The 441,476-nt window shown below is 61.4% G+C and carries 402 protein-coding genes, 2 tRNA genes, 2 pseudogenes and 1 riboswitch (1 of these 407 only partly in view); of the genes and pseudogenes, 218 read left to right on the top strand and 188 right to left on the bottom strand.

All coding sequences use genetic code 11. The annotated features are described in order from the left end of the window. Positions 1-599: 599 nt before the first annotated feature. The 7 genes from K8B33_RS15110 to K8B33_RS15080 all read left to right on the top strand — a co-directional run bounded on the left by K8B33_RS15110 (position 600) and on the right by K8B33_RS15080 (position 6,294). Complete coding sequence (locus K8B33_RS15110) at positions 600-812, top strand: hypothetical protein (protein ID WP_223424543.1); 213 nt, start codon at positions 600-602, stop codon at positions 810-812. A 1,190-nt stretch (positions 813-2,002) separates the two neighbouring features. After that, positions 2,003-2,344: a hypothetical protein gene (locus tag K8B33_RS15105; protein ID WP_223424539.1), complete on the top strand. Its 342-nt coding sequence runs from the start codon at positions 2,003-2,005 to the stop codon at positions 2,342-2,344. A 53-nt stretch (positions 2,345-2,397) separates the two neighbouring features. Further along, positions 2,398-2,901, top strand: coding sequence for an RHS repeat domain-containing protein (locus K8B33_RS15100; protein ID WP_223428003.1), 504 nt, complete (start codon positions 2,398-2,400; stop codon positions 2,899-2,901). Between the two features lie 152 nt (positions 2,902-3,053). Continuing rightward, positions 3,054-3,668 (top strand): hypothetical protein, encoded by a 615-nt coding sequence (locus tag K8B33_RS15095; RefSeq protein WP_223428001.1) that lies wholly within the window; start codon positions 3,054-3,056, stop codon positions 3,666-3,668. Positions 3,669-3,907: 239 nt separating this feature from the next. After that, positions 3,908-4,936 (top strand): YjgN family protein, encoded by a 1,029-nt coding sequence (locus K8B33_RS15090; RefSeq protein ID WP_223427999.1) that lies wholly within the window; start codon positions 3,908-3,910, stop codon positions 4,934-4,936. Further along, on the top strand, positions 4,854-6,089 hold the full coding sequence (locus tag K8B33_RS15085) for a M48 family metallopeptidase (RefSeq protein ID WP_449697491.1): 1,236 nt from the start codon (positions 4,854-4,856) through the stop codon (positions 6,087-6,089). The genes K8B33_RS15090 and K8B33_RS15085 overlap by 83 nt, the downstream gene beginning before the upstream one ends. Beyond that, positions 6,082-6,294, top strand: coding sequence for an NINE protein (locus K8B33_RS15080; RefSeq protein ID WP_223427994.1), 213 nt, complete (start codon positions 6,082-6,084; stop codon positions 6,292-6,294). The genes K8B33_RS15085 and K8B33_RS15080 overlap by 8 nt, the downstream gene beginning before the upstream one ends. Positions 6,295-6,380: 86 nt before the next feature. Here K8B33_RS15080 and K8B33_RS15075 read toward each other — a convergent pair whose 3' ends face one another. Continuing rightward, positions 6,381-7,106 carry an START domain-containing protein gene (locus tag K8B33_RS15075; RefSeq protein WP_223427991.1) on the bottom strand — a complete coding sequence of 242 codons (726 nt, stop codon included), beginning with the start codon at positions 7,104-7,106 and terminating at the stop codon, positions 6,381-6,383. 155 nt (positions 7,107-7,261) lie between these two features. Between K8B33_RS15075 and K8B33_RS15070 the strand changes: the two genes are divergently transcribed. After that, positions 7,262-8,236 (top strand): alpha/beta fold hydrolase, encoded by a 975-nt coding sequence (locus K8B33_RS15070; RefSeq protein WP_223427989.1) that lies wholly within the window; start codon positions 7,262-7,264, stop codon positions 8,234-8,236. Beyond that, the gene (locus tag K8B33_RS15065; protein ID WP_223427988.1) at positions 8,233-9,189 is read left to right on the top strand and encodes a metal-dependent hydrolase; all 957 of its coding nucleotides are present in this window, start codon (positions 8,233-8,235) and stop codon (positions 9,187-9,189) included. The genes K8B33_RS15070 and K8B33_RS15065 overlap by 4 nt, the downstream gene beginning before the upstream one ends. On the opposite strand, the gene K8B33_RS15060 is transcribed toward K8B33_RS15065, so the two are convergent. From K8B33_RS15060 to K8B33_RS15040, 5 genes are all read right to left on the bottom strand, one after another. Then, the gene (locus tag K8B33_RS15060) at positions 9,173-9,919 is read right to left on the bottom strand and encodes an SDR family oxidoreductase (protein WP_223427987.1); all 747 of its coding nucleotides are present in this window, start codon (positions 9,917-9,919) and stop codon (positions 9,173-9,175) included. The genes K8B33_RS15065 and K8B33_RS15060 overlap by 17 nt on opposite strands. Before the next feature lie 62 nt (positions 9,920-9,981). Beyond that, the gene (locus tag K8B33_RS15055) at positions 9,982-10,671 is read right to left on the bottom strand and encodes a histidine phosphatase family protein (protein WP_223427986.1); all 690 of its coding nucleotides are present in this window, start codon (positions 10,669-10,671) and stop codon (positions 9,982-9,984) included. A gap of 1 nt (position 10,672) precedes the next feature. Continuing rightward, complete coding sequence (locus tag K8B33_RS15050; RefSeq protein ID WP_223427985.1) at positions 10,673-11,746, bottom strand: phosphotransferase family protein; 1,074 nt, start codon at positions 11,744-11,746, stop codon at positions 10,673-10,675. Beyond that, positions 11,743-12,555, bottom strand: coding sequence for an SDR family oxidoreductase (locus K8B33_RS15045; protein WP_223427984.1), 813 nt, complete (start codon positions 12,553-12,555; stop codon positions 11,743-11,745). The genes K8B33_RS15050 and K8B33_RS15045 overlap by 4 nt, the downstream gene beginning before the upstream one ends. Positions 12,556-12,649: 94 nt before the next feature. Next, on the bottom strand, positions 12,650-13,858 hold the full coding sequence (locus tag K8B33_RS15040; protein ID WP_223428028.1) for an acyl-CoA dehydrogenase family protein: 1,209 nt from the start codon (positions 13,856-13,858) through the stop codon (positions 12,650-12,652). Between the two features lie 133 nt (positions 13,859-13,991). Between K8B33_RS15040 and K8B33_RS15035 the strand changes: the two genes are divergently transcribed. The 6 genes from K8B33_RS15035 to K8B33_RS15010 are packed head-to-tail and all read left to right on the top strand — an operon-like array spanning position 13,992 to position 19,772. Continuing rightward, positions 13,992-14,924 (top strand): LysR family transcriptional regulator, encoded by a 933-nt coding sequence (locus tag K8B33_RS15035; RefSeq protein WP_223427982.1) that lies wholly within the window; start codon positions 13,992-13,994, stop codon positions 14,922-14,924. Positions 14,925-14,940: 16 nt separating this feature from the next. After that, entirely contained in the window at positions 14,941-16,224 is a 1,284-nt protein-coding gene (locus K8B33_RS15030) for a phospholipase D-like domain-containing protein (RefSeq protein ID WP_223427981.1), read from the top strand. Position 16,225: 1 nt separating this feature from the next. Continuing rightward, on the top strand, positions 16,226-16,972 hold the full coding sequence (gene modA / locus K8B33_RS15025; RefSeq protein ID WP_223427980.1) for a molybdate ABC transporter substrate-binding protein: 747 nt from the start codon (positions 16,226-16,228) through the stop codon (positions 16,970-16,972). Positions 16,973-16,977: 5 nt separating this feature from the next. After that, positions 16,978-17,664, top strand: coding sequence for a molybdate ABC transporter permease subunit (gene modB / locus K8B33_RS15020; RefSeq protein WP_223427979.1), 687 nt, complete (start codon positions 16,978-16,980; stop codon positions 17,662-17,664). Positions 17,665-17,693: 29 nt separating this feature from the next. Continuing rightward, positions 17,694-18,773 (top strand): molybdenum ABC transporter ATP-binding protein, encoded by a 1,080-nt coding sequence (gene modC, locus K8B33_RS15015; RefSeq protein ID WP_223427970.1) that lies wholly within the window; start codon positions 17,694-17,696, stop codon positions 18,771-18,773. Positions 18,774-18,797: 24 nt separating this feature from the next. Then, entirely contained in the window at positions 18,798-19,772 is a 975-nt protein-coding gene (locus K8B33_RS15010) for an acyl-CoA dehydrogenase family protein (RefSeq protein ID WP_223427968.1), read from the top strand. Here the strand turns inward: K8B33_RS15010 and K8B33_RS15005 are convergent, their stop codons facing one another. Next, positions 19,773-20,318, bottom strand: coding sequence for a TraR/DksA family transcriptional regulator (locus tag K8B33_RS15005; protein WP_223427965.1), 546 nt, complete (start codon positions 20,316-20,318; stop codon positions 19,773-19,775). Here K8B33_RS15005 and K8B33_RS15000 point away from each other — a divergent pair. The 5 genes from K8B33_RS15000 to creC all read left to right on the top strand — a co-directional run bounded on the left by K8B33_RS15000 (position 20,317) and on the right by creC (position 25,894). Further along, entirely contained in the window at positions 20,317-20,787 is a 471-nt protein-coding gene (locus tag K8B33_RS15000) for a hypothetical protein (RefSeq protein WP_223427963.1), read from the top strand. The genes K8B33_RS15005 and K8B33_RS15000 overlap by 2 nt on opposite strands. Before the next feature lie 184 nt (positions 20,788-20,971). After that, positions 20,972-23,071, top strand: a complete 2,100-nt coding sequence (locus tag K8B33_RS14995) for a marine proteobacterial sortase target protein (protein WP_223427962.1) — start codon at positions 20,972-20,974, stop codon at positions 23,069-23,071. Next, positions 23,068-23,661, top strand: a complete 594-nt coding sequence (locus K8B33_RS14990; RefSeq protein ID WP_223427961.1) for a class GN sortase — start codon at positions 23,068-23,070, stop codon at positions 23,659-23,661. The genes K8B33_RS14995 and K8B33_RS14990 overlap by 4 nt, the downstream gene beginning before the upstream one ends. An 86-nt stretch (positions 23,662-23,747) precedes the next feature. Beyond that, positions 23,748-24,464: a two-component system response regulator CreB gene (creB, locus tag K8B33_RS14985; RefSeq protein WP_223427960.1), complete on the top strand. Its 717-nt coding sequence runs from the start codon at positions 23,748-23,750 to the stop codon at positions 24,462-24,464. Continuing rightward, positions 24,461-25,894 (top strand): two-component system sensor histidine kinase CreC, encoded by a 1,434-nt coding sequence (gene creC / locus K8B33_RS14980; protein WP_223427959.1) that lies wholly within the window; start codon positions 24,461-24,463, stop codon positions 25,892-25,894. Before creB ends, creC begins: the two co-directional genes overlap by 4 nt. Positions 25,895-25,900: 6 nt before the next feature. Here creC and K8B33_RS14975 read toward each other — a convergent pair whose 3' ends face one another. The 4 genes from K8B33_RS14975 to K8B33_RS14960 all read right to left on the bottom strand — a co-directional run bounded on the left by K8B33_RS14975 (position 25,901) and on the right by K8B33_RS14960 (position 29,951). After that, positions 25,901-27,133 (bottom strand): serine hydrolase domain-containing protein, encoded by a 1,233-nt coding sequence (locus K8B33_RS14975; protein ID WP_223427957.1) that lies wholly within the window; start codon positions 27,131-27,133, stop codon positions 25,901-25,903. Between the two features lie 85 nt (positions 27,134-27,218). Further along, positions 27,219-28,754, bottom strand: a complete 1,536-nt coding sequence (locus K8B33_RS14970) for a flavin-containing monooxygenase (protein WP_223427956.1) — start codon at positions 28,752-28,754, stop codon at positions 27,219-27,221. 213 nt (positions 28,755-28,967) lie between these two features. Next, positions 28,968-29,384, bottom strand: a complete 417-nt coding sequence (locus K8B33_RS14965; protein WP_223427955.1) for a hypothetical protein — start codon at positions 29,382-29,384, stop codon at positions 28,968-28,970. A gap of 87 nt (positions 29,385-29,471) precedes the next feature. Beyond that, positions 29,472-29,951 carry a carboxymuconolactone decarboxylase family protein gene (locus K8B33_RS14960; RefSeq protein ID WP_223427954.1) on the bottom strand — a complete coding sequence of 160 codons (480 nt, stop codon included), beginning with the start codon at positions 29,949-29,951 and terminating at the stop codon, positions 29,472-29,474. Positions 29,952-30,083: 132 nt separating this feature from the next. Between K8B33_RS14960 and K8B33_RS14955 the strand changes: the two genes are divergently transcribed. Continuing rightward, positions 30,084-30,998, top strand: a complete 915-nt coding sequence (locus K8B33_RS14955; RefSeq protein WP_223427953.1) for a helix-turn-helix transcriptional regulator — start codon at positions 30,084-30,086, stop codon at positions 30,996-30,998. A gap of 16 nt (positions 30,999-31,014) precedes the next feature. Here K8B33_RS14955 and speE read toward each other — a convergent pair whose 3' ends face one another. Then, positions 31,015-31,866, bottom strand: a complete 852-nt coding sequence (gene speE, locus K8B33_RS14950; protein WP_223427952.1) for a polyamine aminopropyltransferase — start codon at positions 31,864-31,866, stop codon at positions 31,015-31,017. A 517-nt stretch (positions 31,867-32,383) separates the two neighbouring features. Between speE and speA the strand changes: the two genes are divergently transcribed. Next, on the top strand, positions 32,384-34,285 hold the full coding sequence (speA, locus tag K8B33_RS14945) for a biosynthetic arginine decarboxylase (RefSeq protein ID WP_223427951.1): 1,902 nt from the start codon (positions 32,384-32,386) through the stop codon (positions 34,283-34,285). Between the two features lie 19 nt (positions 34,286-34,304). On the opposite strand, the gene K8B33_RS14940 is transcribed toward speA, so the two are convergent. Next, positions 34,305-34,847, bottom strand: a complete 543-nt coding sequence (locus K8B33_RS14940; protein WP_223427940.1) for a hypothetical protein — start codon at positions 34,845-34,847, stop codon at positions 34,305-34,307. A gap of 249 nt (positions 34,848-35,096) precedes the next feature. On the opposite strand from K8B33_RS14940, the gene K8B33_RS14935 reads away from it, so the two are divergent. After that, the gene (locus tag K8B33_RS14935) at positions 35,097-35,630 is read left to right on the top strand and encodes a hypothetical protein (RefSeq protein ID WP_223427937.1); all 534 of its coding nucleotides are present in this window, start codon (positions 35,097-35,099) and stop codon (positions 35,628-35,630) included. 62 nt (positions 35,631-35,692) lie between these two features. Here K8B33_RS14935 and K8B33_RS14930 read toward each other — a convergent pair whose 3' ends face one another. Beyond that, on the bottom strand, positions 35,693-36,481 hold the full coding sequence (locus K8B33_RS14930; protein ID WP_223427936.1) for a DUF523 domain-containing protein: 789 nt from the start codon (positions 36,479-36,481) through the stop codon (positions 35,693-35,695). Between K8B33_RS14930 and K8B33_RS14925 the strand changes: the two genes are divergently transcribed. Together K8B33_RS14925 and K8B33_RS14920 are read left to right on the top strand one after the other, a co-directional pair. After that, on the top strand, positions 36,480-37,478 hold the full coding sequence (locus tag K8B33_RS14925) for a D-2-hydroxyacid dehydrogenase (protein WP_223427935.1): 999 nt from the start codon (positions 36,480-36,482) through the stop codon (positions 37,476-37,478). The genes K8B33_RS14930 and K8B33_RS14925 overlap by 2 nt on opposite strands. Next, on the top strand, positions 37,478-37,903 hold the full coding sequence (locus K8B33_RS14920) for a secondary thiamine-phosphate synthase enzyme YjbQ (RefSeq protein ID WP_263284686.1): 426 nt from the start codon (positions 37,478-37,480) through the stop codon (positions 37,901-37,903). Before K8B33_RS14925 ends, K8B33_RS14920 begins: the two co-directional genes overlap by 1 nt. 5 nt (positions 37,904-37,908) lie before the next feature. Here the strand turns inward: K8B33_RS14920 and K8B33_RS14915 are convergent, their stop codons facing one another. From K8B33_RS14915 to K8B33_RS14895, 5 genes are all read right to left on the bottom strand, one after another. Continuing rightward, entirely contained in the window at positions 37,909-38,601 is a 693-nt protein-coding gene (locus K8B33_RS14915) for a DUF2057 domain-containing protein (RefSeq protein WP_223427923.1), read from the bottom strand. Positions 38,602-38,725: 124 nt separating this feature from the next. Further along, positions 38,726-39,046, bottom strand: coding sequence for a BPTI/Kunitz domain-containing protein (locus K8B33_RS14910; RefSeq protein ID WP_223427922.1), 321 nt, complete (start codon positions 39,044-39,046; stop codon positions 38,726-38,728). Then, on the bottom strand, positions 39,043-39,588 hold the full coding sequence (locus tag K8B33_RS14905; protein WP_223427921.1) for a mechanosensitive ion channel domain-containing protein: 546 nt from the start codon (positions 39,586-39,588) through the stop codon (positions 39,043-39,045). Before K8B33_RS14905 ends, K8B33_RS14910 begins: the two co-directional genes overlap by 4 nt. A gap of 16 nt (positions 39,589-39,604) precedes the next feature. Then, positions 39,605-40,249: an MBL fold metallo-hydrolase gene (locus K8B33_RS14900; RefSeq protein WP_223427920.1), complete on the bottom strand. Its 645-nt coding sequence runs from the start codon at positions 40,247-40,249 to the stop codon at positions 39,605-39,607. Positions 40,250-40,474: 225 nt separating this feature from the next. After that, complete coding sequence (locus K8B33_RS14895; protein ID WP_223427919.1) at positions 40,475-41,848, bottom strand: cytochrome P450; 1,374 nt, start codon at positions 41,846-41,848, stop codon at positions 40,475-40,477. A gap of 223 nt (positions 41,849-42,071) precedes the next feature. On the opposite strand from K8B33_RS14895, the gene moaB reads away from it, so the two are divergent. From moaB to K8B33_RS14880, 3 genes are all read left to right on the top strand, one after another. After that, a complete protein-coding gene (moaB, locus tag K8B33_RS14890) occupies positions 42,072-42,617 on the top strand; it encodes a molybdenum cofactor biosynthesis protein B (RefSeq protein WP_223427913.1) in 546 nt (181 codons plus the stop codon). Then, positions 42,614-43,810 (top strand): molybdopterin molybdotransferase MoeA, encoded by a 1,197-nt coding sequence (locus K8B33_RS14885; RefSeq protein ID WP_223427912.1) that lies wholly within the window; start codon positions 42,614-42,616, stop codon positions 43,808-43,810. The genes moaB and K8B33_RS14885 overlap by 4 nt, the downstream gene beginning before the upstream one ends. A 177-nt stretch (positions 43,811-43,987) precedes the next feature. Further along, a complete protein-coding gene (locus K8B33_RS14880) occupies positions 43,988-45,586 on the top strand; it encodes an isocitrate lyase (protein WP_223427910.1) in 1,599 nt (532 codons plus the stop codon). Between the two features lie 65 nt (positions 45,587-45,651). On the opposite strand, the gene K8B33_RS14875 is transcribed toward K8B33_RS14880, so the two are convergent. Then, a complete protein-coding gene (locus K8B33_RS14875; protein WP_223427907.1) occupies positions 45,652-45,984 on the bottom strand; it encodes a DUF2834 domain-containing protein in 333 nt (110 codons plus the stop codon). Between the two features lie 68 nt (positions 45,985-46,052). Here K8B33_RS14875 and K8B33_RS14870 point away from each other — a divergent pair, with 68 nt between their 5' ends. Then, positions 46,053-46,841 carry an SDR family oxidoreductase gene (locus K8B33_RS14870; RefSeq protein ID WP_223427904.1) on the top strand — a complete coding sequence of 263 codons (789 nt, stop codon included), beginning with the start codon at positions 46,053-46,055 and terminating at the stop codon, positions 46,839-46,841. On the opposite strand, the gene K8B33_RS14865 is transcribed toward K8B33_RS14870, so the two are convergent. Next, entirely contained in the window at positions 46,842-47,405 is a 564-nt protein-coding gene (locus K8B33_RS14865; RefSeq protein WP_223427902.1) for a gamma-glutamylcyclotransferase, read from the bottom strand. Positions 47,406-47,531: 126 nt separating this feature from the next. Here K8B33_RS14865 and cobU point away from each other — a divergent pair, with 126 nt between their 5' ends. Continuing rightward, entirely contained in the window at positions 47,532-48,053 is a 522-nt protein-coding gene (cobU, locus tag K8B33_RS14860; RefSeq protein ID WP_223427899.1) for a bifunctional adenosylcobinamide kinase/adenosylcobinamide-phosphate guanylyltransferase, read from the top strand. A gap of 30 nt (positions 48,054-48,083) precedes the next feature. On the opposite strand, the gene K8B33_RS14855 is transcribed toward cobU, so the two are convergent. Then, positions 48,084-48,854 (bottom strand): adenosylcobinamide-GDP ribazoletransferase, encoded by a 771-nt coding sequence (locus K8B33_RS14855; protein ID WP_223427897.1) that lies wholly within the window; start codon positions 48,852-48,854, stop codon positions 48,084-48,086. Further along, a complete protein-coding gene (locus K8B33_RS14850; protein WP_223427895.1) occupies positions 48,854-49,489 on the bottom strand; it encodes a histidine phosphatase family protein in 636 nt (211 codons plus the stop codon). The genes K8B33_RS14855 and K8B33_RS14850 overlap by 1 nt, the downstream gene beginning before the upstream one ends. Before the next feature lie 192 nt (positions 49,490-49,681). On the opposite strand from K8B33_RS14850, the gene K8B33_RS14845 reads away from it, so the two are divergent. Further along, a complete protein-coding gene (locus K8B33_RS14845; protein WP_223427893.1) occupies positions 49,682-50,848 on the top strand; it encodes a helix-turn-helix domain-containing protein in 1,167 nt (388 codons plus the stop codon). A 159-nt stretch (positions 50,849-51,007) separates the two neighbouring features. Next, positions 51,008-51,154, top strand: a complete 147-nt coding sequence (locus K8B33_RS14840) for a hypothetical protein (RefSeq protein ID WP_223427889.1) — start codon at positions 51,008-51,010, stop codon at positions 51,152-51,154. Positions 51,155-51,246: 92 nt separating this feature from the next. Here the strand turns inward: K8B33_RS14840 and cobT are convergent, their stop codons facing one another. Continuing rightward, entirely contained in the window at positions 51,247-52,323 is a 1,077-nt protein-coding gene (cobT, locus tag K8B33_RS14835) for a nicotinate-nucleotide--dimethylbenzimidazole phosphoribosyltransferase (protein WP_223427886.1), read from the bottom strand. Between the two features lie 196 nt (positions 52,324-52,519). Between cobT and cbiB the strand changes: the two genes are divergently transcribed. From cbiB to K8B33_RS14790, 9 genes are all read left to right on the top strand, one after another. Next, positions 52,520-53,464: an adenosylcobinamide-phosphate synthase CbiB gene (cbiB, locus tag K8B33_RS14830; RefSeq protein ID WP_317846240.1), complete on the top strand. Its 945-nt coding sequence runs from the start codon at positions 52,520-52,522 to the stop codon at positions 53,462-53,464. Continuing rightward, positions 53,461-54,561, top strand: a complete 1,101-nt coding sequence (cobD, locus tag K8B33_RS14825; RefSeq protein ID WP_223427883.1) for a threonine-phosphate decarboxylase CobD — start codon at positions 53,461-53,463, stop codon at positions 54,559-54,561. The genes cbiB and cobD overlap by 4 nt, the downstream gene beginning before the upstream one ends. A gap of 63 nt (positions 54,562-54,624) precedes the next feature. Next, positions 54,625-54,835: riboswitch (cobalamin riboswitch) on the top strand. 218 nt (positions 54,836-55,053) lie between these two features. Next, positions 55,054-56,877: a TonB-dependent receptor plug domain-containing protein gene (locus K8B33_RS14820; protein WP_223427879.1), complete on the top strand. Its 1,824-nt coding sequence runs from the start codon at positions 55,054-55,056 to the stop codon at positions 56,875-56,877. 27 nt (positions 56,878-56,904) lie between these two features. After that, entirely contained in the window at positions 56,905-57,834 is a 930-nt protein-coding gene (locus K8B33_RS14815; protein ID WP_223427878.1) for a cobalamin-binding protein, read from the top strand. Further along, positions 57,821-58,810 (top strand): FecCD family ABC transporter permease, encoded by a 990-nt coding sequence (locus K8B33_RS14810; protein WP_223427877.1) that lies wholly within the window; start codon positions 57,821-57,823, stop codon positions 58,808-58,810. The genes K8B33_RS14815 and K8B33_RS14810 overlap by 14 nt, the downstream gene beginning before the upstream one ends. Then, positions 58,807-59,571, top strand: a complete 765-nt coding sequence (locus K8B33_RS14805) for an ABC transporter ATP-binding protein (protein ID WP_223427876.1) — start codon at positions 58,807-58,809, stop codon at positions 59,569-59,571. Before K8B33_RS14810 ends, K8B33_RS14805 begins: the two co-directional genes overlap by 4 nt. 41 nt (positions 59,572-59,612) lie before the next feature. Next, positions 59,613-60,938, top strand: coding sequence for a cobyrinate a,c-diamide synthase (locus tag K8B33_RS14800; protein ID WP_223427875.1), 1,326 nt, complete (start codon positions 59,613-59,615; stop codon positions 60,936-60,938). 30 nt (positions 60,939-60,968) lie between these two features. Next, positions 60,969-61,580, top strand: a complete 612-nt coding sequence (gene cobO / locus K8B33_RS14795) for a cob(I)yrinic acid a,c-diamide adenosyltransferase (RefSeq protein ID WP_223427874.1) — start codon at positions 60,969-60,971, stop codon at positions 61,578-61,580. Between the two features lie 5 nt (positions 61,581-61,585). Beyond that, positions 61,586-63,061: a cobyric acid synthase gene (locus tag K8B33_RS14790; RefSeq protein ID WP_223427873.1), complete on the top strand. Its 1,476-nt coding sequence runs from the start codon at positions 61,586-61,588 to the stop codon at positions 63,059-63,061. A gap of 58 nt (positions 63,062-63,119) precedes the next feature. Here K8B33_RS14790 and K8B33_RS14785 read toward each other — a convergent pair whose 3' ends face one another. Next, positions 63,120-63,848, bottom strand: coding sequence for a sulfotransferase family protein (locus K8B33_RS14785; protein WP_223427871.1), 729 nt, complete (start codon positions 63,846-63,848; stop codon positions 63,120-63,122). Positions 63,849-64,217: 369 nt separating this feature from the next. On the opposite strand from K8B33_RS14785, the gene ybiO reads away from it, so the two are divergent. After that, entirely contained in the window at positions 64,218-66,584 is a 2,367-nt protein-coding gene (gene ybiO, locus K8B33_RS14780) for a mechanosensitive channel protein (protein WP_223427868.1), read from the top strand. A 13-nt stretch (positions 66,585-66,597) separates the two neighbouring features. On the opposite strand, the gene K8B33_RS14775 is transcribed toward ybiO, so the two are convergent. Both K8B33_RS14775 and K8B33_RS14770 read right to left on the bottom strand, forming a co-directional pair. After that, complete coding sequence (locus K8B33_RS14775) at positions 66,598-71,496, bottom strand: NAD-glutamate dehydrogenase (protein WP_223427866.1); 4,899 nt, start codon at positions 71,494-71,496, stop codon at positions 66,598-66,600. Between the two features lie 175 nt (positions 71,497-71,671). Beyond that, positions 71,672-72,157 carry an FKBP-type peptidyl-prolyl cis-trans isomerase gene (locus K8B33_RS14770; RefSeq protein WP_223427863.1) on the bottom strand — a complete coding sequence of 162 codons (486 nt, stop codon included), beginning with the start codon at positions 72,155-72,157 and terminating at the stop codon, positions 71,672-71,674. Positions 72,158-72,361: 204 nt separating this feature from the next. Here K8B33_RS14770 and moaA point away from each other — a divergent pair, with 204 nt between their 5' ends. Then, on the top strand, positions 72,362-73,396 hold the full coding sequence (gene moaA, locus K8B33_RS14765; RefSeq protein WP_223427862.1) for a GTP 3',8-cyclase MoaA: 1,035 nt from the start codon (positions 72,362-72,364) through the stop codon (positions 73,394-73,396). A gap of 47 nt (positions 73,397-73,443) precedes the next feature. On the opposite strand, the gene K8B33_RS14760 is transcribed toward moaA, so the two are convergent. The 4 genes from K8B33_RS14760 to ubiD all read right to left on the bottom strand — a co-directional run bounded on the left by K8B33_RS14760 (position 73,444) and on the right by ubiD (position 77,725). Continuing rightward, complete coding sequence (locus K8B33_RS14760) at positions 73,444-74,742, bottom strand: hypothetical protein (RefSeq protein WP_223427861.1); 1,299 nt, start codon at positions 74,740-74,742, stop codon at positions 73,444-73,446. A 92-nt stretch (positions 74,743-74,834) separates the two neighbouring features. Continuing rightward, the gene (locus tag K8B33_RS14755; RefSeq protein WP_223427860.1) at positions 74,835-75,269 is read right to left on the bottom strand and encodes a PaaI family thioesterase; all 435 of its coding nucleotides are present in this window, start codon (positions 75,267-75,269) and stop codon (positions 74,835-74,837) included. A 19-nt stretch (positions 75,270-75,288) separates the two neighbouring features. Then, positions 75,289-76,209 carry an oxidoreductase gene (locus K8B33_RS14750; RefSeq protein WP_223427858.1) on the bottom strand — a complete coding sequence of 307 codons (921 nt, stop codon included), beginning with the start codon at positions 76,207-76,209 and terminating at the stop codon, positions 75,289-75,291. Between the two features lie 25 nt (positions 76,210-76,234). Continuing rightward, positions 76,235-77,725, bottom strand: coding sequence for a 4-hydroxy-3-polyprenylbenzoate decarboxylase (ubiD, locus tag K8B33_RS14745; RefSeq protein ID WP_223427856.1), 1,491 nt, complete (start codon positions 77,723-77,725; stop codon positions 76,235-76,237). 206 nt (positions 77,726-77,931) lie between these two features. On the opposite strand from ubiD, the gene K8B33_RS14740 reads away from it, so the two are divergent. The 8 genes and pseudogenes from K8B33_RS14740 to K8B33_RS14705 all read left to right on the top strand — a co-directional run bounded on the left by K8B33_RS14740 (position 77,932) and on the right by K8B33_RS14705 (position 84,553). Further along, positions 77,932-80,004: a PhoX family protein gene (locus K8B33_RS14740; protein WP_223427854.1), complete on the top strand. Its 2,073-nt coding sequence runs from the start codon at positions 77,932-77,934 to the stop codon at positions 80,002-80,004. 444 nt (positions 80,005-80,448) lie between these two features. Further along, positions 80,449-80,898, top strand: coding sequence for a GNAT family N-acetyltransferase (locus K8B33_RS14735; RefSeq protein WP_223427852.1), 450 nt, complete (start codon positions 80,449-80,451; stop codon positions 80,896-80,898). A 111-nt stretch (positions 80,899-81,009) separates the two neighbouring features. Next, a complete protein-coding gene (locus tag K8B33_RS14730) occupies positions 81,010-81,948 on the top strand; it encodes a HEPN domain-containing protein (protein WP_223427851.1) in 939 nt (312 codons plus the stop codon). A 201-nt stretch (positions 81,949-82,149) separates the two neighbouring features. Further along, positions 82,150-82,743: a TetR/AcrR family transcriptional regulator gene (locus K8B33_RS14725; RefSeq protein WP_223427850.1), complete on the top strand. Its 594-nt coding sequence runs from the start codon at positions 82,150-82,152 to the stop codon at positions 82,741-82,743. Beyond that, positions 82,743-83,033, top strand: coding sequence for a YciI family protein (locus tag K8B33_RS14720; RefSeq protein WP_223427849.1), 291 nt, complete (start codon positions 82,743-82,745; stop codon positions 83,031-83,033). Before K8B33_RS14725 ends, K8B33_RS14720 begins: the two co-directional genes overlap by 1 nt. Positions 83,034-83,043: 10 nt before the next feature. Further along, positions 83,044-83,658, top strand: a pseudogene (locus K8B33_RS14715) (DNA-3-methyladenine glycosylase I). Between the two features lie 124 nt (positions 83,659-83,782). Continuing rightward, on the top strand, positions 83,783-84,001 hold the full coding sequence (locus tag K8B33_RS14710; RefSeq protein ID WP_223427848.1) for a transposase: 219 nt from the start codon (positions 83,783-83,785) through the stop codon (positions 83,999-84,001). Between the two features lie 81 nt (positions 84,002-84,082). Further along, positions 84,083-84,553, top strand: a complete 471-nt coding sequence (locus K8B33_RS14705; protein ID WP_223427847.1) for a hypothetical protein — start codon at positions 84,083-84,085, stop codon at positions 84,551-84,553. Between the two features lie 58 nt (positions 84,554-84,611). Here K8B33_RS14705 and K8B33_RS14700 read toward each other — a convergent pair whose 3' ends face one another. Next, positions 84,612-85,547 carry a GlxA family transcriptional regulator gene (locus K8B33_RS14700; protein WP_223427845.1) on the bottom strand — a complete coding sequence of 312 codons (936 nt, stop codon included), beginning with the start codon at positions 85,545-85,547 and terminating at the stop codon, positions 84,612-84,614. A gap of 93 nt (positions 85,548-85,640) precedes the next feature. Here K8B33_RS14700 and K8B33_RS14695 point away from each other — a divergent pair, with 93 nt between their 5' ends. From K8B33_RS14695 to K8B33_RS14685, 3 genes are all read left to right on the top strand, one after another. Further along, positions 85,641-86,426, top strand: a complete 786-nt coding sequence (locus tag K8B33_RS14695; protein WP_223427843.1) for an MBL fold metallo-hydrolase — start codon at positions 85,641-85,643, stop codon at positions 86,424-86,426. Positions 86,427-86,595: 169 nt separating this feature from the next. Beyond that, on the top strand, positions 86,596-87,153 hold the full coding sequence (locus K8B33_RS14690; RefSeq protein WP_223427841.1) for a hypothetical protein: 558 nt from the start codon (positions 86,596-86,598) through the stop codon (positions 87,151-87,153). Between the two features lie 383 nt (positions 87,154-87,536). Then, entirely contained in the window at positions 87,537-88,232 is a 696-nt protein-coding gene (locus K8B33_RS14685) for an endonuclease/exonuclease/phosphatase family protein (RefSeq protein WP_223427839.1), read from the top strand. Between the two features lie 124 nt (positions 88,233-88,356). On the opposite strand, the gene rho is transcribed toward K8B33_RS14685, so the two are convergent. Beyond that, the gene (gene rho / locus K8B33_RS14680) at positions 88,357-89,616 is read right to left on the bottom strand and encodes a transcription termination factor Rho (RefSeq protein WP_223427836.1); all 1,260 of its coding nucleotides are present in this window, start codon (positions 89,614-89,616) and stop codon (positions 88,357-88,359) included. Positions 89,617-89,910: 294 nt separating this feature from the next. Next, complete coding sequence (gene trxA / locus K8B33_RS14675; protein WP_223427834.1) at positions 89,911-90,237, bottom strand: thioredoxin TrxA; 327 nt, start codon at positions 90,235-90,237, stop codon at positions 89,911-89,913. Positions 90,238-90,413: 176 nt separating this feature from the next. Between trxA and ppx the strand changes: the two genes are divergently transcribed. Continuing rightward, entirely contained in the window at positions 90,414-91,907 is a 1,494-nt protein-coding gene (gene ppx / locus K8B33_RS14670) for an exopolyphosphatase (RefSeq protein ID WP_223427832.1), read from the top strand. A gap of 12 nt (positions 91,908-91,919) precedes the next feature. On the opposite strand, the gene ppk1 is transcribed toward ppx, so the two are convergent. Then, a complete protein-coding gene (gene ppk1 / locus K8B33_RS14665) occupies positions 91,920-94,004 on the bottom strand; it encodes a polyphosphate kinase 1 (protein ID WP_223427830.1) in 2,085 nt (694 codons plus the stop codon). Between the two features lie 96 nt (positions 94,005-94,100). Then, on the bottom strand, positions 94,101-95,129 hold the full coding sequence (gene hemB / locus K8B33_RS14660; protein WP_223427828.1) for a porphobilinogen synthase: 1,029 nt from the start codon (positions 95,127-95,129) through the stop codon (positions 94,101-94,103). A gap of 101 nt (positions 95,130-95,230) precedes the next feature. Between hemB and K8B33_RS14655 the strand changes: the two genes are divergently transcribed. From K8B33_RS14655 to elbB, 4 genes are read left to right on the top strand one after another with little or no spacing between them, the layout of a single operon-like run. Beyond that, positions 95,231-95,641 (top strand): VOC family protein, encoded by a 411-nt coding sequence (locus K8B33_RS14655; RefSeq protein ID WP_223428026.1) that lies wholly within the window; start codon positions 95,231-95,233, stop codon positions 95,639-95,641. Positions 95,642-95,694: 53 nt separating this feature from the next. Continuing rightward, positions 95,695-96,210 (top strand): transcription elongation factor GreB, encoded by a 516-nt coding sequence (gene greB / locus K8B33_RS14650; protein WP_223427826.1) that lies wholly within the window; start codon positions 95,695-95,697, stop codon positions 96,208-96,210. Next, the gene (locus K8B33_RS14645) at positions 96,207-96,923 is read left to right on the top strand and encodes a DUF502 domain-containing protein (protein ID WP_223427821.1); all 717 of its coding nucleotides are present in this window, start codon (positions 96,207-96,209) and stop codon (positions 96,921-96,923) included. Before greB ends, K8B33_RS14645 begins: the two co-directional genes overlap by 4 nt. Next, positions 96,920-97,570, top strand: a complete 651-nt coding sequence (gene elbB, locus K8B33_RS14640) for an isoprenoid biosynthesis glyoxalase ElbB (protein WP_223427819.1) — start codon at positions 96,920-96,922, stop codon at positions 97,568-97,570. The genes K8B33_RS14645 and elbB overlap by 4 nt, the downstream gene beginning before the upstream one ends. 21 nt (positions 97,571-97,591) lie before the next feature. Here the strand turns inward: elbB and K8B33_RS14635 are convergent, their stop codons facing one another. Both K8B33_RS14635 and K8B33_RS14630 read right to left on the bottom strand, forming a co-directional pair. Continuing rightward, positions 97,592-98,134, bottom strand: coding sequence for an HD domain-containing protein (locus K8B33_RS14635; protein WP_223427817.1), 543 nt, complete (start codon positions 98,132-98,134; stop codon positions 97,592-97,594). Positions 98,135-98,222: 88 nt separating this feature from the next. Continuing rightward, positions 98,223-100,139 carry an ATP-binding cassette domain-containing protein gene (locus tag K8B33_RS14630; RefSeq protein WP_223427815.1) on the bottom strand — a complete coding sequence of 639 codons (1,917 nt, stop codon included), beginning with the start codon at positions 100,137-100,139 and terminating at the stop codon, positions 98,223-98,225. A 195-nt stretch (positions 100,140-100,334) separates the two neighbouring features. On the opposite strand from K8B33_RS14630, the gene K8B33_RS14625 reads away from it, so the two are divergent. After that, positions 100,335-100,799, top strand: a complete 465-nt coding sequence (locus tag K8B33_RS14625) for a TIGR02444 family protein (protein WP_223427814.1) — start codon at positions 100,335-100,337, stop codon at positions 100,797-100,799. A gap of 12 nt (positions 100,800-100,811) precedes the next feature. Here the strand turns inward: K8B33_RS14625 and K8B33_RS14620 are convergent, their stop codons facing one another. After that, a complete protein-coding gene (locus K8B33_RS14620; RefSeq protein WP_223427812.1) occupies positions 100,812-101,579 on the bottom strand; it encodes a ParA family protein in 768 nt (255 codons plus the stop codon). Between the two features lie 308 nt (positions 101,580-101,887). Here K8B33_RS14620 and K8B33_RS14615 point away from each other — a divergent pair, with 308 nt between their 5' ends. After that, the gene (locus tag K8B33_RS14615; protein ID WP_223427811.1) at positions 101,888-102,595 is read left to right on the top strand and encodes an FKBP-type peptidyl-prolyl cis-trans isomerase; all 708 of its coding nucleotides are present in this window, start codon (positions 101,888-101,890) and stop codon (positions 102,593-102,595) included. A 72-nt stretch (positions 102,596-102,667) separates the two neighbouring features. Here K8B33_RS14615 and rsd read toward each other — a convergent pair whose 3' ends face one another. The 6 genes from rsd to K8B33_RS14585 form a co-directional block, all read right to left on the bottom strand. Beyond that, complete coding sequence (gene rsd, locus K8B33_RS14610; RefSeq protein ID WP_223427810.1) at positions 102,668-103,159, bottom strand: sigma D regulator; 492 nt, start codon at positions 103,157-103,159, stop codon at positions 102,668-102,670. Positions 103,160-103,479: 320 nt separating this feature from the next. Further along, positions 103,480-103,986: a disulfide bond formation protein B gene (locus K8B33_RS14605; protein WP_223427809.1), complete on the bottom strand. Its 507-nt coding sequence runs from the start codon at positions 103,984-103,986 to the stop codon at positions 103,480-103,482. A 77-nt stretch (positions 103,987-104,063) separates the two neighbouring features. Beyond that, positions 104,064-104,312 carry a ribosome modulation factor gene (gene rmf / locus K8B33_RS14600; RefSeq protein ID WP_223427808.1) on the bottom strand — a complete coding sequence of 83 codons (249 nt, stop codon included), beginning with the start codon at positions 104,310-104,312 and terminating at the stop codon, positions 104,064-104,066. A 211-nt stretch (positions 104,313-104,523) separates the two neighbouring features. Beyond that, positions 104,524-106,092 (bottom strand): glutamate--cysteine ligase, encoded by a 1,569-nt coding sequence (gene gshA / locus K8B33_RS14595; protein ID WP_223427807.1) that lies wholly within the window; start codon positions 106,090-106,092, stop codon positions 104,524-104,526. 12 nt (positions 106,093-106,104) lie between these two features. Next, positions 106,105-108,459, bottom strand: coding sequence for a Tex family protein (locus K8B33_RS14590; RefSeq protein WP_317846239.1), 2,355 nt, complete (start codon positions 108,457-108,459; stop codon positions 106,105-106,107). Positions 108,460-108,689: 230 nt separating this feature from the next. Further along, positions 108,690-109,052 carry a response regulator gene (locus K8B33_RS14585; RefSeq protein WP_223427804.1) on the bottom strand — a complete coding sequence of 121 codons (363 nt, stop codon included), beginning with the start codon at positions 109,050-109,052 and terminating at the stop codon, positions 108,690-108,692. 320 nt (positions 109,053-109,372) lie between these two features. On the opposite strand from K8B33_RS14585, the gene ompR reads away from it, so the two are divergent. Both ompR and K8B33_RS14575 read left to right on the top strand, forming a co-directional pair. Beyond that, a complete protein-coding gene (ompR, locus tag K8B33_RS14580; RefSeq protein WP_223427803.1) occupies positions 109,373-110,089 on the top strand; it encodes an osmolarity response regulator transcription factor OmpR in 717 nt (238 codons plus the stop codon). Between the two features lie 101 nt (positions 110,090-110,190). Then, the gene (locus tag K8B33_RS14575; protein ID WP_223427800.1) at positions 110,191-111,513 is read left to right on the top strand and encodes an ATP-binding protein; all 1,323 of its coding nucleotides are present in this window, start codon (positions 110,191-110,193) and stop codon (positions 111,511-111,513) included. Positions 111,514-111,607: 94 nt separating this feature from the next. Here the strand turns inward: K8B33_RS14575 and K8B33_RS14570 are convergent, their stop codons facing one another. Together K8B33_RS14570 and K8B33_RS14565 are read right to left on the bottom strand one after the other, a co-directional pair. Continuing rightward, positions 111,608-112,051 carry a DUF4168 domain-containing protein gene (locus K8B33_RS14570; protein WP_223427799.1) on the bottom strand — a complete coding sequence of 148 codons (444 nt, stop codon included), beginning with the start codon at positions 112,049-112,051 and terminating at the stop codon, positions 111,608-111,610. A 191-nt stretch (positions 112,052-112,242) separates the two neighbouring features. After that, positions 112,243-113,538, bottom strand: a complete 1,296-nt coding sequence (locus K8B33_RS14565; protein WP_223427798.1) for an NAD(P)/FAD-dependent oxidoreductase — start codon at positions 113,536-113,538, stop codon at positions 112,243-112,245. 215 nt (positions 113,539-113,753) lie between these two features. Between K8B33_RS14565 and hemC the strand changes: the two genes are divergently transcribed. From hemC to K8B33_RS14545, 4 genes are read left to right on the top strand one after another with little or no spacing between them, the layout of a single operon-like run. Next, complete coding sequence (gene hemC, locus K8B33_RS14560; RefSeq protein ID WP_223427797.1) at positions 113,754-114,686, top strand: hydroxymethylbilane synthase; 933 nt, start codon at positions 113,754-113,756, stop codon at positions 114,684-114,686. 13 nt (positions 114,687-114,699) lie between these two features. Next, positions 114,700-115,434, top strand: a complete 735-nt coding sequence (locus tag K8B33_RS14555) for a uroporphyrinogen-III synthase (RefSeq protein ID WP_223427795.1) — start codon at positions 114,700-114,702, stop codon at positions 115,432-115,434. Further along, positions 115,410-116,567, top strand: a complete 1,158-nt coding sequence (locus K8B33_RS14550) for a uroporphyrinogen-III C-methyltransferase (protein WP_223427793.1) — start codon at positions 115,410-115,412, stop codon at positions 116,565-116,567. Before K8B33_RS14555 ends, K8B33_RS14550 begins: the two co-directional genes overlap by 25 nt. Further along, a complete protein-coding gene (locus K8B33_RS14545; RefSeq protein WP_223427791.1) occupies positions 116,564-117,814 on the top strand; it encodes a heme biosynthesis protein HemY in 1,251 nt (416 codons plus the stop codon). Before K8B33_RS14550 ends, K8B33_RS14545 begins: the two co-directional genes overlap by 4 nt. A gap of 31 nt (positions 117,815-117,845) precedes the next feature. Here K8B33_RS14545 and hemH read toward each other — a convergent pair whose 3' ends face one another. From hemH to K8B33_RS14505, 8 genes are all read right to left on the bottom strand, one after another. After that, complete coding sequence (gene hemH / locus K8B33_RS14540) at positions 117,846-118,916, bottom strand: ferrochelatase (RefSeq protein WP_223427789.1); 1,071 nt, start codon at positions 118,914-118,916, stop codon at positions 117,846-117,848. Positions 118,917-118,954: 38 nt separating this feature from the next. Continuing rightward, a complete protein-coding gene (locus tag K8B33_RS14535) occupies positions 118,955-119,965 on the bottom strand; it encodes a 2Fe-2S iron-sulfur cluster-binding protein (RefSeq protein WP_223427782.1) in 1,011 nt (336 codons plus the stop codon). After that, on the bottom strand, positions 119,962-120,345 hold the full coding sequence (locus tag K8B33_RS14530) for an MAPEG family protein (protein ID WP_223427781.1): 384 nt from the start codon (positions 120,343-120,345) through the stop codon (positions 119,962-119,964). The genes K8B33_RS14535 and K8B33_RS14530 overlap by 4 nt, the downstream gene beginning before the upstream one ends. A 12-nt stretch (positions 120,346-120,357) precedes the next feature. Next, on the bottom strand, positions 120,358-121,695 hold the full coding sequence (locus K8B33_RS14525) for a DsbA family protein (RefSeq protein ID WP_223427780.1): 1,338 nt from the start codon (positions 121,693-121,695) through the stop codon (positions 120,358-120,360). Between the two features lie 26 nt (positions 121,696-121,721). Continuing rightward, entirely contained in the window at positions 121,722-123,398 is a 1,677-nt protein-coding gene (ilvD, locus tag K8B33_RS14520; protein ID WP_223427776.1) for a dihydroxy-acid dehydratase, read from the bottom strand. 39 nt (positions 123,399-123,437) lie between these two features. Continuing rightward, a complete protein-coding gene (argA, locus tag K8B33_RS14515; protein ID WP_223427775.1) occupies positions 123,438-124,799 on the bottom strand; it encodes an amino-acid N-acetyltransferase in 1,362 nt (453 codons plus the stop codon). A 335-nt stretch (positions 124,800-125,134) separates the two neighbouring features. Further along, a complete protein-coding gene (locus tag K8B33_RS14510; RefSeq protein WP_223427774.1) occupies positions 125,135-125,728 on the bottom strand; it encodes a hypothetical protein in 594 nt (197 codons plus the stop codon). Positions 125,729-125,871: 143 nt separating this feature from the next. Continuing rightward, positions 125,872-126,390, bottom strand: coding sequence for a hypothetical protein (locus tag K8B33_RS14505; protein ID WP_223427773.1), 519 nt, complete (start codon positions 126,388-126,390; stop codon positions 125,872-125,874). Positions 126,391-127,423: 1,033 nt separating this feature from the next. Between K8B33_RS14505 and K8B33_RS14500 the strand changes: the two genes are divergently transcribed. The 14 genes from K8B33_RS14500 to K8B33_RS14435 all read left to right on the top strand — a co-directional run bounded on the left by K8B33_RS14500 (position 127,424) and on the right by K8B33_RS14435 (position 144,980). Continuing rightward, positions 127,424-129,169, top strand: a complete 1,746-nt coding sequence (locus K8B33_RS14500; RefSeq protein ID WP_223427771.1) for a Na/Pi cotransporter family protein — start codon at positions 127,424-127,426, stop codon at positions 129,167-129,169. A 211-nt stretch (positions 129,170-129,380) separates the two neighbouring features. Beyond that, a complete protein-coding gene (locus K8B33_RS14495; RefSeq protein ID WP_223428025.1) occupies positions 129,381-131,123 on the top strand; it encodes a GspE/PulE family protein in 1,743 nt (580 codons plus the stop codon). Positions 131,124-131,198: 75 nt separating this feature from the next. Continuing rightward, complete coding sequence (gene glnE, locus K8B33_RS14490; RefSeq protein WP_223427768.1) at positions 131,199-134,069, top strand: bifunctional [glutamate--ammonia ligase]-adenylyl-L-tyrosine phosphorylase/[glutamate--ammonia-ligase] adenylyltransferase; 2,871 nt, start codon at positions 131,199-131,201, stop codon at positions 134,067-134,069. Positions 134,070-134,191: 122 nt separating this feature from the next. After that, positions 134,192-135,112 carry a branched-chain amino acid transaminase gene (locus tag K8B33_RS14485; protein ID WP_223427766.1) on the top strand — a complete coding sequence of 307 codons (921 nt, stop codon included), beginning with the start codon at positions 134,192-134,194 and terminating at the stop codon, positions 135,110-135,112. A 145-nt stretch (positions 135,113-135,257) separates the two neighbouring features. Then, positions 135,258-136,079 (top strand): sulfotransferase family protein, encoded by an 822-nt coding sequence (locus K8B33_RS14480; RefSeq protein WP_223427765.1) that lies wholly within the window; start codon positions 135,258-135,260, stop codon positions 136,077-136,079. A 53-nt stretch (positions 136,080-136,132) separates the two neighbouring features. Beyond that, complete coding sequence (locus K8B33_RS14475; protein ID WP_223427764.1) at positions 136,133-137,086, top strand: glycosyltransferase family 2 protein; 954 nt, start codon at positions 136,133-136,135, stop codon at positions 137,084-137,086. 90 nt (positions 137,087-137,176) lie between these two features. Further along, a complete protein-coding gene (locus K8B33_RS14470; protein ID WP_223428024.1) occupies positions 137,177-138,133 on the top strand; it encodes a glycosyltransferase family 8 protein in 957 nt (318 codons plus the stop codon). A gap of 56 nt (positions 138,134-138,189) precedes the next feature. After that, the gene (locus tag K8B33_RS14465) at positions 138,190-138,993 is read left to right on the top strand and encodes a lipopolysaccharide core heptose(II) kinase RfaY (RefSeq protein WP_223427763.1); all 804 of its coding nucleotides are present in this window, start codon (positions 138,190-138,192) and stop codon (positions 138,991-138,993) included. A gap of 144 nt (positions 138,994-139,137) precedes the next feature. Then, positions 139,138-139,971 carry a glycosyltransferase family 2 protein gene (locus tag K8B33_RS14460; protein WP_223427761.1) on the top strand — a complete coding sequence of 278 codons (834 nt, stop codon included), beginning with the start codon at positions 139,138-139,140 and terminating at the stop codon, positions 139,969-139,971. Positions 139,972-140,157: 186 nt separating this feature from the next. Beyond that, on the top strand, positions 140,158-141,192 hold the full coding sequence (locus K8B33_RS14455; protein ID WP_223427758.1) for a WavE lipopolysaccharide synthesis family protein: 1,035 nt from the start codon (positions 140,158-140,160) through the stop codon (positions 141,190-141,192). After that, entirely contained in the window at positions 141,179-142,243 is a 1,065-nt protein-coding gene (locus K8B33_RS14450) for a WavE lipopolysaccharide synthesis family protein (protein WP_223427756.1), read from the top strand. Before K8B33_RS14455 ends, K8B33_RS14450 begins: the two co-directional genes overlap by 14 nt. 66 nt (positions 142,244-142,309) lie before the next feature. Then, positions 142,310-142,681, top strand: coding sequence for an HAD family hydrolase (locus K8B33_RS14445; protein WP_223427753.1), 372 nt, complete (start codon positions 142,310-142,312; stop codon positions 142,679-142,681). Continuing rightward, a complete protein-coding gene (locus tag K8B33_RS14440; RefSeq protein WP_223427751.1) occupies positions 142,678-144,237 on the top strand; it encodes an aminoglycoside phosphotransferase family protein in 1,560 nt (519 codons plus the stop codon). Before K8B33_RS14445 ends, K8B33_RS14440 begins: the two co-directional genes overlap by 4 nt. After that, positions 144,234-144,980 carry a glycosyltransferase family 2 protein gene (locus K8B33_RS14435; protein ID WP_223427748.1) on the top strand — a complete coding sequence of 249 codons (747 nt, stop codon included), beginning with the start codon at positions 144,234-144,236 and terminating at the stop codon, positions 144,978-144,980. Before K8B33_RS14440 ends, K8B33_RS14435 begins: the two co-directional genes overlap by 4 nt. Here the strand turns inward: K8B33_RS14435 and K8B33_RS14430 are convergent. Then, positions 144,965-146,035, bottom strand: coding sequence for a CDP-glycerol glycerophosphotransferase family protein (locus K8B33_RS14430; protein WP_223427746.1), 1,071 nt, complete (start codon positions 146,033-146,035; stop codon positions 144,965-144,967). The two genes, K8B33_RS14435 and K8B33_RS14430, sit on opposite strands and share 16 nt — an antisense overlap. A gap of 227 nt (positions 146,036-146,262) precedes the next feature. Here K8B33_RS14430 and K8B33_RS14425 point away from each other — a divergent pair, with 227 nt between their 5' ends. The 5 genes from K8B33_RS14425 to waaA (K8B33_RS14405) are packed head-to-tail and all read left to right on the top strand — an operon-like array spanning position 146,263 to position 151,269. Beyond that, positions 146,263-146,862: a D-sedoheptulose-7-phosphate isomerase gene (locus K8B33_RS14425; RefSeq protein ID WP_223427745.1), complete on the top strand. Its 600-nt coding sequence runs from the start codon at positions 146,263-146,265 to the stop codon at positions 146,860-146,862. Continuing rightward, positions 146,855-148,300, top strand: a complete 1,446-nt coding sequence (gene hldE, locus K8B33_RS14420; protein WP_223427743.1) for a bifunctional D-glycero-beta-D-manno-heptose-7-phosphate kinase/D-glycero-beta-D-manno-heptose 1-phosphate adenylyltransferase HldE — start codon at positions 146,855-146,857, stop codon at positions 148,298-148,300. Before K8B33_RS14425 ends, hldE begins: the two co-directional genes overlap by 8 nt. A 3-nt stretch (positions 148,301-148,303) precedes the next feature. Continuing rightward, complete coding sequence (locus K8B33_RS14415) at positions 148,304-149,350, top strand: glycosyltransferase family 9 protein (RefSeq protein WP_223427741.1); 1,047 nt, start codon at positions 148,304-148,306, stop codon at positions 149,348-149,350. Beyond that, entirely contained in the window at positions 149,347-149,886 is a 540-nt protein-coding gene (gene gmhB, locus K8B33_RS14410; RefSeq protein WP_223427739.1) for a D-glycero-beta-D-manno-heptose 1,7-bisphosphate 7-phosphatase, read from the top strand. The genes K8B33_RS14415 and gmhB overlap by 4 nt, the downstream gene beginning before the upstream one ends. 54 nt (positions 149,887-149,940) lie before the next feature. Next, the gene (waaA, locus tag K8B33_RS14405) at positions 149,941-151,269 is read left to right on the top strand and encodes a lipid IV(A) 3-deoxy-D-manno-octulosonic acid transferase (protein WP_223427736.1); all 1,329 of its coding nucleotides are present in this window, start codon (positions 149,941-149,943) and stop codon (positions 151,267-151,269) included. A gap of 21 nt (positions 151,270-151,290) precedes the next feature. Here waaA (K8B33_RS14405) and K8B33_RS14400 read toward each other — a convergent pair whose 3' ends face one another. Both K8B33_RS14400 and lpxL read right to left on the bottom strand, forming a co-directional pair. After that, positions 151,291-152,058: a 3-deoxy-D-manno-octulosonic acid kinase gene (locus tag K8B33_RS14400; protein ID WP_223427734.1), complete on the bottom strand. Its 768-nt coding sequence runs from the start codon at positions 152,056-152,058 to the stop codon at positions 151,291-151,293. A 19-nt stretch (positions 152,059-152,077) separates the two neighbouring features. Beyond that, positions 152,078-153,145 (bottom strand): LpxL/LpxP family Kdo(2)-lipid IV(A) lauroyl/palmitoleoyl acyltransferase, encoded by a 1,068-nt coding sequence (gene lpxL, locus K8B33_RS14395; RefSeq protein ID WP_223427729.1) that lies wholly within the window; start codon positions 153,143-153,145, stop codon positions 152,078-152,080. A 206-nt stretch (positions 153,146-153,351) separates the two neighbouring features. On the opposite strand from lpxL, the gene waaA (K8B33_RS14390) reads away from it, so the two are divergent. After that, positions 153,352-154,653, top strand: coding sequence for a lipid IV(A) 3-deoxy-D-manno-octulosonic acid transferase (gene waaA, locus K8B33_RS14390; protein WP_317846238.1), 1,302 nt, complete (start codon positions 153,352-153,354; stop codon positions 154,651-154,653). Here the strand turns inward: waaA (K8B33_RS14390) and K8B33_RS14385 are convergent. Continuing rightward, on the bottom strand, positions 154,602-155,987 hold the full coding sequence (locus tag K8B33_RS14385; protein ID WP_223427726.1) for a TolC family outer membrane protein: 1,386 nt from the start codon (positions 155,985-155,987) through the stop codon (positions 154,602-154,604). The two genes, waaA (K8B33_RS14390) and K8B33_RS14385, sit on opposite strands and share 52 nt — an antisense overlap. 318 nt (positions 155,988-156,305) lie before the next feature. Here K8B33_RS14385 and thiC point away from each other — a divergent pair, with 318 nt between their 5' ends. The 7 genes from thiC to parC all read left to right on the top strand — a co-directional run bounded on the left by thiC (position 156,306) and on the right by parC (position 165,090). After that, the gene (gene thiC, locus K8B33_RS14380) at positions 156,306-158,168 is read left to right on the top strand and encodes a phosphomethylpyrimidine synthase ThiC (protein ID WP_317846237.1); all 1,863 of its coding nucleotides are present in this window, start codon (positions 156,306-156,308) and stop codon (positions 158,166-158,168) included. Between the two features lie 39 nt (positions 158,169-158,207). Continuing rightward, complete coding sequence (locus tag K8B33_RS14375) at positions 158,208-158,840, top strand: NUDIX domain-containing protein (protein WP_223427723.1); 633 nt, start codon at positions 158,208-158,210, stop codon at positions 158,838-158,840. Positions 158,841-158,848: 8 nt separating this feature from the next. Continuing rightward, entirely contained in the window at positions 158,849-159,325 is a 477-nt protein-coding gene (locus K8B33_RS14370; RefSeq protein ID WP_223427721.1) for a DUF1249 domain-containing protein, read from the top strand. 144 nt (positions 159,326-159,469) lie between these two features. Continuing rightward, positions 159,470-160,285 (top strand): 3',5'-cyclic-AMP phosphodiesterase, encoded by an 816-nt coding sequence (gene cpdA / locus K8B33_RS14365; protein ID WP_223427720.1) that lies wholly within the window; start codon positions 159,470-159,472, stop codon positions 160,283-160,285. Further along, complete coding sequence (locus tag K8B33_RS14360) at positions 160,286-160,909, top strand: YqiA/YcfP family alpha/beta fold hydrolase (RefSeq protein WP_223427719.1); 624 nt, start codon at positions 160,286-160,288, stop codon at positions 160,907-160,909. It begins immediately after the preceding gene. A 21-nt stretch (positions 160,910-160,930) separates the two neighbouring features. After that, a complete protein-coding gene (gene parE, locus K8B33_RS14355; protein ID WP_223427718.1) occupies positions 160,931-162,817 on the top strand; it encodes a DNA topoisomerase IV subunit B in 1,887 nt (628 codons plus the stop codon). A gap of 38 nt (positions 162,818-162,855) precedes the next feature. Then, positions 162,856-165,090, top strand: coding sequence for a DNA topoisomerase IV subunit A (gene parC, locus K8B33_RS14350; RefSeq protein WP_223427716.1), 2,235 nt, complete (start codon positions 162,856-162,858; stop codon positions 165,088-165,090). Between the two features lie 63 nt (positions 165,091-165,153). On the opposite strand, the gene K8B33_RS14345 is transcribed toward parC, so the two are convergent. Both K8B33_RS14345 and K8B33_RS14340 read right to left on the bottom strand, forming a co-directional pair. Then, positions 165,154-166,437, bottom strand: a complete 1,284-nt coding sequence (locus tag K8B33_RS14345) for an OmpP1/FadL family transporter (protein ID WP_223427715.1) — start codon at positions 166,435-166,437, stop codon at positions 165,154-165,156. Between the two features lie 341 nt (positions 166,438-166,778). Further along, positions 166,779-167,468, bottom strand: a complete 690-nt coding sequence (locus tag K8B33_RS14340) for a pseudouridine synthase (protein ID WP_223427714.1) — start codon at positions 167,466-167,468, stop codon at positions 166,779-166,781. Between the two features lie 123 nt (positions 167,469-167,591). On the opposite strand from K8B33_RS14340, the gene K8B33_RS14335 reads away from it, so the two are divergent. From K8B33_RS14335 to K8B33_RS14310, 6 genes are all read left to right on the top strand, one after another. Further along, positions 167,592-168,755: an acetyl-CoA C-acyltransferase gene (locus tag K8B33_RS14335; protein WP_223427713.1), complete on the top strand. Its 1,164-nt coding sequence runs from the start codon at positions 167,592-167,594 to the stop codon at positions 168,753-168,755. Positions 168,756-168,790: 35 nt separating this feature from the next. Beyond that, positions 168,791-169,723, top strand: coding sequence for an alpha/beta fold hydrolase (locus K8B33_RS14330; protein ID WP_223427712.1), 933 nt, complete (start codon positions 168,791-168,793; stop codon positions 169,721-169,723). A gap of 598 nt (positions 169,724-170,321) precedes the next feature. After that, positions 170,322-170,753, top strand: coding sequence for a hypothetical protein (locus tag K8B33_RS14325; protein ID WP_223427711.1), 432 nt, complete (start codon positions 170,322-170,324; stop codon positions 170,751-170,753). Beyond that, positions 170,743-171,174, top strand: coding sequence for a helix-turn-helix transcriptional regulator (locus tag K8B33_RS14320; RefSeq protein ID WP_223427710.1), 432 nt, complete (start codon positions 170,743-170,745; stop codon positions 171,172-171,174). Before K8B33_RS14325 ends, K8B33_RS14320 begins: the two co-directional genes overlap by 11 nt. After that, on the top strand, positions 171,174-171,632 hold the full coding sequence (locus tag K8B33_RS14315; protein ID WP_223427709.1) for a hypothetical protein: 459 nt from the start codon (positions 171,174-171,176) through the stop codon (positions 171,630-171,632). The genes K8B33_RS14320 and K8B33_RS14315 overlap by 1 nt, the downstream gene beginning before the upstream one ends. A gap of 71 nt (positions 171,633-171,703) precedes the next feature. Then, a complete protein-coding gene (locus K8B33_RS14310) occupies positions 171,704-173,488 on the top strand; it encodes an AAA family ATPase (protein ID WP_223427708.1) in 1,785 nt (594 codons plus the stop codon). Positions 173,489-173,795: 307 nt separating this feature from the next. Here the strand turns inward: K8B33_RS14310 and K8B33_RS16270 are convergent, their stop codons facing one another. The 5 genes from K8B33_RS16270 to efp form a co-directional block, all read right to left on the bottom strand. Further along, on the bottom strand, positions 173,796-174,032 hold the full coding sequence (locus K8B33_RS16270; RefSeq protein ID WP_223427707.1) for a type II toxin-antitoxin system RelE/ParE family toxin: 237 nt from the start codon (positions 174,030-174,032) through the stop codon (positions 173,796-173,798). Continuing rightward, a complete protein-coding gene (locus K8B33_RS14300; protein WP_223427704.1) occupies positions 174,029-174,283 on the bottom strand; it encodes an antitoxin in 255 nt (84 codons plus the stop codon). The genes K8B33_RS16270 and K8B33_RS14300 overlap by 4 nt, the downstream gene beginning before the upstream one ends. 172 nt (positions 174,284-174,455) lie before the next feature. Continuing rightward, entirely contained in the window at positions 174,456-175,739 is a 1,284-nt protein-coding gene (locus K8B33_RS14295) for a substrate-binding protein (RefSeq protein ID WP_223427701.1), read from the bottom strand. Positions 175,740-175,847: 108 nt separating this feature from the next. Further along, a complete protein-coding gene (gene epmA / locus K8B33_RS14290; protein WP_223427700.1) occupies positions 175,848-176,810 on the bottom strand; it encodes an EF-P lysine aminoacylase EpmA in 963 nt (320 codons plus the stop codon). After that, positions 176,810-177,379, bottom strand: a complete 570-nt coding sequence (gene efp / locus K8B33_RS14285) for an elongation factor P (protein ID WP_223427699.1) — start codon at positions 177,377-177,379, stop codon at positions 176,810-176,812. The genes epmA and efp overlap by 1 nt, the downstream gene beginning before the upstream one ends. Before the next feature lie 176 nt (positions 177,380-177,555). Here efp and epmB point away from each other — a divergent pair, with 176 nt between their 5' ends. The 3 genes from epmB to K8B33_RS14270 all read left to right on the top strand — a co-directional run bounded on the left by epmB (position 177,556) and on the right by K8B33_RS14270 (position 182,807). Continuing rightward, the gene (gene epmB, locus K8B33_RS14280) at positions 177,556-178,551 is read left to right on the top strand and encodes an EF-P beta-lysylation protein EpmB (protein ID WP_396020991.1); all 996 of its coding nucleotides are present in this window, start codon (positions 177,556-177,558) and stop codon (positions 178,549-178,551) included. Positions 178,552-178,754: 203 nt separating this feature from the next. Continuing rightward, entirely contained in the window at positions 178,755-180,581 is a 1,827-nt protein-coding gene (locus K8B33_RS14275) for a DUF2800 domain-containing protein (protein ID WP_223427694.1), read from the top strand. A gap of 150 nt (positions 180,582-180,731) precedes the next feature. Then, positions 180,732-182,807, top strand: a complete 2,076-nt coding sequence (locus K8B33_RS14270; protein ID WP_223427692.1) for an EAL domain-containing protein — start codon at positions 180,732-180,734, stop codon at positions 182,805-182,807. A 40-nt stretch (positions 182,808-182,847) separates the two neighbouring features. Here the strand turns inward: K8B33_RS14270 and serB are convergent, their stop codons facing one another. Further along, positions 182,848-184,092 (bottom strand): phosphoserine phosphatase SerB, encoded by a 1,245-nt coding sequence (serB, locus tag K8B33_RS14265; protein ID WP_223427690.1) that lies wholly within the window; start codon positions 184,090-184,092, stop codon positions 182,848-182,850. Between the two features lie 113 nt (positions 184,093-184,205). Here serB and K8B33_RS14260 point away from each other — a divergent pair, with 113 nt between their 5' ends. Beyond that, positions 184,206-185,519 (top strand): hypothetical protein, encoded by a 1,314-nt coding sequence (locus K8B33_RS14260; RefSeq protein ID WP_223427688.1) that lies wholly within the window; start codon positions 184,206-184,208, stop codon positions 185,517-185,519. A 31-nt stretch (positions 185,520-185,550) separates the two neighbouring features. Here the strand turns inward: K8B33_RS14260 and asd are convergent, their stop codons facing one another. The 5 genes from asd to rsgA form a co-directional block, all read right to left on the bottom strand. Further along, entirely contained in the window at positions 185,551-186,378 is an 828-nt protein-coding gene (asd, locus tag K8B33_RS14255; RefSeq protein ID WP_223428021.1) for an archaetidylserine decarboxylase, read from the bottom strand. Between the two features lie 35 nt (positions 186,379-186,413). Beyond that, entirely contained in the window at positions 186,414-187,250 is an 837-nt protein-coding gene (locus tag K8B33_RS14250; RefSeq protein ID WP_223427686.1) for a sulfurtransferase, read from the bottom strand. A gap of 82 nt (positions 187,251-187,332) precedes the next feature. Continuing rightward, positions 187,333-189,690, bottom strand: coding sequence for a penicillin acylase family protein (locus K8B33_RS14245; RefSeq protein ID WP_223427685.1), 2,358 nt, complete (start codon positions 189,688-189,690; stop codon positions 187,333-187,335). Positions 189,691-189,822: 132 nt separating this feature from the next. Continuing rightward, complete coding sequence (locus tag K8B33_RS14240; protein WP_223427684.1) at positions 189,823-190,599, bottom strand: helix-turn-helix transcriptional regulator; 777 nt, start codon at positions 190,597-190,599, stop codon at positions 189,823-189,825. Continuing rightward, on the bottom strand, positions 190,596-191,642 hold the full coding sequence (gene rsgA / locus K8B33_RS14235) for a small ribosomal subunit biogenesis GTPase RsgA (RefSeq protein ID WP_223427683.1): 1,047 nt from the start codon (positions 191,640-191,642) through the stop codon (positions 190,596-190,598). Before rsgA ends, K8B33_RS14240 begins: the two co-directional genes overlap by 4 nt. Positions 191,643-191,718: 76 nt before the next feature. Here rsgA and K8B33_RS14230 point away from each other — a divergent pair, with 76 nt between their 5' ends. Continuing rightward, positions 191,719-192,570: an SDR family oxidoreductase gene (locus K8B33_RS14230; protein WP_223427676.1), complete on the top strand. Its 852-nt coding sequence runs from the start codon at positions 191,719-191,721 to the stop codon at positions 192,568-192,570. After that, complete coding sequence (orn, locus tag K8B33_RS14225) at positions 192,567-193,112, top strand: oligoribonuclease (RefSeq protein WP_223427674.1); 546 nt, start codon at positions 192,567-192,569, stop codon at positions 193,110-193,112. Before K8B33_RS14230 ends, orn begins: the two co-directional genes overlap by 4 nt. Before the next feature lie 69 nt (positions 193,113-193,181). Here orn and K8B33_RS14220 read toward each other — a convergent pair whose 3' ends face one another. The 3 genes from K8B33_RS14220 to fabR all read right to left on the bottom strand — a co-directional run bounded on the left by K8B33_RS14220 (position 193,182) and on the right by fabR (position 196,610). Continuing rightward, a complete protein-coding gene (locus tag K8B33_RS14220) occupies positions 193,182-194,033 on the bottom strand; it encodes a universal stress protein (RefSeq protein ID WP_223427672.1) in 852 nt (283 codons plus the stop codon). A gap of 55 nt (positions 194,034-194,088) precedes the next feature. Continuing rightward, positions 194,089-195,627 carry a SulP family inorganic anion transporter gene (locus K8B33_RS14215; RefSeq protein WP_223427670.1) on the bottom strand — a complete coding sequence of 513 codons (1,539 nt, stop codon included), beginning with the start codon at positions 195,625-195,627 and terminating at the stop codon, positions 194,089-194,091. Between the two features lie 275 nt (positions 195,628-195,902). Continuing rightward, complete coding sequence (gene fabR / locus K8B33_RS14210; protein WP_223427668.1) at positions 195,903-196,610, bottom strand: HTH-type transcriptional repressor FabR; 708 nt, start codon at positions 196,608-196,610, stop codon at positions 195,903-195,905. Positions 196,611-196,770: 160 nt separating this feature from the next. Here fabR and K8B33_RS14205 point away from each other — a divergent pair, with 160 nt between their 5' ends. Together K8B33_RS14205 and K8B33_RS14200 are read left to right on the top strand one after the other, a co-directional pair. After that, positions 196,771-197,880 carry a ferredoxin reductase gene (locus K8B33_RS14205; protein ID WP_223427666.1) on the top strand — a complete coding sequence of 370 codons (1,110 nt, stop codon included), beginning with the start codon at positions 196,771-196,773 and terminating at the stop codon, positions 197,878-197,880. A gap of 62 nt (positions 197,881-197,942) precedes the next feature. After that, a complete protein-coding gene (locus K8B33_RS14200; RefSeq protein ID WP_317846236.1) occupies positions 197,943-199,082 on the top strand; it encodes a fatty acid desaturase family protein in 1,140 nt (379 codons plus the stop codon). Here the strand turns inward: K8B33_RS14200 and queG are convergent. Beyond that, on the bottom strand, positions 199,025-200,170 hold the full coding sequence (queG, locus tag K8B33_RS14195) for a tRNA epoxyqueuosine(34) reductase QueG (RefSeq protein ID WP_223428019.1): 1,146 nt from the start codon (positions 200,168-200,170) through the stop codon (positions 199,025-199,027). The two genes, K8B33_RS14200 and queG, sit on opposite strands and share 58 nt — an antisense overlap. Before the next feature lie 100 nt (positions 200,171-200,270). On the opposite strand from queG, the gene K8B33_RS14190 reads away from it, so the two are divergent. From K8B33_RS14190 to K8B33_RS14170, 5 genes are all read left to right on the top strand, one after another. Then, positions 200,271-201,902, top strand: coding sequence for an NAD(P)H-hydrate dehydratase (locus K8B33_RS14190; protein ID WP_223427664.1), 1,632 nt, complete (start codon positions 200,271-200,273; stop codon positions 201,900-201,902). Beyond that, entirely contained in the window at positions 201,895-202,320 is a 426-nt protein-coding gene (gene tsaE / locus K8B33_RS14185) for a tRNA (adenosine(37)-N6)-threonylcarbamoyltransferase complex ATPase subunit type 1 TsaE (protein WP_223427662.1), read from the top strand. The genes K8B33_RS14190 and tsaE overlap by 8 nt, the downstream gene beginning before the upstream one ends. An 84-nt stretch (positions 202,321-202,404) precedes the next feature. Next, positions 202,405-203,796 carry an N-acetylmuramoyl-L-alanine amidase gene (locus tag K8B33_RS14180; RefSeq protein ID WP_223427655.1) on the top strand — a complete coding sequence of 464 codons (1,392 nt, stop codon included), beginning with the start codon at positions 202,405-202,407 and terminating at the stop codon, positions 203,794-203,796. Positions 203,797-203,837: 41 nt separating this feature from the next. After that, a complete protein-coding gene (gene mutL / locus K8B33_RS14175) occupies positions 203,838-205,718 on the top strand; it encodes a DNA mismatch repair endonuclease MutL (RefSeq protein ID WP_223427654.1) in 1,881 nt (626 codons plus the stop codon). 165 nt (positions 205,719-205,883) lie between these two features. Beyond that, positions 205,884-206,657, top strand: a complete 774-nt coding sequence (locus K8B33_RS14170; protein ID WP_223427653.1) for a hypothetical protein — start codon at positions 205,884-205,886, stop codon at positions 206,655-206,657. Between the two features lie 26 nt (positions 206,658-206,683). Here K8B33_RS14170 and K8B33_RS14165 read toward each other — a convergent pair whose 3' ends face one another. From K8B33_RS14165 to K8B33_RS14140, 6 genes are all read right to left on the bottom strand, one after another. After that, positions 206,684-207,811, bottom strand: coding sequence for a fatty acid desaturase family protein (locus K8B33_RS14165; protein WP_223427651.1), 1,128 nt, complete (start codon positions 207,809-207,811; stop codon positions 206,684-206,686). A gap of 147 nt (positions 207,812-207,958) precedes the next feature. Then, positions 207,959-208,927, bottom strand: coding sequence for an NAD(P)-dependent alcohol dehydrogenase (locus K8B33_RS14160; RefSeq protein ID WP_223427650.1), 969 nt, complete (start codon positions 208,925-208,927; stop codon positions 207,959-207,961). A 228-nt stretch (positions 208,928-209,155) separates the two neighbouring features. Beyond that, the gene (locus K8B33_RS14155) at positions 209,156-210,952 is read right to left on the bottom strand and encodes a hypothetical protein (protein ID WP_223427649.1); all 1,797 of its coding nucleotides are present in this window, start codon (positions 210,950-210,952) and stop codon (positions 209,156-209,158) included. Positions 210,953-211,041: 89 nt separating this feature from the next. Next, positions 211,042-212,352, bottom strand: a complete 1,311-nt coding sequence (gene traF, locus K8B33_RS14150; RefSeq protein WP_223427648.1) for a conjugal transfer protein TraF — start codon at positions 212,350-212,352, stop codon at positions 211,042-211,044. 137 nt (positions 212,353-212,489) lie between these two features. Then, the gene (locus tag K8B33_RS14145; RefSeq protein WP_223427647.1) at positions 212,490-213,017 is read right to left on the bottom strand and encodes a phosphatase PAP2 family protein; all 528 of its coding nucleotides are present in this window, start codon (positions 213,015-213,017) and stop codon (positions 212,490-212,492) included. Then, the gene (locus K8B33_RS14140; RefSeq protein WP_223427643.1) at positions 213,008-214,237 is read right to left on the bottom strand and encodes a glycosyltransferase family 4 protein; all 1,230 of its coding nucleotides are present in this window, start codon (positions 214,235-214,237) and stop codon (positions 213,008-213,010) included. Before K8B33_RS14140 ends, K8B33_RS14145 begins: the two co-directional genes overlap by 10 nt. A gap of 171 nt (positions 214,238-214,408) precedes the next feature. Here K8B33_RS14140 and miaA point away from each other — a divergent pair, with 171 nt between their 5' ends. The 9 genes from miaA (at position 214,409) to K8B33_RS14095 (ending at position 225,378) form a co-directional block, all read left to right on the top strand. Beyond that, entirely contained in the window at positions 214,409-215,434 is a 1,026-nt protein-coding gene (gene miaA / locus K8B33_RS14135; protein ID WP_223427642.1) for a tRNA (adenosine(37)-N6)-dimethylallyltransferase MiaA, read from the top strand. Positions 215,435-215,745: 311 nt separating this feature from the next. Further along, the gene (gene hfq, locus K8B33_RS14130) at positions 215,746-216,024 is read left to right on the top strand and encodes an RNA chaperone Hfq (RefSeq protein ID WP_223427640.1); all 279 of its coding nucleotides are present in this window, start codon (positions 215,746-215,748) and stop codon (positions 216,022-216,024) included. Positions 216,025-216,166: 142 nt separating this feature from the next. Further along, the gene (gene hflX, locus K8B33_RS14125; protein ID WP_223427634.1) at positions 216,167-217,543 is read left to right on the top strand and encodes a ribosome rescue GTPase HflX; all 1,377 of its coding nucleotides are present in this window, start codon (positions 216,167-216,169) and stop codon (positions 217,541-217,543) included. A gap of 69 nt (positions 217,544-217,612) precedes the next feature. Continuing rightward, complete coding sequence (gene hflK, locus K8B33_RS14120; protein WP_223427626.1) at positions 217,613-218,842, top strand: FtsH protease activity modulator HflK; 1,230 nt, start codon at positions 217,613-217,615, stop codon at positions 218,840-218,842. Further along, positions 218,842-219,897 (top strand): protease modulator HflC, encoded by a 1,056-nt coding sequence (gene hflC, locus K8B33_RS14115; protein ID WP_223427624.1) that lies wholly within the window; start codon positions 218,842-218,844, stop codon positions 219,895-219,897. The genes hflK and hflC overlap by 1 nt, the downstream gene beginning before the upstream one ends. A 140-nt stretch (positions 219,898-220,037) precedes the next feature. Beyond that, on the top strand, positions 220,038-221,210 hold the full coding sequence (locus K8B33_RS14110) for an ATP phosphoribosyltransferase regulatory subunit (RefSeq protein WP_223427621.1): 1,173 nt from the start codon (positions 220,038-220,040) through the stop codon (positions 221,208-221,210). Between the two features lie 24 nt (positions 221,211-221,234). Next, positions 221,235-222,527 (top strand): adenylosuccinate synthase, encoded by a 1,293-nt coding sequence (locus K8B33_RS14105; protein ID WP_223427619.1) that lies wholly within the window; start codon positions 221,235-221,237, stop codon positions 222,525-222,527. A gap of 217 nt (positions 222,528-222,744) precedes the next feature. After that, complete coding sequence (locus tag K8B33_RS14100; protein WP_111655656.1) at positions 222,745-222,903, top strand: YqaE/Pmp3 family membrane protein; 159 nt, start codon at positions 222,745-222,747, stop codon at positions 222,901-222,903. Positions 222,904-222,930: 27 nt separating this feature from the next. After that, positions 222,931-225,378, top strand: a complete 2,448-nt coding sequence (locus K8B33_RS14095; RefSeq protein WP_223427617.1) for an EAL domain-containing response regulator — start codon at positions 222,931-222,933, stop codon at positions 225,376-225,378. Between the two features lie 32 nt (positions 225,379-225,410). On the opposite strand, the gene K8B33_RS14090 is transcribed toward K8B33_RS14095, so the two are convergent. Beyond that, on the bottom strand, positions 225,411-225,713 hold the full coding sequence (locus K8B33_RS14090; RefSeq protein WP_223427615.1) for a hypothetical protein: 303 nt from the start codon (positions 225,711-225,713) through the stop codon (positions 225,411-225,413). Between the two features lie 223 nt (positions 225,714-225,936). Next, positions 225,937-226,023 (bottom strand) — tRNA-Leu (locus K8B33_RS14085). Positions 226,024-226,238: 215 nt separating this feature from the next. Here K8B33_RS14085 and rnr point away from each other — a divergent pair. After that, complete coding sequence (rnr, locus tag K8B33_RS14080) at positions 226,239-228,800, top strand: ribonuclease R (RefSeq protein WP_223427614.1); 2,562 nt, start codon at positions 226,239-226,241, stop codon at positions 228,798-228,800. A gap of 24 nt (positions 228,801-228,824) precedes the next feature. Then, positions 228,825-229,586 (top strand): 23S rRNA (guanosine(2251)-2'-O)-methyltransferase RlmB, encoded by a 762-nt coding sequence (rlmB, locus tag K8B33_RS14075; protein WP_223427613.1) that lies wholly within the window; start codon positions 228,825-228,827, stop codon positions 229,584-229,586. A 65-nt stretch (positions 229,587-229,651) separates the two neighbouring features. On the opposite strand, the gene K8B33_RS14070 is transcribed toward rlmB, so the two are convergent. Together K8B33_RS14070 and K8B33_RS14065 are read right to left on the bottom strand one after the other, a co-directional pair. Beyond that, a complete protein-coding gene (locus K8B33_RS14070; RefSeq protein ID WP_223427612.1) occupies positions 229,652-230,263 on the bottom strand; it encodes a hypothetical protein in 612 nt (203 codons plus the stop codon). After that, on the bottom strand, positions 230,232-230,936 hold the full coding sequence (locus K8B33_RS14065) for a hypothetical protein (protein ID WP_223427611.1): 705 nt from the start codon (positions 230,934-230,936) through the stop codon (positions 230,232-230,234). The genes K8B33_RS14070 and K8B33_RS14065 overlap by 32 nt, the downstream gene beginning before the upstream one ends. 285 nt (positions 230,937-231,221) lie before the next feature. Here K8B33_RS14065 and rpsF point away from each other — a divergent pair, with 285 nt between their 5' ends. From rpsF to radA, 7 genes are all read left to right on the top strand, one after another. Beyond that, positions 231,222-231,563: a 30S ribosomal protein S6 gene (gene rpsF, locus K8B33_RS14060; RefSeq protein WP_223427609.1), complete on the top strand. Its 342-nt coding sequence runs from the start codon at positions 231,222-231,224 to the stop codon at positions 231,561-231,563. Next, entirely contained in the window at positions 231,560-231,877 is a 318-nt protein-coding gene (priB, locus tag K8B33_RS14055; protein WP_223428018.1) for a primosomal replication protein N, read from the top strand. Before rpsF ends, priB begins: the two co-directional genes overlap by 4 nt. Before the next feature lie 27 nt (positions 231,878-231,904). After that, on the top strand, positions 231,905-232,135 hold the full coding sequence (gene rpsR, locus K8B33_RS14050) for a 30S ribosomal protein S18 (RefSeq protein WP_223427607.1): 231 nt from the start codon (positions 231,905-231,907) through the stop codon (positions 232,133-232,135). A gap of 27 nt (positions 232,136-232,162) precedes the next feature. Beyond that, positions 232,163-232,615 carry a 50S ribosomal protein L9 gene (gene rplI, locus K8B33_RS14045; protein ID WP_223427606.1) on the top strand — a complete coding sequence of 151 codons (453 nt, stop codon included), beginning with the start codon at positions 232,163-232,165 and terminating at the stop codon, positions 232,613-232,615. A gap of 147 nt (positions 232,616-232,762) precedes the next feature. Then, positions 232,763-234,145, top strand: a complete 1,383-nt coding sequence (gene dnaB, locus K8B33_RS14040) for a replicative DNA helicase (RefSeq protein WP_223427605.1) — start codon at positions 232,763-232,765, stop codon at positions 234,143-234,145. Positions 234,146-234,176: 31 nt separating this feature from the next. Next, positions 234,177-235,244 (top strand): alanine racemase, encoded by a 1,068-nt coding sequence (gene alr, locus K8B33_RS14035; RefSeq protein WP_223427604.1) that lies wholly within the window; start codon positions 234,177-234,179, stop codon positions 235,242-235,244. A gap of 35 nt (positions 235,245-235,279) precedes the next feature. Continuing rightward, complete coding sequence (gene radA, locus K8B33_RS14030; RefSeq protein ID WP_223427601.1) at positions 235,280-236,647, top strand: DNA repair protein RadA; 1,368 nt, start codon at positions 235,280-235,282, stop codon at positions 236,645-236,647. Positions 236,648-236,687: 40 nt separating this feature from the next. Here radA and K8B33_RS14025 read toward each other — a convergent pair whose 3' ends face one another. Together K8B33_RS14025 and ettA are read right to left on the bottom strand one after the other, a co-directional pair. Next, positions 236,688-237,059, bottom strand: a complete 372-nt coding sequence (locus tag K8B33_RS14025) for a PilZ domain-containing protein (RefSeq protein WP_223427597.1) — start codon at positions 237,057-237,059, stop codon at positions 236,688-236,690. 40 nt (positions 237,060-237,099) lie between these two features. Next, positions 237,100-238,767 (bottom strand): energy-dependent translational throttle protein EttA, encoded by a 1,668-nt coding sequence (gene ettA, locus K8B33_RS14020; protein WP_223427595.1) that lies wholly within the window; start codon positions 238,765-238,767, stop codon positions 237,100-237,102. Between the two features lie 280 nt (positions 238,768-239,047). Between ettA and K8B33_RS14015 the strand changes: the two genes are divergently transcribed. Both K8B33_RS14015 and K8B33_RS14010 read left to right on the top strand, forming a co-directional pair. Next, entirely contained in the window at positions 239,048-241,321 is a 2,274-nt protein-coding gene (locus K8B33_RS14015; RefSeq protein WP_223427594.1) for a hypothetical protein, read from the top strand. A gap of 10 nt (positions 241,322-241,331) precedes the next feature. Next, positions 241,332-242,396 (top strand): hypothetical protein, encoded by a 1,065-nt coding sequence (locus K8B33_RS14010; protein ID WP_223427593.1) that lies wholly within the window; start codon positions 241,332-241,334, stop codon positions 242,394-242,396. A gap of 4 nt (positions 242,397-242,400) precedes the next feature. Here K8B33_RS14010 and K8B33_RS14005 read toward each other — a convergent pair whose 3' ends face one another. Continuing rightward, the gene (locus K8B33_RS14005) at positions 242,401-243,402 is read right to left on the bottom strand and encodes a metal-dependent hydrolase (RefSeq protein WP_223427592.1); all 1,002 of its coding nucleotides are present in this window, start codon (positions 243,400-243,402) and stop codon (positions 242,401-242,403) included. Between the two features lie 175 nt (positions 243,403-243,577). Between K8B33_RS14005 and glyA the strand changes: the two genes are divergently transcribed. The 5 genes from glyA to ribBA all read left to right on the top strand — a co-directional run bounded on the left by glyA (position 243,578) and on the right by ribBA (position 248,410). Then, positions 243,578-244,828 (top strand): serine hydroxymethyltransferase, encoded by a 1,251-nt coding sequence (gene glyA / locus K8B33_RS14000; protein ID WP_223427591.1) that lies wholly within the window; start codon positions 243,578-243,580, stop codon positions 244,826-244,828. A 62-nt stretch (positions 244,829-244,890) separates the two neighbouring features. Beyond that, positions 244,891-245,382 (top strand): transcriptional regulator NrdR, encoded by a 492-nt coding sequence (gene nrdR, locus K8B33_RS13995; protein ID WP_223427589.1) that lies wholly within the window; start codon positions 244,891-244,893, stop codon positions 245,380-245,382. A 29-nt stretch (positions 245,383-245,411) separates the two neighbouring features. Then, positions 245,412-246,563 (top strand): bifunctional diaminohydroxyphosphoribosylaminopyrimidine deaminase/5-amino-6-(5-phosphoribosylamino)uracil reductase RibD, encoded by a 1,152-nt coding sequence (gene ribD / locus K8B33_RS13990; protein ID WP_223427588.1) that lies wholly within the window; start codon positions 245,412-245,414, stop codon positions 246,561-246,563. A gap of 55 nt (positions 246,564-246,618) precedes the next feature. Beyond that, entirely contained in the window at positions 246,619-247,302 is a 684-nt protein-coding gene (locus K8B33_RS13985) for a riboflavin synthase (protein WP_223427586.1), read from the top strand. Positions 247,303-247,306: 4 nt separating this feature from the next. Continuing rightward, a complete protein-coding gene (ribBA, locus tag K8B33_RS13980; RefSeq protein WP_223427584.1) occupies positions 247,307-248,410 on the top strand; it encodes a bifunctional 3,4-dihydroxy-2-butanone-4-phosphate synthase/GTP cyclohydrolase II in 1,104 nt (367 codons plus the stop codon). 11 nt (positions 248,411-248,421) lie between these two features. Here ribBA and K8B33_RS13975 read toward each other — a convergent pair whose 3' ends face one another. Both K8B33_RS13975 and K8B33_RS13970 read right to left on the bottom strand, forming a co-directional pair. Further along, positions 248,422-250,620: an Lcl C-terminal domain-containing protein gene (locus tag K8B33_RS13975; protein WP_223427582.1), complete on the bottom strand. Its 2,199-nt coding sequence runs from the start codon at positions 250,618-250,620 to the stop codon at positions 248,422-248,424. 105 nt (positions 250,621-250,725) lie between these two features. After that, positions 250,726-251,412, bottom strand: coding sequence for a hypothetical protein (locus K8B33_RS13970; RefSeq protein ID WP_223427581.1), 687 nt, complete (start codon positions 251,410-251,412; stop codon positions 250,726-250,728). Positions 251,413-251,650: 238 nt separating this feature from the next. Between K8B33_RS13970 and ribH the strand changes: the two genes are divergently transcribed. The 5 genes from ribH (at position 251,651) to K8B33_RS13945 (ending at position 255,537) form a co-directional block, all read left to right on the top strand. Further along, positions 251,651-252,124, top strand: a complete 474-nt coding sequence (gene ribH, locus K8B33_RS13965; RefSeq protein ID WP_223427580.1) for a 6,7-dimethyl-8-ribityllumazine synthase — start codon at positions 251,651-251,653, stop codon at positions 252,122-252,124. A gap of 2 nt (positions 252,125-252,126) precedes the next feature. After that, positions 252,127-252,567: a transcription antitermination factor NusB gene (gene nusB, locus K8B33_RS13960; RefSeq protein ID WP_223428017.1), complete on the top strand. Its 441-nt coding sequence runs from the start codon at positions 252,127-252,129 to the stop codon at positions 252,565-252,567. Positions 252,568-252,609: 42 nt separating this feature from the next. Next, on the top strand, positions 252,610-253,581 hold the full coding sequence (gene thiL / locus K8B33_RS13955; RefSeq protein WP_223427579.1) for a thiamine-phosphate kinase: 972 nt from the start codon (positions 252,610-252,612) through the stop codon (positions 253,579-253,581). A gap of 65 nt (positions 253,582-253,646) precedes the next feature. Further along, a complete protein-coding gene (locus K8B33_RS13950; RefSeq protein ID WP_223427578.1) occupies positions 253,647-254,138 on the top strand; it encodes a phosphatidylglycerophosphatase A family protein in 492 nt (163 codons plus the stop codon). A 166-nt stretch (positions 254,139-254,304) separates the two neighbouring features. Beyond that, a complete protein-coding gene (locus tag K8B33_RS13945; protein ID WP_223427575.1) occupies positions 254,305-255,537 on the top strand; it encodes a GGDEF domain-containing protein in 1,233 nt (410 codons plus the stop codon). Here the strand turns inward: K8B33_RS13945 and dxs are convergent. The 4 genes from dxs to K8B33_RS13925 form a co-directional block, all read right to left on the bottom strand. Further along, entirely contained in the window at positions 255,513-257,438 is a 1,926-nt protein-coding gene (gene dxs / locus K8B33_RS13940) for a 1-deoxy-D-xylulose-5-phosphate synthase (protein WP_223427573.1), read from the bottom strand. The two genes, K8B33_RS13945 and dxs, sit on opposite strands and share 25 nt — an antisense overlap. Positions 257,439-257,520: 82 nt before the next feature. After that, positions 257,521-258,441 (bottom strand): polyprenyl synthetase family protein, encoded by a 921-nt coding sequence (locus tag K8B33_RS13935; protein ID WP_223427570.1) that lies wholly within the window; start codon positions 258,439-258,441, stop codon positions 257,521-257,523. Continuing rightward, entirely contained in the window at positions 258,425-258,682 is a 258-nt protein-coding gene (locus K8B33_RS13930) for an exodeoxyribonuclease VII small subunit (RefSeq protein WP_223427567.1), read from the bottom strand. The genes K8B33_RS13935 and K8B33_RS13930 overlap by 17 nt, the downstream gene beginning before the upstream one ends. 330 nt (positions 258,683-259,012) lie before the next feature. After that, complete coding sequence (locus K8B33_RS13925; RefSeq protein WP_223427565.1) at positions 259,013-259,459, bottom strand: acyl-CoA thioesterase; 447 nt, start codon at positions 259,457-259,459, stop codon at positions 259,013-259,015. Between the two features lie 100 nt (positions 259,460-259,559). Between K8B33_RS13925 and K8B33_RS13920 the strand changes: the two genes are divergently transcribed. After that, positions 259,560-260,483, top strand: coding sequence for a tRNA dihydrouridine synthase (locus K8B33_RS13920; protein ID WP_223427563.1), 924 nt, complete (start codon positions 259,560-259,562; stop codon positions 260,481-260,483). A gap of 2 nt (positions 260,484-260,485) precedes the next feature. On the opposite strand, the gene K8B33_RS13915 is transcribed toward K8B33_RS13920, so the two are convergent. The 4 genes from K8B33_RS13915 to K8B33_RS13900 all read right to left on the bottom strand — a co-directional run bounded on the left by K8B33_RS13915 (position 260,486) and on the right by K8B33_RS13900 (position 264,500). Beyond that, entirely contained in the window at positions 260,486-261,781 is a 1,296-nt protein-coding gene (locus K8B33_RS13915; RefSeq protein WP_223427560.1) for a hypothetical protein, read from the bottom strand. Positions 261,782-261,814: 33 nt separating this feature from the next. Further along, complete coding sequence (locus K8B33_RS13910; RefSeq protein ID WP_223427558.1) at positions 261,815-262,324, bottom strand: hypothetical protein; 510 nt, start codon at positions 262,322-262,324, stop codon at positions 261,815-261,817. Positions 262,325-262,436: 112 nt separating this feature from the next. Beyond that, positions 262,437-264,233, bottom strand: coding sequence for a sodium:solute symporter family protein (locus K8B33_RS13905; RefSeq protein ID WP_223427555.1), 1,797 nt, complete (start codon positions 264,231-264,233; stop codon positions 262,437-262,439). A 6-nt stretch (positions 264,234-264,239) separates the two neighbouring features. Continuing rightward, positions 264,240-264,500, bottom strand: a complete 261-nt coding sequence (locus K8B33_RS13900) for a DUF4212 domain-containing protein (protein ID WP_223427552.1) — start codon at positions 264,498-264,500, stop codon at positions 264,240-264,242. A gap of 256 nt (positions 264,501-264,756) precedes the next feature. Between K8B33_RS13900 and K8B33_RS13895 the strand changes: the two genes are divergently transcribed. The 3 genes from K8B33_RS13895 (at position 264,757) to K8B33_RS13885 (ending at position 270,787) form a co-directional block, all read left to right on the top strand. After that, positions 264,757-266,571 (top strand): putative nucleotidyltransferase substrate binding domain-containing protein, encoded by a 1,815-nt coding sequence (locus tag K8B33_RS13895; RefSeq protein ID WP_223427551.1) that lies wholly within the window; start codon positions 264,757-264,759, stop codon positions 266,569-266,571. Between the two features lie 26 nt (positions 266,572-266,597). Continuing rightward, the gene (locus tag K8B33_RS13890; protein ID WP_223427550.1) at positions 266,598-267,212 is read left to right on the top strand and encodes a 3'-5' exonuclease; all 615 of its coding nucleotides are present in this window, start codon (positions 266,598-266,600) and stop codon (positions 267,210-267,212) included. 83 nt (positions 267,213-267,295) lie between these two features. Beyond that, on the top strand, positions 267,296-270,787 hold the full coding sequence (locus K8B33_RS13885; protein WP_223427549.1) for a hybrid sensor histidine kinase/response regulator: 3,492 nt from the start codon (positions 267,296-267,298) through the stop codon (positions 270,785-270,787). 3 nt (positions 270,788-270,790) lie between these two features. Here K8B33_RS13885 and K8B33_RS13880 read toward each other — a convergent pair whose 3' ends face one another. Next, positions 270,791-271,438, bottom strand: coding sequence for a response regulator (locus K8B33_RS13880; protein ID WP_223427548.1), 648 nt, complete (start codon positions 271,436-271,438; stop codon positions 270,791-270,793). 82 nt (positions 271,439-271,520) lie between these two features. Beyond that, complete coding sequence (acs, locus tag K8B33_RS13875) at positions 271,521-273,497, bottom strand: acetate--CoA ligase (RefSeq protein WP_396020990.1); 1,977 nt, start codon at positions 273,495-273,497, stop codon at positions 271,521-271,523. 287 nt (positions 273,498-273,784) lie between these two features. On the opposite strand from acs, the gene K8B33_RS13870 reads away from it, so the two are divergent. Then, on the top strand, positions 273,785-275,008 hold the full coding sequence (locus K8B33_RS13870) for a DcaP family trimeric outer membrane transporter (RefSeq protein ID WP_223427544.1): 1,224 nt from the start codon (positions 273,785-273,787) through the stop codon (positions 275,006-275,008). Between the two features lie 76 nt (positions 275,009-275,084). Here the strand turns inward: K8B33_RS13870 and K8B33_RS13865 are convergent, their stop codons facing one another. The 4 genes from K8B33_RS13865 to K8B33_RS13850 all read right to left on the bottom strand — a co-directional run bounded on the left by K8B33_RS13865 (position 275,085) and on the right by K8B33_RS13850 (position 278,052). After that, the gene (locus K8B33_RS13865; protein WP_223427542.1) at positions 275,085-275,489 is read right to left on the bottom strand and encodes an ectoine synthase; all 405 of its coding nucleotides are present in this window, start codon (positions 275,487-275,489) and stop codon (positions 275,085-275,087) included. A gap of 125 nt (positions 275,490-275,614) precedes the next feature. After that, entirely contained in the window at positions 275,615-276,919 is a 1,305-nt protein-coding gene (gene ectB / locus K8B33_RS13860; RefSeq protein ID WP_223427540.1) for a diaminobutyrate--2-oxoglutarate transaminase, read from the bottom strand. A 63-nt stretch (positions 276,920-276,982) separates the two neighbouring features. Further along, positions 276,983-277,528, bottom strand: a complete 546-nt coding sequence (ectA, locus tag K8B33_RS13855) for a diaminobutyrate acetyltransferase (RefSeq protein ID WP_223427537.1) — start codon at positions 277,526-277,528, stop codon at positions 276,983-276,985. A gap of 5 nt (positions 277,529-277,533) precedes the next feature. Beyond that, positions 277,534-278,052, bottom strand: coding sequence for a MarR family winged helix-turn-helix transcriptional regulator (locus tag K8B33_RS13850; protein ID WP_317846235.1), 519 nt, complete (start codon positions 278,050-278,052; stop codon positions 277,534-277,536). A gap of 796 nt (positions 278,053-278,848) precedes the next feature. Here K8B33_RS13850 and folE2 point away from each other — a divergent pair. Further along, positions 278,849-279,805: a GTP cyclohydrolase FolE2 gene (gene folE2 / locus K8B33_RS13845; protein WP_223427531.1), complete on the top strand. Its 957-nt coding sequence runs from the start codon at positions 278,849-278,851 to the stop codon at positions 279,803-279,805. A gap of 40 nt (positions 279,806-279,845) precedes the next feature. On the opposite strand, the gene K8B33_RS13840 is transcribed toward folE2, so the two are convergent. The 6 genes from K8B33_RS13840 to thrS all read right to left on the bottom strand — a co-directional run bounded on the left by K8B33_RS13840 (position 279,846) and on the right by thrS (position 285,142). Further along, positions 279,846-280,274: an acyl-CoA thioesterase gene (locus K8B33_RS13840; RefSeq protein ID WP_223427529.1), complete on the bottom strand. Its 429-nt coding sequence runs from the start codon at positions 280,272-280,274 to the stop codon at positions 279,846-279,848. A gap of 14 nt (positions 280,275-280,288) precedes the next feature. Further along, complete coding sequence (locus K8B33_RS13835) at positions 280,289-280,831, bottom strand: outer membrane beta-barrel protein (protein WP_223427526.1); 543 nt, start codon at positions 280,829-280,831, stop codon at positions 280,289-280,291. 110 nt (positions 280,832-280,941) lie between these two features. Beyond that, positions 280,942-281,238, bottom strand: coding sequence for a membrane protein insertion efficiency factor YidD (gene yidD, locus K8B33_RS13830; RefSeq protein ID WP_223427524.1), 297 nt, complete (start codon positions 281,236-281,238; stop codon positions 280,942-280,944). Between the two features lie 22 nt (positions 281,239-281,260). Then, positions 281,261-282,670 (bottom strand): cysteine--tRNA ligase, encoded by a 1,410-nt coding sequence (gene cysS, locus K8B33_RS13825; RefSeq protein ID WP_223427523.1) that lies wholly within the window; start codon positions 282,668-282,670, stop codon positions 281,261-281,263. 52 nt (positions 282,671-282,722) lie between these two features. Further along, a complete protein-coding gene (hisI, locus tag K8B33_RS13820) occupies positions 282,723-283,175 on the bottom strand; it encodes a phosphoribosyl-AMP cyclohydrolase (RefSeq protein ID WP_223427522.1) in 453 nt (150 codons plus the stop codon). Positions 283,176-283,225: 50 nt separating this feature from the next. Further along, entirely contained in the window at positions 283,226-285,142 is a 1,917-nt protein-coding gene (thrS, locus tag K8B33_RS13815; protein ID WP_223427518.1) for a threonine--tRNA ligase, read from the bottom strand. 358 nt (positions 285,143-285,500) lie between these two features. On the opposite strand from thrS, the gene K8B33_RS13810 reads away from it, so the two are divergent. The 4 genes from K8B33_RS13810 (at position 285,501) to K8B33_RS13795 (ending at position 289,154) form a co-directional block, all read left to right on the top strand. Beyond that, positions 285,501-286,796: a TonB-dependent receptor gene (locus K8B33_RS13810; RefSeq protein ID WP_223427517.1), complete on the top strand. Its 1,296-nt coding sequence runs from the start codon at positions 285,501-285,503 to the stop codon at positions 286,794-286,796. Between the two features lie 76 nt (positions 286,797-286,872). Next, the gene (locus K8B33_RS13805; protein ID WP_223427515.1) at positions 286,873-287,760 is read left to right on the top strand and encodes a metal ABC transporter substrate-binding protein; all 888 of its coding nucleotides are present in this window, start codon (positions 286,873-286,875) and stop codon (positions 287,758-287,760) included. Positions 287,761-287,784: 24 nt separating this feature from the next. Then, a complete protein-coding gene (locus K8B33_RS13800) occupies positions 287,785-288,351 on the top strand; it encodes an ATP-binding cassette domain-containing protein (RefSeq protein ID WP_223427514.1) in 567 nt (188 codons plus the stop codon). Then, positions 288,351-289,154: a metal ABC transporter permease gene (locus K8B33_RS13795; RefSeq protein WP_223427512.1), complete on the top strand. Its 804-nt coding sequence runs from the start codon at positions 288,351-288,353 to the stop codon at positions 289,152-289,154. Before K8B33_RS13800 ends, K8B33_RS13795 begins: the two co-directional genes overlap by 1 nt. Here K8B33_RS13795 and K8B33_RS13790 read toward each other — a convergent pair. The 3 genes from K8B33_RS13790 to K8B33_RS13780 form a co-directional block, all read right to left on the bottom strand. Continuing rightward, positions 289,145-289,765, bottom strand: coding sequence for a DedA family protein (locus tag K8B33_RS13790; RefSeq protein ID WP_223427511.1), 621 nt, complete (start codon positions 289,763-289,765; stop codon positions 289,145-289,147). The genes K8B33_RS13795 and K8B33_RS13790 overlap by 10 nt on opposite strands. Before the next feature lie 79 nt (positions 289,766-289,844). After that, positions 289,845-290,687, bottom strand: a complete 843-nt coding sequence (locus K8B33_RS13785) for a M23 family metallopeptidase (RefSeq protein WP_223427510.1) — start codon at positions 290,685-290,687, stop codon at positions 289,845-289,847. Positions 290,688-290,739: 52 nt separating this feature from the next. Then, positions 290,740-291,987 carry a GGDEF domain-containing protein gene (locus tag K8B33_RS13780; RefSeq protein ID WP_223427507.1) on the bottom strand — a complete coding sequence of 416 codons (1,248 nt, stop codon included), beginning with the start codon at positions 291,985-291,987 and terminating at the stop codon, positions 290,740-290,742. A 449-nt stretch (positions 291,988-292,436) separates the two neighbouring features. On the opposite strand from K8B33_RS13780, the gene cqsA reads away from it, so the two are divergent. Beyond that, positions 292,437-293,696, top strand: coding sequence for an alpha-hydroxyketone-type quorum-sensing autoinducer synthase (gene cqsA, locus K8B33_RS13775; protein ID WP_223427506.1), 1,260 nt, complete (start codon positions 292,437-292,439; stop codon positions 293,694-293,696). A gap of 52 nt (positions 293,697-293,748) precedes the next feature. Here cqsA and K8B33_RS13770 read toward each other — a convergent pair whose 3' ends face one another. Genes K8B33_RS13770 through K8B33_RS13760 form a run of 3 tightly spaced genes read right to left on the bottom strand, consistent with a single transcriptional unit; the run spans position 293,749 to position 296,455 of the window. Continuing rightward, on the bottom strand, positions 293,749-294,759 hold the full coding sequence (locus K8B33_RS13770; RefSeq protein WP_223427502.1) for a response regulator: 1,011 nt from the start codon (positions 294,757-294,759) through the stop codon (positions 293,749-293,751). Further along, the gene (locus tag K8B33_RS13765) at positions 294,759-296,069 is read right to left on the bottom strand and encodes a sensor histidine kinase (protein ID WP_223427501.1); all 1,311 of its coding nucleotides are present in this window, start codon (positions 296,067-296,069) and stop codon (positions 294,759-294,761) included. The genes K8B33_RS13770 and K8B33_RS13765 overlap by 1 nt, the downstream gene beginning before the upstream one ends. Positions 296,070-296,119: 50 nt before the next feature. After that, a complete protein-coding gene (locus tag K8B33_RS13760) occupies positions 296,120-296,455 on the bottom strand; it encodes an Arc family DNA-binding protein (RefSeq protein WP_223427500.1) in 336 nt (111 codons plus the stop codon). A 313-nt stretch (positions 296,456-296,768) separates the two neighbouring features. On the opposite strand from K8B33_RS13760, the gene K8B33_RS13755 reads away from it, so the two are divergent. Beyond that, positions 296,769-297,719 (top strand): LysR family transcriptional regulator, encoded by a 951-nt coding sequence (locus K8B33_RS13755; protein ID WP_223427498.1) that lies wholly within the window; start codon positions 296,769-296,771, stop codon positions 297,717-297,719. Between the two features lie 33 nt (positions 297,720-297,752). Here the strand turns inward: K8B33_RS13755 and K8B33_RS13750 are convergent, their stop codons facing one another. Next, positions 297,753-298,619, bottom strand: a complete 867-nt coding sequence (locus tag K8B33_RS13750; protein WP_223427497.1) for a 6-pyruvoyl trahydropterin synthase family protein — start codon at positions 298,617-298,619, stop codon at positions 297,753-297,755. A gap of 178 nt (positions 298,620-298,797) precedes the next feature. Here K8B33_RS13750 and K8B33_RS13745 point away from each other — a divergent pair, with 178 nt between their 5' ends. From K8B33_RS13745 to K8B33_RS13735, 3 genes are all read left to right on the top strand, one after another. Continuing rightward, on the top strand, positions 298,798-300,150 hold the full coding sequence (locus K8B33_RS13745) for a dihydroorotase (RefSeq protein WP_223427496.1): 1,353 nt from the start codon (positions 298,798-298,800) through the stop codon (positions 300,148-300,150). Between the two features lie 124 nt (positions 300,151-300,274). Further along, positions 300,275-300,613, top strand: a complete 339-nt coding sequence (locus K8B33_RS13740; RefSeq protein ID WP_223427495.1) for a histidine triad nucleotide-binding protein — start codon at positions 300,275-300,277, stop codon at positions 300,611-300,613. Between the two features lie 23 nt (positions 300,614-300,636). Next, entirely contained in the window at positions 300,637-301,161 is a 525-nt protein-coding gene (locus K8B33_RS13735; protein ID WP_223427494.1) for a DUF4124 domain-containing protein, read from the top strand. 36 nt (positions 301,162-301,197) lie between these two features. Here K8B33_RS13735 and K8B33_RS13730 read toward each other — a convergent pair whose 3' ends face one another. The 3 genes from K8B33_RS13730 to K8B33_RS13720 are packed head-to-tail and all read right to left on the bottom strand — an operon-like array spanning position 301,198 to position 304,404. Next, a complete protein-coding gene (locus K8B33_RS13730) occupies positions 301,198-301,956 on the bottom strand; it encodes an SDR family oxidoreductase (RefSeq protein WP_223427492.1) in 759 nt (252 codons plus the stop codon). Next, on the bottom strand, positions 301,953-302,939 hold the full coding sequence (locus K8B33_RS13725) for an alpha/beta hydrolase (protein WP_223427490.1): 987 nt from the start codon (positions 302,937-302,939) through the stop codon (positions 301,953-301,955). Before K8B33_RS13725 ends, K8B33_RS13730 begins: the two co-directional genes overlap by 4 nt. Further along, positions 302,920-304,404, bottom strand: coding sequence for a flavin-containing monooxygenase (locus K8B33_RS13720; RefSeq protein ID WP_223427487.1), 1,485 nt, complete (start codon positions 304,402-304,404; stop codon positions 302,920-302,922). Before K8B33_RS13720 ends, K8B33_RS13725 begins: the two co-directional genes overlap by 20 nt. Positions 304,405-304,522: 118 nt before the next feature. Between K8B33_RS13720 and K8B33_RS13715 the strand changes: the two genes are divergently transcribed. From K8B33_RS13715 to K8B33_RS13705, 3 genes are all read left to right on the top strand, one after another. Beyond that, on the top strand, positions 304,523-305,572 hold the full coding sequence (locus tag K8B33_RS13715; RefSeq protein WP_223427486.1) for an AraC family transcriptional regulator: 1,050 nt from the start codon (positions 304,523-304,525) through the stop codon (positions 305,570-305,572). Between the two features lie 87 nt (positions 305,573-305,659). Beyond that, positions 305,660-306,205, top strand: a complete 546-nt coding sequence (locus tag K8B33_RS13710; RefSeq protein WP_223427485.1) for a hypothetical protein — start codon at positions 305,660-305,662, stop codon at positions 306,203-306,205. 2 nt (positions 306,206-306,207) lie between these two features. Further along, positions 306,208-308,100 carry a tetratricopeptide repeat protein gene (locus tag K8B33_RS13705; protein ID WP_223427484.1) on the top strand — a complete coding sequence of 631 codons (1,893 nt, stop codon included), beginning with the start codon at positions 306,208-306,210 and terminating at the stop codon, positions 308,098-308,100. Positions 308,101-308,132: 32 nt separating this feature from the next. Here the strand turns inward: K8B33_RS13705 and K8B33_RS13700 are convergent, their stop codons facing one another. The 4 genes from K8B33_RS13700 to K8B33_RS13685 are packed head-to-tail and all read right to left on the bottom strand — an operon-like array spanning position 308,133 to position 314,582. Next, positions 308,133-309,167, bottom strand: coding sequence for an FAD:protein FMN transferase (locus K8B33_RS13700; protein WP_223428016.1), 1,035 nt, complete (start codon positions 309,165-309,167; stop codon positions 308,133-308,135). Between the two features lie 11 nt (positions 309,168-309,178). After that, positions 309,179-310,738, bottom strand: a complete 1,560-nt coding sequence (locus K8B33_RS13695) for a general secretion pathway protein GspF (RefSeq protein ID WP_223427483.1) — start codon at positions 310,736-310,738, stop codon at positions 309,179-309,181. Between the two features lie 11 nt (positions 310,739-310,749). Beyond that, positions 310,750-313,314, bottom strand: a complete 2,565-nt coding sequence (locus K8B33_RS13690) for a LamG domain-containing protein (protein ID WP_223427481.1) — start codon at positions 313,312-313,314, stop codon at positions 310,750-310,752. 2 nt (positions 313,315-313,316) lie between these two features. Beyond that, positions 313,317-314,582: a hypothetical protein gene (locus tag K8B33_RS13685; RefSeq protein ID WP_223427478.1), complete on the bottom strand. Its 1,266-nt coding sequence runs from the start codon at positions 314,580-314,582 to the stop codon at positions 313,317-313,319. Positions 314,583-314,836: 254 nt separating this feature from the next. Here K8B33_RS13685 and K8B33_RS13680 point away from each other — a divergent pair, with 254 nt between their 5' ends. Genes K8B33_RS13680 through K8B33_RS13655 form a run of 6 tightly spaced genes read left to right on the top strand, consistent with a single transcriptional unit; the run spans position 314,837 to position 320,889 of the window. Next, on the top strand, positions 314,837-317,524 hold the full coding sequence (locus K8B33_RS13680) for an HzsA-related protein (protein ID WP_223427475.1): 2,688 nt from the start codon (positions 314,837-314,839) through the stop codon (positions 317,522-317,524). Between the two features lie 24 nt (positions 317,525-317,548). Next, entirely contained in the window at positions 317,549-318,310 is a 762-nt protein-coding gene (locus K8B33_RS13675; RefSeq protein WP_223427473.1) for an SH3 domain-containing protein, read from the top strand. Next, complete coding sequence (locus K8B33_RS13670; protein WP_223427471.1) at positions 318,280-318,972, top strand: outer membrane beta-barrel domain-containing protein; 693 nt, start codon at positions 318,280-318,282, stop codon at positions 318,970-318,972. Before K8B33_RS13675 ends, K8B33_RS13670 begins: the two co-directional genes overlap by 31 nt. Before the next feature lie 50 nt (positions 318,973-319,022). Continuing rightward, positions 319,023-319,526: a TlpA disulfide reductase family protein gene (locus tag K8B33_RS13665; RefSeq protein ID WP_223427469.1), complete on the top strand. Its 504-nt coding sequence runs from the start codon at positions 319,023-319,025 to the stop codon at positions 319,524-319,526. Then, positions 319,526-319,765: a DUF4266 domain-containing protein gene (locus K8B33_RS13660; RefSeq protein ID WP_223427468.1), complete on the top strand. Its 240-nt coding sequence runs from the start codon at positions 319,526-319,528 to the stop codon at positions 319,763-319,765. Before K8B33_RS13665 ends, K8B33_RS13660 begins: the two co-directional genes overlap by 1 nt. Further along, positions 319,756-320,889, top strand: coding sequence for a DUF3570 domain-containing protein (locus K8B33_RS13655; RefSeq protein ID WP_223427467.1), 1,134 nt, complete (start codon positions 319,756-319,758; stop codon positions 320,887-320,889). The genes K8B33_RS13660 and K8B33_RS13655 overlap by 10 nt, the downstream gene beginning before the upstream one ends. Before the next feature lie 35 nt (positions 320,890-320,924). Here K8B33_RS13655 and K8B33_RS13650 read toward each other — a convergent pair whose 3' ends face one another. From K8B33_RS13650 to K8B33_RS13630, 5 genes are all read right to left on the bottom strand, one after another. After that, positions 320,925-321,389: an LEA type 2 family protein gene (locus K8B33_RS13650; protein WP_223427466.1), complete on the bottom strand. Its 465-nt coding sequence runs from the start codon at positions 321,387-321,389 to the stop codon at positions 320,925-320,927. A gap of 134 nt (positions 321,390-321,523) precedes the next feature. Further along, positions 321,524-322,945: a DASH family cryptochrome gene (locus tag K8B33_RS13645; RefSeq protein WP_223427465.1), complete on the bottom strand. Its 1,422-nt coding sequence runs from the start codon at positions 322,943-322,945 to the stop codon at positions 321,524-321,526. Then, positions 322,942-323,097 (bottom strand): DUF2256 domain-containing protein, encoded by a 156-nt coding sequence (locus K8B33_RS13640; RefSeq protein ID WP_223427463.1) that lies wholly within the window; start codon positions 323,095-323,097, stop codon positions 322,942-322,944. Before K8B33_RS13640 ends, K8B33_RS13645 begins: the two co-directional genes overlap by 4 nt. A 23-nt stretch (positions 323,098-323,120) precedes the next feature. Continuing rightward, entirely contained in the window at positions 323,121-323,879 is a 759-nt protein-coding gene (locus K8B33_RS13635; RefSeq protein ID WP_223427462.1) for an SDR family NAD(P)-dependent oxidoreductase, read from the bottom strand. Positions 323,880-323,975: 96 nt separating this feature from the next. Beyond that, entirely contained in the window at positions 323,976-324,995 is a 1,020-nt protein-coding gene (locus K8B33_RS13630) for a phospholipase A (RefSeq protein WP_396020989.1), read from the bottom strand. Between K8B33_RS13630 and K8B33_RS16265 the strand changes: the two are divergent. Next, positions 324,899-325,129, top strand: a pseudogene (locus K8B33_RS16265) (hypothetical protein); the annotation flags it as partial. The gene K8B33_RS13630 and the pseudogene K8B33_RS16265 sit on opposite strands and share 97 nt — an antisense overlap. Here K8B33_RS16265 and K8B33_RS13625 read toward each other — a convergent pair. After that, on the bottom strand, positions 325,101-325,289 hold the full coding sequence (locus K8B33_RS13625; RefSeq protein ID WP_223427460.1) for a Trm112 family protein: 189 nt from the start codon (positions 325,287-325,289) through the stop codon (positions 325,101-325,103). The pseudogene K8B33_RS16265 and the gene K8B33_RS13625 sit on opposite strands and share 29 nt — an antisense overlap. A 261-nt stretch (positions 325,290-325,550) precedes the next feature. Here K8B33_RS13625 and K8B33_RS13620 point away from each other — a divergent pair, with 261 nt between their 5' ends. From K8B33_RS13620 to K8B33_RS13610, 3 genes are all read left to right on the top strand, one after another. Next, positions 325,551-327,347, top strand: coding sequence for an acyl-CoA dehydrogenase C-terminal domain-containing protein (locus tag K8B33_RS13620; protein ID WP_223427459.1), 1,797 nt, complete (start codon positions 325,551-325,553; stop codon positions 327,345-327,347). Between the two features lie 126 nt (positions 327,348-327,473). Beyond that, a complete protein-coding gene (locus tag K8B33_RS13615) occupies positions 327,474-329,057 on the top strand; it encodes a DUF945 family protein (RefSeq protein ID WP_223427457.1) in 1,584 nt (527 codons plus the stop codon). A 166-nt stretch (positions 329,058-329,223) separates the two neighbouring features. Beyond that, positions 329,224-330,999, top strand: coding sequence for an acyl-CoA dehydrogenase C-terminal domain-containing protein (locus tag K8B33_RS13610; protein ID WP_223427456.1), 1,776 nt, complete (start codon positions 329,224-329,226; stop codon positions 330,997-330,999). Between the two features lie 18 nt (positions 331,000-331,017). On the opposite strand, the gene K8B33_RS13605 is transcribed toward K8B33_RS13610, so the two are convergent. Both K8B33_RS13605 and K8B33_RS13600 read right to left on the bottom strand, forming a co-directional pair. Beyond that, positions 331,018-331,656: an endonuclease gene (locus K8B33_RS13605; protein WP_223427455.1), complete on the bottom strand. Its 639-nt coding sequence runs from the start codon at positions 331,654-331,656 to the stop codon at positions 331,018-331,020. A 270-nt stretch (positions 331,657-331,926) separates the two neighbouring features. Further along, entirely contained in the window at positions 331,927-332,541 is a 615-nt protein-coding gene (locus K8B33_RS13600) for a TetR/AcrR family transcriptional regulator (RefSeq protein WP_223427450.1), read from the bottom strand. Positions 332,542-332,697: 156 nt separating this feature from the next. Here K8B33_RS13600 and K8B33_RS13595 point away from each other — a divergent pair, with 156 nt between their 5' ends. From K8B33_RS13595 to K8B33_RS13585, 3 genes are read left to right on the top strand one after another with little or no spacing between them, the layout of a single operon-like run. Continuing rightward, positions 332,698-333,489, top strand: coding sequence for an SDR family NAD(P)-dependent oxidoreductase (locus K8B33_RS13595; RefSeq protein WP_317846234.1), 792 nt, complete (start codon positions 332,698-332,700; stop codon positions 333,487-333,489). Between the two features lie 39 nt (positions 333,490-333,528). Then, positions 333,529-334,455 (top strand): ferritin-like domain-containing protein, encoded by a 927-nt coding sequence (locus K8B33_RS13590; RefSeq protein WP_223427446.1) that lies wholly within the window; start codon positions 333,529-333,531, stop codon positions 334,453-334,455. Positions 334,456-334,472: 17 nt separating this feature from the next. Beyond that, entirely contained in the window at positions 334,473-336,095 is a 1,623-nt protein-coding gene (locus K8B33_RS13585) for a flavin-containing monooxygenase (RefSeq protein ID WP_223427445.1), read from the top strand. On the opposite strand, the gene K8B33_RS13580 is transcribed toward K8B33_RS13585, so the two are convergent. Continuing rightward, positions 336,082-338,502 carry an ATP-dependent DNA helicase gene (locus K8B33_RS13580; RefSeq protein WP_223427444.1) on the bottom strand — a complete coding sequence of 807 codons (2,421 nt, stop codon included), beginning with the start codon at positions 338,500-338,502 and terminating at the stop codon, positions 336,082-336,084. The two genes, K8B33_RS13585 and K8B33_RS13580, sit on opposite strands and share 14 nt — an antisense overlap. After that, positions 338,499-340,289 (bottom strand): VRR-NUC domain-containing protein, encoded by a 1,791-nt coding sequence (locus K8B33_RS13575; RefSeq protein WP_223427442.1) that lies wholly within the window; start codon positions 340,287-340,289, stop codon positions 338,499-338,501. The genes K8B33_RS13580 and K8B33_RS13575 overlap by 4 nt, the downstream gene beginning before the upstream one ends. Positions 340,290-340,444: 155 nt before the next feature. Here K8B33_RS13575 and K8B33_RS13570 point away from each other — a divergent pair, with 155 nt between their 5' ends. Continuing rightward, on the top strand, positions 340,445-341,248 hold the full coding sequence (locus K8B33_RS13570) for an SDR family NAD(P)-dependent oxidoreductase (protein ID WP_223427441.1): 804 nt from the start codon (positions 340,445-340,447) through the stop codon (positions 341,246-341,248). Between the two features lie 24 nt (positions 341,249-341,272). Here the strand turns inward: K8B33_RS13570 and K8B33_RS13565 are convergent, their stop codons facing one another. The 8 genes from K8B33_RS13565 to K8B33_RS13530 form a co-directional block, all read right to left on the bottom strand. Then, positions 341,273-341,656 (bottom strand): energy transducer TonB, encoded by a 384-nt coding sequence (locus K8B33_RS13565; RefSeq protein WP_223427440.1) that lies wholly within the window; start codon positions 341,654-341,656, stop codon positions 341,273-341,275. A 98-nt stretch (positions 341,657-341,754) separates the two neighbouring features. Further along, positions 341,755-342,855 carry a 3-deoxy-7-phosphoheptulonate synthase gene (locus K8B33_RS13560; protein ID WP_223427439.1) on the bottom strand — a complete coding sequence of 367 codons (1,101 nt, stop codon included), beginning with the start codon at positions 342,853-342,855 and terminating at the stop codon, positions 341,755-341,757. Between the two features lie 339 nt (positions 342,856-343,194). Beyond that, positions 343,195-344,568 carry a ribonuclease J gene (locus tag K8B33_RS13555; protein WP_223427437.1) on the bottom strand — a complete coding sequence of 458 codons (1,374 nt, stop codon included), beginning with the start codon at positions 344,566-344,568 and terminating at the stop codon, positions 343,195-343,197. Continuing rightward, entirely contained in the window at positions 344,565-345,473 is a 909-nt protein-coding gene (locus K8B33_RS13550; RefSeq protein ID WP_223427434.1) for a haloalkane dehalogenase, read from the bottom strand. Before K8B33_RS13550 ends, K8B33_RS13555 begins: the two co-directional genes overlap by 4 nt. 32 nt (positions 345,474-345,505) lie before the next feature. Next, positions 345,506-347,710 carry a CHASE domain-containing protein gene (locus K8B33_RS13545; RefSeq protein ID WP_223427432.1) on the bottom strand — a complete coding sequence of 735 codons (2,205 nt, stop codon included), beginning with the start codon at positions 347,708-347,710 and terminating at the stop codon, positions 345,506-345,508. Between the two features lie 107 nt (positions 347,711-347,817). Further along, positions 347,818-348,159 carry a TIGR01244 family sulfur transferase gene (locus K8B33_RS13540; protein ID WP_223427428.1) on the bottom strand — a complete coding sequence of 114 codons (342 nt, stop codon included), beginning with the start codon at positions 348,157-348,159 and terminating at the stop codon, positions 347,818-347,820. Positions 348,160-348,264: 105 nt separating this feature from the next. Continuing rightward, entirely contained in the window at positions 348,265-348,492 is a 228-nt protein-coding gene (locus K8B33_RS13535; RefSeq protein WP_223427422.1) for a hypothetical protein, read from the bottom strand. A 161-nt stretch (positions 348,493-348,653) separates the two neighbouring features. Beyond that, complete coding sequence (locus tag K8B33_RS13530; protein ID WP_223427421.1) at positions 348,654-348,872, bottom strand: hypothetical protein; 219 nt, start codon at positions 348,870-348,872, stop codon at positions 348,654-348,656. 146 nt (positions 348,873-349,018) lie between these two features. On the opposite strand from K8B33_RS13530, the gene K8B33_RS13525 reads away from it, so the two are divergent. Together K8B33_RS13525 and K8B33_RS13520 are read left to right on the top strand one after the other, a co-directional pair. Then, a complete protein-coding gene (locus tag K8B33_RS13525; RefSeq protein WP_223427420.1) occupies positions 349,019-349,210 on the top strand; it encodes a type II toxin-antitoxin system RelE/ParE family toxin in 192 nt (63 codons plus the stop codon). Between the two features lie 2 nt (positions 349,211-349,212). After that, positions 349,213-349,506, top strand: coding sequence for a helix-turn-helix domain-containing protein (locus K8B33_RS13520; RefSeq protein WP_223427419.1), 294 nt, complete (start codon positions 349,213-349,215; stop codon positions 349,504-349,506). A gap of 3 nt (positions 349,507-349,509) precedes the next feature. Here the strand turns inward: K8B33_RS13520 and K8B33_RS13515 are convergent, their stop codons facing one another. Continuing rightward, entirely contained in the window at positions 349,510-350,640 is a 1,131-nt protein-coding gene (locus K8B33_RS13515) for an oxygenase MpaB family protein (RefSeq protein ID WP_223427418.1), read from the bottom strand. 254 nt (positions 350,641-350,894) lie between these two features. On the opposite strand from K8B33_RS13515, the gene kdpF reads away from it, so the two are divergent. The 10 genes from kdpF to K8B33_RS13465 all read left to right on the top strand — a co-directional run bounded on the left by kdpF (position 350,895) and on the right by K8B33_RS13465 (position 363,184). Continuing rightward, entirely contained in the window at positions 350,895-350,981 is an 87-nt protein-coding gene (gene kdpF / locus K8B33_RS16260; RefSeq protein ID WP_223428015.1) for a K(+)-transporting ATPase subunit F, read from the top strand. A 79-nt stretch (positions 350,982-351,060) separates the two neighbouring features. Next, positions 351,061-352,773 carry a potassium-transporting ATPase subunit KdpA gene (gene kdpA / locus K8B33_RS13505; protein WP_223427416.1) on the top strand — a complete coding sequence of 571 codons (1,713 nt, stop codon included), beginning with the start codon at positions 351,061-351,063 and terminating at the stop codon, positions 352,771-352,773. Positions 352,774-352,786: 13 nt separating this feature from the next. Then, positions 352,787-354,805: a potassium-transporting ATPase subunit KdpB gene (gene kdpB / locus K8B33_RS13500; protein WP_223427414.1), complete on the top strand. Its 2,019-nt coding sequence runs from the start codon at positions 352,787-352,789 to the stop codon at positions 354,803-354,805. Positions 354,806-354,817: 12 nt separating this feature from the next. Next, positions 354,818-355,420 carry a potassium-transporting ATPase subunit KdpC gene (gene kdpC / locus K8B33_RS13495; RefSeq protein ID WP_223427411.1) on the top strand — a complete coding sequence of 201 codons (603 nt, stop codon included), beginning with the start codon at positions 354,818-354,820 and terminating at the stop codon, positions 355,418-355,420. Beyond that, positions 355,417-358,095: a sensor histidine kinase gene (locus tag K8B33_RS13490; protein WP_223427408.1), complete on the top strand. Its 2,679-nt coding sequence runs from the start codon at positions 355,417-355,419 to the stop codon at positions 358,093-358,095. The genes kdpC and K8B33_RS13490 overlap by 4 nt, the downstream gene beginning before the upstream one ends. After that, entirely contained in the window at positions 358,092-358,817 is a 726-nt protein-coding gene (locus tag K8B33_RS13485; RefSeq protein ID WP_223427406.1) for a response regulator, read from the top strand. The genes K8B33_RS13490 and K8B33_RS13485 overlap by 4 nt, the downstream gene beginning before the upstream one ends. A 211-nt stretch (positions 358,818-359,028) precedes the next feature. Next, on the top strand, positions 359,029-359,931 hold the full coding sequence (locus K8B33_RS13480) for a MaoC/PaaZ C-terminal domain-containing protein (RefSeq protein ID WP_223427405.1): 903 nt from the start codon (positions 359,029-359,031) through the stop codon (positions 359,929-359,931). Next, on the top strand, positions 359,928-361,268 hold the full coding sequence (locus tag K8B33_RS13475; protein ID WP_223427404.1) for a thiolase family protein: 1,341 nt from the start codon (positions 359,928-359,930) through the stop codon (positions 361,266-361,268). Before K8B33_RS13480 ends, K8B33_RS13475 begins: the two co-directional genes overlap by 4 nt. A gap of 177 nt (positions 361,269-361,445) precedes the next feature. Further along, positions 361,446-362,483 carry an OmpA family protein gene (locus K8B33_RS13470; RefSeq protein ID WP_223427403.1) on the top strand — a complete coding sequence of 346 codons (1,038 nt, stop codon included), beginning with the start codon at positions 361,446-361,448 and terminating at the stop codon, positions 362,481-362,483. Then, positions 362,480-363,184: a hypothetical protein gene (locus K8B33_RS13465; protein ID WP_223427402.1), complete on the top strand. Its 705-nt coding sequence runs from the start codon at positions 362,480-362,482 to the stop codon at positions 363,182-363,184. Before K8B33_RS13470 ends, K8B33_RS13465 begins: the two co-directional genes overlap by 4 nt. Positions 363,185-363,191: 7 nt before the next feature. Here the strand turns inward: K8B33_RS13465 and K8B33_RS13460 are convergent, their stop codons facing one another. After that, complete coding sequence (locus tag K8B33_RS13460; protein WP_223427400.1) at positions 363,192-364,706, bottom strand: protein adenylyltransferase SelO; 1,515 nt, start codon at positions 364,704-364,706, stop codon at positions 363,192-363,194. Positions 364,707-364,839: 133 nt separating this feature from the next. On the opposite strand from K8B33_RS13460, the gene K8B33_RS13455 reads away from it, so the two are divergent. Further along, complete coding sequence (locus K8B33_RS13455; RefSeq protein WP_223427399.1) at positions 364,840-365,286, top strand: SRPBCC family protein; 447 nt, start codon at positions 364,840-364,842, stop codon at positions 365,284-365,286. A gap of 20 nt (positions 365,287-365,306) precedes the next feature. Here the strand turns inward: K8B33_RS13455 and K8B33_RS13450 are convergent, their stop codons facing one another. Both K8B33_RS13450 and K8B33_RS13445 read right to left on the bottom strand, forming a co-directional pair. Further along, a complete protein-coding gene (locus K8B33_RS13450) occupies positions 365,307-366,350 on the bottom strand; it encodes a fatty acid desaturase family protein (RefSeq protein ID WP_223427398.1) in 1,044 nt (347 codons plus the stop codon). A gap of 13 nt (positions 366,351-366,363) precedes the next feature. Further along, on the bottom strand, positions 366,364-367,278 hold the full coding sequence (locus K8B33_RS13445; RefSeq protein ID WP_223427397.1) for a crotonase/enoyl-CoA hydratase family protein: 915 nt from the start codon (positions 367,276-367,278) through the stop codon (positions 366,364-366,366). A 204-nt stretch (positions 367,279-367,482) separates the two neighbouring features. Here K8B33_RS13445 and K8B33_RS13440 point away from each other — a divergent pair, with 204 nt between their 5' ends. The 3 genes from K8B33_RS13440 (at position 367,483) to K8B33_RS13430 (ending at position 369,668) form a co-directional block, all read left to right on the top strand. Then, on the top strand, positions 367,483-368,301 hold the full coding sequence (locus tag K8B33_RS13440; RefSeq protein ID WP_223427396.1) for a PaaX family transcriptional regulator C-terminal domain-containing protein: 819 nt from the start codon (positions 367,483-367,485) through the stop codon (positions 368,299-368,301). A gap of 128 nt (positions 368,302-368,429) precedes the next feature. Beyond that, entirely contained in the window at positions 368,430-369,317 is an 888-nt protein-coding gene (locus K8B33_RS13435) for an Abi family protein (RefSeq protein WP_223427394.1), read from the top strand. Positions 369,318-369,497: 180 nt separating this feature from the next. After that, positions 369,498-369,668, top strand: a complete 171-nt coding sequence (locus tag K8B33_RS13430; protein ID WP_223427392.1) for a CsbD family protein — start codon at positions 369,498-369,500, stop codon at positions 369,666-369,668. A gap of 80 nt (positions 369,669-369,748) precedes the next feature. Here the strand turns inward: K8B33_RS13430 and K8B33_RS13425 are convergent. The 5 genes from K8B33_RS13425 to rpsU all read right to left on the bottom strand — a co-directional run bounded on the left by K8B33_RS13425 (position 369,749) and on the right by rpsU (position 374,965). Beyond that, positions 369,749-369,825: transfer RNA gene (locus K8B33_RS13425), tRNA-Ile, on the bottom strand. A gap of 111 nt (positions 369,826-369,936) precedes the next feature. Beyond that, complete coding sequence (gene rpoD, locus K8B33_RS13420; RefSeq protein WP_223427389.1) at positions 369,937-371,811, bottom strand: RNA polymerase sigma factor RpoD; 1,875 nt, start codon at positions 371,809-371,811, stop codon at positions 369,937-369,939. Positions 371,812-372,016: 205 nt separating this feature from the next. After that, positions 372,017-374,068, bottom strand: coding sequence for a DNA primase (gene dnaG, locus K8B33_RS13415; RefSeq protein WP_223427387.1), 2,052 nt, complete (start codon positions 374,066-374,068; stop codon positions 372,017-372,019). A gap of 215 nt (positions 374,069-374,283) precedes the next feature. Then, positions 374,284-374,730 carry a GatB/YqeY domain-containing protein gene (locus tag K8B33_RS13410; RefSeq protein ID WP_223427385.1) on the bottom strand — a complete coding sequence of 149 codons (447 nt, stop codon included), beginning with the start codon at positions 374,728-374,730 and terminating at the stop codon, positions 374,284-374,286. A 19-nt stretch (positions 374,731-374,749) separates the two neighbouring features. Beyond that, on the bottom strand, positions 374,750-374,965 hold the full coding sequence (gene rpsU, locus K8B33_RS13405) for a 30S ribosomal protein S21 (RefSeq protein WP_223427383.1): 216 nt from the start codon (positions 374,963-374,965) through the stop codon (positions 374,750-374,752). A 225-nt stretch (positions 374,966-375,190) separates the two neighbouring features. Here rpsU and tsaD point away from each other — a divergent pair, with 225 nt between their 5' ends. Beyond that, positions 375,191-376,234, top strand: a complete 1,044-nt coding sequence (gene tsaD / locus K8B33_RS13400) for a tRNA (adenosine(37)-N6)-threonylcarbamoyltransferase complex transferase subunit TsaD (protein ID WP_223427381.1) — start codon at positions 375,191-375,193, stop codon at positions 376,232-376,234. A 93-nt stretch (positions 376,235-376,327) separates the two neighbouring features. On the opposite strand, the gene plsY is transcribed toward tsaD, so the two are convergent. Then, positions 376,328-376,942, bottom strand: a complete 615-nt coding sequence (gene plsY / locus K8B33_RS13395) for a glycerol-3-phosphate 1-O-acyltransferase PlsY (protein ID WP_223427379.1) — start codon at positions 376,940-376,942, stop codon at positions 376,328-376,330. 219 nt (positions 376,943-377,161) lie between these two features. Here plsY and folB point away from each other — a divergent pair, with 219 nt between their 5' ends. After that, complete coding sequence (folB, locus tag K8B33_RS13390) at positions 377,162-377,518, top strand: dihydroneopterin aldolase (RefSeq protein WP_223427378.1); 357 nt, start codon at positions 377,162-377,164, stop codon at positions 377,516-377,518. Next, positions 377,518-378,027: a 2-amino-4-hydroxy-6-hydroxymethyldihydropteridine diphosphokinase gene (gene folK, locus K8B33_RS13385; RefSeq protein WP_223427377.1), complete on the top strand. Its 510-nt coding sequence runs from the start codon at positions 377,518-377,520 to the stop codon at positions 378,025-378,027. The genes folB and folK overlap by 1 nt, the downstream gene beginning before the upstream one ends. 77 nt (positions 378,028-378,104) lie before the next feature. Here folK and K8B33_RS13380 read toward each other — a convergent pair whose 3' ends face one another. Together K8B33_RS13380 and K8B33_RS13375 are read right to left on the bottom strand one after the other, a co-directional pair. After that, positions 378,105-378,839: a pteridine reductase gene (locus K8B33_RS13380; RefSeq protein ID WP_223427376.1), complete on the bottom strand. Its 735-nt coding sequence runs from the start codon at positions 378,837-378,839 to the stop codon at positions 378,105-378,107. Next, positions 378,821-380,065: a multifunctional CCA addition/repair protein gene (locus tag K8B33_RS13375; RefSeq protein WP_223427375.1), complete on the bottom strand. Its 1,245-nt coding sequence runs from the start codon at positions 380,063-380,065 to the stop codon at positions 378,821-378,823. Before K8B33_RS13375 ends, K8B33_RS13380 begins: the two co-directional genes overlap by 19 nt. A gap of 71 nt (positions 380,066-380,136) precedes the next feature. On the opposite strand from K8B33_RS13375, the gene K8B33_RS13370 reads away from it, so the two are divergent. From K8B33_RS13370 to K8B33_RS13360, 3 genes are all read left to right on the top strand, one after another. Next, a complete protein-coding gene (locus tag K8B33_RS13370) occupies positions 380,137-380,310 on the top strand; it encodes a hypothetical protein (RefSeq protein WP_223427372.1) in 174 nt (57 codons plus the stop codon). Between the two features lie 93 nt (positions 380,311-380,403). Continuing rightward, positions 380,404-381,342: a DMT family transporter gene (locus K8B33_RS13365; RefSeq protein WP_223427370.1), complete on the top strand. Its 939-nt coding sequence runs from the start codon at positions 380,404-380,406 to the stop codon at positions 381,340-381,342. Positions 381,343-381,420: 78 nt separating this feature from the next. Continuing rightward, positions 381,421-382,401 (top strand): NAD(P)H-dependent flavin oxidoreductase, encoded by a 981-nt coding sequence (locus K8B33_RS13360; RefSeq protein WP_223427368.1) that lies wholly within the window; start codon positions 381,421-381,423, stop codon positions 382,399-382,401. Between the two features lies 1 nt (position 382,402). On the opposite strand, the gene K8B33_RS13355 is transcribed toward K8B33_RS13360, so the two are convergent. The 9 genes from K8B33_RS13355 to K8B33_RS13315 form a co-directional block, all read right to left on the bottom strand. Further along, positions 382,403-383,953: a SpoVR family protein gene (locus tag K8B33_RS13355; RefSeq protein ID WP_223427367.1), complete on the bottom strand. Its 1,551-nt coding sequence runs from the start codon at positions 383,951-383,953 to the stop codon at positions 382,403-382,405. A 3-nt stretch (positions 383,954-383,956) separates the two neighbouring features. Further along, positions 383,957-385,237 carry a YeaH/YhbH family protein gene (locus tag K8B33_RS13350; protein WP_223427366.1) on the bottom strand — a complete coding sequence of 427 codons (1,281 nt, stop codon included), beginning with the start codon at positions 385,235-385,237 and terminating at the stop codon, positions 383,957-383,959. A 25-nt stretch (positions 385,238-385,262) separates the two neighbouring features. After that, the gene (locus K8B33_RS13345; protein WP_223427365.1) at positions 385,263-387,185 is read right to left on the bottom strand and encodes a PrkA family serine protein kinase; all 1,923 of its coding nucleotides are present in this window, start codon (positions 387,183-387,185) and stop codon (positions 385,263-385,265) included. A 300-nt stretch (positions 387,186-387,485) separates the two neighbouring features. Further along, the gene (locus K8B33_RS13340) at positions 387,486-388,301 is read right to left on the bottom strand and encodes a symmetrical bis(5'-nucleosyl)-tetraphosphatase (protein WP_223427364.1); all 816 of its coding nucleotides are present in this window, start codon (positions 388,299-388,301) and stop codon (positions 387,486-387,488) included. Positions 388,302-388,310: 9 nt separating this feature from the next. Continuing rightward, on the bottom strand, positions 388,311-388,703 hold the full coding sequence (gene apaG, locus K8B33_RS13335) for a Co2+/Mg2+ efflux protein ApaG (protein ID WP_223427362.1): 393 nt from the start codon (positions 388,701-388,703) through the stop codon (positions 388,311-388,313). Beyond that, a complete protein-coding gene (rsmA, locus tag K8B33_RS13330) occupies positions 388,700-389,512 on the bottom strand; it encodes a 16S rRNA (adenine(1518)-N(6)/adenine(1519)-N(6))-dimethyltransferase RsmA (protein ID WP_223427360.1) in 813 nt (270 codons plus the stop codon). Before rsmA ends, apaG begins: the two co-directional genes overlap by 4 nt. Positions 389,513-389,589: 77 nt before the next feature. Beyond that, a complete protein-coding gene (pdxA, locus tag K8B33_RS13325) occupies positions 389,590-390,576 on the bottom strand; it encodes a 4-hydroxythreonine-4-phosphate dehydrogenase PdxA (protein WP_223427357.1) in 987 nt (328 codons plus the stop codon). Positions 390,577-390,578: 2 nt separating this feature from the next. Then, entirely contained in the window at positions 390,579-391,868 is a 1,290-nt protein-coding gene (locus K8B33_RS13320; protein WP_223427355.1) for a peptidylprolyl isomerase, read from the bottom strand. Beyond that, positions 391,852-394,137, bottom strand: coding sequence for an LPS-assembly protein LptD (locus K8B33_RS13315; RefSeq protein ID WP_223427352.1), 2,286 nt, complete (start codon positions 394,135-394,137; stop codon positions 391,852-391,854). The genes K8B33_RS13320 and K8B33_RS13315 overlap by 17 nt, the downstream gene beginning before the upstream one ends. 168 nt (positions 394,138-394,305) lie before the next feature. On the opposite strand from K8B33_RS13315, the gene K8B33_RS13310 reads away from it, so the two are divergent. The 5 genes from K8B33_RS13310 (at position 394,306) to K8B33_RS16235 (ending at position 398,955) form a co-directional block, all read left to right on the top strand. Then, positions 394,306-395,325 (top strand): aminoglycoside phosphotransferase family protein, encoded by a 1,020-nt coding sequence (locus K8B33_RS13310; RefSeq protein ID WP_317846232.1) that lies wholly within the window; start codon positions 394,306-394,308, stop codon positions 395,323-395,325. Beyond that, the gene (gene murU / locus K8B33_RS13305) at positions 395,322-396,047 is read left to right on the top strand and encodes an N-acetylmuramate alpha-1-phosphate uridylyltransferase MurU (RefSeq protein WP_223427350.1); all 726 of its coding nucleotides are present in this window, start codon (positions 395,322-395,324) and stop codon (positions 396,045-396,047) included. Before K8B33_RS13310 ends, murU begins: the two co-directional genes overlap by 4 nt. Continuing rightward, positions 396,034-396,720 carry a ribulose-phosphate 3-epimerase gene (rpe, locus tag K8B33_RS13300; protein WP_223427347.1) on the top strand — a complete coding sequence of 229 codons (687 nt, stop codon included), beginning with the start codon at positions 396,034-396,036 and terminating at the stop codon, positions 396,718-396,720. The genes murU and rpe overlap by 14 nt, the downstream gene beginning before the upstream one ends. A gap of 88 nt (positions 396,721-396,808) precedes the next feature. Continuing rightward, positions 396,809-397,369: an LbetaH domain-containing protein gene (locus K8B33_RS13295; protein WP_223427344.1), complete on the top strand. Its 561-nt coding sequence runs from the start codon at positions 396,809-396,811 to the stop codon at positions 397,367-397,369. A 257-nt stretch (positions 397,370-397,626) separates the two neighbouring features. Then, the gene (locus tag K8B33_RS16235) at positions 397,627-398,955 is read left to right on the top strand and encodes a GAF domain-containing protein (protein ID WP_223427341.1); all 1,329 of its coding nucleotides are present in this window, start codon (positions 397,627-397,629) and stop codon (positions 398,953-398,955) included. Here the strand turns inward: K8B33_RS16235 and K8B33_RS13285 are convergent. Both K8B33_RS13285 and K8B33_RS13280 read right to left on the bottom strand, forming a co-directional pair. Next, complete coding sequence (locus tag K8B33_RS13285) at positions 398,921-399,268, bottom strand: hypothetical protein (RefSeq protein WP_223427339.1); 348 nt, start codon at positions 399,266-399,268, stop codon at positions 398,921-398,923. The two genes, K8B33_RS16235 and K8B33_RS13285, sit on opposite strands and share 35 nt — an antisense overlap. Positions 399,269-399,271: 3 nt before the next feature. After that, positions 399,272-399,778, bottom strand: coding sequence for a winged helix-turn-helix transcriptional regulator (locus K8B33_RS13280; RefSeq protein ID WP_223427337.1), 507 nt, complete (start codon positions 399,776-399,778; stop codon positions 399,272-399,274). Positions 399,779-399,899: 121 nt separating this feature from the next. On the opposite strand from K8B33_RS13280, the gene K8B33_RS13275 reads away from it, so the two are divergent. After that, positions 399,900-401,012 (top strand): NADH:flavin oxidoreductase, encoded by a 1,113-nt coding sequence (locus K8B33_RS13275; RefSeq protein ID WP_223427335.1) that lies wholly within the window; start codon positions 399,900-399,902, stop codon positions 401,010-401,012. 44 nt (positions 401,013-401,056) lie between these two features. After that, entirely contained in the window at positions 401,057-401,869 is an 813-nt protein-coding gene (locus K8B33_RS13270; protein ID WP_223427332.1) for a carboxypeptidase-like regulatory domain-containing protein, read from the top strand. Positions 401,870-401,896: 27 nt separating this feature from the next. On the opposite strand, the gene K8B33_RS13265 is transcribed toward K8B33_RS13270, so the two are convergent. Both K8B33_RS13265 and K8B33_RS13260 read right to left on the bottom strand, forming a co-directional pair. Continuing rightward, positions 401,897-402,463, bottom strand: a complete 567-nt coding sequence (locus tag K8B33_RS13265) for a pyridoxamine 5'-phosphate oxidase family protein (RefSeq protein WP_223427330.1) — start codon at positions 402,461-402,463, stop codon at positions 401,897-401,899. A 28-nt stretch (positions 402,464-402,491) separates the two neighbouring features. After that, positions 402,492-403,148, bottom strand: a complete 657-nt coding sequence (locus tag K8B33_RS13260; RefSeq protein ID WP_223427329.1) for a TetR/AcrR family transcriptional regulator — start codon at positions 403,146-403,148, stop codon at positions 402,492-402,494. A gap of 156 nt (positions 403,149-403,304) precedes the next feature. Here K8B33_RS13260 and K8B33_RS13255 point away from each other — a divergent pair, with 156 nt between their 5' ends. The 6 genes from K8B33_RS13255 (at position 403,305) to trpC (ending at position 411,628) form a co-directional block, all read left to right on the top strand. Continuing rightward, positions 403,305-404,405, top strand: coding sequence for an efflux RND transporter periplasmic adaptor subunit (locus K8B33_RS13255; protein WP_223427328.1), 1,101 nt, complete (start codon positions 403,305-403,307; stop codon positions 404,403-404,405). Further along, entirely contained in the window at positions 404,405-407,437 is a 3,033-nt protein-coding gene (locus tag K8B33_RS13250; protein ID WP_223428014.1) for an efflux RND transporter permease subunit, read from the top strand. Before K8B33_RS13255 ends, K8B33_RS13250 begins: the two co-directional genes overlap by 1 nt. Before the next feature lie 255 nt (positions 407,438-407,692). Beyond that, positions 407,693-409,195 (top strand): anthranilate synthase component I, encoded by a 1,503-nt coding sequence (gene trpE / locus K8B33_RS13245; RefSeq protein WP_223427327.1) that lies wholly within the window; start codon positions 407,693-407,695, stop codon positions 409,193-409,195. Beyond that, the gene (locus tag K8B33_RS13240) at positions 409,192-409,776 is read left to right on the top strand and encodes an anthranilate synthase component II (RefSeq protein WP_223427326.1); all 585 of its coding nucleotides are present in this window, start codon (positions 409,192-409,194) and stop codon (positions 409,774-409,776) included. The genes trpE and K8B33_RS13240 overlap by 4 nt, the downstream gene beginning before the upstream one ends. Before the next feature lie 2 nt (positions 409,777-409,778). After that, a complete protein-coding gene (gene trpD / locus K8B33_RS13235) occupies positions 409,779-410,825 on the top strand; it encodes an anthranilate phosphoribosyltransferase (RefSeq protein WP_223427324.1) in 1,047 nt (348 codons plus the stop codon). Further along, on the top strand, positions 410,822-411,628 hold the full coding sequence (gene trpC / locus K8B33_RS13230) for an indole-3-glycerol phosphate synthase TrpC (protein WP_223427322.1): 807 nt from the start codon (positions 410,822-410,824) through the stop codon (positions 411,626-411,628). Before trpD ends, trpC begins: the two co-directional genes overlap by 4 nt. A 589-nt stretch (positions 411,629-412,217) precedes the next feature. Here the strand turns inward: trpC and K8B33_RS13225 are convergent. From K8B33_RS13225 to soxR, 5 genes are all read right to left on the bottom strand, one after another. Further along, on the bottom strand, positions 412,218-412,694 hold the full coding sequence (locus tag K8B33_RS13225) for a peroxiredoxin (RefSeq protein WP_223427320.1): 477 nt from the start codon (positions 412,692-412,694) through the stop codon (positions 412,218-412,220). Between the two features lie 70 nt (positions 412,695-412,764). Further along, positions 412,765-413,304 (bottom strand): PepSY domain-containing protein, encoded by a 540-nt coding sequence (locus K8B33_RS13220; protein WP_223427319.1) that lies wholly within the window; start codon positions 413,302-413,304, stop codon positions 412,765-412,767. 47 nt (positions 413,305-413,351) lie between these two features. Further along, positions 413,352-413,513 (bottom strand): DUF1328 domain-containing protein, encoded by a 162-nt coding sequence (locus tag K8B33_RS13215; RefSeq protein WP_223427318.1) that lies wholly within the window; start codon positions 413,511-413,513, stop codon positions 413,352-413,354. Positions 413,514-413,801: 288 nt separating this feature from the next. Further along, positions 413,802-414,617, bottom strand: a complete 816-nt coding sequence (locus K8B33_RS13210; protein WP_223427317.1) for a TraX family protein — start codon at positions 414,615-414,617, stop codon at positions 413,802-413,804. Positions 414,618-414,725: 108 nt separating this feature from the next. Next, positions 414,726-415,211 carry a redox-sensitive transcriptional activator SoxR gene (gene soxR, locus K8B33_RS13205; RefSeq protein ID WP_317846231.1) on the bottom strand — a complete coding sequence of 162 codons (486 nt, stop codon included), beginning with the start codon at positions 415,209-415,211 and terminating at the stop codon, positions 414,726-414,728. A 199-nt stretch (positions 415,212-415,410) separates the two neighbouring features. Here soxR and K8B33_RS13200 point away from each other — a divergent pair, with 199 nt between their 5' ends. The 4 genes from K8B33_RS13200 to K8B33_RS13185 are packed head-to-tail and all read left to right on the top strand — an operon-like array spanning position 415,411 to position 419,571. Further along, positions 415,411-416,349: an ABC transporter ATP-binding protein gene (locus tag K8B33_RS13200; protein ID WP_223427316.1), complete on the top strand. Its 939-nt coding sequence runs from the start codon at positions 415,411-415,413 to the stop codon at positions 416,347-416,349. Then, positions 416,346-417,107 (top strand): ABC transporter permease, encoded by a 762-nt coding sequence (locus tag K8B33_RS13195; RefSeq protein WP_223427315.1) that lies wholly within the window; start codon positions 416,346-416,348, stop codon positions 417,105-417,107. The genes K8B33_RS13200 and K8B33_RS13195 overlap by 4 nt, the downstream gene beginning before the upstream one ends. Positions 417,108-417,121: 14 nt before the next feature. Beyond that, positions 417,122-418,996: an ABC transporter ATP-binding protein gene (locus K8B33_RS13190; protein WP_223427313.1), complete on the top strand. Its 1,875-nt coding sequence runs from the start codon at positions 417,122-417,124 to the stop codon at positions 418,994-418,996. 29 nt (positions 418,997-419,025) lie between these two features. Beyond that, positions 419,026-419,571: a protein tyrosine phosphatase family protein gene (locus K8B33_RS13185; RefSeq protein WP_223427311.1), complete on the top strand. Its 546-nt coding sequence runs from the start codon at positions 419,026-419,028 to the stop codon at positions 419,569-419,571. Between the two features lie 24 nt (positions 419,572-419,595). Here the strand turns inward: K8B33_RS13185 and crp are convergent, their stop codons facing one another. Beyond that, the gene (gene crp, locus K8B33_RS13180; protein WP_111655817.1) at positions 419,596-420,228 is read right to left on the bottom strand and encodes a cAMP-activated global transcriptional regulator CRP; all 633 of its coding nucleotides are present in this window, start codon (positions 420,226-420,228) and stop codon (positions 419,596-419,598) included. A gap of 422 nt (positions 420,229-420,650) precedes the next feature. Between crp and K8B33_RS13175 the strand changes: the two genes are divergently transcribed. Further along, positions 420,651-421,079, top strand: a complete 429-nt coding sequence (locus K8B33_RS13175; protein WP_223427310.1) for an OsmC family protein — start codon at positions 420,651-420,653, stop codon at positions 421,077-421,079. A gap of 162 nt (positions 421,080-421,241) precedes the next feature. After that, entirely contained in the window at positions 421,242-422,045 is an 804-nt protein-coding gene (gene speD, locus K8B33_RS13170) for an adenosylmethionine decarboxylase (RefSeq protein WP_223427309.1), read from the top strand. Between the two features lie 57 nt (positions 422,046-422,102). Here the strand turns inward: speD and coq7 are convergent, their stop codons facing one another. After that, positions 422,103-422,828: a 2-polyprenyl-3-methyl-6-methoxy-1,4-benzoquinone monooxygenase gene (gene coq7, locus K8B33_RS13165; RefSeq protein ID WP_223427308.1), complete on the bottom strand. Its 726-nt coding sequence runs from the start codon at positions 422,826-422,828 to the stop codon at positions 422,103-422,105. Between the two features lie 101 nt (positions 422,829-422,929). Between coq7 and K8B33_RS13160 the strand changes: the two genes are divergently transcribed. Continuing rightward, positions 422,930-424,417: an AAA family ATPase gene (locus K8B33_RS13160; RefSeq protein ID WP_223427307.1), complete on the top strand. Its 1,488-nt coding sequence runs from the start codon at positions 422,930-422,932 to the stop codon at positions 424,415-424,417. 22 nt (positions 424,418-424,439) lie between these two features. Here the strand turns inward: K8B33_RS13160 and K8B33_RS13155 are convergent, their stop codons facing one another. The 12 genes from K8B33_RS13155 to dsbD form a co-directional block, all read right to left on the bottom strand. Continuing rightward, entirely contained in the window at positions 424,440-427,139 is a 2,700-nt protein-coding gene (locus K8B33_RS13155) for a hybrid sensor histidine kinase/response regulator (RefSeq protein ID WP_223427306.1), read from the bottom strand. Positions 427,140-427,317: 178 nt separating this feature from the next. After that, on the bottom strand, positions 427,318-428,424 hold the full coding sequence (locus K8B33_RS13150; RefSeq protein ID WP_223427305.1) for a cyclic nucleotide-binding domain-containing protein: 1,107 nt from the start codon (positions 428,422-428,424) through the stop codon (positions 427,318-427,320). A gap of 108 nt (positions 428,425-428,532) precedes the next feature. Next, positions 428,533-429,822 carry a phosphoribosylamine--glycine ligase gene (gene purD, locus K8B33_RS13145; protein WP_223427303.1) on the bottom strand — a complete coding sequence of 430 codons (1,290 nt, stop codon included), beginning with the start codon at positions 429,820-429,822 and terminating at the stop codon, positions 428,533-428,535. 25 nt (positions 429,823-429,847) lie between these two features. After that, positions 429,848-431,410 (bottom strand): bifunctional phosphoribosylaminoimidazolecarboxamide formyltransferase/IMP cyclohydrolase, encoded by a 1,563-nt coding sequence (gene purH / locus K8B33_RS13140; protein WP_223427301.1) that lies wholly within the window; start codon positions 431,408-431,410, stop codon positions 429,848-429,850. 91 nt (positions 431,411-431,501) lie between these two features. Next, positions 431,502-431,783: a DNA-binding transcriptional regulator Fis gene (fis, locus tag K8B33_RS13135; RefSeq protein ID WP_223428007.1), complete on the bottom strand. Its 282-nt coding sequence runs from the start codon at positions 431,781-431,783 to the stop codon at positions 431,502-431,504. A gap of 29 nt (positions 431,784-431,812) precedes the next feature. Then, positions 431,813-432,868, bottom strand: coding sequence for a tRNA dihydrouridine synthase DusB (dusB, locus tag K8B33_RS13130; protein WP_223427299.1), 1,056 nt, complete (start codon positions 432,866-432,868; stop codon positions 431,813-431,815). Positions 432,869-432,990: 122 nt separating this feature from the next. After that, positions 432,991-434,340, bottom strand: a complete 1,350-nt coding sequence (locus tag K8B33_RS13125; protein WP_223427297.1) for a zinc-ribbon and DUF3426 domain-containing protein — start codon at positions 434,338-434,340, stop codon at positions 432,991-432,993. A gap of 87 nt (positions 434,341-434,427) precedes the next feature. Continuing rightward, positions 434,428-435,312, bottom strand: coding sequence for a 50S ribosomal protein L11 methyltransferase (gene prmA, locus K8B33_RS13120; RefSeq protein ID WP_223427295.1), 885 nt, complete (start codon positions 435,310-435,312; stop codon positions 434,428-434,430). A 5-nt stretch (positions 435,313-435,317) separates the two neighbouring features. Continuing rightward, positions 435,318-436,661 carry an acetyl-CoA carboxylase biotin carboxylase subunit gene (gene accC, locus K8B33_RS13115; RefSeq protein WP_223427287.1) on the bottom strand — a complete coding sequence of 448 codons (1,344 nt, stop codon included), beginning with the start codon at positions 436,659-436,661 and terminating at the stop codon, positions 435,318-435,320. Between the two features lie 103 nt (positions 436,662-436,764). Continuing rightward, positions 436,765-437,235 carry an acetyl-CoA carboxylase biotin carboxyl carrier protein gene (gene accB / locus K8B33_RS13110; RefSeq protein ID WP_223427285.1) on the bottom strand — a complete coding sequence of 157 codons (471 nt, stop codon included), beginning with the start codon at positions 437,233-437,235 and terminating at the stop codon, positions 436,765-436,767. Between the two features lie 42 nt (positions 437,236-437,277). Next, positions 437,278-437,727 carry a type II 3-dehydroquinate dehydratase gene (gene aroQ / locus K8B33_RS13105; RefSeq protein ID WP_223427283.1) on the bottom strand — a complete coding sequence of 150 codons (450 nt, stop codon included), beginning with the start codon at positions 437,725-437,727 and terminating at the stop codon, positions 437,278-437,280. A 175-nt stretch (positions 437,728-437,902) separates the two neighbouring features. Continuing rightward, positions 437,903-439,894 (bottom strand): protein-disulfide reductase DsbD, encoded by a 1,992-nt coding sequence (dsbD, locus tag K8B33_RS13100; RefSeq protein ID WP_223427281.1) that lies wholly within the window; start codon positions 439,892-439,894, stop codon positions 437,903-437,905. Positions 439,895-440,067: 173 nt separating this feature from the next. On the opposite strand from dsbD, the gene K8B33_RS13095 reads away from it, so the two are divergent. Continuing rightward, positions 440,068-441,042, top strand: coding sequence for a DUF2333 family protein (locus K8B33_RS13095; RefSeq protein ID WP_223427278.1), 975 nt, complete (start codon positions 440,068-440,070; stop codon positions 441,040-441,042). Positions 441,043-441,111: 69 nt separating this feature from the next. On the opposite strand, the gene ppa is transcribed toward K8B33_RS13095, so the two are convergent. After that, on the bottom strand, positions 441,112-441,476 hold the 3' portion of the coding sequence (gene ppa / locus K8B33_RS13090; RefSeq protein ID WP_223427277.1) for an inorganic diphosphatase. Its footprint extends 169 nt past the window's final position; only the last 365 of its 534 coding nucleotides appear in the window; its start codon lies beyond the right edge, outside the window — the gene reads right to left on this strand; it ends in the stop codon at positions 441,112-441,114.

Raw genomic sequence — 441,476 nt, 5'->3', positions numbered from 1 at the left:
CAACCGATTGATGTCAGTGAAGCCTTTGATCACTCGGTTGCCAGGACGTGGCTGCGAGCCGAGGACCACGGGACAGCGCGCTTCAGAGATTCTGTGCGGGAGCGCACGGGTAATTCAGCGTCAACCCAGGTCACGGAAGGGATGACTTACGGTTGGTTCGCCGAGATGGTAACGTCTATCCGTCTGGCGGGTGATGCGAATGCACCACAAGGGATGCGCCAGGCTGCCCGGACGGACGCTACGCTAGGTGCGATGCCGTTGCCGCTGGTGAGTAGAGTTACGAGTGGGGCAAGATCGCTAGATGATTTGTCTCGCGCCGCTGGTGCATTAGATCGCGGAGGCTTGTCCGCTGCGGGACGAGCACTTCAGAAGCACGGCAGTCGTTCCGGCAGTGTGTTTCCTGCAGCTCAGGGGAATCCAGCCGCTATTAATCGACAGGGTCAAAACGTTGTTGACGACATTCTGACTGCTCCCGGAAATACAACTGTTACGCGCCATCATGCGCGTTTTGGCAATGTAACTGAGGTCCGAGCACCTGATGGTCGTGGAGTTCGATATGGCGACAGGGGAGAGTTCTTGGGGTTCTTGGAGCCGCGCTTATGACTTTCATCGTAGAAATAGCCAGTAGTCCAGATCGTGATGATTTGGTTGCTGAAATTTGGTGGAACGATCAGATGGTCGCCGAATTGCGTCGATCGCCAGATGGTGGCCGTTATATCGACCTCTACCCGAGCCCTTCACGTGTGCCGTGGTCTTTTAGTCTTGATGATTGGACTAAGGCTGTTGAGGAGGCGAAAAGTCAGCTAGGCTAATGTCACAAGTTGTTAGCCGAGATAAATATACGCATAAAAACTACCGAAAATTCCGGAATTTTGACTTTCGGAATGCAAGAGCTAAGAAGGGCTCTTGCAGAAGGCGGCAAGGAGAGTAAAGTTAAAAGCTATATTTTCAAGAACGAGAAAGGCACTGGAATTGTCTACCTGAACGATTCAGGTGGTAAGGCAATAGGCGCAGTGCTGATTGGAACTTTAGGGAACGAAGAAATCTCATTGGCGAAGTCGAAATCATAGTCACCCACCATTCTCGTTATCGCTGACAAGAAACATGGCTTTGGGCTGACACAAAACACAGCCTCCGGCTGAAAGCCTGTAAGCTCTTTAACAATCCTCGACGCCTCGGGTGTGAGGGCACTCCGGGACGTGCTGGCTGGCAGCGGCGGGGGTGATCTGCCGACAGCGATCATAGTGCGCGAAGCAGGGGAAAGCCCGAGTGCTGCGTTCAGCAGTGCGCGAGACAAGATTGGAGGGCATGCCCCGCCCTCAACCATGTGGGAGTTGTTGCGGCGCCTGAATCGCACGGATGCCGGGCAACCGATTGATGTCAGTGAAGCCTTTGATCACTCGGTTGCCAGGACGTGGCTGCGAGCCGAGGACCACGGGACAGCGCGCTTCAGAGATTCTGTGCGGGAGCGCACGGGTAATTCAGCGTCAACCCAAGCCACGGAAGGGATGACTTACGGTTGGTTCGCCGAGATGGTAACGTCTATCCGTCTGGCGGGTGATGCGAATGCACCACAAGGGATGCGTCAGGCTGCCCGGACGGACGCTACGCTAGGTGCGATGCCGTTGCCGCCTGTGGGTAGAGTTGGAGCGGCGACGAAGAGGGTGGGATACCATGCAACCCATCCTGACGTAGTTCCACTAATTCAGCAGGGCGGGTTTAGAGCGGGGACTGCTCCGGGTCGATTGGGTTCTTCTGGAACATATGTGAATAATACCCGTGCTGGAGCGATTGCTGAGTTCCAGTATCACAATCCGGGTGTGACACCTTCCGTATTGAGAGTTGAATACAGCCCTGGCGTGAATGCTTCTGCGGCTGTGGCGCCAAGAAACTATGTGGAGAATTTTCCTCTCCACAATGTGGATAGTGTGTCGGCTCCGTCCATGCGGCTTCCGGGCACGATGGACACCAATGTTTTAAACGGAAGTGTGAGGATCGTAGAATGAAAAAGGAGAAAGTCAGATGTTGGAAGGTGGGGATGAATGGCGAATTATTCATTACCTACCCAGAAGGGGATATGGGGCACCGCCTCATATGCTGTGGAAATTGCGGTGAAATCCATGCTGTGAACGTAACAAAGCAGCTATACATTGAGCCGGATTTGGAAGAACATCTGCGCAGTGTGATGTGCTCGAAATGTGGTCGACTTCTGGCGGGAAATTGGATGTATTATCCAGAGCATCACATAGATGATGGCGGGAGGGTTTGCAAATTCGAAAGGTCTTATAAAATTCCAATCGATGCTGATTCAGTCGTTGTCGAGTTTCCCGAGGTCTTTTCGTAAAGGGAAAATACACACAATTAATTCAAACCGTAAGTTGCAGGCACAGACCGAGCATGCCTGCGACGGCTCTACTAGTCCGCCGCACCGCCCGCCGGCTGCTGGATACGAACCTCGGCGCACTGGCCAGCGAAGCCTATGCCTACGACGCCAACAACAACCTGCTGAGCGTGACAGAAACCCTGACCGCAGAAGGCGGCGCCGCCCGGACCACCGCCTACCGCTACGACCGCTTCGACCGCCTGATCCACCAGACCGACCACTTCGGGCAGACGGTCAGCTACAGCTACGACGACAACGGCAACCGCACCCGCCTGCTGTCCTCCGCCGGGCATGTCACTCAATACCGCTACGACCGCCGCAACCGCCTGAGCAGCGTCGCCACCCAGGATGGCGAGACCCGCTACAGCTACCGCCGCACTGACCAGCTCAGCGGCATCGCCTACCCCCACGGTGGCGTGAGTGATTACAGCTACAACGCGCGACCACCTGCGCGAAATCACCCAGGGCGGTTCCATTCTGGGCCAGTTCCTCTGCGACTACCGGGGCCTGCGCACTGAGAAACAGTGTCAACCAACGTTGCAAAAAGGGTTAGCCCAAACGGGGCATACAGGCCGCAATCCCCATGATCTATCCTCCTGACTTACTTTAGTCAGATCAGGAGGAATGCACGATGCCGTTCCGGATGCGATGCCAGAGGGAAAATCATGCGGTGCGCCATGCGTCGCTGGGTCTGCTTGTGTGTGCCATTGCTGCCTGCGGTGGTGGCGGGAGCGGTAGCGGCGGCGGGTCGTCGGCGCAGGTATGCCCGGAGGCTACCGGGACTTACAGTGTCGGGGATCGGGGCCCCGCCGGTGGCTGGATATTTTATGTGGATGGCGATGACAGCCATGATTTCGACTATCTGGAGGCGGCGCCGGAGAATATTACCGACAACGGCGGCACTACGGTGCTCTATACGTGGGCGAGCAGCTATGGCGGCGCGTTCCTGATCGGCAGTACCAGTGAGGCAATAGGCAGCGGCGAGGGCAACACGCAGCGGGTGGCAGATGCCTTGACGAATGATGGTCAGAGTAATCGCGCTGCGCAGCGCACGCTTGCTTATGAGCATCACGGTTGCACGTGGTTTTTGCCGTCCAAGGATGAATTGAATCTGATGTATGTGAATCTGCATCAGGCAGGCCTCGGTGATTTCCCGGGCGGGTTTTACTGGAGCTCTTCGGAGGGGGCTGCCGATGGGGCCTGGGCGCAGGCCATGACGATTGGCGCGCAGCAGTCTCAGCTCAAGGCCAATGCCAATCAGATCAGGGCAGCGCGCGCTTTTTGATCGCGCGCTGATTATCTGCTGACCATCTGCTGAGATAGAGACGCATCAACCTGTGACGTGTGCATCATCCCCGTATTTTGTAAGTCACGGCTTACAGCCATATTCAAAAGATCGCATTATACTGCGCTCTGCCCCGGGGGGCTTTCGAGCAAATGGGGCAGAGGGAGGCAGATGGCGCTGTGCCAGCAGCACGGGTTGTCTGCTTGTATAAGAAGGAAATAATAACGGGGGGATCTGCCATGAATGATCACGGCAACCCGACGCCTGCGCGGCGTCTCGCTTATCTGGGCTCCGGCATGGAGCTGTTTCTCATTTTTCTGGTTAATACACTGCTCAAGGTGCTGACCCTGGGGATCTATCATTTCTGGGCCAAGACGCGGGTGCGCCGTTATCTGTGGACCAACACGGAGTTTGACGGGGAGCGGCTGGAATATACCGGCACCGGAGGGGAGCTTTTCGTCGGCTTTCTGCGTGCCCTCGCCATAATGGTTGTGGTGATGCTGGCGCTGTATGCGCTGCTGCAGGTCTCGGAAATACTGGTCGGGCTGGTGGTCGTGCTGGCGTATCTCTTCTCGCCCGCCTTTATCGGCATGCTGATTTTTCTGGCGCAGCGTTATCGGTACAGCCGTACCCGTTTTCGGGGTATTCGTTTCGGCCTGCAAGGCAAAGCCATTGATTACGGGTTCAAGTTTTTCGGCTACAGCCTGCTGGTGGGTCTGACGCTGGGGATCTACAAGCCGTACATGAGCACCCAGCTGTCCAGCTATCTGCTGAACAATACCTGGTTCGGCAGCCGTCAGGCGGGCTTTACCGGGCAGGGCGGTGATCTGATAGGGCGTTTCATGCTGGCCTATGGTCTTACGGCGGCCGGCATGATTATCGGTGTCATCCTGCTCTTCTCGGGTCTGGAGCCGGCGCTGATGATTGTACTGACAGTTGCCATAACCCTGGGCGTGATGCTGGCCTGGTACTGGTATAGCGTTGAAGAAATGCGTTACGTCGTCAGCCATACATCGCTGGGCGATATGCGTTTTGCGCTGCAGGCCAGTCACGGCCAGATGTTCATGCTCTCTTTCACCAATCTGCTGTTGATCGTTCTCACGCTGGGTCTGGCCTATGCCTGGGTGACCGTGCGCACGCTGCGCTTCATGGCCTCGCACATGGCGGTCAGCGGTGAACTGGATTATGCCGTCATTCTGCAGACGCAAGAGCAATCGGATGCTCTGGGCGAGGGTATGGCGGAGCTGGCTGATATCGGCGCGCTGTGACCACCGGGCTGTGACCGCCGGGATGATACACGGGCTCTGGTACGACGGGATGTCCGCGGCGCGCACCGAGGTTGAGGTGCGCGTTGTGGGGCGCCAGCTTGCCCTGCTGGCAATCGGCACGGGCTATACGCTGCACAGCTTGCCGATAGAGCAGTTGAGGCTGGCTGACGACGTCTACCCGGGGCAACCCCTGCGCCTGTATAGCCTCAAGCAACCCGATGCACGGCTGGTCGTGGCGGACCACAGTCTGCTGGCGGCGCTGCGCAAGGTGCATCCCGGGCTGGGGCGCGGTGGTTTCCGGCGCAAGTATCTGGGTGGCATGTCGCTGGGCCGGCGCTTTGTGCTGGTGGGCGGTTTTACGCTGGTGTGTCTGGTGGGGCTGGCGGCCTCGGTGCCCTATCTCGGTGAAGAGGCCGCAGCGGCGATGCCCGCGCAGTGGGAACGCGCAATGGGCGAGAAAATCGCTGCGCATATCACGCGTGACACGGGCACCTGCACGGATGAGCCGGGCACCGAAGCGCTGGCGCGGCTGGTCTCGCATCTCGCTGTGCGCAACGGGTATGACCCGGATTTTGTGGTGCAGGTGATGGACGCTGCCATGGTTAATGCGTTCGCCGCCCCCGGCGGGCAGATCATGCTGACCCGGGGGTTGCTGCGTGATGCCGAAAACGCCGAGGAAGTGGCGGCGGTACTGGCCCATGAAATCGCGCACTCGATTCTGCAGCATCCGACCCGTGCCATGGGGCGGGCGCTGGGGTATCGACTGGTGTTCGCCACGCTGCTGGGCGATGCCTCGAGTGTGGCGGGTATGGCCGGGCAAGCGGGGGAAACACTGCTGAATCGCTCTCACAGTCGCGAGGCTGAGCTGGAAGCGGACCGCATCGCGTTGGAGATACTCAATAACGCAGGTGTGGACAGCCGGGGCCTGGCGACGTTCTTCGAGCGGCGGCAGAAGGCGCGGCTGTTCAGCGGGCCTCGTGGCAGCGATATCCTGAGTACCCATCCTTCTTTTCCGGCGCGGGTAGCGCAGGCGCAGGTCTATCAGCGCGAAGGGATGGCGGCCATGGCGCTTGCTGACTGGCAGGCCTTGCAGGGCATATGTAATAACGGAAAAACAACATCAACTGAAGAAGGGAAACACGACCATGAGTGAAAAACGCATTCTGCCAGCATTTCTGCTGTGCTTTTTTCTGGGTGTGCTGGGGGTTCACCGGTTCTATGTGGGCAAGGTGGGTACGGGGGTTCTGCAACTGCTGACATTGGGCGGGCTCGGCATCTGGGCGCTGATCGATTTCATCATGATCATCGTCGGCGCCTTTACCGACAAGCAGGGCAACAAGATTACCGAGTGGACCTGATCCGGTAATCGCCTTGTAGTAATAGCCTTTTTCCAGAAGCCCTGCGGCGCATGCGCCGCAGGGCTTCTGTATTCAGGGCTTCTGTATTACAGCCGGGTGCTGGCGCGGTGATTCTCCGGGAATATCAGCGTCGGGCTGCCGGGCAGGGAGACGGGAAGCTGTTCAGGTGATGACAGCTGATAGTCGTCTTTTTCCATCTGCTCACTCATGCCTTCCAGTGTCTGCAGCGGCGCACGGGTGGACACAAAGTTCGACAGCCAGGCCGGGATGGCGCCACCGGGATTGACCAGGGTCTGGAAGGTGATGCGCGTCCAGCCATCACTCAGCGGTTCGAAGCGGAACACATTGTTCAGTGCCGGAATGCGCACATACCCGCGTTGCTCTTCAAGCACGTCATCGGTGGCCGTGGAGTGTACTGTCACGGCATGGGTATCCGGGTCCTGTTCATAGTGGCTGCGCACCAGCACGTCGCGATCCGATACCGGCCAGATGCCGCGAATCATCACGCGGGCATGTTCCCCGCCCCATTCTTCCTCACGCATCTCCGTGCCCTTGCACTGAAACACCCAGTTGTCGAAGTTGGCCACGTCGCTGATGACTGCCATGACGGTCACCAGGGGGTGCGGTACCTCGACAATGCCACGGAACTGCTTGATCGGTGTGCCGTCGACGGGGCGCACATAGGTGGCAACGTCGCCGCGCTCGCGGGCTTCGCGGATCTGTTCCCACTCTGCGTCGTCCGCCAGGGTCTGAAGCGGGAGCAGCAGCATCAGGGCGATCAGTGAGGCAAGCCGTTGGCGTGTGCGCAGCATTGTGGGGTCTCCGTAACTTGAAAGGAGCACTACTGTGCCAGAGCTGCCACAGTCGCGTGAAGACTCAATTGGCCGCAGCGCCGGGCGCTCGGGCCACCCTTACATCGTCTAATGGCGCTATATTCACTGTAATGAACTGATGAACGAGGCAGCCGATGATGCAACAGTTTCGTATCGACGCCGATGGCACCGGCCTGCATGCGCGGGCGTGGGGCGATGCGCGCAACCCGGCGCTGGTGCTGGTGCACGGATACCCGGACAACCACAGTGTCTGGCGCCCGGTGGCGGAACAGCTGGCGGCGCAGTTTTATGTGGTGGCCTACGATGTGCGCGGCGCGGGCGAATCCGATGTGCCGGCGGCACTGCGGGATTACCGCATGCCGAGACTGGCGGCGGATCTGGCGGCGGTGGTGGATGCGTTGCTGCCGGGGCGGGATTTTCATCTGGCGGCCCATGACTGGGGTTCTATCCAGAGTTGGGAGTCGGTGACCACCGGGCCGCTGAAAGCGCGCATCCTGTCCTACACCAGCCTGTCGGGCCCTTGCCTGGACCATGCGGGCTACTGGATGCGGGATCGGCTGGTTAGCCGGTCCCTGGCGCGGCAGCGCGCGGCCCTGCGGCAGCTGGCCAGTTCCTGGTACATCGGCTTGTTCCAGTTGCCGGTGCTGCCGGAGCTGGTCTGGCGTAGCGCCATGGGGCGGCTCTGGCCGAGGTTCTTGCATCGTGTCGAAGGGGTCGCCGAGTTGCATCCGAACCCGACGCAGGGCCGGGATGGCCGCTACGGCGTGCGTCTTTACCGCGCCAATTTCCGCAACAAGATGCTGCGCCCCGAACTGCGCTATGCCGCCTGCCCGGTGCAATTGGTTGTGCCGACGCGGGATAACTATGTGGGCGCCGCACTGTTCGAGGACCTGCATCGCTGGGTGCCGGAGCTGTATCGTCGCGACATTGATGCCGGGCACTGGGTGCTGCTGAGCGACCCGGCACTGATCGCCACGACGCTTGCAGAGTTTGTGCGGGCGGTGGAGAACGGCACGCAGGCCGAGGCGTTTGCCCGTCTGCGGGTGACGGCTGAAACGGCGCCTGTCCCCGGTATGCATAAAAACAGGATTGAGGGGGCTGCATCATGACCCTGGGTGCATCGTCCACACGTACAGCGTCTTCCACCAACACCCGCCATCGTCTGCAAGCGCGGCGTGTGGCGTTTGATCTGTCCCGCTCGCCCTTGCACTGGATACCGGGTGATCCGTTGTCGAGTCATCTCATTAACGGGATCAATCTGTTGTTGCCGGCGGGCGAGCTGTGGTTTTGCCGGGTCTATAACCAGGCACTGCTCCATATCACTGATCCGATCCTGCGCGAGGATGTGCAAGGGTTTATTCGTCAGGAAGGCATGCATGCCCAGGCGCACCGCAAAGCGGAGCTGTGGCTGCAAGAACAGGGTATGGATGTGAGCACCTATCGGCGCCGGGTGGATTTTGTTTTTCAGCAGTTGCTGGGGGATGCACCGCTGGGGCTGAAGCCTTTGCAGCACCGCTGGCTGGCCCGCCATTGGTTGATCGCGCGGGTGGGCATCGTGGCCGCTATCGAGCACTTCACCGGCTTGCTGGGTGACTGGTGCATGAACAGTGACAGTTGGGACAAGGCGGACCCGGTGGTGGCGGATCTGTTTCGCTGGCATCTGGCCGAGGAAGTGGAGCATCGCTCCGTGGCCTTCGATCTGTATGCGCATTTGTGTCGCACGCAGACCGGCTTTTATCTCAGCCGGCAGGCGCTGATGGCCCTGGTATTCCCGCTGTTTCTGCAGTTCATCGCCGAGGGCGGCCGCAGCCTGGCCGGGCAGGACCCGGACCCGGCCGTGCGCAAGCTGGCGCGGCGTACTACCGCACGCATTCTGCTGGATATCGAGCGCATTGGTCGGCGCAATGACAATGTGCCGACCTTCAGCCTGATTGCGCGGCGCACCCTGCGTTGGGTCGCGCCGGGCTTTCATCCGGAAAGCGAGGGCGATACCGCACAGGCCATGGCCTATATCGCCCGCTCCCCTGCGGCTACCGCGGGGGCGCTTAACCGAGCTTCTTGACCAGACCCAGAGGCAGGTTGCGCATCAGGAAGCCGACAGCCACCCAGGGCCATGCAGGGACGCAGGCGCTGGGGGTTTCTTTTTCGATGGCTTTGACCAGCAGGCGGCAACCGGTTTCGGTATCCACCATGAAGGGCGTGTTCTTCACTTTCTCATTGATCTCCGAGCGAATATAGCCGGGATAAAGGGTGCTGATCTTGATTGGCTTGCCGAGCATTTCAGAGCGCAGGCCTTCTGCCAGCGCGGCGACGCCAGCCTTGGTGGCGGCGTAGGTGGTGAGATTCTTCGGCATGCCACGCATGGCGCTCATGGATGAAATCATCACCAGATGGCCGTTGTTCTGGTCGCGGAAAATTTCCATGGCGGCTTCGCACTGCGCCAGCGCGGCCACAAAGTTGGTTTCGGCAGTCTGGCGATTGGCCCAGAAATAACCGGTGCCCAGTGGCTGGCCCTTACCCATGCCGGCATTGACGATGATGCGGTCCAGTGAGCCGAGTTCGTGGCGGAATTCCCGGAATACCTCGAAGACCTTGTCGTAGTCGAGCACATCCAGGGCTTTCAGCACGACCTTGATGCCGGGGTGCTTTTGCAGCAGTTCATCGCGCAGGGCTTCCAGGCGTTCCACGCGCCGCGCGCACAGTGCCAGGTTATAACCTTTGGCGGCGAATTCCCGCGCCATGCCTTCGCCCAGGCCAGAGCTGGCGCCGGTGATCAGAATATTCTTGCTCATCATGTCTCTCGTTTCAGTCTGCAATGTATTAATCAGTGTGTCGGCGATAAGTTAACGATAAGTCAACGATAGCTCAGCAGATGCTGATGCTCGCCTTCAAAGTGACTGTGTTCATTAAAGGTGCTGAGGAAGCTGCCGCTGCTGCCGAATACCACTTTGGTGACCGTGGCGTTGGCAATGATGCGATTGAGTTTTTGCCACTCGGCATCGGGCATTTGCCACAGCTGCTGGACCACGGTGCTGATGACACCGCCGGAGGTATAAACCAGCGTGTTCTTGGAGCGTCCGCTGTCGATCAGTTCGCGCAGGCCGGCGCTGATGCGCTGCTGGAACGCGGGCCAGGCTTCCTTGTATTCCGGGTCATGGCGGCCACTGGTCCAGCGTTGCAGCGCCTCCTCGAACATGGCCTGGAAGGCGATGCGGGGTTTCAGGGTGCGCGCCAGATCGGCCAGCATCAAGGCGCGGCTGGCATACAGCGGTTTGTGACGCACGATCAGGTCTTCGTGGTCGTACTCGTTCCAGCGCGCATCGGTTTCCCAGGCATTGCCCTGGCCCATGGGCGCGAGGCTGTAGTGGGCCGTCTGGCGATGGCGTTTCATGTCACCGCAGATAACCCGATCGGGTGTGCCGATGCGGGTGCGCAGCGCCTCGCCAAGGCGCTCCGATTGCTCGATCCCCATGGGGGACAGCTGGTCGTAATCACGTTTGCCCGCCGAGGCCTGGCCATGGCGGATCAGATAAATAGCACCCATATCAGAACCGTGCCGCCTTGATGGCGCGTTTGCTGCGCCAATGCAGATAGTGGTTGAACAACCAGAAATTCCGGAACGCCGGATTGCGCGTCTGCTTGTGGTGATAGCGGTAATAGATCTGCTGCACGATCACCGCCAGGCGGAACAGGCCATAGACTTCATAGAAGGCCCAGTTGTCCGGGCTCAGCTTCATCTTGTCGCAGTAATATTCGACCACTTCCGCACGGGTGAACATGCCCGGCAAATGCGTCGGCTGGCGGCGCAGCATCTGTTGCAGCCGGTCGTCATCGGCTTCAACCCAGTAGGCCAGGGTGTTGCCGAGATCCATCAGCGGATCGCCAAGCGTCGCCATTTCCCAATCCAGCACACCGATAATGTGTTGCGGGTTGTTGGCATCCAGCACCAGATTATCGAAGCGGAAATCATTGTGGATGATCACAGTGGCGACATCATCCGGCATGTTCGCCTGAAGCCAGTCGCGCACATAGCGCCAGCCCGGTACGTTCCAGGTTTTCGATTTGTCATAGCGGCCGGACCAGCCGTCAATCTGCCGCTTCACATAGCCGCCGCCCTTGCCCAGGTGATCAAGTCCGGCGCTTTGGTAATCCACCTGATGCAGCTCGATCAGTTTGTCGATCACGCCCTGGCACAACTGCCGGGTTTCGGTCTGTGACAGTTGTACGCCTCTGGGCAGATTGGCGCGGGGGATGATGCCCTCGATGCGATCCATCACATAGAAATCGCAATCCATGACAGCCGGGTCCTCGCACAGCGCAACCATGTCCGGTACGCACGGATAGACCGGTTTGAGCGCGGCCTGCACCTTGTATTCCCGCGCCATATCATGCGCGCCTTTGGCCTTGTGGCCGAACGGTGGGCGGCGCAGGATCAGATCGCGTTCCGGATAGCGCAACTGATAGGTCAGGTTGGAGGCGCCGCCGGAAAACTGTTTGATCTCCGGCTGGCCCTGCAGGGACGGCACCTGGCTTTTCAGCCAGGCATCCATTTTTTCGACATCGAAATTTTCGCCTTCGCGGACCGCCTTCGCCTGGTCCAGCACCGTGTCCTTGCTCATCCGGCTTTCTCCAGTTTTTCCTTCATGCGCCGTCCGGCCTTGCCTGCCTCCCGGTTATACAGGAAGGGCAGAAACTTCTTGATCCGGTACAGCATCCGCCCTTCCTTGTGCGGCAGGATCAGGAACTGCTTTTTTTCGGCGCTGCGGTAAATATAGTCCGCCACATCTTCGGCGGTGAGCTTGCCGCCCGCAAGCAGCTTGCGCACCGTCTGTTCCATGCCGGGCTCCGGGGTGCGCAGTGATTCCGCCAGATTGGTCTGGAAAAAACTCGGGCACACCACCGCGGTATGAATGCCATAGGCGGAGAGCTCATGGCGCATGGTTTCCGACAGCGCGACGACAGATGCCTTGGTGACGTTGTAGGAACCCATGGCCGGCGCATTGGCGATGGCCGCCAGTGAGGCAATATTGATGATCTGGCCACTGCCTTGCCGTTTCATGATCGGCACCAGGCTGCGCAGCCCGCGCACAATGCCTTTGAGATTGATATCGATGATCCAGTCCCAGTCTTCAATGCTGGTCTTGTCGACGCGCCCGGCGCTGGCCACACCGGCGTTGTTGATCAGCACGTCCAGGCCTTGCCAGTGCTCGTTACACCAGTTGGCGAGCATGTCCCAGTCCTGATCGACACAGATGTTGGCTTTGACAAAATGCACATCACCCCGGGCGCGGAGTTCGAACTCGGTCTGTTCGCCGCGCTCCTGGTGCACATCGGTGATCAGGACCCGCGCACCTGCATCCAGATAGCGTTCTGCCATTGCCTTGCCCAGCCCGGACGCGCCGCCGGTAATCAGTACTCGCTTGCTCATGTTCCGATCCCTGTGTTGATCAATCGTTATTCATATAAACAACAATGCCCCGCAGTGGCGGGGCGTGTGTTCAGGGCTTGCTTGCTGTGCTTCTCTATTTCCGATACTTCATCAATTCGAACTTGGCGATCAGGCCACGGTGTACTTCGTCCGGGCCATCGGCCAGGCGCAATGCCCGTGCCATGGTCCAGGCGGCCGCCAGCGGGAAGTCGTTGCTCATGCCGCCGCCACCGTGAATCTGCATCGACATGTCGATGACCTGCTGGGCGACGTTGGGGCAGATGACCTTGATCTGGGAGATCTCACTCATCGCCGCCATCACACCTTTCTTGTCGATCAGCCAGGCCGCCTTGAGCACCAGCAGGCGGGCCTGCTCGATCATGATGCGTGCGTCGGCAATGCGCTCACGGTTGCCGCCCAGATTGACCAGCGGTTTGCCGAAGGCCACACGCTCGGTGCCGCGCTCGCACATCAGTCGCAGGGCCATTTCCGACAAGCCCAGCAAGCGCATGCAGTGGTGGATGCGGCCCGGCCCGAGACGGCCCTGGGCGATTTCGAAGCCGCGGCCCGGCCCGGCAATAATGGCGCTCTTCGGCAGGCGCACATTGTCAAAGACGGCTTCGCCATGGCCATAGGGTTCGTCATACATACCCATGGTTTGCAGCATGCGCTCGACGCGCACGCCCGGTGCGTCTTTGGGCACCAGCACCATGGAATGCTGGGCATGGCGGTTGGCGGACGGGTCGGTGAGTCCCATGAAGATGATGACCTTGCAATTCGGGTGGCCGATGCCGGTGCTCCACCACTTGCGCCCATTGAGCACCACCTCATCGCCTTCGACGATGGCTGTCGCCGCCATGTTGGTGGCGTCAGAGGAGGCCACGCCGGGTTCGGTCATGCAGAAGGCAGAGCGGATTTCTCCGGCCAGCAGCGGCGTCAGCCATTGGGCTTTCTGTTCGTCGTTGCCATAGTGATACAGCACTTCCATATTGCCGGTGTCCGGCGCGTTGCAGTTGAAGATCTCCGGCGCAATCGCGGAGCGTCCGGTCAGCTCGGCGACGGAGGCATAATCCGTCACGGAAATACCCGCACCGAGTTTTTCGTCCGGCAGGAACAGGTTCCACAGACCTTCCGCTTTGGCCTTGGCCTTCAGCTCCTCGATGATTGGCAGCACCACCCACTTGTTGTCCAGGCTCTGCAGCTCGGCATGGTAGGCATGCTCGATGGGATGAATGTGCTCGTCCATGAAGCGCTGAACGCGATCGTAGTAATCCTGGGCTTTGGGCGACAGGCTGAAGTCCATGGTGTGCTCCCGGTCGTTGGCTGGCGTGTGGCGGCTGGGTCCCATCATTACTGATGCATCGCCATCATTGCTAATGCCTCCAGTGTATGGAAGGCTTGTCAATGAATCTAATGAATAGTGTGAATATCCAGACATGCATGGACTGAATATAGGCCGTATCGACCTGAATCTGTTTGTGGTCTTCGAGGCCATCTACCGCGAGGGCTCCATCACCCGGGCCGCGTCCTTGCTGAACCTGAGCCAGCCCGCCGCCAGCCACGCCCTGGCCCGCTTGCGCGAACGCCTGGACGACCCGTTGTTCGTGCGCCGGGGTCGGGACATGGCGCCCACGCCCCGGGCGCGCGAACTGATCAACCCGGTGCGCGAAGCCCTGCACGGGCTGCAAGGCTGCCTGGCCGGTGTGGGCGGGTTCGAGCCAGCGCAAGCGCAGCGCACATTTGTGCTGGGCCTGCGGGACGGGCTGGAAGCCTGCATCCTGCCGCCTATGATGCAGGTGCTGGCACAGGACGCGCCGGGTGTGGACCTGCAATCCCTGACCATCGGCCGGCGCGAACTGGCCCCCAGCCTGGCGGCGGGGCGGCTTGATCTGGCCATGGATGTGCAACTGCCCATGGATGCCGATATCCGCCAGGCGCACCTCATGGATGTGCCACTGGTCGTCATGCTGCGCGCCGGGCACCCGCTGGCCAGGATGACAGCGCTCTCGCTGGCCGATTATCTGGCTGCCCGACATGTGCTGGTGTCCTCGCGCCGGCGTGGGCCGGGGCTGGAAGATTTCGGCCTGGCCCAGGCCGGGCACCACCGGCGTATCGCGCTGCGCTGCCAGCACTATCAGGCTGCCATGGCAACGGTGGCCGCCACCGATCTGCTGCTCACGCTGCCGGACATGCTGGCACAGGACCTGGCGCCGCCGGAGGTGGTGGTGCGCGCCTTGCCCGTGCGGCTGCCGCCACTGTCTCTGTATCTGTACTGGCACCGTGATCAGGACACCGATCTGGCCCTGGACTGGCTGCGCCGGCGCGTTCTTGCTTCTGCCCCCGGGCAGGTGGGTCAGATTCCCGGATAAGTGCTAGGCTGGCGGCATGAAGAAATCCATTGGTGTGCCGCTCGTCATTGCCGCAGGTCTGGCGTTGCTGTTTCTGCTCGGCAATCTGCTGGTCTTCAATGCCTTGCCGAAAAGCAAGCGTTTGCTGGAGCCGTTGGCGCCGACCTACTCGGTCGCTGACCCGGCCTTTCGGCAGACGCTGGACGCGCTGCTGCATAGTCCGGTTCGGGGCGGGCATGATATCCAGCCGCTGGAAGGTGGCGAGGAAATTTACGCGGCCATGCGTGAGGCGGTGCGCCAGGCGCAACACAGCGTCACTTTCGAGACCTATGAATTCTGGGGCCCGGCATCCGCAGGTGTGTTCGCCGATGTGCTGGCCGAGGCGGCCGAGCGCGGCGTCAAGGTAAAGGTGCTTGTCGACTACATCGGTTCGCGAGCCGCGGATCCGGAGAAGTTCACCCGTATGAACGAGGCGGGTGTCAGCGTGGTGCGCTGGCGCGAGCCGTCCTGGTATCAACTGTCCCGGTTCAATCATCGTACGCATCGCAAGTTGCTGATGATTGATGGAGAGATCGGTTTTATCGGCGGTGCGAACATGGCCGACAACTGGTTGGCCAGCGAAGGAGACAATAGCTACCGGGATCATCACTTCCGCATTCAGGGCCCGGTAGTGGCCAACATGCAGGGGGCGTTTGCGGAAACGTGGCTTGAGGCGACCGGTGAATTGCTGGAGGGGGAGCTGTTTTTTCCGGCGTTGTCGGAGCAGGGTGATGCGGTGCTGCAACTGGTGAAAAGCTCGCCTCGCGAGGGGCGTCATCGAATGCGAGCATTGTTCATGTATGCCATCGCCTCAGCGGAGACATCCATCACTGCCTCTACAGCTTACTTCTATCCCGACCCTGCCTTTCTCGAAGCGCTGACTGCTGCCGCTGAACGCGGCGTCAGGATTCGCATTCTGGTGCCGGGTGGCAGCATCGATCAGGGTTATATTCGACATGCTTCCGTGAATCGCTGGCAGCCAATGCTGGAGGCGGGTGTGGCGCTGTATGAGTATCAGCCCAGTATGTACCACGCCAAATTGCTCACCATCGACGATGCCTGGGCCAGCGTCGGTTCCAGCAACATGGACAATCGCTCGTTCCGTATCAACGATGAAGCGAATCTGAATATTTACGACGAAGACACCGCCTGGCACATACGCATGCTGATTGAAAACGATATGAAGTCGGCACAGCGGTATACGCTGTCGCGCTGGGAGCAGCGCCCCTGGTACAAGCGCCTGGTGGGGCATGGCGCCGCGTTGCTCGGGGCGCATCTCTAGCATGCGCGGGCTGTCACTGCTCTTGCTGCTGTGGTGTACCGGGTTGCACGCCAGTGAGCCCTTGCGTATCGCAGCGGCCTCCGATCTGCGCTACGCACTGGATGACATTGTCGCGGCTTATCGGCAGATGCATGCGCAAACTGACATCGAGGTGCTCTACGGCTCATCCGGCAAGATGACGACCCAGATCATTCATGGCGCGCCTTTCGATATCTTCTTTTCGGCCGACATTGCTTACCCGGAAACGCTCAGGGAGCGGGGTATGACGGCGACCGCGCCAGCGGTTTATGCGCTGGGGCGTATCGTTATCTGGAGTAACACCCTCGACGCCGCCAGCCTGACGCTGGAGGATCTGGTGTCCGACGACATCCGGCGTATAGCCATCGCCCAGCCCGCGCACGCGCCCTATGGGCTGCGGGCCAAAGAGGCGCTGCAATCTGCGGGTGTCTGGGAGGCCGTGCAGGGCAAGCTGGTGTTTGGCGAGAACATTGCCCACGCCGCACAGATGACGCGCTCGGGCGCCGCGCAGGTCGGCATTATCGCGCTGTCGCTGGCGATGTTCCCCGACCTGGCGGCGCACGGGTACCATGTGATTGACGATGCGTTACACCAGCCGCTGACCCAGGGCTATGTCGTCACCCGGCGTGGCGGCGACAAACCCGAGGCCAGAGCGTTTGCAGACTTCATGGCAAGCGAGACGGCCCATGGCATCATGTTGCGCTACGGCTTCAGGTTCAACGGAGAGTGAGCACGATGTTTTCACTGGGGCCGGCAGAGTGGCAAGCGATCAGCGTCACCTTCAGGCTTTGCCTGTACACCACCCTCATATTGCTGGTTCTGGCGACGCCCATCGCCTGGTGGCTGGCGCAGGGCCGTTCCACGGCGCGTATTGTGGTGCAGGCCATTGTGGCCCTGCCACTGGTACTGCCGCCGACAGTGCTGGGGTTTTACCTGCTTGTCGTGCTGGGCCCCCGGGGCGTGGTGGGCGAAACACTGGAGCGCATTGGCTTGCACCATCTTGCCTTTACCTTTGAAGGTATCCTGATTGCCTCGGTGCTTTATTCCATGCCGTTTGCCGTGCAGCCGCTCACCGAGGCGTTTAACAATCTGGGCCGGCGCCCGGTGGAAGTGGCCAGCAGTCTGGGTGCCGGATTTGCAGATCGTTTTTTCAGCGTGATCTTTCCCCTGACCCGGGGCGGTTTTGTGGTGGCGGCGACGCTGACCTTTGCCCATACACTGGGTGAGTTCGGCGTTATTCTGATGCTCGGCGGCAGCATTCCCGGCGAGACCAAAGTGCTGTCGGTATTGATCTACGATCATGCCGAGGCGATGAACTATGACGCAGCCCACAGTCTCTCGCTGATGCTGCTGATCTTCGCGTTTGTCACGCTGTTTGTGGTTTACAGCATCAACCGTCGCCTGGCGGTGGCCCGGCTATGATGTCGCCCAGTGGGATATCGCATAGTGGGATGCTGCATATTCGGGCTCGCTTGCGGCGGGCGGATGATTTCGAACTCAATGTGGACAGCGCGCTGCCACTGGATGGCGTCACGGCGCTGTTCGGGCGCTCGGGCTGTGGCAAGACCACACTGCTGCGCGTTATTGCCGGCCTGGAGCGGGCGCAGGATGCCACGGTGCGCTTTGCCGGAACGTCCTGGCAGCAAGGCCGTCGACAGTTTGTTCCCTTGCACAAACGGCGTATTGGTCTGGTGTTTCAGGAGCACAGCCTGTTGCCGCATCTGTCGGCGAACGACAACCTGCTGTATGGCTATCGCCGCACGCCCGAGGCGCTGCGGCGTCTGCATCCGGCCGAGGTGACGGCGATGCTGGGTATTGATGACCTGCTCGAACGGCGTATCGACCAGCTGTCCGGTGGTCAGCGTCAGCGGTTGTCGTTGGGCCGGGCGCTGCTGATCAGTCCGCAATTGTTGTTGCTGGATGAACCCCTGGCGGCGCTGGATACACAGACCAAGCGGGAAATCATGCCGTTTCTGTCGCGTATGGCGGCGCAGTCCGGGGTGCCGATCATCATGGTCAGTCATGCGCCGGAGGAGGTAGAGCGGTTGGCGGATCGCGTTGCGTTCATGCACGCGGGCCAGATCGAACGGGTGGAGTCGTTGCACGCGGCCCTGGCCCGTCCCGATTCGCCGCTGTTTGATGATGCGGGTGCGGCGTCGGTGCTGGAGGGGCGTCTGGGCGAGGTCGAGGCAGATGGCATGCGGCGCTTTGGCTCGGCGGGGGCCGCGCTTTGGGTGTCGGGCGATACGGCGGGCGACGCCGTGCAGCCGCGTAATACACGGCTGCGTATTCTGGCGCGCGATGTCAGCCTGTCGCTGGACGCGCCCCACCGCATCAGTATCCAGAACCATCTGCCGGTCACCATCGAGCGGATTGATCCGCCCCGGCATCATCGTACGGTGGTCGCGTGCCGCACGGCGGACCAGCAACTGCTGCTGGCGGAAGTGACGCCGCGCGCCGTCAGCCAGCTGGGCCTGGCACCGGGACAACACGTCTACGCGCTGATCAAGTCGGTGGCGTTGCTGATATGAGGTACGGATTCGATGCAAAACGATATGCAGAACGACATAAATAACGATACGCACGACGTGCTTGTGGACCTTTTACAGGCGCCGGCAGCGGCGCCGCTGGCGGACCTTGCTGACTGGCGCCAGCGTTGGCTGGCATTGATGGCGGCGCACCCGGATGACAGCCCGGCGGACCGGGCAATCCGTGGCGGGGCCATGGCGGATCGGTTGGGGTGGGCGTTTTCAGCGGGTTATCAGGCCGCCATGATGGCCGGCTTTCCGCAGGATGCCGTGGCGGGCCTGCAAGCATTCTGCGCCACCGAGGCAGGCGGCAACCGGCCCCGGGATATCAGCACGGTGCTGCAGCGTGAGGGCGACCAGTGGCGCATGTCCGGGGTAAAAACCTGGAGCACTTTCGGGCAGGCCTGCGACACCTTGTTTGTCGTGGCCCGATTCGAGGACGACTGTCATGAGAAAGACGTCCCACGTCCACGGCTGAAAGTGGTGCGGGTGCCGGCATCCGCAGCGGGTGTGGAATTCCAACCGCAGCCGCCGTTGCCGTTTATTCCCGAAGTGCCGCACTGCGGGGTGGCGTTTGAATCGGTGGTTTTGCCGGAAGACGCGGTGCTGCCCGGTGATGGATACAGTGATTACCTCAAACCTTTCCGCACCATTGAGGACATCCACGTGATGCTGGCGCTGCTGGCTTATGCCTTGCGTGAGGTGCGGCGTCTGGGCGGCGCGTCGGAGGCGTCACTGTTGTCTGCGCTGGGGGCAGCCATGGCATCAGCTGCGGCGCTGGCAAGACGAGACCCGGCGGCGCCATTGACGCACTGGTTGCTGGATGTGGCGCTCAATGATGCGGCGGCGCTCTATGAGCGGGTGGGGCAGTTGCTGGCGGAGCACCCGGCAGACCCCGCCACGACACGTTGGCAGCGGGATGCGCGGCTGTTCGGGATTGCCGGCAAGGCGCGGGCGCTGCGTGCGCAGCGGGCCCGCGAGTTGCTGGGGCTGACGTCCTGATCAGCGGTCTGCGAAGAAGCGTTCTTTTTCTTCGTGCAGTGCCTTGATATCGGCGCAGTATTCCGCCGTCGGGCGAATCATCAGGCGCTCGACGCCGATGGGCTCGCCACTTTCCAGGCAGTAGCCATACTCGCCGGTGCTGATGCGCTGCAGGGATTTTTCGATCTTGCGCAGCAGCAGCCGCTCGCGGTCCATGATGCGCAATGCAATGCGCGCATCTTCTTCATATTGCGCATGATCCAGTTCGTCGTTCATTTCCGGGGGCGACGACAGCTGGGCTTTTGCATCCTCGATATGCGCAACGGTGTCTTCGCGCAGCGCCAGCAATTTGTCGCGGAAGAAAGCCAGCTGCTCGGCGTTCATGTAATCCGGGTCGTGCGCCTGGCTGGGCGGTTTGGCACGCGCTTCCGCAGCCCGTTGCCGGTCGGCCAGATTCCGCTCCACCAGGGAGACGCCAGCGTCGGGGCGTGGCGGCAGTCTGCTGGCCGGGCGTGAGGGGTCCGGGCGTTTGAGAGAAGACGGTGCGGGCACCGATTTTCTGCGCATGGCCGGTCTGGGCGCCGCTGGTTTGGCCGTCTTGTCGGCGGCAGCACCGGTCACAGCCTTGGTTTTGGTGTCTGGTGTGCTGGCTTTCTTTGCGGCTTCAGCTTTGCTGGCGGCGGCCGGTTTTTTCACCGGGGCGGATTTTGCTGCGGGCTTTTTCGCGGCGGGTGCCTGTTTCGCTGCCGGTGCTTTCTTTGCTGCTGCTTTCTTTACTGGTGCTTTCTTTGCCGCAGGAGGCTTTTTCACTGCAGGGGCTTTCTTCGCTACAGGCGCTTTCTTTGCTGCGGACGCTTTTTGCGCGCTGGCCTTGCCTGTGGCGGCGGGTTTCTGCGCGGTCTTGGTTGCTGCGGATTTGCGCTTTACTGCCATGATCAGTGTCCTGTGGTGCTGCGATGATGCTGCGATGGCGCTGCGACGACGTTCACCCCACTGTAGCAGGGCGCGAAGTCCACGAGATAGCAGACAAGAATAACAGCCCGGGCGGACAAGAGTGCAATGATTGATCAATTTCTTTCCGGGGCCGGCCCTCACACAGTGCTCACATAAGGCACCCGCAAGGCACACGCGGCGCACATCAATTCCCCAAACAGCCTGGCAATACTCTCCTGACCGGATAGCAAGGTCACGCCCTGCACACAGGGCTCAAGGAGCGTCTCATGGCAAGAATAACGGGGTTACTGGTGGTACTGATCATCATGCTGGGGCAGCCGGCGCTGGCGGTGCCGACGTCGCTGAACACCTGGCTCAACAATGCCGGCAGCGGCGCCATGCTGGTGCGCGGCGGGGCAGAATCGCCCTGGGCGCCAGCGCTGCTGCTGGATACCGAGGTGGATATCCGCGTCAGCGGGCCGGTGGCCCATGTCACCGTGACACAGCAGTTCCGGCATCAGGGGAGCGGCTTTGTCGAGGGCCAGTATGTGTTCCCGCTGGCGGAGAAGGCCGCTGTGCACGGTATGGTCTTGCAGGTGGGCGAGCGCCGCATCGTCGGTGCCATACACGAGAAGCAGCAGGCACAGGAGATATATGCCCGGGCCCGCGCTCAGGGGCAGCGGGCGGGGCTGGTGGAACAGCGCCGCCCGAATCTGTTTGTCACGTCCGTGGCCAATATCGCGCCTGGCGACACAGTCTCTGTGGAACTGGAGTACACCGAGTTGCTGGTGCCGGATGCGCTGACCTTCGGGCTGCGCTTCCCGATGACCATGACGCCACGCTACTCGCCAGGACCTGCCGGGCATGCCACGGATACCGACGCGCAGCCTGGTTTTGGTCAGGTGGCGCTGATTGAAGGACAGGTTGAAGGCCCGATCGTACATCAGAGCGCGATCCCGGAGACGTCCCATCAGGCGCGCATCCGCGTGTATGTGGATGCCGGGATGCCGCTGGACGTCTTGACCAGTCCGAGCCATGCCATTGGTCTGGATTATGACGGGCGCGGTTACCAGGTCATGTTGCCGCAGGAGCAGGTGCCCATGGATCGGGATTTCGTGCTCAGCTGGCGCTTGCCGGAGGGCGCCGACAGCCAGGCGGCGCTGTTCACCGAGGAGGTGAACGGGGAGCACTATGGCTTGCTGATGCTGACGCCAGGTCTCTCTGGTGCGGCGGCGCGTGCCAGTCAGCAGGTCAGCGAGCAACCGCGCCTGCCCCGCGAAGTCATTCTGATTGTCGACACCTCGGGCTCCATGGCGGGCGAGCGCATGCGCCAGGCAAAAGAGAGCCTGCAATATGCGCTGCGTCGTTTGCAGCCGGAAGATCACTTCAATGTGCTGGAGTTCAACCACCGGCACCGCATGCTGTATCGCGCTTCGGTGCCGGCATCCACGCAAAACATCCGGGACGCCGGAGAATGGGTTGGCAAACTGCACGCCGGAGGCGGCACGGAAATGCTGCCGGTGCTGGAGGACGCGTTGGCCTCGCCGGCAACACCGGGCTACCTGCGTCAGGTCATCTTTATCACTGATGGGGCGGTGAGCAATGAAGAGGCGGTGCTGCGCATGATTGAGCGCCGTATCCATCGTGGCCGGCTGTTTACGGTCGGCATCGGTGCCTCGCCCAACAGCTACCTGCTGCGTCGTGCGGCGGAGATCGGTCGTGGCCAGTTCACCTATATCGGCGGCTCGGCGGAGGTGTCGCAGCATATGGCGCGGCTGTTTGAAAAGCTGGAGCAGCCGGTGCTGACGGACCTGAAGATCCTGCTGCCGGAAGGGATGGAGGCAGAGATATGGCCGTCGCGCTTGCCGGACCTGTATGCGGGCCAGCCGCTGATCGCTACGCTCAAGTTCACCCCCAAGCTCGCCTCGGACGGCACGACATCACCGCAGTTGCCCGGGTCGATCACCGTGCAGGGCAAATCGCCGGTGCCATGGGAGCAGGAGGTGGTGATACCGATAGCGCAACAGCATGCCGGGGTGGCCACGCTCTGGGCCCGGGAAAAGATTACCGCGTTGAGCGATCGCATGGTGCGCGGCGAGCCGGAAGCGGCGGTGCGTGATGACATCATTGCGGTGGCACTGGCGCATCGCCTGGCCAGTCGATACACCAGCTTTGTGGCGGTGGAACAACAGCCGGTGCGCGGTGCGGAGGAACCACTGTCCCGCGAGGCCGTGGCGAATCGCAATCCGGTGGACCATGTTTATCCACAAACCTCGCTGGGGCTGGCGCGCCTGTGGTGGCTGGCGCTGGTGTGCTGGTTGCTGGTGGTGCTCCAGGGTTCGATACAGCGGATGCTGCCAGCACGGCGGTCGGGAGCAGGCGCATGATCCTGTGCAAACCGCGCAAAAAACGTTTCTCTACGTGCCTGGCCGGTGCACTGGTGCTGGTGGCAACACTGGTGACCGGGCAGGCGCTATGGCTGCACGCCAAGGCCTGGCTGGCGCAGCGGCTGATTGCCTCGGCCTGGCAGCAGACCCTGGCCAGCGGCGCCCCGGTGAAGCCCTGGCCCTGGGCGGATACCTGGCCGGTGGCGCGGCTGACGACTCCGCAAGGGCGGCATCTGTATGTGCTGGCCAGTGTCAGCGGTCAGGCGCTGGCCTTCGGCCCCGGGCATCTGTCGGCCAGCGCCCTGCCGGGCGAGGCGGGGACGGTGCTGATCGCCGGACATCAGGACAGCCATCTGGCGTTTCTGGAACAGGTCAAGGCAGGTGATGCGCTGGCGTTGCAGGGGGTGGATGGGCAGATCTATCAGTACCGTGTCGCGGGCGCGGATGTGGTGGATAGCAGCAATCAGCACATCAGCCTGCAATACGGCACACCGGAGTTGCGCCTGGTGACCTGCTATCCGTTTGCGTCGCTGCAGAGCGGCGGGCCGCTGCGCTATGTGGTCACCGCCTGGCTGGAAGAAATGCGATGAGCAGTTGCGGTATGGCGGAGGTGCCGGGACAATCCTCCGGTAACGCATGGGCAGCATTCCAGGGACGACTGCCGGGGATACCCGATATGGCTGACAGAATACTGATCATTGAAGATGAAGCAGCCATTGCGGATGCGCTGATCTATGCACTGCGCACGGATGGTTTTGAGGTGCACTGGAGCGCGCTGGCCCGCGACGGCATGGCCTGGTTGCAGGCGCACCCTGTGGATCTGGTGGTGCTGGATGTGGGCTTGCCGGACGAGAGCGGCTTTGAGTTGTGCCGCCGCATTCGCACCCTGTCGCAGGTGCCGGTGATGTTTCTGACGGCGCGCAAGGAAGAGGTTGATCGCATTGTCGGGCTGGAAATCGGTGCCGACGATTACGTGGTAAAGCCATTCAGCCCGCGGGAAATTTCCGCCCGGGTGCGGGCGATTCTGCGCCGCACCCGACAGTCGCCGGCCGCTGTTGTGGCACAGCCGCAACACAGCGGCCAGGACGCCGACTTTGTGCTGGATGACGCGGCCAAACGCATCAGCTTTCGGGGGCAATGGCTGGTGCTGACCCGCTACGAGTATCTGATTCTCAGTGCCTTGTTGCAGCGACCGGATCATGTACTCAGTCGCAGCCAGTTGATGGATGCCGCCTGGGAGGACCCGGCCGCCAGTTTTGACCGGGCGGTGGACACCCATATCAAGGGCATTCGTGCCAAGCTGAAACAGGTCGACAGCGCGGCCGATCCGATCCGCACCCATCGCGGGCTGGGCTACAGTCTCAGCACCGCCTCAGGCGCTGCGTCGTTGTGACGATCAATCTGCGCATCATGCTGGTGTGGCTGCTGCTGGTGGGCGGCGGTCTGGTGCTGGTGATGCAGAGTGTGATCGGACAATTGCCGTCGACCATTCGCCAGGCCAGCGAGGAAGTGCTGGTCGACAGTGCCAATCTGCTGGCGGAGTTGGCAGCGCTGCACTGGGATCAGGATTTTGCCTCGGATGCGCCGTTCGTTCGTGCGGTGGAGCGCTACGGCGCACGGCGCTTTGATGCGCGCATCTGGTCACGGCACAAGACCGACCCGGACTTTGTGCTGTATGTGACCGACCTCACCGGGCAAGTGATGTATCACACGGACCGCACTCTGATTGGCGCGGATTTTTCCGGCTGGCGAGATGTGCAACGTACGCTGCTCGGCGAGTATGGTGCACGTACCACACGCACGGACCCCGGCGATGAAAACACCAGCTTCATGTATGTCGCGGCGCCGGTACAGCGCGGCGGCGAGTTGCTGGGCGTGCTGTCGGTGGGGCAGCCGACCGCGAGCTTCGAGCCCTTCCTCGCACTGGCCCGGGAACAGCTCTGGCAGCGCGGCAGCCTGATCCTGCTGCTGTCGTTGCTGCTGGGTGCGGTGTTGTCGTTATGGCTGACGCGCTCCATCCGGCAGCTGGTGGCCTATGTGGAAAAATTACGGCGCGGCGAGCGCGCCGCGCCGCCGGCCTTGCGCGAACGCGAGCTGGATCGGCTGGCGCAGGCCACCGGCGCCATGCGTGCCGAGATTGATGGCAAACAGTACGTGGAAGATTATGTCCACACGCTGACCCACGAAATGAAGTCGCCGCTGTCGGCCATTCGTGCGGCCACCGAACTGCTGCAAGAGGCCGATGTGCCAGAGGCCGACCAGCGGCGCTTTCTCACCAATGTTGATATGGAATCAGCGCGCTTGCAGCGCCTGATAGATCGGCTGTTGTCGCTGGCGACGGTGGAAAAGCAGCAGCATCTCAGCGGCGTGGAAACCCTGGATTTCGGGCAGTTGGTAAAACAGGAAATCCTGGCCAAGCAGACCCGCGCGCAACCGCGTAACGTCACGTTGCAGATGGTGTGTGACAAGAATCTGAGTGTGCGCGGCGAGCGTTTTCTGCTCGAACAGGCGGTCAGCAATCTGCTGGATAACGCGATTGAGTTCAGCCCGGATCACGGTGACGTAAAAATCGTGCTGGATGGTGATGCGGAGCGCGTGTGGTTGATGGTCAGCAATGCCGGGCCGCCGATTCCGGATTATGCGCTGGCACGCATCTTCGAGCGCTTTTATTCCCTGCCGCGCCCGGGCAGCCAGCGCAAAAGCACGGGCCTGGGCCTGAGTCTTGTCTCGGAAGTGGCAAAGCTGCATCAGGGGGAAGTCAGTCTGCGCAATCTGCCGGAGCAGGGTGTACAGGCCGTGTTCTGGTTGCCCGCACAGGCCTGAGCCATGTCAGCCAGCGCTGCGCAGGGCGGCGGCGCCCAGTTTGAGAATGCGCATGTCGCCCCAGGGAGTGCCGCTGCCGGCATTGACGGTCAGGGCCACAGACAGGTTGCGGGCGGGATCGGCCCAGGCGCCAGAGCCACCAAAACCGAAATGCCCGAATGCCTCCCGTGGGCGGCGCCGTGTCAACACATAGGGCTGGTGATAGCCCAGCCGCCATCGCATCGGTGAAAACAGGGCGCGATCCAGGGTGAACACCTGCCGTGCGCTGATGCGCGGCAGCATCTCGGCGGGCAGAATCCGCACACCATCCAGTTCGCCACCATTCGCCAGTGCCGCGTACATGCGTGCCAGGGAGCGCGCAGTAAACGTGCCATTGACGGCGGGCATGGCGGCGCTGAGTGCGGCGGGCGTCACCAGCTTACGCGGCTGAAAACCGCGTACCGTCACGGCGTCTTCAAAGGGCGAAAAGTCCGGCGCCAGCCCGTATTGCTGCAGGGTGGCGAGACTGCTGCGCAGGCCACTGCCGAATTGCTTGCGCAGTTGCCCGGCCAGGGACGGTGCGCGCGGTGGTGCCCCTGCCGGGCGCCCCATCAACAACATGGCGACGCGAGGGTGCGCCGCTTCCGGGACGCCGATATACAGCCCGTCCAGTCCCAGCGGCTCGGCCAGACGACGTTGTGCCAGTGTCGTGATGGATTCACCGCTGACGCGGCGGATCACTTCGCCCACCAGCCAGCCATAGGTCAGTGCGTGATACACGCTATGCGGCGCCTTGCTGCGGTTGCTGGGTGCGGCGGCCAGCGCTGCGCAGACGGTGTCCCAGTCACACAGGTCCTCGAAACTCAGCTTCAGGTCGCGCATGCCATACAGACCGGCGCGATGGGTCAGCAGATCACGCACGGTAATGCCGGCCTTGCCGTTGGCGGCGAACTCGGGCCAGTGTTGTGCCACCGGGTCGTCGTAATCCAGTTTGCCTTCCGCCACCAGTTGATGCAGCAGTGTGGCGGTGACCCCCTTGGTGGTGGAAAAGGAAACGGCCAGCGTGTCCTCCTGCCAGGCCGTGCCAGCGTCATCGCGCACACCGCCCCACAGATCCACGACTTTTTCGCCCTGGTGATAGATGCAGACAGCACCACCGCCGGGCGTAAGCCGCAGCTGCTGACGAAACACATTTTCCACCGCGCGGAACGCCGGTGTGGCAAAGCCTTTGACGTCGTTGTGTCCGGTATCTGCGGTCATGCGGACGGGTGCTCCGTGTTGTGCCTGTGTTGTAGAAAAAACTGCCGCCCATAAAAAACGCCGGGTTGCCCCGGCGTCTTGTGGTTCAGGCTGAGGCCTTCAAGGCCTTGCCCTTATTGCCAGTACTGGTGCTGGTGCTGCGTTCCGGTTTGCGGATTTTCGCCGGCGCAGGGTTGGAAAACTCCATGCTGCCGTCGTCCACTTTGGTGTAACGCAGTTGTGCCAGATCAAACAGGTAGTTCTGCAATACTTTCCACGGCGCCTTGGAACCCTGTTTCGGGAATCGGTTGGCGGCGCGCTGGATGTAGCCGGAGCGCATATCCAGGAACGGCGTTTCCACCACGGAGGCATCGCGCATGCGCGGCGTGCACTGGCGGGTGCCGGTCTTGTCCATGTGGTTCAGCAGGCGGCAGATGTACTCGCTGCTGATATCGGCTTTCAGTGTCCAGGACGCATTGGTGTAGCCGAAGATCATGGCAGCGTTGGGGATATCGCTGAGCATCAGCGCGCGATACGCCGTGGATTGGGTGACATCCACCGGCTTGCCGTCCACCTTGACGTCGGTGCCGCCCAGCAGTTGCAGATCCAGACCGGTGGCGGAAACCACGATGTCGGCTTCCAGCTCCTGGCCGGACTTCAGACGAATGCCGTTTTCGGTAAAGGTGTCGATGTGGTCGGTGACCACGGATGCCTTGCCCCGGCGCAGGACCTTGAACAGGTCGCCATCCGGCACCGCACACAGCCGTTCATCCCAGGGGTTGTAGCTGGGGGTGAAGTGGCTCATGTCGAAATCCTTGCCGAGCTGTTTCTTCGCCAGGCCCAGCAGCATTTTGCGTACCAGTTTCGGCTGCGTCTTGCTGAGTTTGTAGACGCCCATCTGCAGACCAACATTGCGGGTACGTGCGAGGCGATACACCAGCTTCTCCGGCAGGAAACGGCGCAGCTGCATGGAGATAACGTCTTTTTCCGGCACCGTGGCCACATAGGTCGGCGAGCGCTGCAACATGGTGATGTGCGCAGCCTTGTCGGCCATGGCCGGGATCAGGGTGACGGCAGTGGCGCCAGAACCGATGACCACAACGCGCTTGCCGCTGTAATCCAGATCTTCCGGCCAGTGCTGGGGATGAATGAAGGTGCCCTTGTAGTCATCACGGCCAGGAAAGTCCGGGGTGAAGCCTGCGGCATAGTTGTAGTAGCCGGTGCAGGACAGCAGGAAATTACAGGTGAAAGAGGTGCTGCGACCGGTTTTCTTGTTGGTCGCCTTCACTGTCCAGGTCGCGTCTTCGCTGGACCAGTCCGCACTCTTTACGTGGTGGCCGAAATGAATGTGATCGGTGATGCCGTACTCGTCTGCGGTTTCGCAAATATAGTCACGGATCGATTCGCCGTCGGCGATGGCCTTGTCGTTGGTCCACGGCTTGAAGCTGTAGCCCAGGGTGTACATGTCGGAGTCGGAGCGCACGCCGGGGTAACGGAACAGGTCCCAGGTGCCGCCGATGGCATCGCGGCCTTCCAGCAGGGCGAAGCTCTTGTTCGGGCACTTGGTGCGCAGGTGGCAGGCGGCGCCAATGCCTGAAAGGCCGGCCCCGATAATCAGCACATCAACATGTTTGCTCGGCATAGCGTTATCCCATTGGTCTCATATGCCGGCACACCCGGCAGTTGCATCCTGCCATCTTGTGCGATGTTCGCACGGTCGGATCAGGACAAAACATTGACATCGTTTGATGTAATGGTGGCCCGTTTCCGGTGGTGGCACCAGCCCCGGGCTTGGCCGCCCGGGCAGCGCAAAACCGGCGCTGCGGTCAGCGTAGCGTGAAAAAAGGCTGGGAAATCAACGCAGTGCCGGGCCTGCCTGATCCATGAGCGCGCGCAGTTCCTCGGCGGTGGAGAGGCCGGGCCAGCTGTTGATGAGGCTGCCGTCACCATCGAACAGCATGAAGGTGATTGGCCCAACCTGATAGCGCGATATCAGGGCGCGGGCCTCCGGGTGGCCTGTATCGGCGATCAGTAACTGCACCCGTTCTTCCAGGGCGGCGCGCTCGCGGTTCATTTCTGCGGTCTGGCGACTGCTGGCGACCAGGTCGCGCTCATAGACAAACACCAGCGCAGGCTGGCCGTTGCCGATCTTCGACAGGTCGGTGTCGAAGCCTTTCGGGATGGCCAGCCAGACGGCGTAGCCCAGTGCGGCAAGGACGAGCAGGGATGACAGGGCAATGATCAGCGTCTTGCGCCCTCGGGATTCCGACACGGGGTGTCTCCTTAATTGGCTGCGATGCAAAAGGGTACACCGAATCCCGGTTGCCGGGGTGAACCGGCTGCACACTCAATCGTCGGGTCAGTCGTTGGGCCCGTCGTCGGGCTGTTTGCGCAGGCTGATGGCGATGCGGTTCAGGGCATTCATGGCGGCAATGGCCAGGGTCAGATCGGCCAGTTGCGACGGGGTGAAATGGGCCTGCGCCCGTTGGTAGACCGCCTCGGGCGCGTGGCCCTGTTCGATCCGGGTGACCGCCTCGGCCCAGGCCAGGGCGGCTTGCTCGCGGTCGTCGAACAGGCCGGATTCCTGCCAGGCATCGAGGCAATCCAGGCGGCGCTGATGTGTGCCTGCCGCGCGCGCAGCGTCGGCGTGCAAGGACAGACAATAGGCGCAGCCGTTGATCTGGGAGACGCGCATCTCCACCAGTGAGAGCAGGGCCTCGGGGAGGGCTTTCAGGTGCTGGCGGGCGCCGGCCAGGCGTGCCAGGGCGGTGGGATTCAGCGCGGCATAGTCGAGGCGCTGCGAGGTTTGCGACTGGGTCTGGGGCCGGGGGCTATTCATGTGGTTCTCCCTGAGTTTCTCAAAGTGGGGATGGTTTGAATGATGCCCGGTAGTGTCTGTGATGCGCCGGTGCGGGGCTTGTAGTTTTGCGGCAATCCCGCGAGCATTGAGAGGTGAAACCGGAGCTGCCTGATGTCATTCCGTTCTGTTCCACCACCGCCTGTTTTGCCACTGCGTTTTCTCTCGCCGCCGCCGGTCTTGCGCCAGCAGGTGCAGGCGATCTGGTGTCTGGATACCCGTCGCGCTGCGATGACGGCGGGCACGCGGGATGACTGGCAGGGCGGCTGGCAAGAAGATCGCGCGTTCATGCACCCCGATGGCGGCACCGGATTTTTGCTCAATCTGGGGCGCCCGCTGCCACCCCGTGGCCCCGGCGAGGGGCCGCTCGGCTGGCTGGGATGGGAAGGGGTGCAGTCTGTCTCGGGGACGTTGATACCGGAGACGGGCTGGTTGAGTTACGGCGTGCGTTTTCACCCCGGCGGCGCGCGCCGTTTCTGGGACGGCTTGCCCATGCTGCAAACCAGTACCGAGGCGCTGGAGGCCCTGCATGGTAACCCCCTGCGGCGGCTCTATCAGCGTCTGGGTGAGGCGCAGGATACCGACACAGGGCTGGGTTATTTTGCGCAGTGGTTGGCTGAGCGGTTGACGCAGCGATCGGCGGACGGGGTGGTGCCGCGGCGGCAGGTGACAGCGGAGGATGCCGGGCGCCATGCGCTGGCGGCGGTCATGGCGGCGGTGTCAAAGGCGGGGTCGGTGGCTGAGGCGGCCACGCAACTGCATGTGTCCCGTCGCGCCCTGGAGCGTCGCTTTGCGGATCATGTGGGGGTGTCGCCCAAGCAGTATGCGCGCATTCAGCGCATTGCCGAGGCACGCGCGCTGCTCAAGCGCGCGCCGCTGGCAACACAGGCCGAGCTGGCCCAGCAGTTGGGCTATTTTGATGAGGCGCATTTCATCCGTGATTTCCGCGCCATGGTGGGCCTCACGCCAGGGCAGTATGCGCGCCGCAGGTCACCGTTTCCCGCTGCCGCGCGCCTTGCGCTGGCATGACACAGGCCGCCGTGGTTCAGGCCAGTGCTTTCTGCATGAACGGCGGCAGCACCAGGGCGCCCCGGTGGGCAGCGGCGGTGTAGTAGAGGGTCTCGAACGGTTTGCTCTCTGCCGCCTGTTCGCGGAAGGCGGTCACGTCGGTGCCCTTGCCTGCCATGGTGCAACTCCACCAGCCGCTGGGGTAGCACACCTGCGGGAAGGGCAGTGTCTGGGTGCTGGTAAAACCGGCTTCGCGCATGTTGATATGCAGGTCGCGAATGATGCTGCTGCTGTGCAGCAGGGGCGATTCGCTCTGTTGCACGATGATGCCGCCGTCGCGCAGGACCCGATGACATTCGCGGAAGAAGTCCGCCTTGAACAGGCCTTCTGCCGGGCCGACCGGGTCGGTGGAGTCGACGATGATCACGTCGACGCTGCCAGCGTCACATTCGCGCATCCACTTTACGCCGTCGATGAACAGCAGTTCGGCGCGGGGATCGTCGTTGGATTCACACAGCTCCGGGAAGTACTTCTCGGACATGCGCGTGACCATCTCGTCAATATCGATCTGGGTGGCTTTCTCCACGCCGGGGTGGCGCAGCACTTCCCTCAATGTGCCGCAGTCGCCGCCGCCAATGATGACCACGTTCTTCGGCGCCGGATGGCTGAACAGGGCGGGGTGAGACATCATCTCGTGGTACAGGAAGTTGTCGCGGCTGGTGACCATGGTGCAGCCGTCAATGGTCATCAGGTAGCCGAAGGTGTCGGTCTCCCACATTTCGATATGCTGGTACTCGGTCTGCACCTCCTCCAGCTTCTTCTTCAGACGCAGGCCGAACGCTGTGCCAGCGCTGTCGAAATGCTCGATAAACCACTTTTCTCCGGACATGGTGCCACCTCTCTGCATTGGGGTTGCCGCGTGGCCTGTGTGGCCCTCACGGCGAAAAGCCTGAACGGGGCGCATTCTACCGGCTCAATCATGTCCGGCCCATGAATAAATACGCCGCTTGTGCGGTTAAGGAACCTCTGAATAACTCCCTGTGCTCTCTGCGCGGCCTGAAGCGTGCAGATGCAAGGCGCGTCGCGCAGGGAATGGCCGTAGCCCTTTTCAAGCGGCGCAACGCGGCAGATGTACGCTTCAGGCCGCGCCCTTCGGGGCTTTCAGGCTGGCGCGCACTCCGCGTTGCACTTTCTCGACATAGCGCCACTATGCCTTCGAAAGTGCGCCTTGATTGCGCGCCAGCCTGAAAGCCAGAGAGCACAGGGAGTTATTCAGAGGTTCCTTAATCCCTGCGGGCAGGGCTCGCTCCCACCGGGGCGGACCTGCAATAATGCGCTGCATATACTGTACCGCGCCTGGTCGCGTCGTACCTGCACTGCACCCGATTGCACACAAGAGAGCCACCATGAGCAGTAACTGGACCACCGATGACGCCCTGCGAATCTACAATGTGGAGCGCTGGGGGGAAGGTTATTTTGATGTGGATGCCGCGGGCAAGGTTCGGGTGCGCCCCGATGGCGATGCGGGCGGCGCAGCGCGCCTGGAAGACGTGCTGGCCGCCTGCCGCGAGGCCGGGCTGCGTTCGCCGGTGCTGGTGCGCTTTGACGGCATTCTGCGGCACCGGGTCCGCATGTTGTCGGCGGCGTTCCGGCATGCCATCAGTGAGCAGGGGTACGCCGGCCGTTATACGCCGGTGTTCCCGATCAAGGTCAATCAACAGCGCCGTGTGGTGGAAGAGATTGTCGGCGCCCGCGAGGCGCATGCGCCGGTGGGGCTGGAAGCCGGCTCCAAGCCGGAGCTGCTGGCGGTGCTGGCGCTGTCCGGCAGCGGCGCGGGCGGCGATGCCAACACCATCGTCTGTAACGGCTACAAGGACCGCGAATACATCCGCCTGGCGTTGACCGGCGAGAAGCTCGGCCATCGTGTCTATATCGTGGTGGAGAAGCTGTCCGAACTGGCACTGATCCTGGAAGAGGCGCGGGCGCTGGACGTGGTGCCGCGCATCGGCCTGCGGGTGCGGCTGATGTCCATCAGCAAGGGCAACTGGCAAAACACCGGTGGCGAGAAATCCAAGTTCGGTCTGTCAGCCTCGCAGCTGGTGAAGGCGGTGGAGATCTGCCGTGAGGCCGGTAGCCTCGACAGCCTGCGCATGCTGCATTTTCACCTGGGGTCCCAGGTGGCGAATATTCAGGACATCAAGGCCGGCATGCGCGAAGCCGCGCGCTACTATCAAGAGCTGCGGGCATTGGGTGCGCCGGTGGACACCATGGATGTGGGTGGCGGTCTGGGTGTGGATTATGAAGGCACCCGCTCCCGCTCGCTGTGCTCTATGAACTACGGCATTGCCGATTATGCCTGGCACATCGTGCAGACCCTGCGCGAAACCTGTGTGCGTGCCGATCTGCCGGAACCGGCCATCATCAGTGAGTCGGGCCGTGCATTGACCGCCCATCATGCGGTGCTTCTCGTCAACGTGATTGATCGTGAGCAGCTGCGCGTGCAGCAGGTGGCGGCGCCGGAGACGGGCTCGCCGGTCGAGCTGACCTTGCTATGGGATCTGTACCAGTTGCTATCGGGCCCCCGGCCGCATTTGCTCGAGGCATATCAGGAAGTCCTGGGTGCATGGCAGGACGCCCATCAGCGCTATCTGGCCGGTGAGGTGTCGTTGCCCCAGCGCGCCGTGGCGGAAAAGCTGTACATCAATTGTCTGCTGACCCTGCGTCGTCAGCTGGACCCGATGCGCAAACATCAGCGCGCATTGCTGGATGAGTTGAATGCCATTCTGGCGGACAAACTGTTTCTGAATTTCTCCGTCTTCCAGTCTGTGCCGGACGTGTGGGGCATCAGCCAGGTTTTCCCGATCCTGCCGCTGACCGGGCTGGATCAACCGCCCACGGTGCGTGCGGTGCTGCAGGATATTACCTGTGATTCCGATGGCCGTATCGATCAGTACGTGGACGGCGAAGGTCTGGAGACAACCTTGCCGTTGCCGGAAAATTACGGCGATGAGCTGGGCATTTTCATGGTGGGCGCCTACCAGGAAATTCTCGGTGACATGCACAACCTGTTTGGCGACACGGACTCCGTGGATGTGGATATCGATGCGCAGGGCGGTATTCACCTGGATGAAGCCATCCAGGGCGACACCGTCAGCTCGGTGCTGCGTTACGTCAATTACGACCCGGACAAACTGCTTGCCCTGCTGGGCGAGCAGTTTACCCGCATCCGCTTGCCCGAAGCAGAGCGGGACGCGTTACTGGCGGAGATACGCGACGGGTTGGCGGGTTACACCTACCTCGAGCCCTGATTGCGGTAAAGTCGGGCCCTTAGCGGCGGCCGTGTTCAGCGCCCAGATCCACGTCCGGTAGCGGCGGCGCGGTGGATTCCGTGTCGCGGATGTCGGTGTCCGGATGCCGTTGGCGGACAAAGGCACGCAGGGCGTCGATCTGGTCGTGACTGGCATCCACCATCATCAGCACGTTGCCCTGTTTGATGGCGGCCTCACTGGCCTCGATCTCTTCATCTGGCACGCTTGCGCCCAGCATGGCGGACGCCCAGGCACCGAACCCGGTCCCTGCGAGTGCAATACCCAGCACGGCCGCGCCGCCCAGCGCGACGCCGGCGGTGGGTATTGCCATCGCCGTCAGACCGGCCAGCAGACCTGCGGAGCCGCCAAGGGCGGCGCCCCGTTTCAATGCCGGGCCCAGGTCGGACTTCTCCAGAGTGTCAGCCTCGGGCAGATCACCCAGAGGCATGTCGTGTCGCGCCACCAGGTGCATCTGTTCTTCTTTGATCCCTTGTTGACGGAAATCCTTGACCAGATTTGCAGCGGCGGTCACATCCGGCAGTAAAAAATAGATTCGGCGCATCAGTTGGCTCCTGTCTGGCGTAAGAGACGTCTGTGGCGAATAACGTCTGTATTCGCATCAGGCATACTCCAGTCCTGCCGTTGCCGACATCCGAATGCAACCCGGGACGCGCGTGCCGCGCACGTATTTTACGCTGTTATACAGAAGTACAACCGTTATAGAGAGAGTCGGGTCTGGAATGGGCCAATAATCGCGAGCATGATGTGAACTGTTTATGTTGATCGTCAATGACGAACAGGGAGATAAATGATGAAAAAGCATGCAGTGAGAAATTTTCTGGCCAGCTCCGCGATTGCGTTTTCCGTCGGGGTGATGCCCGCTGCGCAGGCGGATACTGCGGGTGTGTCAGCCGACGCGTCGGTAGAGGCGGATCTGAAAGCGACGGAACGTGATGTCCGCCAGCAACGAGATGCCCGACGCAGTGAGGCAGCGGCAGCGCGTGACGACGCCCGTGAACGTGGCGAGTCTGCAGCGGAAGACGCGCGCGAAACAGGTGATGCCGCAGCACAGCGTGGCCGTGAAACCCGTGACGAAGCACGAGAGCAGGGCCAGCAGCGCGCCGCAGAGGCACGCGAGCACGGCCAGGCCCAGCGTGACGCTGCGGCAGAGCGTGCGGCAGAGCGTTCTGAAGGCGCGCGTGCCGGCGCGGCGGTCGAGGCCGACGCGGCTGGCGCCAGCGCTGATGCTGACGTTGATGCTCAGGCAGGTGGCCGTGGCGAAGGTCGTGGCGAAGGCCGCGGGGAAGAACAGTCCGAGCGTCCCTGGTATCGTTTCTGGAACTGAACGCAGTTGTGATCTATTGCCCCGGCCCGCCTTCGGCTGCCGGGGTTTTTCACCTTCGTGACTTACTTTTTCGTGACTTGCTTTTCCAGTTGCTGCAGCAGGCGAGCCCGAATGTCGGTTGACGGCAATGTCATGATGCGTGCTCGCATATCCCGGCACCAGGCTACATTCTTACCGTCATTGCCCCAGCGACGCTGTTCGCGATAAAGAAAGACGCGCAGCACAAACACTTCGATATCCACGGCCCGGACGAGCTGCTCTTCGTGCACCATCGGCATGTCAGGGCAATGCGTTTTCAGGCGCGCGGCAAAACCGCCATGGGTGATGCCAATCTGTTGGCCGTTTGTATTCAACAGTGGTGTATTGCCGGGCCCGCAACTGGGTGAGCGGGCTTTCAGAATCATGCCATCGGGCGGCGGGGTTTTGTCAGTGCGGGCGTTTTGCTGGCAAACATCATCGGCACAGGCATGCAGCGCATCAGTGATATCGGCCACCAGGCCGTCACGGTTGCGTATCTGTTGGCCCGTCTCCGTGGCAATGATGTCCACCGGTGGCCGGGGCACCGGCAAACCGATGGCGACTTCAGGGCAGTATTCGGTGAACTGCAGCCAGCGCGGCAGCACGTCCGCCACCGTGCCATGGCGTTTCGCTTCGCCGTTGTAGCGCACCAGTCTGCCCAGCAAGCAGGCACTGACACCCACGCGTGGTTTATCATCACGGAGCACCGGGAGGTCGAGCATCGCCAGCCAGCGATCAAGCCGACTGTCGGCGGCGCCGGATGGCGACGCGACGGCTTCCGGTCCTGTTGATGACGTTGATGTTGATGTGGATGGAGAAGTGGGGTCGGACATGCGTGGTGTTTTCCTGGACACGGCAACCCTGGCAACACATGCCGGGGCGGCGGATGAACTGGATTTTTCCGGGCTGCGCGATGCGCTGACCGGTGCTGATGACAGCTTGCCCGAGTGGCGCTTTCACGACCAGACCACGGCTGCGCAAACAGCAGAGCGTATCGTGGATGCGGACGTGGTGGTGACCAACAAGGTGGTGCTGGATGCCGCGCTGATTGCCGGCGCGCCGCGCCTGAAGCTGATCTGCGTGAGCGCCACCGGCACCAACAATGTGGACAGCGAGGCCGCCGCTGCGCGCGGTATTCCCGTGCGTAACGTGCCCGATTATGCTGGCGCCAGCCTGGCCCAGCACACCCTGGCGCTGATGCTGGGGCTGGCCACCCGCTGGCACGATTACCATGCGGATGTGCGTGCCGGTGACTGGAGCCGCTCGCCCACCTTCTGTCTGATGCACCGCCCGGTCGTGGAGCTGGCGGGCAAGACGCTGGGCATTGTCGGTTATGGCAGCCTGGGCCAGGCGGTGGCGCGGCTGGCCGAAGCGTTCGGTATGCGGGTCAAGGTGGCCGCGAGTCTGCGCCCCGGCGCTGACTCGGATGCAGACACGGGGCGCGTGCCGCTGCGGACGTTGCTGCCAGACGTGGATGTGCTGTCGCTGCATTGTCCGCTCACCGAGGACACCCGCCACCTGATTGGCGCCAGCCAGCTGGCGGCCATGAAGCCGACCGCCTTTCTCATCAACACGGCACGCGGCGCACTGATTGACGAGCCGGCCCTGGCCGACGCCCTGCGTCGCGGCGAGATCGCCGGGGCCGCACTGGATGTGCTGGGGCAAGAGCCACCGCCCGCGGATCATGTGCTGCTGGCGCCGGATATCCCCAACCTGATCATCACCCCGCACAACGCCTGGATCAGCCGCGAATGCCGCCAGCGCCTGCTGGACGGTGTGGCGAATAATGTCCGCGACTGGGTGTGCGCCAGTTCGGCAGCAGAGGAGTGATGCCTGTGTGGCAGCAACAAGAGATCGTGCTGAGGCCTCAGCCAAGAGGATTTCATCTGGTGACGGGTGAGGTGTATGCCGCCTTGCCTGCGCTGGCGGAGGTCAGGGTGGGGTTGCTGCATCTGTTTATCCAGCATACCTCGGCGTCACTGGCGATCAACGAGAACGCAGACCCGGATGTGCGGGGCGACCTGGAGCGGCACTTCAATGTGATGGTGCCGGAACGGGCGCCGCACTACGTCCATACGCTGGAAGGCCCGGACGACATGCCGGCCCATATCAAGAGCGTGCTGATCGGGCCGGATCTGATGATTCCGGTCAAGGCGGGGCGCCTGCAACTGGGCACCTGGCAGGGCATCTATCTGTGCGAGCACCGCGATCACGGTGGCGCCCGCACTCTGGTGGCAACGCTTCAGGGGCAGTAGCTAACCTACTCCGCGACCCAGCGCAGGAAGGCGCGGCGCTCTTCGGGGTTGGCCTGTGACCACCAGACTTTCAGCATATCCAGCGTTTCGACATCGTCGTTTTGCGGTGATGTGTCGCGGGCAGCTTGTGCCGGTGCTACGGTCTCGGCGGCCGGTTCTGCGGCGCCGGAGGTGAGGTTGCTGATCAGTCCCGGCCGCGCCATGCCGCTGGCGCGCGTTGCCGTGCGCTGCCCGGTGGCCCGGTTCTCGCTCCAGCCGCTGAAATCCCGGGCCAGCGTTTCCGCCTCGCGCATGTTGCCCGGCGTGGCATAGGTCAGGGTAAAGGCCTCGCCTGCCTTGCCGGTGATATCGTAGACCACCGGTTCAGAGCGCAACACCACATGGCTGCTGGTGGAATCCGGATACCAGATCTCTTTATAGAAGGCGACGATCTGGTAATTCCCGGGCGTCAGATGCAGGTCCTTGTAGCCGCTGGAGAAGAGGGTGTTGACGCCGGCCGGGCGCTGGCCGTTGATGTTGAGGATTTCCAGCGTTTCCGGCACCCGTACTACGGTGATGTCGCTTTCGGCCCGCTCCGGGCCGTCGTACAGCTGGATGACCGGACTGCTGGCGCAAGCCGCCAGCGTCAGCAGGGTGACCAGCAACGCCAGCGAAGGCAACATCGCGCCATGTCTTGCCTTGTGCAATCTCTGTTTCATCGCCAGCTCCTGTTCTTGATGATTCCGTCGTTCAGAATATGTCTCATGCCTGTTATATGAAAAAAATATGATAGCAGCATGACAGTCGGCAGCATGGCAGTCAGTAGCTCCTGGAAGCACAGCCTCAGAAAGACAGGCCCTGCTTCACGGGTGCCACCGGCCCGTCTTCGGACGCGGGCGCCTGACAGGCATCCTGACAGCTCTCCATGGTGTCGAACGGCACATTGCCGCCACAGCCGCCCCAGATAAAGCTGCGGCACTCACCTTTTTCTGCGTCATGGTAGTAGCGGGTAAAGGCCGCGCGGCACATGCCGGCTTCCGGCTTTTCGCTGCAGCTTGCCGGCAGGGCGGTTTGCGCCATCGGTGTGCTGGTGCAGGCGCCCAGCATTACAGCGGCGGCCAGCGCCGTCAGCAGGCCAGCGGTACGCGCGGCGCGCCGTGTCATCGAACGTGTTTCTTGTCGCATGGGAGTTCCTTGTCAGGAGCCAGTTGGATAACGGTGCGCTGAAACACCATGTTGTTGGGGATGCTGTAAAGATTGCCGTCACCATCGGCCAGGGTCAGTGTCATCAAACCCATGTGGCGGATTTCGCCGGTAACGGTGTTGTCACCGTCGAGCATGCGGATGCGATCACCCACGCGAAACGGTGCGCTGAAGAACAGAATCAGCGCGGCAGTGGTATTGCTGAGCAGTGACCAGGCCGCAAACAGGGCAATGCCGACCAGCGCGAACACGGAAGAGGCGAACACCATGAAGCCCTGCCCGGAGAAGCCCCAGATGGCGCTCAGCGCGAAGGCGAGCAGAATCAGTGTGGTCACATTGATCAACACCGACACCTGAAAAACGCGCGACGGCGCATAGCCGTGACCCTGGCCCAGGCGGCGCACCAGCCTGCGTAGCAGCGCAGACAACACCATCATGCTGATGATGACGCTGGCGCTGATCAGCAGCCGCAGCAGTGTCTGGTCGATATCGCTGATATTCATTCGGTACCGAAGCTCCTCAGCCGTACCGGCTGTCACTGACAAACGGGTTGGTGCGTCGTTCCTGGCCCAGGGTCGACATCGGGCCATGACCGGGGATGAACGCGATATCGTCACCCAGCGGAAACAGCTTGCCGCGAATGGCGTTGACCAGGTCATCCATATTGCCACGGGGAAAATCGGTGCGCCCGATGGACCCGGCAAACAGGACGTCGCCAACGATCGCCAGTTGCGCCTCCGGCGAGAAGAACACCACATGGCCGGGCGTATGGCCCGGGCAATGGAGCACCTGCAGTGCCGTGTCGCCGACCTTGACGGTGTCGCCATCCTCCAGCCAGCGATCCGGCGTGAAGGCGCCGGCAGGCGCGAAGCCGAACATCTGCGCCTGCTGCGGCAGCATGTCGATCCAGAACTGGTCTTCCCGGTGCGGGCCCTCGATGGGCAGATGCAGGCGCTGTGCCAGCTCGGCGACGGCACCGGCGTGATCAATGTGGCCGTGGGTCAGCAGGATCTTCTCCGGTTCCCCACCGGACTCCTCAATGGCGGCCAGAATGCGTTCGATATCCCCACCGGGATCGCAAATGGCCAGCTTGTTGCTGCTTTCACACAACAGCAGCGAGCAGTTCTGCTCGAACGGGGTGACCGGGAGGATGGCGTACTTCATGGGGTATGACCGTGCCTGATTCTCGAAGCCGCAGAGTATATCAGGCGCGGTGCGGGTACTCAGCTCTCTGGGGCTGTTTTACAAATTTGGGGGTGGGGCAGGGTTGAGGCAGCTTGGGAGACGGTGCGCTTCGCTGTGCTCAGCACACCCTACGGGTGCCTCCTGCTTTCGTAGGGTGTGCTGAGCACAGCGAATCGGACTGGCGCACCAGCGCACCATGACCTCTCAACGCGGCGTAATCGACACCGGCAAACCATCCTTCGGCACCGCCAGCGGCACCAGCTGATGCGGCATCACGTAGCCGGGTTTGATGCTGACCCGGTACTGCCGCAGGAAGTGGAACAGGAAGGTCTTGGTCTGCAACTCGGCAAAATTCAGGCCGATGCACTTGTGGTGACCGCCGCCGAAAGGCACCCACTGGAAGAAGTGCTTCTTGTCTTCGGCGCGTTCTGGAGAGAAGCGATCCGGGTCAAAGGTATACGGATTGCTCCAGTACTCTTCCATGTAATGGGTGTGCAGCGGTACGACGCTGACCAGGGTGTTTTTCGGAATGCGGTAGCCCTGCCATTCCACATCTTCCACCGTGCGGCGCGGCATGGTGGGCAGCGGCGGGAACATGCGCAGGGCTTCCTTGAACACGCGGGTGGTCAGGGTCAGCTTTTCCAGGTCGTCGTATTCCAGCTCGTCTTTGCCCAGCGACTCGAATTCCTCCACCAGACGGTCCTGCCACTCGGGATAACGGGCCAGCGTAAAGACGATGGAACTGAGGGTGCTGGTGGTGGTGTCGTGGGCAGCGAACAGCAGGAAGATCATGTGGTTCATGACATCCCGGTCGGTCAGCTGCGTATCGGTTTCTTCGTCGGCAGCGCGGCACAGTTCCGAGAAAAAGTCGATGTCGTCGCCCGCACGTTTGCCGGGGATCAGGTCCATCATGAACTGTTCCAGGAAGCGCCGGCCTTTCATGCCGCGATGCCAGACCGTGCCCGGAATCGGCAGGCGCATCACGGCCAGTGACGCATCGACTGAGGCAACAAAAGCTTCATTCACTTTCTGTGCTTCCGGTCCCATTTGCAGGCCCAGGAAGATGCCCGCGCCCACATCCAGCAGCAGGGATTTTACGTGGTCAAAGAACAGGAATTCCCTGTTCTGCGGCCATTGGGCAATACCTTCGGCGATATGCGGATTCATGCGCGTCATGTAGCCGGACAGGGCTTTTTTCTTGAACGCCTGCTGCAACATACGGCGGTGATATTTGTGATCGGCGAAGTCGCGCAGCATCAGGCCGTCGGTGAACAGTTTTTCCAGCAGCGGATTCCAGGCCGCGCGGCTGGAGAACACATGCGCGGTATCCCGCAGCACGAACTCGTTGGCCTCCGGGCCGAGCACGGTGACACCGCGCTGGAAGAACGAACTGCCCCGGAAGATCAGGCCGTGCTCTTTGGCCATGCGATTGATCAGGCCATGAAAGTCACGCAGGAATTCGAAGGTCTGGCCCAGCAGTGGCATGCCGTAGTCGCCGGGAATATGGTCCAGCTTGCGCTGTGGCATGCGCGGCAGTTTGGCGGCATCGGCCTGGGCGGTGTGCATTGAAGAAGTCATGCGCGTCTCTCCGGAGAACAGTCAACGGCTGCCGGGAGGCCCGGGCCGAAAGGTATACAATGAATGTACTTTAGCCTTCACGGAAAGCCAGTGCTTGCGCTGAAGTGTCAAAACGCCGTGTTCATGCCTGTTTCCGGCGGCGAGGCCGGATAACCGCCGCCGGAATGCGGTACCATTCGGGCCTCGAGCTTCCCCCTGAAATCTGACAGGAGAACACGTTCCCATGGGCCAGGCTGCTGCTGCATTCGTACCCCTTGATATTGCCGTGCTGACGGTCAGCGACACCCGCACCGAGGCCAATGACACCTCCGGTGATCTGCTGGTGGCGCGCCTGAGCGAGGCAGGGCATCGGCTGGCGGCCCGTGCGCTGGTGCGCGACGACGTGCATCAATTGCGGGCGGTGGTGTCCGGCTGGATCGTGGACACCGGCGTGCAGGTCATTGTCGTCACCGGCGGCACCGGGTTTTCCGGGCGGGATGTCACCCCGGAGGCGCTGGCGCCGCTGTTCGACAAACCCATAGAAGGCTTTGGCGAGCTGTTCCGGCATCTGTCCCTGGCCGAGATTGGCACGTCCACCGTGCAATCCCGCGCCCTGGGCGGGGTGGCCAATCACACCGCCATCTTCTGTCTGCCGGGCTCCACCAACGCCTGCGCCACCGGCTGGGACGGCATTCTGGCCGAGCAGCTCGACAGCCGACATCGGCCCTGCAATTTCGTCGGTCTGGTCAGCCGCAAGCGTGCCGGGGGCAGCGGGAGCGCCGCGCCATGATGTCCGTGGACGCCGCGCTGGCGCGACTGCTGGCTGCCGTGCCTGCGCCGCCCGCCGTGCAAACCGTGCCGTTGGGCGAGAGCCTGCATCATGTCTTGGCAGAGACGGTGTTCAGCGCGGTCACGGTGCCGCCATCGGATAACAGTGCGGTGGATGGTTATGCGCTGCGCTATGCGGATCTGGCGACGCACCCGGAAGGCCTGCCGGTCAGCCAGCGTATTCCGGCGGGCGCGATGCCGTTGCCCCTCGCGCCCGGTTCCGCGGCGCGCATCTTTACCGGCGCCAGCGTCCCGGAGGGCGCGGATACCGTGGTGATGCAGGAGCAGTGCACGGTGCAGGACGATGCAGAAACCGTGCTGCCGACGGAGGCCCGGCAAGGCAGCAATATTCGCCGGCAAGGGCAGGATATCGATGCGGGCGCCGAGGTGGTGGCCGCTGGCACGCGGCTGACGGCGCGGCATATCGGGCTGCTCGCTTCGGTCGGGCTGGCGCAGGTCCGGGTGTTCCGGCCGTTGCGCGTGGCGGTGCTGAGCACCGGTGATGAACTGGCGGAGCCTGGCGAGGCGCTGGCGCCGGGGCAGATATACAACAGCAATCGCTTTTTATTGTGTGCCTTGCTCCGCGAAGCCGGTTTCGTGCCGGTGGATATGGGCCGGGTGGCAGATCGGCGCGCGGACACGGAGGCCGCGCTGGCGCGGGCGGCGGCCGAGGCTGACCTGGTCCTGACCACCGGCGGTGTGTCCGTGGGCGAAGAAGATCATGTGCGTGGTGCCGTGCTGGCCCAGGGGGCGCTGGATCTGTGGCGCATCGCCATCAAGCCCGGTAAGCCCTTTGCGTTTGGTCGGGTGGGCGAGGTGCCCTTTATGGGCCTGCCGGGCAACCCCAGCGCGGTACTGGTGACCTTTATGGTGCTGGTGTTGCCCTGGTTGCGGCGCGCCCAGTGTCTGGCGGGTGATCCGCATTGGCCGGTCACCTGGCTGCCCGCGGGCTTCAGTGTGGACAAGCCGGGGCGACGGCAGGAGTACCTGCGCGTGCAGGTCGCCGGGCCAGCGGGCGCGCAACAGCTGGTGCCCCACGACAACCAGAGTTCCGGCATGCTCAGCTCGGCCTGCTGGGCGCACGGGCTGGCGGTGGTGCCCGCAGAGACCTCTGTGGCGGTGGGTGACCGGCTGGCTTTTTTGCGATTCGAATGATCGATGCGGTCTGACTGGGGGTTAACTGGCTGTTTTTATACGTTATTCATGCGGTGAATGCTGAGTATACGAAATATCGATTTCATTTATGGCTTGGCCAGGGCTTAGAATGCGCAGCCTGGGTGGCCCAGCGCTGAGTGGCCACAGTTTCCAATGCCAACCGTAAAGGATCGGACCATGTCATACACCAAGGACATCGAAGCCGTCGCATCTGTGGTCAAGAGCAACAAGACCTGGAGCGCGATCAACCCTGAGTCTGCCGTCCGCATGCGTCTGCAGAACCGTTTCAACACGCATCTGGACATCGCCAAGTACAACGCGAAGATCATGCGCGACGACATGGCTGCCTACGACAAGGACTCTTCTCAGTACACCCAGTCCCTGGGTTGCTGGCATGGTTTCATCGGGCAGCAGAAGCTGATCTCCATCAAGAAGCACTTCGGCAGCACCAAGCGTCGTTACCTGTACCTGTCCGGCTGGATGGTTGCCGCACTGCGCTCTGAGTTCGGCCCGCTGCCGGATCAGTCCATGCACGAGAAGACCACCGTTGCTGACCTGATTCGCGAGCTGTACACCTTCCTCAAGCAAGCCGATGCCTGGGAACTGAACCACCTGTTCCGTAGCCTGGACGAAGCACGTGCCAAGGGCGACAGCAAGGCAGAAGCCGAGCTGGTCAGCAAGATCGACAACTTCGAAACTCACGTTGTGCCGATCATCGCCGACATCGACGCTGGCTTTGGTAACGCGGAAGCGACCTACCTGATGGCCAAGCAGATGATCGAAGCGGGTGCCTGCTGCATCCAGATCGAAAACCAGGTGTCTGACGAGAAGCAGTGTGGCCACCAGGACGGTAAAGTGACCGTTCCTCACGCTGACTTCCTGGCCAAGATCAACGCGGTACGTTACGCGTTCCTGGAGCTGGGTATCGACGACGGCGTGATTGTTGCCCGTACCGACTCCCTGGGTGCTGGCCTGACCAAGCAAATCGCAGTAACCAACGAGCCGGGCGACCTGGGCGACCAGTACAACAGCTTCCTGGACGGCGACTACATCACCAGCGCTGACGAAATCCAGAACGGCGACGTGGTCATCAAGTCCCAGGGCAAACTGCTCAAGCCGAAGCGTCTGGCCTCTGGCCTGTTCTGCTTCAAGGAAGGCAGCGGCATTGACCGTGTTGTGCTGGACTGTATCACCAGCCTGCAGAACGGCGCTGACCTGCTGTGGATCGAAACCGAGAAGCCCCACGTCGGCCAGATCGCAGAAATGGTCAACCGTATCCGCGAAGTGGTGCCGGACGCCAAGCTGGTTTACAACAACAGCCCGTCCTTCAACTGGACCCTGAACTTCCGTCAGCAGGTGTTCGATGCATGGCAGGCTGAAGGCAAAGACGTTTCCGCCTACGACCGCGCCAAGCTGATGAGCGCTGACTACGACAGCTCCGAGCTGGCCCAGCTGGCTGACGAGTGGACCCGTAACTTCCAGCGTGACGCGGCCCGTGAAGCAGGTATCTTCCACCACCTGATCACACTGCCGACGTACCACACTGCGGCACTGTCCACCGACAACCTGGCCAAAGGCTACTTCGGCGACGAAGGCATGCTGGCTTACGTTGCTGGCGTTCAGCGGAAAGAAATCCGTCAGGGCATCGCTACCGTGAAGCACCAGGACATGGCCGGTTCCAACATCGGTGATGACCACAAAGAGTACTTCGCTGGCGAAGCAGCACTGAAAGCAGGCGGCAAAGACAACACCATGGGTCAGTTCGAGAACGTCTGATCTCGACAACCTGATGTGTTGAATGAAGAAGGCGGGCGCAAGCCCGCCTTTTTTATGTCTTTTTTTCAGCCGCGGGTTGCCGACAATTGCCGGTTGCGCACGACGAGATACAACGGAAAGCCTACGGCAACCCCGGGCACCAGCCCCGTCAGCAGGCAAATCCAGCCGTGGCGAATACCGTGCCGCTGCCGTTCATAAACCACCCAGATCAGCAGCACGAACCAGCAGAGAATGACATCCGTTGAATACCCCGCTGCAAAGGGGTTCACGAAGCCCGCCAGAATAGCGCCGACAATATCACCGCTTTCCAGCAACGCCGGCACAATGGTCACGGCAAAAAATACGGTGAACACGGCGGCCACCAGAATCAGTAGTCCCTCGAAGATCCGATCGGTCATTGTGTTATTCCTTTGTGGGCTGCAACCTTGCTGGCATTCCGGTAAACCACAGCAAGCAGGAGAAGCTCATGGTGGATCTGTTTTCCATCCACGGCAAGATTGCCCTGGTCACGGGCGGCACCAGCGGCATTGGCTACATGATTGCCGAGGGGCTGGTGAAACATGGCGCCACCGTTTATGTGGCATCGCGCAAGGCCGAGGCCTGCGCCGAGACCGCGAAAGCCCTGTCGGCCCATGGCACCTGCATCGGCATCCCGGCTGATCTGTCCACCGAAGCCGGCTGCCAGGCGCTGGTGGAGGCATTGAAGGCCCGGGAAGAAAAACTCCATGTGCTGGTGAACAACGCGGGCGTGACCTGGGGGGCCTCCTTCGAGGACTACCCCGGTGATGCCTGGGACAAGATCCAGAACCTGAATGTGAAAGCCGCATTCGTCATGACGCAGCGATGCACGCCCCTGCTGGCCGCCGCAGGCAGTGCCGATGATCCGGCGCGGGTCATCAATGTGACCTCCATCGCCGGGCAAACTACCGCCAGCATGCAGGCCTATGCCTACGGGCCCAGCAAGGCGGCACTGAATCATCTGACCCGTATTCTGGCCAATGAACTGGCCGCCCGGCACATCACGGTCAACGCCATTGCCCCGGGTGTTTTCCCCAGCAAGATGACCCGTTTCATCATGCAGGACGACACCATGGCGAGCGCCCAGGCGGCGCAGGTGCCGCTTCAGCGCCTGGGCGAGCCGCGGGATATGGAAGGGCTGGCAGTATTCCTGGCCTCACCGGCGGCGGCCTATATCACCGGCAATGTCATCGCGCTGGATGGGGGTACAGCGGTAAAACCCGCGCCGTTCATTTGATCATCTGAGAAAGCGCTCGATGGCGAAGATGTGGGGATCATCGGCGTTCAGTTCGCGCAGCGCGTCTGCCAGGCTCAGCAGATAATCGCGATTGGGGCCGCTGGGGCCTTCGGCCCCGGCGATATGGCGGGCGATGTCTTCCTCGGCGGCCGGGCCGAGAAAGGCGGCGTTGTCCTCGGTGGCGATATAGACCAGCCCTTCCTCCTGATCGGGTGCGCGATCGTCGGTAAAGGTCAGCGGTGTGCTGAAACGCAGGTAGCCGTTCTTTTCGCGCATATCCAGATGGTCGAACACCGCCGGCGTAATCCGGTAGGCCATGCCGACGCAGCAGGCGCCGGGCTCGCGAATCAGCGTGGCGACGCGGCCGGGCGCCTCAGGCGTGCCGCGATGATCGTGGGAGCCCTGCCAGAAGCGCCGTGACCAGTCGCGAATAAAGGCCGGGCGCGCATCGGTGACCGGGAAATCCACCTTGAAGATCAGCGAGCCATAGCCGAACAGCCACAACTGATCGCGGTCATTGAAGTGGCCGCGCTGGCGGTTGATGTCAACGGTATTCAAGGGCATGCAGCGGTTACCGGGTCGGGCTGTCGGGGAAGGCTTTTTACATTAGCTCGACACGTGGGCGGCGGCAAATCCGATACCATAGGGCTGATACATCAGAGGTGTCGACAGAGCAGGAAGACAACACGTATGCAAAAAACGCTGATTCTCGGAGGCATACGCAGTGGCAAGAGTGCGCGTGCCGAGGCGCTGGTCCGGCCCCATCCGAAAGTGGCCTATGTCGCCACGGCGACAGCGGGCGATGAGGAAATGGCGGCGCGCATTGATCGCCACCGCGCCCGCCGTCCGGCTCGCTGGCAACTGATCGAGGCACCGCTGTCGCTAGGTATGGTGCTGCGCGAGGCGGCCATGATGCCCGAGCCCCCCTGCCTGTTGGTGGACTGCATGAGCCTGTGGGTAAGCAACCTGCTGCACGCAGGCGAAGCGATCTTCGGGCGCGAGCGTGATGCGTTTTTGCAGGCGCTGACGGTTTATCCGGCGCCGGTGGTCATCGTCAGCAATGAAACGGGCCTGGGCACGATCGGTATGGACCCGCTCACGCGTCGCTTCTGTGATGAGCTGGGTTGGCTGAACCAGGCGCTGGCGGCGCGCTGCCAGAGCGTGGAGCTGGTCATGGCGGGGCTGTCGTTGCCGCTCAAACGACCTGTCTGATACGGGCTGTCTGATACGGGCTGTCTGGGCTCAGCCGCGGCCCAGCCACAGGGCCGCGCCAAGCAATACCAGCGTTTCCGTGATTTCCACCAGTGCGCCGGCGGTATCGCCGGTAAAGCCGCCCAGCTTCTGTTGCATCTGCCGACGTGCCAGCAGGAAGACCACCAGGGTGATGCCCAGCATCAAGGCGCCCACCCACCCGCCCAGCAGCACGGTGGCCAACGCCGCCAGCGCCAGCATCAGGCTGACCCGTTGGCGCGGCAGGGTGGCTGCGGCATCCTGCCCGAGACCGCCAGCGCGCACATAGGGCAAGCTCAGAAACAGTGCCGCGCAGGCGCTGCGCCCGAGGATCGGTGCCAATAGCAGGGGCATGAGTACCAGCGTAGTGGTGAGTTCAGTAGCGAGCGTCAGCAGCGTGGCCAGCGCCGCGCAGCGTCCCAGCAATACCAGCAACAACGCACACACGCCCGCCGGACCACAGGCCGGGTCCTTCATGATGCGCAAGGTGCGCTCCCGATCACCCTGACCGCCCAGCCAGGCATCCGCACTGTCCGCCAGACCATCGAGATGCAGTGCGCCGGTGAGGACGACCTGCACGGTGACCAGGACGATGGCAACCGGCCAGACTGGCAAGCCGCTGTGCACGGCCAGCCACGCAAGCCCCATCAATACCCCTCCCAACAGTGCGCCCACGAACGGATAGGCGGCGACGGCGCGCCCGTGGTCCGCTGCCGTCACGGGTGTCGTCAGGCGCACCGGAATACGGGTCAGCAGGGCGAGGGCCAGGCGCAGGGATTGCATCACAGCGCCTCCGCCAGGCCATGGCTGGTCAGGCTGACCAGGCGACCGTGGGGCGTCAGGTCCATGCGGACCCGCGTGCGGCAGGCGAATGGCACCTGGAAGCCGGCCATGGCCCGCGCCGGCGACAGGCCCAGCACCTCCGCCAGGATCATGCGAATGACACCGCCATGGGCGACGATCAACAGGTGCTCGCCGGGCGGTGTGTCAAGCAGGGCATGCCAGGCGCTGGCCACGCGCTGATGGAACAGGCTGACGGGCTCGCCGCCGGGCGGCGGGTGGCGTTCGGCGTCGGCCCAGAAGGCGGCGAGGCGATCGCCATCCCGCGCCTCGACCTGCTCGGGGGTCAGGCCCTCCCAGTCTCCGAAGCTGATTTCGCACAGGCCGGATTCCACGGTCAGTGGCAGGCCGCGCGCGTCGGCGAGCTCCCGGGCGAAGGCCTGGCAGCGTTGCAGGGGCGAACTGACCACATGCTGCCAGCTGCTGATGCCCGCTGTGGCGCGCCGCATCTGGGCCCAGCCGGTCTCACTCAAGGGGTCGTCACGGCGGCCGCGGTACATGACACCGCCCTCGGGCTCGCCGTGGCGCAACAGATCAATGAGACAGGTGGTGGTCTCGGTCATGGGGTGCTTGCTCATGGGCTAAATGTCACGGCAAAGAGGCCGCTGGCGAATACGAGGCACGAAGGTAGTGGCGGCAGGCGCAAAGGGCAAGCGTGGCGCGCTGCCGAATAAAGGATGACCCTGAGAGGCGCAAATTGACAAAGTGTGACACGGTTCACACAACGACCTGTCTCACGGTAAGATCAAGCGGTACGGGGGGTACAGGTCATGTCGAATAATCATCACAGTACGGCGTCCCTGGGGTTGCCGTTTGATTCACTGGATACGGCGTCGTTACCCGCAGAGGAGGGGCACGCCCTCTGGCGCGATAGCCTGTCCCCCTTGTTCCACGCTCGCGCTGCGGACGAGCCTCGAGGCCGATTCAATGCGCGGATCGACACCTATGATTTACAGCAACTGATGCTGGCCGAAAGCCGGTTTCCCGCCAGCCATTATGAACGCGGCCTGCGTCACAGTACGGCCGACGGCGCGGAGCCGCTGCTCGTGCAGTTGTACATGACCGGCGGATACCGTGGTACCAACGGCCATCGGCAGATGCTGGTGCAGCCCGGGGACATCGGCTTGCTGGACATGGCCGACGCCATGGCAACCCGTGCAGATGATTCGCGGGTGTTGTCTCTGGTCATCCCGCGAGAGCAGGTGCGGGAGGCGGGCGCGCTCCCCCGGGGTGCGGTGTTGCGCGCCGGGTCGCCGCTGGCGTCGATACTGGGCAATCATCTGCAGACGGTGTGGCGGCAGTTGGCGTTGACGGGACCGGAGGCGCTGTCCTGCATTAATGAAACGCTGATTGCCACGACGGTTGCGGCGTTTCGGGGGCTGCATCAGGACCTGGAGCAGGTGCTCCCGAATTTGCCGGAGCAGGCCCGGCTCAACGCGGTGTGTGCCTATATCCTGCAACGCCTGGGTCAGGATGATCTGACACCCGAACATCTGTGTCAGCGTTTTGGTTTTTCACGGGCCGGGCTTTATCGGCTGTTCGCGCCGCTGGGTGGCGTGGCCGGCTTCATCCGTGAAGCGCGCCTGCGTCGTTGTTACGACGAGTTGGCACACGCGGGCGCACAAGACCTTCCGTCACGCGTGATCGATGTCGCCATGCGCTGGGGCTTTACCAGCCAGAGTCATTTTACCCGGTTGTTCCGTCGCAGGTTTGATGTACTGCCGGGGGAATTGTTGGCAAACCGAGAAGCGGCGCCATCGGTTGCGGCCCGCACTGACGAGGGGGCGGACAACGCGCACCCGGTGTTGCGTCAGTGGCTGGGCAGGATGTGTCGCGACTCCGTTGCCACAGAGGGCCTGAGACAAACAGGCCAGCAATCTGAGACGGATGGACAAGCTCCTCATGCGGGTGGGCCACAGAATGGCGCCTGCTCATGATGCGGTTCGCACATAGACGGTTTGCATAGAGAAAGAATCGCGGGTGGGCGCTTGAAGACTTTTGGGGTGGGTGCGGCGTAGGGGAAGCGTCGCACTGTCATGTTGCATGGACGGGCCGGTAAGGGAGTGCGGGTGCCCGGATTGCAAAGGGGGGAAACTATGCAGATATCACGTACGGGATGGTCTGCGATCGCTTATCGATTGCAAGTAACAGACTGGTTGGCGTTGCGTCTTTGGGCGTTCCGGGTCATCGGTGTCGGCGTGTTCTGCGGCGCCTTGGCAATCCTGATTGCCGACAAGCTCTGACCGGCAACGGCACAGCAGGCCCGCAACAGCCCTTCAAGTAAAACAGCCTCGCCGGCATGCATGACCTGTGCATGCCGGCTTTTTTTTGTCCGCTAGGTTTCCCGGGTTTTATCCACACCCGCCTGCTCGAAACTGGCCATTTCATTGTGCAGCGCACAAGCCGCGCGCAACAGTGGCACCGCCACGGCCGCGCCGCTGCCTTCGCCCAGACGCATGCCCAGATCGAGCAGTGGTTCGGCGTCGAGTGCCGCCAGCACATGGGCGTGGCCGGGCTCGCCGGAGCGGTGCGCGAAGTGCAGCCAGTCGCGCAGCGCCGGGGCATGGCGTACCGCAGCCAGTGCCGCCACGGAGACGATAAAGCCATCCACCAGCACCGGAATGCGGCGCGCCGCGCAACCGAGCATGGCACCACTGAGGGCGACGATCTCGAAGCCGCCGAGCGACGCCATGGCCGTCAGCGGGTCCTGCGCCAGCCGCGCATGCGTCGCCGCGTGCCGGTGTAACGCTTGCTCGACGATGCGGGTCTTGTGGGTCACGCCCGCTGCGTCGAGCCCGGTGCCCGGTCCGGTGAGCGCTCTGGCAGGCGCGTCGAGCAGGGCACAGGCCAGCGCGGCGGCGCTGGTCGTGTTGCCGATGCCCATCTCGCCACCGATGAACAGCTCGGCGCCGGCCGCTGCGGCACGTTCGGCGGCTGCGTCGCCCGCCATCAGTGCCTGATCGCGCTCGGCAGCGGTCATGGCGTCGGTGCGCGCCAGGTTGGCGGTTCCCGCAGCGATGCGTGCGTCGATGGCTTGCGGATGTCGCGCCGATACGGTCCCGGTATCGATGATCTCCAGGGTGGCGCCAAGCTGTCGCGCCAGAACGCTGATGGCGGCGCCCCCGGCCGCGAAATTGGCAATCATCTGGCCGGTGACTGTTTGCGGGAAGGCGGAGATGCCGTCTTCGCAGACGCCGTGATCGCCGGCAAACAGGGCAATGTGTACCCGATCCACAGCGGGTCTGTCCCGGTCTTGTTGGGCGGCGAGGGTGATGGCCAGTTGCTCCAGTCGACCCAGTGAGCCTGCGGGCTTGGTCAGCGAGGCCTGGCGGTCGCGGGCGCGCTCGGCGGCCGCTGATGTTGGCGCTGGCGGCGCCTGCAAAAAGCGTTGGGAAAATGAAGCAGTTGTCATCGCAGTTGGCTCCTTGGCACGACGGGACACAGCATACCGCGGCGGCGTCGATAGCCAGTGGCAGCCCGGTTCAACACGCATCGGCATGCTAGGGCGTTGCCCGGGGAAGTCAACCATTTCTACTGGCCAGTCGTGCGCACCTGTCGCACACTGTCGCTCCGTTTCGTGCCCCCGGTCCTGCCTGACGATGATGTCCTTGCTGACACACCTGAACCTCATGCTGCCTGCGCTGTTGCTCAGCGCGCTGCTGCTGGATGCCCTGCTGGGTGAGCCGCGGCGCTGGCACCCCCTGGTCGGTTTCGGGCGGCTTGCGGCGGCGCTCGAACAGCGCCTGAATCATGCGCCCGGGCGTATTCGCACCGGCGCGCTGGCGCTACTTGTGCTGGTGCTGCCCTGGGTTGTGCTGGCGTTGTTGCTGAGCCATGTGCTGGATGGTGTTGCCCTGTTTGTGGTGCAGGCACTGGGGCTGTGGTGGGCGCTGGGTTGGCGCAGCCTCGGCGAGCATGCACGGGCGGTGGCCGCACCGCTGGCCGCCGGAGACCTGGCGATGGCGCGGGAAAAAGTGGCCTGTCTGGTGAGTCGCGATGCTGCGCAACTGGACGCCCGGGGCGTGGCGGCAGCTACCACGGAGTCGGTGCTGGAGAACGGCGCAGATGCGGTGTTCGCCAGCCTGTTCTGGTTTCTGTTGGGGGGCCTGCCCGGCGTGGTCCTGCACCGGCTGGTCAATACCCTGGATGCCATGTGGGGCTATCGCACGCCACGCTATCTGCGTTTTGGTCGGGCGGCAGCACGGCTGGATGATCTGTTGAACTGGGTGCCGGCACGGCTGGTGGCGCTGACCTACGCGCTCTGCGGCAAGTGCCGCACGGCGTTGCGCTGCTGGCGGCAGCAGGCGGCGCGCTGGGAGAGCCCCAATGCCGGGCCGGTGATGGCGGCGGGTGCCGGTGCGCTGGGTGTGCAACTGGGGGGCGATGCCCCCTATCACGGGGGCTGGAAAACGCGGCCGGTGCTGGGCGAGGGCGCCCCGCCGGATGCTGACAGTATTCTCCGCGCGCTGCGGCTGGTTCGGCGTGGCGTGCTGGTATGGCTGCTGGTCGTGACGCTCGTGGCGTTGGGACTGGCGGAGGGATTGGCGCTATGACAGATGCTTTAACCGGTCCGGCAATCGACCAGACAATCGACCAGACAATCCATCAGGCAATCCATCAGACAGCCGAGCATGGCGGCCAACTGAATGCTGCCGTGCGGCGCTGGGGCATTGCCCGGGAAGACTGGCTGGATCTGTCGACGGGCATTACCCCCTGGCCCTGGCCGGTGCCGCCGTTACCGCCGGAAATCTGGCAGCGTTTACCGGAAGACGATGACGGGCTGGCCAGTCTGGCGGCGCGCTGGGCTGGCGCGCCGGCGACCGCCGGATGTGTGCCGGTGGCGGGCAGCCAGGGGGTGATTGCGGCGCTGCCTGGTTTGCGTCAGGGCTACCCGGCGGAGCAGGCATCGACCGCTGCCGCCCGCGTCGGCGTGATTACGCCGGGCTACAGTGAGCACCGCCATAGCTGGGCAGCGGCAGGATATGAGGTGGTGCCCTTGTCCTCGGTAGCGCAGGTGACAGCGATGCTGCCGCAACTGCAGGTGCTGGTATGGATCAACCCGAACAACCCGACCGGCGAGATCGTGCCCCGCCAGCAGCTGCTGCAATGGCACCGGGCGCTGGCGGCGCGGGGCGGCTGGTTGATCGTGGACGAAGCCTTTCTGGACGCGTCACCGGCGCAATCGCTGGCCCCGGATTGCGGACCTGACGGGCTGCTGGTGCTGCGTTCGCTGGGCAAGTTTTTCGGTCTGGCCGGGGCGCGCACCGGACTGGTGTGCGGGCCGCCGGCGCTGTGCGCCGCACTGTCGCAGCGGCTTGGGCTGTGGGCAGTGAGCGGCCCCGCTCGCTTTGCCATGCGCGCGGCCCTGGCCGATCAGGCCTGGCAGGCACAGGCCCGCACGCGTCTCGCCGCCGCCGCCCAGGCGCTCCAGGCGTTGCTGCGACGTCATGGCCTGACCCCGTCCGGGGCGTGTGATCTGTTCTGCTACTGCCCGCATCCGGACGCCTTGCGTCTCGCCGACGGGCTGGCACGGCACGGCATTCTGGTGCGCTGTTTTGCCGAGCCCCCGGCGCTGCGTTTTGCGTTGCCCGCCGACGCGGCGGCCATGGCGCGACTCGACGCGGCGCTTCAGTCTGAGGCAACGGTCTGAGGCAACGGTCTGGGCCGTCGCCCTGCAAGGTTGACGCTGGCGCGCCCGCGCGTCGCTGTGCTAATGTCCGCCCCGCCTCCAGGTGCCCCGCCGACAGCCGGCGGGGTTAAACGGGAAGCTGGTGTAAAACCAGCGCTGCCCCCGCAACGGTGATTGAGACAAGAATGATTGAAGTGCCACTGTGTCTGCGGACATGGGAAGGCAATCATTCCGGTCGGCGCGTCCGCGCCGCCCACTCATCAGCCCGGATACCGGCCAGGAGCGTCAGTGCCGCCCATGCTTCGGGCGGCGTAAGCCAGGCGTTGCGGAGGGCAGCGGCGGGGCAGTCGACCATGCCGGCGCCTGATGCCGTGTCCGCTCTGCTGTTCCTGTAAGCCCACCCCCGCCACGCCCATGATGCCGTGCGGGTGAGCACGGCTTGCAGGGGATACTTTCTTGAATAGCCTTTTGACGACGTCTGTTTTTTTTCGTGCTTGTCGCTTCCCGGGGAGCGTGACAGCCCTGGGTCTGTTTTGCCTTGTTGCTACCCTGCCGGCCTATGCCGACGATACCGACCACCCGGTGGCGGATCAGGATGTTGCACACCGTGACAACGCGCTGGACCCGGTGGTCGTGACCGCCAACCTGACGGCGCGCACGGTCAGTGACAGCCTGACCTCCGTCACGGTGATCGATCAGAATATGCTGCGTCAGCAGCAACCCCGAGAACTGGGCGAATTGCTGCGCGGCCAGCCCGGCGTGGATGTCGCCAGCAACGGCTCTTTCGGTAAAAACACCAATGTCTTCATTCGCGGCAACAGCGGCGAATCGACGCTGCTGTTGATTGAAGGCGTGCGCATTCGCTCCGCGACATCCGGTAATGCACCGTGGCAATTCCTGCCGCCGCAGTTGCTGGAGCGCGTGGAAATAGTGCGCGGCCCCCGCGCCAGTATTTATGGCGCCGATGCCGTGGGCGGTGTGGTGCAGGCGTTTGTGCCTTCCGGCCACCATGACCGTGGCTGGGTACAGGTTGGCGGCGGGTCGTTTGGCGCCCATGAATATGGCGCAGGCCATGCGGGGCGTCATGGCAACACCCGTTACAGCGTGGCAGCCAATCATTTTCATACCGATGGCACCCGCATCCGCGCCAATGACAATGAGGACAAGGGGTTCTACAACACCTCGGGTATGGCCCGCGTGGTGCAGCAGCTGGATAACGGTGCCGAGGTCGGCGTGCTGGGGTTTCGCACCCAGGGCAATACGGTATTCACCACGGGCGATACGGATTTCACCAAACAGGTGGGCGCGCTGACCGGCGCACTGCCGATGACGGAACGCTGGCTGATCAATCTGCAGGTCAGTGAAGCGCGCGACGACGGGGTGACCACATCGGCCAGCACCGGCAATGAATCCTTCTTCGATACCCGCACACGCGCCGTGCGTTGGGATAATCATCTGTTCCTGGGGCGCCACGAACTGATTGTCGGTAGCGAGTATTTCCGCGATGAGGTCGACAGCAGCACGGCCTTTGCCGAAGACAGCCGCGATAACACCGCAGCCTATGCGCAACTGCTGAGCCAGGCCGGGCGCGTTGATGCCCAGGCCAGTTTGCGTTGGGATGACAATGAAGCCTTCGGCACAGAAACCACCGGCGCGTTTGCATTGGGGCTGGCCCTGGATGCGCGGCATCGGCTGCGTGTCAGCCGCGCCACAGCGTTTCGTGCGCCGACGTTCAATAATCTGTATTTCCCCGCCTCGCCCACCTTTGCCGGCAACCCGGATCTGTCACCGGAGACATCAGTCAGCACCGAGCTCGGGCTGCGCGCGGACTACACACAGATGTTCTGGGATCTGGCGGTCTTTCATAACGAGGTGGACAACCTGATCGTCAATGCGGTGGGCAATGATGGTGTGCGCCGGCCGACCAATGTGGAGCGGGCGCGTATTCGCGGTGTCGAACTCGGCGCGGGCGGCGAGCTGTCGGGGTTGCGCTGGCGCGCGGCGGCGACGGCCATGGACCCCCGTGACAGGGATTCCGGTAACCGTATCCAGCGCCGTGCCGGGCAGGCGGTGCGCCTGGATCTGGATCACGACATCGGCAATGCCTTTGTCGGGCTTTCCGCCGTCGGCCAGAGCTTCCGCTACAATGATGCCGCCAACCAGCAGCGTCTGGCGGGCTATGGGTTGCTGCACTTGCGCACCGGCGTGCGCTTTGCGCAACACTGGTCGGCGCGGCTGAGTATCGAGAACGTGCTCGACAAGCAATACGAAGTGGTCGCAAACGATGTCAGTGCCGGGCGACATGCGTTCCTGACACTGCGTTACGACCTTCGCTGAACACGCAGCACTGAACAGGAAGACGCTATGGCCCGCACGGCCGGATTCATCAGAACACGGTGTGTTAACGCGCTGCGCGCAGGCGCCCTGGCGTGCGTGCTGCTGATGCTGCCCCTTGGGGTGGCTGCAGAGCAGGGCGAGCGCTGCGTGGTTGACGATGCGGCGCGTGAGGTGTGCCTGGCTGCGCCAGCGCAGCGCATCATTGCGTTGTCGCCCGGTGCCACCGAACTGATGTATGCCGCCGGTGGTGGTGAGCGGATGGTGGCGGCCGTGAACTACAGCGACTACCCGCCCGATGCGGCGACGCTGCCACAACTGGGCAGCAATCGGCGCGTGGACATGGAGGCCTTGTTGGCGCTGGAACCGGACCTGGTGCTGGTCTGGCCCACCGGCAATCCGCCGGAACAGGTGGCGTTGCTGGAGCGCTTCGGCATTCCGCTGTATTTCACCGAGCCGGTCAGTTTCGAGGATGTGGCCACGTCGCTGGAGCGGCTGGCCCGATTGGCGGGCACCGAGGACATCGGCGCCAGTGCAGCGCAGGCATTCCGGGACGGTATTGATGCATTGCGGCAACGCTATGCCGAGGCGGCCCCGGTGCCCGTGTTTTATCAGGTCTGGGATGAGCCGATCATGACGGTCAACCAGACCCACCTGATCCATCAGGTCATCGCGCTCTGCGGGGGCGAAAATGTGTTTGCGACGCTGCCGCGCCGGGTGCCGCGCATTGGCGTGGAGTCGGTGCTGGTGCGCAACCCGGAAGCCATCGTGGCGGGCGGCATGGGCGAGGAAAATACAGACTGGCTCACCGACTGGCGGCGCTACCCGTCACTGACCGCCGTGCAGCGCGACAACCTGTTCTTCGTGCCGCCCTCGCGCATACAGCGTCCCACACCGCGCCTGCTACAGGGCGGGGAAATCCTGTGCGAGCACCTGGAGACAGCCCGTGCCCGGCGCTGATGCAGGGCTGCGCCACAGCCTGACCTGGCTGGTGCTGATACTGGCCTCGCTGCTGGCGCTGGCGTTGGCCGTGGCCATCGGCAGTGAAACCGTCCAGCCGATGCAAGTCTTCGCCGTGCTGCGCGGCGAAGGCGAGCCGCTGCATCGGCTGTTGTTGCTGGAATTGCGTGCGCCCCGGGCGCTGGCCGCTTTTGCCACCGGCGGCTTACTGGCCGTGGCCGGTGCCCTGATGCAGGTCCTGCTGCGCAATCCTCTGGCGGACCCTTATGTGCTCGGGCTTTCCGGTGGCGCGGCAGTGGGCGCGCTGGCGGCGATGCTGTCCGGCTTGGGCACCGCACTGATATCCGGGTCGGCGTTTGCCGGTGCCTTGCTGTCGACGTTGCTGGTGTTCGGGCTGGCCCATGGCACCGGCAGCTGGACGCCCACGCGACTATTGCTGACCGGGGTGGTGGTGGCCGCCGGGTGGGGCGCGGTGATCACGCTGATGCTGGCATTGAGCCCGGCAGAGCGTTTGCCCGGCATGCTCTACTGGCTGATGGGCGATATGAGCTATGCACGCAGCCCCTGGCCACCGGTGCTGACGCTGGTGTTGGCCTGCCTGCTGTTGCTGCCCGCCGGGCGCGTGCTGAATGTGCTGGCGCGCGGCCCCCTGCAGGCGGCGGCCCTCGGGGTGGCGGTGCGGCCCCTGGAGTGGGGCATCTATATTCTTGCCAGCCTGCTGACGGCGGTGGCCGTGACCACGGCGGGCAGTGTCGGGTTTGTCGGGCTGGTGGTGCCGCATATGCTGCGCCTGGTGCTGGGCAATGATCAGCGCATCATCTTGCCGGCGGCGGCCCTCGCGGGCGGGATTCTGCTGACCCTGGCCGACACGCTGGCGCGCACGGTGCTGGCGCCGGAGCAGTTGCCGGTGGGCGTCATTACCGCACTGCTGGGCGTGCCCACCTTCCTTTACCTGCTTTACAGGAGCCGCATGTGATGGTGCTGGAAACCTGTGATCTGGTGGTGGATGTGCCGGGCCGTGCGGCCGGCCGGGCGCTGAATCTGCGTATCGAGCCCGGCCAGGTATGGGGCGTGCTCGGCCCCAACGGCGCCGGCAAGACCACCTTGCTGCATACCCTGGCCGGGCTGCGCCCGCCCCGCGGTGGCACGGTGCTGCTGGACAATGCGCCGCTGCCCGGCTGGCGCCGTCGCGCCCTGGCGCAGCAACTGGCCGTGATCTTCCAGGAACGCCAGGACGGTTTTCCCGCGACAGTGATGGAGACGGTGCTGATCGGACGACATCCGTTCCTGTCCCCCTGGCAGATGGAAAGCGCTGCAGACCTGGCCCTGGCGGAGGCGGCGCTGACACAGCTGGACCTGCTGCCGTTACGGGACCGGCTGGTGAGCACCCTGTCCGGCGGCGAACGCCAGCGGGTGGCGGTGGCACTGGCGCTGACCCAGACCCCCGCCGTCTGGCTGGCGGACGAACCGACCAACCACCTGGATCTGCATCATCAGGTGGCGGTGATGACATTGCTCCATCAGCAGGCCCGCGACGGCCGTGCCGTGGTGATGTGTCTGCATGATCTGAATCTCGCCGCGCGCTGGTGTGATCATCTGTTGTTGCTGTACCCCGACGGCGAGGCCTGCTGGGGGCCCACCGACGACATGCTGGTGCCTGCGGCACTGGAAAAACTCTATGACCAGCGATTGGCAGTTGGCGAGGTGGATGGCGTGCGGGTCTTTGTTGCGCGTTGATGGCCGCGCGCTGATCGCATCGTATACATACGGACTTTTGAATGACGACAAACAGCTATACAGGCACCACCGCTGCGGCGCTGATTACGGCACCCGGCTCCGGTCAGGGCAAGTCCATGGTGACCGCCGCGCTGGCGCGCCTGCACCGCAATGCAGGTCGCACCGTGCGTGTGTTCAAACACGGCCCCGATTACCTGGACCCCATGGTGCTGGAAGTGGCATCCGGTGCGCCGGTTTATCAGTTGCACCCCTGGATGACCGGTGAGGATGAATGCCGCTGGCGGCTGGCCCAGGCTGCGTCCGAGGCCGACCTGGTGCTGGTGGAAGGCTCCATGGGTTTGTTCGATGGCGATCCGTCCAGTGCCGACCTTGCTGTGCTGGCAGGGTTGCCCGCCATGCCGGTAATTAACGCGACCGGGATGGCGCAGACCTTCGGTGCCGTCGTGCTGGGCCTGGCCCGCTACCGCAGCGACGTGCGTATTCATGACGTGATTGCCAACCGCGTTGGCAGCGCACGGCATGTGGAAATGCTGGCGGCGAGCATGCCGGCCGACGTGCGCCTGTTGGGATCGATTCCGCGCAGCGAGGCATTCAGTATCCCGGACCGCCACCTGGGCCTGGTGCAGGCAGCGGAGTTGACGCACCTTGATGCGCAGCTGGACGCAGCGGCCCAGGTGTTGATCGACGCGGGGCTCGACCAGCTGCCAGCCAGTGTGACATTGAGCGCGCCGGTGCCTGCTGCGCCACCGCCGCTGCTGGCGGGCGTGCGTATCGGCATTGCGCGGGATCAGGCGTTCGCGTTTATTTACCGCGCCAACATTGCATTGCTGGAAGCCATGGGCGCCAGCCTGCATTACTTTTCGCCGTTGCAGGATGCGCAGTTACCGGATGTGGATGCGCTCTGGCTCCCCGGCGGCTACCCGGAATTGCATGCGGCCGCCCTGTCGCAAAACCAGCCCATGATCCGCGCGGTGCGTGCGCACCACGAAGGCGGCAAACCGATCCTGGCTGAGTGCGGCGGGCTCATGTACTGCATGGAGACGCTGGTGGACAAGGACGGTCTCGCTCACACCATGAGCGGGCTGCTGCCGGGTGAATCACGCATGGTCGGACGCTTGCAAGGGCTTGGCCTGCAAAGCATGGCGATGACACCGCCCGGTGGCGCGGAAGAGATATTGCGCGGCCACACCTACCATCATTCGGCACTGACCACGACCCTGGCACCAGCCTGCCACACCCGGCGGCTGGGCGGCACAGTGGCAGAGCCGGTGTACCAGCAGGGCAACCTGGTGGCGAGTTATTTTCATGGATACTTCCCGTCCGCACCGGCGCTGGTTGCCCGGTTGCTGGGTGGGTCCGCGTGCTGAATCGAGTGCGCTAATCAAGAGGAACGCATTGTGCGAGAAGATGCCAAGACCCCCGAGCGCCACGCCATTCGCATGGCGCGCAAACAGAAAATCATGCAGGAACGCATGGCAAAGGCGCAGAAAGATCAGGGCGTTTTGCTGGTGCTCACCGGGCCGGGCAAAGGTAAAAGCAGCTCCGGCTTCGGTATGGTGGCACGCGCCCTCGGGCATGACATGAAGGTCGGTATCGTGCAGTTCATTAAAGGCAAATTCAGCACCGGCGAAGATCGCTTCTTTCGCAATCTGCCAAACGTGGATTACCACGTCATGGGTGAGGGCTACACCTGGGATACCCAGGATCGCGAGCAGGATGTGCGTGCCGCCGAAGCCGCCTGGAACATTGCAGCGGCCATGCTGCAAGATGACAGCTACGACCTGATTCTGCTGGATGAACTGAATATCGCACTGCGCTATGACTATCTGGATCGCGACCGGGTCATGGATGATCTGCAGCAACGCCCCGCCATGCAGCACGTAATCGTCACCGGCCGTTACGCGCCCGCCGAATTACTGGAGTTGGCCGACACAGTGACGGAAATGAAAGTCGTCAAACACGCCTTCAAAGACCTGGGCGTGCGCGCCCAGAAAGGCATAGAGCTGTAACCCCCATGCCGACGCTGATGATCCAGGGCACGACGTCCGACGCCGGCAAAAGCACGGTCGTCGCCGCGCTGTGTCGCTGGCTGGCGCGACGTGGTGTGTCGGTAGCGCCGTTCAAGCCGCAGAACATGTCGCTCAACAGCGCCGTGACCGAAGACGGTGGCGAGATCGGTCGCTCCACGGCCTTGCAGGCACAGGCCTGCGGCATTGCGCCCCACAGCGATATGAATCCGGTATTGCTCAAGCCGCAGTCGGACATGGGCTCTCAGGTGATCTTGCGGGGCAGGGTGCATGGGAACATGCAGGCGCTGGATTATCACGCCTTCAAGGCAGAAGCGCGGGAGACCGTGCTGGCAGCGTGGGAAAGCCTGTCCCGGCGGCATGATCTGATTATTGCCGAAGGCGCGGGCAGCCCCGCCGAAATAAACCTGCGCGCCAACGATATTGCCAATATGGGGTTTGCCGAGGCGATTGATTGCCCGGTATGGCTGGTGGGCGACATCGACCGCGGCGGCGTCTTCGCGCAGCTCACCGGCACACTGGCGCTGCTGTCGGCCAGCGAACGTGCCAGAACCACGGGGCTGATCATCAATCGGTTTCGTGGCGACGTGGCGCTGTTGCAGTCCGGCCTGGACTGGCTCAGCGGCCACAGCGGCAAACCGGTGCTGGGCGTATTGCCGTATCTGTCGGGCCTGTTGCTGGATGCGGAAGACAGTGTTGGCCTGGGGACGAGTGGGGCGGCCGCGTCTGGCGATAGCGCATCGCAGATGCTCAAAGTAGTAGTGCCACTGTTGCCACGCTTGAGCAATCACACCGACCTGGACGCGCTGCGCCTGCATCCGCAAGTGCAACTGACATTTGTCGGCCCCGGAGAGACGGTGCCACCGGCAGATCTCATCCTGCTGCCCGGCAGCAAAAGCACCCGCGCAGATCTGGCCTGGTTACGCGAGCAGGGCTGGCCGCAGGTGTTGCAACGGCATCTGCGTTACGGCGGCCGGGTGCTGGGCATTTGTGGTGGTTTCCAGATGCTGGGTGATAGCATCGCCGACCCGGACGGCCTCGAGGGACCGCCCGGCGACAGTCCGGGCCTGGGGCTGCTGCGCCTGAACACCCGGATGGTGCCGGGCAAACAATTGCGTCAGGTGCAGGGCGTCATGACGGGCGGGGCCGCCCGGGTGGCGGGCTACGAAATCCATAATGGCGTCAGCGACGGCCCGGCACTGGCGCGCCCGCTGCTGACTCTGGATGACGACGCGGCTTCGCGCCCGGACGGTGCCCGCAGCGATGACGACCAGATCGCGGGGACCTATGTCCACGGTGTGTTCGACCACCCCGATGCCTGCACCGCCCTCCTGCGCTGGGCGGGCCTTACCGAGGCCACCCCGGTGGACTACCGCGCCCATCGCGACAGCCAGCTCGACCGCCTTGCGGATATGCTGGACAGCCACCTGGACCCTGCCGCCCTCGCCGATCTTTGCCGGTGATGCGCCTGTAGCCCGAGCGCGGGAAAGTTGCAGTCATTTTGCTGGTGTTTTTTCCGGTTCAGGCGGGAAAGTCGGTGGGGTAAGTGAGTCGGGAAAAATCCGCCTGGTAAATATCTCTCACCGCAGCAATCAATGCATCGTTGTGATAATACTGCCGCAGCTTTTTTGACGCACCGGTTGACGGTGGTCCGGCATCCGCCGTCGCGAGAGGCGTTGCCTTGCCGTGTATTTTTGCGGTGATTGTCGCGAGGTCCTGATCCAGCGATTCAACCTTGCCGATAAAATCAAAGTCTTCAACCGGAATCAGCATCAGCGCTGTCTGGGGTGCCCAGTGCGCATTGCTGAGCAGATATGCCGGGTCTTGTGATAACCGTTCGACGAAGGCGTCGAAAGTGGCGTAGCTGGTGTTGCGCTCAGGAAAGCGTGCCATCTTGTCCAGGTAGGCGGACAAGACGCGGCTATAAGGGTTGCGCACCACGGTGAAGCGGAAGAGATCCGCGAACTGTTCAACCTCTTTCCGGTTCAATGTTCCCGGTGTGCGAAAGGCGCGCTTGGCGTCGTGTGATGCGATATCCCGCCCGAACTTGAGCTGCGCCAGGTGAGTGACGATGGCAGAGTTGGCCGCTTTCGGTACCCGGTTGCAGAAGAAGCCCAGCGCCAGATCCACCATGCCGCGTGAGTCGGCACTGTTGATGGAAAGGCCCCCGTCATACGGGTAAGCGCGATAGAAAGGGCGGTATGGCAAGGTGAAGCGGTTATACAGGTATCTGGAAAGATAATGGTTCATCGGCGGCCTGGACTCTGGGCTAGCGAGCGGCAAGCATAGCATGGCCTTCACGCAAGATTAACCTGGTTCATCGGGTTGGCGAGGCGGTGGTCGCCGGGGCAGGTGCCTGCGGACTCGTGCCCACGGAAGGAAGGGGGCTTGCCCGGCATTGCAACGGATGACTGCCGGGATGGGGGCGCGAGGCGAGTGGCGTGCCGACTGGTCGAGGAATGTTCATTTTTCACGGCATTTTCACAAGCGAGTAATTGTTCGTCCGTATTTTTCAAAATCTTGTTTTTCAGTTGCGAACTGTCACGTGACAGGGGTGGTAATGGGGTGCCCGGCTTTTTATCCTGAGTGCCACAAAAGGTAAAAGACTGGAGACTACTGTTGAATCATTCCCGCCTGCTGCGCTGGCAATCGTCGTCTGCGTTTTTCGTGATCATATGTGCCGCGTTATGCGTGTCCTTACTGATAGGTATGTCGCCGAATACGGCGCGGGCTCAAGAAGGGGGCCAGGCGCCGACGCAAACGCAGCATGGCGTCTCTGCCTACGATAGCCTGGCGGAAATTCTCGAGAACGACGAATCGCGCGCTGAACTGATCAGTGAATTACGCCGTCTGGCGGGGTCATCCGTGCTGGATGATGATGCTGGTGTCGCCATTCCTGCTGAAGAGGATATGGTCGCGCCCAGCGGCCAGGCGCCGGATCAGGTGTCCTTCGCACGCAAGATCGCCAACACCACGCAGGATTTTGCCCAGAGCCTGGTGTCCGAGTTCTCCGGCGGTGTTGGTGCGCTGGCCTCGCTGACCGAGACCCGTGAGAGTCTTAACCTGGCGGCCATCGGCAGCGCACTGCTGAATCTCGGGCTGGTGATTGTGGCGACGGTGGTGCTGTTCATGGTGCTGCGGCGTCTGGCGCGGCCGGTCTTTCATCGTGCGAATATGTGGGTCAAGGCAGGCAGCGGGCCGTCGTTGATTCGGCGCGGTGTGGCGATTATCGGTTCCGCAATACTGGATGTCAGTGTAGTGGTCTTCGCCTGGGTGGGCGGCTATCTGCTGGCGCTGTTCGTGATTGGCGAGTCCGGCGGCATGGATGCACGGGAATCCCTGTTCCTCAACGCCTTCCTGTTGATCGAGGTATTCAAGGCGGCATTGAGAGTGCTGTTTGCTTCCCGCGATGACAGCTTGCGCCTGCTGCCCATGCCTGCGGAAGAGGCGGCTTACTGGAATGCCTGGCTGGCGCGCCTGAGTGGCTTTATCGGCTACGGGGTGCTGTTGATCGTGCCGATGATCAATTTCAATATTTCCCCGGCGCTGGGTCGCATGGTGACGCTGGCCATCATGGGACTGGCATTCATCTATGCACTGGCTGTCATTCTGCAAAACCGCGACCGCGTCTCTGACGCGTTGCAGAAGCGGGCCAATAACGCGGACATGGCGGTGACGCGTGTGGCGCTGGGTATGCTGGCGCGCAGTTGGCATATCCTTGCGGTGGCTTACTTCGCCGCGTTGGCCATCGTGACGCTGCTGCGGCCGGATACGGCGCTGCCGATGATGCTGTCGGCCACCGTGCAGACGCTTGCTGCGATTGGTGTAGGCGCCTTTGTCTCGCTGGTGCTGACGCAGATCATCAGCCGCCAGTTGATACTGCCGCCGGAAACCCGCGAGCGCTTCCCGATGCTGGAAGGGCGCATCAATGGTTTCGTACCGAAGGCATTACGGGTTATGCGCCTGCTGATCATTGCGGCGGTAGCCATGGTCGTGATCAATGCCTGGGGCGTATTCGATGTGGCGACCTGGCTGGGTTCGGATGCCGGCACGCACATGCTGGGTGCGCTGATCAGTGTGCTGGTCATCATTCTACTGGCCTCCGTACTCTGGATCGGCCTGGCCAGCTGGATCGAACAACGGCTTAACCCCAACACCGGTAACGGTGAGCCCAGCGCCCGGGAGCGCACCTTGCTGACCATCTTCCGCAACGCGATTGCCGTAGTGCTGATCGTGATTACGGTGATGATCGTGCTGGCAGAAATCGGCATCAATATCGGGCCGTTGATTGCCGGCGCCGGTGTCCTGGGTCTGGCGATCGGCTTCGGTGGCCAGAAGCTGGTACAGGATGTGATCACCGGGGTCTTCATCCAGCTGGAAAATGCGATCAATGCCGGCGACATTGTTACCGCTGGCGGCGTAACCGGCACCGCTGAGAAGCTGACCATTCGCTCCCTGGGTATTCGCGATCTGTCCGGCACCTATCACCTGATCCCCTTTTCATCGGTGGATACCGTGGCCAACTACATGCGGGAGTTTGCTTACCATGTGGGCGTCTATGGTGTGGCGTATCGGGAGAATACAGACGAAGTCATCGTACTGTTGCGCAACGCGTTTGATGAGCTGATTTCCGATGACGAGCAGCGCGCCAAGATCATTGGCGAACTCGAGGTGCATGGTGTTACGGCGCTGGGCGACAGCGCGGTGGATATCCGGATTCGCATCAAGACGCTGCCCGGTGTGCAGTGGGCGGTGGGGCGTGCCTATAACCGCCTGGTGAAACAGCATCTGGACGCGGCAGGCGTGGAAATTCCGTTCCCGCACATGACGCTCTACTTCGGTCAGGACAAGGATGGCTCTGCACCGCCGGCGCCGTTGGTGCTGCAACAGCCGGCAACGAAAAACCTGCCGGGGTCCGCGAAGCAGGATCCACGCGCAAAGACCAACGCCAAAGAAAACGAAGACTATGACGACGCTGACGACTGATGTGCTCTGACGGTTAAGCTTCCGGGCGGGGGAGGCTGCGCAGTTTGCGCAGCTCCCTGACGCCGACCGCAAGCGTCATGAAATCTGTCGGGTTCTGCGCCTGCAAGCTCTCCATGCGGCGAATGCCAAAGGCGATCCGGGTCCCGTGCGCCGCCTCCCAGGCGGCGAATTTTGCCTCGGCTGTCTCACCAGGATATGCCAGCAGGGTTTCCGTTACCTGCCGGTGCAGCCGGTAGGTGTCTTCGCGCAAGTTGGTGCGGGCGAGTGCCTGCCACTTGTCCTGCACGGCAAGATTGATGATGGCGGAGAGCAGCCAGAGAATGTTCAGGCGGTCACCGGCCAGGAAGTAGCAGGCGGCTGTTGTTTCCGTGGTGTGGCCGCTGCTGGCGGCCAGGGTAATGATGTCCGGTGCACTGCCCAGCACGAGTGTGTTGGCCATGATGCGCGCGACGTCATTCGGTACGCCTTGCTCCTGCATGGCAGCGAAGGCGTCATCCCAGTCCGCACGATAACGGGGTGTCAGTGCATCGGGGAGTGTGCGTTCCAGTTTTCGGATGGGTTCGTGAAAATGCGCCAGTGCGTCAGTGGTGCTGCGGTCAGTCCACTGATTGTTCAGCAGCCAGCTGGTGGCATATTTGAGCAAGCCGGCGACTCTGGCATACAGGCGCAGTTGCAGTGCGGCATCTACCTGATTGTCCAGCGTGTCGAGTGTCGCCCAGTAGGTATCGCCGTCGTAGATGGCGTGTGCCATGGCGTGGCTCTTGACGACATGCGCCGGGTTGAAGTCATGATCTTCAGCCAGGCGGTGCACAAACGAAAAGCCCATGCGGTTGACCACCGCATTGGCAAGTATCGTGGCTATGATCTGGCGGCGCAGCCGATGATCCAGCAGGCTGTCGCGGTATTTTTCCTGCAGCGCCTGCGGGAAATAGGCGAGCAGTTCCCGGTCGAAAAAGCGATCGTCCGGCACATCAGACGCGCACAGCAGATCAAACACGGCAATCTTGCTGTAGGCCAGCAGCACGGCCAGTTCCGGGCGCGTCAGCCCGGCGCCGCGTGTGCGGCGTTCAGCCAGCGCCTCATCGTCGGGCAGATATTCCAGTTCGCGCACCAGCAGGCCGTCGCGTTCCAGAATCCGCATCAGGTTGGTGTGCTCATCCAGGCGCTCATTGGCCTCAAGTTCGAGCTGGCTCAATGCCAGGCTCTGAATGGCATTGTCGCGTAGCACCTGCGCCGCCAGCTCGTCGGTCATGCTGCTGAGCAACGGGTCCCGCTGTGCGCGTGTCAGCGTACCGGCTTGCATCAGCGCATTGAGCGGAATCTTGATATTCACTTCGCGGTCCGAACTGTGCACGCCGCCGGCATTGTCGATGGCGTCCGTGTTGATGCGTCCCCCCTGCAAGGCAAATTCAACCCGGCCGGCCTGGGTCACGCCCAGATTGCCGCCTTCACCGATCACCTGGCAGCGCAATGTGCGGGCATTAACGCGCAAGGCATCATTGGCGCGGTCGCCGACCTCCTGATGGCTTTCCGTGCTGGCCTTGATGTAGGTGCCGATGCCGCCGTTCCAGAGCAGTTCCACCGGTGCGCGCAGCAGGGCATTGAGCAGTTCGTCCGGGGTCAGTGCCTTGTCGTTGATATCCAGCATGGCGCGCATTGCTGCCGATACCGGAATGCTCTTGGCGCTGCGCGGCCAGACGCCGCCACCGGGCGAGATGAGCCCGGTGTCATAATCGCTCCAGCTGGAGCGCGGCAGATCAAACAGACGTTGCCGCTCGGCAAAGCTGGCCGTGGTGTCCGGGTCCGGGTCGATAAAGATATGCAGGTGATTGAATGCGGCAAGCAAGCGGATATGCGGGGACAGCAGCATGCCGTTGCCGAAGACATCGCCGGACATGTCGCCGATGCCGATGACGGTAAAGGGGGTTTCCTGAATATTCTTGCCCGCCTCGCGGAAATGGCGTTTGACACTTTCCCAGGCGCCGCGTGCGGTAATGCCCATTTTCTTGTGGTCGTAGCCGACGGAACCGCCCGAGGCAAAGGCGTCGCCGAGCCAGAAACCGTATTCCTCGGCGACGGCATTGGCCGCATCAGAGAACGTCGCGGTGCCTTTATCTGCGGCAACCACCAGGTAAGGATCATCATCGTCATAGCGGACGACGTTGTCCGGCGGAACAATGTCATCCCCGCGGCGGTTGTCGGTGATATCCAGCAGCCCGCACAGAAACGTGCGATAACAGGCTTTGCCTGCCGCCTGCCAGGCCTCGCGATCCGTGGGGTCGCCGCGCTTGACCACAAACCCGCCTTTGGCGCCCACCGGCACGATGATGGCATTTTTCACCATCTGCGCCTTCACCAGCCCAAGCACTTCGGTACGAAAATCCTCACGCCGGTCCGACCAGCGCAGGCCGCCACGGGCGACCTTGCCACCGCGCAGGTGGATGGCTTCCATTTCGGGGGAATAGACAAAGGCCTCGAACATGGGCCGTGGTGCTGGCAGTTCCGGCACCAGCTCGGGGTTCAGCTTGATGCTGACATAGCGCTTCGGTAAATCATCCGGCGTGCGCTGGAAATAGTTGGTGCGCAGGCTGGCGCGCACGACGCCCAGAAAACTGCGCAGCACGCGATCACCATCCAGGGTGGTGACGGCATCAAGATGATGATCCAGCGCCTGGGCGAGGGTCAGCGACCGCTGTTGGCGACTGCTGTCATCCAGTTGCGGATCGAAGCGGGTTTCAAATTGCTCGACCAACAGGCGTGCAAACTGACAATGCTCGGCCAGCAACTCTGCCATGTAGTGTTGTGAATAAGGCAGCCCGGTCTGCAACAGGTAGCGCGTCAGCGTGCGCAGGCAGACCACCTGGCGCCAGTCGAGCCCGGCACTCATGGTCAACTGATTCAGGCTGTCGTTCTCGGTTTCGCCATGCCAGCATTGCAGAAAAGCGGTTTCGAAGACGGATTTCAGTGCCTCCTGGCTCAGCGCACAATCTCCCTGCACCTGGATATCGAACGCCTGAATCCACAAGGTGCCACCGTCCCGCGGCGTCACCTGTGTCGGGTCCTGACGAATAACGCGCAGGCCGAAATTTTCCAGCGTGGGTAATACATCCGACAGCGCCACCGGCTGATCAAGACAGTACAGCCGCAGTGCCGTCGGGCAGGATTGCCCGGCCGCCGCGCGGTCCACTAACAGGCGCGGCAACACCGGCGTATCCGTGTTCAGTTGCGCGAGATAATGGATGTCGGTGGCCGCGTCCACGATATCGGTGTGGCTGGTATAAGCCAGCGGAAAGGCATCGCAGAAGCGACGCGCCAGGCGCTGCCCTGTCTGTGCGTTCTCTATGGAAAGCGCGTCGCGCGTCAGTTGGTCGCGCAGGCGGTCACGCCAACTGCGGGTTGCGGCAATCAGTCGCTCTTCCACTTCCTCGGTACGCAGGCCGATGCGGCTGCCCGGCGCGGTGCGCACAATATAATGAATACGCGCCAGCTCGCCGCGCAAGAAATCGACATTGCGGTCAATGGAGAGCCCGTTGCAGACGCGCAGCAGTTCCTGGGCAATGCGGTCGCGCATTTCTCGCGTATAGCGATCACGGGGCAAATACACCATGCAGGAATAAAAACGCCCGTAGCGGTCCCGGCGCATGAACAGGCGAAGCTGGTGCCTGTCACGCAGCCCGCGAATGCCCATGCAGGTGTGATACAGCTCGTCTTCAGAGGACTGGAATAGCTCGTCCCGGGGGAGCTGATGCAAAATGTCATGCAGGTTCTTGCCGGAGTAGGAATTCTCCGGCAAGCGCGAACGGTCGATCACGTACTGCGCCTTGCGCCGGATCAGCGGAATGTCCTTGGGGCGGTTGATGTAAACGTCCAGCGAAAAGAGCCCGATAAACCGATGAGTTTCTTCCAGCGTGCCGTTGGCATCAAATTGCTTGATGCTGATGATATCCATGTACTGCGGATGATGAATGGGCGAGCGTGCGTTGGCTTTGGTCACCACCAGGAGATGATTTGACTGCGCGTGGCGTTTCAGTTCTTCCACGGGTGCGATGAACTCATCGGTGTCGGCAAACCGCGCGTCGGCACGGGTCAGGCCCAGGCCATGTTCTGTCAGCGTATGCAGCAGGAATTCCGGGGCGGCACCGTGCGGGCTGCTGTCCGTGCCAGTATCCGTACCAGCATCCGTGCCAGCGCGCGAGCGCGCATAGCCGAGGAACGTGAAATGCCCGTCGGCCAGCCAGCGCAGAAAATCGGCGACTTCATCGCACTCGTCCTGGTCGAGGTTGGGCGGCGCCTGGCGTAGCCGGGCCGCTTGCGCCAGCAGGGTGTCGCGCATCGCGGGGTAGTCTTCGACCACGATGCGCAGGTCATGCAACAGTTGCCGGATGGTGTCGGTCAGTTGCGCGTAATCCTGCTCATCAGTGAGCGCTTCGAACTCCATATGGATCAGTGATTCTGTTAGTGCGCGGGATGACGATGTGTCGTCACCCGCACCCAGTACCTGCTGCAAACGCCCGGCGTTGTCGCGGCGAATGCGCAGCAGCGGATGCACGCTCCAGTCGATGGCGCTGTCCGCCTCGCGGATAGCCATGCTGATGGAGTCCATGAGAAACGGCATGTCCTCGATCACGGTACTGACAGAGGCAAAGTCATCCGGCTTGTCATCGGCGGGCGGTGACACCTTCAGGTTTATCTCGCCGGCGGCGCGTTGTTCGGTGAGCAGCCAGTGCTGCCAGGCGATCTGGAACAACTGCGCCGGTGAGCGCGCTGTCAGCGCCGTTGGTGTGGCCATCTCATAGTAGTGATGCAGAAAGGGACGAAAACGAGCCAGAGAGGCAGGGTCGATATGGGTCGCCGCGATGGCGTCCAGTTGTGCCAGGAGCAGATCGTGCTGTCGTTCGGCGTCGTCGAGCATTCGGCCTCCCGCTTGCCGCAGCGGCGGGGCGACAGTGCTCCGCCGTCGCAAGACGCTCGCCATGTGGCAAGCCCCGTGCAGCACAATCAGTATAGCGGGTCAGTGCGGTGGCTACGCAAGTAGGGCCGTGCAAGAGCAGAGCAAGGGCGCCTCGCGGCGCCCTGTGCAGGGCGTGTCAGTGTTCGACGCCACCTTCGCCGTGAACGTGGCCATGGGCCAGCTCTTCTTCGCTGGCTTCGCGCACTTCGGCAATTTCCACATCGAAGTTCAGGGTCGAGCCCGCCAGCGGATGGTTGCCATCCACGGTGACGCTGTCGCCTTCGACTTCGGTGATGGTGAACAGGCGCGGGCCGGCATCGGTCTGTGCCTGGAACTGCATGCCTGGCAGCACTTCTTCCACGCCTTCAAAGGCATTGCGCGGCACGGTCTGGATCAGGCCGTCATGACGTTCGCCGTAGCCTTCAGCCGGTTCCACTTTGACATTCAGCTTGTCGCCCGCCTGCTTGCCGGTGAGGGCATTTTCCAGGCCGGGGATGATGTTGCCATGGCCGTGCAGGTAGGCCAGTGGTTCGTCGCGCTCGCGGGAAGAGTCCAGGGTGGTACCCGCGTCATCGGTCAGGGTGTAGTGGATTGCCACTACGGCATTGTCTGCGATCTGCATGAAAAATCCGGTATTGACTATGAATGGAAGGCCCATGCTAACGGTCCGGGGCGCTGCTGGCCACCGCAGGGCGGGCCAACAGGCTGGTTCTTTTTCCGTAGTTATGCCGGGAAAGTGAAGATAATCAGCAGGTTGCGTGTTTTCTTTGCCCGGCCGCCATCGCAGCAGGTCGCTGCATTCCGGGATAGCGGCTACACTCACAGTATGACGCAATCTCTGACTCAATCTCTGACTCAATCTCTGGCGCAACGTGAACTGATTGACGGGTTCGGCCGCCGGGTGGACTACGTGCGGCTGTCGGTGACAGACCGCTGTGACTTCCGCTGTGTCTATTGCATGGCGGAGGACATGACCTTCCTGCCGCGCGCAGACATCCTTTCTCTGGAAGAGCTGCACCGGGTGGCGCGCGTGTTTGTGGCGCTGGGCGTGAAGCGCATCCGGCTGACCGGCGGCGAGCCGCTGGTGCGCCCGGGTATCGAGAAACTGGCGGGCTGGATCGCCGCCGAGCCAGGGCTCGATGAGCTGACGCTGACCACCAATGCGGGCCGGTTGGCCAGCAAGGCGGCCGCGCTGCGCGCTGCGGGCGTCAGACGCCTGAACATCAGCCTCGACAGCCTGGATGAAGCCCGATTCCATGCCTTGACCCGCACCGGCAAGCTCGCCGATGTGCTGGCCGGTATTCAGGCCGCCCGGGACGCGGGCTTCGAGCGTATCCGCCTGAACAGCGTGATCATGCGCGGCCGCAATGAAGACGAGGTGCTGGGGCTGACGGCGTTTGCGCTGGACAACAATCTGGACATCGCGTTTATCGAAGAGATGCCCCTCGGCGCGATTGATGAGCACAGCCGGGCAGAGATGTTTGTCTCCTCCGACGAGCTGCGCGCCACACTCGCGCAACGCTATACGCTGGTGCCGGCCACCGACAGCACGGCAGGCCCATCGCGTTACTGGCACGTGGCTGGCGCGGCGAATCGTGTCGGCTTTATCTCACCGCACTCGCACAACTTCTGCCATCTGTGTAATCGCGTGCGGGTCACGGTGGAGGGGCGGTTGTTGTTGTGCCTGGGCAACGAGCACAGCGTGGATCTCAAACCCTTGTTGCGGGATTACCCCGACGACGATCAGCCGGTGATGGCGGCCATCGTGGCCGCCATGGACAACAAACCGGAGCGGCATCACTTTCGTGTGGATGACGACAGCGAGCAGCTGGTGCGCTTCATGAACATGACCGGCGGCTGAGGCCCGGCGCGCCGCAGAGCGCGTCGGACCGCTGTTCGCTATCCCCGTCAGAACTGTTGCCGTACCCCGATACGCCAGTGGCTGGTATCCAGCTTGAAATCGCCACCAATACGCGCGCGATAGCGGGTTTCCTCATAGCCCAGAGTGACACCGAAGCCGTTCCCGAACGGCGCGCTACCCAGCTCGATGCCCGTGGTGCGAGGCTTGAGGCGTAACGCGGTGCCGCCGATGTCTTCACGGGCGCGCGCCTCGCCATGGTAGATATGAGCGTCGATCAGGTGCCCCAGGGCAGCCCGCGCACCAACGCGAAAACCTTCGCCATGAAGGATGATGCCGTCGATGAGAGTAAGCCGGTCGTAAGTGATCTGAGCGTAACCGCTGTAGTGCAGATCACCCTGTGTCAGCGTGTAGTAGGCGCCCGGCCCCATGTAGAGGTGATCCAGCGGGTTGGTGGACTCGAGCCCCATGCCGCTGGATGCGTCGTAGTTGGTGCCCTGGAATGTCGCGGCCAGGAACATATGCGGCAGCGGCGACAGCATGCCGCTGATCAGGAAGCCTTCGTTCAGGTCCCACTCGGGGCCGCCGCTATCGTCTTTCAGGTCGCCGTCGAAGAGATAAGCGATCTGTATCTGGTTGTAGGACAGGGGAGCTGGCGCCTCACCGGCACGGCGACCGGTGTTGTCGAACATATAACGCAGACCCAGTTCGGTCGTGTTGGTACGGAACGATTCGGAGGTCCCCGATTGTGCCAGTTCCAGATCGCCGCGTGTCATGGCCAGGTGCAGCGCGACATTGGGCGACAGGCTGTAGAGCAGGTTGATGCCTGCGAGCCAGGGCTCGATGTCCAGGGTGCTGCCAAGGCGCACGTCGGTGCGGGCCATGCGATACCACAGGCCGACTTCCAGTGGGTCCAGTACCTGGGCGCGCACACCTGCACCCGCGCCGACGCCCGTGCCGGTTATGCCAGCCAGTGAGTAGTGGTCCAGAGAAACGTTGCCCCAGGCCTGCATGGGCACCCCGGCCAGTTCGAAGGGCAGATGAGCGCCCACGGCCACGCTGTGCCAGTCGTTATTGCTGAGGTTCACGTAGCCGCCCCCTGGGCCCGGTGCCCGGCCATCCCAGGTGCGGCTCGTTGCACGCAGGTGCACCTGATCGTGCACGGAGAACGCGGTATCCAGCGTAAAGCCGCTCAGATAGACACGTTCGTCCGGTAGCAAAGCGTATGACTTGCCATCCACGATGCGCGCCAGATCGACATAATCCCAGCTCATTGAGGCGTTGGCTGTGCCGTACAGGCACGGCAGGGTACACAGCGCAAGCCGTGCAGAACGTTTCAGGAAAGACATTGCGGTTCCTCCGCGTTGTTTTTGATATGACGGTGAGTACTTGGGGTAACAGGTTGAGGATAATAAGCTGATTATTGAAACGGGGGAATTATTTAAGGCGCACTGATCAGCGCCTTGTTGACATGCCCGGTGGCCAGCAGCTTCTCTTCTCCGTTCACGATGACCGAGGCCTCGACGCGCATGGCGGCCAGCGTGCGGCCGAGGCGGTCAACATGGGCACGCAAGTAGACCGTGTCGCCCCGTTGTCCGGCGCGCAGCAACGTTGTGCCCACATCCACAGAAACGGCGTGTTGATCAGCGGGCAGCAAGGTCGCGACAGCAAAAAAGCAGCTCACGTCCATCAGCGCATACAGAATGCCGCCATGCAGCGTGCCTTGAGGGCTGGCGCAAAAATCATTGATCTGAAAGGTCAGTGTCGCCTTGCCCTCGGCGGCGCTGACAAAGGCCAGTTCGCAAGCATGGTGCAGGGGGTGCGCGAGAATGAACTCGCGCACCAGATCAAGGCGGCTGGTGACAGGCTGATTCAAGATGAGCTCCGGCAGTGTGTCAGGCCGGGTAGTGTAGATCAGTCAACGCACAGGACATATGCCAGAAACGCTCACCGATTTCTTCATCCCGGGCATAGCGGGTGGCATACGCCTCGGTGGGTGGGCCCATGGTTTCTTTCAGGCGCGCGGGGCCATAGTAGCCGCCAGGCGTGACATCGGCCGTGGCGGCGTACAGCGTGGGCAGCGCACCGTTTTTCGGGCTCTGGGTCACCAGCGGCATGATCAGTTTGACCAGCGCACCAATCTTCAGCGGGCTTTGCTCGATCACACCGGGGTTGACCAGATTGGTGCCGGACACACCGGGATGACAGGCCACGGAAATGGTCTGCGCCCCGGCAGCGGCCAGCCGCCGTTGCAACTCGATGGCAAAGATCAGGTTGGCGACCTTGCTCTGGGCATAGGCGCGCTGACGGCTGTAACCACTGGCCAGTGACAGATCATCAAAACAGATGCGCCCGCCACGGTGAGCAATGCTGCTGACCGTCACGATGCGCGAGCCGGGCACATCCACCAGCAGATCCAGCAGCAAACCGGTCAGCGCAAAGTGGCCAAAATGATTGGTGGCCAGCTGGCTCTCGAAACCGTCGTCGGTGAGCAAGCGCTGCACCCACATGATGCCGGCGTTGTTGATCAGCAAGTCCAGCTTGTTGTGTCGGCTGCGCAAAATCGCTGCGCTCTCGTGCACGGCCTTCTGGGAGGACAGATCCAGCGGCAGGAATTCCAGCGAGGCATCAGGCAGCTTGCGCTGGATGTCGGCCATGGCCGCAGCGGCTTTGTCCTCGCTGCGGCACGCCAGAATCACATGGGCACCGCGGGCGGCGAGGGCGCGGGCCGCTTCCAGGCCGATGCCGCTGTTGGCGCCGGTGATCAGGGCGGTGCGACCGTGCTGGTCGGGCATGTCACGGGTGGTCCAGCTCATCTGTCTTCTTCCTTAGGCGTTGTCTTCACTGACTGCTTTCGGATGGGTCTGGCGAAATACCCAGTTGCTCCCAGATATCATCCACCCGCTGCTTGACGGCTGCGTCCATGATAATGGGCGTGCCCCATTCGCGCGTGGTTTCACCGGGCCATTTGTTGGTGGCGTCCATCCCCATCTTGGAACCCAGGCCAGACACCGGCGAGGCGAAATCCAGATAATCGATGGGCGTGTTCTCCACCAGCAGCGTGTCCCGGGCCGGGTCCATGCGCGTGGTCATGGCCCAGATGACATCCTTCCAGTCCCGCGCGTTGACGTCATCATCGCAAACAATCACGAACTTGGTGTACATGAACTGCCGCAGAAATGACCACACCCCCATCATCACGCGCTTGGCGTGCCCCGGGTACTGTTTCTTCATGGTCACCACGGCAACCCGGTAAGAGCAGCCCTCCGGCGGCAGATAGAAGTCCGTGATTTCCGGGAACTGCTTGCGCAGGATCGGCACGAACAGCTCATTCATGGCCACACCCAGAATCGCCGGCTCATCCGGCGGGCGGCCGGTGTAGGTGCTGTGGTAGATCGGGTCACGGCGATGAGTAATGCGCTCCACGGTAAAGACCGGGAACTGATCCACCTCATTGTAATAGCCGGTGTGATCGCCGAAGGGGCCTTCTTCCGCATAATCATCAGGATAAATAAAGCCTTCCAGCACAAACTCGGCACTGGCTGGCACTTGCAGATCACTGCCCAGGCAGTTGGCCACTTCAGTGCGGCCGCCGCGCAGCAGCCCGGCAAAGGCGTATTCGCTCAGCGTATCCGGCACCGGCGTCACCGCGCCCAGAATGGTGGCGGGATCGGCGCCCAGCGCCACCGCCACGGGGAACGGCTCCCCCGGATGCTGTTGTTGCCACGCCTGGAAATCCAGCGCCCCGCCACGATGGCTCAGCCAGCGCATGATCAGCCGGTTGCGGCCGATCAACTGCTGCCGATAGATGCCCAGATTCTGGCGCGTCTTGTCCGGCCCCCGCGTGATCACCAGCGGCCAGGTCACCAACGGCCCGGCATCGCCGGGCCAGCAGGTCTGGATCGGAATCTGGTAGAGATCCACATCGTTGCCTTCAATAACGCGCTGCTGGCAATCTGGTGAACCCACCACCTTCGGGTTCATGGCCAGCACCTGCTTGAGAATCGGCAGCTTGGACAGCGCATCGCGGAAGCCCTTGGGCGGCTCCGGCTCTTTCAAAAAGGCCAACAGTTCGCCCAGCTCGCGCAATTCGCTGACATCCTCGCGCCCCATGCCCAACGCAACGCGGCGGGTGGTGCCGAACAGATTGCCGAGCACCGGAATTGCGCTGCCCTTCACATTTTCGAACAACAGCGCCGGGCCACCGGCGCGCAGAGTGCGGTCGCAGATCTCGGTCATTTCCAGATTCGGGTCCACTTCCACCCGGATGCGTTTCAACTCGCCAAGCTGTTCGAGCTGCTGGATAAAGTCCCGTAAATCCTTGTATTTCATCGCAAACCTCAATCTGTTCCGGTGGGGTGGCGCGGGCCGCGCGAGTACCGGAAGTGTATAGCACTCCCCGCATGAAGGGCAGGTTGTCACAGGACTGCCACGTCGCATCAACAAGACGGTAACGCCGCGATAACCGGCGTTTAACGCGCCTTTCCTAATGTCGACCAGAACCCGATTCCCTCCCATTGTTACCGAGGAAGATTCCGATGAAGACGCTGGATCCTGTGACCCCTGACATGTTGGCGCAGGGCGATGAGCCCATGAGCAACCATTCTGATAACCGTCATTTCGCCGATATCATCCAGGCCCGTTATTCGCGCCGTACCCTGCTGAAGGGCTCCCTCGGCGTAGCCGCCATCGGCTTTCTGGGCGCTGGTGTCGCGGGCTGTGGCGGCTCCAGTTCCTCCGGTGGCGGCGCTGCGGGGCCGCGCATCGGCTTCGCGCCGGTGCCGGTGAGCGATGCAGACACTGTGGTGGTCCCCGAAGGCTACACGGCTGAGGCTATCCTGCCGTGGGGCGAGCCGATTACCGGCACCATGCCTGCCTATGACCTGATCAACAGCGGTGAAGAGCAAGGCATGCAGATGGGCTCGCACCACGACGGCATGCATTTCTTCCCCATCGAAGGGGAAGACCCCTGGACCGGCAGCTCGGAAGACGGCCTGCTGGTGATGAACCATGAATATGTTGAGCCGCGCTTCATGCACATGACCGCCGTCGGCCTCTCTTTGGATCGCAACGGCCTCACCGTGTTGAACGCCAACAACGACCGGGATGCCGATGAAGTGCTCAAGGAAATCAATGCGCACGGTGTCAGCGTGGTGCGTGTCCAGAAGCAGCCAGGCGGCCATTGGGCCATGGTGGCTGATCCGCGCAACCGCCGCATTACCGGCCTCACCGAAATGGAAATCAGCGGCCCCGTGCGCGGCTCGGATTTCGTCAAGACATTGTTCAGCCCGGAAGGCACCCGGACCCGCGGCACCCTGAACAACTGCGCCCACGGCGTCACCCCCTGGAACACCTATCTGGCGGCAGAAGAAAACTGGGCCGGCTACTTCCGTAACAGCACGGCAGCCGCAGCGGAGCGCCCCCGCGAGCAAGCCCGCTACGGCGTGCGTCATTCCGGCCAGTCCTCCCGCTACCGCTGGGAACAGGCGGATGAAGATGCGGCCATCAACCAACAGCGCTTTGCCCGCTTCGATGTCGGCGCTACCGCCGGTTCTGCGCTGGAAGACTATCGCAACGAGACCAATGGCTTCGGCTGGATGGTGGAAATCGACCCGTTTGATGAACACAGCACGCCGGTGAAGCGCACCGCCCTGGGCCGCTTTGCCCACGAAGGTGTTGTATTTGCCCGCGCCGTGGAAGGCATTCCCGTGGTGTGCTACTCCGGCGACGACGCCGGCAACGAGTACATCTACAAATTCGTATCGGCGCAGCTGTACAACAAGGCCACCGCCGGCGGCCACCTGCTGGACAGCGGCACCCTGTATGTCGCCCGCTTCAACGACGACGGCACCGGCGAATGGCTACCGCTGGTATACGGCCAGCACGGCCTGACCGATGCCAACGGCTTCACCAGCCAGGCCGACGTGCTGGTGAACACCCGCACCGCTGCCGACTTCGTCGGCGCCACCAAAATGGACCGTCCCGAGTGGGGCGCGGTAGACCCGGTGGACGGCTCTGTCTACTTCACGCTGACCAACAACAGCGGCCGTGGCAGCAGCTCTGACGTGGATAACGCCAACCCCCGTGGCCCCAACCCCTTCGGCCATATCATCCGCTGGAAAGAAGGCAACGACCTGCCCACCGCCGTGCACTTCACCTGGGACCTGTTCGTGCTGGCCGGCGACCAGGACAACAGCGAAGACCTGGCCGGCAACGCGCTGACCGACGACAATATCTTCTGCTCCCCGGACGGCCTCTGGTTCGACCACGACCGCCGCCTGTGGATTCAGAGCGATATCAGCGAGAGCGTGATGAACAGCGGCATCTTCGAAGTGTTCGGCAACAACGCCATGCTGGCCGCCAACCCGATCACCGGCGAGATCCGCCGCTTCCTGACCGGGCCCCAAGGCCAGGAAATCACCGGCGTGGTCACCACCCCGGATGGCAAGACCATGTTCATGAACGTGCAGCACCCGGGCGCCACCACCAGCGCAGCAGACTTTGCGACCGGCAACATCAACAGCCGCTGGCCGGATTACGACAACAACATCTATCCGCGCTCTGCGACGGTGGTGATTACCAAGGACGACGGGGGTGTTGTGGGAAGCTGATGCCCTCGGGCAAGGAAAAGGGGAGCCGTATGGCTCCCTTTTTTTCGCCCGGCACCTCATCCCGACAGGGTTGCCTTCACCTGCCCGGCGCGGCAGTATCAAGCGCAGGGTTACTGGCAAGCCGGACAAGCACCCAGCAGAGGTGCTGCCTGCAATGCCTTCTTCAATACAACGCAACACAGCAAGATGCTCGCCGCTGAATGGGATGATGCGTGGTATGTCGGGTAGGGCGGTAGCGTGTCTGGAATCCCCTCCGGTTTGGACAGTGTTATTGAAATGGGAAAAGAAGAAGGCGCTGTTATTGGGAAAGCAAGGCGCATGCGCGCCACAACCCATTGAATAAAAAGCATTATTTTTCAATATGCGAAATTGCATATTGTGATAGGCCGCCGGCGTCGTTATTGGATATATGCGCCGGCGTCCTAATACCTTTTAGGCGTTAAAATGATCAAGCTAAGAAAATTTAAACGTTATATTGATAAAGGAAAGTCAGAGGAGATTCTTTCCTTTGTTAATGAAACTAGAAGTAACTACCCGTATTCTCAGAGAGTTTACAGTGAAAAAGATACGGGCAATGTTTGCTTAATATTGTATCAGCAAAGAATTGCGGGTTTTTGCGAAGCTGAAATAACGAATACCTGCTTAGAGGTGCCAGATACGACGACCCTGTATTTGCATGAGCTTCATGTCTGCGAGGCTGGAAAAAGGAAGGGGATAGGGAAAAGTACCATATCTCATCTTCTAGACCTCGATCTTCCAATTGAGTTGGTTGTCGCCAACGACAATACGGCCATGCGCTCTCTGATCTCGAAGTTTAGTGCAGTCATCAAGTATGAACTAAGTAATGTGAAAACGTATGTTATCTATCCTGAAAATCGAGGTCGCGGTGCCTAACAAGGCGCATCAATTCGCGGCCTACGGCCGCCGGACGCCCTTTACATTGCGGCTGCGCCTCCATTACAAGGGCGCCGTTGTGCGCTGGCGTTATAGCTCAGAGAGTTACAAATGGAGTTCTTAGGATTACTTGGGAATGTTGATCATTCCATTCTCGAAATCGATTTTGGCCGAGGGTTTGTTGTAGAAGCGATGGATATGAGCGAGTTTGCTCATATTTGTGAGGAAGATTTTGGTATTGCGGATGTATGGTTTAAATTAGATTATGATTGGGGTTGCTGCTCTCAAGATAAATTCAAAAGACCAGATTATGTTTATCTAATTCGCAAGACTTTACATGATTATCCTGAGTATAGCGGTGAAGCTGACGACATTGAAGCAAGAGTAGCCTATTGGGATGTAGAGCACGCATATCAAGATAAGATAATTGACTATCTTCAAGGCCAAATTCGGAAGCTCAGGTTGTTGAAGGAAGGATCCATTCGATTAAGCTTGGAATTATTTTTTAGGATTGAAGATGATTCTTGGGAAATGGACAGCTCAAGAGAGTCTACATCGGCATGCGAAAATCGGTTGTTTTTCCTTACAAGGAGAGAACTTCGTGAAGCGAACGCATATTTGTCGGATGGTCTGATTGATTCTAAGCATAAATATCTTCAGTTTGCCGTCCAAAATTTTGAGCTATCCTATTCGATATCCCAATACCAGCTGGAATTTTTGTCGCTCATGATATCACTAGAAGCCCTCCATAACGATGCAAATTCCGAGCTTAGATTTCGAGTTTCTCGTGGTTGTGCAGTTCTACTCGGTAAAACAAAAGCAGAATCAAATTCGGTGTTTAAGCTAGTTAAGAATCTGTACGATAAAAGATCAGTTCTAGTCCATACTGGAAATCAAAGTAAGATTACTAAAGCCGATGTTTTGCAGCTAAAAGATATAGTCAGAAGATCTTTAAGGGTTTCGTTAGAATTGAATCTCCCTAAAGCGGAGTTATCGACGCTGTTGATGGAAAAAGGGTTTGGTGTTGCAAACAAAATCCGCAAGCTATAACAAGGCCAGGCACGGCGACGGCTTTTCCGTTGCGGCTTCGCCTTCACTACAAAGCCGCGCGTGCTGGCTGCGTTAGGGCCCCAGAGTACTCAGCCCCGTCAACCTGCGAATATTTCTCACTTGACTTATTAGGTCAGCTGTCCTAAATTTGGAATTAGGACGGTTGTCCTATGGCGTTCAGAGGTGTCAGGAGGCGCTCGGGTGGCGAATAAGCTAACAAGAGATCGCATCGTCGATAAGGCAGATCAACTGTTCTATGAGCAGGGGTTTGAGCACACATCTTTTGCGCAGATTGCGGGAGCTCTAGGCATTTCCCGAGGAAATTTCTATTACCACTTCAAGACCAAGGACGAAATTCTGAATGCCGTAATCAGTCACCGCCTTGTTCGCACGAACTCAATGCTCGATAACTGGGAGCTAGAAGGCGATACGCCAGCTGATCGTATCCATAGTTTCATCAATATTCTGGTAATGAATCGGGCAAAAATTAAGCGTTATGGCTGTCCGGTAGGGACGCTCTGTACGGAACTTGCCAAGCTGGATCATCCTGCAAGAAGCCATGCAAACGAGTTGTTAACGCTATTTAGAACTTGGTTGCGCCGACAATTCGAGCAACTTGGCCGTTCTGATGACGCAGATGAGCTGGCAATGCACCTGCTCGCATTCAGTCAAGGAGTAGCGACACTTTCTAGTGCATTCCAGGATGAGAAATTTATACACAGCGAGGTAAAACGTCTAGACGACTGGTTGGCCTCTTTTAAAACTGCAACCAACACTGAATCGGAGGTGCTTTAATGTTTGTCGTTCTTTTGCGGTTTTCAGAAAATAAGGATAAGGCCAGTGATTTTATGGAGGGCCACAATCAATGGATCAAGCGGGGGTTTGAGGATAAGGTTTTCTTGGTAGTTGGTAGTCTTCAACCCGGTCTTGGAGGATCTGTTCTTGCTCATGGTGAGTCAAGGGAAGCCCTTGAAAGCCGAGTTAATCAAGACCCGTTTGTGGTCGAAAATGTCGTTACGGCAGAAATACTTGAAATTGAGACAAAAAAAGCAGATGAGCGTCTGGGCTTTCTTCTGGCCAAATGAGGGGTGAGCGATGAACTCTACTGTTCGAGGCCCTGATGGGGAGTTGCGTTGCAGCTGGTGTTCGGCGGCTCCGGAGTTCTTTGAATACCACGATAATGAGTGGGGCTATCCAGTTGGTGACGATATCAGGCTGTTTGAAAAGCTGTGCCTCGAAAGCTTTCAATCTGGCTTGAGCTGGCGAACGATTCTCGCTAAACGAGAGAATTTTCGTGTTGCCTTTTCAAGTTTCGATTTTAATGTGGTGGCAAAGTACAATAGCGCTGATATTGATCGATTACTGAAGGATGAAGGAATTGTCAGGTATCGCGGAAAGATAGAAGCTGTGATCAACAATGCAAAAAGGGCGATAGAGCTTGTGGAGCAGGAAGGGTCGCTGGCCGCTTACTTCTGACGATTCGAACCAGATGAGAATAGTTTGCCTGAGCCACAGACAGCATCAACTTCAGAGGAATCCATTGCACTGTCGAAGGCTCTGAAAAAGCAGGGTTGGAAATTCGTTGGCCCCACAACCGTCTATGCCTTTATGCAGGCAATGGGCCTTATAAATGATCATTCTGAGGGATGTGTGTTCAGGGAAAAAGTCGAACAGGCACGCAGTCACTTCAGGCGTCCAGGGCGCGTATAATGCCCTAACAAGTGGCTTCTGCCGGACGTGCCTACGCTGCGCTCCGGCACGCCGCAGAGCCAAGCGTTACCGAGTTCCCCAAGAAAAGTAGACACCTAATCCCCACTTAACGGAGGGTGTCATTATGACCAGAAAGACCCGGAACAAGTACAATCACTACACTGAGGATTTTCGACGCGAAGCGGTACGCCGTGCCGATGATCCCAATACCAGTGCCGCCGAGGTGGCGAAGGAACTCGGTATTCACCCCGGCCAGATCTATAACTGGCGTCGGCAGTATAGGCGGCTGTCCGACAAGCAGTTCAGTAGCATGTATGGGGTCAGATACCCCTTTTCCCAATAAAAATTTTCCTTTGGGAAATGAGAGACCTGCCCCCAATGATGTGTGCGCTCTGGTGTTAGATCAGCGAGAATGGAGAATTACATGAGCTTCCTATCTACACACGCACAGGATTTCCTGAATGCCTACGAGATCCTAAGAGAAAGCAATGAGTTGCTGGTCCATCAGAGGACAGGTTCCGCAGAAAAAGTATCTTCTTCGGCTGCCTATGGCTCGCGTCCGGCGATGGGCATCGATATCGTTTGCTTGGCATTCTCTGTCGAGTTGCACTTGAAGGAGCTGCATCGCGTGGTAGAAGGAAAGATCCCCAGAGGGCACAATATCGCTAAGCTTTTCAAGGCACTTCCGACATCAGTGAGGAAAGAGGTTGTTTCTCATCATTCGATAGTAAAGTTTGGTTGGAGCGAAGCACAGTTGGAGTGCGAACTGATTTCTATCAGCGACGGTTTCGAAAAGTGGCGATACGCGCACGAGAGTTCAGTTTTGCGATACAATGTTTACTTCGCGAAGATCCTAATTGAAGCTATAAAGGCCTACTCCTTATCAAGGAGCTAGCCTCCCCCGTTGGCAGGTTGCTCCAGCTGCTCGTTGCGGCAGGCATCCGGTTCCTGGATCACCCCCGCTTCCGATACTGCCCCGGCGTCATCCCGGCAACCTGCCGAAAAGACCGCCTCAGACTCGCCTCGTCAGCAAAGCCAAGCCCATGGGCAATCACCGCCACCGGTCGCTCTGTGCTGATCAGCTGCTCACCGACCTGATTCATCTTCACCAGCCGCATCAGCTTGCCGCAGGAATAGCCGCTTTTCTCGAGCACACGCCGCTGCAGGGTGCGCGGTGATGTGTTCATGGCGGTGGCCAGCTTCGCGGTATCCAGCTCGGTCGCGGGCATGGTCTCGATATGCTGAATCAGGGTGCGCAACCAGCCCCCGCGCTGGATCAGTGTGGGCACATCCTGCAACGGGGTCTGTTTGCCTTCCGGGCGAGGCAGCACCATATGCCGCCGAATATCCGCCACCATCGGCGCCCCGCACTCGGCCTCCAGAATGGCCAGCGCGAGGGGCAGGTAGCCGCTCACGCCTGAGGCGGTCGCATGGGGGCTGGCGTACACCAGGGTTTCATGGGGCCGCCATTGCACGGCGGGAAACGCCTGCCCCGCCAGTTCGCGCAGCCACCAGGTCGTGGTAGCGGGCGCGTTATCCAGGCGCCCGGTACTGGCCACCAGCATGACGCCGGTGCAGTAGCTCCAGTAGCGTGTGCTTCGTGGCAGCGCTTTAAGGGCCTGCACCAGCCCCTTGTCCGTGGCGGCCATCGCGGTGCTGCGGTCCCGCCAGGCGCCGGGCACCAGTACGGCGTCGACGGTGGCATCAGCCAGCGGTTCGGTAGGCAGCGTCAGCCCGTTGGCCGTGGCTATGTCACCGCCCGGTTCGCTCAGCCAGCAAAAGGAGAAGCGGCGGCGTCCCAGGCGCAGATTGGCCGCCAGGAGCAAGTCCGAGAACGCAAACAGGCCCGCAGGCAGGCAGTCGGGGTAAATCACCAGGCCGATCTTCATGTTGGCATGATTCGCACTAATTATGTCGATTAATGCCAGCGTAGCGGCAGGCGAAGGTCCGCACAATAGCTACCTCAACAAGAAGAGGTTGCTATGAAAATCACCCAACTGCGCAACGCCACAATACTGATCTCTACCGGGGGCTATCGTATCCTGGTCGACCCCATGCTGGCCCCCAAGGGCAGTATCCCGGCCTTGAAGTACGCCACCCGAAGCCGCAGGCGCAACCCGCTGGTGGATCTGCCCGCTGATACCGAGGCCCTGCTCTCAACGGTGACCCACGCCCTGATTACCCATTGTCAGAAGGGTCATTTCGACCACCTTGATCGTGCCGGCAGTAAATGGCTCAGGGAGCGGCAGATCCCCGTGTTCTGCATGCCGGAGGATGCTGATTTTCTGCGCAAGAAGGGGCTGGTGGTGCAGCCGCTGGCGTCAGGGCGTCAGGTCTTTCTCTCAGGAGAGGTCACTCCCGTTCCCTGCACGCACGGTACGGGTCTGGTCGGCTCTTTCATGGCCCATGGGCATGGGTACTTTCTGACGTTCCCGGGGGAGCCGTCGCTCTATCTCGCCGGGGATACCATCCTGACGGCGCAAATCAGGGATTTCATTACCTGGGAGCAACCGGATATCTGCCTGCTCCCGGCGGGCGGTGCACGCTTTGATCTGGGTGGCGAGATCATCATGGGCGCTGAAGATATACTGGCGGTCAGCGGCATCACAAAAGGCGTGATTATCGCCAATCATCTTGAAGCGCTGGATCACTGTCCGGTCACGCGCGAGCAGCTGATAACGCTGAGAGACAAGCAGGGTCTCGGGGAGCGGTTGCGGGTGCCGGATGATGGGGAGACGGTGGTGCTACAGGCTGCGCCGCCTGACTGAAGCAAACCTTATGTTTTTGCGCAGTCCCTGGGGTCACAGTCCCTGGGGTCAGGTCTCCCATTTCTCACTAAAAGTTTTTCTTTAGGAAATGAGAGACCTGACCCTGGTGACGTTCGTACATAATATGGATTGGGGCGCCCATTGGGTGTCAGACATAGAGGAAGGGAAGATGAAATCAGAAAGTGAACTAATCAGAGCTGCGGTTAACAGGCTTGTCATAGCTGTCTGGGCGGCTGTGGTTGCCTTGCTCATTAATGCAGTTGTGTCAATTATCCCCTGGATGCTTGCTCCGCCCTACATTAGCCAGTTCAATGAATCTTGGTCTGCGCAGTCCGACGGATTTCAGGAAGATTTCCCGATGTCGGTTTCGGCTCAGCACAGTGAGCCTGGTAGGCCCTTCTACGAGCTGCCACTTGAAGAACAGATCGAGCAAGCCAGCGTGATTGCAGTGGCGGAATATAAAGAGGGCAGCGATGGCAGGATGCGGGCAATCATAACGGATATTCTCAAAAAAGAGCCGGGCACAGTGTCATATTATGATGTGGGTGATGAGCATCCGGGGTCCAGTTACTATCCGATGGAAGGCCGTAGTCATGGGGATGGCGTGATACTGTTCTTCACCGGATCGCCGGCACGGATGAGTGTGTCAATGACTTACCGAGGGGAGAGGATATCCAGCCTGGGCGATATGCCGCTTTCGCTATTCAGAGAGAAGTGTGGAGAGTAACCAGGGACCGGGGATGCGGTCTCTGGGGTCAGGTCTCCCATTTCTCACTAAAAGTTTGCCTTTGGGAAATGAGAGGCTTGACCTACTGACGCACGGAGCATGGAATGGAAGTCGGGAAGATCTATGACGTTGTCTTTTCAACAGGCCGATATGAAATTGAGTATGAAAATGGCGTTAGGTGCGTCAAAAAGACACCGAAGTCATATCGTATAGAAAGAGCCGATGGCACGACGAGATTGCTGGGGCAAGACTCTATTATAGAGTTGGAAGAAATTTCAGGGGTGCAAAATTCAAGGTCCTGAGCTGGTTGTTTCATGCTGCCAGTGTCGTTTTATCGGTTCGGGATGACGTGTTGTGTATTGCTGGTGTTGGGGCTCAGAATCATGCGCATTCTCACATGGAACCTGGCTTGGGCAACTGTGACTTCAGCCAAAGGGCAGGAGATCATACGCCGCATTGAAGAGGTTCAGCCAGACGTCGCGATCCTCACCGAGGTGACGACTCCATTGGTCGAGGCGCTGGGTGGCTGCGCCGCGTATTCGTCCTCTGATCATGGCTACGGCGTGAAGCCGCTTCGCCGGAAAGTTGCTTTGTGGTCACGCAGTCCTATTGTTGATGTCGATTCTACGGGCAGTCCTGACTTGCCGCCGGGCCGATTCGTCGCAGCCAGAATTAACGGGATGAGGGTTTTGGGCGTCTGCATTCCCTGGCGAGACGCGCATGTAAGAACAGGCCGCAAGGATGCCTCGCCCTGGGAAGAGCACAGCCGTTATCTGGAGGCGCTTCATAGCCTTATAAAGCCGCTCAACTCAAACACTATTGTCGGTGGGGATTTTAACCAGCGGAATCCTCGGCATCGGCAGCCTCAGGATGTGTTCAGGGCCCTCGATAAGGCGTTTTCCCATATGACCTGGGTAACTTCAGGGGAGATTGGGGCATCAGGCGAGCGCGCCATAGATCACATCGTAGCTACGCCAGAGATGGATGCATGTTTTGCCGGTAACGTATCGAGCGAGTACGGCGCTACCAGGCTATCCGATCACTTTGGGCTGTACTGTGAGATCAATCCAGTCGGCTGACAGCGCTGATTGCCAAGATCTTAGCGTTGCGTTGGGCGTATTGAGGGGGCTGTTACTGCAGTGATGGAACAAAAAAGGGCCGGCGCTAACTCGCCGGCCCTTTCTATTTTGATTACTTCCGTTATTACTTCCGCTTCATCGAATCAAAAAACTCATTATTCGTCTTGGTCTGCTTCAGCCGATCAATCAGAAACTCGATGGCGCCGATCTCGTCCATGGGGTGCAGCACTTTACGCAGCACCCACATGTTCTTCAGTTCATCCTCGCTCACCAGCCGCTCTTCACGACGGGTGCCGGATTTCTTGATGTGGATCGCCGGGAACACGCGCTTCTCGGAGACCTTGCGGTCCAGATGCAGTTCCATGTTGCCGGTGCCTTTGAATTCTTCGTAGATCACTTCGTCCATCTTGGAGCCGGTTTCTACCAGCGCAGTCGCCAGGATGGTCAGGCTGCCGCCTTCCTCGATATTCCGGGCGGCGCCGAAGAAGCGTTTCGGCTTTTCCAGGGCGTGGGCATCAACACCACCGGTGAGTACCTTGCCGGAGCTGGGCTGTACGGTGTTGTAGGCGCGGGCCAGACGGGTGATGGAGTCCAGCAGGATGATGACGTCCTGTTTGTGCTCGACCAGGCGCTTGGCTTTTTCGATGACCATTTCGGCAACCTGCACGTGGCGGGCCGGGGGTTCGTCGAAGGTCGAGGCAACCACTTCGCCGCGCACGGTGCGTGACATTTCGGTCACTTCTTCCGGTCGCTCGTCGATGAGCAGGACGATCATGTGGGATTCGGGATTGTTGCGGGCGATGGAGTGGGCGATTTGTTGCAGGAGCATGGTCTTACCAGCTTTGGGCGGGGCCACGATCAGGCCGCGCTGCCCTTTGCCGATGGGGGCCACCAGGTCAATCACCCGGGTCGTCACATCTTCGGTGGAGCCGTTGCCGAGTTCCATGACCAGTCGTTCGGTGGGGAACAGGGGGGTCAGGTTCTCGAACAGGATCTTGTTCTTGGCGTTTTCCGGCTTGTCGAAGTTGATCTCGCTGACTTTCAGCAGGGCGAAGTAGCGTTCGCCTTCCTTCGGGGGCCGGATCTTGCCGGAAACCGTGTCGCCGGTGCGCAGGTTGAAGCGGCGGATCTGGCTGGGGGAGACGTAGATGTCATCCGGGCCGGCCAGATAGGAGCCTTCCGAGCTGCGCAGGAAGCCGAAGCCGTCCTGGAGGATCTCGAGGACCCCGTCGCCGTAGATGTCGGAGCCGTTTTTGGCGGCTTTCTTGAGTATGGAGAAGATGACATCTTGCTTGCGCGTGCGGGCGAGGTTCTCGAGGCCCATTTCGCGGGCAATATCCAGCAGCTCTCCAATAGGCTTCTGCTTTAATTCAGACAGGTTCATCGGCGTGGTTTGGTTCCAGAAAGATTAGTGGTTTGGCCAGGCGGGGTGCCGGCAGGTATTTGGTTTTTTCAGGAAAAATAGCCGCGGCAAGGTGCCGGAAGGCCAAAGGAAGTGCGAAACTGACCCGGAATGTAACACCGGTGCTGATGGCTGTCCACCCCCCGCGCTGGGTCTTCGGAGCGAATTGTGATGTGCCTTGCGATGCGGTTGGCCGGGGTTATCAGCCGGCTCAGGTGGCGAACGACGGCGGGCTGAAAAGCCTGCCGTCGTTTTATCACCTTCGAAGCGGGTGCGTCAGAGGGTGCTGTCCAGGAACGCGGTGAGCTGTGATTTGGACAGGGCGCCGACTTTGGTCGCTTCCACATTGCCGTTCTTGAACACGGTCAGTGTGGGAATGCCGCGCACGCCGTACTTGCGGGGCGTTTCGGGGTTTTCGTCAATATTGATCTTGACGATCTTCAGGCGGCCGTCATATTCCTTGACCACCTCTTCCAGGATCGGGGCAATCATCTTGCAGGGTCCGCACCAGGGTGCCCAGTAGTCCACCAGGACCGGTTCATCGGACTTGAGGACGTCTGCCTCGAAGCTGCTGTCAGAGGCGTTGATTATGTCGCCGCTCATTGGGATCTCCAGATTGGGGTTAGCGTCAGGGATGATATCAGATCACAGCCCGCAATTTTCAAGCCTGTCGGTCTGATTGTTGTCATAGCGAGGGGCAATTGGCGATTCAGGGCGATCTGTCATCGCGTTGTCGGGCTATTTGGTTACAATCGAGCCTTTTCAGGGAGGACATGCTGTTGCCCCGTCATCTGGAACATTTTGCCGCGCTTGATCTGGGCTCCAACAGCTTCCACATGGTGGTCGCGCGTCTGGTGCATGGGGAACTGCAGGTGCAGGAGGCGCTGTCCGAGAAGGTGCGCCTGGGCGCCGGGCTTGATGAGGGGAACCGCATCACGGCCGAGGCCAGTGCCCGGGCGCTGGAGTGCCTGGGGCGCTTTGCCCAGCGCATCGCCGGTATTCCCGCTGCCGGCGTTCGGGTAGTTGGCACTAACGCACTGCGGATGGCCCGCAATTCAGGGGAGTTTATCCGCGAGGCCGAGAAGGTGCTGGGCCACGACATCGAGATCGTGGCCGGCCGGGAAGAGGCGCGCCTGATCTATCTGGGCGTCAGTCACTCATTGCCGGATCAGGCGGGGCGACGGCTGGTGGTGGATATCGGCGGTGGCAGTACCGAGCTGATCATCGGCGAGCGTTTCGATGCGCTGGAGACTGAGTCGCTGCACATCGGCTGTGTCAGCTTTACCCGGCGTTACTTCCCGGACGGGGCCTGTAACGACAAGGCGTTCAGCAAGGCGGTAACGGCGGCGCGGCAGGAGGTGCTGAGCCTGGAGGCCGCCTACCGGCGTGCGGGCTGGCAGCAGGCCGTGGGCGCATCGGGGTCGATCAAGGCGATTGCCCAGGTATGCCAGGAAAACGGCTGGACCGAGTCCGGGATCACGCTGGATGCCATGGAGCGTATTCGCCGCAAGCTGGTGCGCGCCGGTTCTGTGGCGGATGCCGGGTTGCGCGGGTTGCGGGAAGATCGCATGAGCATCTTTGCTGCGGGCCTGGCCATTCTGACGGGTATCTTCGAGCAGCTCGGTATCAATGAAATGACCCTCTCGGGCGGCGCCCTGCGTGAGGGGGTGCTGTATGACCTGCTGGGGCGGCTGGAGCATGAGGATGTGCGCGAGCGCTCTATTGCGGCATTGATGAGCCGCTATCACGTGGATCAGGCGCAGGCTGAGCGTGTCAGGGAGACGGCACAGGCGTTTCTCGAGCAGGTGGCCACGCCCTGGCAGCTGGACGATGAAGAGCTGGCGGCCAACCTGCGTTGGGGCGCGATGCTGCATGAAGTCGGGCTGTCGGTGTCCCACAGCCAGTTCCACAAGCATGGAGCCTATCTGATCCAGAATTCCGATTTGCCCGGTTTTTCGCGCCAGACCCAGCAGGCGCTGGCGGTGCTGGTGCGGGCGCATCGGCGCAAGGTGCCGTTGCAGGCGCTTGGTGAGTTGGCCCCGGAGGATCAGGCGCCGATGTTGCGGCTATGCCTGCTGCTGCGTCTGGCGGCGCGTTTGCACCATGCGCGCAGTGATACGCCATTGCCCCGGCCGGTGCTGGCTGTGGCGGATCAGGAGGTCGGGCTGACGTTCCCGGCGGGCTGGCTGGATGAACATCCCCTGACCCAGGCCGATCTGGAGCAGGAGCAGGCTTATTTCACTGCGGCGGGGTTCACGCTCAACGTTAACTGAACCCGCCGCAGGTCAGCCGGCCAGGCTTTCCAGCAGCCGTTGCTGGGCGATGACCGGCTCGCTGTTCTCCGGCAGGGCGGCGCGGCGATAGCTGCCGTCGGCGGCCAGCAACCAGGCCTGGCCTTCGTCTTGCAAATAGTTTTCCAGGCCTTCCTTCAGCACCCGTTTCTTCAGCTTGGGGTCGTTGATGGGGAAGCAGGTTTCCACCCGGTTGATCAGATTGCGTTCCATCCAGTCGGCACTGGAGAGGTACAGCTTTTCTTCGCCATTGCTGTGGAAGTAATAAATCCGGGTGTGCTCGAGAAAACGGCCGATAATCGAACGCACGCGTATGTTGTCGGAAATACCGGGCAGGCCCGGGCGCACACAGCAGATGCCGCGCACGATCAGGTCGATCTGCACACCGGCGCGGCTGGCGCGATACAGGGCGGTCATGATCTGCGGGTCGGTCAGGGCGTTGACCTTGGCGATGATGCGCGCCGGCCGGCCGGCGGCCGCTGCGCTGGTTTCGGCATCAATCAGATCCAGCAAACCACTGTGTAGCGTAAACGGCGAGTGCATCAGCTGGCGCAGGCGTGCCGCCTTGCCCATGCCGGTCAATTCCAGAAAGATCTTGTGCACATCCTGGCACAGGCCTTCGTCGGCGGTGAGCAGGCCGTAGTCGGTGTACACCTTGGTGGTTTTCGTGTGGTAGTTGCCGGTGCCCATGTGGGCATAGCGGCGAATGCCGTCGTTCTCGCGGCGCACAATCAGGATCATCTTGGCGTGGGTTTTATAGCCGACGATGCCGTACACCACGATGGCGCCGGCTTCCTGAAGTCGGCGCGCGCCTTCGATATTGCTTTCTTCGTCAAAGCGCGCCCGCAGTTCGATGACCACGGTCACCTCCTTGCCGTTACGCGCCGCTGTTTCCAGATGATCCAGAATTTCCGAGTCGGTACCGGTGCGGTACAGCGTCTGTTTGATGGCCAGCACTTTCGGGTCGCGGGCCGCTTCTGCCAGGAATGACACCACCGGGTTGAACGACTCGAACGGATGATGCAGCAGAATGTCGCCCTGGTTGATGGCCTGGAACAGGCTTTCAATACCCTTTGCGCGCTGCGGTATGCGCGGCGTAAACGGCGGGTAGCGCAGGCGCGGGCGCTTCACATCGGTAAACATGCGGGCCAGATTGACGGGGCCGTTGACCTCGTAAAGATCTTCTTCGCCCAGCTCGAATTTCTGCAACAGATAGTCAATCAGATGGCGTGGGCAGTTGTCGGCGACTTCAAGCCGCACTTCGTCGCCATAGCGCCGCAGCAGCAGCTCGCCCTTGAGCGCCAGGGCCAGGTCGTCCACATCTTCATCCACTTCCAGATCCGCGTTGCGCGTCACCCGGAATTGATAGCAGCCGGTGGATTTCATGCCGGGGAACAAGTCGCTCACATGGGCATGGATCATGGACGACAGAAAAACAAAGTTGTCGTTGCCGTCGATGCAGATGTCGTCGGGCATGCGAATCAGGCGCGGCAGGGAGCGCGGTGCCGGCACGATGGCCAGGCCATTCTGGCGGCCGAACGCGTCCTTGCCGTCCAGGGGCACGATGAAATTCAGGCTCTTGTTCACCAGCCGGGGGAACGGGTGGGCCGGGTCCAGCGCGATGGGAGTCAGCACCGGGTATATCTGGTCGCGGAAGTAGCGTTTGACCCAGGCTTCCTGCTCCGGCGTCCAGTGTTCGCGGCGCAGGAAGTTGACGCCTTCCTTGCTCAGAGCGGGCAGCAGGATGTCGTTGAGAATATGGTACTGGCGGCTGACGGCTTCGTGGGCGATTTCGCTGATGCGGTGCAGTGTTTCGCCGGGCAGCAAGCCGTCGGGGCCGGGCTGGCCTGTGCCGGTCTGTTGCTGGTTCTGCAGGCCGGCCACGCGGATTTCGAAGAACTCATCCATGTTGCCGGAAAAAATCAGCAAAAAATTGAGCCGCTCCATCAACGGATGGCGCTCATCCATGGCCTGCTCGAGCACCCGCAGGTTGAACTGCAACAGGCTGAGGTCGCGATTGATATACAGCGTCGGGTCGCTCAGGTCCTGTTCTGCCAGATCGGTCACTGGAGTCGTCATGGTGCGCCTTACCTTGTGAAATGCCTTGTGAAATACCTTATCTCTCGTGGCCTATTGGATGACATTCATGTGACGGCGGTATGACAGGCGGCTATTTCAGCGCTGGCGCAACAGGGTGGCCGCTTCGCGGGCGAAATAGGTCAGGATGCCATCGGCGCCGGCCCGTTTGATGCCCAGCAGGGATTCCAGAATCACCTTGTCCCGGTCGAGCCAGCCGCGTTCGAAGGCGGCCACATGCATGGCGTATTCGCCGCTCACCTGATACACGAAGGTCGGCACCCGGAAGTGATCCTTGACCTGCCGGACGATGTCCAGATACGGCATGCCGGGTTTGATCATGACCATATCAGCCCCTTCGGCCAGGTCCATGGCGACCTCGTGCAGCGCTTCATCGCTGTTGGCCGGGTCCATCTGGTAGGTGCTCTTGTCGGCCTTGCCGAGATTGCCGGCGGAGCCCACCGCGTCACGAAACGGGCCGTAGTAGGCTGACGCGTACTTGGCGGCGTAACTCAGAATCCGGGTGTGAACATGGCCGGCGTCTTCCAGGGCGTTGCGGATGGCGCCAATGCGGCCATCCATCATGTCGCTGGGGGCGACCACGTCGGCGCCGGCTTCGGCGTGGCTGAGAGCCTGGCGCACCAGTGCCTGCACGGTAACGTCATTCAGCACATAGCCTTCATCATCGCCTGCCTCGCCAAGAATGCCGTCCTGCCCGTGGGTTGTGAACGGGTCCAGTGCGACGTCCGTGATGACGCCGAGTTCCGGCACGGCCTGTTTGATGGCGCGTATGGCGCGCTGTGCCAGGCCCTGCGGGTCCCAGGCGGCCGCCGCGTCAGTGCTCTTGGCGTCCTGCGGGGTGACCGGGAACAATGCCACCGCGGGGATGCCCAATGCAGCCAGTTGCTCCGCTTCGCGCACCAGCAGATCAATGCTGCGGCGTTCGACGCCGGGCATGGAGGCGACGGCTTCGGTGCGCTGCTTGCCCTCGAGCACGAACAGCGGGCAGATCAGGTCTGCCGGGGTCAGCACGGTTTCCCGCATCAAGCGGCGTGAGAAGTCATCACGGCGCATGCGACGCAGACGGGTGGCTGGCCAGGGTGCGCGCGGGGAAAGGGATTGTGTCACTGAAATCTCCGGTCGGCGTTGTTCGGCAGGCATACTATGTACCAACTTGGCTATGTACCAGTTTAGCGCAGTCAGCCCTGCGACCACGAGGATTCAATGTGATGCGACCTTTTCATCTGGCCTTCCCGGTCACGGATCTTGAGGCGGCGCGGCGCTTCTATACAGAGGTGCTCGACGCGGATGCCGGGCGTGGCACGACAACCTGGCAGGATTTTGATCTGTACGGGCATCAGCTGTCCGCCCACCGGGTGACCGCCATGCCGCCATCGGCGGGCGTGGGTGACGTAGAGGGTGTGGCGGTGCCGATACCGCACTTCGGGCTGGTGTTGCCCTGGCATGAATGGGAAGCGCTGGCGGCGCGGTTGACTGCCATCGGTGCCGATTTTCTGCTGCCCCCGATGGTGCGCTTTGCCGGCGCCAGTGGTGAGCAGGGCACGTTCTTTATTAGCGATCCGGCGGGGAATGCGCTGGAGTTCAAGGCGTTCCGGCGCCCCACGGAAGCGTTTGCCTGAGGCTGATCAACGGGGCAGGGCAGACAGGCAGACAGAACAAGGAGTCAGTACCTATGGGCCGATGGCGCCCGCCGGCCAGGCCGGCATCGAAATACATCACCCCCGCAGGCTATCGCGCCATGAACGAGGAATTGCAGCACCTGTGGAAGGTCAAGCGTCCGGCGGTGACCCAGTCGGTGCAGGAAGCCGCAGCTCAGGGCGATCGTTCGGAAAATGCCGAATATATTTACGGCAAGAAGATGCTGCGCGAGATCGATAGCCGCATCCGTTTTCTGTCCCGCCGCCTGGACGACATGGTGGTGGTAGACCAGCTGCCGGACGATCAGAGCCGGGTCTTCTTCGGTGCCTGGGTCACCGTGGAGGATGAACAGGGTGAGCCGCTTGTCATGCGCCTGGTCGGGCCCGATGAAACCGATGCGCGGCAACACTGGATCAGCGTGGACTCGCCGATGGCCCGGGCGATGCTGGGGAAACGGGTCGGGGATGAGGTGGTGGTGCAAACGCCCGCCGGAGAACGCTGTTATGATTTGATCGACATCCGTTATCAGGCACAAGGGAGCCAGACATGAGCAGCATTCGCCAGAGAAATGCCAATTTCATTCGCAAATCGCTTGTGGGTGGGCTGGTTGTCTTGCTGCCACTGGCGATCATCGGTTTTTTCTTTCGCTGGATCTACAGTATCGTCACCGATATCACCTCGCCGGTATCGGCGATTCTGATTCGCGGTTTCGGCTGGCCGCAGTTTGCCGCCGATTTTATCGGCGCTGCCGTGCTGGTGCTGATCTGTTTCCTGGTCGGCAATCTGGTAACCACCCGTCTGGGAGGCTGGGCCTGGCAGCGTATGGAAGAGCGCGTCATGGCCCGGTTGCCGGGGTATCGCTCGGTGCGTGAGGTGATTGCCCAGATTCTCGGGGGCAAGGAAGATTCGCCCTTTACGCGTGGCGAGGTGGCACGCATCTGGCTGTACGGGCGTGATATCGATGTTTCCGTGCTGGGCCTGCTGACCTCGAATCACCCGGACGGTCGCGTATCGGTGTTTGTCCCCACTGGCCCGAATCCGACCTCGGGATTCATTTACCACGTCAACAGAGATGTCATCACGCTGTGCCCGGAAATCCGGGTGGAGCAGATGATGAAGGTCGTAGTAGCCTGTGGTGCCGGCACCGGGCAGTTGTTTGAGGTACTGCCCGAAGCGGGCTTGCAACCCGGTGGCAGGACTGAGGTAGCCATGCCGCATTCTGAGCATCAATCTGGACAGCAACAGCCGAAGGAGGACGCATGAAAATTGCAGTGATACTCGCCGGCAGCGGTGTTTACGACGGCTCCGAAATCTATGAAACCACCTTGACGCTGCTGAGCCTGGACAAGGCCGGCGTCAGCGTGCAGTGCATGGCGCCGGATATTCCCCAGGCGCATGTCATCAACCATCTCACTGGCGAAGAAATGCCCGGCGAGCAACGCAATGTCCTGATCGAGGCCGCCCGTGTGGCGCGCGGCGAGATCATTGATCTGGCGGAGGCGAACCCGGCGGACTATGACGCGCTTATCGTGCCCGGTGGTTTCGGTGTCGCCAAGAACCTGTGTGATTTCGCTTTTCAGGGCGACGCCATGCAGATTCATCCGGGCGTGCAGACCTTTATCCAGGCGGTACACCATGCGGGCAAGCCGGTGGGGCTGATCTGCATAGCACCGACCATGGCGGCGCGTCTGTTCGGTGAGGGGACGCTGTGCACCATCGGTAGTAACGAGGAGGTGGCGGGTGCCATCGAGCGCATGGGCGGCAAGCACCAGGTGTGCCCGGTGGATGCGTTTGTGGTGGACGAGGCGCGCAAGCTGGTGACAACACCGGCTTATATGGAAGCCGGGCGTATCAGCGAAGCGGCGGCGGGCATTGAAAAACTGGTGGCAAAAATCATCGCCATGGCCTGAGCGCCAGATGGCAGACGCATCTTACAGACGCATCATCGGCAACGGGCTGAAGGGGTGCGTCATCATGCGTTTGAGCGTCAGCTGCACCAGGCGCTTGTGGAATCCCTCGCCGGGGAAGTGCGCCATGACATCGGCGACAAAGGTCCGGGGCAGGTCGAAGCACAGAACGCCCCGGCTCACATCCACCCAGTCCGCACGCCGGAACACCTCCGGCAGCGCGTCCACAGGCAGATGCCGGTGCCGGCGCAGTTTGTGGTGATTGGCAATCATGATGTCGACGTCAGCGATCCAGTCTGATCGCTCGCTGGCGATGAGGTAGTCCCGAGCCAGGCGGCGCGAGGGCGCCAGATAATCGAAGGTGCGCGCCTGCCAGATGCCGAGGTCGTGGAATGCCGCGGCGATGGCGATCTTGTTGATGGTGTCGGCGGTATTCTCGCACTGGATCAGGGCGAAATTGAGCACCCGATAGCAGTGGTTGCGGTAGGCGTCGAAGTCGCCGGCCAGCGCGTCCCGATAGGTCTCCAGCAGCTCATCCAGCACGGTGTTCTGATCATGAATCTGCATGGCTCGCCCTCGCCGTTTTTCCCCATTCTAACCGATGTCTGCCGCGGGTATGTGGGGCTGGCCTCACAAATACACGCCCTCGCACACCTTACGCGTTGAGCCCTTGCTCGGCCTCTTCCAGCGCTTCCATCGCCGCAAGCAATGCCTCTTCCATCTCGTCGTGCTGTTGCCTCAGGCGCCCCTGGCGGGCCAGCAGATCGGTCAGCTCGGCCTTGCGCTCTGGCTGGTAGAGCGACTCGTCGGCCAGGGCCTGTTCCAGTGTATCCAGTTGCTGCTGGCACTGGGCCAGCGCTTTCTCCTGTCGGGTGACAACCTGCTGGAGCGGTCGCAGCGCGGTGCGTCGTTGGGCGGCTTCCTGACGTTTGGCGCGGGCATCCTGCTTCGGCGCCTCGGCGGCCGGTGCGTCGTTCTGGCGGGTGGCTTTCTGGCGCTCCCGCAGCCAGCGGGCATAGTCATCCAGATCACCGTCGAAGGCGCGCACGCCGCCTTCGGCCACCAGCACCAGTTCATCCACGGTGGTTTCCAGCAGATGCCGGTCGTGGGACACCAGGATGACGGCGCCCTCGAAGGCCTGTAGTGCGAGGGTCAGCGCCTCGCGCATATCCAGATCAAGGTGGTTGGCGGGCTCGTCCAGCAGCAACAGCGCCGGGCGTGATTGCACCAGCAGCGCCAGTGCCAGCCGCGACTTTTCGCCGCCGGAGAAGCGGGCCACCGGGGCAAAGACATCGTCACCGTGAAAGCCGAAACGGCCCAGTTCGCTGCGCACCTTGCTTTCTTCCCAGCGCGGTTGGGCGGCCTGCATCAGCGCCATGGGGGTGCCGTCGGCGGGCAGGGCGTCCACCTGTTGCTGATGGAAGTAGCCGATCACCAGGTCGGGGCCGATGGTGTAGCGGCCCGCCAGTGGCTGCAGCTGCCCGGCGAGCGTCTTGATCAGTGTGGACTTGCCGGCGCCGTTGGGGCCCAGCAGGCCGATGCGGCTTTCCGGGCGAATGTTGAGCGTGACGTCGCGCAGGATAACGGTGGGCGCGTTGGCTGCCGGATACCCGCACTGTACGTTTTCCAGATCGAGCATGGGGTCGGGCAGCTTGTCCGGTGTCGGGAAGCTGAACTGGAAGCCGTCGGCGGCATGGGCCGGGGCGATCAGTTCCAGTTTTTCCAGTGCCTTGACCCGGCTCTGGGCCTGCTTGGCCTTGCTGGCCTTGGCCTTGAAGCGGGCGATGAATTTTTTCAGGTGCTCGGCCTGGGCTTCCTGCTTGCGGAACTCGCTTTCCTGACGTGCCAGATGTTCGGCGCGCAAACGCTCGAAGTCGCTGTAGTTGCCGGTGTAGTGCGTCAGTTGCTGCTGTTCGATATGCAGGATGTGGCCCACGACTGCGTCGAGAAAGTTCCGATCGTGAGAGATCAGCACCAGGGTGCCGGGGAACTGCCGCAACCAGTCCTCCAGCCAGAGCACGGCGTCCAGATCCAGGTGGTTGGTAGGCTCATCCAGCAGCAACAGGTCTGCGTCGGCCAGCAGTACGCGGGCCAGGTTCAGGCGCATGCGCCAGCCGCCGGAGAAGCTGGCCACCGGGTTGCTCTGTACCGCATCGGCAAAGCCCAGCCCGGCCAGCACGGTCGCGGCGCGGGCCGGCATGGACCAGGCATTGATGTTGTCGAGTGCGGCATGGGCGCGGGCGATGGCCTCGCCGTCCTGACGGGCTTCGGCCTGGGCCAGTGTCTGCTGGTGCTGGCGCAGGGATACATGGCCATCGAGCACGTAATCCAGGGCCGAGCAGGTGAGTGCCGGCACTTCCTGGTCCATGGTGGCGATATGCCAGTCTGCCGGGCGGCTGAAGTCGCCCCGGTCTGCTTCCAGGCGGCCGTTGAGCAGGTTCAGCAGGGAGCTCTTGCCACAGCCGTTACGGCCGGTGAGGCCGATTTTCCAGCCACTGTGGAGGCTCAGATTGGCGCCCCGGATCAGCACATCCGGGCCGCGACGCAGATCAAGGTGTTCCAGGCGCAGCATTGGGCGGGTCACAGGGCCATGAATGAGGCCGCAAGTGTAGGGTGGCCGTTGCCGGACAGCAATGTGCGCGGCGAGGCGAGGTGAGGTGAGGCGAGGTAAGCCCCGATGATTTTTCGGCGTTGATGGGGCAGACTCGGGGGCGAGTTTTCGATAACCGGGATTTCAGATAATGCGTATGGCTATGAGCAGCAGCACATGAGCGACACCTCTCTCTGGCAGTTTGCCCTGAGCCTGTGGAAACGGCCCGGTGTGGAGCGCGCGGCGCTGGTGTTGCAGGACCAGCATGGTGTGTCCGTGTGTCTGGCGCTGGCGGCTGTGTGGCTGAGCCGGCGTGATGTCTTGCCTGACGCCCGGCTGGCGGAGGCGATGACCGAAACCGCCCGGGTGTGGGAGCAACAGCGCGTGGCGCCGCTGCGCGGTTTGCGGCGGCAGGCGAGCGCACGCGGCGACTGGGGTGACTGGCGCAGGTTGCTGCAGGAGGCGGAGCTGGAGGCAGAGCGATTACTGCTGCTGGAACTGGAAGGGCATTTGCAGGCCCGGCCGGTGCCCCGGGGTGACACGCAGGCGCTGTCCTGGTTATTGCTGGTCTTGCCAGAGGCCGCGCAGTGCGAAAGTCTGTCGCAGGCGCTGGACACGCTGGTCGAGGCGGCCAGCCAGTGAGGCCGCTCTGCGTTAGCGGAAGCCGGGCATCGCCTTGATCAGATGCCGCTGAATCTCCAGCCACTCGATAATGCGTTTCCAGTGATCCAGATCGGCCCCGGCGCGCGGGTCCTCCAGATCGCTGATGCCAACCCCTTCGCCAGCCGCCTGCACATAGAACTGGGTATCTCTCAGGGTCACCAGATAGGGAATTTTCAGGCTGCTGAGAAATTGCCGCAGCTGGGCGTACATGCGCGTCCGGGCCCGGGTGCGATTGGCGATCACGGCCAGGCGCCGTGGTCGGCGGCGATAGCTGGGAGTGAGCATCACCGCTTGCAGGAAACGGGTGGCTGCGCGGATATCGATCGGGCTTGGCAGTACCGGGACAATGACTACCTGGGTCAGGCGCATGACGTGATCCAGCACCGGGCCATCCAGACCGGCCGGTGAATCAATGACCAGATACTCCCGGGCGTGGGTGATGGTCTCGGTCAGGCGGCCGTAGGTGGTGTGGGCATCCAGTTTCAGGCTCAGGCCATGGATGTCCCGGCGCCCGGATTTTTCACGCTGATGCAGCCAACTGGTGGCGGATTTCAGTGGGTCGAGGTCCAGCAACGTCACGGCTTTGCCCTGGGCGGCCAGATGGCTGGCAAGGTTGGTGGCCAGCGTGGTCTTGCCGCAGCCGCCCTTGGCATTGGCAATCAGAATGACAAAGCGCTGCTCGTCGCCTGTCTGCAACACGCGTGGTGGCGAAATGATATCGTCGTGTACCGGGCCGCGCACTTTCTCTTCGCGTTGCATGATGTGATCCCGTCCCCATCCCCATGGCGATTTTTTCAACAGTATAGGGGATATGCGGTGCCCGGGCACTCCGGGCGATTTTTGCGGTCATAGCACGGGCAGTCCAGTTGCAGGACGCCGCACACCGCCGCACACTGTACCGCTGGCGAGGGAAGGGGGCCGGGAGAATGGCTGCAAGGCTGCTCCTGACGTCACCTCGGAAGTCGTGATGTTGCGGGGCACAAGACCCCGACATCAGAACAATGGCGTGCAGGTAACCGGTTTGCCGGGCTGCACGGGAAGCATAGATAGCATTTTCTGGAGGCATGATGAGAAAGTTGGGTTTGGTAGTTGCCATTGCGGCACTGGCTGCTTGTGGGCAGCAGGATAACGGTGACGTGGCACTCGAGGATGGGGCCAAGAAAGCATCCTATGCCATCGGTTACCGTACCGGTGAGCAGATGTATGGCAATACGGATGATCTGGATATCGATGCGTTCCTTTCTGGTCTGCGCGCCGGTGCGTTGGGTGAAACTGACGACCTGCCGATGGCGGCTGAAGAAATGGATGAGGCGATTGTGGCCTACCAGCAGCAGAAGATGGCAGAGCGCGAGCAACAGATGAGCGCAGCAGCAGGCGATAACAGCGCTGCTGGCGAGGCCTTCCGTGAAGAAAATGCAGCACGTGACGGCGTGACCACCCTGGAGAGCGGCCTGCAGTATGAAGTGCTGGAATCCGGTGAGGGCGGTGAGAAGCCGACCTTGTCAAACGAGGTCGTTGCCCATTACCACGGTACGCTGGTCGATGGCACGGTGTTTGACAGCTCGGTGGAACGTGATCAGCCGGCTACCTTCCCGCTGGGTCAGGTTATCCAGGGGTGGCAGGAAGCCCTGCAAATGATGTCGGTCGGCGACAAGTGGCGCATCGTGCTGCCGCCGGAACTGGCGTATGGCAATCAGGGCGCCGGTGAGAAGATCGGCCCGCAGTCCACGCTGGTATTTGAGGTGGAGCTGCTGGAAGTGAAACCCGGCAGGTAATGTCTGCGTTTGAAAGACCGAAAAGGCGCTCTCCGGAGCGCCTTTTTTTGTGCCGTCACATACCTTTTGCCGTCACATAAGGGTGGCGAACCGCTGCGGTGCCGCACTGCCCATATGAATGCTGAGTATCAGCTGATCCTCCAGGGCGAAGCGCTCTTCCAGTTTCTCCAGCAGCTCCGACAAACGGTCGGGCAGTGCGTCCATCAGTTGCTGGATGTGCGCGGGCGTGTCGTACTCCTCGTTGAAGGCCAGTGCCGCGTCAGTGGATGCTTCCAGGCGTTGCATGATGTGGCTGACCAGACGCTGGTCCGCGCGTTGCAGCAGCCGCGCTTCATTGGCCAGTTCCCGGTAGATTTCGAAATGGCCTGCGCTGATGTAGTCCATCAGCACCTCGCAGAAGCGCTGCACCCGTTGCTGGGCGGGCAGTGCATCGGCGCTGAGGCCGCGCACGCCTTGCAGGGAGCAAACAAGCGTCAGCAGTTCCTGCCGTTCTTTCAGCCAGATGCTGACCAGATGTTCGATGCGTTGCCAGTGGTCGAGTGTGGTGTTGACCTGAAGAGCCATGGTCGTCTGTCCTCCTGATGTGCTGACAAAGATGCACTGCCGATATGCGCGCACCAGTTCAGTTACGTGGTAAGCGTGCCGTACAGCGGGCCCGACACAGGCGAAACAGCGGCCTCGGGAAAGCATGCGAGGCGGGTAATTGAGACTAAGTCAGGCGCTTCGCCGGACGCAATTGGCCGGGAGGGCCATTTCGGGGGAGGGGACGGTAGAGGCGCGCTAAAGCCTGAAAAAACAGCGAGTTGGTGTAAAGACCGATTTCGTATAACGCGCGCGCACCTTAGATGAGAAGGCTATGAGCCCCGGTCTTCGGCGACTGGGGCCTAGTAACGACGCAACAGCTGAACCAGCGCAATCAGCAGCAGGCCGGCAAAGGACAGCAGCGCCAGTTGCGGGATGGTCATGCCCAGAAAGGTCCAGTCGATTTCAGCGCATTCGCCGGAGCCGCTGAACACCATTCGCAGGGCGTCCCGTAGCGGGAAGACATCGAGCATGTAATCCAGGCCCGGTCCGCAGGCGGGCACTTCGTCTTCCGGCAGGCTCTGCAGCCAGATATGACGCAGGGCGACGCCGCCACCGCCGATGGCGGACAGGCCCGCCAGGGCGTTGTAAATGCGCTGCCCTGTGGCCCCGGGGTTGTGCAGGAAGGCGAGCAGGAAAAACGCGCCCGCCGCGATCATGCCGAGGCGCTGGAAGGTGCACAGCGGGCAGGGATCGAGATCCACCACATACTGCAGCCACAGGGCCGCTGCCATGGCGCCGACGCAGGCCAGAAAACCGGCCAGATTCAGCAGACGGGGAGAGAGTAAGGGATGGCGCAGCGTCAACATGGATGTCCCGGGTCTGATCAGGTGGGTGACGGGTGTGCAGGCAGTTTACCGGATAAAGCGGGTGCCTGCGCAAGCGGTCAGCCGACGTCGCGCTGCATGTCCTGCCCGGCGCTGGCGCCCTCCGGATGACGCTTCATGAAAGCTTCGTACCCTTCGCGCCAGCCGGCGTGCCACCAGTCCACGAGAATATCTTCCTCGAACGGACAGCCGCTGTCGTCACGGCCACTCATGCCCCACATGCAGCCCCGGTCATAGGCCTTCTTGCAGCGGTCCCTGCTGTCGGGTGCATGGGTATCGGGTGCACGGCTATCGGGTGGATTCTGCATCCTGCATCGCCCTCTGCGGTTTCTGGTGTCATATCCCTGATTAACGCTAGCACCAATAATGCGGCACCATTGTGCGCTATGCCACAGGAACTGCCGGGAGCCGATAAACGGAGGGTAGCGGCGGCTCTATGGCAGTGCTGTGAAAGCGTGGGAAAGCGCGTGGGGCCAAAACGCGTGAAGCAGAAACCGCCAGTCACGAACCAGTCACGACTCAGTCACGAAAGTAGTCCGCCAGATACTCGGCAAACGGCTTGGTGTCGCCGGCTTCGACCTCGGCCTGATCCTTCAGGCTGTCGGTTGCCGCCTGAGCCAGCATGGCATCCTGCTCAGGCGCCAACGGCGTGCTCAGGAAGTGAGCGCGATGCTGCTCCGCCTGCGCCATGGCGAACTGGAAGAAACTTTGCGAGCCGCTGGTGAGCTGATCAAGAATCTGCGCCGACGGTGTGGCATCCGGGGTGTCCAGCTTGCCTTGCTGGGCGGCCAGCGACTGGCTGTAGTCGTTGCCGCCGTGGGTGCGGTCAAACAGTTCTGCGATGGGCTGCATGCGTGCCAGGATGCTGCTGCCCCAGTCATGCACCGATACTTTTTTGCCCCAGTCGCAAAGCCGGGTGTCGGTGTCGCGGCCCTGATAGACCACCTGGCGGATATTGTTCTTGCTGGCGCTGAGGTCGCAGGCTTCCAGCAGGGGGGACTCGCGCAGCAGGCAGTAGGTGGCGAACATATCGAGAAAACGGATCTGTTCCTGATTGATACCCAGTGGTTCGAACGGGTTCAGATCCAGCGCCCGGATTTCCACATATTCCACGCCGCGCCGCGACAGTGCCTGAGTCGGGCGCTCGCCGCTTTCGATGGTGCGTTTGGGGCGGATCGATGAGTAATACTCGTTCTCGATCTGCAGGATATTGCTGTTCAGCTGCCGGTATTCCCCGGCCTCATCCTGCACGCCCAGCCGCGCGTATTCGGGCGCCTCTGTCTTGATCGCGCGGGTCAGCGTGCTGACGTAGTCGGACAGGTTGTTGTAGCTGATCGCCAGATCAGACTGGGCGTTGTTCTGATAGCCCAGATCACTCATGCGCAATGAGGTGGCGTGCGGTCGCGTCAGGGTGTGGCTGAAGTGTTCCGCCAGATCATGCTGGCGCCCGGCGAGAAAGGATTTGCACACCGCCGGCGATGCGCCGAACAGATAGATCAGCAACCAGGAATACCGTTGGAAGTTGCGCGTCAGATCAAAGTAGCGCGCCGAGATAAATGCCTGCAGCGGTTGTGTATTGCCTTCCTGGGCCTGGTGCAGCGTCCAGAAGGTGTCCGGGAAGGACATGTTGTAATGAATGCCCGCAATGGTCTGCATGCGGCGGCCATAGCGATAGCCGAGCCCCATACGATAGATGTACTTCATGCGCCCGACATTGGAGCTGCCGTAGTAGGCGAGGGGGATCTCATCGTCCGGGCCCATCACGCAGGGCATGGAGTTGACCCACAAACGCTCCTCGCCGATATGCTGATAGACGTAGCGGTGCAGCTGATCCAGAAAGGCCAGCGGCGTTTCCAGCCGGTCACTGGCCGGGGTGATGAACTCCAGCAGGGCTTCGGAGTAATCGGTGGTCAGGTAGGGGTGTGTCAGCGCCGAGCCCAGCGCGCGCGGGTGCGGCGTCTGCGCCAGGGTGCCCGCTGGCGTGATGCGCAAACTCTCTTTCTCGATGCCCCGCCGAATGCCGGCCAGGGTGGGCGCGGCATTGGCATTGATCAAGGCGTCGAGGCGCGTGCTGAGCAGATCGGTCATGGGGTTGTCCCGTCAGACTTTGCGCTTGCGCGCATCCTTTTCCTGCTGTGCCTTGGCAAACAGGTCGGCGAAAGTGCCCTGGCTCTTTTCCGGTTTGGCGGCGCTGTTGCCGCGCTGCGGCGCACCGCTGCGGCCTTTTCTCTGGCCCCGGTTGGCCCCGGGCGCGGCGCTCGGGCCCCGCTCGGCGGCACGATCCTCCGGCCGGTCTTCCAGGCGCATGGTCATGCTGATGCGGCGGCGGTCCAGATCAACCTCCATCACCTTCACCTTGACGATGTCGCCCGGGCTGACCACATCATGGGCATCCTTGACGAATTTATCCGACAGCGCCGACACATGCACCAGGCCGTCCTGATGTACGCCGACATCGACGAAGGCGCCGAAGTTGGTGACGTTGGTCACCGTGCCTTCCAGCACCATGCCGGGTTTCAGATCCTTGATGTCTTCGACGCCTTCCATGAATTCGGCGGCCTTGAATTCCGGGCGCGGATCGCGGCCCGGTTTTTCCAGTTCAGCCAGAATATCGGTGACGGTCAGAACGCCGAAGCGCTCATCTGTGAGGTCGGCGGGCTTGAGCTTGCGCAGGAAGGCCGCATCGCCCATCAGGTCCTGGACCACCCGGCTGTGGGTGGCGGCGATCCGCTCCACCAGGCTGTAGGCTTCCGGGTGCACGCTGGAAGCATCCAGCGGATTGTCACTCTGGCTGATGCGCAGGAAACCGGCCGCCTGTTCGAAGGTTTTTTCGCCCAGGCGCGGTACCTGCTTGAGGGCGTCGCGATTGGCGAAGGCGCCATGCTTTTCCCGGTAGCTGACGATGTTGCCGGCGATGGTGGCGTTGAGCCCGGAAATACGGGCCAGCAGCGGCGCGGAGGCGGTGTTCACATCCACGCCGACGGCGTTCACACAGTCCTCGACCACGGCGTCCAGGCCGCGTGCGAGCTTCACCTGACTGACGTCATGCTGGTACTGGCCCACACCGATGGATTTGGGATCGATCTTGACCAGCTCCGCCAGCGGGTCCTGCAGGCGACGGGCAATGGACACCGCGCCCCGAAATGACACATCCAGATCCGGGAATTCCCGCGCTGCCAGTTCCGACGCGGAATAAACGGAAGCACCGGCTTCGCTGACCATGATCTTGCTCATGCCCAGTTTCGGCAGCTTCTTCACCAGCTCGCCGGCCAGCTTGTCGGTTTCGCGGCTGGCGGTGCCGTTGCCGATGGCGATCAGGCTGACCTGATGTTTGACGCACAAGGCGCCCAGCGCGGCCATGGACTGATCCCACTGATTGCGCGGCTGGTGCGGGAAAATGGTGGCGTGTTCCAGCAGCTTGCCGGTGGCGTCGACCACCACAACCTTGACGCCGGTACGCAGGCCCGGGTCCAGACCCATGGTGGTACGGGGGCCGGCGGGGGAGCTCAGCAGCAGGCTGCGCAGGTTGCGCGCAAAGACCTGAATCGCTTCCTCTTCGGCCATCTCGCGCACGCGCCCCAGTAACTCGGTTTCGAGGTGGGTATTCAGCTTGATCTTCCAGGTCCAGCGCAGGGTTTCGCCGAGCCAGTTATCCGCCGGGCGCTGCTGGTGCTGCCAGCCGACACTGTGGGCAACCATGGCCTCGCAAGGGTGCGGCTGGGTCGCTTCCAGGTCTTCCGGCAGGCTCATGCTGACATGCAGGACGCCTTCATTGCGGCCACGGAACAGGGCCAGCGCGCGGTGGCTGGGGATTTCTGCCAGCGGTTCGCGGTGAGCAAAGTAATCACTGAACTTGATACCTTCCTTGTCCTTGCCCTCCACCACGTTGGCGATGATCTGTGCTTTTTCCCACAGATAAGTACGCAGCCGGGTCAGCAGCTCGGCGTTTTCGCTGAAACGCTCCATGAGGATCTGCTTGGCGCCGTCCAGCGCATCCTTGACGGTCTCGACCTTGAGTTCCGGATTGAGGAAAGCGGCGGCTTCGGTTTCCGGGTCTTTGCCCGGGTCGGCCAGCAGGCTGTCTGCCAACGGTTCCAGCCCCGCTTCGCGGGCTGTCTGGGCCCGGGTGCGGCGCTTCTGTTTATAGGGCAGGTACAAATCTTCCAGCCGTGTCTTGGTGTCAGCGGCCAGGATGTCGGCCTCCAGCGTCGGCGTCAGTTTGTCCTGCTCGCGAATGCTCTTGAGGATCGCATCGCGGCGCTCCACGAGTTCGCGCAAATAGCGCAGACGCTCTTCCAGATTGCGCAGCTGTGTGTCATCCAGGCCGTCGGTGGCTTCTTTGCGGTAGCGGGCGATAAAGGGCACGGTGGCGCCATCATCCAGCAAGGCTACTGTGGCCGCGACTTGCCGTGGCTGCACATTCAGTTCCGCCGCGATGATCTGTTCGATGGTCAATCGGGGCGCTGGATTCTGTGAGGATGAAGGTTTCCGGGGTTCTGACATGGGACTCGCTGAAGCAGTATGAATGAAGTGCACGAATGCAGGATGCCGGAATCATAGGACAGGACTCCGGCCGGGGACAGATTGACAGGTCAGTTTTGCTGTGGTCGGGATGGACGAGCGGGCCGGGCAGGCTGCGGAAACGGGCAGCCAGGATGCTGCCCGGATTTACTGGAGGGCAGGTTTCAGCCCAGCAGCTCGCGGATCTTGGCTACCAGCTCGCTTTCCTGGGGCGGCTTGACGATATAGCCGGCAGCGCCCTGGCGCTCGCCCCATACCTTGTCGGTGTCCTGGTCTTTGGTGGTCACCAGGACGACGGGGATGTGCTGGGTTTCCGGGTCACGGGTCAGCTTGCGGGTGGCCTGAAAGCCGTTGAGTTCCGGCATGACCACGTCCATCAGGATCAGGTCGGGCTTTTCGGAGCGCGCGAGTTCGACGCCTTCCATCCCGTTGGTGGCCGTGACGATCTGATGCCCCTGACTTTCGCAGATGCGGACCATATTGGCCAATTGCGTGGGGGAGTCATCCACCACCAGAATCTTTGCCATTGTACGCCCCTCCCATCTGATTATTGTTGGCGGCCCGCCGTCTGGCGCGATACACGACACGGGCAGTGCGATGATAGCAGGATGTCCGGACCGTGAAACCTGATCATTTCTGGCAGAAAATGCGGTAACGTGTCACCTGCCCTGGCTGGCGGGTGGGGCAGCATGAGGTGCTGACTGTTTGGTCACACCTTGTTGCGTTTCGCCTGTGGCGCCTGGTTGCAAATCGCAGAGGGCAAGGGGAAGATTCCGCCCGGCCCTGTTTTGTCACTGGCCGTTACGGGGCGTGAGGGGACGCCAGACGGCAACAACCGGAGAACGCAGTGAGCGCTGAGCAAACCCAGGACAAGATACTGGTTGTCGATGACGACGCCCGTTTGCGGACGTTGTTGCAGCGTTTCCTGGAGGAGCAAGGCTTCCAGATCAAGGCGGTAGCGGATGCGCCGCAGATGGACCGGGCCCTGGGCCGGGAAATCTACTCGCTGATGGTGCTGGATCTGATGCTGCCCGGTGAGGACGGCCTGTCCATCTGCCGTCGATTGCGCGCGGCGGGGACCGCCATGCCGATCATCATGCTCACGGCCAAGGGCGACGACAACGAGCGCATCGAGGGCCTGGAAGCGGGCGCCGATGACTACCTGCCGAAACCCTTCAATCCCCGCGAACTGGATGCCCGCATTCGCGCAGTGCTGCGGCGTCAGGTTCGCGAAGTCCCCGGCGCGCCCAGCCGTGACAGTGAGACAGTGACCTTCGGCCCCTGGGAGCTGGATCTGTCCCGCCGTACCCTGCGCCGGGGCGATGAAGAAAACAGCCTGACCACCGGCGAGTTCGCGGTGCTCAAGGCGCTGGTGCAGCACCCTCGCGAGCCCCTGACCCGGGACAAGCTCATGAATCTGGCCCGTGGCCGCGAGTGGAGTGCCATGGAGCGCTCCATCGATGTGCAGGTGTCACGCCTGCGCCGGCTGCTGGAAGACGACCCGTCCCGCCCCCGTTATGTGCAGACGGTGTGGGGCGTAGGCTATGTGTTCGTGCCGGACTGAGTCGTTGCCCCTGACAACATTCCCTGCATGCCCTCTGGCGTCAGGGTAACCCGTTCAGGCATGGTAAGAAGGTGTCTGACCGCCCCGGAATCCATTGATCAATGCGTCTCTACCTGCTGCCCCGCACCGCGTTTGCCCGTTCCGCCATGGTGGTGGGGCTGGTCATTTTCCTGACGCAGGTCCTCACGCTGTGGTTCTTTGCCCGTAACGCTTACCTGCCCGGCATTCGGGAATACTCCCGGCTGACTGTCTTGCAGGCCGAGCTGTCATTCTTCGAGGACACGCTTGATCTCGAAGGCGCGCGCCGCCTCGGCGACACGACCGGCATCATCGTCGGCGATCCGCCCGGCATCGAGGACGGGCAGGTGCCATGGATTACCCGCCCGGTGGTGGGTAGCTTCCGCGGTGAGATACAGCGGCAGTTGGAAGAAACCGTCTTTGTGCGTTTCGAGGATTCCCGCCGCCCGGTTATCTGGGTCACCGCCGCGTCCTTCAATGGCAAGTGGCTGCGCGTCCCGATGACCTTCTTCCGCGATTATGATCGCTACCTGCTGGTGGGCTGGGGCCTGACGGTGCCCCTGTTTGCGATTATCGCGGGTCTGCTGATTGCCCGCGGTCTGAATCGGCCGCTCAAGCGTCTCGAGCAGGTGGCCCTGGTGGTGGGGCGCGGCGATCCGGTGCCGCCGCTGGATGATGACTCGGGCCCCAAAGAAATCAATGAAGTGAACAAGGCGTTCAACCGCATGACCCGTGAGCTGGCGCAGGCGCAGCGCGATCGAGCGCTGCTGCTGGCGGGTGTTTCCCACGATCTGCGCACGCCGCTGACGCGCTTGCGGTTGACGGCGGAGTTTATCGAGGACAAGGAGTTGTCCGCCGGTGTCATCAGTGACATCGAGGACATGGATGCGATTCTCGGACAATTTATCGGGTTTATCCGCGATGGCGCGGATGAGGTGGCCAGCTACGAGAACATCAATGCGCTGGTGGACGATGTGTGCAGCAAGTTCGACCATCTGATATTGCGCAAGGCGCTGGAGGAAGTGCCGAGGCTGATGCTGAAGCGGCTGACGTTCAAGCGGCTGTTGTCGAATCTGGTGGGCAATGCGGCCAAGTATGGTGAGCCGCCGGTGGAGATCAGTACCTGTCTGGAAGGTCAGGACGTGGTGCTGCGGGTGCGGGATCACGGGCAAGGCGTGCGGGACGAGGATATTCCGACACTGCTGCAGCCGTTTTCGCGGGGGGAAAAGGCGCGCACGGTCACCGGTTCAGGATTGGGGCTGGCCATCGTCAAGCGCATTGTGGATATGCATCACGGGCAAATCTTGCTGGGCAATCACCCGGAGGGGGGCTTGCAGGTGGAAATCAGGCTGCCGGTCACCGGCCGCTTCGTCCAGCCGGAAGCCTTGTCCGCCCGGGTGCGATAAAGCCGGATACAAAAAAGGGCGCCCGAAGGCGCCCTTGCTACCCGGGGCGGGGGACCGGTCCGCCCTGGGCCTACTGCTGCTTGCTCTGTTGCCGTTACAGCATGCCTTCGACACGCTGACGGAGTTCGTCGTCATAGGGCAGCATCTGGGCAATGCGGTTGTAGGTGCCGACATCAAGGCCTTCATCCTGTACCGCCTGGACCATCTCTTGCTGCATGTTCATCTGCACTTCGGCGACTTTTTCAGGGTCGTCAGCAGACTGCGCTTCTTCCACGAACTTCTCGCGAATTTCTTCCACTTGTTTGTGTGCGGAAGCGAATTTTTCCAGCTCGTCCTCGCTGACTTCTGTCGCGGCAGCATCCGGTGCGAAGCCTTGGCCTTGCGGCTGACCGCCCTGCTGAGCCTGGCCTTGCTGCGCTTGCGTCGCGGGGTTCTGGCCGCCGTCAGAGTAGGTGCCTGCTGCGCCCTGGGCAAATGCGGCACCGGTAAGGCCGGTGGCTGCGATGGCGATGGCAAGTTGCTTCATTCGGATTTGCATTACGCTTTCTCCTCATTGGCTTCTAGTCGGTAATCCGGTGTGGCGCCGGGGGCATTGTGCTCCCTGCGCCACGTACAGGTTACGACTCGACGCAGCCTGGAAGTTCCGACCATCTCCGAGGCAGACGTCAGCCTGTGCGCCCGCAAAGCCCGCGAGCCGGTGCTTTGCGGTATTTGTAAACAGATGTTTCGTCAGTGCAATTTAAGCCGTGGACGGACCAGGCGATTGAAGCGACCGGCCACAAGCAGCATCAGCGTGCGCGGCCAGCCATACAGTGCGGCCTGATGCAGGCGATAAAGACTGATGTACATCATGCGCGCCATCCAGCCTTCCACGAAGAAGTTGCCGCCCTTGAGATTGCCCATCAGCATGCCGACGGAGCTGTATTGGCTCAGCGATACGAGGGAGCCGTGATCGCGGTAGCGGAAATCCTGCAAGGGCTTGTCGCGCAGCAGCAGCCGTTCGAAATTGCGCGCTGTGTGATGGGCCATCTGCTGTGCGGCCTGGGCGCGCGGCGGTATGGGGCGGTCTTTGCCCGGCAGGGTGCAGGCGGCGCAGTCGCCGATGACAAAAATCCGCTCCTGATTGCGCGCGCGCAGGGTCGGATCGACCACGATCTGGTTGATGCGATTGCGTTCCAGGGTGGTCAGCTCGCCCAGCACCGCAGGTGCCTTGACGCCGGCGGCCCAGACCAGCAGATCGGCTGTGATGTCGTCGCCATCGCGGACGACGAAGGTGCCGGGCTCGGCGCGTTCGACCATGGTGTCCACATGCACTTTGACGCCAAGCCCTTCCAGGCGCTGGTGCGCTGCCCGCGATACCCGTTCGGAGAGCACTGGCAGGATGCGCGGCGCGGCTTCGATCAGGTGTACGGTCAGTTGTTTGCGGTCCAGATGCTCATGGCCGTACAACTTCAGCATGGACACGGCATGGTGGATTTCAGCGGCCAGCTCGACACCGGTAGCACCGCCGCCGACGATCGCGACGGACAGGGGATCGCTGGCATGGTTGGCGTGCAGACAGGCGTTGAGGAATTTTTCGCGGAACCGTTCAGCTTGCTGGCGGCTGTCGAGAAACAGGGCGTGGTCGCGCACGCCGGGTGTGTTGAAGTCGTTGCTGCAGCTGCCGATGGACAGCACCAGATAATCATAGGACAGCGCGCGCTCGGGCAGCACTTCATGGCCCTCGGCGTCGCGCACCTGCGCCAGCGTGATCTGCTGCGCTGCAGGATCAACGGCCATTAGTGTGCCGGGCTCGAAGCGGTAGTGGTTCAGGCGTGCATGGCCGCGATAATCCAGCGCGTCCAGGTCGGCATCAATCGCGCCCGTGGCCACTTCGTGATAACGGGGTTTCCAGACGTGGGTGCTGCTGCTGTCTACCAGCGTGATGTCTGCAATGTGGTGCTTGCCGAGGGTCTTGCCGAGGCGCGTGACCAGGGGCAGCCCGCCTGCGCCGCCACCCACAACCACGATCTTTACTGCCGCCATAACGCGTCTCCTGAACCTGTATTACTGCCAGTGTGTACACCTGGACACCGGGAAATGCGGCAAGTGTATGCCCTCGTGAAGACAAGTCCAGCGCCATGTGAAGGCTATTTGTGGCTTGTCAGTCATAGCCTTGGGGCCGCGCCGGTGTCCGGCTTGCGGTACACTTGCCCGATATTCTGTGCCGGAACCGACGGTCATCGTCTTTGGGAGAAACAATGAGCAACACCCTGATCCGTATCGCTACCCGTTCCAGTCCGCTTGCCGTGTGGCAGGCGGAGTACGTTCAGCAGCGTCTCGAAGCCTTGCATGAAGGCTTGCGGGTGGAGCTGGTGCGTATCAAGACCCAGGGTGACAAGATTCTGGATACACCGTTGGCCAAGATCGGCGGCAAGGGCCTGTTTGTCAAAGAGCTGGAGCAGGCCATGCAGGACGGTCGTGCGGACATCGCGGTGCATTCCATGAAAGATGTGCCGATGGTGCTGCCGCCGGGGTTTGCCTTGCCGGTCATCTGTGAGCGCCATGATCCGCGCGATGCGTTTGTGTCGCCGGATTACGCCGATGTGGACGCTTTGCCCGAGGGCGCGCGGGTGGGTACGTCAAGTTTGCGCCGCCAGGCGCAGCTGCAAGCGCGGCGGCCGGATCTCAGGATCAGCAGCCTGCGTGGCAACGTCCAGACGCGTCTGGGCAAGCTCGATGCGGGCGAATTTGACGCCATTCTGCTGGCGGCGGCCGGGCTCAAGCGGCTCGAGATGTCAGCGCGTATTCGCCTGGCACTGCCACCGGAGGTCATGCTGCCCGCCGTCGGCCAGGGCGCTGTCGGTATTGAGTGCCGGGAAGGGGATGCCACGGTGGCGGCGCTGCTGGCGCCCCTGAATGACACCGATACCTGGGACCGGGTGGTGGCGGAACGCGCCATGAACCGGCGCCTTGAAGGCGGGTGCCAGGTGCCCATCGCCGGTTACGCGCTGCTGGAAGGCGACGACATCTGGCTGCGCGGCCTGGTGGCCAGCGAGGATGGCAGCGAAGTGTTGCGTGCCGAAGCGCGTGCGCCCCGGGCACAGGGTGAGGCGCTGGGTATCAGCGTGGCAGAATCCTTATTGTCCCAGGGCGCGGATCGCATCCTGGGCGCCATCTATCAGCGGGGCTGAGGGCGCTGGCGCCATGAAGCGAGTACTGAAGCGAGTACTGGTGACGCGCCCGGCCGGGCAGGCACAACACATGATGACCCTGCTGCAACAGGCTGGCTTTGCACCCGTGCACCAGCCAGCGCTGATCATTCGGGCGCTGCCGCTGGCGCCCGCTGACAAGCGTCATCTGTTTGATCTTGACCTGTTTCATGCCGTGTTTTTTGTCAGCCCCAACGCGGCGCGCCTGGGTGTGGCTGCGATGGCAGACCTGTGGCCGCAGTGGCCGGTGGGCGTGCATTTTCTGGCGGTGGGCGAGGCCACGGCGGGTGTCTTGCGCGAGGCCGGGCTGGAGGCTGAAGCACCCGCCGCTGGCTTCAACTCCGAGGCCGTATTGTCCTTGCCCTGTTTGCAGTCCTTGTCGGAAAAACGTGTGCTGATTCTGCGGGGGGAGGGTGGCCGGGAATTGTTTGCCGAAACCCTGGCCGATCGCGGCGCAGCGGTGAGCACCGTGGCGTTGTATCGCAGGGAATGTGCGGATGAGGTGTGCTGGCCCGAGCCGCCGGTGGATGCCGTGCTGGTGACCAGCGTCGAAAGCTGGCACTGTTTGCAGCAACAGGCTGCGCGGCATTTAAAGCAAGCACCGGTGATCGTGGCAGGCAGTGCTCGCATCGGTGACGAGATCCGTGCTGCGGGGTATGACAATCTGTTGGTTGCGGCGAGTCCGCATGATGAGGATATGCTGGCATGTCTGATACACAAGACCGGGTAACACCGCCCGCCGGGCAAGGCGACGTCGCGCCAGAGGCGGCGACGGGCACGCCCGAACTGACTCCGCCGACGCTGCCGGCGTCATCGTCATCGAAAGAATCCGCCACGTCTGAAAAATCCGCAGCGCCGTCCGGCGGCAAACCGCCGCCCCCGCCACGCCCCCCCGTCAAACGCGCCCGTAAACGGCGTCGCGGTGGCGGGCTTATTTTGTTGCTGTTGCTGCTACTGCTTGCGGGCAGTGGTTACCTTGGCTGGCAATGGTGGCAGAGCCTGCAGCATAACCATGGCGCCTGGCGCGGTGCTGTCAGTGAGCTGCAGAGCAGCCACAGCCGCATGATGAGCCAGATGGAAAGCGAGCGTGCCTATCACAACCAGCGCATGGATGAGCTGGAAGGCGAGTTGGCCGAGCGAGATCAGATGTTGCTGGCCATGCGCGAGGGCGGGCAACAATACTGGCTGATCAACGAAGCAATCTCCCTGGCCAGCCTGGCGGAACAGCAACTGCTGCTGACCGCAGATGCAGAGGCCGCAGCGCGCTTGTTGCACGCGGCGGATGAGGTGCTCGCACGCAGTGATGATTCGGCCATGCTGCCACTGCGCGAAGCGTTGGCGGCGGACATCGCCAGCCTGAACGCTGCCGGGCGTGTGGACATCACCGGGCTGCTGTTGCGACTGGGCGCGCTGCAGCGCCAGGTCAGCGGCATGACCCTGCCGGAGCGCGCCCGCAGTGCCGCGCCGGAGGTGGCTGCTGATGAGCAGGCTGAGGCCGCGACCTGGTGGGAACGTCTGCTGGCCCGGTTGCCGGTGCGGGTGCGCACCCATGAAGGCAGAGCGCCGGTGCCGCTGGATGCCGAAAGCCGCCAGGTGCTGCGTCTGGCGCTGGAGAGCGCGTTGCAGGAGGCGCGGCTGTCACTGCTGCAAGGCCGCACGGAAATATTTGAGGATGCCCTGGGCCGGGCGGACGCCATGGCGGCTGAGTGGTTCTCGGAACACGACCCGGCGGTGACCGCATTCCGTGATGCATTGAATGAGATTGCCCAGGTGCCGGTGGCGCGCGCGATGCCCGACATCGGTGCCGGGCTGGTCGCGCTGAAGCAGGCGCGCGCGGCGCGCAGTGCGGAGGAGGCGCAATGAAAAGGCTGGTGGTGTGGCTGATGCTCGCCCTGGCCCTGGCACTGCTCGGGGCCCTGTGGCTCGGCTCCTGGTTGCTGGCAGATCCTGGCTATGTGTTGCTGGTCCATGGCCAGCGCGAGATCGAAACCTCGGTGGTATTTCTGGTATTGATGCTGGTGCTAGCCGGTGCCGCGCTGATATTGCTGACGCTGTTCATGGCGCCGCTCTGGCGTTTCCTGACACCGGCCAGCTGGACCGGCTGGCGTCGCCGTCAGGCCGCTCAGCGCCAGCTGCAGCAGGGATTGCTGGAACTGGCGGCGGGTCACTGGCAGCGCGCTGAAGGGCTGCTGACCTCGGCGGCGCGCCGTGCCGACTGGCCCTTGCCGGCCTGGCTGGCAGCGGCCGTAGCCGCGCGGCAGGTCGGTGACGGTGATGCCATGCGTGAGGCACTGGCCCAGGCCGCAACGGCGCCAAGCGGCCGCTTGCCGACGTTGTTGCTGCGCGCCCGCATCGCCCTCTATGACGGCGCACCCCAGCGCGCCCGCGAGCTGCTCGAACCGGAGCGCAAGCGCTACGGTGACAGCCCGGTGTTGATGAATATGCTGGCGGAAGCCTATGGCCGCGAGGGCAATTGGGCTGGTCTGTGTGACTTGATGCCGGCGCTGCGCAAGATCGATGCGGACCCCCGGCTGGACCAGCGCGAGTACCGCGCCTGGCTCGGCCGTATGCGTCAGGCGGCGAGCATGCCGGGCTTCAATAATGCCGTGCAGCGCCGCGAAACGCTGGCCCGGCTGTGGAAGCGAGTACCGCAACGCCTGCGTCGTGAACCGGCGTTGCGCGCTCAGTATGCCGGTTACCTTGCCCAGTTCGGCGATGGCCCGGCCGCATTGAAAGTCATTGAGCGGCGCATTGATAAAGACTGGGATGACGGCCTGGTAGCGGTACTGGAAGCCATTGATGACGTGCCGCCAGAGCAACTGCTGGCGCGACTGGAGCAATGGCTTGGCGAGCGCCCCGGCAATCAGCGGCTGCTACTGACGGCGGGCCGTGTGGCATTGAAAGCCCAATTATGGGGTAAGGCGCGCGCCTTCTTCGAAACGGCGGGCCATGCCGACAACGCCACCGCGCTGGCCGAACTGGCCCGGTTGCTGGATGCGTTGGGGGAGACGGGCGCTGCGGCAGCATGCCTGACCCAACAGATGGCACTGACGGGCAAGACGCTGCCCGCCTTGCCCTTGCCCCGGAAGAAGCCGGCTCTGGTCGAATGAGATGGTGGAGCGAGCTGGTGTGGAGTGAACGCTACAGCCGCTCCGCCAACTGCTCAGTCAGTGCCGCATCCCGCTGCGGCACACTCAACCATTGTTCCAGCTGCGGTGACACCAGCGCAGCCAGCGCGTCGATATGTGCAGGCGTTGCGTTCAGGGCGGCGATGTATTCATAGCGCTCGCCGCCGCTCTCCATAAAGTACTCCCGGTTTTCCTCACCGATTTCCTCAATGGTTTCCAGACAATCTGCCGCAAAGCCCGGGCAGAACACCTGCACTGATTTGACGCCCTGCCCTGGCAGGCTTTTCAGGGTTTCATCTGTGTAGGGTTTGAGCCATTCCTCGCGCCCGAAGCGGGACTGGAAGCTGGTCAGGTACTCGCCGTCCGAGAGCTCCAGCGCTTGCGCCAGCAGCCGCGACGTCTTGTGGCATTCGCAGTGATAGGGGTCGCCGTTGAGCAAATAGCGCTTGGGGATGCCGTGATAGGAAAACATCAACGTGTCGGCGCGCCCGTGCTCTGCCCAGTGCTGGCGGATGCGTGCCGCCATCGCCTCGATGTAGGGCGGAAAGTCCGGGTAGTGGCTGATGAAATGCAGGTCCGGCAGCCAGCGTCGCCGCTGAAAATCGGCGGATACCGCATCGAAGGTCGAGCCATTGGTGGACGCGGAATACTGCGGGTACAAAGGCAGTACGATCAACTGGCGAACACCGGCATCCTGCATCCGGTCCAGCGCCGAGGCGATCGACGGGTTGCCGTAACGCATGGCGAATTCCACCACCACGCGCTCGCCGTAGCGGTCTTTCAGGGTTTCGCGCAGGGCCTCGCATTGATCGCTGGTGTGAAACAGCAAGGGCGATCCGCGCTCCGTCCAGACGGTGCGATAGGCGGCGGCAGACCGGCGCGGGCGGATATTGAGAATCACCAGATTCAGAATCAGCCACCAGATCGGCCGGGGCACTTCCACCACGCGGGGATCAGACAGGAATTCCTTCAGGTAACGGCGCAGGGCGCCCGGCGTGGCGGCGTCCGGTGTGCCCAGATTGGTGATCAGTACCCCGATGCGATCGGGCTGCGCGTGCCGAAACTGCGTTGCGCTTTTGAACATGTCCGGGCCTTTCAATCAATGTTGTCGAGTCGATGTGGCTACTGCCGGGGGGCGTAGTCGAACACATCCGAATGAATATTTTCCGGCGGCACACCGGCGGCAAGCAGCGCATCAAAGACGGCCCAGGCCATCACAGGAGAACCGCCCACATGGCATTCTGCACTGGCCGGATCGGTCATGTCGGCGAGGGCAGCTTCGTGGACCAGCCCGCTCCGGTAGCGCTTGTCCGCAGCGTCAGACAGCACCGGCACATACTGCACCTGGCCAGCGCTGGCCCAGGCTTCCGGCAGCGCGGGCAGATATATATCGGCTTCGGTGCGCGCGCCCCAGTAAAGGTATATGGCGTGAGGGAAATGACGCGTCAACAGGTGCTCGATCATGGCTTTGGCCGGCGCAAACCCGGTGGAACCACAGATAAACCACACCGGCCCTGACGGCAGCGTGTCGCCAATCCAGCGTTCGCCACCGGGCAATCGTGCACGCACCACCGGATTGTCACGCAGGTGCGCCATGACCTCCAGGGAGGACGGGTTGTCGGCAGTGTGCCGCACGTGCAGTTCCAGATCGCGGCCGTCGCCGCTGCGGGCATTGGCAATGGAAAACGCGGACGGGCCCTGGGGCAACAGCAATTCAAGATATTGCCCGGCGTACCACTGCACGGCTTTGCCGGCGGGCAGCTTCAGGATCACGCGGCTGACATCGTGATTCAGAGACGTGATATCGGTGATCTGGCAAGCGGCTTCTATGACCGGGAGCTGGCCCGGGGCGGTGATGTCCGGCACATTGATCTCGCAAGGTTCCTGAGCGTGAGCGACGCAGTATAGCACCTGTGCTGCGGCGGCTTCGCCCGCGTAAATGATGCGCCCGTTGCGCAGTTGCACGCTGCCGCGCAGAAGCGTGCCCTGGCAGCGCAGGCAATTGCCATTGCGGCAGGCGCTGGGAAAGCCGAAGCCGGCGCGCAGGCCGGCTTCGAGCAGTGTTTCCGTGCTGTCAGCGCCGTAGCTGGCGCCGCAGCCGGTGACGGTGACGGTGATCAGGTGTTGCGTCATGCGCTCATGATAAACAACGACGCGATGATGGCCATGCCGGCAAACCAGACCAGCGAGCGCAGCGTGGCCCAATCGGCGATATAACAGATGCCGAACAGAACGCGGCTGACAACAAAGGCGATGGCCAGCATGTCCAGCGTGCCCTGGCCGATAGTGCCGACCACCGAGGCAACAATCACGGCAGCCAGAAACGCCGGTGTCACTTCGAAGCTGTTCTGCTGCGCCCAGTGTGCGCGTTTGCGTGCCCCGTTGAGGGCATCGAGAAATTCCCGGGGGTTATGGTTCTGCTTCGGGCCAAAGCCGCCCTGGAATTTGGCGAACCCGGTAAACAGATAGGGCAGAAAGATGGCGACAAGCATGCACCAATATGCGGTGGTCATGGGCTTTCCTCTTTAATTGTGGGATTTAACATCGAGCAAATGTTGTTCAAGGAGTCCGAGGCGGTCCTGGCCCCAGTAGAGAGTGCCATCCAGCATCATCGTTGGCACGCCCCAACTGCCACCGGCCATCATTTCGTCCCGATTGGACGTGGCCCGTGCGATCCATTCCTTGTCGTCCAGCCAGCGGCGGGCCCGGTTCCAGTCCAGCCCGGCTTCTTCGCACAGCGCCTGCAGCCCGGCATCACTGGCGGGGTTGGTCCCCTGGCTCCAGATGCCCCGGGCGGCGGCGCGCAGCCAGTCGCGCAGCTTGCCTTCCTTCTCGGCAAACGGCCAAAGCGCCATGCAGCGCTCCACCCCCGCGCCCACCGGATCACAGATCTTGCCGAAGGGAATCTCGTGCAGCCGCGCTTCCCGCGCCGCATCGTGGAGAATATAAAAACGCTTGGCGCGCGGCACACTCAGGCCGCGCATGACCATGGGCAGCACCGGCCGCACATCCAGCGTCAGGCCATAGTGATCCACCAGGCGATACAGCCGTGGCAAGACGAGCCAGGAATAGGGGCTGCGGAACGAGAAATAGAGTGTGAGTGCCTTGCCCGCCACATGCGGATTGGCGCCGGGCAGTTGCAGGTTCTTGGCGCGCCCGTAGGGGTGTGGCCAGTGCGCGGGCCCCGTGCCGTGGCCATGCTGGCCCAACGCATCCAGCCGACGGGCCAGATGATCCAGACGGTCAATGCCCCAGTACCATTCACCAGCGTAGTGCAGTGTGCCGGTGAGATAGTGACCCTCGCGCAGGAACTGGTCGCGTCGCGCTTCCATGGCCATGCGGGTCTGGTCTTCGGGCATGGGGCTGGATTCGGTGGCCAGTGCGGTCAGTGCATCCTCTCCTTCGGACAGGCCGCCGGCCCAGAGCGCCCGGCTGACGGTCATGGCCAGCGCCATAAAGGACGGGTCCTGTTCGTGACGCAGCAGAATGCGTGTGGCCAGCTGCACGCGGTCGTGGGAGGGGATCTGCCAGTGCTCGGGAAACTCCAGATGGCAGAAGGCGGCCAGCGCAATGGCATCCCGGCGCGCCAGATCGGCCAACAGTTCTGGCTCCGGGTACATTTCCTGATCCAGATACTGCATGACCCGGGGTTGAATCTGCAGGCCGAAGTGCGCGCTGAATGCCGGCAACAGCTGCAGCAACAGCACGGAATAGGGGTCATCCGCACGGAAGTAGAACACCGCACGGTGAGGGCGCCGGGCCAGGCGCCGGCGCAATTCCTGCGTCCGGCGCTGCCAGCGTTGTCTGCCGGGGCTGGTGAGAAAGGCTGCCAGCCGCGGCATCAGGGCGTGCTTGAGACTCATGGGCTGCCCCGCGTTGATGAAGGGAATCAGAGCTTGTCGGTGACCGCCCCCTCGGAGGCTGACGATACCGTGGCGGCGTACTTGGCCAGCACACCGCGTGTATAGGTGCGTGCCGGTGCTTGCCAGCGCGCCCGGCGCCTGGCCAGCTCGGCGTCGTCCACCGCCAGTGTCAGTTCCCGGGTTTCGGCATCGATGGTGATGCCATCGCCGTTCTCCACCAGTGCCAGCGGCCCGCCGTCCAGCGCCTCCGGTGAAATGTGCCCGACCACGAAGCCGTGGGAGCCGCCAGAGAAGCGGCCGTCTGTAATCAGCGCCACGTCCTTGCCCAGGCCCTTGCCCATGACCGCCGACGTCGGCGACAGCATTTCGCGCATGCCGGGGCCGCCTTTGGGGCCCTCGTAGCGGATCACGATGACATCCCCGGCGACTACCTCGCCATCCAGAATGCCACGCAGCGCTGACTCTTCACCATGGTAAACCCGTGCAGTGCCCTCGAAACGCAGGCCTTCCTTGCCGGTAATCTTGGCCACCGCGCCGTCCGGGGCCAGATTGCCGGCCAGTACCACCAGGTGGGAATCTTTCTTCACCGGGGCCTCGAACGGCATGATGATGTCCTGATCTGCCGGATAGTCCTGCACGTCCGCCAGGTTTTCGGCCAGTGTCTTGCCGGTGACGGTGAGCACGTCCCCGTGCAGCATGCCAGCGTCCAGCATGCGCTTCATCAGCGGCTGGATACCGCCGATGGCCACCAGCTCGCTCATCATGTATTTGCCCGAGGGGCGCACATCCGCCAGCACCGGGGTGATCTCACCCAGCTGCACGAAATCTTCCAGCGTCAGTTCCACATCCACCGCGTGGGCCATGGCCAGGAAATGCAGCACGGCATTGGTGGACCCGCCCAGCGCGATGACCACCCGGATGGCGTTCTCGAACGCCTTGCGGGTCATGATGTCGCGGGGTTTGATATCCCGGCGCAGCAGTTCCATCACCGCCTCACCGGCGCGCAGGCAGTCTTCCTGCTTCTCGCTGGAGATGGCGTTCTGCGCCGATGAGCCCGGCAATGACATGCCCAGTGCCTCGATGGCGCTGGCCATGGTGTTGGCGGTGTACATGCCGCCACAGGAGCCCGGGCCGGGGATAGCGACTTCCTCGATCTGCTTCACCTGGATCGGGGTCAACTCGCCGCGGGCATGCTGGCCCACCGCCTCGAACACGGAAATGATGTCGGTGTGGCCATCACCTGGCTTGATGGTGCCGCCATAGACGAACACCGACGGCCGGTTCAGCCGCGCCATACCGATGATGCAGCCCGGCATGTTCTTGTCGCAGCCGCCAATGGTGATCAGGCCATCAAAGCCCTCGCACCCGGCGACCACTTCAATGGAGTCGGCGATCACTTCCCGCGATACCAGCGAGTACTTCATGCCTTCGGTGCCGTTGGAGATGCCATCCGACACGGTAATGGTGTTGAAGATCACGCCCTTGCCACCCGCCTCATTGGCGCCGCGCTCGGCCACCTCGGCAAGCTGGTTGATATGCATGTTGCACGGCGTGACATTGGCCCAGGTGGAGGCAATCCCGATCTGCGGCTTCTTGAAATCCTCGTCGGTAAAGCCCACGGCGCGCAGCATGGCCCGGCCCGGGGCGCGTTCGATGCCGTCTACCATTTTCGAGGAGTACTTGCGGGTGTTGTCGTCAGTCATGAAAAATCACCTGGTCTGTCGGGTCTGGTCGTCAGTGTGTCAAAGCTGTTTGCGAAACACTTTGGATTTGCGTTGATAGTTGTACAGGCTCTTGCGCTCACCGGGCAGCTCTTCCACGGACACCGGCTCAAAGCCCTGCTCCCGGAACCAGTGCGCTGTCTGCGTGGAGAGCACATAGATGGTGGTCAGCCCCTGCGTCCGGGCGCGCCGCTCCACATAGGCCATCAGTTTCTTGCCGCGCTGCGCGCTGCGATAATCGGTGTGCACGGCGACACAGGCCAACTCCGCCGACTGGCCATCCTCGAACGGATACAGCGCCGCGCAGCCGATCACCATGCCATCCCGCTCGATGATGGTGAAGCGCTTGATCTCGGCCTCCAGCAACTCCCGCGAGCGCCGCACCAGAATGCCGGCTTCTTCAAGCGGTGCAATCAGCTCCAGAATGCCGCCGACATCTTCGATATAGGCGCCACGAATATTCTCGTAGTTTTCCCGCGTCACCAGCGTGCCGCAACCATCTCGGGTGAACAGTTCACGCAATAGCGCGCCGTCTTCGCGGAAATTCACCAGATGTGCCCGCGCCACCCCGTTGCTGGCCGCGTGGCAGGCCGCCGTGAGCTGCCGCTCGGTGTGCGGATTGGTGATGATTTCCTTCGCCAGCAGCTGCCCGGCCTCCTGGGGCGAGATCTCCCGCACCAGCGCGCCCGCGCTGTCCTGCACCCCGGCGTCTTCCCCCAGATAGATGATCTTGTCCGCTTTCAGCGCAATGGCGGTGGTGGACGCGACCTCCTCGGAGTTCATGTTGAACAGCTCGCCCGTCGGCGAGCAGCCAATCGGCGACAGCAGCACGATATTGCCGTTATCCAGCTGGCGCTGAATCGCCTCCACCTGGACCCGCCGCACCTCGCCGGTGTGCTGGTAATCAAAGCCGTCCCGCACCCCCACCGGCTTGGCGATGACGAAGTTACCCGACACTACCTGGATACTGGCGTTATGCATGGGCGAATTGGCCAGCCCCATGGAAAACAGCCCCTCGACCCGCAGCCGCACCGCCCCCACCGCATCCAGCGCGCATTCCAGCGCCGCACTGTCGGTGATACGGGTATGCCGCTCGAAGTGAGAATCAATGCCCCGCGCCGCCAGCCGCGCACTGATCTGCGGCCGCGCCCCGTGCACCAGCACCAATCGGATCCCCAGGCTGCTGAGCAGCGCCAGATCGTGAATGATGTGGTTGAAGCTCGGCTCCTCCACCGCTTCGCCCGAGATCATCACCACAAAGGTGCGCCCGCGATGGGCGTTGATATAGGGCGACGAGTTACGGAACCAGGTCACATGGTCCTGGGGTGCCGTAGAGGGCGCCGTAGAGAGCGCGGTCGTATTGCCCGAGGTGTTTTTCGTCATCCTTAGTGCGTCCGGGTCGGGGTAGGTGCAAAGCCCAAAAGGAAGAGTATAAGGGACAGGCACTGAAGGGGCTATGGAGTAAGCGCGACGGGAGCGGAGAGGGCTCCGGACCGATAGTGTTGCCCGTTGGGCGTGCAGAGGTTTCAACCATGTCGCCGGCCGGTAGCCCCTGGGCCTGCGCAGGCATTGCTGGTGGCGCTAACGCACTAACGTAAGGTGGTTGAGAGCCCGCGGCTCGGGCAGAGCTTGTTGCGGCGCAGGTGTGGGGAGCGTGTGGGGCTGGCGTGTCGCCAAGCTTGGCTGCTCGAGGTTGCCGGTTTGCCTTGAAGCAATGTTTACGCGGTTTTTGACTTTGAAAGAATACTGTCTATACGAGAAACAGATTTCGGGGCTAGTCCGCGCAACTCATAATGCCGCCAGTAAAACTTATCATTGCCTTTAATTATAAATGCAGGGATGGACATTAATAGAATTGCAAAAATAAAAGTGAAATATAATGGTCTCAATGGTTTTGAAATGGCATGAGAGTAGAAGTAAAGGAAGTTCCAGGAAATAAGATGCCCAAGGCAGGATGCTAATGAAAGATACAGAATTGTTCCCGAGTGAATGCCTTCTCCGGCCTGTGGCAGCCTGCAGATGGATTCTGAGTAAAAGTATGCGATTGTTGAATCTCTTTTTATCATTGAATTTATTTCTTCTGATATTTTATCATGCTCATCCCGAATCAGGCCGCTCTCGATAAAAACCTCTTTTACAAAAGAAAGGCTTTCAAGGCTCTGTTGCCAGATGGCTTTCTCGGCCAAGTCATGATAGATGTCTTCTAAAGGTAGCTTCTCTGAGTTCTCAATCAGGTAGATGGCCATCATTATAACGGCATGCTTGGATGCGGCGCCTTCCACGGTATTACCAAAAAGATCTTGCTCCTTCATGCCATGTTTCACCATGCATGTGTGGAGCACAGAACTTGATGTCGTTAGAGAAACCAGATTCTTATGCATGGATTGTCTACGTCTCCGTGGTATGACGTTCAGCAGTGGTTGGTGTAGACAGCAGATCTTTGGAGACACAATGCCTACTCGCAGTCGATGAGATAGTCGGGTATGAACTCAACCTCTGCCGGATCAAGGGTTGCTGATGTGACTACGGCGGGTCTCGGGTGATAGCGAGCATAAGTTGCCAAGTCCATCTCCATGCCGGAATGCTCACCGTCCAGCACGCGAACAATGATTCTCAAGTAGTAGGGAACCCAAATCGGTTCGTAGGTCGTGACCTTCGTTATCTCGACCCGAGAGCCTTTCTCAAGGGTTCCGACACGCCAGTCACGCCCATTTTTTATACTCTCTCTCATGGCGAAGCTGGGCTCGCCTCCTTCTGGAAATGAAATCCTCTCCGATTGGAAGACCGTAGCCCTCTTGGCCTGATAGATCTCAAAATTCGTGGCCAGAGCCAGGCATCTTCCAAGCAGGCCCCCGTCGACATCGTTGGGGTAGTAGCCGAAGGAATTGCAGCCTTGAAGGCAGAGCGCCAGTAGTGTGGTCGCCAGTAGCGGTGCCTTTTTCGCATATGAGGTCAGTCTGGTCCTGGCAAACATGGTTGCTCCATCCATGGCAGAGAAGTGAGGCTTAATTATGGGATGTGTGCCCGCGGTGCTTCCGGCGCGCCACCTCCATCTGCCATCTGGTACGGATAATAGGCACTTGCGCCTCGAAAATCCCCGGCATCATGTTGTAGCGCGGCGGGGCATGCCTCCGTCACTCGGGTGTCAGAAGATGCAGTATGCTCAAAAAATTCCTTTAATTATACTCATGCACTCGCCGAGCAAAAAGCAGTGCCTTACCCATGGTGCAAAAATAACATAAGCAATAACAATTAAAACCATAAGAAAAAGCGCTGCAATTTTCTTTGCATGTGTCATTTATATGCCTCGAGTCTCGCTGAAATGCATGTATCCATGTATGAACGAACGTTAAGGACGTTGGAGGCGGTGCTCCCCATCCGTAGAAGGGCAATGATCTAGATACCAGCTTCGCAGAAGTCTTAGATATAGCAAGCATTAGAAATGCCATGCTGAGCTGTTTTAGTGGCGCCAAGGCCAACGAGTTCGCCCGCCGCAAATCCCCGAAGCATTCTGCTGTGCATGCTGCACTTGCAAAGTGCGACTCCGCGAGCAGTATCTGAAGAATATGAAAGAACAGAATCTACAGCTCGGTCCCGGCGGGCAGGGTAATGATCCTCGGGGTGATGATGATGCCGATCATGTGCCCCCCCCACCGCTGAATCCGGTTGGGCGCCACCAGCCACGCAACTGCTGGACGGGGTCCCGCAGCAGGGGGCCGGCAGTGAGTGAATCGCTGAAGCCCCTGCCATCCGGTCCCGGTAACCGGTGACGGGCTCATCATCGCGCTATAGATCAGCACACAGGGCTCCACCATCCATGCCCCGGAAGATGCGGTGAGTCTGGGTGGTGTGCGCAAGTTATTGTTAAATATGATGTTTGCCATTTTTATGACAAGTAAGTTCACAGTGGCATGACGGTTACTTTACAATTCGCGCGCAGCCCCGGAGTGACGCACAGCTGCCGTGTGTGGCGCCTGGAAACGTCGGCGAAACAGAAGGCCTGATTGATGGATTACTCGCTTTTCGATTTCCTGCAGCTGATTGGTGCCCTGGGGGTCTTCATCTTCGGGATGAAGATCTTCAGTGAGGGGCTGCAGAACGTTGCCGGCGACCGGCTGAAGAGCATCCTCAGCGGTATGACGCGCAACCGGGCCACCGGGGTGGTGACGGGCTTTGCCACCACGGCGATCACCCAGTCGTCGACCACCACCACGGTCATGACGGTCAGCTTCGTGAATGCCGGGCTGCTGACCTTTGTACAGTCCACGGGCGTGATCATGGGGGCCAATATTGGCACCACCATCACCGCCTGGATGGTGGCGCTGTTCGGCTTCAAGTTCCAGATCACGCCGATTGCGCTGGCGGTGATCGGCCTGTTCTTCGCCTTTCTTTTCTCCAATAACAGCCGCTGGCGGAACATCGCCGAGGCCATGGTCGGCTTCGGTATCCTGTTTATCGGCCTGGAGTTCATCAAGGGCTCGGTGCCGGATATCCACAGCAACCCGGCGATGCTGGCCTTTCTGGACAGCTTCTCGGATTACGGTTACCTGTCACTTGTGCTGTTTGTCTTTGTCGGCACCATTCTGACGCTGATGACCCAATCCTCTTCAGCGGCTACCACCATCACGCTGGTGATGCTGTTCGAGGGCTGGATATCCTTCCCGATTGCCGCTGCCATGATTCTGGGTGAGAACATCGGCACCACGGTGACGGCCAATATTGCTGCGATGGTGGGTAACGTGCATGCCAAGCGGGCGGCGCGGTTCCACTTCTTCTTCAATATTATCGGCGTCATCTGGATGATGGCCATCATCTATCCGGTGCTGCATCTGATGGACAGCATCCTGCAGATGACCACTGGCAGCACCGTGTCGATCATGGCGGGGGACGTTGAATCACGCTCGAATGCCACCTTGGCGTTATCGCTGTTCCATACCACCTTTAATGTGCTGAACGTGGTGCTGCTGTTCGCCGCCGTGCCCTATCTGGTGCGTTTCGTGGAGTATATCCAGCCGGATCGGGGCGGCGAGGAGGATGAGTTCCACCTGCGTTACATCAGCGCGGGCGTCATGGTGTCACCGGCGTTGGCGCTGGAGCAGGCGCAGAAGGAAACCCAGCAGTTCGCGACACTGGTGGAAACCATGCATGACGCGGTTAATGAGCTGTTGTTCAACCCCGATGTGGACAGCATCAAGGCCATCGAGAAGATTCACAAGTATGAGCAGGCCACCGACCAGCTGGAGATCGAGATCTCCGATTACCTGGTGCGGATCAGTGAGCGGACGCACCTTGAGCACCAGACGACCGAGCGTATCCGCTTTATCCAGACCATGATCAACGATCTGGAGCGTATCGCGGATATCTACTATCAGATCGCCAAGCTGACGGAGCGGATGAAGGAATCCGGCTCTGGCTGGCCGGAAGAAGCCAGCCAGGAGATGCAGCAAATGATGGCGGCGTTGCGCGACGGGATTCAGTTCATGAACGCCAACGTAGCCAGGGCGCCGAGTCTGGTGGATCTGAAGCGGGCCATTGAGCTTGAAGACAAGGTCGACCTGTTGCGTGACCAGTTCCGTGACAATCATTTCACACGCCTGGAAAAGAGTGCCTACGCGCCGCGCGCCGGGGTGATCTTTATCGATATCCTCAACCGGCTCGAGCGTATTGGTGACCATGTGCTCAACGTCAACGAGTCCGCCTCGGGGCGCCGGCTCAAGGCAATGCGCATCATTGGTGGCAAACTGTCGATCTGATGGTCGTACGAGTGTGACCGGCGTCTGATCGCGGCGGCATGTCGCGCTTGACGTCGGCTGCGGGACGCTGGACGCTAGATGGATCAGACCGGGGGCTGTGCTGTCAGACCGTCCGCCCGGCAAACCACTGATCTGCAAGGGGAACTGCTTGTCTGCCAAGGCTGCCTCGCCCGGCGCTCACGCCGGCCTGGAAATAGACGTGCGCTGGGTCATGCGCGAACTGCTGGATGAAGGCAGGGTATCTCGCGAAGACTACAACGTGATCTCCACGACCCCGCGTGAAAAGGAGGAAATAGGCTGGCATCCGCTGCAGATCGTGGCGAAATACCGCATTGCAGACCGTGGCGAGAAGGGCGGCATACTGGATCTGGACCGTCTGACCGCCTGGCTGGCGGGGCGCGCCGGATTGCCCGTTTTCCACATTGATCCCCTCAAGGCCGAGGTGGAGCAGATCACAACCCTGATGTCCTACGCCTTTTCCGAACGCCACGGCATTCTGGCCGTGGAAGTGAACAGGGAAAAGGTGGTGGTGGCCTGTGATCAGCCGTTCCGGCGGACATGGGAGGAGCACCTGAGTCATGTGCTGCGGGAGCGGGAGCTGGAGGTCGTGCTGGTCAATCCCGAGCAGCTGCGCCGCTATCGCATCGAGTTCTACAACCTCAGCCGCTCCATGGCCGGCGCCCGTGACCGGGGCGGCCAGAATGCCAGCGCCGTCACCAACTTCGAGCAGCTGCTGGAAGTGGGGCAGAGCAAGGGCACACCGGATGCTGATGATCAGCATGTGGTGAATATCGTCGACTGGATATTGCAGTACGCCTTCGGCCAGCGGGCCAGCGACATTCATCTGGAGCCACGCCGGGACACCGGGCGCATGCGGTTTCGTATTGATGGCGTGCTGCACGACGTATACGAAATGCCCGCCGCCATCATGGCGGCCGTGACCAGCCGGCTGAAGATTCTCACGCGCCTGAATGTGGCCGAGAAGCGCAAGCCCCAGGATGGCCGTCTGAAGACCAAGACGCCGGACGGCGATGAGGTGGAGCTGCGTATCTCCACGCTGCCCACCGCCTTCGGCGAAAAGATGGTGATGCGGATCTTTGATCCGGACGTGCTGGTGCGCAGTTTTGACCAGCTGGGGTTCTCGAAAGAGGATTTCGCCACCTGGCAGCGCATGACCAGCAATAACAACGGCATTGTCTTCGTGACCGGCCCCACCGGGTCGGGCAAGACGACAACGCTTTATTCGACGCTGAAGCTGCTATCCACCCCCGAAGTGAATGTCTGCACCATTGAAGACCCGATCGAGATGGTCGAGCCCAGCTTCAACCAGATGCAGGTCCAGCATGGCATTGATGTGGGCTTTGCCCAGGGCGTAAAGGCGCTGCTGCGGCAAGACCCGGACATCATCATGATCGGTGAGATCCGCGATCTGCAAACGGCGGACATGGCCATTCAGGCGGCGCTGACCGGGCACCTGGTGCTGTCCACATTGCATACCAATGATGCACCCAGCTCCGTCACGCGCCTGATTGATCTGGGCGTGCCGGCCTACCTGGTGACCGCCACGGTGGTCGGGGTGATGGCCCAGCGGCTGGTGCGCACACTGTGCCCGCACTGCAAGGCGGCGGTGCCCACGGACCCGGCGGCCTGGGAAGAGCTGACCCGACCCTTCAAGATCAAGGCGCCGGAACAGGTCTATCGCCCGGTGGGCTGTCTCGAATGCCGGGGCACCGGCTATCTCGGCCGTATGGGCGTCTACGAGACCATGCCCATGAGCACGGCGCTCAAGGGCGTTATCAGCCGGGGCGGCGATCTGGAGGCGATTACCCGGGCGGCGTTGAAAGCGGGCATGAAGCCGCTGCGCATCAGCGGCGCACAAAAAGTCGCGCGCGGGCTGACCACGGTGGAGGAGATCCTGCGTGTGACGCCGCAGCAGGATGTGTTGTTGGGATAGATGTGTTGCCGGGGCCGTAGCACCGGCGGTGCTCGCCCTTTCTTTCTGCTTCGTCACCACCGACAATAGCGCCGCATGACAACGTCACCTGATTTCACATCCCTGCCGGCCCCGTTGGCCGAGGCACTTTCTGCGCACTGGCAACGCTTTGCCGAGGTGGGCGGCGTGCTGCCCGATGCACTGGCCCCCGATCTGGTCAAGGTCTGGACCGGCTCTGACTACGTGGCGGAGCGCATGGCGCGCTCCCCCGAGCTGCCCGCGTGGCTGGCCGAGCCCGGCCGACTGAGCGAGCCGCTGGACGCGACAACACTGGCGCAGGATATCGACAACGTGCTGGCCGAGGCTGACGACGACATCAGCCTTCAGGCGGGCCTGCGGCTGCTGCGCCATCGGCATATGACGCGCATCATCTGGCGCGATCTCTGCGGATACGGGGACTACCACAGCACCGTGGCGGATCTGTCCCTGCTGGCGGATACGCTGATCGATGCTGCCCTGACCCGCCTGTATCAACGCGCTTGCGACAAAGAGGGCACGCCCCTGGGCCCGGATGGCCAGCCTGTGCGTCTGGTGGTCTTCGCCATGGGCAAGCTGGGTGCCCGCGAACTCAACCTGTCCTCGGACATCGACCTGATTTTTGCCTACGAGCACGAGGGCGATATCGAGGGCCACCGGCGTGGCATGAGCCACCATCAGTTCTTTGTGCGTCTGGGCCAGGCCCTGATCCGCATGCTGGATCAGGCGACGGCAGATGGCTTTGTCTTCCGCGTGGACATGCGGCTGCGCCCCTGGGGCGGTGCCGGGGCGCTGGCCATTGGCTTTGACGCCATGGAAGGTTACTACGAAGAGCAAGGGCGTGAGTGGGAACGCTACGCGATGGTCAAGATCCGCGCCGTGGCGGGGGACACCGTTGCCGGCGAGCGCATGATTCGTCGCCTGCAACCGTTTGTGTATCGGCGCTATATCGACTACGGCGCCTTTGCCTCGCTGCGGGAAATGAAATCCCTGATCGAGCGCGAAGTGCGCCGCAAGGGCATTCAGTCGGATGTGAAGCTCGGCCCCGGCGGCATCCGCGAAGTAGAATTTATCGTGCAGGCGTTTCAGCTGATCCGTGGCGGGCAGCTGCCCGGGCTGCGCCGCGCCAATCTGCTGGAAGTATTGCCGCAACTGGTGGAGCAGGACCTGTTGCCCGAGGAGGTTGCCGAAGAGCTGCGTGACGCCTACGTGTTCCTGCGCAATGTCGAGCACCGGTTGCAGGCCGTGGCAGACCGCCAGACCCAGCGTCTGCCGGAAAACGAGGACGGCTGGGCGCGTCTGGCCCTGGCCATGGGCTTCCGGGATCGACGCAGTTGTGAGCGTGCTCTGGCCCGTCGCCGCGAACAGGTGCGCTACCACTTCAGCCAGGTGATTGCAGACCCGGAATCAGAGCAGCAGGACGTGGAAGGCGCAGACCGCGAGTTACTGGATCTGTGGCTGGGCATGCTGGATGACACGGCTGCCGTGGCACTGTTGGAAGGCGTCGGCATTGCCGAACCCGAGCCGATGCTGGCGCAGCTTGAAGCGTTCCGCGAGGGGCGCGCGGTGGCCAACATGCAGACCATCGCCCGCGAGCGGCTGGACCGGTTGATGCCGCGCCTGCTGGAAACCCTGGGCTATCAGCAGGTGGGCCCGGTGACCTGCGAACGGGTGCTGGCGTTTCTGGAAGCGGTGCTCCGCCGCTCTGCCTACATCGCGCTGCTGGTGGAAAACCCGCATGCCCTGACGCAGCTGGTCAAGCTCTCCGGCGCCAGCCCCTGGATTGCCGAGCAGATGACCCGGCATCCGGTGCTGCTGGATGAATTGCTGGACGCGCGCACGCTCTATTCGCCACCGCAACGCAGCGAGCTGGACGATGAGCTGCGTCAGCAGTTGCTGCGCGTGGCCGAGGATGATCTGGAGCAGCAGATGGAAGTGCTGCGGCACTTCAAGCAGGCGCATCTGCTGCGCGTGGCGGCCTCCGAGGTCACCCAGGTATTGCCGCTGATGAAAGTCAGTGACTACCTGACCTGGCTGGCGGAGGCCATTCTGCATCAGGTGGTGCAACTGGCCTGGAAGCCGCTGGTGGCGCGCCATGGCCGGCCGCACCGGGAAGATGGTCAGCCCTGCACGCCGGACTTTGTCGTGGTCGGTTACGGCAAGCTGGGCGGCATCGAGTTGGGACACAACTCGGATCTGGATCTGGTGTTTCTGCATGATGCGGACAGCGGCGGCAATACCGACGGCGACAAGCCCGTGAGCAACGAGCAGTTCTTCGCCCGTCTTGGTCAGCGCATCATTCATATCATCACGACACGCACCATGAGTGGCCAGCTCTATGAGGTCGACAGCCGTCTGCGGCCTTCCGGGTCGGCCGGCTTGCTGGTCAGCTCCATGCGCGCCTTTGAGAAATACCAGCGTGAACGTGCCTGGACCTGGGAGCATCAGGCGCTGGTCCGGGCACGGGTCGTGGCCGGCTGCCAGCGCGCCCGGGAGCGCTTCAATGCGATCCGTGAGGCCGTGCTGTGCGAGCCTCGGGACGCTGACGCACTGCGCAAAGAGGTGCTGGCGATGCGCGAGAAGATGATCCAGCATCTCAGCAGCGGGGACCGGGGTGGCCGCTTTCACATCAAGCAGGACCCTGGTGGTATCGTCGATATTGAATTTATGGTGCAATATGGCGTTCTGCGATGGGCCTCACAGCACAGTGACCTGACCCGGTTTACTGACAATGTGCGGCTTCTGGAGACCCTGGCAGTACTGGATCTGATGCCGGCCCACGACGCCGGCCTTCTGCGGGAAGCGTACCTCGCTTTCCGATCTGCGGCGCATCGATTGGCACTTCGCAATGAACCCTCCGAGGTGGACGTCGGCGAGTTTGCCGAGCTGCGCGAAGGGGTGCGTGTGATCTGGGATAAATGGTTTGCCTGACCAGCACACAGTATTGGCACGTAAATTGGCACGTAAAGTATCAGCAGGTTAATTGGCAGGCTGGTCGCTCATTGAGGCGAGCCAGCGTTCTACAGCATTGATTTTTCGGGAGTATGTGCGCCATGTCGATGGCAGATCGTGACGGCTTTATCTGGCTGGATGGTGAGATGGTTCCCTGGCGTGATGCCCGGATCCATGTACTGACTCATACATTGCATTACGGCATGGGTGTGTTTGAAGGCGTGCGCGCCTACGAAACCCCGCGGGGGCCGGCAATTTTCCGTCTGCAGGACCATACTGATCGGCTGTTCCGCTCGGCGCACATTCTGCAGATGAAGCTGCCATTCACGAAAGAGCAGGTCAATGCTGCCCAGATCGAAGCCGTGCGCGCCAATGGCTTGCCGCACGCTTATCTGCGCCCCATGGCGTTCTATGGCAGCGAAGGCATGGGCCTGCGCGCCGCCAACCTGAAAGTGCACCTGATGGTCGCGGGCTGGGAATGGCCGGCCTATATGTCGCCGGAAGCGCTGGAAGTGGGCATCAAGGTGCGTACCAGCTCTTATACGCGCCACCACGTCAATATCACCATGTGCAAGGCCAAGGCCAATGGCAACTACATGAACTCGATGCTGGCGCTGAACGAAGCCCTGTCCGGTGGCGCCGATGAAGCGCTGTTGCTGGATAACGAAGGCTACGTGGCGGAAGGCAGTGGCGAAAATATCTTCCTGGTACGCGATGGCGTGCTCTACACGCCGGAGCTGACCTCCTGCCTGGACGGCATCACCCGTCGCACCATCTTTACCCTGGCGGCGGACTGCGGTTACGAAGTGCGTGAGAAGCGCATTACCCGCGACGAGGTCTACGTTGCTGATGAGGCGTTCTTCACTGGCACGGCGGCGGAAGTTACGCCGATTCGTGAGCTGGATGGCCGCCTGATCGGCGAAGGGCGGCGTGGGCCGATTACCGAGCAACTACAGGCGCTTTACTTTGATGTCGTGCAAGGTAAGGCTGAAAAGTATGGTGGCTGGCTGACGTTGGTCTGATGCGGCGCCTGCTCGCTAATGAGAAAAACCACCCAGGCTGAGAGGGATATCCCGGGGCGGCAAAGTACGGCTTCCCCCCAATTAAGAGCACGGATGGCTGTTGGTCTCCAGAATGGCAATCCGAGTTGCGATCTGGTTTTTTGAGATGAAAGTAAAGTATCAGGTGGATCATCATATGAAGCTGGGCAAGTATGCCCAGCTCATGAAGAAGGTGGCGGCAAGAAAGCTCGAGGACTTGCTGTCGCGAAATATTCCCCACGGCGACTCATCTCCCCCTATCGTGCTGGTGGTTGGCTGTGGCCATAGCGGCACCACTCTAATCTCTGCGAGGCTGGGGAATCATCCGGACGTTCTGGCGATCGGGCGTGAAACCAGGCTGCTATTCCCTAACAGAAACTCTCTGTCCGCTGCATCACGAATCATCGATGAATGGTTCTACTTTTGTGAGCATCTGAATAAGAAGGTCGTGCTCGAGAAAACGCCAAAGCATATCCATCTTGTCGAAAGAATGGCGTCTCTGACGGATAATTTCAAAGTGGTCGCAATGGTGAGGAACCCTTTGGATAACATCGCGTCGCTTTACAAGCGGTTTGCTGATATCGAATATAGCGTAGAGCGCTGGCTCTATGATAATGAAGCGCTTCTGAAGATACAGCCAGATAGGCGCGTAAAAGTTGTAAGGTATGAAAATCTGACTTCTGATCCGATGAGGGTTTTTTCTGAGGTTTCTGATTTCATTGGAATCGTACGTTCGGAAAGCGTTCTGGCTGCTGGAAATACGGTGTACGATGTGAGTGCCTTGCAAGGAAATATGAAAATTCGGCAGGGTCAGGTCAGAGCCGAGATTAGAGTGAATAACGGAAAGTGGCGTGACAGCTTGACCGATGATTGTGCAGAGAAGATCCTTGAGCGGACTCGCCCTCTTGCAGAAAAGTTCGGCTATGATGGCGGCTTGTGGCTGGCCTAGCCAATCTTTGGGGGTGGGCCCAATCTTGAGGTCGATCTGCGCCGGGAGTGACTATGAACAGGGTGCAGAAGATATGCATCACAGTATGTACGCTGGGCCGTCCTGAAATGTTGAGGCGCTGCCTCGCTTCATTGGTGGGGCAGAAGGTTCCCGCAGGCTACAGTGCAGTCATTATCGTCGTGGATAATGATCAATCCCGCTCCGCACAATCTGTAGTCGATGATTTCCAGGATGAATCAGGCGTAAGGCTTCATTACGAGATGGAGTCAGAGCGGGGTATACCATTTGCACGCAACCGAGCGCTCGATACTGCATTGAAGATGGGGGCAGACTGGATAGCTTTTATAGATGATGATGAAGTGGCTGAAGCTGGCTGGGTCGAGGCCTATTGCGCTGCTGTGCGGGAATACGGGGCAGAGATATTTATGGGGCCAGTCCGGTATGAATATCCGCCTGAAACACCGTCCTGGATGATGAGGGAAGGCAAACATTGTAGTGAAACAGGCGCATGCCTGGATCAGGTATATACGTACAACACATTCATGCGCGCTGATATCGCTGCTCCAGATGGGTTGGGGCTTCGTTTTGATGAGAGGCTCCGCTATACAGGGGGCAGTGATAAGGCCTATTTTTCCGAGGCGTTGCGTTTCGGTAGAACTGCTGCGTTTGTAAAGGCTGCTATTGTCAGGGAGGAAGTGCCGAGATCAAGGGTTACCCTGAAATGGCAGTATGAGAGAACCATGCGGGTCAATGCGCATAATGCGAGAATGAGGGTGGAGCAGAAAGGTGCTTTCCGCGCTTATGCTGGTTTGTCATTGCGGTGTATTGAGCGATTTGCCAAAGCTGCCATTTTACTCACTGCCGCAGCGCTTTTATATCCCGTAAATAGAGAGAAATCAGGGGCTTTTTTCTATTCTGCCATAAGGAAAATTGCGCAGACCGAAGGCGATATTCGCGGTGTACTTGACAAATTGCCTGAGCCATACAGAAGGATTGACGGGCACTAGATAACATCTGTTGCGCAATTTTTCCCATGATCCGCTCTGGCATGTCAGTGTTGGTCTTCTGGAGATGGAGGTGAAGATATTGTGAGAGATATGATTGAGAAAGCGGCTCCTGGTGATGGCGCTATTCATGTGGCGTTGTGCTGTGATGAAAATTATGCCGCGTTCTCTACTGTGGTCATGCTCTCCGCCATACGCAGTGCCCGGCGCCCGGGCGCCCTTTTCTTCCATCTTGTATCCAGCGGTGTGTCTGCAGAAACCAGGTTGCTGATAGAAAAGGAAATTCACTCGCACGGTGCGCAGATACAGATATATGAGGCAGACAAGGCCTCGCTTTTTGACAAACTTCCTGCGGGCCGATTCGGACATGCTGTCTATCAGCGAATCTTGCTCGGTGAGTGTTTGCCGAAAAGTGTCAGCAGAGCCATCTATCTGGATGGCGATGTCTTGGTCAAGCAAGATCTGGAGGCGCTTTGGAGTACTGATCTTCGTGGCTTTCTCCTTGCAGCTGTGGAGGACCTCTCCCGATCGGCCTGCAAGACGTTAGGCATTCCGCGATCTGAGTACTTTAACTCCGGTGTTCTGTTGATGGACTTGGGGCGGTGGCGGTCGGAAGGCGTGCATTGGCAGGTGGCGGAGTATGCTGCCCAGAACGCACACAGGCTACGCTATGTAGATCAATGCAGTCTGAATGCTGTGCTGCAGGGGCGTTGGCTGCGTTTGCATCCGAAGTGGAATGTGCAGGCCGGGATCTACAAGACATTAAGAAGATATCCCGAGGGTAGCGGTTATGGGACGAATGAGCTCATGGCGGCGGCTGCATTACCGGGAATAATTCACTATACGGGTAAGAGGAAGCCCTGGCTTCAGTATTGCTTTCATCCGGAAAAGCTGGCGTTTCGCGATATTCTGGATGGGCTCGTATGGGTGGACCGTCATCCATCTCGGCGCGGGTTGCGCGAAAAGCTGATTTACTTTCTTGCTGTGCGGCATCATTTAAAAGCATTTTTGTATAAGAGATTAACCAGGAAGCTGAGAAGCGATACCTAAGGCCGGAGATGTGATGTCATTGGGAAGTGCTGCTGCAACATCGAACGGGGGGAGGTATGTCTACTGAAACCCGTTACCGTCACTACAGGATCAGGAGTGAGCTGCCTGAGCGGGAGATGCAGGCACTCGTTGATGATTGCCTGAACGGCTCTCTGAGGGTCGTCAAGGAAATAAAGAATAATCAACATAATTTTGTTGCCGTGGTCAGCGATGGAACCCCGGAGGGGCTGATCGTGAAGGTGCCCCGCAAGCGAAATAGACGGCTGTGGGAGCGGGTGCTTACTTTCTTCCGGGATGGGGAGTCCTTTCGTGTTTTTGAGAGCCATCAGCTACTGCGAGAGCTTGGCTTTTTCTGTCCCGAGGCTGTGCTCGCCGCAGAGCGGCGTCGTTTCGGGGTGGTTGTGGATAGCTTTATCATGTACCGCTATCTGCCGGGGGAGCCTGCTTCCAGGGAGGATGCTGAGGACGTCTCCAGTGAGTTGATGGCGCTGCATGGAAAGGGATACACACGGGGCGACCCCAAGTCGATTAACTTTCTGATATCCGGGGGGCGTGTCGCATTCATTGATTTCAGGTTGTCACGCCCGAGGCTCTTCAGGAAACATAATGTGCGCATGGAGTATGCTCATTTGCTGCATACCCTCCCGGAAGCGATTCATTACCTCCCTGAAGAAGAAAGGAATGCTTTGGGTTTCCGATTCGCGACATGGCTGCGAAGGGCTATTTCGGATATGCGGAGCAAGAAGCGAGATATCAGGGAAGCGGTGGAGCGCCATAGCCGGCACTTGAAGCTCTTCCTGTTGCTCCTTGGTGTGCTGATGATTGGTCTTCTGGGCGTGTCCAGTTGGTTAGCAGGCTGATACATACCGCATTGATTGCCTGATGAGGTATCTCCCACTCAGGTTTTTGCTAATTTAAAGACATGTTACGCTTGGTCCCTTGTGCAGCTTGCCGGATTTTGTTGAGCTGCTATGTCCTTTGTTAGCGTCTATTGAGGCTTCCGCATGTCATCCAGTCAGATTCCTGACCAACGCCCCCTTCAGGCATCCAGCCGAAAGCACACATTATCAGTCTGTATTATTACGCTGAATGAGGCTGATCGTGTCAGGGCCTGCCTTGACTCCGTCGCGGGCCTGGCTGACGAAATTATTGTTGTGGATAGCGGTAGTGAAGATGCAACGGTTGCGATTGCCCGAGAGTACACCGATAAGGTCTGGGTGACAGACTGGCCTGGCTTCGGTGTGCAGAAACAGCGCGCTCTCGACCATGCCTGCATGGATTGGGTGTTGTCCATCGACGCCGATGAAGCCCTGGATGAACAGGCGCAAGATGCCCTTGAGTCTTTGCTGGCGCAGGACACTATCAGCGAAGTGGCCTTTCGTATCCAGTGGGCGGTGATTCGTCATGGCAAGCGGTTGAGGCATGGTCGTAGCGCTCGCGCACCGCTGCGTCTATTCCGGCGGGAGGGTGCCAGTTTTACGCTGGTTCCGGTCCATGAAACCATCAAACATTCGTCGGGAAAGGTCGGGCGGCTGCCGGGCTTTCTCCTTCACTACACCGCCAGAGACTATGGCCATGCTTTGGCCAAGAATGCGAAGTACGCCTGGCTGGGTAGCCAGAAATACTTTGAAAAAGGGAAGCGCAACCGCAGCTTGTTGCTTGTGTGTCTGAGGGCATTGTGGACGTTCTTCCTCATATATGTACTACGCGGTGGTTTTCTTGATGGTCGAATCGGCTTTATCGTGGCCATGAATTACATGCAGGGAAATTTCAACAAGCACGTGGGGTTGTGGATACTGAGTCAGGAAGAAAAGTCGCGTAAGCGCAAAGATGCATAGTATTCGCGCTTACTTCATGCCTGTCCGGGCAGAATTCCGTATGTAAAAGACTGCTATTTCTCGTGCGTCACTGATGCTGTAGCCGCTCATACCTCCTATGCTGTCAACGTCCGAATCCGTCGGCCGCGGGCCCTGCGCCGCCGGTTGTCGGTTCCGGTGTGGAGTATGGTGACAGAAGGGAGGCGCATGATTTCCAGTAGAGATGTCACAGTTGTGGTGCAGGGGCCGGTTCATACATTCCGGGGCCGACCTCAGGAAGATGGTATAACGCAGCGTTGTCTGGCGTCCGTCAGGCACCACCTTCCTCGTGCATGTCTCATTCTCTCTACCTGGGAGGGTCAGGAGCTCAGCGGTCTCGACTACGATGAGCTGATCCTCAATCCTGATCCCGGCGGAAATATCGTATCCTACAGGAAAGACGGCGCTGCTCGCAGGCTGAATCATAATCGGCAGATTGTTTCTACCGTTCAGGGATTGCGGCGCGTATCCACGCCCTATGCGATGAAGCTTCGCAGCGATAATGCTCTGCTGGGAAGCGGCTTCATTGACCTTCAGCAACGGTTCACGAAGCGATGTGCTGACATGTGCTGGCTGCGCGAGCGCGTCGTACTTGCTAATACCTTTACCCGGAAATTTGCCAAAGGGCGTCGCGTTCTGTTTCATGCGAGCGATTTTTTTGCGTTTGGCCTTGCAGAAGACGTGCTGAACCTGTGGGATCTGCCGCTTTTCGATGATCTTGACGCTGATGGATCATTTCTGGCTGCCGGGCAACCATACTATCCTGGCGCCCCGGAGTATCCACGCGACGCCACGCAAGATCTCTTTCTGCGTTTTGTGAACAAACATGTTCCGGCCTCCCTGGCACACCTGCTTGATGGTGACGAGAAGCGGTTGCGCCAATCGGAGCTGATCCTGGCCAATAATTTCATTGTTGCTGAGCCAGAGAGAATCGGCCTCTATCTCGGGAGAAAATTCCTTCATGGCGTGCGTACCGCCAAACGAACAGGCCGGTCAGGCTTTTATACCTATGCGGAATGGCAGGCTTTGTATCAGAGATACTGCGACCCGGAGTACGAGGTGCAAGACAGTTTCTCCGAGAGGCTCATGAGAATGCTTGTGCGCCTGTATGGCGTTTGGCTGAAGCGCCTGAATGCATCTTTCTCGCTGGGCAGGAGGAAGCTCGCCTACAGGAGAGCGATGGGTCGTCATGCGAGAAACTGAACAGGTATCAATCAGTAACGCAGAGATATCCTTTGTGGTGCATGGGCCGGTGCAGAGTATGCCGGACAGGCCGCAGGATGACGGGATAACGGCAAGAAGCATCGCAAGTATTCGCGAGTATTTCCCGGGGTCGCCGATCATATGCTCCACCTGGCGTGGCCAGCCCGTGGAGGGCCTCGGGGCGGACGTTAATGTGCTTTCTGATGACCCCGGGCCGACGGTATGCGCATTCGATCGGTATGACGAGCCAATTATCCGTAATCTGGACAGGCAGGCGGTTTCGGTGCGAAATGGACTTGCCAGGGTAAATACGCGTTATGCGGTAAAGTTGAGGAGCGACAATATATTGAATTCCTCCAGCCTGGTTCAGGTTTACCAAAAGTACCTGAGGCCCGAGGTGCGTCATGACAAGTACGCCATTCTGAATCAGCGAGTACTTATTACCAACTATTGGGCATCGGAGTACTTGCGCGGTTTGAAGGTGCCCTTCTTCTTTTGTGACTTTATTCACTTCGGTCTGGCGGATGACCTGGCTCATCTATGGGATCTTCCGCCCTTTGATGACTATGGATGGGATCCCGCGCTGTCCGGAACGAGGCAGCATCTCCGGTATCCGTGGCCGCAACGCTGTGTGGAACAGATAATCTATTCGCGATTGGCATCAAGGGCAGGCTTATGTGATGAGATTGCCCACAAATATGATCAGGGCGAGAACGTGGGCATGACCAATCAGAAAGTGTCGGATGCGGTGTTGGTGGACAACTTTATCGTTGCGGATCCAGACATGCTTTCTCTCTATGTGCCGGAGCGTCTCCGGCACAAGAAAAATTACAAATACTATACCTTCAAGCGATGGGAGCATCTGTTTGCGAGTCATCATGATGGCTTCGACTTTGACAGGGTGTATGCGGCGCGTAGATCCATCATTCGGTTCTTTTCTTTCATCAAGACGGGGATAAGGACCAGGCTGCGTTTGCTGTTCCGGAAGGCGCGCTGGGAAATCCGGCATAGACATGGCCGGTACAAGGGCGATGCAGGAAATCTCCATTAGAGGGGAATTTACTTGCAGGGCGATGGTCGCAGAATTGTAAGGAATGAAGCGAGATCAAGGAGTCCCATGAAACGGCTGGTAGTGGATGTTGATGACACGATATGCCGCACAGAAGGCGGAAAGTATGATATCTCGGTTCCACGAGACGCGGTTGTTCGGGAGCTCCATGAATACCGATTCATGGGGTTCCAGATCGTGCTTCACACCAGCCGTAACATGAGAACTTATGACGGAAACATTGGAAAGATAAACGCCAATACACTCCCCGGGCTGGTCACATGGCTGGATCGCCATGATGTGCCTTATGACGAAATCCATGTGGGGAAGCCCTGGTGTGGGCATGATGGTTTTTATGTGGATGACAAGGCGATCAGGCCGTCCGAGTTTGTCAGCATGAGCTACGACGAAATAGTGACGCTTCTGGAGAAAGAAAGATGATTGTCGTCACATCTGCCGCCTATATTGGTCATGAGTTCAGGTCCGAGTTTGGCGCAATACCGCCGTGCATGCTGCCGATCGGGAATCGACGTCTTTACGAGCATCAACTGGGAGAGTTGAATGCTGCTTTCCCGGAGGAATCCATACATGTTTCGCTGCCGGAAAGCTTTCCACTGTCCGAGGCGGACGCAGAACGGTTCTCCTGTGCATCTGCTGACATCGTTCGTGTGCCTGACAATGTCAGCCTGGCGGAAGCGGTGCTGTATGTCATAAATAGCGTCGGTCGCTACGATGACCAGCTTCGGATACTTCACGGCGACACGTTGATCTACGATATTCCGGGTGGCAAGGATGTCATTGCAGTGTCAGCAACACAGAATGATTACAACTGGGAAGTCGAGTCCATTGGGGGTAAGAGTGAAACGGTCTGGAGCGGGTTTTTCTCATTCTCAGATGTGCGACTTCTGGCCAGGACATTGACACTTTCTCGCTGTGATTTCGGGCGTGCGGTGCATGCATATGGCTCGGAACGTCCCCTCGAGAGAATCGCTGTAGGGCAATGGCTCGATCTCGGCCACGTCAATACCTACTATGCGTCCAGGGCCAGGATGACTACAGAACGTTCGTTCAATGAGCTTCATATTGACTGCGGCGAGGTGCGCAAGTCGGGCAGTGATGAACGCAAGATCCGGTCCGAGATCTACTGGTATAACAATGTGCCGCCGTCCATCAGACGATATTGTCCGCAGCTTCTGGAGTGTGGTGAGAGCGACGGCCGACCATTCTATTCACTGGAGTACCTGTACCTTCCACCGCTCAACGAACTTTATGTACACGGAAGGAATCCGCCGTTCTTCTGGGATAACATATTCTCCCGGATTGATCAGTTTCTTGATGCCTGCGCCGCGGCGGTCGATCCGGCGGGTATGGAAGTGATTCAAAGTGATACAGATCGGCTTTTCGGAGAAAAGACCTGGAAGCGCCTTGCGGATTTCTCGGCGCAGCGAGATTTCGATATTGACCATTCTATGGTATACGCCGGCGAAGCTACTCCGTCTTTGAGGGCTATTGCCGCTGAATGCATTGATCGGGTGCAGCGCGGGAAGCCGGCCCCCGGGATGCTGCATGGTGACCTGTGCTTCAGCAATATTCTTTTTGATGGGCGTGCGGGTGATATCAAGGTCATTGATCCGCGCGGTGCCAACGTGGATGGCGAGATGACAATATACGGTGACTTGCGTTACGACTTGGCCAAGTTGTCGCATTCTGTGCTCGGGTTATATGACTTTATTGTCGCGGATGCGATTCAGCTTGAGCAGAGTGGCATGTATGAGCTTCATCTTGGTATCCATGTGGAGAGAAGAGTGGAAGAGGTTCAGAGTGCTTTCTCTGCGAGAAAGTTTCTTGGAGATCGCGTAGCGATAAAGGATATCTATCCGCATATGATATTGCTCTTTTTGTCGATGCTGCCACTGCACGCCGACAAGCCTCAGCGCCAGATGGCGTTTGTCGCCAATGCGCTAAGGCTTTACCTGGAGATGGAGGCAGAGGAATGATTGTAATACCCATGGTCGGGTTGAGTAGCCGTTTTTTCAAGGAGGGCTATACCCGGCCCAAGTACCAGTTGAATCTCGGTGGCATTTCTGTGTTCGAGCACGCGATCAGGTCTTTTTCGGCCTATTTCCACGAGGAGCGTTTCCGATTCCTCGTGCGTAGTGACTATGGGGCAGCAGACTTCGTGCGAGAGGTTCTGGGCCGGCTGAATGTGCGGCATGTCGAGGTTCACGAGTTTGATCAGGATACCCGTGGCCAGGCAGAGACGGTGTATCTGGGGTTGCGCGACGTATCGGAAGACGAATCACTGTACATCTTCAATATCGACACTTTCAGGCCGGGGTTTTCCAAGCCTTGCATGGAGAGCGTCTGTGATGGCTACCTGGAGGTGTTCTGCGGGGAGGGTGAGCATTGGTCCTTCGTGCTTCCTGGTAAGGAGGCGCGTGTGATCAGGACGACCGAGAAAGAGCGCATCTCTGACCTGTGCAGTGATGGGCTCTATTATTTTCGCAGGAAAGGCGATTTTGACGCAGTGTTTCGAGAAGCCTTGTCTGACGGTGATACGGTTCGGAACGAATACTATATCGCACCACTGTATAACCGACTGATTCGTGACGGTAAGGATATTCGATATCATCTGATTGACGGAGATGACGTTATTTTTTGCGGAACACCTGCGGAATATGAATCTTTGCAAGTGAGGTGGGGCGCCGGTCAGGTCTGGCCACGCTATGGTTTCCAGTAACCGAGTTTCTTTCTTTCTTTCAGGTTGCGGATCAGGTTGGCAGGCTTTGGGCGAAGATCATTCCGCGCAAGAGCGTGGTCCACAGCAGTCAGTACGCGTTGGCTGGAATTGCCGTCACGGTATGGATGCAGTTCATCGATATACGCATCAATGGCCTGCATGAGCGCAGGCGGGCTGGCCAGCGCTGTCTCGATCGCGCCGGCCAGCTGGTCAGGTTCGGTGATGTCCAGCAGGTGAGCGCGCGCGCCCTGACTCTGGTTGCGGAACGTTACTACCGGTTTTCGCTGGGCAATGAACATCAGCATAACCGATGACGTGTCACAGACCATGACATCGGCACGGCGTAGCAGTGGCAGTACGTTGTCGGTCTCGACATAGGTCAGGTTGGCATCCGTTAGTGCCTTGTAGGCATTGACAATGGCGGGGTCCATTTTTGGATGAAATTGCACCAGCCAGTGCCAGCGCTCTGTGTCACGCAGGGCGCGCACAGTATCGAGCAGGTGCGGGGCACAGCTCAGGCTGCGGGTGAAGGTGGAACACAGCAGCACGGTAGGGCGCCCGTCATCCGCGGGCAATGGCATGTCCTGTGAGGCGGCGGCATCGGATCGAAAAAGCGGATCCAGTGCGGGCCAGCCTGTCTCGGTGACGCTGAAATAGCCATGTTTTTCCGCCAGAGTTTCAAACCCGTGGGTCGTATTCGGGCCTTGGGTGCAGTACAGATCAAAGCAACTGCGGATATTGAAATGCCCACGGTTTTCGTTGCGCGTCACCTTGGAGACGTTGAAGCCATGAAATACAGCCACTTTAAGGCCGGGGATGAAGCTCGGCACCATATTGCCGGGGACCAGCACCGCGTCCGGTCGCCAGGCGCGGACCGCATCGATACTGGTCAGTCGTCGCTCATCGGCGCGCAGCCAGCTGGTCTCAATCTCGGTGCCCGCCAGGAACCAGCGTGCTTCGCCGCCGCGCGCGCGGATGGCGGCCTGCAGTGGGCGCAGAATCGCATAGGCGTAGTTCTGTTCGGCATACAGGAGAAAGCGTTGGGCGTGAGGCATCGGATAACATTTCCATGGCAAATGGACTATAATTACGCACCGTCGGTAGTCTGCTCTGGCGGGTGAGAGAGCCTGTCTTTCCACACCCGCATGGCATGATAGCTGCCAGATGCCCGCTGCGTCATGTCCCCGAAGAGTAAGAGTCAGAACAGCTCAATCAATACCTGCGCATCGTCGATTGGTGGCAGGGTTGAAACTGAGCTTTCGTTTGTTGAGTGAGGAGCGCCATGTCACAGGATGCAAAATCATCTTTGCGCAGCTTCCAGGCGGCACTGGAGCGCCACAGCGCTGTTTTTTTTCGCATGCTGGATTATCAGCCCCAGGCGGAGAAGCTGTTGATGCTGACCCGTAACTCCCTGGCGCGTGGCGGCAAGGTGTTGTGGCTGGGAAATGGCGGAAGCGCGGCAGACTGCCAACATCTGGCAGCAGAGTTCATGGTACGTTACAGGCGTGAACGTGGTCCCCTCTCATCCATTGCCCTGACCACCGATACCTCCATTCTGACCGCGCACCCCAACGACTATGAATTCGAAACGGTATTCGAGCGTCAGGTGCGCGGCCTGGCGCGTCCCGGTGACCTGGTAATCGGCCTGACGACTTCCGGGCAGAGCGAGAACGTCAATCGCGCACTGACAGCAGCCAATGAACTGGGGGCGATCAGTGTTGCCCTGACAGGATGTGACGGTGGCCAGGTGAAGGATATCGCCACGCTGGCCATCATCATTGACTGTGAGGAAACAGCACGCATTCAGGAGGCCCATATGTTCATCGGTCATTGGTTGTGCGAGGCACTGGACGCGCTGGAAACGGAGGCTGGTGATGCTTGATCCGACACAACTATACAGTTTGAGGGCGGCCTCCGTACTGGTGGTGGGCGACGTCATGCTTGACCGCTATCTGGCGGGGGATAGCGAGCGAATTTCGCCTGAGGCCCCGGTGCCCGTGGTGCATGTTTCCAACACCGAGGACCGTGCCGGTGGTGCCGCCAATGTGGCGCGCAACATAGCGCATCTGGATGGACGTGTTGGCTTGCTGGGTTTGATAGGTGATGACCGTAATGGCGCGTCGCTGATGGAGATACTCAAGGCGGAACATATTCGTTCGGAGTTGATCCTTGAGCCGAAGCAGCAGACTACCGCCAAAATTCGCGTCATTTCGCGCAAGCAACAAGTGGTGCGGCTGGATATGGAGTCTCCGTGCAGCGAAGCTGCAAGTGCGCGCCTGGCGGATCGCTTCGAGACTCTCCTGGATGACTACAACACGATTCTTTTCAGTGATTACAACAAGGAATCACTGCGCTACGTGAAACGCATGATCCAGGCGGCGCGCAAGGCTGGAAAAACCGTGTTGGTGGATCCCAAGCAAGCGGACTTCAGTGTCTACCGTGGCGCGGACGTCATTACGCCGAACCTGACCGAATTTCATGTGGCGGGTGGTGTTTCCGGTAACGAAACGGAGATGCTGGCATCTGCACGAGCCATCCTGGCGCGGGCTGGCATCAAGGCCATGTTGCTGACGCGCAGTGAAGCAGGTATGAGCCTGATAACCTCTGACGAACATCACTACTTCCCGGCGGAAGTGCGGGAGGTCAGTGATGTCACCGGCGCTGGCGATACGGTGATCGGCACCCTCGCTGTTATGCTGGGAGCCAATGTGGCGCTGCCGGATGCTGCCGAGCTCGCCAATCTGGCCGCAGGTATCGTGGTCGGCAAACTGGGCGCTGGCACTGTGTCGCCTCAGGAGCTGGGAGGCCGCTTGTGCCAGACCTGGACTGGCCGCAACGCGACCTATCGGCCGACGTCCTCCCAGAGTCTCCAGCATATTGAATATGCCCGGTTCCGGGGCGAACGCATTGTGTTTACCAATGGCTGTTTCGATATGTTGCATGCGGGCCACGTGCGTTACCTGACGCAGGCACGCGCTCTGGGTGATCGTCTGGTTGTGGGCCTGAATGTGGACGCTTCCGTGCGACGCCTCAAGGGCGACTCCCGGCCCATCAACAATCTGGAAGACCGCATGGAGGTCTTGCGCGCACTGGCGTGTGTGGATTGGGTCCTGCCCTTTGGTGAGGATCCGGCCGAGGAGGACACGCCCGCGGCACTGATTCGCCAGGTTTGTCCCCAGGTGCTTGTAAAGGGCGGCGACTACACGCTCGCCACAATCGTGGGTGCAGATTTTGTTCAGGCCCGTGGCGGTGAGGTGCATGTACTGCCGCTTGTGGAAGGACGTTCCACTACGAACATCATATCGCGGATGGGTGGCTGAAGCGTGGCTGGCTCGCTGTCGTCCGTCTGCATTCTGCGCCTCTCCGCTATCGGTGATGCCTGCAATGCTGCTTCTGTGGTGCAGGCCATCAGGCAGCACTATCCCCTGGCCCGGATCACCTGGGTGATCGGCAAAGTCGAAGCCGCGCTATTGGGTGATCTGCCCGGTGTTGAGTTCGTCATTTTCGATAAGCGCCAGGGCTGGCGTGGCTACCGCCTTTTGCGTCAACAATTGCGCGGCCGGCGCTTCGACGTGCTGCTGCATATGCAGCTGTCCCTGCGTGCCAATATTGCCAGCCTCTGTATCCGTGCCCGGCGCCGTATCGGTTTCGACCGAGCGAGATCCAAGGAACTGCACAGTCTGGTTATCAACGAGCGCATCGGCCCTCGTGTTGGCCCCCACGTGTTGGATGGATTCCGGCAGTTTGCCACGGCCATCGATGTGCCCCTTGCGCCGCCGGTGTGGCAAGTGCCGGTGGATGAAGCAGATCGGGCCTGGGCCAGGGCGCAACTTTCTGACGCGACGCAGCGGCACCTGGTCATCGCCCCTGCCGCATCTTCCGCAGAACGCAACTGGCTGGTGGCGCGTTATGCGGCGCTGGCGGAGTATGCGGTTTCGTTGGGATTTGCGGTTTATCTTTGCGGTGGCCCCGCCGATAAGGAGCGGCGGCTGGCATCGGCTATTGCCGCTGCCTGTCCGGCTCAGGTGCATGATCTGGTTGGGCGCAGCACGCTAAAGCAGCTGTTTGCGCTGTTGCAGCAGGCCAGCGTGGTGGTGGCCCCGGACACAGGGCCAGTGCATATGGCGGTGGCGGCGGGGACGCCAGTCATCGGCCTGTACGGACATAGCAGCCCGCAGCGGACCGGGCCCTATCACTACCGGGAGTATGTCGTGGAGGCTTACCATCATGCACTGGCCACGCAGTTGGGCAAGACTGCTGATCAGGTGCCTTGGGGGCAGCGTGTCCGTGGTGAGCATCTTATGGCTGATATAGCGCTGGAGGACGTCACCGCCATGCTGGATCGTGTGATCAGGGAGCAAAAGCTGTGACGCCCGCAGTGTTCCTGGATCGCGATGGTGTCATCAATGTTGACCATGGCTATGTGCACACGCCGGATACGTTCGACTTTATCGATGGCGTGTTTGATGCCTGTGCGTACTTTCAGCGGCAGGGTTATCTGCTGGTGGTGGTGACGAATCAGTCCGGTATCGGGCGGGGGCTTTTTTCCGAAGCACAGTTCCAGCAGCTGACCGCCTGGATGCTGGCACGCTTTGAGCAAGAAGGTATCCACATCGATGGAGTGTATCACTGCCCACACCATCCGGATGATGGATGTGATTGTCGCAAACCGGCGCCAGGGCTGCTGCGACAGGCTATTCGTGAGCATGATATCGACGTAGCTCGTAGTCTGATGTTGGGTGACAAGGCGGCTGATATGGCCGCCGCCGCCGCCGCAGGTGTCGGGCGTCGTATACTGGTGCGCTCCGGGCAGGCCCTCAGCCACGCAGATGCCGGGCAGGCTGATGAAATCTGGGACAGCATTCGCGAGGCGTCGAGCCTTACACTCTGTCATCCGAAACCGTAAGATGCAGTCCGGTACAGGACAATGACCGACGCGGCCGGAGGGCTCCCACTGCGTATGCTGACCAGGCAACCACAACCTTTTGATCTGTACCGGGGCGCTTACAGTGCCTTGCTGTACCTGCTCGCCCCCTTGATCATGCTGCGCCTGCTCTGGCCCCGCCGGGGCAAGCCTGGCCATGGCCGCCGCTGGCCTGAACTGCTCGGTATCGGACAAGCGCCGCAGGTTGCAGCACCGATCTGGCTGCATGCAGTGAGTGTTGGTGAGGTTGTGGCCGCTGGCCCGGTGATCCGGGCGTTGCGAGAGCGCTATCCTGAACAGTCGATATTGTTGACCACGACCACTCGCACCGGCGCCGATGCAGCGCAGGGTTTGCTGCGGGATCCGTTGATCATGCATCGCTACGCCCCGCTGGATTTCCCGGGGGCGGTGGCACGTTTTCTTAATCGCTATCAGCCGTTGGCCATGCTGCTCATGGAAACCGAGCTCTGGCCCAATCAATTGGCGGCCTGTCGTCGCAGACGTATGCCGGTGGTGCTGCTCAACGCACGCTTGTCGGAGCGCTCCTGCCGTCGCTATCAGCGCTTTCAGGGGTTGTTCGACAGCCTGGCGGGGAATCTGAGCCTGCTGCTGTGCCAGCATCAGGATGATGCGGATCGCTTTGTCCGGCTGGGTGTGGATGCGGCGCGTCTGCAGGTTACCGGGTCGGTGAAATTCGATATTACCTATGCTGCGGCGGTGACGGATGCCGGGCAGGCGCTGCGGCGCCAGCTCGGCGACGACCGGCCTGTCTGGATCGCGGCCAGTACGCACGAGGGTGAGGATGAGCAGGTGCTGGCGGCATTTGCCCGAGTGCGCAGGGCAGTGCCGCGGGCGTTGCTGATTCTGGTGCCGCGTCATCCGCAGCGTTTCGATGGTGTTTTCGCGCTGTGCCGCAGCCACGGTTTTGTCACGGTGCGCCGGTCAGACGGCGTCGCGCCAGGTGACGGCATTCAGGTGTATCTGGGCGATACCATGGGTGAATTGCCGCTGATGTTTGCGGCCTCAGATCTGGCGTTCGTGGGTGGCAGCCTGGTGGACGTGGGCGGGCATAACCTGCTCGAGCCTGCTGCGTTGGGTAAAGCGGCGCTCACCGGGCCGCACTATTTCAATTTCAGCGATATCACCCGGCAACTCCTGGCGAAGGGGGCGGTGCAGGAGGTGGGTGATGCGGAGGCGCTGGCCGGTGCGGTTCTGGCGCTGTTTGCAGACCCGACCGAGCGAACCCGCATGGGCGCGGCGGGGCAGGCGGTGGTGCAGGAGAATCAGGGGGCGCTGCAGCGCACCATGCTCGCCCTCGAAACAACTCTCCGGATGCCTGTTCCGCCGCCTGCCTCACCGGAATGACCTTCCCCGAGTGACCTGCGCCTATGGCGCGGGTGTTGCGAGTGCGGCGTCGTAGCCGGACTTCAATGCGCTGAAATCACTTTCCTGCCAATGCCACTGCGCATGTTTGCCCGCCTCTTTGCGCAGCGAGCGCAGCAGTCTGGCCAGATTGGCCTGCTGCCAGCGGCCGGGCTTGCGCAGGTGGCACTTGTCGAAATCGATCACCCAGGGGGCCTGCTGTGCATCCAGCAGGATGTTATGGCTGTTGAGATCGGCGTGGTATACCCCCGCCTGGTGCAGGCGGGCGATAACGCCGCCGATGTCTCGCCAGCGGGCTTCCGGCAATGGGGATTCCTGCAGCAGGGCGACCAGGTCCCGGGCGTCGGGAATGCGCTCGATGATCAGCGCGGCACGATAGAACAACAGGCTGTCGCGGAACAGGGCGGCCGCGCAGGGACGCGGTACGGGCAGGCCCAGCTGACGCATGTGGACGAGCAGTGCAAATTCGCGCATGGCCCGGCTTTTGTGCACGGGCTGGATCAGATAACGGTCTTTCAGCAAGCGATGAAACAGGCCGCCGCGCCAATAGCGGCGCAGTACCATGTGGCGATCACCATCACGAATGAACCAGGTGGTGCCGCGGCCGATGGACGTGCCCGTCACCGCCTGGCGTGCTTGCCAATAGGCGGCATCAAAGCAGTCCGGTGAAAAAGCGCTGAAGCACGCAGGATCAAAACGAAAGTGATCCCCCTCGCGGGCCAGCGTCTGATGGTCTGTCTGCCGGACATCTGTTCTGGTGCCTGTCTGCATGATCCTTCCCCGAGGCCGATCAGTCGGCTTTTTTCTTGTAAGGATTGCTGCCATCCGGTTGGTGCTTGAAGCGCCGGTGAACCCAGAGATACTGCTCCGGCGCTTTGCGCACTTCGGCTTCGATCAATGCGTTGATGCGTGCCGTGTCGGCCAGTTCGTCACCGGAAGGAAAGTCGGCCAGGGGTTCCCCCACGGAAATCCGGTAGCGCCCTCCGGGCAGCCGGAAATGGGAAATCGTCAACACGCGGGCACCGGTCATTCTGGCCAGTCGGGATGTGGCGGTAATGGTGGCCGCTGGCACGCCGAAGAACGGCGCAAAAACGGCATGCTGCAAACCGTAATCCTGATCCGGAGCATACCAGACGGTGTCGCCGCGTCGCAGCGCGCGGACCATGCCGCGAATATCCTTGCGGTCGATATAGGCCTTGACCGTGGCGTCGGTGCCCCGGCCACCTCTGCCGCGGCTGATCATGCGCTCCAGCACCGGATTATTGTTCGGGCGGTAGACGGAACAGAATTCGGTATAGGCCGGAATCAGGCGACTGCCGACATCGATGGAATTGAGATGCATGCCAACCAGCAGCACGCCTTTGCCTTCCTGTTGCACTGCGCGCAGATGTGCCAGCCCCTCGAACTCCAGGCGCGCATGCAGGTCCACGCGGCGATTGGCGTAGGCGCCGGCAATCTCCAGCATGGCCTCGCCGGTGCTGATGATCGTGCGACGGGCGAGGGCAAGCTGCTCCGCGTCGGACAGCTCGGGGAAGCACAAACGGATGTTGGTCAGTGCGATGTCGCGCCGCGTGCCGCCAATCCGCCAGACCAGCGCGCCGACGCCGCGCCCCAGCTTCAGCAGGATGTTCCAGGGCAGTTGGCCGATCACCCAGATGAGCGCGACCATCAGCCAGCTGCCCCAATAGCGCGGATGCGCCAGGGATGTGTCGTCGCCCGCCTTGCGCTTTTGACGGGCCGCGTTCGGTCGGGCCGCGTTCGGTCGGGCCGCGCTCGGTCGGGCTGTGCCCGGCCGGGATGGCTTGTCTGACGCCGATGGCTCGGGCGTCTGTGGTGTCTGCGGCGTTTGAGATGTCATCTGGTGGTTCCGATGGGTAAAGCAGCGAAGTATAACGTGGCAAGTTTACGGGTGCTCTCCGCTGATCGCCATCCAGTCGTCCTCGCAGGCGGAGGGTTGCACGGCCGAGGGTCCCGGGCTGTGTTACAATCGCCGCCCGCCGGGATGCCGGATGCGCGTTGCCGCCAGTTGTCCGCGGCGACCTGTGACGATGGATCGTTGATGTGATGATGCGCCTTGTATATTCGCTGCTGTGGTACCTGCTGTTACCGGCGTTGCTGCTCAGGCTATGGTGGCGCGGACGCCGGGAGCCCGCTTACCGAGTGCGCTGGCAGGAGCGTCTGGCGCTGGGCCTGGGGCGGCACGCTTGCCAGAACAGCATTTGGGTGCACGCGGTATCGGTGGGCGAAACGCTGGCCGCAGAGGCGCTGATAGAAGCCCTGTTGCGCCAGTATCCGGACCTGCCGGTGGTGCTGACAACGACCTCGCACACCGCCTCCCGTCAGGTGCAGCAGCGCTTTGCCGACCGCGTCATCCACGTGTACTGCCCCTGGGATACGCCGGACGCCCTGCATCGCTTCTTCAATACCTTCCAACCCCGCCTGATCCTGCTCATGGAAACCGAGCTGTGGCCGAACATGATTGCCCTGGCGTCTCTGCGCGCGGTGCCGGTGATGCTGGTCAATGGCCGGCTGTCCGCCAGAACGTTCAACGGCTATCAGCGTGTGCCTGCCCTGACAGCGCCGATGCTGGCTGGCGTGTCCCGGCTGTTGGTGCAGAGTGACGTTGATGCCCGGCGCTTTCTGAGCCTCGGTGCCGCGGCGGCAGCTATCGAGATTACCGGCAGCATCAAGTTCGATACCAATCTGCAGGCCGTGAGACCGGTGGCGGCGCGCATCCGCGCCGACTGGACCGCGCGCCCGGTGTGGATCGCTGCCAGTACGCACCGTGGCGAGGATGAGCAGGTCCTTGCGGCGCATCATCAGATTTGCCAGAGCTGCCCCGATGCCTTGCTGATCCTGGTGCCACGCCACCCGGAGCGGTTTGCGCGGATGGCAGCGCTGGTAACAGAGACCGGATTCCGTATGGCGCGCCGCAGTGCCGGCGAGCGAGTAACGGCGCAGACCCAGGTGTACCTGGGCGACACCATGGGGGAGTTGCTGGCCTTGTTTGGCGCCTGCGACGTGGCCTTTGTGGGTGGGTCGCTGGTGCCGGCCGGTGGTCACAATCTGCTGGAGCCAGCCGCATGGGGAGTGCCGGTGGTGACAGGCCCGCACCTGGAGAACTTCGAGCGTATCGCCGCATTGCTGGCGGAAGCGGGTGCGCTATCCAGCGTCGGCGATGCGCATAGCCTGGCAGAGGTTGTCACGGGGTTGTTGGGTGATGCGGCGTTGCGGCAGCGTCAGGGTGCTGCCGCAGCAGCGGTTGTGGCCGCCAACACCGGCGCTCTCGCGCAGACGCTGGCGGCGGTCTCCGATCAGTTGTTGCTGAGCGGGTTCTCTTCGCGGACCCGGTCCAGCTCCACCTGATCCAGCGGCGCCAGCCACTCGTTCACTTGCAACAGATCCTGTTCTTCAAGCACGCCGGCCAGCGACTTCAGCCCGAGACTGTCGAGGATGTAGTCATAGCGTGAGTTGGCATAGTCACGTCGCGCGCCGAACAGGGTGCGCTGGGCGTTGAGCACATCAACGATATTCCGGGTGCCTACTTCATAGCCGGCTTCGGTTGCCTCCAGCGCGGATTCGGCCGACCGGATGGCCTGGGCGCGGGCGCTGATGCGTTGGGCATTGGCGCTGACCATGCGGTAGCTGGCAAGCGTCTGCTGGCCCACGTCGCGCCAGGTCTGCTGGTAGATGTCCTGGCTTGCCTCATGGCGCAGGGCGGCCTGCTTGCGGCGGCTGTTGAGCCCGCCACCCTGGAACAGCGGCATGTTCACTTCGATGCCATAGGCATTGGTGTGAAACTTGTCCGGCAAGCCGCCGCCGCCCTGGAAGTTGTCCCCGTCAATACGTTGATGCTGGGCAACCAGGTCCACGGTGGGCAATTGTGCGGAGGTTTGCTGGCGTGCGAAGTGACGCGCCGATTCGCTTTCGTGCAATGCGGCCAGCAGTGTCGGGTTCTGCTGACGAGCCAGGGTGACCCACTGGGTCGGGTCTGCCGGTTCCGGGCCGCCCAATGGCAGTTCGTCCCGCAGTGCGGCGAGGCTCTGCCAGTTGCGGCCGGTCAGGGCCTCCAGGCGATCCCGGGCAATGTCGAACTCCGATTCCAGTACGATCATCTCAACCCGGGTCAGGTCATAGACGGCCTCGGCCTCGTAGACGTCGGTGATGGGCACCAGGCCGACATCGAAGCGCTCGCGCGTCTGTTCCAGCTGGCGGGCGATGGCGCGCTCCTCGGCGCGGATGGAGACCAGATTTTCCCAGGCGCGCAACACGCCGAAGTATTGTTCTGATACCCGCAGGAAGAAGTCCTGGCGAGCCTGCTGGAAGTTGGCCGCCCCGACGGAGGTGGCGGAGTCAGACTGCTTGTAGGCGTACCAGGCACCCGGCCGGAACAGCGGCTGAACCAGGCTCAGGGTGATGGTTTCGCTGGTGAAGTCCTGGGACGGCACGTTGCTGTTCGGGAAGCGACGCTCCGTGTCCAGCCAGCTGTACTGGGCGTTGACGCTGGGCAGCAGGCCGGCGCGGCCCTGGGTGATGTTCTGTTGCTCGGCTTCCCAGGTGCGCAGGGCAACGCTCCATTGTGAGTCGGCTTGCCACGCGGCTTCCAGCACGTCAGCCAGGGTGGCGGCCCGTGCGGTGCCGACGCTGGTGGCCAGTGTCAGCACCAGCGCTGCAACGAAAAGATGAAAAGCATTGCGCATGATAGGTATTCCTGTTTTTGCGACGCGCTCAATGGTAGCGGCTGATACCGATAAAGCCTATGAAATCCGGCAGGTAAGTCGGCCCTTTGACCGACCCGCAGGTCATAATCTGTACACCTTTCACAGGCTAACAGCTGTTCGCATGTCAAACTGTGGGCAGATACTGCGCTGCGGGCTTGCGGCATCCGGGGCTATCCAGGGGCCTCAGCCGGTTGTGACCCTTTAACCCGCTGGCGTATAGTGGAGCAGCCGGATTTCCGGCTCGCCACCGCTGATTTTGATACCTGATTCTGTATTCCGATACCCTGGAGATTACCCGTGCCGGACGATTACCTGAGTGCCTCAGCTGGCGCTATCGAGCAAGCCTGCCAACCCATCACCGGATCACGCAAGATCTATGTGACCGGCAGCCGTGCGGATCTGCGCGTGCCGATGCGTGAGATTGCTCAGCATGCCACCCTGCTGGCCAACGGGGGCACCGAGGAAAATCCCCCGATTGCCGTCTATGACACCACCGGGCCCTATACCGACCCTGATGTGACCATCGATATTCGCAAGGGGCTCGCGCCCCTGCGTGCCGCATGGATCGCCGAACGTCATGACACCGAAGCGTTGCCGGGGCTGACCTCGGAATACGGTCGCCGCCGGGAGCAGGATGTCGCCACGGCGGGCCTGCGTTTTCCTGATGTGCGCCGCCCGCGCCGTGCACTGGCCGGGGCCAATGTGTCGCAGATGCACTATGCCCGCCAGGGCATCATTACGCCGGAGATGGAATATATTGCCATCCGCGAGAACCAGAATCTGGCGGCAGCGCGTGCGGCCGGCTTGCCGGTATACCAGCATCCGGGCCAGTCTTTCGGTGCTGCGATTCCGGCGGAGATCACGCCCGAGTTCGTGCGCGATGAAGTGGCGCGTGGCCGTGCCGTGATTCCGGTTAATATCAACCACCCGGAAATCGAGCCGATGATTATCGGCCGTAACTTCCTCACCAAGATCAACGCCAACATCGGCAACTCCGCGGTGACCTCCTCCATTGAGGAAGAGGTGGCAAAAATGACCTGGGCCACCCGCTGGGGTGGCGATACGGTGATGGACTTGTCCACCGGTGCCAATATCCACGAGACCCGGGAATGGATTCTGCGCAACTCGCCGGTGCCCATCGGTACGGTGCCAATCTATCAGGCGCTGGAGAAGGTCGGCGGTGTGGCCGAAGACCTGACCTGGGAGATTTTCCGCGACACCCTGATCGAGCAGGCCGAGCAAGGGGTCAGCTACTTCACCATTCATGCCGGCGTGCTGCTGCGCTATGTGCCGATGACCGCCAAGCGGGTGACCGGCATTGTCTCCCGTGGCGGTTCCATCATGGCCAAATGGTGCCTGGCGCATCACAAGGAAAGCTTCCTCTATACCCATTTTGAAGACATCTGCGAGATCATGAAGGCCTATGACGTGACCTTCAGTCTGGGCGACGGCCTGCGGCCGGGTTGCCTCGCCGATGCCAATGACGAAGCCCAGTTCAGCGAGCTTCGCACCCTCGGCGAGTTGACAAAAATTGCCTGGAAGCACGATGTGCAGGTGATGATCGAGGGCCCGGGACATGTGCCGATGCACATGATCAAGGCGAACATGGATGAGCAGCTCAAGTGGTGCGATGAAGCGCCGTTCTACACCCTGGGGCCGCTGACCACGGATATCTCGCCGGGCTATGACCATATTTCCAGCGCCATCGGCGCCGCCATGATCGGTTGGTACGGCACCGCCATGCTCTGCTACGTCACACCCAAGGAGCATCTGGGCCTGCCCAATCGGGATGATGTGAAAGAAGGCATTATCGCCTACAAGATCGCGGCGCATGCGGCGGATCTGGCGAAAGGCCATCCGGGCGCGCAGCTGCGCGACAATGCCTTGTCCAAGGCGCGTTTCGAGTTTCGCTGGGAAGACCAGTTCAACCTGTCCCTGGACCCTGACCGGGCGCGGGCCTATCACGATGAAACCATGCCCAAGCAGGCCCACAAGGTGGCGCACTTCTGTTCCATGTGCGGGCCCAAGTTCTGCTCCATGAAAATTTCACAGGAAGTGCGCGACTATGCTGCCGCACAGGAAGCCGAGGCGGGTATGCAGCAGAAATCCGAAGAGTTTCGCCAGAGCGGCGCGCAGATCTACCACAAGGCAGAAGAGTGATATGGCGTCAGTTCCAGTAATCCCGGCGGCGACAGGCCGGTGAACCGCTATCGTGCGCCCTTCGGGCCGGATGACGTCCAGATTCTGGAGCGGGAAAGCCCGTTCCGGGGTTTCTTTCGTCTGGATCGTTTGCGCCTGCGTCACCGCCTGTTTGCCGGTGGCTGGAGTCGCGAACTGACCCGTGAGTTGTTTGTCCGGAACGAGGCGGCCGGTGTATTGCCCTGGGACCCGGTGCGCGACGAGGTGCTGCTGATCGAGCAGTTTCGCGCCGGCGCGCTGGATTACCGGGATACGCCCTGGTGCCTGGAGATCATCGCCGGCATCGCCGACAAGGCGGGCGAGTCGCTGGCGGACATGATTTGCCGGGAGGCGCAGGAAGAGGCCGGTATCACCTTGACGCAGCTGCGCCCCTTGCCCAGCTATCTGGTCAGCCCGGGGGGCAGCAATGAACGCATGACGCTGTTCTTCGCCATGGCGGATCTGGCGAACGCCGGCGGATTGCATGGGGCGGCGGAGGAGGGCGAAGACATTCGTGTTCACCGGGTGCCGATGGCAGACATTCCGGCACTGCTGGAAACCGGCGTGCTGGACAATGCACCGTGCCTGATCGCCCTGCAATGGCTGTTGCTCAATCATGACGCTCTGCGCCGCGAGCAGGGGGTGGGTGTATGACGGGGCGCATGACAGCCCTGACGCGACGCCAGCGCTATCGGGTGGATTTGCGCGAGATGATGGTCCAGTGCGAGGCCAATTACCTGCACCTGATGCGGCTGATGCGCATGCTGGAGGAGCGCGACGAGGTGCATTTGACCTTGCCGGCACTGCTGGCTGACGAGCGTCCGGCACGGGGTATGGCGGTGCGCGTGCTGGAACGCTGCCGTTACACGACCATGCTGGAACTGGAGCAGGATACCCTGCACAGTCAGTTGCCACGGCCTGCGCTGACGGTGCGCCTGTATCACGATGCGCGCAGCGCAGAGGTGACTGCCGCCCGGCCTTATCAACGGGTGGCGGCGCGGCATGATTACCCTAACCCGTCGATGCATCAGCAGGATGAGAAGTTACAGTGGAATCGCTTTCTGGCTGAGTGGCTGCGCCATCTCAACGAGCATGGCGGCACGCGACCGGACCATTGGGAGCGGCGCGTTGATGCCTGACCCGGTCGTGGGCTGACACCCCGGGTGGACCGGTTGGCTGACACCGGTTGGTTGACACGGGTTGGTTGACAAGGGTGTGCCCTGGTCGCTGGAAATGGATCAGACCTTTGGTTTATAAGAAGGCTGAACGGAAAGGGAGTGGGGATGTTGACGCAAGTGGGTGAGAGCAGGCCCCTGCGCGTGGTGCAGTTATCCGACTGCCACCTGTTTGCAGAGACAACCGGCAAGCTGCTGGGGCTGAATACGCAGTACAGCCTTGAGAAGGTGCTGGAGCTGATCCGTGCCGAGCAGCCGCGTATTGATTTGTTGCTGGCCACCGGGGATCTGTCCCAGGATGCGTCGTACGCCTCCTATGAGCGGCTGCAGGCCGCCCTGGCGCCGCTCAATGCGCCCACCTTCTGGCTCGAAGGCAATCACGATAAGCCCGCGCCCATGCTGTCTGCCCTCAAGGCCGATCGCTCCCATGTCAGCCCCTGCGTGACACGCATGGGCGGCTGGACCTTTGTGATGCTGGATTCCACCATCCCCGGTGAAGTGCCCGGCGAGCTGTATCAGGCGGATCTGGATTTCCTGGACCAGGCATTGGCTGAGGCGGGCGATGATCCGGTCATGGTGTGCCTGCACCATCATCCCGTGCCCATGGGGTGCATCTGGCTGGACACCCAGGTCGTGGCCAGCGCCGAACGCTTCTTTGCCGTACTGGATCGCCACCCCGGCGTCCGCGCCGTCATCTGGGGGCATGTGCATCAGGAGTATGCGGGCGAGCGTAACGGCGTGGCGCTGTACGCGGTGCCGTCGACCTGTGTGCAGTTCAAGCCGGGCAGTGACGACTTTGCGGTGGATGACACGGCACCCGGCTACCGCTGGTTCGACCTCTACGCTGACGGGCGTATCGATACCGGCGTGTCGCGGGTCGAGGGCGTGACGTTCGAGGTCGATTTTTCGGTCAAGGGCTATTAAATGACATCCTCCGCGCCCGCGCCGTCGGAAGCGCTCTCACTGGTGTATATCCACGGTTTCAACAGCTCCCCGGCTTCTCTCAAGGCGCGGCAGCTGGTGCAGTGGTTCGAGGCCCGTGGCGCGGGCGATCGTATTCATGTGCCGGCGCTGCCGCCGGAACCGAAGCGCGCCATGGCGATGCTGGAGGCGACGCTGGCCGGCGCCGGCCCGGTCGCGCTGGCGGGGTCCTCGCTGGGCGGGTTCTACGCAACCTGGCTGGCGGCCCACCACGACCTGCGTGCGGTGCTGATCAATCCGGCCGTGCGGCCCTGGCTGTTGCTGGACGACTACGTCGGTGAACTGGCCAATTATCATACCGGCGAGCAATTTCAGCTGAAGCGGGGCTGGGTGGAGGAGTTGCGCAGTTATGCCGTCGCGGAGATCGACCGGCCGGAACAGCTGCTGGTGATGTTGCAGACTGGCGATGAAACACTAGACTGGCGGGACGCCTGGGCGCTGTATGAGGACTGCCACCTGTACCGCGGTCTTGGCGGTAGCCACGGTTTTGATGACTTTGATGCATTCATTCCGCTACTGTTGCGGTTCTGTGGCATCACGCTGCCGTCTGTATCGCCCGGGCAGTAACCCCCTGAATTCAGGATACCAATGACCAATACCTATACATCCGAGAATATCGAGGTCCTGTCGGGCCTCGACCCGGTACGAAAACGGCCGGGCATGTACACCGATACCACCCGCCCCAATCACCTGGTCCAGGAAGTGGTCGACAACAGTGTCGATGAGGCGCTGGCCGGCCATGCGCGCAGCATCCGCGTGGTGCTCTACAAGGACGGCTCTGTGTCGGTGGAAGACGACGGCCGCGGCATGCCGGTGGACCTGCACCCGCAAATGAAAAAGCCGGGCGTTGAAGTGATCCTGTCCACGCTGCATTCCGGCGGCAAGTTTTCCAATAATAATTACCAGTTTTCCGGCGGCCTGCACGGCGTGGGTGTGTCGGTGGTCAATGCACTGTCCAGCAAGCTGGAAATTACCGTGCGCCGCGACGGCCAGGTGCATCGCATGGCGTTTGCCAGCGGCGAGAAGACCGACGACCTGGCGGTGATCGATACCTGCGGCAAACGCAACACCGGCACGCGGCTGCATTTCTGGCCGGAAGAAAGCTACTTTGATTCTCCGAAGATTTCGGTGCCGCGCCTGCGCCACCTGCTACGGGCCAAGGCGGTGCTGTGTCCCGGCCTGGAAGTGATTCTGGAAGACCACGCCAGTGGCGACACGGAAACCTGGCAGTACGCTGATGGCCTGGTGGAATATCTTGACGACGCCACCCGGGGCTGGGAGAAGCTGCCGGATGCGCCGTTCACCGGCGTCATGCGCGGCGATACCGAACAGGTGGACTGGGCTGTGCTGTGGTTGCCGGAAGGCGGCGAGCTGGTAACGGAATCCTACGTCAACCTGATTCCCACGCCGCAGGGCGGTACCCATGTAAACGGGTTGCGTGCGGGCCTGCTGGAAGCCATGCGCGAGTTCTGCGAATTCCGCAATCTGTTGCCGCGGGGCGTCAAGCTGTCGCCGGAAGATATCTGGGATCGCGCCTGCTACGTGCTCAGCGTCAAGATGCAGGACCCGCAATTTGCCGGTCAGACCAAGGAGCGTCTCAGCTCCCGCGCGACCGCCGCATTTGTCTCCGGCGTGGTCAAGGATGCCTTCAGCCTGTGGCTCAATCAGCACACCGATGATGCAGACCGGTTGGCAGAACTGTGCATCAACAATGCGCAAAAGCGCCTGCGTGCCGCCAAAAAAGTCGCGCGCAAGAAAATTACTGCCGGCCCTGCCCTGCCCGGCAAGCTGGCGGATTGCGCCAGCGATGATCCGGCCCGCACTGAAATATTTCTGGTGGAAGGGGACTCCGCTGGCGGCTCCGCCAAACAGGCACGCAGCCGCGAATTCCAGGCGATCATGCCGCTGCGCGGCAAGATCCTGAATTCCTGGGAAGTGGATGCCTCGGAAGTGCTGGGCTCCCAGGAAATTCATGATATCGCCGTGGCACTGGGTATCGAGCCTGGTTCTGACGACCTTGCCGGGCTGCGCTACGGCAAGGTCTGCATTCTGGCGGATGCCGACTCCGACGGCTTGCACATCGCCACCCTGCTGTGTGCCCTGTTTGTGCGCCACTTTCCGACACTGGTGCGCGACGGCCATGTGTTCGTGGCCATGCCGCCGCTGTATCGCATCGATGTGGGCAAGGATGTCTATTACGCACTGGACAAGGACGAGCGCCAGGGCATCCTGGATCGCATCACCGCAGAAAAGAAACGCGGCAAGGTGCAAGTGACCCGCTTCAAGGGCCTGGGCGAAATGAATCCACTGCAATTGCGGGAAACCACCATGGCGCCGGATACCCGGCGTCTGGTGCAGCTTTCAATCAATGCGGGCGATGACACGCACCAGATCATGGACATGCTGTTGTCCAAGAAACGTGCCGGCGACCGCAAAGTCTGGCTGGAAGAAAAAGGCAACCTGGCAGAGATCTGATTCCCTGAGGAAAGAGCCTCTGTCAAAGTGAGTGACACATGTCTGACGATTTCGAAAAAGTCTCCATGCGGGACTACACTGAGAAGGCCTACCTGGATTATTCCATGTACGTCATTCTCGACAGGGCCCTGCCGCATATCGGTGATGGCCTCAAGCCCGTGCAGCGGCGCATCGTTTATGCGATGAGCGAGCTGGGGCTGAAAAACACCTCCAAGTACAAGAAATCGGCACGTACGGTCGGTGATGTGCTGGGTAAATATCACCCCCACGGTGACTCGGCCTGTTATGAGGCTATGGTGCTGATGGCCCAGCCGTTCAGCTACCGTTACCCGTTGGTGGACGGGCAGGGCAACTGGGGCTCCACGGATGATCCCAAATCCTTTGCCGCCATGCGTTATACCGAGTCGCGTCTGGCGCCCTATGCTGAAGTGCTGCTGGCGGAATTGGGGCAGGGTACCGTGGAGTGGGTGCCAAATTTCGACGGCACTATGGATGAGCCGAAGCTGCTGCCCTCGCGCCTGCCCAACGTGTTGCTCAACGGCACCACCGGCATCGCCGTGGGCATGAGCACCGATATCCCGCCGCACAACCTGCGCGAAGTTGCCGCCGCCTGTATTCACCTGCTGAAAGACCCCGGTGCCTCACTGGATGATCTGATGGAGCACATTCAGGGGCCGGATTACCCGACGGAGGCGGAAATCATCACGCCGCGTAACGACATCATTCGCATGTATGCGGAAGGCAAGGGCTCGGTCAAGCAACGCGCCATCTGGGAACGTGAAGAAAACGATATCGTCATTACGGCGCTGCCGTTTCAGGTGTCCGGCGCCAAGGTGCTGGAACAGATCGCCGATCAGATGAACAAGAAAAAGCTGCCCATGGTCAGCGATTTGCGCGACGAGTCGGATCACGAGAATCCGACACGCCTGATCGTGACACCGCGCTCCAGCCGCGTGGATGTGGAACAGTTGATGGGGCACCTGTTTGCCACCACGGATCTGGAAAAGAACTACCGCATCAACCTGAACATGATCGGCATTGATGGCCGGCCGCGGGTCAAGCCGCTGGATACCATTCTTAATGAGTGGCTGCAGTTCCGCATGATTACCGTGCGTCGCCGTCTGCAGTATCGCCTGGACAAGGTGCTGGAGCGCTTGCATATCCTTGAAGGCTTGCTGGTGGCCTTCCTGAATATCGATGAAGTGATCCGCATCATTCGCTATGAGGACGAGCCCAAGCCGGTATTGATGGAACGGTTCGGGCTCAGCGATGTGCAGGCCGAAGCGATTCTGGATCTGAAACTGCGACATCTGGCAAAGCTCGAAGAGATGAAGATTCGCGGCGAGCAGGATGAGTTGCAGAAAGAGCGCGAAGGCCTTGAGGCGACGCTCGGTTCAATGACCAAAATGAAAAATCTGGTCGCGCGCGAACTGAAGCAGGACGCCGAGAAATACGGCGACGATCGTCGTTCACCGCTGGTAACACGCGCTGAATCCCGCGCGCTGGACGAGACCGAACTGGTATCCGCCGATCCGGTCACGGTAGTGCTGTCTGAAAAAGGCTGGGTGCGTGCAGCCAAAGGTCATGATGTGGATGCCCTGAGCCTGAGCTACAAGACCGGCGACGGTTTCCTGTCGGCCACGCGGGGCAAGTCGAATCAGCCGGTGTGCTTTATCGACAGCACCGGGCGCAGCTATTCCCTGCTGGCGCATACCCTGCCGTCGGCGCGAGGCCAGGGCGAACCCTTGTCCGGCCGATTGAGCCCGCCCAGTGGCGCGCATTTTGTTGCCGCCCTGATGGGCCCGGATCGGGATGCCTGGTTGCTGGCCAGCGACGCGGGCTATGGCTTCATTGCGCGCATGGCGGATCTGCAAGCCAACAAGAAGGCAGGCAAAACCGTACTGAGTGTGCCGAAAGGCAGCCTGGTGCTGCCGCCGCAGGCCGTGGCGGATGTCGAACAGGATATGGTTGCGGTGCTGTCCAACGAAGGCCGGTTGCTGATCTTCCCGCTTAAGGAATTGCCGGAGATGCCGCGCGGCAAGGGCAACAAGATGATGTCGATTCCTTCTGCCAGAGTGCAGGATCGGGTGGAGTTCGTGGTGGGGATGCAGGTGCTGTCACCGAAAGACACGCTGCTGATTTATGCGGGCAAACGCCATATCGGCCTGAAAGCGTCAGACCTCGAGCATTATTATGGTGAGCGTGGTCGCCGCGGTGCAAAACTGCCCCGCGGCTTCCAGAACGTTGATCGCATGGACGTCGAACGCAAGTAGTGCATACAGGCACTACTGCGTTCGGGTGCATGGTGCGCTGGAACTGATCTCTAGAACTGATCCCTAAAACTGATAGGTCAGCTGGGCAGACACACCGTGAGCAGTCGTTTCGTAGTCCGCGCTATAGGCCGGACGTAACCCTGCGCCGGTGCTGTCCTGCTGATCTACCGGGGCCTCGCTTTCCCACAGGTAGGCATAGGCCATGTCGACGCTGAGGTTTCGGGCAGGTGACCAGCCCGCACCTACGGAGATCGCCTTGCGGTGACCATAAGGCACCCGCACGCTGCGGTTCTCTGCAGAAACCGGGGATTCATCCAGTGCCATGCCGCCGCGCAGTATCCACTGCGGATTGAGCTGGTAAGACGCACCGGCGGAGATGCCCAGCACGTCACGGAAGCCGATTTCTTCGGTGGTCACCGCGAGCGCACCCTGCGCACCGTCATTTTCCACATCAATACGTTGCAGTCGGCTCCAGCGTGTCCAGACAGCACCACCGTGCAGCGTCCAGCGTTCGTCCAGTTCATGGGTCAGCGACGCGGATGCGGATTCCGGTGTGGTGAAGTCCAGTGAGGCATCATAACGTCCGTTGACCAGGCCCAGCGCGGCGCCATTGGGGTCCATGCCACTGAGCGTGGTGTTGCCATCGAGTGTGTAGTCGACCTTTGAATAGTAGGTCACGCCGAGCGTGGTGCTGTCGGTGAGGCGCGCCATGATGCCCAGGTTGTAGCCGACGCCGTAATCGTCACCGGTGCTTTTCAGTTCGGCGTCGCCGGTGCCGCCGAAGGGCGCATTGGACAGATTGTTGCGCAGCGTGCCATCAATCCGGTTGAGCGTCACGCCCGCGCCGACAGCAAAGCGCTCATCAATGCGATAGCTGACAGTGGGCTGCACGGTGATCACACGCACATCGGTTTCCAGCGCCTGATACCGGCCCTGGAAGCTGTCTTCGTAATCGGCGGCGCCACCAAAGGGAACATAGGCGCCAACGCCCACATGCCAGCGCTCATCAATGGGCGTGACGTAATAGCCGAACGGAATCAGCGAGGTGGACACCATGTTGCCTTCGTTGGTGCCGGGCGCTGCGCCCTGTGCATTGTTGATATCAATGCTCGGCGCAATCACGGCAAGACCACCGCTGAGTTCTGCGCGTTGCAAGCGAGACATACCCGCCGGGTTGCCATACAGCGTGCTGGCATCCAGTGCAGAGGAGGCGCGGCCGGCATAGGCGGTGCCCATGCCACTGGCGCTTTGCTCGTTGAGGGACAGCCCGGCAGCCAGGCTATGGCCGCTGAGCAGCAGCAAACTGCCGGACAGGGCGGTCAGTGGAAATGCGTAGAATCTGGACATGAAGCTCTCCCGGTGCCCGCGCAGCATCGCGGGCACGCAACTCAGGTTTTATTGTCACGACATCGCGATACACCGCGAAAAGAAGTTGCCGATATGCTGTGCAGAATCAGGGGCAAACGCCGCTGCACGAGAAGTTCTGAACGGCGCCGCAGAAAATGCCGCAGTCAACCGGGTGTTGTAGCAGAACATGGCAGCCCTCCATGGCCGCGGAATTTTTCGACGCACATTTTCGACGCACATTCTGGATGCACATTCTGGATGCATTAGTCCCTGCGCGTTTCATATTGTAACTGACCTGATCCGTGACCGATCAGTATTTGCCGCTGGAATGTAAAAGTTTGTCAGGCGAACAGCGCGATTTCGGCGGCGTCGAGTGCGCGCCAGGTGCCGGGTGCCAGAGACGAGTCCAGGGTCAGGTTGCCGATGGCTTCCCGGTGCAGCGCCGTCACCCGGTTGCCGGTGGCAGCAAGCATGCGCTTGACCTGGTGATAGCGGCCTTCGCTGATGGTGAGCAGCAGTTCCGTGTCGCCAAGCTGCTCGGCCTGCGCCGGGCGGGTGGGGGTGCGGCTGTCATGCAACAGCACGCCATCGCGGAGTTGTTGCAGCGCGTCAGGTGTCAGGGGCGCGGCGGTGGTGACGCGATAGCGCTTCGGGCAATGCGTGTTGGGGGTGGTGATGCGATGGGACCACTGGCCATCGGTGGTCAGTAACACCAGCCCGGTGGTGTCGATATCCAGGCGCCCGGCGCTGTGCATGTCACGGCGCAGTTCACCCGGCAGCAGATCCAGCACCGTGCGATGCCCCGGGTCCTCCGTAGCGCAGACCACGCCCGGTGGTTTGTGCAGCATGAGGTAGCGATGGCCCGGCAAGGTCAGCGGCGCGCCGTCGAGGCACACGGATTCGCCGGCCAGTTGCAGGCGTGCGGTGGGTTTGGCCACGCCGCTGACGGTGACGCTGCCGCTGGCAATCAGTCGCTTCGCCTGGCTGCGGGTCAGGCCGGTGGCATGGGCAATGAAATAGTCGAGTCTCATGGACCGCAAGTGTACAGCAAGCGTGCTGACCAGGAGTCTGTTCAGGCGGTCATCTGTGGTCATTGTGGGCGCTGCGGGGGCGGATTAGTCTGGTCCGCATTCATCACTTTCGGGAGAAGCATCATGGCCATTGCCTATATTGTTGACGCGGTGCGTACCGCTGGCGGGCGTCGTAACGGACGACTGAGTCGCAAGCACCCTGCCGATCTCGGCGGTATCGTCATAGATGCCCTGCTGGACCGCACCGGCGTGCCGCCGGAAAAAGTGGACGATGTGATCTATGGCTGTGTCAGCCAGATCGGTCCACAGACCTTCAATATTGCCCGCACCTCGATCCTCAGCTCGAAGCTGCCGGAATCCGTGCCCGGCGTGGCCATTGATCGCCAGTGCGGTTCCTCCCAGCAGGCGATTCATTTTGCCGCGCAGGCGGTGCTCTCCGGCACCCAGGATCTGGTGATTGCCGGTGGCGTGGAATCCATGAGCCAGGTGCCGATCGGTGCGCCGCTGACAGTCGCCAAGGAACTGGGTAATCCGTTCTCTGGCGAGATCGGCAAGCGTTACCCGGGCGAAAGCTTCAGCCAGTTTGTGGGGGCCGAGCGCATGGCCGCCAAATATGGCGTAACACGGGAAGAGCTGGCGAAGTTCTCCTACGCCAGCCATGTCAACGCGGCGGCCGCGACCAAGGCGGGCAAGTTCAAGGAAGAGATCGTGCCGATTACCGTGGACATCGACGGTGAGTCCGTGGTCCACGATACGGACGAGGGCATTCGTTGGGAGCCGGATTACGAGGCCATGCTGAACCTTGATCCGCTGCAGCCGGATGGTGTGATCTCCGCCGCCTTTGCCAGCCAGATCTGCGATGGCGCCTCGGCGGTATTGATTGCCAGCGAAGCCGCAGTGAAGGCATACGGCCTCAAGCCCCTGGCGAAGATCCATACGCTGGCCGTGGTGGGCAGCGATCCGACCATGGTGCTGGAAGGCCCGATCCCGGCCACCGAGAAAGCACTCAAGCAAGCCGGCATGACCATCGACCAGATGGATCTGTACGAGGTCAACGAAGCGTTTGGTTCGGTGCCGCTGGCCTGGGCCAAGGCGGTGGGCGCAGACCTGGACAAGCTCAATGTGAACGGTGGCGCCCAGGCGCTGGGGCATCCGCTGGGTGCGACCGGCACCAAACTGATGGGCACGCTGATCTATGAGCTGCGTCGTCGTGGCGGCAAATATGGCCTTCTCGCCATTTGTGAGGGGCTGGGTACGGCCAATGCCACGATCATCGAGTTGGTATAAAGTCCCGTGATCGCGATTGCCACAGGATACTGACCATGACCGTTTCTCCGCGCCCGCTTGTTGCCGCGTCCACCTTGCGCAGCGGCACCATCACCACGCCGCAGGGCATTGAGCTCTGCTACGACGAGCGCGGCCCGGAGGACGGCACGCCCCTGCTGTTCATCATGGGGCTGTCGGCACAGATGGTATTCTGGCCCGCGCCGCTGCTGGATGATCTGGCAGCGCGCGGGTTTCGCGTGATCCGCTTTGATAATCGTGATGTCGGTCTGTCAACGAAACTGCGTGGTGCCATCCGGCACTCGCCCGCTGCGGCCATTGCCCGCGCTACGCTCGGCCTCAAGGTGCATGCTCCCTATACATTGCACGATATGGTGGAAGACACCTGCGCCCTGCTGGATGCCCTGGAGATTGAGCGCGCGCACCTGGTCGGTGTGTCCATGGGGGGCATGATCAGCCAACTGATGGCCGCCACCCGCGCCCAGCGCGTGTCGAGCCTGACCTCGATCATGTCCGGCACCAACAGTCGCTGGCTGCCACCGCCCAAACCCGCTGCACTGAAAACCCTGGTTGCGCCGCGCGTGCGTATCGAGAACCGCGAGCAGTACATCGCCTTCGGCCACGACATGATGAAGAAAATCGGCGGCACCCTCGATCCGGGCGCGGCGCTGGTCGAGCAGATGTTCGGCGAGAGCTGGGAGCGCGGCCTCTACCCGCGCGGTATCCGCCAGCAGTTCTTCGCTGTGCTCGCCACGGGCGATCTGACGCCCCACGTCAAGAAAATCCGCTGCCCGGCCACCATCATCCACGGTGCCGAAGACCCGCTGATCCGCCCCGCTGGCGGCAAGGCCTCGGCAAAGCATATCCCCGGCGCCCGCCTGCACATGATCCCCGGAATGGGCCACGACCTGCCGGAAAGCGTACTGCCACAGATCGCCGACCTTATCGAAGAGACAGTCGGGCGCGCCTGAGGCTTTGTATGCACCGCAGGCCGGTCGCATCCTGATGAGGGCCTCTGTCGATTGTGTCTGCCCCTAGATCTGAAAAGTGCGACGGGCGGCATCGCGCAGATCCGCTGCCGCGCCAGGGGCGAGGATGTGTGGGGGGGGGGCTACTGTGAAGGTGCGATCGGTACGCTCACTAAGCAGATTAAACTTAACTTATTGATTTATATATAAAAATTGGCGGGCGTCTCGGAATCGCCATTGTTTTGCCGGCCCGGTGCGAGCCACCAGCCGCTTCTCCGACTCTTTGTCCGTTAACGCTATCATGGTGGCATCCTTGCCTGTTGGCCATCTTTGTTTGCTCAGCCTTTGGCTGGGTGGTGCAAAAGAGGCGCATCAAGTGAGTAGCCTTGATCGAGCGAAATTCTAGTTAACCGATTGATTTTATTAATTAAAGTTAGTGGGTGTCTCGAGTCGGCTCTTTTGACTCTGCGGAAGTGCTGCACGATACTGGCCGTTTAGGCAGTTATGCTGTTGCGTCTGTTAAAGTGGCGTTTGGGGGTCATTCAGAGCAGTTTATCGAATAGACATTGAAGTTAATATATATGTTAACATGGGATTGCGTGTGCCGAAGGACAAGGATCAACAATCAGTTTCTGTCGACTATAGGGGGCGGCAGTATACGGTGGTGCATTGCGACGGGGCCTTGGATACGTTTCGGGAGGCTTTGAAGCATGTCAAGGTAGGCAAGGCGAAGTCCCTGACTCGGCAGATGATTGTGCAGATTAAACGCCTGGCGGATGGCGAGGCAATGTCGAGGGACAACTTTCCATTGGAAGGGATGCTTCCTGCTCTTTCCGGCCAGCGGCGCGGCAGGAGGTTTCGGGCACTGAAGAAGATACCGATTCGAGGCTATTGCTGGAAATCGGACCGCGTGCCGGACACATGGTTTATAAGCCATTACATCTATAAGAACAAAAACGACTTGGATGATAGAGACACGGAAAAAGTAAGCCACAATTGGCGAAGAATTGAGGAGGACGGTGATGAGCGCTAAAGAGGTCCGCAATATGTTCTACCCTGCCGACAAGAAATTTAGTCGCGCAGAGGATCGTGCCCTAGCTAGGGAAGAACTGATCTACAACGTAACGGAAGACCTATTGGTGCTGCTGGAAAAACTGGACGTCAGCAAGGTGACGCTTGCACGCCACCTCGGTAGGTCGCGCGCCTATGTTAGCCAACTGCTTACCGGCTCACGGAATATGACGCTTGGTACCCTATCTGACATCTGTTTTACGCTGGGGGTTTCGCCAAGGGTTTCTTTCAGGCGCGATAGATCCAATCACAGCGAACTGACTTGTCACGCCAACTGGAAAGATGTTCCTGTTCAGCAAGTCCGGCTTTCTATAGCGAGCGTAACTCCGATTCTTAGAAATGAGCGCCGTGACTGGCATGCGCTCAATGGAGATGTAGCCTGATGGCATCTGACGCACTTAAATCGGCGCAGGAGTGCTTGGCGATTCAGGCGGTCCACCTGAGTCATTGTTATGCGAATGTCCGTCAGGATTTTGATCCTGCTCGGTACAATAAGGACGAATTGGTATCACAGGGTTTTAGTGCGCTCCAGTCTGTCGACGCGCTGGAGTTCGAAGAAGACGCTAGCGGATATCGATTCGTCTATCTGCTAGGGTTCCGTCTGGTCGGCAAGGAAGAAGATCAGGAGGTGGAAGGCTATGTGCCGAAGTTGGAAATCGTTGGTAGTTTTTCTGCCAAGTACAAATGTAAGCGTAAGCTGAATGGAGAGGAAATAGAGGCCTTTTCAAAAAATAATGTTGCATATCATATCTGGCCATACTGGCGGGAATATATCCAGAGCACTGCAGCACGGGTGGGGCTTAAGGAGGTTATTGAGGTCCCGATGTATCGGATAACATAGGCCTGCCTTTCATCGTAGCGGAGCAATGCTGGAGCTCGAAGTAGAATCGCTCCCAGATAAGGAGTAATGGTATGCATCGTGAAAAAGATGCGGGGTTTGGTTCTTTGAAAGAAAGGATGGAAAAGGTAAAGAGAGAAGCTATTAGATCAATGCCGAAAAGCGGCTTCTTGGTATCTGATTTACCGGCGCTATATCAGTCTAAACGTTTTCCTGAGGTGGAAATTAATTTTGGGCGTATTAATGTAGTTCTGGGTTCAAATGGCGCCGGAAAAAGCTCTCTCCTTACTGAGATTAGAGACAATATAAGGCTGTCTGGCATTATGGGAAAGCCTGTGTATATTGAGGGTGGCAGGGCAATAGAAATTAAAGATAATCTTGATGTCGATCCCAAGGAGTATCAAAAGTACCATAAGTTCGATAGCGCTAATAAAACCTACCAGAATAAGAGGGGCGGGAAGCTCTCATTGCGCCTGCGTGATGCACTTATTGTTCTTGATAAGCTCGATAATGAGATAAGATACGAACATTCTGACAGAACTCTAAAGTGGTTTGAATCAAACCCTGCTCAGATTGGGAGCTTCCCGGCGAGGCCAAAGCCGCCTTTGACTCGGTTGTTCGAGATGTTCCAGGAGATATTCCCCGATATTGGCCTTTCTTATGATAATGCTAAACGGGTGCTAAGGGCCGAGAAAAATGGTGCGCTGTATGGGCCCTCTAGGCTTTCAGATGGCGAGAAGCAGGTTTTCTCGATCTTGGCTGAATTTATTGAAATGCCAGATGAGTATAACGTCGTAATTGTTGATGAACCAGAGCTGAACTTGAATCCTGGTTTGGCGGAGCAGCTCTGGACATTAGTAGAGGAATCTTACCCAGAAAAAATATTCATTTATGCAACGCATAGTGTTGGTTTTGCGATTAGGGATACTGTCGATAAGGTGTACGTCATATCTATAGATGGTAAGAGTCTTAGCGAATTCGAGGGAATGGACTGCTTTTCTCGTGCTGAATTGTATGGTTTCTTTGGCAGTGTTCCGAATCTTTTGTCTCCAGGGAGGGTTTTGATCACAGAGGGTAACGATAAGTCGTTTGATGCCATTTTTTACCCATGGGTTCTAGGTGGTCCCGGCGTGTCTATAGTTCCGGGAGGGGGATGTGAGGATTTGTGTGCGTTGGTTGCGCGATCGGGAATATGGGGAAGGGTTTCCCCCTCTTTGACTCTTTTGGGTGTTGTTGATTCTGACTACAAATCGTCGACAAGGCTTGAGCTGTTGCGGAAGAATGGGGTTTTAAGTATCCCTTTTCATGAGGCAGAGTCTTTTTTATGTGTTCCAGAGATTTTGAGTCGGCTTGCAGCGCACATTGCAACTCAGGAGGAAATTCCTACTCCTGAGTCTATATCCAGTTGGATTGTGGACTATCTCGATCAGAATAAGATTTTAATTGCTGCTAGAAGGGTTTGTTCGGACAGAGCTTTCTCTTATGGCATTAGTGTTCCGAATAAGATTGTCAGGAAGTGTGCTAGTTTCGAGGAGTTATGGAGTAACTTGGCTGAAGTTAGAAGAGAGAGGGTTGATGTATTGTTGGAGGCGGCTTCCGAGGGCGCGTTAAGAATGGAATTTGAGGCAGAGGTCTCTCGGATAAATTCTGTAATTTCAGAGAAAGATGCATTGCAAGCCCTGATGCTTGTGCCAGGTAAGCAACTGCTTGGTGTCTTGGCAAAAAAGGCGGGCTTTAGATCGCCTATTGATGTCATGAGGTGCTTGAGCGCGAACTTTTCCCCAGAGGATTTCTCCGTCGTGGAAAGTTTGAAGGAGCAGATAATGAGTGCGTTTGATGCTCTGAGTAACACTGACTAGAGGATTTATTATCCTCTATGTGTTTTTGGTCCTACTGTGTGTTCTTGTGATTGACTTTGTGGCCGACCAAGTTAGATTGGTAGCAAGCCTCAGATTGAGGATCTGTGTGTCACTTTAAAGAGTCCGACACAAGGCTTGGGTTCTCTATTTCGGCGTCAGACGCCTGAAAGGCACATCCCGGCGCGCCTGACATTTTCCGCCGGCCGTGTCGCGGTAGTGTTTGCTGGTTGGCTAATCAAGCCGCTCTTGCATACGGGCGATTATGTCCATGCGTTAGTGCTGCATGGCCAGAATCACTGCGGGTTGGTTATCCCCGGGCAAACAGAAAAATGTAATGATGTCCGGCCCTGCGTACTCGCAATCCGGGGAGTAGGTCGTCCCGGTTCTTGAATATGCCTTGCCCAAGTGCAAGCTGCGTGGCGGCTTCTTCGATCTGTGCAACATAGGCTCGGCATTGTGCCGGTCCCCAGGTCTGGAAGGTGTAACGGACGAGATCGGGCAGATCCCCTGCCGCGCCGCGGGTGAGGATGTAAGGGGCTGTCATTCCTTCGATTCAGCTTGAAGCGTTTGCTCGGCAAGTTCGCTGATGCTGCCTTGGGACAGTTCTCCGCGGCGGGCTTCGGACAGGCGCTCGGAGAGGAGGGCTTTCAGTTCACTCAGCGCCTGGTCGCCCGTTGAATCTGCGGAAAACAGCCGTTCAATGGCGTATTGCTTGAGAGCTTTGCCCTCAAGGGCGGCGAGGGCCTTGGGCGTCTGGTGTTGTTGCTCAGTCACATCGATGGTCAGGCGGCTCATGGACAGGGCTCCGGGGATTGACGAAGTTTGTAGCTTATCGCAAATGTGGGTTTGTGGGTTCAGAGGCCTGAAGATGGCACTGGTGCGTCCCCGAGAACAGCACGCCCCCTTTGTTCATCACGAGGTGTCGTCGCCCCTGAGCCCCTGAGCGCCTGACCCCGTTAGCAGGGCATTACTCAAGCCCGGGCGGTTGCCCGTAGCGGGCGCGTTCTGCGATCCATTCCACGTGTGTCTGGGTGGCGCGCTCGCCGTCCATGGCGTCCAGAATCTCGAAATAATCCTGGCGGAAGCGATCGGCCATGACGGTCCGGCGCGGGTTGATGCGCACCGCGTAAACCGTTTGCACATTCTGGTGATCGAAGGCGCGCCACTGCTGCTCGTCTTTCAGCAGGCTGTAGCGATGGCCTTCCAGTGCGGCAATCAGGCGTTCGCTGTCGAAGCTGCGCGCCCGCGTCACGGCATCGCGCCACTGATAGACGATGCTGTAGGCCGACGCCGCCGAGGTAGACGGATAGGTCTCGTAACGTTCGGCGAAGGTGTTCACAAACGCCTGGCCGCGCGGGTAGTCGTAATGGAACGGCACATTCCAGGTCCAGGGCGTGGCGCCCAGCACGCCCTCCATGATGCCGGGTCCGGCCTGTTCCACCATGCTCAGGGTCAAGTTCGGGACCACAATCTGCATGCGCCGGGTCAGGCCCATCTCATAGGCCAGGCGCATGGCGGTCACCATCTGGTTGCCGAACAGCACCATGACCAACACGTCTGCCTCACTCTCGGCGGCCTCGGCGAGTGCTGCCTGTATCTGCCGGTAGCGGCCGCCGGGGAAAGGCACCATCACGCGGCCGTGGTCGGCCTCGTTGCCGGTGTCGGTAAAGCGGCGCATCGAGTCCTCGGTGGTGTGGCCCCAGGTGTAGTCGGCAGTGATGTAGAAATAGCGCTGGTCGGCGAAGTGTTCGCGCAAATGCTGCCCCAGTACGCGCGACGACATCCAGGCGTTGTAGCACTCGCGGAACATGTAGCGGTGCCCGTCCTTGCCGGTGGTGTCATTGGAGTAGGTGAGGGTGCCGAAATAGAGCAGGCCCCGCTGGCGCGCGCGCTGACCGGCGGCCACGGCGACGGCGCTGGATGAGCCGCCGAACAGCATGCGTGCGCCCTGGTCGGCTAACTGGTCCACATTGTCGGCGGCCTGGGCCGGGCGTGAGGCGGTGTCGGCTTCCAGCAGGGTGATGGGTCGCCCCAGCACGCCACCTGCGGCATTGATTTCATCGATGGCCATCAGCGCGCCGCGCATCTGCATCAGGCCTTCCTGGCTGTATTCGCCGCTACGCGGGTAATTGATACCGATGGCCACCGGCTGGGCGGCGCTGACGGTCAATGAGACAAGCAAGGTCATGCCGGCGAGCAGTCGTGCCGTCAGACAATGTCGGGCGTGGCGCATGGGTCGGGCATGGCGCATGGTGATTCCCCCCTGTTCTTGTTGTGTCCGTGTTCAACAAGTACCACGCCCGCTTGTGGCGTCAGTATCAGGCTTTGGTAGGGGGGGCAGGAAAAGCAAACGGAAGGATCAGGCGATATCGCCAGGGAACGCGAGCACATCGCGGATGCGCGGGGCGCCCAGCTGGCACATCAGCAGCCGGTCCAGACCCACAGCCACACCGGCGCAATCCGGCAGGCCGGCGGTCAGCGCGGCGAGCAAGCGGGGGTCGGCGGCCATGGCCGGCAGACCTGCATCCTGGCGCCGTAGCTGATCACTCTGGAAGCGTTGCGCCTGTTCGCTGGCATCGGTCAGTTCGTGGTAGCCGTTGGCCAGCTCCATGGCACCGAAATAGATTTCGAAGCGCTCTGCCACCGTTTCGCCATCGGTGTCCGGGGCAGTGCGTGACAGCGCGGCGGCCCAGCCCGGATAGTGGCTGACGATGGTCAGGGTGTTGGCGGGCAGGGCGGCTTCCACGCGTGTCGCCATGAGATAGTCCACCAGCGCCGCCCGATCCAGATCGGCGGGCAACTGATCCGGGCTGGCCTGATACAGGTCAGCAAGGGGCGCGCGCAGCGGGTCAAGGCCGGTGACGGTGGCGAACAGGTCGCGGAAACGGTGTTGCTGTACCGGCGGACGTGCCAGTTGTTGCGCCAGTTGTTGTGAGAGCTGTTGCGACAGCAGGGCGACGGTTTCGTCGATCAGTGCCTGCAGGTCGAAACCCGGGCGGTACCATTCCAGCAGGGTGAACTCCGGGTTGTGCCGTTGCCCGGATTCCCCGTCCCGAAAGACCTGGCTGATCTGGTAGATGGGCCCGCTGCCGGCGGCCAGCAGCCGCTTCATGTGGTACTCAGGCGAGGATTGCAGATAGCCGTGGGCCGGTACGGCGATGCTGGGGATATGGGGATCGGTCACGCCGTGGGCGGCCAGCACGGGCGTGCTGACCTCCATCACCTGGCGTTCGGCAAAGAACTGGCGGGTGGCCGCATACAACTGCGCCCGGGCCTTGAGAGCCCGGGCGCTGCAGGTCGGCTGCCAGTCGTCGTGCCGCATCAGCTCTTGACGCGGTTGACGTACTCGCCGGTGCGGGTGTCGACCTTGATGATTTCACCGGTCTGCACGAACAGCGGCACGCGTACGGTGGCGCCGGTGCTCAGCTTGGCCGGCTTGCCGCCGGTGCCAGCGGTGTCACCCTTGAGGCCCGGATCGGTCTCGGTGATTTCCAGCTCGACGAAGTTGGGCGGGCTGACGGCCAGAGGGGCGCCGTTGTAGAGCGTGACAGTGCAGACGTCTTCTTCTTTCAGCCACTGAATGGCATCGCGCACGGCGGCTTCATCGGCGGGCAGCTGTTCGAAAGACTCCGGGTTCATGAAATGCCAGAATTCACCGTCGGTGTAGAGATACTGCATCTCGACATCCATGACGTCGGCGCCTTCCAGGCTTTCGCCGGACTTGAAGGTGCGCTCCCAGATCTTGCCGGAACGCAGGTTGCGCAGACGCACGCGGTTGAAGGCCTGGCCTTTGCCGGGCTTGACGAATTCGTTCTCGACGATGGCGCAGGGATCGCCGTCCAGCATTACTTTCAGGCCGGACTTGAATTCGTTGGTAGAATAGCTCGCCATGGTTACACCCACACTGAAACGCGATTAAGGGCGGCAATGATAACGCAGCAGGCTCACAGTTGGCAGACCCCGCTGCCATGCGGGACGTTCAGGCAGTCAGGCACTGAATCCGGGGCCGGCCCGGTGTCGGGAGAGTGCCTGTGACGCCGCCGGGGCAGCATCAAGGCAGTGCGCGCATCCCGGTGCAGGATGCGGCGGACACTGACTGGCAGCAGGCGCAGGCAGACGTCATTACCGACCCGGGGGAGTTGCTGGGGCTGCTGGGGCTGGATACGGCGGACTTGCCAGCGGCGCTGCGGGCCGCGGCGGATTTCCCGCTGCGCGTCCCGCGCGCCTACGCGGCGCGCATGCAGCCCGGCGACGCACAGGACCCGCTGCTGCGACAGGTACTGACCAGCCCGGAGGAGCTGGCGCCGACACCGGGCTATGACACAGACCCGCTGGCGGAGGCAGCGCATACGCCGGTGCCTGGTATACTGCACAAATACCATGGTCGGGTATTGCTGGTGGTCACCGGCGCTTGCGCGGTGCATTGCCGCTACTGTTTCCGGCGTCACTTCCCGTATCAGTCCCATCTGCCCACGGCCGCCCGGCTGGATGAGGCGCTGTCCTGGCTGAACGAGCACACCGAGATAGAGGAAGTGATTCTGAGTGGCGGCGATCCATTCAGTCTGTCTGACCGGCGTTTGCTGGATCTCCTGGCCCGGCTGGCGACGATTCCGCATTTGCGGCGACTGCGCATCCACAGTCGTTTGCCGGTGGTCATTCCCGGCCGGATTACCCCGGCACTGGTGGCGGCGCTTGGCGATGCGCGCTGGCAGAGTGTACTGGTGTTGCACGCCAATCATGCGCATGAGCTGACGCCCGGCCTGGCAGCCGAGGTGCGTGCGCTCCAGCAGTTGGGCGTCACGGTGTTGAATCAGGCGGTATTGCTGCGCGGTGTCAACGATACGCTGCCTGCGCAGGAGGCGCTGAGCCTGGCCCTGTTCCAGCACGGCATCCTGCCTTATTACCTGCATCAACTGGATCGCGTCGCGGGTGCGGCGCATTTTTCCGTCTCCGACGATCAGGCCCGGGCTCTGCATCGGGCGCTGCGTCACCGCTTGCCCGGATACCTGGTGCCGCGGCTGGTGCGTGAAGTGGCGGGTGACTTGTCGAAAACGCCGCTGTGACAAGGGCTGTTGTCGCTTGCGGCGAATGAACCGCTGATTCATTTTTCGCCCGGCGCATGATCTGGCACGGCGGTCACATTATGATCATTTCGTTTACACAACAGGTACAACTGCCGTACAGTCAAAGACGTAGTCCACAAAAACGCAAAAATATAACAACATGAATATGCTCGGGATCGAGTATCTGAAAACCGGGGTTTGTCATGGCTTCTGATGCACAACAGATCCGCCTGAAACTGCCCGATCAGGACCTTCGTTCGCTGTCCATCGGGCATGCCCAACCGCGCAAATTGCAAGCCTGGGTCGAGCACTTGCCCTTGATGAATATGGGCGAGACCTCCCGCCAGCTCTATCAGTTCATTCAGGAACTCAATCGACTGCAGATTGATACGCGCACGCGCTTTCAATTGCTGGAAATCGTGCGGCCGGTCATCCTTCATGTCAGCGACAGCCTTGGCAAACATTATCTGCGCCAGTCACTGGTGTTGCCTGACAAGGCACGGCGCGTCGCCGGTCTCGCGCAGGCGTTGCAGGGGCATCTGGCCAGCGGTTACAAACTGGTGGCGGCACGCGGCATTCGCAAGGTAGACGATAAAGAAGTGCGTCAGGCGATTGCCACCGCATTGCATCGCGCGTTCAGCGCGCTGGGCGATACATTATTACGGTGTTATCAGTTGTATTTTCCGACGCCGCGCAATGTCTGGCTGGAGTTGCATCAGCTGTATTTGCTTGCGGAGGCCCATGGCCTGGTCGATATTCGCGTGCGTGAGCAGCCCGGGCAGGGCGAAGAAGAGACCTCCGTCGGGCAGGCTTACATTCGCACCTTGCTGTTGGCGACCGCCAAACCGAATCAGTTACGGCAGCAGGAGTTGGCGGTCGTCTCCGCGTTGGCACGAGAGGCCGCCTCTCTGGTGACGGTCCGCAGCGCCGCGGGCGAAGATGATCTGTTCGTTTTCGACCTGGAGGTGGATCGGCCACCGACCTATCGCACGCATGCTTCTCTGGCGCGCGGCAGCTGTCGTTTTATCGATGCCCGGCCGTTGGTGGAGAATCTGGCTGCCAGGCAGCCAGGCCATAATGGTGAGGGGCTGGCGTTGCCGCGCGGTACCAGTGAAGCGTTGTTGATGCATCTGCAATTGGCCTGGGGCGCATTGACCGAGCGCGCGTTTTCACGTGTCAGTCAACGATTGCCGCTGGATATCTGTTTCGGTCTGAGTGCACTGCATCATTTTTCTTCCGGCGGCGCGGATTTTGCCAGCCAGATCGGCGCAGCGCGCTTGCGTGTGCTGGACGGTGATGGCGATAACCCGTTTTCAGGACAGGTGCGTCGTTCGGCTGGCGCCGGCATGCAGCCTTCCCTGCGCGAAGAAGATGCCTGGAGTCGCTCCATTGATGGCGGCGGGCGGCGTATGGCGGACGACTCGGCAGGCGTGGAGCGTATCGATATTTCTGGCATTACCGCTGCGGTTCAGGCGCGTCAGGCCAGCACCAATCCGGCCCAGCAGTTTGACAGCTATCGCTGCGAAACCGTCAATGTCAGCCCCGGCGGCTATTGTCTTGCCTGGCAGGGCGAGACGCCGTCGCAGTTGCGCACCGGCGAACTGGTGGGTGTGCGAGAACAGGATCACCATGAGTGGACGGTAGGCGTGGTGCGCTGGGTCAAACAGTTGACGCACCAGGGCGCGGAATTCGGTATCGAGTTGCTGGCACCACGGGCTTTGCCTGCTGCGGCACGGGTGCTGAAGAAAACCGGTGATCCGTCAGAGTTCATGCGCGTGCTCTTGTTGCCGGAGCTGCATGCCATTGCCCAGGAGGCCACGTTGCTGGTGCCGGCGGTGGGTTTTCAGAGCAGCGCCCGTGTCGAACTGGTGCGTCAGGGGGTGACCGAGCGCGTGCAGCTGGGACGGCGCGTCAGTGGCAGCGCCAGCTTCGGCCAGTTTGAATTCCGGGGGCAAAGCGTGCAGCCAGCTGATGCGGGCAAGGCCGGCAATGGTGATGATGAATTTCGCTCGATCTGGTCCTCGCTATGAGCATTTACTGGCAACTCGGTGTGATGCGCGTCACAATTACGGTGTGAGTATAAAGTAGTACAAGCGCCCGGCTTGATTCCACTCCGGTTGCGGGCAAAATGACCGCTGCCGATGACACCCCCGGTGTGGCAAACCGCTTTGAGATCCCGCATGACATACACTCTGGACACTATCCGGCTGTTGATAGCCCATGACTCCCAGGACGATGCCGAACAGCTGATGAATGCCATGCGCAACGCGGGCAGAGCGACGCGGGCGGAGCTGGTACTGGGCGAAGACGATCTGCTGCGGGCACTCAAGTCCGGCAGCTGGGAATTGCTGCTGTGTCGGCCCAGTTTCGGCGGCTGCACGCTGGAACAGGCGATGGCGCACATGCAACGGCTGGGCAAGGCCGTGCCGACCATCGGCCTGGTGGATGTCTTTGACGAGCAGACCCTGCTGGAAGGCATGAAAGCGGGCGCTCGCGCCATTGCGCCGGTGGGCAATCGCGAGTTGATCATGTTGCTGGTGGACCAGCAGCTGCAGCATCTGCAACTGCGCAAGGAGCGCCAGCAGATTGACCTCGCATTGCGTGATGCCGAAAAACGTCTCGCCGTGTTGATGGATCAGAGCCGCGATGCCATCGCTTACGTCGTGGATGGCATGCACATTCACGCCAATGATACCTACCTTGATATGTTCGGTTATGCCAGCTCTGACGACCTGGCCGGCGTGCCGATCATGGACATGGTGTCGGCCGCCGATCACGAAAAGCTCAAGAAGCTGCTGCGTAGCCGCGCCCAGGACGAGAGCCAGACCAACCAGCTCGAATGTCGCGGTGTGACCACCGGCGCAGAGGAGTTCGACGCCACCTTTGTCTTTTCTCCCTCGACCTACGACGGTGAAGCCTGTACCCAGATCGTGATTCGCAGTGCGGCGGTGGATGAATCCGTGCTGCAGGAAAAGCTGGATGAAATGAGCCGCACGGATCAGGTTACCGGCCTGAATAATCGTGGCTGGTTCATGGAACAACTGGATGCGGCCCTCGGATCAGCGGTCAAGAATGGCCAGATGAGTGCCGTGTTGTACCTGCGCGTGGATCATTTCGAGCAGCACCAGAGTGCGGTGGGCATAGAGGGCGCTGATGAAGCGCTGCGACACGTGGCGGATGCACTCCGGGAGACTCTGGGCGAAACGGTGCCCATGGCCCGGGTCGGCGATGAGGATTTTGCGTTGCTCCTGCCGGTGGGCGAGCGCGATGATGCCGCAGGAAACGCGGAGCAGCTGCGAGCGGCCATTGAGACGCTGATGCCGCCGGTACAAGGCCGTACGCTGCACATGACCGCCAGTGTCGGTGTGGCCTTCGTGCAGGAGGACAGCCGTAACGGCCAGGCAGTGATTACCAAGGCGCTGGACTGTTGTAACAAGGCGCAGAAGAAGAACGACCAGAAAGGCAATACCGTGCATGTGCATGACCCGATGGACGATGTGGCCGCCGGGTCCTCGGAAGCCATCGCACTGTCCATTCGTCAGGCGCTGGAGCAGGGCAGCTTCCGGTTGCTGTATCAGCCATTGATGAACATGTCTGATGAAGGGGATCACGTGTTCGAGGTGTTTGTGCACCTGCCTCAGAAGAATGGCGACGACCTGGCACCGGATGCCTTCATGCCGGTAGCGGCCGAGCACGGTCTGGCCGGCAAGATCGATCGCTGGGTCACGTTGCACGCGATGCGTGCGGCGGCAGAGCTGAACACCCAGGTGAAGCTGATGATCAATCTCAGTGGTCACTCATTGCAGGAAGCGGATCTGGCGCCCTGGATCGGCAAAGCGATCAAGGCGGCGAAATTCGACGGCAGTCGGCTGTTCTTCCAGCTCACCGAGGCCGACGCCAACAGCTTTCTCAAACAGGCGCAAACGTTCGTGGAACAGATTTCGGTGCTGGGTTGCCGGATGTCCATCAGCCGTTTCGCCGGGGGCATCAATCCGTTCAAGCTGTTTGAGCATATCCCGGCGGCAATGGTGAAGTTCGATGGCAGCTTTACCCAGGAACTGAGCAAGCCGGAGAGCAAACAGAAGTTTGCCGACCTGATCAATACGGCGGCGGGGCAGGGCAAACTGGTGATTGTCGGGTTTGTGGAATCGGCCCAGCAGATGCAGGTGCTGTGGACCATGAATGGCATCCACTATCTGCAGGGATACTATCTGCAGGCGCCAGGGCCGAGCCTGCAGATCAGTCAGGAAGAGTAGTCAGAAAGACTGGTCAGGCGCTGCTGCTGATGGCGCCGGATTACTCCCGGTAGCCTGCCGCCAGCAACTCCGCCTGATCCCGATCGCGCACGCCAATCAGATACAGAATGCCATCCAGCCCGAGCGTGGAGATCGCCTGTTCGGCGGTTTCCTTCACCATGGGTTTGGCGCGGAACGCAATCCCCAGCCCCGCAATCCCCAACATGGGCAGATCGTTGGCGCCGTCGCCTACGGCAATCACCTGTTCCAGGCTGATGCCTTCCCGGCGCGCGATATCCTGCAGTAATTCGGCCTTGCGTTGACCGTTGACGATGGAGCCGACAACGCGCCCGGTGACATGGCCGTTCTCGATTTCCAGCTGGTTGGCATGCACATGGTCGATGCCCAGCTTCTGCTGCAGGTATTCACCGAACCAGGTAAAGCCGCCGCTGAGGATCGCGGTGCGATAGCCCAGTGCCTTGAGTGTCCCGATCAGTCGCTCCGCGCCCTCTGTGAGGCGAATGCGTTGCTGCACCTGTTGCAATGCGCGGGCATCCAGGCCTTTCAGCAGCGCCACACGCTCGCGGAAGCTCTGATCAAAATCCAGCTCACCCCGCATGGCACGTTCAGTGATGGCGGCCACCTGCTCGCCAACACCGGCTTCCTGAGCCAGCTCGTCGATCACCTCGGATTCGATCAGCGTGGAATCCATATCGAACACCACCAGCCGCCGATTGCGACGGAAGGCGCTGTCCTTCTGGAAGGCGATATCCATATTGCGCTGATTGGCAATCTCCAGAAATGCCGCCCGCATGGCTTCAGGATTATTCGGCTTGCCGCGCACGGAGATCTCGATGCAGGCGCGGGCATCATCATTTGCCTCTTCGCCTTCCAGATGCACGCGTCCGGAGAGCCGGTTGATGCTGTCGATATTCAGCGCATTCTCTGCGACCACTGCCGTGACATCGCCCAACTGGCCGGCGGTAATCTTGCGCGCCAGCATGGTGATGATGTAACGGTCCTTGCCTTGCCCGGCGACCCAGTCTTCATAGCGATCATGGTCGATGGGCAGGAAGCGCACCGACACTTTCAGTTTGTGCGCCTCGAACAGCAGATCCTTGAGCATCGGTGAGGACTCTGCCGTTGGGGGCACTTCCACCAGAAGACCCAGCGACAGCGTGTCGTGGATCACCGCCTGGCCGATGTCGAGAATATTCAGGTTGTACTGGGCGAGGATGCGGGTAAAGGCAGCCGTCAAGCCTGGCCTGTCGCCCCCGGACACCTGGATCAGAATAATATCGCGCAAAAGGCTTTTCCTTCGAGATGGGTCAGCGTGGCTATTGTGAGTGATTTGTCCGGGGATGGCGAGCCGATGGATGCTGCTATACTGCGCGCACCGGATACAAGCAGGATTGTGCGATGACTTCAGACTGGCGACGCTGGCGGGCGCGACTGGACGGCGAAAGGCCCTTGCTGCGGGAGCTGGCGCTGTTGCTGGTCGTATGCCTGATGGTGGGGATCTATTTCCTGCATCAGCTGGAGGCACGGCTTGTCCACAACACCGAGACGCACCTGACAGCGCTGGCGGATCAGGTGGCGCACAGCGCCGGGGATTATATCGTCGCCGGGAATCTGGTCAGCCTTAACGTGATTGCACGGCACACAGGCGCACTGGCGCCGGTGGCGCGCGTGCAACTGGAAGATGCGGGCGGCCGGGTGCTGGCCAGCAGCGGGCCGAGCATGAGCAGTCCATCGGTGACGAGTGACGTGATGGCGGGCGGGCAGGATGTCGTTGGCACCGTTCGGCTGTGGGCGGCGCCGATCGCAACGGTGCGCCAGCAGGCGGAGGCCGGGTTTGTGCTGTTGGTGCTGGTGTTGCTGGCGCTGCGGATTATCGGCGAACTGCTGATGCGGCGCTGGCGGGGAGAGCCCCTGTTGCGGACAGGGGATGTTGAAGCAGAGGGTATTCAATCCTTGCCGGAACAGCCTGCCCGGCAAGACGCGTCTTTCTCACAATCTGTCTCGCAATCTGTCCCGCAATCCGCCTCGCAAAATGCCATGGGGCACGCCATCGAAAGCGCGAACGCGCCCCCGGCTGCGGTGCTGTGTCTGTCGCTGGTGAATCAGGCGCATCTTTCATCGCGCTATACCCGCGAGCGCCTCGACGCGATGTTGGCGCCCTACGACACGTTGCTGGCGACGGTGAGCGACCTGTATGGCGCGCGCCTTGTCTCGCCGCTCATTCAGGGCGGCGAGATTGCATTTGCCAATGCGGATGTCGACTCAGATGCCCGGCCCGGTGCCCGGTCAGAAGAGGGCCATGCAGGCAAGGTGTCGAGCGGGGAAACTGCTTTCCACAGCGTCTGCGCGGGCATGCTGTTCTTGCGCGCGGCGCGGCGCTGCAGTGAACAACGCAAGGCGGCGGGGGAGCTGGCACTGGAATTCAAGTTGCTGGTGTCGACCACTCCGGAGCCGGCGCTCAACCGGGCCTGTTGCGACGCGGGGTTGCCGGGGCGGGTGCATGTGAGAGAGTCTGATCTGACGGCGCTGGAGCTGGATACACGCTCACTCTACCGGCCTGAGCAGGCCCTGGTGATCAACAGCGCCGACGCCAGCATTCGTTTACAGCCTCTGGAACAGCTGGCGCAACGTTACCAGAAGCTGATCAATGACCAGGCGGCCCGTATTCTTGCTGCGTTTCCTGCGGAACCAGCGCCTGTTTCTGGCGACTGATGTAACACAGTCGCCAGGCTTTTCGGTGGCTTCAGCGCAGGCTGCCGAGCTTCTCCCCCATGCGCACCGGGCTGTCGATACCGAGCCCGGGTTGCCACTGGCACGCGCCCTCCGGGAACAACACGATGACGGTGGAACCGAGCAGGAACCGGCCCAGCTCATCGCCCCGGTTCAGCGTAATCGGCGTGGTGCGGTCGTAGCGGGTACGGGTGATCTGTTTCGGCTGCGGAGTGACCTGGCCGCCGAATACCGTCTCGATACCGGCAACGATCATGGCGCCCACCAGCACTACCGCCACCGGGCCTTGCGCCGTGTCGAAGATGCACACGGCCCGCTCGTTCCGCGCAAACAGCCCGGGAACCTGACGGGTTGTCGCCTGGTTCACGGAAAACAGCTTGCCGGGCACATAAATCATTTCGCGCAGCGTGCCGGTGACCGGCATGTGCACCCGGTGATAATCCCGTGGTGACAGATAAACCGTGGCGAAATGCCCGTTGACGAAATGGCTGGCCAGCTCCGCATCACCGCCCAGCAGCTCGAAGGCGGAGTAATGCTGGCCTTTTGCTTGCAGCACATCGCTGCCACGCAGTTGGCCAATGTGGCTGATGCCGCCGTCTGCCGGACAGAGGATTGCGTCTGCGTCCTCACAGAGTGGGCGAGCGTCCGGCTTCAGGGCGCGGGTGAAGAAGGCATTGAAGCTCGGGAACAGATCGGCGTCTTCGATTTCCGCTTCGTCCAGCGTGATACCGAAACGTTTGCGGAACAGATTGATGAAGACGGTCTTGATCCACGGCACTTCACTGCGCGCCAGCATGCCGACACAACGGGACAGAAAATGCTGTGGCAAAACGTACTGCATCAGCACGAACAGCCGTTCGGGGAGAGAAGCCTTCACTAGCGTATTTCCTTTTCCGCAGGCGTATCCGGGTGGTTGCCCCACTCGGACCAGGAACCGGGGTAACCCCGGATGTTATCGAAACCGAGAACGCGACCCACCAGCCAGGCCAGGCTGGAGCGGTGGTGCGTCTGGCAGTAGGCAATCACTTCCTTGTCACCGGTGATGCCGAGGGCGGCCAGTTCACTGCGCAGTGTTTCCGGATCGCGCAGTCGCAGGTTGCGGGACTTGTCCATGGCATCCGTCCATTCGAAATGCACCGCGCCGGGAATATGACCGCTTTTCGGCGCATAGGCGAGGGTGCCTTCGTACTCCTCCAGAGAGCGGGCATCCCATAACACTACGTCGGCGTCACCATGGCGCTTGAAGACATAGTCGATGTCGACGACGGGTTGCAGGTTGATCTCGCCCAGGTGGTACTCGGACGGGCGCGGCAAGACCGGCTGGCTGTCTGTGGGCAAGCCGGCTGCCAGCCAGGCGTGGATGCCGCCATTGAGATAGCTGTAACGGTGATGGCCCGCAATCTCCAGCAGCCATAGCAGGCGACCTGCCCAACCACCGCCTTCATCGTCACAGGCCACCACATGGGTGTCGGGTGTCAGACCGAGTTCGCGGAACAGGGCTTCGAGTTCATCCGGCGGCGGAATCAGACCGTTAACGGGCGGCGCGCCGTGTTGCAGCCGGCGGAAATCCAGATGAATGGCACCGGGAATGTGGGCTTGCTGATAGATCGGCGCTTTGCTGAGATCCACGATCAGCAATCCGGCATCGCCAAGGTGTGCGTTGAGGTGTTCCGGCTCAAGCAGCAGCGGCATGTCGCTGGGCTGAAGGGTCATGATGGGGTGTCCTGACAATCACGGGCGGGCTTCGATTCTACCGGAAGCCCGCCCGGATTGCAGGGTGTGTCAGCGCATGCGATTACTCGCGCAGGCGCTTGAGGCTGATGCGTTCGGCCTCGATCTGGGCGCGGGTGTAGGGCACCCGGTGCCAGTTGCCGTCCGCATACGCCTGGGTGTAATCCGCGTAATGCGGGTTGGCCGGATCCGTGGACTGGGACGGTGCCATCAGTGTGTAGGCACGCACCGATTCATCCTCGGGGAAATCCACCACGTGCATGTAGGTGTTGCGCAACACGGTGAAGTAGCCTTCGCTGCCTTCGCCGCCGTAATGCGGGATGGTGTGCCCGGCCTTCGGGTACGGGCGCAGATCGCCCAGTTGCGCATCGAAGTCGGCGCCACTGTCTGCCACATCGACCACGGCCTGGGCAAAGGCGCTGTTCAGGGCGTCGATGACATCACTGTCTGCGGTGTTCAGGTCGGCCGGGGTGTCTACGGCATTGCCCGCATCAAACGGTGTGGCAAACAGCCCTTCGATGCTGCGGATGCGTTGCCATACAGCGGTCCAGACGTGGGCACCGCGGGCATCGGCGCTGCCGGTGTTGTCCCAGGCGCTCAGCGCCGCACAAGCCGCTTGTTCGTCATCGCTCGGGTCGCCATTGCCACAGACCACATTCAGCACGTCATCCTTGAGCAGTTCGGCGCTCAGGTTGCGGCTGTTGAGGACGATCTCGCGAAGGGTGTCGCTGGTGGCCTTGTCGCCGCCGAGCCCATCGCTGCCGTCCAGTCGTTCGCGCGCAAGGATGTGGCCCATACGGGTGCGCAGGCTCTGCTGGTAGTCCTCCCGGCCGATGATGCCGGCATAGCCGGTCAGCGGTTCGTCCGGATTGCTGAGCCAGTAGCTGTCATTCATGTTGGCCACATAATCGTTGCGCAACAGGTAGGGCAGGTTGTCCGGGCCAAAGGCGCCGGGCTGGGCGGAGTCCTCATCGGTCAGCCAGTCACACGCCGAGGTCCAGCCTTGCAGCAGCGGCAGGCCGGGGACCATTTGCAGCACGGCCGGGCCGAGGGTCGGCACCAGGCAGGCATCGCGATGGGCATCCGGTACGTTCGGCACGGCGGTGATGTCGGAGTACAGGGCCCGGTCATCATGGCGTGATACGGCCGCCGTGTTGACCCAGGGAATGGCGACATGGGTGCGGGCGATATCCAGGAATTCCTCCAGGGAGGCGGCCTGGCCCCACTCGAAGAAGTTGCGGAAGGTGCGGGTGTTTTCCAGGTTCACGTCGCGCAGGGTGAATGCCATGTTGTTGGCGCCCCAGGTGGGCAGGCCCAGGCCAGCCAGATTGATCATCGGGCCATAGTGGGAGCGATACAGCGTGCGGGTTTCGGTGGCGAGGCTGTCGTCTTCCTGCTTCACCTGGATACTGATCTCAACCGCTTCCATGTCACGGGGGGCACCATCGAACACATACTGTGTCGCATCGTTTTCGTTCAGCATCAGGCCGTAAAGTGTGAAACGCCGAGCGGTGGACACGGTGTGCGCCCAGGCGATGTCGTCGTTGAAACCCATCAGCACCATCGGCGTGCCCATGATGGTGGCGCCGGAAATATCCATGCTGCCCGGCAGGGTCAGCTGCACCTGATAAAAGCGGTCCACGCCATCCAGATACCAGTGCGGGTTGGCGAAGTTCAGGGCACTGCCCTCGGTGGCGTCGGTGCCGAAGGAATAGGTGTTGCTGCCGATGCCGGCCTTCTGGCCCACCGCCACGCGGTCGGCGTCCAGGGTGGGTTCGCTCAGCGGCATGCTCAGCCCTTCGCCACCGGCGGGCGGTGCGGCCGTGGCGATTTCACTGACCCAGTTGGCGGCGCTGGCGGCCAGATTCAGGGCTACCAGGCGACGGAATACATCCTGCTCGTCGATCTCGGCCAGCCATTCGGCGTCGCGGCAGCTCTGGTGGCGTCCGGCATGCTCGCCGCCCTGGACCTCACGGACATAGCGGCTGAATCCGGCGGCAAAGCCGCGCGACAGGTCGCGCAGGTCCTGGGGCTGGTCATTGACGTAGGTATCGACCACGTCATCGTTCACGACAAAGCGAAAGAAGTAATCCGCGTTGCGGTTGTTGGGGGTACCAAAGGTGCCGCCGGACGACGCCGCAGCCGTCGGCCCGAAGTAGCGTGAACGCTCGCCACGGAAGGTCACGTAGGCATCGGCGAGGGTGCAGAGGTTATCCTCGGCAATCGCATAGCCGTGGCCGTATCCCAGGCCGGCATAGTCGTCGGCGGTGATATGCGGCACGCCATAGGTGGTGCGCTCAATGGTGGCGCTGTACTGCGTGTCGCTGCGCGAACTGGAACTGCCGCCGCAGGCGGTCAGCGTGGCGGTAACGCCAAGCATGCACAGTAGCGGCACGATGCCGCGGCTGGTTGCAATCAGCATGTTTCTCTCCCGGTTTATTATTGTGCTCACTGGAAGCATAGGCAGGGGCGTGTCGGCGCTGCTTGAACACAGCGGCTATTCCTCCGTCTTTGCGGGACACATATGTACACTGGCCCGGTTTTTCGGGGCGTGCTAGAGCATGTGAACGGTCATGCCGTTGGCCACGTAGGATGGCGGTAGCCCGAAAAACTGGCGGAAGGTGCGGGCCAGATGCGCAGAATCGGAAAAGCCGACGTCATGGGCAATGTTGGCAAGGCTTTCCTGCTGTGCGATCAGCTCCACGGCGCGTCGCATGCGCGCCCAGAGGATATAGCTCTTGACCGACAGGCCGAGATTTTCCGAGAACAGGTGCGTGAGCCGGTCCGCTGACAAACCCACCTGCTGCGCCAGATCACTGACGCTGCTCACCAGCGGCAATTCCTGTTTGATGGTCTGCGCCAGATAGACGGCGCGCATGTCCATGGGCACCCGCTTCGGGCTGTAGCCGCTGATAGCCTGCACCAGGTGGGTGGTGATGCGAAACAGGCTGGCCTTGTCCAGGGTGCCGTGGCCTGCAGCGTCCAGCTCGGCGGCATTGAGCGCATCAGGACGCAGGATCACGGCGCGCACGGACTGGCCGGCCAGGAAGGCGCTGAGGGTGTGGAACTCGTAGCTTTGCGGATCGAAGTTCAGCGACAGCAGCGGGGACCCGGCGCTGTCCAGGGCGCGCGCGACCTGCCGCCCGACCAGTGCGGCCTGGTAGCGCTGCCGGCGCCCGGCGGCGTCGCCCAGCTCGAAGCCGGTGCCATCCAGCGACACCAGCAAGGTGGTGGTATGCCGTTGTGTGATGCCGGAGGTGATGCCGGGAGTGATGTACAGGAAGCGGTCGTCCCAGACATACAAGTGGTTGCTGTAAGGTTGTGACATCATTCGTAGCGCTGGCGGGCGTCCTCATCGAGTGTATCGGCAATGCGAAAGAAGTTGTCCAGACGTTCCTGGCTGATGGCACCGGATTCTGCCGCCTCGATCAGGGCGCAGCCCGGCTCGTGCCGATGGGAGCAGTTGCGGAAGCGGCAATGGCCTGCCAGTGGCGCCAGGTCCACATAACCACTGAGCAGCTCTTCTTCACCGATATGCCAGAGGCCGAATTCGCGGATGCCGGGGGAGTCGATCAGGTCACCGCCCGCCGGCAGGTGCAGCAGCTGGGCGGTGGTGGTGGTGTGCTGGCCCAGGCCGGAGACATCCGAGAGCACATTGGTGGCGATATCCGCATCGGGCAGCAGGGCGTTGACCAGCGAGGATTTGCCGACACCGGACTGGCCGACAAAGACGCTGGTGTGGCCGTCCAGCGCCGCGCTGAGCGTGGCCAGCCCGGCGGCATGGGCGGTGCCGGTGTCGGTGGCCGAGGCCTCGATGACCGGGTAATCCAGTTTGCGGTAGATATCGCACAGGGCGGTCAGCGCCGCACGATTGTCGTCGGTAATCAGATCAGCCTTGTTGAGCACCAGTGCCGGGCGAATACCGGACAGCTCGGCGGCGACCAGGTAGCGATCCAGCAGCTGACTGGACGGCGTCGGCGCTGGCGCAAACACGATCAGCATCAGGTCCACATTGGCCGCCACCGGCTTCAGCTTGCCATAATTGTCCGGGCGCTTGAGCACGCTGGTACGCGGCACGATGGCCGTGACAACGCCGTCTCCGGGGCCTTTGGCGGGCTGCCAGAGGACCTGATCGCCCACCACCAGCTGTTCCAGGTTGGCGCGGAAATGGCAGCGCTGACGGACACCGTCGGTGCCGCTGATCTCGACCTTTCTGCCATAGTGGGCGGTGACCAGCCCCGGCTGGGCGTCCCCCAGCTCGCTGGCCACATCCGCATCCAGCTCGGCCTGGCGCTTCTGCGAGCGGGCCACGCGTTCCGCCTGGATCTTTTCGATGCGCCAGCGTTGACGGCGGTTGAGATTGCGTTTGCTCATGAAGAACCTGATCCGGTGACTGTCAGCCTGCTACTATAGCGGCCATTGCAACGTAGTACATGCCAAGGAGCGCGTGATGTCCGATTCCATGACAGGCAAGACAGTACTCATCACCGGTGGCAACAGCGGCATCGGGCTGGTGACGGCCACCGCGCTGGCGGGCATGGGGGCGAAGGTGATCCTCGCCTGTCGCAGGCAAGACGCCGCAGAGGCCGCGGCAGCGCAGATTCGTGGTCGTCACCCGGCGGCGCAGGTAGAGACAGTGCGGCTGGATCTCGCTTCGCTGAACAGCGTGCGTAGCGCAGCTGCCAATGTGCGTGAACGTTTCAATCGTATCGATATATTGATCAACAACGCCGGCATGGCGAATGTCAGCCGTGAAACCAGCGCGGACGGTTTCGAGCTGACTTTCGCCACCAATCACCTGGGGCCGTTTCTGTTTACCCATCTGCTGCAATCCGTGATCAATCCGGACAGTGGTCGCATCATCAATGTGGCTTCAGAGGCGCACCGCATGGGGCGCATGCACTGGGAGGATCTGCAACTGCAAAAAGGCTACTGGGTGATGAAGGCCTACGCGCAGTCCAAGCTGGCCAATATTCTTTTTTCCCGTGAGTTGGCGCGGCGTCTTGCGGGTACCGGCATTGCCGTAAGCGCCTTGCATCCCGGCGCCGTGTCCACCAGTATCTGGCCGGAAAATACCTGGTACGAACGGGCCTTCAGCCGCATTCTCAAGCTGTTTCTGATCTCGCCGGAAAAAGGCGCCCGCACCACAATCTGGCTGGCGTCCGGGCTTGAAGGTGGCCGCAGTCGCGGCGATTATTTTGAAAAGTGCGCGCCCCGCAAACCCGCCGCCCGGGCGCGTGATGTCGCGGCACAAGAACGGCTGTGGGATATTTCCGCTGCCCTGACAGGAACTGACGCATGACTGACCGTAAACAGAATCTTATCTGGATCGATCTCGAGATGACGGGGCTGAACCCGGACCGGGATCGCATCATTGAAATTGCCACGCTGATTACCGACAAGGATCTGAATATTCTGGCCGAGGGGCCGGTCATGGCGGTGCATCAGAGCGACACCATGCTCAGCGGTATGGATGAATGGAATACCACCACCCATACCGGTTCCGGGCTGGTGGAGCGGGTGCGGCAGAGTGAAGTGGACGAACGCGCAGTAGAAGCCGCGACGCTGGACTTTCTCGGTGACTGGGTTGAGCGGGGCATGTCACCCATGTGTGGCAACAGCATCTGCCAGGACCGGCGTTTCCTGTGGCGTTACATGCCGGGCCTTGAAGGCTATTTTCATTATCGCAATCTGGATGTGTCGACCATCAAGGAATTGACGCGCCGCTGGGCACCGGAGTTGTTGGCCGGCGTCAAGAAAGATAGCAAGCACCAGGCGCTGGATGATATTCGTGATTCCATCGAGGAAATGCGTTACTACCGCAAGACCGTGTTTGCCATCTGAGACGGCCGCAACCGCTGTCGGCGCGATGCCGACAGCGGTTGAAGACGGGTCTATATCAGCGCCAGACCTTCAACGAGAGACCAGCAGCGGCACCTCGGCACGCTGCAACATGCTCAGGGTCGTGCTGCCGACAAAGAACTGCCGCAGGGCGGAATGCCCGAAAGCCCCCATCACGATCATGTCGATATTGTTGTCACGCTGATAGCTGCGCAATGCCGCTTCCACGCCGCCGTTGAGAATGGCGCTCTGCACTGCGAGGCCGACGCCTTCGAGCATGTGCCGGGCGGTAGCCAGAGCGCTGCGGTGTTTCTCGTTGTCGTCGCCCACCGTGACCAGGTGGCAGGTGATGCCGTTGAACAACGGGCTGGCCGCAATCAACTCCAGGCCCTTGCGCGTGGTCGGGCTGCCATCATAGGCCAGCAGGATATTGCGCGGTGCCATAAATGTGGCGGGCGTCAGCAAAATCGGTTTCTTGAGGGTGCGGATGACCCGCTCCACGTTATTGCCAACGTGCGCGCCAACGGAGTCGCCGTCCTCGCCCTGGCGACCCATCACCAGAATGCGAATGTCCTCTTCCATGGCGGACAGCGCGTCCACCAGATCGCCGTGCCGCTGGCGAATGTCGCTCTCGGCAACGCCGGCGTCGCGCAGGTGTTGCTGCGCGGCTTCCAGCATTGCGCGGCCCTGTTCCAGCGCCAGACGGTTGCGTTGCTGATCCAGCTCCGCCATCTGCTCCAGCAGCTTCTGGCTGCCGCCCAGGCCAATGTGCCCGGAGAAGTTGTTTTCTGACGGGAATTTCGACTTGTCGAGCACGTGCAGCAGGGTCAGCGGCGCGCCGGTGCGACCTGCCGCCCAGGCGGCGTAATCACACACCGCGGGCGCTGCCTTCGAGCCGTCGATACAGGCCATGATATGAGACATCAAATACTCCAGTTGTTATTGCCCTCGGTGTAGCGAGGTGCAACGCGCTGTGTCGTCAGTGCGCAGACATGCGCTCGAGCGCGTCGGGCTTGTCATGCACGCCGAATTTGTCGACCAGCGTGGCACTTGCTTCGTTCAGACCCCGGATTTCCACCTCGGCGCCTTCACGACGCAGCTTGATGATCACCTTGTCCAGCGCGCTGATGGCCGTGATGTCCCAGAAATGCGCCCGGTGCAGATCAATCACCACCTGCTCCACCGCCTCACGGAAATCGAATGCGCCAACAAACTCTTCTGCGGAGCTGAAGAATACCTGCCCGACCACCTGATACTCGCGCACTCTGCCGGTTTCATCCAGCGTTGAACTGATATACATCAACCGGCCGACCTTGTTGGCAAAGAACAGGGTGCTGAGCAGAACGCCGACCAGAACCCCGATGGCCAGGTTGTGGGTCAGCACGACCACCACCACGGTAGAGATCATGACGATGTTGCTGCTCATGGGGTGCTCGCGCAGATTGGTCAGCGACCGCCAGCTGAACGTGCCAATGGAGACCATGACCATGACGGCCACCAGGGCCGCCATGGGGATCTGGGAGACCCACTCACCGAGGAATACCACCATCATCAACAGCACGACACCGGCGACGAGGCAGGAGAGCCGCCCGCGACCACCGGATTGTACGTTGATGACGGACTGGCCAATCATGGCGCAACCGGCCATGCCGCCGAAGAAGCCGGTCACGATATTGGCAACGCCCTGGCCTTTGCTCTCGCGTGCCGCGTCGCTTTCGGTGTCGGTGAGATCGTCAACGATATTGGCGGTCATCAGGGATTCCAGCAGGCCGACAACGGTCAGTGACAGCACGGTAGGCAGGATGATCATCAGGGTGTCGAAGTTGATCGGTACGTCTGGCAGCAGGAAATGGGGCAGGCTGTCCGGCAAGTCGCCGGTGGCGCCCACATCCCGGATGTCCAGGCCGAAATACATGGCGATCCCGGTCATGATCAGGATGCACACCAGCGGCGAGGGCACGATCCTGGTGACCAGCGGCAGCAGATAGATGATGCCCAGGCCGGCGATGACCATGGCGTAGACCGCCCAGTGCATGTAGGTGATGACGGGTACGGAGAGGCTGAATCCGGCAATGGTGGCGGGCTCCCAGCTGATACTGCCCAACTCTTTCAACTGCGCCATGAAGATCAGGATCGCCAGTGCGTTGACGAAGCCGGTCATCACCGAGCGCGACACAAAGCGCATCACGCGATGGATGCCCAACTGCCCCAGGATGACCTGAAACACACCGGTCAGCACCGTGGCGGCCAGCAGATACTGCAGGCCATGCTGGTCCACCAGATTGACCATCAACAGCGCCATGGCGCCGGTGGCAGCGGAGATCATGCCGGGCCGGCCGCCCACGATGGACGTGATGACAGCGATACTGAAGGAAGCATAGAGCCCGACTTTCGGGTCCACGCCGGCCAGCACGGAGAAGGCGATGGCCTCGGGGATCAGCGCCAGCGCGACGACGAGACCGGCGAGCACATCACCGCGGACATTGAAGAACCAGGTGTTCTTGAGGTATTGCAACATGGATAGGCGTCCAGACAAGCAAAAAACGAAAACAGGAATGCGGCACCACACCGGTAGCGGTGTGGCAAATCAGTGGCGTAGGGGGGTATGCGGGCAGCAGGCAAGGCTGCAGCAAGGCGTCCTACCGTGGGGGCCGGGCCGCTAGGGCGGCGTAAGCGCCTGAATCTGCGGGGAACGTGAGCCGTCAAACGTCATATTTGAGCCGGAGCGTTGCCAGAAAGGGGGCGCGAGTCTAGCACCGTGCCCACACAATGAACACCTTCGGGGCTGCCTGCTTAGTCGTCGCGTGCCGGCCTGGCCGCCATGGTCTGGGTGCCGATGATGATCATGCGCACCATGGTCACCAGTTGTTCGATGATTTCCGGATGTGCCTCCTCCGGTTGGTCCATGGCCTTGGCGCCCATGGCGAACACCAGCCGCGTGATTGCCCGGGATACCACCTCCGGCCGATAGATGCCGGTATCACGCTGCACCGCCAGCCGCTGCAGGTCGGTGCAGAGCTCTTCCTCAAAGAAGCACAGCTGCCGTTCGACGGCGCCCTTGAAGGCATCTGAGCCCACGGTGCCTTCGCGTAGCAGCAGGTGCAGGTACTTCTGATCCGCCCGCAGCTGCTCCATGAAGGCCTCGATGGAGCTTTGCACCACACTGCGTTCCGCCACCGCCCGGGTGCGGGCTTCACCGATGATCTGGCGCAGCGCTTCACCGGCCTGGTTGATCAGCGTGACCGCCAGTTCGTCCACGTCGCGGAAGTGACGGTAGAAGCTGTTCGGCGCAATGCCCGCTGCCCGGGCGATCTCGCGCAGACTCAGCGTGGAAATGCTGCGATGGGGCCCCACCAGTTGCAGCGCGGCGGCCATCAGGTCTTCGCGGGAAATGACGGCGCGGCGGCCCACATGGGGGCGCGCCCGGTCGGGCGGCGGCTGATCGGTGCCGGTGTCCAGGGTGCCGACGAGGTGGCTAACGTCCTTGGGCGTGGAGGTCATCTGTTTGTCTCTTTGGTGTGGTCTGCTGTCTGCGCGAGATGCGGCTGCCAGACTGTACAGAGCTTGCCAGAAAATAGCCCGTTTAGAGAAGGACAGGTGTATAGACTAATATATATACATATGTATAATAACGCCGATTATGGACCCTGGAGAGATGCGGATGCCTGCCACAGGCGCTCTGAAACGTGTGATTGCTCCCTTGATAGACCCGGTTGCTTTTGACTTCTGGGCTGCCAGGGTCAATCCGTTGCTGTCCTGGGAGCGCCCGCTGGCGCGTGTCGTCGCCCGGCAGGTCACGGCACGCGACTGCGTGACCCTGGTGTTGCGACCCAACCGGCATGTGCCGCCGGTGCAGGCCGGGCAGCATGTACCGGTGACGGTAGAGGTGGATGGCGTGCGGCTGACGCGCTCCTACAGCCCTTCTCATGTCAGAGCTTCTCATGCCAGAAGGCGTGGCGGTCGCAAAGACTGCCTGGCGATTACCGTCAAGCGCATCCCCGGTGGCCGCGTCAGCAGCCACCTGTGCCAGGAGGTGCGCGTCGGCGACGTGCTTGAGCTGGGCGAGGCCTTTGGCGCGATGACCTTGCGCCCGGACGTGCCGCGCTGGCTTTACGTCGCTGCAGGCAGCGGCATTACGCCGCTGATGAGCCTGTTGCGCGCGCAAACGGCGGCAACGGCAGGCGTTGATGTGACCCTGCTGTACTGGGCCAGAACCCGAGCCGATCTGTGTTTCCTCGACGAGTTGCGAGGCCTGGAGAAAGCCGCGGGCAGTGGTCAGCCGGGTGTGCGTGTGCACATCATCCTGACCCGCGAAGCGACGTTGCTGCCCGGCGAATACAGCGGCCGACCCAGTGCCGACCTGCTCGCGCAACTGGTGCCGGACCTGGCCGAACGACAGGTGTACGCCTGCGGCACCGGCGGCTTCGTGGACAGCCTGCGCACGCTGCTGGCGGATCAGGTGGCGGGTTTCGAGGCCGAAGCCTTCACCTTGCCGGAGCGTGCTGCTGTGGTCGGTGCGCCGGTGCAGGTGACCCTGCGGCGCAGCGGCCGCGTGCTGGATATTCCTGCTGGTGAAGCATTGCTGCCAGCGCTGGAGGCCCGCGGCATCCACCCGAAACACGGTTGCCGCATGGGTATCTGCAACAGCTGTGCCTGCGACCGGATCAGTGGCACCAGTGAAAACCTGAACACCGGCGCCACCCAGAGTGAGCCGGGCGTGGTGCGTATTTGTATCAGCGCCGCCCGCTCGGACATGACGCTGGATCTCTAGACAGTGTTGTTTGCCAGACAGGACTAAAACAGGACCCAAACAGGACCCAAACAGGACAAGCCATGACAGCCTTACCTCCCGCAATGCCCGCCAGTGTCGCCCTCAAGAAGCCAGGGCGCGAACGCCTCAGCCGCGAACAGGTGGAACAGTTCGGCGCGGATCTGGATGCCCTGCGCGAGCGGACCCTGGCCGATATCGGCGAACAGGATGCGCGTTATATCAAGCGCATTTACGCGGCGGTGCGTTACACCGGCGCCCTCGGCCGTGGCCTGCTGTTCTTCGGTATCTTCCCGCCTGCCTGGTTGCTCGGCACCCTGTTGCTGGCGATTTCCAAGATTCTGGAAAACATGGAACTGGGCCACAACGTCATGCATGGCCAGTACGACTGGATGAACGATCCGCGTTTTGACGGCAAGACTTACGAGTGGGATATCGTCGGCACCAGTGATAACTGGCGCAAGACGCACAATTACAGCCATCACACCTACACCAATATCAAGGGCATGGACGACGATGTCGGCTATGGCGTGCTGCGCCTGTTCCCGGAGCAGCGCTGGCGTCCGTTTTTCCTGGGTCAGCCGCTGTACGCCGTGATCTTTGCGCTGCTGTTCCAGTGGGGCGTGGCCATCCAGGATATCCGCCTGGGTCGTTATTTTGCCGGTCGTATGACCGGCGCCGAGCTGCGTGAGGAATTCCGCCCGACAGGCCGCAAGATGCGCCGCCAGCTGCTCAAGGACTATGTCTTTTTCCCGCTGCTAGCGGGCCCGTTCTTCCTGCCGGTGCTGCTGGGCAATCTGGTTGCCAACGGTTTGCGCAATCTGTGGACCTTCATGATCATTTTCTGCGGCCACTTCACCGCTAACGTGGAAGTGTTCCCGAAAAGCATCATCAAGAACGAAACGCGCGGCCAGTGGTATCTGCGCCAACTGCGTGGCTCGTCCAACCTGACCGGCAGCAAGCTGCTGCACATCATGTCGGGTAACCTGAGCCACCAGATCGAACACCACCTGTTCCCGGATATTCCGGCACGGCGTTATGCTGAAATGTCGAAAGAAGTGCGCGCCATCTGTCGCCGCTACGGCATCTTCTACAACACCGGCTCGCTGGTCTCCCAGTTCGGTCAGGTGATCTGGCGCATCCTGCGTTATGCCTTGCCGAGCAAGCCTGTCTCGCTGGAAGGCAAGGCGCTGGTCGCTGACTGACGTGACTGGTGCAGGCGCGTCAGTGCCCACTGCACGTGCCGCACCACCATGTCGGAGGGGAAATCCAGCCGCGCTTCCAATGCCGCAATCGCCGCGTCACTGGGCGGGCCGTTCCCCAGCCCCACGGCAATATTGCGCAGCCATCCGGCGTAGCCGGTGCGGCGGATCGGTGAGCCCGCCGTGTTCTCCAGAAACGTCGCCTCGCTCCAGTTGAACAAGGTCACCAGATCCGCCTGATCCAGCGCATGTCGGGGCTGAAAATCAGCTTCGCCGGAATGCTGCGCAAAACGGTTCCAGGGGCACATCAACTGGCAGTCGTCGCAGCCGAAGACGCGATTGCCCATCTTGGGACGCAGGTCTTCCGGAATGTCACCGCTGTTCTCGATGGTGAGGTAGCTGATACACCGGCGCGCATCCAGCTGATACGGTGCCACGATGGCATCGGTGGGGCAGACAGTGATGCAGGCCTTGCAGGCGCCGCACTTGTTCTCCACCGGCGCATCCACCGGCAGCGGCAGGTCCGTATAGATTTCGCCGAGAAAGAACCAGCTGCCCGCCTGTTGATTGAGAATCAGCGTGTGCTTGCCCTGCCAGCCGAGCCCGGCCTTGGCGGCCAGCGGTTTTTCCATGACCGGCGCACTGTCCACAAAGGCCCGGCCCAGTTCTGAGGCCAGTCCCGATGCGTGGGCGGCGGTGCGAATCTGCGCCGCCAGTTGCGCCAGCCGTTTGCGTATCACCTTGTGATAATCCCGCCCCAGCGCGTAGCGCGAGATATAGGCTTTCTCGCCTTGCTTGAGCAGTTTTACCGGCGCTGTGTCCGGTGGCAGATAATCCATGCGCACGGAAATCACCCGCAGTGTGCCGGGCTCCAGTTCCGCCGGGCGGCTGCGCTTGTTGCCATGGGCGGCCATCCAGTCCATATCACCGTGATACCCCGCCGCCAGCCATTGTTGCAGGCGTGCCTCGGCCTGGCTGAGTTCGGTGTCGGCAATGCCGGCTTGCTGGAAGCCCAGCTCCCGCGCCCAGATCCGGATATTGGCCGCCAGGGCGGTCAACGCGTCTGTCTCTGCGGGGGATGGGGGCGGCATGGGTTCAGACATGGCGGCAGCCGGTGGTGGTCGGAAGTCAGCAGGAACGTCGCGTATACTGTCGCAGACAGTGTGAATCGTTCTCAGGGATATATCGGCCATGATGTTACCACACGCAGCAGTGCCGCTTCCCCCGGCGATGTCGGCGCTTGCCGATGATCGCTTGTGGTGCCGGCTGGATTCTGCCGACGGCACCCGCGCGCTGGATCGCATCGCCATCGAGGGTGTCCCGGGCGCTGATGTGCAGGGCTCTGGTGCGCAAGCCATAGCGGGTGCAACGCTCATGCAGCGCGCTGGCCAGGCGGCCTTTGATCTGCTGCGCCAGCGATGGCCGGATGCGCAGCGCCTGCTGGTGTGTTGTGGTGGCGGCAATAACGGTGGCGACGGTTATGTGGTGGCGCGGCTGGCGGCCGATGCCGGGCTGGCGCCGGTGATCTTGCCCCTGGTCCCGCTTGATGCGTTGAAAGGCGATGCGCTGACCATGGCAGAGCGCGCCGCCGACGTGCCGCACATTGCCCTGACCGAACTCCCCGCCGCACTGCATGACACCGATCTGATCGTGGATGCCCTGTTGGGCACCGGGCTGAGCACGCCGGTGCGGGAACCTGTGGCGGGGTTGATTGATGCCCTCAACGCCAGCGGCAAGCCGTCACTGGCACTGGACCTGCCCTCCGGCTTGCATGCGGACACGGGTAATCCGCTGGGCGTCGCCGTGCGCGCCAGTGCCACCATCACGTTTATCGGCGTCAAGACCGGCCTGCTTACCGGCGCCGGGCCGGATCATTGTGGCGCATTGCATTTTGATGATCTCGATGTGCCCGCTGCGGTGTATGCCGCCGTGCCACCGGCAGCACTGTGCCCGCGCCCGGCCCTGATATCGGAGATGCTGCCGCGCCGTTTGCGCGCCGGGCACAAGGGGCTTTACGGCCATGTGCTGGTGATCGGTGGCGATCAGGGATACGCCGGGGCCGCCATGATGGCCGCCCAGGCGGCATTGCGTTGCGGCGCCGGGCTGGTTTCCGTGGCAACCCGCGCTGAGCATGTCAGCGGTTTCCTCACGCGCCAGCCGGAACTGATGGTGCCCGGCACGGAGACCCGTGCGGCACTCGATACCCTGCTGGCGAAGGCCTCGGTGCTGGTCGTGGGTCCGGGCCTGGGGCAGGGCGCCTGGGGCCGCACGATGCTGGCGGCAGCGGTGGACGCGGGCTTGCCCATGGTCCTGGATGCCGACGCCATTAACTTACTGGCCGCGCAGGACCTGCCGCGACGCGCCAACGCGGTCTGGACGCCGCACCCCGGTGAGGCGGCCCGCATGCTGGATTACAGCACCGCCGCGATACAGCAGGATCGTTTCGCCGCCTTGCGCAAGCTCACCGCAGCAACCGGTGGCGCGGTGCTATTGAAAGGCGTCGGGACACTTATCAGTGCTTCTGTCGGCGCGTCGGGCGATGCGCTGCCGCCGGTGTTGATCCAGCGCGGCAACCCCGGCATGGCCACCGGCGGGATGGGCGATGTGCTCAGCGGTATCATCGGTGCGCTGCTGGGGCAGGGCCTCATGCCTCGGGACGCGGCGGCCGTGGGCGCGCTGGTGCATGCGATGGCGGCGGATCGCTGTACGGCGAGCGCCGGCGAGCGCGGGCTGCTGGCCACCGACCTGCTGGCGCAGTTGCCCGCGTTGGTCAATGGCATTGGTTTATACGAAGCAGCACACCGGGATGCAGCACATGACTGAAGAATGTATCTACCTGGCCGACGAAACAGCCACCGAACAGCTTGGCGCCAGGCTGGCAGAGGAATTTGCTGCGGGCGGCGTGGTCACACTGGAAGGCGAACTTGGCGCAGGCAAGACCACACTGGTCCGTGGCTGGCTGCGCGCACTGGGTCATCAGGGGGCAGTAAAGAGCCCGACCTACACCATTGTTGAACCCTATGAGCTTCAGGGACTCAACGTATATCATTTCGACCTGTATCGGCTCAGCGATGCGGAAGAGCTGGAATTGATGGGCGTGCGGGATTATTTCGACGGGGACGCTTTATGTCTGGTGGAATGGCCGCAACGTGGCGCCGGCATCCTGCCGCCCGCAGACCTGCATGTGCAACTGACGGTAACGTTGCCGGGCAGAGAGGCTGTGCTGACACGCAGGCGCTGACGTACGGCAAGGCTGATATGCTTCCGGCAATGCTATGATCAGATTTATCGTTGCACCGCGGACAACAGGAACAGTGGGATCTTGATGCGCGCAGAATGTCAGCACAGTGATTTCCGAAATACGGCGAACCAGGCGGGTGTGCGCTTGCGTGCTCGCCTGGGCAGTATGCTGTTTGGCCTGCTGTCGCTGTGCTGGTTCGAGTTTGCCAGCGCGCAGACCATCGACTCGGTGCGCTTGCACCGCGCTCCGGATCACACACGTATCGTGTTCGACCTCAAGGGGCCTCTGGAGCACAAGGTTGATCGTCTCTCCAACCCGGATCGCATCGTGATTGACCTCAAGGATGCGGATCTGGGTTTCGATATGAACAGCCTGACGCTGGCACGCAGCCCGATCAATGGCATCCGCATCGGCAAGCACGAATCCATGACCCGCGTCGTACTGGATATGAGCGACGCGGTGCGCCCGCGCACCAATCTGCTCAAGCCCATCGAGCCCCATGGCTGGCGCCTGGTCGTGGATCTGTTCGACAGCGATCCCGAGCCGGTGCGCAGCATGGAAAAGGTGGTCGAGCAGCAAGCGGGGCCGCGGCCGATGATCGTCGCGCTGGACCCCGGCCACGGTGGCGAAGACCCGGGCGCTATCGGTCCCGGCGGCATCCATGAAAAGAAAGTCGTGCTGGAAATTGCGCGCCGCATATACCGCCTCATGGATGCAGAGCCGGGTATTCAGCCGGTGCTGGTGCGTGATGGCGACTACTACGTGCCGCTGGCAGAGCGCCGCCGTATCGCTGCGGAGCAGCACGGCGCTGACGTGTTTATCTCCATCCATGCGGACGCCTTTACCGACCCCCGTGCTCACGGGGCCTCGGTGTTTTCCCTGTCCAATCGCGGCGCTACCAGTGCCCGTGCGGCTTATCTTGCGCGCATGGCCAACGATTCTGACCGCGTGGCCGGTGTCTACGAGGAAGAAAAGGACAACAGCGGCCTGATGGGGGTGCTGGCGGACATGACTCTCAGCGGCTCCATGTCCCACAGCCTCTATCTGGGCAAGGAAATGATCGAGGAAATGGGCAGCTTTACTCGCCTGCACGGCAACCGCCGGCAGGTGGAGCAGGCCAACTTTGCGGTACTGCGCGAACCCAGTATGGTGTCGGTGCTGGTGGAAACCGGCTTTATTTCCAACCCGGAAGAGTCGCGCAAACTGCAGACCGCCGAGCACCAGGAAAAGATTGCTCGTGCTGTACTGAATGGCGTGCGTCGTTACTTCGAGCACCACCCGGCGCCGGGCAGCTGGTTTGCCGAGCAGCGGCGCAATGGCGGTGGCAGTGTAGCCAGCCACCGTATTCAGCCTGGCGAAACGTTGTCGGCCATTGCCCGGCGTTACAGCGTATCTGAATCCGCATTGCGGGAAGCGAACAGTCTGCGCGGGGATCTGATTCGCGTCGGTCAGGAACTGCGCATCCCCGGCTCCTGAATCCTGCGCGGACCACAAGAACATCTGAACAAGGTTGCTGCATGGCACGTATTACATTGCTTGATCCCCGACTGGCCAACCAGATTGCTGCCGGTGAAGTGGTCGAGCGCCCCGCCTCGGTGGTCAAGGAACTGCTGGAAAATGCCCTCGACGCCGGTGCCGGGCAGATCGTGGTGGATGTGGAGCAGGGCGGTGTGCGCCTGATACGCGTGCGTGACGACGGCGGCGGTATCGAACGGGATGACCTGGCCCTGGCATTGTCCCGCCACGCCACCAGCAAGATTCGCGCAGTGGAAGACCTGGAGGCCATCGGCAGCCTTGGCTTTCGCGGCGAAGCGCTGGCGGCCATCAGTTCGGTGTCGCGGCTGACCATGACCAGTTTTTCCGGCAACAGCGATGGCGACGCCACTGGCTGGCAAGTGCAGGTGGCGGGCCGTGATATGGCGCCGGAACTCAGCCCTGCCGCCCACCCGCGCGGCACCACAGTGGAAATGCGCGACCTGTTCTTCAATACCCCGGCCCGGCGTCGTTTTCTGCGCACCGAAAAAACCGAATACAACCACCTGGAAGAAGTGTTTCGGCGCATCGCCCTGAGTGAATTCGACACCGGTTTCCGCCTGTCCCACAACCAGAAAGCCATCCACCAGCTGCCCCCGGCCAAAGATGCTGCCGCTCGCGCCCAGCGCGTGGCGCGCCTGTGTGGTGCCGGCTTTATGGAGCAGTCTGTTGCCGTGGACATGGAAGCCGCCGGCTTGCGCCTGCATGGCTGGCTCGGGTTGCCGACATTTTCCCGCTCCCAGGCCGACCTGCAGTATTTCTACGTTAACGGCCGTGTGATTCGCGACAAAGTGGTCAACCATGCCGTGCGCCAGGCCTACCGTGATGTGCTTTACCACGGTCGCCATCCTGCTTATGTGTTGTTCCTGGAGCTGGACCCGGCCCTGGTGGACGTCAACGTCCACCCCACAAAACATGAAGTGCGCTTCCGTGAACAACGCATGGTGCATGACTTCCTGTTTCGTTCTTTGCATCGAGCGATTGCCGAGCTGCGCCCTGGCGAAGGGCCCGTGCCAGAAGCGCGTGCTGTGACATCAGCGGGTGCAGGTTTTACGGGGGATACCACTACCCCGCCAGAGCAGGGCAACATGATGCTGGCGCCACCACGCGCCCAACCGTCTCGCGAAGACGGGCATGTGCAGGCACGTACCTATTTCGGCCCTCAGCAATCATCTGCGCCGACCAGCGGTTTTGCCGGTGCCGGCTATGAACAACCCGGCGCACTGCCGGCCAACGGCGTAGGCGATCCGCGTGCCATGCCCGCTGAACGCAGCGACGGCACACCGCCCCTCGGCTTTGCCCTGGCCCACCTGCATGGCATCTATATCCTGGCCCAGAACGCCGACGGCCTGGTGCTGGTGGACACCCACGCCGCCCACGAACGCATCACCTACGAAGGCATGAAACAGGCCTGGGCCGACGCCCGCGTCCGCTCACAGCCGTTGCTGGTGCCGGTCTCCATGGCGGTCTCCGAGCGCGAGGCTGACTTCGCCGAAAACCAGCCCGAGGTGTTCGAACGCCTGGGCTTCACCCTCCAGCGCGGTGGCCCGGAAACCCTTGTTGTGCGCGATATTCCTGCGCTGCTACGTGGTGCGGATGTCGAAGCCCTGGTGCGCGACGTCCTGTCTGACCTGATCATGGACGGCAGCAGCGAACGCATTGCCCAGCGCATCGACGAACTGCTCTCCACCATGGCCTGCCACGGCAGCGTGCGCGCCAACCGCCGCCTGACCATCGACGAAATGAACGCCCTCCTGCGCGACATGGAAGCCACAGAACGCAGCGGCCAATGCAACCACGGCCGCCCGACCTGGATGCAGCTCAGCATGAAAGAACTCGACCGCCTTTTCCTGCGCGGACGCTAGTCCGCCCGCCCGCCTTAGGGTGAGCTGAGCACAGCGAATCGGACTGGGGCACCGGCGCACTTGCCGCTCTGGACTCGACCTCGCAAGTGCCGGTGAATTGCCATCCCCGGCAGCATCCTGAGTGCCATGTAAGGATTCAGAGCCCCATTCGGAGAGGACCAGGGTATGGGATCAAGACACTTCAAACTCGCATTCCATGCCTTATGGATTTCGGTGGCCCTGGTCCCTGACGCTGTGGCGCTCAGTTGTGCTGGACCGGTCCCTCATATATCGACGGTGGCCGAGATTGACGAGCGGGGCGTTCCGACGTTCACCGATCAGGAATATTTCGGCATTGATCACTGGCGCGATGATGGAGGCCAGGGGCTGAATCGTTCGCCGGACAGGGTCATCGTGCTGGACAGGTACAGGGATGTAGTAAAGGATTACATGACGTCAGAGAGAAGCCTGATCCGGAGCGTCCAGATTGATCCGCCGACATTGCGACATTCCCGCTTTTTCCAGAACTATGCAGATCGTGCTTATGACGTGCCTGATCTGGTGCCGGGAGATATTCTTGTCATCGGTACCGGGAATCCTTGTATGCCGCTTCCGCGCGTTGTGTTCGACGGCCATGGAAACCTGCGATACGTCATTACTGCAGAGCAATACAGTGATTACGAGATTGACGGTGTGCGCCTGCATGTCGATGTTGCGTATCCCGTTTCATGCGGAGGAGACGCCTGTAAGTCGCGCGTTTCCTTCCAAGTAGATCAAGAGAGGTTTTCCCTCAAGGCGGGGGAATCTTACAGGCCGAAAAATAGAAGCATAGCGTCCGTGTCGGTCCTGGATGCCAGTATTTCGCTCTATTATTATACTCAAGATCCCCAGCATTTTGATTGGTTGCTGGGGCACTTCGTGAATATGCTCGTGAGGTTTTCGCCAGAGGATCCCCGCTGAGCCTCTTTGTGGTGCAATAGTGGTGCTCATGAAGGCACATATTGTTTCTTCGGCGGCAACGCATAACGGAAGATCTTTCGCCACACACTGAATAGCTGCGCGCCAAGCGGCCGTGCGTTGTAGCGGATGCCGTAGCGTTCGCACAGGGCGCGGATTTCCGGTGCGATCTCCTGATAACGACGGCTCGGCATGGATGGAAACAGGTGGTGTTCGATCTGGCAGCTCAGGTGGCCGCTCATCAGATGCATCCACGGGCCGCATTCAATATTGGCGGAGCCCAGAATCTGGCGGATGTACCAGCCCGACTTGTCTTCATCTTCGATATCCGCTTCCTCGAAATCCTCGACGTCATCCGCGAAATGTCCGCAGAAGATCACGGCATAGGCCCACAGGTTGCGGATCAGGTTGGCGCCCATGTTTGCCAGGAAGACCTGCAGGAACCAGGGACCCGCCAGTAGCGGGAAAAGCAGATAGTCCTTGCCCAGCGACCTGGCAATCTTGTTTCTCAGGGCGCGCAGCTTGGGGCGGACTGACGCCTTGCTGCGCCGGCCGGCCCGCCAGTCAGCGAGTTCATCGTCATGGATGGCAACGCCCCAGTTGAAGAACAGCGCCATCATCATGTTGGTCACGGGCTGAAACAGGTGCGAGCGCTTCCAGGGCTGCCGCGCGCTGACCCGCAACGCTTCATATCCGAAATCACGGTCGCGACCGATGACGTTGGTCCATTTGTGATGGATCATGTTGTGGGAGCGCTGCCACTGACGCGCGGGGCAGACACCGCCCCATTCCCAGGTGCTGGAATGAATCTTCGGATCGCCGAGCCAGTTCCACTGGCCGTGCAGCACGTTGTGGCCAATCTCCATGTTATCGAGAATCTTGGCCAGGCCGAGAATGATGGCGCCGAGGACGAAACATGCCGGATGGAGAATGCCGGCAAAGATGATGAGGCGCCCGCCAATTTCCGCTGTGCGATGCGCGGCCAGCAGCCGGCGGAAGTAGCGCTCGTCTTGCTCTCCCAGATCGCTCATGACCCGGTTGCCGATACGTTTGACCTCTGCGCCGAAGGCCTGGATGTCTGTCTCTGAAAGGTGACGTGCCCCGGCGACGCGGCTTAACCCGCTGTTGCGCCTCTGATTGGTCGCTGTCGTGTCCACCGCTGGCTCCCTGATTGCTGCTGGCTGGACCGGAGATTACCGGGGCGCCGAAGGGAGAGTGAATCAGGCATCGGCGCCATTCCATTGTCAAAACAGGACGGGTGAGATGCCGGTGGCGCGCGGGGCAAAGCGACAGGGGGGCGGTGTTTATGCGGTCGCCTCGTCGGCTACCTGAATCACAATCTTCCCCTGCGCCCGTCCGGTCTGGCTTCGACGGTACGCCTCGCCCAACTCGGCCAGGGGGTAAAGGCTGTCAATCACCGGGGTGACGCGGCCAGCCTCGATCCACTGCGCCAATGTCTGCAAATCCCGTGTCCAGGATTCCACGATGACCAGTTTTGCTTGCACGCGTCGGCGCAAGACTTTGCGGCGGGCGACATTCAGGTAGGCATGAGCGTAGCCACCGGTGCTGACGAATATGCCGTTCTCTTTCAGCAGTGATTCGCAGGTGTCGGGGCTTTCGTGGGAGGTGGCATCAAACACCACGTCAAAGTCGTCGTCCCGTTGCAGATAGTCTTCTGCGGTGTAGTCGATAACAGCGTCAGCGCCCAGCTTGCGGACCAGATCGGCATTGCGGCCGCTGCACACCCCGGTCACTTCCGCTTCCAGCGCCTTGCCGATCTGCACCGCGAAAGTGCCAACGCCGCCGGAGGCGCCAATAATCAGCAAGCGGGTGCCTGCGCCGACGTGGGCCTTGCGAAACGCCTGCAGGGCGGTCAGCGCTGCCAGTGGCACAGCGGCGGCTTGCTCGTGACTGAGGTTGGCCGGTTTGTGCGCCACGCGGCGCTGGTCGATGATGGCGAATTCGCCACAGGCGTTGGTGCGCAGGCGCATGTCCATGCCATACACCGTGTCGCCGATCTCGAACCCGATGACACCAGCGCCTTTGCCAACCACAACCCCGCTGAGGTCATCGCCAAACAGATTGGTGCGCAACAGACCGCCGAGCGGTGGTATCAGGGCAGCGATATTGCGATTGAGCTTCCAGTCCTTGGGATTGACGGACGAGGCATGCACTGCCACCAGCAGATCGTTACGCCCCGGGCGGGGGCGTGGCGCATCGCCGACCACCAGTGGTGCCTGACGTCCTATGCCTGATGTGACAATGGCTTTCATATGGCGCTCCGTTCTGACTGTTTTGCTTTTTTTAACCGCATCAAATCATCATGACGGCTCTTCGCGAGGCAGACAACGACCTTGCGATAGTCAGCAGGCAGACACGAGAAGACAGATCAGGAGAACCAGCGTGGCCCTTCAGTCGAAGCGCCCGGGTGTAGCTGAAGAGTGCCGGGGCTGCTGTTGCAGCAGACCCCGGTGGATTCCAGTGAGGCGTTAGCCGAGCAGTTAGTCTAGAAAGACGGCGCAGGTGGCATTGGCCGTATGCTGATCGTTGCCCAGCGTCGCCCAGCGGTAGTCAATATCCGAAAGCAGTGTCATATCCCAGGCTTCCAGGCGATCGGTCAGGTCAAAGCCGATGCTGTTCAGATCGTTGGCCGCCACCTGTTCCCAGTCGAGTTGCATGACGCGGTTGTAAACGGTGCCCGGGATCACGTTCAGGCTCAATAACAGCGCGTTGTCGTTCAGGCGGCTCCATTCACCGGAAACGTATTGAGGCGTACCGAACAGCTGATCGTTCTGTGGTGTGCCCGTTTGGGTATAGCGCACGCAGGCCTGAAGCAGGCCGCCGTCGATCAGGTTGTCGCCGGGCGCCGGGGTCAGAAGCAGTTGAGCTTGCCCGTCATTGCCCGTGACGGGGTCAGTATATTGAATGTCGATGACATTACTGGTCAGTGAGGCAATGGCTGAGTCGAAGAAATCCTTGTCGAGAAGGAAATCTTCCAGCGAGGCGTTTTGCATATCCCGGGCGGTGTCCCGCAGGAAGGCCATCAGGCTGGCCAGGTTGATACGGCGGTCGCTGCTGTCTGCTTCCTGGGACAGGCCGATCAGGCTCTCCAGCAGCAGATCAAAATCGTTGGTGCTGAAGCTGTCATTCAGGTCCGCGTCTTCGTTCAGTGCTTTCATCAGCTGCTGCGCGGCCGAGGACAGCTGGTTGTGGGTCTGCGGGTCGAGATCGGGCATCAGTGCATCCCGGATGAACAGGGTCGCCTGCAGCAATTGAGCACGGGTGGCCGCTGAATCGTAGCCGGAGAATGCCATCAGTCCCAGATCAACTGCGGCAGCAAGGTACGCTTCAGCCCAGTCCGGAATATTGCCGTCCTGCGGGGTGTCTTCCGCCCCAATGGTCTTGACCAGCAGTACTGCAAATTCCTCGATGGACAACGGTGCATTGGGCATAAAGGTGCCATCCGGTTGCTCCGGCAAGGCGCCGGCCTTGATGGCGGCGAGATACCCAGCAGCCCATTGAGGCCCGCTGATATTGTCGACGTGGTCGGATTGTGGCGGTTCTGACGGCAAACTGAACAGGCGCGACAAGAGCTGCGCCACACCGGCTCGCGTCATGTCTTCATTCAGAGAGGTGTCCTCGTCCACGCCCTGAAAGATGCCCGCGGCGACAAGAGCGTCGAACTTTGCCTGGGCGTCCAGTGAGCTGGTGCGTCCGACAGGGGCATGCGCAAGAGGCGCCGGGGCCTGTTCAAGGTCGTGCTGGTGGTGTTGATAGAAGGCATCGATGATGCCGTAGAGAAGATCCAGGCTGTCGTCACTGTCGGCCGCGGCTGAGACCATCGCCAGGGCGCCGTTCAGGTCCAGCGTGCGGCCGCGCAGGGCATCCACCTGCACGTGGTAGCGATAGACCTTCTCGTTCTGCTCGCCGGTCACCCTGTCGACGCCACCCAGATAAAACACGGTGACTTCATCGGGCAGGTTGTCCAGCGAGGGCAGTCGCAGGCAGTGCCGGCGATGCAAGGGATTGTCGCTGCGGCAGTAATTGATGCGGGTGATCGGGTTGTAGCCGAAGAATCCCTGGCCATCGGTATAGCCGACAGGCTCCCCCTCGTCGTGGCTGGCGGAATCGTTCATGTCGACAAAGATTTTTGCGCCTGCCAGGCCGCCGTTAATGGTGACCCGGCCTTCGGTGCCCGCAGCACCCTGGCGCGAACCGTCCTGGTTGCTGGTGCCGCCACAGGCCATCAATGTGACAGTGGCGAGCGAGATCAGTGGCCATTTAATTGTGGTAATCATGTTGCCCCCATGTGCAGTGCGTTAACGCCGTTAGCGTGCTTGTGCGTGCTCGGCATTTTTTGTTTGTGTTTCCCGTTCTGATTCGGACATCAGAAACGGGATTGCCAACCCAGGCTCAGCGCCGCGGTGCGCGGTAACGAGCTGCCATCAATCCTCACGTTCTCCAGGCCGACCAGTGCATCAAGCGTCAGGCGGTTGAACCAGGTCATGCCCGCGCTGATGCTGGAGAGTTTGCTGCCGCGCTGATTGGCGTGATAACCGGCGCGCAGGCCTGGCAGCCAGACGTTGGGCAGCTGGTAGGCGGTCACCAGGGAGAACATCTGCTCGCGGTCTCCGGTCGGCGTGTTGGCATCGGTCAGGTCATAGCTGAAACCGACCAAACCACGACCATTGCTGAAGTCGTAGCTGCCGTCCACGGTGGCCTGGCTGGCCAGCACCCATTTTTCATTGGCGGCAATGCGGCCTTCCTGTACGAAGTAATCAGCGGTCAGACAGTTTGTCTGCTCGCGGGAGCCGGGAGTCAGCGAGGCGCAGCCGACGCCGACCGAGCCGTAGCGGAAGGAAGGTTCGTTGATGTTTTGCAGGGTCAGACCTGCGCGCCAGTTATCGCGCTGATATACCGCGCCGAGGTCAATGCCGATATTGGTGCTGGTGCGCTCGTTGACGTCGTACTGGTCAGAGATGATATCGCCGATATCATCATCGTCATCTGTGGCCGCGGTTTTCAGGTTGACCACCTGTTTGCTGAGTGCGCCATTGATCAGTCTGACACGCGCGCCGCCGATTACGACATGGCCATCCTGTTGCCAAAGCTCTCTGGCCCAGCCCGCACTGAGTTGGGTGAGTGTGGCGGATTTCAGATACATCGACGTGCGGGTGCGCAGTTCCTGATTGATGGCGTCGTAGGTGACGGCGTCATCAAGGATGCTGGCGCGGACTTCGATATCCGCCTCCACGGACAGCGTGAAAGTGCCGAGGTCATTGCGGAAGGCGACGGGGGTCAGCGGGGCTTGCAGTCCGATATTGGTGCGCAGGTAACCGTCCTGTCCGAGCAACTCGACGAGGTCATTGGTTTCGTTGGCCAGGGCGATGCCTTCGGCAACAGAAAGATTGTCGCGCTCCAGGTTATCGAGCACTTCGTCGGCGCGGTCGAGGAAGTTGTCTACCTGACCCATTTCGTAGCCGAGACTGAACGCACCCGCGCGACCCATGCGCAGGGTGCTGTCGTCACGCAGTACGTAAATACCGTGGGCCGGATTATTGGACAGGCTATGCAGGTTGATGCCGTGGCTGGTGTAGCCGTAGGTGACATTGGGCCCCTTGCCCACTGTGCCGGGCAGAGCAAGTGCAGAGGTAGACGCCGCTGCCACGCAGACGGCCACGATGAATCGTGTGGACATTGTTTATACCCCCCCAAGGGCAGTGCTTATGTTTTTTATTATTTGCAGTATGGTGGTGCGGTGAATGGCTAACAAGCGAATTCAGCAAGCTGATGCGGTTGTGTCCCCTGATCAGGGGACAGCGGTGAACGTGGGGATCAGAACAGATACAGCGATGTGCCAGCGAGTGCGATACCGATGCCCATCGCGGCCAGTACATCGCTGGGGTAGTGCAGCCCCAGGAATACCCGCGAGAGCGCCACGCTGATCGCAAAGGGCACGAGCAGGATCGCCAGCATCGGGTAATACGCCAGTGCGACCAGGGTAAACACGGTGGCATGCAGTGTGTGCCCGGAAGGAAAGCTGAACTCATCCAGTGGCGCAACCCAGGCGCGGATGCGACCGTCGTTGGCGAAGGGCCTCGGGCGCCGTGTCCAGCGTTTCAGTGTCTTGTACATCACCAGTGCCACCAGCCCCGTGCCCATCATGTGTGCGGCGGCGGTCAGGCCGTAGAGACCGTCTACTGCGATCATGGCGGCCATCAGGGTATACCAGAAGACGCCGTCGCCGAGCCGGCTGACCACGGAAAAGTAGCTGCGTAACACATGGCGTTCGCACCAGCGGTTGGCGCGCAGGCACCAGCCGGTATCGCGCAGCAATATCAGTTCGCGGGACATCAGTTGCATGGTGATACCTCCTCTCGAGCAGTGCGTCGGGCGCCGAGGCCGTTCAGCAGAGCATCAAAGTTGGCAGCAACCTGATCCGGGTGCAGTCGCTGCATGGCTGCGCTGGCTGCGCGGCCCTGGTGTTGCCGTTGCTGCGGTTGCCGCGCCAGTGCCACGGCCGCCTCAACAAAGGCCTCATCGGTGTCTACCGCTGCGCCGTGCAGGCCGTTGCGCAGATGTTCCCGGGCGGCGCCGTAGTGAAAGGCGACGGTGGCCACGCCGCTGGCCATGGCTTCCAGCGTCACGTTGCCGAAGGTTTCGCTGCGGCTGGGGAACAGGAACAGGTCGCCGCTGGCAAAGTGCGTGGCCAATGCCTGATGCAGTTGCAGGCCGCAGAAGATGAAGTCGGGGTTGGCCTCCGCCAGCGCGGCGCGCTGGGGGCCCTCGCCGACCCAGATGAAACGGGCGCGAGGTTGGTGGGTCTGGATTGCGCGGAAGGCGCGGACGGCCAAGCCAAGATTTTTCTCGGCGGCGATGCGGCCAACGTAGATCACCGCGAGATCATCGTCTGCCAGGCCCCACCGCTGTCGCAGCTGCGCATCCCGGTGCGTCGGGCTGAAGCGCTGCGGGTCGACCGCGCGGGGCAGGTGCACCGCTTGCCGGAAGCCGCGCGCGCTCAGGAAAGTGGCCAGTTCCCCGGTGGGCACCAGTGTGGCGTTGGCGCGATTGTGGAACCAGCGCATCCAGGCAAAGGCGATGCCTTGCAGAAAGCCCAGACCGTAGTCCCGGGTGTATTCGTCGAAGCGGGTGTGCAGGCCTGTGGCCACCGGGATGCCCAGTTGCCGGGCCGTATTCACGGCGGACCAGCCGAGCGGACCTTCGGTGGCAACATATATGGCGTCGGGCGGTTGTTCGCGCCACAGTCGGCGCAGCTTGCCGCCAGCCGGCAGGCCGAACTGCAGGCCGGGGTAGCGGGGCAGTTTCATGCCCGGGACGGTGATGTCCGTGGCTGTGTTCTGGCCGGTAGCCGGATCGTTGCCGGGCTGTCCGTCTGCTGCCTGGCGCGGCCGGATCACGGTAACGCGGTGGCCGCGGGCGCGCAGGCCGTTGGCCAGATTGCGCACGGTCAGGGCGACGCCATTGATCTCCGGGGGGTAGGTCTCGGTGACGATGGCGTAGTGCCTGTCTGTGTGGGCGTTTGCCCTGTCTTCTGTCCGGGTGATTCTGCCCGGTTCACTCATCAGTTTTTTCATACGGGCAAGGTTGCGCCGCCGCAGTGACGCGTATGTGTCTTATTTATGACAGTTTTCTTAAATGCGCAGGCCGCGCTGATACCTGCACGGATGGACAAATGCCGGGGTTGCCTTACCATGGCCCTGCAACCCTTACCCTGATCTGCCACCCGGATAGCCATGCCTGCCGCCGATACCGTCTCCGCCACCCATACCGCGCCACCCGTGGTATTCCTGATGGGCCCCACCTGCTCCGGCAAGACGGCGCTGGCGGTGGAGTTGGTGCGCCGTTTGCCCAGGCTGGAGATCATCAGTGTGGATTCGGCCCTGATCTACGCCGGGCTGGAGATCGGTGCAGCGCGACCGGCGCCGGAGGAGTTGGCGGTGGCCCCGCACCGGTTGCTGGGTGTGCGCGATCCGGCGCAGCCTTATTCTGCGGCGGACTTCCGCGCTGATGCGTTGGCGCATATTCGCGAGATCCACGCGCGGGGTGGGGTGCCGCTGCTGGTGGGGGGCACCATGCTGTATTTCCGGGCGCTGCTGGGTGGGCTGGCGGCCCTGCCGGAGGCCGATCCGGCATTGCGCGCCCGCCTCGATGACGAGGCCAGGGCGCTCGGCTGGCCGGCGCTGCATGCCCGGCTGGCGGCGGTCGATCCGGAGACGGCGGCCCGGCTGAAACCGAATGACCAGCAGCGGCTGCAGCGCGCCCTCGAGGTCTATATGCTGACGGGCGTGCCGCTTTCCGAGCACCATGCCCGGCAAAAGCGAGATGAGCAGCTCGCCGGATTGTCGGACCAGCCGTCCAGCGGCAGCGCGGCTTTCCCCTATAATGTGGCCCAGTTTGCGCTGATCCCCGAGGATCGTGCACGCCTGCATGCCCGCATAGCCGAGCGCTTTCAGGTGATGCTGGATGCTGGCCTGGTCGCTGAAGTGGCGGCCCTGCGCGCTCGCGGCGACCTGCATCCGGGGCTTCCGGCGGTGCGCTCGGTGGGCTACCGGCAGGTGTGGGAGCATCTGGACGGGCAGTATGATGGCGAGGAAATGCAACGCCGGGCGCTGGCCGCGACCCGCCAACTGGCCAAGCGCCAGATGACCTGGTTGCGGGGTTGGCCGGGGTTGACGGTGCTGGAGCCTGATGCGCCGGGTTTGCCCGGGCAAGTCCTTGAAAGGCTGGACGAATCAGTGTTTAGTAGCGATGCAGAGTAACGCATAGAGTAATGGACGAACGGTAATGACAGGACAGGGCGGGGGAACCTTCTCACCGTACCGATGACGAAAAGGGCGACACTGGCTGGTTTGGCCGGTGTCCACAACTGCTACAAAGTGGCGTTTGGCTGTCTTGAAAAGGCTGTCTTGAAAAGACAAGGCTTGGCCGCATACATCACTTTGTGACGGAGCCGGGTGCGCTGCCCGGCAATTTGCGCTGATTGCCCCAGGATATTTGCTTCGGCGGTTTGCCGACAATCGATCTTGTAGGGCGTTACTTTTTACTTGCTTGTACTTCAAGGAGAATCACCATGTCGAAAGGGCACTCGCTACAAGACCCTTTTCTCAACGCCCTGAGGAAGGAACGTATCCCCGTTTCTATCTTTCTGGTTAACGGCATCAAGCTGCAGGGACAGATCGAATCTTTCGACCAGTACGTGGTGCTGCTGAAAAACGCAGTCAGTCAGATGGTCTACAAGCACGCGATTTCCACCGTGGTTCCGGCGCGCAATCCGCGTGCAGCCGGTCCCGTTGGCGGTAATCCGGCAATGGGTCAGCCGAACGACGATGGCTACCCCGGCAACGCCTGAACCTGGCATTGTCAGAAATCTGAGCACCACCTGGCTGTCTGGAGCGTTACGGGCGCAATTGCGCGCGTGGCGCTCTGGCTGTCTCCCTCCTGTTCCGTCGACCGGTTGATGGCCCGCTTACCTTCTCGCAAACCGGTATGCTATGGAATTCTTTGAACGTCCCGAACACACATCCCCCGACAACGACCAGTTGCCGGAACGCGCCGTACTGGTGCATATCGACCTGCCTGACGGTGCCGGCCACGAAGATCTGGAAGAATTTCACCACTTGGTGGTTTCCAGTGGCGTAGCGCCGGTGGCGGAGATCACCGGGCGGCGGGATCGTCCGGAGCCGGCGACCTATGCAGGGTCCGGCAAGGTCGAGGAAATCGCCGCGGTGGTCAGTGAGCACGAAGCCGATGTGGTGCTGTTCAACCATATCCTCAGCCCCGGCCAGGAGCGCAACCTGGAGCGCGCGCTCAAGTGCCGGGTGCTGGATCGCACTGGCCTGATTCTGGATATCTTTGCCCAGCGTGCCCGCACCCATGAGGGTCGGTTACAGGTGGAGCTGGCGCAATTGCGTCATTTGTCCACGCGACTGGTGCGTGGCTGGACCCACCTGGAGCGGCAGAAAGGCGGCATTGGCCTGCGCGGGCCCGGTGAGACCCAGCTGGAAACGGACCGCCGTCTGGTGCGCGAGCGTATTCGCAGCATCGAAGGGCGGCTGACCAAGGTGCGCAGCCAGCGTGCCCAGGGGCGGCGGGCGCGTGAGCGCTCCGAGATTCCGCTGATTTCACTGGTGGGCTATACCAACGCGGGCAAGTCGACCCTTTTCAATGTGCTCACGCAGGCCGAGGTATATGTAGCGGATAAGTTGTTCGCTACGCTGGACCCGACCCTGCGCCGAGTGCGGGTGCCGGGGGTCGGGCCAGCCATTCTGGCGGACACCGTGGGCTTCATCCGGCACCTGCCGCACCGGCTGGTCGATGCGTTTCGTGCTACGCTGGAAGAGACGCTGGGGGCGAGTCTGTTGCTGCATGTCACGGATTGCGCCGCAGAGGACCGCGACCGCAATGTGATGGCGGTGAACGAGGTGCTGGAGGAAATCAGCGCTGACGAGTTGCCAGTGCTGCACGTGTATAACAAGGTCGACCTGGCCGGTGAGGCGCCGCGCATCGAGCGGGACGAGCAGGGCAAGCCCTGGCGCGTCTGGTTGTCGGCGCATACCGGCGAGGGGCTGGAACTGCTGTATGATGCCATGGCGGAGCGCCTGGCGACGGGCTGGGTGGATCGCTGGATTCGCCTGCCGGCGGATTCCGGGCGCATGCGGGCGCGATTGCACGAGGCGGGTGAAGTACTGGACGAGCAGTTGGATGAGTCCGGGAATCTGTTACTGCGGGTGCGGGTCAACCGCATCCATTTTGAACGACTGTTGCGCGGTGAAGGGTTGCTGGAGGCTGATGTCACGCCTGCGGCGGTTGCAGGGGATGAAACCCCTTCCTACAATCCTTCCCGCTCACGCTCGCCGGATGGCCGGTAGGGTTCGCGCGAAACGCGGACCTGCTGGCGTGTCAGGCGGGGTAGCTGAGCAAGACTGACGGAGAATTCGATGGCCTGGAACGAACCTGGCGGACAAAAGCCGCGGGACCCCTGGGGTGGCGGCGGTAAAGGTGGCGGCAACAACGGTGGCAATAATGGCGGCAACAACGACCAGGGGCCACCGGACCTGGATGAGGTGATTCGCAACCTCAAGGACAAGCTCGGCGGCGCCTTTGGCGGCGGCGGTGGCAACAAGCGCAGCGGCGGTGGCAGTGCCCCTTCCGGCAGCATTGTGGCCATCGTGATTGCCGTGCTGATCTTTGTATACGGCTTCTGGGCCTTCTTCCAGGTGGACTCTGCCGAGCAGGGTGTGGTGCTGCGCTTCGGCAAATTGCACCGTATCGTCGATCCGGGTCTGAACTGGCATCTGCCGCCGTTCGAGGAATATCACAAGATCAACGTGACCCAGGTCAACAGCCACCGCATCAGCGAAGAGATGCTCAGTGGTGACACCAACATCGTCAGCGTGACGCTGGATGTGCAGTATCGGGTTCTGGACCCGGCGGCGTACCTGTTGAAGGTGGCCAATTCCGAGAGCGTGTTGCGTAACGCCACAGAGAGCGCGCTGCGTCATGTGGTCGGCAGCAAGACGATCAACGCCGTACTGAGCTCTGAGCGGGAAAGCCTGCGTTCCGAGGTGCAGACGCGCCTGCAGGATTATCTGGATACTTATTCTACCGGTCTGCTGGTATCCGCCGTGGTGCTCGACAGCACCCAGGCGCCGGCGGCGGTGCGGGATGCCTTCCAGGATGTGACCCGGGCCCGTGAGGATGAAGACCGCTTCCAGAAAGAGGCCGAATCCTACGCCAATGCCATTATCCCGGAAGCGCGTGGCCGCGCTCAGCGGTTGCGTGAAGAAGCGGAAGCCTATCGGGCAGAAGTGGAAGCGCGCGCCACGGGTGAAGCGGATCGTTTCATGGCGCTGTTGACCGAGTACAACAACGCGCCGGAGGTAACCCGCGAGCGTCTGTATATCGAAACCATGCAGGAAGTGATCGGCAACAGCAGCAAGGTGCTGGTGGATGTGCAGGGCGGCGACAGCCTGATTTACCTGCCGCTTGATCAGATCATGAAGCAACACCAGGAGCGGAGTGGTTCCTCTTCTGATGGCGCCGAGCGCACGTCTGTGCCCACGCGCGACGGCAGTAGTGCCGGTAGCAGTGGTAGCAGCGGTACGTCCTCGGGTGCGCGGAGTTCGCAGCAGCAAAGTCTGTATGGTCGTAGCCGGGAGGTGCGCTGATGTCCCCAAGAAGCCTTATGGGTCTGGTCGCCGGTCTGTTCCTGGTGATCGTGGCGCTGGACTCGTATTTCATTGTTAACGAAACCGAACGTGCGGTACTCAAGCGCTTTCAGGAAATTGTGCGTACGGATATCCAGCCTGGCATTCACGGCAAGATGCCGTTCATTGACCAGGTGTTGAAAGTGGATGGGCGCGCCACAGCGTATGAGCTGCCCGCGCAGTCCTATCTGACTTCCGAGCGCAAGCTCATGGATGTCAGTTCCTTCGTGATCTGGCGTGTGGAAGACGTGCAGAAGTACGTCACAGTGATCGGCGGCGGCGGGGTCAATACCTCCGAGCGGATGCGCGAGATCGCCCAGCAGCGTCTGAATGCCCGGGTGGCGGAGCGGCTGCGTAACGCCGTGGCACAGCGCACCGTGCAACAGGTTGTGGCGGGGCGTCGGGAGGTCATCGTCGATCCTGACAGTGCCATGCCGGATGAGAATGGCGAGCTGACCGCACGTGACCTGGGAATTGGCGACGGCTCCCGTTCCGACGATGAGCCGCTGGAAACCATCACCGCCGAAGAAGCGGCCCGTATGGACCCGCAGCACGACGCGCGTGAGCAGCTGATGGTCAGCGTGCTGGCGGATGTTCGCGGCGATGCGCTGGAAGACTTCGGTATCGACGTGGTCGATATTCGCGTCAAGCAGGTGGACTGGCCGAGCGAAGTGCGTGAGCGGGTGTTCGACCGGATGCGCGCCGAGCGGGCCCGTGATGCTGCGCGGCACCGTTCGGAAGGTCGCGAGGCAGCGGAGATCATCCGTGCCGGCGCGGAGCGTCAGCGCACCGTTTTGCTGGCCAACGCATTCCGTGATGCCGAGCAGATGCGCGGTGAAGGGGATGCTACCGCCGCGCGTATCTACGCCAATGCCTATAACCGCGAGCGCGAGTTCTACAAGTTCTACCGCAGCCTGCAGGCCTACCGGGAAACCTTCCGGGGCGCAGGCGACGTGATGGTGCTGGAGCCTGATGGTGACTTCTTCCGTTACCTGAAGAGCTCGACCGGCAACTGATCACGGCCCCGGCCTGATGCGCTCTGATACCGATGGATAAGAGTGCCTGGGCCGGAGCAAAGTGCTACCATGCGCAACGCCGGGCGATAACCGCCCGGCGTTTTGCTGTCTGACGTATGACCTCTGACGTATGACCTATGATGAATCGTGAAGAACAGTGGCTGCTGCCTGAGGGGGTCGAAGAGATCCTGCCAGAGGGGGCGGCCGTCATAGAAGGCCTGCGCCGGCGCCTGCTGGATCTCTACGATCGCTGGGGCTATCAGCTGGTGTTTCCGCCATTGATCGAGTTCCTGGAGTCGCTGCTGAATGGCGCTGGCCGGGACCTGGAGCGGGAAACCTTCAAGCTGACGGACCAGCTCAGCGGGCGGCTGATGGGGGTGCGTGCAGATATCACGCCGCAGGTCGCTCGCATCGACGCCCACAGTTTGCGCCGCAATGCCCCCAGCCGTCTGTGTTACTGCAGCACGGCGTTGCGCACCCGGGCGGCCCTGCCCGGCGGCTCCCGGATTCCCTATCAGGTGGGTGTGGAGCTGTTCGGCCACGATGGCGTCGACAGTGATGCGGAAGTCATCGGTCTGATGCTGACCACGCTGGCGGAATCCGGTGTTGCGGACGTCACACTGGACCTGGGTAACGTGGCGATCTATCGCGAGCTGGTGCGCGCTGCGGGCCTCAATGAGGCCGATGAAGCGAGCCTGTCGGATATTTACCTGCGCAAGGCACGCACAGAACTGGATGCGTTCATTGCCAGTCGTGACATGCCGGCGCCGGTGGCATCGGCCCTGGCGGCGTTGCCCTGGTTGGCGGGTGAGGGCGCCTTGGCGCGTGCCGCCGCCCTGCTGGCGGATACCGGCGCTGCGGTGCTGGCGGAGCTGGCCAAGCTGGCGGCCCTGGCGGAGCGTGTCGCGGACGCCTTTCCGGCGGTGCAGTTGCACCCGGACCTGGGCGAGCTGCGGGGCTATCACTACCACACGGGCTGCATCTTCGCGGCCTATCGCCATGGTTTCAGCGAGCCGCTGGCCAAGGGCGGGCGTTATGATCACATTGGTGAAGTGTTCGGCCGTGCGCGGCCGGCCACGGGCTTCAGTGCCGATCTGAAATTGCTGGCGGCCTGTCAGGTGCCGGTGACGTTTCGTGGCATTCTTGCGCCGGCGGGGGCCTCCGGGCCGCTGGCGGCAGAAATAACCCGTCTGCGCGCTTCGGGCGAGCGGGTGGTGCAGGCGCTGCCGGGGGCGGATAATGACCCGGCAGAGCTAGGTTGTGACCGTCAACTGGTGGCCGATGGCCCGCAGTGGCGTATCGTTTCCCTTTAATTTTCGCGGATCAGTTGAGTACTAATGGGCAAGAACGTCGTTATTCTCGGCACCCAGTGGGGTGATGAAGGCAAGGGCAAGATCGTCGATCTGCTCACCGATCAGGTGGCCTGTGTGGTCCGTTTCCAGGGTGGCCATAACGCGGGCCATACGCTGGTTATTGATGGTGAGAAGACGGTGCTGCACCTGATTCCCTCCGGTATTCTGCGCGATGGCGTGCAGTGCCTGATCGGCAATGGCGTTGTGCTGTCGCCGGAGGCCTTGCAGCGCGAGATCCGGGGCCTGGAGGAGAAGGGGGTGCCGGTCCGTGAGCGGCTGCGGCTGAGCGCGTCCTGCCCATTGATCCTGCCAGTGCATGTGGCACTGGACCAGGCGCGCGAGCGAGCGCGTGGCGAAGCCAAGATCGGTACGACTGGTCGCGGTATCGGGCCAGCGTATGAAGACAAGGTTGCCCGCCGTGGCGTGCGCCTGGGTGATCTCTACCAGCGCGAGCGTTTTGCCGCCAAGCTGGGCGAGTTGCTGGACTATCATAATTTTGTATTGCGCAATTATTACAACGCCGAGCCCGTGGATTTCCAGCAGACGCTGGATGACATGATGGCTTACGCTGAAGATCTGCGCGACATGGTGACCGATGTGACCGAGGTGCTGCACACCAAACGTCGCGCTGGCGAGAGCATCATGTTTGAAGGTGCGCAGGGCACGCTGCTGGATATCGATCACGGCACCTACCCGTACGTGACCTCTTCCAATACCACCGCAGGTGGCACCGCCACCGGGTCCGGTTTCGGGCCGCTGTATCTGGATTATGTGCTGGGTATCACCAAAGCCTACACCACGCGTGTGGGCTCCGGGCCGTTCCCCACCGAGTTGTTTTGTGAAGTCGGCGAACGCCTGGCAGAGCGCGGTCATGAGTTTGGTTCCACCACGGGCCGTGCGCGCCGGTGTGGCTGGTTCGATGCGGTGGCGCTCAAGCGCGCCATCGAGATCAGCTCTGTCAGCGGCCTGTGCCTGACCAAGCTGGATGTGCTGGATGGCCTGGACGAGATCAATATCTGTATCGGTTACCGCGATGCGGACGGTAACAGTCTGTCCGCAGCCTGGGATGCAGACTCCTATGCCTTGATGGAGCCGATCTACGAAACGCTGCCCGGGTGGCAGGAATCCACGCTGGGCGTGAAAACGCTCGACGGCCTTCCGGAAAATGCGCGTGCTTACATTCGGCGTATCGAGGAAGTGACAGGCGCGCCCATTGATATCATTTCCACCGGGCCGGATCGCAATGAAACCATCGTGTTGCGCCATCCGTTCGCCTGAGTCGGACTGTCGGGTCTGACCGCACACAGGCACGACCCCGAACAACAATGATGTGATGGCACATTACCATCACATCATTGTTCTCCCCGCCCCGTACCCACTCCTCAGCTTTGCAAAAAATTACGCTCCTTCATTGCCGTTCTGTCGCAGCTTCGTCCATGATGGGGAAAGCTGCGCCTGCACAGGGCGCTCCCGGAATCATCAGGGAGATCAGGACATGGATATCATCCGTATTATCTTTGCCGTTTTGCTACCGCCGCTGGGTGTGTTTCTCCAAGTGGGTATCGGTGGCGCATTCTGGCTCAATATTCTGTTGACCCTGCTGGGGTATTTCCCCGGCGTCATACATGCCGTCTATATTATCGGCAAGAAGTAACGGTCCGGGGCTGGGGGTAGAGAGCGCATGACAGACGACGCCTATGCACAAAAAATGAGGGAGTTGCGTCTGCAATACCTCAAGGCCTTGCCGGCGCACGCCAAAGTGCTCAATGAGCATTGGCGCAGGCTTCGGCATGTCAGCTGGGAGGCGCCGTCTGTGCAGGCCATGTACCAGACCGCACACAAGCTTGCCGGTAGCGGCACCACATTCGGTTATCAGGGTATTACGGTGGCCGCCCGTGAGCTGGAAAACCTGCTCAGCCCCTTGCTGGAAACCGGCGAGGTCGCATCCGCGGCGCGCCGTGAAGCGATCGATGCGGCCATGCAGGGGCTCGTTCGGGCACTGGATGCGGCTCTGAAGGGCAAACGTGCAGCAGAAACAGCCGCCACCGCTGACGTGCCCGCGCCGGCTGTCGCCGACAGCGGGCTCAATGCGCGTATTGCTCTGGTAGAAGACGACGAAGTGCTGGCGGGTCAGCTGCGGTTGTGGCTCGAACAGTGGGGCTGTGAGGCCATCTGGTTCAGCACGCCGGAGGACTTTGAGCAGGCGCTCAGTCGCAGCAGTTTTGACCTGTTATTGCTGGACGTCAGTTTCCCTGATGCGCCCATGGGCGGCGTGGACTGGTTGACGACGGTGCGCGAACGGCGTGGGCTGGTCGTGCCGGTGGTCATGCTCTCCGCGCGTACGGATGTGATGTCACGGCTGCGAGCGTTGCGTGCTGGCGCGGCCAGTTATCTGCCCAAGCCGGTCGCGCAGTCTGATCTGAAGGCCCGGCTCGAGTCGCTGCTCACACACCGTGATGCCAATCGCGAGCGCGTGCTGGTGGTGGATGACGATGTGCAGCTCAGTGACTGGCTGCGCACGGCCATGGAAGCCGCCGGTTTCAGCGTGAAGGTGTTGAATCAGCCGCTGGGCATTCTGGATGCGATGGAACGGGTCAGGCCGGATATTCTGGTGCTGGATTATCAGATGCCGGGCATCAATGGCGTGGAAGTGGCACGCCTGCTGCGTCAGGATTCCCGGTATCTGGATATTCCGATTATTTTTGTCTCGGGTGATGCCAGCGCCTTTGATCATCAGGAAGAGTTCAGCATTGTCGGCAATGCCTTCCTGACCAAGCCGCTGGATGAGAAGGTGCTGGTCCAGAAACTGCGACTGCACCTCGATAAAGCGCGACAGGTGTCGCGGCGCATGCAGATGGCCAGCGTTCGGCAGAGCCCGGAAGGGCTACAGAACCGCGCGTTTTTCCTGGGCGAATTGAATAATGCGCTGGCCGCGCGTCGACTGCGCGGTGATTCGGCCGGGGAGTTGCTGCTGCATCTGATGGTCAGCAACAGCGATTACCTGCGTCAGCGCCACGGCGTTGTCGCGGCGGCGGCGTTGCAGGATCGGATCGAGCGGCAGCTGGCGGCGCACCCGGCCATTGCCGGTCAGGGCTGCCTGTGGGGTGAATTTGTATTCCTGCTGCGGGTGAGCATGCCGGATAACGAGCTTGCCGAGGAGTTCGTCGAGAAGCTGCGCCAGCAGTTGGCGGAAACGGATTTTGTGTCAGGCGAAGGCCAGAATGCCGTTTTCAGTCTGGGTGCGGTGCTGCTGGACGGCAGCCAGGGCAATGTTGAACAGGCGCTGCTCGCCACGGAAAAAGCCTGTGCCGAGGCACTGAAAAACAAGGCGGGCACCACGGTGCTTGCCAGCAGTGTCAAGAGCAAGGCGCGCCAGCCTGCTGATCAGGCGGTACGCAAGGCAATCAGCGCCCGGGGTTACAAGTTGTTCTTTCAGCCGATCGTCAACCTGGAAAGCAATGAACCCTTGTTCGAGGTGTCGGTGCGGCTCGAGGATGACGCGGGCAACATCTACCCACCGGATCAGTTCCTCAACTTCGTGGAGCATTATGCCGACGGGGGGTTGTCCGGCCTGGACCGTTGGGTGATTGAACATACGATCAACGAAATGACGACCTTGCGCGGCAAGGAGGCGGAATCCTGGGCCGTCGTGATCAGGTTGTCGCCCGTGAGCGAGACACTGGACAAGATACTGCCTTTCATTGCCAATGCACTGCAGAACTCACGCCTGAAAGGCGCGCGGCGCGTGTACTTTTCCCTGCCAGAGCGGTTTGTGCTGCGACAGCCGGCGCGGGTGGCGGAATTCTTCGGGCATCTGCACACGATGCACTGTGGCGTGATCATCGATGAGGTGGCTGCCGAGGGAGACAGCGGCCTGCTGACCGAGGTGGTGCGGCCGGACATGATCAAACTGGATGCCAGCTGGAACCAGCGCATTCGCCAGCGCGCCGAAGCGGAGCCTGCCCTGAAACGACTGATCGAGTATGTCGGTGGGGCAGAGAACGTAGTGGCGGCCAGTATCGAGGATGCCCAGATATTTGCGGCCTTCTGGGATTTCGGCATTCGCCACTTTCAGGGGTTTTTCATTCAGGAGCCGGGCGATGCGCTGGCCCTTGAGACCCAGATCTGACGACAGACCTGCCGGGCTGACCGGCAGCCCTGTTACTTCTTTCGCTTGATGGTCAGTACCAGCACGATAACCAGGCCGATGACCGCTGCCGGGTATATCAGCAGCACCTTGCGGCGTTTCTCTGCGCGCTCCCGCTCGGCGTCATTCACCGGCGTCAGCTCGGTCGGCTGGAAAACCGAGGCCTGCGCCTGGGAGGCGGTCGCTGGCGCCATCTGCAGTGCCAGCATCAGCAATGCCGCCGCGACCAGACTGCCGAGAAAGCTGTTGAGTTTGCGGCGCGCGGACTGCGCTGGTCGAGCGCAGGCGTGCGGCAGGGTGTCAGGGGTTGTATGCATGAGATGTCGGGGCCTGTTGCCAGTTATCGATGCAGTGTGCCATACCTGCCGTCACGGTGCAGTCAGCAGCGGGAGGCAGAGGGGCGGGCACTGAAAAAGGGCCGGGCACAAAAAAACCGCGAGAGCCGGGCTGCACGCGGTTTTCGGGGGCGCAGGCCGGGAGTCCGACCGAGAAACAATACCGAGAAACAAGAAAGGCTCCCTCTGGGGAGCCTTTCATAATTGGTGCCGAGGAGAGGACTTGAACCTCCACGCCCTTGCGAGCACTAGCACCTGAAGCTAGCGTGTCTACCAATTTCACCACCTCGGCAGTCCGGGGTGTTTACCCGGAAAGCGGGCGTATTCTAGTACAACTTGATGCCATGTCAAACTTTTCCGGCACAATTCGGTCGAAAGGTCAGCGAGAAAGCCAACGAAAGTTGCGCCGGGCCGCCGCAGGCCCCACTATTCAACAAAGCTGATGCGCCGATCTGGCTGCATCCATTGCGCCCCGGAGGGGGTGCTACCTGAGGAAACCCTTTTTATATGAGCAAGAAAGAAAGAAGTTACCGTGATCCGCAAGCGGAACGGGAAGCTTCGCGTTACGACAACCCGGTGGCGAGCCGGGAGCTGATTCTCCACGTGTTAAACGACCAGGGCCGACCCCTGACCCGCGACCAGCTCGAAGACCTGCTGCACATCCCCGACGATGAAGATGACCGCGAGGCCCTGCGCCGCCGCCTGAAGGCGATGTTGCGCGATGGCCAGCTGGTACAGAACCGCCGTGGGCAGTATGGCATCGCCGATCGCATGGACCTGATTCCCGGCCGCGTTCAGGGCCACCGCGACGGCTTCGGCTTCGTGGTGACTGACACGGCGGGCGAGGACGATCTGTTCCTGTCGCCCCGGCAGATGCAGTCCGTGATGGACGGTGACCGCGTGCTGGTCAGCGTGGAAGGCCGCAATCGCTTCGGCAAGGTCGAGGCGCGGGTGGTGGAAGTCATTGAGCGCGCCAATACCGATATCGTGGGCCGCTTTGTTCAGGGCGCCGCCGGCCCGGCCCTGGAGCCCGCCAACCGCCGTATTACCGGGGATGTCCTGATCTCTGACATGGCGGGTTTGCGTGTCGAAGTGGGCGACCATGTGCGCGCCGAGATCCTGCACTACCCCTCACAGCAGAACCCGCATCTTCAGGTGCGGTTGCTGGAGGTGATTGCTTCGCCGGACGAGCCGGGTATGGAAGTGGATGTCGCCCTGCGCAGCCACGATATTCCCTTTGACTGGCCGCCAGAGGTGGAAGCCGAAGCCCGTGCCATCTCGGACACGGTCACCGAACAGGCCAAGGAAGGTCGCGTTGACCTGCGCGGCTTGCCTCTGATCACCATTGATGACGAGACGGCGCGGGATTTTGACGACGCCGTCTATATCGAGAAGCGCGGCTGGCTGCGCGGTTGGCGCCTGATTGTGGCCATCGCTGATGTGTCCCACTACGTGTTCCCCGGCGCGCCGCTGGACAAGGAAGCGACACGGCGGGGCACCTCCGTGTACTTCCCCAACCGCGTTGTGCCGATGCTGCCGGAGAAGCTCTCCAACGGCCTGTGCTCGCTGAACCCTGACGTAGATCGCTTGTGCCTGTTCTGCGAGATGCAGATCTCGGCCAACGGCCGCATTACCGGTTTCAGCTTCGGCGAGGGTGTGATGCGCTCCGCCCGGCGCATGACCTATAACCAGGTAGGCGCTTTCATCGAGCAGCCGGATGGGGATGTGGCCCGGCAGTTGAAGACGGACCTGCCGAAGCCGGTGCAGACCATGCTGCAGGAGTACCACGGCCTCTACAAAGCGCTGCGCGCGCGCCGTGAAGATCGCGGCGCCATCGATTTCGAGACCGTGGAAACGCGGATTCTCTACGACGAACAGAAGAAGATCCGGGCCATCGAGCCGACCGTGCGCAACGTAGCGCACATGATGATCGAGGAGGCCATGCTGGCGGCCAATATCTGCGCCGCGCGGCTGCTGGAAAAAGCCGGCGTGCCGGCGCTGTTCCGCAATCATGAGCCGCCGAAGAACGAGAAGCTGGAAGCGCTGCGGGAGTTCCTGGGTCCGCTGGGTGTGAAGCTGGCCTGGACCGAGAAGGACGGCAGCGCCAAGCCGGTAGTGTTCCAGAAGCTGGGGCAGTCCATCGCCAAGCGCCCGGATCGCATTCTGATTCAGACGGTGATGCTGCGCTCGCTCACCCAGGCCCGCTATGCCGCTGAGAACAAGGGGCACTTCGGGCTGGCCTACAAGGCCTATACCCATTTCACCTCGCCAATCCGGCGTTATCCGGATCTGCTGGTGCACCGTGCCATTCGTTATCTGATCCGCGAAGGCAGCGAGCCGAAGCATACCCAGAACCCGGGCAAGCTGCCGAAGCTCGAGAAGACACAGATTCTGCCCTACGACCAGAATGCCATGGTGACCCTGGGCGAGCATTGCTCCATGGCCGAGCGCCGTGCGGATGATGCGGCCCGGGATGTGGTGCAGTGGCTCAAATGCCAGTTCATGGAGCAGCACATCGGCGACGAGTTCGAAGGTGTGATCAGTGGTGTGACCGGCTTCGGGTTGTTCGTGCAGATCAACGATCTGTATGTGGATGGCCTGGTGCACGTGGCCAACCTGGACAGTGATTACTATCACTACGATGCCAAGCGACACATGTTGATCGGTGAGTCATCCGGCCGGCAGTTCCAGCTGGGTGACAGCATCCGTGTGCAGGTGGCGGCGGTGCATGTCGAGGACCGCAAGGTGGACCTGCAGCTGGCCAAGAACTGGCAGCCCGCTGGCAAGAACAGCCGTAACCGCAGTCGCGGCGGCCCGACCCGTCAGGCACTGGCCGAAGGCCGTGTCGGCAACAAGGATGGCAACAAGGGCGGCGGCAAAGGGAGCGGCGGCCAGGGTGCTGGCAAGAGCGGCAGCAGAGGAGGCCGTGGCGCCCGGGGTGGCAAATCTCCGGCGGCGGGCAAATCACCGGCCGCGTCAGGCAGCAAGCCAGCGGGCAAAAGCGCTGACAAGCCGGCAGGCACTGCCCGCCCGAAAAAAGCCGCGACCCGCACCCGCAGAAAGCGCTGAGCGGCAGGCGCAGGACCGACCATCATGAGTAAACCGATCTGGTATTCCGGCCTGCATGCCGTGGCATCACTGCTGCGGCATCGGCCTGAGGCCATCCTCGAAATGTATGTGCTGGAAAGCCGTGCCGAGCGCGGCGAAGACCGGCTCAGTCGCGTCTGCGACGAGGCCGTGCAATTGGGCGTGACCCCTCGCCCGGTGGGCCGCGATGCGCTGGAAAAGCACGCAGGCTCGCAACATCAGGGGGTGGCGGTACGGGCGCGCCCGCGCGCACCAGGCGATGAGCAGGATTTACAGGCGCATCTGGCGGGCCTGTCACATCCTGCACTGGTGCTGGTGCTGGACGGCGTCACAGACCCGCATAATCTGGGGGCGTGCCTGCGCACCGCCGATGCGGTGGGCGCGGATGCCGTGGTGGTGCCCCGGCGCAATGCCTGCGGCCTGACGCCGGTAGCCTGCCGCAGTGCGGCCGGTGCGGCGGAGAGCGTGCCTTACTTCGAGATAGGTAATCTGGCTCGCACCCTGGACCAGCTGCGCGACAGCGGGCTGTGGGTGGTGGGCACAGGCCTGGGCGAGGGCAGCCAGCGGCTGCACGATTTCGTGCCGGAAGGGCCATTGGTGGTGGTCATGGGGGCTGAAGGGGATGGCATGCGCCGTCTCACCCGCGACAAGTGTGATTACCTGCTGGAAATTCCCATGGTCGGCGACGTGGAAAGCCTGAACGTGTCTGTGGCCACGGCCGTGGTGCTGTATCATCTGGCCGCCCCGCGCCTCTCCAGTGCCGGCTGATCTGCTGACCTGTCGGCTACTCACTATCCGCTCCCGCTGAACAAGCTGCCGCCATCTTGGCGTACTCAGCGCAGTTGCACCTGGACGGCGCGTGGCGGTTCAGGCGCTCGGACCTCCATTCTGGCCGGATAAGCCGGATCCTTGTCTTCCGGTATCAGTATCAGCAGGCGTTCGGGGATGCTGACGGCGCTGTATTCGATGTCGCTGGCCAGCGCCGGGTCGCCGGTCAGTGCCTCGCGGGCCATATGGTCCGCAGGCAGCGGCGGCAGGGGGAAGCTGATGTGCGTGGTGCGCTCAAAGCGCCGTGGCTCCTGGTAGTGCGGTTGTTCGTAGCCGTCAGCGTTGCTCACCGCCTGCTCCAGGTCTTCGGGCCCGGTCACCCGGTGCCAGGGCTTCATGCCCTCGCCGAGTGCTGACGCCTGGGCTGCGTCGTCTGCCGGTGCGTTCTGATCCGGCGAGCCCTGATCTGTCGAGCCCCGGGCCGACGTGCCCGCGTTTCGCCAGGCAAGCATATCGGCAACGAACGCCTGGGGGTCGTCATAATCGGACATCACCGGGCGATCGCTTGCTGTCGCACTGGTCATCAGCAGCAGGCCGCCGAGCAGCAGCGTGAGGGCCCGGCCGGTGCGCCTGGGCTGCGAGCAATCAGCTGCCGGGTGCACAGGCCATGCAGCCATAGACGGTGCCCTCGGTGCGGAGCAGTTGGTTATCCAGGTCGAGATACAAGATCAGGTTGCCGCGTACCACGACGGAGGCGAGCGGCAGGCTGGTGCCGCTGACCTCGTCGTAGAGCGCAACCAACTCGTCTTGCTGGCGGCCCTCTCGCAGGCGTGCCACAACCCGCTCCAGATCATCACCGCGCCAGTCTTCCGGCAGCGCGACGTAGGTGGATGCAGGCAATTGCAAGGGCGTGTCAGCGTTGCCGACCCGGAGCCGCTGGGTGGCCAGTTCGTTCCCGCTCAGGCCCGCCAGCGCAAAACTGCGGGACGTGCTGCGGTCATACCAGGTCGTATGGCGCTGGTAATCGAACGGCGGGCGGCGAGAAGCTTCCGCCAGGGCGTCCCCGAGGGTGGCGGAGGGGCGGTACTCACGGGTGCCGGCGGTTGCCTCGTACGCTGCATCATGACGGGAGCCATAGAGCGAGGGGCATTGCGCCCGGTGCCGGATGTGCCGCTCCTCAATGCGCTTGAAGTTCATGATGTCGACAATGAAGGCGCTGTAGTCGGTATAGGACTCCAGCAGGGGCCGTTCCGGTAGCGGGATGCGCTCATCACAGTCGCTGCCGTGGCTCAGCGGGCTCAGCAAGAGACTGGCGAACAGCATGTGCAGTAGTACTGGGGGGCGTTTCATGGCATGTGCCCGTTTTATTTATTGTTGTTGTAGGTGTTGTTATAGCGGTTGCCCGGTTGAGAATACGGTCTCCGGCCGGGGCTGGCAATCCCGCCGGACCAGCGGTGCCGCAGCGGCTGATCGGGTCAGGGTGGCGGCAATACGGGCTTTTCCTTGAGTTTGCCGGGTCAGCGAGCTAGAATCGCGCCCCTTCCCGGAATCCGGGCCTGCCTGGCATGCCGTTTTCCGGGGACTCCTTGCCTCACCGCTGGTGCGGGAGGCTGCCCAATCCGTAAGGAGCTGACAATGCGTCATTACGAAATCGTGTTCCTGGTCCACCCGGACCAGAGTGAGCAGGTGCCTGCCATGATCGAGCGCTACAGCGCACAGATCAAGGAAGCCAACGGCACTATTCACCGCCTTGAAGACTGGGGCCGCCGTCAACTGGCTTACCCGATCAACAAGATCCACAAGGCACATTATGTGCTGATGAACGTCGAGTGCGACGGCGAGACACTCGCGGAGCTGGAAAACACCTTCCGCTTCAACGACGCCGTGATCCGCAACATGGTGATGCGCCGCGACGAAGCTGTGACTGAAGCTTCCCCGCTGGCCAAGTCGAACGAGAAGGAGGAGGTCGCCAGCTGAGCCAGGCAGAGCGCAATGACTGCGAACTGACCGGCGCGATACACACACTTGAACGGCCGCGTCTGACCCCCGCCGGGGTGCCCACCAGAAAACTCTGGCTTGAGCACCGCTCCCGGCAGCAGGAGGATGGCGCAGCACGGGAAGTCCAGGCCCGCATAGGCGTGGTATTGACCGGCGAGACGCTGATAGCACTGAGCAATCAGTTGCAGGAAGGGGATCGCATCAGAGTCCGGGGGTTTCTGGCCCGGGCCGGGTTCAAGGGTGAAGCGCGGGATCGTTTGCATCTGCATGCCGAACAGCTGGAATGTCTCTGACTACGCGAATTCTGAGGAGCAAGTCTCATGGCACGTTTTTTCCGCCGTCGTAAGTTCTGCCGCTTTACTGCGGAAGGTGTGGTCCGGATTGATTACAAGGATCTGGAAACCCTGAAAGCCTATGTCACCGAAACCGGCAAGATCGTCCCCAGCCGGATCACAGGCACCAGCGCGCGCTACCAGCGCCAGCTGGCCCAGGCTATCAAGCAGGCTCGTTATCTGGCGCTGTTGCCTTACAGCGATTCCCACGACAACTAAGCCCGGATAAGAGCGAGGTAACAGATCATGCAAGTTATTCTGCTGGACAAGATCAAGAACCTGGGCGACCTGGGTGCAGTAGTGGATGTGCGCGCCGGTTACGGCCGCAACTTCCTGATTCCCCAGGGCAAGGCACTGCCTGCCACCAAGGCCAATCTGGCTGTGGTGGAAGAGCGCCGCGCTGAACTGCAAAAGCAAGCTGAAGAAGCGATGGGTGCTGCACAGGCCCGCCTTGAGAAGCTGGCCGACGCACAGGTCACCATCGGCTCCAAAGCCGGTGACGAAGGCAAACTGTTCGGTTCTATCGGCACGCGTGATATTGCCGAAGCCATCAGCGCCCAGACCGGTGTAGAGATCGAGAAGTCCGAAGTGAAAATGCCGAATGGTGCCCTGCGCTCCACCGGCGAATTCGAGATCGATCTGCAGCTGCACGCTGAAGTCTCCACAACCATCAAGGTTGCTGTCGTCGCTGAAGCCTGATTTCCGGCTGATGCCGGCACCGATTGCCCCTCCGGGGGCGCGGTGCCACAATGCGGGCACTGCCTTTCGGGGCAGTGCCCGTTTTTTGTGTGGGGCCCCCTGATATACTCAAGCCGCAATGAGCGCCCATGGATGACATGACCCACGATGAATGATGTGACCGGACTAGATCAGCATCTGCCTGAGGCGCTGCGCCTGCCGCCCAATTCCGTCGAAGCCGAACAGGCTGTCCTGGGCGGTCTGATGCTCAACAACGACGCCTGGGATCAGGTCTCCGAGCGACTCGGCGAGCAGGATTTCTATCGCAAGGATCACCGGCTGATCTTCCGCGTCATGGTGCAGCTGGTGGAGCAGGATCAGCCACGCGATCTGGTGACCGTCTCCGAGGCGCTGGAGCAGCTGGGTCAGTTGGACACCGCAGGCGGTATCGCCTACCTCTCCGAACTGTCCCGCAATACCCCCAGTGCGGCCAACATTGCCGCCTATGCGGATATCGTGCGCGAGCGCTCGATACTGCGGCAACTGATCCAGATTTCCCAGAAAGTGGCCGACCGCGCCTTCCGCCCCGAAGGGGCATCCAGTAACGAGATTCTGGACCAGGCCGAGTCCGCCATCTTCGAGATTGCCGAGCAGCAGAATCGCGGCACCGGCCCGGAGGGCATCAAGAGCATCCTCAAGAAAGCTGTCGACAGGATCGATGAGCTGTACCGCACCAAGTCTGCGGTGACCGGCCTGTCCACCGGCTTTACCGAGCTCGATCGCATGACCTCCGGCATGCAGCCCGCCGACATGATCGTGGTGGCGGCTCGGCCCTCAATGGGAAAAACCACGTTCGCTATGAACCTGGTGGAGCATGTGGCCATCAAGGAAGACAAGCCGGTGCTGGTGTTTTCCATGGAGATGCCCTCGGACAGTCTGGTTATGCGGATGCTGTCGTCGCTGGGGCGCATTAATCAGCAGAATGTGCGTTCCGGGCGATTGGAAGCGGATGACTGGCCGCGCATCAGTTCGGCGATCCAGTTGCTGTCCGAGCGCAAGCTGTTCATTGATGACACAGGCGGCCTGTCGCCCATGGAAATGCGCGCCCGGGCGCGCCGGGTAGCACGCGAATGCGGCGGGCTGGGCATGATCATGATCGATTACCTGCAGTTGATGCAGGTGCCGGGCTCGGATAACCGGGTTAACGAAATCTCGGAAATCTCCCGCTCTGTGAAAGGGCTGGCCAAGGAGCTGGGTGTGCCGGTGGTGGTGCTCTCGCAGTTGAACCGCTCGCTGGAACAACGCCCGAATAAACGGCCGGTCATGTCCGACCTGCGGGAATCCGGGGCGATCGAGCAGGACGCGGATGTGATCGTGTTCCTGTACCGCGATGAGGTCTACAACAAGGACTCGCAGGAAAAGGGCATCGCCGAAATTATTATCGGCAAGCAGCGTAACGGCCCCATCGGCACCATTCGTCTGGCGTTCCGCGGTGAGTTCACCCGCTTCGATGATCTGGCGCCGGAATACTATCAGGACTACTCCGAATGACGGCGAGCGCGGCCCGGTGAGCAGAGGAACCGTGCTCACACTGCGCCCGGCGGCGCTCGCCGCCAATGCCCGGCGGGCGCGTGCGCTGGCAGGCGATGCGCGGGTCTATGCCATGGTCAAGGCCAATGCCTACGGGCACGGCACCGCGCTGGCGCTGAGTGCGCTGTCGCCCTATGTGGACGGCTTTGGCGTGGCAGTGCTGGATGAGGCGCGCACGTTGCGCTCGCTCGGCTGCACCGCCCCGGTGATGCTGTTGGAGGGCCCGTTCGATGCGGACGAGTTGAGCGAAGCTGGCGCGCTGGGTCTCGAGTTGGTCGTGCACAGTCTCTGGCAGCTTGAATTGCTGGCGGCGCGGGCCGGTACAACGCCGCTGGTGGTGTGGCTGAAGTGCGACACCGGCATGCATCGTATCGGCGTGCCGCCGGCGGCCTGTGCCGGGGCGCTGTCCCGGTTGTCGAGGCTGCCCGGTGTCACCGTGGCCGGTTTGATGACCCACTTCGCCTGCGCAGACGAGCGGGACGATCCGCTGTCGGCCACGCAACTGGCGGCACTGAAAACGCTGGCCGCACAACATGATCTGCCGTTTACCGCCGCCAACTCGGCCGCCCTGTGTCGCTACCCGGACAGCCATGGCGCGCTGGTGCGCCCGGGGATCATGCTTTACGGCAGCGCGCCCCTGGCCGGGCAAGCGCTGGCGGATCAAGGCCTGATGGTGACCCAGCGCCTCGCCGCGCGCCTGATTGCCATCAACACGATTCCGGCGGGTGACAGCGTGGGTTATGGCGCCAGCTGGACGGCCCAGCGCCCCAGCCGCATCGGCGTGGTGGCCATCGGTTACGGCGACGGCTATCCCCGCCATGCGCCGGCAGGCACACCGGTCGCTGTGGGCGGTGCGCGCACCGGTCTGGCGGGCCGCGTCTCCATGGACATGCTGACCATCGATCTGACGGATTTGCCCCGCGCGGTGGTGGGCGATGAGGTGGAGTTGTGGGGCGATACGGTCAGTGTTGATGAGGTGGCCGCCGCCTGCGGCACCATCAGTTATGAATTGTTCTGCCAGGTGACGGCGCGCGTCGAACGTCGGGTGGCGCGGCCCTGAGCGGCGAATGCGGATAATGCCAAGCGGATTCGATTATGGCGAAGAGAAAGACAGCCTACGTCTGCACCGAGTGCGGCGCTGATTTTCCCAAGTGGCAAGGCCAGTGTGCTGCCTGCGGCGCCTGGAATACGCTCAGTGAATTTGTCACCGATCCCTCCACACCTGCGGCCGGCCGTGCGGCGCCGCGCACCGGGTTTGCCGGGGAACTGGCGGCGGTGCAGCGTCTGGATCAGATCGAGCTGACCGAGACACCGCGTATTACCACCGGGATCGGTGAGCTGGATCGCGTGCTGGGGGGCGGGCTGGTGCCCGGCTCGGCCATTCTGATCGGTGGTCATCCGGGTGCAGGTAAATCCACGCTGCTATTGCAGACCCTGTGCCGGTTGGCGCAACAACGTAGCTGTCTCTATATCACCGGGGAAGAATCGCCGGCCCAGGTGGCCATGCGTGCGGAGCGACTGCAATTGCCGCGTGACCGGTTGCAGTTGGCGGCAGAGACGGATGTCGAGCGCATCATCGAGCTGGCCCACAAGGAAAAGCCGGCCATTCTGGTGATCGACTCGATTCAGGTGATGTATCTGGCGGCGTTGCAGTCGGCGCCGGGCTCGGTGGCCCAGGTGCGCGAATCCGCAGCGGCGCTGACGCGCTTTGCCAAACAGAGCGGTACGGTGTTGATGCTGGTCGGGCACGTCACCAAGGATGGCACCCTGGCGGGGCCGAAGGTGCTGGAGCATATGATCGATTGCTCGCTGATGCTGGAGGATTCCACCGATTCCCGTTTCCGGACACTGCGCGGCCTGAAGAATCGCTTTGGCGCCGTCAATGAGCTGGGTGTATTCGCGATGACTGGCGAGGGCCTGAAAGAGGTCAAGAACCCGTCCGCCATTTTTCTCAATCGTGCGGAGGAGATCGCCTCCGGTTCGTTGGTGACGATTGTCTGGGAGGGCACGCGGCCGCTGCTGGTGGAGTTGCAGGCGCTGGTCGACCAGAGTCATTTCGGTAACCCGCGCCGCGTCTGTGTCGGCCTGGAGCAGAACCGGCTGGCGATGCTGTTGGCGGTGTTACACCGCCACGGCGGCATTCAGGTGGGCGACCAGGATGTGTTTGCCAACGTGGTGGGCGGCGTCAAGGTGATGGAGACCGGGGCGGATCTGGCGCTGTTGCTGGCCATTGTGTCGAGCTTCCGCGACAAGGCATTGCCGAAAGAGCTGGTGGTGTTCGGTGAGGTGGGGCTTTCCGGTGAAATACGTCCCGTGCCCCAGGGGCAGGATCGCTTGTCGGAAGCGGCCAAGCACGGTTTCCGCAAAGCGATCATCCCGCGGGGGAACAGTCCGCGTCAGCCATTGGCCGGGATGGAAGTGATTGCCGTGGCAACCCTGGCCGAGGCACTGGAGCACCTGTAGCCCGGTGTCGGGTCAGCGGTGCAGGCTCAGCGTTGCAGGCTCAGGTGTCTTCCAGCAGCCACAATGCATCCATGCCGTCGTCTTCGCCCAGATGCAGTGCCAGCAAACGCCGCAGGTGCTGCATGGCTTCCACGTCGATGGTGGTGAACGCCATGCCTGCCATGCCCTTGTTGGTGCGCACCACGGTGCAAGGCAGGAGGATGCGAATATCCGAATCCTCCATCAGCAATTTGAGTGACGCCGCCTCCCCGAGAGGCAACGGGAAACCTGAAGGCTCATTGATCAGTGCGCCGCGCAGCGACAGATCCATGACCTCCACGCTGAACAGCCTGCCCTGAATCTCCAGGTGCGCCTCGCCATCAAAGGGCGTGCGCGGAAACCGACGCTTTTCCGAAATCATAAGCTCATCCATGGATCAGAGCCCCGCGGGTCGGAAAAGGGTCGGCCCGCCGTCAGACGCTGATCTTTTTATATTTAGTGCGTTTCGGCTGCAAGGCGTCGTCCCCCAACTTCTTGCGCCGATAAGCTTCGTATTCTGTATAGCTTCCTTCGAACCACTCCACTTCGGAGTTGCCCTCGAACGCCAGTATATGCGTCGCGACGCGATCGAGAAACCAGCGATCGTGGGAAATCACGATGGCGCAGCCGGGGAAGGCGAGCAGCGCCTCTTCCAGTGCGCGCAGGGTTTCCACATCCAGATCGTTGGTGGGCTCATCCAGCAGCAATACATTGGCGCCCTGTTTCAGCAGCTTGGCCAGATGCAACCGGTTGCGTTCACCACCGGACAGATCCTTGACCCGCTTCTGCTGATCCTGGCCCTTGAAGTTGAAGCGGCCCAGATAGGCGCGGGACGGCACCTCATGATTGCCGATCTTGAGGATGTCGGCACCGCCGGAAATTTCTTCCCACACGGACTTGCTGCCATCCAGGTCTTCACGGCTCTGGTCGACATAGGCGAGCTGCACGGTGTCACCGATGTCGACGCTGCCGTGATCGGGCTGCTCTTCACCGGTGAGGATGCGGAACAGTGTGGTCTTACCGGCGCCGTTGGGGCCGATGATGCCGACAATGGCGCCGCGCGGCACGCTCATGGTGAGATTTTCATACAGCAACTTGTCGCCAAACTGCTTGCCGACATTTTCCAGATCAAACACCTTCTCGCCGAGACGCGGGCCGGGCGGGATGTAGAGTTCCTGGGTTTCGTTGCGCTGCTGGAATTCGGTGCTGGCCAGTTCTTCGAAGGCTGCCACCCGTGCCTTGTTCTTGGCGCGGCGGCCTTTCGGATTCTGGCGCACCCACTCCAGTTCTTTTTCCACGGTTTTGCGGTGGGCGCTTTCGCTCTTGGCTTCGCGCTCCAGTCGCGCTTCTTTCTGCTCCAGCCAGGAGGTGTAATTGCCTTTCCAGGGAATGCCCTCGCCACGGTCGAGTTCCAGAATCCACTCGCAGGAGTTGTCGAGGAAGTAGCGGTCGTGGGTCACGGCCACGACAGTGCCCTGGAAGTCGTGCAGGTAGCGCTCCAGCCAGGCCACGGATTCCGCATCCAGGTGGTTGGTGGGTTCGTCCAGCAGCAGCATGTCCGGTGCGGAGAGAATCAGGCGGCACAGGGCCACACGACGACGCTCCCCGCCGGAGAGGTGCTCGACGCTGGCTTCCCAGGGCGGCAGGCGCAGGGCGTCGGCGGCAATCTCCAGCTTGCGCTCCAGATTGTGCGCGTCGGCGGTTTCGATGATGGCTTCCAGGCGGCCCTGTTCCTCGGCCAGCTTGTCAAAATCCGCATTCTCCTCGGCGTAGGCGGCATAGACCTCCTCCAGCCGTGCCTGGGCGCCGCGAATGTCGCCCAGAGATTCCTCGACGATCTCGCGTACGTTCTTGGAAGCGTCCAGCTCCGGCTCCTGCGGCAGGTAGCCAATCTTGATACCGGGCTGGGGCCGCGCTTCGCCGATAAAGTCCTTGTCGACCCCGGCCATGATGCGCAGCAGCGTGGATTTGCCCGAACCGTTGAGGCCCAGCACGCCGATTTTGGCGCCGGGAAAAAACGACAGGGAAATATCCTTGAGAATGTGTTTCTTGGGCGGAACGATCTTGCCGACCCGATCCATGGTGAAGATGTACTGAGACATTAGCGGGCTGCCATAAAAATCAAAGGGTTATCCAGGAATGCGCCAGGGCCGCGCCCCGGCATCCATCAGGCTGCATACGCTATCCGAAAGCGCGACGTGATGAAAGACCGGGCGCGCTTTCCCCCATATGGGTGACGCCGGTGCGGTGTCGCCAGTCTAGCCTGATCTGTCTGACTTCCCGGAACCTGAACCGTCTGCTTGCGGAAAGTGTTCAAAGCGGGCGTGAGGGCCATCCAAACCAGGGACAGTTTCTTATCCCATTTTGACAAGGAGTAATGTGATGGCGCGTTTCCGTCATTTTCGTCCCCTGACAGCCATGGTGGGTATTACCATGGCTGCGTTGCTGCTGACCGCGTGCGGCGGCAGTTCTTCCTCTTCGTCCCGGACTCCGGCCGAGGGCGCGACGCTGGGCGGCGGTGCCGCCAAAGGCATCGTGCGCAATGCGCTGGTTGAGGCCTTTCCGGCAGATGACGCCGAGGCTTTGCCGTTGGCAACCGCCTTTACCGATCCGGTGAATGGCACCTACAGCCTGGCGCTGCCGGTTGGCACCCAGGGCGCCGTGCGGCTGTTGCTGCGAGCGCCGACTTCGGAAGAGCGCGGTGAGCGGGATGCCGCCACCGTGGTTTGTGATGCGCCGATCTGTGTGCCGGCTGTCGGCGAGACGCCGGCTGTGGCGTTCGGTGATACCTATCCGCTGACCTTTGAGATGAGCAGCCTGGTGCAGGTGGATGACACGTCCCTGACGGTCAGCGCCGCCATCACACCGCTGACCACCCTGGTGGAGCGCCACTACGCCGGTCAGCCGACCGGGGCGCGGAATGTGCGCTCATCCAACAACGTGGTGCGCAACCTGCTGGGCCTGGCGCGGGACCCCGCCCTGATGCAGCCGGTGGATCTGACAGTGGCCAACAATCAGGCTGATATTGCCGACGTGCGCGACACCCTGCTGAATGCCTCCTTCGCTGTGCTGGCGGCGCAGGAAGGCGGAAACTTCTCGGCGGTGATTGCGGCGCTGGAAACGGACATTGCAGCAAACAGCCTGCAGCGTGACAGCATTGATCAGCTGGCCGGTGCCATCAGCGATGTGCGTGATGCCGTGAATGTCGAGATCAATGGCCTGGATGTTGCAGCAACGCTGGCGAGCGAGCCGGTGAACGCGGTGCTCGAGAGCTGTGATCCGGGCGCCTGTGTTGCTGATGCCGAGCTGGATATTCCGGAAGATGCGGTGGCAGAAGCGAAACAGTTTGTGGCCCGCCTGCGTGGTGTTGTCGAGGACTTTATCAACACCTATCTGGATAACGACAACAACTTCGAGGTGCGTGACACGGTGCGCGCCCGCCTGGACGATGTCGGGCACATCGCCAATCTGCTGGTGGACGAAGATGATGACCTCAACGGCATGCCGAACGACTTTGGTGAAGCGGCTGTGGCGATGGCGGTGCATCTGCTGATTGGCGATGGCGAGAATATTTCGCTGGAAGAGGCGCTGACCCAGATGTTCGATTTCTTTGAGGATGGTCTGGAAGGCCGGGATATCGACGCCGCGGCGGGCACGGTCGTCGTGAGCGCGGATGGCGAGACGGCTACCTTGTCAGCCGGCAGCTTGCGCGGCGCGACGCTCAATATCTCCGTCGGGCTTGCTGATGTGATGGCGGATCTGGACGAAGAGATGGTGACCATCGGGCCGGTCTTCACTGCATCGTTGGGCGGCACCGCGCAGCGCAGCGGCAACCAGTTCGAGGTGGACGACGAGACGCGCTTGTTGATTCGTCTTAACGAGGCATTCGCGTTGCCGTTGGGCGACAACGAACTCGAGGGCGATTTTCCGCCAGCCAGTCTGGTGCTCGAAGAAGTCGATTTTCGCGGTGGCCTGACCATTTCGCGGGGCGCGACACCGGGTGTGGAAGCGGGCGCTTTTACGGGTAACTTCCGCTTGCAGCTGGTACGTAATGCCTCACTGGCCGACGCCATCGGTGATGAACTGGATATCGAGGGGGATGCCGAGGGTGCCACGCTGGCACGTCAGCTGCTGATTGTGCCCCGTGTACTCACGCTGTCCGGTGATTTCCAGGCGGGCGAAACGCATTTCCGCGCCAGCTTTGCACTGCAACTGGACAACATTGGCAGTGTCGAGATCAGCGATCTGGATGACGTGGCAGCCAATGAAAATGCGGATAACTTCCTGGCGGGCACGTTCTCCCTGAACACCTTTGCGCGCCTGGCCAACAATCTGCCTGCGGGCGATATCACCCTGGTGGCCACCCGCTCCGGTTTCCTGGCGGCCGAGTTTTCCCTGACCGCCGTACTGGGCAGTGACACCATCCGTTTCCGGACCGAACTGGACAGTGATGCCGATTCACTGGGTGACGCGCTGGCCGATGCGGAACTGCCGTTGATTACCATCGACGATACTCAGGGCATGTCGATCCAGATTGATCCGAACCGGGGTGCCGGTGTGATCATGCGCGACGGGGCCGATCTGGGCACGGTGCGTGATGAAAACGGCACGCTGCTGATCAGCTGGCGCGACGGCAGCATCGAAACGCTCTACTGAAGTCGCTTCGATGATGTTGATCCGAGGGGGCGCCCGCGTACTGGTCATGTTGATGGCCTGCGCGGGCGCTCCCGCTTTTGCCCAGACGATATTTGCAGAGCTGACCTCCCGGGCGGTGGCCGAACCGGTGCCCGTCAAGGCATTTGCCGGCCAGTGGCAAGCGCCATTGCGTGACGGGCGTCAGGGCTGGACCCGCAACCGGTTATTGCTGGGGGTGCAGTCGGGTTCGATGTCGCTGGCGTATCTCCAGCGCTACGACCATGTCCTGCGTTTCTCGCCGGATACCGCTGACATTTATTGGCGCGACCGCAACGATCAACCGCTGGCAGAGGATCGTGATTACACGCTGTTCCTGGACGCCCGGCATCAACGCAGCCAGGGGCTCAGAATCGGCTGGCATGGGGCCACGTCATCGGGTTTCGGTGTCGATGCCTGGGTCAGTCTGCTGCAGGGCATGGACTTGCAGGAAGGCCGCTTGCAGGGGCAGTTGTCTGCCGACGAAGACCGCTACGCCGGGCAGGCGACGATCGATTATCGCTACAGCCGCGATCTGCTGTTTGATCACCAGGTGCCCGCACCGGATGGCTACGGTGCTGCGCTGGATGTGCGACTGCACTGGCAGGGTGAGCGTCTTGCCCTGGCGCTGGAGATCCAGGATGCCTGGTCCCGGTTGGTGTGGCGCGATGCGCCGTTTACGCGGGGCGGTATCGATAGCGAAGGGCGCAATGATGACGGCTTCAGTTTGCGGCCACTGTTCAGTGGGGTGCGAGGTGTTTCCGGTTTCCATCAACAGTTGCCGCGTTACACGCGCTTTGAAAGTCGCTGGCAGCATGACCGCTGGCAGTGGCGTCTGGACGGGGAATATTTTCTGGAACGGTTATACCTGCGGCCGGGTGTCAGCCTGCAACAAGGTGGCCTTGACGTGTATGCCGGGTACGAAGCCCGTATGGGGCAATGGCACCTGGGTGTCAGCGACCGGCAGCGCCGCCTGGCGCTGCAACTGGGCACCGATGAGCTTGCCGTGCATCGCGCTCACAGTTTGACGTTGCAACTGCAGGCGCGTTTTTTATTCTAGTTATTCATTCCAGTTCTGCGTTCCGCAGGCGCCGCCACAACCAGCCCAACTGGCCACTGCTGTAGCGGGTTTCCAGTTGGTAGGGGGGGATGGCCTGCCAGACTGTGTTCTGGTCCTGTGTTGCCAGCGCGAAGCGGAAGACGTAGGACTCACGCATGCCCATGCGCAGATCGCTCAGGATCAGGGTGTTGTCCTGTTCGCGCACACTGTAGAAGCCGTGGGTGAAGCGGCGCAGCCGATCTACATGGGGGAGCGCATGCAGCGGCTCAAGCTGCTCAGGCGTTTGCACATGCCGGGTGAAGGTGGGCGCCGGGTGGCCGTCAATCAGGGAGTAGAAGCCCTCGTAATAGCCGTCATCATCCATCACCACGATGCGCCAGATCAGCGTGTTGAAGGCACCCGGGGTGGTCAGCACCCGCTCATGGGGCATGTTTTCCCGGGCCAGATACTCGCGCACCACGGTGTCGGTATGCCATTTGGCGCCGCAGGCCCAGGCCAGATACAGGCTGCTCAGCACCAGCCCTACGGTATTGGCGCGCATGCCCCGGTCAGCATCCCGGGCGAACAGGGCGATCCCGACACCGATCAGCAGCGGCAGGGTATACAGCGGATCAATGATGAAGATGACCGAGCCGCTGACGGGATAATCGCTCAGCGGCCAGAACAGCTGGGTGCCATACACGGTGAAGGCATCCAGCAAGACATGGGTGGTCAGCACCAGAAAGATCAGGGCATACCAGCGCCCGCGCAGGTGCGCGGTGTCCGGGTGCAGGCGCCTTGCCAGCCACACCAGCAGGGGCGTGATGGCCGCTATCACCAGCAATGAATGGCTGAAGCCCCGGTGCTCGGTGAAGGCGGCTACGTCGTTGGCGGCTGGCAGCAGCACGTCCAGATCGGGCAGGGTGCCGAGCACGGCGCCCCACAGCGCGGCGCGACGGCCGATCTGGCGACCTAATACGGCATGACCTACGGCGCTGCCGAGGGCGATCTGGGTAATGGAATCCATGGAATGCGCCTGTTTTCCCGGGTTTCACTCGTACTCTGGCAGCCTTTGACCGTGACGAGTGTGAAGATGACGGCTGCGCATGCTGGCATGAGGCTTCTGCAAGTGCGCGGTGCCGCACAGTCGGGTAGAATATGCCCTCCTCGAAACCTACCTCAAGCGACTTCAAGGGCCCCACATGTTCGGTAAAGACATGACCATCGCGGAATTTGATCCTGATATCCAGCGCGCCATAGACGGAGAAGTTCGTCGTCAGGAAGCGCATATCGAGCTGATTGCATCAGAAAACTATGCGTCGCCACGGGTGATTGAAGCCCAGGGCACTGTCCTTACCAACAAGTATGCCGAAGGCTACCCGGGCAAGCGCTACTACGGTGGCTGCGAGTTCGTGGACCAGGTCGAGCAACTGGCCATCGACCGCGCTTGTGCGCTGTTTGGCTGCCAGTTTGCCAACGTCCAGCCGCACTCCGGTTCCCAGGCCAACGGCGCTGTCTTCCTGGGCCTGCTGCAGCCGGGCGACACCGTGCTGGGCATGAGCCTGGCCCATGGCGGTCACCTGACCCACGGTGCCAAGCCGAATTTCTCCGGCAAGACCTACAATGCTGTGCAGTATGGTCTGAACCCGGAAACCGGGCTGATCGACTACGACGAAGTGGAGACGCTGGCGGTAGAGCACAAGCCGAAGATGATCATCGCCGGCTTCTCGGCCTATTCCCAGAAGCTGGATTTTGCCCGCTTCCGCGAGATCGCCGACAAGGTGGGCGCTATCCTGATGGTGGACATGGCCCACGTAGCCGGTCTGGTTGCCGCAGGGGTCTACCCGAACCCCTTCCCGCACGCCGATGTGGTCACCACCACCACCCACAAGACCCTGCGCGGTCCCCGTGGCGGCCTGGTGCTGACCAACGACGAAGACATCGCCAAAAAGATCAATTCTGCGGTCTTCCCGGGCGGCCAGGGCGGCCCGCTGATGCATGTCATCGCGGCCAAGGCGATCTGCTTCAAGGAAGCCATGGGCGATGATTTCAAGACCTATCAACAGCAAGTAGTGAAGAATGCCCAGGCCATGGCCCAGGTGTTTGTTGATCGCGGTTTTGATGTGGTCTCCGGCGGTACCGAGAATCACCTGTTCCTGCTCAGCCTGATCAAGCAGGACATCACCGGCAAAGATGCTGACGCGGCCCTGGGCCAGGCGCATATCACCGTCAACAAGAATGCGGTGCCCAATGACCCGCGCTCGCCGTTCGTCACGTCCGGCCTGCGCATTGGCACACCGGCGGTGACAACGCGGGGCTTCACCGAAGGTGATTGCCGTGAGCTGGCAGGCTGGATCTGCGACGTGCTGGATAACATGGGCGATGCGTCCGTGATCGAGCGGGTGCGCGGCCAGGTGTCGGCAATCTGCGAGCGCTTGCCGGTATACGGCTGACGCGCGCGTTCAGTCCCGATGACATGTCCTTGATGACATGCCCCTGATGACCGGAGCCAGCCATGCATTGTCCGTTTTGTGGTGCTGAGGAAACCAAGGTCATCGATTCGCGTCTGGTCGCCGACGGCGGCCAGGTGCGTCGTCGGCGTCAGTGCCTGACGTGCGATGAGCGCTTCACGACCTTCGAGACTGCCGAGTTGGTGATGCCCCGGGTGATCAAGTCCGACGGCACCCGCGAACCCTTCGACGAAGCCAAATTACGGGCCGGTATGCTGCGAGCACTGGAAAAGCGCCCGGTCAGCATGGAAGACCTGGAGGCATCGGTGACCCGCATCGGCCATCGCCTGCGCGCCACCGGCGAGCGGGAGTTGCCGGCCCGGGAGCTGGGTGAGAAGGTCATGGAAGAGTTGCAGCAACTGGACGATGTGGCGTATGTCCGCTTCGCGTCGGTGTATCGCAGCTTCCAGGACATATCCGATTTTCGTGCCGAGGTAGACCGCCTGGAAAAGGCCGGTCGCAAGGCCCCGGCCATTTCGCCACGTCCCAAAAAATAGGCTGTTGCCCACGGCCTGGTGAGGATGCCATGCAGGAAAGCAGCCGCGAAGGCGCCGACCGCCAAAGCTCTGAGCGCCATAGCACGGACCGTCACTATATGGCCCGTGCCCTGCAGCTGGCGCGTCGTGGCCGCTTTACCACGGACCCCAATCCCCGGGTGGGCTGTGTGCTGGTGCAGCAAGGCGTGATTGTCGGGGAGGGCTGGCATGAGCGTGCGGGCGAACCCCATGCCGAGCGGCATGCGCTGTCGGTGGCCGGTGCTCAGGCGCGGGGCGCGACTTGCTATGTCACGCTCGAACCCTGTGCCCACACGGGCCGCACCGGGCCCTGCGCCGATGCGCTGGTGGCGGCGGGCGTGGCCCGGGTAGTGGTCGCTATGCGTGATCCGAACCCGCTGGTTGCTGGCAAGGGGCTTGAAATACTCGAGTCCGCCGGCATTGAGGTGACCTGTGGCGTGCTGGAATCCGAGGCCCGCGCCCTCAATCCCGGCTTTATCCGGCGCATGGAGACGGGGCGGCCGCTGGTGCGGGTCAAGCTGGCAATGAGCCTGGATGGCCGCACGGCCATGGCCTCTGGCGAGTCTCAGTGGATTACCGGCGCTGCGGCCCGCGAGGATGTGCAGCAGTTGCGTGCGCGCAGCAGCGCCATCGTCAGCGGTATCGGCACGGTGCTGGCGGATCAGCCGGCCTTCACGGTACGTCCGGCGCACTGGCGGCATACCGAATATCCGGTGCTGCCGGTGCGCCAGCCTTTGCGGGTGGTGATGGACCGGCAGCTGCGCACCCCGGCGCAGGCGGCGGTCGTCACCGGCCCCGGCGAGTGCCTGATTCTGTGCGCGGCCGAGCAGGAAGCGGCGACGGCGCTGCGCGCCGCCGGAGCGGAAGTGCAGGCCGGTGACTGGCATCCGGCAGCGGTGCTGGAGGCGCTGGGGCGGCGGGGCTGCAATGAGGTGCTGGTGGAGTCCGGCCCGATACTGGCCGGGGCATTTGTTGCCGCCGGCTGTGTTGATGAACTGGTTGTGTACATGGCCCCGGCGTTGCTGGGCGATGGAGCACGGCCGTTGTTGGCCTTGCCGGGTATGACGCAGATGGCGGACAAGCTGACACTGGTCATGACTGATGTGCGTCAGGTCGGTGAGGATTTGCGGCTCACCTGCAAGGTGGTCCGGCAGGACGTGTGACACCGCTGATCTTGAGCTGTACCGCTCAAGCAGCGCCAGGCAACGAGGTCGAAAGATGTTTACCGGAATTATCGAAGCGAAAGGGGAAGTGCTGGCATTGACCCCCAGTGGTGGAGACGTTTCCCTGCGTCTGCACACTGGCGCCCTGGATATGGGCGACGTGCAGTTGGGCGACTCCATTGCGGTGAATGGTGTCTGCCTGACGGTGACTTCCTTGCCGGGCAATGGCTTTACGGCGGACGTGTCCGGCGAAACCCTGAACAAGACGTCGCTGGGCAGCCTGAAAACCGGGTCACCGGTGAATCTGGAGAAAGCGCTGACCCCGACGACGCGTCTGGGCGGGCACCTGGTGTCCGGCCATGTGGACGGCGTCGGCAAGGTGGTCTCCTTGCGCCCTGATGCGCGCTCCACGCGTATCGATATCCAGGCGCCGGCAGAGCTGGCGCGTTACATCGCCCAGAAGGGCTCGATTACGGTGGATGGCATCAGTCTGACGGTGAACAGCGTTGATGGTGCTGTGTTTTCCCTGAACATCATTCCGCACACCCAGGACATGACCACGATCGGCAACTGGAAACCGGGCACGCAGGTGAACCTGGAAGTTGATATCATTGCCCGTTATCTCGAACGGCTGTTGCTGGGCGAGCGTGCGGCAGAGCCGGGCGTTGGTGCCGATCATGGCGCGACCTATGGCGTGACGCTGGGCCTGTTGGCCGAGCACGGCTTTCTGAAAAGGTGATTGCATGAAATTGAATACGGTCCAGGAACTGATTGACGATATTCGCGCCGGGCGAATGGTCATTCTGATGGACGACGAAGACCGGGAAAACGAAGGTGACCTGGTGATGGCCGCCGAGCATGTCACGCCGGAGGCGATCAATTTCATGATTCGTCATGCGCGGGGTCTGGTGTGCATGCCCATGAGTCGAGAGCGCTGCGAGCAGCTGGCGCTGCCCTTGATGGTGCAGCGCAACAGCTCCGGCTTTGGTACCAAGTTCACGGTATCCATTGAAGCGGCCGAAGGGGTCAGCACCGGTATTTCTCCGGCAGACCGTGCCCGCACCGTACTGGCGGCGGCGGCGCGGGATGCGAAGCCCGAAGATATCGTGCAGCCGGGGCATATCTTTCCGTTGATGGCAGAACCGGGTGGCGTGTTGCACCGCGCCGGTCACACCGAAGCCTCCTGCGACCTGGCGGTGCTGGCGGGGTGCGAGCCCATCGGTGTGATTTGCGAGATCATCAACGACGACGGAACCATGTCCCGTCGGCCGGATCTGGAGACGTTTGCCGAGCAGCACGATCTCAAGATCGGCACCATCGCAGACCTGATCGAATACCGCATGCTCAACGAGAAGACGGTAGAAAAGGTCAGTGAAAATATCCTGCCCACCTGGCACGGTGATTTTCGCATGATCGCGTTTCGTGACACCGTGGATGACATGACCCATGTCGCGCTGGTGAAAGGCGAACCGACGCCCGAGCAGGTGACGACGGTGCGGGTGCATCAGGTGGACCCGCTGCGGGATCTGATGAGCGCCCAGATTGACGGCCAGACCGGCTGGAACATGCACCGCGTGCTCGAAGAGCTGGCGCGCAGTGACGCCGGGGTGGTGATTATTCTCGGGCAGGATTACGTGTCCAATCACATGCAGGGCATGATCGAGAATTTCTTCGCTGGCAAGCGTCGTCCGGCACAGGGCAACAGCATGGCCTACCGCAACATCGGCACCGGCTCGCAGATCCTGCGCGAACTGGGGGTGCGACGCATGCGCCTGCTCAGCTCACCGATGAAGTTCAACGCACTGTCCGGTTTCGATCTGGAAATCGTCGAATACGTGGCGCCCTGATCAGAGGCGCCCTAGCGGACACGGATCAGTATCTCGGCCCGTGCGTGCTTGAGGCACGGGTTGATGCTCTCGTAACTGCAGCTGCCGGTGTTGCCATTGTCATGCGACTCAATATGGAGCTGGTAGTCGCCCTGCATCGGGGATTCGCTGAAGACGGTGATGGCCCCCAGGAAACTGGAAGTGGGGGGCAGTGTGCCAAGGTAGCGGTAGTGGTATCCGGGCACCAGGGTTTGCAGATTGCTCATTGACGGTATCAGCAGCCGGGTCGTGTCGTCCGGATCGCAACCGTCTTCGGCAAGGCAGATAAATTCCACCTCGGTAAACATCCCTCCCGTCCCTGTGTCAGGGTCCTCGATGTCGATGCCCACCGGGAACACCAACTGGCCAGTGGGGGTTACCTCGTGCTCACAGTCGAGCTGTGAGTAGCTTGTGGCCACACAGGTGAGCAGGCTCTGCGTTGTGGGTATCAACCGAGGTGGCTGATTGATGTCGTAGAGCCGGAACTGGTGCTGCACCGGCGGGGACACCAGCGCAATGTCATCGGCGCTGGTAAAGCGCAACGCCAGGGCGCCCACCGTAATGCCGCCCAAGGCGTTGTCGGCCAGTGCGGCGTCCGGTGTCCAGCGCGCCTCCCAGGTGTATTCCAGCGCACCATCACTGTTATAGGGCAACCCGTCGGGCAGCGGCAGGGACTGCGGCAACGCATCGCAGTCCACGGCAGTGCTGTGACCCTGATGCAGTACCTCGACGGTCACGGTGCCCCCAGACAGCCCACCCTCACAGGCGGTAACCTCCGCCAACCCCAGCGCCGCCTCCGGGCCGATGGCGCGCGCAGTGAACAGATAGGATTCGCTCTGGCCGGGCTGGTAGGTGGCGGTGTCTCCGGGCGCCCCCGCTCTGAGCACCAGGGTGTCGCTGCGTGGCGGTGCCAGCCGGGGCGAGCCACCGCGCACCCGCAATGAATAGGCACTGCTGCCGCGAGTGGCGAGCTGGTGTTGGCCGTCCAGTGCGCTCATTTGCCAGGCGTCTGATGGCGCGCCCGGTGATGCGGACCACAGCGGCTCGCCCGGTACGTTCGGGAACAGTAGCGGCGACAGTGCGGGGTCGTAGGCGCAGGTATCGTGCAGCGAGGCCAGCTCGCGGATATTCGGCAGGCGCCAGTCATCAAAGCCGGCATGTGTGTCTTCCCCGGCCTGTTCCAGCGCCGTGGCCCAGTCCTGAGACACAGCGTTGCCTTGCGCGCAATCCTCGCCGGAGAGCCCCGTCACGCAGCGTTGCCACATCAGGCCGGTCATCAGATCTACGACGGAGTCGGGGTGTGACGTGTCATAGCGTTGTGGCGGCGTGCTGCTGTGCAGGCCGTCCGTGCAATGTGCGCGGGCCTGTGTGTCCTTCGTTGCCAGTGGTGTGCCCCTGACCAGGCGCAACGACTGCGCACTGTCAGGTGGCACGTTGCCTGGCAGCGCGGCGTTCATGTCCAGCACCCACAGGTTATCGCTGCCGGCGTCTGCTGTGCTGCTCCAGAGGGGGACGGAGGAGGCCTCCGGGAAAAAGTCTGTGTCCTGCCACGGCGTCTGCTGTCGTCCGTAATGTACCAGACTGAGAAGTTCATGCAGGTCAGGCAGTCGCCAGTCCTGATGGCCGCACAGGCCCTCCGCGTTGACCGCCGTCACATAGGCTTCCACGGTGCAGGGTTGATCGCCCAGGCTGCCGCCGCAGAGGCTGACATCGCCCGAGGATGAGTTGCTGTAGTGGTGATTGATGAAGCGTCGGCTCAGATCGCTGGTGTCCTTGAGTTCCCAGGTCAGGCCGGTGACGTTGTCGCGAGTGCAGCCCCATTGTTGCGGCAAGTCGCCGCGCAGCGGCTGTGACGGGCAATCGCCTTCGCCGTCAAAGTCACCGTTGTTGCACTGGCGCGAATAATCGAAAGCGGCCGCCCCGGCGCCGAGTTTTTCCAGCGCTGCATCGGCATCGCGGCCGAAATCGGCGTCCTGCCCCGGCGGTTCGTCCCCCAGGCATGGGGCATTGATGCCAGTATCTGCGGCACCGCAAAACTGGATGCCGGTATCGTTGAGGGGGCGAAAGTCTATGCCGGGAGGCAAGGTGCTGCTGCCGGATGATGAGCTGCCGCCGCAGGCGGCAAGGCCAGAGGCAACGCAGGCTGCAACAACCAGCTGTGGCAGCAACGACCGTGCGTGGATGGTTTTCATGCCCCCCCCGATGAAAGCGGTATCAATGTCGTATGTTCGATTTTAGGGGGCTGGGAGAGCAGCGTATGTCCCCCGCTCGGGGGACATACGCCAACAGGGTGTTATTCAGAGGCTCCCTTGCATCGTCAGGGTGTCCAGCACGGCATTGACCAGCGCCTCGCTGTCCTCGTCGAAGAAGCTCTGGACCACGACGATGGCGTGCTTGTCGCGGACCAGCGCCAGGTAGCGCTGCCTGACCAATTGCGAGCCGAACATGGCTTGCGCCTCGAAGTAGCCAAAGTCGGTGCCGTTGATCTCGCGCTGGCCGCACTGTTCGTCAACCTCATAGCGGATCTGCATTTGTTGCAGGGCCTGCCGGGCGTGCGCGAGGTAATCACAACCGCTGGTGATGCCCGGGGCGAGGCGGATATTTTCCGCAGTGCCGAGAATGTTCGGATTCAGCCTGCCCGGGGTGCCCGGTGGCACTTCGAAGAAGCCGAACAGCGGCAGGGTGCTTTCCAGCGAGGCTTTCAGGATTTGGCGGATGTTGTCGTCATCGCTGAACAGCGCGCTGCCCTGCTGCTGCATCAGGATCATGTCCTCGGCGCTCTGTGCGAACCAGCCCTCGGGCTTTTCGATGCGCAGTGAAAACATGTCGTTGATATAGACGTTGTCACCGGTGGTGTAGGTCAGTGCCTCGGGGGCGCGGTCTGCGTTTTTCTCGGACACGGGCATGGGCTCGGGCTCGGTGCCGCAGGCGCTGAGTGTCAGCAGGGCGGCCAGCAGGGCAGGTACAGTCAGGAGTCGCGTCACGGTGTCAGGTCTCTGGTCGGGTCTGCAAGTCGGGTTTGCAGGTGAGGTCATTGGGCAGTTGCTGGCAGATGTTACACAAAGCGGAAGGCAATATCAGGGCAGGACTGCTGAAGGCGCAAAATACAGGCATTTCGATGGCCAAGTGGGTACAATGGGCCGCTTTGCGGGGCCCCGGCCCGGCAACCGGACAGGGACAGGCCGTCCGGACCACACCAGTCAGATCAGTCAAGGGTCAGATATGAAAGACGTCAAGGTGATCGAAGGTAACTTCACCAGCGCCGGCGGCCGCTATGGCATCGTTGTTGCGCGCTTCAACAGCTTTGTAGTGGAAGCCCTGCTCGAGGGTGCGGTGGACACGCTGCTGCGCCATGGCATCAAGGCACAGGATATTGAGGTCATTCGCGTACCGGGTGCCTGGGAGTTGCCGGTGGTGGCCAAGCGCGTGGCGGAAAAAGGCAGCTACGACGCGATCATCACCCTGGGCGCCGTGATTCGTGGTGGCACCGCACACTTCGAGTACGTGGCCGGTGAAGCGGCCAAAGGCATCGCGTCCATCCAGAACAGCACCGGTGTGCCGGTGGCGTTCGGTGTGCTGACCGTGGACAGCATCGAGCAGGCTATCGAGCGTTCGGGCACCAAGGCCGGCAACAAGGGCGCTGAGGCGGCCATGTGTGCGCTGGAAATGGTCAGCCTGCTGAAAGTGATTGGTTGAGGCTGATGACAACCACTTCTCCCTCGGCCCGCCGCAAGGCCCGCCGTTTTGCATTGCAGGCGCTGTATCAATGGCAGCTTGCCGGGCATGCGTTGTCCGAGATCGAGGCGCAGTTCCGCGCCCAGAACGACATGAAAAAAGTCGATATGGCGTACTTTCATGAGTTGCTGCACGGCGTGCCAGCGCAGCTGGAAGAGCTGGACGCATTGTTTGCGCCCGCGCTGGATCGCAAGGTCCAGGAGCTGTCCCAGATCGAGAAAGTGATCCTGCGTCTGGGCACCTTCGAGCTGCTGACGCGGCCGGACGTGCCGTATCGCGTTGTCATCAGTGAGGGTATCGAGCTGGCCAAACTGTTCGGTGCCGAGGATTCTTTCAAGTACGTCAATGGCGTGCTGGACAAGGTAGCGCGCAAATGCCGGCGGGTGGAAATCACGGCCCGCTGATCCCCTGTCAGCCTGGCCACGGCGTGGCCATGGATGCGTTCGATGGATGAGTTTGCCCTGATTCGCCGCTTCTTTCGTGACCGACCCGGCCAGCCCGCCGATGGCGTGCTGCTGGGCCCCGGGGACGATGCTGCCTTGTTGTTGCCCACCCCTGGCCACGAGCTGGTCATGACGCTGGATACCCTGCTCTCCGGCCGTCACTTCCCCGATGATCTTCCTGCCGCCGATATCGGCTGGCGCAGTCTGGCCGTGAATCTGTCTGATCTGGCTGCCATGGGCGCCACACCGCGCTGGTGCCTGTTGAGCCTGTCATTGCCGGATGAGCTGGACGCGGGGCGGCGCGAACACTGGCTGAGCGCCTTCTGTGAAGGCTTCTACGCGCTGGCGGCCGCCTCGGGGGTGGTGCTGGTTGGCGGCGATATGGTGCGCGGGCCGCTGAGCATTTCGGTGCAGGCCACGGGCGAGGTGCCCGCAGGGCAGGCCTTGCGGCGTAGCGGCGCAAGGCCCGGCGACAGCATCTGGATCGGTGGTGTGCCCGGCGAGGCCGCCGCAGGCCTGGCGGCCTGGTTTGCCGGCGTTCGTGACGGCGCTCTGGTACAGCGGTTCAGTCGGCCCACGCCACAGCTGGCGCTGGGGCAGGCGCTGCGCGGTAGGGCTACGGCTTGCATTGATGTATCCGACGGCCTGCTGGCGGACCTGGGGCATATTCTGTCGGAGAGCGGCGCCGCGGCTGATCTGGGTGCCATGCTGAGACTCGCTGACCTGCCGTGCTCCACTGCCCTGGCGGGCACCGGCGACGCGCGGGCGCGGCAACAGTGGCAACTTGCCGGTGGCGATGATTACCTGCTGCTGTTTACACTGCCGCCGGGGCAGGAGCCTCCCGCCGCGATGGCCGCACACTGTCATCGCATTGGCGCTGTGACGTCGCAGGCGCCGATTCAGGTGCTCGACCCGCAAGGCTGCCCCCTGCTGGCATTGCCGCAGGGCTGGAATCATTTTGCCACGCGGGGTTGATACTTCGGCAGCGCTTGCTCAGACGGCGGCGCGGATGCCGACTCACGCCGATACAAGGAGAAATCATGACTGACCAGCCTCGGCCGAATATGCGCAATCCGGTGCATTTTCTGGCATTTGGATTCGGGAGTGGGCTGGCGCCAAAAGCGCCGGGAACCTTTGGCACTCTGGCCGCGATTCCGCTGTGGTTCCTGCTGACCTTGCTGCCCTTGTGGGGGTACCTGCTCGGCACGGCAATCGTCATTGCCATCGGACCTTATCTGTGTGGCCGGACCTCCCGGGATCTCGGCGTGCATGACCATGGCGGCATTGTCTGGGATGAATTCGCCGGGTTTCTGGTGACGATGCTGCCCCTGGCGTTGATTGGCGCGCCTTTCTCGGTGCTGACGTTGCTCGCCGGGTTCGTGTTGTTCCGTATCTTTGATGTGCTCAAACCCTGGCCCATCGGCTGGCTGGATCGCCGCGTGCATGGCGGTACCGGCATCATGGTGGACGACCTGCTGGCCGGGGTCTACGCCGCGGTACTGCTGTATCTGGCGCTGGGGTGGTTGTTGTGATCTGTGGTTGATACTGCGGTCAGGCTTGGCCGCCGCCCGGCGGCGAGTATACTGGGGCTGATTGTTTTCCAGGGGGGAAGACAGCGGTGTGTGATCAGAGATCCCCGGCGGGCGGCGCAGCAGGCGCCGTGAGGGTGTCGCCCGGTCACATTTTGGAGTCCGGCTGATGGACGCTGACCTGTCGCGCACGGTTGAAGATGTCGGGGAAATCGAGCGGCTGCTCGATGGGCGCGGCTGGCGACTGAGATTTCCGCCGCCGCTGGAGGCGGGGTTTCGCAGCCACCACGATGACGACGCGCTGCGCGTCTTCCGCAGCAGTCTGGTATATCTGGCGCTGCTGTATTTCGTTATGGCGGTCACCGCACTGACGGTGCTGGACTGGGAGAAAGTCGGCGCCTGGCCTTTCATGTTTTCCGGTTTTGCCGTGCTGATCATCGCCGCCTGGCGCATTTCCTATACACCTCTGATTCGCCAACGCTACCAGCAGGTGGTGTGTGGTCTGGCTGCGCTGGTGATGCTGATTGCCGCCATCAATCCGATGCTGGAACAGGACCCGGAGTTCAGAACCCTGATTCATATCGGTGGTGTGTTCGCTGTAGTGGTGGTGTATCTGGGACTCAGCCTGCGCTTGCCCTATGCCATGCTGGCCGGCTGGGGAGGCGGTTTGCCGCCACTGTACATTGCGCACACCTGGGGAGTGCCGCTTGATTGGGTGCTGATCGTGCCCACCTACTTTGGTGCGAGCGTATTGTGCATGGTGCTCGGGTTTCGTGATGAGCGACAACGGCGGCGCATGTTTCTGCAGGGAGAGTTGCTCCGCGAAGATCGCCGCCGCATCGCCATGCTGGCGGAGGAGCTCAGTCGCCAGGCATTGGTGGATGGCCTTACCGGCCTGGCAAACCGGCGCCAGTTTGATCAGGCGCTAAGCCGGGAGTGGGCCCGGGCCTTGCGCGAAGAGCAGCCCCTGGCGTTGATTTTCGCTGATATCGATTATTTCAAACTCTACAACGATCACTTCGGTCACCAGGAAGGGGATGACTGCATGCGCGTGCTGGCCGGGGTGTTCCGGCAGCAGGCGCGGCGCGCCACTGATCTGGCGGCGCGCTACGGCGGTGAGGAGTTTGTGTTGCTGCTGCCCGGGACCGGGCGAGGGGCGGCGATACAGCGTGCAGAGGAGTTGGCGGAGGCAGTGCGCGCCTGCCAGCTGCCACACCCCCGGTCGCAGTGCGCGCCCGTGGTCACCGTGAGCGTTGGTGTGGTGTCCGCGATACCGGGCAGCAACGGCAGCGAAGATGACCTGGTGGGGCGTGCGGATCAGGCGCTGTATCAGGCCAAGGCGGCCGGGCGGAACCGGGTGCAGTTCGCCGGCCTGTTTCAGGAACCCATGGCTGGCGCGTGAGTGCCGCCGATGTGGGTCTGACGATTTTCAATGGCTGCGCGGATGCCGTTGGCGTCCAGCCCTTGCTCCGCAAGCAGCGTCTCGCGTTTACCGTGATCAATGAAATGATCCGGCAATCCCAGGTTCATGACCGGCACGGTCAATCCCTGCTCTGCCAGAAACTCGTTCACCGCTGAGCCTGCGCCGGTGGCCCGTTGGTGTTCCTCGACGGTGACCAGCAGCAGATGGCTGATGGCCAATCGGGTGATCAGTGCCTCATCCAGGGGTTTCACCCAGCGCATATCAATCACCGTGGCATCCAGTGCTTCGCCGGCTTCCAGCGCCGCCTGAACCAGCGCGCCGAAGGCGAGCAGGGCGACACCGTGGCCTTCCCGCAGCACGCGCGCTTCTCCCACCGGCAGTGGTGTCAGTGCCGTGTCGAGCGCCACGCCGGGGCCAGTGCCTCTGGGATAACGCACTGCAGCGGGGCCCGGGTGCTGATAGGCACTGCACAGGAGCTGGCGGCATTCGTTTTCATCCGACGGTGCCGCAATGATCATGTTGGGCACGCAGCGCAGATAGCCGAGATCGAACACGCCGTTGTGCGTGGCGCCGTCTTCACCGACCACGCCTGCACGGTCGATACCGAAGGTCACATCGAGATCCTGCAGTGCAATGTCGTGGATCAATTGATCGTAGGCGCGCTGCAGAAAGGTGGAGTAGATGGCGACCACCGGTTTCTGCCCTTCACAGGCGAGGCCCGCGGCCAGGGTCAGGGCGTGTTGCTCGCAAATTGCCACGTCATGAAAGCGCTCCGGGAAACGCTGGCTGTATTGCAGCATGCCCGAGCCTTCGCACATGGCTGGCGTGATGGCGACGAGCCTGGGGTCCTGCTCTGCCATATCGCACAGGAAGCGGCCAAACACATCCTGGTATTTCGGGCCGGTGACTTTCTTCGGCGTGGCTTGCTCGAGTTTTTTCTTTGGCTCGATCTTGTTGATCGCGTGGTAGCCCACCGGGTCGGCTTCCGCCGGGCCGAAGCCTTTGCCTTTGGTGGTGTAGATATGCAGCAGCTGTGGCCCTTTCAGATCGCGCAGATTGCCCAGGGCGTCCAGCAGTTCGTCCATATCATGACCGTCCATGGGGCCGATGTAGTTGAAGCCGATGGCTTCAAACAGGGCATCGGGGCTGACCATGTTCTTCATGCTTTCTTCGGTGCGCCGCACGAACTCCCAGGCAGCGGGCATTTTCGCCAGCACGCGCTTGCCGCCTTCGCGCAGCGTGATATAGGTTTTTGAGGCCCAGACCCGGGCAAAATAATTGGCCAGGCCGCCCACGTTGTGGGAAATCGACATGTTGTTGTCGTTGAGGATGACCAGCAGGTTGGCGTTGGTGTGCGCGGCATGATTGAGCGCTTCAAACGCCTGGCCGGCGGTCATGGCGCCGTCACCGATGATGGCGACGGCACGCCGGGCACGGCCTGACATCTGCGCGCCCAGGGCCATGCCCAGCGCGGCGCTCACCGAAGTGGAGGAGTGCCCGACGCCGAAGGTGTCGTATTCGGACTCGCTGCGATTGGGAAAGCCGGAGAGCCCGCCTTGCTGGCGGATACTGGTGATCGCCTCGCGGCGTCCGGTAAGAATCTTGTGCGGGTAGGTCTGGTGGCCCACGTCCCAGACCAGGCGGTCCTCTGGCGTTTCAAACAGGTAGTGCAGGGCGACGGTCAGCTCGACCACCCCCAGTCCGGCACCGAAATGCCCCCCGGCCTGACCGACGGCATACAGCAGGTAGGCGCGCAGCTCGTCTACGACTTGAGGCAGCTGTTCCCGGGGCAGCGCGCGCAGATCCGCCGGGCGGTTGATCCGGTCCAGCAGCGGTGTCTGCGGGCGTGTCAGCGGTATTTCGTCGAAGGTTCTGGCCATCAGGCGCTCTGTTCCTCGAGGTGTGTGGGACATTATACCTGTCTCGCGCCGGGCTGTCCGAGGGGCGCGGGTTGCGCCGCGCTCAGTGCGTACGGGCAATGATATAGGCGGCCAGGTCTCTGAGCAGTGAAGCGTTCCCGCCCTGTGCCGGGTCATCCAGTGAGGCACAAGCCTGTTGGCAGAGCTGGGCGGCGCGTGTACGGCTGGCGTCGATGCCGATCAGGCCAGGGAACGTGCTTTTGGCATGGCGCAGATCCGAGCCGCTCGGCTTGCCCAGCGCTGCGGTTTCGGCGGTCACATCCAGAATGTCATCCTGGATCTGAAACGCCAGACCGATGGCATCGCCGTAGCGCCGCAGCGCTTCCCGTGTCGGAGCATCGGCGTTGGCGGCCAGCGCGCCGAGGGTCAGTGCGGCGGTAATCAGGCGCCCGGTCTTGAGATAATGGATTTCTTCCAGTGCGGCCAGGGTCAGCGCCTGGCCATTGGCCTGCATGTCCTGCATCTGGCCTGCCGCCATGCCGTCGGCGCCGGCGGCCTGACTGAGCTTGCGGATCATGTTGACGCGCTGGGTGTCGGCGTAATCACCAGCGACCGAGAGAAGCTCGAAGGCCAGGGTGTGCAGGGTATCGCCGGCCAGAATGGCCGTGGCCTCGTCAAAGGCGATGTGGCATGTGGGTTGCCCCCGACGCAGGTCGTCGTCGTCCATGGCGGGCAGATCATCATGGACCAGCGAGTACGCATGGATCAGCTCTATGACCACGGCAGGCACGTCCGCGTCCTCCATGCGCCCGCCGGCCAGCAGGCAAGCGGCATAGGCCAGCATTGGACGGATGCGCTTGCCGCCACCCAGGGCAGCGTAGCGCATGGCATCGGCAAGCCGGGGCGAGGCACTGGCGTGATCGGGCAGCAGTTGCGCCATGCGTGCCTCGACGCGCTTGCGGCAGTCGGCCATGAAGCGGGTCAGATCCTGGAAGTCGGTTGCGGTGTCAGTGACTGCCGGCATCGTCATTATCCGGCGGGTTGAAGGGCGCGGGTTCTGCATCCTGACTCTGATCGAGCAGAATGCTGACTTTCTGTTCAGCCTGTTTGAGGGCCTGCTGGCACTCGCGGGTCAGACGCACCCCCTCTTCGAAGGCCTTCAGCGACTCCTCGAGCGACAGTTCGCCGGATTCCATGCGCTCTACCAGGCTCTCAAGGGTGGTCAGCGCATCCTCCAGACGGGCTTGCTTCTGTTTTGCGGCCATAGGGGTATCCAGCTGATGACGGGAACTGCCGTGAAGGTTAAGGGCACTGGCGCGAGCGGGCAAACACTAAAAGAGTGGCGCGGGAGAGTCAAATGATCTGTATGGCTATCTGTTTGTTTTTGCAAGGTTTTGAGGTTTGTAAGTGCTTGCGTCGGTCGATTGGCGCGGCAACATTCCAAAACGGCATAAGCGTAATGTTCCCCGGCCCGGATTGCGGCGCTATAGTGAAAGGCCTCGTCGGCGGCCCGGGCGTCCCGATTCCCGAGATCTCCTAAGTTCCTGGTATTGCCGTCTGCGGCCTGCCCGGCGGGGTTCCTTCACTGCGCTTCCTTACTTGCTCCCGTCAGGGCTCCCGTTCCCATCTCCGCTCCTGTGCGCCGTCATATCCTCAGTCATGTGTGCCGCCAGTTGCGCCCGGATGCTCTCGGGAACCGGCACGGCGCGCCGCGTGGCGGGATCGAAGTTCACCATTGTTGCTATGCCGCGCGCGGTAATGCGTCCCGCCTGGTGCAGTGTATGCGCAAGGACGAAGGAGCTGTTGCCGATACGCTGCACCTCGGTGGTGACGTCGACCGGCTCGCCAAAACGGGTCTCCGCCAGATAGTCGATTTCGGTACGCACCAGTGCCAGCCCGCCCCGGCGGAAATCCAGGTCTGGCTGGAACAGCCGTAACACCGGTTCGCGGGCTTCAAGAAACCACACTGGCACCACCGTATTGTTGATGTGGCCAAGCGCGTCGGTATCGGAAAATCGCGGGTTGATGGTCAGTGTCAGCATGGCAGCAGAATCGCCGGGTCGATGAAGGTAAGCCACTGCAGCGAAAGCCTCGCAACGGGCGATAGAGAACTGAGGGCAGAGTGTAGCGTAGAATACTGCCATGAAACTCATTCTTGCGCCCATGGAAGGCCTGGCGGATTTCTGGATTCGGCAGGCCCTCACGGATATTGGTGGTTACGACTGGTGTGTCACGGAATTTGTCCGTGTCAACGGCATGCTGTTGCCGCCGAAAGTCTTTTATCGCTGGTGCCCGGAGCTGCGTACTGGTGCGCGCACCCGCAGCGGTACGCCGGTGCATGTGCAGCTGCTGGGGTCGGACCCTGCTTGCATGGCGGACAATGCGGCGCTGGCTGTGCGCCTGGGCGCGCCCGCCGTTGATCTGAATTTCGGATGCCCGGCCAAGACCGTGAATCGGCATCGCGGGGGCGCGGTGCTGCTGGATGAGCCGGAGCTGGTTTACCGTGTCGTGTCCGCAGTGCGTGAGGCGGTACCTGCCGAGATACCGGTATCCGCCAAGATGCGGCTTGGCAATCATGATGATGCGCGGGCGCTGGACAATGCGCGCGCTGTGGCGGCGGCAGGCGCCAGCTGGCTAACGGTGCATGGGCGCACGCGGGTGCAGGGCTACCGTCCGCCCGCTTATTGGGATCGCATTGGCGCTGTGCGCCAGGCGGTGGCGTTACCGGTGATTGCCAATGGCGAAATATGGACGCCGGAAGATGCGGCGCGGTGCCGTCACGAAAGCGGTTGTCAGGCACTGATGCTGGGGCGCGGCGCTGTCAGCGACCCGTATCTGGCGCTTGCCTTGCGTACCGGGGAAGGGGGGCAATGGCCACAGTTGCAGGCGCGTCTGGCGGATTTTGTGCGCACGATTATCGGTACCGGCAAACCGGTGCAGGAAGCCGGGCGCGTTAAACAGTGGCTCAACTACCTGCGCCGTGGCTGGCCCGAAGCAGAACAGCTACACCAGCAATTGCGGCGTGAGCGTACAGCGCAGGCGATGCTGGCCGCTATAGAGGCCTGAAATCAGAACGGCCAGTGGAGCTGGATGTTGCCGCCGCCGAACGCCGCCCGGTGCAGGCGCAGGGTCGGGTTGATGGTCAGCACTGCGCCGTTGGCTTCATCCAGCGTGTAGCGAAAGGGTAGCGCCAACTTGCCCTGCCATTCATTTTCGTCCTTGTTCTGCTCATCCCCGGAAAGGGTGTCGGCCACCTGCACCTGGATCACGCTGCTATGGCCGGCATACAGCGCCGGTTCCCAATGCCAGCGATCGCCGAGTTGCTGACGTATGCCGATAAAACCGATCAACTCATCACGGCTCTCGCGCCCGGATACGGCCAGGTTGTCACCAAACCAGCCTGACTCATGCAAGCGCAGATGGTAAATACCGAACGACGGCGTCAGATGTGCCGTCGTGTGGGTGGCCATCAGGCGCACGCTGTGCATGCGTCGGCGAAAGAAATCGTCGGCAGGTTCATCACTGCGGGTGAAGTTGAAGCTGCGTGTGCTGCGCTCGCCTTCCAGGCGAACCTGGGGCCGCAGGGCGCCCTGTGCCGGCAGCGTTATCTCGACCATGGCGCGAGTGCGGTTGCCGCTGGCGTCAATGCCCATCTCGTGATCAATAATCCGGGCGGGGGGCGAGTATGTCAGGGCGCCCTGAAAGCCCCATCCGGGATGACCATTCAGTGAGCCGCCGATACGGGCATGGGCGAAATAACTGAGGGGTTTGGTGCGGTACTCGGCATCGCGGGGTGTCTTGTCGTTGAAGTAGGCGTCCGGCAGGATCAGGGCCAGTCTTGCCAGACGATAGTTGTCGGGCTGCCATTGCGCCTCGAACTGCACATCCGTTTCGGCCTTGTCGGCCTGCACATCGCCGGCAATGGCCAGTCGATAGTCCCCGACGCGATGGCCGAACCCGATGATCTGCCGGTCGAAGCGACCGTCGAAATCCTCGGAACGCTGCATGCGTGCGAAGGCCTCGTTACGGCCATCGTCCGCGCGCAGTGTCTTTTGCAAAAACATGTCGAGATAGAGCTCGTCGCTGCGCGAGCTGCCCGCTGTACCGCTGAGGCCGTCGGCATCTGACCAGGGACGTTCCGAGAGTTGTCTGAAGCTCAGACGATGCAGGAAAGATTCGCTGTTGTAATTGAATTGCCGGCCTTCCAGCAGCGCGTCTCGGCGCAGGGGGGCGGGTTCTGTCCAGATATCGGCTGTTGTCGGCAACGGCAGCAGCGCCAGCGTGGCGGCAAGCACGCAGTGCTTGCGTACCGCCGGTCGCACCATGCGGTGCGCCATCTGGCACATTAAGTCGCGCTGTCCCATCACACAGCCTCATACCACAATAAAGGCAAGAGGCTACCCCGCGCAGACAGCGCGGTAAAGCGGCGAGGTGCGGGCCATGGTCCGCAGTGCTTCAGTGTGCGGCCGGTTTTCACTGGCCAGTGGCACCAGTTCGGCGGTGTGACAGTTCATCAGATAAGGCTGGGCGGAGACCTGTTCGACATACTCGCGTTCGAAGCGATAGAGCACAAATTCAACCAGCGTCTGGCTGTTGACCTGTCGCGTAACGAGATGTTCGTGGTCAATCACGTTGAAGGCAACGGTCATGGGAAAAAACTGTGTCCAGGGGCGCCACAGCATGCTGCGCTCCTCGGCGGAGATGACCTCGGCGGTGACGGGCAGTTGCTGACGCTTGTGCTCGAACCAGGTGTACTCGAAATGGATCTGGTAACCCAGCATCCCCAGACCTGCGAAAACCGGGATGATCCAGCGCGGCAGTCGTTTGCCACTGGCCAGACGGAGTAGCAGAGCAATGCCTGCGGCGCCCAGGGCGGCGAAAATTGCTGCGATCAGGTGCCATATCATGATTTATCTTTCCTGGAGGCTCTCAAGCCTCAAAGCAAATCGGGCCTCCCGCAGGGAGGCCCGATCGTTATTGGCGTCCCGGCCCATCACATCGGGTCCGGGACAGTATCGCTCAGTGGTCTACTGCGAGGCCAGCACCCTTGGGGTAGCGCACACTTTCCACCAGCTGCTGGATTTCCAAAGGCGGTGGTGCTGTGAGGCGGGATACCACAAAGGCGACGGCGAAGTTGGCCAGCGCACCCACCGGGCCGAAGCCGAGTGGCGAGATGCCGAACAACCAGTTCTCCGGGGTATTCGCCAGCATGTTGGTGCCGGGAATGAAGAACCAGCCCAGGTAGGTGAACAGGTACAGCAAGGTGGTCACCAGGCCGGCCAGCATACCCGCGACGGCGCCGGCGCTGTTCATGCGGGTGGAGAAGATGCCCATCATCAACACCGGGAACAGCGTGGCGGCCGCAATCCCGAACGCTAACGCCACCGTCTGGGCCGCGAACCCGGGCGGATTAAGCCCCAGATACGTGGCCAGCAGGATGGCCCCGCCCATGGAGATACGTGCTGCTCTCATCTCGCCTTTTTCGGTGATCGCCGGGTTGATGGTCTTCTTGATCAGGTCGTGACTGATGGCGGACGAAATGGCCAGCAACAGACCTGCTGCCGTGGAAAGTGCTGCAGCAATACCCCCGGCTGCGATCAGACCAATGACCCAGGGCGGCAGATTGGCAATCTCCGGGTTCGCCAGCACCATGATGTCGTTGTTCACCACCAGTTCGTTCCCGGCCCAGCCGCGGGTCGCTTCGGTGTCGGCGAAGTCCGGGTTGGCGTCGTTGTAGAACTGGATGCGGCCGTCATTGTTCTTGTCGGTGAACGTGATCAGGCCGGTTTCTTCCCAGGACCGGATCCACTCGGGACGGTCTTCATAGAAGATCGGATTGTTGGCTGCGGCGTCATAACTCTCGACCTGACCGCTCATTTCCGGGTAGATGGTGGTCATCAGGTTCAGGCGCGCCATGGAGGCCACAGCCGGTGCAGTGAGGTACAGCAAGGCGATGAATACCAGTGCCCAGCCAGCGGACCAGCGTGCGTCGGCAACTTTGGGTACGGTGAAGAAGCGGATAATGACGTGCGGCAAACCTGCAGTACCGATCATCAGTGACAGTGTCAGCAGGAGCATGTTCAGCTTGCTGGAGGCATCGCCGGTGTAGTCCTGGAAGCCCAGTGCGCGAACGACGTCATCCAGCTTTTGCAGCAGTGGAATGCCGGATTCGGTATGTGTGCTGAACATGCCGAACATGGGAATCGGGTTGCCGGTGAGTTGCAGGGCAATGAACACCGCGGGAATGGTATAGGCGACGATCAGTACCACATATTGGGCGACTTGAGTGTAAGTGATGCCTTTCATGCCACCGAACACGGCATACAGGAAGACGATGGCAGCGGCGATCCAGATGCCCACATTGCTGGGGACTTCGAGGAAGCGCGAGAAGGCTACGCCGGCGCCGGTCATCTGACCGATCACATAGGTGACCGAGGCGACGATCAGGCAGACCACCGCAATGACGCGGGCGGTTCGGCTGTAGAAGCGGTCGCCGATGAAATCCGGCACTGTGAACTTGCCGAACTTGCGCAAGTAGGGCGCCAACAGCATGGCGAGAATGACGTAGCCGCCGGTCCAGCCCATCAGGAAGGTCGAGGCGCTGTAGCCGCCGGCCGCGATCAGACCGGCCATGGAAATGAACGATGCTGCCGACATCCAGTCAGCGGCTGTCGCCATGCCATTGGTGATCGGATGCACGCCGCCGCCAGCGACGTAGAATTCTTTCGTTGACCCGGCGCGCGCCCAGATGGCGATGCCGATATACAGCGCAAAGGAGGCGCCCACGAAGAGCAGATTGATGGCAAATTGGCTCATGCTGGTTTACTCCCCCAGTCCGAACTTGCGGTCGATCCGGTTCATGCGCCAGGCATAGAAAAAGATCAGACCAATGAAAGTGAGGATCGAGCCTTGCTGGGCGAACCAGAAGCCGAGATCCGTGCCACCGATGGGAATGCCGGACAATAGAGGCCGGAGCAGGATGCCGAAGCCGTAAGAAACGAGGGCCCAGACGATCATGCAGCCGATGATGAGGCGAAGGTTCGCCTTCCAGTATGCTGCGGCGTTACTCTTGTCATCTGCCATGAGTTGCTCTCCAGTTGTTTTTCGGGTTTGCGAGGTCGACTCACATTCATACTGGTCAATGGCGTCGGGAAAGAAATCCCAGACTTTGGTCTGATGGGACAGGGATGATGCCTGTCAAAATGAATTTTTCATTTCTATCAATGAGTTGCGGAAGGGTTTTGCGCGCGTTGGACGAAAGTATAGTGCGCAGCCCCTTGGGCTTTTATTGAGATCGTGGTTTGCTGACGGACACTGCAATGGATAGAGCATCGCACCCATGGTAGACCTGGATCTGACACAACTGCCCTTCGCACTGCTGGACGCCGTGTCCCTGGAGCAGTTGCGTGGTGCTGCGGATCTGAGCTACTTCGAAAAGGGCGAAGTGATTCTCGATGCCGGCCAGGCGGGCAACTGGGTTTATCTGATTCACAAGGGGGCCGTGACGGAGCTGGACGTGCTCGCACCGAGCGCGCGTTCCCGTATCGGTCTCTATACGGCGGGCGATCTGTTTGGCGCTATCAGCGTCCTCAATGGCAAGAGCCGTTATCGCTTCGTCGCAGACCAGCAGACCCTGTGCTACCTGGTGCCGGGTGAGCTTTTCCAGCGACTGTGCAACCACAATAATGCCTTTGCCGATTATTTTCGCCAGCGTCTGACAGAAAAGAGCCAGCTGCTGGTGGAGCAGCGCGAAGGGGGCGTGACTCTCGCCGGTTTCATGCTGGCCCGCATCAGAGACTGCATGCGCCCGCCGTTGATCATGGATGCCGATATCAGCATTCATGATGCGGTCAGCGCGCTGAAAACCCATCGTGCGGACAGCCTGCTGATTCGTCGCGGTAATGAATTCGGCGTGGTCACCAAGACAGATCTGCTCAATGCGCTGGTGCTGGGCGGCCATTGCAACGCGGACCCGGCACGGGTCATTGCGCATTACGATCTGGTTACCGCCCGCTCGGATGAGTTCCTGTTTTCTGCATTGGTCAGCATGACCCGCCACGAAGTAGCCCGGGTTGTCGTCATGGATCGCGGGCGGCCTGCCGGCGTGGTCGAGCTGACCGATGTGCTCAGCTATTTTTCCAGCCGTTCTTACGTGGTGGGTCTGGAAATTGAAAAAGCAGACGATCTCGATACGCTGGCCCTGGCCAGTGCGCGGCTGCCGGAGCTTGTTCGCGCGCTTATGGCGCAAGGCGTGAAGTTGCGTTTTGCCATGGACCTTCTGGCGGCGCTCAATGGCCGCATCATCAGCAAGGCCTGGCATTTCACGGTGCCTGAGCCGCATCGGCAAACCGGTTGCCTGATTGTCATGGGCAGTGAAGGGCGCGGTGAGCAGATACTGAAAACCGATCAGGATAACGGCCTGATTCTGGATGACGGTGCCATCTGGCCGGATCAGGCCGGCACCATGAACCGTTTTACTGACACACTGTTGCGTCTCGGCTATCCGCCGTGTCCGGGCAATGTGATGGTCTCGAATCCGGACTGGACCGGCAGCCAGACGCGCTGGCATGCGCGCATCCAGCGTTGGGCTGCCGACAGCGGGGGCGACACGCTACTCAACCTGTCCATCATGGCGGATGCCCACCCCATCGTCGGCAATGCCGGGTTGCTGGATAACATGCGCGACACCTTGCTGGATCGCTGCAGTACCGATCAGGTGCTGATGTCGCATTTCGCCCGCGGTGTCCTGCGTTTCTCGACGCCGCTGACCCTGTTCGGCACCCTGAAGAAACCCGAGCATGGCATCGATATCAAGAAGGGCGGCATCTTCCCCATCGTGCATGGTGTGCGTGCGCTGGCCATGTCTCAGTCTATTCGTGAAACCTCGACGTTTGATCGCCTTGAGCAACTTTCAGGGCGCGGCATCACTGATCGTCACTTTGCTGAGGATCTGGGGGAAGCATTGTCACTCTTCTCCGAGCTGCGCCTGAAGCGCCAGCTTGCCGCCCTGGATGCCGGCGATACCTACCCCGACGGTAACCATATTGTTGTTCAGGAGTTGAGCTCACTGGAGCGCGACATGCTGCGCGATGCGTTGCATGTGGTGAATGAATTCAAGCAGCGCCTGTCCCGGCGCTTCCATCTGGAATACTGATATCTCACCGGAGAAAGGAGGTCATCATGCTTCGCACATTGCGCCGCGCCACCGACCGCCGCCGCCACGCAGGGGGCGATTATGCGCACCTGTTCATGCCCCACGACGGCAGCGATGTCATCGCGCTGGATTGTGAAACCACCAGCCCTGATGCGCGCCTGGCGGAGCTGGTCTCCATCGCTGCCGTACCGGTACGCAACGGGCGCGTGGAAACCAGCCAGGCGTTGCACCTGCATCTGCGCCGCCCGCACGGGCTGCAGCGTGATTCCATCCGTATCCATCGGCTGCGTCCGGATGATCTGGCAGAGGGCCACAGCGTGGACGAGGCGCTCGAGCATTTACTCGACTTTGTGGGTAATCGTCCATTGGTGGGCTGGTGTATCGATTTCGATGTCGCCGTTATCAATCGCCACCTGCGTCCACGCACCGGCTTTGAGCTCCCCAATCGCAGCATTGAGCTGATTCAGCAGTACAAGCGACGCCTGCGCCGCAGCCACCCCGATGTGTCGCCCCATGTGGGCTTCGAGGCCATGGCGGAGGCGCTGGGTGTGCCGGTGATGGGGCGGCATACGGCACTGGGGGACGCCACGACGGCAGCATTGATGTATCTTCGTATGCAAGCAGGGTCAGCGGCGGCCTGAGGCCCCGGCTCCGGTTGGTGCGGGGGCTCGGGGTGAGGCGTCGGGGTGGCTCGGGGTGAAAAGAGCCAGCACAGGGAGCTTTGATGTTTACACTCTGGCAACTCGGCAGTTTGTCACTGCTGTATGTGCTGATCCTGTTCGCGATTGCCTGGTGGGGGGATCGTGCGGCGCGCCGTCGCTCGAGGCTCGTCAACAACCCCTGGACTTACAGCCTCGCCCTCGGTGTCTACTGCACCTCCTGGACCTTCTTCGGCGCCGTGGGCGAAGCCGCCAATCATGGCTGGAGCTACCTGCCCATCTATCTGGGGCCCATCGTGCTGGTGGTGCTGGGCGGCGCCGTGATCCTGAAGATCGTCACCCTCGGTAAACAGCAGCGCATCACCTCCATCGCCGATTTTATTGCGGCCCGGTACGGCAAGAATCAACGCCTGGCGATGCTGGTGACGATGATTGCTCTGGTCGGCGTGTTGCCCTATATCGCGCTGCAGCTCAAGGCGGTGACGCTCGCTTTTGATGTGCTCACGCCGGGCGAAGGGCATATGGCCAGCAACATGGACAGCGCCCTGATAGTCGCCTTGCTGATGGCCGCGTTTACCCTGCTGTTCGGCACCCGCCACCTGGACGCAACCGAGCACCAGTCCGGTCTTATGCTGGCGGTGGCCTTTGAATCCTTCGTCAAGCTGGTGGCGTTTATTGCGGTGGGGCTGTTCTGCCTGTTCTACGTTTTCGATGGCGCCGGTGGTTTTTTCAGTAATGAGGAGATCCGGCGTATCGCCAGCGAACAGTTTTCCTCTGGCTGGCTGGAGCAGGATTTCATTGCCCAGTTTCTGCTGGCCATGGCGGCCATCATCTGTTTGCCACGGCAGTTTCATGCCGCCGTTGTCGAGAATAATGATCTCCGTCATCTACGGACTGCGCGCTGGGTCTTGCCGGTCTATCTCGGTATTTTTGCTGTCCTGGTATTGCCCATTGCGCTGGCCGGCCTGGTGCAACAGCCCCAGTTTGCTGCGCAGGCGGACCTCTATGTATTGACGCTGCCGATGCTGGAAGGCCCAGCCTGGCTTACCTTGCTGGTGTTCCTGGGAGGCATTGCTGCGGCGACCGGGATGGTGATTGTGTCCACTATCGCTGTGGCCATCATGCTGACCAATGAAGTGTTGTTGCCGTTGTGGCTGCGACGGCGGGTCAACCTGCACAACGATCTGGAGGAGCTGGGCGCCAATGTGCGCAGCTTGCGCCGTATTGCCATTGTCGTGGTGCTGCTGCTGGCCTTCATGTTCCATCAGATGATGCTGGATTTTACCCGCCTGACCAGTATCGGTTTGCTGTCTTTTGCTGCCGTCGCCCAGTTTGCGCCGGCCTTGTTCGGCGGCCTTTACTGGCGTGGCGGGCATGCGCGCGGTGCGGCTATCGGGTTGATGGTGGGGTTTGTGGTCTGGGCGTTCTGTCTGTTGTTGCCTGGTCTGGGTTCGGCGGAGTGGCTGGCGCATGCCAATGCCGAGGGCGTGCTGGGGCTGGGCATACTGCGGCCACAGATGTTGTTCGGGCTGGAAGGGTTGTCGCCGCTGGCCCACGGGGTGCTCTGGAGCCTGGGGCTGAATACGGCGGCCTATGTCTGGTTCTCCCGGCGTGCCCGTGCCTCCTCGCTGGATCGCTCTCAAGCGACCCTGTTTGTGGATATGCCGCTGGACTGGTGGCGTGATGCCGATACCTCGGGCCTGGTGACCCAGGGCGAACTGATGGACCTGGCCGGGCGTTGTCTGGGGATGGGACGGGCGGAAACCCTGTTCCGCGAACACGCTGAGAAACAGCAGTTTCTGTGGCAGCCGGAATTACCGGCGCCGCTGCATCTGGTGCGCCTCACCGAGCGCCTTCTGGCGGGCGCCATGGGCGCCAGTTCCGCTCGCATTCTGCTGGGTACGCTGCTGACCAAACAGGAAGCAGATCGCCACGAAGTAGCGCGCATCATGGATGAAGCGTCACAGCTGATTCAGTTCAATCACCAGCTGTTGCGGACCACCATCGAAACCATCAACCAGGGCATTTGCGTGGTCGACCGCGAGCTGAATATTGTTGCCTGGAACCGGGCCTATGAACGCTTGTTTGGTTACCCGGATGGCTTGATCCGGCTCGGTCGCGCTATCGCCGACGTGTACCGCTATAACGCCCGGCGCGGCTATTACGGCAACGGTGATATCCACGATCAGGTGCGTCGCAGGGTCAATCTGTTGCGAGAGGGGTCTGCGCATAACTTCGAGCGGGTACTGCCCAGCGGTACGGTGATCGAAGTGTCGGGTATGCCGATGCCCGGTGGCGGTTTTGTCAGCACGTTTCTGGATATCACGGCGCGCAAGCGCGATGAATGGACGTTGCGGGAAATCAACGAGAATCTGGAGCAGATTGTCGCGGACCGTACACGACGGCTATCGGAAGTGAACGAGCGGCTGCAATCGGCGATTGCTGAAGCGCAACGCGCCAATCAGGGCAAGACCCTGTTCCTTGCGGCGGCGGGTCATGACCTGATGCAGCCATTGAACGCCGCCCATCTGTTCTGCTCTTCGTTGCAGCAAAAATTGCAGGCCGGGCCGATGGATGACGTCGGGCGTGCGCAGGAAATGCTCGGCAATATCAGCGGGGCACTGGAAGCCGCCGAGAGTCTGATCAGTGATCTGCTGGATATCAGCCGGCTGGACACTGGCGCCATGCCCGTAGACCGGCGCCCCGTATCGCTGGACCGCGTGTTGCATAATCTGGCCACCGAGTTTCATGCGATGGCCGAGGCACGCAACCTGACGCTGCGTTGGCGCATTGCCGATGTCATGGTCCACACGGATGAGAAATTGCTGCGCCGTGTGTTGCAGAACCTGCTCGGCAATGCGGTGCGCTACACGGCGACCGGGAAAATACTGCTGGGTTGTCGCAGATTGCCTGACGCCGTGCGCATCGAGGTCTGGGATACGGGCCCGGGTATTACGCTGGAAGAACAGCAGGAAATATTCCGTGAGTTCAAACGGCTGCCCAGTAGTGAGCAGCATGGCAAGGGACTGGGGTTGGGGCTGGCGATTGCTGAGCGTATCTGCAAGCTGCTCGGGCACAAGATTGCCGTGCGTTCATGGCCGGGCCGCGGGACGGTATTCTCTGTGACCATCCCGCTGGCTGATGACGCCAGCCGCCCGGCAGCGGCGCCTGCCGTCTCCTTTGTGCCCCGGCGGCTGGATGGCATGACGGTATTGTGCGTGGATAACGACGCGACGATTCTGGCCGGGTTGCAGGCGCTGCTTGAGGATTGGGATTGCCATGTGCTGTGCGCGCGCTCCGAGGCGGAAGCCCATGCGCTGCTGACGCCAGACCGGGTGCCGGACATGTTGCTGGTGGACTATCAACTGGACAATGACGAGAACGGGTTTGATGTCATCAGGTCGCTGGACCAGCGTTGGGATGATGCGGTGCCTGCGGTCCTGATGACGGCCAATCATGATCCGGCTGTCAGGCAGCGTGCGCTGGATCAGGGGCTGGTGTTTCTGCAAAAGCCGGTGGATGCGGAGACGCTCTATCAGACGCTGACGTCGCTATAGCCGTCAGGTCGGGGTTTCGATGGCGATATCACGCAGCAGCAGCACCGCCTGGGTGCGATTGCGCACCCCGAGTTTGCGCAGGATGGCTGTCATGTGCGCTTTGACGGTGGCTTCCGATACCTCCAGCTCGATGGCGATGACTTTATTGGCCATGCCTTCCAGCAACATACCCAATACTCGGAACTGCTGTGGTGTCAGGCTGCGGATACGCTTGACCAGTTCCTGCTGACTCGCGGAGGCCGCCACGGCGGTGCTGTGGCGTGCCACAGGGGGCAGCCAGGTGTCGCCGCCGAGCACCTGTTTCATGGCATCTGTCATGGTGTCCAGATTGCTGGATTTGGGGATGAAGCCGTTGGCGCCGAAACCGATGGCGCGCTGCATGACGTCGGCTTCATCACTGGCAGAAATGACCACCAGCGGCGTGTTCTGATACTGCTCGCGCAGATAGATAACAGCGGAAAAGCCGTGCGTCCCCGGCATGTGCAGATCAAGCAGCAGCAGACTGAAAGCACGCTGCTGTTCGACCAGCGCTTGCAGCGCCGCCAGAGAGTCGGCTTCTTCAATGGGTGTATCAGGAAACGCTGCCGTTACCGCCTGCCGCAGCGCGGCGCGGAACAAGGGGTGGTCATCAGCGATCAGTATCGGGTCCATGCTTGAGACCATGCCACAAAACGGCGTTACAGGGAAAAGGAAAACGTCGCCGGGTGATGTGCTGCCCGGCGTTGCAAAGACCTCAGTCGGCAGTGGGTCGGTTCATGCGCGATGCGATCAGTTCGGGCACCACCGCCGGATCGGCGAGGGTGGAGACATCGCCCAGGCTGTCATGCTCGTTGGCGGCGATCTTGCGCAGGATGCGGCGCATGATCTTGCCGGAGCGGGTCTTGGGCAGGCCCGGCGCCCACTGAATCAGGTCCGGTGACGCAATCGGGCCGATCTCTCGACGCACCCATTGGCGCAGCTCTTCTCGCAATGGGTCGCTGGCGACGCTGTCATGGGTCAGTGACACAAAAACGTAAATGCCCTGGCCCTTGATGTCGTGGGGGTAGCCCACCACCGCCGCTTCGGCCACGCGGGGGTGCGAGACCAGCGCGGACTCGATTTCCGCGGTGCCCATGCGATGCCCGGACACATTGAGCACATCGTCGACACGTCCGGTAATCCAGTAGTCGCCATCCGCATCACGGCGGGCCCCGTCGCCGGTGCAGTAGCAGCCCGGGAAGGTGGTGAAGTAGGTGTCGGCAAAGCGCTGATGGTCACCCCACAGCGTGCGCATTTGCCCCGGCCAGCTGTCCAGAATCACCAGATTGCCTTCGCCGGGCCCTTCGATGAGCACGCCCTCATTGTCCACCAGCGCGGGCTTGATGCCGAAGAAGGGGCGCATGGCGGCGCCGGGCTTGGTTGCTACCGCGCCGGGCAGCGGCGCGATCATGACGCCGCCGGTTTCCGTTTGCCACCAGGTGTCGGTCAGGGCCGCATGGCCGTGCCCGACCTGATCGTGGAACCAGCGCCAGGCGGACGGGTTGATGGGTTCGCCGGCGGTGGCGAGCAGCTTGAGGCTGTGCCGCGAACTCTTCTCCAGCGGCGCATCGCCGTCTGCCATCAGTGCGCGGATCGCGGTGGGGGCGGTGTACACGGTGTTAACTGCGAACTTGTCGATAATCTGACCCAGTCGGGCGGCGTCCGGGTAGTTGGGCAAGCCTTCGCTCATGACGCAGGTGGCGCCATTGGCGAGCGGCCCGTAGACCAGATACGTGTGGCCGGTGATCCAGCCGATGTCGGCGGTGCACCAGTAAATGTCGCCGGGATGGTAGTCGAAGACCAGCTGGTGGGTCAGGGAGGCATAGACGAGATAGCCGCCGGTGGTGTGCAGCACCCCTTTCGGTTTTCCGGTGGAGCCTGACGTGTAGAGAATGAACAGGGGATCTTCCGCGTTCATACTCACTGGGGCGCAGGTGTCGCTGACTTCGCCCATGGCGTCACGGTAATCGACATCGCGCCCGGCGACCCGGTTGATGCTGGCGCCGGTATGGCGAATCACCAGCACCTTTTCCACCACGCAGGCTTCTTTGCGTTGCAAGGCCTGGTCAACATTGTCCTTGAGTGGAATCTTGCGGCCGCCACGTAAGCCCTCGTCGGCGGTAATTACGACCCGGCTGCCGCAATCTGCTATGCGGCCAGCCAGCGCTTCCGGTGAGAAGCCCCCGAAGACCACGGAATGAATGGCGCCAATGCGCGCGCAGGCCAGCATGGCAAAGATGGCTTCCGGGATCATGGGCAAATACAGCGTCACCCGGTCGCCCCGGCGCACGCCAAGGCTTGTCAGCACGTTGGCGAGTCGGCAGGTTTCCTGATGCAGCATGCGGTAGCTGATTGTCCGGTGGCCTTTTGCCGGATCGGCATGGGGCGTATCCGGCTCCCACAGAATGGCGGGCTGGTCGGCACGTTGTGCCAGATGCCGGTCAATGCAGTTCACACTGGCGTTCAGACTGCCATCGGCAAACCAGCGGCTGTAGAGCTGATCCCGCTGCCATGAGATGTCGCGGACCTGCTGTGGCGTCGTGTCCCAGGTCAGGCGAGCGGCCTGCTCACCCCAGAAGGCATCCGGTGTTTCGATGCTGCGCGCATAGCGTTGCTGGTACTCCTCCTGGCCTATCCAGGCATTGCGCAGAAAGTGATCCTTGACCGGGACCGCGGGCGACTGTTCTTCAATAGCCCGGCCTTCAGTATCCGGGAACGAGGCAGTGCTGTGAGCGGTCATGGGGCGTCTTCTCCGTGAGCTGGCATCAATCAATGAGCACGAGTCTGCGCCGGCACAGGGGTGGGCAGAATTAGACTTTGGTGGCAGTGGCAGAGACTGTCGCAGGCGCAGATTCGCCGGATTCTCTGGGCTTTCGGGCGAGCGAAAACGAGCAGTATCCGGCGTTAGACCTTTTGCCAATATGCGCAGCGTGAAGGGGGAGGTCAGTCTGGATGGAGACAACTCAGGAGGACCAGATAATGAAAACAACCCTGCCTTTTGCTGCGCTCGCAGCAGCGATGACCCTCAGCGCTGCTGCATCAGCACAAACATCTCAGCCACCATCCCAACCACAAAGCGGGCAATCCATGGAAGAGCGCCTGGCGGCGCTTGAGGCACGTCTCGGGGCCACGACCCAGGTGCAGTTCGGCGGCTACATCAAGCTGGATGGCCAGGTCAGCCGCTACACTGACGGTACCCGGGCTACTGCCTTGATCGGCGATGACTTCTTCGTGCCCAGCACTATTCCGGTAGGGGGTGATGGCGGCGGTGTGGTGACCGACTTTCATGCCAAGGAAAGCCGCTTCTGGCTGCGCAGCAGCACTGACACCGACTACGGGGTGCTGGGGGCCTATATCGAGATGGATTTTCTGACCCAATCCATGGGGGATGAACGCATCACCAACAGCTATGCGCCTCGTATCCGTCATGCGTATGCGACATTCGGCGACGTGCTGTTTGGCCAGACCTGGTCTGTATTTTTTGATGTAGCCGCGTTGCCCGATCTGCTCGACTTCGTTGGCCCTGTGGGCACCACACTGGTACGCCAGGCGCAGGTGCGCTACAGCCCTGGACAGTGGGACATTTCGTTGGAAAACCCTTCGTCCACGCTATATGACACCAATAACCTGATTGGCAATCCGGGCACGCTGGATGACAACCGTTATCCGGACCTGGTTGTGCGGTACCGGGTGCCGATGCAGCGTGGCAGCCTGAGCGTCGCCGCCGTGGGGCGTGAGCTGGCCTATCGGGATGGCACCAGTCGTGAAAGCGAATACGGCTACGGCGTGACCGTTGCGAGTAAATGGATGCTGGGCGACACGGGCAACGATATTCGTGCCCAGTTGGTCGGCGGTAAAGGCGTTGGGCGCTATATGGGCCTCAACGCATTCCGTGCCGGTGAAATCGAGGCTGACGGCAGTGTCGAGCTGATCGACACCTGGAGTGCGATGGTGGCGTACCGTCATCTCTGGAGTGATCAATGGCGCTCCAGTGTCGCCTTGTCTGTCGCGGGCGCGGACAATCCCGACACGGTGGCTGCGACAACACCCAAAGCGTACCGCACGAGCCATGTCAATCTGATCTACTCGCCGGCGCCGCGTCTGGATCTCGGTGGTGAGGTGATCTGGGGGCAGCGGGAAAACGAGGACGGTGAGCGCGGCGAAATCGGTCGGGTGCAACTGTCGGCCAAGTTGGCATTCTGATTGGCAAGTGATCCTGCATACAAAAAAAGGGCAGCCCTCGGGCTGCCCTTTTTTATGCGACGTGTCGAAAGACGGATCAGTCCGTGACGGCCTCGGCATCCAGCGCGTAAACACCATTCTCGTCGTGCACTTCCTTGCCATGCAGCGGCGGATTGAAAGCACAGGCCAGTTGCATATCAGAGGTTGCCCGCAACAGGTGCTCATCGTGCTTGTCGAGAATATATACGGTGCCGGGCTTGATCGGGTGGATCTTGCCGTCTGCCAGAGTTTCCACTTCACCTTCGCCGGAAATGCAGTACACGGTTTCCAGATGGTTCTGGTACCAGATATGCGTTTCGGTGCCTGCAAAGATAGTCGTGATGTGAAAGGAGAATCCCATGCCGTCGTCTTTCAGTGACAGTCGCACAGATTCCCAGTTGCCGTTTTCGGCTTTTACCGCGCGATCAGTCGTGCGGGCTTCTTCCAGTGTTCGAACGATCATGGAACGGGCTCCCTGAATCAGGTTGCCTCTCCCGGGAGGTGTAACGCTGCGGTTACGGGAGAGGCAGGGTTGAATCGAATGGCTGCCGGGGCGCAGCGCCCCGGTGTCAGGTCATGCTGAGCGAATCAGGATGCGACGGCAGAGATGCTGCTGCGGCGGTCCTGCTTGATCTTGTCTTTCATGACAATGGCGACGCTCTTCTCAACGATATCCAGGCCGCGCTGCAGGTCCTCTTCCGAGATCGTCAGCGGACACAGCGTCTTGATCACCTGATCATCGGAACCGGAGGTTTCAATGATCAGCTGGTGCCTGAAGCACTCGGAGGTGATCAGGTTGGCGAGTTCGCCCGACTGACACACCAGGCCCTGCATCATGCCGCGGCCGGTGAGATGGAAGAAGTGATCATCATACTGGTTGGCAATGGCGCGGAAGCGCTCTGTAATGATCTCGCCCTTCTTCTTGATCTCGCTGGAGAAGGTGTTGTCGCGCCAGTAGTGATCCAGCGCCGCCGCTGCCGTCACAAACGCCGGGTTGTGACCACGGAAGGTCCCGTTGTGCTCGCCGGGCTTCCAGGTGTCCAGCTCCGGGCGCATCAGCACTACCGCGAAGGGCAGGCCATAGCCGCTCAGTGATTTCGACAGCGTGATGATGTCAGGTTTGATGCCTGCTTCGTCAAAGCTGAAGAAGGTGCCGGTACGGCCGCAGCCGGACTGAATGTCATCCACAATCAACAGCATGTCATGCTTGCGACAGACCTTCTCAAGGTTGCGTAGCCACTCGAAGCTGGCTGCATTGATGCCGCCTTCGCCCTGCACGGTCTCCACGATGACCGCCGCAGGGTGATCGATGCCGGAAGACCCATCGCTGAGCTGCTTGTCGATGTACTCAGTGGTATCAAAGCCGTTGCCCATGTAACCGTCATAGGGCATCACGGTGGCACCGCTCATCTCGACGCCCGCGGCGCCACGATGGTGGCTGTTGCCGGTGACGGCCAGTGACCCCAGGGAAACGCCGTGGAAGCCATTGGTGAAGGTGATGATGTTCGGGCGACCCTTGACGTTACGGGCAATTTTCAGTGCCGCTTCCACCGCGTTGGTGCCGGTGGGGCCGGTGAACTGCACCATGTATTCCATGTTCCGGGGCTTGAGAATCACGTCTTCCAGCATGTTCAGGAAGTTGCGCTTCGCCACCGTGTGCAGGTCCAGGCCGTGCACGATGTAGTCCTCGTTCAGGTAAGCAATCAGCTTTTCCTTGAGCACGGGATTGTTGTGGCCATAGTTCAGCGTGCCGGCGCCGGCGAGAAAGTCCAGATAGGCTGTGCCATCTTCATCATAAAGATAGGAGCCTTTGGCTTTGCTGAAGAGCACCGGAAACGTCCGGGCATAACTTTGTACTTCAGATTCAATACGATCAAAAATTTTGGTATCCATAATCTCGCACCTCCCAATGCGTTGAAATTCTCTAGCGTGTGCGCTTATAGCGCGTGATGAGGCTCAGGCGTCATCACGATTGAACGGGCCGATGCGCAGCAGGTGCTCATCGTTGTGCTCGCCGGCAAAGTGCAGGCGGCTGTCGAAGAAAATGAATTCTTCGGTGGGCATGCGACGCGCATAGGCGAAGCTGCGGAACATACCCCAGGACGCTTCGTTGTCCGGGGTGATGGTGGTTTCGATAAACTGCACGCTTTCGCATTCGTCACGTTGCAGTATCTCTGCCAGCATGCGTTTGGCGAGGCCCTTGCCGCGCGCCTTTTCGTGCACGGCGACCTGCCAGACAAACAGCACATTCTGCTGTTTGGGCGGGATATAGCCGGAGATAAAGCCGACCAGGTCACCGTCCATCTCTGCCGCGACACAGGTGTCGGCAAAGTGGGTGCACTGCAACAGGTTGCAGTAGGTCGAGTTCTCGTCCAGCGGTTTGCACTCGCTGATCAGTTTGTGCAAGCGCGAGCCGTCCTGGCTCTCCGGCTTGCGCAGCGTGATGTTGTCCTGCTGCGCAGCGGCGGGTGTGTCTTTCTGGTCTACCTTGTCTGCAAGCATAGTGATTACTTTCTGGTCGCTTCGGAAAAAGTGTGTTTTGCCGGGGTTTTGGCCGGCGGTTGTGCGCCCGTCTGGCGCTGACGTTGTTCATTGATGTCTGTGGCCGGTTGGGCCCTGTCCATGGCACCCAGATCGAGCACCGGCGAGGCGTCAATGTCGTCCGCGTTCATCATGGCTGCCACGCGCTGCAGTGAGCTCAGTATCAGGGATTGCTCCCAGTCGCTGAGGCTGGCGAACCGCGAGATGAACTCCTCCTGCAGGGGCGTCGGTGCGCGCGCCAGCAGTTCGGTGCCGCTCTCGGTCAGGTGGGCGTACACCCGCCGTTTGTCGGTAGAGCCCCGCAACCGCTGTATCAGCTCGCGCTTTTCCAGGCGGTCGAGGATCGTGGTGATGGTGGCCTGGCTCAGGGAGACCTCATCGGCGATATCGCCCATGGTCATCTCACCCTGGCGGGCGATAGCCTGCATGACCAGGAGTTGCGGGGCGGTCAGCCCGGCAATCTTGCTCAGTCGGCGCGAATACATATCAGTCGCGCGAATGATCCTGCGTAATGCAATCAACACTTCGTCATGCCTCGCCATGTTTGCAGATGCTCTCGACAGTAAGTAATAAGCGTGGATCTTCGATCCGGTCATTTAGTCATGAAACCTTGAAAACTGTACACCAGGCCTTGCCGCGTGCGCCGTGAAAGCAGTGTAAAAAACATTAAACGGCCTGGTGATTCAGGCTTTTCTGGCGCCTCCGTGAACATCTTTTTCAATGAAAACGGGCACATAGCTTAGCGCCATAAAGGTTAGATGTCAAAACAATAGAGGCCTTAACAAATGAACGCCCTGGCAGATCGGGGCTTGGCACAGGCGGCATGCAAAGACCTGATGGTGGTGATAGCCAAATACTGTCGCTGCCTCCAGGGGGCCCGTATTTCGGGCATGGCGCCATGGGCGGCCTGGTTGGCGCATTGCGGGTCATGTGAGGGCGGCTTGAAACCGTGGCCCTTCGGCCCGACTCTTCGCCCCAGTAGTGCTTTGCCCGGCGATTCCCTGTGCAGCCAGCTCCGGGGCGCGTAGCGCAGGTAATCCCCCAAGGAAAGTCGGTCAATATATCGACGCTTTTCTGGTAGACTTGCCGGCCCCCGAGTAACCAGTGCAGCCGCGGCTTTCAGTGCCAGTGTTGGCCTGGTGTGGCCCAGGCAGATATGGGCTGTCCGGGCGGAGCGCATTGCCAGAGTGGCGGACACCAGAGACGGTGTTCCCTGAGCGCCCATATCGCAAAGACTGCCCGCCACGACTGCGGGTTAGCCCGTGACAGACGGAGATCCAGATGAAACGCGAAAACGGTGCAGCAGTGCACACCATGCCGGACGTAGCCAGTACGGCAACCCGCAAGATCCATTCGAAACTCGACTGGGTCGGCATGAGCGAGATCCATTTGCCGGCGCGAGTCAGCGACAGCGTCCATGGTGAGCGGCCTGTGAGCACGTCCATTCAGGCGTATGTCAATCTGGAAGACACCAGTGCCCGTGGCATTCACATGTCTCGCCTGTATCTGATGCTGGAGGAGACCTTCGGCGATCATGGCGTCAGCGCGATATCCATCGAGGCGCTGCTGCGCAACTTCCTGTCCTCCCACGAAGGGCTGAGTTCGCGCGCTTTTGTGAAGCTGGATTTCGAATATTCGGTGCGCCGTCGTTCCCTGAAGAGTAACTATGCAGGCTGGAAAAGCTATCCGGTGACACTGACCGGAACCCTGTGCGACAACAATCTCAGCATCGAGTTGTCGGTAGAAGTGCCTTACTCATCCACCTGCCCCTGCTCCGCGGCACTGGCGCGGCAACTGATTCAGGATGCGTTCCGGGAGCAGTTTGGCGATGTCGGTACGATCAATGCCGAGCAGGCTGCGGAGTGGCTGGGCACGGAGCAGGGCATCGTGGCAACGCCGCACAGCCAGCGCTCTGTCGCACAGGTGCGCGTGTTGCTGGATCATGCCGAGGATCGCGCGTTTCCCATCACCGCGATGATCGACCTGATCGAAGGCGCGCTGAAAACACCAGTGCAGACAGCGGTGAAGCGGGAAGACGAACAGGAATTTGCACGCCTTAATGGCCAGAACCTGATGTTCTGTGAAGATGCAGCACGGCGTTTGCAGGAAGTGCTGGATGCTGAGACGGAGTACAAGGACTTCTGGTTGCGGGTGAATCATCTTGAGAGCTTGCACGCTCACAACGCCGTGGCGATTGTCACCAAGAACGTTGAGGGGGGCTATCTGCCGATTCCCTGACGGCGCCGCGCAACGCGTCCCGTAGCCTTGCGCAGGATTGTTAACGCAAGCGCTTCAGCAGATTGTCCGGCAGGGGGTGAGAGCGGTGTGTGCCAATCTTGGCGCACACCCAGATGATCTCGCCCCGGCTGAGGCATTCATCCTCACCCTCGCGAAACACCGCCAGTTCCCAGGTCAGGCTGGTGCGCCCGATACGTCCCGGGCGCACGGCAATATCAATGACCTCATCGAACCGGATCGGCCCCAGATATTCCACGGATGACTTGATCAGATGGAAGTCCATCTGTTGCTCGGCCACCATGGCGTGATAGTCGAACTCCAGCTCGCGCAGGTATTCGTTCAGCGCGACATCGAAATAGGTCAGGTAGTGAGCATTGAAGACCACCCCCTGCGCATCAATTTCAGAGTAGCGCACGCGCAGAGGGTGGCTATAGGGATAGTCGTCGCGCTTCGTCACCGTTTCCGTCACAGGCTGCTCAGTGCTCAGAATCGGCCACCAACGCCGATCGTGACATTGCTCAGCTGGCTGCTGCTGCGGTCTACCGCGCGCAGGTATTCCAGCGTCAGATAAATATTGCGATCCAGGTCCACATCAACGCCAAGGCCCATCGAGACATCCTGATAGGAGCGGCTGCGGCTGCTGAGATGACGCTCTGTGGTTTCGGCGCGGGTGGCGCCGAACAGGCCGTAGGGACGCACCGGGACGGTATTCGGGAACTGCGCACGCAGGTAGGCGCCGTAGTAGCGGTTCAGCTCGACCTTGCGGCGGGTGCTGTCTTCGAAGGTAATGCGGTCGCTGCCGACGCCCAGTGCGATGCGGCCCTCGGCACCCAGCGTCTGCTGCGGGTTGATCCAGCCGCCAAACGAAAATTGCAGCGCTTCGACGCTGGCATCATTGCTCGCACCGCGGGGCTCCAGGCTGCCGAAGGCATAGCCGAGAGAAACAAAGCCTGCCCCCTGAGCCAGTGAGGGGCTCGCCAGGGCCAGCAGGGAAAGCGCCAGTGCGGCACGCAGGACAATTTTCATGATGACTCCGTTTGCTTACTGAGCTGGGTTTGCTTACTGAGCTGAATGTTGCTGTGTCGAGACAGCATGCATCGCATTGTAGCGGACTTTGCCGAGCGGGCGAAGCAGTGTCAGTCTTCACTCACGCGGCTCTTTTCAGCGGTGTGTTCAGAGGTGTGCTCAGCGACGGTATCGTCGTCGGAGGGCAGTGATGTGCCCGGTACAGGATCGAAGCCGCCCGGGTGCCAGGGGTGGCACTTGCACAGGCGTTTTGCGGCCAGATAACTGCCTTTGCAACTGCCATGATGCGTGATGGCCTGTTTGGCATACTCGGAACAGGTCGGATAGAAGCGACACTGATTGCCGATCCAGGGGCTGAGCAGGAACTGATAGCCCTTGATCAGCCATAGCAGCAGGCGTTTTATCATGGCAACGCTCTCGGCGGCGAGATCACTTGCGCGACCAGCGGGTACCCTCGCGGGTGTCTTCCAGGGCGATACCGGCCGCATCCAGTTCTGCCCGGATGGCGTCAGCGCGAGCAAAATCCCGGGCCTTTTTGGCGTCGCGACGTGCCGCAATCAGGGCGTCGATGGCGTCAGCGCTGAGCGCGTCCTCTCCTGCATTCTCTCCCGCATTCCCACCTGGTTTGGCGCGCTGGAACCAGGCGGATGGCTCCGCCTCAAGCAGGCCCAGCATGGCACCTGCCGCCAGCAGCTCGGCCTTCAGGTGCGGCTTCTCTTCAGGCGCGGCACGATTGAGCGCGCCCGCAATCCGGTGCAGAACGCTGATGGCTTCCGGCGTATTCAGGTCGTCACACAGCGCCTGGATCAGTGGATGGCCATCGGGCAGTTGATAACCCGGCTCCGGAATGATCGCGGCGTCCCGGCCCAGTAGTGCGTAGTAGAGGCTGTCCAGTGTCGAAGCTGCCTGCTCCAGCAGTTCCTCACTGAAGTTGAGCGGTGAGCGGTACTGGGCTGAGAGCAGTGCAAAGCGCAATACCTCGCCGGGATAGCGCTTCAGCAGCTCACGCACCAGGCGGAAGTTGCCCAGGGATTTGGACATCTTCTCGCCATCAATATTGATGTAGCCGTTGTGCAGCCAGTAACGCACATATTCAGTGCCGTGGGCGCAGCAGCCCTGGGCAATTTCGTTTTCATGGTGCGGGAAAATCAGATCCTGGCCGCCGCCATGGATGTCGATCACGGGGCCCAGATGGCGGCCGATCATTGCCGAACATTCAATGTGCCAGCCCGGCCGGCCGCGGCCCCAGGGTGACTCCCAGCCAGGCTGGTCGTCACTGCTGGGCTTCCAGAGCACGAAGTCGCCGGCGTAGCGCTTGTAGGGCGCCACTTCGACACGGGCCCCCGCAAGCATGTCTTCCAGCGAGCGCCCCGACAATTTGCCGTAGTCGGGCATGCTTTCGACAGCGAACAGCACATGGCCTTCCGCCGCGTAAGCGTGCCCCTTGCCAATCAGTGTTTCGATCATGGCGATCATGTCGTCGACGTGGTCGGTAGCGTGCGGGACGATTGTCGGGGGCAGTGCGTGCAGTGCCCGCATGTCCTCCTCGAACGCGGCGCTGAACCGGTCAGTGATGGCGCTGATCGGTTCGCCAGCGTCTGCGGCGGCCTTCATGATCTTGTCGTCGATATCGGTAATGTTGCGGGCGTAAATGACTTTCGGATACAGCCGCTGCAGCAAACGGAACAGCACATCAAACGCCACCACCGGCCGGGCATTGCCGATGTGCACATAGTTGTAGACCGTCGGGCCGCACACATAGAGCGTGATGCATGTCGGGTCCAGGGGCACAAAAGGCGCTTTGTGGCCGGTCAGTGTGTTGTGCAGTGTCAGTGTCATACGTCAGTCAACTTTGATTCGGTCCGTCGGGCTGCGCTCAGTCGGGCTGCGCTCAGCCGGGTGTTTTGTCCGGATACAGTGCTGCGGGATCGATCAGCGGCGCCTTGTCCAGCACCAGTGTATCGGCGTCCGCGCGCCAGAAGAAACAGTCACGCCGCCCCGTGTGGCAGGCCGGTCCGGTCTGGTCCACCTTGAGTAACACGGTGTCACCGTCGCAGTCGAGGCGCAACGTCACCAGTGCTTGTGTCTGGCCCGAGGACTCACCTTTGCGCCACAGCTGTTTGCGCGAACGCGACCAGTAACAGACCCGGCCAGTGCGCAGGGTCTCTTCAATGGCTTCGCGGTTCATCCATGCCATCATCAGTATTTCACCGGTATCGTGCTGCTGGGCGATGGCCGGCACGAGGCCATCGCTGTTCCAGCACAGATGGTCGAGGGCTTCGGCCAGCGGCAGTGTAAAGCCGGCGCTCTGCTGCTCATTGTCCTTGAAATACGTGTCTGTCATGGCGTGCTGTCCTGTTCATTGCATGCGGCCTGTTACGCGCAGCGTCGGGCTCAGACCGGCAGACGTGTCGCGGCGGCAAGCTGCGCGACTGCCTCGTCGAGACCGATCACTTCGGTGTCGCGGCTGCCCAGGCGACGAATGGCCACCTTGCGCTCGCTGGCCTCCTGCTCGCCGAGCACGAAGATCACCGGCACCTTGCTGCTGGAGTGCTCGCGTACCTTGTAGCCGATCTTTTCGTTGCGCAGGTCCAGTGTGGTTTCTACGCCGGCAGCCTTGAGTGCAGCGTCGACTTCCTGTGCGTAGCCATCCACGGCATTGGTAATGGTGCAGATCGCCACCGGCAGCGGGGTCAGCCACAGCGGCAGATGCCCGGCGGTGGATTCGATCACGATACCCAGGAAACGCTCGAGCGACCCCAGCACGGCGCGGTGCAGCATGACCGGGCGGCGGCGTGAGCTGTCTTCTGCCACGTACTCGGCATCCAGGCGTTCAGGCAGAACGAAATCCACCTGTAGCGTGCCGCATTGCCAGTCGCGGCCAATGGCGTCGCGCAACGCAAACTCCAGTTTCGGGCCATAGAAAGCACCTTCACCAGGGTTCAGGGTGTATTCCAGGCCGACACTTTCCACGGCGGCTTTCAATGCGCCTTCCGCCTTGTCCCAGGTTTCATTCGAACCGGCGCGATTCTCGGGCCGGTCGGAGAATTTCACCTGCACATCGTGGAAGCCGAAATCAGCATAGACTTCCCGCAGCATGGTGATGAAGTTGGCGGTCTCTTCATTGATCTGGTCTTCGGTACAGAAGATGTGCGCATCATCCTGGCCAAAGGTTCGGGCCCGCATCAGACCATGCAGGGCGCCGTGCGCCTCATTGCGGAACAGGGTGGTGAATTCGCCCAGCCGGATCGGCAGGTCCCGGTAGCTCTTCAGGCCCTGGTTGAAGATCTGCACGTGCCCCGGGCAGTTCATCGGCTTGATGGCCATGTCCCGGTGATCGTGGGTGCAGACGGTAAACATGTCGTCGCCGTACTTGTCCCAGTGACCGGAGGCCTCCCAGAGTTTGCGGTCCATCATCTGCGGTGTGCTGACTTCCTGGTACCCATTGCGCTCCATCTTGCCGCGAATGTAGTTCTCCAGGGTGCGCCGCAGGCGCCAGCCGCGCGGGTGCCAGAACATGCTGCCCACGGCTTCTTCCTGTTGATGGAACAGCCCCATCTCGCGTCCCAGCTTGCGGTGGTCGCGTTTCTCGGCTTCCTCGATCTGCTTGAGGTAGGCGGCGAGCTCGTTCTTGTCACGCCAGGCAGTACCGTAGATGCGCTGCAGCTGGGGGTTGTTGCTGTCGCCGCGCCAGTAGGCCCCGGCGACCTTGGTCAATTTGAAGCCGTCGCCCAGCTTGCTGGTGGCGGGCAGGTGCGGGCCCCGGCACAGGTCAATGAAGTTGCCCTGGCGATACAGGCTCACTTCTTCGCCCGCCGGCAGATCACCGATGATTTCGGCCTTGAACGTCTCGCCCTGCTCCAGGAAGAAGCGGATGGCCTCGTCCCGGTCCCAGACTTCCCGGCGGATATCTTCATTGCGCCGCACGATCTCCTGCATGCGCTTCTCGATGGCCTTGAGATCCTCCGGCGTGAAGGGCTGCTCGCGGTGGAAGTCGTAGTAGAAGCCATTCTCGATGGTCGGCCCGATGGTCACCTGGGTGCCGGGAAACAGCTCCTGCACCGCCTCGGCCATGATGTGCGCGGCGTCGTGACGGATCAGCTCCAGGCCATCTTCATGCTCCCGGGTGATGATCTCGACGGTCGTGCCCCCCGGTATCGTCAGATAGATATCGGTGAGTTTGCCGTCCACCTTGATGGCAAGCGCCTGCTTGGCCAGCTTTTTGCTGATGCGCGCGGCGATATCCAGGCCGGAGGCCGGTGCGTCGAAGATCATGTCTGCCCCATCGGGCAAGCGATACGAGATGCTCATGAGGATGCTGGTCAGTCCGCTGTTGACGAAAAAGGAGAAGGATTGTCCCACACATGGGAAATGGTAGGAACTCGCTATGACTGCCGCAAGGCAAACAGGCACAGTCGAATCGCTCCGCAAGCCCGCCCGGCTTGCTTTCATTACTTGCTTCTGACAAATGTTATATGATAACAATGGCGCCCGTAAAACAATCTTCATCCGGGATGCTCATTTTGGCGAGTGGCGTGGCGAAAACGCTGCAATGAGCGGCTGCGAGCCAATGGGGGCGCCCGGGAGCTGAGCAAGCGGCGTCTGTCTGAACAGTTCGAACAGCTGAATGGCTTGAACACAGACGCCCGACCAACATCGAGGGATCATCGTGAGCACACACAATCTACTGGCTGTTGCCATTGCCGCAGCACTGGGCACCGCCGTTGCCCCGGCGCTGGCCGAAGAAACACGTCAGGACCTGGGGGCCACCGGCATAGACCGTGCCCGTGCCGTCAGCGCGGGCACGCAGTTCAATCCACAGATATCCGTGATTCTGGATGGCGTTTACTACAACCGCTCCCGGGACGTCGAGGCGCCTGCCGGATTCGAGGGGGGTCATGACCACGGCCATGATCACGGTGATGATGGGCTTTCCGAGGGCTTCAATCTGCGTGAAACGGAAATCACGCTCAGCGCGTCGATCGACAACTATCTCGATGGTGTCGTGACGCTGGCGCTGGAGGGCGATAGTGGTATCGAGGTGGAAGAGGCTTACCTGCTGACCCGCACATTGCCGGCGGGCCTGCAGGTCAAGGCGGGGCGTTTCCTGTCGGATATCGGCTATATCAACCGCCAACATCCCCATGATTGGCTGTTTGTCGATCGTCCGCTGGTCAGTGAACTGCTGTTTGGTGAGCACGGCCTGCAGGATAACGGCCTGCAATTGGCCTGGCTTGCACCAACACCGTTCTACAGCCGTCTGGGCGTCGAGGTGCTGCAAGGCCAGGAAGGGTTTGCCAGCTATATCGGCGAGGATGATTTTGAAGAGAAGTCCGGACCGCGCCTGGTGACTGCCTTCGCCAAGGTCTCTCCCGATACCGGGTTCAATCATGCGACCCAGTTCGGCATCTCTGGCGGTTATGCCGATGCATTCCAGCGCCAGGAAGAGCACAGCTCCGGCCGGGTCGAGAACGTGGACGGTAACGCCTGGTTTGCCGGCGTTGATGCGGTCTACAAGTATGATGCAGGCGGCCAGCAGGGCCATGGCAACTGGGTCATTCAGGGCGAGTACTATTTCCGCGAGGTCGAAGCCGATTACGCAAACATCGACGGCGGTGGCGTGTTGCTGGATGAATTCTTTTCGCGCTCACGGCAGGACGGCCTCTACGTGCAGGCAGTCTATGGTGTCGCGCCGCGCTGGAATGCCGGTCTGCGTGCCGAGGCGGTTGGCCTGAAGAACAAGAGCCTGGAGGCAAACGGTGCGCGCAACAACTTCGAGAGTTTTGACACCTCGTACCGTTATGCGGCCCAGGTTTCCTTCGCGCCCACCGAGTTCTCGCGGTTGCGTGCTCAGGTCAACTACAATGATTTCGCCCATGATGATGGCGATCATGCCCATGACGCCTGGGAATTCATGCTGCAGTACAATGTGAGCCTGGGTGCTCACGGTGCCCATCAGTTCTGATGTGGTTCGGGTGCTCGCGTCCGCGGGCACCCTTTCTCTCTCGCTCTGCGCCACCTCGTTTTTTCGGAGATTGATCATGCCACGTGTTGTCTTGCTCCTGGTGCTGCTGTTGCTGGCGCCCCTGGCCAGTGCGCTGAACATCGCGGCCACGAGTACGAACATGGCGATGCTGAGTGAGGCGGTCGGCGGGGAGCATGTATCCGTGACGGTCATGGCACCGCCAGATCGCGATATTCACCATCTGGATGTGCGCCCCAACATGATGGTTGCCCTGCGCCGCGCGGACATCGTCGTGTCGGTGGGGGCCGAGCTGGAAGTGGGTTGGCTGCCGCCGGCCATTCAGAGTGCGGGCAACTCCGGGATCAATCCGGGGCGGCAGGGTTACTTTGAAGCGGCGGCCCAGGTGCCGTTGATGGATCAGAAACCGGATGCGGATCGTTCCATGGGCGATGTGCATCCCATGGGCAATCCGCATGTTTACCTTGACCCGTTGCGCATGGGCGACATCGCCGAGGCGCTGGCGGCCCGCATGGCGGCATTGGCGCCGGAGCACGCGGCCGTGTTCAAGGCAAACGCGGCTGCGTTCCGGGAGACCATGGTGCGTCACGCTGCGGACTGGCGCACGCAGGCGGTTGGTGCGCCGGGCGTGGTATTATTTCACCACGATGCCGGGTACCTGCTGCGATTGCTGGATGTGCCGGTGTTGGGATATCTGGAGCCAGTGCCTGGCGTGCCGCCTACGGGGCGACATCTCAACGCGCTGGTGAGCGAGTTGCGCGGGCAACAGGGTGTGATGATCGCCAATCCCTGGCACGGCAGCAGAGGGCCGGAATTCATCCGGCGAGAGCTGGGCTGGCCGGTTCATGTGCTGCCGACCAATGTGCCGGTGGGGGGCGATGTGGACGACTATGTTGCACTGCTGCAGCAGTGGGTTGATGCGCTGGCTTCGTCCGGGGCGCCCTGAAAACAGGTCTTATACAGGACATTTATGACAGATCAGGCCCTGCTCCGATTGCAAGACATTGAAGCGGGATACCAAAGGCCCCTCGTGGGGCCTTTGTCGTTTGCGGTGAACCCGGGCGAAGTGGTGGTGCTCCAGGGCGCCAATGGCGCCGGTAAAAGCACGCTGTTGCGCGCACTGACCGGTCAGGCGCGTGTGTTCGCGGGCAGCCAGTGGCGCTGCCCCGGCGTCAGTATCGGCTATCAGTGTCAGCACAGCCCGCTGCCGGCGGAGCTGCCCGTGACCGGCGCCGAGTTCCTGCGCGCCGCGGATGCTGACATGGCGGCGTTGCCGGAGCGGCTGCATGATCTGTTGCCCTTGCGGCTGGATCATCTCAGCGGCGGGCAGTGGCAGTTGCTGCGCGTCTGGGCGGTGCTGGCACAACCCGCACGGCTGGTGATGCTGGATGAGCCGACCAACAATCTGGACCCGGAAGGCGAGGCGTTGCTGCGCGATGCGTTGCTCGGGCTGGCGCCGGATCGCGGCGTGCTGCTGGTCTGTCATGAAACCGAATTTGTCGCGGGCGTGGCAGCGCGCAAGGTCGAGGTGGGCTGATGGATCTGCTTTTCGAGCCGATGTTTCGCGTGCCGTTTGTCACCGGATTACTGCTGGCGCTGTTGTTGCCCGTGGTGGGTGTGTTGGCGCGGCTACGCAACGAGTGGCTGGCGGCGCTGGGCTTCGCACATCTGGCAGGTGCTGGCGGTGCGCTGGGTAGCTTGTTGCTGCTGCCGGTACTGCCTGCGGCAGTGCTCTGCGCCATCGCCGGTGTCATGGCGCGGGCGCTGTGGCAGCGCAGCGGTAACGATCTGTACGCCTTGATGATTCTGGGGGGCTGGTCGGTGATGGTGCTGGCCGCCGCCGTATCTCGCCATGCCAGTTCTCTGGGGCAGATGCTGGTGGATGGGCAGCTCTATTTTACGCGCTGGCCGTATTTGCTCTCGGCGCTGGTGCTGATGCTGGTGGCGCTGCCGTGCCTGCTCTGGTTGATGCGCCGATTACTGCGCTTGTCCTTGCTGCCCTGGCAGGATCAGGCCAACGGCTATCCGGTCAGACGGGTCGTCCTGCTGTTCAATGTGCTGTTGGCATTGAGCGTGGCGCTTGCCGCCATGGTGATGGGCGTGATGGCGACCTTTGCGTTGCTGTTCCTGCCAGCCTGGGTGGCTTTCGGGGTGGCGGCAAGCTGGCGCCAGGCGTGGCTGTTCGCGGCATTGCTGGGCGGGGTGGGGTATCTGCTGGCCTTTGTGGCGGCGTTATTGCTGGATATGCCCTTCGGCCCGGTGCTGACGGCCGTGCTGTGTTTGTCGGTGCTGCTGCGCCTGCGGGCTTCAGGGCAGGCTGCTGAGGCGAGTCACAACTGATTGCGGCGCCAGCGATCCATGCTGATGGCGCCGACCGCCACGATCAGCGATACCAGCAGCAAGCCGCCGGATATCTTGACCGCCTGTTCGGCATCGAAGCCGGAGGTGAGGGTCATCAGCGCGCCGCCGCCGAGCCACATCAGTGTCCAGAGCACGCCAGCCGCTGCATTGAAGGCACGGAAACGCGGTAACGGCATGGCCAGCATGCCGGCCACGGCAGGTACTGTGGGTCTCAGGGGCTTGCTGAACCGCCCCAGCAGAATGCTCTTGCCACCGTGGCGCAGAATGAAGGCGCGGCTGCGCGTCAGCAGAACCGGATATCGGCTGAACGGCCAGGTATCGGGGAGGCGGTCGCTGAGATGCCTGCCGAGTCGGTAGTTGGCCTCGCCGCCGAGAATGGCCCCGGCGATGGCGCCCGCAAAAGCGGGTACCGGGGCAGCAACGCCAGACCCCACCAGCGCGCCTGCGGACAACAGCACTGTCGCGGCGGGCAGGAAATAGCCGATCCCCATGAGTGCCTCGAAAAACAGCAACAGGAACAGGATGAGCGCGACATAGCCCGCGTTGGCAGTGATGAAAACGGCGATATTGGCAGGATCAAAAAAATTCATCGCAGGCAGGCAGGGCTATGACGCTACAAGGGGAAGCAGGGTAGCACGAATGACCCTGCTTCGCCGGTGAAGGCGTGTTTCAGCGGGGCATTTCGCCAACCAGCGTGGCCGGGTCCAGACGTTCCTGGTACCAGTTTACGCGCCAGCACAGGTGTGGACCTGTCGCGCGACCGGTGGCGCCCACCCGGGCAATCACGTCACCCTGGCTGACTGCATCGCCCTCGCTGACCAGTATCTCGCTGAGGTGCAGGTAGGTGGACGACACGCCGAGCCCATGGTCGATCAGCAGCGTGCCGCCGGAATAGAACATGTCGTCGTGCGCCAGCGTGATGACGCCGCTGGCCGGTGCCACGATATCCGTGCCGGTCGGGGCGGCAATATCGACGCCGTAATGGGGGCGGCGAGGCTCACCATTGAGAATCCGCTGGCTACCGTAGACGCCGCTGATGCGTCCGGTCACCGGCCAGATGAAGGGTTCGGCGAAGCCTTGCAGTGCACTGTCGGTTTCGCGCGCGCGCCTGACCTGAGCCGCCTCCGCATTGATGCGGGCCAGAGCGTCTGCCGAGGGCGTTACGGTACGTTGGGGCAGGCCATCAACACGCTGGATGTCCCATTCCCGGTGCGCCAGGGTGATTTCGTAGGTTTCACTCTCCTGTTCTGCGCTGATATGCAGGCGTGCCGGGCCCGTATCGTCGCGGCCGAAGCCGAACGTGAAATGGCCGTCGTCCGTGAGCCTGAGTTGCTGTTTGTCCAGCATCACCGTGGCGCCCGGACGGGTCTGGCCAACCAGCAGTGCGCCCGGCGCCGGATCACCACGCAGTGACAGCAGCAGTTCGCCAGCGGCGGCGCTGACGGGCAGCAGGAGTGTGACCGACAGGGCGGTCAGAAGCGCAATCAGGAAAGAAGGGAATCGGGCAGTCACAGGCATATCTCTTCGTAAAACGGGTGTGTGGGGCGCAGGCGTCATGTTCGCATCATGACGTCATGATGCGAATGCTGCCATCGTCTTCGACACAGCTGACGCAATTACGTGCCGCACCTTTTGCTTCATACAGGGCCTGATCGGCCAGCTTGATCAGTTGCTCGCTGCTGGTTGCCCCGGCAGACGTGCAGGCCACGCCAACGCTGATCGTGACGACACCGATGCGGGAGCCGCTGTGCGGAATACCCAGCCGCTCCACCCGGGCGCGCATGCGCTCGGCAAAGACCAGGGCGTCGCGCATCCGGGTGCCACCCAGCACCACGACAAATTCCTCGCCGCCATAGCGAGCGACAAAGTCGGTAGCACGCTGGACCATGGTCTTGGGGACATCGGCGATCTGCTTGAGGCACTCGTCGCCGGCCTGGTGGCCATAGGTGTCATTGAAAGGCTTGAAATAGTCGATGTCGAACAGCAGCACCGCGATGCTGTCCGGGGCGCCGCGCGCCTGATGCTGCATCTTGTGCAGCAGGCTGTCCAGGCGCTGGTCCAGGCCGCGCCGGTTGACGGTGCCGGTCAGCCCGTCCTCGGTGGCCTGGCTTTCCAGGGAAAGGTTTGCGGCCCGCAACTCGCTGCGGTGCAGATTGAGTACCCGATCAGAAAGAAACAGCCGGCGCTCGAGGCGTTCAAAGAAATACTGCCCGAACAGGCTCATGACGGTGCCGCTGAGCGTGAAGGACCAGATCACCAGTGCCTCGGCGAAACTGAAATCGCTGAGCCCGAACAGGGCGACAGCCAGGGCGCCGAGAATGCACAGACTTGTAGGCAGGGCCCAGTAAAGCTGTATGCGAAACAGGCTGCCCAGCATCAATATGCCGAGAAAGCAGATGTAGAAGTAGACGCTCGACAAAGGGTGATCGATGATAATACCCAGATAAATGGACGTGGCGGCCTGGGTCAGGGCCATGGCTGCGACGGCAGGTTGCAGCAGGCGCGCGTAGGCGGGTTCCCGCTTGCGGGCGAGAAAGAAAATCCCCCCCGTTGCCATCATGGCCAACAGCCGGGGGCGCCAGGCGAGGGCGGTCGTGGCGGGGTCGACCAGATGTTCCACCAGGAAGGCCGCCAGGTAGATCACCATCATCATCGCGGTGGCGCCCGGAATCAGGCGCGCGCAGGACTCGCGGAACTGTTCACTGAACGCGGTTTCGAGCGAATCCGGCAGGCGCAAGTGCCAGGCCAGCGCCAGATCACGCCCGGAGGGCAGTGTCTGATTGTCCGGTGATGGTCCGTGTTGAGTGTTCATTCGAGCCTCTGCTCCCAAACCCGCTCCCAAACTGCTCCAGATCTCGCACGGGAAGCCCTGCCCCGATGAGAGAGGTGCCGGGAGTATACAGCGGGGGAACCTCTTGAATATCAATAGACTACCACTCCCCGTCTGAAATGATAGCGGTTCCGCTGGCCGGCCCCAATGGCGGCTGGAGCCGGATCGCCGAGGTGCTGTTTGCTTCCGGTGCGGGGGAGAGGCGATGCGCCTGTCAGGCTGCGATAAAATCAAGAAAGCCTGTGTTGAATAATTTTATTTTAATGATGGCATTTTGCCATCATTTAACATGAATTTTTCTGATTATTTTTGTATTAGTTCGTGTATCGGTAAAAGCTTTATTCCCTTTGTTCTATCTTGAATGGGACGACTGTCTCTCTTTTCTCGGGGGGGAGGTCGTTCATTCAATTTTATGAGCGAAGGAGAAACATATGAATATCAAGGCAGATATGTTCCTGTCGGGTCATTCACAAAAAAAATTTCCTGATTTCCTGACGGAGAGAATGGATCATTTCTTCAATGAGCGCTGGGGAAAGCTGTGGGGCGGAAAACATTTGTTGCGTGGTGAAATTCCTGCTGCGGATGCGATACAGATGATCAGTAACGATTATCTGTCTCTGGCCAGTCACCGGGATGTCATTGAGGCGCAGGTGACGTGCCTGAGAACCGGCCCCGAAAGTGTCATGATGTCCGGTTCCCTGATGCGCGGGGATACACCCCAGCGGCGATTCGAAAAACGTATGGCCGAGTATGTGGGCTATGAAGCCGGCATTCTCTGCCAATCCGGTTATGCGGCAAACGTGGGACTGATTCAGAGCATCAGCGAGACGGGTATGCCCGTGTATATGGATATGAACGCCCATGCATCGTTGTGGGAAGGCGTGCGCAGCGGTGGCGCCAGTGTGCGGCCGTTTCGGCACAATGACCTGCAGCATCTGCAACGACAGATGGAGCGCTATGGACCGGGGTTGTTGTGTGTGGACTCGGTGTACAGCACTACCGGCAGCCTCTGCCATCTGCCGGAGGTGGTCGCGCTGGCGGAGCATCATGACTGTATGGTGCTGGTGGATGAATCACATTCACTGGGAACGCATGGTCCGTCGGGTGCGGGCCTGGTGCGCGAGCTGGGTTTGCTGCACCGGGTACACTTTGTGACGGCCAGCCTGGCGAAGGCGTTTTGTGGTCGTGCCGGGCTGATTTTGTGTCCGCGCCAGTTCTCCGAGTACTTCTGGATGACATCGCTACCAGCAATATTCAGCTCTTGTCTTTTGCCGGCAGAAATCGCAGGGCTGGATACGACACTGGATATCATCATGCGTGACGAATGGCGTCGTGAGCTGTTGCATACGAATGCAGATTACCTGAGGGACGGCTTGTCTGCGTTGGGCTATAACGTTACCGCCAGTGATTCACAGATTATCTCGCTGGAGGCGGGCGCAGAGGATGCTACGTTATTGTTGCGGGAATCACTGGAACGCCAGGGTGTATTTGGCTCGGTGTTCTGTGCCCCGGCCACAGCAAAAGGACGTTCGATGGTGCGCTTCAGTGTTAACGCCGGGCTCACGCGGGCGCAGTTGGATCATGTGTTGCGCGTGTGCGATGTCGTGCGTGAGGAGGTGGGTATGGCCCAATGGCCCTCAACCCAGCGTCTTGCGCGGGATGTGACTAAACGGGAGCTCTCTATGGCTTGAGAGGATGAAGGGTGTAGAGGCGGGCAGAGATGCCCGTCTCTTTTTCAGGGTGTCAGCCCAGTTTCTCCAGGCTTTCCAGGTAGGCAAGATAGCTCGAGGTGCTGCTGTCATACTCGATGTCTGCCGGAGGATTCTCCACCAGTGCACAGAACCAGGGCGTGCTGCCGTCGATGCGTTCTGCCTCGTGAATATGTTCCGCCCAGATGAATTCATCTTCCTCGTCATAGTCCTCGGGGGTCGACCACAGCCAGGGCAATGCCTTGCCGGCGGCCACCTTCTTCAGAATGTTGGCGGGGGCCCGATGGCGCTTCAGAGCAAACAGGCTGCTCTGCACATTGTCCTGGCCGTGAACAATCAGGCGCGACAAGTGCCCGGTGTCACTGACCAGCAGAAAGCCATCAGGGTCTTCCACATAATAATATTCTGCAATGCGCTTGCGCCGGACAAGATTGAAAAAGTAATCGATGAATTCCTGGTCATAGAGAAATTCAGGAGACTCCAGTGCCAGGGTGCTCTGTATCATTGCGGAGACTTCTGAAAAGTAGCGCCGCTGCAGATCCTGAATCGTCTGGTTGATGCGTTGGGTGATCCGGGGATCACTCTTCATCATGAATTTATCGATAATGCCTTCATTGAAGGCCTCAACCGCAATTTTCTCGTCCGCCACACCGGTGAGCAGTATTTTCTTGATGCGCCTGTTACGAATCTTCTGGCAAAACTCCAGCCCGGTCATTTCCGGCATGTCGTAGTCGACGACCACCACGGAGACATCCTGAAAACGATCCGGGTTGCTGATTTCCTGCTCTATCAGGGTCAGATCAAGCCGAATGACGCGGTCAGAGGATGCGCGCGAGGGTTGCTGGTAGTAGCTGAAGCAGCGTTGATCGAGCGGCGTGCGCTGAGCGAGGCTGTTCAGTTGCGTCAGGCATTGTCCGGCTGAGGAGAAAAACCGGCAGGCAAGCGACTCGTCCAGTTGCAGGCTGAAGTTATCCAGAAAGCGCTGGTTGTCATCAAGCATGATGACAGTGGTGGGGTGGAAGTAGGGTTGGATCGTCTTCTGCATCATTGTTCCCGTGGGAAAGACATCTCGAACAAAGTGTACTCATTGAGGCGCGACTCACAATGAATCTTGCCCTGCAGGCTTTCCATGACCAGCTTGCAGAACGACAGCCCCAACCCCGCGCCCTGATCCAGTGTCTTGGAGCTGTAGAAATAGTCGAAGATCTGTCGAATTCTGGCTTGATCAATGCCAGGCCCGGTGTCCATCACTATCAGACGGTTGTAGCGTCTGCTGCGACCGGTGCCGATACGAATAGTCCCCTTGCCGGCACTGAGCACGCTGTGCAAGGCGTTCTTGATCAGATTGAACAGCACATGCGTGACGAGCAGGTCCGAGCCATAATAGGCGAAATCGTCCCCGCGCTCCCAGTGCACCAGATGGCGCTCACGGTCGGACTTGAACGGAAAGCGATCCAGCGCCCGTTCGATGGTGTCATTGATGGAGTGCCAGCTGAAGGAGTCCTGCTTGATCGTTGTCTGCCCGGCGCTGAGCAGCAGCATGTCGATGATGGTGTTGGAGTAGTCGATTTCTTCATCGATACGTTCGGCGGCGTGACGCAGCTTGTCCAGTCGCGTGCCGCGAATGGGTTTTACCGGCAGGCCGGCATCCATGGCTGCCTTGTGACCATCCACCAGTTGCGGCAGGTAGTGTACCAGCCCGGAGGTGGCCGCCTTCATACCGAGCAGCGGGGTGCGAAGTTCATGTGCGATGTTGCGCCCCACGGCGGCATGCGCGTTGAGCTTTTCCTCTTTCACCAACTGAGCGTTGTAATTGAAAATGCTGCCGCCAATCACGACAAACGCGTAAATCGGTAGCTGCTGAAAGTACAGGGTTGTCAGGGTGTTGATGTCCTGCACATCGGTGGTCAGCAACAGCCCCGCCCAGCCTAGCAGCGATCCCGCCAGGGTCAGCAGAATGACGAGCAACCAGTCGTACACCGCGAGCACCAGAAAGAACAGCGCCGCCATGGTGGACATGCTCCAGATCAGCGACAGATCATTGCGCAGCAGCATGTAGGTGAAAAAGAACGGCAACGTATAGAGCAGGAACAGAATCCAGTAGGTGGCGAAGTAGCGCTGCATCGCCTTGGGCCACTGCGCGGCAAATATCAATGGCACACAGATCACGACGCCGATCATGCGCAGCCACAGATTTTCGTAGGGCTGAGGAATGATCAGCCACCAGACGTAGTGGTACAGGGGAAAGGTGATGACGCCCAGCACGCCGATCATCGGGGCGTTATAGCGGGAGTAGTGAACGCTTTCCTGCACCGAGCGCCCGAGGCGTGCTGTCAGTAGCTCCAGGTGTTTCAACCGGCACCGTTACGTGTCATGTACGTTGTCAGGATCGGCAGACTGTCAGTTCAGCGTAGCAGATCAAGCAACGCCCGCCGGTGAGCCATGCTCATGGCGCGGAAGCGCTCCAGCAGTTGGCTTTCCTGAGTAATAATGACGGGATCACCGCTGCCATCCGATGACGCCTCGATATTCACGGCGTACAGGTGTGGTGAAGATTCTCCCACGCCCTCTACCGCAATCGTCAGCCCCAGACTTTCTTCCAGACGAGCAACAATTTCGGCGTTCATGCTGCGCTTGTTGTACCGGGAGAGCTCAGCGATTCTGCCGCGAATACCTTTCGGCAGTCTCACGACGAATTTTTCTACTTCTTGCCGGTTATCGGCCGCTACTTTTTTGTCCATCAGTGACAATCCTCATAACACGCGCGCTAGTGGCATAGTGACATCACGTTGATGATTTTTTATGCCCCCGAAGTCGAGGGTCCATGGTACACGCGATTGAAGCGCTTCTCATTACCCAATTTTCACACGAGACGGCGGGCTTTGTGCACCCGGTTGCGCCTGCCGTGTGTGTATTCGCCTCGCTTATCTTGAGATTTGAAAGTATTCGCCGCGCTTATAATGGCCGGGATGAGCAGGTATATTGACGACTGAAGATTGCCGGGCAATCAAGCCACCCTCAGAACACCCCGGGGCGGAGAGGTCAGGAGAGCGCATGAACGTAGGGCGGGTTGATCTTAACCTGTTGAAATATCTGGATGTGTTGCTCCGGGAGCTCAGCGTGACCCGGGCGGCTGACCAGTTGGGTATTTCCCAGCCAGCGATGAGCAATGGCCTCAAGCGCTTGCGCGAGCTATTCAATGATCCGCTGTTGATACGCACCTCCGGCGGCATGAATCCCACAGAACGGGCCCTGGAGCTGCAGCCGCTGGTGCGCAAAGTGCTGATGCAGACGGAAGCGATGCTGACGCCGGACGAGGCGTTTCTGCCAGAAGCCAGCCGTCGGGTGTTCCGCATCATGACCAGTGATTACGCCGAAGCGACCCTGGTGCCGCATCTGGTACGCCGTCTGCGCGAGGATGCGCCCCATGTGGTGCTGGATTTCGTAACGCCCTCGGATGTGAGCTATGCCGATATGGAGCAGGGCCGGGTGGACCTGGCGGTGAATCGCTTCAACGAGATTCCACGCTCCTTCCACCAGGTGACACTGTGGAAGGATTCGTTCTCTTGCCTGCTCAATCGCAGCAACCCCCTGGCACGGGATTTCAATCTGGAGAATTACCTCAAGGGGCAGCACATCTGGGTGTCCAAGACCGGGTTTGGTGTGGGCTTCGGCATGAATCCGGAGAAGCTGGGCGGGCTGGGCTGGATTGATCAGGCGCTGGCACGCATCGGCAAGACACGCAAGATCTCCATTTTTACCCGGCATTATCAGATGCCGGCATTGCTGGCCATGAACAATGATCTGGTGGCGACCCTGCCCAGTCGGGTGGCGCGCATGCAGACCCAGAATCCGCGTCTGGTGATCAAGGAGCCACCATTCGTGATCCCGCGTTTCGAGCTGAAGATGGCCTGGTCGCCGCTGCTGCACCACAACCCGGCGCACCGTTGGCTGAGGCGGCTGATTCAGGAAGAAGCGGAAACGATCCTGCGCGAGGAAGTGTAGCGGCGTCTCTCCCGGGGCTCCCCGGCGAGCGCCTCAGGCGCGCATCACACCGGCTTCGGCCAGCGCGCCCTTGGCAACGCCTTCAAAGGCCCGCACCCGGAAATGCTTGCCCAGCGCCTCGTCGGCCAGCTCCGCAGCAATATGCGCCGCCAGGTGCTCAACGGTGGAGTCGGTGTTGACCAGATAGCAATGATCCTCGGGGATCAGCAGCTCGAACAGCCCCTGGGGCGCGGTATAACGAAACCGGTGATGCGGCACCTCATCAATAAAGTAGGTGCCCTCCAGATCTTCCTCGGAGCCGATGTAGATATCCTCCCAGCGGTCCGCCCAGAGTTTTTCCCAGTAACGGCTGCGTCGTCCGTTCTCGAAGATCTGGATCTGCGAGCGGTGGCCGTGGGCAATGCGCTGGCAGTTGCCGTCGTGCTTCTTGAGGCCGTGGGAGTAGTGATAGCTGGGCGCCGTGCCGGCGTCCTCTTCGCGCAATGTGAGCACCAACTCACTCACATTGTCAGGCAGAATGCCGTACAGCAGTGTCATCAGATGCAGCGTTACGGCACTCTTGGTGATCTCGGTGCCGGGAATGAAAGCGCTGCTGCACAGCGGGGCCTTCATGCGAATGACGCCAGCATGGTACTGCCATTCCAGGTTGACCTGATCTTCGTCGGGCAGGCGGGTCAGGCAATCGCTGTCCTCGGGCACCACCAGTTTGTGATCGATCTCAGCGTCCAGTGCCTCCTTGACGGCCTTCTTGATGCGCCCGAAGTCCAGCACCATGCCCATGTCATCCAGATCACCGGTGAGCTCCAGATCGACAATCCAGGATTCGCCCACCATGCCGCGTTTGGCATGCAGATAAGAGAAGTCGAGCACTGTCAGGTTATCAACGAAGAGAGTGGCCATGGGCGTTCTTGTATCAACTCTTGAATGTGAGAGGTGTCAGCGCTTATTGATATAATATAACATTTCAAGCTGTGCCCGAGTGTGCGCGGTGGACCAGCTACTGCCACCACGCCGGGCCCCGCCGACTGCATGCCAGCGGTCGCTCATTATGGCAGCTACCCGGGAGATGCTCACCATCATGTCAGCAGATTTGTCGCTTGTGAACGTTCGGGTTGTGAACGAGGGCACGATAACCGGGACAGATGTCCATATTCGTGATGGGCGTATCGCCCATATCGGGCCGCGCGCGCCTGCCGCCGGTGCCCGGGTGATCGAGGGCGCCGGGCGCTGGCTGCTCCCCGGCATGATTGATGATCAAGTGCATTTTCGCGAGCCGGGGCTGACCCACAAGGGCGATCTGGCAACGGAATCGGCGGCTGCGGTGGCCGGTGGCATCACCTCGTTCATGGAAATGCCCAATGTGCGGCCCGCCACCCTGACCCGCACGGCGCTGGAGGACAAATACCAGCGCGCCGCCGGACGCAGCATGGCCAATTACGCCTTCTATCTCGGTGCCTCGCACCACAATCTGGACGAGATCCGCCGTCTCGCGCCGGGCCAGGCCTGCGGCGTCAAGGTGTTCATGGGCGCCTCCACCGGGGATCTGCTGGTGGAGCGGCAGGACGTGCTGGAGGCGATTTTCAGCGAATCCCCTGTGCTCATTGCGACCCATTGTGAGGATACGCCGATGATTCGCGCCAACGAGGCGCGCTGGCGCGCGCGTTTTGGCGACGATATTCCCATGGCCGAGCACCCTGCGATTCGCAGCCGCGAAGCGTGCCTGGCCAGCAGCAGCCTGGCGGTATCGCTGGCCCGGCGGCACGGCGCGCCGTTGCACGTTCTGCATATCACCACGGCGGAAGAGCTGGCGTTGTTCGAGGCCGGGCCCATGGCCGCCAAGCAGATTACGGCGGAAGCCTGCGCCCATCATCTCTGGTTCAGTAGTGACGACTACCCCCGGTTGGGCAGCCTGATCAAATGTAATCCGGCGATCAAGCTGCCGACGGACCGTGAGGCACTGGTTCGAGCGGTGAACGAGGACCGCATCGATATCATCGCCACCGACCACGCACCTCATACGCGGGAGGAAAAGGCCGGTCACTACTTTCAGGCACCGGCGGGGCTGCCTTTGGTGCAGCACGCACTGTTGTCGCTGCTGGATGCGGTACAACGCGGGGTCTATTCGGTGGAAACCGTTGTGCGCAAGACCAGCCACGCGGTAGCAGAGCGCTATGGCGTGATTGATCGCGGCTACATTCGCGAGGGCTGTCATGCCGATCTGGTGCTGGTGGACCCGCAGGCTCAGACCCGGGTGACGCCGGAATCACTGCTGTACAAGTGTGCCTGGTCGCCGTTCGAGGGTGAGGTGCTACGCAGCCGCATTGATATGACGCTGGTCAATGGCGTGCCGGTCTGGGAGGGCGGCCGCGTATTGCCCGCGGCTGCCGGGGCGCCGCCGGGGCAGCGCCTGGGGTTCGATTTCCGACGTTGACCGACGAATCGCTGGATTCAACGCGCCGGATTTGTGGCCGGTGCACGGCGCAGCGGTGACTGACTGGTTTATGGTAAAATGGCGTTTTCAGGGCCCGCAGCACGGACCACAAGGAGCAACAGGCATGGCAGAGACCATCTTCTCGAAAATCATCGCCCGCGAGATTCCTGCGGACATCATCTTTGAGGATGACGATTGCCTCGCCTTCCGGGATGTGAATCCCCAGGCGCCGACGCATTTCCTGGTGATACCGAAAAAGCCGATTCCGAAACTCTCCGATGCCGTGCCGGAAGATCAGGCACTGCTCGGGCATCTGCTGCTGGTGGCGAACCAGGTGGCGGCCGAACAGGGCCTGACTGATTTTCGTCTTAATGTGAACAATGGCGCAGGTGCCAGCCAGACCGTATTCCACCTGCATATTCATGTATTGGGCGGCCGCCCGTTTTCGTGGCCCCCGGGCTGAGGCCCCCTTCGAAGGAGACTGTTATGAAGGATCATATAATGCGTCTTTTGATGTCAGGCAGTGCTGTTGGCTGTTTGCTGTTGGCGCTTGCCGTCCAGCCGGGTTTGGCGGTCGGAGCCGATGCCGCCGATGACAGCGACGAGTTTGCGGAAACACCGCAGTCCGGACAGGTGTACCGGTATGTGGATGCGGAAGGCAATGTGCTGTTTACCGATCAGCGCCCGGAAGGCGCCGAGCCGGTTACTGTGCCGCAAGGCAACCAGTTCGAGGGGCGCGAAGCAGCGCAGCGGGCGCGTTCGGCCACCAGTCGCCGGAGTGATGCGCGCGGAGCGGCTGAGCCGCGACCACAGAATGGCACGGTCTCAGGGGCCGACCGTCACAGGCAGGCGCAAGAGCAGTTGAAAGAGCGTGTTGCCGCCTGCGAGCGAAGCAACGTGGCGGACTGCTCGCCGGCGACGGTCATGCGGCGGCTTGAGGAAGAGCGCTACCGCCAGACCCCCGAGGGGCGCCAGCAACAGCAGGCAATAGGAAACCGGTTGAACAGATAGACTGCTGTGCGGGCCACCGCGCCAGTTCCTGTTCAATCAGTCCTTGCTCAAAAATGCCATCAGCCGCCGCGTAAAAGCACGCGGCGTCAGTTTTTCCAGCAGCATGGTGCCACTGAATTGCAGCCCGATCGGGTGATGCACTGCTGTGCTGTCCAATGCTCGCCAGGCGGCCTCGGCGATATCCCCGGCACTCAGGTGCACCCCCAGCTTGTCCACCACCGGCGCACGGAAGGCCTGCTCGCTGACCATGGGCGTATTCACGAAAGGCGGCATCAGGTCGCAGACGCGAATGCCGTGGCGACGCCATTCGATATCCAGCGCTTCTGTCAGCCCGCGCACGGCGAACTTGGAGGCGGAGTAGCTAGCCAGGTGCGGCACACCGTAGAGCGCCGACGCAGAGCTCATGTTCAGCACCAGCGGCTTCTGCGCCTGGCGCAAATACGGAAAGGCAGCCTGGGTCATGTTGATCAGCCCCTGCACATTGATGGCGAATATCTGCGCATGCGCCTCGCCGGGAATGTCCTCGAAATAACCGGTGCGCAGAATCCCCGCGCAGTTGAACAGCACCCGCAGGCCCCCGGCGTGTGCCGCGAAGGCATCCACCGCACGGGAAGCTGCTGCGCCGTCCCGCACATCCAGCGTCTGATGCCAGGCGCCTCCCAGCTCGGCGGATAACTCGGCCAGCGCTTCGGCATTGATATCCAGCAGCCCGGTTTGCCAGCCCCGTTGATGAAACAGCCGCGCGGTGGCGGCGCCGATGCCTGATGCGGCACCGGTAATCAGAATGGTCTTCATTGCATGAACTCCGCCATGGAGGCGATCGCGTGGTCGGCGGCGTTGAGCATGCCGGCGTGTACCGGGAATACGTGCCACATGCCGCGATACAGCAGCAGCGTGGCCTGATTGCCGGCATCGTGCAGGGCCTGGATCAGCTGCTCGGAGTCGCCCAGCAGAATCTCGTCAGTGCCGGTAATGGTCAGTGTCGGTGGCAGATTCGCCAGCGACCCGAGTAACGGCGACACACCCGGGGCGCGCAGTGCTTCCGTCGCGCTGCTGACATCCGTACCAATATACTGCCGTGCCGCTTTGTCCAGTGCGCCCCAGCTCAGCATCACCTCGCCGGGATGTGATGGTTCGCTGGCGCGAGGGTGGGTCAGGTCTACCCAGGGTGACAGCATGATCAGCCCGGCGGGCGCCGGCAGCGCCTGGTCGCGAATGGTTTGTGCAACGGAGAGCGTCAGCCCGCCACCGGCCGAGTCACCAGCGATAAATATGTGCGCCGGTGCGACACCCTCTTCAAGCAGGGCGCGGTAGGCATCCAGCACATCGTCCCGGGCGGCCGGGAAGGGCGCTTCCGGCGCCAGCTGATAGTCCAGCGCCAGCACCGTTGCATTGGCTGCGCGGGCCAGATGTGTCGTCAGGCTGCGATGGGTGGCGGGTGAGCCGACGCAGTAAGCGCCGCCATGCAGATACAGCACGACCTTGTCACCCGCCCCGTTTGCCGGCCGCAACCGTTCCGCGGGCACACCACCGACACGGACTGCTTCGCGCGTGACACCGCGGGCACTCAGTGTGCTGGCGGCACTCAGACGCAGCCCGGTGCGCTGTACCGCCAGCGGCGTCAGAACATGGAACAGCGGTTTGACCAGCACGCGCATGCTGCCGCGCAACGTGGCCGCGAGCAGACGCTGCCCGCGCGACGTGTCCATATCCGGAAAACGGATGTCGGGCGTATCAGGAGAATTGCCAAGAGAATTGTCAGGAGAACTGATAGTCATCGTGATTCACGTTCCGGGTCAGCAGCCGGTAGTTGAAAGTGAAACCCGGCCAGTTATTGGTGTTTTTGCCGCTCTCGGTTTTATACCAGCTTGTGCAGCCCTGGTCCCAGACGCTGTTTGTGATGCGCGCCTGCAAGTCGCGGTTGAAATCTGACTGTACCGTATCCCGGACTTCCAGCGTGTCGGCGCCGGCGTCCTGCATGGCGTCCATGCAGGCGAGCACATGATTCATCTGGCTCTCGAGCATGTAGATGATCGAGCTATGGCCCAGGTTGGTATTCGGGCCATACAGCATGAACAGATTGGGGAAACCGTGCACCGTCATGCCCAGATAGGCTTCGGCGCCATCACGCCAGACCTGATTCAGGTCACGCCCCGCGCGCCCGGTGATTTGCATCGGCGCCAGAAAGTCCGTGGCCTGAAAACCGGTGCCGTAAATCACGACATCTGCGGGGTGGTGTGTGCCATCGCGCGTGCGCAGGCCGTCACTGTCGAAGCACTCGATGGCGTCAGTGACCACGCTGACATTGTCCCTGGCCAGGGCGGGCAGGTAGTCATTGGAAATCAGAATGCGTTTGCAGCCGATGGGGTAATCCGGTGTCAGTTTTTGCTGCAGGGCCGGGTCGCGAATGAACTTGCGCAGATAGCGCAGCGCATTGAACTCGTACACCTTCATGATACGCTGCAGGTTGGTGAACGCCAGAACCCGGGTTTCGTACATGGCATACACCCGTGCCCGGTCAAGCTTCTGCAGCAGCGGCAGCTTTTCCATCAGCTGTTGCTCGACACGGTGATAGCTGCGGTCCGGTTTGGGCACCACCCAGGGAGCAGAGCGTTGAAACAGCGTCAGCTGGCCGACGTTGTCGGCAATCGCTGGCACAAACTGGATGGCGCTGGCACCAGTGCCGATCACTGCGATGCGTTTGCCCTTGAGGTCGACACTGTGGTCCCAGCGGGCGGAGTGAAAACGCGTGCCCCGAAATGTGTCTTCACCGGCAATGTGCGGCCAGGCGGGGCGATTCAGCTGGCCGGTTGCGGTAATCAGGAAACGGGCGGTGAAATGCTCGCCGGTGGTGGTCTCCACCTGCCACAACTTGCTGTCCTCGTCGAAGCGCGCACCGCTGACTTCCGTATTGAAACGCACATGGCGTCGCACGTCGTATTTGTCCGCGCAATGGCGCAGGTAGGCAAAAATGTCGGCTTGCGGCGCGAAGCGGCGCGACCAGTCAAACTTGGGTTCGAAGGAGTAGGAATACAGATGAGACGGCACATCGCAGGCGGCACCGGGGTAGGTGTTGTCGCGCCAGGTGCCGCCGACATCGCCGGCTTTCTCGATCACCAGCAGGGAGTCCTCGCCGCGCTGCTTCAGCTGGATGGCCATGCCGGTCCCGCCGAAGCCGGCACCAATGATGATGCTGTTGTAGTGTGCGCCCATAACCGCCGCCTCTTTTATTGTTGCCCGCATGGATCGTTGCCTGCATGCCATGCCGTGATGACAGACGATATTACACAGCACCGCAAACCTTGTTTATGGGGCGCCGGGACAGTAGATTGTGATTTTCGGACAGTCTCCGGGTCAGGTCATGGCACCAGTTATCACGCAACAACCCCCTGTTGCGGCCCTGCGCAGCGTCGCCAGCGCGCGTCTGATGAGCGCGTTGGGTGCCGAACGCGGGCTGCCGGTAGCGCGATGCCTGACGGGTACGGGCATTACCGAACCGATGCTGGCAGACCCCGGGGCAGAAATCACCGCGCAGCAGGAACTGTTGCTGGTGCGCAATCTGCTCGCGCACCTGGGGCATGAGCCGGGTCTGGGGATCGAGGCGGGGCGGCGCTATCACCTCACCAGCTACGGCATCTGGGGGTTCGGACTGGTCAGTAGCCCGAGCCTGCGCAGTGCCATCGAGTTGGGGATTCACTATCTGGATCTGACCTTCGCCTTCGCCAGGATATGGCTGGAGGAGGACGGTGCCCAGGCACGACTGTGCCTGGATGCCGGGCATCTCGACGAGGCAGTAGGTGTCTTTCTGCTGGAGCGGGATGCGGCGGCCATCGCCGTGTTGCAGAAAGAGTTGCTGGGGCAGCCCTTGCCGGTGCAGCGCATGACCTTCCCGTACCCGGCACCGCCGGATACGACGCCGTATCAGGATCACTTTGGTGTGTTGCCGGTGTTTTCTGCCGCCGGAAACGGCGCGCAGATTGTCACGACTTTTGATGCCGCGTTGCTGGATCAGCCATTGCCGCAAGCCGACGCGCTGACGCGGCGCTTATGCGAGGACCAGTGCCGCCAGTTGCTGGAAAAACGGCGGGCGCGCACCGGTGTGGCGGGGGAGGTGCGCAGCCTGTTGCTGCACCAGCCGGAGCGTATGCCGGATATGGAACAGGTTGCCGCGGCATTGCATGTCACCTCCCGCACGCTGCGTCGTCGCCTTCTGCGAGAGAGCACGGCATTTCGGGCGCTGGTGGATGAGGTGCGTCAGACACTCGCAGAAGAGATGCTGCGCGCCGGTGGTTTCACCGTCGAGCAGGTGGCAGACCGGCTGGGGTATGCCGAGGTGGCGAGCTTCATCCACGCATTCCGGCGCTGGACCGGGACGACGCCGGGGGCGTTTGCCGCCGGTTCGGCACGGTGAGGGCTTTCGGTCTTCTGTGATGCATTGCCCGCTGGGCCCCCTGCGCCTGTGCTAGATTGGTGGTTTGGGGGTGGGTTGGGGAATCCTGTGAATATCAGAGTAGTGATCCAGCGACTGTTCATCGCAGCGTTGGTCGTCAGCGTGGCGCCCTTCGCCGCGTCGGTGTTTGCTGACAGCAGTACGGGTGGGCGTGATCTGGCGGACGACACCGCGCAGTTCCGCCGGGACGTGCTGGATATCAACCGACGTCTGCTGCTGATGGAAGAAGAGCTGCTGTTTCCGGCGGATACCCGAGTGGCCATTTTCGTGTCGCTGGATGTCGGGCGTTATTTCACGCCTGATGCGGTGACGCTGAAGCTGGGGGGCAATACCCTGGTGAGCCACCTGTATACAGAGCGGGAAATTCGCGCGCTGAAAAACGGCGCCGTGCAGCGGTTGCACACCGCCAATGTGCGTAACGGTGCCCATGAACTGACGGCGTTCGTGACCGGTATCGGGCCCAATGGTCGTGAAATTCGCCGCGCTGCGACGCTGAATTTCGACAAGGCCAGTGGTCAGCACTTCATTCAGCTGCGGCTCGAGGATGACGCCGCAGCCCAGCAGCCCACTCTGACCTTCCGCGCCTGGCAATGACAATGTCCTACCGTGTGTCAGTACGGCGGGTGCTGCCTCTGGCACTCTGTCTGAGCTTGTCATTGGCACTGATGCCCGCATCAGTCGTTGACGCATCGGACCGTCGGCTGGATCGCCCCCATGCGGTGGAGGACCCGGCCTACGGCCAGATTTTGTACGAGTACTACCAACAGCGTTACTTCGCGGCCATGACCACCACCCACATCGCACTGGATAGCGGCGCCTTGCCGACCCAGGCCGATCGTGCTCGGGTGCTGCTGGGGGCATTGTATGTGGCTTACGGCATGCCCGATGATGCGCAGGCGTTGTTTGAGACCTTGCTGGCAGAAGCGGTGGACCCGCAGCTGGCGGCGCGTGTCTGGATTCATCTGGCTGAGCTGCATTACCGTCAGCAGCGCTACGATGATGCGTTGACACTGCTGGACCAGCGTGTGCCGTCAGTGCCGGACGATCTGGCGGAGCAATACCATGCGCTACGCATTCGCGTGTTGATGCGACTGGGCCGCTTCGAGGAGACAGTATCTGCATTGGCACACCTGGAGCAGGGCAGCCGCCTTGCCGCCTATCTCCAATACAACGTGGCGGTCAGCCGGATCAACGCCGGTCAGGGGGAGCAGGGCACCGCGCTGTTGCGCGCGCTGACGACACTGCCGCCGGGCACGGAGGAGGTCAACGCCATCCGGGACAAGAGCCTGCTGGCGCTGGGCGTGCATTACCTGCGGCAAGGGCAGCCCGAGCAGGCCGCCTATTACATGAGCTTTGCCCGCCTCGAGGGCCCGTACAGTGATCTGTCGTTGCTGCTGCATGCGCGGGCGGCGCTGGCGCAGGAACAGCCGCAGCGGGCAGTGGGATCACTGCAGCAACTGACGCGCCGCAGCCCGCAACGGGAGGCGGTGCAGGAAGCCGCGTTGTTGCTGCCGCATCTTCATGATCAGCTGGGCAATCATGCCGCTGCCTTGCAGGGTTACCGGGATGCGGTCGCGGCGTATACCGGCCAGTCTGAGTACCTGAACGAACTTGAACAGGCGATTCACAGTGGTGCCTGGTTTGCGCAACTGGTGAGCGAACCGCAATGGTCCACCGCCATGGACCCCTTGCCTGAATTCATGCCCAATCGGTCCGACAGTTTCCCGACCTTCCAGACGCTGTTCGCGTCGGATGCGTTCCATGCCGCCTGGCAGAACTACCATGAACTGATACGCCAGCGTCGTTTGCTGAGCAGTTGGCAACAGGCGCTGCTCGCGCTGGATAGCCTGCTTGCCGCGCATCAGCGCAAGCACCAGGAACGGGTGCCCGAGGCGCTGGCGCTGCTGGCCACGCTGGATGCTGCCGGTCTGGAGGCGCGCCTGGCGGATTTGTTTGCCCGGCTGGATGCCGCGATCGCCGCTGATGACTGGCAGGTGTTTGCCCGGGCGGATGAGCGGCGATTGCTGGAGGCGCTGGCGCATGCGCGCACCCTGGTCGACAAGTGGGGTGAGCGAGTGCGGCCGGCATCCCGGGAACGTCTGGCGTTTTATGAGGGGTTGCTGGCCTGGGATCTGCAGCAGGATATCGTGCCGCGCCAGTGGCAGCAGCGCAAAGCGCTGGACGAGGCCAGCGCGTTGCTGGCAGAGACGGACACGTTGCGAGAGAACCTGTTGCGCGCCAGCCGGGATGACGGCACGCGTGTGTTGGGCTACCGCCGTGACATGGATCGACTGGCTGCCGATATTCTCGCCCTGGATCAACGCGGGGTGGATCTGCTGGCCAGGCAGCAGGCGGCGATAGAAGGGCTGGCGCTGGCCTGGATCGCTGAATCGCGGCCGCGCCTGAGAATCATGACGGCGGCAGCCTGGGAGGCCATCGGTGATTTGCAGGAGCGCGCGGTGCGGCGGGATATGACGGGCGCGCCCTGATGGACAGGCTCCTTCCAACACGTAATGGCGGTTCACTCAGGCGCCAACAAATCCTGTGAATAATGCACCTCACCGTGTCGGTCGATGATAATGGCCGACACATCCTCCAGCGTTTCTATCAAGGCCAGCCCGGCCTCGATACCCATCACAAAGAGGCTGGTGGACAGGGCATCTGCATCCAGTGCGCGGGGCGCCAGTACGGTAACGCTGACCAGCGCGGACGCGGGGCGGCCACTTGCCGGGCTGAGAATATGATGCACATGTTCGCCATCACGCAGAAAAAACCGTTCGTAATCGCCAGAGGTGGATACCGCCACATCGGCCAGCGGGAGCGTGATGGCCACGGCATTCTCCTGACGCGGATGCCGCACGCCCACTTGCCACAGCCGGCCACGCCGGTCACCCAGCACATAGCTGTCGCCCCCCAGGCTGATATACGCATGGGCCACGCCATGATCGCGGAGTAGCGTTACTGCCCGGTCGATGGCATAGCCTTTGGCGATGCCGCCAAGATCAATGCGGGTGCGCTCATGCAGGAAGGACAGTGCCATGCCTCCGTGTTCGGCCACACCATTCACTTCAGCGCGCGGCGTCATCACAACCTTGTCCATGCCCTGGCCGGCGCGGGCGGCGGCAAGGGCCGCGTCATCCGGTGCAATGCCAGCGCGGTAATCATACAAGTGGCCGACGCTGGCGAAGGTGATATCGAAGGCGCCGTCCGTGAGCAGGCTGTATTCCCGGGATGTATCGATCAGTGCGGCGAATTCCGCTGAGATAATGACAGGCGCTTCTGCCGCGTGCGCATTGGCTTGATACAGTTCGCTGTTTTCCACCCAGGGGGAAAGCCGCGCATTGAGCCGTTCGAATTCCTGACGGATGGCGGCGACGGTGGCGTCTGCGGGGCGTGATCCCGGCCAGAACGCGAGGTCCACTTGCGTGCCCATAACCTGCCAGCTGTGGCTTTCCCAGTCGTCGCTGTGTGCGGACACGGGTATTGCCCACAGCGCCATGCCGCACAGCAGGGCGGCGCCGGGGATGAAGCGGCGCCGCAGGAATACCAGAAACATCACGCTATGACTCACGTTATCGGGTGGAAGGCCGTCATCCGGTCGAGCATCGTTGCATTGCCCAGGCTGTGGTTGGGGAAGCGGTTGGCAAACAGACTCTGATCGCCATTGAGTGCCATGTAGTTGAGAAGCACCGTTTCCACCAACAGGTTGACGTTGTTTGCCGCCGGTGAACTGGCGGTTTCCACCGAGCCGCTGGCGCGCATCCAGCCGAGCTGCTGATGCATGGCCTGCTCGGCGGCGCCGCTGCCCAGCAACTGGGGGCGACCTGCGGGATTGTAGACCAGAAAGAACGACGCCGCAGTGCCGCTGCTGTCGCCGGTCCATTCGCCCTTGCCGCGCCCGTTGACCGAATCATCAATGCGCCCGTTGCTGTTGACTGAGCCATCGCTGAACACATACAGCATCAACGGCGTATTCCGGCGCGCGGCGTATTCGAGGCAGGCACCCATGCAACGCCCGGCGCGCAGGTCGCGAATTTCACCGGTGCCGCGTTCACCCGTGTGGTAATCGTAGCCGCCGATAGTGATGCAGCCTGCACCGGCATAACCTTCCACCACCAGCTTCATGATGGAGGCTGTCTTGCGGAATTCGCCGTCGCTGTTGAATTCGGCCGCTGAGAAAATGCCGCCATCGCCGACGATATCCGGATCAATAGCCGGGTTCAGCGCGGTGGGATCACCGTAGCGATCGGTGATGTCTGCCGCTTCGATATAGCCGCAGCGCATCATCTCCTTGAGTACCGCATCCTGCGTGACGGCGGTATTCACTTGCCCGAGCTTGCTGTGGCTGATGCGGGCGATAGCCTCCATCACTGCTGTGGCATCGGACTGGTTCAGCAGCCCCACCAGTTTTCCGGTGTTGACCAGGCCGGTGACATCGCTGGGCCGGTCAATTTTTGTCGGGCGCACGCTGGGATCGAACAGGCTGGCCGGCGCCATGGAGTTGCCGCCGGACTCGGAATTGCGCGAGCCTGCCAGTGTCAGCAATTCGCCGTCCGCGCCCGCACGGAAAATGCCATACAGCGGGTTGTGTGGATTATTGGCGGTATCGTTTTCCGAACGTGCCGGGATGACACAGCCGTTGATAGCGGCCTGAGTACCCTGCGATGTTCTTTCAAGAATGCCTTCCAGGAAACCGGAATCGCTGTGAAAGGCCAGGCCCAGTGAGCGGTCGATGAACTGCTCGCCAAGATTGGGCACCATATTGCCGGGCAGACCCTGCACCGAATAACCGGCGGTGGAGAGGTAGGCGTCCTGGCCGCCTTCGCGCCCCACCAGCACATTGGAGCCAGCCATGCTGGCGCCACCAGCCAGATCAAAACAGATAAACGGAATCTTGCCGCCGCCGGCGACCTGAATGCCGCAACCGGCTTTCAGGTTTTCCAGGTCCGGCGCCAGTGCGGCCATGGCCGCGCGCGGATTGGCAAACAGACTGAACACGCCGAGGCTGCTGACCAGCCCGGCCCCGCGCAGCAAACCGCGCGCCAGAAAATCACGGCGTGTCAACGGGCGGCCATGGCCGAGTCCGTGGAGAGGTGCATCAGGGTGCAGTGGCGTTCTGAGTTTCATCATCGCCTCCGTTATTTGATCAGCATGGTGGCACCGCCCAGTGCCGTTGCGCAGGCGGCCTTGACGGCGACCTGTGTCTGGTTGGCGGGGCAGGCGCCGCCACAGCGGGCGAGACCATCAGGCACGCCGTCCGGTGCATCCACCGGTTTGATATCGTCTGTGGACAGCAGCAGATCGGCCAGTTGCGCACGCACATCAGCATGCGCCGGCTGGCTGTCCAGACCATTGCCGAGCATGCGCGACAGCAAGGGGGTGATCACGTTGTCGTGCCAGTCCTGGTCGGCGATGGTGTTGGCATTGATGCCGTAGTTCACATTGCTGAAGAACACCGGCACATCGGCATCGCCACTGACTTCGGCCTCCACCAATGCATTGCAGTACTCGATGGCGAGCTGGGCAATGCCGATCTGATGTGCGGTCACGAAGCCGCCAATATCGTGGTTGACCGGCAGTTGCTGGCGCACCAGATTGAAGGTTTCCGGCACGTCGCCATAGGTGCTGGGCACGCCGGTCAGCACGCTCATGGTGGCGTTGATCTCGTCGAAAGTGCGCAGGCCGATATGCGGTTGCGGTGCCGCGGGAATCGCAGGCTGCGGTATCGGCACCGGCTCGGTGTAGACATTGCTGTGGCTGCCCAGCTGCGCAAAGGTCAGGAAGAACTCATCCTCCTCCTGACTGCGATCCAGGCCAATGACGGTGCCGAGCCGGGACAGCGGCTGTATGCCGCCGTCGTAATCCGGGCCGCCGATCTGCGTGGTGAGCCGGGTCCAGGTCTGGCCGATAGCCACCTCGCGGCCGTTGATGCCGATGCGCATGCCGGCCAGATCGGTGGCGGGGGGCGACAGGCCATCCAGATTGATGAAGAAGGGTTCGGCAAACAGATAGCCGTAGTTGTCGAACCGGGAGACCTCCAGGCCGATATAGGATTCCGGCGTGTTGATCAGATCACTGATGCTGAACAGCAAATAAAAACGCTCGCCCACGCCGGCCGCAAAGTGATCCGCCACCTGGGCCGGACTCAGTGCCCGGTTATGAATGCCGGCAAAGCGAATAACACCCTGCCAGAGACGGTTGCCTGAGGCTTCGTTGCCCAGTACCAGCGCGTGGGTGTCGTTCCAGCTGTCGAGCAGCGCGGGGGCAACGGGATCAGCGATGCCGCTGTTGACGCCATTGACGTAGATGCGGCGGCCATTCACCGCATCGTAGGTCAGCACCACATGTTGCAGGCTGGCCTGCAGCGTTTCCGGCGGCGAGTCCAGCAGTGGCTCGCCGTTGCCGCTGGTGTTGTTGTGGCGCAGCGCGAAGGCATAACTGTCCTGCTGTTGGCTGAGCGTGGCGTTGCGGCTGTCGCCGCCGGCGGAGTAGCTGAGGATGTGCGCGTTCTGTTGTGCCGGCGTGGCCGCGATCACCCAGGCCTCGAAGGTGAATTCTCCACTGCTGGTGATCAGCTGCTGCAACTTGGCGCTGGTGGCGGTGGCGCCCTGTGCCTTGCCATCGTTGATACGGATGCCCCAGCCGCCGACCCATTCCACATCACCACTGAGCGCGAGATTCAGCGCCGGTTCGACGCCGCTGGTATCGAAGGCGGTATTGCCCATGCCGCTGCGGAATTCATAGCGGGCGATGATGTTGCTGTCGTGGCGACCACCGCTGGCGGCGAGCACGCCGTCTTCGATGCGCAATGCCTTGCTCAGCACCAGCGCGTCATCCGGTGCCGCCACATCAATCTCGTCAGCCATGGCCTGAATGGCCGCGCGCAACGTCTCGCCGTCACTGCTGCAGTCGCTCCAGCAGTTGTGTGCATCACCGACCAGACGCACCACCAGGCGCGAACTGACAGGCGTATCCAGATTGATGGCGGTGCGGCTCGCCGCATAAGCGGCATCCAGATCCGCGCTGGCGAAAAACGGCGAAATCGGTGTGCCGGCGGCATTGGGCGCGTGGCACGCGGCGCAGTGGCTGCGCAGCAGCGGCCACACATGCGCCTCAAACAGGGCCGGTGAGGCCGGCAGGGCGCGGCTGCCCCCGGCATCACGAATCGGTGGCGCGACAAATTCCACGCCCTGAGCGCCGCCGTCGAGGCTCTGGCCGGCCCAGTTGCTGATCCACACGGTGAGCTGGTCGGCACAGGCCTGATCTGCCGCTGCACCGCTGCCCTCCCAGCAGTGGTGACCGCTGAGCAGCTTGCTGACCATTTGCGAGGTGTCCGGTTGGCGCAGGTTCACCACAGTATTCGCCGTGTTATAGGCGAGATTGATGTCGTCGTTGCGCACAAACGCAGGCGCCTGGCCGCCGGTGCCGTGGCAGGCGCCACAGCGGTCGGCACGCACCAGATTATCCCAGACGTTCAGTTTGAAGGCGGCTACGTCGGCGGTGCGCGCCACCGGGCCGGTGTAGTTGGGCGTGCCACCATCCCCCGGCGGCGGGTTACTGGTGACAGGCGCGCCGGAGCTGGTGCCGCCGCAGGCGCTGGCCAGCGCCAGGGCAGGCAATAGCAGCAGCAGGCGGGAGCGGGTTTGGACAAGCGCTCTGACCTGTGCGCCAGCAGTCATGATGGAATCTCTGTTCAGTCTCATCATCAGTCCCCCCTGCAGTAAACGGCGGCGTCGACAAACAGGTCGCGCAGCTGGTGGCCGTTGTTGCGGAAGTTGCCCGTCATGCTGGCAACCTGGCTGATGTCTTCGCTGGAGGCCGGGCGACGCAGGCACACGGCGCGAAAGGTTTTCTCCGCCTGGCAGGTGGCAAAGGCCTCGCTGTTGGCCAGCTCCATGCCCAGGCTTTTGGCCCCGGCGCCGCTGCCCGGCAGGCTGCCATCCCAGCCCAGCACGGCGTTCTGGCCTTCGCGCCAGTAGTTGTCCCAGCTGTCGTCCTCGGTCACGAAACCGTGGATGAAGTTATTGGCGTTGATCAGATACTTGGGCTGCACCCGTGTGCCGGTGACGGGATCATTCTGGCCCTCGCGGTTGTAACGGATCTGCCCCGTGGGCGCGTTCTCGGCGCCGTCCCACTGGTAATAGGCAAAGGCCTGGGCCAGCGGGTCCATGCCTGCGTGGCAGGTGACGCAGTTGTTGATGAAAATGCGGCTGTCGCCCCCCGGGCTGCGGGTAATGTCCTGACGAATGCGATCCGCCGGGCGGGTGCCATCCTTGAGCTGTTCCAGGTCGTGGCACAGGTGATTCATCAGGGTAAAACGCAGCATGGCCCGGTTGGTGCCGGCATAGAAAAAGGCGTTGGCGGCGGCCCGGCTGGTCATGACGCCAGCGGTCGCCTCGGAGGGCAGGTCATACAGGGACGATTGGCTGCGGGAAATCAGCACCTGCTGCAGCGGCACATTGTCCCGTTCCAGCGCGGCGTAATGCTGATTGTTGCTGGCGCTGACAGCGGGAATATCATGGAAGCCCAGCGCGCTCAGCTCGCCGGGGTCACCCACATAGACGACATCGTCGGTGAGCACCTGGCGAAAATCCGCATCATCGATGACCAGCCCGATTACGGTGGCGGTGTAGTCGTTCAACGGCGCGAAGATGTCACCCTCGCGATTGGTCCAGGGCGTGGCGAAATTCTTCAGCACGACGTTATAGAAGGCATCTTGCTCAGTGGCCAGCAGTGCGGCTTCGCGCATCTGACCGGCTTCCACCAGGGTTGCCATGGTATCCAGCAAGGCGGCATCCGGCGGAGTGCCGGTGAGGCGGTTGTGGATGCGTTGCGCCTGATCCCGGGCATTGGCCTGGGCTGGCGACGGCGCCAGCAGGGCTGCCAGGAGCATCATCAATGCCATGGTCAGCGCCATCGGTGGCGCCAGGCGGGACGGCTCGCAAGCCGCCCGGGTGCGGTATCTTTCCATTCCCTCATCCCCCCGACGAGGTTGTACTGTGTTAATACAGTGCCGGTGTGGCCGTTCTTTTTTTGAAGTTTCTACTATAACTACCTTGTTCGGGCGATTTAGGCGACCACTGCACCCACGGATAGTGAACGACCGCCCAGAATCGGGAGGAAAAGTTGGTGATACTGGTTGTCACGCCGGGGGGCGGGCCGACACACGTAATAAACAAAACAGTAGCCCGGGCAGTTTCAATGGGTGGGGGAAGGCGTCAAGCCGTGAAAATACAAAGCGATACAGGCCGCAGCATTCAGACATCGCGGGGCCGACACCTGCGGCTGACGGCGACAATGCTGGTCGGGCTCCTGGCCATCCTGGCAGGCTGCGATCTGGGTGGCGACGATGATGCCCGGGCAGATGCGGTGTTGCTGGATCGGCCTGTGGCCTACGTGGCGCGCAGCCTGCCCCGGGACGACGATGGCATGCCGGAGCAGCGGGATCTGCGCGAACCGGCGGCCTTCTTCCCCGGCGCTGCGTTGTACCTGCGTGAACTCGCCTCACCGAATGCCCGTGAAATCTCTCTTACCGCCGACCTGTTCGACGGCGCCATTGATGTGCGTGACCTGAGTGTCAGCTTTGATGGCCGCCGCTTGCTGTTTGCGCTGCGCGCACCGGAGATCGACGGCGCCGACGATGACGAACAGCCGACCTGGAATATCTGGGAATATAATCTGGACACAGCGCTGCTGCGGCGTGTGATCGGCAACGACCTGATCGCGGAGGAAGGCCAGGATCTGTTTCCCCGCTACCTGCCGGATGGGCGCATCGTGTTTGCCTCCACGCGGCAGCGCCAGGCGCGTGCCCGGTTGCTGGATGAAGGCAAGCCCCAGTTTGCCCATCTGGAAGAAACCCGGCAGACCCACGCGCTGTCGCTGCATGTCATGGCAGACGACGGCACGGATATTCGCCAGATCAGTTTCAATCCCGGTCACGACATGGCGCCGCTGGTGCTCGGTGATGGCCGGCTGGCCATGTTGCGCTGGGACAATAAACAGAACCGTAACAGCTTTGATTTGTATGCCCTGAACCCCGATGGCACGGCAACCGGTTTGCTGTACGGCAAGGATCGCCAGAACCCGGCGCCACCTGCGCTGAATCAGGAATACTCCGACGCCCAGTGGTTACCGGATGGCGCGCTGATGGTGCTGGCGCGTCCCCGGGTAAGCCGCAGCTGGTCGGGCATTCCGCGCCGTGTGCAGATCCGGGATTATCAACGGCGCACGCAGATGCTCAGCGGTGGCGTTGCCGCAGAGGGCGCCGAGCAGCCTTTGCTGGATATGCCGCTGGCAATGTCGGACGCCGAGATATCGCGGGGCGGCCGTGTCGCCGCCATGGTGCCGTTATCCGATGGCACACAACGTTATCTGGCGGCCTGGTCGCCCTGTCGGGCGTTGCTGAATGAGGTGTTGCGCCCGTGCACGGATGACGTGCTGGATCAGGACGATGTGACGGAAGCCGAGCCCGCATACGGGCTGTGGATCTTCGACCAGATGGCCGGCACGGAGCGCCCGGTGGTGTTGCCGCGCGTGGGCCGCATGATCACCAGCGTTGCGGTGATGTCGCCACGGCAGGACGCCCTGCTGTTGCCGGACCTGCAACCCGGCGCCGGGCTGGATCAGGGGCTTTTCGAGGACGGCGCTGGCGTGCTGGATATCCGCTCAGTGTTCGATCTTGATGGCAACTTCCAGGTGTTCGGGCCTTTGCCGGTGGGCGTGCAGACCCTGGCCGCCTATCGTGATCCGGCCCAGGTGAGCGCGCCAGAGAGGGCGGTGCGTTTTCTGCGCGTCAGCAAGGCGGTGCTGATTCCCGATGATGATCTGCTGGATGTCCCCGGCACGGCCTTCGGCCGCAACGCAGCGTTCGGCATGCGCGAAATTGCCGGTTACATCCCGGTCGAACCGGATGGCTCGGTGCGTGCGGTGGTGCCAGCCAATGTGCCGCTGGAAATTCAATTGGTAGACGCGGCAGGGCGCGCGCTGGGTAATCGCCATGGCAACTGGTTGACGGTGCGCCCGGGGGAAACCCTGCAATGCAATGGCTGCCATGCACCCGGCGCTGGCGTGCCCCACGGGCGCTACGAGGCGCTGGGCTTGCCGCTCAATGCAGGCGCGCCGGACACGGGCGTGCCGTTCCCCAATACGCGCGCCGAGTTGTTTGCCGATTTCGGTGAAACCATGGCCCAGGTGCGCGCGCGGCTGCACCCCGCTGATCAATCCTTGCAGGCGGATATGTCTTACGAGGACATCTGGACCGACCCGGCTGTACGCGCGCCCGATGCGCCGCTGGCGTTGCGTTACGACATGCTGGAGACGCCGCTGCCGGTGACCCCGGAATGTCTGGACGCCTGGAATACCCTGTGCCGCAGCGTGATTCATTACGAGACGCACATACAGCCACTGTGGGACCTTCCTCGGGATGTGGAGGAGAACGGCGACATCGTGGAGGTTACCTGCGTGAGTTGCCACACCCGCCGCGATGACATGAACCAGTTGCAAGTGGCGCCCGCGCAGCTTGAGCTGACCGGTGAAGCGTCCGGGCAGCAGCCCCTGCACCTGACCAGCTATCGGGAACTGCTGTTCCCGGATACCGCGCTGGTACTGGAAGACGGGGCGCTGGTGGAAGAACGGGTGCCGCTCATCCAGAACGGCGAGCCGGTTTATCAGGTGGACGAGGAAGGCGAACTGATTCTGGATGAATTTGGCGAGCCCATTCCGGTGCTGGTGCCGGTGCAACTCGGCCAGCGCATGACGGCGGGTAACGCCCGGGCCAGTGAGCGCTTCTTTTCCCTGTTCGCAAATGATGGCAGCCACGCGGGCTGGCTCACGGCGGCTGAGCTGCGCCTGGTGGCCGAGTGGTTGGATATCGGCGGTCAGTACTACAACAATCCGTTCGAGGTGCCGCAATGAGAGCATTGCAATGAGAGCGCCTGAATGAGGGGAGATGTTCGCCGCCGTCGCGTCGGCATACTGGGCCTCCTGTGCGCCCTGCTGCTGGCCAGTCTGGGGCAGACGGCGGGCGCCGATGAGCTGGTGGTCACGGTAGCCGATCCGTTTATCGAACTGCGCACGGGCCCCGGGCGCGGCTATCCGGTATTTCATGTGGTAGAGCAGGGGCAGCCGGTCACCCTGATCCAGCGCCGTACACAGTGGGTCGAGGTCCGGGCGCCCCGGGGGCACCAGGGCTGGGTCAGTCGCGCCCAACTGGGCCGCACACTGGATGGCACTGGCGAGTATCTGGCGCTGCAGGAGCGCAGCCTGAGCGATTATTTTCGGCCGCATGGTGAGTTCGGCGTGGGTGTGGGCGAGCTGGCCGGCACGACCTCGCTGACGGTGCAGGGCGGTTGGGCCTTTACCGACCGTATGCGACTGGAGCTGGCCTGGACGCAAGCCAACAGTGATTTTGCCAGCCGACGCTTGCTGGATGTGTCGTTGTCCGCCTTGCTGGCACCACGCCGCCGCGTGTCACCCTATGTGCTGGTGGGCACCGGGCGCGTCAAGGTCACACCACGCACTGTGCTGGTGAATGCGGATGTGCGCAATGAGCGTTCGGTGCAGGCGGGCGCGGGGGTCCGCGCTTACCTGACACGCAGTTTTATCTGGCGGGCAGAATACCGTCATTATGTTTTTCTCACTGACAAAGACGACAACGAAGAGCTGGAACAATGGCGAACCGGATTCAGCGTACTTTTTTAAGCGCCGCGCTCCTGTGCGTGGTGGCTTCTCTGTCGCCAGCCGTCGCGTTTGCTGATGCGCGTGGTGACACCAGCGCCCGGGAAGGTAGTGCCCGCGAAGGTGCTGCGGCGACGATCCTGACACCGCAGGTCGAGCGGCGGCGCATCAGTGAATCGCAGATAAAGGGCTCGAATATCGAGGTCGGTGCATTTGCTGGCGTCATCAGTATCGAGGACTTCGGCAGCAGCGCGATTTATGGCGCGCGTGTCGCGTATCACGTGTCGGAAGATGTGTTTTTTGAGGCGGCTGTTGCTCAGGCCCGTGCCGGAGACACCAGCTTTGAAACGCTTAACCCTGGTGTTGAGTTGTTGCGTGGTAGCGAGCGGGACTTTCGCTACTATGACATGTCAGTGGGTTATAACCTGCTGCCGGGCGAGGCGTTTGTCGGTGGCAACCGCGCCTACAACACCAGCTTTTATCTGCTCGGCGGCGCTGGCTCGACTCGCTTCGCGGGCGACGATAATTTTACCGTCAGCATCGGTGCGGGATACCGGGTCATACTGGCGAAAGGGCTGACCGTACGGCTGGAAACCCGGAATCATGTGTTTGATCTGGATGTGACCGGTCGCAACAAGACGACGCAGAATCTGGCCTGGACGCTGGGGTTGGGGGGCTATTTCTGAGCCGCTGTTTCTGAAGCACGAAAGTTGAGAGATTCTCACAGGGGGAAAGCATGTTGAAAGTGAATCAGTATCGCAAAGGGCGGACGACAGTGCTGCTGGCCGTGCTGTTATGGGCCGGCAGTGCCGTGGCTGAACCCGTGCCGGCGCCGGACTTTACACTCAAGAGCCGCACCGGGGAGAACATCAAGCTCAGCGAGCTTCAGGGCCAGATCGTGATGGTCAACTTCTGGGCATCCTGGTGTGGACCTTGTCGTATCGAAATGCCGCTGCTCGAGGATCTGTATCAGGAATATCAGGACTACGGGTTCGAATTGCTGGGGATCAACGTCGACGAGAACACCGCCGATGCCGAGCGCTTGCTGGCGCGCATTCCTGTCACCTTCCCGATCCTGCTTGATCCACAAAGCAGCGTCAGCAAGGCCTGGCAAGTGGATGCCATGCCGACCACGGTGCTGATTGATCGTGATGGCATGGTGCGCTATCTGCATCGTGGTTACCGCGCCGGCGAAGAAAAAATATACGCCGAGCGCCTGCGCGCGCTGGTGCTTGAGTGATGTTGGCTGACATCTGCCGCGTCGGCGCGCTGCTGGCAGTGCTGCTGTGGTTGAGCGCTTGCTCACTGACACCGCCGGCGCCCTGGGTGCAGCCGTATGAACGCGCGCGCCTGGCCGATCCCATCATGAGCAAGGATCGTGATCCGGCGGCTGCGGCGTATCTCAAGCATGTGCACCAGTCGCGGGAGCGCTCCCGGGGCGCCGAGGGCAGTGCGGGCGGGGGCTGCGGATGCAACTGATCTGTCGGCGCAGCATATTGTGGCCGTTGCTCTTGCTGCTGTGCGCGCCAGCGCTGCATGCTGCTGTGCTGCCGGAAGACCGTATGGATGTGCTCTACCATCGCTATGATGGCGGCGGCATGGACATCAAGGGGCCCTCGGTACTGGTGCGCAAGAGCTTTGCTGACAAGGTGTCGGTGAACGCCAATTACTATGTCGACAAGGTCAGCGCCGCGTCGGTTGATGTGGTCACCACGGCCAGCCCCTACACCGAAGAACGCATCGAAAAAGGCATCGGCCTGGATTACCTTTCCGACAAGACATTGTATTCGGTAGGCGTTACAGCCAGTGATGAGCGCGATTACATCGGGCGCACGGCTTTTGTGGGTGTCAGTCAGGATTTCTTCGGCGACATGACCACGCTTTCGCTGGGCTATTCCCATGGTGCAGACGAAGTCCGGCGTCGTGATGACCCGGATTTCAGTGAAGACCTGATTCGCCGCAGCTACCAGGTGGGCGTCAGCCAGGTGCTGACCCGCAATCTGATTGTGGGCATCAATCATGAGTTGATCACGGATCGGGGCTATCTGAATAATCCCTATCGTTCGGTCCGTTACCTGAACGGCGGCAGTTTTGCCTATCAACCGGAAGTGTATCCACGGACCCGCACCAGCGAAGCGACGGCTTTGCGCGGCAGCTACTATCTGCCCTGGCGAGCGGCATTGCATGGCGAATTTCGCTGGTTCGAGGATTCCTGGGGCATTGATGCCCGGGACTGGTCCCTGACTCTGGTGCAGCCGCTCAGCGAAGAGTGGGTGCTGGAGCTGCGCACGCGGCATTATCGGCAGAACGCGGCGGATTTCTACAGCGACCTGTTTCCGTTTCAGGATGCACAGAATTTTCTGGCCCGGGACAAGGAAATGAGCACGTTTCGCGCCGTGTCATTCGGTGCCACCGCCGGATTCCAACGGCGCTGGCCCGGCATGCCCTGGGTTGATCGCTATGGCGCCCGCCTGGGCGTTGATCTGTACCGTTATGACTACCGCGATTTCCGTGATCTGCGTGTCAGCGCGACGCCGGGAGAAGAGCCGCTCTACAGTTTCGATGCGTGGGTCACCACGCTCGTATTCACGCTCTGGTACTGATCCGTGACGGCACGTACTTGCACGTGCAGGGTGCGTTACAGCGCCGGCATCAACACTTCACCAGTCTGATCAAACGGCAAGGCAAACGGCACACCGCCGACCCGGGCGCTACCGCTGATGCGATAGGTGATCGGCTTGCCCGGTTCGTGCTGCATCGCCTGGAACTGGCGCAGCGTTTCGAACAGCCCGGTGGTCACCCGGGTTCTTACCAGCGCATCACCCATGGCGGGCAAGGTCACTGCACTGTTGGTCAACCCTCTGGCGAAAGGCCGGTCCTCCACCAGAATCTGATATTCCAGGCTGCGCAGGTCGATCGCCTGATCATTGGGGTTGCGGGTGCGCAGGGTCAGCTCCCACTCCTGTTCCAGCATGGTCATGTTGACCAGACGAATATCCGAGAGCGCCACCTCCGGCGGCAGCATTTCACTGCGCAGGTTGGTACAGCCCGCAAGCAGGACAAAACTGATTACAGCGACAAGATGCAGGCGCAGGGTCGACATCAAAGACTCCAGTGAGCGGTAGACAGATTCGCAACGTATTTGATCAGACCGGATCATAGCGGCCCGGTTCACCGGTTGTCGTTGTTTTCCTGCGTTGCTGCCAGCACGGTGCCCAGAATCAGGGTGATCTGATGCTACCCTGCGGCGTCTTTACGGGGGGGCAGCGTGTCGCGCCAGCCTTCGGGAACGGGAATGATCAAGTCGGGGTAGTCGCGGGCAGGGGGAGGCGCAGTACTCTCGATAGAAGTACTCTCGATAGGAGCGTTCTCGATAAACGGCATATGCCGCCGTGCCGGGGGCAGCCCCGCCAGTTCGGGTAACCAGTGGCTGACATAGTCCCCCTGCGGGTCATAGCGCAGCGCCTGCCCCAGCACATTGAACCAGCGCCCCTGGCGCGGGTCGCTGCCGACGCCGGCAATATAAGCCCAGTTGCCCCAGTTACTGGCCACGTCGTAATCCAGCAGCTGCTGCTCGAACCAAGCGGCACCGAGACGCCAGTCCTGTTGCAGATCATGAATCAGAAAGCTGGCCACGTTCTGTCGGCCCCGGTTGGACATGAAACCGGTGGCATTGAGTTCGCGCATGTTGGCATCAACGAACGGCATACCGGTGTTGCCCTGACACCAGGCGGTGAAACGCCGGGATGAGAAATCCGGCACCGGCGCGGGGTGTTCGCGCATGCCCTGAAAGCGAAACAGGCGTGCCCCCGCAAACAACGACAGCCAGCGAAAATACTCCCGCCAGAGCAATTCGAACACCAGCCAGTAAGTGCTGTCGTTCTTCACAATGTCGGCTTCGAAACAGCGCACTTCGGCAACGATCCGGCGCGGCGACAGACAGCCGTGGGCCAGCCACGGAGAAAATTTCGAGGAGTAGTCAATGCCCAGCAAGCCGTTGCGGGTTTCCTTGTAGTGGCGCAGCGCCTTGCTGTCCCGGAAATAGTGCTGAAGCCGTTGCCATGCGGCGGTCTCGCCGCCGACATAAAGGGAATGCGAGGGCGAGTGTAAGGACGAGTGTAAGGACGAAGGCACCCCCTGATCGAGTGCCAGCGCGGCATCAGCAACCGGGGGTAGAGTATCGGGTGCATCCAACGGCAGATCGCTGTCGGCATGGGCTTCGATCTTTTTTCGGAACGCGGTGAAAGTGCGGGGAAAATTGTCCAGCGCAAACGGCAACTGGGCGCGCCGGAACAGGCCGTCGTTCTCGATCACATCCACGGGGATGTCTGGCAGCGCGCGCTGCACCAATGCCAGCACCTCGGCCTCCTCGGTGCCGGGCTGCCAGCTGGTCACGATACGGCGTGCCTTGACGCTGTGTGCGAGCGCCGTCAGCGCGTCGGCGGGCGCGCCATGGCGCACTACCAGATGACTGCCGCGTTGGCGCAGCTGTTGATGCAGGTCGTGCAGTGCCTCGCAGAGAAAGCGCTGTCGATGCGTGCCGCGTCGAGACCGTTCAAGGCAATAGACGGGTACCACCCGGCCATCCGCGCAAGCGCGTAGCAGCGCCGGATTGTCATCAACGCGCAGGTCGTTACGAAACCAGAAGAGCGTGGTCATGAAGGTCTGGCCTCGCGTCGATGCCGGCGACAGCGCTCTGAACAGTAGCGGACCTCGTCCCAGCAGGCGGCCCACTTGCGACGCCACGTAAAAGGTCGGCCGCAAACAGCACAGTGCTTGCTGGGGAGATCCTGTTTCCGGTGCGTTGTCATGACTGGCTCACCAGGGAATGTCCTCACCAGGGTATGTCCTGACCATCCCAGGCGATAAAACGGCCTGAGTCTTCCGTCGTGGCGTTGAAAACAATGTTGAGCAGGCTCTCGGCGACGAAGTCTGTGGTGAACAGCTTTTTCTCCGGGACGTTTTTCTGGAACGGTTGCGACAGCGCGGTATCGGTAGTGCCCGGGTGCAGCGCAAGAATGATCAGCTGCTTTGCCCGCCGCCGGGCTTCGATGGCGAAGGTACGGGTGAACTGATTTTGCGCCGCTTTGCTCGCCCGGTAGCTGTACCAGCCACCCATGGCGTTGTCACTGATGCTGCCAACACGGGCGGACAGCGTGGCGAAGCGGGCCGGTTGATCGTGCTTCAGCAGTGGAAAAAAATGGCGTGCCAGAAGCATGGGGCCGAAGGTGTTGACGCGAAAGCTGGCGTCCAGTGCGCTGGCATCGATCTGTTCCAGGCGCTTTTCGGGCTGGAGAGACAGCGCGTCGTCGTGCAACACCCCTGCACAATTGATCAGGCCGTGCAGTCGCTCGTGCCGCTCGCCCACGGTAGCGGCGGCACGGACAATATCCGCTTCAAGGGTGATGTCGAGGGGCAGCAGGGTCAGGCGGCCGGGATGCGCGGACGCAAGTGTCTGCAACGGTGAACTGTTTTGCGGGGCGCGGCTGCAGGCGTAGACATGGGTAATATCGGCCCGCGCCAGGAGCCGGGTCACCATGGCGAGACCGATGCCCCGGCTGGCGCCCTGAACCAGGAAGTGCTGCGCTGTCATGACCTGCCCCTGCGTGAAAATCGAGTCAGGTCAGTGTCTGCGCAGCATGGCCAAGGCGGCGTGAAGCCTTGCCAGGCGCCAGCTACAACATATCGGCTACAAGGTATCGGTCAACAGAATGCCGATGCTGAACCGGTTCTGGTAATCGTCGTAGTTGATCAGCGAATCGCCGTAGCCGCTGAACACCTGGAAGATGCCCTTGAAGCGGCTGCTCAGCGGGAAGGTGTAGTCCAGCTGCACCGCGCCCCGGTTGTCGCCACGGCGCAGGTTGTTACGCACCATGACCTCGGCGACGTGATTGCCAAAGGGACGCGCCACCGTCAGGTCGAAGTTGCCCATGTATTTTTCGATATCCGGGTTGTCGTCGCCGCGCGGGTCATCCGCATCATCCTTGCTTTTTTCCGGAATCCGGAGCCAGGTGCGCACACCCCAGTAGTAGTTGCCGGTGCGCGCAACATAGGAGGCAAACAGGCGCTCCCAGCTGCGTGACACGGGCACGTCCTGCCCGTTGGATTGATGCAGATAGCCGAAACTCAGCAGCTCGGAGTCGATCGGGCCCAGTTGCCAGTCGATCGCGCGGGTCACGAACAGCTCGGGCATGTAGTTGGTTTCCCGGAACGGTCGCGACTGTGATGCGTTGTAAACCTGAAAGAAGCTGGTCTGGGTGTAGGCGAAGTAGACGTTGTAGAATTTGAACACTTCAGTCGCCAGTGGCACCTTGATCGAAATCTGGAACTTGGCTTCCAGTGCGTCGAGGTTGTCGTCGCTTTTGTCCGGGTCATTCCACTCCGGGTTGGACCAGTAGCTGACCGGCATGATGTAGTTGCGCCGGTGCGGGGTCATGACAAAGGGGTTGAACTGGGAGCTTTCTTCCAGCGCCATGCGGGCGCGCAGGGCGTCGACACTGCGCTGACGGGGGTCTTTGCCATTCAGGCCGCACCATTCTCGCAGTTGACTGACAGGCGTATCTGCCGGAGCGTCGCGCAGCAACTGGTCCATGCAGGCGGTCTTGTTCCTGCCGGCGTTGGCTGTGGCGTCATCACCAGTGTCGTCATCAGTGGCATTGCTGCTTGATGATGAGTCCGCCTCTTCATTCTGGTCAGCCGGCGCCAGCAAGAGATCCGCGCTGGCGGAAGTGGCCACTGCCAGGGCCAGCAGAACCGTCAATACCGGCGACATCAGGCGAGTCATGGCAAATTCCCTTTTGTCAGAGATGGCGTGTCAGAGCTTGCGTAGTTCGTCGTCGCTGAGGGTGCGTGCTTCTTCCTCAAGCAGCACGGGGATGCCATCGCGTACCGGGTAGGCCAGGCCACTGGCTTTGCACTGGAGTTCACCAGCGGATTCAATCCAGGCCAGCGGTGCTTTGCTGACCGGACAGACGAGGATGTCCAGGAGTTCTCTGTCGAGCATAACGGGCTTCCTGCAGGAAAGCGGGCAGCTGGTGCCAATCACCAGCCATTCACCTGTCGCGGCAGAGTATAAGCGAAAAAGACAGGTAAACGGTGGTTTCAAACGCCTGTTTGACCATCGGGTCACAAATACCGGTAGGACGCGGCTGCCGGCGGCGATAAGATTGTGCCCCTCTCAGCGCTGCTCGTTTTTTGACCTGCCGCGGCAGGGTCGTCAGCGCCACAGTGATCAATACGCGAATTAACGCCTTCGGAGGTTGCAATGCCCCATTACAAAGCCCCAGTACGCGATATGCGTTTCGTCCTGAATGAAGTGCTGGATCTGGACGGTCATTACCAGCAGCTCGGCCTGGAAGAGGTGAACAGCGAGCTGGTTGACGCGTTCCTGGAAGAAGGCGCGAAGTTTTCCCAGAACGAACTGGCCCCGATCTACCGCACCGGCGACGAAGAAGGCTGCCATTTCGACAATGGCGTTGTCACCACGCCGAAAGGCTTCAAGGAAGCCTACGCCAAGTACGTGGAGGGCGGCTGGCCTTCCCTGGGCGGCGAGCCCGAGTTTGGCGGCCAGGGCCTGCCGACCTCTGCCGGTATCCCGATCTCTGAAATGACCGGTACTGCCAACTGGGCGTGGAGCATGTACCCGGGCCTGTCCCATGGCGCTGTTGCCACGATCGAAGAGCACGGCACCCAGGAACAGAAAGAAACCTACCTGCCGAAACTGACCAGCGGTCACTGGACCGGCACCATGTGTCTGACCGAACCGCATTGTGGTTCTGACCTGGGTCTGCTGCGCACCAAGGCAGAGCCACAGGCTGACGGCACCTACAAGATCTCTGGCACCAAGATCTGGATTTCTGCCGGTGAGCACGACATGGCTGACAACATCGTCCACATCGTGCTGGCGCGTCTGCCGGAAGCACCGGCGGGCACCAAGGGTATCTCCCTGTTCATCGTGCCCAAGTTTCTGGTCAACGATGACGGCTCCGTCGGTGAGCGCAATGCGGTGGCCTGTGGTTCCATCGAACACAAGATGGGCATCAACGGCTCCGCCACCTGTGTCATGAACTTCGACGGCGCCAAAGGCTGGCTGATCGGGCCGGAGAACAAGGGCCTGAACTGCATGTTCACCTTCATGAACTTTGCCCGTCTCGGCACGGCTATTCAGGGTGTGGCCCACGCGCAGCTGGCCTTCCAGGGCTCTGTGGAGTTTGCCCGCGAGCGTCTGGCCATGCGTTCCCTGTCCGGCCCGAAAAACCCGGACGGTCCTGCTGATCCGGTAATCGTGCATCCGGATGTGCGCCGTATGATCCTGACCTCCAAGGCGTTTGCCGAAGGGGGCCGTGCGCTGGTCTACTTCCTGTCCCAGTTGGGCGACAAGGTCAAACTGGCCAAGGACGAAGCCGAGCGCAAGGAAGCAGACAGCCTGATGGCACTGCTGACACCGATCGCCAAGGCGTTCCTGACCGAAGCCGGCGTGGAATCTGCCTGCCTGGGTATTCAGGTGTGCGGCGGCAGCGGCTTCATTCGCGAGTGGGGCATGGAGCAGAACCTGCGTGATGCCAAGATCTCCACGATTTACGAAGGCACCACCGGCATCCAGGCGCTGGATCTGCTGGGCCGCAAAGTGCTGCAGACCCAGGGCGCAGCGCTGCGTCCGTGGACCAAGGTGATCCACAAGTACTGCGAAGGCGTGGCAGAGCAGGAGAACATGAAAGAGTTCGCTGAGCCGCTGAGCCGTCTGAACAAGGAGTGGGGTGATATCACCATGGCGGTCGGCGCCAAGGCGATGCAGAACATCGAGGAAGTAGGCGGCGCGTCCGTGGACTACCTGATGTACTCCGGTTACGTCACGCTGGCCTACTTCTGGGCGCGCATGGCGGAAGTGGCACAGACCAAACTGGCAGAAGGGACGTCGGAAGAAGACTTCTACAAGGGCAAGCTGGCGACAGCGCGCTTTTACTTCAAGCGTCTGCTGCCGCGTGTTGCGGCGCACAAAGGCGCTATCGAAGGTGGCGTTGATTGCCTGATGGCGATCACCGAAGAGCAGCTGGCTCTCTGATCCGCCAAACGCTGTAACAAAAAAGCCCGCCGCTGGCGGGCTTTTTTGTGCTTGATGTAACATCATGCAGCTTGTTGAATGAAGCGCTGGATAGCGCGATAACCTTATCGAGGGAGTTGGGGGAAGATGAAAAAAATCATTGTCGGGCTGCTGGTAGTCGCCATTGTGTGGATTGGCAGTAGCTATCTGGTGGGCGCGCGTGTTGAAACCCTGTACACGGATGCATTGGCTGAAATGGAAGTGCTGCCCGGACAGGACGGCCTGCGTTTTCGGGTTGTGGAGTACCGTCGCGGTATTTTTTCGTCGCAGGTACGTTCTTGCCTGACGGTAGACGAGACCTTGCCGAAGCTGGCCGCGTTTTCCGGTTACGTGTGCGACAAGAGCACGTTGCGTCATGGTCCTGTGATGTGGACCTCCAGCGGCCCCTGGGCGGGCCTGGCGTTCAGCCACGGCGAACTGGATATGGCGCCTCTGCCTGACGACATTCGCAGTGTGATCGCCGACGTGCTCGGTGACGAGTCACCGCTCTACGCGGAAACGTGGTTGTCGTTCGACCGCAGTGCCCGGGTGCGTGCCTGGGTGCCTGAAATCAGCTTTGCATCCGGTGAATTCAGTGCCTCACTGGCGCGCCTGGAGCTGGACGCCTATATGACCTCCATGACCGGTGACACCGGCAAAGTGTTTCTTGTCATGAGAGAGCTCGCGCTCAACGGTGGCCCGGAAGGGGAGCTGACGATCGCTGCGGTGGATATGACCGTGGATGTCGTTGACATGATCGAGGGCATCCTGCCGCTCCTGCAGGTGCAACTGCGCGCGAACGGCATTCGGGCGGGGCGCGATGCACGTCAGCCCTGGGAAGACGATGCCCACGCCAGTTTTGACCTGGCGCTGGATGCAACCAGCGCGCTGGAGGGCGATGCACTGAGCGGCACCATGTCGCTGTGGTTGACGGATGTGGTGGCGGATTCTCTGGATATCCCGCTGGACCACGCCTACATGGCGCTGGCCTACCGTGGCATTGATCGGGATGCCATGGTGCGTATACAGCAGTTGTCCGACGACATCGACCGGCTGCAATCGCAGATGATGGTGAACCTGTTTGCAGAGCCCGACGGCTTGGCTGACGACATGTCCGCCGACGAGCTGTTTGCGCAGATGACCGCGCTCACTGAGGAGATGGCGGTGGTGCTGTCCGAGCGTCTGCTGCGTCCCGGGGAAAGTAGCGCCAATGTGCAGCTCATGCTGGACAATGCAGGTGTGCGCCAGGTGTCACTGAATGCGCAGGTGGATTACCAGGGCCTGAACGGTAGCAATGTGCCGCTGGATGAGCAGGCGTCACTGGACGAGGCGCAAATCCTGCATCTGGTCAATGCGTCCCTGAGCCTGGATGTGGACGAGACGCTGCTGCCGGCCGGGCAAGCGGAATTTGCGGCTGAGATGGTCAGCGCCGAGCTGGCGACATTGCACAACGGTCGCTACGGCATGACCCTGACGGTCAAGGATGGCGAGCTGGTGTTCAACGGTGGCACGCTGACGGCGGCGGAGTTCATGGAGCGGTTGTCGCCGCTGCGTACCGGTGGCGACGTGACAGTGCTGGATATTGAGGCCTGTTACGGCGAGGATGCGGATAGCAACGATATTCCGGATTACTGCTACGAAATCGGCATCTACCCCGGTGCGTCAGACTGGCTGGACATGTCTGACTACTGAGATCTGACGGCACTTTCACTTCTGCATCGCTCCCGAGACGCCATCATGGTGAAACGCTCGGGAGCGGTTCAAACGCTCGTATGAACGGTGAGTCACAAATAGCCCTGTCACCGGCATGCCGACCTGCTTAAAATTTGCCACCGGCCAAATTCGTGGAGAAGTGCACATGGCGACCTACAAGGCCCCGCTGGATGATATGAAGTTCATCCTCGACGACGTGTTCGCGTCGGAGCAACTCTGGGCGAGCATGCCCGCCACCGCAGAAGTCACTCGTGATTTGTCCCATGCCATCCTCGAGGAGGCGGGCAAGATGGTGGAAGGCGTGATGTTGCCGCTGAATCGCTCGGGTGATGAGGAAGGCTGCCAGTTCGAGAATGGCGTGGTCACCACGCCGAAAGGCTTCAAAAGTGCTTACCGCACCATGGCGGAAAATGGCTGGACGGCGCTGTCCGGTAATCCGGAATACGGCGGCCAGGGCATGCCGAAAATGCTTGCCGTGCTGTTCGAGGAAATGATTCACAGCGCCAATACGTCGCTGGCCTTGTACCCGCTGCTGTCCAACGGCGCCTGCCTGTGTCTGGATGCCCACGCCACCGAGTCACTCAAGCAGACCTATCTGCCGAAGATCTACTCCGGGGAATGGGCGGGCACCATGTGCCTGACCGAACCGCACTGTGGCACGGACCTGGGCATCATGCGCACCAAGGCAGAACCCCAGGCGGATGACAGCTTTCTGATCAGCGGCACCAAGATATTCATCACCGGTGGCGAGCACGACATGACGGATAACATTATCCATCTGGTGCTGGCCAAACTGCCGGATGCGCCGGCGGGGAGCAAAGGCATTTCCCTGTTCCTGGTGCCGAAATTCCTGGTCAATGAAGACGGCAGCATCGGTGAGCGTAACGGTGTGGCGTGCGGTTCCATCGAGCACAAGATGGGCATCAAGGGCTCCGCCACCTGCGTGATGAATTTCGACAGTGCCCGGGGCTGGATGATCGGTGAGCCGAATCAGGGGCTGGCGGCCATGTTCACCATGATGAATTACGAGCGGGTGTCCATCGGCCTGCAAGGTCTCGGCCTGGGCGAAATCAGCTACCAGAGCGCTGTGGAATACGCCCGTGACCGGGTGCAGGGGCGCGCTGCCAGCGGCCCGGTGAACCCGGATGGCAATGCCGATCCCATCATCGTGCACGGCGACGTGCGGCGCATGCTGCTGACTATGCGTGCCCTGAATGAAGGCGGCCGTGCGCTGTCTTCGTATCTCGGCATGCAACTGGATATCGCCAAGTTTTCTGAAGATGCTGAAGCGCGCAAGCTGGCGGACGATCGCGTTGCGCTGCTGACACCGGTGGCCAAGGCGTTCTTCACCGATCGCGGCCTGGAAACCTGCATCATCGGGCAGCAAGTGCTGGGCGGCCACGGTTATGTGCGTGAGTGGGGCATGGAGCAGTTTGTGCGTGACGCACGTATTGCCCAGATCTACGAAGGCACCAACGGTATCCAGGCACTGGATCTGGCGGGCCGCAAGGTTGTGCGTAACGGCGGTGCTTCAGCCGGCCGCTTTATCGCCGAAGTGCGTGAATGGCTGGCCGAGGCGGGTGGCAGTGACGCACTGGCGTCGGTGGCACCGAAGCTGGAAGAGGCATTGGGCTTGCTGGAGCAGGCAACGACCCAACTGCTTGAGCGCGCCAGCAGCGACCCGGATGCGGTCAATGCCTCTGCGGTGGAATACCTGGATCTGTTCGGGCTGGTGACCTACGCCTGGTTGTGGGCGCGCATGATGCAGGCCGCAGCGGGTCGTGATGATCAGTTTGGCGAGAGCAAGTTGTTGGTCGGCCGCTTCTATTTCCAGCGGTTGTTGCCCCGGGCGCACAGCCTGGTGGCGCAGCTGGAAGCGGGCAGCGATGCCATTATGGGCCTGGCCGCCGACGCGTTCTGATGCGCCGGAGGAGGCTCCTCAGAACGGGCTTGGTGGTGGCACATTCCGCATGCTGGCGGGATTGTCGATGAAGGGATTGCGGTTGCCCTGTATCTCGCCGATCAGGGCATTGCGCTCCCGTTCTGCCGTTTCCGGCGGCGATTCCTCATGCCAGCGCAGGAACATTTCGTAAGAACCCGCCAGTGGCACGTCGTGTTCTACGTGCATATACATCATTGCCCGCGCAACGATGCCGCGAACCGCCTCTGGCGGTTCGAAGGTCTGGAAACCGAGCCGGTAGCCACAGCGCTCGCTGGTCGGCACACCAGAGCGTAGCTCACCGAACAACGCACCCCGTCGGTCCAGGTCGGATTGTCGTTCGACAGGAAACATATGATGCATGTCGTTGCTGGCGCGCAGGTAATCTGCGTTATTGCGGCAGAGGCGTGCGTGGGTGCAGCCTGCGTGCTGCAGCAATTGTCTATCCGGATAAATCCGTTCGATTCGCACTCTGTCCCCGGGCATGAATGGCGTAGCGCAATACAACGTTTGCCCGCCTTCTGCATAAACCTGCTCAATGAACAGATCATCCGCAGAAGGTTCGGCCTGGCTCGGTGTGCTCCAGCACAGGAGTGCGGGCAGCAGAATAGCAAGGCCCGGCAGGGAGAGGGGGTGCACGTCAGATCCCGATGTTCTTGTTCCCGATGTTCTTGCCTGAGTCACGCTCATGATGTTTGCTTCCCGTCATGACGCTGGTGAGCTTTGCGGTATAGCCCGGCGCAGCCACGTTGCTCTGTTATTCTGTTTCGTCCTTCCGTTTAACGACCTTCCTGTTTCAATAATGTGCCCTGCGTCACAATAATTCCACTCCCCCACGTGTCCATGATGCATGAAACCGGGGTGGTTGCATGATGAAGTGAGGGTTTTTCCGGATGAACGGTGCTCAGGTTACTGCTGCGTTAGCAACAGCTCCTGATCCACATAATGCCCGACCATGTCCGCCAGGCCTCGAGACAGCTCCTCAAAGGTCACCGGCGGGTTCTGCTCTGACAGGTGGCGCACCACCGAAAAAATCCCGCCATTGATATAGATGTAGGTCATCGCCGGAATGTTGCGTACCCGGGCGGTTTCCGGGTGCCGCATCATGTGCTGGGTGACGATGTCCAGCAGCAATCGGTGGACCGGATCCAGGTACTCCTCGAAATCCATGGCGAAGGCATGCCGGGCGCATTTGAGGTACAGCTCATCGTTTTCCTGCAGGAATTCCCGGAAAAGCACCAGCATATCCAGGACCGCGTCGCGTATGTTTTTCCGAACAAGCTCGGGCACGCGGGGCTGCAGCATGGCCACGGTGTCGGACACGAAACGCTCGCTCATGGCAGCAAAAATCGCCTCCTTGTTGCTGAAGTACTCATACAGCGAACCGACACCAATCCCTGCAATATCAGCAATTTGGCGCGTTGTGGCGGCGGCCGGGCCGTGTCGGGCCACGGCAATGAAGGCGGCCTCCACGATGGCATTGACGGTGGCCCTGGAGCGGGCCTGACGGGGTTTTCTGGCCATAGTGAGTTCCGAATTGAATCCGAACAAGCATTCGCTTTATTGTGACATCACTGGATGTAACGATCAACGTCAACAACAGGCCGCGTCTCTATGTTTGGAATCAAGCTCCCACACCCTTTCGGTTCTGCTCAGGGCCCCTCTCAAGGTGCCAATGCTGTGGTGACTGGCGCGGGCAGCGGTATTGGCCGGGCCTTCGCGCTGGAGATCGCGCGCCGCGGCGGTGCTGTTGTGGTATCGGACATCAATCTGGAGACCGCGCAAGAAACCGTCGCGCAGGTTGAAGCGGCGGGTGGCCGGGCCTGGGCCCTGCACTGTGACGTCACCAGCCTGGACGCCGTACAGCAGATGGCTGATGAGGCCGAGCGCCTGCTTCAGGCCCCGGTAGATCTGGTCATCAACAATGCCGGCGTGGGTGTGGGCGGCAAACCCATCGGCGAAATATCCATGGCCGACTGGGAATGGACCGTTGGGATCAATATGTGGGGTGTGGTGTACGGCTGTCATGTGTTCGCACCAAAGCTGCGGGCGCTGGGGCGTGGCGGCATCATCAACGTCTGCTCCACGGCCAGTTTTGCGGCCGCGCCGATGATGGGGCCTTACAACCTGACCAAGGCTGCCGTGCTGGCGCTGTCGGAAACGCTGGCGGCAGAAACAGCGGGTACCGGTGTGTCCGTCACGGCGCTGTGCCCGACGGTAGTCAAGACCAACATCTTTCAGGCCGGGCGCATTGATGCGTCGGCCACGCCGCTGATGAACAAGCTCGTCGCCTGGACCGGTGTCTCGGCAGACGGTGTTGTTACCAAGACGCTCAACGCACTGGATCGCGGCGAGTTGTATGTATTGCCGCAACTGGATGCACGCATGATCTGGCGCGCCAAGCGCTTTATTCCCGCGACCTATACCCGCGGCGCGGGCCTGCTGAGTCGTCTGGCTACTGCCAGGCTTTGATGACAGAGCTTTGATTGCAGAGCCTTACCGGAGAACACCATGGCGAGTATCGATCTGGATAAAATGCTGCTGAAAATCAAGAGCACCCAATGGTCCCTGTCAGACATCGACTGGGATGCGCCGGGCGCCGATATGATTACCGAAGAGCAGTGGCCCAAGTTGAAAGAATTCATGGCCGATCTGATGTGGATCGAGCATGTGGGCGCGCGCGCGTTTGCGGCGATGTCCAAAAAAGCGCCTACGGATACGCTGAAAGAAATCTACAGCTACTTCCACGCGGAAGAACAGCGCCATGCCAATGCCGAGATGGCGCTGATGAAGCGCTGGGGCATGCTGGACGGTGATGAAATTCCGGAGCCGAACATCAATCTGCGCCTGGTCATCGAATGGCTGGATCGCTATGCCGACGAGATGCCGCTCTATGTCCTGGGCACCGTCGTGCCGATGCTCGAGATCGCCCTCGACGGCGCCTTGTGCAAATTCCTGCTGGATACGGTGGATGACCCGGTTTGTCATCAGGCCTTCGAAAAGATCAATGACGATGAGTCACGGCACCTGGGTGTTGGCTTCAGCGTGATGGAGATGCAGGGCCACGGTGCGACCTACATCAAGACCGTCAAAATGCTGGCGCCATTGCTTGATCCGCGCCTGTTGCTGGGCATTGCCTCCTACTTCCCGCTGCTGAACAAAATGCGCGACAACATTGTCGAGCTCGGGTTGCCGGAAGAGAAGCTGTATGCCGCCATGGAAAAGTTCGAAAAGATTGGCGGACGTACCGCTGACGGGCGATCCAACCCCTGGTTCCAGATCATTCGCCAACATGCGAAGTTCGTCGTGAATCGCAGCAACAGGATTTACCACGTGCCGGTGGATGCAATGGTCAAACTGACAGGTTACATCCCGAAACGCGCACTGCCTGCCGTGCCGTCCTGGGTGAAAGAACTCACCTATCGCCCCTCGGCCTGATCGGAAAGAGCATGACTATGAGTACAGAAACGCGTACAGAAACGGATAGCGCAAAGCCGCAGCAGAAAGCAGCGAGCAAGCCCGCCGCCAAGCGCAAGCCTGCTGCTGCCAAGCCCCGTGCTGTGAAGTCGGCGGCCGTAAAGAAAGCCCCGAGCAAGGCCCGCGCACGGAAAGATGAAGTGGCGGCCCGTTGTGAGGTGCTGATTATCGGTGCCGGATTTGCCGGCCTGGGCGCGGCCATTCGTCTGCGTCAGCAAGGCATCGAGGATGTCGTCATTCTCGAGCGTGCCGGTGATGTGGGCGGTACCTGGCGTGACAACACCTACCCCGGGGCCGCCTGCGATATCCCCTCGAATCTGTACTCGTTTTCGTTCGCGCAGAATCCGGAGTGGTCCCGCAGCTTTTCCGGCGGGCCGGAAATTCTCAAGTACGTGCATTACCTGACGGATACCTACCATCTGCGCCCGCTGATCCGGTTCCACGAGAACGTGGCGAGCCTCAGCTACGACCAGGCGCAGGGTCTGTGGCGCGCGGTCACGGGTGACAAGGTATTCGAAGGCCGCTCTGTGATCATGGCACAGGGCCCGCTGTCCAACGCCAGCCTGCCTGACATGCCGGGTATCGACACATACCAGGGCCACAAGATACACAGCGCCATGTGGGACCATGATTACGATTTCACCGGCAAACGGGTGGCGGTCATCGGCACCGGCGCCAGTGGCATCCAGATCATTCCCGAGCTGGTCAAGAAAGCGGGTTTCGTCAAGGTATTCCAGCGCACGCCGGGTTGGGTGTTGCCGCGCCCGGACTTCCAGACACCGGACTGGAATCGCGGCCTGTTCCGGCGCTTTCCTGCCAGCCAGGATGCCATGCGCAAAGCGTTGTTCATGTTCCACGAATCCATGGCCTTGGGCATTATCTGGAACTCACCGCTGACGCGCCTGATTGAGCGCATCGGCAAGGCGCATCTGCGTTTTCAGGTGAAGGACAAGTGGTTGCGCCGACAGTTGACGCCGGATTTCCGCATTGGCTGCAAGCGCGTCCTGATGTCCAGCGATTACTATCCGGCACTGCAGAAAGAAAACTGCAAACTGATCACCTGGCCGATTGCGCGCCTGAGCGAGAAGGGCATCCGCACGGTAGAAGGTATCGAGCACCAGTTCGACTGCATTGTGTTTGCCACCGGGTTTGATGTATCGCATTCCGGAACGCCGTTCCCGGTCTCTGGTATCGACGGTCGGCAGCTCAATGAGGAATGGTCGCGGGGCGCGCAGGCCTACAAAAGCATCAATGTCTCCGGCTACCCGAATCTGTTCATGACGTTTGGTCCGAACTCCGGCCCGGGGCATAACTCGGCGCTGGTGTATATGGAATCGCAGATTGATTACGCGGTGCGGGGCATTCGGGCATTGCGTGACGGCAATCTCAAGGCGTTGAACGTGAAGCCGGATGCACAAGCTGCTCACAATGAGGCGATTCAGAAGCGCCTGGCGAAGACCAACTGGAATTCAGGGTGCAAGAGCTGGTATCTGACCGAAGACGGCTTCAATGCTACCATGTATCCGGGTTTTGCCACCCAGTTCGCCAGACAGATGGCAGATCTGGATCTGGACGACTATGAGTTGATTATTGCCAATTAAGCTTCCACCACGCGGGCAACAGGGTGCGGACTTCAGGCCGGCTGAAGCGATCGTCGATCAGAAAGACCACGCCCTGGTCTTCTCGTGTGCGGATAACACGTCCCGCTGCCTGAATGACTTTTTGTAGTCCGGGATAAAAATAGGTGTAGTCATAGCCTTTGCCCGGCATCAGCGCGTCCACACGGGCGCGCATCTGTTCGTTGATCTCGTTGAACTGCGGCAAGCCGAGGGTGGCGATAAAGCTGCCGATCAGGCGTGCACCGGGCAGATCAATGCCTTCCGCGAAAGCCCCGCCGAGCACGGCAAAGCCGACATGCGCGCTATCCTGCGTAAACCGCGCCAGAAACTGCTGGCGCGCCGCTTCCGGCATACTCCGGCTCTGCCGGTGCAGTGGCACGTGCGGATAATGCGTGGCGAGAAAATCAGCAACGGCTTCCAGATAATCGAAGCTGCTGAAAAAAGCCAGATAGTTGCCAGGCTGGCTGGCGAACTGTCGTGCAATCAATGCGGCGATGGGGGCGATCGAGGCCGCGCGCTGGTTGAAGCGCGTGGATTGCGGGACCAGCGAGACGCGCAGCTGCTCGGCACTGAACGGTGCCTCCACATCCAGCCAGCGGGTGCCCTCTGGCATACCCAGCAAGTCGGCATGAAATGCCGCCGGGCTCAGTGTGGCAGAAAACAGCACCGCTCCCGCCGCATCCTTCAGGCGTGGCGTGATGAACGGTGCGGGCACCAGATTGCGCAGGCACAGTCGCGTGCGGTCGCCGTCATCGCCCAGGCCTTGCAGCAGGTCATCGCCTGCCGGCATCTCCTCGACGGTCAGTGCGCTGCTGTCGAACAGGTAATGTTCGTCGAACGCATCGGCAATACGGCAGAAATGCAGCGCGTCGAAGTAGAAGTCCAGCAAGGCGCCACGGGTGTCATCCGGGTGATCATTGCGGTAGTCGGTGATGGCGCTGACCAGATTATGCAGCGCAGACATCAGCACCGGTGGTGGCTCCGGGAACAGTCGGTAAGCGCTTTGCGGATCAGCACCTTGCGGACCAGTGCCTTGCAGATCAGTGTCGCCGCGAGGCAGCAGGTTGACGGTTTGCCAGGCCTGTTCCAGCCGAGAGAAGCTGTTTTTCAGCGGCTTCGGTGCGTGACGGGCAAGCCGTGCCAGTTGTGCTTCATCCAGCGTCGCGGTGTACATGCTGCGGGCGCGGGGCAGCAGATTGTGGGCCTCATCCACCAGCAGGCTCACCTGCCAGTCATGCTCGCGTGTCAGCCCGTGCAGCAGGGCACCGACATCAAAGTAATAGTTGTAGTCACCCACCACCACATCACTCCAGCGCGCCATTTCCTGGCCCAGATAATAGGGGCAGATTTCATACGCGTGCGCGACGGCTGCCAGGCCGCTCTGATCAAGCCTGCCCGCAACCGCCGCGGCAGCACGTGCGGCGGGCAGGCGATCATAGAACCCCTTGGCCAGCGGGCAGCTGTCACCGTGGCAGGCCAGCTCGGGATAGACACAGGATTTTTCCCGGGCGACCAGCTCGAGTGTGCGCAGCGGCAGGCCTGCTGCATCGTCGGCGTTATCTGCCAGTGTCGTCAGCGCATCCAGGGCCAGTTGTCGCCCCGGTGTCTTGGCGGTGAGAAAGAACAGCTTGTCCCGTTGGCAGGTGGTCAGCGTCTTCAGGGCCGGGAACAGTGTGCCCAGCGTTTTGCCGATGCCGGTGGGCGCCTGTGCCATCAGGCAGCGCCCCTGGTGCAGGTTTTTATACACCGCCTCGGCCAGCGCGCGTTGGCCGGTGCGAAAATGCGAATGGGGAAACGCCAGTTGCGCGAGTGCGGCATTGCGCGTTTGCCTGTGCGCGATTTCCTGCACCACCCAGCGGGCGAAGTCATCGCAGTGGCGCGCCAGAATGTCGTTGAGTGCCGTGCGGTGCCAGCTTTCGCTGATCAGCGTTTCGGTTTGCCGCACCACATCGAAATACACCAGCGCCAGGGTGATCTCTTCGATATTGCGGCTGTTGCAGAACAGCGCGCCATAGCAGTGCAGCTGTGCCCAGTGCAATGCACGATGATTGGCGGGTAGCCGATTCAGGTCGCCGCGAAACGTCTTGATCTCTTCCAGACGATTGTCGGTGGGGCAGTAGCCGTCCGCTCGACCACGCACGGTGAGTGTGTGCGCAACCTCCGTGTCGGTATGCATCGCGTCTGATGGTGGCAAGGCGCGGGTGCAGTGCAGCGCGATCTCTGTCTCGTAATCGTCACCGCGTCGGCTGGCGACCAGCTGATGGCCGGCGATCCCCTCACGGGCGTTGGGTGAGGGCGTAAAGCGCAGGTCCAGATCGCCGCGTTTGGCGGTAAATTCGCACAGGGCGCGTACGCCAATGTAGTAATGGGGGTTGACGGTCTGCGTCATGGCTGCTGGCTTTCCGCAGGAAAGACCACATGGCAAACGGAAGCAGGTATGCCATGGTGTGCGAAAAAAGTCAGCCAGCGTTGCTGATGGTCCTGGAGGCGGTCTCCGGGGCCTTTTACCTCAATCAATTCGTAGCGGCTTCCTTGACGATTTTCTTCGGCAAAAAAACGGATCAGATCGGGAAAGCCTGAACGATGTCGCTCCGGTGATGCCAGCATACGCTGAAAGATATGTTGCAGATGCGTTGGCGGAATGCACGCCAGGGCTTCGTCGAGGAGTGCTTCACTGAGCGCGCCCCAGTAAACAAACGGCGACTGGGTACCGTGATGCTTGCGGTAACGCTCTATAATGATGCCACGATGCTCATCTGACGCTTGCCCCGAGGCAAGCGGCGCCAGGCAGGCATCAAACAACGCCTGGCGCCGCCGGGCGAAATCGTTGTGCCGCAAGTCGGCCGGGCCGCTCTGGAACGGGTGAAAAAAGGCGCCCGGCAACGGGGCAAATATCGCAGGCCAGCACAGAAGCCCGAACAGGCTGCTGAACAACGCGTTCTCCAGGTAGTACACACGGCTGCCCGGCATCTCTGCATCAAGGTGTGCCTGTACTGCCAGCTCCACCCGTGTATCGGGTGTCTGGTCAAGCGCCAGCGTTCTTGTTGCAATTGCCGGCTCTTCCTGTGCTTCCTTTTCCGGTGAGGGGCGTGACTGCCCGGCTTTGCGATACAGGCGCGGCAGCATGCGCCGCACTTGTAGTGCCACTTCCTCACTGGGCGGTTGCGCCTGCACCTCGCATGCCAGCGCCAGCGCGGCGTCGGCCGCGTCAGACTGCTCATACACACGGATACGACGTATGGCCGCATCTGGCAGCGCAGAGGGGTGATAACAATCGAGTGCGGCCTGGTGATTACCGACGCGCTCGAACTGTCGCCCCAGCAGATAGCGCAGCCGGTCATGGCGCGCCTGTAGCCAGGACAGCGTCGGTGCGGGCGGCATCCGCGCGGCCACGTCCTCAGGCGCGGTACCCGCTTCCAGCGATTCCCGGCACTGATGCAGCGCCAGCGCTGTGTCGATATCGCTGCGGCAGGTAAAGGCGCGGCTGTCCTGTGTCAGTGGTACCGGCTCAAAGCGCTGGTGCCCGAGCTCGGTCAGCACGAAGGTGGACCAGTCCTGATACAGGTTGCCGAAGAACATCAGCCGCAGACGTTCGCACAGGGGCATGATTGTCAGCGAGAAAAGCCGGTCGCGGGCCAGGCTGGCAGCGGGGGCACCCGCCGCCCCGCACCAGTCACTGAAACGGTGGTCGCCCGGACGCTGCGCAGCCAGGGCGTCCGCCAGCACGGGCTTGCGCGCCTGTCGCAGCGTGGCTTTCGTCAAGGTGTCTGTTTCGGCGAGCAGGGATTGCAGCTCCGGGCGGGTGATCAGCGCCGAAAGCGTTTCAGCATCCAGCTCGGGGTCTTCCCCGAGCCAACCGAGTGCCAGCAGCGGGGCGGCGCCCACCCCGATATCCCCCAGCTCCGGGTAGGTGATACGGCTGCGGCGGAACAGCGCGCCACGGCGCATGACCAGCCGCACCAGCAGCCCCTGGCTGGCCTCCGGCAGGGCGTTGAAGTCGCTGACAAAGGCGCGTTCGGTATCATTGAGCAGGTCGTCATAGCGCACAGCCACCCAGGCCAGCAGGCGGCCGAAATTGCGCAGGTAATAAAGCGGGTCTGCCAATGGCGCGGCAAAGGTCGACGATGCAGCAGCGGTGGGTGGCCCAACATGAGTCTGGTCTTGAGTACTGTCCATATGGCCATGTTATCCGGCTCGGCCTCCCAGACCAAGCGTGATGCGTCCGGCCGACGCGAAAGGTCAAGACAGGGGGAGCCCGGGCGGGCAGGCTGCGGCACTGTAAGATCGCCATGACAGTGAAAACACGATAACGAGCAGGACGGAGCGCATCCATGACGCATCTGCGGGGCAAGACGATTGTACTGACGGGGTCATCCAGCGGTATCGGCGCGGTGGCGGCGAAGAAGATGGCCCGCGCGGGGGCGCGACTGTGCCTGGTAGCACGCGATGGCGAGCAGCTCAGCGCCGTGAAGGCCGAGATCGACGCCGCCGGTGGCAAGGTCTGGATTTATCCCGCCGATCTCACCGATGAAGCGCAACTGAATGAATGTGCTGCGGCGATTCTGGCGGAGCATGCCCGGGTGGATGTGCTGATCAACAACGCAGCACGCTCCATCCGGCGGCCGATCGAGGAAGCACTGGACCGGCTGCACGATTATCAGCGGACCATCCAGATCAATTACCTGGGCGCCGTCGGGCTCACCCTGAAGCTGTTGCCGCGCATGCTGGAGCAGGGTCGGGGGCAGGTGGTGAATATCTCCACCATGTCGACCCAGGTGCCGATCCCGCTGTTCTCCGCCTATCTGGCCAGCAAGTCAGCGCTGGAATCCTTCTCGCGCTCTTTGCAGGCGGAGCTGGGCCACAAGGGCATTGATGTGACGGTGGTGCATTTCCCCATGGTGCGCACACCGATGTCGAACAAGACGCGGATCTACAAGCACATGCGCATGATGGATACCGATGCGGCAGCGGACTGGCTGGTGAAAGCCGTCCGCGAAAAGCCGGCGCGCATCGCTCGCCCGTTGGGCAATGTCGGCAGCGTGGTGCTGGCGGCGCTGCCGGGGCCGGCGACGCGCTACACCCAGCCGCTGTTCCGGTTGATGGACTGGCGACTGAAAAAGAAGCTGGAAAAGTAGCTGTCTTTCCGGATCAGGGCCGCATCAGGGCCGCAACACCACGGACACCACCGTCGCCATGTCCATCGGCTGGCCTTCGGTATCCCGGGCCGGGGCGAAGCGCCACTGGCGCACGCTGTCGAGCGCTGCCCGATCAAGGATCTCAGATCCGGCCGACTGCACCAGGACGCTATCGCCGGTGCGGCCGCTGGCAAGCACCATCACCTGCACCATCGCGGTGCCCCGTTCGCCATCAGCTTGCGGCGGATAGTTCACCGGGTTCTCCCGCACCTGCGGCGGCACGGCCAGGGTGGGCTCTGGCGTCGCGGGGGATGTGGCCGGGGCAGTCGCTGGCTCATCCACGACCGTGACACAGGCGCTGACAACCAGCGTAAGCAGTGCAAGCAAGGCAAGGGGCAGCAGTTTCATCATGGCTCCGTATGTCCGTATGTGTGAAGGCTGCTCAAGACTTTACTGCACCGGGGCGTCCGAGACACCCCCGCAGGTCACAAGCTGGCGGCGCATGTTCACACTTGCGTACTGATCTCCCGCAGCAAAGCTGCTGTGCTGTCCCAGCCGAGGCAGCCATCCGTGATCGACATGCCGTAGACGAGATTCCCCTGGCTGGATGGGTCGGCGGACTGCCGGCCATGTTGCAGATGGCTCTCGAGCATCACGCCGGCAATCGCCTGCTGCCCGGCGCGGCGCTGGGCCAGCAGCGCGCGCAGCACCGCCGGTTGATTGTCGGGATTCTTGCCGCTGTTGGCGTGACTGCAATCCACCAGCAAGCGCGGGTTGACGCCGGCCTGTGCCAGCGCGGCCTGCGCCCGGGCCAGGCTGGCGGCATCGTAGTTGGGACCGTCGTTGCCGCCGCGCAGCACCAAATGCGTATCAGGATTGCCCGCCGCCTCCAGCATGGCCGGATGCCCTTGGGCATCGACGCCGAAATGCCGATGGCCGTGTGCCGCCGCGCCCATGGCATCCACGGCCACACTCACCGACCCATCGGTGCTGTTCTTGAAACCCACCGGCAGATTCAGGGCGCTGACCATTTCCCGGTGCACCTGGGATTCGGTGGTGCGGGCACCGATGGCAGCCCAGCTGAGCAGGTCGTCGACATAGCCGGCGGCCATCGGGTGCAGCAACTCGGTCGCCAGTGGCAGGCCCAGCCCGGCGAGATCCCGTAACAGGCGCCGGGACACGTCCAGCCCGGCGATCATGTCGTGGCTACCGTCCAGATGCGGATCGTAGATCAGGCCTTTCCAGCCCACGGTGGTGCGCGGCTTTTCGATGTAGGCTCGCATGACGATCAGCAGCGAATCACGGAGTTCGTCCGCCAGTGCCGCCAGGCGCGCGCCGTAATCCAGTGCGGCGGCGGGGTCGTGCAGCGAGCAGGGCCCGGCGATGACCAGCAGGCGTGTATCTTCACCGCGCAGCACGGCGCGCACGGCATCGCGGTGCCGCTGGATCTGCTGGCTCAGTGCCGGTGACAGTGGCAGCCGGGCGCGTAGCTCGGCGATGCTGGGCAGGCGCAGGCTGTGACGGATGCCGTGTGCTGCTGATGTTGTTGTGTGTGATGTTGCGTGTGATGTCGAGTGTGATGTTGCTGAGTGCAGGGAAGCGCTCATGGTCACTATCCTTTCCTGTTATTGCTTACCGTTGGTGCTCCAGCCCGGTGACAGCCGGGCAATAAAAACCCCCGGGGGACGGACCGACCGGGGGTTCTTGGATGTTCGGTCAGGCGTCCCTGTTTACCGGGGCGCCTGCGGGGGTGTCAGGCGCGCCGGTGGCTGAACCAATAGCCATAAAAACGGAACGCGCACGCTGACGTGGCCGAGGTGTGGCGGCTGCGTGGGTGTAATGCGTTTCGGAGTACCGTCAGGCGTTGCATGAAAATGTCCTCGAGTAATGAAAAGAAGAGTAACCCGATTCTGATGACAGTGTCATGTCTGTGTGCCGCATGAATGTCATAGCGGCAGTCTATCCAGCGGTTTCAACTGGCCCTGCACGACGCCCAACCGGCCGGTGCTGACCGCGTTGCGGCGAATGCCGGCGACCGGCGCGATCATGAACAGGTCGCCGTTGCGGCCCGTCAGCTGCCGTGGCACGCCGCTCGCCCGGGCGATCTGTGCATTGGCCTGCATGTGCGCTGGCTCGCCATGCACCGGCACGGCCAGCCTGGGCCGCACCCACTGATACATGGCTTGCAGCTCCTCGCTGGCGGGGTGGCCGGAAGCGTGGATCGGCCGGGGGCTGTCCTCGGCCGTCACGACATCAATGCCTCGCTGCTGTAGCCGGGTGATCAGGCTGGCGACCGCCTCCTCGTTACCGGGAATGACGCGTGAGCTGAAAATCACCCGATCCCCCGGGGCCAGCGTCAGGTCCGGATGTGCATCCACGGCCAGCCGGTGCAGCGCGGTGCGTGGCTCCCCCTGGCTGCCGGTGGCGACCGCCAGCACTTCCTCCGGCGGCAGATAGCCCAGATGCGCAGGCTGGATTGGCACGGTGTCATTTTCCCAGACACCGGTGGCGCGAGCGGCGGATACCATGTTCACCAGCGAACGGCCCAGCAGGCCCATGTAGCGTCGGGATTCGGTGGCGATGGTTGCCAACGTATGCAGCCGGGCAATGTTGCTGCCGAAGCAGGCCACCACCACGCGCCCCGGTGCATCAGCGATGGCCGCCAGCAGCCCGCGATACAGGCTGCCTTCGGAACCCGAGTGGCCGGTCACCAGCGCATTGGTGGAGTCGCAGATCATCGCATCCACGCCTTCATCGCCAAGCTGCCTGAACGCCTGCTCTGAAAACCCGGCGCCGATCACCGGCGCGGCATCCAGTTTCCAGTCGCCGGTGTGGAAGATGTTGCCGGCGGCGGTGCGGATCATCAGCGCATTGGGTTCCGGGATGGAGTGGGTCAGGTCCAGCCAGGTGAGCGTGAACACCCCCACCTGATGGGTGGTGCCGGCGGCAATTTCGATAATCGGCACCTGACCACTGAGCCCGGTTTCTGCCAGTTTGCGGCGCAGCACTTCTGCCGCGAAGCGGGTGGCGTAAACGGGGCAGCGCAGCCGGTCCCAGAGCCAGGCGACGGCGCCGATATGATCCTCGTGGGCATGGGTCAGTACCAGACCGGCCAGTTGCTCCCGGCGCTCGCTGATAAACGCCGGGTCCGCCATCTGCACGTCGGCACCGAAATGATCCGGTTGCCCGGTGCGGGAGAAGGTGACACCGCAATCCACCATCAGCCACTGATGATCATGGCCGTACAGATTGAGGTTCATGCCGATTTCGCCACAACCGCCCAGCGGCAGGAACCAGAGGTCGTCCTGTTCGGGCGTCATGCTGTCCCGGCGATGAAATCGACGACGACGTTCGCGAGTGCTTCGCCCTGGTCTTCTTGCAGGAAGTGCCCGCCGTTCTCGATGGTGGTGTGTGGCTGCCCGGCGCAGCCCGGAATCAGCTTGCGCAGCACCGGTGCGGCCGCAGCGGTAATCGGATCCTTGTCGCTGAAGGCAGTGAGGAACGGCTTGTCGAAACGCTTGAGCACCTCCCAGGCGGCGCGGTTGGCGGCTGAGGCGGGATCCTCCGGGCTGGTGGGCACCAGCGTCGGAAACTGGCGGGCGCCCTCCTTGTAGCTTTCATCGGGGAAGGGCGCATCGTATCCGGCAATCACTTCGGCAGACAGCGCAGTGGCGGTGGCGCCCTGAATGATATTGCCGGTGGCAAACACCGGCACGCTCTGGGAAAACTGCTGCCATTTCAGGAAGGCCTCGCCGGGATGGTGATCGCCGGTGGGCAGCATGGTGTTGGCCGCCACCACCCGGGCAAAACGCTCCGGGTGCTCGCCCACCAGGCGCAGGCCGATCAGGCCGCCCCAGTCCTGGCACACCAGAGTGATGTCTTCCAGTGCCAGCCCGGTGATTAGGGCGCGGATCCAGTCCACATGCCGCTGGTAGGTGTAATCCTCGCGGCGCGTGGGTTTATCCGAGCGCCCGAAACCGATCAGGTCCGGGGCGATCACACGATAGCCCGCAGCGGCGACGATGGGGATCATCTTCCGATACAGGAACGACCAGGACGGCTCGCCGTGCAGCATCAACACAACGGCACCGTCACGGGGGCCTTCGTCCAGATAATGCAGGCGCAGCTCGCCGCCCTCCGTGTCATCCACGGTCAGGTAATGTGGCGCAAAGTCGTAGCCGGGCAGATTTTCAAAGCATGCATCGGGGGTGCGCAGGGCCTGCATGGGGTTTGCCTCCGTCGTGAGGGATGTACGGATTACGGTCGCTGGGCGTCGAGCGTGGTGCTGTCCTGGATGCGGAGCACAACCGGGAGGTCGATATAAAAAGTCGTGCCCTGGTCGGTGCTGTCAAAGCGGATGCTGCCGCCCATATGGGAGATCAGTTCCCGGCAGATTGCCAACCCCAGGCCAGTGCCCCCGACGCGGCGGGTATCCGAGCTGTCGGCCTGGGCGAAGCGTTCGAATACGCGTCCCTGGAACGCATCCGGGATGCCCTTGCCCTGGTCGGCGACAGCGATGATCAGGCGGCCGCCGCTGACGTCGGCGCTGATGGTGATCAGCCCTTCCGGCGGCGAGTATTTTGCGGCATTGGAGATCAGATTGGCCATGATCTGCTGGAAGCGCATGGCGTCCACATTGATCCATACCGTGGTGGCCGGGTGCCAGCGCAAGACCAGGCTGGCCTGGTGGCGGGCTGCCACGGACTCATTCACTTCCAGGGCATTGATCAGCAACGCTCTGGCGTCCTGATTTTCGAAATGGAATTCCAGCTTGCCCGCATCCAGCTTCTCGAAATCCAGCAGGTCATTGATCAGATGCAGCAGGCGCTTGCTGTTTTCATTGGCAATGCGAATCAGGTTCTGCACAGGGTCCGGCAGCGAGCCGAGCGCGCCGCCTAGCAGTAGCCCCATGGCACCGGAAATGGCGGTCAGAGGCGTGCGCAGCTCATGGCTGATCGTGGAAACAAACTCCTGCTTCATCACCTGCGCCCGGCGCTTCTCGGTGACGTCCCAGCAAGTGCCGGTCATCATCAGGTCGTTGCCGCCGGGGCTCTCCATGACCCTCGCTCGGGAAGCGACGTAACGCAAGGTGCCGTCCGGCCAGATCACGCGATACTCAGTGTCATATTCATGGCGGTTCGCGGCTGCACTGTTGAGCTCCTGGCGCACACGGTCACGGTCGCCCGGGTGCAACAGCATCATGAAGGCCTCCGGTGTGCCATCGAAATAATCACTGGATTTGAGCCCGAACAGGGGCGCCAGCTGAACGTCCCAGGTGATCAGCCGAGTGCTGAGGTTCCAGCTCCAGGTGCCCATGGACGAGGAGTCCATGGCCAGCAGGTGGCGCTCCTGGTTCAGGCGCAAAGCCTGCTCGGTATCGCGCAGGTCGCGGGTCATTTGCTCGGCCAGCATCTCTGCCCGCTGGCGCCGGGTGGCCAGGGTGTAGATGATGGCGGCCAACATCAAAGAGAGGATCAGGCCCATCACCAGCGTTACAGATTCTCGAGGTTGGATAAATGCCCTGGAGAAGGCGGGGGTGCTGTAGAAGCGAAGGGTCCAGATCTGCTCGTGGAGTGGCAGCAGCAGTGTTTCCTGCAATGCATCCGGCTGCAAAGTCTCGTCGCCCTGCCAGGACCGATAGATGCGCGTCGAGTCTGTCAGCACCAGTCCATCATATATTTCGAAATGCACCAGCTCATCCAGGGCGCCCAGTGTGCCGGTGATCAGGTCGTCCATGCGAAAGGGGCTGTAAACAAACGCCCGCAAGGCTTGCCAACGCTCACTTACCGAACTGAGAGGCATATCCGGGTGATAAGAGGGGAGATACATCAGTACCCCGCTTTGTATGTCGGCATCGGGTTCCTGCAACAGCGTCACCGCGTTGGAGAGCACCGCCGCGTTCTTGCTGACCGCCAGGTCCATGGCTGCCCGGCGCACGGGATCGGAATACATGTCGTAGCCGAAGGCCGCCAGATTGCGGCCTGAGAAAGGTTCCAGATAGATGATGCTGGTATAGCGCGCCCGATCCCCGACGGGGTGGATCTGATAATCCGGGAAGCCCTCGGCCCGCACGGCGGCCTCGTGGTCGGCCAGTGCCTCGGGGGTGATGATCTGGCTGACGCCTACGCCGAGGAAGCCCGGGTAGTGCTCCGGCAGGGCCAGGCGCTCGATAAACCGGTGCCAGGTTTCGCGGCTGGTCTCGTCTCGGGATTCGAGCAGGGCCGCGCCGGCACGCAGCACCTGCTTGTAGTCGTTCATACGGCTTTCGAGTTCGGCGACCGTGTTGTTGTTGAGCAAGTTGAACTCGCGGCGTGCCTGCTCACGGCCCTGCTCGTGCATCTGGTGCCAGACCAGCACCACCACCATGACTGACACCAGCAACGCCACGACCGTGACGGTCCAGGCATGGTTACTGGCCCAGCCTGTGGCACCAGAGGGCTTTCCGGAGATGTCAGAACCCATGCAGCAATTCCCGTGGGGCGCGTCCTTACCCTGCGGCCCCTGATTCTACGGCCCGAGGCGCTTGTGATGATTGCAGTCTGCCACCATTGGGCGTCGCCGTCACCGGCTCAGCGCCCGCCGGCCAATTGCCACAGGTTGGTGGAGCGTGCCCCGGAGCGGCAGAACGCCAGTACCGGCTTTTCTGCCTCGGCAAGTATGTCGCGCATCGCAGACGCCTGCTCGGCCGTGATCTGGCCCGGCACCACCGGCAGATGCACAAACGCAATGCCAGCCTCGGCAGCCGCTCTGGCGAGCTCTTCACTGAGTGGTTGCGCCGCGCCGCCCTCACCATCCGGACGATTATTGATCAACGTGCGGAAGCCCTGCTCGGCGAACAGCGCGATATCCGCAGCGGTAATCTGCCCGCAGGTGGCAAAGTCATCAGTGTGTTGCGTGATCGGGGTGTCCATAAGCGCTCCGTCAATGAATGCTGCCTGCTGCCCGGTGCGGCCAGCTTGCGAATCATTGTAGGAGAGCGGCAGGGGGGCTGCCAGCACATCGATCCCGGCGGAGAATCAGCCTGCGTGGCTGTCGCCCTTGCTCTGCCGGCGCAGGCCTTCACCCAGCCGCGAGCGATCAATGGTGCGCGGTGCAGCAGCCTGCGCCTGGGCTTGAGCCTGGGCCCGCGTCTGGGCTTCCAGTTCACGTGCCTGCTGCTCACGGCGCTTGCGCAGCAATACTTCGGCGTCAGCAATCACTTCTCTTAATTGCGGTACGGTAAGGTTATCCAGAACTATGGCCATAAAATGGTCTTTGCGTGTTTATGTAGGTGTTCGCTAATAAAACGGCGTGCCACGACATTGAAAGCAGGGCAGGAAAGCGCCGTTTCCCCGGTAACTGAAAAGTAAAAATGAATAAAACGTGAAGAGGCGAATCAGGCAGGTGTAAATCGCCAAGGAGCGTTTTATACCGCTAAAACCTTAAAATCGTCAAGAAAGATATCATAAAGAAATGTGAGCTGCTGCGGCTTGAAAGCCTCCATGTGCTGCTGAGCTTCGAGGTTGGCAACCGGCGTACTGATCGCAGCTGGCGAGTACATATCCCCCCGGTGAAGTGCTGTCACTGCCGTGACTGGATATGGGCCTATAAGGGCGGCTACGACGGCATACAGTTTTTCAATCATCTCGGGAGGCTTGACCCAGGCATGATTGCGGCATTTGCGCTTATATCGAATTGGGTATACTCTCTTTATATCAAATTTGATATGAGTCTCAAGGATGAGATTTCGCCGAAAGAAGATCCGGTTTATGGGCTCCAGCCTGGAAGCCGATGAAGACAATCGGGCCCGGTGTTTGCGAAATCAGGGTGTTGGGAGATTGTGGAGCCTTTCGGGTCATTTATCTGGCCACACGAAAGGAGGCGGTATACGTGTTGCACTGCTTTCAGAAGAAGACACGGAAAACGCCGAAAGCGGATATCGACAAGGCAAGGGCACGTTTCAGGACCCTACCGGGAGAATGATCATGGGCAATCAGGAATTCGACAGCGTTTGGGATGCGTTGGAGGACACGCCGGAGCAGGCAGAGAACATGAAGCTGCGTAGTGCATTGATGCAATGCCTGAGTGAATACATCCGGCAACAGAATCTGACAGGCACGGAAGCGGGCCGGAGGCTGGGCCTGACGCAGCCGCGCGTGTCCTACCTGATGAATGGAAAGATCCAGAAGTTCAGCCTGGATGCTCTGGTTACCATCGCCTCCCGGGCCGGTTTTCATGTGGAAATGAAGGTGGCGCCAGTCGGAAAGAGTGCTGCATAAATCTCACGCAATACATCGAAACGCCCGCTTCTCCACTTCCGCCTCGATATTCGCCGTCAACATCTTGTGCGTCAGCCGGAAGTTATAGGCCCCGAATACGCGCCCCAACCCGGGTACCAGATAATGCAGCCGCGTTTGCAGGCGGTTGTTGACGGTCAGCATCTTGATGACGGCTTGCCAGATGCGTGAGCGGGGCAGTTGGTATTGCCGGGCGCGTTCTTCGCCCAGGCAGGTGGCGCAGAGTTCGAACAGCATGCCGGCGGGCAGGTACATGGGGGGCTTCCCGGCGGTGCCGGTGATCAGTTCGTGCACGCGCTCGACGGTGATGGGTTTGATCTCGTGTTCGCGTTCCATGATGCGGTCGTAGGCCCGGGCTTCGTCTTCCGGGCTGGTGGTCAGGAATTCATCGGTCACGCCGTTGAGGTAGGCCACATAGCGCCAGAAGTGATGGGTGGCTTCGCGATCTTCGCGGCTCAGGGTGGCGCCGAGGCGGGCCATGCCGCGCACCGCCAGGTGGTTGAATTCGATGATGGTAAAGAGCATGTCTTCCTGGTTGATGGGGTGGTCGAACTGGGCGCTATCCCAGCCCTTGCTCAACAGATGGCGGCGCACCATGGCGTGCAGCAGGCGCACTTCCATGATGGTGCGATGGCCGGGGCCGCCGGGGCGCAGGCCGTTGGGGGCCTGGCTGTTGTGGGTCATCTGGCCGGTTTCGTACAGGCGCTTGATGACTTTTTCCGGTTTGAAGCGGCCGGTGGCGGCCAGCACTTCGGAGGCCTTGTTCAGTCCGGCGCCTTCGGCGAGGCCGCCGACCAACAGCACCACGCCGCGGGTCTGGCCGAAGGCCAGTTGCACACGGGCGGCGCGGTCGATCAGGTGCCAGTCCACCCAGTCCGGCACGGTCCAGGAGTAATCCAGAAAGTCCTGGAATATCCCGCCTTCGCGGTCGGCGCGCAGCATCACTTCGTCCAGCATCTGCGAGGGCAGGTGACGCTGGAGCTGTGCGGCCACCTGATCCGCCAGTGGGTCGCCGGTCTGGCGCATGCGGTTCATGAACGCGTCGCTGTAGCGGGGCTCGGGCTCGGATGTGCTGGCCTTGGATGTGGTGGTCGGGGCGGCAGCGCTGGCGGTCATGATGGTCTCCTGTCCCGGGGTGCAGTTTTCAGGTGCTATGCCTGATCATACGGGCGCCGAAACCTGATGACTAACCAGTCAGGGCGAGTTTATACAAGCGATTCACTCTTGTATAACAACTGGGGCATAGCCGTTGGTGCTCTGAATGCCCAAGGCCGCAGTTTTTAACGCGATTTTTACGCTGAAACCCGGTTTGTGCCATCGAATTTTTACGCCTCATCCGCGCAATATGCAGACACACTCACCGAAGGAGCATGAGCGTGTCTACTTTCCTTTTTGTCGTTTCACTCGCAGTTGGCGCCTATCTGGTTGCTGCGCTGCTATGGCCCGAGAGGTTCTGACCATGGCTCTGATCGGCGTTGGCATAATTCTTGGCCTTTTTGGCTTGTGCTTCTTGTTCATTGATCTGGAGGAGCGACTGTGAATGAGGTAATTATAATTTATGCGGTCACGCTCCTGCTGGCATGGCCGTTGGGAAAATATATTGCGGCTGTTTTTAGTGATGGCGCCGGGGCGGGAAGTAGGATATTCCTGCCTTTCGAGAACACAATTTACAGTCTTCTGGGTGTCAATCCATCTGAACCGATGAGCTGGCAGGGCTATGGAAAGGCCTTGCTCAAATTACACCTTGTGCTGGCATTAATTGTGTTCGGTCTTCTGATGGCTCAAGGCATTCTTTTTCTGAATCCGGATAATATTGATGGGATGAGTTGGGATCTGGCCTTACATACTGCCGTCTCATTTCTCACCAATACTAACCAGCAGCATTATTCTGGACAGGCACAACTGAGCTACCTGGCGCATACCTTCGGAATTGTGACGCTTCAGGTGGTCACACCAGCGGCAGGTATGGCGGCATTGGTGGCGATTGTTCGCACCTTGCTCGGACGCTCAGGCAAGAATGTTCAGCCTTCGGCAGGTGGCACGGTATCTGTGGGGAACTTCTACGAGGATATTACACGAGCAATCGTTCGAGTAATGCTTCCTGTAGCCACTGCGGTTGCGCTGGTCCTGGCCTCTCAGGGTGTCCCTAACAGCTATGAGGGCGCACGTACCATCACCCCGCTGGATCAGACCGCTGAGATGAACGAACAAAACATACCTATCGGACCAGTTGCGCCGATGGTTGCGATTAAGCAGGTAGGGACAAACGGTGGGGGCTGGTATGGACCGAATTCCAGCGTGCCGCTGGAGAACCCAACGCCGGTAAGCAACTTCGTTCAGACAGTATCGATTGTACTGATTCCTGCAGCGCTGGTCTTTGCGCTCGGCTTTCTGACCGGGCGTCGGCGACTTGCGCAAGTCATCATGGGCGTAATGGTAGTCATGTCCGTATCACTTACGTCTGTCGCGATCTGGTCAGAAAATCAACCCAACGCTGCATTCTCGGGCTTGGCTGCTGATGGCCCGAACCTGGAAGGAAAAGAAGTACGTTTTGGCGCTACCGCAACGGCATTATGGGGCAGCTGGACAACCCAGACCTCCAATGGCTCCGTGAATGGTATGCATGACAGCTTCAATCCCATCGGCGGTATGGTTCCGATGGTCGATATGTTCATCAATGTCACCTTTGGCGGCATAGGTGTCGGGTTGATTGGCTACTTCCTTTTCTTGTTGCTCGCTGCATTCCTTGGTTCGCTGATGATAGGTCGCGCGCCGGAGATAGCCGGGAAGCCACTTGAGACAAAAGAGATAAAACTGGTTTGTATCGCTTTGCTTATTCAGCCAATGCTCATTCTTGGATTCAGCGCCGTCACGGTTGCTTTTCCGGCTCTTACGGGAAATTCCAATCCTGGATTTCATGGCATAAGCCAGGTTATCTACGAGTATACCTCAGCATTTGCTAATAATGGCTCGGGGTTTGAGGGCCTGAATGATGACTCGATATGGTGGAACGTCACCTGTGCAGTCAACCTCGCTCTTGGTCGTTTCATTCCAATCCTTGCACCTCTGGCAATTGTGGCATCGCTTGCCGCCAAGCGCTCTGCTCCTGAGGGGCGCGGAAGTCTGGGCATTGATACCGCCACCTTCGGCCTGATGACACTGGCAGTGATTGTGATGTTTACCTTGCTGAGCTTTATGCCGGTGCTGATCCTTGGCCCGATTGCTGAAGCTTTGGCTCTGATGTCTTGATGGGAGAACGAGCATGTCAAGCGAAACACTGAAGAAGACCGACTCGCTGGACGCTGGCAGTATCTTGCGCCAGTCCATCAAGCGCTTGTCTCCGAAAAACCTGGCACGTAATCCAGTCATGCTGGTTGTCGGCATTGGTACACTGGTGACGGGTTTTCTGGGTGTCGTTCACCTGATACAGGGCGAACCTGCTGCTCTGGATATTACTATCAGCGCTATACTGCTTTTCACGGTAATTTTTGCTAACGCAGCTGAATCTGTAGCTGAGGCCCGTGGTAAAGCCCAAGCCGGTGCCCTCAAGGCAACACGAAGAGAGCTGAAAGCACGAAAAGTCAACGGTGATCGTGAGGAGGAGCTGTCAGCTCAGGAGCTTCGCAAAGGTGACAGGGTGCTGGTCAAGCCCGGCGAACTTATTCCGGCTGATGGCGAGATTGTCAAAGGAGCTGCAACGATTAATGAATCAGCAGTCACTGGCGAATCTGCTCCCGTGCTCAGAGAAGCGGGTACAGATAATAGCGGCGTCAGTGCCGGAACCAAGGTTCTTTCTGACGATATTGTAATAGAGGTGACCGTTGATCCAGGCAACTCATTGCTTGATCGTATGATTGCTTTGGTAGAGGGCGCGAAACGTCAGAAGACGCCTAGCGAGCTTGCACTTTCAGTGCTGCTTGCCGCCATGACTCTGGTTTTTCTGATCGTGGTGGTGACACTGGTGCCTTTCGCTGGCTTTGTGGAGTCCTCTCCCTCTTTCTCGGTGCTGGTCGCGCTGCTGGTATGTCTCATCCCTACGACTATCGGGGGGCTGCTGCCTGCTATAGGTATTGCCGGAATGGACCGCGCAATGCGCGCGAATGTTATCGCCAAGTCTGGTAAAGCAGTTGAAGTTGCCGGATCGATCGATACTCTTCTTCTGGATAAAACAGGTACCATCACCTTAGGTGATCGGCGAGCCACGATGATTGAGCCAGTTCCGGGCGTGGAGTCTGACGTCCTCAGGGATGTAGCGCTTCTCACATCACTGGCAGACCCAACACCTGAGGGTAAGTCCGTGGTTACGCTGGCGCGCGATATGGGCAGTGACACCGTTGCTGAGGAGGGCGCGCTTTTTGTTGAGTTCTCTGCGAAGACTCGAATGTCAGGGGTGGACATGTCTGGCGGTCGAGTTCTGCGAAAGGGCGCAACCAATGCCATCCGCAAGCTGGTGACGGAAAGTGGTGGGTACTATCCGAAAGAGGCGGATCGCCTGGTCGAGAGAGTAGCCAAGAATGGCGCAACGCCTCTGGTTGTCGCTGAAGGCAACCGCGTTCTGGGCGTTATTGCGCTATCGGATGTCATCAAACCGGGCATCAAGGATCGGTTTGCAAAGCTTCGGGAAATGGGAGTGAAGACGGTGATGATCACCGGCGACAATCCGATAACTGCAGCCGCCATAGCAGCTGAGGCTGGTGTTGATGATTTCGTGGCTGAAGCTACACCAGAGCAGAAGCTGGAAATCATTCGGAAGGAGCAAGCAGAAGGGCGCCTCGTGGCCATGGTTGGCGATGGCACCAATGACGCTCCGGCCCTGGCACAAGCGGACCTGGGGCTCGCCATGAACTCAGGTACACAAGCCGCGCGTGAAGCCGCCAATATGGTTGATCTGGACTCAGATCCCGGGAAACTGCTGGATATAGTAGAAATTGGCAAGCAGCTACTTATAACCAGGGGCGCGCTGACAACGTTCTCGCTCGCTAATGATGTAGCAAAGTACTTTGCCATCCTGCCGGCTCTATTTGTTGTCAGCTTGCCAGCACTTGGCGCGCTGAATATTCTGAACTTGTCTAACCCCGTGAACGCGGTCCTGGCTGCGACAATATTCAATGCTCTGATTATTCCCGCGCTAATACCTTTCGCCTTGAAGGGAGTTCGGTATAAGCCTGCGAGTGCTACGAAGCTGTTACGACGAAATCTACTGATTTTTGGAGTTGGCGGTCTGTTGCTTCCCTTTCCAGCTATCAAGGCAATAGACCTCATGCTCACAGTTGTACTATAAGGGGATAGTGAAATGGCTGATTCAAATACTGGATCCGTATATCGCTCAGCATCGTGGCTTTCAGCAGCAAGAGCTGCGCTCGTCTTTGTCTTGCTATGCGGTGGGCTGTATCCTTTTCTGGTAACTACGGTCGGGGGCATGCTGTTCCCTCATCAGGCCACCGGAAGCCTGATTGTTATTGACGACGACATTGTTGGTTCCGAATTGGTAGGCCAGAGATTCAAAGCTGCCAAGTACTTTCACGGGAGGCCTTCGGCGGCGGATTATGATCCTTTCTCGGTTGGCGGCTCAAATTATGCGGCCAGCAATCCGGATCTGAGAGCTCGCGTGGCTGAAGATGCACGAGATATTGCGGACAGAGAAGGTGTTGAGGTTGAATCGGTGCCGGTGGATTTACTTGCGGCGTCAGGTTCCGGTATAGATCCTCATATATCACCGGAATCAGCGCAGCTCCAGGCAATGCGCGTGGCTACAGCTCGAGATATACCGGTATCGAACGTCAACGATCTTATCGCGCAGTATACAGAGGGCCCGACAATGGGAATCTTTGGGCAGCCAAGGGTCAACGTTCTGCGCATTAATCTGGCATTAGATGGCAAGGAGTTTCTGGATTGAACCAAGGCGACGAGCATCGTCCCAACCCCGATGCGCTCCTGAAGACTCAGGAGCGTGAGGCGGGTGGCGGCCTGAAGATATTTTTAGGCGCGGCACCGGGGGTTGGCAAAACCTATCAGATGCTTCAGGCAGCCCATGAGCTCCGCCGGCACGGTGTTGATGTTGTTATCGGGGTCGCCGAAACCCACGGGCGCAAGGATACGCTGGCTTTAACGGAAGGGCTTGAGAAGCTGCCGGCAAAGGAAGTTGACTATTCAGGAAAGTTGTTCCTTGAATTTGATCTTGACGCGGCAATCAAGCGAAATCCTGACGTGTTGTTGCTGGATGAGCTTGCCCATCGAAATATTCCTGGCACACGCCATGCGCGTCGATACCAGGATATTGAGGAGCTTCTTGATCACGGTATAACCGTCTGGACAGCTGTGAACATTCAGCATCTGGAGAGCCTGTCTGATGTTGTTGCAGGTATCACCGGCGTACGTATGCGGGAGACGGTACCTGATTCAATCCTTGAGATGGCGAGGGATATCGTACTCGTTGATCTTACCCCTTCTGAACTCCTTGAGCGCCTGAGGCAGGGGAAGGTCTATGTGCCTGAACAGGCTCGTGCAGCGATGGAGGGCTACTTTTCTCCTTCGAATCTTTCCGCACTAAGGGAGCTGGCTGTCCAGACAATCGCTGAACGTCTGGATGCAGATCTGCGCGAAACCATGCAGTCTCGTGGTATCGAGGGGCCTTGGCATATCAGATCTCGGATGCTGGTTGCCGTCGATTGTTCCGGGCAAGGTGAAGCGCTGGTTCGGGCTGGCCGGCGAATAGCGGATCGTCGGAAATCCCCATGGACGGTTGTTACTGTCGATAATGGCCGCACAGGGCCGGAGCAGCGCCAACGTCTGGAGAAAGTTTTCGAGCTTGCATCCAGGTTGGGCGCCGAGGTGACAACGCTTCGTGGTTACAATGTGGCTGAGGAAATTCTGGCGTTCGCCAGGGATCAGAACGTTACAACGCTAATCCTTGGGCGCTCCCATAATCGCTGGTGGCATTTTCGAAAATCCACGAGCCGATACCTTATGCGGCGCGCGGAGGCGTTCGAGGTTACTTTTATTCCGGTTCCCAGAAAGCAGCGCCAACGAATTTTCGAAAATGTTTCTTCAGGTAGTGGCAAGAGCGGCTATGCCTGGTCAGTTGCGAGCGTCGCAGTGGCGACTGGTGTTGCTATGGGAATGCAGGACGTACTTCCCCTTGGGAATCTTTCCCTCGTCTTTTTGACAGCAGTTCTTTGGGTCGCTGCGCGAACTGGCATAAGGCCAGCGCTATTTACAGCGCTGGTCAGTTTTCTTACTTACAATTTCTTTTTCACGGAGCCGCGCCTTACGTTTAACATGACTGACACGGATGAAATTCTGACCGTGATGTTCTTCCTGATTATAGCGATTATTGGAGGAAATCTGGCCGGAAGACTGCGTGATCAGATTCATATGCTTCGCGCGTCAAATAATTTGACGGATTCCCATCTGAAATTTACTCGTCGCCTGGCTTCTGCGCCAGATATTATATCGGTCCAGAAAGAAGCAGCGGATGCACTTTTTTCTCAACTTAAAGTGCCACTCGTTATTGTGCAGCGTAACTCGGATGATGACTCCTTGGAGGTGGTTGCGCATCGGGGAGCAGAGAGGTCCCTCAGCGAAGGCGCTTGCTCGGCTATTGACTGGGCGATGCGTAATGGGAAACCCAGTGGTGCGTTCTCGGACACCTTGAGCGGCCAGTGTTGGCGCTTTGAGCCGATTGAAGCGGATGGCAAGGTGTGCGCTGTTCTTGGGTTGTGGGTGGATGATATGACACCGGAGTATTATCGAGGCCTTTCTGTTGGTGTCTATGTTCATCAACTGGGATTGGCCTGGTTCCGAACCCAGCTTGCTGCGAATCTTTCCGCCTCACGGGTGGCCGAAGAAACAGAGCGGCTTCGCTCTGCTCTGCTTTCCTCGATATCACATGATCTTCGGACGCCGTTGGCATCTATGATCGGATCCGCGAGCACCTTGAAATCTATGTCAGACCGACTTTCCGAGGAGGACAGGGTGAGTTTGCTGGATTCTGTTCTGGGTGAAGGTGAGAGGTTGGACCGATACATACGCAACTTACTCGATATGACCAAGCTGGGTCACGGAACGCTGAAAATTGAGAGGGATTGGATAGCTCTGACAGATATTCTCTCTTCGGCGTTAAGGCGTACCCGGGGTTTAATGACAAAGCTCCGGGTAGAGCGGGATGTCGCTGACAATCTACCCTTGCTGTTTGTTCATCCTGCTCTTATCGAGCAGGCATTGGTGAATGTATTGGAGAATGCTGCCAAGTTCGCTCCTGATGGGTCAACGCTGCGTATCCATGCTCGTGAAGCCGGCGGCGAATTGATCATCGCGGTTTCTGACGAGGGACCCGGAATCCCGGAAGAACAGCGTGACAGGGTATTCGATATGTTCTTTACGGGGGGAGAGGGGGATCGTGGGCCCCATGGCAGTGGTCTCGGCCTTGCTATTTGCCATGGCATGATTGCTGCGCATGGTGGGCGTATTCGGGCATTGGCCGGTACTGACAATCGGGGTGCCGTGATCGAAATTGTGCTCCCTCTGGTAGAATCACCGGAACATGAAGCCAATCGAGAATCGCTTGAATGAATGATACAGGTGCAGTGCGGGAGAAGCCGCGCATCCTGATCGTCGATGATGAGCCACAGATTCGGCACTTCCTTCGCATCAGCCTCAAAACTGAAGGTTATGAGTTGCTGGAGGCCGAGAATGGTGAAACCGGTCTTGCTTTATGTGCCAGGCACTCCCCGGACCTTGTTATTCTGGATCTGGGACTGCCGGATATGGATGGCACGGACTTGCTTGAGGCGGTACGTGAATGGTCTGCGGTGCCTGTCATTATACTTTCAGTCCGGGATAGGGAGTTGGAGAAGGTAAAAGCTCTTGATTTGGGCGCTAACGATTACGTGACCAAGCCGTTCGGGGTGGATGAGCTTCTGGCACGGGTGAGGACGCAGCTGCGCAACAATAGACGCGACGACGGAGTCTCAGTAGATCCCTCTGCGATTTTTGATAATGGTGTGCTGCATATCGATCTGTCGATGCGCAAGGTCTCGGTCAATGGCAAGCTGATCAGGCTAACCCCGAAGGAATTCACTGTTTTGCAGGCGCTGATGTTGGCGTCTGGAAAAATTGTCACGCAGTCTCAACTCTTGAAAGATATCTGGGGGCCGACGCACGTCCGGGATACCCATTACTTGCGTGTTCTGATTGGGAGGCTCAGACATAAGTTGGGGGATGATCCAACGGAACAACATTACATTCAGACGGAGCCCGGGGTAGGTTACCGGTTTGTAGCAGTTTGCGATTGAGCAACGCTACGGGCTGCCTTTAAAAATTCATAAGTATTTGTTTTTGTTAGTTTAATTTTCTTATTGGCCTCGTTCGGCTGCGTAGGCTGGACCATTATGGCCTCAGCGGGTAATCGATTTGTAATTTGGGGTCATGGTGCCCCGGGGTGGGTCCACTAGAATCCGCTGCATGTTTCCTTTCACGGAAAAGATCATGTCCACGGGAAAGACCATGTCTGAATCGTCTGCTGCGGTGCCAAGCCGCTTTATTCTGGAAAATCTGCCTGTCGCCTGGGCCATGGCCAGTGGTGGCCTGCGGTCGGTGTTGCCGTTGCCCAGAAAAGGCGGCCTGGATACCACGCCGCTGGATCTGACCATGAAGGCGCCGTCGGCGGCGCTGCTGGCGGCCTATGACAGCTGGAGTGGCATGGATACGGCGCGCTTCGGCGCTACGCTGCCGCCGCATTTTGCCGCGGCGCGTATGGCCATGGGCACCATTTCGCGGCTGACGGCGCGAGCACCTTATCCTCTGCTGAGTGTGCTGAACCAGGGCGTCTGCCTGCGCATCAATACACCGCTACCGCGCACGGGCGTGTTCCAGTTGCACGGTGAGTTGCTGGATGCCAGCGATGACGGCTACCGGGCGCGCATTCACAGCCGCATCAGCATCGGGCCGAAGGCTGATCCGCAGGCGATGATCATCGATTCCTATGCGGCGGTGATGATCAAGTCGCGGCCCAAAGGGGACAAGTCTCCTGCACCGGCGGAGCGAGATTTTGCCACCATCGGCCAGTGGCAAGCCGGTGCGCGCGAGGGCGTGACCTTCTTCAAGCTGACCGGCGATTTCAATCCGATCCACACGTTGCCCGCCATGGCGAAACGCACTCGCTTCAAGGGCTGCATCATGCACGGCTATGGGTGCTTTGCGCAGGTGTTCGAGACGATCCGTCATCAGGGCCACGACATCGCAGAAATTGATGTGCGCTTTATCCGGCCGCTGCCGTTGCCGAGCCCGTTGTTGTCGATCCAGATGACGCAAAGCAAGGACGACAACGGTCGCTATGGTGTGCGCCTGATCGATGGCGCTGGCAATACGTACCAGGCCGGTGATGTGTTGTTGCGAGGTGATGTATGAGCCAGTTCAATGCGACCCGGGTGAATCCCACGCCGGAAGAGCTCCAGCCGGTGATTGCTGCGGGGACGCGTACGCCGTTCCTGGACAGCGCGGGCCTGTATGCCGACCTCATGAGTTACGAGCTGGGCGCCGCAGCGCTGCGCGGTTTGCTGGACCGCGCCGGTGTGCCGGCGGCGGATATCGAGTTGGTGATCATGGGCACGGTGCTGCACGAGGTGGAGACGACCAACGTGGCCCGCGAGGCGATGCTGGCGGCGGGCATGGCCAGCCGCACGCCGGCCTATACCGTGGCCATGGCGGGGATTTCCCCGAACGTGGGCGTGATGAACCTGTGCGACCAGATTCGTCTGGGTCGCCTGACGCTGGGCATCGCGGGTGGCACGGAAAACTTTTCCGATGTGCCGGTGCGGCTGGGGCAGGGGATTCGCCGCGCCCTGATGAAGCTGCGCCAGCGCAAGGATTTCGGCGAGCGCATGAAAGTGCTGGGTGGGCTGCGGCTGCGCGATCTGGGGCTGGATATTCCCGATGGCAGCGACTACACCACCGGCATGACCATGGGGGTGGCCTGCGAGCGCATGGTGAAAGGCGCAGCTGATCCTCGCGCTGTGTCCCGTGAAGCCTGCGATGCGTACGCGGCGGAAAGCCATGCCCGAGCGGTCGGGGCGGCAAGCGCCGGGCATCTGGCCGGGCAGATTACGGCGGTGACCAACAAGGCTGGCGAAACCGCCGACGCAGACAACACCCCGCGTGCCGATGCGACGGCGGAGCGGCTGGGCAAACTGGCGCCGGTGTTTGATCGGGAGCACGGGGTCATCACCCCCGGTAATGCCTCGCGCTTTACCGACGGCGCTGGCGCGTTGTTGCTGGCCAGCCGTGAAGAAGCCACGCGCCGCGGCCTGAAGCCGTTGGCCATCGTGCGCGATTACTTGCTTGCCGGTGTCGACACCTTGCAGGATGAAATGCTGCTCGGCCCGGCCATGTCGATCCCGCCGCTGCTGGCACGTAGCGGCCTGAGCTTCGCCGATATCGGCGTATGGGAAATCCACGAAGCCTTCGCGGCGCAGATGCTGGTCAATATGGCCTGCATGGCCGATGCCGACTTCGTCCGTGCTCGCCACGGCAGTGACATGCCCCACGGTGAAATCCCCCGTGACAGCCTGAATGCCTGGGGCGGTTCCCTGTCTCTGGGTAATCCCTTTGCCGCCACCGGCTGCCGCTTGCTGCTCACCGCAGCGCAGCGGCTGCGCCAGGAGGGCAAACGCTTTGCGGTGGTGTCCACCTGCGCCGGTGGCGGCCTGGGCGCCGCGCTGCTGCTGGAAAATCCTGACGGCGTGTAACGACGCCACGTAATGGACGGCGTGTAACGACGGCGTGTAACGGACGCTGTGAGCGGACGTGGCGTAAAGGTTCTGCCGGGGACGGACCTGGCGCATGGAAATGTCGCGTGGCCGGTGGTAAACAGAGAAGGACATCCAAGGGGGTTGCAGGGAGCCAGTACGGTCATGAACAGGGCCATGAAAAGGATCACAAAAAGGGTCATAGCAGAAATGGCGCAGGGGTTGCGCCCGCTGATCATCGCGGTCGTAACCACAGCACCAATGATTACCGTTGCCTCGGAGCCGGGGCAGGACAATCCGCTCGTCAGCCGCTTCGCGGGCGCCACCATGCAGGGCTATATGGCGCGTGACTACGACGAGGTGGCCTTGCCCCTCGGGCCGATTCCGATGGATGCCTACCATCTTCGCAGCGGTTGGAATCAGGAGGTCCTGCAGCCGTTGCAGATGCTGCTTGAGGGACGCGTCACCTGGCTGACCTACGAAGCGCCGGCAGGCAGAAGCCCGCTGGAAATACAGCGCAACTATCAGGCTGCGCTTACCGCTGACGGTTTTAGCGTGCGCTTTGAATGCGCCGAGCAAACCGGCTGTGGTCGACAGATCGGCGCTTACGTCAGAAACGTCACCTTCCCCGACGATTACTGGCGCAACATGCGCAATGCGCTGCATCCCACCATTCTGGTGCGTGGCGGCACCCGCGCCCTGCTGGCCGAGCGCAATAACGACGCCGGTCGCACCCACGTTTTTCTGTATATCCAGGATCAGCAGGCGGCGCCCGTTATCCACAAAGTAGTGGTGGAAGGGCAAGCCATGCAGACCGGGCAGGTGCAGACGGGCGCCCGCAGTGCCGATGAACTCCGCGCCTCGCTCACCGCTGAGGGCCATGCCGTGGTGGACGGCATCTTCTTTGATCATGACAGCGCCGCACTGCGGAGTGAGTCCAGCGAAGCGCTGACGCAGATGGCGGCGTTGCTGGCAGCACATCCGGATATCGAGGTGCTGGTGGTGGGGCACACCGACAACCAGGGCAGTTTCGATTACAACGCGGATCTGTCGCTGCGGCGCGCTTCAGCGGTACGCCAGGCACTGGTGCGGGATTTCGGTATTGCTGCCGGGCGCATGACGCCGAAGGGCGCCAGCTTTATGGCGCCCCGGGCCAGCAACGCCAGCGAGGCGGGTCGCGAACAGAATCGCCGCGTAGAGCTGGTGCTGCGATGAACCGCGCAGATGTCGGGCACCGGGCGGGGCTGTTGCGGGGCTTGTTGATGGCCCCGATAATGGCCCTGCTGCTGGCCCTCAGCGGCTGCGGTCTCATCAGCGGCGCGGACGAACAAGTCGGCTTCGCAGCGCCGCGCGATCCCGACGATGTGGAATTCCAGTTTCTTTATCTGGCGCGCTATCTGGATTCCGCCAAGCCGTGCTACCTCATCCACCCGCAGAGCCTGACCCGGTCGGCGTTCAACGCGCGGGGCACCAGAGTGAGCTATGTGCGCAGCGGTTGCTTCCGTGATGTGGCGTTTCATACCGGGGATGCCGCCCTGTGCCGGCATGTCCGTTCGGTGAGCACGCTGTTCTTGTCGGGTGAGCGGTTGAATGCGGCGACATGCCGAAAAAATGCCACAGGCAACGGACGCGTTGCCAACAGCCTGGATGTGCCGGCCATCGTCGCGCTGGCGGGCTTCAGCGACCAGGAGGTGGACAGATTCCTGGTGGCGCAAAACCGGTTCTCCTCCATCGCTGAGGCCGCCGAGGCGCGACAACGGGATGCCGCGCGGCACGCCTATGAGGTCAGGGACGTTCTGCTGCACTCGCGAGAATTTTTCCAGCGCATCGAGGCGTTGCCAGGATTTGCGGACGAGCGTGATCGGGCCGACATGGCGGCAGTGCCCTGGCAGCCCCGTTTCGCGGACGCGCCGTAAGCGGCTGTCAGGTGCCGCAGAACGTCTGGCACACCCGCTCTTCCGGGGCGGGCGGTGCCTTGAAGGCTGCTTTGTCCGGGCCGTCTTCATAGGGCGTTGCCAATACCGCCAGCAGTTGTTGTGTCGGTGCCAGATCGTTCTGGCTGCTGGCGGCGTCCAGGGCTTTTTCCACTTGATGGTTGCGCGGGATGATGGCCGGATTGCTGTTGCGCATCAGGCACAGTGACGATGCCAGTGGCTTCGTGTTTTTTGCCAGCCGTGCCTGCCAGCGATCGTACCAGCTGCGGAAATCAGCGCTGTCATAAGGCGCGCCTTCCGGGCGGGTTTCACTGCTCAGATCTCGGAATGTATTGGTGTAATCCGCCGCTTGTGACTGCATCCACTTCAACAGATCCGTCGCGAGTGCCTCGTCCGCCGGATCCTCGCCAAACAGGCCAAGCTTGCGGCGCATCATCGCCAGCCATTTTTCAGCATAGCGCTGCGGGAATGACCGGATCAGATCCGTGGCCGGGGCGACCGCTTGCTCCGGGTCGTCAGCAATCAGGGGCAGCAGGGTTTCCGCGAAACGGGCCAGGTTCCATTGTGTGATGGCGGGCTGGTTCGCGTACGCGTAGCGGCCCTGATGATCGATGGAGCTGAATACGGTTTCCGGGTGGTAACTGTCCATGAACGCGCAGGGGCCATAGTCGATGGTCTCACCGGACAAGGTCACGTTGTCCGTATTCAACACGCCATGAATAAACCCCACCCGCATCCAGTCCACCACCAGATCAATCTGCCGATCCATCACTGCCTCGATCAATACCAGCGCCGTGTTGGAGGCGCTGCCCGAATCGGAAGCCAGTTGTGGCTGCAGTTGTAACTTCAGTTGTAGATAGTGTCGCGCAATCACGAAATCCACCAACGCCTGCAGTGACGCCTTGTCCTCGCGGCTGGCGGCAAACTGAAACGTGCCGACGCGCACATGGGAGGTGGCGACCCGGGTCAGCACTGCGCCTGGCAGCGCTGTTTCCCGTTGCACCGGTTCGCCGGTGCTGACCACCGCCAGACTGCGCGTGGTGGCAATGCCCAGCGCCTGCATGGCTTCGCTGATGATGTACTCGCGCAGCATTGGCCCCAGCCCCGCGCGGCCATCGCCGCCACGGGAATAGGGCGTGCGGCCGGCGCCCTTGAGCTGAATGTCATAAAGCTGGCCATCCGGCGCGCGCTGCTCAAAGAGCAGAATGGCGCGCCCGTCGCCGAGCATGTTCGGGTGACCAAACTGATGCCCGGCATAGGCCTGGGCCAGGGGCGTGCTGCCCGCTGGCACGGTATTGCCGCCCAGCAGCATGGCCCCCTCTGGCGTGTTGAGCGCCGCCGCATCCAGCCCCAAAGAGGTCGCCAGTGCCGTGTTGAACAGCGTTATCACCGGCGCCTTGACGGCGGTGGGCTCGCAATGCGCAAACATCGACGCTGGCAGCGAGGCGTAGCTGTTTTCCGGGTCGGCAAAGCGGAAGCCGTAGGGGGGCGAGGCGTTGGACATGGTCGAGCTCCGGCGACAGCGGGATGAAGGGACGTGCAGGACAAGGATAGCAGAGATGGCCTGTCGAAATGCGGTGCCGGGCAACGACCACGGGGTGTTCATTCCCTCATGCGTTTCAGACAGGAGCATTCCCATGCCACATACCATCCGCCTCCATCGTGTTCTGCAAGCACCGCCCGAGCGCGTCTACCGCGCGTTCCTCGACCCGGAGGCCAAGGTCAAATGGCTGCCGCCCAACGGCTTCACCGGCAAGGTCGAGCACCTCGACGCCCGGGTGGGTGGCACCTACAAGATGTCATTCACCAATTTCACCACCGGCCAAAGCCACGCCTTCGGCGGCGAGTATCTTGAACTGGACCCCCACAAGCAGATCCGCTACACCGACCAGTTCGATGACCCGAACATGCCGGGCACCATCAATGTGACGGTGACGTTCAAGGCAGTGTCCTGCGGCACTGAGCTGCATATCACCCAGGACGGTGTACCGGATGTGATCCCGGAAGAGGCCTGCTATCTGGGCTGGCAGGAATCGCTGATCCAGTTGGCGAAGCTGGTTGAGCCGGAGATTCCTGAGGGGTGACTCTGAGGGGGCATGCCCCCTCAGGCAGCCGCCTTCGACGACACGATACGCAGCACATCAAGATAGCCCGGCGGCGCCTGCACCGCGCCGCGCTGGCGCAGCATGCGGTGCATCATCGGTAAGCGGAAATACGGCACCGACGCCATGACATGATGCTCGATGTGATAATTCACGTTCAGGGGCGCGACAGTCGCGCGGGCGAGCAGCCCGGCGCGGGTGGTTCGGGTATTCAGGAACATGTCGGGGCTTTTTTCAGAGCGGGTTTCAGAGCCGGTTTCAGAGCCGGTTTCAGTGCAGGCATGTTCCGCCATCGAGCGAATGCGGACGAACAATGAAAACGTGGTCATGTATGCCAGTATCCAGACCGCGAACAACCAGGGGTAACCCGACGCCCAGAGCACTGCGAACATCACGCCGTTAACGATCACCGTAGGCGTCACGTTGCGCACAAACATGATGAGGCGGCGCCAGGGTGTCATGCCTTCGCCCGGCAGGCGCACCACATCGTTGGCCACGGTCCATTTGAGATAACCCGCATCCATCAGAAAGCGGCCGATAAAGAACTTGATGCCGGTGACGCCCGCCATATCGCGCAACAGTTTGCGTGCCAGGGATTGGCGTGTGGTCGGGAAGGGCGCCACCAGAGACAGATCGGGATCCTGCGCTTGCCCGGTGTGGGTGTGATGCACGATGTGATGGGCGCGGTACTTGTGCAGATCGTTCCAGATGGGCCGTGCACACAACCAGTCAGCCGCCACATTGTTCAGCCATTTGCGCTTGAACAGCGTGCCATGGGACGCATCATGCATCTGAATGGCAAGACTGAGTTGGCGGCCGCCCAGCACGCACAGGGCGAGCAGCAGCACGGGGATAAAAATCAGCAAAGATTGTTGGCTGGCCCAGGCAAGCGCAACGAACGACGCGCAGATAGTCAGCCAGGTAAAGCCGACGGCGATGAAGCCACGGATATCGGAACGCGCGGTGAGCATTCTGATTTCATCACGCGTGAATATTTCGGTGACTTTGCGTCGGGTGATGTCCGGGACAGTGGTGGCGTTGTGCATGATTGTTTTTCCTCTACCCCTTGAATGATGACAGGCCGAAGTCGCCGAACGGTTCGTCGCGTTCGCGCACTGCTTGCTTGAATCCGGCTTCGGCCGCGCGTTGCTGAAAGGCGTAGCCTTCCGGCGTGTGTCGGGTGATGCCATCGAATACCGTGCCCAGAATCTGGGTGGTGTGCAGGCCCTGCTGCATGACGGACTGGTTCAGCAGCAGCTTCATCATGATCAACTGATTGACGGGCATGCGCGCAATGCGTTCCAGCAGGGCTTCAAAGCGAGTGCCCAGCGCCTCTGGCGGCGCCGATTCGATAGCGAGCCCCCACGCCTGTGCTTCCTTGCCGGACAGACAGTCACCGGTGAACAGCAGGCGCTTTGCCTTTTCCAGGCCAAGGCGATGAAACCACAGCGATGTGGTGGGGGAGCCCCAGACCCGCGCTGGCGGATAGCCGATCTTGGCGTCGTCCGCGATGACCAGCAGATCGGAGCACAGGGCCATGTCGGTGCCGCCTGCAACGCAGAAACCGTGCACCTTGCAGACCACTGGCTTGTCCGAGTGGAACAGGCTCATGAAGCCGCGCATATTGCGGCTCATCATGGCGTAGTCGGTCATCGGGTCCCAGGTGCGGTCAGGCCGGTGGTTCTCGCGCTGCACCAGCGGGTCCAGCGGCGAGCCGGGCGGCCAGTCGCCGCCGGGGTTGTCCATCGTCATGTCCTGGGCGCTGTCCACCAGATCGTAACCGCCGCAGAAGCCGGAACCGTTGCCCGCCAGGGCGATAACGTGCACCGCCGGGTCCAGGTTGGCCTGCTCGACACAGGCCGCCATCTCGCGGGGCATGTCCATGGTGATGCCGTTGCCGCGGGCTGGCCGGTTCAGCGTAATACGGGCGATGCGACCTGTGACCTCGTAGGTCATCGTCTTCAATGTATCCATGGTTGCCTGCCACTCAGATGCCGATGTGATCCGTCATTTCTATTGGTTGTTACATAGTTTGTCAATATTAACTTTTATGAGTAACATTCTGATCCATGCCGGGCCCATGCCGGGCCCATGCCTGAAAAGCGCCTGGAAAGCGCCTGGAAGGTGGTCCCCAGGGGTCTGCAAGGGGATACTTGCCGGCTGATAAAGAGGATGGTCATGCAGCTGAACCCGAAAGATCTGATCCTGACCCTCTTGCTCGCGGCTGATGACCGGGAGCTGGAGGCCCGCGAAGCGGTGTCCGCCTGCGCCCTGTTCGGCGTGCGGGCCAACAGCGTGCGCGTGGCGCTGGTGCGGCTGAATGCGGCGGGGCTGATCGAGGCCGTCGGGCGTGGCAGCTATCGCCTGGGGGCGAAAGCAGTGGGTCTCGCCGGCGAACTTGGCCTCTGGAAACAGGCGGAGGCGCGTATCAGGCCCTGGCAGGGTGACTGGCTGATGGTGCATACCGGCGAACTGAAACGCAGCGACAAACCGGCCATGAACCGGCGCCAGCGCGCGCTGCGCCTGGCCGGCTTCGAAGCCCTGCAACGGGACATCTACCTCAGGCCAGACAACCTGGTGGAAGATATCGCGGCACTGCGCCAGCGCCTGCAACGGCTTGGCCTGGACGCCGAAGCCCTGGTCTGGCGCGCCCAGGCCCTGGACCCGGCGAGCGAGGCCCAGGCCCGCACACTGTGGGACGGCCCGGCGCTTACCGCGCAATATCGCGAATCCACCCGGCGCATTCGGGAATGGCTGGCAAAGATGCCGGCACTGGATCTGGACGAAGCCGCACGCGAATCCTTTCTGCTGGGCAACGCGGTTATCCGCCAGATGATCTACGACCCCCTTCTTCCCGACCCACTCGTGGACAGCGCGGCACGCCGAGACTGCCTGGCGGCTGTGCAGGACATCGATGAAGTCGGCCACGACATATGGCGGCGCCTGCGGGATGCGGCATTTTCTGCCGCTCCAGAGAGCGCTGGCTCCGTTGACTGAGGCGGGTTGGCTCGGACTTGCGCTGAAATTGCCATGGGCAGTATCATACGTCGTAACAATACCCGCCAAGGCTATGCTCTTCGGAGTACCCTCAAACCGGCGGGTTACTTGTTTATGAGGGGCTGAAAATGGATTTCACCAAGCCCGCCCGGACCTGGCAAGAGCAGCTGGAGCTGCTACAGGCCCGTGGGTTGATTATTCCTGATGCAGATCGAGCCGGGCACTACCTTGCGCATATCAACTACTATCGGTTGACCGGGTACTGGCTACCTTTCGAAGAAGATCATGCCAGTCACAGGTTCAGGTCAGGCGCGTCTTTTGATGATGTGCTGAATCTCTACATTTTTGATCGAGAGTTCCGTCTGCTATTGCTGGATGCGATTGAGAGAGTCGAGGTCTCCCTGCGTGCTCAGTGGGCTTATCACATGGCCCACAAACATGGCCCTCACAGTTATCTTGATGCGAGCCTGGCTACGGACCAAAAGCTTCATGCTCGTCACCTGGGCAAATTGCAGGACGAGATTTCTCGTTCTGATGAGATATTCATCCAGCATTATTGCCGTACCTACAGCAACCCGGTCTCGCCGCCAGTACGGTCTGTCAGTGAGATCATGTCGCTGGGTATGCTATCGCGCTGGATTACTCATATGGTTCCATCAGACAGGGCGCTGCTGGCACGAGTGTATGGGCTTGATCAAAATGTCCTGAAAGGGTTTGTTCGCCATCTGGCGTATGTGCGCAATCTGTGCGCCCATCACTGTCGTGTCTGGAACCGTGGCCTCACTGTGACTATGTCGCTGCCTCGTACTAAACCGGCGGCGTTGGTTAGCAGTTTCAACCCTGGCCAGCAAAGGCGTATATACAACACATTGGTAATGCTGGCGGCGCTGATGGATGTTGTATGCCCGGATAGTCAGTGGAAGAAAAGGTTGGGAGATTTGCTGGTGCAGCATCATATTGATGCTCATGCCATGGGCTTTCCCGAGGGCTGGCGGAATCTCCCGGTTTGGAGGTGACCCCGCCCCGCCTGGGTGCAGGAAATATTACCCATTTTACTTTTTTGATAAACGTGCTTGTAAAACAACGCGAAGATACGCCGTGCCGTATAGACCTGCCGTCATACAAAGCCCAGTCTCTGGTGTAGCCAATGCGAATTCAGAGTTGGTTCCGATAGTTAATGACGCTGGGAGCACACCATGAACAAGGATCAGGTTAAAGGTACGGCCAAGCAGGTTGAAGGCAAAGTCAAAGAGAAGACGGGCCAGACCCTGGGCAACAAGGAAATGGAAGTCAAAGGCAAGGTGAAGAATCAAGAAGGAAAGATTCAGGGCGCCTATGGCGACGCGAAAAACGATGTGAAGAAATAACTGACGTAATGACGAAGCGCGATGGCCGGGTGGACTTTTGTCCGCCCGGTTTTTTATGTGCAAGTAGAAAACGAGAAATGTGGTGGGCCCACCTGGACTCGAACCAGGGACCAAGGGATTATGAGTCCCCTGCTCTAACCAACTGAGCTATAGGCCCGGAAAGCTGAAAATCAGAAACGCTGTATTAATTTTTTTGCGGTCTTGCGGGTGCTGTAAACGCGCCAGCCGCTGAATAATGCAGCGGCTGGCGGTGTGTTTCAAGTGTTAATCAGCTGTCGCCATCGAGGAAGCTGCGCAGGTGTTCGCTGCGCGACGGATGGCGCAGTTTGCGCAGGGCCTTGGCTTCGATCTGACGAATCCGTTCCCGGGTGACGTCGAACTGTTTGCCGACTTCTTCCAGGGTGTGGTCGGTGTTCATGTCGATGCCGAAGCGCATGCGCAGGACTTTTGCTTCGCGGGCGGTCAGGTTCGCCAGTACCTCGCGGGTCGCTTCTTCCAGGCCGAGCATGGTGGCGGAGTCCACCGGGGATTCGATGTTGCCGTCCTCGATGAAATCGCCAAGGCTGGAATCTTCATCGTCGCCGATGGGGGTTTCCATGGAAATCGGTTCTTTGGCGATCTTCAGCACCTTGCGCACCTTGTCTTCCGGCATTTCCAGGCGTACGCCCAGTTCTTCCGGAGTAGGTTCGCGGCCCATTTCCTGCAGCATCTGGCGCTGTACCCGGTTGATCTTGTTGATGGTCTCGATCATGTGTACCGGAATACGGATGGTGCGCGCCTGGTCAGCGATGGAGCGGGTAATGGCCTGGCGAATCCACCAGGTGGCATAGGTGGAGAACTTGTAGCCACGGCGGTATTCGAACTTGTCCACGGCTTTCATCAGGCCGATGTTGCCTTCCTGAATCAGATCGAGGAACTGCAGGCCGCGGTTGGTGTATTTCTTGGCGATGGAAATCACCAGACGCAGGTTGGCCTCGACCATTTCTTTCTTGGCGCGGCGGGCCTTGGCTTCGCCGATGGAGACGCGGCGGTTGATTTCCTTGATGTCGGCGACCGGGACGCCAGCGGCTTCCTCGATCTGCAGCACGCGTTTCTGGGCGCGCACGATGTCGCCCTTGACGGCGTTGAAGCGGTCGTTGTCCAGCTTCACTTTCTTGCTGCGGGTCTGCTTGTCGGCCCAGTCGATATTGGTTTCGTTGCCGGGGAACGACTTGATGAATTCCTTGCGGTCCATGCCGCCGCGGCGGATGGCCAGTGCCATGATTTCGCGTTCATGGCGGCGAATCACGTCCAGGGTCATGCGCACTTGGCGCAGCAGCTCTTCATAGATGCGGGGCACCAGTTTGAAGATGGTGAACTGCTCGGCCAGCTGTTCCATGTGCTTGGCGGTGGTGGCGTGGTCGCGGCCGTTGCGCTTCAGGGAGCGCTGGGTTTTTTCCCACTGGGCGCGCAGGGCGTTGAAACGCTCGGCGGCCAGCACCGGGTCCAGGCTGCCATCGTCCTCGTCGTCATCATCGTCGTCGCTGTCGTCTTCGTCAGCGTCGTCTTTCTTGTCTTTCTCGTCCTTGCGGTTGGCGAACTGCGGCTCGGCCGGGGCAGAGGGGGCAGCGGCGCCATCGTCGTTGGGGTCGAGATAGCCGGCGATGATGTCGGAAATGCGACGCTCTTCGGCGGTCACGCGGTCGAACTCGGCCAGCACGATTTCCACGGTGCCGGGCCAGTAGGCCATGGCGTGCAGCACTTCGCGGATGCCTTCCTCGATGCGCTTGGCGATTTCGATTTCGCCTTCGCGGGTCAGCAGCTCCACGGTGCCCATTTCGCGCATGTACATGCGCACCGGGTCGGTGGTGCGGCCCGGTTCGGATTCCACGGAAGCCAGTACCGCAGCGGCTTCCTCGGCGGCAATTTCATCCGGGCTGTCGGTGTTCTCATCCATCATCAGCTGTTCGGCATCAGATGCCTTCTCAACGACGGGAATCCCCATGTCGTTGATCATCTGGATGATGTCTTCCACCTGATCGGTGTCAGTGATCGAATCCGGCAGGTGGTCGTTCACCTCAGCATAGGTCAGGTAACCCTGCTCTTTGCCCAAAGCGATCAGCTGCTTCAGCTGTGACTGCTGCTGCTCTTTCTGCGATGTCATGTCGCGGCCCGTGGTTGGAGTTGCCAAACGGCGGATTATACTGGAAGCCCGTGTTTATTCCTACACGCGCACCGCTGAAAGACGGTGGCAGCGTGCTTGTCGGCGCGTTTGAGGCGCAGGGTCGGGCTGTGTGAAAAACGTGTCGACAGGGGGAGATATCGGGTCGATACGGGGGATTTCAAGGTGCTGGTGGGAGGGGCGAGACCTAGCCCATCGGAGCCTGGTCCAGCGGCATGGACAGGCTCAGGCGGGCACTGCTCAGGGCCCGGGTCAGCTCGGAGAGGCGTCGGGCGTCGGGTTTGGCCTGCGCCACTTCGTGGGCAATGGCGGCCTCCAGGCGGCGGACTTCCAGCTGCTGTATGGCGTCGTGCCAATAGCGCCGGGTGGTGGTTTCGTCCATGGGCGCGCGCAGGGTCTCGCGTAACAGGCGGGCCAGGGTTTCGCCCTGTTCCAGCGCCATCAGGCTGCCCATGAGGGCGGCCGGGGGCAGGTCGGGGTTGTCGCGCACCAGCGCGCTGACCTGAAACAGCAGATCCAGTTGCGGCAGTTCCAGTTCTTCCACGCCCTCGGGCAGCGGTTTCTCGCGAATCAGGGTCGGGGTATTGAGCAGCATCAGGGTCATGCGCTCGCCCAGGCTCAGGGTGCTGCCACGGGGGCGCTGGGCCGGTGCGCGAGGCGCTGGCCGGGTGTTCTGCTTTGCACGGTCGTCAAAACGCGACGGCGGTGCAGCCTGGCCCGCCGTGCCGCCGTAGATATCGGCGGGGGGCATGTCGCCGCCCGGGTAGTTGTCGTGGCTGTCGGCATAACCGCTCGCATAGTCCTCCGGCGGCGGGGCAGGCGGGAGATCGCCGTTGTGAAAGTGCTGCCGGGGCGGTGCTGCGCTGTAGCTGCTGTTGCTGTGAGGGTTGCCGCTCCGATCGCCGGAATGGCCGCCAGCACTCGCGCGTGGCGCAGGCGCCGGGGTCAGCCGTTCCAGTTCTTCTTCGGTGAGCCGGGTGCGGTCGGCCAGTTCACGGCGCAGCAGGCTGCGGTAGAAGTCGCCGCGCACTTTCTGGATATACGGCAGGGCAAGGCGGGCGAGGCGGGCGCGGCCGTCTACGGTGCGCACATCCAGCCCCTCTTCCAGATGCCGGAACAGGAATTCGGACAGGCTGGGGGCCTCGGCGGCCATCGCCAGCAGGGCTTCGCGGCCCTGGGTGCGCACCAGGGTGTCCGGGTCTTCGCCGTCGGGGAGAAACAGAAAGCGGGCCTGTTTGCCATCTTCCAGTGTGGCCAGGGCGGATTCCAGAGCGCGCCAGGCGGCGTTGCGGCCCGCATTGTCGCCGTCGAAGCAGAACACCACTTCATCGACCTGGCGGAACAGCTTCTGGGCGTGGTCCTCGGTGGTGGCGGTGCCGAGGGTGGCCACGGCGTTATCGATGCCGTGCTGGGCCAGGGCGATGACGTCCATGTAGCCCTCCACCACGAACAGTTGCGGTGACTTGTCACGGCTCTGGCGCCACTCCCACAGGCCGTAGAGTTCGCGGCCCTTGTGGAACACCGGGGTTTCCGGGGAGTTCAGGTATTTGGGTTTGCCGTCGCCGAGCAGGCGCCCGCCGAAGCCGATGGTGCGGCCGCGGGTGTCGCGGATCGGGAACATGATGCGGTCGCGGAACTTGTCGTAGGTGCGGCCGGTGTCGTCACGGCGCACCAGCAGGCCCGCTTCCAGGGCCAGATCCAGGCCTGGCTGATCCAGGGACAGGCTGGTCATCAGGTTATCAAAGCCCGGCGGGGCAAAGCCGAGGCCGAAGCGGGCGGCGACGGTGCCGCTCAGGCCGCGCCCCTTGAGGTAGGTCACGGCGCTCTGGCGCTCCGGGGCGCTCTTGAGCTGCTGGCGGTAATAGCGGTCGGCGCGGGACAGCAGGTCGAGGATGCGTTGCACCTGATCCTTGCGGGCCACGTCCTGGGCGGTCTCCGGGCGTTCTCGGGGCACTTCCACGCCGGCCTTGTCGGCCAGCTGTTTGACGGCTTCCGGGAAGCTGAGGTGCTCGTATTCCATCAGGAAGCCCACGGCGTTGCCTTTGGCGCCGCAGCCGAAGCAGTAATAGAACTGTTTGTCCGGGGCGACGGTGAAAGAGGGCGTCTTTTCGTTATGAAACGGGCAACAGGCACTGTAATTGCGGCCGGTCTTTTTCAGGGGTACGCGCGCATCGATCAGTTCCACCAGATCAGTGCGGGCGAGCAGGTCCTGAACAAAAGCCTCGGGGATGCGTGACATGAGTGCCGTATCGGTTGCTGTTGAGTGTGGTCGAGTGTGGTGGCCAATGCGCCATGGAATCAGGACGCCAGTGTAGCCTGCATGGCGCAGGCCGCCCAGCACGGATACCTCGTTCCCCTGGCTGGGACACGAGCGCGCCGACAAGCGTGTGACGGCAAGTCAGGAAAACGAGAGAGGGGGGTGGTTCAAGGGTAGTGTTGGCGAGCTGCCCGGTGTTACTGCAATCGCGCGCGGATCTTGCCGCTGACGGCGCCCATGTCGGCGCGGCCCTGCAATTGCGGCTTGAGCAGGCCCATGACCTTGCCCATGTCCTGCATGCCGGCAGCGCCGCTGTCGGCAATCGCCCGGGTGATCAGCGCATCGATCTCGTCATCCGAGAGCGGTTGCGGCATGAACTCCCGCAGTACCTCAATCTCTGCCAGCTCAATGTCAGCCAGTTCCTGACGGCCCGCGTCGGCGTACTGGCGGGCGGCGTCCTGACGTTGCTTGAGCTGCTTGTCGAAAATGGCGAGCACGCGGCTGTCATCCAGCTCGATGCGCTCGTCCACTTCCACCTGCTTGAGCGCGGCCAGCACCATACGGATAGTGCCCAGACGGACACTGTCCTTGGCTCGCATGGCATCTTTCATGGCGTCCGTAAGACGGGCCTTGATGGCGCTCATGGCAGGTATCCGGCAGGAATCAGTACAGACGCTTGCGGATCAGCTGCTCGCGGGACACCTTCTTCAGGTGGCGCTTGACGGCGGCCGCACGCTTGCGCTTGCGTTCCTGGGTGGGCTTCTCGTAGAACTCACGGCGACGTACTTCGGCCAGGATGCCAGCCTTCTCGCAGGAGCGCTTGAAGCGGCGCAGTGCCACGTCAAACGGTTCGCCTTCCTTTACTCGTACTTGCGGCATGCACAATCACCTTTGTATAGCGGGGCGCGCCAGGCGACCCGTTTAAGTAGTCAATCATGCCCGAAGCGGCCTGGATCAGGTCTGCGGGGCAAAGAGCGCGGCATTCTACCGGAGCCGGAGGGATTTGCAAAGGTACGTTTCATCCTGTCGACACGGTGATCCGGCGTGTTGCTGGCGCTGCCCGGGCTGCCGCTTTATCATCCGCACGCCATTTCCGGAGGTTCCATGCGCGTTCTGGGTATCGAAACCAGCTGTGACGAGACCGGCATTGCCCTGTATGACACGGATCGGGGCCTGCTGGCGGAAGCACTCTACAGTCAGGTGAGCATGCATGCCGAATACGGCGGCGTGGTGCCGGAGCTTGCCAGTCGCGACCATATCCGGCGCCTGCTGCCGCTGCTGCAGCAGGTGCTGGACGACGCGGGCTGCACCGCCGGGCAGATAGACGCCATCGCCTATACCGCCGGCCCGGGGCTGGCGGGGGCCTTGCTGGTGGGGGCCGCCACGGCGCAGTCGCTGGCGTTTGCCTGGGATATTCCGGCGTTGCCGGTCCACCATATGGAAGGCCATCTGCTGGCGCCCTTGCTGGAAGAGAATCCGCCGGCGTTTCCCTTTGTGGCGTTGCTGGTCAGCGGCGGCCACACCATGCTGCTGGATGCCCGGGGGCTGGGCGATTACCACTTGCTCGGGGAATCCCTGGATGATGCCGCTGGCGAAGCCTTCGACAAGGCCGCCAAGATGATGGGCCTGGGGTACCCCGGTGGGCCGCGCATCAGCGCGCTGGCGCAGCAGGGCGACCCGGCCCGCTTCACCTTCCCGCGGCCGATGACCGATCGGCCGGGGCTGGATTTCAGTTTCTCCGGCCTGAAGACCTATTGCCTCAATACCATCGCCGCCTGCGGCGGCAAGGACGCGCTGTCCGAGCAGGATCGTGCCGACATTGCCCGCGCCTTCGAGACGGCGGTGGTGGAAACCCTGGTGATCAAATGTCGCCGGGCCATGCAGGAAACCGGGCACACCACCCTGGTGATGGCGGGCGGCGTCAGCGCCAATACGCATTTGCGGGCGCGTTTGAACGAGGCGCTCGGCAAGCAGGGCGTGCGGGTCTGTTATCCCCGCCATGACTTGTGTACGGATAATGGCGCGATGATCGCCTACGCGGGCGCGCTGCGCCTGCTCGCCGGTGAGCGGCATCCGGGATTGGGAATCAGCGTGCGGGCGCGTTGGCCGTTGATGGAGTTGGTGCCGGTTGGAGGGATTGGAGAGTGATGGGGCATGGTGCGCTTCGCTGTGCTCAGCACACCCTACGGGAAGCAGGTTGCGTAGGGTGTGCTGAGCACAGCGAAGCGCACCAGCTCCCGCTCACTGCTTGTTGCGAAACCCCAACTCTTTCCCGGTAAGCAAATTACGAATATTGCTGTGATGCCGCGCCAACAACATGGCCGTAAGCAGCAGCATCGGCCAGAAAGCCGCCGGCAACCACATATGAATCGCCACCGGCATGGCAATGAACGCCAGCATTGAGGCCAGAGAAGACACGCGGAACAGGCCGAACACCAGCAGCCAGGTCGCGCCGGTGACCAGCCCGCTGGGCCAGTGCAAGGCGAAGATCAGGCCGAAGGCGGTCGCCACGCCTTTACCGCCTCGCAGTTGGAAGAAGGCGGGAAACAGGTGGCCCAGGAAGGCACAAAAGCCAGCCAGTGCGGCGACGGTCATGCTCTGGTTCAGCAACACGGCGGCCAATACGGGAAGGACACCTTTCAGCACATCCCCCGCCAGCGTCATGGCCGCAGCCGGTTTGCCGGCAATGCGCAGCACGTTGGTGGCCCCGGGATTGCTGGAGCCCTCGGTGCGAGGGTCGGGGTAGCCAAGGGCTTTGCAGATCAGGATGGCGCTCGACACCGAGCCCAGCAGGTAGCCACCAAGACAGAGCAGCAGTACCAGCCACCAGGCTTCCTGTAATGTGCTGAAATCCACGGGTTATAATCCTCGTCCTTTGATTGAAACAGGTGTCCGTGACGCCCCGTTCTCCCGCCGCGCAGTATAACGTCATCGCGTGAAGCGGGTATGACGTCGTCCGCCGGTGTCCGGCAGGCCGGGGTGTATCCTTGACCAAAACGCATTACCCTTGCGCATCCGGCGGCACAGCGGGGCAGGCTGGTGTGCAAGATTCGCACGATTGCATGGGGATTGGAAATGGACATCGTCTATATACGTGACCTGAAAGTGGACACGGTGATCGGCATCTTCGACTGGGAGCGCCGCATCCGCCAGACCGTCAGCCTGGATCTGGAAATGGCGGCCGATATTCGCCGCGCCGCTGCCACGGACAGTATCGACGACACGCTGGATTACAAAGCGGTGGGCAAACGCCTGATCCGTTTTATCCAGGCGTCCGAGTTTCAACTGGTGGAAACCTTGTGTGAGCGCTGTGCCGAAATCGTGCTGACAGAGTTCGATGTGCCCTGGTGCCGTCTGCGGGTGTCCAAGCCCGGCGCGCTGCGGGGTTCTCAGGATGTGGGTGTGATTATTGAGCGAGGTGAGCGTCCCTGATGCTGGTTTACCTGAGTCTCGGGTCGAATATCGACCGTGAGCATAATATCCGTTCCGGCCTGGATGCGTTGGCGGCCGCTTTCGACAGGGTGCAGATCAGCCCGGTGTATGAGAGTGAGGCCGTGGGCTTCGATGGCGAGGCGTTTCTCAATCTGGTGGCGCGCATCGATACGGCGTTGCCGGTGGGGGCGCTGGCGGAGCGGTTGCGGGAGATTGAGGCGGCACATGGTCGGGTGCGCGGGCAGAAGAAGTTTTCCAGCCGAACGCTGGATATTGATGTGCTGACGTATGGCGACGCTGTGGGAGTGATCGACGGTGTCGAGCTGCCCCGGGATGAAATACTCAAGCATGCCTTTGTGTTGCAGCCGCTGGCCGATCTGGCACCGGATGAACGTCATCCGGTGCTGGGCAAGACTTACACCGCATTGCTGGCAGAAAAGGACTTTTCCCGCCAGGCACTGTGGCAGATTCCCTTTCCCTGGCCGCTCCCTGGGCCACACACCGGCTGACATGTTTTCCGTTGTTCGTGTTTTCCTGTGAGACTGTCTCAGTTGCCAGTCTATGCCGTCAGTCTATGCCGCCAGGCTCAGCCGCCATGGAATGACAGCGAGCGGCCGCCGTCCACGGCAAGGATCTGGCCGGTGACATAGGGTGCGTCCAGTGCCAGCCAGGCAACGGCACCGGCAATGTCCTCCGGCTGCCCGCAGCGCCCCAGTGCGGTGGCATCCAGAATGTCTGCCTGATTACCTTGCCCCCCTTCCGGCCACAGAATCGGCCCGGGGGAGACCCCGTTGATGCGCACATCCGGCCCCAGTTCCCGTGCCATGCTGCGCGTCAGGCTGGCGAGCCCGGCCTTTGCCATGCAGTAGAGGCTGTGTTGCGCGAGGGGTTTCTCGGCGTACACATCAATCAGATTGACGACGCTGCCGCCGTGTTTGCGCAGGGTGTCTTCCAGCGCCTGGATCAACAGAAACGGGGCGCGCAGGTTGCTGTGCATCAGCGCATCCCAGTCGTCGTCGCTGGCCTGCGCCAGGGGGGTGGGGTAAAAACTGGAGGCATTGTTCACCAGCACATCAATGCCGCCCCACTGGGCCAGCGCCTCCCGGGCCAGGTGGCGCACGGCATCGGGCTCGTTGAGGTTGGCGACCAGCACCCGTGCGGAATCCGGTTGCAGGCGGTTCAGCTCCTGCGCCAGTTCATCGGCTTCGACGGTGCTGCGCCGGCAATGGATGATGATGTTCATACCGCGCTTGTGTAGCGTGCGGGCAATCTCAGCGCCGATGCGGCGGGCTGCGCCGGTGATTAGTGCGACTTTTGCCATGCTGACTGATACTCCCTGATCGCCTGGATGCGGGCCTGCTCGATGGCATCGCCCAGTGCCTTGCCGGTTTTGCCGCTCTCGCGTACTGCATCAATATCCACATCGCGGGCCGCTGCCGCCGCGCCCGTCAGAAACGTGCGCTGGGGGTAGGGCTGTTGTGCCTGCCCCTCTCGTCCCCGGGCATCGGCCTCGCAGGCGGACAGGAACAGGGGGAAACGTTCCGGGCGACGCAGTACATCGAATGCGCGCAACAGTTTCCATATTGTCGCGGGGCGCAGCGTCAAGGCGCGATGGGCATGGGTATGCCAGGTGGCCGTCAGCTCGCCCAGCGCGCGAAACTCGGTCGGGACCCGCAGGCGTTCTGCCAGCGTACCGACCAGCCGGGCTCCGCGCATTTCATGGGCGATGTGCTGCGGCCAGTTTTCGGGCAGCGTGCTGGCCTTGCCCAGATCATGCACCAGCACCGCAAACCGGGCGATCACCGGCAGGTTCATCTCCGCCGCCACGCGCAACGCCAAGTACTGGTGCGTGAGGGTGTCGATCTCCGGGTGGTGGGCCGCCGGTTGCGGTACGCCACGCAGGGCGGCCAGCTCCGGGAACAGCACCGTCAATGCGCCGCATTGCTCCAGTACCTGAAAATAAACCTCGGGCGTTTGTTCTGTCAGTGCTTTTTCTGTTTCTTTCCATATCCGTTCCGGGGCCAGGGTTGCCAGTTCGCCGGAGTCGGACAACTGGCGCATCAGAGCCAGCGTGTCGTCGGCGACCGTGAAGCCCAGCCAGTGATAGCGGGCGGCGAAACGGGCCACCCGCAGTACCCGCAACGGGTCCTCGGCGAAGGCGGGTGAGACATGGCGCAGGCGTCGGGCCTTGAGATCTTCCAGGCCGCCGTGGGGGTCCACGAGCGGGCCGCCCGGTTTACGGGCCATGGCGTTGATGGTGAGGTCCCGGCGCACCAGGTCGTCTTCCAGGGTGACATCGGGCGCGGCGTTGAAGGCAAAGCCGTGATAGCCGGTGCCGGCTTTGCGCTCGGTGCGCGCCAGGGCATATTCCTCTTTGCTCTGCGGATGGAGGAATACAGGGAAGTCGCGGCCCACAGGTGTATAGCCGAGTGTGTGGAGCTGTTCGGGCGTGGCGCCCACCACCACCCAGTCGCGCTCCTTGATCGGCAGGCCGAGCAGGTCGTCGCGGACAGCGCCCCCGACCAGGTATACATCAAGGTCTGACACAGTAAGGTCTCGCACAGCAAAGTCTGACATAGCGGCTTGCGCTTCATTGCCTGGATGCGCATCATGTTCGCATGATGACGCTGACCGATACATCACTTAACGCCATGAACACAGTGGCACCTAACGCAATGACACCGTTCGCTGCACCGCAGCAGACCACGGTGCTGCGTGCTGTGGCCAAGCCGGTGATGTGCCTGCGAGCACGCGTATGGCGCATGCGCCAGATGCTGCAGGGTGACGGTTGACAGATTCTCTGATTACCGAAAAGCCGCAGTGTCGTCCTGACCCTGCGGCTTTTTTCGTTTTACCGGGGCAGGTTTTTTAACAAGGAAATTACCATGTCTACCGGTCTCGCTTATCTCACCGTGGTGCTCGTCTGGGCGACCACACCGCTGGCCATCAACTGGAGCGCTGAAGCGGGCGCGCCGATCGGCAGTGTCTGGTTGCGTATGCTGCTGGCCACGCTGGTCGGCATGCTGTTGTTGCGCGCGCTGGGTGGCCGTATGCGCTGGCATCGTGATGCATTGCGCAGCTACGGCGCGGCGGTGCCCGGTGTGTTCGGTGCCATGAGCCTGTCCTATGCCGCATCGCTGCATGTGCCGTCCGGCCTGATCTCGGTGATGTTCGGGCTGGCGCCGCTGATTTCCGGTTTGATGATGCAGATGCTGCCGGGCAGTGTGCGGCTGCGCTTCTGGCACTGGGTGGGCTGTGCGCTGGGCGTATTGGGGCTGCTGGTGATCTTCAGTGATGCGCTGGTGCCGGGCAGTACAGCATTGCGTGGCGTGCTGATGCTGTTGGGCGCGGTGATCTGTTTCTGCGGCAGTGGCATTGCCGTGCAGCGTGTGGCGGCCGGGTTGCCGCCGTTGAATCAGACGTTGGGTGCCTTGACCCTGAGCCTGCCATTGTATGGCGTGCTGTGGCTGGTCAGTGGCGAGCCGTTGGTGGTGCCGCTGACGCCGCGTGGTATGGCGGCGGTGATCTATCTGGCGCTGTTCGGTTCGTTGCTGGGGTTCCTGTGTTATTTTCTGGTGCTGTCCCGGCTCAGTGCGGCGACGGTCGCGCTGGTGACCCTGATTACGCCAGTGCTGGCGCTGACACTGGGGATGCTGCTCAACAACGAGCAGCCCGCCCCGGCGTTGTTTGTCGGCGCCGGTCTGATTCTGGTGGCACTCGGCGCATACCTGTTCGCTGACCGGGGGTTGCGTGCGCGCAAAGGCCCTGAGCCTGCGGCGGGTGTGTCGAAGCCATCGTACCGAAGCGATCAATCCGTTGATTGATTTGGCCATTGTTGCCTGCCGGGGAGCGTGTTGTAGTGATGCGCTTTCCGGTCAGGTGCCAATTCAGGAGCGCACATCATGAAAACCCGTATCACCGAATTGCTTGGTATTCGCTATCCCATCGTCCAGGGTGGCATGCAGAATGTGGGCTATGCCGAATTGGCCGCCGCCGTATCCAATGCCGGCGCGCTGGGCATCATCACCGCGCTGACACAGCCGACACCAGAAGATCTGGACAAGGAAATCCGGCGCTGCAAGGAAATGACCGATCAACCTTTCGGCGTCAACCTGACGATTCTGCCGACCATCAAACCGGTGCCCTACGAGGAATATGCGCGAGTCATCTGCGAATCCGGGGTCAAGGTCGTGGAAACGGCGGGCCGTAATCCCGAACCGTTCATGCCGTATTTCAAGGATTATGACGTCAAGGTAGTGCACAAGTGCACGTCGGTACGGCATGCGTTGAAAGCAGAAAAAGTTGGCGTGTCCGCTGTCAGCGTGGATGGCTTTGAATGTGCCGGGCACCCGGGCGAAGACGATATTCCCAATCTGGTGTTGCTGCCGGCAGCGGCCGCAAAATTGAAAATTCCCATGCTCGCGTCCGGCGGTATCGGTAACGGGGCACAAATGGCGGCCTGTCTGGCGCTGGGTGCTGATGGCATCAATATGGGCACGCGTTTCATGGCGACACTGGAAGCGCCGATTCATGACAAGATCAAGCAGGCCGTGGTGGCCGCGTCCGAACTGGATACGGCGCTGATTTTCCGCCCCCTGAAAAACACCGCCCGCGTTTACAAGAACAAGGTGGCGGTGTCGGTCAACGAGATTGAGCGCGAGCAGGGCGCGGGTATGGAATTCGAGCTGATCCGTGACATGGTGGCGGGCGCCAAAGGCAAGATCGCGCTCACCGACGGCGATGTGGATTACGGTATCTGGACGGCCGGTATGGTGCAGGGGTTGATCAATAGCATTCCCTCCTGCGAAGACCTGGTGCAGGAAATCATCCGTGATTGCGAAGCTGTGATCCGGGAGCGTCTGAACGGCTTCCTGGCCGGCTGATTCAGGCGGGATCGGCGTCTTCGGGGGCGGCCGCGGGAATGGACAGACGCTCCAGTACGCGGCCATCCTCCACACTTTCCAGATGCACATCGAACTGCCACAACCGGTGCAGGTGCCGCAGCACGTCTGCGGCCTTGTCCCGGGCCAGTGGGCGACGATCCTGACGCACGTGCTGCAGGGTCAGTGACCGGTCACCACGTACCGCCGCCTCATACACCTGAATGTTGGGCTCATGAATGCTCAGGTTGTATTGCTCGGAGAGCAGTTGGCGTACCTGTTGGTAGCCGCGCTCATTGTGAATGGCGCGAATCTCCAGATGCGTTTCCGCATCGTCATCCAGCACCGCAAACAACTTCAGGTCGCGAATGACTTTGGGGGAGAGGAACTGCTGTATGAAGCTCTCATCCTTGAAACTCTGCATGGCGAACTTGAGGGTGCTCAACCAGTCGCTGCCGGCAATCTCCGGAAACCAGATGTTGTCTTCCTCTGTGGGCGCCTCGCAGATACGGCGCAGGTCCCGGAACATGGCAAAGCCCAGAGCATAGGGGTTGATGCCGCTGTACATCGGGCTGTCGAACGGGGGCTGATACACCACCTGGGCATGGTTCTGCAGAAACTCGAGCATGAAGCCCTCGGTTACCAGGCCTTCGTCATACATCTCATGCAGCAGTGTGTAATGCCAGAAGGTGGCCCAGCCCTCATTCATCACCTTGGTCTGGCGTTGCGGATAAAAGTACTGCGCCATTTTACGCACGATGCGTACGATTTCGCGCTGCCAGGGCTCCAGCAGCGGGGCGTTTTTCTCGATGAAATACAGCAGATTTTCCTGGGGCTCGGACGGGTAGCGCTGTGTCGGCTGGCGCCGCCGGATATCAGGCTGCATTTCCGGGAACGTTTTCCACAATTCCGATACCTGCTTTTGCAATGAGGCTTCGCGTTCCTGTTGACGGTTGCGCTCGGTCTCCGCAGAAATCGGATAGGGGCGCTTGTAACGGTCAACGCCGTAGTTCATCAGGGCATGACAGGAGTCCAGCATCTGCTCGACGGCGTTTACGCCATGGCGCTCTTCACACTCGGCGATGTAATGCCGGGCGAACACCAGATAGTCGATAATCGCCGAGGCATCTGTCCAGGTGCGAAACAGATAGTTGCCCTTGAAGAATGAATTGTGGCCGTAGCAGGCATGGGCAATCACCAGCGCCTGCATGGGCATGGTGTTCTCTTCCATGAGATAGGCAATGCAGGGGTTGGAATTGATGACAATTTCATATGCCAGACCCATCTGGCCGCGACGGTAGAGATTCTCCACCTCCACGAACTGCTTGCCAAAAGACCAGTGGTTGTATCCCACCGGCATGCCGACGGACGAGTAGGCGTCCATCATCTGTTCCGAGGAAATGACTTCAATCTGATTGGGGAACGTGTCCAGCCCGAAGCGTTCGTGGGCAATGCGTGCAATCTCCCGGTCGTACAGCGCTATCAGGTCAAAGTTCCACTCGGAGGTCTCCGATAGCGGTGCTTTGCGGCGCGGCCGGGTTTCGTTATCCGCCATGGCTCAGTGCTCCTCCAGTCTTTTCCTGAAAAGTTCACGGAACACAGGGTAGATGTCGCCGGGACCCTCGATCTGCTGCAGCGCAAAAACACCCGGCATGCTCTGCTGCAGCTGCATATAGCTGTTCCAGAGCGCCTGATGCCGGCGTGGCATGATTTCGATATAGGAGAAGTACTGCATTTTGGGCAGCAACTCCTCCTGAAGAATGCGTGTGCAGGCGGGGGAGTCGTCGTTCCAGTTATCGCCGTCTGAGGCTTGCGCGGCGTAGATATTCCAGCGGTCCTCCGGATAGCGCTCGCGAATGATATCTGCCGTCAGGCGCAGCGCGCTGGAGACAATGGTGCCGCCGGTCTCGCGGGAGTAGAAAAACTCTTCCTCGTCGACTTCCCGGGCGCTGGTATGATGGCGCACGAAGACCACTTCGGTGTACTGATAATTGCGCTGCAGGAAAAGATACAGCAGTAGAAAGAAGCGCTTGGCGAGGTCTTTCATCTCCTGGCTCATCGAGCCAGAGACATCCATGATGCAGAACATCACCGCCCGCGTCATTGGTATGGGCTGCCGCACCGTATGGTTGTAACGCAAGTCAACGGTATCCAGATAGGGGATGCCCTTGATGCGGCGCTCCAGACGCTCGATCTGTTCCTTGAGTTCGCCCAGGCGTGCCTGTCGGGCAATCGTCTGTTCCTGCTCCAGCAACGCATCGTACTCGCTCTGCAGATCACGCAGGCGCCGGCGCGCCGCTGCCGACAGCGCGCGGCGGCGCATGGAGGCCTGGCGCATGGAGCGTACGATGTTGATCTTGGAGGGGTTGCCCTGGCTGACGATGCCGCCATGGACAATGCGCGAGTGGGTGTCGCCCAGCAGTTGTCGTTTGACGAGATTGGGCAGTGCCAGGCCTTCAAAAAGAAAGTTGAGAAATTCCCCGGGGTCCAGCTCGAAGGCAAAGTCATCCAGCCCTTCGCCCTGGTCGCTGGCCTGATCACCACCCCCGCCTCCGCCGCCACCCGGTGGGCGCGCTATGGTGTCGCCTTGCTGGAACTCGCGATTGCCGGGGTGCACGACGGAGCGACGGCCGCCATGGCCGTGGTGGAACTGCGGTTCGCTGAGATCCTTGCGTGGAATGATGATGCGCTCACCGCGCTCCATGTCGCGGATGGAGCGCTGGTTTACCGCGGTATCCACGGCGTCGCGGATGTGTTCACGATAGCGCTCGAGAAAGCGCTGCCGGTTGACGGTGCTCTTGTTCTTGCCGTTGAGTCTGCGGTCGACAATGAAACTCATGTCGCACTCCTGATACCAACCCGGGCTATTGCGCCTTGCGAACGCGCAGATACCACTCTGACAGCAATCTCACCTGTTTCTCCGTGTAGCCGCGATCCATCATGCGCTGGACAAAGTCGCTGTGTTTCTTCTGGTCATCCTTCGAGCCTTTGGCGTTGAAGGAAATGACGGGAAGCAGATCCTCTGTGTTGGAGAACATTTTCTTCTCGATAACATTGCGCAGCTTCTGGTAGCTCGACCAGGTGGGGTTGCGGCCTTCATTGTTGGCGCGGGCACGTAGCACGAAGTTGACCACTTCGTTGCGGAAGTCCTTCGGGTTCGAGATTCCTGCGGGTTTCTCGATCTTTTCCAGCTCTTCGTTGAGCGACTGGCGATCGAATATCTCGCCGGTATCCGGGTCGCGGAATTCCTGATCCTGTATCCAGAAATCAGCGTAGGTGACGTAGCGATCAAAGATATTCTGGCCATACTCGGAATAGGATTCGAGGTAGGCGGTCTGGATTTCCTTGCCGATAAATTCCACGTAGCGCGGTACCAGGAATTCCTTGATGTAGCGGCGTAACTGCTCCTGCCGATCCTGAGCGAACTGCTCCTGTTCTATCTGCTGCTCCAGCACATGCATCAGATGCACCGGGTTGGCGGCGACCTCGCCATGATCAAAGTTGAACACCCGGGACAGAATCTTGAAAGCAAAGCGGGTAGAGATGCCGCTCATGCCTTCGTCAACGCCGGCGTTGTCGCGGTACTCCTGCAGGGATTTGGCTTTCGGGTCCACGTCCTTGAGGTTGTCGCCATTATAGATGCGCATCTTGGAGTAGATGCTGGAATTCTCCGGCTCCTTGAGGCGGGTCAGCACCGAGAACTGTGCCAGCATCTCCAGGGTGTCCGGGGCGCACTGTGCGTCGCGCAAACTGCTGTTGAAGAGCAGCTTTTCGTAGATCTTCACTTCTTCATCGAAGCGCAGGCAATAGGGCACCTTGACAATAAATACGCGGTCGATAAAGGCTTCGTTGTTCTTGTTGTTGCGGAAGGTTTGCCATTCGGCCTCGTTGGAATGCGCCAGTACAATGCCTTCATAGGGAATGGCGCCCATGTGCTCGGTGCCGTTGTAGTTGCCTTCCTGCGTGGCTGTCAACAGGGGGTGCAGGACCTTGATCGGTGCCTTGAACATCTCGACGAATTCCAGCAGGCCCTGATTGGCGCGGCACAGCCCGCCGGAGAAGCTGTAGGCGTCCGGATCGTTCTGGGCAAAATCCTCAAGTTTGCGGATGTCGACCTTGCCGACCAATGCCGAAATATCCTGGTTGTTTTCATCGCCGGGTTCCGTTTTGGCCAGCGCCACCTGATCCAGTATCGAGGGATACAGCTTGACGACACGGAACTGTGACAGGTCCCCGCCGGCCTCATGCAGGCGTTTGACGGCCCAGGGCGACATGATGGTGCGCAAGTAGCGGCGCGGTATGCCGAACTCTTCTTCCAGAATCGGACCATCTTCGTCCGCGTCGAACAGCGCCAGTGGTGATTCGTACACCGGCGATCCCTTGATGGCGTAGAAAGGCACGCGCTGCATCAGTGCCTTGAGTTTTTCTGCCAGGGAAGATTTGCCGCCACCCACCGGGCCCAGCAGGTAAAGAATCTGTTTTTTCTCCTCCAGGCCCTGGGCGGCGTGGCGGAAGTAGGCGACGATATTTTCAATCGCCTCTTCCATGCCATAAAAATCGCTGAAGGCCGGGTAGCGGCGAATCATCTTGTTGGAGAATATGCGCGACAGGCGAGGGTCTTTTGATGTGTCAATCAGTTCGGGTTCGCCGATAGCCAGAAGCATGCGTTCCGAGGCGGTGGCGTAACAGGCCGGGTCAGACTTGCAGAGCTGAAGGTACTCCTCGAGTGAATACTCTTCATGCTGTGTGGCTTCATAGCGGGTTTGATAGTGGCTGATAATGCTCATGCCTTGACTCCCTCACTCACTGCGTGCCGGCAATGTCTGGACCGGTGGCTACATGGACAGATTCCCGTGTTTGTTTAGAGCGCTTGTTAATAAAAGATGTTAAGAAAGAAGTGGCCTTTGCCTTGCATCTAGAATGGACACGAAGCGCTGCGAAAGTCAAAAAAATAATTGCATCAATCGCGATATACAACCGTGTGTGCGACGGAGCGTGCAGTAGTGTTTATGCCCGCGGCAGGCAGGGGGTAAACAGCGTGTGAAACAGAGGGCGGGAAAGAGACGCGACGGGAGGTTTGACGTCGCTCAGAGCAGGCAGTCACGGCAAACGCGGCGATTGTCCTCCAGCCGCAGTGCGGTGAGTGATCCGCCCCAGACACAGCCTGTATCCAGCGCTTCCAGATTAGCACCCTGAACCTGCCCTTCGAGTGCCGCCCAGTGCCCGAAAAGTATCCGTACGTCGGTTGCGCGGCGTTGGGGGTGCAGGAACCAGGGCATGAAGCCCGGGGGGGGCTCGTCGGCTTCCCCTTTGGTGCTCAATTCCAGGGCGCCCGCGGCATCCACAAAACGCATGCGTGTCAGGTAGTTGGTGATGACGCGCAAACGGGTCATACCGGTCAACTGATCATCCCAGGCAGCGGGCGTGTTGCCATACATGGCGTGAAAGAACGCGCTGGCGTTGTCCCCCGAGATCACCGCCTGCACTTCAGCAGCCCGCGCCAGGGTTTCGCTGGCGCTCCACAAGGGCGGCACACCGGCATGCACCAGAATGGCGCCAAAGGCCGGCAGGTCTACCGCCAGCGGCTGGCGACGCAGCCAGCCCAGCAGGATGTCGCGGTCGGGGGCTGCCAGTATCTCGCCAAGATCGCGCTCTTTGGCGCGCACCGGCGCAGCGCCGGCGGCCAGCGCCAGCAGGTGAAGGTCGTGGTTACCCAGCACGCAGGTGATGCTGTCGCGTAGCGCATAAATGCGGCGCAGCGTGCCCAGCGAGTCCTCGCCACGGCTGACCAGATCGCCGGCCAGCAGCAGATGATCATGGGCGGGGTCAAAGTCGATGTCGGCCAGCAGGCTCTCGAAGGCGCCCAGGCAGCCCTGGATATCGCCGATGGCATAGGTGCTCATAACGGTCTGTCAGTGCAATGCATGAGGCGGCGCGAGGGTAAATACCGGGATAGTGGCGTCGAAGCAGGTGCCGTCCTCGGCCAGCATCTGGTAGGTGCCGCGCATGCTGCCGACACTGGTCTCGAGCACGGCGCCGCTGCTGTAGGAGAAGGCCTGCCCGGGCGCCAGTCGTGGCTGTTCGCCGATAACGCCTTCGCCATGCACTTCCTGGACGCGCTCTTCGCCATCGGTGATGACCCAATGCCGTGTCAGCAGGCGTGCGGAGACTTCGCCCTCGTTGCGGATGGTGACGTGATAGGCATAGACCCAGCGGTGGATATCAGAATCACTCTGCTCGGCGAGGAATTCCGTTTCCACCTCTACATTGATGCGGTAGCGGGAATCTTCGGTGGCATGCGTCATGGTGCGGTTTCCTGAGATGGTGAGCCCTCCTGCGGCGGAGCAGCATTGGCCAGGCTGACGAAATCTGCCAGGGACAACTGATCTGGCCGCAAACCCGGATCGACACCTGCGGCTTCGATGTCCGCCATCGTCATGAGTGATTTTAGCCCATTTCGGATGGCCTTGCGTCGTTGCGTGAAGACCTGGTTTACCAGCCCGGCAAAGAAGCGGTAGTCCCGGGCCGGGTGGGGCAGGGTGGCATGGGGCGTCAGGCGCACGATGGCAGAGTCGACCCGTGGTGGTGGGCTGAATGCCTCGGGCGGGACGGTGAACAGGAAGTCGGTGTCGCAGTGATACTGGATCATCACGCTCAGCCGGCCCCAGTCACTGGTGCCGGGGCTGGCCACCAGCCGATCCACCATCTCTTTCTGCAGCATGAAGTGCATGTCGCGGATCACGTCCATCTGGCTGATCAGGTGGAACATCAGCGGGGTGGAGATGTTGTAGGGCAGGTTGCCGACGACGCGCAGTGGCTTGTCGTCGGTGGCCAGCGTGCGAAAGTCGAAGCGCAGCGCATCGGCAGCGTGCACGGTCAGGCGCTCGGGGGCAATCTGGCGTTCCAGCAGGCGGATCAGGTCACGGTCCAGCTCTACGGCATGGAGGTGGTCGACCGCATCCAGCAACGGCCGGGTCAGCGCGCCCTGGCCGGGACCGATTTCCACCATGCGATCATCCCGCGCTGGCGCAATGCTGCGCACCAGCCGGTGGATCAGGTTGGTATCGGTGAGAAAGTGCTGGCCGAAGCGCTTGCGCGCCTGATGTCGGGCCATGGGAGCTCCGTACCGGAAGACAGGGGGCGGCAGTGTAGCGCGAGTGGCGTCCATGAGCCACGGGCCTGGTAATGCGCTCAGGAATGGCTCGGGGAGCCGGTCAGGCTCAGAGCCAGACGCGTGGCGGCGATCAGGCTGCCCGGCTCGGCCTTGCCGGTGCCGGCGAGATCAAAGGCCGTGCCGTGATCCACGGAGGTGCGCACGAACGGCAGCCCCAGGGTCATGTTCACGGCCTCACCGAAACCTGCGTATTTCAGCACCGGCAGTCCCTGGTCGTGGTACATCGCCAGTACGGCGTCGTGACCGGCCAGGTGACGGGGGGTAAAGGCAGTATCGGCGGGGAGCGGGCCGGTCAGTTGCATGCCACTGGCCTGTAGTGCTGTCACCACCGGGCTGATGATCTCGATTTCTTCGCGCCCCAGATGCCCGCTTTCGCCCGCATGGGGGTTCAGCCCCAGCACAAGGATTTGCGGTGTCGGGATGCCGAAATGCTGGCGCAGGTCCCGGGCCAGAATCTCCAGTGTGCGGGTCAGTGGTCCACTGCGGATCGCGTTCGGCACATCGCGCAGGGGCAGGTGCGTGGTGGCCAGCGCGACGCGCAGCGTGCCAGCCACCAGCATCATCACGACCTGTGGGGTGTTGCTGTGTTCGGCCAGGTATTCGGTATGGCCGGTGAAGAAGGGGTCGGCGCCCTCGCAGATGACGGATTTCGCCAGCGGGGCGGTGACCATGCCGGCAAAGGTGCCGTCCAGGCAGCCGTGCAGTGCCCGGTCGAGCAGCGTCAGTGTGCCCTGAGCGGTCGCCGGGTCCGGCTGGCCGGGGATCACGGTCGCACCTGCGGGGCTGTGCCATACGGCGAGGCCGTCGTCTGGCAGCGGTTGGCCGGGTTGCCAGTCGTGCAGCGTGAGCGACAGCCCCAGCAGGGCGGCGCGCTCGCGCAGCACCTGGCGGTCACCCAGGGCGACCAGCGGCGCCCCGCCGAGGTGTTCCGGCAGACGCAACACGATGTCCGGGCCGATGCCGGCCGGATCGCCGCAGGTAATGGCCAGCGGCAGGGTGGCCATGGTCAGATCCGCACGTCCACGTAGGCTTCGGTGCGGGTTTCCCGCAGCCACTGCTGCAACTCTTCCTCGAAACGTCGCTGGTGCAGCGCCTGGCGTGCCCGCAGGCGACGGAACTCCGCGCTCATGTCCGCAGTGCGCAGCTCATCAACGCGCAGGAAGTGCCAACCAAATTCTGTCTGGAAGATCGGTGACAGCTCGCCGACCGGGGTGTTGCGGAAGGTGTTTTCAAACTCTCCGACCATCTCGCCGGGGGAGACCCAGCCCAGATCCCCGCCGTTGCGCGCACTGCCCGGGTCATCGGAGTGTTCCCGCGCCACGGTGGCAAAATCCTCACCGCCCTCGATACGCTGGTGCAGCTGCACTATCAGGCGCTCGGCCTGGCTTTCGCTGCGCACGGCGCTGGTACGCACCAGAACGTGCCGTACCCGGTGCTGTTGCACGATCTGCGTGGCGCCGCCGCGGCGATCAACCAGCAGCAGGATGTGATACCCGTTACCGGCGCGAATGGGGTCGGAAATCTCGCCGGGGTCCATATCGATGGCGCGCTCGGAGAACAGGCTGGGCAGCTGTGCCGCTTCACGCCAGCCCAGATCGCCGCCTTCCAAAGCCTGCGGGCCGTCGGAGTAACTCACCGCCATTTCATGGAAGCTGTCACCGGCACGAATGCGGGCCACCAGGGCTTCCGCGCGCTCGCGCGCAGCGTCCACCTGGTCGGGGGACGCGCCGTCGGGCAGCCCGATCAGGATATGCCCGAGGCGAAACTCGGATTCGAACAGCTGGCGGCCCATTTCGGATTCCAGAAAGCGGTCCACCTCGCGGTCAGTGATCCGCACGCGGCGGCCGACCTGGCGCTGGTGCAGCTGGTTGATGACCATTTCGCTACGGATCTGCTCGCGGAAATCGGCCCAGTTATAGCCGTCTTCGCGCAGGGCGGCGACGAACTCATCCAGGGTCATGCCATTTTGACGGGCCACGCCGGTGAGCGTCTGGTTCAGTGAGCTGTCATCCACACGAATACCGCCGCGCTCGGCCATATCCAGCTGCAGCTTCTCCATCACCATGCGTTCCAGCACCTGGGGCCGCAGCACATTGCGCGGCGGCAGTTGCTGGCCTTCGGCCATGAACTGCCGGGCCAGGTCATCCACCCGCTGGTCGAGCTCGCTTTCCATGATTACGTTGTCGTTGACCACGGCGGCGATGCGATCAAGCACCTGCAACGCCTGCGGCACGCCGGGAATGACCAGCGCCGCCAGCAGCGCCGCGCGCAGGGCGGGTTTAATAATTCGTACCATACTGTCTCCCATAGCCCGGAATGGACCGTTCCAGCAAGCTTTCCACGCGGCCACTGAAGCCGCCCAGCCCGAGCATCTGAATCTGCAGAAATACGCGGCGGTCGGCTTCCAGCTCGCCGAGGCCTTGACGGTCGCTCAGCTCACGCAGGCTGACCAGGCGCAACTGCCAGCAGCAGTCACGATATTCAATCCCCACCAGGTTCTCCAGGGAGCGGCTTTCTTCCAGGTCGTACAACCAGCGCCCGATCACGCTCCAGTTCCGGTGGACCGGCCAAAGCGCCGCCAGTTCCGTCTGGGCGATGTCATCGCGGTCGCGATAGCGGTAGCCGACATGGGCAACACGCCGCTCACCGTCGACATAGCCTACGCGCAGACTGTTCTGTTCGCGACGGTCATTTTCGCTGTCCCACTGGGTTTCGGCAAACAGCTGCCAGTATCGATTGAGGTACCAGGTGGCATCGGCAACCACGGGCGACCAGGTGCGGTCATCCACGGGGTCGCCTGCGATCTGCACTTTCCGGTCGCGGAAAAAATAGGCCTGGCCGACGCGTGCGCGCACGGCCTCCCGGCCGGAATCCTGATCCAGGAGGCGAGATGTCAGCCCCACGGCGATTTTTTCCTCGTCGCCGATGCGGTCGTATCCGGTGAAGCGGTTTTCCCGGAACAGGCTGTTGTAGCCGAATGTCAGGGTGCCGGTGTCGAAATTGGGCAGATCATCCTGCTCTTCATACTCAATGCGGCTGTAGAACAGGCGCGGCTCCAGGGTCTGTTGCCAGTTACGCTCGCCGAACTCGAAGGGGCGATCCAGAAACAGGCCGCTGTCCACGCTCAGGCCCCACAGACCTCGTTCGGGGGTCTGGCTGTCGCCCGGCGCAACGCCGTCAAGATCGTAGCTGGTGTAGTACAGCCGTGCGCGGGGCTCCACGTAGCCCCAGGAGCGGGTCAATGGCAGCGTCAGGGCTGGCTGCAGGTGCAGTCGGTCGCCGGTGATGTTCAGGGGGGCCTGATCGGCAGTACGGTCAAAGCGGCTGAAATCGCTGACCCAGAGGCCTTTCAGTGGGCCATAGATCTGTGGCTGGCCGGTGAGCGAGAACTGCGGCAGGCGTCGATAAGGCAACTCTTCATCCGGCAGTGTCGGGTCGATGGTCTGCCAGGCCTGCACCCGCGTCAGAAAGTGCCAGGTGCGGCCGCGATACAGCGCTTCGGCCTGGCGCGGCAGGTTGGTCTGGGAGCGCACATCCAGGCCGGATTCCAGATCCTTGAAGTAGAAATCATCAGACACATAGTTGACGTCGGAGCTCAGGGTCCAGGGGCCGGTCTGGCCGTCATGGCGCCAGTTGGCCAGGATGCGGTCCTCGTCATCAAAGCGGCGGTCGTTGCTGATCAGGCCGTAGTTGAATGCGCCCTCGCCGAAGCCGGTCAGGTAGCGCAACTGGCTGTCGAAGCCGTTGCCGCGGTTCTGGATATGGCGGGGTGCCAGGGTTGCATCGACCTGAGGGTGCAAATTCAGGTAAACCGGCTGGGAAAAATCGATGCCACCATCGTCGGTCAGGCTGAAGGTCGGAAACAGCAGCCCGGTCTTGCGCCGGTCATCGATAGGGAAGGTCATCCAGGGAAGATACAGTGCCGGCACATCCCGGACGCGCAGCGTGATGTGCCGGGCGGAGCCCCAGCCGTCCTCGCGGTTCAGCTCAATGCGCCGGGCATGCAACGACCAGCCGCGTTGATCCGGCGGGCAGGTGGTATAGCTGCCGTCTTCAATGTGAATCAACGCATCTTCCTGGGAGACACGGCTGGCGCTGCCCCGGGCATGGATGTCGAACAGTGAGTAGCGCACATTGCCCAGGGTGGCCTGTTCGCGCCGCGTGTTGCCCTGCATGCTGTCGGCGCGGAAGCTGAACAGGTTCGAATCGGCGCGTACGTCACCCTCTACGATGAAGTCGCCACTGTCCTGATCAAACGAGGCCCGGTCGGCGGCAATGCGGCGGCCTGGTTGCTCGATCTGCACATCCCCCAGCAACTCGGCCAGGCCATTCGGCGTCAAGCGGGAGCGATCAGCGGTAATGACTGTTTCGGCGGACGGGTCAGGTTCACCCAGCTCCGGGTTGTAGTAGATGCCATGGCACCAGGCGGGGATATCTTTCTGCTGCTCAGCCGGAAGGGCCGCCATATCGTCGCGGGTGATCCAGCCGAGCGTCTCGGCGTGGGTCATTGCCGGCGCCACTGCGGCGGCCAGCAACCAGGGATAAAAGCGGAGGCGCAGTGGCATTCGTTATCCGGAACAGGTAAAAAGCGCTGCAACAGTGCCGGAATCGACGCGGCCACTGCTGAAAGGCGCAAGATTACCGGTCACAGCCGCGGATGTCAGTTCGGATATTGTGTAAGAAAATGTCACGCTGCCCCGGCGGCGCTATTGATCCATGAGGGAGACACCTGAATGACCTCTGCCCAGCCCCCGACACCGGAGCACGCGGATGCGCGGTGGCTCGCGCTGACCGCGTGGGCCTCGCAACAACTGGGGCAGCAGGTGAGCCTGGCGCCGGCGTCGGCGGATGCCAGCTTTCGCCGCTATTTTCGCTGTCAGGCTCAGCGCGCTGACGGGGAGCAGAGCCTGATCCTGATGGATGCGCCGCCAGAGCAGGAAGATTCCCGCCCGTTTGTGGACGTGGCAGCGCGCTTGCAGCGTGCCGGGGTGGCTGTGCCGGAGATCATCGCCGTGGACCTGCAGCAGGGCTTCATGCTGTTGTCGGATCTCGGGCGCCAGACCTGGCTTGAGGCGCTGAACGATGACAATGCGGCGGCCTGGTTCAGTGAGGCCATTGATACCCTGATCCGGGTTCAGCAGGCGGATGCGCAGGGGCTGCCGGCGTATGACGAAGCGTTGCTGCGCCGGGAGCTGGGTTTGTTCCCCGAGTGGTATCTGGGGCGTCATCTCGGGCTGGCGCAGGATACTGCGCTGCACGCGGCGCTCTCCGAGGTGAATGATCTGCTGGTGGCGCGCGCGCTGGCCCAGCCACGGGTGTTCGTGCACCGCGATTTCATGCCGCGCAACCTGATGGTCAGTGAGCCGAATCCGGGGGTGCTGGATTTCCAGGATGCGGTTTATGGCCCGATCAGTTACGACCCCATCTGCCTCTTCAAGGATGCGTTTCTGAGCTGGCCGGAGGCACGAGTGCAGGGCTGGTTGAGCGATTACCACGCCCGCGCCCGGGACGCGGGGCTGCCTGTGACAGCGGATCTGGCCGAGTTTCTGGAAGATTGCGACCTGATGGGGGCTCACCGGCATCTGAAAGTGATCGGCATCTTTGCCCGCATCTGCCACCGGGACGGCAAGCCGAAGTATCTGGCGGATGTGCCGCGTTTCATGGCCTACCTGCGCACGGTTATTGCCCGGCGCCCGGCGCTGGCGCCGCTGGGCGAGGTGCTGGATCGGGTGGCTGCGGTGGATGCCTCATGAAAGCAATGATTCTGGCGGCCGGTCTCGGCACGCGCATGCGACCACTGACCGATCATACGCCCAAGCCGCTGCTGCATGTCGGCGGGCGCAGCCTCATCGAGTACCATGTGCGCGGCCTGGCGGCGGCAGGCATCACCGAACTGGTGATCAATACCGCCTGGCTGGGCGAGCAACTGGAACAGGCGCTGGGTGATGGCCGTCAGTTCGGCGTGCAGATTGCCTGGTCCCGCGAGGGCGAGCCACTGGAAACCGCCGGCGGCATTCGGCAGGCGTTGCCGTTGTTGTGTGGCGTGTGTGGCGTGTGTGGCGGGTCGATTGAAAGCGATGACACGCCCTTTGCTGTGGTCAATGGCGATATCTGGACGGATTTCGACTTCAGCCAGTTGCCCGCCAACCCCGCAGGGCTGGCGCATCTGGTACTGGTGGACAACCCGCCCCAGCACGAGGCCGGGGACTTTTATCTGGCCGCAGACGGTCAGGTACACGACAATCCCCCTGCCGGTGAGCCGCGCCTGACCTTTTCCGGTATCGGCGTCTACCGGCCAAGCCTGTTTCGCCACCTGAGTGAGGGCAGTGCCCGTCTGGCGCCGCTACTGCGCGATGCCATGGCCGGGCAGGCCGTCACCGGGAGTCATCATCGCGGGCGCTGGTATGATGTCGGCACGCCGGCGCGCCTGCATGCACTGGATCAGCAATTGAGGAACGACCATGGCCAATCCTGAGCCCGATTACCTTATCGCCCCGTCCATTCTGGCGGCAGATTTTGCCCGCCTGGGCGAAGAGGCGCAGGCCGTACTGACTGCCGGCGCGGACGTGATTCATTTCGATGTGATGGACAATCACTACGTGCCCAACCTGACCATCGGGCCCATGGTCTGCAAGGCGTTGCGCAACCACGGCATCACCGCACCGATTGATGTGCATTTGATGGTGTCACCGGTGGATGCACTGATCGGCAGCTTTGCCGAGGCCGGCGCCAGCATGATTACCTTCCACCCGGATGCCAGCACCCATGTCGATCGCTCCCTCCAATTGATCCGTGATCAGGGCTGCAAGGCCGGTCTGGTATTGAACCCGGCGACAGGTCCCGAGTGTCTGGCGTACGTGATGGACAAGCTGGACATGATTTTGCTGATGTCGGTGAATCCCGGCTTTGGTGGTCAGAAGTTCATTCCCGGCACCCTGAAGAAGATCGAGCAGGTGCGGCGGATGATCGATGACAGCGGGCGCGATATTCGTCTGGAAGTCGACGGTGGCGTCACCGAACACAATATTGCCGATGTCGCCGCTGCAGGTGCCGATATGTTTGTGGCCGGCTCCGCCATCTATGGCAAACAGGATTACAAGGCGGTCATCGACCAGATGCGCGCGGCACTTGCTGGCGCGCGAGCCTGAATGTGAGCGCCTGACTGTGCGAGCTTGAGTGCGCACTGGTATGCGGTCGGCGTGTCACACGATTTGATAAAATGAGAGGATAGAAACGATGATCAGGAAGAATCCCAGCGGTGACCTGCCGGTAGTGGCGCAGTCCGCCTTTGTCGATCCGACGGCGATTATTTGCGGCAAGGTCTTTGTGGGCGAAAATGTCTTCATTGGCCCCTACGCGGTGATTCGTGCAGATGAGGTGGATGCCAGTGGCGAGATGGAGCCGATCATTATCGGTGACAACTCCAACATCCAGGACGGTGTGGTGATTCACTCCAAATCCGGTGCTCGGGTGGAAATCGGCGAGAACACCTCCATCGCACACCGCTCCATCGTACACGGCCCCTGCAAAGTGGGCAGCAATGTGTTCATCGGCTTCAATACCGTGTTGTTCAACTGCGAAATCGGTGACGGCGCGGCAGTGCGGCACACCTCGGTCGTTGAGGGCTGCAGCGTGCCGGCCAACTTCTATATTCCTTCTACCTCGCTGATCGGCGGGCCGGATGATCTGACCAGCATCGAACCGGTGGCGGCGGACGTCTCCAGCTTCTCCGAGGATGTGGCACAGACCAACGTGCGCCTGGTGCAAGGCTACAAGAAAATCCAGAACGAGCTCTGATCCACCGGAGGCCGGCAGGCCTCCAATTCAGTGACGCCATGGCCGGCATCGCGCAGGCGCGCGATCGCGATGGTGTCACTGTGCCATCATTTACATCCTTCGGTATTTGCATAACGCTTGTCCCCTGACTGGCACGCAGGTGCCTGCGTCGTTGTTTGCCCTGGCGGGTTGCCGGGCCGTCGCAGGCCCGGGCCGGCATGACCAATAAGCTTTACGGCTTGCGTTGCCGTACGGCGCAGAACCGTTGGGGGAATGACGTGAATCACCAGACTGTTGTGGCGGAGGGGCCACAGGAGCATGCGCTGCATGGCGAGCAAAACGCCGTCGACAGCGGCGAATACAACGAGCAGGCCCTGCGCCAGGCGCTGCAGGGGCCGCTGCTGACCCGTCGCCTGCCCGGGCGCCTGGAAGAAGATTTTCGCCGGCATGCCCGTGAGCGGGCGGCAAATCTGTTACGCCTTTCTGTGTATGGTCTGATCCTGGTTTACACCGTGGTGTCTGGCGCTGCCGCCATCTTTACCAACGAGCCGGGATTGAATACCTGGTTGCTGGTGGCGGTGCTGCCGGTGGGGCTGGTGCTGGCCATGATCTGGCTGGCCACCCGGCTGGATGACATGGAACCTGTCGTCGAGCCGCTGCTGATCGGCGGCGTGTTTGTATCGATTCTGGGGTGTGGCGCTGCTGCGTTGCTGCTGGGCGAGGACCTGTTTGCACAGATTGCCGCCTACGAAACCATTTATGTCCTGATCATTGCGTTTTCCATTCTGCGCCTGCCCCTGATCAAGGTCTCGATCGCTTCTCTGGGGGCTTTCCTGATTGCGGCCCTGGTGATGGTGGCGATCGGCCAGCCGGTCCTGTGGCTTGATAGCCTGCTTTATTTCTTTGTGCCCTGGTCCCTGTGCGTGGTGGTTGGCGGCATGCTGGAGCATTCGGAGCGTCGGGACTATCTGCAGAATGAATTGCTGTCGCTGGAATCCTTGCGCCTGCGAGACTTGATCGAGCAGTCCGAGCAGGAGCTGGCACGGCGAGCGTTGCAGGCAGATTATCTGCAATTGATAGCAGGAAAGCCGTCCATGTACGCGCTGTTCCAGCGCACCCTGGGATTTCTGGTAGAACGCACAGGCGCTCAGGTGGGCATGGCGTACCTTGTGACGGAGGATGGTCTGTTGCAGCCCATGGCCACATGGGGGGCCAGTCGGCTTGTCAGTCAGGACATGAAAACGGTGAGTGGCAAAGCGGCGAGTGACAAAGCTCCCGCCTTGCTGGCGCCGGAAGATACGCTGCTCGGGCCGGTGATGACGGAACGTACGCTGCGCCAGATGACTGGATTGCCGCCGGGGTATCTGGCGATTCGTACGGGCAGCCAGACGGTGACGCCGGGGGCGATCATCATGGCGCCGGTATGCCAGGGTGATGAGGTGGTGGCTGTGATCGAACTGGGAAAACTGGCGTCGTTCAGTGGTGCCCAGGAGGATGTTGTCGCGGCGATTGCCACGCACTTTGCTTACGCCGTGCAGGCCGGGGCGAAGCGGGGCGGAGCCGGTGAGTCGGCTATTCAATCACCAACAGAAAAAGCCCCAGCATGACGATGGCGCCCACGACGATAAAGCTGAAGGCGTAGCGGCTCGCCTCACCGTTGAAGTCGGCCTCCAGCACGTCCATATCGTCTGCGGGCAGCGGGTCGCGCACCGGGTGATCGGGATCATCCAGCAGTGCCAGAGCATCGTTATATTGATGGTCCAGCACGACCCACAGGCTGACGTAGAAGACGCCTGAGAAGATCGGCGCCACGCGGTAGGATTCCTTGCCGGAGATGTGCGTCGCGACGCCGCGGCTGCGGAGGTTCATGGCATCCTGCTGGGCATCCAGCAGTGAATGGTATTTGCGAAGTAGCTGCATGCCTTACACAGTACCTGTGGGGGCTTCGCCGGGCAATGAAGGCGCGGGCAACGAGGGCTCGTCCACCACAACCTGATGCAACCTCAGCGGCGCGCCATCGGCATCCAGCACCTGCACCGGTTGCACGGCACGCCCGGTGGCGCGGTCCCGCATCACCAGCGGCGGTTGATCTGCCAGGATCCACCGGTCACCCCACTGCCGCAATGCCGTCAGTACCACGAACAGGTCCCGGCCTTTCTCCGTCAACCGATATTCGAAGCGCGTACCGTGCTCCCCCACGTCGACCTTGCGCAGTACTTCGGCCGCCAACAGTCGCTTGAGGCGGTCGCCGAGAATATTGCGAGCGATGCCCAACTGCTGCTGGAAATCACTGAAACGCCGGGTGCCATGCATGGCCTGGCGGATGATCATCAGGGACCACCAGTCGCCGATCTGGGCCAGCGCCCGGGTAATGGCGCAGCATTGCTCGTCCAGTGATGAAGGGCTGTCAGGTGCTTTTTTGAGTGTCATGGGCTGAGCATAGCCAGAATAGTTGCAAAATGAAACTGTTATGCTCTAAGGTGGCCGCATATGGTTGCAAATAACAACCAGATATAAACCTGCGCCCCCTGAATTCGTCCTGGAGTTGATAATGACTGACGCCCTCGCGCCGCTGCTGCGCCCGTTTGAATGCAAATCCCTGTCGATGCGCAACCGTGTTGCCATGGCCCCCATGACCCGTACCTTCTCGCCGGGCTATGTGCCCAACGATGAGGTTGTCGGCTATTACCGCCGCCGGGCAGAAGCGGGCGTCGGTCTGATCATTACCGAAGGCACCACCGTTGGCCACAAGGCAGCAAACGGCTATGAGCGGGTGCCGGCCCTGCATGGCGAGGCGGCCATGGCGGGTTGGAAAAAGGTCGTGGATGCGGTGCACGCCGCTGGCGGGCAGATTATTCCCCAGCTGTGGCATGTGGGCTCGGTGCGCCGTGAAGGTATCGGCCCTGACCCCCAGGTGCCCGGCCACAGCCCGTCGGGGCTGTTCCGGCCTGGCAAGGAAAACGGCCATGCCATGACGCATGAGGACATTGCCGACGTGGTGGCGGCGTTTGCCGATTCCGCCCGGCAGGCGAAAGAGGCGGGTTTTGATGGTGTCGAAATCCACGGCGCCCACGGCTACCTGATTGATCAGTTTTTCTGGGAAGGCACTAATGTGCGTGATGACGAGTACGGCGGCTCCATGGCCAAACGTGGTCGCTTCGCCGAAGAAATCATCCGCGCGGTGCGCGCCGCCGTGGGTGAGGATTTCGCTATCGTGCTGCGCTTTTCCCAGTGGAAACAGCAGGGTTACGCGGCGCGTCTGGCGCATACCCCGGAAGAGCTGGGTGAGTTTCTGGCCCCCTTGTCGGCGGCCGGCGTTGATATCTTCCACGCCAGCACCCGGCGCTTCTGGGAGCCGGAATTCGAAGGCTCGGATATGAACCTGGCAGGCTGGACCCGCAAGCTGACCGGCAAGCCGGCGATTACCGTGGGCAGTGTCGGCCTGGATGATGACTTCATGAATGGCGGCAAGATGGGCATGGGCGGCGACGCAGCGCCGGTGGGCATCGATGAGCTGTTGCGCCGAATGGAAGTGGATGAGTTTGATCTGGTTGCGGTGGGCCGCGCCTTGCTGGTCGATCCTGAATGGCTGCTCAAGCTGCGCGAAGCACGCAGCGAGGAAATCCTGCCCTTTACCAAGGCGGCGCTGATGTCGTTGAGCTGATAGGGGTAGACTCTTCTTCGGGAAAGACTCAGAAGGAGAAGGGGATGCCGGGATCGAATGTGTCAGCGACCATGGTTGTTCGCCATGGTTGTGTGCGGCGGCGGGCGCGTCTGATGGTGGGCCTGTTGCTGTCGGCGAGTCTGCTGCTGGTGGGTTGTGTGCCCATGATCCAGCGTCTTTCTGATAGCCCGCCGGTCACCGGGCAGGTGCTGGATGCGCGCACCGGCGAGCCCATCGCCGGTGTGCAAGTGCAGGTGCTGCCCCGCGATCTGGACCCGGGCCCCGCCACGGTGTCCGACGCGCAGGGTGGCTTCTCCTTGCCGGAGCGGGATCGCTTGCGCCTGTTTCTGGCGATGGCCGGCACAGCGGTGGAGCATGTGCTGCTGGAAGCCGTGGACGTCCGGGCGGCTCCTGATACTGCACAGTCCGATATCTCGCAGTCCGATACCGCACGGCCCGGTAGCCCACAAAGAGTGGGTTACGCGACCGCGACCAAGTGGATGCGCCAGCCGGCGCCCGCGACAGAAAACCGTATTGTCATTCTGATGTTGCCCTCGCAATCCGGTGATGCCGTCGCCGCGACATCATGTGGGCGGGCTCCTCAACATATCCCTCCTCAACATAGCTATGCCCTGCACCTCCTCGACCTGTTGCCGGCATTGCTGGATACCGACTGGTTCAGGCAGCGGCTGATCGAGGATACGGCTGTCGGGCATCGGCATGCCGAGACGCTGGATTACCTCGCCCGTGAGGCGATGCGTGAATGTGGTGAGCGGTTTCCGGAGGCATACCGGGAGACGCTGGACGACTACCACGAACGTGTGTGGGAAAGTCGTTCCGGTAACGCGCTGGAATGACGCGCTGGAATGAAACGGGCGCGGCGTTTACGGATTCAGGGCGCGGCTGTGCCACTCCCCCGTTTTGAACTCGAACAGCTGCCGTTGGTGGGGCGTGGCGGCCAGGTCCAGATAATCCACACGCTGTGGTTGCAGCAGCAATAAGCCAAAACACGCGGGGATGCTGGTGGGAGCGGGGCGCTCGAACGCCTCGGCGGCGGCGAGCCGCCGACCCGGTGCCGGGCGCGTAAAGGTTTGCCGGGTGGCGGCGGATACGCTGTCCCACAGCGCTTCGCGCAACGATGAGCCGTGGCCGCTGCCCTGCACGCGCAAGGTGCCACGCAAACGAAACTGTTGCTGCCGTGCCGGCAGGTACCAGCAGGCCTCCGCCAGCGGGTTCTGTTGCAGGCCGCGCAATTTGTCGCTGCGCAGATCTGTGGTCATCACCAGCGTGCCCGGCGCCAGCAACTGTCGGCAGACCAGCGTGCGGCACGTCGGCGCGCCAGCAGCGTCCAGGCTGGCCAGTTGCAAATAGCGGGCAGAGGGCTGCGGGTTGGCATGCAATGCCTGCTGCAGCAACGCGAACCAGTCCGGCAGGCCGTCATGGGATGTCATTATGTCTCCGGAGTGTCAGGCTGAAACGTCAGGCTCTGAGCGATATACCCAGCATGTCCAGCGTGTAGCTTACCAGAGCTTGCGCTGCGGTTTCGTCGGGCAGGTCATGCCCGGCCTCCTGGCGGGTCAGCATGATAACCCCGTGCAGTGCACCGCGCAGATACAGGGCGGTCTGAACAGGGTAGCGCACATGCGCCGCGTTGAGGCTGCCATCATCGACACCGCGCTGGATGGCGGCGGCCATGATCTGCATGACCTCGCCGGAGCAGAGCGCCATGGCACTGTCGTCCGGTGCGCCGTGCAGATTTTCACCGCCTGCACCCACGGACGGCCAGTCGCTGGCGGCGCGGGTCAGCAGATCGAAATAATCCGGCTCTTCCACTGAAAACGCGTAATAGGCCTGCCCCATGGCCTGGATCTGCTCGCCCCCTGACAGCCCCTGCGCCGACACATCCCGGAAGCGCTGACGCAGCGTTTCGGCCGCGCGCAGCATGACGGCTTCCAGCATGGCTGACTTGTCGCGAAAGTAGACGTAGAGCAGGCCACGGCTGAGGCTGGCGCTGCGGGCAATGTCATCCATGGTGCTGCGCTCGAAGCCCTTGTCGAAAAACACGCGCTCGGCGGCGTCGAGAATGCTCTCGCGGCGTTCCTGCTTTTCATGTTGCCGGCGTGCCCGAGCGCTCATGGATCAAGGTTCCGTGCTGGTGGGGTGATGACGTTGTGATGTCTGGATGATAGCGTTTTGCCATCCTGTTGACAAATTGTCAATTAATGACAATATGTCATCGGTGATATTTGACCAGCAACATATCGAACGAGTGCCACAGGGGATGCAAAGCGCATGGTGCTGAAGAGCGAGGGTTTCAATCTGGACATGCTGAAGCGCCACTGGCGCTGGGGGCTGCTGCTCCTGGTGCCGTTGGCATTGATGGTGGCGTGTCGTACCAGCGAGGTGGCGAGCGAAACGCAACCGGTCACGGTGCGGGTGGCAGAGGTGCAGGCGGGCGAAGATCAGGCCCCGCTGCGCTTTGCCGGCGTGGTGCGCTCCCGCCAGCGTGCAGAGTTGACGTTTCAGGTTAGCGGTACGTTGCAGGAACGCGCTGCAGAGTTGGGGCAGGCGGTAGAGCCTGGCGATGTGCTGGCGCGGTTGCAGAACCCGCAGCTTGTCCCGGCCCGTGATTCGGCCCGTGCGCGTTTGCGGGAAACCGAAGCCCAGCTGCGCCAGGCCGATCAGGAATACCAGCGTGCCACCACATTGCGCGAACGCGGCGTGCTGTCGGAACAGGACCTGGAACAGCTGCTGGCTCGCCGGGATGCGCTGGAGGCAGCGCGTGGCACCGCCCGTGCCGCGCTGGCGGAGGCGGATCAGGTGTTGCGCGAAGGCGAGCTGCGGGCGCCTTTCCAGGGGACAGTTGAAGCGGTGCTGGCGGAGCCCGGAGAATTTGTCGCCGCCGGGCAGCCGGTGTTGCGGGTATCTTCGCCGCAAGGGCTGGAGGCGGAAGTGCGCATCCCGGAAAGCCTGCGCACCAGCCTTTCACCGGGTGATGAAGTCATGGTCTGGCGGGTGATGGCGCGCAACAGCGCACCGCTGACCGGCATTGTCACGGAGATCGGGCGAGGTTCCCGTCGCGGCGAGTTGTACCCCCTTGTTGTCAGCCTGGATGACCCGTCTCTGGCGCCGGGTGTGTCGATAGAAATCGGTGTGCGCCGCGCCCGTACGGAAGCGCTTGGCTTGCCGGTACTGGCAGTATTCCGCTCCCCGGAAGGTCCGGCGGTGTATCGGGTGCGGGGCGACATAGCGGAGCGCATTCCCGTGCTGGTGCAACAACTGACCGGCGAACAGGTGCTGGTCTACGCTGACGGGTTGGTCGCGGGGGACAAAGTGGTCTACGCCGGTCTGACCCGTCTGCTGCCCGGTGACCGGGTGGAGATTCTGCCGTGATGGAGCTGCTGATACAGCGTCGTCGCTTGCTCGGGCTGGTGGTCGTGATGCTGACGCTGATCGGGATCGCTGCTTACTTCAATATGGCGCGTCAGGAAGACCCGAGCTTCCCCTACCGGGCGGGTCTGATCACCGTGCAGTATCCGGGGGCCACGGCGGAAGCCGTTGAGCGACTGGTGGTGCGCGCACTGGAAGATGAGCTGCTGCAGCTGGAGGAAATCAATCACGTCACAACGACATCCCGTGCCGGGGTGGCGTTGGCGACGATCATGTTCCGCGATCACATCTATGACACCACCGCCGGTTGGGATCGGGTGCGACAGGCGATGGCGCGCGCGGAAGTGCAGTTTCCGGATGGCGTCGGCGTGATGACGCTGGATGACCGGCTGATCGACACGCCCGTAGTGGTGCTGGCGCTGAGTGGCTCCGCATCGGTGAGCGAGTTGTCGCGCCGGGCCGAGGACCTCAAGGATGCGCTGATCGGGCTGCCCGCACTGTCCCGCATTGACATCGAAGGCAAGGCGGACGAGCAGATCACCATCGCGGTGGATGACGCCGATCTGCATCGCATTGGCCTGACCCCGGAGCAACTGGGTGGCGTTATCGCTCGCCGTAATCAGGTGGTCCCAGGTGGTTTTGTGGTGGCGGGCGGCAAGCGACTTTCGGTGTTGGCCAACAGTGAATTTGTCAGCCTGGAGGATTTGACCAGCACCCAGATTCCGTTGCCGGATGGCAGCTTCGTGCCGCTGGGCGGCATCGCGGATGTCTGGCGCGGGCCGCGCGAGCCGTTGCAGGCCGAAACCTGGTATGACGGCGAGCGCGTCGTGCTACTGAACATACTGGCCCAGCGCGGTCAGGTGGACGCCATTGCGTTCGGCAAGGCATTGCGCGAGCGGGTCGCCACGCTGGAAGCCGACTTTGCGCCACTGCAGATTCATGAAATGTTCTTCCAGCCGGACAAGGTCGCCGAGCGCCTTGAGGAACTGGAGGGCAGCCTGCTGATCAGTGTGCTGATCATTGTCGCGGTGGTGTTCGTCGGCATGGGACTGCGCATGGGGTTGCTGGTGGCGGTGACGCTGCCGGTAGTGGCGTTGATCAGCCTCGGGCTGTACAACCTGGGCGGCGGCGTGCTGCACCAGATCGCCGTGATTGCGCTGGTTATTTCCTTGGGGATTCTGATCGATAACGCCATCGTCATGGTGGAAAACGTGCAGACTCGGCTGGCCGACGGCGCTGAACGCATGGACGCCATGATTGGCGCGGTGCGCGAGCTGGCGGCGCCGCTGGGTGCGTCCACCGCGACCACGCTGGCGGCGTTTACGCCGCTGTTGCTGGCCAAGGGCGGCACGGCCGATTTTACCCGAGCCATTCCGGTGATGATCATGCTGACCCTGTCGGTCAGTTACCTGCTGGCTATTACCGTAGCGCCGATGTTTGCCGCCCGGTATCTCAAGCGTGACACGGCGGAGCGCAGCCATGCTGTGCGTGCGCTGGGTGAGCGCATTGCGTCGATTGGTACGGGCCGTCCGAAGGTCGTGCTGGGCGTCGGCGCCGCCGTGGTGGTGTTCAGTTTTCTGATCACGCCGTTCATGGCGACGCAGTTCTTCCCGAACGCGGATCGACCGAAAGTGATTCTCGATATCTATCTGCCAGAGGCCACGGATCAGGCCTATACCGGCATGATCGCAGAACGCCTCGAACGCGAGGTGCGACAACGCCAGGATGTCGAGACGGTGCATCGCTTTGTCGGCACAACCGGCCCGACCTTCTACTACAACCTGGTACGACGACCTGAAGCGCCGAACAGGGCGCGTCTGGTGGTGACGGCCACCGATCTCGACGCGACCCGTCGCATCATGGCCGACATGCGGGAATTTGCACGCGTGGCCTTGCCGGAGATTCAGCTGGCAGCGACCCAGTTGGGTCAGGGGCCGCCGCGGGATGCCCCGGTGGAAGTGCGTGTTTTCCATGCGGATGACACCCTGCGCATGCTGGCTGCCGAGCAGGTCTATGATCACCTGCGTCATGTCACCGGGGCGGTAGACGCGCGCCACGATATTGATTTCGGCACACCGGCGCTGCGGGTGGATGTGGATGATGCCGTAGCAGAACGTTTCCGCCTTGATCGCGCCGATGTGGCCCGCTCGCTGTTCGGCCAGAGCTATGGTCTGACTGCTGAGCAGTACCGTCAGGAGCGTGATCCGATGCCGCTGGTGGTGCGTTCTGTTGAAGGGACAGCCATGCCGCTGGCGCGCCTGTTGTCGGTCAATGTTTATCCTGACAACGGCCAACCTGTGCCGTTGATGCAGGTGGCGCGCATTTACGCCGACTGGGAGCCTGCCGGTATCGGGCGGCGCGATGGCGCGCGTGTTTTCAGCATTGCCACCAATCTTGCCGACGGATACAGCTTCAGCCAGGTACTCAACGGCCTTGAGGCGCGCCTCGCCGAGCAGCCGTTGCCCGAGGGCACGCGTCTCGAATACGGCGGTGACAGCCAGGGCAGTGGCGATGCCAACAAGGCGCTGGCCACCTCGGCGCCGGTGGGCATCCTGCTGCTGATGTTTTTCCTGGTCTGGCAGTTCAACTCGTTTCGTCGGGTCGGCATCATTTTGCTTACCGTGCCGATGGCGGCGGTGGGCATCATTCCCGGCCTGGTGATTTCCGGCGCGCCGTTTGGCTTCATGTCCATGCTCGGCGTGGTCGCGCTGGTGGGGATCGTCGTCAACAATGCCATCGTGCTGATTGATGTCATCGACCAGCGTCTGCTCAAGGGGGATGCGGTGCGGGATGCAGTCTATTACGCGGTGGCGCGTCGCACCCGGCCGATCCTGCTGACCACGGCGACCACAGTGGCCGGTCTGCTGCCGTTGGCGTTCACCAACTCCACGCTCTGGCCGCCCATGGCCTGGGCGATCATCTCCGGGTTGCTGGCATCTACGGTGCTGACCTTGCTGGTGGTCCCGGCCTTGTGCCTGCTCACCTTCCGTGCGCCGACACAGGCCACTGTCTCCGGGCCCGCGACGGCGTCCTGACAGACCCGGAGCCCGAGGCCGGTATCCCTGCCGGCCAAGGGCTCGCAGGCTTGGCCAATGCCCGCTACAATCGTCGCCTGACAACCGCATATTGCGAGGAACAGATCCGGTGACCCGGCACAGACGCTTGATTGATACTGCCCGCTTGTTCGCGCCCGCCCGCTGGCGATGGTGATGCACGCGCGTGCGCCCGGGGTGACCCCGGCGGCACGCCAGTCCTGAACACCCGTCACCCGATCAACACAAGGACAGATCATGTCACCGGAACAACTTCAGCAGTTTGCCCGCGCCGGCTTCAACCGCGTGCCAGTGGTACGCGAAGTGCTCGCCGATCTGGATACGCCGCTATCCGCCTATCGCAAACTCGCCGCTGCGCCCTACAGCTTCCTGTTCGAGTCCGTTCAGGGCGGGGAACGCTGGGGGCGTTATTCCATTATCGGATTGCCCGCCCGCGAAGTGATCCGCATCCATGGTGACCGTATTACGGTGACCCCGGCCGGGGGTGACAGCCGCACGCAGACCGTCTCCGACCCGATTGCCTGGATCGAGGACTACCGTCTGCGCTATCGCGCCCCGGAAGTGCCGGGCCTGCCGCGCTTCAATGGCGGGCTGGTGGGCTACTTCGGTTATGACAGTGTGCGTTACTTCGAGCCCCGGCTGGGTCCGGCGCCGGGTGAGGATACGCTGGGCGTGCCGGACATCCTGCTGATGCGTACCGAGGAAGTGGTGGTGTTCGATAACCTGCGCGGCAGCCTGTTTCTGGTGGTGCTGGTGGACCCTGCGGAGGGTGATGCCCTGGACAATGCGACGGCCCGCCTGGACCAGTTGCAGGTACAGCTGCGCGCCCCGTTGCCGGAGCCGGATGATCGTGCCCACGGTGCGGCGCTGGATGAAACGCAGTTTGCGTCGGAGTATCCCCAGGCCGATTTCGAGGCCGGTGTTGAGCGTATCCGCGAATATATTCTGGCCGGTGATGTGATGCAGGTGGTGCCGTCCCAGCGTATGTCCGTACCGTTTGCAGCGCCGCCGCTGGATCTGTACCGGGCCCTGCGCTATCTCAACCCTTCGCCCTACATGTTCTATCTGGATCTGGATGACTTCCATATTGCCGGCAGCTCGCCGGAGATTCTGACCCGCGTGGAGCAGGGCGTGGTGACGGTGCGCCCCATCGCCGGCACGCGCCGGCGGGGTGCCTCCGAGGAAGAGGATCAGGCGTTGGAGGCTGAGCTGCTGGCAGATCCGAAAGAGCTGGCCGAGCACCTCATGCTGATCGATCTGGGGCGTAATGACGTGGGCCGCATCGCCGAGGCCGGGAGCGTGGCGCTCACCGAAAAAATGATGGTGGAGCGTTATTCTCACGTCATGCATATCGTGTCCAACGTAGACGGCAAGTTGAAGTCGGGCTTCGGGCCGCTGGACGTCCTGCGGGCAACCTTTCCCGCCGGTACGCTCAGTGGCGCGCCCAAGATCAGAGCTATGGAAATCATCGATGAACTGGAGCCGGTAAAGCGGGGCGTCTATGGCGGCGCCGTGGGTTACATCGGCTTCAACGGGGAGATGGATACCGCCATCGCCATCCGCACCGCCGTGATCCGCAACGGCCGCCTGTACATTCAGGCGGGGGCTGGCGTGGTGGCGGATTCTGTGCCACGCCTTGAATGGGAAGAAACCATGAGCAAGGGCCGAGCCGTCTTCGCGGCGGTGAACATGGCGCTCAATGGTCTGTCGCTTCAGACCCCGGCGGGAGGTGCGCAATGACCCGCGTGTTAATGGTCGACAACTACGACAGCTTTACCTGGAATCTGGTGCAGTACCTGCAGGAGCTGGGTGCGGAAGTGCTGGTGTATCGTAACGATGCGATCACTGTGGCGGGTATCGAAGCGCTGGCACCGGACCGGTTGATGATTTCGCCGGGGCCCTGCACGCCCAACGAGGCGGGGATATCCATTGAGGCGATTCGCCACTTTGCCGGCACGCTGCCGATCCTGGGTGTCTGTCTGGGCCACCAGAGCATTGGCCAGGCGTTTGGTGGCAAGGTGGTGCGGGCACGGCGTGTGATGCATGGCAAAACCTCGCCGGTGTATCACACCGGGGTCGGCGTATTCCGTGGATTGCCATCGCCTTACACGGCGACGCGGTATCACTCGCTGGTGGTGGAGAAGGATTCGTTGCCGGACTGCCTGGAGATTACCGCCTGGACACAGCAAGAGGATGGCAGCGTGGATGAGATCATGGGCATGCGCCACCGGGAGCTGGATATCGAAGGGGTGCAGTATCACCCGGAATCCATTCTGACTGAGCATGGCCACGCCCTGCTGAAAAATTTTCTGGAGCGTTGAGCATGGATATTCGTGACGCACTGGCCAAGGTGGTCGAGCATATTGATCTGAGTTTCGAGGACATGCAGGCGGTGATGCGCCAGATCATGACCGGTGGTGCCACGGACGCGCAGGTTGGCGCGTTTCTTGTGGCGCTGCGCATGAAGAGCGAGTCCCTGGACGAGATCACCGCCGCTGCGCAGGTCATGCGCGAGCTGGCCACGCCGGTGGATATCGGCGATTTGCGTTATGTGGTGGATATTGTCGGCACTGGAGGCGATGGCGCCAATCTGTTCAATGTGTCCACGGCGTCCTCCTTCGTTGCCGCCGCAGCCGGTTGCCATGTTGCCAAACATGGCAACCGCTCCGTGAGCTCGAAAAGCGGTTCGGCGGATCTTCTGGAAGCTGCCGGTGTGCGCCTGGACCTTTCCCCGGAAGAAGTGGCCCGCTGTATCAGCGATGTAGGCGTGGGCTTCATGTTTGCGCCGGCCCACCATGGCGCGATGAAACATGCGATCGGTCCGCGCAAGGAGCTTGGCCTGCGTACGCTGTTCAATATCCTCGGGCCGATGACCAATCCCGCTGGCGTGCGCCGACAGCTTGTTGGGGTGTTCTCGGACAAACTGTGCCGGCCCATGGCGGAGGTGCTGGGGCGTCTGGGCGCAGAGCATGTGATGGTAGTGCACGGCCTGGATGGCCTCGACGAAATCAGCCTGGCAGCCAAGACCCACGTGGCGGAATTCCGCGACGGTGCCGTGCGTGAGTATGTGATTACGCCGGAATCCGTGGGTATTGCATCGAGCTCGCTGGTCGGCCTGGACGTCACGGACCCGGAAGCCTCTCTGGCGCTGATCCGCGATGCCTTTGGCAAGCGCAAGGGCGAGTATGCGGACAAGGCGGCCGACATGCTGGCGCTGAATGCCGGTGCGGCGATTTATGTGTCCGGCGTCACCGCGACCCTGAAGGACGGTGTGCGCATGGCGGAAGATCTGATTCACAACGGTGAAGCCGCAGAACGGTTGCGCGAGCTGGCCCGGTTTACCGAGATGCTCAAGGGCGGCGACGCATGACAGTCAAGACCACCGGCACGGTGCTGGATCGCATCCTGCTGCGCAAACAGGACGAAGTGGCTGCCCTGAAGCAACAACGGGCATTGCCCGTCGTGCAGGCGCTGGCACAGCAACAGCCTCCGGCACGGGGATTTGTTGCGGCGGTGTCGCAGCGTCTGGCTGCCGGGCAGACCGCCGTGATTGCCGAAATCAAGAAGGCCTCACCCTCCAAGGGCGTGATCCGCGAGGATTTCCAACCGGCGGCCATTGCCGCCGAGTACGAGGCCGGGGGCGCAGCGTGCCTGTCGGTGCTCACGGACCGGGATTTCTTTCAGGGCGATGATGCGTATCTGCAGACGGCGCGCGCGGCCTGCACACTGCCTGTGCTGCGCAAGGACTTCACCATAGACCCGTATCAGATATGGGAAGCCCGGGCGATCGGTGCGGACTGCATTCTGCTGATCGTGGCGGCGCTGGAAGACGACTTGCTGCACCGGCTGTACGAGACGGCCTGTGATGCGGGGCTGGATGTGCTGGTGGAAGTGCATACGGCGGAAGAACTGCACCGGGCGCTGGCGCTGGATGCGCGCCTGATCGGCATCAATAATCGGGATCTGCACAGTTTTGATGTGTCGCTGGATGTGACGTTGGGGCTGCTGGAGCAGGTGCCGGCAGATCGCATCCTGGTCACCGAAAGCGGCATTGTCACGGCAGAAGATGTGGCCCTGATGCGCCAACATCAGGTCAACACCTTCCTCGTCGGCGAAACCTTCATGCGTGCCCCCTCACCGGGCAAGGCGCTGGCGGCGCTCTTTCCGCGCTAGCGTGTCAGCAGGTGTTTAATGAAAAAGGTTCGTCGCGGACGAACGGGAATGTTTGTTTGTGGCACGTGCCATGCTGCTTTGGTTCGGTGGTTGTGGCCCTCGGGGGGTGGTAATGGTTTCCGTGCCCCGTCGTCCCCCCATCCCTGGGGACTTGGGTTCGGCATCCTGCCTCACACAGTCCTGAAAACCTTTCCCACCCCCCGAGGGCCGTCACGTGCAGCCCAACTAATAAGCTATAAGCCAACTGCCTGTTTTGTTCCTCCAGAGCGAGGAGACAAACCACCGAACTCAGAATTTCCTGCCAGCGTTGAGCCGGGGTATGCCGTGGAGGGACCTCTTTGGCCATGGATGGCCAAAGCGCGAGCGACCAGGGATGGCTTGAGCGGTCCCGGAAGGGCATACCCCGGCTCAACGCGTACTCTCTGGAAGGTGACCAACTCTACTGGAGAAAGACCCGCTTCCCGGTTGGCACACCCTCGGTTCCGACCGGTAAATATTTCTGCTCATCCGCGATGAACCATAAAAAAGCGCCGAACCCAAGTCCGGCGCTTTTTTATGTGTAACGCTACAAGAGCGCTTGTCGAATAGGTCAGAGCTTGTCGAGAATGGTGCCTGCGCTGCTCGCTGCAACGCCCTTGTCGTCGATGCCGAGGTAGGTCACCACGCCATCATTGACGATCATGGCGAAGCGTTTGCAGCGTTTGCCCATGTCGCCATCGGTGAGATCCAGCGTCAGCCCCAGCGCTTCCGTCAGTCGCCCGCTGCCGTCGGCCAGCATGGTGATGTTTTCCGCGTTCTGGGACTTCTGCCAGGCATCCATGACAAATGCATCGTTTACCGCCATGCAGACAATGGCGTCGACGCCCCGGGCCAGAATCTCGTCTGCCTTGATCACGAAGCCGGGCATGTGCGTGTTTGAGCAGCCGGGTGTGAAAGCACCGGGTACGGCAAACAGCACCACCCGGCGCCGGTCAAACAGCTCGCCCGTCGAGATGTCCTTCGGCCCGTCCGGGCCGTTGGTCTTGATGGTGATATCCGGGATGCGATCGCCTTCCTGAATGCTCATCGGTACTGTCCTCCATCGTTGGTGTCAGGTCTTCTACACTACGCGCTTCGCGTGATCAGTGCGATGAATGTCAGTCACGCTTCACCCCGGTCACTTCACCGGTGTCCGCGTTGATGCGGATTTCCAGTTCTTGCCCGGCCTCGTCTTTGCCTTCAATCTCGATGATGTTGCGGTTGTCCACGTCCACCTTCTCTATCCGGCGCATGCCTTCGTTGATGGCTGTGCCCAGGGCGGCGTGAAGCTGGTCAGAAGAAATGCCGTCAGGGCCCTTGTCTTTCTGGTTGCGTTCTTCGCGAACCGGGGTGCCGTCAGCGGCGAAATCCACCTTGCCGCGCCAGTCATCACTGAGCCAGCCTTCCACGTTTATGGCGCCGCCATCCTTGACGTCGATGTCGGTGTAGTGACTGAAGCCATAGTCGTCCGCATGCGCAATCATGTCCTTGAAGGCGTCTGCGGGCAGGGTGTCTGCGCGTGCAGACAAGGGAAGTGTCAAGGCCATCAACAGCGCCATCAGCAGGGTGCCAAGCAGCAGTATCGGGCGTGGTGATGATTGCCCCTGCGTCGGTGCGGCGTGTGTCTGGTTGTGTGGTGCGGCTATTCCCTTTTTCATGTCTTTTTTCTCCAGAATCAGTGCATCACGAAGGGCTGGCGCGCGGGTCAGGGCGCGCGCCTTCCGGTAATCAGTGAGATGACCAGCAGCACCAGAAAAATGACAAACAGAATCTGCGCGAAGCCGGTGGCGGCGCCAGCGATACCGCTGAAGCCGGCAACCCCGGCAATGATGGCGATGATGAGAAATAAAACTGCCCAGCTCAACATAAATGACTCCCGTTCATGTCTGGCAACTGAAATGCAGCGCGGCAAAACAAGTCATACAGCGAAAAGCTGTGCCGGCAGCAAGCTGATACAACCATTGCGCTGGTGGTGTGGACTGTCAACGGACTGTGTCGTGGGGCCTGGCGTGGCGGGCTTCCCCGTGACGTTTCTTTTTACAATAATGGCGAACCCGTGATGGTGTATCGGTCTGTATCACAAGGTTTATTTCACGCGGAACGGCGGCAATGTAAAAGCGGAGACAGCCTTTGCAAAGGATGTAAAAGTTGTTTGTCAGGCGATGCCGGTCAGCACCCACAGCAGTATTGCGATGACCAGAAAGTGAACCGGGTACCAGGCGAGCCAGAGGCGCCGTGGCATGATCAGCGCGGGGCGCGGGATGTATCGCGCTGCGCCGGCCGCCAGGATCAGTATGCTGGCGCAGGTTGCCACCGTGACGGCCTTGGCCAGTTCGGTGTGATTCATTTGTGCCGCCATCAGTAATACCGGAAGGGCCGACAGCCCGGCCAGAAAGCGTTCGCTACGCATGTCGCTGCGTTGGCTCAGCATGGCCAGGGCAAGCATCATCAGCGGGATGATCATCAGACCGACATGGCCGTATTCCACCCACGGACCAAGCAGATACCACACCGGCAGCGAGGCGGCGGCGAGGCCACTGGTTGCTGCTGCGGACAGTGAACCCTCCTGATAGCGGGCGGCGCAATCCCTGAGCCATGCGGCCCAGAACAGGCCGCCTGATAGCGTAAAGCACACATTCAGGACGAAGGCATCGGTGTCCCGTGGCATCAGCATGAAAGGAATTTGTGCCGCGAGACCGATCACCAGAATACGCCGGGCATAGCGTGCGGGGTTGCGGGTATTGAACAGGCCATGCCAGGCGACCATGGCGGCAAACAGAGGAAAGGCGACACGTCCCAGCGTGGACTCTATCCAGTCAAGCCCGGCGCCATCCGGCAAGACGTACCGACTCAGATGGTCTGCCGTCATGGTCAGCAGGGCCAGCCACTGGCCCCAGGCTGTCCAGGCCGAGGAGGGGGCAGTGATGCCCTGTGGACGGGTGGCTGCCAGCTGCGCCGTTGGGGGTGTCATGGTGTGCTCCGAAACAGGCAAGAGTCCCTGTTGACGGCTTTTCTCGGGGCCAGTTCCGGTTGGCACTGCCATAACGCCGCGGTTTTTCAGACTTTTCCAGAATGACGGTCAGGCTTCAGGCTGTTCAAACAGTATCGCGCCAGCACCATATTCCCGTGCTATATCGTTGGGGTTGCGCAACGGACAGGCACTGACCGAGAGGCAGCCGCAGCCGATGCAGTCGCTCAGGTGTTCGCGCAGCAGCTCCAGCTGCGCGATGCGGTGATCCAGATCCTGCTTCCATTTGGCGGAGAGCTTGCTCCAGTCTCGTGTGTTGGGGGTTCGCCCCTCGGGCAGGGTTGCCAGTGCCGCGCCTATCTCGGCCAGCGGTATGCCTGTGCGTTGCGCTACCTTGATGACAGCAACCCGGCGCAGCACGTCACGACTGTAACGCCGCTGGTTGCCGTTGTTGCGCCAGCTTCTGATCAGTCCTTTTTTTTCGTAGAAGTGTATGGCGGAGACGGCGACGCCGCTGCGTTCCGCTACTTCGCCCACGCTCAGTGCGCGCTGCGGATCTATTTTTGCCGGCGTTTCGGGCTTTTCTGCTTTTTTCACGGGAGAATCTCCATTGCGTCTTTACCTTAACCAATATTGAGGTTTTACACTGTCCTCCGGTGCAGGGCAACACGGGAGGCCACTGCGGCGCGACATGCTGACAGAAGGTGTCAGCCATGCTGCGTATTTTTCCTATCCCGGCGGGGTGCGTCTGCGCACAATAACGAGGGTAGTAGTGTCCGGGCACACAGGAGAGGTTGTGACAGCGATCATTTCGGTAACAGGTCTGAGCAAGACTTATGCGTCCGGTTTCCGGGCGCTGGATGGGGTGGATCTGGCGATTCGGCAGGGCGAGATTTTTGCCTTGCTGGGTCCCAACGGGGCTGGCAAGACGACGCTGATCAGTATTGTCTGCGGTCTGGTCAAGGCATCGGCGGGCAGCGTGGCCGTGGCGGGGCACGATATCGTCCGCGATTATCGGGCTGCCCGATCGCTGATTGGCCTGGTGCCGCAGGAGCTGACCAGTGACATGTTCGAGTCGGTCTGGGCTACGGTGAGCCTCAGTCGCGGCCTGTTCGGCAAACCCAAAAATCCGGCGCATATCGAAAGCGTGCTGCGCGAGTTGTCCCTGTGGGACAAGCGGCATGAGAAGATCATGGCGCTTTCCGGCGGCATGAAGCGCCGGGTGCTGATCGCCAAGGCACTGGCGCATGAGCCGCGCATCCTGTTCCTCGACGAGCCCACTGCGGGCGTGGATGTGTCCTTGCGCCGGGATATGTGGGCCATGGTGCGGCGGCTGCGCGACAGTGGTGTGACCATCATCCTGACCACCCATTACATCGAAGAGGCCGAGGAGATGGCTGACCGGATCGGCGTCATCAATAACGGCAAGATCATTCTGGTGGATGACACGCATCAGTTGATGAGCAAGCTGGGCTCGCGGCAGTTGTCGGTTCACCTGTCGACGCCGATGTCGTCCCTGCCGCCGAGCCTGGCAGATATGTCGCTGACGCTCGGTGATGAGGGGCATACGTTGATATACAGCTTTGACAGTCAGGGCGAACATACCGGGGTGCCGGAGCTGCTGAGAGCGCTGGAGCGAGAGGGTATCGAGTTTCGTGATCTGCACTCCAGCCAGAGTTCGCTGGAGGATATCTTTGTCGATCTGGTGACGCCCACGCGGGAGGTGGCCCAATGAATGTACATGCGGTGCGGGCGATCTATCTGTTTGAAATGGCGCGTATGTGGCGCACCTTGCTGCAAAGTCTGGCGTCGCCGGTGATTTCCACGTCCCTGTATTTCGTGGTGTTCGGCTCGGCTATCGGCTCGCGCATGATGGATATCGACGGGGTCAGTTACGGGGCCTTTATCATCCCGGGTCTGATCATGCTGATGTTGCTGAATGAGAGTATTTCCAACGCCTCATTCGGTATCTACATGCCGCGCTTCACCGGCACCATCTATGAGGTGATGTCGGCGCCGGTATCGCCGATGGAAATCGTGCTGGGCTATGTGGGGGCGGCGGCCACCAAGTCAGTCATCCTGGGCCTGCTGATCCTCGCGACGGCGCGGCTGTTCGTGGATTATGAGGTGCTGCACCCGATCTGGATGCTGAGCTTTCTGGTGCTGACGGCCGTTACCTTCAGTCTGTTTGGCTTTATCATCGGCATCTGGGCTGACGGTTTCGAGAAATTGCAGATCATCCCGATGATGATTGTCACGCCCCTGACATTCCTGGGGGGCAGCTTCTACTCCATCAGCATGCTGCCGCCGGTCTGGCAGACCATCACCCTGTTCAATCCGGTGGTCTACCTGATCAGCGGCTTTCGCTGGAGCTTCTACGGCGTGGCTGATGTGCACATCGGCATCAGCGTCGCCATGACGCTGGTATTCCTGCTGGTGTGTCTGGCGCTGATTGCCTGGATATTCCGCACTGGCTACCGCCTCAAGCCCTAACATCAGGGAATTTCATGCTGCGCTGGTTTGAACAACGTCTGGACCCATTCCCCCCGGGGGAACCGGTCCAGCCGCCAGGAACACTGGTGGCCTTCTGTCTGCATTACACCCGCGGGGCCTGGCCCTGGCTGATCCTGTCCACCGTGCTGATGGCCGCGATCGCGCTGATTGAAGTGTGGATGTTCAGCTTTCTGGGCAGCATTGTGGACTGGCTGTCCCAGCAGGAGCGCAGCACGTTTCTGGCGGATCAGGGCTGGCGGTTGGCCGGCATGGCGCTGGTGGCGGTAGTGGCCCTGCCGTTGCTGGTGATTGTGCACTCCACCATCAATCACCAGGTGCTGGCGGGCAACTTCCCGATGCGGATTCGCTGGCTGGCGCACCGTTATCTGCTGCGGCAGTCCGTGGCCTATTACCAGGATGAGTTTGCCGGCCGTATTGCCACCAAGGTGCTGCAGACGGCACTGGCGGTGCGGGAATGCGTGATCAAGCTGTTGAACGTCCTGAACTATGTGGCGGTGTATTTCATCGGCACCCTGTTCATTGTAGGGCTGGCGGACTGGCGGCTGGTCATGCCGCTGACGCTCTGGTTGCTGGCCTATCTGCTGATGCTGCGCTTCTTTGTGCCGCGCCTGGCGCGGATCTCGAAGGCGCAGGCGGATGCTCGCTCGCAGATGACCGGCCGCATTGTGGACAGCTACACCAATATCCAGACGGTCAAACTGTTCTCCCACGCCCGGCGCGAATCCGACTATGCCCGGGAGGGTATGGATGGTTTGATGCGGACCGTGCACCGGCAGATGCGTCTGGTGACCGGTCTCAATGCCTGCCTGTATGGCATCAATGCGGCGCTGCTGTTTGCCACGGCGGCACTGGCGCTTGGGCTGTGGTACCAGGCGTCGGTCAGCGTCGGTGCGGTGGCCGTGGCGTTGGCCCTGGTGCTGCGCCTCTCCGGCATGTCGCAGTGGATCATGTGGGAAGTCGCGGCGCTGTTCGAAAATGTCGGCACGGTGCAGGACGGCATCGGTGCTATCTCGGTGTCGCAGTCGGTGCTGGATGCCCCTGACGCGGGACCGTTGACGGTGCCAGCGGGGCGCATCACGTTTGACGACGTCAGCTTTCACTATGGCAAGGGGAGCGGTGTGATCGAGGCGCTGTCCCTGGCGATCCGTGCCGGTGAAAAGGTGGGCCTGGTCGGGCGTTCCGGGGCGGGCAAGTCGACCCTCAGCAACCTGCTGCTGCGTTTTCACGATGTCGAGCGTGGCCGCATTCTGATTGACGGTCAGGACATCGCGCAGGTCACCCAGGAGTCGCTGCGCGAGCATATCGGCATGGTGACTCAGGATACCTCCCTGCTGCACCGCAGCGTGCGGGACAATATTCTCTATGGGCGCCCGGACGCCAGCGAGGCCGATGTGCTACGCGCTGCCGAACGTGCCGAGGCCACGGACTTTATTGCCGGGTTGCAGGATGCGCGCGGACGCCGGGGCTTCGATGCCCATGTGGGCGAGCGCGGCGTCAAGCTCTCCGGTGGTCAGCGGCAACGCATCGCCATTGCCCGGATGATGCTCAAGGATGCGCCGATCCTGATTCTGGACGAGGCGACCTCGGCGCTGGATTCCGAGGTGGAGGCAGCGATTCAGGAGAATCTCTATCGACTGATGGAAGGCAAGACCGTGATCGCCATCGCCCATCGGCTGTCCACCATTGCTGCCATGGACCGGCTGGTGGTGATGGATCAGGGGCGCATCATCGAGCAGGGTGACCACGATACGCTGTTGGCCCATGGGGGCATTTATGCGCGGTTGTGGGCCCGGCAATCCGGTGGTTTTCTCGATCCCGGAGACGCCGAGGTCGATGATACACTGGAGCCTGAAACACAGAGAGCCTGATACAGCGCGGGAGCGCGGGGAGCGTGTGGATGCCGCAAGACAGGATTCGCCATCTGGGGATGTGGGTGCGCAGTGCCGGGCAGTGGCTGCGCCACCGGGTGTCGCTGCCGTGGCGCGGGCAGCACCCTCGGGGTATCTACAATTTCCTCGCCCTGGGCCCGCAATTGCTGACCTCCGGGCAGCCTACGGAAAAGCAGCTTGCGCGCCTGCGCGACAGTGGCGTGGAGACGGTCATCAATCTGGCGCCGGTGACGGCGGATAATGCGTTGCCGGACGAGGCGGGGACTGTTGCTGCGCTGGGTATGCGCTATGTGCATATTCCGGTGGATTTTGCGGCGCCGTCGGACGCGGATTTTCGTCGTTTTTGTGATGCCATGGCGTCACGGGGCGAGGGGCGTGTGCTGGTGCATTGCGCCGCCAACATGCGGGTATCCGCGTTCATGTACCGGTATCGCTGTGAAGTGCTGGCAGAGCCGCCGGAGCGGGCGCGGCGCGATCTGCATCGTATCTGGCGCCCCCAGGGGGTCTGGGGGGACTTTATTGCACCCCGCATTGCACCCCGCAACAGTGAGTGAAGCGGGCCCGGCGGATTAACGGCCTCAGCGCGTGCCGTAGACCACCATGGTCTTGCCTTTGACGGACACCAGGCCCTGATCTTCCAGATTCTTGAGTACCCGGCCGACCATTTCCCGTGAACAGCCCACGATGCGGCCGATCTCCTGACGTGTCACCTTGATCTGCATGCCGTCCGGATGGGTCATGGCGTCCGGTTGCTTGCACAGGTCCAGCAGGGTGCCTGCCACGCGGCCCGTCACGTCCAGGAAGGCCAGGTCGCCCACCTTGCGGGTGGTGGCGCGCAGGCGGCCGGCGATCTGGGCCGAGACGGTAAACAGGATGTCGGCGTCTTCCCGGGCCAGCTGCCGGAATTTGGCGTAACTGATTTCAGCTACCTCGCATTCCGTCTTGGCCTTGACCCAGGCGGAACGACTCGGCTCCTGCTCGAACAGACCCATTTCGCCGAAGAAGTCGCCCTCATTGAGGTAGGCCATGATCATTTCGCGGCCATCGTCGTCTTCGATCATCACCGTGACCGAGCCTTTCAGGATGTAGTAGAGCGCATCAGACTCATCGCCGGCGTAGATGATGGTGCTCTTGGCCGGGTATTTGCGGCGGTGGCAATGGGCCAGGAAATTGTCCAGGTTGGGAATAATCTTGTTGCTGGAATCCGTCATGGCCTGTAATTCATCGTTGTGTGTATAGGGGAAAAGCGTGTTCATAGGTAAAAAAGGTGACAAAACGGTCTGATATTGCCCTTTTTTGCCCGCCATGCCAAGGCGCCATTACCGAGCGTGCGTACTGCTTGGCACCAGCATGACGCCAGGATGACACCAACATGAGGCTTGCATGAGGGGCCTGTCGTTCTGAGACCGTTTGTCAGGTCGGGCAGCATGGAGGCTGCGCCGGGCCCTGTCAATTTCGGACGCTCCTTCCTGGAGCCCGTATAAGGAGTGTGGCAAAGTGCCACTATCTGCTGGCACATCTGCCGAAACGGATCGCGGAAAAAAAGCCCGGCGAGCCCCTGGGATGCTGTGTCTCGGCGGGTCGGGTGTGATAATCTGCGCGCCCGCTTCTGAGCCGCGAGGAAACCACAGCGATGCGTGCAGTGATACGGTGGCAGGGCGCCGCCTGTTTTGAGGGTGAGTCCGGGACCGGACACCGAATCGTCATGGACGGGCCGCCTGACCATGGTGGCGAAAACCGCGGCCCACGGCCCATGGAAACGCTGCTGGTAGGCCTGGGCGGTTGTTCATCCTTTGACGTGATCCATATTCTGCGCAAGGCCCGTCAGGACGTGACGGATTGCCGCTGCGAGATGGCCGCAGAGCGGGCGGAAGACGAAGTGCCGGCGGTGTTTACCCGTATTCACCTGCATTTTGTCGTGGCGGGAAACAACCTGAAGGAAAACCAGGTACGCCGTGCGGTCGAGCTGTCCGCCGAGAAGTACTGTTCCGCGTCGATCATGCTGGCCCGGGGCGGGGTAGAGATCAGTCACAGCTACGAGATCGAGACGCCTGCCAGTTAAGGCGTCTGGCCGAGCCGGGCGGCGGCGTGTGTGGCATGAATTTACAGGCAGGCACTTTAACCTGCCGGGGCGCAGCGGTATCGTGACGGCAATCGCCGTGCGTATCTCCGCAATGCTTGCGGCAACGATCAACTGTATCAGGCAACAGAAGGGCAGACCGAGGTGAAAGATCCCAATCCGAAGATCAAGCTGCACGGTTTCAACAACCTGACCAAGTCGCTGAGCTTCAACATCTTTGATATCAGCTACGCGAAGACCGAGCAGCATCGCAAGGAGTACATCGAGTATATCGATGAGCTCTACAATGCCGAGCGTCTGACCGAGATCCTCACCAACGTCACCAAGATCATCGGCGCCAACGTGCTGAATGTGGCGCGTGAAGATTACGAGCCCCAGGGTGCCAGTGTGACCATGCTGATTGCCGAGCATGATGCCCCGCCGACGGACCCGGATTTCGACGAGGAAGCGCCGGGCCCGCTGCCTGATACTATCGTTGCCCACCTGGACAAGAGCCACGTGACCGTGCATACCTACCCGGAATCCCATCCGGACAATGGTATTTCCACGTTCCGTGTGGACGTGGATGTGTCGACCTGTGGCGTCATTTCACCGCTGCGGGCGTTGAACTACCTGATCCACAGTTTCGATTCCGATATTGTCACCATCGATTATCGCGTGCGCGGCATGACCCGTGATGTGGATGGCACCAAGCATTACATTGATCACGATATCAATTCGATCCAGAACTTCCTCACCGAAGATACGCAGAATGCCTACCAGATGATTGATGTGAATGTCTTTCAGGAAAACATCTTCCACACCAAGATGTTGCTGAAAGACTTTGATATCGACAATTACCTGTTTGGCGCCGGTAAGGACGAGTTCAACGAAGCGGAACTGAAGGATATCGAGGCGCGTCTGCGCAAGGAAATGCTGGAAATTTTCTACAGTCGTAATCTCGACTGATCAGCACGCCTGCTACAAACGCCTGCGCCGTGCCGCTGCCCGGCGCAGGTCCTGCTCTCAAATACGGTATGTACTGAACGTCATCACCCGGCTCACCAGGCTCATGAGGCGGCGGGCGGGTACCGGTAGCGGCGCACCGCCTGCTTCCCGGGCAAGAGTGGCGTGTTGCTGCTCATCGATACGCATCTGCTCCAGGATCGCCCGGGTGCGTTCGTCTTCCAGTGGTACCTGATTCAGGTGGCTGTCCAGGTGACGGACCACCTGGTTCTCCGTTTCCGTGACAAACCCCAGGCTCCAGCGATCACCAGCCAGACCGGCCAGCGCGCCGATGCTGAAGGACATGGCGTAGAACAGCGGATTGAGCCGGCTGGGCACACCGCCCAGTTCACGGATGCGTTCTTCACACCAGGCCAGGTGGTCTTCCTCTTCCCTGGCGGCTTCCTCCATGGCGCGGCGCACATGGGGCAGGCCCGCCGTGGTGGCCTGGCCCTGATACAGGGCCTGGGCACAGACTTCACCGGTATGGTTGACGCGCATCAGACCCGCGATATGACGGGCCTGATGGCTGTCTGCGGGAGCGCTGTCCCCCTGGGTGGTCGCGGCCGGGTTGGCGCGCTGGCCACGGGTGCTGCCCGGGGTCAGGGTGCGCAGGGCGTTATCGGCACTGGCCAACAGCTGGTCCAGCGGGCTCAGGCGGCGCGGTCGGGACGTGCTGCGACGTTCAGAATCTGCACCGGGGCGTGCGCCGGAATGATTGGAATGTACAGGGGCTGGATGTGTCATAGCGCCAGTCTACCATGCAGGGGTGAAGGTCATGATAACCTTGGCAAGCTCAAACAGGTATCCTCTCCAAAAACAATACTTGTGAAGAAAAGGGTCGGGGAATGAAAGACTTGAAAGACCTGCGGCTGATGATCGCCTCGCGCTATCCCATCATCATCATCGAAACCTGGGAAGAAAGAAGAGCGCTGGACCTGCTGCGTCGCGCAGGCATGCAGAAGGCCCGGCCCGTGTTCGGCTGGAATATCATTGAGGGCCTGAAGCGGCTCGAGCTGGAGGGCGCTGACGGGCAGCGACATACGCTGGAGCCCGATGCGGCGCTGGGCCAGATTCGCAGCACCAGAGAGGCGGGCATATACGCGCTCTGCGATCTTCACCCCTACCTGGAAAACGCACCCAGGATCATTCGACTGCTCAAGGATATTGCCCTCAACCACGACACCGTGGGCCATACGCTGGTGCTCATCAGTCATGCGCTGACCATTCCGCCGGAGCTGTCGCGCTTCTGTGCCCGCTTCGCGTTGAGCATGCCGGATCAGGACCAGATTCTGAATATTGTTCAGGAGGAGGCGCGTGCTTTCGCTCGGGAACGGGGTGATCGCGTCCGCACCGGGCGTGAGGCGCTGGACAAACTGGTGCGCAACCTGCGCGGGCTGAGCAAGGACGATGCCCGGCGGCTGGCGCGCGGCGCCATCATCCACGATGGCGCCATTACTGAGGACGACCTGCCGGAGGTGAACAAGGCCAAGTTCCGTCTGCTGGATATGGATGGCGTGCTCAGCTTTGAATACGACACCGCCAGTTTTGCCCAGGTGGGCGGGCTGACACGGCTCAAGGACTGGTTGTCCAAGCGGGAGAGCGTGTTCACCCGCGCCGCTGCCGACGGGATGAGTGCCGATACCCCCAAGGGCATTCTGCTGGTGGGGGTGCAGGGCGGTGGCAAGAGTCTGGCCGCCAAGGCGGTGGCCGGGCTCTGGGGGCTACCGTTGCTGCGCCTGGACATGGGAGCGGTCTACAACAAGTATTTTGGCGAGTCCGAGCGCAACCTGCGTGAGGCGCTGCGCATGGCCGAAACCATGGCGCCCTGTGTGCTGTGGCTGGATGAAATCGAGAAAGGCATATCCGGTGGCGACAACGACGGCGGTACCTCGCGGCGGGTGCTGGGCACATTGCTTACCTGGATGGCCGAACGCAAGGCGCCGGTATTTATGGTGGCCACGGCCAACGATATCGAACGCCTGCCCCCGGAGCTGATCCGCAAGGGCCGTATCGACGAGCTGTTCTTCGTTGATCTGCCACCCGCGTCCACCCGCGAGGAAATCCTGCGTATTCACCTCAATCGGCGCGAGCAGGATCCGGCAGCCTTTGATCTGGCGCTGTTGGCAGAGTGCTGTGACGGCTTTACCGGGGCGGAGATCGAGCAGGCTATCGTGGCCGGGCTCTACAGTGCCCGGGCACTGGATCAGGCGCTGACAACGGCGCATCTGCAGGCGGAGATCCAGAGCACGGTGCCGCTGTCGGTCACCATGTCGGAGAATCTGGCCGCCTTGCGGGCCTGGTGTCACGGCCGCGCTGTGCCTGCGGACGGATAACCCATTCGGGCACAGTTGCCGGCTACTCCCGGGTGTCGGCCGCTGCGGCCACCGGGTGGTGGGTGGTGTGCTGCACAATGGCGCGGCGCAGGGTGTCGAGTTCCACGGGTTTGGGCACGTGGGCGTTCATGCCGGCTGCCATGCTGCGCTCACGGTGCTCGCGCAGAATGTGGGCGGTGAGGGCTACAATCGGTAAGGGTTTTCGGTGAGCATGGCGCTCCCATTCGCGGATGCGGCGGGTTGCCTCGAAGCCATCCATCTCCGGCATCTCGCAGTCCATCAGTACCAGGTCATAGTTGCCCGTGCAGGCCGCTTCCAGCGCTTCGCGCCCGTTGGCTACCACGTCGGCGTCCAGTCCCAGTTTGGCCAGCATGCCGCGAATGACTTTCTGGCTGAGCTGATGATCTTCCGCGACCAGAATGCGCAGCCCCGGGTCCGGAGACTGGTTGTCGAGCTCATCCGGACGTTTCTCGGCAACCGCACCGAGTTCTTCCGCGAGGACCTGCCGCAGGCGCGGGCCGGACACCGGCTTGCCGAGCACGCGATGAATGCCGACGTTGCGGGCCATGGTGGCGGTGGGTGCATCATTGACGCCGGTGAGCATGATCAACAGAGGCGTACGCGTGACGACCGGGTCCTCGTGGATGCGGGCGGCCAGCTGCATGCCGGTCATGCCGGGCATCTGGTGATCCAGCAAGATCACGTCATAGGGATCGTTGAGATTGGTCTGGGTGCGGATGCTGGCCAGCGCTTCCCGCGGGTCGTGGCAGGCGGTGACGCGCATGCCCCAGGCCAGTGCTTGCTGGCGAATCACCCGGGTTACGGTGCTGGAATCATCCACCACCAGAATGGTGCGGCCGCGCAGCAGCGTGTTGTCGATGTCAGTGGGCTCGGTGCACTCCATGGCGGGCAGCGGCAGTGAGAACCAGCCGGATGGGCCACTGCGCCCGCTACGGGTGCCACAGCGTCCCGCCATGGCCTCCACGAGCTGGCGAGCAATGGCGAGGCCCAGATGGCTGCTGTCCGCGTTGGTGGCGGGCGCCTCATGGCCCGAGAGAGGGTCAAACAGCGCGGGGCTGTGGGCCAGGGCTGAGCCTTCGAATTCGAAGCGCAGATTGTCGGCGCGTCCGGAGGCATCCCGGGCCACGTCCACCACAAGCTCACCGCTCTGGGCATGGCGAATGCAGGTGCCCAGCAGATTGGTCAGGGCCTGCTTCAGGCGTGCTGCATCACCTTCCACCTGTTGCGGCACATTGGTATGGATGTGCGGTATCAATTCAACCTGCTTTTCTTCGGCGCGTTCGCGGAACAGTTCTACGGCATCCATGACCAGTTCTGTGAGATCGAAACGGCTTACCTCCATTTCGGCGCTGCCCTGTTCCAGGCGCGAATATTCGAGCACGTCGTTGAGAATTTTCAACAGACTCTCGCCCGCATTCTGGATGCCTTGCACATAGTCTTTCTGATTGGGCGTCAGCGGTGTATCGCGGAGAATCTCCGCCATGCCCAGGACGCCGCTCATGGGGGTGCGGATCTCATGACTGAGGCGTGCCAGGGTTTCACCGCGGATACGCCAGGTGGCGGAGGTCAGGGCTTCACTCTGTTCTGCATTCAGGCGCTGTTCCAGCTCCAGGCGGCTTTTGCGCGACAGGCCCAGGGCGAACAGCAAGGCTTCGACGGTCGCTGTGCTCAGCACCAGCAGCGGACCGTTGATGCTGACGGGCAGGACGCCGAAGCTGGCCAGTATCGTCAGCGTCACGCAGACAATCAGCGGGCTGCGAGCGAGCAGATAGAGTCCGGCATGGTCGCCCTGTCGCAGCCAGCAGGCGAAGCCCACCCACACCAGTATGGCGGTGCAGGCCAGCGCCAGAATGTAGGCAATCTGCAGCGCCAGTATGGCCGGCAATGCCCAGTTGAGCAGCGCAATGATCAACGCAGAGGCGATCAGTGTCAGCAGCCAGGGTTCGGCTTCGTGCACCGTGCGCCGGCTGTTGAGGAAGACGCGGCTGAAGGCCGTACTGGCGGCGATGGCCAGCAGCGCAGCGGTGGCCTCGGTGTGCGGTTGCAAATCCGGGAGGGGGAAATACTGCACGCCAATGAAGCCGCTGCTGCTGAGCGCCGCCAGTGTCAGGGCCGACAGGAAGGCGGAATAGTAGAGATGCACGCAGGAGCGGTAGAGCACGAACAGGGAAAAGTTGTACAGCACCAGGCCGAGGATGATGCCGGTCAGCAACAGGAACAGCCCGTCGGTGCGCAGGCTGCGCTGAAGTTGTTGCTCCAGCGTGTTCAGTCGCAAGGTGTAAGTCAGGTGACGGTCCGGGATGATGCGCAGGTAGTAGGTGTGGGTGGCGCCCGCAGGCAGATCAACCCGGAATACCGGGGAGCGATAACGCAGATCTGCCCAGGGCGGGTCTGCGCGGGTGCCAGCCCGGCGCTCGGTATAGTCGCCGTCCGCCGGGCCGTAAAATCGAATGTCGCCGTACAGGCCCGGTGTCATGTTCAACAGCAGGTGCTGCGTTTCGTCGGTATTGTTGCTCAGCGCGAGCCTTATCCACCAGGGATTGGCGCTGAAGCCCAGAAATTCTGACGATCGCAGTGCGGGGCGGAAGCGCTGGTCGTGGTCACCGCGTAACAGCTCGGGCAGCGTGATCTGAGCCTCGCTGTCCTCGAAATGCTCTGAATAGACCGTGATGCGTGCGCTGTCGAGCGTGTCGTTGATCACGAACGGCGGCAGGGGGCTTTGGGCGTTGGCATTGAAAGGGAAGAGGGACAGGCTCAGTGCCAGACACGCTCCCAGATACAGAAGGAGGCTCGGCAGGAGGCGCAGTGCCCCGGGCAGTGTAACGTCGAGACTTTCGGGCTGCCTGTCCCTGTGGTGCGTGTGACGGCGCTGCGTCAGATCAGAGTGTTGTGCCGGGTGCGCTGGCACCGCCGGGGGGTGTGGCCGATGCTGCTCCGCTGCTGTCCGCTGAGGGTGCTGCGTCCGGGTGTTTGAGGACATACGCCTCGAATCCGGCTTCCGAGAGCAGGTAGGCCCCCAGTTCGCTTCGGCGCCCTCCATCGCAGCAAACAACATAGACAAAATCCTTTTCAAGATTGCGCACCTGACGCCGCAATTCAGTCAGCGGCAGATTACGTGCGCCGGTGGTGCGATCATGTTTGAACTCCATGGGCAGGCGCACATCCAGCAGCACGCAGGCGCGGTCGCCGTCCTCGCTCATGGCATCCATCTCTTCGGCGGTCACGCTACGGATCACCGACTGCTGTAATATATCGCGAAAATCCTGTTGGCCAAGACACATCAAAGTGCCATCACTGGTCATGGTGACAGTGGCGTTGCGCGGCGCATCGGAAATCAGTGCGTCCTCACCAAAAAAATCGCCCGCCGTCAGTGCGGCCAGCGTTTCTGTCCGGGTGCCGATCTGTCGGGTGACCATGGCCTTGCCCTGCTTGATGACGTAGAAGGTATCACCCGCTTCGCCCTCGCGCACGATGACATCGCCCAGTAGTCCCTCCCGCTCTTCAAATTGCACAAACAGCGACTGGATTTTTGCAGGCGGAACTTGCGAGAAGAGTTCGGATTCCAGCAGTGCGTCCATCCAGTCGCCGTGGTGGCGTGCCTCGCCTTGATCCAGCATGGACTCTGCCGCCTGGGTCCAGGTCATCAGCAGATCCAGGTGATTGCGTTCCATGGCGTAGAAGGTGGTGGCTTCGGTGCTGATCACATTGACGGTGTGAGTCGGGTAATTGTCCAGGGCCAGATAGTTCTCGTCGTCATCGGCGGGAAAGTGGCGGACCTGAAAACTGGCATCCGTCATATCCACCGAGCCATCGATCAGAAACAGCGCCAGATCTGCCGGTTGTCCGCGCTTGAACACCAACCGCGCGGGGGCGACTCGTATCACCTGGATGCGGCTGCGGATTTCGTTCAGGTGGGACGCGCTCAGGCTGTCAAACGGAATGAAGTGCCTGAGCCTGTCGAGGTCAATATGATCGGTGTCGGCCATGGTCAGCGTTCGCTCCCGGGGTCGTTTGGGGGGTCGTTCGGGCGTACGACTTTATTATGACACAGCGTCTCATAAGCCGTCACAGCATGCTGCCCCCGGGGTGGCCGTTTACTCAGCCTGTTCGCGGGCAATGGCACGGTAACCGATGTCGCTGCGGTAGTAGTAATCATCCCAGTGGATGAGCCGCACGCCATCGTAGGCGCGAGCCTGCGCCGTGGCAACGGAATCGCCGAGTGCTGTGACACAGAGCACGCGACCGCCCTGGGTAATCACCTCGCCATCATGCTCCGCGGTGCCTGCGTGAAAGACCTTGAGGTCAGCCGTGTCAGTGCCCTCAAGGCCGCTGATGACATCCCCTTTTCGATACGCATCCGGGTAGCCGCCGGCCGCCAGTACCACACCAACCGCCGGGCGCGGGTCCCAGGCGGCGTCGACCTGATCCAGTCGTCCTTCCAGCGCCGCCAGACACAGCGCCGCCAGATCGCCTTGCAGGCGCATCATGATGGGCTGGGTCTCGGGGTCGCCGAAGCGGCAGTTGTATTCAATGACCTTGGGTGTGCCGCTGTGGTCGATCATCAGCCCGGCGTAGAGGAACCCGGTGTAGGCATGGCCTTCGGCGGCCATGCCGCGCACGGTGGGGAGAATCACTTCATCCATGATGCGCTGATGGATGTCTGGCGTGACCACGGGCGCGGGAGAATAGGCGCCCATGCCGCCGGTGTTGGGCCCGGTATCGCCGTCGCCCACACGCTTGTGATCCTGGCTGGTGGCCATGGGCAACACGTTCTTGCCATCCACCATGACGATGAAGCTGGCTTCTTCGCCCTCCAGAAATTCTTCCACCACCACCCGGTGGCCAGCGTCCCCGAAACGATTGCCGTCGAGCATGTCGCGTACGGCGGATTCGGCTTCTTCCAGCGTCATGGCGACGATCACGCCCTTGCCGGCAGCAAGACCATCCGCCTTGATGACGATGGGGGCACCCTGTTCACGCACGTAGGCCAGCGCCTCGGTCACATCGGTAAAGTTGCCGTAGGCGGCGGTGGGGATGTTGTGGCGGGCCAGGAAGTCTTTGGTGAAGGCCTTGGAGCCTTCCAGTTGCGCGGCGCCAGCGGTGGGGCCGAAGCACTTCAGGCCCCGGTCACGGAAATGATCCACCAGGCCGTCGACCAGTGGCGCTTCCGGGCCGACGATGGTCAGGCCGATGTTGTTGGCGAGCGCAAAGTCGGCTAGCGCTGTCTTGTCGATGGCGTCGATGGCGACATTGGTAATGCGGGCTTCCCGCGCGGTGCCGGCATTGCCGGGCGCGACAAACACCTGCTCCACGCTGTCCGCGCTGGCGACTTTCCAGGCCAGCGCATGTTCGCGGCCACCGTTTCCTATGATCAGCACTTTCATGGCGTTCGGTCTCAGGGTCCTGGGGTCAGTGTCTGAAGTGGCGCATGCCGGTGAAGACCATGGCCATGCCTGACTCATCGGCGGCGGCAATGACTTCGTCATCGCGAATTGAGCCACCGGGCTGGATAACACAGCTGATGCCCGCCTTGGCGGCGTTGTCGATGCCGTCGCGGAACGGGAAGAAGGCATCGGAGGCCATGACTGCGCCGGCGACGGTCAGGCCAGCATGCTCGGCCTTGATGCCGGCGATGCGGGCAGAATTGACGCGGCTCATCTGACCGGCGCCGACACCAATGGTCTGGCCGTTGCGGCCATAGACGATGGCATTGGATTTGACGAATTTGGCCACCTGCCAGGTAAACAGCAGATCGCGGATTTCAGCCTCGGTGGGCTGGCGTTGGGTCACGACTTTCAGATCAGCCGCAGTGACCATGCCCAGATCCCGGTCCTGCACCAGCAGGCCACCGTTGACGCGCTTGTAGTCGAAGGCGCTGTAGCTGTCGGCCCATTCGCCGCATACCAGCAGGCGCACGTTTTTCTTCTCCGCCACAATCGCCTGGGCGGCGTCGCTGGCGGCCGGGGCAATGATCACTTCCACGAACTGGCGATCCACGATCGCCCGGGCGGTGTTTTCATCCAGTGACCGGTTGAAGGCGATAATACCGCCGAAGGCGGATTCCTGGTCGGTGGCAAAGGCCAGGTCATAGGCCGTGCCGATGTCGGCGGCCACCGCCACACCACAGGGGTTGGCGTGCTTGACGATAACGCAGGCGGGGTCGGTGAACTGCTTGACGCATTCCAGTGCCGCATCGGTATCAGCGATGTTGTTGTAGGACAGCGCCTTGCCCTGCAACTGCTGCGCAGTGGCAACCGAGGCTTCTTTGGGCGCGCGCTCGGTGTAGAAGGCGGAGCGCTGGTGCGGGTTCTCACCGTAGCGCATGTCCTGGGTCTTGACGAAGTTCAGGTTGAGCGTGCGCGGGAACGGATCATTGCCGTTGCCGACCCGCTGGCCGAAATAGTTGGCGATGGCGCTGTCGTAGGCGGCGGTATGCTCGAACGCCTTGATCGCCAGATCGAAACGGAAGGCATCCGTGAGGGCGCCGTCGTTGTCGCGCAGCTCGGCGATGACCTGATTGTAGTCCGAGGGGTTGGTGACAATGCCGACATGGGCATTGTTCTTCGCCGCCGCGCGCACCATGGTCGGGCCGCCGATATCGATGTTCTCGATGGCGTCTTCCAGACTGCAGTCCGGGTTGGCTACCGTCTGCTCGAAGGGGTAGAGGTTGACCACGACCAGATCAATGCGCTGGATGTCGTTGTCCGCCATCACCGCATCGTCCTGGCCTCTGCGGGCGAGGATGCCGCCATGGATCTTCGGGTGCAGCGTCTTGACCCGGCCGTCCATCATCTCCGGGAATCCGGTGTGCTCAGAGACCTCCCGGACGCTGATGCCTGCCTCCTGGAGTGTGCGGAAGGTCCCTCCGGTGGAGAGTATCTCGATCCCGTGCTGGCTCAGTGCCCGACCGAATTCGACGATGCCGGTCTTGTCGGAAACGCTGATGAGGGCACGCTGGACGGCTTTGCTCATGGTCATCTCTACCTTAATGCGGGGCTGTCAGGACGAATGAAGGGAAATAAAAAAAGGGCAGTGCCAACTGCCCTTCGGGTCTGGCCTGCTGTTACAGCAGGCCGTACTGTTTGAGTTTCTTGCGCAGTGTGCCGCGGTTCAGGCCGAGCATTTCTGCCGCCTTGGTCTGGTTGCCGCGCGTGTATTCCAGCACTTTCTCCAGCAGCGGGATTTCCATCTCGGCCAGTACCATCTGGTACAGATCATTGACGGCTTCGCCTTCCAGATTGTTGAAGTACTCGATCAGCGAGCGGCGCACACAGTTGCGCAGTGTGTCCTGACTGTCGGTCTGGGCCAGTGTCAGGTGGGGTGTACGGTTTTCAGCGGTGTTCATGTCAATCAGTGTCCATGCGGCTGTGCTGGTCATGCGGCCATGTCTCCGTGTTGCGCAACGCCTTCCCCGGTGTCGGCGGCAGACACTCTGTACTGACCGATGGGGATCCGGTCTGTGGTCTTGTCGAGATTGTGGAAATACTGCTCTACTGCCTGCCGCTGTGCTGCGGCAGTGTCCAGCTGGTTGAAGCTGCGCCGGAACGCGTCGCCCTGAGGCAGTGACTGTGTATACCAGCCCAGATGCTTGCGGGCGATGCGTGAGCCGGCTACCTCGCCGTATAACTGGTGTAACGCCCCGAGATGTCCCAGCACACGATGTGCGACATCGGCAACTTCCGGTGCTGCGGGCAACTCGCCATGAGCGAGATAGTGCAGCGTGTCGCGGAAGATCCAGGGGTTACCCTGAGCAGCGCGGCCGATCATGATACCACTGGCTCCCGTGGTTTCCAGTACCCGTTTGGCTTTTTCCGGTGAATCGATATCGCCATTGGCCATAACGGGGATGTCGACGGCCGCCACAACACGGGCGATGGTGTCGTACTCGGCTTCGCCATTGAAGCGACAGGCGCGGGTGCGGCCATGCACGGCAAGTGCTTGAATACCCGCGTCTTGTGCAATGCGTGCAATGGTCACGGCATTGCGTTGATCGGTGCTCCAGCCGGTGCGGATCTTGAGCGTAACCGGGACCTGCACCGCCGCAACGACAGCCTCGAGAATATTCTGCACCAGTGCCTCATCGCGCAGCAGCGCTGACCCGGCCGCGCGCTTGCAAACCTTTTTTGCCGGACAGCCCATATTGATATCGATGATGTGTGCACCCAGCGCCACGTTGGCGCGTGCGGCCTCAGCCATCATCGCGGGATCGGCACCGGCGATCTGCACCGAGATCGGGCCAGGCTCATCCGCGTGAGGCAGTCGGGTGCGGCTTTTGCGGGAGTGCCAGAGACGCGTATCCGAGGTCACCATTTCCGACACCACCAGCCCGGCACCCAGCTCCCGACACAGCTGACGGAACGGCCGATCCGTGACGCCGGCCATGGGGGCCAGTATCAACGCGTTGGCGAATGTGTGGGGGCCGATCTGCATAGGTCTTCCGGGGGGCATCCTCCGAGGCGACGTATGATAGTGACGGTCGCAGAGAGGGGGAAGGCCATTTCGGGACTATTTTTTATACAGCTGGTTTTTATACAGCTGGTTTTTGTACAACGTCAGGCCCCGGGGGCAGGGTGGAAGTACAGGCGGTAGCTTTCGGCGTCGGCGCCGGGATTGAGAATCTCGAAGGACACCCGGATCGGCACATCCCTGGGCATGGTGTTCATGCCCGCCAGCTCACCGCGCAGGTACTCATCGGGCGTGAAGCGACGGCTGGCCACCGGCTGCCCGCGCAGCGAACTGAAACTCAGTTCCAGCACCGGGAAAGGCTGCTCGTAATGGGCGTGGTTGTACAGAATGGCATCCACCACCAGTGCGCCTTCCACGCGCGAGTGAGTGCGCACGACCAGGTTGGTGCCGCGCAACTGACGAATGTCCGAGGGGTTCGGCAGCGTGCAGCCGAGCACGTCACAGGCATTGGCGTACAGCGGGCGCCATTCCGGTGTCCGCGCCAGGCGATCATAGTTGAACACCAGATACTGGCCAGCCAGCACCAGTACCGCCGCAATGGACAGACCACCCCATTTCAGTGCGTGACCGATGTCCAGGCGTGGGCGGTCGAAGACGGGCGGGCTCTTTTTCTTTGGCCGTTCCGGGGCCGGTTCGTAGTCGCCGAGTGCGTCATTGTCGGCGAACAGGTCGAAGTCGTCGTCAAAGGCGTCCTCGAGACCGACATCCAGGCCCTCCTGAGGATCATTCTTTCCGGGGCTGGCTTTGAACAGCGGGTTTTCGGCAGGCTGTTTGCGCGCCGGGCTGCGCTTTGCTTTATCAGCATCCTGTTGCAGCGCCATGGGGCCGTCGGCGCCGGGCGTGGGGCTTTCTTCCTCCTCCAGCTCCTGCAGCAGTGCTTCGGCCCAGGATTCGTCGCCGCCTTGTCCCTGATGGCTGCGACCGGCGCCGCTCATGTCGGTGAAGTCTTCGTTGTCGAGGCCGGAATCCCCTTCCTCATCCAGCGACAGGAACGAGTCGCTCAACTCCAGCCCGCCGCCCAGGGAGACGCGGGTATCATTCTGCTCGTCGTCACTGTCTGCGGGCGCTGCGTCGGACGTGCCCGGCGCGCCAGGGCCCTCGTCCAGCGTCCAGTTGCGGGTTGGGGCGGGAGCGGGGGCCGGACGTGCGGCGGGTGTCTCCCGGGCGAGCAGTTCTTCAGCCCAGGATTCATCGTCTGAGCGCTTCTTTCCGGCTGATGGCGATTTCTGCACGGGCGCAGTGGTCTGCCCTGGCTGTCTCGGGGCGGTATCCGTCGCTGCTGGACGAGGCGGCGCCTCGATAAGATGCTCTGTGGCCTGGAAAACCTGCAGGCAGCTGCCACAACGGACGGCGCCGCGCGCCTGACGCAGATGCTGCTCGCCGATCTTGAACTGGGCGCCACAGTGCGGACATTGAGTTTTATATTGAGCAGCCATGGCAGTCCGGTCGTTTATTCTGAGGATGTCGTTAGTATACGCCGTTGTACGTAAACCACGGGGTTCTGGCAAGGGGCTGCATCACGTTCATGCGTCAGCGCGTACACCGGCCAGCCGTGTCCAGTCCCCCTGACGGGCTGGCGGGCTGAAGCAAATGTCAGGCGAGTAGGCCGCCATGACCTCCTCAGCCTGCGCGTTGAGGATGCCGGACAGCACCAGCGCTGCGCCGTTGGAACAGTACCCCAGCAGCTGCGGCGCCAGGGATACCAGCGGGCCGGCCAGGATATTGGCGATCACCAGATCAAAGCTGGCCTGTGTCGGCATGGCATCCGGTAGACAGCATTCCAGCCGGTCGGAAACGCCATTGAGTATGGCGTTCTCCCGGGTGGCCAGCAGCGCCTGGGGATCAATATCGCAGGCCAGCACGCGCTCCGCACCAAGCAGCAGCGCGGCAATGGCCAGCACGCCGGAGCCACAGCCGAAATCCAGAACGGTCTTGCCGGTGAGGTCTGCGCCGTCGAGCCAGGCCAGGCACATGGCGGTGGTTTCGTGGGTGCCGGTGCCGAACGCCAGGCCGGGGTCCAGTCGCAGGTTCACGGCATTCCCGGTCAGTGGCTCCGCCCAGCTGGGTACGATCCACAGGCGCTCGCCGAACTGCATGGGCTTGAAGTCATCCATCCAGGCCCGTTCCCAGACCTGATCAGCAAGCGGCTCGAAGCGGTAGTCGGCAGGTGCCGCGCCCAGCGCGGCGATCAGGCCGGCCAGCAGCGTCTGTTCATCGGCATCGGCCGGGAACAGCGCGCTGACTACGGTTTCGCGCCACAGGGGCGTTGCCCCGGGCGGCGGTTCGAACAAGGGCTGGTCTGCGGCGTCGCTGAGCGTGACGGCATTGGCCCCCAGTGCCATCAGGGCGTCTTCAACCTGCTCCGCCGCGTCGGCGGTGCTGGGGATGTGCAGTTGCAGCCAGGGCACAGGTGTCAGCTCCGCAGTTTCGATTCGAGGTGGTGAATATCCACGCCGCCTTCCTCGAATGCCGGGTCACGGAAGATCTTGTCCCGGTGCAGCGGCACATTGGTAAAGATGCCTTCGATCACGACCTCTTCCAGCGCATTGCGCATGCGGGCAAAGGCATTGGCCCGGTCCGGCCCCCAGGTGATGATCTTGGCGATCAGGGAGTCGTAGTAGGGCGGCACGGTGTAGCCGGTGTAGATATGCGAGTCCACGCGAATGCCATTGCCACCGGGTGGATGGTAGTAGCTGATGGCGCCGGGGCTGGGCGTGAAACGCTCCGGGTGCTCGGCATTGAGTCGGACTTCAATGGCGTGACCGGTGATGACTACATCCTCCTGACGCAAGGACAGGGGCTCGCCCGCAGCGATGCGCAGCTGTTCCTTGACGATGTCCACGCCGGTGACCATTTCGGTTACCGGATGCTCCACCTGCACGCGGGTGTTCATCTCGATGAAGTAGAAGCCGCCGTCTTCATAAAGAAATTCGAAGGTGCCGGCGCCACGGTAGCCAATTTCAATGCAGGCACGGACGCAGCGCTGGGCCACTTCTTCGCGCAGTGCATCAGGGATGCCCGGCGCTGGCGCTTCTTCCACCACTTTCTGGTGACGGCGTTGCAGGGAGCAATCGCGGTCACCGAGATGGATGGCATGGCCCTGGCCGTCGGCCAGTACCTGGATTTCCACATGTCGCGGATGCTGGAGAAATTTCTCCATATAAACGGTGTCGTCGCCGAACGCGTTCTTGGCTTCCGAGCGCGTCAGCGTGATGGCATTCAGCAGCGCGGCGGACTTCTCCACTACGCGCATGCCGCGACCACCACCGCCTGCTGCGGCCTTGATGATCACCGGGTAGCCGATCTGCTCTGCCAGTTCCAGCGCGCGCTCGCCGTCTTCGCCCACCGGGCCGTCGGAGCCGGGCACCGTCGGTACGCCAGCGGCTTTCATGGCCTCGATGGCCGATACCTTGTTGCCCATCAGGCGGATGGTGTCAGCGCGCGGCCCGATAAAGATGAACCCCGAGCGTTCCACGCACTCGGCGAAATCGGCGTTCTCGGCGAGGAAGCCGTAGCCGGGGTGAATCGCGTCGGCATCGGTAACTTCGGCGGCGCTGATGATCGCCGGAATATTCAGATAAGACTCGCTGGAGGGGGCCGGGCCAATACAGACCGACTCATCCGCCAGGCGCACGTGCATCAATTCGCTGTCTGCCGTGGAGTAAACGGCAACGGTACGAATGCCCATCTCCTTGCAGGCACGCAGAATGCGCAGGGCAATCTCGCCACGGTTGGCAATGACTACTTTTCGCAGCATGGTGTCAGGCTCTCAATTGTTGCCTGCCGCGTACGGCAGGCAAGGATTCTCGGACAGGTGAGCGCGCTCAGCCGACGATTCAACCGGCTATTCAACCGGCTATTCAACCGATAATGAAAAGCGGCTGGTCGTATTCCACCGGCTCACCGTCTTCCACCAGTACTGCTTCGATGGTGCCGGTTTTGTCAGCCTCGATCTGATTCATCATCTTCATGGCTTCGACAATGCACAGCACATCGCCTGCTTTGACCTGCTGGCCGACATCCACAAACATGGCCGCGCCGGGGGACGGGGAGCGATAGAAAGTGCCGACCATGGGGGAGCGCACCAGGTGGCCCGGCGGCAGGGATTTGCCATCCTTCCCTGTGTCGTCACCCTCGCTGCGTGCGCCCGGTGCTGGCTGAGCCGGCTGGGGGGCTTGCGGCGGCATGGCGGCATACATCTGCTGGGGCGGGTAGGCATTGCGGTTGCCACGGCTGATGCGTACCGATTCCTCCCCTTCATGAATTTCCAGCTCGTCGATACCGGACTCTTCCAGCAGTTCGATCAGCTTCTTGACCTTGCGAATATCCATAGACTTATTGCCCTTTACGTCTTCTGCGTCTGTGTCAGTGGGTCAGTGTCCGCCGTCGGCAAGTCGTTTGATTGCCGCATCCAGAGCCAGACGATAGCCGTCCGCCCCCAGGCCGCAAATAACGCCGACAGCGATGTCAGAAAAATAGGAATGCTGGCGGAAATCTTCGCGCCGGTGCGTGTTGGAAAGATGAATCTCGATAAACGGAATGGCCACACCCAGCAGTGCATCGCGCAGGGCGACACTGGTATGGGTAAAGGCGGCCGGGTTGATCAGAATGAAATCGATGCCCTCGGTGCGGGCGCTGTGGATGCGCTCCACCAGTTCGTACTCGGCATTGCTTTGCAGCCATTGCAGGTGATGCCCGCCGGCACTGGCCTGTTCCCGCAGGCCATTATTGATCTGCTCCAGTGTCGTGTGGCCGTAGGTTTCCGGCTCGCGGGTGCCCAGCAGATTCAGGTTGGGGCCGTGCAAAACCAGTATCGATGCCACTGGAGCCTCCTCGCTACGGAGCAAATGCGGTGAAAAGTTGTGAACTGGATGGCAAAAGCCGCCTAAAGGGGCGGCTTTCGCGGTTTGAGTCAATACTAGGGGGAAAAAGCGGGCGAGAAAAGGCCTTTACAAGTTTCCTTACAACTAAGACTGGTCAGTCACGCCATAATCCCCGTCATATCGACGGAAATACCCGCGTGTTCAGGTGAGTCAGAAAGCGCTCCGGGCTCATTTCACCGAGGACGCGGCTGTCAGCGACTTCTTCGCCATCAGCGGCCAGAAAGACCAGGCTGGGCAGGCCGAAGATGTTGTAGTCCGCCATGATGGCCTGATTGTCCCGGGTAATACGCGTGACGTCCGCGCGCACCAGCAACATGTCGCGGCCCTGCATGGCTGCCAGTACGTCGGCGTCACTGAGTGTGGTCTCTTCCAGCACCTTGCAGGCGACGCACCACTCGGCAAAGAAATCCACCAGTACCGGCTGGCCCGCTGCCTGCGCGTCGCGGAGTACGGACTGCAGTGCTTCGCGCCCCGTGACGTCGACGAAGTCATAGTGTCCCGCTGGCGGATGCCGAATGCCTTCCTCGTTACCTTCGGTGGTCGGCGTGCCCGCCGCGGACCCTGTGGCGGCAGATGACGTGGTGGATGACGTGTGGCTCAACGGCTGCCAGGGGTCCGTACCGCCGCTGGCCGCGCCCACCACCATAACGGCGCCGTACAGGGCCAGCACCAGCGCCAGGCCGCGCTTGAGCCGGCTGCTGTCGCCAGCAGGTTCCAGTGCGCCCAGCTGCACCCCGTAGACCGCCAGCAGGATGCCGTAAAGCCCCAGCGTGACGCCCGGCGGAATGATGCGGTCCAGCAGCCAGATGGCCACACCGAGCATCACGACGCCGAAGAAGCGCGTGATGTCTTCCATCCAGGTGCCCGCGCGAGGCAGCAGATGGCTGCCGCCGGTGCCGAACAGAATCAGCGGTACGCCCATGCCGAGTGACAGGGCAAACAACGACAGGGCGCCGGTCGCAGCGTCACCACTGCTGGCCACGTACAGCAGCGCGCCGGCAAGAATCGGCGTCACGCAGGGCGAGACCACCAGGGCAGAAATGCCCCCCAGCAAGGCTGCGCCGCCCAGTGAGCCTTGCCGCCGATGGCTGCCCGCAGTGCTGAGACGGTCCCGGAGAAAGGCGGGCAGCTGCAGGCGGAAGACGCCGAACATGCCCAGCGCCAGCACGATGAAGATAACGGCGGAGGTAATGATGGCTGCGGGTTGTTGCAGCAGATATTGCAGGTTCAGGCGTGCCCCGAAGACGGCCACCAGCAGCCCGGCAAGGGTATAGGGCACGGCCATGCCCAGCACATAGGCGCTGCTGAGCAGGAAACCGCGCCGGGCAGTAGGGTGCGATTGCCCGGCAATGATGCCGGAGAGAATCGGCACCATGGGGAACACGCAGGGTGTGAACGCCAGGAGCAAGCCGCCAGCAAAGAACAGCAGCGTCACCATGATCAGATTCTGATCACCCATCCAGCGAGAAAAGGCGCCGGCATCCTGAGAGCCCAGGGTCCCGAAAAAGCTGCCTTCGCTGCGGGCGCCTGGCGCCTCCGCGGGCGCACCGAATGCCAGGTTCTCCGCGCTGACAAACGTCAGCGGCAGCTCCCGGGTCAATGGCGGGTAGCACAACACATCCTCGATACAGCCCTGGTAATCCACCTCCAGCACTGTCTCGGTGAGCGGGATCGAGGACAGGGGCAAACTCAGGTTCAGCATGCCGTAGTACACCTGCACCCGCCCGAACAGCTCGTCATCCTTGAGAGTGCCGTCAGGGACCTCGAAGTCGGCAAAGTCTTCGATCAGATTGCCGTGGGTATCCCGCAGGCGGAAGGCAAAGCCGTGCTGATAAAGATAGACGTCATCAACGACGTCAAAGGTGAGATCGATGGCCTGGTTCTCGAGATCGGCCGAGGCATTGATGCGGATCGCCTGCTCTGCGGTCGGCAGGTCGTTGCCACCGCCACCAAACAAGCTGCTGCCGCGGTCATCGCGCCCCAGCAATGCGCTGGCAGGGGAGCACAGGACCAGCATCAGCAGCGCGGTCAGCAGATAGCCGATGCGGCGGGCAGGCATGGCCAGAGACGAGGGGCGGGCGCTTTGGGTCATCAGCAAGCAGGTCATCCGGTCAGATCCGGTCAGAGTAACGTTTGAGCAGCAAGGATATCAGAGACACTGTGAGTCTGCTGTGTGGCGATTGGCCGCATCTGCCAGTGATCAACGACTGCAGGTACGCTACAGTCTTGCACTGTGGCACTCTTGCACTGTGGCACGCCGAAACGCGGAGCGGGGAGAATATGAACAAGCGTTTTCATCATTTGCGGACCCTGCTGCGCAATGCGCATGTCTGGGCCATCCGTCGCGGGCGCCACGTTATCCCCGGTGTGCTCGGTGGCTTGCTGTTGTTGAATATCCTGCTGGGTTGGTACTGGAGTCGGGAGCCGGCCCTGCCGGAGCTTGCGCTACCGGCGGAGCCGGTGGCAGGTGAGGCCATGACCATGGCGCTGGCGGATGTCATGAGTACCTTGCTGGACAAGCGCGGTGGTTATCTCAGCAATGACATACTGCCGCACCGCTTGTGGCTGGATAATATGCCGAACTGGGAGTACGGCGTGTTGACCCAGGGGCGCGATCTGGCGCGGGCGTTGCATCGGGACCTGGGGCGCAAGCCCGGGCGAGAAGATGTCGACCTGGCGATCGTGTCACCGCAATTCAATTTTGACCATAAAAGCTGGGCCATGCCGTCCACCGAGGGCGAGTATCGCCGCGGTATCCGGGCGCTGGAGCGCTATCTGGCGCGGCTGCAGGATGCGGAGGACGACTCGGCTGCTTTCAACAATGCGCCGGCCAATCTGGATTACTGGTTGCGAGAGGTGCAGGAGCGTCTTACGGAGCTCAGTCGCCGGCTGTCCAACAGCGTCGGTCGGCCTTTGCCGGAAGCGGGTCTGCTGGATCAGGATGATGCGCCATTGACCCGAACGCCGTGGCGTGAGGTAGACAATGTGTTCTATCAGGCAAGGGGGAGCAGTTGGGCCTTGTTGCATCTGTTGCGCGGCGCGGAGATCGAATTCGGGCCGTCACTGACCCCGGAGGGTCGCATTCACCTGCGCCGGGCCATGCATCAACTGGAATATACCCAGGCGCCGATACGCAGTCCGCTGATTCTCAATGGCTCGGGGTTTGGCATTTTTGCCAATCATTCATTGGTGATGGCGAATCACATTGCCGGTGCCAACCTGTCTCTGCGCGAGCTGCGCGATACGCTGAACTGAGTTTCCCGGTGGCGACAACGCATTACGGGGCCAGACAGGCCCCGTAATGCGTTGCAGTGGTGCGCGAGATCAAAGATCGTTCTTGTAGGCGGCTACTGACTTGGTGATTTCCCGACGTGCGGCGTCAGCGTCATCCCAGCCGTCCACCTTGACCCATTTGCCGGGTTCGAGGTCCTTGTAGTTCTCGAAGAAGTGCTCGATCTGCTGAACCAGCAGTGCCGGCAGGTCGGTGTATTCATGCACATCCTTGTAGGCGGCAGTCAGCTTGTCATGGGGCACGGCCAACAGCTTGGCGTCCTGTCCGGATTCGTCGCTCATGTTCAGCACGCCCACGGCGCGGCAGCGAATCACGGCGCCGGCCATCACCGGATAGGGCGTGACCACCAATACGTCCAGCGGATCGCCATCTTCAGACAGGGTGTTGGGGATAAAGC

Origin of the sequence: Alcanivorax limicola (assembly GCF_019931215.1) — a bacterium.
Classification (GTDB): domain Bacteria; phylum Pseudomonadota; class Gammaproteobacteria; order Pseudomonadales; family Alcanivoracaceae; genus Isoalcanivorax; species Isoalcanivorax limicola.
Note: the sequence above shows the minus strand (reverse complement) of the source record. Positions and strands in the feature narration are given on the sequence as shown.

Coding starts and splice junctions, on each gene's coding strand:
- K8B33_RS14145 (WP_223427647.1), bottom strand. CDS start 213,017: ATGCAACTGATGTCCCGCGAACTGATATTGCTGCGCGATACCGGCTGG.
- waaA (WP_223427736.1), top strand. CDS start 149,941: ATGCTGACCAGGCAACCACAACCTTTTGATCTGTACCGGGGCGCTTAC.
- traF (WP_223427648.1), bottom strand. CDS start 212,352: ATGTCCACACGATTCATCGTGGCCGTCTGCGTGGCAGCGGCGTCTACC.
- K8B33_RS14090 (WP_223427615.1), bottom strand. CDS start 225,713: ATGCATACAACCCCTGACACCCTGCCGCACGCCTGCGCTCGACCAGCG.
- K8B33_RS13220 (WP_223427319.1), bottom strand. CDS start 413,304: ATGAAAAAGGGAATAGCCGCACCACACAACCAGACACACGCCGCACCG.
- K8B33_RS14535 (WP_223427782.1), bottom strand. CDS start 119,965: ATGACGCAACACCTGATCACCGTCACCGTCACCGGCTGCGGCGCCAGC.
- K8B33_RS14005 (WP_223427592.1), bottom strand. CDS start 243,402: ATGGATTCCATTACCCAGATCGCCCTCGGCAGCGCCGTAGGTCATGCC.
- pdxA (WP_223427357.1), bottom strand. CDS start 390,576: ATGGCCACCCTGCCGCTGGCCATTACCTGCGGCGATCCGGCCGGCATC.
- K8B33_RS13455 (WP_223427399.1), top strand. CDS start 364,840: ATGCCACATACCATCCGCCTCCATCGTGTTCTGCAAGCACCGCCCGAG.
- asd (WP_223428021.1), bottom strand. CDS start 186,378: ATGCAGTACGTTTTGCCACAGCATTTTCTGTCCCGTTGTGTCGGCATG.
- K8B33_RS13755 (WP_223427498.1), top strand. CDS start 296,769: ATGAACGTAGGGCGGGTTGATCTTAACCTGTTGAAATATCTGGATGTG.
- K8B33_RS13460 (WP_223427400.1), bottom strand. CDS start 364,706: ATGTCCAACGCCTCGCCCCCCTACGGCTTCCGCTTTGCCGACCCGGAA.
- K8B33_RS13475 (WP_223427404.1), top strand. CDS start 359,928: ATGAGCCAGTTCAATGCGACCCGGGTGAATCCCACGCCGGAAGAGCTC.
- K8B33_RS14930 (WP_223427936.1), bottom strand. CDS start 36,481: ATGTCCGACCCCACTTCTCCATCCACATCAACATCAACGTCATCAACA.
- K8B33_RS13525 (WP_223427420.1), top strand. CDS start 349,019: ATGAAGACAATCGGGCCCGGTGTTTGCGAAATCAGGGTGTTGGGAGAT.
- K8B33_RS15070 (WP_223427989.1), top strand. CDS start 7,262: ATGATGCAACAGTTTCGTATCGACGCCGATGGCACCGGCCTGCATGCG.
- greB (WP_223427826.1), top strand. CDS start 95,695: ATGGGCCGATGGCGCCCGCCGGCCAGGCCGGCATCGAAATACATCACC.
- K8B33_RS13690 (WP_223427481.1), bottom strand. CDS start 313,314: ATGAGACTGAACAGAGATTCCATCATGACTGCTGGCGCACAGGTCAGA.
- glyA (WP_223427591.1), top strand. CDS start 243,578: ATGTTCGGTAAAGACATGACCATCGCGGAATTTGATCCTGATATCCAG.
- rmf (WP_223427808.1), bottom strand. CDS start 104,312: ATGCAGAATCCACCCGATAGCCGTGCACCCGATACCCATGCACCCGAC.
- K8B33_RS14300 (WP_223427704.1), bottom strand. CDS start 174,283: ATGAGCCGCCTGACCATCGATGTGACTGAGCAACAACACCAGACGCCC.
- K8B33_RS13125 (WP_223427297.1), bottom strand. CDS start 434,340: ATGGCTGCTCAATATAAAACTCAATGTCCGCACTGTGGCGCCCAGTTC.
- K8B33_RS14220 (WP_223427672.1), bottom strand. CDS start 194,033: ATGTCTCATATCATGGCCTGTATCGACGGCTCGAAGGCAGCGCCCGCG.
- rsmA (WP_223427360.1), bottom strand. CDS start 389,512: ATGGCCCGACATCAGGCGCGCAAGCGCTTCGGCCAGCACTTTCTCACC.
- K8B33_RS13275 (WP_223427335.1), top strand. CDS start 399,900: ATGACTGACGCCCTCGCGCCGCTGCTGCGCCCGTTTGAATGCAAATCC.
- ubiD (WP_223427856.1), bottom strand. CDS start 77,725: ATGAAATACAAGGATTTACGGGACTTTATCCAGCAGCTCGAACAGCTT.
- hisI (WP_223427522.1), bottom strand. CDS start 283,175: ATGACAGACACGTATTTCAAGGACAATGAGCAGCAGAGCGCCGGCTTT.
- rpsF (WP_223427609.1), top strand. CDS start 231,222: ATGCGTCATTACGAAATCGTGTTCCTGGTCCACCCGGACCAGAGTGAG.
- K8B33_RS13210 (WP_223427317.1), bottom strand. CDS start 414,617: ATGACACCCCCAACGGCGCAGCTGGCAGCCACCCGTCCACAGGGCATC.
- K8B33_RS13465 (WP_223427402.1), top strand. CDS start 362,480: ATGAACCGCGCAGATGTCGGGCACCGGGCGGGGCTGTTGCGGGGCTTG.
- K8B33_RS14570 (WP_223427799.1), bottom strand. CDS start 112,051: ATGCAAATCCGAATGAAGCAACTTGCCATCGCCATCGCAGCCACCGGC.
- K8B33_RS13870 (WP_223427544.1), top strand. CDS start 273,785: ATGAAAACAACCCTGCCTTTTGCTGCGCTCGCAGCAGCGATGACCCTC.
- K8B33_RS13950 (WP_223427578.1), top strand. CDS start 253,647: ATGACTGACCAGCCTCGGCCGAATATGCGCAATCCGGTGCATTTTCTG.
- K8B33_RS13190 (WP_223427313.1), top strand. CDS start 417,122: ATGCTGCGCTGGTTTGAACAACGTCTGGACCCATTCCCCCCGGGGGAA.
- cqsA (WP_223427506.1), top strand. CDS start 292,437: ATGAATATCAAGGCAGATATGTTCCTGTCGGGTCATTCACAAAAAAAA.
- K8B33_RS13530 (WP_223427421.1), bottom strand. CDS start 348,872: ATGATTGAAAAACTGTATGCCGTCGTAGCCGCCCTTATAGGCCCATAT.
- K8B33_RS14695 (WP_223427843.1), top strand. CDS start 85,641: ATGAAAATCACCCAACTGCGCAACGCCACAATACTGATCTCTACCGGG.
- glnE (WP_223427768.1), top strand. CDS start 131,199: ATGACAACGTCACCTGATTTCACATCCCTGCCGGCCCCGTTGGCCGAG.
- K8B33_RS14940 (WP_223427940.1), bottom strand. CDS start 34,847: ATGCGCCGAATCTATTTTTTACTGCCGGATGTGACCGCCGCTGCAAAT.
- K8B33_RS14790 (WP_223427873.1), top strand. CDS start 61,586: ATGCCGACGCTGATGATCCAGGGCACGACGTCCGACGCCGGCAAAAGC.
- K8B33_RS14460 (WP_223427761.1), top strand. CDS start 139,138: ATGTCATCCAGTCAGATTCCTGACCAACGCCCCCTTCAGGCATCCAGC.
- K8B33_RS14345 (WP_223427715.1), bottom strand. CDS start 166,437: ATGTCCAGATTCTACGCATTTCCACTGACCGCCCTGTCCGGCAGTTTG.
- ribD (WP_223427588.1), top strand. CDS start 245,412: ATGCAGGAAAGCAGCCGCGAAGGCGCCGACCGCCAAAGCTCTGAGCGC.
- K8B33_RS14955 (WP_223427953.1), top strand. CDS start 30,084: ATGTCATTCCGTTCTGTTCCACCACCGCCTGTTTTGCCACTGCGTTTT.
- K8B33_RS14970 (WP_223427956.1), bottom strand. CDS start 28,754: ATGCCGAGCAAACATGTTGATGTGCTGATTATCGGGGCCGGCCTTTCA.
- K8B33_RS13945 (WP_223427575.1), top strand. CDS start 254,305: ATGGACGCTGACCTGTCGCGCACGGTTGAAGATGTCGGGGAAATCGAG.
- K8B33_RS14455 (WP_223427758.1), top strand. CDS start 140,158: ATGATTTCCAGTAGAGATGTCACAGTTGTGGTGCAGGGGCCGGTTCAT.
- K8B33_RS13705 (WP_223427484.1), top strand. CDS start 306,208: ATGTCCTACCGTGTGTCAGTACGGCGGGTGCTGCCTCTGGCACTCTGT.
- hldE (WP_223427743.1), top strand. CDS start 146,855: ATGCTTGATCCGACACAACTATACAGTTTGAGGGCGGCCTCCGTACTG.
- K8B33_RS13225 (WP_223427320.1), bottom strand. CDS start 412,694: ATGAGCATTCAGGAAGGCGATCGCATCCCGGATATCACCATCAAGACC.
- K8B33_RS13770 (WP_223427502.1), bottom strand. CDS start 294,759: ATGCAGAAGACGATCCAACCCTACTTCCACCCCACCACTGTCATCATG.
- K8B33_RS14230 (WP_223427676.1), top strand. CDS start 191,719: ATGTCCGATTCCATGACAGGCAAGACAGTACTCATCACCGGTGGCAAC.
- K8B33_RS15065 (WP_223427988.1), top strand. CDS start 8,233: ATGACCCTGGGTGCATCGTCCACACGTACAGCGTCTTCCACCAACACC.
- ectB (WP_223427540.1), bottom strand. CDS start 276,919: ATGGATACCAAAATTTTTGATCGTATTGAATCTGAAGTACAAAGTTAT.
- K8B33_RS13380 (WP_223427376.1), bottom strand. CDS start 378,839: ATGGCAAAAGTCGCACTAATCACCGGCGCAGCCCGCCGCATCGGCGCT.
- K8B33_RS14435 (WP_223427748.1), top strand. CDS start 144,234: ATGATTGTAATACCCATGGTCGGGTTGAGTAGCCGTTTTTTCAAGGAG.
- K8B33_RS15085 (WP_449697491.1), top strand. CDS start 4,854: ATGCCGTCATTCTGCAGACGCAAGAGCAATCGGATGCTCTGGGCGAGG.
- cobD (WP_223427883.1), top strand. CDS start 53,461: ATGACAGATGCTTTAACCGGTCCGGCAATCGACCAGACAATCGACCAG.
- K8B33_RS14935 (WP_223427937.1), top strand. CDS start 35,097: ATGAAAAAGCATGCAGTGAGAAATTTTCTGGCCAGCTCCGCGATTGCG.
- K8B33_RS14760 (WP_223427861.1), bottom strand. CDS start 74,742: ATGTCTTTCCTGAAACGTTCTGCACGGCTTGCGCTGTGTACCCTGCCG.
- K8B33_RS13590 (WP_223427446.1), top strand. CDS start 333,529: ATGGCGAGTATCGATCTGGATAAAATGCTGCTGAAAATCAAGAGCACC.
- ectA (WP_223427537.1), bottom strand. CDS start 277,528: ATGCTTGCAGACAAGGTAGACCAGAAAGACACACCCGCCGCTGCGCAG.
- dsbD (WP_223427281.1), bottom strand. CDS start 439,894: ATGACCTGCTTGCTGATGACCCAAAGCGCCCGCCCCTCGTCTCTGGCC.
- K8B33_RS13350 (WP_223427366.1), bottom strand. CDS start 385,237: ATGAGTTTCATTGTCGACCGCAGACTCAACGGCAAGAACAAGAGCACC.
- K8B33_RS14875 (WP_223427907.1), bottom strand. CDS start 45,984: ATGACCGATCGGATCTTCGAGGGACTACTGATTCTGGTGGCCGCCGTG.
- K8B33_RS13340 (WP_223427364.1), bottom strand. CDS start 388,301: ATGAGCACCTATGCCATCGGCGATATCCAGGGCTGCCTGGGCGCCTTC.
- K8B33_RS14905 (WP_223427921.1), bottom strand. CDS start 39,588: ATGAATATCAGCGATATCGACCAGACACTGCTGCGGCTGCTGATCAGC.
- hflK (WP_223427626.1), top strand. CDS start 217,613: ATGGCCTGGAACGAACCTGGCGGACAAAAGCCGCGGGACCCCTGGGGT.
- K8B33_RS14010 (WP_223427593.1), top strand. CDS start 241,332: ATGATGTTGATCCGAGGGGGCGCCCGCGTACTGGTCATGTTGATGGCC.
- accC (WP_223427287.1), bottom strand. CDS start 436,661: ATGCTGCGAAAAGTAGTCATTGCCAACCGTGGCGAGATTGCCCTGCGC.
- K8B33_RS14750 (WP_223427858.1), bottom strand. CDS start 76,209: ATGAGCTGGACCACCCGTGACATGCCCGACCAGCACGGTCGCACCGCC.
- K8B33_RS14720 (WP_223427849.1), top strand. CDS start 82,743: ATGTTTGTCGTTCTTTTGCGGTTTTCAGAAAATAAGGATAAGGCCAGT.
- K8B33_RS13215 (WP_223427318.1), bottom strand. CDS start 413,513: ATGTTGAGCTGGGCAGTTTTATTTCTCATCATCGCCATCATTGCCGGG.
- nrdR (WP_223427589.1), top strand. CDS start 244,891: ATGCATTGTCCGTTTTGTGGTGCTGAGGAAACCAAGGTCATCGATTCG.
- K8B33_RS13185 (WP_223427311.1), top strand. CDS start 419,026: ATGCCGCAAGACAGGATTCGCCATCTGGGGATGTGGGTGCGCAGTGCC.
- folE2 (WP_223427531.1), top strand. CDS start 278,849: ATGAAACGCGAAAACGGTGCAGCAGTGCACACCATGCCGGACGTAGCC.
- K8B33_RS14840 (WP_223427889.1), top strand. CDS start 51,008: ATGCAGATATCACGTACGGGATGGTCTGCGATCGCTTATCGATTGCAA.
- K8B33_RS14635 (WP_223427817.1), bottom strand. CDS start 98,134: ATGCAGATTCATGATCAGAACACCGTGCTGGATGAGCTGCTGGAGACC.
- K8B33_RS14920 (WP_263284686.1), top strand. CDS start 37,478: ATGCCTGTGTGGCAGCAACAAGAGATCGTGCTGAGGCCTCAGCCAAGA.
- K8B33_RS15040 (WP_223428028.1), bottom strand. CDS start 13,858: ATGGACTTCAGCCTGTCGCCCAAAGCCCAGGATTACTACGATCGCGTT.
- ribBA (WP_223427584.1), top strand. CDS start 247,307: ATGAAATTGAATACGGTCCAGGAACTGATTGACGATATTCGCGCCGGG.
- K8B33_RS14190 (WP_223427664.1), top strand. CDS start 200,271: ATGATGTTACCACACGCAGCAGTGCCGCTTCCCCCGGCGATGTCGGCG.
- K8B33_RS14450 (WP_223427756.1), top strand. CDS start 141,179: ATGCGAGAAACTGAACAGGTATCAATCAGTAACGCAGAGATATCCTTT.
- K8B33_RS14260 (WP_223427688.1), top strand. CDS start 184,206: ATGACTTCAGACTGGCGACGCTGGCGGGCGCGACTGGACGGCGAAAGG.
- K8B33_RS13740 (WP_223427495.1), top strand. CDS start 300,275: ATGGCAGAGACCATCTTCTCGAAAATCATCGCCCGCGAGATTCCTGCG.
- parC (WP_223427716.1), top strand. CDS start 162,856: ATGTCTGACGATTTCGAAAAAGTCTCCATGCGGGACTACACTGAGAAG.
- K8B33_RS14240 (WP_223427684.1), bottom strand. CDS start 190,599: ATGATGTCACAACCTTACAGCAACCACTTGTATGTCTGGGACGACCGC.
- cpdA (WP_223427720.1), top strand. CDS start 159,470: ATGTTGACGCAAGTGGGTGAGAGCAGGCCCCTGCGCGTGGTGCAGTTA.
- K8B33_RS13270 (WP_223427332.1), top strand. CDS start 401,057: ATGCCGGGATCGAATGTGTCAGCGACCATGGTTGTTCGCCATGGTTGT.
- K8B33_RS13450 (WP_223427398.1), bottom strand. CDS start 366,350: ATGCACAACGCCACCACTGTCCCGGACATCACCCGACGCAAAGTCACC.
- K8B33_RS13310 (WP_317846232.1), top strand. CDS start 394,306: ATGACCTCTGCCCAGCCCCCGACACCGGAGCACGCGGATGCGCGGTGG.
- K8B33_RS14565 (WP_223427798.1), bottom strand. CDS start 113,538: ATGGCGGCAGTAAAGATCGTGGTTGTGGGTGGCGGCGCAGGCGGGCTG.
- K8B33_RS13550 (WP_223427434.1), bottom strand. CDS start 345,473: ATGCAGGCCCTGCGCACCCCCGATGCATGCTTTGAAAATCTGCCCGGC.
- K8B33_RS13280 (WP_223427337.1), bottom strand. CDS start 399,778: ATGACACTCAAAAAAGCACCTGACAGCCCTTCATCACTGGACGAGCAA.
- K8B33_RS13985 (WP_223427586.1), top strand. CDS start 246,619: ATGTTTACCGGAATTATCGAAGCGAAAGGGGAAGTGCTGGCATTGACC.
- K8B33_RS13890 (WP_223427550.1), top strand. CDS start 266,598: ATGCTTCGCACATTGCGCCGCGCCACCGACCGCCGCCGCCACGCAGGG.
- K8B33_RS13360 (WP_223427368.1), top strand. CDS start 381,421: ATGAAAACCCGTATCACCGAATTGCTTGGTATTCGCTATCCCATCGTC.
- K8B33_RS13585 (WP_223427445.1), top strand. CDS start 334,473: ATGAGTACAGAAACGCGTACAGAAACGGATAGCGCAAAGCCGCAGCAG.
- K8B33_RS14730 (WP_223427851.1), top strand. CDS start 81,010: ATGGAGTTCTTAGGATTACTTGGGAATGTTGATCATTCCATTCTCGAA.
- K8B33_RS14815 (WP_223427878.1), top strand. CDS start 56,905: ATGGCCCGCACGGCCGGATTCATCAGAACACGGTGTGTTAACGCGCTG.
- K8B33_RS14630 (WP_223427815.1), bottom strand. CDS start 100,139: ATGCTGCGCCTGGAACACCTTGATCTGCGTCGCGGCCCGGATGTGCTG.
- rpsU (WP_223427383.1), bottom strand. CDS start 374,965: ATGCCGCAAGTACGAGTAAAGGAAGGCGAACCGTTTGACGTGGCACTG.
- K8B33_RS14485 (WP_223427766.1), top strand. CDS start 134,192: ATGTCGATGGCAGATCGTGACGGCTTTATCTGGCTGGATGGTGAGATG.
- ppk1 (WP_223427830.1), bottom strand. CDS start 94,004: ATGACGACTCCAGTGACCGATCTGGCAGAACAGGACCTGAGCGACCCG.
- K8B33_RS14465 (WP_223427763.1), top strand. CDS start 138,190: ATGTCTACTGAAACCCGTTACCGTCACTACAGGATCAGGAGTGAGCTG.
- modC (WP_223427970.1), top strand. CDS start 17,694: ATGCTGCATATTCGGGCTCGCTTGCGGCGGGCGGATGATTTCGAACTC.
- K8B33_RS14430 (WP_223427746.1), bottom strand. CDS start 146,035: ATGCCTCACGCCCAACGCTTTCTCCTGTATGCCGAACAGAACTACGCC.
- K8B33_RS13440 (WP_223427396.1), top strand. CDS start 367,483: ATGCAGCTGAACCCGAAAGATCTGATCCTGACCCTCTTGCTCGCGGCT.
- K8B33_RS13650 (WP_223427466.1), bottom strand. CDS start 321,389: ATGTCGACCCTGCGCCTGCATCTTGTCGCTGTAATCAGTTTTGTCCTG.
- ettA (WP_223427595.1), bottom strand. CDS start 238,767: ATGTCTCAGTACATCTTCACCATGGATCGGGTCGGCAAGATCGTTCCG.
- hemC (WP_223427797.1), top strand. CDS start 113,754: ATGAGCAACACCCTGATCCGTATCGCTACCCGTTCCAGTCCGCTTGCC.
- K8B33_RS13355 (WP_223427367.1), bottom strand. CDS start 383,953: ATGGCGGATAACGAAACCCGGCCGCGCCGCAAAGCACCGCTATCGGAG.
- K8B33_RS14960 (WP_223427954.1), bottom strand. CDS start 29,951: ATGAATAGCCCCCGGCCCCAGACCCAGTCGCAAACCTCGCAGCGCCTC.
- K8B33_RS14645 (WP_223427821.1), top strand. CDS start 96,207: ATGAGCAGCATTCGCCAGAGAAATGCCAATTTCATTCGCAAATCGCTT.
- coq7 (WP_223427308.1), bottom strand. CDS start 422,828: ATGACACATCCAGCCCCTGTACATTCCAATCATTCCGGCGCACGCCCC.
- K8B33_RS14385 (WP_223427726.1), bottom strand. CDS start 155,987: ATGCGCAATGCTTTTCATCTTTTCGTTGCAGCGCTGGTGCTGACACTG.
- K8B33_RS14685 (WP_223427839.1), top strand. CDS start 87,537: ATGCGCATTCTCACATGGAACCTGGCTTGGGCAACTGTGACTTCAGCC.
- K8B33_RS13160 (WP_223427307.1), top strand. CDS start 422,930: ATGAAAGACTTGAAAGACCTGCGGCTGATGATCGCCTCGCGCTATCCC.
- K8B33_RS13750 (WP_223427497.1), bottom strand. CDS start 298,619: ATGGCCACTCTCTTCGTTGATAACCTGACAGTGCTCGACTTCTCTTAT.
- crp (WP_111655817.1), bottom strand. CDS start 420,228: ATGACGGATTCCAGCAACAAGATTATTCCCAACCTGGACAATTTCCTG.
- K8B33_RS14475 (WP_223427764.1), top strand. CDS start 136,133: ATGAACAGGGTGCAGAAGATATGCATCACAGTATGTACGCTGGGCCGT.
- trpE (WP_223427327.1), top strand. CDS start 407,693: ATGTCACCGGAACAACTTCAGCAGTTTGCCCGCGCCGGCTTCAACCGC.
- tsaD (WP_223427381.1), top strand. CDS start 375,191: ATGCGCGTTCTGGGTATCGAAACCAGCTGTGACGAGACCGGCATTGCC.
- K8B33_RS15060 (WP_223427987.1), bottom strand. CDS start 9,919: ATGAGCAAGAATATTCTGATCACCGGCGCCAGCTCTGGCCTGGGCGAA.
- K8B33_RS13660 (WP_223427468.1), top strand. CDS start 319,526: ATGTTGGCTGACATCTGCCGCGTCGGCGCGCTGCTGGCAGTGCTGCTG.
- ribH (WP_223427580.1), top strand. CDS start 251,651: ATGAAAGACGTCAAGGTGATCGAAGGTAACTTCACCAGCGCCGGCGGC.
- dusB (WP_223427299.1), bottom strand. CDS start 432,868: ATGCAGATCGGCCCCCACACATTCGCCAACGCGTTGATACTGGCCCCC.
- K8B33_RS14180 (WP_223427655.1), top strand. CDS start 202,405: ATGCGCGCAGAATGTCAGCACAGTGATTTCCGAAATACGGCGAACCAG.
- creB (WP_223427960.1), top strand. CDS start 23,748: ATGGCTGACAGAATACTGATCATTGAAGATGAAGCAGCCATTGCGGAT.
- K8B33_RS13345 (WP_223427365.1), bottom strand. CDS start 387,185: ATGAGCATTATCAGCCACTATCAAACCCGCTATGAAGCCACACAGCAT.
- K8B33_RS13850 (WP_317846235.1), bottom strand. CDS start 278,052: ATGTATTCGCGCCGACTGAGCAAGATTGCCGGGCTGACCGCCCCGCAA.
- K8B33_RS13485 (WP_223427406.1), top strand. CDS start 358,092: ATGAATGATACAGGTGCAGTGCGGGAGAAGCCGCGCATCCTGATCGTC.
- K8B33_RS14140 (WP_223427643.1), bottom strand. CDS start 214,237: ATGAGTGAACCGGGCAGAATCACCCGGACAGAAGACAGGGCAAACGCC.
- K8B33_RS13700 (WP_223428016.1), bottom strand. CDS start 309,167: ATGTTTCTGGTATTCCTGCGGCGCCGCTTCATCCCCGGCGCCGCCCTG.
- K8B33_RS13930 (WP_223427567.1), bottom strand. CDS start 258,682: ATGGCCGCAAAACAGAAGCAAGCCCGTCTGGAGGATGCGCTGACCACC.
- K8B33_RS15035 (WP_223427982.1), top strand. CDS start 13,992: ATGCATGGACTGAATATAGGCCGTATCGACCTGAATCTGTTTGTGGTC.
- K8B33_RS13575 (WP_223427442.1), bottom strand. CDS start 340,289: ATGGACAGTACTCAAGACCAGACTCATGTTGGGCCACCCACCGCTGCT.
- K8B33_RS15030 (WP_223427981.1), top strand. CDS start 14,941: ATGAAGAAATCCATTGGTGTGCCGCTCGTCATTGCCGCAGGTCTGGCG.
- K8B33_RS14865 (WP_223427902.1), bottom strand. CDS start 47,405: ATGCCCTTGAATACCGTTGACATCAACCGCCAGCGCGGCCACTTCAAT.
- rplI (WP_223427606.1), top strand. CDS start 232,163: ATGCAAGTTATTCTGCTGGACAAGATCAAGAACCTGGGCGACCTGGGT.
- K8B33_RS14500 (WP_223427771.1), top strand. CDS start 127,424: ATGGATTACTCGCTTTTCGATTTCCTGCAGCTGATTGGTGCCCTGGGG.
- K8B33_RS14700 (WP_223427845.1), bottom strand. CDS start 85,547: ATGAAGATCGGCCTGGTGATTTACCCCGACTGCCTGCCTGCGGGCCTG.
- rlmB (WP_223427613.1), top strand. CDS start 228,825: ATGAGTAAACCGATCTGGTATTCCGGCCTGCATGCCGTGGCATCACTG.
- K8B33_RS13655 (WP_223427467.1), top strand. CDS start 319,756: ATGCAACTGATCTGTCGGCGCAGCATATTGTGGCCGTTGCTCTTGCTG.
- rpsR (WP_223427607.1), top strand. CDS start 231,905: ATGGCACGTTTTTTCCGCCGTCGTAAGTTCTGCCGCTTTACTGCGGAA.
- K8B33_RS15005 (WP_223427965.1), bottom strand. CDS start 20,318: ATGCGCAGAAAATCGGTGCCCGCACCGTCTTCTCTCAAACGCCCGGAC.
- K8B33_RS14105 (WP_223427619.1), top strand. CDS start 221,235: ATGGGCAAGAACGTCGTTATTCTCGGCACCCAGTGGGGTGATGAAGGC.
- K8B33_RS14690 (WP_223427841.1), top strand. CDS start 86,596: ATGAAATCAGAAAGTGAACTAATCAGAGCTGCGGTTAACAGGCTTGTC.
- K8B33_RS14495 (WP_223428025.1), top strand. CDS start 129,381: ATGCGCGAACTGCTGGATGAAGGCAGGGTATCTCGCGAAGACTACAAC.
- K8B33_RS13730 (WP_223427492.1), bottom strand. CDS start 301,956: ATGAAGACCATTCTGATTACCGGTGCCGCATCAGGCATCGGCGCCGCC.
- K8B33_RS13925 (WP_223427565.1), bottom strand. CDS start 259,459: ATGCTGACACTGACCATCAACCCGCGATTTTCCGATACCGACGCGCTT.
- K8B33_RS13885 (WP_223427549.1), top strand. CDS start 267,296: ATGTTTACACTCTGGCAACTCGGCAGTTTGTCACTGCTGTATGTGCTG.
- K8B33_RS14445 (WP_223427753.1), top strand. CDS start 142,310: ATGAAACGGCTGGTAGTGGATGTTGATGACACGATATGCCGCACAGAA.
- modA (WP_223427980.1), top strand. CDS start 16,226: ATGCGCGGGCTGTCACTGCTCTTGCTGCTGTGGTGTACCGGGTTGCAC.
- K8B33_RS13835 (WP_223427526.1), bottom strand. CDS start 280,831: ATGAAAATTGTCCTGCGTGCCGCACTGGCGCTTTCCCTGCTGGCCCTG.
- K8B33_RS13685 (WP_223427478.1), bottom strand. CDS start 314,582: ATGGAAAGATACCGCACCCGGGCGGCTTGCGAGCCGTCCCGCCTGGCG.
- K8B33_RS14025 (WP_223427597.1), bottom strand. CDS start 237,059: ATGGATGAGCTTATGATTTCGGAAAAGCGTCGGTTTCCGCGCACGCCC.
- K8B33_RS14605 (WP_223427809.1), bottom strand. CDS start 103,986: ATGTTGACGCTGCGCCATCCCTTACTCTCTCCCCGTCTGCTGAATCTG.
- K8B33_RS13265 (WP_223427330.1), bottom strand. CDS start 402,463: ATGACATCCCATGACGGCCTGCCGGACTGGTTCGCGTTGCTGCAGCAG.
- K8B33_RS13175 (WP_223427310.1), top strand. CDS start 420,651: ATGCGTGCAGTGATACGGTGGCAGGGCGCCGCCTGTTTTGAGGGTGAG.
- K8B33_RS14585 (WP_223427804.1), bottom strand. CDS start 109,052: ATGGCAAAGATTCTGGTGGTGGATGACTCCCCCACGCAATTGGCCAAT.
- K8B33_RS13555 (WP_223427437.1), bottom strand. CDS start 344,568: ATGACGCCCGAACAGGACGACCTCTGGTTCCTGCCGCTGGGCGGTTGT.
- fabR (WP_223427668.1), bottom strand. CDS start 196,610: ATGACCTCCACGCCCAAGGACGTTAGCCACCTCGTCGGCACCCTGGAC.
- K8B33_RS13150 (WP_223427305.1), bottom strand. CDS start 428,424: ATGGCCGACACCGATCATATTGACCTCGACAGGCTCAGGCACTTCATT.
- gshA (WP_223427807.1), bottom strand. CDS start 106,092: ATGACCGATCTGCTCAGCACGCGCCTCGACGCCTTGATCAATGCCAAT.
- K8B33_RS14995 (WP_223427962.1), top strand. CDS start 20,972: ATGGCAAGAATAACGGGGTTACTGGTGGTACTGATCATCATGCTGGGG.
- K8B33_RS13935 (WP_223427570.1), bottom strand. CDS start 258,441: ATGCCGGCAGTCACTGACACCGCAACCGACTTCCAGGATCTGACCCGC.
- K8B33_RS14615 (WP_223427811.1), top strand. CDS start 101,888: ATGAGAAAGTTGGGTTTGGTAGTTGCCATTGCGGCACTGGCTGCTTGT.
- thrS (WP_223427518.1), bottom strand. CDS start 285,142: ATGAGCATCTCGTATCGCTTGCCCGATGGGGCAGACATGATCTTCGAC.
- rsgA (WP_223427683.1), bottom strand. CDS start 191,642: ATGAGCAAACGCAATCTCAACCGCCGTCAACGCTGGCGCATCGAAAAG.
- K8B33_RS13600 (WP_223427450.1), bottom strand. CDS start 332,541: ATGGCCAGAAAACCCCGTCAGGCCCGCTCCAGGGCCACCGTCAATGCC.
- cobU (WP_223427899.1), top strand. CDS start 47,532: ATGCAAAAAACGCTGATTCTCGGAGGCATACGCAGTGGCAAGAGTGCG.
- trxA (WP_223427834.1), bottom strand. CDS start 90,237: ATGAGCGGCGACATAATCAACGCCTCTGACAGCAGCTTCGAGGCAGAC.
- K8B33_RS14505 (WP_223427773.1), bottom strand. CDS start 126,390: ATGTTTGCCAGGACCAGACTGACCTCATATGCGAAAAAGGCACCGCTA.
- K8B33_RS14200 (WP_317846236.1), top strand. CDS start 197,943: ATGACAGCCTTACCTCCCGCAATGCCCGCCAGTGTCGCCCTCAAGAAG.
- miaA (WP_223427642.1), top strand. CDS start 214,409: ATGCCTGCCGCCGATACCGTCTCCGCCACCCATACCGCGCCACCCGTG.
- K8B33_RS13695 (WP_223427483.1), bottom strand. CDS start 310,738: ATGAAACTCAGAACGCCACTGCACCCTGATGCACCTCTCCACGGACTC.
- K8B33_RS13580 (WP_223427444.1), bottom strand. CDS start 338,502: ATGACGCAGACCGTCAACCCCCATTACTACATTGGCGTACGCGCCCTG.
- K8B33_RS13610 (WP_223427456.1), top strand. CDS start 329,224: ATGGCGACCTACAAGGCCCCGCTGGATGATATGAAGTTCATCCTCGAC.
- K8B33_RS14510 (WP_223427774.1), bottom strand. CDS start 125,728: ATGAAGGAGCAAGATCTTTTTGGTAATACCGTGGAAGGCGCCGCATCC.
- K8B33_RS14850 (WP_223427895.1), bottom strand. CDS start 49,489: ATGAGCAAGCACCCCATGACCGAGACCACCACCTGTCTCATTGATCTG.
- purD (WP_223427303.1), bottom strand. CDS start 429,822: ATGAAAGTGCTGATCATAGGAAACGGTGGCCGCGAACATGCGCTGGCC.
- K8B33_RS14575 (WP_223427800.1), top strand. CDS start 110,191: ATGCGTCTCTACCTGCTGCCCCGCACCGCGTTTGCCCGTTCCGCCATG.
- K8B33_RS13865 (WP_223427542.1), bottom strand. CDS start 275,489: ATGATCGTTCGAACACTGGAAGAAGCCCGCACGACTGATCGCGCGGTA.
- K8B33_RS14155 (WP_223427649.1), bottom strand. CDS start 210,952: ATGATTACCACAATTAAATGGCCACTGATCTCGCTCGCCACTGTCACA.
- K8B33_RS14250 (WP_223427686.1), bottom strand. CDS start 187,250: ATGACCCTTCAGCCCAGCGACATGCCGCTGCTGCTTGAGCCGGAACAC.
- cobT (WP_223427886.1), bottom strand. CDS start 52,323: ATGACAACTGCTTCATTTTCCCAACGCTTTTTGCAGGCGCCGCCAGCG.
- K8B33_RS14110 (WP_223427621.1), top strand. CDS start 220,038: ATGAATCGTGAAGAACAGTGGCTGCTGCCTGAGGGGGTCGAAGAGATC.
- rnr (WP_223427614.1), top strand. CDS start 226,239: ATGAGCAAGAAAGAAAGAAGTTACCGTGATCCGCAAGCGGAACGGGAA.
- K8B33_RS13645 (WP_223427465.1), bottom strand. CDS start 322,945: ATGACCACGCTCTTCTGGTTTCGTAACGACCTGCGCGTTGATGACAAT.
- K8B33_RS13250 (WP_223428014.1), top strand. CDS start 404,405: ATGGAGCTGCTGATACAGCGTCGTCGCTTGCTCGGGCTGGTGGTCGTG.
- K8B33_RS13795 (WP_223427512.1), top strand. CDS start 288,351: ATGGATCTGCTTTTCGAGCCGATGTTTCGCGTGCCGTTTGTCACCGGA.
- moaA (WP_223427862.1), top strand. CDS start 72,362: ATGACGCAATCTCTGACTCAATCTCTGACTCAATCTCTGGCGCAACGT.
- rho (WP_223427836.1), bottom strand. CDS start 89,616: ATGAACCTGTCTGAATTAAAGCAGAAGCCTATTGGAGAGCTGCTGGAT.
- K8B33_RS14885 (WP_223427912.1), top strand. CDS start 42,614: ATGATGTCCGTGGACGCCGCGCTGGCGCGACTGCTGGCTGCCGTGCCT.
- thiL (WP_223427579.1), top strand. CDS start 252,610: ATGGATGAGTTTGCCCTGATTCGCCGCTTCTTTCGTGACCGACCCGGC.
- K8B33_RS15100 (WP_223428003.1), top strand. CDS start 2,398: ATGCCTGCGACGGCTCTACTAGTCCGCCGCACCGCCCGCCGGCTGCTG.
- hflX (WP_223427634.1), top strand. CDS start 216,167: ATGGAATTCTTTGAACGTCCCGAACACACATCCCCCGACAACGACCAG.
- K8B33_RS14330 (WP_223427712.1), top strand. CDS start 168,791: ATGACCGTTTCTCCGCGCCCGCTTGTTGCCGCGTCCACCTTGCGCAGC.
- K8B33_RS14910 (WP_223427922.1), bottom strand. CDS start 39,046: ATGACACGGCGCGCCGCGCGTACCGCTGGCCTGCTGACGGCGCTGGCC.
- K8B33_RS14215 (WP_223427670.1), bottom strand. CDS start 195,627: ATGTTGCAATACCTCAAGAACACCTGGTTCTTCAATGTCCGCGGTGAT.
- K8B33_RS14530 (WP_223427781.1), bottom strand. CDS start 120,345: ATGACCACCGCATATTGGTGCATGCTTGTCGCCATCTTTCTGCCCTAT.
- K8B33_RS13725 (WP_223427490.1), bottom strand. CDS start 302,939: ATGACTATCAGTTCTCCTGACAATTCTCTTGGCAATTCTCCTGATACG.
- kdpF (WP_223428015.1), top strand. CDS start 350,895: ATGAGCGTGTCTACTTTCCTTTTTGTCGTTTCACTCGCAGTTGGCGCC.
- K8B33_RS13780 (WP_223427507.1), bottom strand. CDS start 291,987: ATGAACACTCAACACGGACCATCACCGGACAATCAGACACTGCCCTCC.
- hflC (WP_223427624.1), top strand. CDS start 218,842: ATGTCCCCAAGAAGCCTTATGGGTCTGGTCGCCGGTCTGTTCCTGGTG.
- K8B33_RS13790 (WP_223427511.1), bottom strand. CDS start 289,765: ATGAATTTTTTTGATCCTGCCAATATCGCCGTTTTCATCACTGCCAAC.
- K8B33_RS13570 (WP_223427441.1), top strand. CDS start 340,445: ATGACGCATCTGCGGGGCAAGACGATTGTACTGACGGGGTCATCCAGC.
- K8B33_RS14800 (WP_223427875.1), top strand. CDS start 59,613: ATGACGACAAACAGCTATACAGGCACCACCGCTGCGGCGCTGATTACG.
- K8B33_RS13615 (WP_223427457.1), top strand. CDS start 327,474: ATGAAAAAAATCATTGTCGGGCTGCTGGTAGTCGCCATTGTGTGGATT.
- moaB (WP_223427913.1), top strand. CDS start 42,072: ATGGGCCAGGCTGCTGCTGCATTCGTACCCCTTGATATTGCCGTGCTG.
- epmA (WP_223427700.1), bottom strand. CDS start 176,810: ATGCGGCACGACGACTGGCAGCCGACCTGCAGCGCCCGGGCTCTCAAG.
- K8B33_RS13745 (WP_223427496.1), top strand. CDS start 298,798: ATGTCAGCAGATTTGTCGCTTGTGAACGTTCGGGTTGTGAACGAGGGC.
- elbB (WP_223427819.1), top strand. CDS start 96,920: ATGAAAATTGCAGTGATACTCGCCGGCAGCGGTGTTTACGACGGCTCC.
- K8B33_RS14990 (WP_223427961.1), top strand. CDS start 23,068: ATGATCCTGTGCAAACCGCGCAAAAAACGTTTCTCTACGTGCCTGGCC.
- trpD (WP_223427324.1), top strand. CDS start 409,779: ATGGATATTCGTGACGCACTGGCCAAGGTGGTCGAGCATATTGATCTG.
- K8B33_RS14335 (WP_223427713.1), top strand. CDS start 167,592: ATGGCCATTGCCTATATTGTTGACGCGGTGCGTACCGCTGGCGGGCGT.
- K8B33_RS13545 (WP_223427432.1), bottom strand. CDS start 347,710: ATGGGTTCTGACATCTCCGGAAAGCCCTCTGGTGCCACAGGCTGGGCC.
- K8B33_RS14425 (WP_223427745.1), top strand. CDS start 146,263: ATGTCACAGGATGCAAAATCATCTTTGCGCAGCTTCCAGGCGGCACTG.
- K8B33_RS14625 (WP_223427814.1), top strand. CDS start 100,335: ATGAGCGACACCTCTCTCTGGCAGTTTGCCCTGAGCCTGTGGAAACGG.
- orn (WP_223427674.1), top strand. CDS start 192,567: ATGACTGACCGTAAACAGAATCTTATCTGGATCGATCTCGAGATGACG.
- K8B33_RS14655 (WP_223428026.1), top strand. CDS start 95,231: ATGCGACCTTTTCATCTGGCCTTCCCGGTCACGGATCTTGAGGCGGCG.
- K8B33_RS14095 (WP_223427617.1), top strand. CDS start 222,931: ATGACAGACGACGCCTATGCACAAAAAATGAGGGAGTTGCGTCTGCAA.
- K8B33_RS13095 (WP_223427278.1), top strand. CDS start 440,068: ATGAACAAGCGTTTTCATCATTTGCGGACCCTGCTGCGCAATGCGCAT.
- K8B33_RS13365 (WP_223427370.1), top strand. CDS start 380,404: ATGTCTACCGGTCTCGCTTATCTCACCGTGGTGCTCGTCTGGGCGACC.
- K8B33_RS14545 (WP_223427791.1), top strand. CDS start 116,564: ATGAAAAGGCTGGTGGTGTGGCTGATGCTCGCCCTGGCCCTGGCACTG.
- K8B33_RS15110 (WP_223424543.1), top strand. CDS start 600: ATGACTTTCATCGTAGAAATAGCCAGTAGTCCAGATCGTGATGATTTG.
- K8B33_RS14705 (WP_223427847.1), top strand. CDS start 84,083: ATGAGCTTCCTATCTACACACGCACAGGATTTCCTGAATGCCTACGAG.
- ilvD (WP_223427776.1), bottom strand. CDS start 123,398: ATGACTGACGACAACACCCGCAAGTACTCCTCGAAAATGGTAGACGGC.
- K8B33_RS13535 (WP_223427422.1), bottom strand. CDS start 348,492: ATGGCCATAGTTCTGGATAACCTTACCGTACCGCAATTAAGAGAAGTG.
- K8B33_RS14400 (WP_223427734.1), bottom strand. CDS start 152,058: ATGCAGACAGGCACCAGAACAGATGTCCGGCAGACAGACCATCAGACG.
- argA (WP_223427775.1), bottom strand. CDS start 124,799: ATGACGAAAAACACCTCGGGCAATACGACCGCGCTCTCTACGGCGCCC.
- K8B33_RS13910 (WP_223427558.1), bottom strand. CDS start 262,324: ATGATATGGCACCTGATCGCAGCAATTTTCGCCGCCCTGGGCGCCGCA.
- K8B33_RS14525 (WP_223427780.1), bottom strand. CDS start 121,695: ATGAGTCTCAAGCACGCCCTGATGCCGCGGCTGGCAGCCTTTCTCACC.
- K8B33_RS14785 (WP_223427871.1), bottom strand. CDS start 63,848: ATGAACCATTATCTTTCCAGATACCTGTATAACCGCTTCACCTTGCCA.
- K8B33_RS14270 (WP_223427692.1), top strand. CDS start 180,732: ATGACATACACTCTGGACACTATCCGGCTGTTGATAGCCCATGACTCC.
- K8B33_RS14550 (WP_223427793.1), top strand. CDS start 115,410: ATGTCTGATACACAAGACCGGGTAACACCGCCCGCCGGGCAAGGCGAC.
- murU (WP_223427350.1), top strand. CDS start 395,322: ATGAAAGCAATGATTCTGGCGGCCGGTCTCGGCACGCGCATGCGACCA.
- K8B33_RS13430 (WP_223427392.1), top strand. CDS start 369,498: ATGAACAAGGATCAGGTTAAAGGTACGGCCAAGCAGGTTGAAGGCAAA.
- K8B33_RS13470 (WP_223427403.1), top strand. CDS start 361,446: ATGAAAAGGATCACAAAAAGGGTCATAGCAGAAATGGCGCAGGGGTTG.
- K8B33_RS13895 (WP_223427551.1), top strand. CDS start 264,757: ATGGTAGACCTGGATCTGACACAACTGCCCTTCGCACTGCTGGACGCC.
- K8B33_RS14895 (WP_223427919.1), bottom strand. CDS start 41,848: ATGACTTCTTCAATGCACACCGCCCAGGCCGATGCCGCCAAACTGCCG.
- K8B33_RS13760 (WP_223427500.1), bottom strand. CDS start 296,455: ATGGACAAAAAAGTAGCGGCCGATAACCGGCAAGAAGTAGAAAAATTC.
- K8B33_RS13620 (WP_223427459.1), top strand. CDS start 325,551: ATGCCCCATTACAAAGCCCCAGTACGCGATATGCGTTTCGTCCTGAAT.
- rsd (WP_223427810.1), bottom strand. CDS start 103,159: ATGGCTCTTCAGGTCAACACCACACTCGACCACTGGCAACGCATCGAA.
- cysS (WP_223427523.1), bottom strand. CDS start 282,670: ATGACACTGACACTGCACAACACACTGACCGGCCACAAAGCGCCTTTT.
- K8B33_RS13635 (WP_223427462.1), bottom strand. CDS start 323,879: ATGACAGCGCAGCACTTCCTGGTTCAGGGCGCCAGCCGGGGCATCGGT.
- radA (WP_223427601.1), top strand. CDS start 235,280: ATGGCGAAGAGAAAGACAGCCTACGTCTGCACCGAGTGCGGCGCTGAT.
- K8B33_RS13900 (WP_223427552.1), bottom strand. CDS start 264,500: ATGGCAGATGACAAGAGTAACGCCGCAGCATACTGGAAGGCGAACCTT.
- K8B33_RS14900 (WP_223427920.1), bottom strand. CDS start 40,249: ATGAAGTACGCCATCCTCCCGGTCACCCCGTTCGAGCAGAACTGCTCG.
- K8B33_RS13735 (WP_223427494.1), top strand. CDS start 300,637: ATGAAGGATCATATAATGCGTCTTTTGATGTCAGGCAGTGCTGTTGGC.
- K8B33_RS13560 (WP_223427439.1), bottom strand. CDS start 342,855: ATGAGCGCTTCCCTGCACTCAGCAACATCACACTCGACATCACACGCA.
- K8B33_RS14315 (WP_223427709.1), top strand. CDS start 171,174: ATGGCATCTGACGCACTTAAATCGGCGCAGGAGTGCTTGGCGATTCAG.
- K8B33_RS14775 (WP_223427866.1), bottom strand. CDS start 71,496: ATGCTCGACGACGCCGAACGACAGCACGATCTGCTCCTGGCACAACTG.
- K8B33_RS13670 (WP_223427471.1), top strand. CDS start 318,280: ATGGCGAACCGGATTCAGCGTACTTTTTTAAGCGCCGCGCTCCTGTGC.
- apaG (WP_223427362.1), bottom strand. CDS start 388,703: ATGACGCATGCCACCGAAGATTCCCGCTACCGCATCAATGTAGAGGTG.
- K8B33_RS14555 (WP_223427795.1), top strand. CDS start 114,700: ATGAAGCGAGTACTGAAGCGAGTACTGGTGACGCGCCCGGCCGGGCAG.
- K8B33_RS13260 (WP_223427329.1), bottom strand. CDS start 403,148: ATGAGCGCTCGGGCACGCCGGCAACATGAAAAGCAGGAACGCCGCGAG.
- mutL (WP_223427654.1), top strand. CDS start 203,838: ATGGCACGTATTACATTGCTTGATCCCCGACTGGCCAACCAGATTGCT.
- K8B33_RS15090 (WP_223427999.1), top strand. CDS start 3,908: ATGAATGATCACGGCAACCCGACGCCTGCGCGGCGTCTCGCTTATCTG.
- K8B33_RS14710 (WP_223427848.1), top strand. CDS start 83,783: ATGACCAGAAAGACCCGGAACAAGTACAATCACTACACTGAGGATTTT.
- K8B33_RS14310 (WP_223427708.1), top strand. CDS start 171,704: ATGCATCGTGAAAAAGATGCGGGGTTTGGTTCTTTGAAAGAAAGGATG.
- trpC (WP_223427322.1), top strand. CDS start 410,822: ATGACAGTCAAGACCACCGGCACGGTGCTGGATCGCATCCTGCTGCGC.
- K8B33_RS14065 (WP_223427611.1), bottom strand. CDS start 230,936: ATGAAACGCCCCCCAGTACTACTGCACATGCTGTTCGCCAGTCTCTTG.
- K8B33_RS15075 (WP_223427991.1), bottom strand. CDS start 7,106: ATGCTGCGCACACGCCAACGGCTTGCCTCACTGATCGCCCTGATGCTG.
- K8B33_RS15010 (WP_223427968.1), top strand. CDS start 18,798: ATGCAGAACGACATAAATAACGATACGCACGACGTGCTTGTGGACCTT.
- yidD (WP_223427524.1), bottom strand. CDS start 281,238: ATGATAAAACGCCTGCTGCTATGGCTGATCAAGGGCTATCAGTTCCTG.
- K8B33_RS13905 (WP_223427555.1), bottom strand. CDS start 264,233: ATGAGCCAATTTGCCATCAATCTGCTCTTCGTGGGCGCCTCCTTTGCG.
- lpxL (WP_223427729.1), bottom strand. CDS start 153,145: ATGACATCTCAAACGCCGCAGACACCACAGACGCCCGAGCCATCGGCG.
- K8B33_RS16270 (WP_223427707.1), bottom strand. CDS start 174,032: ATGACAGCCCCTTACATCCTCACCCGCGGCGCGGCAGGGGATCTGCCC.
- K8B33_RS14160 (WP_223427650.1), bottom strand. CDS start 208,927: ATGAAAGCCATTGTCACATCAGGCATAGGACGTCAGGCACCACTGGTG.
- K8B33_RS15105 (WP_223424539.1), top strand. CDS start 2,003: ATGAAAAAGGAGAAAGTCAGATGTTGGAAGGTGGGGATGAATGGCGAA.
- K8B33_RS13640 (WP_223427463.1), bottom strand. CDS start 323,097: ATGACAACGCACCGGAAACAGGATCTCCCCAGCAAGCACTGTGCTGTT.
- K8B33_RS14925 (WP_223427935.1), top strand. CDS start 36,480: ATGCGTGGTGTTTTCCTGGACACGGCAACCCTGGCAACACATGCCGGG.
- K8B33_RS13805 (WP_223427515.1), top strand. CDS start 286,873: ATGCCACGTGTTGTCTTGCTCCTGGTGCTGCTGTTGCTGGCGCCCCTG.
- K8B33_RS13625 (WP_223427460.1), bottom strand. CDS start 325,289: ATGCTCGACAGAGAACTCCTGGACATCCTCGTCTGTCCGGTCAGCAAA.
- speE (WP_223427952.1), bottom strand. CDS start 31,866: ATGTCCGGAGAAAAGTGGTTTATCGAGCATTTCGACAGCGCTGGCACA.
- K8B33_RS13880 (WP_223427548.1), bottom strand. CDS start 271,438: ATGGACCCGATACTGATCGCTGATGACCACCCCTTGTTCCGCGCCGCG.
- fis (WP_223428007.1), bottom strand. CDS start 431,783: ATGAACACCGCTGAAAACCGTACACCCCACCTGACACTGGCCCAGACC.
- K8B33_RS14915 (WP_223427923.1), bottom strand. CDS start 38,601: ATGAAACAGAGATTGCACAAGGCAAGACATGGCGCGATGTTGCCTTCG.
- K8B33_RS13665 (WP_223427469.1), top strand. CDS start 319,023: ATGTTGAAAGTGAATCAGTATCGCAAAGGGCGGACGACAGTGCTGCTG.
- K8B33_RS13370 (WP_223427372.1), top strand. CDS start 380,137: ATGATGACGCTGACCGATACATCACTTAACGCCATGAACACAGTGGCA.
- queG (WP_223428019.1), bottom strand. CDS start 200,170: ATGCCGCCCCCATCCCCCGCAGAGACAGACGCGTTGACCGCCCTGGCG.
- K8B33_RS13480 (WP_223427405.1), top strand. CDS start 359,029: ATGTCTGAATCGTCTGCTGCGGTGCCAAGCCGCTTTATTCTGGAAAAT.
- K8B33_RS14470 (WP_223428024.1), top strand. CDS start 137,177: ATGATTGAGAAAGCGGCTCCTGGTGATGGCGCTATTCATGTGGCGTTG.
- rpoD (WP_223427389.1), bottom strand. CDS start 371,811: ATGACATCGCAGAAAGAGCAGCAGCAGTCACAGCTGAAGCAGCTGATC.
- K8B33_RS14735 (WP_223427852.1), top strand. CDS start 80,449: ATGATCAAGCTAAGAAAATTTAAACGTTATATTGATAAAGGAAAGTCA.
- folK (WP_223427377.1), top strand. CDS start 377,518: ATGCTGGTTTACCTGAGTCTCGGGTCGAATATCGACCGTGAGCATAAT.
- K8B33_RS13255 (WP_223427328.1), top strand. CDS start 403,305: ATGGTGCTGAAGAGCGAGGGTTTCAATCTGGACATGCTGAAGCGCCAC.
- efp (WP_223427699.1), bottom strand. CDS start 177,379: ATGGCGAGCTATTCTACCAACGAATTCAAGTCCGGCCTGAAAGTAATG.
- tsaE (WP_223427662.1), top strand. CDS start 201,895: ATGACTGAAGAATGTATCTACCTGGCCGACGAAACAGCCACCGAACAG.
- purH (WP_223427301.1), bottom strand. CDS start 431,410: ATGAGCAAAGCCGTCCAGCGTGCCCTCATCAGCGTTTCCGACAAGACC.
- K8B33_RS14975 (WP_223427957.1), bottom strand. CDS start 27,133: ATGACCGCAGATACCGGACACAACGACGTCAAAGGCTTTGCCACACCG.
- K8B33_RS13285 (WP_223427339.1), bottom strand. CDS start 399,268: ATGCAGCTACTTCGCAAATACCATTCACTGCTGGATGCCCAGCAGGAT.
- K8B33_RS13915 (WP_223427560.1), bottom strand. CDS start 261,781: ATGGGACAGCGCGACTTAATGTGCCAGATGGCGCACCGCATGGTGCGA.
- folB (WP_223427378.1), top strand. CDS start 377,162: ATGGACATCGTCTATATACGTGACCTGAAAGTGGACACGGTGATCGGC.
- K8B33_RS14620 (WP_223427812.1), bottom strand. CDS start 101,579: ATGCAACGCGAAGAGAAAGTGCGCGGCCCGGTACACGACGATATCATT.
- K8B33_RS15055 (WP_223427986.1), bottom strand. CDS start 10,671: ATGGGTGCTATTTATCTGATCCGCCATGGCCAGGCCTCGGCGGGCAAA.
- K8B33_RS13540 (WP_223427428.1), bottom strand. CDS start 348,159: ATGGACACCCCGATCACGCAACACACTGATGACTTTGCCACCTGCGGG.
- K8B33_RS14340 (WP_223427714.1), bottom strand. CDS start 167,468: ATGAGACTCGACTATTTCATTGCCCATGCCACCGGCCTGACCCGCAGC.
- hfq (WP_223427640.1), top strand. CDS start 215,746: ATGTCGAAAGGGCACTCGCTACAAGACCCTTTTCTCAACGCCCTGAGG.
- K8B33_RS13410 (WP_223427385.1), bottom strand. CDS start 374,730: ATGAGCGCCATCAAGGCCCGTCTTACGGACGCCATGAAAGATGCCATG.
- K8B33_RS15050 (WP_223427985.1), bottom strand. CDS start 11,746: ATGAGCAAGGACACGGTGCTGGACCAGGCGAAGGCGGTCCGCGAAGGC.
- K8B33_RS15045 (WP_223427984.1), bottom strand. CDS start 12,555: ATGAGCAAGCGAGTACTGATTACCGGCGGCGCGTCCGGGCTGGGCAAG.
- K8B33_RS13315 (WP_223427352.1), bottom strand. CDS start 394,137: ATGCCACTGCGCCTCCGCTTTTATCCCTGGTTGCTGGCCGCCGCAGTG.
- hemH (WP_223427789.1), bottom strand. CDS start 118,916: ATGTTCAAAAGCGCAACGCAGTTTCGGCACGCGCAGCCCGATCGCATC.
- K8B33_RS14770 (WP_223427863.1), bottom strand. CDS start 72,157: ATGCAGATCGCAGACAATGCCGTAGTGGCAATCCACTACACCCTGACC.
- K8B33_RS14480 (WP_223427765.1), top strand. CDS start 135,258: ATGAAAGTAAAGTATCAGGTGGATCATCATATGAAGCTGGGCAAGTAT.
- K8B33_RS14015 (WP_223427594.1), top strand. CDS start 239,048: ATGGCGCGTTTCCGTCATTTTCGTCCCCTGACAGCCATGGTGGGTATT.
- K8B33_RS13565 (WP_223427440.1), bottom strand. CDS start 341,656: ATGAAACTGCTGCCCCTTGCCTTGCTTGCACTGCTTACGCTGGTTGTC.
- K8B33_RS14845 (WP_223427893.1), top strand. CDS start 49,682: ATGTCGAATAATCATCACAGTACGGCGTCCCTGGGGTTGCCGTTTGAT.
- K8B33_RS14320 (WP_223427710.1), top strand. CDS start 170,743: ATGAGCGCTAAAGAGGTCCGCAATATGTTCTACCCTGCCGACAAGAAA.
- modB (WP_223427979.1), top strand. CDS start 16,978: ATGTTTTCACTGGGGCCGGCAGAGTGGCAAGCGATCAGCGTCACCTTC.
- dxs (WP_223427573.1), bottom strand. CDS start 257,438: ATGGCCAGAACCTTCGACGAAATACCGCTGACACGCCCGCAGACACCG.
- K8B33_RS14855 (WP_223427897.1), bottom strand. CDS start 48,854: ATGCAATCCCTGCGCCTGGCCCTCGCCCTGCTGACCCGTATTCCGGTG.
- K8B33_RS13975 (WP_223427582.1), bottom strand. CDS start 250,620: ATGAAAACCATCCACGCACGGTCGTTGCTGCCACAGCTGGTTGTTGCA.
- speA (WP_223427951.1), top strand. CDS start 32,384: ATGAGCAGTAACTGGACCACCGATGACGCCCTGCGAATCTACAATGTG.
- K8B33_RS15080 (WP_223427994.1), top strand. CDS start 6,082: ATGAGTGAAAAACGCATTCTGCCAGCATTTCTGCTGTGCTTTTTTCTG.
- K8B33_RS14205 (WP_223427666.1), top strand. CDS start 196,771: ATGCCTGCCACAGGCGCTCTGAAACGTGTGATTGCTCCCTTGATAGAC.
- dnaG (WP_223427387.1), bottom strand. CDS start 374,068: ATGTCACGCATCCCCGAGGCTTTTGTTCAGGACCTGCTCGCCCGCACT.
- K8B33_RS14360 (WP_223427719.1), top strand. CDS start 160,286: ATGACATCCTCCGCGCCCGCGCCGTCGGAAGCGCTCTCACTGGTGTAT.
- K8B33_RS14245 (WP_223427685.1), bottom strand. CDS start 189,690: ATGCTGATTGCAACCAGCCGCGGCATCGTGCCGCTACTGTGCATGCTT.
- K8B33_RS14070 (WP_223427612.1), bottom strand. CDS start 230,263: ATGGCTGCATGGCCTGTGCACCCGGCAGCTGATTGCTCGCAGCCCAGG.
- K8B33_RS13920 (WP_223427563.1), top strand. CDS start 259,560: ATGAAACTCATTCTTGCGCCCATGGAAGGCCTGGCGGATTTCTGGATT.
- K8B33_RS14275 (WP_223427694.1), top strand. CDS start 178,755: ATGGCTTCTGATGCACAACAGATCCGCCTGAAACTGCCCGATCAGGAC.
- kdpC (WP_223427411.1), top strand. CDS start 354,818: ATGGCTGATTCAAATACTGGATCCGTATATCGCTCAGCATCGTGGCTT.
- K8B33_RS15000 (WP_223427963.1), top strand. CDS start 20,317: ATGGCCGGTCTGGGCGCCGCTGGTTTGGCCGTCTTGTCGGCGGCAGCA.
- accB (WP_223427285.1), bottom strand. CDS start 437,235: ATGGATATTCGCAAGGTCAAGAAGCTGATCGAACTGCTGGAAGAGTCC.
- K8B33_RS13675 (WP_223427473.1), top strand. CDS start 317,549: ATGAGGGGAGATGTTCGCCGCCGTCGCGTCGGCATACTGGGCCTCCTG.
- rpe (WP_223427347.1), top strand. CDS start 396,034: ATGGCCAATCCTGAGCCCGATTACCTTATCGCCCCGTCCATTCTGGCG.
- K8B33_RS13800 (WP_223427514.1), top strand. CDS start 287,785: ATGACAGATCAGGCCCTGCTCCGATTGCAAGACATTGAAGCGGGATAC.
- K8B33_RS14870 (WP_223427904.1), top strand. CDS start 46,053: ATGGTGGATCTGTTTTCCATCCACGGCAAGATTGCCCTGGTCACGGGC.
- K8B33_RS13295 (WP_223427344.1), top strand. CDS start 396,809: ATGATCAGGAAGAATCCCAGCGGTGACCTGCCGGTAGTGGCGCAGTCC.
- K8B33_RS14295 (WP_223427701.1), bottom strand. CDS start 175,739: ATGCGCCATGCCCGACCCATGCGCCACGCCCGACATTGTCTGACGGCA.
- K8B33_RS13320 (WP_223427355.1), bottom strand. CDS start 391,868: ATGGTACGAATTATTAAACCCGCCCTGCGCGCGGCGCTGCTGGCGGCG.
- K8B33_RS13515 (WP_223427418.1), bottom strand. CDS start 350,640: ATGACCGCCAGCGCTGCCGCCCCGACCACCACATCCAAGGCCAGCACA.
- K8B33_RS14170 (WP_223427653.1), top strand. CDS start 205,884: ATGGGATCAAGACACTTCAAACTCGCATTCCATGCCTTATGGATTTCG.
- K8B33_RS14440 (WP_223427751.1), top strand. CDS start 142,678: ATGATTGTCGTCACATCTGCCGCCTATATTGGTCATGAGTTCAGGTCC.
- K8B33_RS13715 (WP_223427486.1), top strand. CDS start 304,523: ATGGCACCAGTTATCACGCAACAACCCCCTGTTGCGGCCCTGCGCAGC.
- K8B33_RS14880 (WP_223427910.1), top strand. CDS start 43,988: ATGTCATACACCAAGGACATCGAAGCCGTCGCATCTGTGGTCAAGAGC.
- kdpB (WP_223427414.1), top strand. CDS start 352,787: ATGTCAAGCGAAACACTGAAGAAGACCGACTCGCTGGACGCTGGCAGT.
- K8B33_RS13445 (WP_223427397.1), bottom strand. CDS start 367,278: ATGGATACATTGAAGACGATGACCTACGAGGTCACAGGTCGCATCGCC.
- K8B33_RS14740 (WP_223427854.1), top strand. CDS start 77,932: ATGAAGACGCTGGATCCTGTGACCCCTGACATGTTGGCGCAGGGCGAT.
- K8B33_RS13195 (WP_223427315.1), top strand. CDS start 416,346: ATGAATGTACATGCGGTGCGGGCGATCTATCTGTTTGAAATGGCGCGT.
- parE (WP_223427718.1), top strand. CDS start 160,931: ATGACCAATACCTATACATCCGAGAATATCGAGGTCCTGTCGGGCCTC.
- K8B33_RS14370 (WP_223427721.1), top strand. CDS start 158,849: ATGACAGCCCTGACGCGACGCCAGCGCTATCGGGTGGATTTGCGCGAG.
- waaA (WP_317846238.1), top strand. CDS start 153,352: ATGATGCGCCTTGTATATTCGCTGCTGTGGTACCTGCTGTTACCGGCG.
- K8B33_RS14100 (WP_111655656.1), top strand. CDS start 222,745: ATGGATATCATCCGTATTATCTTTGCCGTTTTGCTACCGCCGCTGGGT.
- K8B33_RS13435 (WP_223427394.1), top strand. CDS start 368,430: ATGGATTTCACCAAGCCCGCCCGGACCTGGCAAGAGCAGCTGGAGCTG.
- K8B33_RS13720 (WP_223427487.1), bottom strand. CDS start 304,404: ATGCGGGCAACAATAAAAGAGGCGGCGGTTATGGGCGCACACTACAAC.
- dnaB (WP_223427605.1), top strand. CDS start 232,763: ATGAATGATGTGACCGGACTAGATCAGCATCTGCCTGAGGCGCTGCGC.
- K8B33_RS13240 (WP_223427326.1), top strand. CDS start 409,192: ATGACCCGCGTGTTAATGGTCGACAACTACGACAGCTTTACCTGGAAT.
- K8B33_RS13520 (WP_223427419.1), top strand. CDS start 349,213: ATGGGCAATCAGGAATTCGACAGCGTTTGGGATGCGTTGGAGGACACG.